The sequence below is a fragment of the Mycobacterium bourgelatii genome (assembly GCF_010723575.1).
Lineage (GTDB): Bacteria > Actinomycetota > Actinomycetes > Mycobacteriales > Mycobacteriaceae > Mycobacterium > Mycobacterium bourgelatii.
The window spans coordinates 4,083,219-4,544,591 of record NZ_BLKZ01000001.1 but is presented as its reverse complement, the minus strand read 5'-3'; the positions used below and the strand labels follow the sequence as shown (position 1 = coordinate 4,544,591).

Sequence of the window (461,373 nt, the reverse complement as noted above, 5' to 3'; positions counted from 1 at the left end):
AGCCCAAGGCGGCCTCACGGCGCAACCGGGCCGCGCGCGCCCGGGCTCGTGCCGCGGCTGCCAGCGCCTCGGCTTCGGCGGCCTCCGCTTCAGCCTGCTCGGCGAGCGTCAACGCGTCGACGTTCAACGCCGCCGATTCCGTCGGCGATTCGTCGGTGTCAGCCATGGTCGCGGCTCGTCAGCATCATTATCGACGGAACTCCCGTATCTCTTACTGTATCGCTCGTTGCTACCATCAGAATCGCAGCGAACTTGTACCCCGCCGGCCCAGAAGGACCGATCAGGCAATGATCAGCCAACTAAGCTTTCCCCCTTGCTTGCTTCGCAGATCATGACCGCTGTCGACTCTCCCGAAAAGATACTCTTTACCTCCACCACCCAAGCATTTCTCCAGAAAGAAGCGTCGCTGGGGCATGTTCGCCAGCTGCATGCGGAGGGGAAATCTTTTGACCGCGACTGGTGGCGTCGGGCCGCCCAGCTGGGGTGGACGGGGCTACTGGTGCCCGAGGAATTGGGTGGTGGCAGCGTCTCGGGTGACGGCGTCTCGGACTTGGCGGCCGTTGCCGAAGACCTGGGCAAGACCGTGGCGCCGGGGCCCCTGTACCCGGTGAGCACCGTGCTGGCGGGCCTGGTCGAGAACCGCGGGCCAGAGGCCCATGCTGAGCTGATCGAGTCGTTGGTATCCGGCGAAACGGTGGCGTCGTGGGCGGTCTTGGAACCCGGTCGCCCTTGGGCGCCGCTCGACCCGGCGGTGACGGCTACGCCGACCGACGCCGGCTACCGCATCAGCGGAACCAAGGACCTGGTCGAAGCCGGCGCGCAGAGCGATGTGTTGCTGGTGGTGGCACGCTGCGGCCCGGACAGTTCCGAGGTTCGTCAATTTCTGGTCCCGACGGACGCGCCCGGGGTGACCGTCACGCCCCTACAGTCAGTCGACCTGGTCAAGCAGTACGCACGCGTGCACTTCGACGACGTCGCAGCGCCAGCCTCATCGGTCGTCGGTGCTGCCGCTGAGACCGCCGGGGTGATCGAACGGCAGAGCCAGATCGCCCAAGTGCTGCAGTGCGCCGAGGTGGTGGGCATCCTGCAGACGGTGTTCGACTTCACGGTCCAGTGGGCGCTGGACCGGCACACGTTCGGTCGCCCGCTGGCCTCCTATCAAGCGCTCAAACACGGGTTCGCCGATATGAAGATGTGGCTGGAAGCGTGCCGCGCGACCACCGCCGCCGCGGTCGCCGAAGTCGCCGCGCGGTCAACGACGGCTGGGCTGTCGGCCAGCATCGCCAAGTCCTACGTCGGTGAGGTGGCGGGCCAGATCGTGCAGCGATGCGTGCAAATGCACGGCGGCATCGGTGTCACCTGGGAGCACGACCTACACCTGTACCTGAGGCGAGTTACGTTGTACCGAGCCATGTTCGGCACACCCGAGGAACACAACTGCAGGGTGTACGCCTGGCATGCCAAAGCGAAATCGGCTGAATGACAACCCAAGAGTCCGTTGCCGAGTTCGCCGCGCGGGCCAGGGCGTGGCTGGCCGACCATATGCCGCCCATCGACCCGTTGGCGCGACCGGCCGCGCCGCGCGACGACGAGGCCTCGTGGCAACGCGCGCGAGAACTCCAACAGCGGCTCTACGAAGGCGGATTCGCCGGCATCTGCTTCCCGCGCGAATATGGCGGGTTAGGGCTGGATTACGAGTACCAACGCGCGTTCGACGAGGAATCCCTGCGTTATGAAATGCCGCTGATCCTCAACACGCCGACCTTCACCATCTGCTGCGCGACCTTGCTCGACACCGGCACCGAGGAGCAGAAGAGGCAACACATCGCGGCCGCCCTGCGGGGCGAGGAAGTCCTGGTGCAGTTGTTGTCCGAACCCAGCGGCGGATCGGATCTGGCGGGTGTCATCACCCGAGCCGACCGCCGGGGTGACCGCTGGGTGATCAACGGTGCCAAGACCTGGAGCACCAGCGCCTTCGCCGCGGACTATGGACTGTGCCTGGCCCGCACCAATTGGGAGGTGCCCAAGCACGAAGGCCTGACGATGTTCTTGGTGCCCATCTCCCACCCCGGTATCACCTTGCGGCGCATCACCCAGCTGAACGGCTCGCGCGAGTTCTGCGAGGAGTTCCTCGACGACGTCGACGTTGGCGACGACGCCGTGGTCGGTGAGGTGAACGGCGGCTGGGCCGTGGCGTCACGGCAGCTGTACCACGAGCGACGTGCGGTTGGTCAGGGTTCGGAGTTCGCCAGCGGTGGCGGCAGCGAAGGAGGACACCAGACGCCGGTCGACTATGCCGCCCTGGCCGAGAAGACCGGCCAGGCCGACAGCGAAAGGGTGCACGAGTTGGCCGGGCGCGCACTGGTGCACCGTGCGGTGGCCGAACAGCTGACCGAGCACGTCTACCGCAGCGTCCGGGACGGCCGGCTGCCGCCCGCCGGCGGAACCCTGATCAGACTCTTTTACGCCGAGACGGTCCACTGCGAGATGGACACCTCGTTGGCCATCGCCGGACCGGCCGGCGTCGTCGGGCAGCTCGGGGACGGCCTGCAAACCGGGCTGCGCTACCTGGCCCGGCAGGGGGTTGCCATCGGCGGCGGCACCACCGAGGTGGCCCGCAACGTCATCGGGGAACGGGTGCTGAACTTCCCTCGGGAATATGCCGCCGACCGCGGCATTCCCTTCAACCAGGTGCGCCACGGCCAAACCCGTTAGCCGCTCGTCGGACCAGGGCCGTTATCGGTCGTCGGCGTAGACGTTGTGGCTGTCGCCGGCACTGACCGGTAACTGGACCAGCGACAAGACGTGGTGCGCCGGGCTGCCCGGCGGGGCCACCAGCACACACTCGCCGCCGTGCTTGGTTGCCCGGTCGCGCGCCGCGGCCAAGGCGCTGATGCCGGCCGAGCCGAGATGGGTGACGGCGCTGAGGTCGATCGTCAGGGGGGCGATTCCGGAGCGGCTTTCGACGGCGATCTGCCGATCCAGGGTCGGCGCGGTATGCGAATCGACGTCCCCCCGGACGACGATGTGGCCAGTCTCGGCGACGGTCGAGACGAACTCACTGTCGATCGGCCGTTGGTAGGTCGACCGGCTGACCACCGCATCGGTGACGAACTGCGCCGGTCGGGAGAGGCGGTGCGTCAATGTCGCGGTCGTTCCGTTGGGGGTGCGGGTGACGTGCGCCTCCGACACCAGCGCCTCGGCCATCGCCAGCCCGCGCCCGCGGCCTTGCTCGCCCACCCGATGGTCCTTCCACCGGCCGCGGTCGATGACCGCGGCTTGCAACTTGCCGTCGCCGGACAGCGATGCCTCGAGGGTGATTCCGTCCGGAACTTCTTTGCCGTACCCATGTTCGACGGCGTTTTCGGCGAACTCTGAGACCGCGTGCACCACATCGGAAATGTCGGCGTCAGCGGCGCCGATCTCCATCAGCCACTGTCGAAGGCGGGACCTGATGGTCCGCGCGGCGTGGATCGACGAGTCGACCGTCAGCTTCAGCGGTGGTGTCGGCGTTCGGCGTTGCACCGCAAGCAAGGTGACGTCGTCGTTGTAGCCGCTGGAACGGAGCAGCAATTCGAGTGTCTCCGAGCAGAGGCGGTCCACCGGGCGGCCGCCCGCGTCGAGGACAAACCCGCCGACACCCGCGGCGATGCTGGCGGCCAATTCGGCGAATTCGGCGGTGCTGGCAGTCAGCGGCCGACCTGGGCGCTCGATCAGGCCGTCGGTGTACAGCAACACCGAGTCGCCGATATCGAGCACCTCGGTGCGGATAGCGAAACCGACGCCGCTGCCCAGTGGGCCGCCGCCGGACGGTTCCAGATACTTCGAGCTGGCCTCGGCCGTCACCAGCAGGGGCGGCGGGTGCCCAGCGGTGCAGTACTGGAATTCACCGGTGGCGAAGTTCAGCGAGCCGACACACATGGTGGCCGACCGCGACCCGGGCACCTGGTGATGAAAGTCGTCGACGGCTTGCAGCGCTTCGGTGATCGTGCGTCCCGCACAGATCTGCATGCGCAAGGCGGTGCGCAACTGCGACATGACTGCGGCAGCCTCAACGCCATGACCGACGACGTCACCGACGATGAGCACGAGTCGGTCACCCAAGGCCAGCACATCGAACCAGTCGCCCCCGGCGGCGGTGTCCTCTGCGGCGACCAGATACTCCGCGGCCACATCCGCGCCCGGCACGACCGGCACCGACGGGGCGAGCAAGGCCTGCTGCATGAGCGCGGCGGAATCGCGGACGTTGCGGTACCGCTTGGACAGCTCCGCCACCCGCGCGTCGGAGGCCAGCCTCGCCTGCACGCGCGTGGTGACGTCGTCGAACATGACTTGCACGCCCTCGATCGACCCGTCGGCGCCGTGACGTGGAGTAACGACGAAGTCGAAGTACCGTTCTTCGATACCCGAACCGTCGTAGTCGGCCTGCAGCCGCCACTCCGATCCGGTTTGTGGCTCGCCGGTTTTGTACACCCGGTCGAACATCTCGTAGATCTGTTGGCTCTCGAGCTCCGGGTACACCTCTTTCGCGGTCTTCCCGACAGTTTCCTTTACCGGATTGAAGGCGCGGAAGGCCGCATTCACCGCGACGAAGCGATGGTCGGGGCCCTCTAACCCGACGATCATTGCGGGGATATTCTCAAATACGCGTCGCACGTCGTCAGACGTGCCGACCGTTTTGTCCCAGTCCATCTGGGCCGACATCTTGCCGTCCCTCCTACGGACCGGTGAGCAAACTAGTCAGCTGCGCTGACGGAATTCGCCAGCACCACTAAGGTTAGCAACGCCCGGAACTGACCAGCCGCACCAATTTTGGGGGTCCGTTGCCCCCGCAGCCCGGCATGAGCTCAAGCTATGACGCGGTAAGAGCGCTCTCCACGGTCGGATGGAGCGGCAGCACGCCAGACAAGCCGCAGGCGTCGACGACCCGTTGGACCCCTGGGTCCAGACTCACCACACGCAGTTCGACGCCGCGCCGACGGCACCGTTGCGCTTCGTCGGCCAGGGCCGCGAATGCGCAGCACCCCATGAAGGCGACGTCATTGATGTCGACGACAAACGGTCCCGGAGCAGTGGCGATAGCGGCTGCCTCCCGCACCAGACGGCGCCACGTGTGCTCGTTGGCGGCGTCGATCTCACCGCCCGCGCAGATGACCACTGCGGAGTTGTTGCGCCGCGTGACGGCGCGAAGTGTGCTGTGCGGTTCGCCCAACTCGGCCGCCAGCCGCGTGCTGAGCATGACCTGAGTGGTGTACGACTCCGCTCGAGCGACTTTCATGGTGTACCCCCCGTTCGGCTACGCCGGCCCCCCGGACTAACCGTGCTCTACATCTGACAATCCGGACCGGGGCCCGTCTATAGAGAATCTAAACGATTGGGCCCCGGTTCGCTCGGCAATACGTTACACAGAACAACTTCTTGTGGCAGGCATTCGAGCCACGTGCAATCCCCGCGCAATCAACGGGTGATCCACTCGCCACCCAGGCACTATCTACGGGCCATCTACGGGCCGAAGTTTGGGTCCTGCATCGCCGTATCGGCGTCGCGCTTATTCGCTAGCGGCCGTGCCTTGGTGTTTGATGATGGCGAAATTCACCGTTGCGGTCGCGGCGAGTTCGTTGTCGTTGTCCCCGAAAATGTCGATCTGCATGACTAGGGATCGGCGACCGGCCCGCAACACCTTGGGCACCGCCCGTGCCGATCCCTGCCGGATCGGGCGCAGGTATCGAATGACCAAATCCGAGGTCGTCATCGCCGTGCCGGGTTCGAGGTATTGGAGCCCGAGTTGCCCGCCCGCCACGTCGGCGAGCGTGGCGATGAGTCCGCCTTGGAGTGCGCCGGAGGTGTTCACCACCTGGGGGCTGACGGGCATCGTCACGGCAAACTCGCCGTCGTTGGCCGTCGTGGCGGGTCGCAAGCCAATCTGGGCGAACAGTTCGGCCAGCGTGGGTTCGCCCGAAGGGTCGTCGGTGTCGCGGATTCCGAGCGCGCGGGTGCAGAAGTCATACAGTTGGCCGGCGTCGACCGGTGTCCCGTTCAATTCGGTTCCCAGCCAACGCAACCGGAGCGCGCCGAGCATTGTCTGCATGACGATTGCGGCGACCGCTCCCACGTCGAGTCCGGGATTGAAGACGCCCTCGGTGATGCCCTGCCCGATGATGTCGCGGATCAGTCGATGCAGGGGAGAAAGGACCCGGGCGTACTCGCGGGGGCGTGTTTCGGCCAGGTGCTGGTTGTACAGGCTCAGCGCCCGGTTCAGGCTGTCCTGGGTGCTCGACTCGGGCTGGGCGCTGACACGGTCGAGGACGAGCTTGAGAGCCGCCGTGCTGTCGAGTCCCTGCGTTTCCGCGCGCCACGTCTCCGCGGCCTGCACCATGGTTCGATCGAAAAGTGCTAGCAGCAGTTCGTCTTTACTGCTGAAGTGTTGATAAAAGGCGCGCAGTGATGTCTTGGAACGCGCGACGACTTCTTGCACGGTGAAATCGGTACGTCCGGTTTCACCGAGGATCTCGACCGCCGTTTTGATGAAGCGCTCGCTGCGTGTCACTTCGGCTTCATCGCTGGCGCCGGCCATGAGTGGTTTCTCCTCGTCTGGGGGCACTGTCCCGGTCCCGGGGCGCGGTCCCCGGCACCTGAGAATGAGGTTACCGCGCGCGTAACAGGATTCCAGACAGGCCGGGGCGAGCGCCGGCGAAACTTCCCCTTGCAATTGACGTCTGCGAGGATATCGTTTGCTGGTGAGGCGGCGATGCAAGCGGTATGCGGTCGGACCTGTTGCTGGCATACGACTCATGTCCCGCAAGCATAGGAGTTCGTTGTGATGTCTCTTTGTACTGTCGCTGCCCGGTTGGTCGCGATCGCCGCCTGCGGCGGTGCCGTAGTCCTCAGTTCGACAGCGAATTCCGCTGCGGCGCCTTCGGGCAAACTCATGGAAATGCTGCCCCCAGGCTTTTCCTCGGCGAATTGCGTCGAAAAACAGGCTTCGGGGCCCGCGGTTGAAAGAGTGACTTGTGACCAGAACAGCGACACGGGCGGACCCTCGTATGCGCTGTTCCTGCTCTATGCGAATTCAAGTGACTTGGCTTCAGAATTCAAGACTGGCCCGGCGTCGGGCGGGTACAAGGTGTCGTCCACCTGCCCAGGCGGCAAAGGTTCGCCAGCGGAATGGAGTGAGGGCAGCAGTCAGACGGCGGGTCAGGTCGAGTGCGCAGTTTCCAGCGAGGGGTATCCCACTGTCATCTGGAGTGACACCTCGAAGCTCAGGGTCGGCGTTCTCGAGGGCAAAGGCGAGACCATCGACAGCCTGTTCAAGTGGTGGAGCGAAAAGGCGTGACGGCCTGACCGATCAGCCATGCTGAAAACCCTTGCCGGAACGGTGTAGCGGGTCGAGACCTAGTCCTAGGTAGTCGGCCCGCGGCCGGTCCCGGCGTCGGCCACACTGTCAGCCGCGGTGTCAGCCGCGGTGTCAGCCGCCCCGCGCCGCGATCATCGCCGAACGGTTGACCTTGGTCGCTGCGGTTCGCGGAATGGTGTCGACGAACTCCACCGTCTTGGGCGCCTTGTATGGGGCCAATCGGCTCTTGGCGTACTCGATCACCTGCTGCTCGGTCAGCGGCGCCTTCGCTAGTGGTGACGGCTGGACCACCGCGTGCACCCGCCGTCCCCATTGTGCGTCGGACAAGCCGATCACCACGACGTCGGCGATGTCGGGATGCCCGGACAGCGCGGATTCGACCTCGGCCGGAAAGACATTGGCGCCGCCGGTGATGATCATGTCGGCTCGGCGGTCGACGATATAGAGATAACCGTCCTCGTCCAGGTGGCCGATGTCGCCGGCGGACCGAAACCCGTCCTCCGTCGAGGGCAGCGGTGGGGCGCCCCCGAGGTAGCGGTAGCCGGCACTCATGGGCGCGCGCAGGTACACGTCACCGTCTTCGCCCGGGCCCAGCGGGTTCTTGTCCGCGTCCAGAATTCGAATCTCGGTGTCCCGGAAGCCCCGGCCGACGCTGCCCGGATGAGTCAGCCATTCGTCGCCACGCAGTGCGGTGAGCCCGAGATTCTCCGTCATGCCGTAGGCGGTCACGATCTGCTCCGGACTGAGCAGATCGAACCAGGTTCGCAGCAACGACGGCGGCATCACCGCGGCGCCCTGCAGGATGAACACAATGCTGGACAGGTCCCGCTGCCGGATGTCTGGGAGCGCGGCGATACGCGCCAACATCGTCGGAGTGGCCGTGAAGTTGGTGATCCGGAATTGTTCGATCACGTCCACAACCAGTGCAGCGTCGAACTTTTCGAGTACCACCAGATGGTCGCCGTCGAGCAGCATGAGGAAGGTGGCGAAGCCGTTGGTGTGGTACATCGGCGCGGGCACCATGATGGTCTGCGGCTTGGCGACGGGCGTCCAGTTCGCCAGGAAGGGCTCGCTTTGCTGGGGGATCCACAATGACGGTGCCAGGGTGAGGATCACCTTGGGCACGCCCGTCGACCCGCTGCTGCAGATGCCGTTGGCGGTTGGCGAAACGGCTTCGGGCAGCGGACTTCCTGACTCGTTAGCCGCACGGGCGTCCAACTCCCACCGGGTCTGCTCGTCGACGACGACGGCGGGGTTGATCACCTCGCGCACGCGGTTGCGCTCCCATTCGGGCAGATCCCAGTGCATGGGAACCGGGACCGCCCCGATCTTCCAGCAGCCCAGCGTGGCCAGAACGAGATGCTGTGAGTTCGGGATGGCGAGCGCAACAAGAGAACCCGTCGTAGCGCCGCTGGCGGCCAGCGCCCGGCCCCACTGGTTTGCGCGGACGTCGAGTTCACCGAAGGTCAGCGCCTGGGTGCTGCCGTCGAGCGCGACGATGGTCACCGCCGGTTTATCGGGTCGTTCTTCGGCGAGGCCCTGCAACTTGGTCCCGAACGGGATGCCGTCGGCGAACGGGTTGACCGGCTCCGTGGCCGTGGCGGGTTGCGTGCTCATACCGAAACCGGCTCGCTGAACAGGGTTTCCAGCGATCCGTCGCGCACACCGGGCAGCAGGCGGAGGCTGAGCGCCTCGGCGCTCAGCGGCAGCCGAATCAGCGGCTGGACATGCCGGTCCAACACGCTGATGTCCGACTCGTCGCAAAATCCCAGCGCGCCGAGTAACTGGTGGGCTGTGCGCAGCACCTGCCGGGCGGTGTCCGCGGCTTTAAGCCGTAGCACCAGGGCGTCCGCCGAGGAGACCGGTGCCGGAACCGATTTCGTCCGGCTGAGCGTGTATTTGGCGAGCTCGTGAAGTCCGCGCACCGCGACGGAGGCATCCGCGACGGCGAACCGGACGGCTTGGAAATCCGCCAGCGGTTTGCCGAACTGGATTCGCGCCTGCACGTGCTCGGTCGCGATGTCCAACGACCGCTGCACAGTTCCCAGAATCCGCCACGATCCCAGCACGAGATGAAGGTTAACGTCGGCGGCCGGCACGGTTCCTTCGGGTCCGACGGGTCCATCCAAGGTGGCCGGTACCAGGAACGGTCCCAGCTTGGCGTTGGACCGCGCCCCCGGCTGCGGGCGGTAGAGGTGGCCGTCGAGGTCGGCGGCGACCCACGCGCCCGCCAAGTCACCGTGGTCGATGCGGGGGGCTTCCGGGTTGACCAACGCCAGTCGGGCGCCGTCGATCGCGAGGAGTTCCTCGACCACCGGGTAGGGCAACGCGGTGGCCCCGGCGGCCTGGCAGAGCACCGCGGCCGCGAGGAGGTCGTCGGATCCGGACCGGACGTCGAGTTCGAACGCGCCGACCTCGTCCAGGGCGGCGCGAGCGGAGTCGCGAATGGCGTCGTCGGTCTCGGCGTGCAGCGCGGCCTGCGGCCCTCCTACCCGGGCGAGTCGCTTGCCGGCGACGGCGGCGAAGTCGGAAATATCTTGTGGTAGTTCGGTATTCACCGGTGTTCTCCCAATACGTCGCGTGCCACCATCATCCGCTGGACTTCGATGGTGCCGGATGCCACGGTGGCGGCCTGGGCGTAGCGCCAATGGTCGTCGATCGCCCCGTGCAGCGCGGCCGAAGGACCACTGTCCAACGCGGTGGGCCCCAGCACGTCGAACAGCAGCTCCGCGACCACTTGATCGCAGGTGGTGGTGGCGATGCGCGCCGCACTTGCGGCCGCACCCGCGGACGGGTCGTCCTGCAGCGAGACGGCGCGATACGCCATGAGCCGGGCCACCCGCAGATCGACCAGGGCCCGAACCCAGCGGGCGCGAATCGATTCGGGCAGCTGGTCCCAGTCGTCGCCGAGTTCGGCTTGCATCCGGTGCAGCAGCGATTCGCAGCGTGCATAACGGGCGATGCCCACGCGTTCGAACGCCAGCGCTTCGCGCATCACCCGCCAGCCGTCGCCGGGTTCGCCCAAGATGTCGTCGTCGGTTGCCGGTAGGTCGTCGAGGAACACCTCGTTGAGGTGATGCGGCCCGAGCATCGATGGGATCCCCCGGACGGTGAATCCGGGCCGGTCCATGGGAATGAGAAACAGGCTGAGCCGCTTCGGCTTCGGCGCGTCCGGATGAGTGCAGGCCGCCAACACACACCACGACGCCATCCGGGCATACGAGGTCCACACCTTCTGGCCGGTGATGCGCCATCCCGTGCCCGTGGGGTCCGCGCCGTCCCGAACGGCGCGGGTGCGCAACGAGGCGAGATCGGTTCCGGCCTCCGGCTCGGAAAACCCTTGGCACCAGATCACTTCACCGGACGCGATGGCGGACAGGTGCTTGGCCTTCTGCTCGGCTGTGCCGTGCCGCATGATCGCCGGGCCCACCCAGTTGATACCCATGTACTGCGGACCCCGGGGTTCGTAGTTGGCCCACATCTCTTCGCGCAGTACCGTCTGCTGCCAGATCGAACCACCGCCGCCACCATGCTCTTTCGGCCACGCCAGCGCCAACAGGCCCTCAGCGGCCAGCAACTTGCAGAACGACTCGGTGGCGGCCAAGTCTTTGGGATCGTCGGTGCAGGCCCCGAGGAAGTCGGCCGGCAGGTTGTCGGATATCAACTGCCGCAGGTGCGTCCGCAGTTCGGCCGCGTCATCGCCGAGTTCGTAATCCATCGTCGTCATCCCTTCGGCAGCCCGAGCAGCCGCTCGGCAATGATGTTTCGTTGGACTTCGGACGTCCCGCCGTAGATGGTCGCGGCCAACGCGTCCTGCCGTTCGAACAGCAGGTCGCGGTCACGCGTCGCGCTCGGGCCGGCGACTGCTGCGCTCAATTCCCAAACACGTTGCAAAGTAACGGATCCGAGAAGTTTCATGGTGTCGGCTTCCGGGCTAAGCCGGCCGGCGAGTTCGTTGCTCAGCGCGCGGTAGCCGGTGGCGCGTAGCGCTTCGGCGTCGGCGAGCAGCGAACCCAGTTCCGCATAGATCGTCTCGTCGTCAGCGCCCTTTATGGAGTCGAGGCCGCGCTTGATCTCGACCCAGTTCATGATCCAGATCATCTGGCGCTCATGTTGCAGCGAAGCCAGCGCGACGTTCCAACCACCGTTGAGCGGACCCAGGAGGTTCTCGACGGGCACCTCGACGTCGTCGAGGAACACCTCGCAGAACGTCTCGTCCGAGATCGACGCCATCCGGATGGGTTCGATTCGCACACCTGGCGATTGCAGGTCGAGGATGAGGCAAGAGATGCCACGGTGTTTCGGCGCGTCAGGGTCGGTGCGGGCGTACAGGGTGCACCACCGCGACAGGTGTGCCTGCGTGGTCCAGATCTTGTGTCCGTTCACGCGGAAGACGTCACCGTCCCGCTCGGCGCGGGTGCGCAACCCGGCGAAGTCCGACCCCGCCTCTGGCTCGGACATGCCCAGGGCCCACCACTCGTCGCCGCGCAGCAGAGGTACCAGCAGGCGGTTTATTTGCTCTGGCGTGCCGAACTGACGGATGCCCGGGGCCGCGACATTCGGGCCGGCGATGTTGGGCATCTTGGGTGCAGACCGCAGCGCCGCCTCGACCCGGATCTCCATCGCGTCGCGCAAGCCCAGCGAGCGGCCACCGTGTTCGCGCGGCCAGGTGGGTTGCAGCCAGCCCGCTTCGAACGCCGCGCGCTGGTACCCGCGCCGCAGCGTCATGTCCCAGCGGTACTCGGAATAACGCTCGTAGTAGTCGGCGGGCAGAAACTCGGTCAGCCAGGCGCTGAATTCGTCGATGATCGCGGTCATAGCGTGGCTCCGCCTTCGCTGCAGTAGCGGCGGCCTAACTCGGCGTACAGTGCCCGGCTGTCACCGAGCATTGCCGCCGCCTGCCACGCATGCCGGACGTAGAGGTGGGCGTCGTGCTCCCAGGTCTGCCCGAGCGCCCCGTGTACCTGCACTGCGGTGCGCGCACAGTTGGCCGCCGCGTCCCCGGCAGCCGCCTTGGCCATCGCCGCGGTGGTCCAGTCGCCGTTGGCGGCCGCGGCGTAGGTCAGGCTGCGGGCACGCTCGACGCTGACGTAGTTGTCGGCCAGCGCATGTTTGACGCCCTGGAACGCGCCTATCGGCGTGCCGAACTGGCGCCTGGTCTTGGCGTGTTCGACGGATAGGTGCAGGGCAGCGGCGGCGACCCCGACGAGGTCGGCTGCCGCGGCCACCAGCGGCGCGGTTAGCACGGATTCGATGCTGCTGATAGGCGCGGTCGCCAGGGGTTCGGTGTCAATCTCGACGTCGGCTACGGGTTGCGCGGGGTCGTGGGACTCACCCGACTCGATTGCCACGCCATCGCCTACCCGTACGACCGCGACCACCACGCCGTCGTCGGTGGTGGCCAGTGTGACGAGGAGTTCCGCGCGCGGCAGGTTCGGGACCGCGACCGCACGTCCGCGCAGCCGTCCCTGCCGCAGCGACATGGGCGCTCCGCCCAGCCGCTGGCCGGGGGAGTGCACGGCCAGCGTGGCGACGGCACCGCCGGCAATGTCGCCGAGGACGCCGTCGAACTGGCCGCCGCAGGCCCGCAGCACCCCGGCGGCCAGACCAACGCTGCTCAACAATGGGACGGGCGCCAGTGCCGCACCGCATTCCTCGAGCACCACGACCCGTTCCAACGGTCCGAAGTCCGCGGAGTCCGGCGCGGCCAGCTCCGTCCAGCCCAGGTCCACTACCGTCTTCCACAGCGGTCGCCAGCGTTCCGGATCCGCGATGGCCTGGTGCGCGACATCGGGGGGACACTCGGTGCGCAGGACGTCGCGCACGGTGTCGCGCAACGACAACTGCTCCGAAGTCAGACCACCAACATCCATAAGACCCCTAACATAATAAAAATAGTAAACTAGCGGTTCGCTTGCAATCGGAGGGCGCATGGTCGAGTGGTATCTGTTCCTGCCGCAGGTGCGGTTGGCAGTGGCCGACATCGTCGAACGCGCTCGCTGCGCGGAGGCTAGCGGATTCGACGGCATCGCCTTCATCGACCATCTGGAAGCGCCGGGTCGGCCAAGCGAAAGCATTTGGGAGGCAATGGGCATTGCCACTTGGATCGCGGCGAGTACACAGCGCCTCAAGGTGGGCCACCTGGTGCTTTGTGACGCGTTCCGCCATCCGGCGGTGCTGGCCAAGCAGGCTGTCACGCTGTCGGCCGCGTCCGGCGGCAGGTTCGAGCTCGGTTTGGGTTCCGGGTCCTGGCCCGCGGAGATGGCCAGATTCGATGTAGGCCAGCAAGATCCGGTGGCGCGGGTGGATCAATTGGGTCGACACCTGGCCCTCATCAAGGAGTACTGGAGCGAGGGAGAGCGGGGTCAGGTGCCCCGGCCGGAACATCCGATCCCGCTGGTCCTAGGTGGTCGTGGGCCACGGATGATGGAACTTGTTCGTACATACGCTGATTGGTGGAATCTGCAGTGCACCCATATTGACAGGCTGCCGCAGCTGGCCGCCGCCGCGGGGTCGGCACGGATCTCGGTTCAGCAGATGGTGGGCTTCGTGCGTACCGGGGACGATCCCGCCGCTGTGCGCGAGGTGAGCAACCGGCGGTTCGGCCATCTAGGCCCGGGGCTGGTCTGCGGTGATGCCGGCGAACTCGTCGAGTATTTCGCAGGCTTGGCCGCGCAACGAGTGGAGCGGTTCTACGTGTGGTTCGCTGACTTCGCCGCGCCCGAATCACTCACCGAATTCGGCGAATCCGTAATCAAGGGCTTGACTCTTGGGCGTTGACTCTGCGCCTAGGGCGGAGAAGTGCGAGTAGACGCCGCCAAGACTGCAGAGTCATTGGGAGGGTGGCGCGTTGCAGTGTTGACTCTGCGCGTAGGGCGGAGAAGTGCGAGTAGACGCCGCCAAGACTGCAGAGTCATTGGGAGGGTGGCGTGTTGCAGTGTTGACTCTGCGCCTAGGGCGGAGAAGTGCGAGTAGACGCCGCCAAGACTGCAGAGTCAATGTGCGGGTGGCGTGTCAATGGGAATTACCCTTGGCGCGGCGGCGGGCCTCGGTCGGCACCACGGGTGGACGAGCGAAGGGGCCACGTTGCACGGCGCTCAGCCTGATCTCCGGTAGGTCGACGGACGAATCGACGGTGTCCAGCCACGCGACCGTTTCGGCGACGTCGGAGACCTGGATCGCATACATCTCGAAGGGAACGTCTTGCAGCATCTCAGTTTCCACCGGCCCCGGTGTCACGATGTGAACGCTGATCCCGTCGCGGTCGACTTCGAGTGCCAACGCGCGGGCGAACGCGTTCATGCCGGCCTTCGACGCCGAGTAGGCGGTGCGGGCGGGCATCGGCTCGTGCGCGGCCGACGAGGAGATGAACACCAGTCGCGAGCCCGCGCGCATTCGCGGCAGAACAGCCGAGGTCACCACGAAGCAGGAATCGAGGTTGGCCGAAATGATGCTCTGCCACTGGTCGAAAGTCTGCTTGCGCGCGTAGGTTCCGCCCAGCGTGCCGGCCGCATGGACGACCAGGTCAATCCGTTCGAGTTCGCTTATCGCCTCGGCGAACCCGGTCGGATCGGAGGCATCGGCCACGATATGACGGGCGCCGATCTCGGCGGCCGCGGCGCGCAGCGGGGCCTCCCGGCGCGCCACCAGCACCACGTCGTAGCCGCGTTCACATAGTTTGGCGGCGCATCCTTTTCCGATCCCGCCGCTGCCGCCGGTGACCAACGCGGTTCGCAATGTTTCCCTTACGTTCGCCGGATATCCCGCGTGCGCGACAACGCCTGCGGGGACAGCGCATAGATCCGTTGGTCGGGCCGCCCGGACAACACGTAGGTCTGCGTGTCGGCCAGGTGGCGACCCGCGATGCGTCGCGCCCGGTCCACGTCACCTTCGGCGATCGTCTCGGTCAGCTTGATGTGAGTGTTGAGCGCCGCGCGGCGCTTGGCCAGGGACGGGTAGGTGCCCCGGGCGGAGGTCTCATCGGCCCACTGTTGCTCGTGGCTGGTCCACAGGGTTTCCAGGCTGCCGACGACCGCGATGATGGTGTGGTTTCCGCAGCCCTTGACGATGAGATTGTGGAACTGGCGCCCGATTTCGGTGAAAGCCCGCCCGTCGTCGAGGTTTTCGGCCATGGCGTCGTTGACCTGCTTGAGTTCCGGCACCAGCGTGTCGGCGCGGTCGGGTCGCTGGGCCGCCAGTGCGGCGCACGCGGGTTCGAGTTCCTGCAACGCCATGCCGAGGTCGGCCACCGCGACGGACTCGCTCTGCAACAGCAGACCGAGCATGTAGGCGGCGTTGGTCTTGGCCGGCGCGTGCACGACCGCGCCGCCGCGGTTGCCCCGCCGCACTGACACCAAACCCTCGGTCTCCAAGATTCGCAGCGCTTCTCGCAGCGAGACCAGGCTGACATTGAACTGCTCGACCAGTACCTCTTGGCGCGGCAGCAGATCGCCGTCGGCGAGTTCGCCGTCGATGATCTGGCGGCGCAACTCGTCGGCTACGATTTCGGCGATTCTCGGCGCCGATAATCGGCGACGGGCGTCGGGTCCAATTCCCAAGGCAGTCATCCGATCCTCGCAGTTCGCACAGTCGCTGGCTTAGCTATTTTAGCAGTAATGGTATAAATAGCCGCGTGAGTCGCGAGGCCGATAATCGGCCCACACCGCTCGACGAGTTGCGTGTCGTTGAGGTCAGTGACCGCATAGCGGGCAGCTACTGCGGCAAGCTGCTGGTCGACGCGGGGGCGCAGGTTTACAAAATCGAACCGCCGCAAGGGGATCCGTTGCGACGGTATTCCGCAACCTGCTCGCCGATCCCGGACGACGCCGACTCGCCGTTCTTCAGCTACCTGAACGCCGGCAAGCGGAGTTTGTGCATCGCTCCGAATTCCGATCACTACCGCGCCGAACTCGGGGCCGCGGACGTCGTCATCGCCACCGTCGGCCGCGCGCAGGCCCCCGCTCTGGGTATCGAGCCGCAACGGCTGCTGGCCGATCAGCCCCGGGCCGTCATCATCACGATCTCCGACTTCGGCTGGAAAGGGCCGTGGGCCGACCGCGCGGCCAACGAGTTCACGCTGCAAGCCTGGTCCGGCTCCCCCGGCTTTCGGGGTGACCCCGCCGGACCGCCGATATCGATCGGCGGTGACCTGGGGGAGTTCATGGGCGGGGTGTACGCCGCTTTCGGCGCCCTGGCGGTCCACCGGCGTGTTCGGCGCGGCGGTCCGGGTGAGCATCTCGACCTGTCCATGCTCGAAGCGTTGACGGCGATGCAGAGCAGCGAATGGCTACATTCGCAGCTGCTGCAGGTTGGCCCGGTCCGTCGCACCCTGGAAGTGCCTTCCATCGTGCCGGCCAAGGACGGCTATGTCGGCATCACGATGGTTACCGGGCAGCAGTGGCTGGACTTCGCCGCAATGGTGGAATGCCCGCAGTTCGAGGAGATTCCGCAGCTTCGATTCCAAATCGGCCGTTGGGAATTCCGCGACTACATCTTCGAATCGATAGGGCCGTGGATGGCCGAGCGGACCGTCGAGGAAATCGTCGAGCTGGGGCAGCTGTTCCGGTTGCCCATCGCGGCGTTGGGCAACGGGGCCACCATCCGCGAGACGGACTACGTGACCCAGCGCGGGGCCTTCGTCCGCAATCCCGCCGGTTTTCACCAGCCGCGCCCCCCGTGGCTGATGTCGCGGTGTGCGCCGGCGCCGGTGGGCACGACCCCCGCCCTCGGCGCGGACAACGATGGAATCCCGTCACGCACAAACAAATTAGACGGCGAACCAGTGCCACAAGGTTTGCCGCTGCAGGGTGTTCGCGTGATCGACTTGACCGCCTTCTGGGCAGGCCCGGCCGCGACCCATCTGTTGGCCGCCTTCGGTGCCGACGTCATCAAGGTGGAGTCGATTCAGCGCCCCGACGGCATCAGGAACTCGGGCGGCATGCGCACCGACGTGGACGACTGGTGGGAATACGGTTGGGTGTTCCACGCGATGAACACCAACAAGCGTTCCGTCACATTGGATTTGGGCTCGCAGGAAGGTCGCGAACTGTTCCTCAAGCTCGTCGCCGGGGCCGACGTGGTGATCGAGAATTTCTCGCCGCGGGTGATGGACAACTTCGAGCTGACCGCGGACGTCCTGCTGCAGGTGAACCCAAAAGTCGTCGTCGCGCGGATGCCGGCATTCGGACTGGAGGGTCCGTGGCGGGACCGGGTCGGGTTTGCACCGACCATGGAGCAGATCGGCGGCCTGACCTGGGTGACCGGCTTGCCGGAGACGTCCCCGGTGACCCCGCGCGGCGCCTGCGACCCGCTGGCCGGCGTCCATGCGGCGTTCGCGGTGCTGGCCGCGCTGCAATTCGCTGAACGCACCGGATTGGGTCAGCAGGTCGAGCTGCCGATGGTCGAGGCGGTTCTCAATGTCACCGCGATCCAACCCATCGAGAACGAGGTCTTTGGTCAAACCCTCAGCCGTCGCGGAAATCGCGGCCGGTGCGGAGCAGTGCAGAACATCTACCGGTGCGCCGGCGACGACGATTGGATCGCCGTCAGCGTGCGTGACGATCGGGATTGGCGGGCGCTGGTCGACCTCATGGGGCGGCCCGCGTGGTGCGACGACTCATTGGCCACTCTGCCCGGACGACGAGAGCGAGGCGACGAGATCGACAGTCACCTCGCGGCGTGGTTCGCTGACCGAGAACGCGACCCGACGGTAGAGCTGCTGGCCAGCGTTGGGGTTCCGGCCGCCCCGGTGGTGTCGCCCTCGTTGGTGACCGACAACCCGCAACTGCGTGACCGGGGCTTTTTCGAGTCGTTGACGCATTCGCGGATTGGGCAGGCGCTGTATCCGACGCCGCCGTTCGCCCTGCTCACCGACCAGCGGGAATGGCTGCTACGCCCACCGCCCACCCTGGGCGAGCACAATGAAGAGGTACTGCGCGATCAGTGCGGGCTGACCGACCAAGATCTCGAGCCCCTCGCCGCCAGCGCGGTCATCGGGACTCGGCCGGTCGGACTGTAGAGAAAGACATCTCACGAAGTTAGAAGTCAAGCCGCGAGTGTGAGAGGGGGTGGAAACGCCTGATGTTCGTTGTACCGTTGGCCAGTTTGCAGGCAGTGGTGGAGTTGGCCGAGGAACTTGTTGAACAGGTGTCGTTGGGCTTGGCGGTTCCAGTCTCCTGCGGCGCGGCGGGCATCGAAGTGGCGACGGGCACCCGGGGAACCGCGCAACGATGCCAACGCCCAGATCGAGCCGACCGCGGCCAGGCGCCGGTTTTTGATATGCCGATGTGTCACAACGGTTTTCTTTCCGCTGGCGCGGGTGATAGGGGCCGATCCAGCGAAGGCTTTCAACCCGCGGGCATCAGCGAAGCGGGCGCGGTCGTCGCCGATCTCGGCGAGCACCCGGGCGCCAGTCAGATTCCCCAGGCCAGGGAAGCTGGTGATGATCGCGGCGTCCGGGTGCTGTTCAAAATGGGCGATCGCCGCCTCGGCCAGGTCATCGCCGGCCGCGCTCGCGGCCTCGAACTGGCGCAGCAGCGCGGCCAGCTGGATGCCCATCGCGTTTTCCACCATGGGTGGTTGGTGCAGGTAGGTGTCGGTGAACACGCTGCGCAGCCGCTCGACGTCACGGTCGAGGTCACGGCGGCGGCCGGCTTTGACCAGCAACCGGCGCAGCCGCGCCGGGGTCAGTTTTGCAGCCTGCGTGGGGCTGGCGCGGCCGCCAGGATGGTGCGCGCGTCGGCGCGGGCCAGCCCTCCGCTGGGCAGGTCTGCGAAGGCCGCCAGCGCGGCCGGGTAGAAGTCTTTGAGCAGATCGCGGATCTGGTTGCCGATCTGCTGACGTGCCCACACGGCGTCCTGCTGGGCGCGCGCCAGTACCCGGATAGCCTGGGTCAGCTCGGTGTCGAGGGCAGCCGGCGGTGGGCGTCGGGGTCGGTGCGGATGATGTTGGCCAACAGCACTGCGTCGGTGGCATCGGATTTGGCGCCCGAGAGTGCATACCGCGCCCGATACCGCGAGGCCGCCAACGGATTGATCGGATATATCGCCCGGCCGGTTTCGCGCAACGCGCCTACCCACAGCCCGCGGTCGGTTTCGATCCCCACCGGGATCGGATGCTCGGCGCTGTCGCCGACCTCGGCCAACAGGGTCAACAACTGTGCAAAGCCGGCCGCGTCGTTATCGACCCTCCCGCGGGCCACCACGCGACCGTCGGCGTCTACCACGGCGACATCGTGATGCGATGTGGCCCAGTCGATTCCGCAAAAAAGTTCCAAATTACCGCTCCTTCGATCACTCAACCGGTCACGAGCCTTGATGGGGTCACGCGGCGCCCTAATCGCAGGACTCGAAGGTCCGTCATCTCACTAGCCGTCCGTGACTCCAGCACACCACAGGGCCTCGTTCTTTCGAAGAGCTCGAAGCTCGGGATCGTTAGCCGGGAGGTCGACCCTGTGGCGGGCTCGAGCAACGGCATCCCACCACCGAAAGCCATGATCTGCCGTCAGGCGCGCCGCTCTCTCATAAGGCGTCATACGCCGGGAGCTCCCAGGCATCACCCAACGGCAGACCACACAGGAATCGCCCTGGCCTACACGACCAGTAACCAACCCCTACTAAACGATTAGGAGCGTTCGATGCGGGTAATTGTCGACGCGGACATGTGCGAGGCCAACGGTTTCTGCGAATCGATCGCCCCGGACATTTTCGTATTGGGTGACGAGGACGTAGTGCAGATCGCCGACGGTCCGGTGCCGCCGGATAGGGAGATCGACGTCCGCGCCGCGGTGGACCAGTGCCCCAGAGCGGCCCTGCGGATCGTCGAGTAGCGACCTGCCGTCGCGGTCAACGCCGAAAAGCATTGCGCTGCAACGGGCGATGCTTGGCATGCCCGCCGCGTTGACGTTGAATGCTTAAAATAGTAAAAATAGAGCCAAGACGTCGAACCGGAGAGCTCGTGACGGACACCGTTTCTGATTCCATAGACCCGTCGGAACGTGAGTTCGGGCCGGCGGGCATCGCGCTGTCGAAGTACCGCTTTCCGACGGGGTGGTTCATCGTCGCCTTCGCCTCCGATCTGGGCGCCGGAGAAGTCAAGCGCGTGCACTACTTCGGCGAGGAATTGGTGCTGTTTCGCACCGCATCCGGCCAGGTGCACGCGCTGGACGCCTACTGCCAACATCTCGGTGCCAACATGGGCGTGGGCGGGACGGTGGAGGGCGAGCACATCGTTTGCCCGTGGCACGGATGGCAGTGGCGTGGCGACGGCACCAACGCCCTGATCCCGTACAGCAAGATCGGCTGCAAGAACAACGTCCGCATCCGGACCTATCCCGTGACGGAGTGGTACGGCTTCATCCTGGTTTGGCACGAGCGCCACGGCCGCCCGCCGTACTGGCAGCCGCCTGTGCTGCCCGAACTCGAGACCGACGAGTACTACCCGCTGCACCCGCACACCCGGATGGTCAACCGGGTCAAGGTGCATGCGCAGATGATCATCGAGAACGCCGCCGACCCGTACCACGTCCAGTACGTGCACAAGGCCGCCAACCCCGCCAACACCGCCTCGTTCGAAGTCTCCGGCTATCACCTGCACGCGACCGTCAACGCCAATTTCGGAGGCGGCCGGGCGAAGACTTGGTTGACGCCCAACGGACCGGTCGACGCCAAGATCATCTACGACAACTACTCACTGGGACTGGGCATCGTGCGCTTTCCCAGCGAGCTGGTGGCCACCGTCCAGGTCACCGGGCAGACACCGGTCGACGAGGACTACACCGACTACTTCTACACCCAGGCCTCCATCCGCGAGCCCGGCGACACCGGCGATGTGCCCACCGGACGTGCCGCCAGGTTCCTTGCACTGCAACAAGAGGTCATCAAACAGGACTTCTTCACCTGGGAGAACATGAAATACCTGGAGAAGCCCAATCTGGCGCCCGAGGAGGCGCACGACTATGCGGCTCTGCGCCGTTGGGCGCATCGCTTCTATCCTGGTAAAGAGCCATCGCCCGACGACTTTGGTTATACCCCCGAAGGCCAGCCCGACCCCGCTGCCGCGCACGCCTAATGAGCGGACCCTTGGGTCCCGCCGACTTCGGCGTCGAGCGATTCACCGTACCGGCGGTGCTTGATCGCAGAGCCGAGCAGCATCCCGACCGGGTGATGATGTCGATCGCCGGCACCGATATCACCTTCGAGCAGATGCGGCAGCGGTCTCTCGTGGCGGTAAAACTGTTGGGCGAGTGGGGTATCGGTCGCGGCGACTGCGTGGCGCTGTTCTCCGGCACCTGTCCGGAATGGGTCTACCTTTGGCTGGGTGCGGCGCGGATCGGCGCGTTGAGCGCGGCGGTCAACGCCGCCAACAAGGGTGACTTCCTGCTGCACAACCTTCGGCTGTCGCAAGCCAAGGTGATCTTCACCGACGCACAGCGGCGCCCACGCCTCGACGAAGTTCTTGACAGGCTCGACACCGTGGCAACCGTTGTGACGCCGGAGGATTGGCCAGACATCCCTGGCGCTGAGGTAGTCCAGGCCGCCGAGCCTGAAGCCGTCGGCGCGCTGTTCTTCACCTCCGGCACCACCGGACCGTCGAAAGCGGTTGCCACGTCATGGCATTACCTGTTCACAGTGGCCGCAACCGCTGCCTCGGCCTGGGAATTCGCCCCTGGTGAGACACTGTGGACGGCGATGCCCCTGTTCCATTTGAGCGCCGCACCCAGCGTGCTGGCGCCGATGCTGATCGGCGGAACAACGGTGCTAGCGGATGCTTTCCATCCGACCGAGGTGTGGGATGACGTGCGTGTTCGCGGTGCCGTCGGCTTCTTCGGCGCCGGTGCCATGGTGTCGATGCTGCAAAGCCTGCCACCGGATCAGCGGGACGCGGACCTGCCGCTGCGGTTCATCTCCGCGGCACCGATCGACGCCAAGGCCTACCGCGAGATCGAAAAGCGTTATGGCTGCCGCATTGTGACGATGTACGGGATGACCGAAGCCTTTCCCATCGCCGTCAAGGGTGTTGCCGAAGACGGCGTGCCCGGAACATCTGGACGTCTCAACCCGAACTTCGACGTGCGGATCGTCGACGAGGACGGGTCCCCGGTCCCGGCCGGGGCTGTCGGCGAAATCGCCTGTCGGCCGAGGTATCCACACGTAATGAGTGAAGGCTACGTCGGTGACCGGTTACAGGTGCACCGCCACGATGAGTGGTTTCGCACCGGGGACCTGGGCCGAGTCGATGCGGATGCGAACCTGACCTACGTGGACCGCGTCAAGGATTCGCTGCGCCGGCGCGGTGAGAACGTCTCCTCGGTAGAAGTCGAGAAGGTCGTCATGGACCACCCTGCCGTGGCCGAAGCCGCCGCCGTCGCCGTCGCCAGCGATGTGGGTGAGGACGACATCTTGATAGTCCTGACATTGCGCCCCGGCGCCACACTGGATTCCGCGGACTTGCTGGACTTCTGTGCCGCCCGCATGCCGTACTTCTGCGTCCCGCGCTACGTCGACATCGTCGACGAACTTCCCAGAAACGGCATCGGACGGATACGCAAAGACCTGCTGCGTGCCCGAGGTCTCAGCCCCGCCGCGTGGGATCGTGAAGATCACGGATACGTCGTCAGTCGGTGAGTAGGGTTTCGTCAGGTCCCAGGGAAATTGGAGAACAGAAATGACCATGACCTACCAGGAACACCAGATGCTGCATGCCGCCACGGGGCGCGCCGCCATCTTGGACCTGACCGCCCGACACAACAGGGCCTACTCCGCTGGCGACCGCGACGCGTGGATCGCCACCTTCCGTCACTCCGGCGCCACTTTCATCCGAGATGGCGAGACATTCACCGATTTGCGTGCGGCTTTCGACGGCGGCAATGGGCAGCGCCTGGTCAGTGTCGACCACGAGATCCACGTCGACGGGGTCAATGCGACGCAACGGTGCGTTGTCGTGCTGTACGCCAAGGTGTATGACGAAACGACGCTGCGAGCCACCGGGACGTCCTCCGATCGGCTGATCTATGAGCGCGGCGGTTGGTACTTCACATCCCGTGAACTCCAATGGGATTCGGTGCCGAGCGCCCATCCGGTGATGTGAACGGAACATGCACGTGGACCGCGGCCTGAGTTACCAACTGGCGTTCGGTAGCTACGAGGATGCGTTGCGGATGGTCGGCACCGCGGGCGAACCGCGCACCGCGGCGACGGCGGTCAGCGGCGCGCGCATCCAGCTGTTCGCCTCGTTGGTACGTGACGGGAATCGTTCGTACTGGGACGCCGAGTATGCGCGGCAACAGTGGGGCGGTTTGCTGGCACCGCCGGCCTTGTTGATGGGATGGCTGGTTCCTCCGCCTTGGCAGCCGGGTGGGCGTCCGCCGGCGGCATCGCTCGCGCTACGGGTGCCGTTGCCGGGTACGACGTTCATCAACGCGGCCAACGATGTCGAGTTGCTGCAGCCCATCATCGAGGGGGATCTGCTCACGGCGGTCGAGGAGTTGGTCTCGGTGTCGCCGGAGAAGCGGACCCGTCTCGGTGTCGGACACTTCGTCGAGACGTTGGAGACATATCGCCGCCAGGATGGCGCGGTGGTGGCCAGGTCTCGAAACACGTTGTTCCGCTTCACTCCTGAGGCGTCGTCATGACGTCGGTGGATCTCGATTGGAATGCTCTGAGCGTACCTGTTGACCTGCCCGAGGTCACCGACGAAATCACTTATCAACGCGTGGTGGAAAACGCCGGAGCGACTTGGGACTACTTTCCCGGCCATTTCGATCCCGCCTATGCCCAAAGTCAAGGCAACCCAACTATTTACGTCAACACCATGCACCTGGCGGGGTTCGCCGACCGCATCGCGACCGACTGGGCGGGCCCGGGCAGTCGCGTGGTGCGTCGGTCCATGCGGTTGACAGGCTCCATCTATGCGGGCGACACCATGGTTGGCCGGGGTAGGGCGGTGGCCAAGCGATGCGACACCACCGTCGATCCGCCGCGCTACCTGGTCGATCTCCAGATCGAAGTGACCAACCAGCACGGCGCTTTGTGCTGCCCGGTCGAGATCACTCTGCAGCTGCCCGAACCCCGTTGAGCGGCGGCATTTTTCCGTTGCAGATCACGGCCTGCAGTTCAACGTACTCGTCGAGGCCCTCCGGTCCGAATTCGCGTCCGATGCCCGAATGCTTGAATCCGCCGAATGGCGTGCTGATGTCGAGCATGTACATGTTGATGCCGTAGGTGCCGGTCCGCACCCGGCTTGCGATATCCAAGCCGTGGGCGGTATCGGCGGTCCAGACCGAACCGGCCAAGCCGTAGTCGCTGTCGTTGGCGATCCGGACGGCGTCGTCTTCGTCCTGGTAGGTAAGCACCGTCAGGACCGGGCCGAAAATCTCCTCCCGCGCGATCCGCATGTCGTTGGTGGCGTCGGTGAAAAGGGTTGGGCGCACATACCAGCCGCGTTCCACCGGGCGGTCGTCACCGCCGACGACGAGGCGTGCGCCCTCCTGCTGGCCGGAGCGGATGTAGTCCTGCACCCGACGTTGTTGCCGTTGTGCGACAAGGGGTCCGATGTCGGTCTTCTCCTCGGATGGATCACCGACGTGCAGTGCCGACATCATGTCGGCCAGCGCGTCGACGACCTCGTCGTGGCGGCGTTCGCTGACCAGGATGCGGGTCTGCGCAACACAGGCCTGGCCGTTGTTCATCAGCCCCGCGGTCTTGAGACCGGCGACGGTCTTGTCGAGGTCCGCGTCGTCGAGGATGATCGCTGCCGATTTGCCGCCCAATTCCAGGCTCACCCGCTTCAGCTGCTCTCCGCAGATTGCGGCGATGCGCCGCCCGGTCGCACTGGAGCCGGTGAACGCGATCTTGTCCACCGCCGGGTGGCGCACCAGTGCTTCGCCAACGTCCGGACCGCCGGTGACCACCGAAACCACACCTTCGGGCAGGTCGGCCTGTTCGATCATCTCGGCCAACCACAAAGCGTCCAAAGGCGTTTCGGGCGCTGGTTTGAGCACCACCGAGCAGCCGGCGATGAGCGCGGGAATGAGTTTGGGCATGATCAGGCATTGCGGCACGTTCCACGGCACGATCGCACCCACCACGCCCACGGGCGCCCGGCGGAGGTGCGCCTCACCAAGCACGCCCTGACGTCGTTCTGCCCAGGGAAAGTCGCGGGCCACTGCCAAGGCCAGATGGATCATCGAAGCCGCCCCGGCCGCTTGGCCCAACCTGCTGAAACTGCGTGGTGAGCCCATTTCGGCGGTGATCAGGTCGGCCATGGCGTCGAGCTGGCGTCCGTAAATCGCGGCTAGCCCCTCGATCTTGCGCATGCGCTGTTGCGGTTCCATCCGCGGCCAGGGCCCGTGATCGAACGCGGTGCGGGCAGCGGTGATGGCGGCCTCGATATCCGCTGGCCCCGCAGCCGGGACATGGCCGATCGGCTCTTCGGAATGTGGGGAGATGACGGCAAGTCGTTCTGTCGTGCTGGGTTTGCGCCAACGTCCACCGATGAACAGTTCGTCGTACGAACGGTGGGGATTCTCCGCCATGGGAGCGCTACCTTTGGGCAGGAAACGGCATTTCGCTATTGATGCTAACATAGCAAAAAAGCCATATTTCGCTGTGCGAGGCGGGGCATTGACTGACGATTGGCGCAGTTACCCTTTTCATCTGGTTCCTGGCGATGAGTCGCTGCAGTTTCCCGCTGCCGAGGGCGAACACCCGGACCAGGAGTCCGATACCTGGTTCATCGCGGGCCAGCTTGACGCCCCCGATACCGGTCGGTCCTTCGCCTTCCTGACGATCTTCAACAAGAACCGGCCCGGGGGTTCGGTGGTGGCCGACTTCTACACCATGGCGTTATTCGATTTGGACACCGGCGAATACGGGACCTACACCGATTACGACATGCCGCCGGCCAGCATCCAGCCGGGTGCAGAGCCGAAGTTGGCCGCCGCGACGGGTTACCTCGATCTCGTCTACCGAAGTGACGCCGGAGCCGTGTCGTGGACCACCTGCCGCGACGAGGCTGGGGAACTGCTGCCCTACACCTACCGCGTCAGCCTGGTCGGGACGGACCAGGCCGGGCAATCAATGGAGTTGGACCTTTCGGTTACCCCGACGCGGGCGCCGACGCCATTGGGCGCGTCCACCTACAACGGCAAGATCGCCTGTTTCGGCCAAGACGACACCTATTCCTACTTCCAGACCGGCATGGTGATGACTGGAAGGCTGCGCTGGGGCGCCCGATCGGAACGGGTCCGCGGTACCGCCGGACACGTTGACCGGCAATGGTTTCCGAAGTATGCCGGTGGCGGGACGGGCGAACCTCCCCGGACCAGGTCGCACGAATGGCGCACGATCAATTTCGACAACGGCGTCGACATGAGTATCTGGCGCCAATTTCATCGCGCAGACGGCAATGCGCTGCAACGGTTTACCGGAATAACGACGAGTCACCCCAACTCGGCCAAACCGCCGGAGTGTGCCGAGGACTTCGAGGTCACGGTCGACAGCTATGTCCGCTGGCCGGATTCGATCCGCCCGCTGATCCGCCCGCCGACGTCGGCGAGGTATCTGCCGGATGGGCACCGGATCACCTGTGCTGCACTGGGGTTGGACATCGTCGGTGAACCTTTGGTACCGGCGCCCGCACACGGGCTGCCCATCGAATACATGGAAGGCCCGTATCGATACCGGGGTTCCTTGGCTGGGCAGCCGGTGTCGGCGTTCGCCTTCAACGAGCGTTCGCTGGCGCTGTACCGGGATTGGGAACTGGTCGATGTGCTCGCGACGGAGTTGCCCGACGTTGCCGACGAACTCAGGCCACTGGTGTCGTCCGGCCGGCGAGCCGAGGCTGCGGAGTTGTTGACGAAACTACGCCCCGGCCAACAAGCCCTGGCGGCGACCATCATCGACGACCTGGTGACCGCGCTGTCAGAGTCTTGACAGCGCTTCCTCCCAAGCCATGTGTCGATGCTGCAACCCCGGTTCGTTGCGGCCGAAAACCAGCTTTTCGCGCGCACCGGATTCGAGGTTTGCCTGCAGGGCTTCGACGAGCCGATAGTCCTCATCGCGAACGGTGGCGTGGGCGTATTCGAATACGGCTTGGGCGCCGGCGGCCACCGACTCGTCCGACAGGTCCAACGGCGTCGAGTTCTGGTGCACGGTAATGGATCTGCCGGGTTCGGTTCCGGGATAAACCCGGAACAGTTCGCCGTTGGCGATCGTCACCGATATGACGATGTTGGGGAACAGGGCGTAGATCACCACCATGTTCTGGAACGGGTCCCACTTGTCCTCGGGCACGTCCTCGAGGCCGAGGATGGCGTTGAGCGGGAAGATCAAGCGGTGGTGCGGGCCGTACGAGTCGAAGACCGTGCAGTTGCTCCGCGCGATGGTGGCGAAGGTCTGCCGGTGCACGGTGGCGAAGTGATAGTTCTCGGCGAACGTGTCGACGGCCAGCTTCCAGTTGATGGGGGAGTCGAGGACCTTCTCGCCGAGCGGAGACCAGCGGCCGATGCCCCACGAGTCGAGCTCGTCGGCGAGGTCGCCCAAGTGTGCCGCGACGTCGAGATGGGTGCCCGGATTCAGTGCTATCCAAAGGAATCCGGCGAACTCCGTGGCCGGGAGTTCGGTCAATCCGTCGGACTTCAGCGTGACGTCGGGAAATCCCTCCCGCCCCGGAACTCCCACCAATCGCCCGGTGTTGTCGTAGGTCCACGAGTGGTAGGGGCAGGTGAATCGCTTCGCGGTGCCGCACCCCGTCACGACTTGCGATTGCCGGTGCAGGCAGACGTTGTCGAAAGCCTTCACCGTTCCGTCGGTCGTGCGGGTGAGCAGGATGGAACGGCCCATGACCGTCTTGGTGCAGTAGCTCCCGGGTCCCGGTAGTTCCGACGCGTAGCCGACCAGTTGCGGGCTGGACATCAACATCGCCCGATCGCGTTCGTGTCTTTCCCGCGACGTGTACTCGCGCGCGTCGACCGTGTGTTGTTTTTCGGCGAGGTCGGTGGTGTTGTCGCGAGCCAGCTTCAGGGCCCGCCGGGTGAGGTCGATGAGTTGGTCGCGATCCATCCTGAACTCCCGTTACAGTCGCGCTCCGCTCTAACTTTACTAACTTTATAACTTTTCGTCGGAGCAGAGGACGGGGTGCCGGGGACGGCACCGCATCCCGACTTGATACAGATGCGACACCCGAGATGGACGGGTCTGGTGTGAATTCTGTCGTACCCTGTGGCATGTGCCGGTGTCCCGACGTGACGTGTTGAAGTTCGCCGCGGCGACGCCGGGCCTGCTGGGCCTGGGTGTCGCCGCGGCCTCGGTGTACCCCGCACCGGCGTCGGCGGCCCTCGGCACCTTGTTGGACTACGCGGCCGGGGTCATCCCCGCAAGTGAAATCAGGGCAGCCGGCGCGTCAGGCGCGATCCGATACGTGTCGGACCGGAGGCCGGGGGGCGACTGGATGCTCGGCAAGCCGATCCAATTCGCCGAAGCGCAGGACCTGGCCGGCAACGGACTCAAGATCGTCTCCAACTACCAGTTCGGAAAAGGGAGCACGTCGGACTGGCTGGGCGGCGCCGCCGCCGGGATTCAGCACGCCAAACGGGGTGCGGAACTCCACGCCGCCGCCGGTGGACCCGCCGGCGCCCCGATTTACGTGTCAATCGACGACAACCCGTCGGTCGAGCAATACAAGAACCAGGTCCTGCCGTATTTGCGGGCCTGGGAATCAGTGATCGGGCACCAGCGGACTGGCGTCTACGCCAACTCCAAGACCATCGACTGGGCCTTGAACGACGGCGTGGGCTCCTACTTCTGGCAGCACAACTGGGGCTCGCCCAAGGGCTACACCCACCCGGCCGCCCACCTGCACCAGGTCGAGATCGACAAGCGCAAGGTCGGTGGCATCGGCGTGGACGTCAACGAAATCTTGAAGCCGCAATTTGGGCAGTGGATCTAGGGCTCCATTCGATCGCCTCAGTGGCGCCGCCTCCCAGCAAACACTCGTTCGCTCACTTTTCTGTATCGGCTACATAGCTGTATCCACGACCGTGCGGCCTGTGGTATGGGACACCCTCGCCGAAGCGCCAAATTTTTCGTATAACGATTTGGTAACAATACTGCCTTGATCAGCGCAGTTATAGCTACTCGACCGTAACCACCTGCATGCAGGACGTTTGTCCGCCACTTCCGTGCCGCCGATGAAACATGGTGTTACCCGCGACACGGTTACCCGCGCGTAGAACTCGCCAGTAACCAATCGACGTAAACAATCTAGACGATTCCTTATGAGACTCTTATTAGGACCGATGTGGGTCGATGCCAACTTTTGGGCGCCGCTTGAATCTACGAGCCGGATCCGAAACACACCGGTCAGACGATTTTCGGCTGGCGATTCAACGCGGAATCGGCACGGGAGAACCAGGAGCGGGTGCGTCCCGCGGTCGGACGTCCGGAACGGCCGAAAACTACGAGAGACGCTTAAGACGCTGCGAGACGTAACAGGGAGATGGAGACGTGACGATCCACGAGCACGATCGGGTATCGGCTGACCGCGGAGAACCCAGCCCCCATAGCTCCCATGCTCTCGTCGACCGACTGACCGCCGGCGAGCCGTACGCGGTCGCCTTCGGTGGGCAGGGCAGCGCCTGGTTGGAGACCCTCGAAGAGCTGGTGTCAGGGGCCGGGATCGAGGCCGAGCTGGCGACCCTGGTCGGTGAGGTCGAGCTGGTCCTGGAGCCGGTCGCCAAAGAGTTAGTTGTCGTCCGTCCGATCGGCTTCGAGCCGTTGCAGTGGGTACGCGCGCTGGCCGCCGAAGACACCGTCCCCTCGGCCAAGCACCTGACGTCGGCCGCGGTGTCGGTGCCGGGTGTGCTGCTCACCCAGATCGCGGCCATTCGCGCCCTGGCCCGCCAGGGTATGGACCTCAATGCCCACCGGCCCGTGGCGGTGGCGGGGCATTCCCAAGGCGTGCTGGCGGTCGAGGCGCTCAAGTCCGGCGGGGTGCGCGACGTCGAGCTCTTTGCAATGGCCCAGCTCATCGGTGCCGCCGGCACACTGGTGGCGCGCCGCCGGGGGATTTCGATCCTTGGTGACCGCCCCCCGATGGTCTCGGTCACCAACGCCGACCCGCAGCGCATCCAGCACTTGCTGGAGGAATTTTCCCAGGATGTCCGGACCGTGCTGCCGCCCGTCCTGTCCATCCGCAACGGCCGGCGTTCGGTCGTCATCACCGGCACGCCGGACGAACTCTCCCGCTTCGAGCTCTACTGCCGGCAGATCTCGGAGAAAGAAGAGGCCGAGCGCAAGAACAAGATCCGCGGCGGCGACGTCTTCTCGCCGGTGTTCGAGCCGGTGCAGGTGGAAGTCGGTTTCCACACCCCGAGGCTGGCGGACGGCATCGACATCGTCGGACGCTGGGCCGAGACGGTCGGCCTGAACGTCGCGCTGGCCCGGCAGCTCGCCGAGTCCATCCTGGTGGACAAGGTTGACTGGGTCGAGGAAATCACTCGTGTGCACTCGGCCGGAGCGCGCTGGATTCTCGACCTGGGCCCGGGCGACATCCTGACCCGGTTGACCGCGCCGGTGATCCGCGGCCTCGGCATCGGAATCGTGCCCGCGGCGACCCGCGGCGGCCAGCGCAACCTGTTCACCGTCGGGGCCACGCCAGAGGTGGCGCGGGCTTGGTCGACCTACGCACCCAGCGTGGTGCGCCTGCCCGACGGCAGGGTGAAGCTCTCGACGAAGTTCACCCGACTTACCGGCCGCTCACCCATCCTGCTGGCTGGCATGACCCCCACGACGGTCGACGCCAAGATCGTGGCCGCGGCCGCCAACGCCGGACACTGGGCCGAACTCGCCGGTGGCGGGCAGGTCACCGAGGAGATCTTCGCCCGCCGCATCCAAGAGCTGTCCGAGTTGCTCGAGCCGGGCCGCACCTACCAGTTCAACGCGCTCTTCCTCGACCCGTACCTGTGGAAGCTGCAGGTCGGCGGCAAGCGGTTGGTGCAGAAGGCCCGGCAGTCCGGTGCCGCGATCGACGGCGTGGTGGTCAGTGCGGGCATCCCCGAGCTCGAGGAAGCCGTCGAGCTGATCGACGAGCTGAACGAGATCGGCATCAGTCACGTCGTCTTCAAGCCCGGAACCATCGAGCAGATCCGTTCGGTGATCCGCATTGCGACCGAGGTGTCCACCAAACCGGTGATCATGCACGTTGAGGGCGGCCGCGCCGGTGGTCACCACTCCTGGGAGGACCTCGACGACCTGCTGCTGGCGACCTACTCGGAGCTGCGCTCGCGCGCCAACATCACCGTCTGCGTCGGCGGCGGCATCGGCACGCCGGAACGGGCGGCCGAGTACCTGTCCGGCCGCTGGGCGCAGGCCTACGGCTTCCCGTTGATGCCGATCGACGGCATTCTGGTCGGCACCGCGGCGATGGCCACTCTGGAGTCCACCACGTCCCCGTCCGTCAAGCGGATGCTGGTCGAGACGCAAGGCACCGACCAGTGGATCAGCGCCGGAAAAGCCCAGGGTGGCATGGCATCCAGCCGCAGCCAGCTCGGTGCCGACATCCACGAAATCGACAACAGCGCTTCCCGCTGCGGCCGTCTGCTTGACGAGGTCGCCGGCGACGCCGAGGCGGTTGCCGAGCGCCGCGACGAAATCATCGCCGCGATGGCCAAGACCGCCAAGCCGTACTTCGGCGACGTCGGCGAGATGACCTACCTGCAGTGGCTGCAGCGTTACGTCGAACTCACCATCGGGGAGGGCAATTCGACCGCCGACACCGCCTCGCCGGGCAGCCCTTGGCTGGCCGACACCTGGCGTGACCGTTTCGAGCAGATGCTCAAGCGCGCCGAAGCCCGTTTGCACCCAACGGATTCCGGCCTGATCGAAACCGTCTTCAACGAGCCCGAACTGCTCGAGAACCCCGAACAGTGCATCGCCAGGCTGCTTTCGCACTACCCCGACGCCGAAACCGTCCAGCTGCATCCCGCCGACGTGCCCTTCTTTGTCACGCTGTGCAAGACGCTGGGCAAGCCGGTCAACTTCGTGCCTGTCATCGACAAGGACGTCCGGCGTTGGTGGCGTAGCGACTCCCTGTGGCAGGCGCACGACGCCCGCTACGACGCCGACCAGGTGTGCATCATCCCCGGCACCGCAGCGGTCGCCGGGATCACCCGGATGGACGAGCCCGTCGGCGAATTGCTGGACCGCTTCGAGCAGGCCGCGATCGACGAGGTGCTCGGCTCCGGTGCCGAACCGAAGGACGTCACCTCCCGCCGCATTGGTCGCGCCGACGTGACCGGACCGTTGGCGGTCGTGCTCGACGCACCCGACGTGCTGTGGGCCGGACGCACCGCCACCAACCCGGTGCACCGGATCGCCGAGCCCAGCGAGTGGCTGGTACACGACGGGTCCGAAGGCGCCCGGGCCACCCACTCGTCGACCGGTGCGCGGCTCCAAACCGACGGTTCTGACGTCGTCTTGAGCGTCCCGATCTCGGGCACGTGGATCGACATCCGATTCACCTTGCCCCCCAACACCGTTGACGGCGGTACCCCGGTGATCTCGTTGGAGGACGCCGCCAACGCCATGCGTGCCGTGCTGGCCATCGCCGCGGGTGTCGACAACCCGGAGTCGCTGCCGCAGGTGATCGACGGGACGGCGACCGTCACGGTGGACTGGGACCCCGAGCGGGTCGCCGACCACACCGGCGTCACCGCCACCTTCGGTGAGCCGTTGGCGCCAAGCCTCACCACCGTGCCCGACGCCCTCGTCGGCCTCTGCTGGCCGGCAGTTTTCGCAGCGATCGGCGCAGCGGTGACCGACACCGGCGAGCCGGTGATCGAGGGACTGCTGAGCCTGGTCCACCTGGATCACGCCGCGCGGGTGGTCGGCCAGCTGCCGAAGGTGCCCGCCCAATTGACCATTACGGCAACGGCTTCGAAGGCGACCGACACCGACATGGGTCGCGTGGTGCCGGTATCGGTGACCGTGCGCGGCGCGGCCGGTGACGACGGTGCTGTAATCGCCACTCTCCATGAGCGATTCGCGATCCTGGGCCGCACCGGATCGGCCGAACTCACCGACCCGGTCCGTGCCGGCGGGGCGGTATCGGAAAACGCCACCGACACCCCGCGCCGCCGCCGCCGCGACGTCAAGCTGGGCGCTCCGGTCGACATGCGTCCGTTCGCGGTGGTCTCCGGCGACCACAACCCCATCCACACCGACCGGGCCGCCGCCCTGCTCGCGGGGTTGGAATCACCGATCGTGCACGGCATGTGGTTGTCGGCCGCGGCGCAGCATGCGGTGACCGCCACCGATGGCCAGGCCCGCCCACCGGCGCGGCTGGTCGGTTGGACCGCACGCTTCCTGGGCATGGTGCGCCCCGGTGACGAGGTCGACTTCCGCGTCGAACGTGTCGGAATCGACCAGGGCGCAGAGGTTTTGGAAGTTGCCGCCCGCGTCGGTTCGGATCTGGTGATGTCGGCCACCGCCCGCCTGGCCGCCCCGAAGACGGTATATGCGTTCCCCGGCCAGGGAATTCAGCACAAGGGCATGGGCATGGATGTCCGCGCCCGTTCCAAGGCGGCCCGCAAGGTGTGGGACTCCGCGGACAAGTTCACCCGCGAGACCCTGGGCTTCTCGGTCCTGCACGTGGTCCGCGACAACCCCACCAGCATCATCGCCAGCGGCGTGCACTACCACCACCCCGACGGCGTGCTGTACCTGACGCAGTTCACCCAGGTGGCGATGGCGACGGTGGCGGCCGCGCAGGTGGCCGAAATGCGCGAGCAGGGTGCCTTCGTCGAGGACGCCATCGCGTGTGGCCACTCGGTCGGCGAGTACACCGCACTGGCCTGTGTGACGGGCATCTACGAGCTAGAAGCCTTGCTGGAGACGGTGTTCCACCGCGGCTCGAAGATGCACGACATCGTGCCGCGTGATGAGTTGGGGCGCTCCAACTACCGCTTGGCGGCGATCCGGCCCTCGCAGATCGACCTGCCCGACGACGAGGTCCAAGACTTCGTCGCCGGGATCGCCGAGCAGACCGGTGAATTCCTGGAGATCGTCAACTACAACCTGCGTGGCTCGCAGTACGCCATTGCCGGCACCGTCCGCGGGCTGGAGGCGCTGGAAGCCGAGGTGGAACGGCGTCGCCAGATCACCGGCGGCCGACGCTCGTTCATCCTGGTGCCCGGCATCGACGTGCCGTTCCACTCGCGGGTGTTGCGGGTCGGTGTGGCCGAGTTCCGGCGCTCGCTGGACCGGGTGATGCCGCGCGACAAGGACCCCGACGTCATCATCGGGCGCTACATCCCCAACCTGGTGCCGCGGCCGTTCACCCTGGATCGCGACTTCATTCAGGAGATTCGCGACCTGGTGCCCGCCGAACCGCTCGACCCGATTCTCGCCGACTACGACACGTGGATCCGGGAGCGCCGTACCGAGTTGGCGCGCATCGTGTTGATTGAGTTGCTGGCCTGGCAGTTCGCCAGCCCGGTCCGCTGGATCGAGACCCAGGACCTGCTTTTCATCGAGGAAGCCGCGGGTGGCCTGGGTGTCGAGCGGTTGGTCGAGATCGGCGTGAAGTCGTCGCCGACGGTGGCGGGGCTGGCCACCAACACCCTGAAGCTGCCCGAATATGCCCACAGCACAGTGGAAGTGCTCAACGCCGAGCGCGATGCCGCGGTGCTGTTCGCCACCGACACCGACCCCGAGCCGGACGTTGAGGACGAGCCGGCCCCGGCCGAGGAGGCGGCGGCGCCCGAAGTCGCCGCGGTTCCCGCCGCGGCCCCGGCGCCTGCGGCGGCGCCTTCGGGTGCGCCACGTCCCGACGACCTCGCGTTCGGCGCTGCCGATGCCACCTTGGCCCTGATCGCGATTTCGGCCAAGATGCGCATCGACCAGATCGAGGCGCTGGACTCAATCGAGTCCATCACCGACGGCGCGTCTTCGCGGCGCAACCAACTGCTGGTGGACTTGGGCTCCGAGTTGAACCTGGGTGCCATCGATGGTGCGGCGGAGGCCGACCTGGCCGGACTGCGCGCTCAGGTGACCAAGCTGGCCCGCACCTACAAGCCATATGGCCCAGTGCTTTCCGACGCCATCAACGACCAGCTGCGGACGGTCTTCGGGCCGTCGGGCAAGCGGCCCGGGGCGATCGCCGAACGGGTGACGAAGACCTGGGAGCTCGGCGAGGGTTGGGTCAAACACGTCACCGTCGAGGTCGCGCTGGGTACCCGGGAGGGCACCAGCGTTCGCGGTGGTGCGCTCGGCCACCTGCACGAAGGTGCCCTTGCCGATGCGGCCACCGTCGACAAGGTCATCGACGCCGCCGTCACGTCGGTCGCCGCGCGCCACGGCATCAGCGTGGCGTTGCCCGCTGCGAGCGGTGGCGGCGGCGGTACCGTTGATCTGGCCGCGCTGAGCGAGTTCACCGACCAGATCACCGGCCGCGACGGCGTGCTCGCATCGGCGGCACGTCTGGTCCTGGGCCAGTTGGGCCTGGACGACGCGGTCAGCGCGGCCCCGACCGCGACCGATGCCGAGCTCATCGACCTGGTCACCGCCGAATTAGGTTCGGACTGGCCACGTTTGGTGGCGCCGGTGTTCGACGCCAAGAAGGCCGTCGTCTTCGACGACCGCTGGGCCAGTGCCCGCGAGGACCTGGTCAAGCTGTGGCTGATGGACGAAGGTGACATCGACGCCCAGTGGTCGCACTGGTCGGAGAGGTTCGAGGGGGCCGGTCACGTCGTGGCTACCCAGGCCACTTGGTGGCAGGGCAAGTCGTTGGCCTCGGGCCGTCAGATCCACGCGTCGCTGTACGGGCGGATCGCCGCCGGGGCGGAGAACCCGGACCCGGGCCACTACAGCAGCGAAGTCGCCGTCGTGACAGGGGCTTCCAAAGGCTCGATCGCCGCATCCGTGGTGGCGCGGCTGCTCGACGGCGGCGCCACCGTCATCGCGACCACCTCGAAGCTCGACGAGGAACGACTGGCCTTCTACCGCAACCTGTACCGCGATCACGCCCGGTACGGCGCCGTGCTGTGGGTGGTCGCGGCCAACATGGCGTCCTACTCCGACATCGACGCTCTGGTCGAATGGGTCGGCACGGAGCAGGTGGAAAGCCTTGGGCCGAAATCGATTCACATCAAGGATGCGCAGACGCCCACGCTGCTGTTCCCGTTCGCCGCTCCGCGGGTCGTCGGCGACTTGTCGGAGGCTGGCTCGCGTGCCGAACTGGAGATGAAGGTCTTGCTGTGGGCGGCGCAGCGACTGATCGCCGGACTGTCGAAGATCGGCGCCGAGCGTGACATCGCGGCACGTTTGCACGTGGTGCTGCCCGGTTCGCCCAACCGCGGAATGTTCGGCGGTGACGGTGCGTACGGCGAGGCGAAGTCCGCTCTGGACGCCGTGGTGAGCCGTTGGCACGCCGAGTCGTCGTGGGCGGAACGCGTCAGCCTGGCGCACGCCCTGATCGGGTGGACCCGCGGCACCGGCCTGATGGGTCACAACGACGCCATCGTCAGCGCCGTCGAAGCGGCCGGCGTCACCACCTACTCGACCGACGAGATGGCGGGCCTGCTGCTGGGCCTGTGCGACGTGGAATCCAAAGTGGCCGCGGCTCATTCGCCGATCAAGGCGGACTTCACCGGCGGACTGGCCGGGGCCGATCTGGACATGGCCGAACTGGCTGCCAAGGCGCGCGAGGAAATGTCCGCCGAAGCCGCCGCCGAGCAGCAGGCCGACACGGAGGGCCTCATTCCGGCCCTGCCGTCCCCGCCGCGCGGGTTCAACCCGGCACCGCCGCCGGATTGGGCCGACCTGGACCTTGACCCGGCCGACCTGGTGGTGATCGTCGGCGGCGCCGAACTGGGACCCTTCGGTTCGTCGCGCACCCGGTACGAGATGGAGGTCGACAACGAGCTGTCGGCGGCCGGTGTCCTCGAACTCGCCTGGACCACCGGCATGATCCGTTGGGAAGACGACCCTCAACCGGGTTGGTACGACAGCCAATCCGGTGAGCTGGTCGACGAATCCGAACTGGTCGAGCGCTACCACGACGCCGTCATCGAGAGAGTGGGAGTTCGCGAATTCGTTGATGACGGTTCGATCGATCCGCAAGAGGGCAGCCCGTTGCTGGTGTCGGTCTTCCTGGACAAGGACTTCAGCTTCGTCGTCTCGTCGGAGGCCGACGCCCGCGCGTTCGCCGAATTCGACCCCGAGCACACGGTCATCCGACCGGTGCCCGACTCGAGCGACTGGCAGGTGATCCGTAAGGCCGGCACCGAGATTCGAGTGCCCCGGCGCAACAAGCTGTCGCGGCTGGTGGGGGCCCAGATCCCGACCGGGTTCGACCCCACGGTGTGGGGCATCAGCGCCGACATGGCCGGTTCCATTGACCGGCTTGCGGTTTGGAACATCGTCGCGACCGTCGACGCATTCCTGACCGCCGGCTTCACCCCGGCCGAGGTGATGCGCTACGTCCACCCGAGCCTGGTAGCCAACACCATGGGCACCGGCATGGGCGGCGGCACGTCGATGCAGACGATGTACCACGGGAACCTGCTGGGCCGCAGCAAGCCGAACGACATCTTCCAGGAAGTGCTGCCGAATATCGTTGCCGCACACGTGGTTCAGTCGTACATCGGCAGCTACGGCGCGATGATCCACCCGGTTGCCGCATGCGCGACGGCCGCGGTGTCGGTTGAGGAGGGCGTCGACAAGATCCGGTTGGGCAAGGCCGAAATGGTGGTTGCCGGCGGGATCGACGACCTGACGCTGGAAGGCATCATCGGCTTCGGCGACATGGCGGCCACCGCTGACACCGCCATGATGCGCGGACGGGGCATTCACGACTCGAAGTTCTCCCGGCCCAACGACCGTCGGCGCCTCGGCTTCGTCGAAGCCCAGGGCGGCGGCACCATCCTGCTGGCGCGCGGTGACCTCGCGCTCAAGATGGGGCTGCCCGTGCTCGCGGTGGTGGGGTACGCGCAGTCCTTCGGCGACGGCGTGCACACCTCGATCCCGGCGCCCGGCTTGGGCGCGTTGGGCGCGGGCCTGGGTGGCAAGAACTCGCCGCTGGCGCGCGCGCTGGCCAAGCTGGGTGTGGGCGCTGACGACGTGGCGGTGGTCTCCAAGCACGACACGTCAACGCTGGCCAACGACCCCAACGAGACGGAACTGCATGAGCGGCTGGCCGACTCGATGGGCCGTTCGGAGGGCGCACCGTTGTTCGTGGTGTCGCAGAAGAGCCTGACCGGTCACGCCAAGGGCGGCGCGGCGGTGTTCCAGATGATGGGCCTGTGCCAGATGTTGCGGGACGGCGTCATCCCGCCCAACCGCAGCCTGGATTGCGTGGACGACGAACTCGCCGGCTCCGCGCACTTCGTGTGGGTGCGCGATACCCTGCGGCTCGGCGGGAAGTTCCCGCTCAAGGCCGGGCTGTTGACCAGCCTCGGGTTCGGTCACGTCTCCGGTCTGGTCGCGTTGGTTCACCCGCAGGCGTTCATCGCGTCGCTGAGCCCCGAACAGCGCGAGGACTACCAGCGACGGGCCAACGCCCGCCTGCTGGCCGGGCAGCGCCGACTGGCCTCGGCGATCGCCGGCGGTGAGCCGATGTACCAGCGGCCGCCGGACCGTCGCTTCGACCACAACGGTCCGGAGAAGCCGCAAGAGGCCGCGATGCTGCTGAATCCGGCTGCTCGCATCGGTGACGGCGACGTCTACCAGGCCACTGCGGGCTGACCGGACGTATCCGTTAACCTCACCACCCATGGGCATCGTCGGTGTCGGGATAGACCTCGTCTCCATTCCTGATTTCGCCGAGCAGGTCGACCAGCCGGGAACGGTGTTCTCGGAGACCTTCACTCCCGGCGAGCGGCGCGACGCTTCGGACAAGAGTTCGTCGGCCGCGCGGCACTTGGCCGCTCGGTGGGCGGCCAAGGAGGCTGTGATCAAGGCCTGGTCGGGGTCGCGGTTCGCCCAGCGGCCCGTGTTGCCCGAAGACATCCACCGCGATATCGAGGTGGTCACCGACATGTGGGGCCGCCCGCGGGTCCGCCTGAGCGGTGAGATCGCCAAGCATCTGGCCGACGTGACCATCCACGTGTCGCTGACCCACGAGGCCGACACCGCCGCCGCGGTCGCCATCCTCGAGGCGCCCTAGTCCCTTCGCGAGCAGACGCAAACTTGCATCGAACCGGTCTGGTTTGTAGAAGTTTGCGTCTGCTCGCAGGCGCTACTACCTTGGGGAGTACTACTTAACGTAGTAATACGTGCGATGGCCGGCTCGCAACGGCGCGGGTTCGGTTGTGAGGGGATGATCGCCGTGAGCCTCAACTTGGTGGATACCGCCGCTCGACAGGCCCGCGAAATCGACACGCGCTATCACCCGTCGGCCGCGCTTCGGCGTCAGCTGAACAAGGTGTTTCCGACGCACTGGTCGTTTCTGCTCGGCGAGATCGCGCTGTACAGCTTCATCGTCCTGCTGATCACCGGTGTCTACCTGACGCTGTTCTTCGATCCGTCGATGGCCGAGGTCACCTACAACGGCGTCTACCAACCGCTGCGCGGGGTTGAGATGTCGCGCGCATACGAGTCGGCACTCGACATTTCGTTCGAGGTGCGAGGTGGCTTGTTGGTACGCCAAATTCACCACTGGGCGGCGCTGATGTTCGCCGCGGCGATCATGGTGCACCTGGCGCGCGTCTTTTTCACCGGTGCGTTTCGTCGTCCGCGTGAAGCCAACTGGGTCATCGGTTCACTGCTGTTGATTCTGGCCATGTTCGAGGGTTACTTCGGTTACTCGTTGCCCGATGACCTGCTGTCGGGTATCGGTCTGCGGGCGGCGTTGTCGTCAATCACTTTGGGATTTCCGGTAATTGGAACTTGGTTGCACTGGGCGCTGTTCGGTGGCGACTTCCCGGGCACGGCGTTGATCCCGCGGCTTTACGCGCTGCATGTCCTGCTGCTGCCCGGGATCATGCTGGTGCTCATCGGGTTGCACCTGGCTTTGGTGTGGTTCCAGAAGCACACCCACTTTCCCGGACCCGGCCGAACCGAGCACAACGTCGTCGGTGTGCGGGTCATGCCGGTGTTCGCGATCAAGTCCGGCGCCTTCTTCGCCGGCATCGTCGGCATCTTGGGCCTGATGGGCGGGCTGCTGCAGATCAATCCGATTTGGAATCTGGGACCCTACCGGCCGTCACACGTGGCCGCGGGCACCCAGCCGGACTTTTACATGATGTGGCCGGAAGGGTTGATGCGGCTATGGCCGGCTTGGGAGCTCTACATCGGACATCACACGGTCCCGGCGGTGGTTGCGGTCGCCTTGATCATGGGACTGGTCTTCGTCCTGCTGACGATCTATCCGTTCTTGGAGAGACGGTTCACCGGTGACCGGGCCCACCACAATCTGCTGCAGCGACCGCGGGACGTGCCGGTGCGCACTTCCATTGGGGCCATGGCGATTTCGTTCTACCTGGTGCTAACACTGGCGGCGATGAACGACGTCATCGCGCTGCAGTTCCAAGTCTCGCTGAACGCGACGACGTGGATCGGCCGCATCGGCATGGTGGTGTTGCCGCCGCTGGTCTACTGGATCACATATCGGTGGTGCATCGCCCTGCAGCGCAGCGACCGAGCGGTGCTCGAGCATGGGGTGGAGACCGGCATCATCAAGCGCCTCCCGCAGGGGGCCTACCTCGAGATGCACCAGCCCCTAGGTGGGGTGGACGAACGGGGACGCCCGATCCCGCTCGAGTACCAAGGGGCGCCGGTGCCCAAGCGCATGAACAAGCTCGGCATTGGCGGGAAGCCCGGTTCGGGCCTGCTCCACGCTGATCCGGCCCACGAGGACGCCACGCTGACCGAGGCCAGGCATGCCGCCGAGCGCCGCAGCCTCACCGCGCTGCGCTAGCCGCGCAGGCCCGCGAGCAGACGCAAACTCGTATCCAAATGCCTTATTTGGTAAGAGTTTACGTCTGCTCGCGAGGTGAAGAGCTCGCGAGGCTGCGGGCGTAGCCGGCGCCCATGCTCAGCAACACCAGACCCACGACGATGAACGCCGCCACCCGGAAGATGCCGTCCAACGTGGCCAGATCGAACAGGAACAGCTTGGCGGTAGCTGCCCCGGTGAGCACCAACCCGGCGGTGATCGGCGCCGTGCGGCGCTCCCCGGCGGCCAGTCGCAGCGCGTAGACGAACAACCCGGCTGCCATCCCGATCCAGCAGATGGTGGCGGCCATGTGGCCGGCCAGGAAGCCACCGTTGGCTCCGCCGGTCAGAACACCGGCGGTGACGGTGAACGCGGTGACGGCGTAGATGACGAGACTTCCCCCGGCCACGCCCAAAATCCACGCGAGATCGGAATTGCGTTGTGTGCGGTCGACACCCAGCCACGCGCGTGCCAGCACGACCACAAACGCCACGACGAGCACGCTGGCGGCCAGCGTGGACACCGCGATCGAAGTCGGCCGCGCGGTGGCCCGAATCAGCACGAAAAGGGGTGCATAGCTGTAGAACATGGCGGCGCCGATGATGCCGAATCCCGCTGCTATCCAGCGTGCTACGGCATCGTGGCGGCCCGCGATCGCCACGATGATGGCCATCGCCAGCAACACCGGACCCTCGAGGTAGCCGGCGAACGCGGCCGTGACGGCCACCAGGGCGGCGATGGCCGCCCACGCCGACCAGATCTGGGTGACGATCCGAGGCCGGTGACCCACCAGGACGATCGCCAACATGACGGCGGACAGGACGGCGGCCAACAGCGCGGCCTGCATTCGATCAACCGCGATTCCCGCCGCCAGCACCGGCATGGTCCCGATCGCCGTCAGCACCGCCAGCGCGCCCGCGTTCTTGCTGGCGGGCAACAGGATCAAGCCGCTCGCGATGGCGAGGATGGCGGCCACCCCGCAGGCTGCGCCGATCAGCCACGGATGGTCATGCCGACTCATGGCAACCAGTGCAGCGAGCAGCGGAACGGTGGTCGCCGCGACGCGTGCCGCGTGCATCCAGCTCCAGTCCTTGCCCAGTTGCACCGGCAGAGCGGCGGCGGACAGCGCCAGCATGAAACCGACGAGGAGCAGGTCCACCCCGCGGGTGATGACGGGCGCCAAGACGATCAGCGGTAGAAGCACCAGCAGCCCCAGATGCTCGGAGTCCCAACGACGGGCCAGGGCCAGGCCAGCGCCGCCCACCACGGCCGCGAGTAGGAGTCCGACCGGCGCCGGCGCCCACTTGTAGATGGTGGTGATCGCGATGACGTCGAGATAGGCCGCGGCGATGCCGGTAGAGGCCAATGCGATCGCCCCGATCCGGCCACCCGGCCGGCGGCGAAGGCGCGTGGCAACACCCACCAGGGCGCCAGCCAGTGCGATGCCGCCGGCCACGCGGAGCTCAGGACGAAGCAGCCCGGCCTCGGCGGCCAGGACGAGCAGCAACACCACGCCGACCAACGTCACAGCGACCCCGGCGACCGCCAACAACTTGCCGATCCAGCTGGATTCACTGTCGGCCGGTTTACGAGCCGGGGGAGTGGGTGGCGACGGCGGCGGGACGAACCGAGGTGGGGACATTGCGGGCGGGGGCGCGCCTGGTCCCGGTGGTGCCGCCGGAGCGGGTGTCCAATAGTGCTGATACCGCTGCCAGTACGGGGCCATCGGTGGGGCCACCGGAGCAGGTGGGGCCACCGGAGGCGGCGCCGGCGGGGGCTGGGGCGCCTGCTGAGGGGCCCCAGCGGCACCGGACATCACCCGGTCGAGTTCTTTGAGTTCACCCGAGACTCGCGACATCTGTCGGGACAAGGCCTCGAATTCCGCGGACAGCCGACTGATGACAGCATGGTGCGATTCGGTCATGGTGTTCAACCCTGCCGCCGGGCGTGCCGGAAGGGATGAGTAGGACTACCCGGATTCCGGATCTTCGTCGAGTCCGTGCTCGATCGCGTAACGGGTCAACTCCACCCGGTTGGCGACGTGCAGCTTGCGGAACGTGGCTTGGATGTGGTTTTCGACGGTTCGGTGACTCAGCGATAGTTTCGCGCCGATCTGCTTGGCGGACAATCCTTTTGCGACGTAGCGCAGCACCTCGGTTTCGCGTTCGGTCAGCGTGGGCCGGCTGGGCCCCGAATCGGGGTTTTGCGCGATGCGCCGATACTCGCCCAACACCAGCCCGGCCAGGGAGGGGGTGAACACGGCCCGCCCCGCGGCTGTCGCACGCACCGCGTCGGCCAGTTCGGCCTTCGACGCGCTCTTGACCAGGTACCCCGTCGCGCCGGCCTTGACTGCTTCCAGGACGTCCTCGCGTTCGTCCGACGCCGACAGCACCAGCACCCGAGACGACGGTGAGACCTCGAGCAGCTCGGTCGTCGCCCGGACGCCGTCACCGTCGGGAAGCCGCATGTCCATCAACACCACGTCGGGTTTCACCACCGCCGCGCGACGCCGGGCGGCGGCCACACCGTCGGCGGTCGCGACCACATTGAATCCCTCGTCGGCGAGGTCGCGGGCCACCGCGTCGCGCCAGATCGGATGGTCATCGACCACCATCACGGTGAAGTCGGTCTCGGTCACTGCGATGCCCCCTTTCGGACGTCGGCGCGGGGCACGCGCAGCTCCCACTCGGTGCCTTCACCTACTTCGGTCTGCAGTTCGGCGGTGCCGCCCAACGATTGCAGCCGTCCGACGATCGACTTCGAGATGCCCAGACGTCCCTGACTGGCCGCCTCCTCTAGCCGGCCGGCGGGGATTCCGACTCCGTCGTCGCGAACGCTCACCGCCACCGAGTCGCCCAGATCCTCCAGGAACACGAACGCATGGGCGTCGGGGCCCGCGTGGGCTCGCACATTGTCCAGGGCGTTGCCCACCGCAGCGTCGAGTTCGACCGCCACCGCGTGGGGCAGCGGCACCGTGGTTCCGGGCAGGCTCATGGTCACCCGCTCTGATTCGCGGCGGCGCAGCAGTTCGCGAATGTCGACCGTCGTCCGGTCCCCGTCCTGGTCAATTTCGGTGGAGGTCAACCAGCTTCGCAGGGTTCGTTCCTGTTCGCGGGCGAGCTTCGCCAGTTCGGCTGTATCGCCCCCGATTTCGCTGCCGCGTCGGGCGACCAGCGCCAGCACCTGCATGACGCCGTCGTGGACCTGCCGGGACAGCCGCTCCCGCTCTTCCAGCGCGGCCGACAGCTGAGCCGCACGCTGCAACTCCTCGTGAGCGTGCACCGCGGTTCGGGCGGCCATGCCGACCGCCAGACCCACCGCGAGTTCCACGATGACCGTGGCGTTGCGGCCCAGGTTGACGCTGACATAGCCCTTGACGGCCTCGTGGGTTGCCGTCACCGCCAGACCGGTCAGCATGCCGCCGGCCGGGCCGAACTGAAGGGCCGCCGAAATCGTGGCGTTGGTGGCCCACAATGTGGTCGGCCAGGTCTGGTTGTTCACCGACCACTGGTCGGCGGCGACCACCTCGGTGGAGAGCATGAGCAGGACGACGACCACGAGCTCGGCGATCACCCATGCCGGTCTGCGGCCAAACCCCCGCAGGTAGGCGACCGCGCACGCGCCGCTCCAGCCGATCAGCACCGCGAACAGCAGCCAGCCCAGCGCCGGACGGTTCAGGTCCGAGTTGATCGCAATCTGGAAGCCCGCCGCGTATAGGCAGCTCAGCAGCCGAAACAGCTGCGCCGCCCGCCAGAGCGGCGCGGTCGGGTCGGGACCGCGGGTCGCCATCGGCTCAGCTTAGCTAGCCTCGGCACTATGACTGATCTGGTTGAGCGGGTACGCGAGGTGCTGCCGTCGGTGCGGCGCGATCTTGAGGACTTGGTGCGGATCGAGTCGGTGTGGGCAGATCCCGGCCGGCGGGATCAGGTGCACCGCAGCGCACAGGCGGTGGCTGAGCTGTTGTCGCAGGCCGGGTTTGACCAGGTGCGGCTGGTCAGCGAGGGAGGGGCGCCGGCGGTTATCGCGCACTATCCGGCGCCGCCCGGTGCGCCGACGGTGCTGTTATACGCCCACCATGACGTGCAACCCGAGGGTGACCGTGGGCAGTGGTCGTCGCCGCCATTCGAGCCGACGGAACGGGATGGGCGCCTTTACGGGCGGGGCACCGCCGATGACAAGGCGGGCATCGCAACGCATTTGGCGGCCTTCCGGGCACACGGAAGCCGACCGCCGGTCGGTGTGACGGTATTTGTCGAGGGTGAAGAGGAATCGGGCTCACCAACATTGGGACGGCTGCTCGACACGCATCGAGACGCGCTGGCCGCCGACGTGATCGTGATTGCCGACTCGGACAATTGGAGCACCGAGGTCCCGGCACTGACGGTGTCGTTGCGCGGATTGGCCGATTGCGTGGTGGAGGTCGCCACGCTCGACCACGGGCTGCACTCCGGTTTGTGGGGTGGGGTGGTTCCGGACGCGCTGAGCGTGCTGGTGCGGCTGCTGGCCAGCCTGCACGACGACGACGGCAATGTCGCCGTGGCAGGCTTGCACGAAAGCACCGCGGCCCCGGTCGATTACCCGCCGGACCGGGTGCGCGCGGAGTCGGGTCTGCTGGATGGCGTGGCGGAGATCGGTTCCGGTTCGGTGCCGCAACGGATGTGGGCGAAGCCCGCCGTTACGGTGATCGGAATCGACACCACACCCGTTGCGGCAGCGTCGAATACGCTGGTTCCGCGGGCACGTGCGAAGGTCAGCCTGCGGGTGGCACCCGGCGGTGACGCGGTCGCGCATCTGGACGCGTTGGAAGCTCATCTGCGCCAGCATGCGCCGTGGGGAGCGCAGGTCACCGTTACCCGCGGGGACATCGGGCAGCCGTACGTGATCGACGCGACCGGTCCGGTCTATGACGCCGCCCGCGAGGCGTTTCGGCAGGCTTGGGGTGTCCAACCGATCGACATGGGGATGGGCGGGTCGATTCCGTTCATCGCCGAGTTCGCCGCCGCGTTCCCGCAAGCGAAGATCCTCGTCACCGGCGTGGAGGACCCGGGAACTCAGGCGCACAGCATCAACGAGAGCCTGCACCTCGGTGTGTTGGAACGTGCTGCCACCACGGAGGCGTTGCTGTTGGCCAAGCTCGCGAAAATTTCGACTCAGGCGGCCGCGGCCAGTGAGCGCGCGTAGTTCACGGCTTGGTGGACATGCATCAATGACTGCGGACTGGTCGCCGGGATCAGGGTCGAGTGGTAAAAACCGTTGCCTTGAACGGTGACCTGTGTGTAGCCCACCAACTTGCGGTCCTTCATCAGCAGAAACAGCAAGCCCAGCAGGCAAAACCAAACGAAGATGATGGCCAGGACGATGCCGGCGGTGGAGATGCTTTCCTCGTAGCGCGACATGTCCGTCACGGTCCATACCGAGCCGCGGATTGGGTGGGGACCGGATGGCGTCATAACCCAATGCTGCGACACGGAGATGTCGCCGATGGTCGTCAGCCACGGCTCCGGCTGGTCCGTCTGATAATTGAACACTTCGCCCACGGGCCGATTAAAGCACGCTTGTCTAGTGGCCCCGCGGTCGCTGCGAAACGGTGTTGTTGGGTCCGGTCTTCATGATCGTGGGCGATCCCGAGTAGTACCCCACCACATTGCTATCTCCGAAAACGCTTATGGCTTCGGCGCTTTCGACGACGACACGATTCTCGCTGCCGAAGACCTCCAGCCTGCGGCAGTGGCCGGTGACGGCGTAGGTGTTCTTGTCTCCGTCCAGTTTCAGGTATCCGTCGTTGCAGTCGATGGTGTTCCGTGCACCGCTGTTGATCATGATGAGGTGTCCGTCGACCTTGGTTGTGTCGGCGTGCTGCCACAAGGACATCGCGATCGCCAACCCGACTGTCGTCAACGCCAAGAACAGCCGGCCGGAAGACGTGTACGCAAGCTGTCTAAGGCCGTGGTGCCGCTGTGGCTCAGTCCGTCGCGGCCGGTGGCCGCCGTGTTCTAGGTGGCGAATGCGCTGCTCAGGGTATTTGGGTTTCATCGCTCAGGTCCCTTTCGCGACTCCCATGTTGAGAGTGCGTCGTCAGTGTGACGCGGCGGGCTTGCGAGATTCTTGCGCTACTTCCACGGGACCAAAAGCGACCGTGCGCCGTATCGCCAGCGCCAGTTACTGCGGGGCTGCGGTGATGACGGTGTACAGATGGGTGATGAGATCGTCGTTGATAAGGGCGACGTCGAAGCCGGCCACGATCACCGTGTCGGTACCGGGGGCGAAGACCTGCCAGGCGAGGTGGCCGAATCCGGTTGTTTGATAAACGGGTCCGGCTTTGACGACGGACAGCCCGGCCATCTGCCCGTCTTGCAGTGCCTGCGCCTTCGCATTGAGGGCCTCGTGGCCGATGGAGACACCTTCGTCATCGGTCCACCGGACGTCAGGCGCGTAGGTGTCGCGAATCGCAACCGCGCGCTTGTCGAAGTCGGGCTCGTTGAAGACACGCAGGAGGTTGCCTTCCATGAGCCGCTCGATCGTGTCCGACATCAGCACTCCTTCGACGGTCTGTGGACGCCGGAAGGTTGGACGACTCGACCGTTGGTTAATGTCTTACACCAGTACGGACCGGGACACCTGCCGAGATTGAACACCATTCCGGGTTGCCTTGCCGGCGTGCCGATCCCGACGGAATGTCGGTTAAGCGGTCGCCGCTTGACCGGCGACGACCAACTCAAGGCCGCTGAGTAGGCCGGGACGGGCCGCACACACGGCCGGTATCGCATTGACCACCCTGGCCGCGGTCGCAGCGGAACCGGGCAGCTTGTCGCCGTAAAGGGCGAAGTCGACTTCGACCCGAGGGTCGCCCTCGATCGAGATTCGAGTAAGGCGTCGGACGCTGCTGCCCTCCGGGATTGTGGGTGGCCAATCTTCGACGGGATCGTCGGGCATCGACCAGATAGAGGAGAATTGCAACCTCGGACGCCCGTTGACGATTCCGGTGAAAGTCATTCGCACACTGGCGATGGTGCCCGCGCGGATTACTCCCGCATCGAATTGGTAGTCGCGGGCAGCCGTCGCGATGTCTCGGTGTTCCTCGACTTCGTCAATGCGCTGACCCATGCCTTCGGCGAGGAGTCTTAGCGGCGTAGCGAATACGGTGGCCATCGACCCGCGAGGGTATGTTGCGGCATCTTCCTCGGGCGTTCGGCCGAAACCCAGCATCGCGAAGAACCCCGGTACGCTATAAGCCCCACATGGAATACGCTCTGCGACAGTAACTTTCGAGGGAAATCCGCTCGTGCTAGCGGCATGCACTCCGAGCAAGTCGGTGGCGAATCCGAGCGCGATTCCGGTCGCGAAGATTGAGGATTGTCCGCGTTCGCATGCGGCAGAAAGCTTTTCCCGCGAGCCAGCGTCAAGCGACGGCGGGTGGAACAGTGGATGGTAGGACGGAGTGACCACATTCTTGCCACTAGCCGCGATCGCGCAGAGTTGGTCGACGATCTCGCCTGGTTCACGTCCCGAAACTGCGGCGAAGTAGGTGACGCAGTCCGCATCCAGGGCCAAGAATTCGTCGAAATTCTCGGTAGCCACGATGCCGGTGGTTGGACAGTCCACGAGAGCTCCGGAGTCGCGGCCGGCTTTGCCTGGCGTGTTGACCAAATGCCCCACCAAATTTAGGGTCGGCGACCGCAACACATGGCGGAGTGCGATCGTTCCGGTGTAACCCGTGCCTACATGCGCCACTCGGTACGTGTCAGCCATGGCATCAACCTCCAGCTGCGGTCGTACGATTCAACCCCGCAGCCAGCCCATATGTCGACACATGGCTGTTTCCGATGCGGGCGGATGGTCACAGGTCTAGGCCGATAGCCCGCAGCCCGCAAGCTGCCAACTAGACCGACAAATCGCGGCGCAATTTCGCGACGTGCCCCGTAGCCTTGACGTTGTACTGCGCCACGGCGATCTTGCCCTTCTCGTCGACGACGAAGGTGGACCGAATCACGCCGGTGACCTTTTTGCCGTACATCAGCTTCTCGCCGTAGGCGCCGTAGGCCGTCAGCACCTTGCGTTCGGGGTCGGACAGCAGCGGGAAGTTCAAGCCCTGGGCGTCGCGGAACTTGGCCAGCTTCTCCGGCTTGTCCGGGGAGATGCCGATGACGTCGAGGCCCGCCTCGTTGAGTTCGGCAAGGTTGTCCCGGAAATCGCAGGCTTGCTTGGTGCATCCGGGTGTCGACGCGGCGGGGTAGAAGTACACGACGACGCGGCGTCCCTTGTAGTCGGAGAGCGACACCTTGTTGCCGTCGGCGTCGGGCAGGGTGAACGCAGGCGCTTTGTCGCCGGGTGCGAGGCGAGTGGTCTCGGTCAAGTTGGCCCCCTTCTGTTCACCGGAGCGTCAGGACCTGCACCGGCTGAACTAGGGTAGTGCGGGCACGATCATCAGCTGATAGTGGGGCACTGGGAGGACAGACACGTGGCGGACCGCGATCCCGAGACCATCAAGCGGGAGATCGACCAAGCCCGCGACCAGCTGGCCGCGACCGTCGACGCCCTTGCCGAGCGCGCCAACCCGCAGCGCCTCGCCGACGACGTCAAGGCCAAGGTGATTGCCTTTCTCAACAAGCCGATCGTGACGGTGTCCCTGGTCGGCGTCGGAAGCGTGGCGGTGATCGTCGTCATCCACAAAATCAGGAACCGCTGACGCACCACCTCGCCCGCTGTTCCGGCGCCGCCGCGTCGTTCAGTGGCGTGTCACGAAGTAGCCCGAGATGGCGGCCTTCAGTCTCCTAGACGGCGACAACGCCGAGAGCGAGCGCATGGCTTTGGTGCCTAGCCCGGGCATTGCCATGACCCGACCCGCCCGCATCGCCTCGTAACCGGCCTGCGCCACCGGCGCGGCGTCCAACATGAACCGGTCCAATCGTGACCAGTCCCCGACACCGGCGGTTTGGGCGAACTCGGTGCGCGTCGGCCCCGCGGCGAGATGCGTGCAGGTGACGCCCGTGCCGCGCAGGTCGTCGGCCACTGCCTCGGAGAAGCTGCGGACGTAGGCCTTGCTCGCGGCGTAGCCCGCTTCCAGCCCATGGGGGATGACGTAGGCGGCGACCGAGCTGACGTTGAGGATGGCTCCGCGACCCGCCTTCACCATCCGGGCGGCATACAGCGTCGTCAGGTCGGTCAGTGTGACGACGTTGAGCTGGACCATCTTTGATACGGCAACGGGGTCGCACTCGTGAATCTTCAGGCCGAGGATCCCCACGCCGGCGTTGTTGACCAGGTATTCGACGTCGACACCGAGTTCGTCGACGCGGCGGACCAGCTCGGGGCCGGCGCCCGGCTGGGACAGGTCCATGCTGACGGTGTCGACGCGAATGCCGTGGCGCGAGCGCAGTTCGTCAGCCACTGCGGTCAGCTGTGCGGTGCTGCGTTCGCTGGAAACCACAACCAGGTCGATCCCGTCGGCGGCGAAAAGACTCGCCAGTTCGCGTCCGAGCCCGGTCGACGCGCCGGTGATGAGAGCGGTGGCCATGGGTCAGACCCGATCGACGGGGGTGGTGCTGGTGACGTGGATCGGAATGTCGTCGGCCCACGGCTGGGCGGTCGCCATGGCCGCGACGTCGACATAGCCGCGTTCGAACTCACCGGTCGCGGCGTCCACGAGGCGGTACTGCTGGGTCTGTTTATGGATGGGCTGCGCGTCGAGAATGATCACCCGCACGTCGCCGGGCTGGAAATGGCATCGTTCCTGAAGCGCCTCGATGAGGCATTCGTTGTGCATGTGCCCGTCGCCGAAGTTCCAGCCGAGCACCATCGAACACAGCACCTCGCCCTCGCACAGGTTGTAGTCGCCCTCGTCGTACCCCGCCAACGCGCGATGCACCAGCGTGAACAGCGCGCGCCCATGGGTGTTCATCGCGCGGAACGCCATCGCCAAGTGCAGCGGAACCAGGGTTTCCTCTTTGGAGCCGTAAAGGCGCTCGAGCTGCAGGTGTTGCATCGGGCCCAGTGCGCGCGAACCGGTTCGGAACGTGTCGTCACACGACGGTTTGACGCACCAGATTGTGGTGTCCCAGTTCCCGGCGTAGTAGCGCATGCCGGGCAGGAAGGAAACCTTATGCGGGTAAAGGTTTCCGATCACCACGATGCCCGCGAGAACCAGGAACAGGACGGCCACCGGTGCCGGGTTGGTGACGTCCGAGAGGCCGATTGCCGCGTGCCCCGCGAAGAGCCAGAGGACCCCGAAGATCATGAAGACGTTCCACTCGAGCGGCACACCCATCGGGAAGGCCAGCAGGATGTTCAAGTGGAAGACGACCATGACGAACGCGGCGATCGCCGTCGGCCAACCGCCATGCGAGAAGAACAGCACCAACGGGACCAGGCCCTCCACCGCCGTCGAGAAGTGGGCGATGAAACCCGCGAGTGCGCTGGGCCGTAGGTCATCGGGATAGCGCACGAACATCGACCGCTTGAGGATGCCCGACGGGATGAACGGGTTGTTCGCCAGCATCGTCGAGATCACGAACGGGAAGTGCTTGTTGAGCTTCGATACGGCGGCGCCCAGCCAGATGACCAGGAAGACCACTTTGGCGCCGAGGATGATGTCCGCCCCGGAGAACAGGAACACCAGCGCCAACGGCGCGTACACCTCGCCGCGGGCGGCCAGGAAGATCACCTTGTCGCGCAAACTCAGCGCCGCCAGGACCGCCAGGATCGCGACGGTATGCCAGCGCGGCAGGACACCAATTGTCGTGCCCAAGACGGGAATTGGCCCACTTCCGTCGGAAACCAGTGCGACGACGAGCAGCGCCAGCAAGGCCCCGTACAGCAGCGCGTCAAACGGGGTCCGGTTGTGTCCCCTGGTCAACGGCACCCGGTTGGGCCAGGGCGGCAGCCTGATGGTGCCGGGCCGCAGCCAGTACAGGATCGATCCCATCGGCGGGAAATAGCGGCCGGCCAACGGCCCGAAGCAGCAACCCAGGCCGACGACTTCGAACAGCATGGTGAAGAGCACGGCCTTCTGGAAGACGATCGGCTCGCTCCACCATTCGCCGACCCTGGTAAACCCGTCGATGCCTTTGGTGGCCAGGGCGAAGGCCATGCCGCCGAGGACATAGAGCACGATCTTGACGCCGTACATCACGTGCATGACCAGGGGCGTACCGAAACCGCTTTCGGCAATGTGGCGGGCCATCGGCACGATCCGCTCGGCGCGCGGGAGCTTGGTCCATTCGACGTCGACGATGGGCAGGTTTGGCTTGAGGAACCCCACTGCTGCTCCTTCGGACAGGGATGTGTGTCAAGAAAAACTACTCGTAACGAGTGGTTCAAGACGAGCACAATGGTCGATTCCGATCAACGGGATCGAATTTCTCTAGGCGACCCACCGGCCGGGCCGGACCTGGCAGCGGCAGGCGCACCCACGCTTGCTTCCGCGTCGGTGGTGGAGCCGGTGCAGCCAGGAATTGACTTGCGACGTCTGGAATCTCACCGAACATGCGGCACTCGGCCGCCCGGCCGGGGATACGTCCGAGTCGCCCGGCCGTCATTAGCGGACGCTGCCGCGAGCAAAAGGACGTGCGGGCGACGGGGACGGGTGCTCGTGGACAGATGCGGCGTCGCGATGGCAGCGTCGCAGCCGTGTCATGCCGGTGGGGGACCGCGGCGCATACCCGGGAGAGGAACTTTCGAAGTTGGGAACCGGCACTGTCCGAATAGTCGCTGGCCACAAGCGCTTTGACGCCGACAGCCAGGCATTGAGCGATATCGACCTAACCATCGAGGACGGCGAATTTCTGGCGATCCTAGGGCGCAGCGGCAGTGGCAAGTCCACGCTGCTGCGGGTGATCGCGGGCCTGGAGAAACTCACGTCGGGAACCATTGAGTGGGCCGAATGGGCCGGCGACAACGGCGCGGCGCGGCCACACACCGGAGTCGTGTTCCAGCAGGCGCTGCTGTACCCGTGGTTGACCGCCGGTGACAACGTCTTGCTCGCAGGACGGTTTGCCGCGCAACGCGAATCATTCCGCCGCGAGTACGCCGAAGAGCTGCTGCAACGTTTCGACCTGCAACGGGTCGCCGACCGCTACCCCGACCAACTGTCGGGCGGCCAGGCGCAACGGGTCGCAATTATTCGTGCGGTGGCAACCCGGCCTCGGCTGTTGCTGCTCGACGAACCGTTCAGCGCCCTGGATCCGGCGATCCGTGCCGACTTGCAGGCGTGGCTGGCCAACCTAGCCGCCGAGTTGGGCATCACGGTGGTTTTGGTCACCCACGACGTCGATGAAGCCTTGCTGCTGGCCAGTCGCGTGGTCTTGCTCGGCCCCGACGGCAGAATCCGACGCGAATGGCGCCCCGGCAACCAGGAGCTCAGGCAGGAGATTCTGGACCACTATCGCCTGGTCGAGCAGTGACAGGTTTGCCACGACGGTCCCTGTTGGTCGGCGGGGCCGCATTGGCTGCGGCCGGCGGGCTGGCGGGTATCGCCGATCTGGCCCGCGCGGCGAGCATCGACCGAACCAACACCAGTGGGCAGCTGCGCATCGGGTACTTGCCGATCACCGATGCGGCCCCATTGCTGATCGCTCACGCGAGCGGCCTCTACGAAAAGGGCGTGGTGAGTGCGGCCAAGCCGGTGCTGTTCCGCAGCTGGGCATCACTGGCCGAAGCCTTCGTGACCCGCCAGGTCGACGCGGTCCACATGCTGATGCCCACGGCCATCCAGCTGCGCTTTTTGCTGCGCAGCCCGGTTCGGCTGCTGAGCTGGAATCACACCAACGGGTCGGCGTTGACCGTCGCGCCGCACATCACCGATCTGGGACAGCTCGCCGGAACGCAAGTGGCCATACCGTTTTGGTGGTCGATCCACAACATCATCCTCCAGCAACTGCTGCGCGCGCATGACCTGGTGCCGGTGGTGCGCACGAGTGCCTCGCGCAGCGCGCGCACTGTGGAACTCATCGTGATGAGCCCGTCGGACATGGTGCCCGCGCTGGCCAACCGATCGATCAGCGGCTACGTCGTGGCCGACCCGTTCAACGCGATGGCTCAGGTGCGCAAAATCGGGCGCATCCATACCTTTCTCGGTGATGTGTGGCGTGATCACGCCTGCTGCGTGGTGCTCGCCCACGATGACCTCATCGAAAATCGGCCCGAGGCGGCCGGTTCGCTCGTCGGCTCGATTGTGGCTGCGCAGCAACGGATCAACGCCGACCGGGCGGCGGCCGCGGCCGCCCTGTCAACCGGCGCCTACCTGCCCCAGCCGCTGCCGGCGATCAAGACCGCACTGACCTACCGTCAGCAGGATTACCGCTTCCTGCACCCGCAATGGCAACCGCAGCGGCTGGGCTATCAGCCCTTCCCGTTCCCCAGCTTCACGCGCCGTCTGGTCGAGGCGATGCATGACACCGTCGTCGACGGCGACCGGCGGTTCCTGGATCGTCTCGATCCGGCGGCCGTGCACGCCGAGTTGGTCGACGACAGCTTTGTGCGGGCGGCGCTGACGGCACACGGTGGGCCGGAAACCTTCGGTCTGCCTTCGAATCTCACCCGAATCGAACAGGTGCAACCGCGATGACTCTTGACCAGAGCACTCCGACCTCGGCCACGGTGTCGGCACCCAAGACGGCCGCGCCGTGGTCGCTCGTGCAGCGTTGGTGGCCGCCGCTACTCGCGGTCGGGGTTGCGGTCGCGCTGTGGTGGCTGGCCACCGGTGTCTTGGCGCCCACCCATTCGTTGTTGCGGGAAACCACGCCGCCCAAGGTGATCAGGGCGTTCGGCGACCTTTTCAACCGTGGTGTGCTGCTGCCCGACACCGGGGTCAGCCTGTGGCGGTTGCTGGTGGGATTGCTGGTTGCCGCCGTGATCGGGATTCCCGCTGGGTTGCTTATCGGGCTCAACGACACCGCCGATCGCGCCACCCGGCCGGTTGTGCAGTTTCTGCGTATGATCTCGCCGCTGTCTTGGGCGCCAATATCGGTGGCGCTCTTTGGCATCGGCAACGAGCCGGTCATCTTCCTGATCGCCGCGGCCGCGGTGTGGCCGATGTTGATCAACACGGCGGCCGGTGTGCACGCGATCGATCCCGGTTACCTGCAGGTGGCTCGGTCGTTCGGTGCCAGCCGGGTGGAACTGCTGACCGTCGTGGTGCTGCCCGCGATTCGGGGGCAGCTGCAGACCGGGCTGCGTGTCGCGCTGGGCATCGCCTGGGTGGTGCTGGTGCCTGCCGAAATGCTCGGTGTGCGATCGGGTTTGGGTTACCAGATACTCAACGCCCGTGATCAGCTGGCGTACGGCCAGGTGGTGGCGGTGATCGTCGTCATCGGTGTCATCGGGTACCTGCTGGACCTCTTCGCCCGCCGGGCGCTGTCCGGCTCCCGGCGGGCCGGCGAGGGCTAGCGCTAAGCGACCGCGCTGTTTCGCGCCAACGGGTTCAGCTCGCGGAACGGGTCGTCGGCGCGGATTGCCAGCAGGTCAGCAAGGATCGTCTCCAACGCCTGCTGGGTGTCGTTGCGGACGGTCTCGACCCACTTCTCGGCTTTGGTTCCCTTGGGTTTGGTGGTGACGATCGGCTCGCCGAATTGCAGGTACATCCGTTGCGGACGGGGGATCAGCGTGGGTCCGACGCCGCGCATCAACGGCATCGCCATGTCGGTTTCCCCGGTCAGCTTGGTGCTGATCTCCTGCAGCAGGCGGCCCACCGTGCTGTCCCGGGTGACCAGGCTCTTGTAGATGTCGTCGCCGCCGACCAGGCCGACCGGGACGATCGGGTAGTCGTTCTCCACGGCGATGCGGGCGAATCCGGAACGGCCACGCCAGTTCAGCTGGTATTCCTCGCCCTTGAACTTCGGGATCTCGCGGCCGCCGCCGGGGAACACCAAGATCGTCTCGTTGTGCCGCATCAATTCTCGGGCCGTCTCCGGGGAGCCGATGACGGCGCCGTAGGCGGCCATCAGGTCCAGTGCAAAGCCCGGCTGCTGGCCGAACCTGCGGTCGGCCAAAGGGCGAACCCTGGTGCCGATCGCGCGACGCACGTAGTGCGGGATGAGCAGAACTTCACTGCTGACGAATTGAGTGTGGTTGCCCACCAACAGGAATCGGCCGTCGGAGGGCAGGTTTTCCAGTCCGCGCACGTAGGGCCGCGAGGCATCGATCAGTGGTGCGATGCCGTCGTGAACCTTTTCCAAGACTCCGCGCAGGACCTGCACGCGGCGTGGATGGTTCATCACCGCGTCGATATCGATGGGTTCGTTCGTGAGGTTTTTGCTCCTGGGTGAGGGGATCGGGAATGCCATGACACGTACGATACCGAACAAACTAGTTCGTATGGGTATGATCTTGCTGTGCGATCCACCACAGAACTTCGCGACACCATCCTGAACGCGGCCCGCTCCGAGTTCGCGCAATATGGGTTGGCCGGCGCGCGTATCGACCGCATCGCCCGCACTGCCGAGGCCAGCAAGGAGCGGTTGTACGCGCACTTCAAGGACAAGGAGACGCTGTTCCGCAGTGTGGTCGCCGCCGACCGCGCCGAGTTCTTTGCCGCCGTCACCCTGCGCCCGGACGCGGTGCCCGAGTTCGCCGGGGATATCTACGACCTGGCGGCCCGACGTCCCGAACATGTACGGATGATGACCTGGGCGAATCTGGAGGGCTTGGAGCTCGAGCCGTCTCCGAACGAGGATCTCGAGTCTTTGCAGGCACGTGATATCGCGATCATCGAGGAAGCCCAGGCCGCGGGGTATGTCGATGCGGCGTGGCGGCCGTTTGACCTGCTCGTTCTCCTGTTCGGCGTCGCGCTGGCCTGGGCGCAGTCGCCGCATCCCGACAGCGTCACCGACGATCCGGAGGTCATCGCGGCTCGCCGTGCGGCTGCGGTGGAAGCTGCACGCCGCATCGCGGCGCCAAAGACGTAGCAATACGTGCGTGCACGGGGTGAAAACCCGCCCAAACGTGGATGTTTGGGCCAGAAGTGCGCCGTCAGGGTTTCGAACCCCGGACCCGCTGATTAAGAGTCAGCTGCTCTACCAACTGAGCTAACGGCGCCTTGGTGTCGGCCGGAACCGCGTTGCGACAATAACAGGCGTCTTGCCGTGGTGCGAAATCCTGGACCTCGTCAAGCATAGCTGCTGGGCTGAAGGCGTTCGCGCCTATTACGCCCGACGGTGGTCATTCCCGTCGCCAAGGCACTGGCAGAGCCCGAGCCTGGGTGCTCGCCGAGGCGTCGCCGCCGAAGCGGAAAAGTCTGTCCTGCATGGCAACTCGACGCGGGAAGGACGTCAGAAGAGCGTCCCGCAGTAGGGTGCGCTTTCCGTGCGGAAGGCGTCGTCCAGCTCCTTGAGCGCGCCCGGGCGCACTTCGATGATGCGGTCCGCGCGGTGCAGTTCGAAAGGCCGATGGGCGCCCATGTAGATCGTTGCCAGTTCGGAAAGCCCGATTTCGACGTCCGGCTGCCCTTCGGCCGGCGTGCACTTCCCGACACCGTCGCGGATCTGCAGGCGGTACCGTCCACCGGCAAGATTCAGCGGGTCTGCGACCTCCAGCACCAGGTCTGCGTCGGCGCTGTACGTGCGCATGCCCAGCGCATCGGGCACATCGTTGATGCGTATCCAGAGGAAGTCGCTCGTGCCCTTGGTTTGGGCGGCACGCGGGTCACGCAGTTTGAGCGGGAGCGGATCGTCGACCGCGACCTGGATCTCCACCTTGTCGAACATCTCCAAAACCAACAGTGTCTGCAGCAACTCGCTGTGAGCTTCGTCGGTGATGGCGCAAAAATCCTGGACGACCACGGTGCCAAAAGGCGGCAGAAATGCACGCGCTTTCTGGTCGAAGATCCGATACGTCAGGAAGCCGTCGGGATGAATTCGGTAGTAAAGCTCGGATCCATTTCCCCGTTGGGTCGGCCTGTCCTCGAGGTAATCGGCCCACCACGCGGTGTCCCGGGTTATCGCGCCATTCGTTGTGGTACGCCATCGTTCGTAGATTTCCGGCAACCGCTTTTTCGCTTCGTCCGCGTTGACCTCGCGCGCCCGATTTCTGCGCGGCACGTCTCGCAGCTTTGCCCAGCGACGGTAAATGCAATAGCTGTGGAAGTAGCTCGCCACGCCCCCGCCCAACCGGTCGTACATCCCGGTTTGGGTGGGAACACCGCAGATGATCGGATAGCCGCGCTCCAACAATTTCCCGAGTCCCTGAGCGCTGAGCTGTCCCCAAACACCGCGTCCCTGGTGTGTTGACGCGACGGTGATCATCGTCAGCCAAGCGGCTCGCATGCTGGCACCACCCGGCACGGTGAGCTGGGCGCGGTAAATGATGGACGTCCCCACCACAAATGGCTGCTGCGGATCGGAGACATCCTCGGCGATCAGAATGTCCTCGAGTTTGACGCGGCGTTTCCACGCTTCGATCGTCTGAGGGTCGGCTGGGTCCCCGAAAGTGCGAGCCTGGTTCTCGTAGAGCGCCTGCCAGTCGTTTTCGGTGGGATGTCGGATAGTGATGGCGTCATCCATCGTGTTCATCGTTGATCCCGTCTGCACTCGTCCGACCGAACCGGCGCCTACTCCACTGGGCGCACCTTTGGAAGATATCGCTGTTTTCGATACCCGAGTGGCTGATGGTCAAACTAACTTCGCCGAGCGAAGCGGCGTCGGGAGGCATTTACGTGGCAATTTGGGGGTATAGCGAACGCCGGGCGGTAATGCACCGAAAGGACCGAGATGCTGCAAGCAATCACTCGTCTTGCCATCGCCGCGCCGCGCCGCATACTTGCAATCGCGGCGCTGGTCTTTGTCGCAGCCGCCATTTTCGGCATCCCGGTGATCAACAGCCTGTCCGGCGGCGGGTTTCAAGATCCGACTTCGGAATCCGCGCGGGCGACCGATCTTCTCAGGGAGAAATTCGGCAAGACCGATCAGAAAATGCTGATCGTGGTGACCGCGCCCGACGGCGCTCGCAGCGAGCAGGCGCGGCGGGTCGGCGCCGACATCGTCGAGCGTCTGAATCGATCACCGTGGGTCTTGGATGTGGCTTCGCCGTGGACCCTCTCGCCCGATCAGACGCCTCCTGGTCAGCCACCGCAGGCCGCCGACCAGCTGATCAGCAAGGACGGCAAGTCCGGGATGATCGTGGCGGGCCTGAAAGGCGGCGAGAACGACGCGCAGCAATACGCCAGCACCCTTTCGGAGGAACTGGTCCACGACCGCGACGGTGTCACAGTGCGCGACGGCGGCATGGCCGTCGCCTATGCACAGATCAACCATCAGAACGAGCGTGACCTGCTGTTGATGGAGTCCATCGCGATTCCGCTGAGCTTCGCCGTGCTGGTGTGGGCGCTGCGCGGCGTGGTGGCGGCCCTGCTGCCGATTGCCCTGGGCGCTCTCGCCATCGTGGGCACCATGTCGGTGCTGCGGCTGATCAGCTTCGCAACCGACGTGTCCATCTACGCCCTGGACCTCAGCATCGCGATGGGTTTCGCGCTGGCGATCGACTACAACCTGTTGATCGTCAGTCGCTACCGCGAAGAGCTGACCCGAGAAGGCGACCGGGACCAGGCGCTGTTACGGACCATGACCACCGCCGGCCGAACCGTGGTGTTCTCCGCCGCCACCGTCGGGCTGTCGATGGCCGTGATGGCGCTGTTCCCCATGTACTTCTTGAAGTCGTCGGCGTACACGATCGTGGCGACCGCGATCATCGTTGCGATCGGGGCCGTCGTGGTAACGCCCGCCGCGATCGCTCTGTTGGGCCCACGTCTCGACGCGCTGGATGTTCGCGGACTGGCACGCCGAATGTGGCCGAAGGCGACCTGGTTACGGGACCACAGCCGGACCAGCGCGGCGTTTTGGTATCGATCGACCAAATTTGTGTTGCGCCACGCCCTGCCGGTCGGGCTGAGCGTCGTCGTGCTTCTGTTGCTGCTGGGACTTCCGTTCCTGGGTGTGAAGTGGGGCTTCCCGGATGAGCGGGTGTTGCCCGAATCCGCCTCGGCGCGCCAAGTCGCCGACATGCTGGACACGGATTTTCCCGGCGGGTTCGGCACGGAGGTGACCGTTGTCGTGCCCGACGCCCGCGGCGTCACGCCTGCCGACCTGGAGCGTTACGCCGCGGAATTGTCACGCGTGCCCGACGTGGCCGCGGTGACCGCGCCGACGGGGACGTTTGTGGCGGGATCTCTGGCGGGCCCGCCGGTCGCGGCCACCGGCATGACCGGCGAGAGCGCATTTCTCACCGTGGCCACCACCGCGCCGTTGTACTCAACAGCTTCCGACGTTCAGCTCGATCGATTACACGAGGTCGCCGGGCCGGCGGGGCGATCGGTCGAGATGGGCGGGCTGGCGCAGATCAACCGCGACAGCGTGAACGCGATCACCGAGCGATTACCGGCCGTATTAGGCCTGATCGCCGTCATTTCCTTCGTGCTCATCTTCTCGCTCACCGGCAGCGTGCTACTCCCGCTACAGGCGCTGGTGTGCAATGTCTTGTCACTGACCGCCGCCTTCGGCGCGCTGGTGTGGATCTTTCAGGACGGCCATCTCGGCGCCCTGGGGACCACTCCTAACGGGACGCTGAACGCCAACATCCCGGTGTTGTTGTTCTGCATCGCCGTCGGGTTGGCCATGGATTACGAGGTGTTTCTGGTCTCGCGGATCCACGAGTACTGGCTGGCCGCTCAAGCGTCGCGAAGGCACCCACCGAGTGCGGCCGAAGCCCGCGCCGACAACGACGAGAGCACGGCACTGGGCCTCGCCGGCATCGGCCGGGTGGTTACCAGCGCCGCGCTGGTGATGTCGATCTCGTTCGCTGCGTTGATCCCCGCGCAGGTGTCGTTCATGCGGATGCTCGGTGTCGGGCTGACGCTTGCCGTGCTGGTCGACGCCACACTGGTGCGAATGGTCCTGGTTCCGGCGTTCATTCACCTGCTTGGCCGCTGGACTTGGTGGGCGCCGAGGCCGTTGGTCCGGCTGCATGAGCGGCTCGCGTTGGGTGAGGCCGACGCCGCGGCGGTTGGCCGGCGGCGCTGGGCCACCGACACCGATGAAACAGAAGACGCTTCGCCGGGGTCCGATGAGCCCTCTGACGGGGGTTCGGGGCAGGAGTTGGCTGCCGCATCTCCGAAGGACGTCGGGTAGCGCGCTAATGGCCAGAACCGATCTCGCCGTCGTGCTGGCATTGAGTTCGGCGCTGTGCATCGCGACCGGCGACGTGCTCCAGCAGCAAGTGGCGCACCGGATCACGGACAAGTCGGTCGGCCAGGTCAAGCTGCTGGCCAAGCTGGTCCGCAACCGACGCTGGCGGTGGGGGACCGTGCTGCTTGCGGCGAGCATCGGTTTGCAGGCGGCCGCGCTGGGCCAGGGTTCGGTGCTCTTGGTGCAGGCGCTGCTCATGCTTTCGCTGCTGTTCGCACTTCCCATGAGTGCCGTCCTGTCGAAGCGGAAAGTGACTGCATCCCAATGGATCTGGGCCGGCTTGCTGACAGCTGCGGTGACGGTGGTCGTCGTTGTCGGTCATCCGGAGGCGGGTCATTCGGGTGCACCGCTGCGGACCTGGGCCGTGGTCGCGGTGGTGCTGGGACCGGTGTTGGCGCTGTGCGTCGTCACTGCCCAAATCCGAGGAGGGCCTCGGGGGGCGATGTTGTTCGCCTTGGTGTCCGGTTCGCTGTGGGGTGTCTTTGCCGTACTGACCAAGGAGGTCGTCGCCCGGCTCGGCGATGGCGGCGGGGCGCTGGTCCGGACTCCTGAGCTGTATGCCTGCATCTTGGTCGCGATGGGGGGCATCCTTTGGAGCCAGTCGGCGTTTCGGGCCGGGCCGTTGACCGCGTCGATGCCCACTTTGCAGGTGGCCCAGCCCGTGGTGGCGGCCGCGCTGGGTCTGTTGGTCCTCGACGAGAAGCTGAACACGGGTCGTGTGGGGTTGATCGCGCTGGGGGTAGCGAGCCTGGTGATGGTGGCGGCCATCGTCAAGCTGGCGGGGTTCGAGGCCGTCGCGACCCGCGATGGATTAGCGGCCGAACGCAGAGATGCCATCAGTCAACCGACTTAAGGTCGGTTCAAGGCCGACTTAAAACGCCGTCGCCTGCTACGGCCAGCAAGTAGCGTGAGCTTGCGCACTCGAGGCGTAAAGCGGGCACAATCGGGTAGTGCGTCGCCGCGACGCACTACAATACCGGTAACAATCCAGGGTCAGCGGTGGCCAGATTGGGCAGGAAAACTTGGAAGGTCACTTGATGACGCCTTTGCGGAGACGTCGATCGTGGCTGGCTATGGCCATGGTCCCGGTTGCTGTGTTTGTGGGTGCGTGCGGCGGCCACAGCACCGCCGCACCGTCACCGGCGAACGTCATCGAGAACAAGGGGACGCCGTTCGCCGACCTCATGGTTCCCAAGCTCACCGCTTCGGTCACCGATGGAGCCGTCGGTGTCACGGTCGATGCGCCGGTCACGGTGGGCGTTTCTGACGGCGTGCTGCAGTCGGTGACCATGGTCAACGAGAATGGCAAGACCATCGACGGCCAGCTCAGTCCCGACGGCCTGCACTGGGCCACCACCGAGCAACTCGGCTACAACCGGCGCTACACGCTGAATGTGAAGGCGCTCGGACTGGGTGGTGTGGCGAGCCGCCAGATGACCTTCCAGACCAGTTCGCCCGCGCACCTGACGATGCCCTACGTCTTGCCGAACGACGGCGAGGTCGTGGGTGTCGGGTCGCCGGTAGCGATCCAATTCGACGAGAACATCACCAACCGGCTCGCCGCCCAGAAGGCCATCGTCATCACCACCAACCCGCCCGTCGAAGGCGCCTTCTACTGGCTGAACAGCCGCGAAGTCCGTTGGCGGCCCGAGCATTTCTGGAAGCCAGGGACCACCGTCGACGTCTCGGTCAACACCTACGGGGTCGACCTGGGTGACGGCATGTTCGGCGAAGACAACGTGAAGACGCATTTCACCATCGGCGACGAGGTGATCGCGGTCGCTGACGACGAAACCAAGATGGTGACGGTGCGGGTCAACGGCGAAGTGGTCAAGACCATGCCGACGTCGATGGGCAAGAACAGCACGCCGACGGCGAACGGGATCTACATCGTGGGCCAGCGGTACAAGCACATCATCATGGACTCCTCGACCTACGGCGTGCCGGTCAACTCGCCCAACGGATATCGCACCGATGTCGACTGGGCGACGCAGATCTCCTACAGCGGCGTGTTCGTGCACTCTGCGCCCTGGTCGGTGGGTGCTCAGGGCCACACCAACACCAGCCACGGTTGTCTCAATGTCAGCCCAAGCAACGCGCAGTGGTTCTACGAACACATCAAGCGCGGTGACATCGTCCAGGTGATGAACACCGTGGGAGGCACCCTCCCCGGCACCGAGGGCCTGGGTGACTGGAACATCCCGTGGGAACAGTGGCGCGCCGGTAACGCCAACACCAACTGATCTGCCGCTATTCCTAGACTCGCAGCACTGAAGCCAAGGCCGACAGCGGTATATGCGCTTCGACGGTGCCGCCGTCCATGAACCATTGCAGCGCACCGGGGTCGAAGTTGATCGGCTCGTCGTGTCCGACGGGGTAGTCGGGCATGTAGAGGATCAACTCGTCGGGCGTCAAAGCCCATGCGCGGTATCCCCCGGAGTAGACCTTGTCCGGAGTCCAGCGGTCGGCGATGAAGGGGTAAGTCCCCGGATCGTGTGGGGGAGCGGCCTGATTCAGCACGGTCTCGATGAATGGCTGCCCTAGCTGCGGGATGGCGCTGACGGTGACCAGGTCGGCCAACTGCACTCGCCGGCCGCTTGCCGTGTCGAAAGTGAAGGTGCGGTAGGCGTTGTTGGGCTTGGGTCCGTCGGCGTGATAGTCCTCGTGGAATACCGCGCTGAGGTAGTTGCCGTGCCGGAAGACCTGGTAGTTCTCCTCGCCGAAGCTGTCCGCCACCATGTGCGCGCCGACGCTCTTCCAGTTGTTGACCAAGGTGCGCAGATAATCGCGGACCACCGAACTCGTGACGGGGTTGTCGATGAGGTCGGACGGGAGCGCGACCTTGATGTCGCGCACCGCATTTCGTTCGGACACGACCGAGGTGCGGCAGTACTGGCCGTCCCAATCGCCGCCGAGCTCGCCGCAGAAGGACGGGGCCGACGCCCGTGCGATGGCCATGCCGGGAAGTCCCGGTAGTCCCGCGGCCACTACCAGTATCGATGTCGCGACAATTCGTCTGATCACGATGGCTCCAATTGGCTTAAAGCAGCTGGACTTTCGCTGCCTTCCAGCGGCCGTCGACCTTCTCCATGGTCATCTTGATTCGGCTGCGGTCGATCCGCGGATCGGGTGCCGCCGTGTTGGTGACGGTCTGGTCGATGAACACCAGCACGATGACCTTGTCGGTGGACTTCGACTGGATCGCCGAGTCGATCACCACCCCGTGGGCGGTGGCCTTGTTGTCGATCAGCAGTTGCCGAAGTTGCACGCTCGACTGGGTGTACATGTCCTTGAACTCACCGGTCGCTCCGTCGAGGACCTGCCGGAAGTTCTCGTCGACGTTGTTGGAGTCGATGCTGGTCAGTACCTGCGCGTAGTTGACGGCGGCTTGTTGAGCCTCTTGTCCCGCCTGGTCCAACTGTCGCTGTTGCCACTGCTGCCACCCGAAGAAACCGTTGATGCCGAGGGAGATGAGGAGTAGCAGCGGCAGCGCGCCGCGGCGCAGGTACTGTCGCCAGGATCGGTTGGCCAGCCCGGACTTGTCGCCTTTGGTCTTGCGCTTGCGCCCGAACGGGATGTCGTCGTCGTCGTCGGTCTCGGCGATGACTTCGGTGTCTTTGTCGTCCGAGTCTTCGGCGTCCTCGGCCTCGGATTCTTCGTCCGCCTCGGCATCGTTTTCGGTCTCGGTCTCGGTCTCGGCCTCGGTGTCGTCCGCGGCCTCGGTCTCTTCGATGTCGACGTCCTCGCCTGCGACTTCCGCCTTCTCGTCCTCGGTATCGCTGGTAATCCCAGTTGTCACAGTCACATCAATCTCCTCAGGTGGGCGGACTGTCGGTCTCAGTGCGGTGGCTCGATGGGCAGGGACGGACCGCCGTACGGCGTCGGAATCGTGTAGCGGCCCTTCGGCGTCGGGTCGCTTCTCCTGCCCAGGTCAGCACCGGGTGGGGGACCGGCGGTGTCATCGCCGGCCGGCCGCGGGGCGTTCTTGGCTCCTCGGATACCGTACCCGGGGTCGTCGTCGCGGCAATACGTGTAAATGAACGGCTCGTAGTAGTCCGCCCCAGACGGTGGGTGCGCGGGCGTTCCGTAGTCGCACGCGTACCGCGGATACAGTTCGGCCGTCGCCCAAACAGCATGGTCGTGGAAGGCGCTGGCCAACGCGTCGAGCGCCGACCCGCGGTAGTCCGGGAACAGTGCGTTGAGTGCCGGCACGCGCACATACAGCAGCTGTGAGGCGGTCGCGAGGCTGCCGAGCAACTGCACCATCGTCTCCGAGTTGTCGTCGAACAACCTGTCGACGGCCGAAAGCTGCTGCGGCGCAGTTCCCGTCAAGCGCCGATAACCATCCTGCATTCTGGCTACGCCGGCCAGGGTCCGATTGAAGTCGACGGTGGCGGCGGCGAGTCCGGCGTTCTTGTCGGCCGCCAAGTTCAGCACCACCCGGCTGGTCCTGATGATGCTGGTGGTTTCGGGCAGCACCGAGTCGAGCGTGGACAGCAACATCATGCCGCCGTCGACGATCGCGGCCAGCTTGCTCGGACCCTCTCGGCTAAGGCTGAGTTCCTTCTTGATCAACTCGACCTTGTGCGGATCGACCTGCGCCAACAGTCCATCGGCATCGCCGAGCAGCTGCGCCAAACTCACCGGGACACTGGTCCGATTCAGGGCGATCAGGCTGCCGTCGTGCAGATATGGTCCGGTGTCGGAGTCGGCTTCGAAGTTGATGTACTGCTCGCCGGCGGGCGACAGCGCGGACACGTGGGCAACCGCGTTCGCTGGGATCTTCACCTTGGACGTGATCCTTGCGACGGCGTCGACCCCTTGGTCGGTGATCCGCAGCGATTCGACGCGCCCAATGCGCACCCCACGCAGCGCGACATCCTGATTGGGCAGCAGCCCGCCGGATTCCGTGAGCTGCACCGTGACCTGATACGTCGACGCAAAGGGTGTCACCCGCAGTGCGCCGATCAGCAGGTAGGCAGTGGCAACAATCAACGTGAGTGCCAGTCCGGCCACCGACAGCCAGACCTGGCGTCGGTGCGCGGCCCGTACCGCCCGGACGAGGACGTTGGCGGCCGACGTGATCATCCGGGCGGTCCTGGCGTGAGGGGACCGGGCAACTGCGGCTGCGGGGTTTCCGAGGGGGCGACCATGACACCGCCCGGGACATTCGGATCAGGTATCACCGGTACCTGAGGCGAGTTCGGGCCGCGACCGACCACCCGTTCCTGAAGCCGCCACAGCATGTACTTCAGGGAGCCGACGAACTGGTTCCAGGTAAACCTGTTCGGCCCATGCAGTCCCCGATCGCCGGGGAAGCCGATGTCGGGTATCGACCCCAAGACCAGTTGATCGAGACTGGCGTGGACTGAGATCCCCGATCCCGCAGTAAGTTTGATCATAGGGGCGAACATTCGGTTCAGGGTCAGCAAGCTGGTGTCGGGGCTCACCGCGATATCGTTGGCCGCTTCGGCGAGCGTGTTGAGGTCTTGGACCACGCTTCGGCCGCTGGTGTCGGTTCCGCCGAGCGACGGGAACCGGGCCAGCAACCGGCTGGTGTCACCGACTTGCACCAATAGGTTGGTCAGGTCGGTGGTGTTGGCGGACAGGGCGTTCATGGCCGGATCGGCGGCCGCCATCAGCTCGCTGAGGGTTTGGTTCTTGGCGTCGAGTTGTGCACTGAGGCGCGACAATTCGGTCATTGCGTCCGAGATCTGGCCGGACCGCGAGTCCATCGTGCTCAGCAGCTGATTGGACTTGCGAATCAGTTCCCCGAATGCCTGTCCCTGGTCGCCGGTGGCTTTGCCGAAGCCGTTGATGATGTTGGTGAAGTTACGCACCGCGCCACCGTTCACCAGGATCGCGGCCGAACTCAGCACCGACTCGACGGTGGAGGCGGCGGTGGTGAACTCCAGATCGATGGTGTCGCCGGATTTCAACAACGGCGCGTTCGGATCGCCGCCCACGGGTGGCTTCAGCGCGACGAAAACGTCGCCGAGCGGTGTGGCCGTGCGCAGTTCGGCTTTGCTGCCCCGCGGCAGCAGGACACCATCGCGGATGCGCAGCGTGGTGACGGCGGTGTAGTTGCGTGCGACCATCGATTCGACCTGCCCGACGTCCGCACCGCCAAGCTTGACCTTGGCATTCATCGGCAGGTTGAGCGCGTTGGAGAACACCGCGGTCAGCATGTAGCCGCCGGAACCCAGGCCCGGGGCCGGAAGGGGAAGGCTGGCAAGGCCGTCAGTGGCGCATCCCGCGCTGAAGACCGCCGCGGCCATGATCGCGACTGCGGCCTTGATGCGCGCTCGCGTTCCCATGGCGTTCATTTCTGACCCATCGCTGCCAAACCGTCCAGGACGTAGGTCAACCCGAAGTCGGGCCCGAAATCCTGGAGTGTCCCGGTGCTGCAGCCGAGTTGGCGCAAGCCCATCAAGTTGCAGACCTCTTTGGTGAGCTGACTGTCGAAGATCATCCGGTCGGTGAGGAAGTGTGCTCGCACCGCGCCGTTCTCACGGTCCACCATGTTGTAGGCGTTGTCGGCCAACATCGGACCTAAATCAAGGATTTCGGCGAGCTCGCGCCGGTTGTCGGCGAGCGTCTTCGCCACGGCGTTGCCGTTCAGCAAAGCCTGCCTGATGAGTTCACGATTGGCGTCAAAGAGATCGCCTGCCCGCTGCACCAACTGATCGAGTTTCTTGCCGGTGGTGCCGCGGCCGATGTCCTCGTCGGCCAAGATCTGGCTGCCTTGGTGGATGGTTGACGCGAATTCCCGCAGCTTGCCGTCGTTGTTGGCGGCGGCCTCGAACAGCGAACTGATGTTCTTGATGATCGAGGTGATCTGGGCGCGCGTCTGGGCGCCGCCATCGCTGCTCAACCGCAGCGCCTTGGAGAGTTCGTCGAGCGCCTTCTTGATATTTGCGCCGTTGCCCCTGACCACCTCGGTGCCGCCGTTGAGCACGTCGGCAACTGGGCCGCCACCGTGACCGTCACCTTCCAAGGATCTGGTCACCCGGTCGAGAACGGCGAGCACACGGCTGAATTCGACCGGTGTCTTGGTGCGCGTCAATCCGATGGTGTCGTGGTTCGCCAGCTTGGGGCCCCCGCGGTACGGCGGCGTGAGCTCGATCTGCCGAGCGGTGAGGATCGACGTGGACACGGTGACGGCTTGCACATCCGCCGGGACGTCGACGTGCCGGTCGACGGTGAACTGCACTTCGACGTAACTACCTTTGGCCACGACCTTGGTGACCGTGCCCACTTTCATGCCCAGCACCGCGACCACATTGCCTTCGTAAAGCCCCGAGGCGCTGTCGAATTGGGCCGTCACCGTGATCGGTTCCTGCTTGCCGGCCAGGGACCACCAACCGATGCCGACCGCGGTGACGACCGACGCGACGATCGCCACGACCGCGATGAGCCGCCACCTCATGCGCAGTCCTTGAAGTACGGGATCATTCCGAATTGCTGGGCGCGCAAGCTGATTGCGCACATCCACGAGTCGATGAGCAGCCCACTGGGAAGATTGAAGCTGACGGCGTTGGCGTCACCGGTCAGGTTGGCAGCCTCGCGTGCAAAGACCGGGGCGATCTGCAGCGTGTTGCGCAGCAGATCGTCGTGCTGAGCAATCATGTCGGTGAATTCGCGCAGATCTTTGAGCAGCGTCTCGATGCCGGAGCGGTCGTTGACGACGAGTTGGTTCATCGTGTCCACGAAGCTGGTCAGGGATTGCATCATCGCGTGGAAGACGGCACGCCGCGCGACGAACTGGCCGAGCAGGTCTTGCGACTGATTGACCAGGTTGCCCAGATTGGCCTGCTGGCGACGCAGCGTGTTGGTGACCTGCTCGGTGCTGCGCAGCAGCTCACCGAGTTGATCGCGACGTTGCGCGATGATCGATGACAACGAGTCGATGTTTGCCATGGCCTGTGGCACGACCTCGGGCAGCTTCTCGAGTTGCTTGCCGAGTATGGACAGCGACTGGGCGAACCTGTCCGAGTCCACCTGTTCGAAAGTGGTCGTGGCGTCCTTCAGCGCGGCCTGCAGGTCGTAGGGAACCTGGGTGTGTGCCAAGTCGAATGTGTTGTTGGCCAGCGATCCTGGGCCGTCGGGCTCCAAGGCCAGATAGCGTGCACCCAGAATTGTCGTGACCTTGATCGACGCCGTGGAATCCTTGCCCAGCTTGATGTCATCGCGGATTTTCAAACCGGCTTCGACGTGGTCGCCGTCCAGCTTGATGCTGGTGACCTCGCCAACGGGGATGCCGGCGACCGTGATTGGGTTTCCCGGCTGCAGCGCAGCGGCCTGCACGAACTCCGCGGTGTAGTGCCGGTACCCCGCGCCGATCATGTGCACGACGAGCATGGCTCCGATGAGCACTGCCACTACCGCGCACGCGATAAACCCGAGCCACGTCTTGTTGTAGCTCTCCAGCGGCCGCTTCTTCAGCCGTGCAAGCGTTCCACTCGCCATCAGCCACCCCCCACGTTTCGGCATTTCGGGGTGTGCTTCGCCTTATTTCCGGGTGTGGCGGCGTTGATGATGATCGGGGTTACGTCGTTGAGGCCAGGGAAGAACCCAAAGATGTTGACGTCGCATGCGTAGGCGTTGCCGAAGGCGCCCTGGTTGGCGATGCGGACCAAACCTTTCAGCAGCAGCGGAAGGTTGTCGCCGAGGAAGGCCACCTGAGGTTCGATGTCGAGCAGGTGCCGGGTGGCCCCCGGACGGCGATCGATGAATGCGCGCAGCGCCGGGTAGTCGTCCCGGGCGGCCTTCGATAGGTGGGTCAGCAGCCGCGACATGGCACCCATCGAGGACACCAGCTCGGGACGCCGCTGGTCCAGGGCGGCGACCACGTCTCGGGTCTGGGTGAGGACGCCGTCCAGATTGGCGTTCTGCGCCGCGAGGTTGACGACCACTCTGTTGAGGTTGGTGATCACATCGCCGAGGGCTTGATCCCTGCCGGCGAAAGTCTCGGTGAGCGTCGAGGTTTGGCTGATCAGGGTGGCAAGTGACGAGGTGTCGCCCTGCAGCGAGGCGAGCACACCCTTGGTCAGGTTGTCGGCGTCGCGCGGATTCAACAGGCTGAACAGCGGTTCGTAGCCGTTGAGCAGCGCGGTGACATCGAACGACGGTTCGGTGCGTTCCAGTGGGATGACGCTGCCCGGCGCCAACTGTTTGTGGTCACCTTCTTTGCCCAAAGACAGTCCGAGGTACCGCTGTCCGACGATGTTCTGGTACGTCACTGAAGCGACGGTGTTGCCGTACAGGTGTTGGTCGGTTTGCACGACGAACGAAACTCTTGCGAGTTTGCCTTCCAGCGCGACCTTTTCGACCCGGCCCACCCGAACCCCGGCCATTCGGACGTCATCGCCGTCACGCAGACCGTAGACGTCGGTGAACATCGCCGAGTACGACGCCGTCGTCCCGGCAACGTCACGCCGCAGGCTCACATAGACCAGCCACGTCAGCGTCATCGCGACGACCATGAACAGGGTCAGCCCGATCAGCGGTGCCCGAAACCTTAGTTGCATGTCACCCGTGCTCCTCGGTTGACGATGCGGGTACGAGCGAAACCGTGGTACCGCGGGCGACCGGGCCCAGCAGAATCTCGGTGGCCGCAGTGGCGGGCCGACCGGTGATCACGCCCAACATGGTGCGTTCGTAGTCGCTGCCCACCGGTCCGACATTGCCGCCGAAGGACGACGGCCCCCAATATGCCGACGGCACCGAGCCTGCTGCCGGCGGTCCCAGCAACGGCGCGGGTGGTGTCGGGCCGTGTGCTGGTGGGGACGGGTCCGGATCGTCGGGGTTGGCGCCGGTCCGAATCGGTGGCGACGGCGAAATAAACGGCGGCAGCGGGGGATTGGGATCGACCAGGCTGGGGTTGGGATTGATCAACGGGGGGCCGACGGCGACCAGGTTGCCGTCGGGGCCGATCACCGTTCCCGGTGGCGGTGCCAGATCCTTGGGCGGTTGATAGTTCTGCGGCAGCAGCACGTCCGGCAGATCGGGTTTGTTCGGAACAAGCGGCGCCGTGTAGCAGCTCGGCCCCTTCAGCTCGCCGTAACGCGGGCAGTCGGCTCGGGTGTAGGCGAACGTCTGGGTGAACGAGACCCTGGCACGCATGTTGCCGGCGGCCAGCTCGGGCATCCAGACCTCATTCAGGAACTTGTTCGCCAGGTTGTCAAGTTTCGTGACCGCGGGGAGGAGGTGGTGCGACTTGAGGGCCAGCACGCCGACGACCGGGGTGAGTTCGGTGGAGATCCTGATCAGCTGGTCGATGTGGTTGTTCAGCGAGTCGTACGCGGTGCCTGTCGTATTCGCGGCCGCTGACAACAGCGAGGTCAACTGTCCCCGCGTCTCGGCGAAGGTCCGCATCGGCTCGACGGCCTGATGAAGCGCGTCGAACAGGTCCGGCGCGGTTTCTTCCAGTCCGCGTGCGGCATCGATGAGGGCCGACACGGTGGAGGGGCCGTCGTCGGTGCTGACAATCGAATTGAGTTGGTCCAGAAGACGATTCAGTTGTGCGCCGCTGCGCAGCAAGTCGTTGCGCCGGTGGTCGGTCGCGGCGCCCAGCGCGGCCAGAATCCCGACCGATCGGTCCTCGCGCCCACGCCCGGCCGCAGCGAGCAGGTCGCGCAGTTTACTGACGGTGGTCTGGAACAGCACCGTCGGCAACTGGGTGTCTTCGGGAATGTGGGCTCCCGCACTGATGGGCGAACCGGCACCGCTACCCACCAACTGAACCGACGACACCGCGAAGACGTTACTGGGCACCACGCGCGCGGTCACCGCCGCCGGAATCGACTTCGCATACTCCGGTTTGAGGTTGATCTGGACGTAGTTGGGCTTTCCATTCGTCGATGGGATGACGTCGTCGACCATTCCGACCAGCACGCCGTGATACTTGACGTCGGACTTCTGCGGTAGGCCGTCGCCCACGTTGACCAGGTCGGCGACCACGCGGATGTAGTTGTCCAGCCGCCCGGTCGATTTGAGCAACAATCCCATGCTCAGCACCAATGCGACGACCACGACTGCCGCCCCGTAGGCGAGCAGTTGGCGGTCCGACGGTCCACGCCCGTCGGTGTCAAAGGAGTTCGCGTTGCGGCCCAAACTACCCACCGAACCTTGCGCCGGCGTCGACTCCCCACAGCGCCATGGTGAGCAGCATATTGACCATGATCACCACGGTGATGCTGGCCCTCATGCCATGTCCCGCGGCGACACCCACGCCCTCCGGTCCGCCGCTCGCGTAGTAGCCGTAGTAGCACTGGATCGTCGAGGCGATCCACACGAACACAACGGCTTTGATCATCGAATAGACGATGTCCTTACCGGCCAGCATCAGCGAGAAGTAGTGCAGGTAGGAGCCGGTGGAGCCGCCGCTGCTGAATTGCACCACCAGTTGGGTTGTCAGATAACCAATCGCCAGGCATGCGGTGTACAGCGGGACGATCGCGGCCACCGAGGCGATCAGCCGAGTCGTCACGAGGTACGGAATGGGGCGAATGGCAATGGATTCCATGGCATCGATCTCTTCGGCGATCCGCATCGAGCCCAGTTGCGCGGTGAACCGGCAGCCGGCCTGCATGGAAAACGCCAACGAGGCCATGAGCGGCGCCAACTCGCGGGTGTTGACGAGCGAGGAGACGAACCCGGTGGCCGGTCCGAGGCCGAGCAGATCAAGGAAGTTGTAGCCTTCGATGCCGACGAGCGCGCCGACCGTCATCCCGAGCACGACGGCCACGCCGGCCGTGCCGCCGCCCACCACGATCGAACCGTTGCCCCAGGTGATGTTCGACAGGAGTCGCAGGAATTCGCCGCGGTATTGGCGCAGTGCCAGCGGCACGCCGGCCAGCGCGCGAAGGAAGAAGACGAGCATGTGCCCGAGCCGGCGCAGTGGTACCGCGCTCCGGTGCGCGAGCCGGACCAGCGGGTCGGTGACCTGCGCCAGCGGTCGGTAAGCAGATACCGCCACGCTAGAGCCCCGTTCTGGGCGAGAGCATGACGTAGAGCTGGCTGATGGCCACGTTGACGATCATCAGCACCAGGATCGATTCAACGACGGCGGCGTTCACCGAATTCGCGACACCCGTGGGCCCGCCCTTGGTGGACAGGCCCTTCTGGGCCGACACCACGGCCACGATCGCGCCGAATATGACCGCCTTCAACAGCGCCAGAATCATGTCGCCGGTCGTCGCGAACGACGCGAACGTCGAGACGAAGCTGCCGGGCGCGCCGTCTTGGAAGTACACGTTGAACATGTAGCTGGCGAAAAAGCCGACGAAGCACACCACGCCGGTGAGCGCGACGCCGATCATGATCGCTGCGGCGAAACGCGGTACCACCAGGCGGCGGATCACCGATACGCCCATCACTTCCATCGCGTCGGTTTCCTCGCGCATGGTTCGCGAACCCAGGTCGGCGGTGATGGCAGAACCGACGGCCGACGCCATCAGGATGGCGGCTACCAGCGAAGCGCCCTGGCGAATGACGGCGAGTCCACTGGCCGCGCCGGCCAGTGAGGTGGCGCCGACCTGACCGGCGAGCAACGCGAACTGGATCGACAGGGTGACACCGATGGGCAACGAGACCAGGATTGTCGGCAACACCGCCGTCCCGGCCATGAAGGCGCCTTGGCGAATGAACTCGTACCACTGGAATCGGCCGGTGAAGAGATCGAAAAAGAAGTATTGGATGGTGCGCACGCCGAGGACGAACTGTTCGCCCACCGTAGTCAGTGAGGCCAGTGGATGCCGTCGGACATATCCGGCTGACCAATCCTGAATAGCCGCGAGACCGTCACCCGCGCCGTCATCTCGGCTTGGGGTGGGCGGGTTTGCTTCCTGCTGAGCGGTCACTGCAGCGTCACCGGAGGACGAGCGAGCAAATTTTGATTGACGTCATCGCGTTGCCGCAGCCGACTTCATTCGCGCGCTCTCCCACCAAGTGACTTATGTGTGACGAGCAGAGGAAATCGGGGCGCGGTCGAGGGGTTTTCGCCTGTTAGAGGCGCCCGCTATCCCGTAATTCTGCAGCTCAATCTGGTTCGCCGTATCACGCTAGCCTACTTGATAGCCACTTTCAATAGTGGAGTGCCCCTCACTTTACGGCCGTCAACGGCCACGCTATGGTGTTGGGATGCCGGACTCGCGAAAGTGATTGGCATGTCCCCAGCAAACATCGAATCGCTACGGGACCGGCGGCGTGCGGAGTTGCTTTCGCAGATTCAGCACACCGCGTACAAGTTATTCGCCGAGCGCGGATTCGACGCCGTGACTACCGAAGATATCGCTACGGCCGCGGGCATCTCGATTAGCACCTATTTCCGGCACGCGCCGACGAAAGAAGGTCTCCTGGTCGACCCCGTCCGGCAGGCCGTCACCAACATGCTCGACTCCTTCAGCGCCACACCGGCGGACGAATCGGCGGTCGAGGTGTTGATCCAACTCTTCGTCACCCACGCCAAAGATGCCGGTGTCCTCTACGAGCTCGACGACTGGCAGCGTGCCATCGTGACGGCGCCACACCTGTTGAGCAATTCGTCGTTGGTTCGCGATGAAGATCAGCGCAGGTTCGTCGAACTCGTCGCCGCGCGGATGGGCGTCGACGCGGCCGTCGACATACGTCCCTCGCTGCTGGTTTACATCAGCTTGGCCACGGTCAAGTTCGTCGTCGGCCGCTGGTTGACCGACGAGGCCATGCAGGACGAGCCGATGGACGTCCAGTTGGAAAGGGCGCTGCGGATTACTCTGGCTGGATTCGGCTGACAGTCACCCGCAGCGGTCGTCTCTGGCGTCAGCCTTTTGTCTGATCAACCAGCGTCGCGGCGGGCGCGTTGTTCCGAACGGACTCGATGCCGTTCTGAGCCGCGGCCTTCGACTTGTATCCCTCGCTGCTGGCAATGACTTCGCCGTTGGCTGCCTTCAGTCGAAACCGGAATTCGCCGCGTGCGTCGTTGAAGATCTCAAACTTGGCAGCCATCGCCAGCCCCTTCGATTGACAGTGCCGACCCTGGATTCCACGCTAGCCCCGTCCGGGCGAACGCGACACAGGCGCGGATTCCCAGTAGGCCTGCTCTAGTGGCGTGGGGGCAGTACCGTTGGCCATATGCCGGCCGGAGACGTCCTTGAAGAAGGCGCAAGCTATTGCATCAGCTGTCGCGCCGACGCTCGCTATCAAGTCATCGACATGACCGGCGACGGCGAACGGATGGACCGGCAATGGCTGTGTCCGGGGAACCACCGCGACACCCACGTGCAGCACGAATACCCGCAGTACACCTGGGAAGGCCGACGCAAACTGGCTCGAGAGGCGCAGGCGAAGGCTGACAAACAGAGGTCAGAGGGCTAAAACGCCCTCTGAGCAGTTGGGGTGGCTGACGGGACTCGAACCCGCGACACCCAGGATCACAACCTGGTGCTCTACCAGCTGAACTACAGCCACCATTGCCGCATGCGCGGCGACGTCGATACTAGCTGTTCGGATGCTCGGCGGCCGAATCAATACCGTCCGAGTCAGCCGTGCCGCCCTGAAGTTCCTCGGCAACCGCTGCAATCTCGCTGGTAGACGGCCCAGGGGGCGGCACGAAAACGGTGCGCCGGTAGTACTTCAACTCGCGGATGGATTCGTGGATGTCGGCCAGCGCCCGGTGCGCCAGCCCCTTAGCCGGCTGTCCGAAGTAGATCCGCGGGTACCAGCGGCGACAAAGCTCCTTGATCGAGCTGACGTCGATCATCCGGTAGTGCAGAAACGCATCCAGGTTGGGCATGTCGCGGGCGATGAAAGAGCGGTCGGTGGCGATCGAGTTCCCCGCCAGCGGGGCCGTCTTTGGCTGTTTGACGTGCTCGTTGATGTAGTCGAGCACCATCGCCTCGGCGGTGGCCATGTCGACGGTCGAGGCCTTCACCTCGTCGATCAACCCAGACCGGGTGTGCATCTGGGCGACGACGTCGATCATCGAATCCAGGTCGGCGTCCTCGGCGTGAATCACCACGTCCACCCCGTCGCCAAGAATGTTGAGGTCGGCGTCGGTGACCAGGGCGGCGATCTCGATCAGTTTGTCCGAACCCAGGTCGAGCCCCGTCATCTCGCAGTCGATCCACACCAGTTCGTCACGCACAGACCCCACAGTAAGGCGTGACGAATGACACCGCTGATGGTGACCACCACCGCCTCCGCATTCGGCAAGTAGTGTGAGCCTTGCCGTACCGCACGGGTGGCCACTGGGAAAAGGAATGCGGGACGATGACCGATGAATCTGAGTTGACCCCCGCAAAGCGGATTTCGGCCGGCTACGCCGTCGAAGGTCAAGCCCTCGAACTGGGCACCGTCGTGGTCGACGGCCAGGTCGACCCGACCGCCCAGATCCGCATTCCGCTGGCCACCGTCAACCGGCACGGGCTGGTGGCCGGAGCCACCGGGACCGGTAAGACTAAGACGCTGCAGTTGATCGCCGAGCAACTGAGCGCGGCGGGGGTCCCGGTCTTCATGGCCGACGTGAAAGGTGACCTGTCCGGCCTGTCCCGTCCCGGGGAGGGCAACGACAAGACGGCCGCGCGCGTCAATGACACCGGGGACAACTGGCAGCCGACCGGATTCCCCGTCGAGTTCCTGTCGCTGGGCACCAAGGGAATCGGCGTACCGGTGCGTGCGACCGTCGCCGGCTTTGGCCCGGTGTTGCTGTCAAAGGTGTTAGGGCTCAACGCCACTCAAGAATCGACATTGGGCCTGATCTTCCATTGGGCGGAAGCCAGGAATCGTCGGCTGGTGACCCTGAACGACCTGCGGACCGTCATCGGCCACCTGACCAGCGACGAGGGCAAGGCCGACCTGAAATCCCTTGGTGGAGTGTCGTCCACGACGGCGGGCGTCATCCTGCGGGCGCTGGTGAACCTCGAGGGCGAGGGCGGCGACACGTTTTTCGGCGAGCCGAAACTGGACTCGAACGACCTGCTGCGCCAAGACGGTCAGGGGCGCGGCATCATCTCACTCCTCGAGTTCAGCGGTCAGTCGCTGCGCCCGGTCATCTTCTCGACCTTCCTCATGTGGTTGCTCGCCGAGCTTTTCAAGGAGTTGCCCGAGGTCGGCGATGTGGACAAGCCCAAGCTGGTGTTCTTCTTCGACGAGGCGCACCTGTTGTTCGCCGACGCGTCGAAGGCGTTTCTGGAACAGGTCGAGCAGACCGTCAAGCTGATCCGATCCAAAGGCGTCGGCGTGTTCTTCTGCACGCAGTTGCCGACGGACCTACCGAACGACGTGCTGTCCCAGCTGGGCGCGCGCATCCAGCACGCGCTGCGGGCGTTCACCCCCGACGACCAGGCGGCGCTGAGTAAGACCGTTCGCACCTACCCGAAAACCGATGTCTACGACCTGGAATCCGCGCTGACGTCGCTGGGTATCGGTGAGGCGGTGGTCACCGTGCTCTCCGAAAGGGGTGCGCCCACGCCGGTCGCCTGGACGCGCATGCGGGTGCCCCGGTCGCTGATGGCGGCCATCGGAACCGACGCGGTTGCTGAGGCGGCCAAGCAAAGTTCGTTGCAGGCCAAGTACGGACGGACGGTGGAGCAGCAGCCTGAGCCGACCGAAGTGGTCGATCGCGCTCCCGCGCCCCCTGGTGGCGGGTATCCGCCGCTGCCGGCGAACACCGACATACCGCCCATGCCTGCGCCTTTCGAGCCGTCGTCGTCGCGGCAGAAGGAGCCCGCCGTGTGGGAGGAAGTACTGGACCACCCAGCGGTGAAGGGCGGCATCAACACCGTGCTGCGCGAGGTCGTCCGCAACCTGATGGGCCGCGGGGGCTCACGCTCACGCCGTCGTCGGAAGTGACGAAGGCTCAGCTGCCGCCCAGCTTCTTGTAGAACGCTCCCACGATCGGCGCCACGATGGCGCGGGGAGCGTAGCCGCTCGCCACCGACATCGCCTTCGACGTCAATCCCGGGACCACCCGCATCTTGTTGCGCTCCAAGGCATCCAGCGACACCTGGGCGGTGTGCTCGGTCGAAATCCACAGGAAATCGGGCACCAGTTTCTCGACCAGCGACCTTTCGTCGCCCTCGGGTAGATCGGTGCGCACCGGCCCCGGCGCCAGCAGCGTGACGTGCACTCCGTGCTTGCGCAGCTCGCCGCGCAGCGATTCGCTGAAGGTGTTGGCGAAAGCCTTGCTGGCGGCGTAGGTGGCGTTGTAGGGGATGGGCGAATTGCCCGCTGCGGAACCGGAAATCAGGATCCCGCCGGCTTTCCTTCTCACCATTCCCGGCAGCACCGCCAACGTAAGGTCATGCACGCCAAGGACATTCAATTGGACTTGGGCCTTTTCGCCGGCCGGGTCGAGGTCGGCGACCGCGCCGAACGTCGCCGTACCCGCGTTGGCGCACAGAATCGAAATCGGCCGGCTGGCGAGTTCATCGGCGAGTTTGCCGCGCTCGGTGGGGTCGGCCAGGTCAGCCGGGCGCACGTCGACGGCGACCCGATACTTGTCGACCAGACGGGCCGCGAGCTTGGTGAGCAGGTCTTCGCGTCGAGCGGTGATGATCAGGCTGTGCCCCCGCGCGGCGAGTTCGGTCGCCAGCGCTTCGCCGATGTTCTGCGAGGCTCCGGTGACAACGGCACGTGCGTCGGGGCTGGGCGCGGGTATCGGCATGACGACGATCGTAACCAGGGCGCAGCGGGTCGCCGTCAGAGCCAATAGGCTCTGGGCATGAGTCATCGGGGGTCGGGGCCGGGTTCGGGGTCCGAAGAACACCACCACGATGGCGTGAATAGGGATGGCGGGGACCCGCAATACGCCGAGACTGCAAATCCGCAGCAAAAGTCCGAGTACGGACCTGCCAAATTACAGGGTCAGCGAAGCGAGGCAACCCACGGCGCGAAGGCGGCCGCCAGCCAACCAGCCAAACCACCGCGCTCCCGGGTAGCGGCGTGGGCCATGTGGGATGCCGGTCAGACCGGTCTGAGCGCGATCACGGCAACCTTCGTCTTCTCCGTGTACCTGACCACCAGTGTCGGAGAGGGCACCCCTCTTGGCGCGACACCGGTGAGCTGGCTGGCGCGCAGCGCAGCGGCCGCGGGCATCACGATCGCGCTCCTGGCACCGCTACTCGGCGTGTTGGTCGAGTCACCGCACCGGCGCCGGGTGGCTTTGGCACTACTGACCACCACGTCGGTGGTGCTGACCTGCTCGATGGCACTGATCCGTGACGCACCCGGTTACTTTTTCGTCGGGCTGGTGCTGTTGGCTGCGACTTCGGCGAGCGGCGACCTGGCCAGCGTGCCCTACAACGCGATGCTGCGTCAGTTGTCGACGCCGGAGACCACCGGCAGAGTATCCGGCTTGGGCTGGGCCGCGGGCTATTCGGGCAGCGCCCTGATGCTCATCTGGGTCTACTTCGGGTTCATGAAGGGATCCGGTGACACCCGCGGGCTGTTGCATCTGCCCGCCAACGACGGATGGAACGTACGTGGCGCGGTGCTGATGGCGGCCTGCTGGCTGGCAGTGATGGCGCTGCCGTTGCTGTTGGTTGCGCACCGACTGCCCGGCGCCGAGGTGAAGGTTCCGCCGCCGACCAACGTGTTCAGCGCGTATCGCAAGCTGTGGGCCGACATCACCGCCGAGTGGCACCGCGACCGCAACCTGGTGTATTTCCTGCTGGCGAGCGCGCTGTTCCGGGACGGGCTGGCCGCAATCTTCGGCCTCGGGATGGTGCTGGGCGTAAAGGTGTACGGCGTCGCCCAAGCCGACGTGCTGATCTTCGGGGTAGCCGCTCTGGTGGTGGCCGCACTGGGCGCGGTGGTCGGTGGCCTTGCCGATCACCGCGTGGGATCCAAACCGGTCATCGTCTTTTCCTTGACCGCCATTCTCGCTGCCGGACTGGCCATGCTGGCCCTGTCGGGCCCACTGACCTTCTGGGTGTGCGGACTATCGCTGTGCCTGTTCATCGGACCGTCGCAGTCCGCGTCGCGTGCCCTGTTGCTGCGCATGGCCCAGCACGGCAAGGAGGGGGTGGCGTTCGGCCTGTACACGATGACGGGCAAGGCGGTGTCGTTCCTGGCACCGTGGCTGTTCTCGGTTTTCGTCGACCTGTTCAAAGCCGATCGTGCCGGTTTGGGCGGCATCATCCTGGTACTGCTTGCGGGACTGCTGATAATGCTGACCGTGCGGGTGCCTCCCGTGCAGCGCCTGATCGTTCAGTAAGCCCCGGCTTCGGTCAGGTCGGCGCGTCGCAGATGGTCAGGCCCACGCCGGTGCGCTGGCGCACCTGAACGCCGGCCACGCTGACCGAGCAGGTGACGTTGTGGCCGATGTTGATGATGGTGACGCTCGGGATGCGCTCCGACGACTGCGGCAGGCTGACCTCTTTGTGCCACGGCAACGCCACATTGAACTCGGTCTGGATGAGTTCGCCGGTGTCGAGGTAGGAAACGCTGATGGCGCGGCCCTCGCCCGTCACGCTATAGACAACCGTCTGCATGGCGCCCGGGACCGGCACTGCGGTGGTCGTATCCGGGCTGCGCGTCGTCGTCCGCGGCGTCCGCGACGGCGTCCGAGTAATCGTCGGCGGCGGCGCATATGTCGAACTGGGCGCGGTCACTGGGGGTAGGGGCTCGACCGCGGTCTGTTCCTTGGCGGAGTCGTTGGCGACGACGAGCGCGATGACCAGCGCGACCACGAGCAGTACGGCTGCGCTGGCTACCACCCACAACCAGCGTGGCGTCGTCGGCGGCTCGGGCGGCGGGTTCGATCCGCCGCCGGCGAACTCGTCCTGCCCGGCGTAATCCTGCTGCCAGTACGGCGGCAACTGCCTGGTCTGATTCTGTTCGCTGCCCGCCGGCGTCCAGGTCGGAACGTAACTGCCGTAGGTGGGTCCGTACGCCGCGGCTTGATCGGCGTACGCGGGATCGATGGGCGGCGAATAACGCGGACCCTGCGAACCGGTCGGACCGGACCCCGATGGAGGAGGAACGTACCGGGGCGGCCGACGTGGATCGTTCATGTCCACCTCATGGGTTGCAGGTTACCTGCCGTGACCGCTCGACCGGTCGAATGCGTGCATCCCACAGGTCTTGAGCAGCGAACCTACGGTGGGCTGACCGCAAGCGCGGCGACGGTCATCGCCTTCATGACGGCTCGGGAACGGACGGCGCGAGCCGGCTTGGATTCCGCCGATTTCATGCTGTGCGGGGTGGAGTTCAGGAGGCCAAACACCGCGTGTGCCATCAACCGGGCATCGGCCTCGGCCAGATCGGGATGCACCTCGCGGAGCACGCTGACCCACACCTCCACGTACTGGCGCTGCGCCTTGCGGACCTGTCGCTCCGCTTGTGCGGGCAAGTGAGCAAGATCTCGATCCTGGATCCGAATGAGGTCCGGCTCGCCCAACGCAAAGTCGAGATGAAACTCAATCAACCCGTCCAGCGCCGCGGCGGCGTCGGAACTGCGGCTCTTGACGTTGCGGGCTCCGGCGAGCAGGCGGGCGCTGATCCCGACCAGCAATTCGACCAGCAGCGACTCCTTGTTGGGGAAGTGCCGGTAGATGGCCGGGCCGCTGACTCCGGCGGCCGCACCGATGTCCTCCAGGCGTACCGCCAAGAAGCCGCGCTCGGCGAACAACCGCTCGGCAGCCGACAGCAGTTGCAAGCGCCGATCGGACTTTAACTGGCTGCGACGATTTGGCGCCTCGGGCTGCCCCGGCGGTTCGTCCGGTAGGGAGGACGCTGCCATGCCGGCCTCCGTACGCAACTAGTTCTGGACACTTCGGTTAATCGTCACTAACGTATCATGAGTTATTCGGTATTAACTCGAATTTTTCGTCTGGCGGAGGAGCCGTGGCAGCCACCGAGGCCGCAGGCCGCGATCCGCTGTCCTATGACCGCGGCGAGAGCACGCCCCCCTTGCTCGAGACGACCATTGGCGTCAATCTCGCAGCGACAGTTGACAAGTGGCCGCAGCATGACGCGCTGGTCGATGTCCGTGCGGGGCGCCGGTGGACCTACGCGGAATTCCTGACCGACGTGCGCCGGTTGGCGACGGGGTTGACGCGCGCCGGCATCGGGGAGGGCGACCGGGTTGGCATCTGGGCGCCGAACAGGTGGGAGTGGGTGCTCGTTCAGTTTGCGACGGCAGAGATCGGCGCCATCCTGGTGACCATCAATCCCGCCTACCGTGCCCGCGAATTGTCCTATGCACTAACGCAATCTGGGGTGGCGATGGTGATAGCCGCCCCGGGTTTCCGGGATGCGGACTACTCGGCGATGCTGGCCGAGGTGGCGCCCACGTGCCCCGATCTGCGCGACGTTGTGCTGCTGGAGAGCGACCGCTGGGACGAGCTGGCCGGCGCGGATCCCGACCCGGAGATGCTGAGGAAAATTTCGGCGACGCTGGACAACGCCGGCCCGGTGAACATCCAATACACTTCCGGCACAACGGGATTCCCGAAGGGCGTCACGCTGAGCCACCGCAACATCCTGAACAATGGCTATCTGGTGGGAGAACTGCTCGGCTATACCGCCGATGATCGGATCTGCATTCCGGTGCCGTTTTATCACTGCTTCGGGATGGTCATGGGCAATCTTGCGGCCACCAGTCACGGCGCCTGCATGGTGATTCCCGGGCCCGGTTTCGAACCCGCCGCCACCTTGCAGGCGGTGCAGGCCGAGCGCTGCACCAGCCTGTACGGCGTGCCGACGATGTTCATCGCCGAACTCGGTCTGCCCGATTTCGACGAATACGACCTCAGCAGTCTGCGCACCGGGATCATGGCGGGCGCGCCCTGTCCGGTCGAGGTGATGCGCAAGGTCATCGACCGCATGCACATGCCGGGCATCTCAATTTGCTACGGCATGACCGAGACATCCCCCGTCAGCACCCAGACGCGCAGCGACGATTCGCTGGAGCGGCGCGTCAGCACCGTTGGCCGGGTGGGACCGCATCTCGAGATCAAGGTGGCGGACCCGATGACGGGCCAGACCGTGCCCCCCGGCGTCGCCGGCGAATTCTGCACCCGGGGCTATTCGGTGATGCGTGGCTACTGGAACGACCCGGAGAAGACCGCCGAGGTGGTCGACGCCGACGGCTGGATGCACACCGGTGACCTGGCGGAGATGGACGCGGCCGGGTACGTCAAGATCACCGGGCGCATCAAAGACATCGTCATGCGCGGCGGCGAGAACATCTCCCCGCGCGAGATCGAGGAGTTCCTGTACACCCACCCCGACATCGTCGACGGTCAGGTCATCGGGGTTCCCGACGAGAAGTACGGCGAGGAACTGATGGCGGTGGTCAAGTTGCGGGAGGGTGCGCAGGAACTGACCGCGGAGCGCCTGCGCGAGTTCTGCATGGGCCGCATCGCCAGGTTCAAGATCCCGCGTTACGTGTGGATCGTGGACGAGTTTCCAATGACGGTCACCGGAAAGGTGCGCAAGGTGGAACTGCGGCAGGGTGCGATCGAGTACCTGCGCGGTCGAGAGTGACCAGAGCGTCCCTGGACGGTTCGCAAGGGTAATGGTATTCTCGGCGCCAGCCAGTTAATGGTTATTAACTGAGATTCGCCCCCGGGACGACGAGGAGACGCTGCGGTCATGGACAAGGTAGTGGCTACTGCGGCGGAGGCGGTTGCCGACATCACCGACGGGTCGTCCCTGGCGGTGGGGGGATTCGGGCTGTGCGGCATTCCTGAAGCGTTGATCGCTGCGGTGGCCGACCTTGGGGTCACCGACCTGGAGACGGTGTCGAACAACTGCGGTGTCGACGACATCGGTCTGGGAGTGTTGTTGCTGCACAAGCGCATTCGCCGGACGGTGTCCTCCTACGTGGGGGAGAACAAGGAGTTCGCGCGGCAGTTCCTGTCGGGCGAGCTCGAGGTGGAGCTGACGCCGCAGGGCACGCTGGCAGAGCGCCTTCGCGCCGGTGGCATGGGCATACCCGCGTTCTACACCCCGGCCGGAGTGGGGACTCAGATCGCCGATGGCGGACTGCCGTGGCGCTATGACGCCTCGGGAGAAGTTGCGGTGGTATCGCCGCCTAAGGAGACGCGCGAGTTCGACGGCGTCACCTATGTTCTGGAGCGAGCGATCCGTACCGACTTCGCGCTCGTGCACGCCTGGAAGGGCGACCGGCATGGCAACCTGGTGTACCGCTACGCCGCCGGCAACTTCAACGCGGAGTGTGCCGCCGCGGGGCGAATCACCATCGCCGAGGTCGAACATCTCGTCGAGCCCGGGGAGATCGACCCCGCGACGGTGCACACGCCCGGCATCTTCGTGCAACGGGTCGTCCATGTGCCAAATCCCACCAAGCACATCGAGAAGGAAACCGTGCGCTCATGATTGATCTATCCGCCGAGCGTCACGCCAGAGTGACGCCGGCCGCCGCGCGTCACCCTGGCGTGACGCTCGACAGCGCAGCAACCGGGAGGGGCGCCTAATGGCTTGGACCAGAGACCAGATGGCCGCACGGGTGGCTGCGGACTTCGAGGACGGGCAATACGTCAACCTGGGCATCGGTATCCCGACCCTGATTCCCAATCACATCCCCGAAGGCGTGCACGTGGTGCTGCATTCGGAGAACGGCATCCTGGGTGTCGGGCCCTATCCGCGGCGCGAAGACGTCGACGCGGACCTGATCAACGCGGGCAAGGAAACCGTCACCGTGCAGCCGGGCGCCGCGTTCTTCAGCTCGTCGGCTTCCTTCGGGATCATCCGCGGTGGGCACCTGGATGTGGCAGTGCTTGGCGCCATGCAGGTTTCGGTTACCGGCGACCTGGCCAACTGGGTGATCCCCGGCAAGATGGTCAAGGGCATGGGCGGAGCGATGGACCTGGTACACGGGGCCCGCAAGGTCATCGTGGTGATGGATCATGCCGCCAAGGACGGCAGCCCCAAAATCCTCGAACGCTGCACACTGCCGTTGACCGGCGTGGGGTGCGTCAACCGGATCGTCACGGAGCTGGCGGTCATCGACGTCTGCGACGATGGCTTGCACCTGGTGGAAACCGCACCGGACGTGTCGGTAGATGAGGTAGTCGCGAAAACGCAACCTCCGCTTGTGATTTCGGATTTGGCGTCCCGGTGACCGCTGTCGCCGCGCCGTCGTTCGCCGATCAGCACCGCGCGCTGGTGGCGGAACTGAACGAAAAGCTCGCCGCCGCAGCGCTCGGCGGCAACGAACGTGCCCGCGAACGGCACGTCAGCCGCGGCAAGCTGCTACCCCGCGAACGCGTGGACCGGCTGCTGGATCCCGGAAGCCCGTTCCTCGAACTGGCTCCGCTGGCCGCCAATGGCATGTACGGCGACGAGTCACCCGGTGCGGGGATCATCACCGGCTTAGGCCGGGTCTCCGGACGGGAGTGCGTGATCGTCGCCAACGACGCGACGGTCAAGGGCGGCACCTACTACCCGATGACCGTCAAGAAGCACCTGCGCGCCCAGGAGGTGGCGCTGCAGAACCGGCTGCCGTGCATCTACCTGGTCGACTCCGGCGGCGCCTTCCTGCCGCGCCAGGACGAGGTGTTTCCCGACCGCGAACACTTCGGGCGGATCTTTTACAACCAGGCGACGATGAGCGCCAAGGGCATCCCGCAGGTGGCGGCGGTGCTGGGCTCCTGCACCGCGGGCGGTGCCTACGTGCCGGCGATGAGCGACGAAGCCGTCATCGTCCGCGAGCAGGGCACGATCTTCCTCGGCGGTCCGCCCTTGGTGAAAGCCGCGACCGGCGAGATCGTCACCGCCGAAGAGCTCGGTGGTGGCGACCTGCATTCGCGGGTATCCGGCGTCACCGACCACCTCGCCGACGACGACGAGGATGCGCTGCGCATCGTCCGCGCGATCGCGGCGACCTTCGCTCCGCGGGAGCCCGCCCAGTGGGACGTGATCCCGACGGTCGAACCCAAGCATCCGCAGACCGACCTGTACGACATCGTGCCGCCCGACCCGCGCGTGCCCTACGACGTACACGAGGTCATCGCCCGGTTGGTCGACGGCAGCCAATTCAGCGAATTCAAGGCGCTTTACGGCAAGACGCTGGTGACCGCGTTCGCGCGCATCCATGGCCACCCGGTCGGGATCATTGCCAACAACGGCGTCCTGTTCGGCGAATCCGCGCTCAAGGGAGCGCATTTCATCGAGCTGTGTGACAAGCGCCAAATCCCGCTGCTGTTCCTGCAGAACATCGCCGGCTTCATGGTCGGGCGCGACTACGAGGCCGCGGGCATTGCCAAGCACGGCGCCAAGATGGTCACGGCGGTGGCGTGCGCCCGGGTTCCCAAGCTGACCGTGGTGATCGGGGGATCGTATGGCGCGGGCAACTATTCGATGTGTGGGCGGGCGTATTCGCCCCGGTTCCTGTGGATGTGGCCGAACGCGCGGATTTCGGTGATGGGCGGCGAGCAGGCCGCATCGGTGTTGGCCACCGTGCGCGGTGAACAGCTCAGCGCATCCGGCAAACCGTGGTCGCCCGAAGAAGAAGAGGCGTTCAAGGCGCCCATTCGCGAGCAGTACGAGGATCAGGGCAACCCGTATTACTCGACCGCCCGGCTGTGGGATGACGGCATCATCGACCCCGCTGACACGAGAACCGTAGTTGGGCTGGCGCTTTCGGCTTGCGCACATGCCCCGCTGGAAGCGGTCTCCTACGGCGTCTTCCGGATGTGAGTCGAGATGTTTGACACGGTATTGGTGGCCAACCGCGGCGAGATCGCGGTGCGCGTGATCCGCACCCTGCGCCGGTTGGGAATTCGTTCGGTCGCTGTCTACAGCGACGCCGACGCCGGGGCGCGGCACGTACTCGAGGCCGACGAGGCGGTGCGGCTCGGACCGGCCGCGGCCCGCGAGAGTTACCTTGCCATCGACAAGGTGGTCGACGCGGCCGTGCGCACCGGGTCGCAGGCGATCCATCCCGGATACGGGTTCCTCTCCGAGAACTCGGATTTCGCCGCGGCCTGCGAACGTGCCGGGGTGGTATTCCTGGGCCCACCCTCCCGTGCGATCGAGGTGATGGGCGACAAGATCGCCGCCAAGAACGCCGTTGCGGCCTTTGATGTTCCGGTGGTCCCGGGCATCGCCAAGCCGGGCCTGACGGACGACGAACTCGTCGCGGCCGCCGATGACGTCGGCTATCCGGTGCTGATCAAGCCGTCGGCAGGCGGTGGCGGCAAGGGCATGCGGTTGGTCGAGGACCCGAAGGGATTACGTGAAGCGCTGGTCAGTGCCCGACGCGAGGCCGCATCCGCGTTCGGCGACGACACGCTGTTCCTAGAGCGGTTCGTGCTGCGGCCCAGGCACATCGAGGTCCAAGTGCTCGCGGACACGCACGGCAATGTGGTCCACCTCGGCGAGCGCGAGTGCAGCCTGCAGCGGCGCCACCAGAAGGTCATCGAAGAGGCGCCGTCGCCGCTGCTCGACCCGCAAACCCGGGCGCGGATCGGCGCCGCGGCGTGCAACACCGCGCGCAGCGTCGACTACGTCGGCGCGGGCACGGTGGAGTTCATCGTCTCCGCGGACCAGCCCGACGAGTTCTTCTTCATGGAGATGAACACCCGTCTGCAGGTGGAACATCCGGTGACCGAGGCGGTCACCGGTTTGGACCTCGTCGAGTGGCAGCTACGCGTGGCAGCGGGCGAAAAGCTTGGATTCGCCCAGGACGACATCGAATTGAGCGGCCACGCGATAGAGGCTCGGATCTACGCCGAAGATCCCGCCCGGGGATTCCTGCCCACGGGCGGCCGGGTTCTGGAGGTGATCGAACCGTCCGGCGACGGGGTGCGAGTGGACTCGTCGCTGTTGGCCGGCACGGTGGTCGGCAGCGATTACGACCCGATGCTGAGCAAGGTGATCGCGCACGGGACCGACCGCGCGCAGGCCCTGGAACGTCTCGACCGCGCGCTGGCGCACACCGCTGTTCTGGGCGTGCAGACCAATGTCGAGTTCCTGCGCTTCCTCCTTGCCGACGACCGCGTCCGAGCCGGTGACTTGGACACCTCGCTGCTGGACCAACGATCGGGTGACTTCAGCCCGCTGCCCGCGCCAGATGACGTGCTGGCCGCGGGTGGGCTCTTCCGGCAGTGGGCTTTGTCTCTCCGGGGCCGTTCCGCGCAGGGCAATCCCTGGGACGCGCCGACGGGCTGGCGGGTCGGCGGCGTGACGGCTCCGGTCCGCACGGACATGCGCACCCCGCTGCGCAGCGAGATGGTGTCGGTGTGGGGGCTGGCCACCGACGCCAGGGTTCAGGTCGGCGACGGCGAAATCCATCCCGCCAGTGCTGATGTCAGGCGCGGCTCGATGAGCGTGGCCCTCGACGGATTGCGTCGCGACTACCGCTGGGCCGAAGCCGATCGGCACTTGTGGATCGCCGACGAGCGGGGAACGTGGCACCTGTTTGAGGCCGAGGAACACAAGATTCACCGTGCAGTCGGCGAACAGCAGGCCGAGGTCGTCAGCCCGATGCCGGGCAGCGTGATCGCCGTCCAGGTCGACTCCGGAGCCGAAGTCTCCGAAGGCGACGTGGTGGTGGTCGTCGAGGCGATGAAGATGGAACATTCACTGGCTGCGCCGGTTTCGGGTCGAGTCGAGGTGCTCGTATCTGTCGGCGACCAGGTGACGGTGGACCAGGTGCTCGCGAGGCTGGTCCCCGAAGAAGCTACCGAAAGCAAGGAATAAGGATCATGACCACAACCATTCCCGCGGGAACACTGCCCAAGGAATACGAGGATCTACGCGATACGGTGGCCGACTTCGCCCGCTCCGTCGTCGCTCCCGTCTCGGCCAAACACGATGAGGAACACAGCTTCCCGTACGAAGTCATCGCCAAGATGGGCGAGATGGGACTGTTCGGCCTGCCCTTCCCGGAGGAGTACGGCGGCATGGGTGGCGACTACTTCGCGCTCGCCCTTGTGCTCGAAGAGTTGGGCAAGGTCGACCAGTCCGTGGCGATCACCCTGGAGGCCGGGGTAGGGCTTGGCGCGATGCCCATCTACCGATTCGGCACCGAGGAGCAGAAGCAGAAGTGGCTGCCGGATCTGGTCGCTGGGCGTGCGCTGGCCGGCTTCGGTCTGACGGAGCCGGGTGCGGGTTCGGATGCCGGTGGTACCCGGACCACCGCGCGCCTCGAGGGTGACGAGTGGATCATCAACGGCAACAAGCAGTTCATCACCAACTCGGGCACCGACATCACCTCGCTGGTCACCGTGACCGCGGTCACCGGCAATCTCGCCGATGGCAAGAAGGAGATTTCGACCATCATCGTGCCCAGTGGCACACCGGGATTCATCGTCGAGCCGCCGTACAACAAGGTGGGCTGGAACGCGTCGGACACCCATGGGCTGACGTTCGATGACGCCCGCGTGCCGCAGGAAAATCTGCTCGGCGCCCGCGGCAGCGGGTACAAGAACTTCCTGTCCATCCTGGACGAAGGCCGCATCGCCATCGCCGCGCTGGCGACCGGCGTGGCGCAGGGTTGTGTGGATGAAAGCGTCAAGTACGCCAAGGAGCGTCAGGCGTTCGGCCAGCCGATCGGTTCCTATCAGGCGATCAGCTTTAAGATCGCCCGGATGGAAGCACGAGCCCACGTCGCCCGGACGGCGTATTACGAGGCCGCGGCAAAGATGTTGGCGGGCAAACCGTTCAAGAAGGAAGCGGCGATCGCGAAGATGGTCTCCTCGGAGGCCGCGATGGATAACGCCCGCGACGCCACTCAGATCCACGGCGGCTACGGGTTCATGAACGAGTACCCGGTGGCACGCCACTACCGCGACAGTAAGATTCTCGAGATCGGAGAGGGTACCACTGAGGTGCAGTTGATGCTCATCGCGCGATCGCTGGGACTGTCATGACGGGTAAGTCAATTGTCCAGCGCGGACTGTGGTTTGAGGAATTCGAGATCGGCACGACGTACCTGCACCGGCCCGGTCGCACGGTCACCGAAGCCGACAACGTCTTGTTCACCACGCTGACCATGAACACCCAGTCGCTGCACCTCGACGCGGCGTGGGCCGCCGAACAACCGGGATTTGGCGGTGAGCGCCTGGTGAATTCGATGTTCACGCTGTCGACCCTCGTCGGGCTGTCCGTGGCCCAGCTGACACTGGGCACCATCGTCGCCAACCTCGGCTTCTCCGAAGTGTCTTTTCCGAAACCGGTTTTCCACGGCGACACGCTGTATGCGGAAACGGTCTGCACCGCCAAGCGGGAGTCCAAGAGCCGTCCACGCGAGGGCATCGTCACCTTGGAGCACACCGGACGCAATCAGCATGGCGACGTCGTGGCCCGTGCGGTCCGCACGACGCTGGTGCAGAAGCGGCCCACCGAAGGGGAGTCCTGATGAGTCTGCGCGACGCCGGTCCGGCGTGGCTGTTCTGCCCGGCCGATCGCCCGGAGCGCTTCGCCAAGGCCGCTGCGGCGGCCGACGTGGTGATCCTCGACCTCGAAGACGGTGTGGCAGCAGCGGATAGGCCAGCGGCACGGCAGGCTTTGCGTGACACCCCATTGGACCCCGAGCGCACCGTCGTCCGGATCAATGCCGCGGGCACCGAAGACCAGCCCCGCGACTTGGAGGCCCTCGCCGATACCCCGTACACGACGGTGATGCTGGCCAAGACGGAGTCGGCCGAGCAGGTGTTGGCGCTGGCGCCGCGGGATGTCATCGCGTTGGCGGAGACTCCCCGAGGCGTAGTGTTCGCCGCCGAGATAGCCGCGGCGGAACGCACCGTCGGATTGATGTGGGGTGCCGAGGATTTGGTTGCCACCCTGGGCGGCAGCTCCAGCCGGCGGGCGGACGGCACCTACCGGGATGTGGCCCGCCACGCCAGGTCGACGGCCCTGCTGGCGGCGTCCACGTTCGGTCGGTTGGCGCTTGATGCCGTGCACCTGGACATCCGGGACCTCGAGGGCTTGCGGGAAGAGGCGATCGATGCTGTCGCGGTGGGCTTCGACGCGACCGTCTGCATCCATCCCAGCCAGATTCCCGTGGTACGCGAGGCCTATCGGCCCAGCGACGAGAAGCTGGCATGGGCGCGCCGCGTCCTGGAAGCGGCCAAGAACGAGCGCGGCGTGTTCGCGTTCGAAGGGCAGATGGTGGACTCGCCGGTTCTCCGGCATGCGGAGGCGGCGCTGCGACGGGCCGGTGAGTGAGCGCTGCGGTCTGGTGGGCAATCATCGCCGTCGTGGAGTTCGGCGGCCTCATCGCCGTGGGGACGGTGCTCATCGTGTCGCGCCGCCAGCTGTCGTCGACACGACTCGCCCTGGAGCGTGCTAAGCAGGAGAAAAAGCCTCGCCCCCGTCGTCCCCGCCCCCGACCCCGACGGCCCGTAGTCGCTCCACTGGCGATAAAGACCGTCTGGGAGACTGCGGATTCGCTGATCAACAAGGGAATTGGCGCCACTGTCCGCAACTCGTTCGAGGATCTCGCGGGCTGGGTGCGGGTCGAACGCCCCGACCTCGCTCGGATGGTGGCCGACGGCGATGTGGTGATCGCCTTTTCCGACATCGAACGTTCCACCGAGCTCAACGAGAAGTTGGGCGACCTAGGGTGGGTGAAGCTGCTTGAGCGGCACAACAAGCTGATCAACAAGCAGGTCGAGGCGCACGGCGGTCACGTGATCAAGACCCAGGGCGACGGCTTCATGATGGCCTTTCCGGATCCCGCCCAGGCCGTGCTCTGCAGTATTGCCATACAGCGCGCATTGCAGGCCGACCCTGAACGTTGGGAAAGCATCCGAGTGCGCATGGGCCTGCACGTGGGAAGCTCGGTGCGCCGCGGGGACGATCTCTTTGGGCGCAACGTGGCGATGGCCGCGCGGGTTGCCGGGCAGGCCAAAGGCGGCGAAATCCTTGTCAGCGAGGCGATTCGCGCAGCGATCGCGGACGCGGGTGAGATTGCACTCGGTACACCACGCGAGGTCGAACTCAAAGGGCTCAGCGGCATGCACGAGGTTTACCCCGTCGCGGTGACGACGCCACCGCTTGCGTTAGACGCCGCCGACGCCGCTGACGCGCCCTAGTCCGCGAGCAGACGCAAAGTTGTACTGTCCGTGTGGTTTTCATACAAGTTTGCGTCTGCTCGCGGGGCTGTCGGGAGCTAGCTGACTTGGCGAACCCGGTCGCCGATGTCGATCCTGACTTCACGCTGGGTCGGCTCTGGTCTGATGGACTTCGCGTTGGCGATCTTCTCGCGGGCGGGAAACGACTCTGCAAGTTCGGTTTCCAGCATCCTGGCGATTGACTCGTCGATCGATTCGAACGTGCCGAAGCCTCGGCCACCCGGTACGTCGTGCCCAGCGGCCAACTGGGACAACTCCAGCAGCGCCGGATGGTCGGCATTCGCGGGTGCGATCGTCCGAAACGTCACGGCACGTGAGTATTTGGGGTGCACATCGAGCACCTTGACGCGCAGCTTCTCGGTGGGCAGTTCGCCGATCACCGCCCCCGTCTCCGGGTCGATGATCTCGTCGCCATCGTGGGCCATCACCGCAAAGATCATGTCGGATTGCACGCCGTGCTCGGAACCGCGGTTGACGATCAGTGTGTATTCATCTTCGATGCGGGCGACGCTGCCGTGAATGAGTCCACGGGTTTCGGTGTCGGCAGCCTGGGCGGACTTCCGTTGACTCGGGGGCTGTTCGGTAGTGCCCAAGGCCAGCTCCGTCGCGGTTTTGGCTCGCACAACCTCAGTGAGTCCACTGTCGTGTCGGCCATTCTCGAAGTGACGCTGGGCTGCCGAGAGCCGCTCGTCGACATAGCGAACGGACCTCTTCAAGTGCAGGGTTGCGAAAATCGCGCCATGCGTGGCTCTTGCCAACTGTTGGTCGGGTGCATGCCTGCTGTACCAACGGTTTCCGAGGATGCCGATGGCGATGCAGAGTCCCGGAGTGAAGGCGATGACGCACGCTTGACCGATCGCGGTGCCCGCAAACGTAAATGCTCCGACCAGGCTCAGTGCGCCAAGTCCGGCGAGCACGGCGATCGTCTCTAGGGGAGTGGGCCGGAGTTCGCGCAACCGCACCAGCCGCCCGCCGAGCCAGCTAGCAAGGCGGCCTAGTCCCTTACCGAGCTGGACCAGCCACCCACCCAGGTGGGTGAACCCACTGTGCAAGCGTCTTCGCCAGTCAACCGCGTGTGCGTGCCAATCGATCGTCGGGGCCTTGAATTTCGACGCGGGCGGTGGTGGTGCGGCCGGTGCCGTGGGAAGCCATTGCCACACTTGTTGCGGTGCTGCAGGCTGCGGGCCTGAGCTTTGGTCGGCGACGGGCCCGGGCTCCGGAACTGCCGGATCGACTGGCTGCTGTCCCGCTTCGGGCGTCACGTCGACCGGTGGAGTTACAGCCGCTTTCGGTCCCGGCGTACCGTCGGCGTTTGCGTACGATTCCTCGGTCGTTGTGGATTGTTCGCCTGCCGCCACCGAACAATCATCTCACCGAGACGGACCCAAACCAGTGAGACGCGCCTTCCTCCTTCAAGTCGAGTCCGTATCAGGCCGTCCTGCGCCCTAATTGGTGAGCCACTGCCGGACACCACCGTGACCCGAGCAGGTACCCGAGTGGTGCGTGCTGAATGAGTAGTCACCGTCTCGACAGATTGCCGTAGCACCTGAGGGAGCGCCGCCGCCCACAATGCCCGACCCTGCGTCAGGTGTGCCGGCACCGCCCTGCGACGGACGGGGGATGCACTGTCCACTCGAATTCTCGTAGTAGCCCCCGCTGCAGCTCGCGGAAACAATCGCCGAGTCGGTTAAGAAGAGCGCGGCCGGGGCTACTCCTAAGGCCCCTCCCGCTATCGCTGCCATGGCAAACAATCGCCGTATTCGCATGTCGCACCCCATTAGATGATGTGTTCTTGAGGGGTGCCCGGCCCCAACGGGCAGCGTATGGGAACGATTGCGTAACCGCATGAGATTCCGAGAACTCGCGTTCTAGATCATCGCGATCGGCGATATCTCCATACCTACCTCCAGTGCGCCGGCCAACTCGCGAGCAGTGTCGGGGTCGAAAATGACGTGTCCGGAGCCCATCTCGACATCGCGCCGGGCCCGCTGCAGCGGATTGGACAAGAAGTTCGCCGATGCGCCCGCTGCTTGCATCAGGTTATTGATGACCGATTGCGACTCGTGCACGATGTGGGCCGCGGTGGCCCGGGCTATGGCACGCGTCTTGCGATCGACGCAGTCACCGCTGGCAACGGTCGAGTCGATGGTGCCCACCGTGTCGGCGAGCAGGCTTTGCAGCGCGTTGAGCCGCACCCGTGCGTCGGCCAGGCGGATCTGGGTTGCCGGCTGCTCCTTCTGCCGCGTTCCGCTATAGGCAAGAACGCGGGTCTGCAGCCGTTCGGCGAATGCGTTGGCAACCAATGACGCGCTGCCGAGAATAGGCATCGCGGCGGTGAAGGCGAGCGCGGTAATCACGGGCCACCGGTACAGCGCCGCATCGTGGACCTTGGCGCCGGGCGCCGTCCCGGCGGAGATGTCGGTCAGCTTGACGATCCGGTGCTCAGGTACGAAAACGTTGTTAAGGATCACGTCGTTGGAACCTGTCCCACGCATTCCCGCGGTATGCCAGGTGTCCTCGACGGTGGCCACGCCGGCGGGTAGCACCATCAGGCCCGGGAACATGTCGGCGCCCGAGCCGCAGAGCGCGCACACCATGATCCAGTCGGCGTGCATCACTCCGGTTGCCCAAGCCCACCGACCAGTCACGTTGTACCCACCAGGTACCCGCTCGCCGGCGCCTGTCGGGGCGAGAGGTGCGGGCGCGAGAACGGGGCCGGATGCGAAAACCTCTGTCTGTGCCTCCTCCTCGAACAGAGACAGGAACCAGTTGTGCAGCACGAAGAATCCGATGGTCCATGAGCTTGAAGCGCAACCGTAGGCCATCCGTTGAATCGGCATTAAAACGTCGGGAAAGCTCGCTTCTAGACCGCCAAAGCGCTTGGGCAGCAACAACTTGAGCAGGTCGCCAGCGCGGACCTCCGCCACGGTGTCATCGGGCAGCCTGCGTAACCGTTCGGCCTCCGGGGCCCGTTCGGCCAGCCGCGTGATGAAGTCATCGGGAACCAGCGTCGAGGGTGAAATGTTCGACTGCATGACGCACCACTCTATACTTTTTAGTATGGCGCCGACAACGCGCCGGAGTCTGCGCGGCTCCTGCCCAGGTCAGGGGCGCAACATGAAATCGACGAGATCTTCGCGCTCGGTCGCTGGCACATGGGCGCGCTTGGACTTCGACAGGTGCAACGCGCCGATTCCCAGCGCGAATGTCCAGGTGGCCCGCTGTTCGGCGGTCTTCGGGTCGAATCCGTGGTCGAGGAAGGCCTGTCGCACCGCGAGCCGGGTGCGACGATCCGCCTGTCCGACGCTGGCAGCAGCTTGGGGATCTGACCGGGCCCACTCCCGCATCGCGCGCTCGAGCATCCAATAGCGCGGACTCACCAGCGTCGCCATCATCTCGATCAGCCGTTCCCTGGGCTCCAATTCGGCCAGCTCATTGAATTGCTTGTGGTCCTCATCTCGCCATTGAGCCCAATTGGCCACGAGGGCCTCCTTGTAGGCGGCCATGTCGGTGAAATGCCAGTAGAAGCTGCCTTTGGTTACCCCGAGTCGCGACGTCAGATTGTCGATCTTGAGGGCTTTGAACCCTTCGTCAGCCAGGATCGCGTAACCGGTCTGTAGCCAGGCTTCCTTGGTGCTGGTGCTTCCACTGCGCTTCGGCTCCTTCGGCATCTCTACATGCTAAAGGCGCCGAACAGCCGCTCCGCATTGTCGCTGGTTGCCGACGCCAGCGGCTCGTGCACGTTCGTTCGATTGCGGTCGATGAAACCCGTAGGAGCAAAAGGGAAATCGCTTCCGTAGAGAAGTCGGTCGGTGCCAACAAGCTCAGCGGCGAGCCGCAGTGCCGCCGGGTCGGCGGACAACGCCACGTCGTAGTAGCAGCGTCGCAGTTGGTCTCGAACGGGCTCCCGGGGCCCACCCTTCGCCGACGGAAAGTCGTCCAGCATTGACAGCCGCCACGCAACCCAGGGCAGCGTGCCGCCCAAATGGGACAGCACCAGTGTCAGACCCGGGTAGCGCTGCAAGGTCTCGGCGAGGATCATCTCGGCGACCATCCGGGTGGTGTCGAACGTGAATTCCAAAACCGGTGCCGGCAGCGCCAACTGCGCTCCCGCCAGTGGCGGCGGAAGATTCGGGTGGACATGCACAACCGCGCCGTGGCGGTCGAGTTCTTCCAGCAACGGAGCGAACAAGGGGTCGCCCAGGTAGCGGCCACCATAGTTCGTCAACACGGCAACGCCATCGAGCTTCAGTTCGCCCAGGGCACGCCGCACCTCGGCCACCGAAGCCGCGACATCGGGCATGGGAAGGACAGCAAAGCCGCCGATGGTACCGGGATTCCGCTTTGCCAGATCGGCGATGGCGTCGTTGCAGGCGCGGGCCAGGGCGGGGCGTTCGCCGTCGTCGACGGGCTCGAGCGCCGGCGCGGAAATCGACACGACGGCCCGTTCGACTCCCAGGCTTTCGATGCGGTCCAGCATCGCCTGTTCGGACCAAGCCGGTTGCGGGATGCCTCCAATCGTGCCGTCGGTAGCAGCCTTGATGGCCGCCCGGTAAACGTCTGGAACCACATGGTGATGCACGTCGACCAAGCCGCTGACCATGGCCACACCCTACCTCTTGGTATGCTCCGGACATGGCGGAAGTCGCGCCTGCCTACCTGGGTGGGACTGCGGTACAGACGGATTCGCGTCCGGTCTACAACCCGGCCCATGCCCACGAAATCGTCGGTATGGCAGCGCATTGCGGTCCCGGGGTCGTCGACCAAGCCGTGCGCGCCGCGCGCGCCGCAGCCGCAGAATGGGCCGCCGTCCTGCCCCGAGATCGCAAGCGGCTGATGAGGGAGGCCGCCGTCGCCGCGATGGCGGACTTCGATGCGCTCACCGCCCTGCTCACCCGTGAGCAGGGCAAGGTGTTGTGGGAATCTGCCCTCGATCTCGCTGGCGCGCCCTATCTTCTGCACGAATGCTCGAAACTGATCGAGCGTGTGGTCGCCGAGGACGTCACCGAGAACGAACGCGGCCGCTTCATTGTTCGACGACGGCCGGTGGGCGTTGTCGGCGTGATCGTTCCGTGGAATTATCCTGTGCTGCTTGCTTTTAACGGGATCGCCGCCGCGTTGGCCGCGGGAAACACGGTGGTGGTGAAGCCGCCTGAGTTGGCGCCGATGGCGCTCACCAAGACGGTTACTGCCGTCGCCGCCGCGCTGCCACCGGGAGTGCTGAACGTCGTGCCCGGCGACGGCGCCGAGACGGGCGACGCGTTGGCCGGCCATCCGCTGGTCCGTCGCGTCCTGTTCACCGGCGGTGTGGTCAGTGGGCGCGAAGTGATGCGGTCGGCGGCACAGAACATCACCGGCGTCGGCCTCGAGCTGGGCGGTAACGATCCCGCGCTTGTCCTCTCGTCGGCGGTGGTCGACGACGAACTGGTAAAGGCGCTGCGCCACTCCGCCTTCACCTGTTCTGGACAGATTTGCTTTGCCATCAAACGGATTTACGTCCACCGCAGCCACTACCGAGAGCTTGTGGGCGCACTGGAAGAAGCGGTGAACGAGATCGCCGTCGGTGACGGGTTGAACCCGGAGAGCACGATCGGGCCGCTGATCACGCAGTCCGCCCGGCAACGGGTGCAGCGGCTCATCGATGACGCGGCCGACTCGGGCGCCGCCGTCCGACAGCTCGGCCGCAAGGTCGACCCGGCGACCTGGGACGAAGGTCATTTCCTGTTGCCGCACATAGTGAGTGACATCGCACAGGAGGCTGAGTTGGTGGCCGCCGAACAGTTCGGCCCAGCGCTGCCGATCCTGCCCTTCGATTCCGAAGATGAGGCGATTCGGATGGCCAATGACTCCGAGTTCGGCCTGGCAGCATCGGTTTGGACTCAAGACGATGACCACGCCTTCGAGGTGGCCCGCCAGATCGAGGCGGGCACCGTGTGCGTCAACGTGCATCGCGCCGGGGCGTCCGATCACACCACGCCCTTCGGTGGGGTCAAGCAGAGCGGGATCGGCCGTATCAACGGATGGGCCTCGATCGAGGAGGTCACCGACGTGCAGACGCTCATCCGTCGCGATGATGCGGCGTCGCTGCCGGGGCCGCACTGACCAGTGCTTGAGCCGTCTGGCCGGGTACATCGCTTGGCCACGGCCAGGAGTGGGCTGTCTTCGTGCCCGGCTTCCAGCGACAACTGAGCCGATTTTCGGCATGCCCCGCCGAAATTAAGTAGTCAACTACTCTAACCGGCCCCTCTCATTTGGGGTGAGTCTGTGTTCGCGACGCCACACCAGACACGGGGTCTCGTCCAGTCCGCCTCGACGAGCAAGGGGTACACGACATGTCATATGTAATCGCCGCGACCGACATGATCACCACTGCCGCAGCAGATTTGACCAGCGTGGGATCGGCCCTGAACGCGGCCAACGCAACCGCGAGCGCCGGAACGACGGCGATGCTGGCCGCGGGCGGCGATGAGGTGTCGGCAGCGATCGCCCGCCTGTTTTCCGCCTACGGGCAGCAATACCAGGCACTCAGCGCGCAGGCGGCGACGTTTCACGAGCAGTTCGTGCAGGCGTTGACCGCAGGCGCGCGAGCCTACGGGAGTGCCGAGACCGCGGCGGCCTCGCCGCTGCAGGGGGTGCTTGACGTAATCAATGGGCCGACCCTGCAGTTGACCGGCCGTCCGTTGATTGGCAACGGGGCCAACGGGGCCCCTGGTACGGGACAAGATGGTGCGCCCGGCGGTTGGTTGCTCGGTAACGGCGGTGCCGGCGGCTCGGGCCCGATCGGGCAAAAGGGTGGCAACGGCGGGGCTGCGGGGCTCTTCGGCACCGGTGGGGCCGGTGGGGCGGGCGGCAACTTCCTGCTCGCCGGCCCTCCTGGAGGGGCGGGCGGGAACGGTGGCGCCGGTGGACTCCTGTTCGGTAACGGTGGAGTCGGCGGGGCCGGTGGCGCTGGAAACGCCGTCGGTGGAGCGGGCGGCGCCGGCGGGGCTGGCGGTCTGTTCGGCGCTGGCGGGGCCGGCGGCGCGGGCGGGGTCGGAATGGTCAGCGGTACCGGCGGGGCCGGCGGCGCGGGCGGAAACGCCGGCCTGCTCAGCGGCTTGGTAGGCGCAGGTGGGGGGCACGGCGGAGCTGGCGGTACTGGCCTCGGTGGCGGCGGCGTCGGTGGAGCCGGAGGTGCCGGCGGCGCTGGAGGACTACTCGCTGGCGCCGGCGGTACCGGAGGAGTTGGGGGGGCGGCGCCGAACGCCGGATCGGGTAGTGGTGGGGCCGGTGGGCACGGTGGCAATGCGGGCCTGCTGTTCGGCAGCGGCGGCGCCGGTGGCGACGGTGGATACAGCAGCGCCAACACCGGTGGTGCCGGTGGGCACGGTGGCAACGCCGGCCTGCTGTTCTCCAGCGCCGGGACTGGCGGTGCGGGCGGGTATGGCGGCCTAAGTGGCGGAGTGGGCGGCAGCGGTGGCGACGCCGGTCTCCTCGGTTACGGCGGGCCCGGCGGGATCGGCGGCGCCAGCTCAGCCCAGGTGGGCGGCAATGGCGGGACCGGCGGCAAGGCCGGCCTGCTACTCGGCGTCGGCGGGGCCGGCGGCGAGGGTGGGTCTAGCGCCGCTGGGGCTGGCGGTGCCGGTGGCGCCGGAGGCAACGCCACGGTGATCGGCAACGGCGGGAACGGCGGCATAGGCGGTACCGGAACCACGACGGGCGGTACCGGTGCCGGCGGTTTCAGCGGGCTGCTGTTGGGTGCGGACGGGTTCAACGCTGCGGCCAGCGCGCATCCCCTAGGGCCACTGCATGCCGTCCAGCAGCAGGTAATGGGCGCGATCAACGCACCCACCCAGGCGCTGCTGGGACGCCCGCTGATCGGAAACGGTGTACCCGGCGCTGCGGGTACCGGCCAGAACGGGAGCCCCGGCGGGATCCTGCTGGGCGATGGCGGGGCGGGCGGCTCCGGGGCGCCCAACAACATCGGTGGCGATGGCGGGCCGGGTGGTGCCGGCGGCGCCCCCGGGCTCTTCGGGACGGGCGGTGCCGGCGGCGCCGGAGGCAGCAGCGCCCTGGCCAACGGTGGCGCGGGTGGTGCCGGCGGCGCCGGCGGGCTGTTGTCGGGCAACGGCGGCGTTGGCGGCCGCGGTGGGATCGCAACAGTCGGGACCGGGGGTGTCGGCGGGGCAGGCGGGGCCGGTGGACTGTTCGGCGGTGGGGGCAATGGCGGCACCGGCGGGGCTGGAATCACTCTGAACGCGGTGAGCGGGGCCGGCGGGGCCGGTGGGGCCGGCGGTGCGTTGAGTGGGCTGGTCGGTGCCGTCGGCGGCAACGGTGGCGACGGCGGCACCGGCCGCGGCCTCGGCGGTGCCGGCGGGGTAGGCGGCAACGGCGGCATGTTCGGTGGCGGCGCTGGCGACGGTGGCGCGGGCGGCTTGGCCTTGGTCGGCAACGGCGGGGCCGGTGGGCACGGCGGCAATGCCGGCACCTTGTTCGGTGCTGGCGGCCAAGGCGGAGACGGTGGTTTCGCCGGCGTCGGATTTACCGGCGGCGCCGGCGGCGGTGGTGGCAACTCCGGCCTGTTTTCCTCCAACGGCGGGGGCGGCGGCATGGGCGGGTTCAGCAGAACCACCGGAGGAGCCGGTGGGTCCGGTGGCAATGCCCTGCTGATGGGTTACGGCGGCATCGGCGGTGCCGGTGGACTCGGTGTAGCCGGCGTTGGGGGCACCGGTGGGACGGGCGGCCAGGGAGGCCCGCTGTCGGGTAATGGCGGCGCTGGCGGGGCCGGGGGATACAGCGATCTCGCAAAAGCCGGGGCAGGCGGGACCGGCGGCAATTCGCCGCTCGGTGTCGGCGGCAACGGCGGCAACGGCGGCATCGGAAACACCCCGAACAGCGGCGGGGTCGGCGGCGCCGGAGGGCTGTTGTCCGGTTTGGACGGGCTCAACGGGTAGAGGCGGCAGGTCTGCCCGCGCATCCACCGTCGCGTCAACGCGGTACGCGCGTCAGAGATGGCGTGCTACGAAAGCCGCCGCCTGAGCGGGCATTTCGGAATGTTGGTAGGACAGGTGTTCCGCCGAGAACAGCTCCTCATGTGAGGGCAGCGCCAGGGGCCCTGGAGTGCAAACCGGATCGCCGGGCGCACATAGGTCGATTGCTTTTGCGCCGTACCACGGGCTGATCTCGCTGATCGGTCCCTCGAGGTATCGCGTCGTCGGGTTTCCGAAGACGGCGACCGCAGCGACGTGTTCAGCCTGGTCCGCCGTGAGCGTCGCGGCGTTGAAGCCTGCGATCGACGCTCGGGCGATGGTGATCAGGTCGATCACCCCGGCGCCTTGGAAATATCCGCCGAGCACCAGCCTGGTCTCGGGACAGTTCGAGACCATGGAAACGACGTGAGCGTTGGCGTCCGCGGCACCGGCGGATACAGACCCGGGAAGATCGTCTTCGGTCGCGGGGTAGTTGACCGCGTACACCCCGAGGGATCGCCCGCCGATCTGCGAGCGCAGTGAATCGATGAAGGCCTGTCCGACCCCGCCGACACCGGGTGGTTCGTTGGTGCCGCGGGCGAATGTCACGTCGATGTCGGGGCAGGGAGCGGCCGATGCGACGGAACTAAGGACCGGTGCGTACAGCAGCGTTGCGAAGATTGTCAGCACCGCGGCACCTAGCGAACGCCCAAACTGGCGCGTGTTCACGTCTTCAATCGTCACACATATTCGGGGTCGGTGGGGAGCGCCGTCTTGACGGGCTGTGCAACCCCGGCAAGCCGCACCGGACACGGGGTGTAGCGATCTCGCCAAAGCCGGAGCGGGTGAGATTCGGGGCTAACTACGCGAGCAGGACGCCCGCTTGAAGCAGCTATGGCGGAGGTTGAGTTCGAGCAGGTTGGCAGGCTACCGGGGCGAGCCTACGATCTGCACGCGTGAAAAAGTCATTACCGTTCACAGTTGGCTTTGCCATTGCGTTTGCTGTCATCACCCCTATGGCAAACGCCGATCCGAGCAGGCTGTCATCGAATCAAACCGTGGGGCCGGTCGTCTGGCCCCTACCGCTGGAACCCGCGCAATGCGACCCAAATTATTCGGGTGCCTGTGTTCCGATCGCGAGTGATGTCGACTGCGCTGGCGGTAACGGCAATGGCCCCGCGTACGTCCAGGGCCCGGTAAGGGTCATCGGCAGGGACATCTACGGCCTGGATCGCGACGGCAACGGGATTGGGTGCGAATAGACACCCGGCGCCTACGGCGCGGGCTCTAACGCAGAGGCTGTGGCGGGTGGCAAGAGGTTTGAGGGCAATAGCCAGTTCCCCTATTCCTCGGCCACTTCGGCCTTGCAACCTCCCAGGCGTCCCCAGGGGAGGGAAACACTCCGAGGTTGCCAGAGGCCGGGCAACGCGCGAAGCGCGTCTAAGGCATGGGCGGGCATAAACCTGCGGCCATCAGCAAACCGCTCTCACCAGTGCCCCCGGCACGACTCGAACGTGCGACCTAGGGATTAGAAGGCCCTTGCTCTATCCACCTGAGCTACGGAGGCAATGCGCAGGTCAGTCTATCGAACGGCGGCGCAAGATCTTTTTGAGCGAGACATCAGGCACCAAAAGTGTTCCGCTGGGCCACTTATCAGTTATGGTGTGAGCCTCGACACACCGACATCGGCTGGCAATCAGCCGTTAACCGCAACGACGCGTGTGCCTGACGTCGAGGAGTGGACTTAGTTATGTGCATGGCCAGACTGACTGCGCCTTTTTCGCGGGCAGGAGCCGAGGCATTGCGGCAGGGCGCGCAGCCCGCGTCCGACGCCAAAGGCAGCTACGGATCGGTCCTGATGCGTGGGTTCCCATTCGCCGTGGGCTGGGTCGCCAACTGGGTGGCCACTGAATTTCCCCCGCACGTCCTGACCGGGCACGCGTTGTCCCGCGTAGCCCCGCCGGCGGTCAAGCGGGTCGGTACTACATGGGCGGCCCAGCGGGCAGATCAATTCCTGACCGCCGCGCTGGAGGAGTCATTCGGTCCAGACTTCCGTGAGCAGGTGGTTCATCCGGCCACCCATCAGACCGCGAGGACGCGTCGGGGTACCCGCTTGCCGTCCGGACCTCACCGCCGGTACGCGGCGCACACGTCCAACATTTCTTACGGTCCGAACGGCCGTGATCATCTGCTCGACGTCTGGCGGCGGTCCGACCTGGCGCCAGGGCACCGCGCACCGGTGCTGTTACAGGTCCCCGGTGGGGCATGGTCGGTCAACGGCAAGCGTCCCCAGGCGTACACGCTGATGAGCCGCATGGTCGAACTCGGCTGGATCTGCGTCTCGATCAACTACAGCAAGAGTCCGCGCTGCGTGTTTCCGCAGCACATCATCGACGTCAAGCGGGCTATCGCATGGGTTCGGGAGAACATCGGCGACTTCGGCGGCGACTCCGATTTCATCGCGATCACCGGTGGGTCGGCCGGCGGTCACCTCGCCTCGCTGGCCGCGCTCACCCCCAACGACCCGAAGTTCCAGCCCGGCTTCGAAAATGCCGACACCACGGTCCAGGCGGCGGTGCCGTACTACGGGGTCTACGACTTCACCGACTTCGACAACATGCACGAGATGATGCTGCCGTTCCTCGAGCAATTCGTGATGAAGAGCCGGTACGCCGACGACCCCGAACGGTTTATCGCAGCATCACCGATTTCCTACGTCCACCCCGACGCCCCTCCGTTCTTCGTGCTGCACGGCGATCGAGACCAGCTCGTACCAAGCGGCCAGGCGCGGTCGTTCTGCGCCGCGCTACGGGGAGCCGGAGCTTCCACCGTCGCCCACGCCGAGCTGGCCTACGCGCACCACGGGTTCGACATCATGCCGACGGTGCGATCACGGCTAGCAGCCAGGGCCGTCTCCGACTTCCTGGGCATCACCTACGGCCAGCGCGACTTCTCGCTCGGGTCTTTGGCGATGGAAGCGTAACCGGCCAGCTGAACCTCGACTGCGCTGCAAGTCACTTTCACGCGCGCGCCAACCGGACTAGCGTTGTGTTGGCATTTGGGGGTTGCACGTCTGACGCAGGAGGGCTTGATCGGCGGTGGCTGAGTCCGTTGAGGCCGTGAAATATTCCGACGAGCTTGGTCCGGTCGATTATTTGATGCACCGGGGCGAGGCGAATCCGCGAACTCGCTCGGGAATCATGGCGGTCGAACTCCTCGACACCACTCCGGACTGGGACCGGTTCCGCACTCGCTTCGAACACGCCTCCCGGCGGGTGCTGCGGTTGCGGCAGAAAGTTGTGGTGCCGACGCTGCCGACGGCAGCACCCCGGTGGGTGGTCGACCCGGATTTCAATCTGGACTTCCATGTGCGACGGGTCCGTGTCGCCGAGCCCGGCACGCTGCGAGAGGTGTTCGACCTGGCCGAGGTGATCCTGCAGTCGCCTCTGGACATAACGCGACCGCTGTGGACGGCGACCCTGGTCGAGGGATTGCCCGATGGCAGGGCCGCCACCCTGCTGCATCTGAGCCATGCGGTCACTGACGGTGTCGGCAGTGTCGAGATGTTCGCCGAGATCTACGACCTGGAGCGGGATCCGCCACCACGGCCGGTGCCCCCGCAACCGATTCCGCAGGATCTGTCTCCCAACGAGCTGATGCGGCAGGGCATCAACCACCTGCCCATCGCCATCGTCGGCGGCGTCGTGGATGCGGTTTCCGGTGCGGTGACGGCGGCCGGGCGGGCGGTGCTGGAACCCACGTCGACGATTTCGGGCATCGTGGGCTACGCGCTGTCGGGACTGCGGGTGATGAACCGGGCCGCCGAACCGTCGCCGCTGCTGCGCCGGCGCAGCCTGGCCAGCCGCACCGAAGCGATCGACATCCCGCTCGCCGATCTGCACCGGGCCGCCAAGGCTGGCGGCGGCTCGATCAACGACGCCTACCTGGCCGGCTTGTGCGGCGCGTTGCGGCGCTACCACGAGGCGCTCGGAGTGCCGATCAGCACGCTGCCGATGGCCGTTCCGGTGAACCTGCGGGCGCAAGATGACGCCGTCGGCGGCAATCAATTCACCGGGGTCAATCTGGCCGCACCGGTGGGCACCGTCGATCCGGTGGCGCGGATGAAGAAGATCCGTGCGCAGATGACACAGCGGCGCGAGGAGCCGGCGATGAACATCGTCGGATCCATCGCACCGGTGCTCAGTGTGTTGCCGACGGCCGTGCTGGAAGGGATCACCGGTTCGGTGATCGGTTCGGATGTGCAGGCCAGCAACGTTCCCGTCTATCCGGGCGACACCTACATCGCCGGCGCGAAAGTCTTGCGGCAGTACGGAATCGGCCCGCTGCCGGGAGTCGCGATGATGGTGGTGCTGATTTCCCGCGGCGGGTGGTGCACCATCACCGTGCGTTACGACCGCGCATCGGTACGCAAAGACGAGCTGTTCGCACAGTGCCTGCTCGAAGGGTTCGACGAAATCCTTGCGCTAGCGGGAGATCCGGCGCCGCGGGCAGTGCCGGCGTCGTTCACGGTCGAGGCGAGCGGTTCGACGACCGAAAAGGTGTCGGGTTCATGAGCACCCCAGACGAGCAGGAGATCAAAAACAGCCGCGACCTGCGGCTGCCCGGCTCGGTGGCCGAAATCATGGCCAGTCCCGAAGGCCCCCACATCGGCGCCTTCTTCGATCTGGATGGGACGTTGGTCGCGGGCTTCACCGCCGTGATCCTCACCCAGGAGCGGCTGCGGCGCCGCGACATGGGTGTGGGAGAGCTGCTCAGCATGGTCCAGGGCGCGCTGAACCACCGCCTTGGTCGCATCGAGTTCGAGGATCTGATCAGCAAGGCGGCCATGGCGCTGGCCGGACGCCTGCTGACCGATCTGGAGGAGATCGGCGAGCGCCTGTTCGCCCAGCGGATCGAATCCCGGATTTACCCGGAAATGCGCGAATTGGTGCGGGCCCACGTCGCCCGCGGCCACACCGTGGTGCTCAGCTCCTCGGCACTGACCATCCAGGTCAATCCGGTGGCCCGCTTCCTCGGCATCAACAACACGCTCACCAACAAGTTCGAGACGAACGAGGACGGCATTCTCACCGGTCGGGTGCTGAAGCCGATCCTGTGGGGGCCGGGGAAAGCCGCTGCGGTGCAAGCCTTTGCGGCCGAACACAACATCGACCTCAAAGACAGCTACTTCTACGCTGACGGTGACGAGGACGTCGCCCTGATGTACCTGGTCGGCAACCCGCGCCCGACCAATCCCGAGGGCAAGATGGCCGCCGTCGCCAGGCGTCGTGGCTGGCCGATCTTGAAGTTCGAAAGTCGCGGCGGCGTCGGCTTGCAACGACAACTGCGCACCCTGGCCGGATTCAGCACGATGTTCCCCATCGCCGCGGGCGCGGTGGGGTGGGGTGCCCTGACCCGCAATCGACGCCGCGGGGTGAACTTCTTCACCTCCAACTTCTCCCAGATACTGCTGGCCACCTGTGGTGTGCACCTGAATGTCATCGGGAAAGAGAACCTGACCGCGCAGCGTCCCGCGGTGTTCATCTTCAACCACCGCAACCAAGTTGACCCGGTCATCACCGGCGCCTTGGTGAAGGACAACTGGATCGCCGTCGGCAAGAAGGAACTCGAGCGGGATCCGATCATGGGCACCATGGGCAAGTTGCTCGACGGGGTGTTCATCGACCGCGACGATTCCGCTTCCGCGGTGGAGACGCTGCACGAAGTTGAGGAGCGCGCGAAGAACGGGCTGTCCATCGTGATAGCCCCAGAGGGCACCCGGTTGGACACGACCGAAGTCGGGCCGTTCAAGAAGGGGCCGTTCCGCATCGCGATGGCAGCGGGAATTCCCATCGTGCCCATCGTGATTCGCAACGCGGAGATCATCGCCTCGCGCAACTCCACGACGCTGAATCCGGGCACGGTCGACGTTGCGGTGTTCCCGCCGATCCCGGTGGACGACTGGACGTTGGAGGACTTGCCGGACCGCATCGACGAGATTCGTCAGCTCTACTTGGACGTGCTGGCGAACTGGCCGATGGATGACAAGTTGCCCGAGCTCGATCTCTACGCCAGGAAGAAGCCGGCCGGCGAGGCAAAGGCCGGCGAGGCAAAGGCCGGCCCGGCAAAGGTGAAGGCAGCCAAGGCAACCGCGAAGAAGAGCCCGGCCAAGAAGGCCGCCAGCAAGACCCCCGTGAAAAAGGCGGCGCAGAGCGCGGCAAAGAAGACCCCGGCGAAGAAGGCGACCAAGAAGGCCCCCGCCAAGAAACCCTCGCCGGCCACCCCGCACGCGTCCGTAGTCGAACTGAAAGATGGTCAGGCGCAGGAACCCGCTGCGCCCGAAGGACAACCGTGACCAATCCGTTGGCAGACGTCAGCGCAGTCCTCAACGCCGAAGACACGCTGGTGTTGGCCTCGATGGATTCGCCGGTCGAGATCGAGTTGGTAATGGACTGGCTCGCGCAGCAGCGTGCCCGCAGTCCGCAGACCAAGTTCGACGTCTTGAAACTGCCGCCGCGCAACGCGCCGCCGGCGGCGCTGACCGCAATTGTCGAGCAACTCGATCCGGACCGGAACGACGAGCGTTCCGTCGTGCCGGTCCGCGTGTTCTGGCAGCCACCGCCGAATCGCAGCAGAGCGGCCAAGATAGCGGGACTTCTTCCCGGCCGGGATCCCTATAATCCCAGCCGCGGTCAGCAGCGCCGCATCCTACGCAGCGATCCCCGGCGGGCGCGCGTGCTGGCGGGTGAGGCTGCCAAAATTTCCGAGCTGCGCCAGCAGTGGCGCGAGACCACCGTCGGCGGGACACCGACCGATTTCGCCGAATTCGTCACCCGGCGGGCCATTTTGGCTCTGGCGCGAGCCGAATATCGCATCCTTGGACCGCAATACAAGTCTCCCCGCCTGGTGAAGCCGGAGATGTTGGCTTCCACGCGATTCCGCGCCGGCCTCGAGCAGATTCCCGGAGCCACGGTCGAGGAGGCCGGGAAGATGCTCGACGAACTGGCCACCGGGTGGAGCCAGGTATCGGTAGACCTGGTTGGGGTCCTCGGGAAAATGCTCAGCCGCGGCTTCGACCCGGAGTTTGACTACGACGAGTATCAAGTCGCGGCCGTCCGCGCGGCGCTGGAGACGCACCCCGCGGTCCTGCTGTTCTCGCACCGGTCTTACATCGACGGCGCGGTGGTACCGGTGGCCATGCAGGACAACCGATTACCACCGGTACACGTGTTCGGTGGCATCAACTTGGCGTTCGGCATCATGGGACCGCTGATGCGGCGGGCGGGAACCATCTTCATCCGGCGCAACATCGGCGACGATCCGCTGTACAAGTACGTGCTCAAGGAGTACGTGGGCTACATCGTCGAGAAGCGGTTCAACCTGAGCTGGTCCATCGAAGGCACCCGTTCTCGCACCGGAAAGATGTTGCCGCCCAAGCTCGGCCTGATGAGTTACGTAGCCGACGCCTACCTGGACGGCCGTAGCGACGACATCCTGCTGCAGGGTGTGTCGATCTGCTTCGACCAACTGCACGAGATCGCCGAGTACGCCGCCTATGCGCGCGGCGCGGAGAAGACGCCCGAGGGCTTCAGCTGGCTGTACAACTTCATCAAGGCCCAGGGCGAGCGCAACTACGGCAAGATCTACGTCCGCTTCCCCGAAGCCGTGTCGATGCGGCAGTATCTGGGCGAACCCAACGGCCCGATCGCCACCGACACGGCCGCCAAAAGGCTTGCGCTGCAGAAGATGTCATTCGAGGTCGCGTGGCGGATTCTGCAGGCGACGCCGGTGACCGCGACGGGTTTGGTCTCCGCACTGCTGCTCACCACCCGCGGGGCGGCGTTGACCCTGGACCAGCTGCATCACACCCTGCAGGACTCACTGGACTACCTGGAGCGCAAGCAGACACCGGTGTCGACGAGTGCACTGCGGCTACGTACCCGCGAGGGCGTGCGCGCGGCGGTCGACGCGCTGTCCAACGGGCACCCGGTCACGTGTGTCGACAGCGGCCGGGAACCGGTGTGGTACATCGCTCCTCAGCATGAGCATGCCGCCGCGTTCTACCGCAACTCGGTGATCCATGCCTTCCTGGAAACCTCGATCGTCGAGCTTGCGCTGGCACACGCCAGACATGTTGACGGCGACCGGGTCTCGGCCTTCTGGGACCAGGCGATGCGGCTACGGGATCTGCTGAAGTTTGATTTCTACTTCGCCGATTCCACGGCGTTCCGCGACAACCTCGCCGAAGAGTTGGCGTGGCACCAAGATTGGGAAGCTCACCTTGCAGCAGGTGGCGAGCAGATCGACGCGATGCTGTATGCCAAGCGTCCGTTGATGTCCGACGCATTGTTACGGGTCTTCTTCGAGGCGTACGAGATTGTGGCTGACGTGCTGCGCGATGCGCCGGCGAACATCGGGCAGAAAGAGCTCACCGAGTTGGCGCTCGGAGTTGGCCGGCAGTATGTGGCGCAAACCCGGGTCCGCAGCAGTGAATCGGTGTCGACCCTGCTCTTCGCGACGGCAAACCAGGTCGTCGCCGATCAGGATCTCATCGCCCCGGCACCCGACCTCGCCGAACGGCGCAACGCGTTTCGCCGAGAGCTACGCAGCATCCTGCGAGATTTCGCCTACGTCGAACGGATCGCGCGGAATCAGTTCATCGCTCGCGAGCAAGCCCGCGCGGCTTCGAGGCGCAGCGGAACCAAGTCCGACAGCGTCGCTTCATAGCCGCTATCTCGCTGCCGTTATCCCCAGTCGCGATTTTCTCCACAGCAGTAGGTCGACGCGGCGCTCACCGAGGCGTTTTACCGACGCGTTGTCGGTGCCGCGGGGCTGAATCAACACCGGCACGAGCCACCTGATTCAGCTACGAGAGGAACGAGGCAATGTTTGAAACGCACCTGACCGTCGTCGGGCACATCGTCAACAACCCCCAGCGCCACCGAGTCGGCGATCAGGAAGTGATCAGGTTTCGGGTGGCCAGCAATTCGCGTCGTCGGACCGGGGACGGCACCTGGGAGCCGGGCAATTCGCTGTTCATCACCGTCAACTGCTGGGGCCGGTTGGTCACCGGAGTCGGCGCTGCACTGGCCAAAGGCGCACCGGTGATCGTGGTAGGCCACGTCTTCACCAGCGAATATGAAGACCGGGACGGCAACAAGCGTTCGTCAACCGAGATGCGGGCGACGGCCGTCGGGCCGGATCTCTCCCGCGCGCTCGTGCGCATCGAAAAGTTCGGCTACACGGGGCCGAACCCGCAGGACAGTCCGGCAACGGCGGTAGCCGAAAGCGAAAGCGACTCCGTGGCCCAGGTGGAACAGACCAGGGACGGAACCGCCGAACCCGCCGCGACGGGCGATGCTGCGCTGCCTCTGTCGGCTTAGGTGCTCGGTGCCGTGCCTAGGATGGTCGGCGAGATTGTTTCGGAAGATCAGAAAGGCGACCCCGCGGCATGGCTGAGTTCATCTACACGATGAAGAAGGTCCGCAAGGCGCACGGCGACAAAGTGATTCTCGACGACGTGACGTTGAGTTTTTACCCCGGCGCCAAGATCGGCGTTGTCGGCCCCAACGGAGCCGGTAAGTCGAGCGTCTTGCGGATCATGGCCGGGCTGGACAAGCCGAACAACGGCGACGCCTTCCTGGCAACCGGTGCGACTGTCGGCATTTTGCAGCAGGAGCCACCGCTCAACGAGGAAAAGACGGTCCGCGGCAACGTGGAAGAGGGCCTGGGCGACATCAAGGTCAAGCTCGACCGCTTCAACGAGGTCGCGGAGTTGATGGCCACCGACTACTCCGACGAGTTGATGGAGGAGATGGGCCGGCTGCAGGAGGAGCTCGACCACGCCGACGCGTGGGACCTCGACTCGCAGCTCGAGCAGGCCATGGATGCGCTGCGCTGCGCGCCGCCCGACGAGCCGGTGACCAACCTGTCCGGTGGCGAACGTAGGCGCGTCGCGTTGTGCAAACTGCTGCTGTCCAAACCCGACCTGTTGTTGCTCGACGAGCCGACCAACCACCTGGACGCCGAAAGTGTCCAGTGGCTCGAGCAACACCTGGCCAACTACCCTGGCGCGATCCTGGCCGTCACCCACGACCGCTACTTCCTGGACAACGTCGCCCAGTGGATCCTCGAGCTCGACCGGGGCCGGGCATACCCCTACGAGGGCAACTACTCGACCTACCTCGAGAAGAAGGCCGAGCGGATCGCGGTTCAGGGCCGCAAGGACGCCAAACTGCAGAAGCGGTTGCAGGAGGAACTGGCCTGGGTCCGGTCCGGCGCCAAAGCGCGTCAGGCCAAGAGCAAGGCCCGTCTGCAGCGCTATGAAGAGATGGCCGCGGAGGCGGAGAAGACCCGCAAGCTTGACTTCGAGGAGATCCAGATCCCGGTGGGGCCACGCCTGGGGTCGCTGGTGGTCGAAGTCAGCCACCTCGACAAGGGCTACGAGGGGCGCACCCTGATCAAGGATCTCTCCTTCACGCTGCCGCGCAACGGCATCGTCGGCGTCATCGGGCCCAACGGGGTCGGCAAGACCACGCTGTTCAAGACCATCGTCGGCCTCGAGCAACCGGACAGCGGCACGGTCAAGATCGGCGAGACCGTGAAGCTGAGCTACGTCGACCAGACCCGCTCGGGCATCGATCCCAAGAAGACGGTGTGGGAGGTCGTCTCCGACGGACTCGACTACATCGAGGTCGGTCAATCCGAGGTGCCGTCGCGGGCGTACGTGTCGGCGTTCGGATTCAAGGGTCCCGACCAGCAGAAGCCGGCCGGCGTCCTGTCGGGTGGCGAACGCAACAGGTTGAACCTCGCGCTGACGCTCAAGCAGGGCGGCAACCTGATCCTGCTCGACGAACCGACCAACGACCTGGACGTCGAAACGCTGAGTTCGCTGGAGAACGCCCTGGTGAACTTCCCCGGCTGCGCGGTGGTGATTTCCCACGACCGCTGGTTCCTCGACCGGACGTGCACGCACATCCTGGCGTGGGAGGGCGACGAGGACAACGAGGCCAAATGGTTCTGGTTTGAAGGCAACTTCGGCGCCTACGAAGAGAACAAAGTCGAACGGCTTGGCGCCGAAGCCGCGCGTCCGCACAGGGTGACCCATCGGAGGTTGACACGGGACTAATGTGATCCCTGCCACAGCACGCTGGTATCCGTCGGGAGTTGGGAGCACGTTGCATGACGATCGACCCCGGGACCACGCGGGATCATCCGCGCACCACCATTGACCAGGGCACCCCGGTCGATGACTGGATCCTGAAGGCTTACCTAGACAGCTATCGAGGATCCGCCGAAGACGGTTCGCCGCAAACCCCGGACTCGCTCGTCACCCCCTCACTGGTGGCCGCCCACTACCGGCTGGCGCAGGCCCGTGCTGCGGGCGAAAGCCGGGTCGCCGTCTACCCCGCTGACGACCCGGCTGGATTCGGGCCCGCACTTCAGGTCGTCACCGAGCACGGCGGCATGCTGATGGACTCCGTCACGGTGCTGCTGCACCGGTTGGGGGTTGGCTACACCGCGGTCATGGTTCCCGTGTTCGACGTGCGGCGTGGCCCGACGGGGGAACTGCTGGACATCCAACCCAAGTCCGACAGCGCCGCGCGGGATCACGGTGAGGCCTGGATCCACGTTCAGTTGTCGCCATTGGTGGACAGCAAGACCCTGGTCGAAGTCGAACGGCTGCTGCCCCGAGTTCTGGCCGACGTCGAGCGGGTCGCCGCCGACGCGTCCGCGATGATCCGCACCATGGCCGACCTCGCCGAAGAGGTCGACAGCGACCCGCAGGGTCACTACTCCGCGCCGGATCGCCACGAAGTGGCGGAGCTGCTGCACTGGCTGGGCGACGGCAACTTCTTGCTGCTGGGCTACCAACGGTGCCGGGTCGACAACGGATACGTCTACGGGGACGCATCCACCGGTTTCGGGGTGCTGCGCGCGCGGTCGGGAACCCGGCCGCGGCTGACCGACGAGTCGAAACTGCTGGTATTGGCGCAAGCCGCGGTCGGCAGCTACCTGCGGTACGGGGCCTACCCGTACGCCATCGCCGTTCGCGAGAACGTCGGTGACGACGTCTTCGAACACCGCTTCGTCGGACTCTTCACCGTGGCCGCCATGAACGCCGACGTCCTGGACATCCCGTTCATCTCGCGGCGGGTCCGCGAAGCACTCACATTGGCCGGCAGCGACCCCAGTCACCCTGGTCAGCTGCTGCTCGATGTGATCCAAACCGTGCCGCGCCCAGAGCTTTTCAGCCTCAGCGCTGACCGGCTGCTGTCCATGGCCAAAGCCGTGGTGGATCTGGGATCACAACGACGCGCTTTGCTGTTCCTGCGCGCCGATCGGCTGCAGTTCTTCGTGTCCTGCCTGGTCTATATGCCGCGTGACCGCTACACCACCGCCGTGCGGTTGAAGATCGAAGACATCCTGGTCCGCGAATTCGCCGGTACCAGCCTGGAATTCACCGCTCGGGTCAGTGAATCGCCTTGGGCGTTGATGCATTTCATGGTCCGGTTGCCCGAGGATTCGGCACCCGGGTCCGTCGACGTCTCGGAAAGCAACCGGATCCGAATCCAGGGCCTGCTCAGTGAGGCCGCGCGCACCTGGTCGGATCGGCTTATCGGCCTCGCGGCGTCGGGCTCGATCAGTTACGCCGACGCCGAGCACTACGCGAAGGCGTTTTCCGAGGCATACAAGCAGGCGGTCACACCGGCCGAAGCCATCGAAAACATCGCCTTCATCAACGAACTCACCGATGACTCGGTCAAGCTGGTCTTCTCCGAACGCGACGAGCATGGAATCGCCCGGCTGACCTGGTTTTTCGGTGGACGCACCGCTTCGCTGAGTCAGCTGTTGCCGATGCTGCAAAGCATGGGCGTCGTCGTGCTGGAAGAACGGCCGTTCACCGTCGACCGGCCCGACGGGCTGCCGGTCTGGATCTATCAGTTCCGGATTTCCCCGCATCCCACCATCCCGCTGGCCGACACGGCCGAAGAGCGCGAGGCGGGTGCCCAGCGATTCGCCGACGCCGTCACCGCGATCTGGCAAGGCCGGGCGGAGGTCGACCGGTTCAACGAATTGGTGATGCGTGCCGGGCTGACCTGGCAGCAGGCCGTGATCCTGCGCGCCTACGCGAAATATCTACGGCAGGCTGGTTTTCCGTACAGCCAGTCCTACATCGAGACGGTGGTCAACGACCATCCATCGACCGCGCGATCGCTGGTGGAATTGTTTGAGGCGCTGTTCGATCCCGAGCCTTCGGATCGCCGCGACGCACAAGCGGCCGCCGCGGCCGTCGCCGCCGACATCGACGCGCTGGTGAGTCTGGACACCGACCGCATCCTGCGCGGGTTCGCCTCGCTGGTCCAAGCCACCCTGCGGACCAACTACTTTGTGACGCGCGACGGTTCCGCGCGCAGCCGAAACGTCTTGGCGCTCAAGCTTGATGCCCAGTTGATCGACGAACTGCCGCTACCACGGCCGAAGTTCGAGATCTTTGTCTACTCGCCTCGCGTCGAAGGTGTGCACCTGCGCTTCGGGCCGGTCGCCCGTGGCGGGCTGCGCTGGTCGGACCGTCGCGACGACTTCCGCACCGAGATCCTCGGCTTGGTCAAGGCGCAGGCCGTCAAGAACGCCGTCATCGTGCCGGTCGGCGCCAAGGGCGGATTCGTCGTCAAGCGGGCGCCCCTGGCCACCGGCGACGCGGCGGCCGACCGCGAAGCCACCCGCGCCGAAGGCGTCGCCTGCTACCAACTGTTCATCTCCGGCTTGCTCGACGTGACCGACAACGTCGACAAGGCCACCGGAAAGGTCAACCCACCGCCCGGGGTGGTGCGTCGCGACGGTGACGACGCCTACCTGGTGGTGGCCGCGGACAAGGGAACCGCCACCTTCTCCGACATCGCCAACGAGGTCGCCGAGTCGTACGGATTCTGGCTGGGCGACGCCTTCGCGTCCGGTGGGTCGGTGGGCTACGACCACAAGGCCATGGGCATCACCGCCAAAGGCGCGTGGGAGGCGGTCAAGCGACACTTCCGGGAAATGGGAGTCGACACCCAGACCCAGGACTTCACGGTTGTCGGCATCGGCGACATGAGCGGCGACGTGTTCGGCAACGGCATGCTGCTGAGCAAGCACATCAGGCTCGTCGCCGCCTTCGACCACCGGCACGTCTTCCTCGATCCCGACCCCGACGCCGCGTCCTCCTGGGAGGAACGCCGGCGCATGTTCGAACTGCCCCGGTCCAGCTGGGACGACTACAACAAGTCGCTGATCAGCGAGGGCGGCGGCGTGTACAGCCGCGACCAGAAGACCATCCCGGTCAGTCCGCAGGTCCGTGCCGCTCTCGGCATCGAAGCCGACGTCAAGGAAATGGCCCCGCCCAACCTGATCCGCGCGATCCTGCAGGCGCCGGTGGATCTGCTGTTCAACGGCGGCATCGGCACCTACATCAAGGCGGAAAGTGAGTCCGACGCCGACGTCGGCGACCGCGCCAACGATCCGGTGCGGGTCAACGCAAATCAGGTGCGGGCGAAGGTCATTGGTGAGGGCGGCAACCTTGGGGTTACGGCGTTGGGCCGCGTCGAGTTCGATCTGTCCGGTGGGCGGATCAACACCGACGCGATGGACAACTCCGCCGGCGTGGATTGCTCCGACCACGAGGTCAACATCAAGATTCTGATCGACTCGCTGGTCACCGCCGGCAAGGTGAAGGCCGAAGAACGCAGCCAACTGCTGGAGTCGATGACCGACGAGGTTGGCCAGCTGGTCCTCACCGACAACGAGGACCAGAACGACCTGATGGGCACCAGCCGCACCAACGCGCCCAGCCTGTTGCCGGTGCATGCCGATCAGATCCGCCACCTGGTCGAGCGCGGCCTCAATCGCGAGCTGGAGGCGTTGCCGTCCGAGAAAGAAATCGCCAGGCGCGCCGAGCTCGGCCTGGGACTCACCTCTCCCGAGATCGCAACGCTGATGGCGCACGTCAAGCTCGAGCTCAAAGACGAGGTGTTGAAGACCGAGCTGCCGGATCTGGACGTGTTCGCGTCCCGGCTGCCCCGTTACTTCCCCAAGCCGCTGCGTGATCGGTTCACCCCGGAGATCCGCCAGCACCAGCTGCGTCGGGAGATCATCACCACGATGCTGATCAACGACCTGGTGGATACGGCCGGGATCACCTACGCGTTCCGGATCACCGAGGACGTCGGCGTCACGCTCATCGACGCGGTCCGCACCTACGCGGCAACCGATGCGATATTCGGTATCGAACACATCTGGCGGCGCATCCGCGCGGCGAATCTGCCGGTCGCATTGTCGGACCGGATGACACTGGACACCCGGCGATTGGTCGACCGTGCCGGACGCTGGCTGCTCAACTACCGTCCGCAGCCGCTTGCCGTCGGTGCCGAGATCAACCGGTTCGCCGCCAAGGTCAAGGCGCTGACGCCGCGCATGTCGGAGTGGTTGCGCGGGGACGACAAGGCCATTGTCGAGAAGGAAGCCGCGGAATTCACGGCCCAGGGTGCTCCGCCCGACTTGGCGTACCGCGTCGCCGTCGGGCTGTATCGCTACAGCCTGCTCGACATCATCGACATCGCCGACATCACCGAGATCGACACCGCCGACGTTGCCGACACCTATTTCGCCTTGATGGATCGGCTAGGCACCGACGGGTTGTTGACCGCGGTTTCCGAGCTGCCCCGAACCGACCGGTGGCATGCGTTGGCGCGGTTGGCGATTCGCGACGACATCTACGCATCGCTGCGTGCATTGTGTTTCGACGTGCTGGCCGTGGGGGAGCCCGACGAAAGCGGTGAGGAGAAGATCGCCGAGTGGGAGCACATCAGCGCCTCGCGGGTGGAGCGGGCCCGCCGGACGCTCAACGAGATTCGCGAAAGCGGCGCAATGGATCTCGCCACGCTATCGGTGGCGGCGCGTCAGATCCGCCGCATGACCCGCACCAGCGGACGGGGATCTTCAGGTTGAGCAACGATAAAAAGAACGGGTTTGTCGCACCGGTGCCGGTGCGCTGGTCTGACATCGACATGTACCAGCATGTCAACCACGCCACCATGGTCACGATCCTCGAAGAGGCGCGCGTGCCCTTTCTCAAGGAACCGTTCCAGGCCGAGATCACCGAGATCGGGTTGTTGATCGCCGACGTGCGGGTCACCTACAAGGACCAGTTGCGCCTGGTCGACTCGCCCCTGCAGGTCACCATCTGGACGAAGCGCCTGCGCGCGGTTGACTTCACGCTCGGCTACGAAGTCCGTTCGGTGAACGCCGATCCGGAGTCCAAACCCGCCGTCATCGCCGAATCACAGTTGGCCGCGGTGCACATCAAAGAGCAACGGTTGGTGCGGTTGGCGCCGCACCACCGGGAATACCTGCAGCGGTGGCTGAGGGAATAGCCGGCGGCACAACCGAACGCGGGCTGTGGTTGCCAGATGCGGCCCACCGCGCGGACCTGGCGGCGTTCGTGCGCCGCGCGATGCGCCTCGACGACGCCGCGGTCATCCGACTTCGGACCCGCTCGCTGGGATTGCTGACGGCATGGGTGGCAACGGGTTTCGACGTACTGGCCGGCAGGGTGGTGGCGGGTACGGTGCGCCCGGACGACTTGTCGGTCGGTGCCGACCAACTGGCTCGCGGTCTGGCCGACGTCGGTCCGTCGGGCTACGTCGACCCCGGCTTTGCGATGGACTCGGCGTGGCGGGGGGCGTTGCCTCCTGACTCCGGCTTCACCCACCTCGACGACGTGCCGGCCCGCGTGATGCTGGATCTGGCGCAGAGCGGTGCGGAGCTGGCCAAGCAGCACAGCAGCGCGCACGGGCCACCCGCCTCGTTGCTCGATCAGGAAGTCATCCAGGTCAGCTCCGGGGACACCGTCGTCGGCCTGCCGATGCGCTGCGTATTCGCCTTGACCGCAATGGGTTTCCTGCCGCAATCGGCGGAGTCGATCAACGCCGACGAGATGATCCGGGTCCGGTTCTCGCCGACCTGGTTGCGCATCGACGCCCGCTTCGGCTCGGTGTACCGGCGCCGCGGCGGTCCGGCTTTGGTCCTGCGCTGAGGAAAAATCACACCGATTTTTTGGCGCTGGTTTTCGTCAGGTCCCGTAGACCAACCACAGCGGGAGAATCGAGTCAAGGTAGTCCATGAACTTCTTGAGACCCACGCGGTATTGCCCGTACCCGTACGGGTCTACGGAGTATTCCGGGAATGCAATGCCGAGCCCGAACAGGCCAGGCGCAAGAATTCCGTTCTGCGGGTTGTAGTCCAGTTGCCCCCATTGGGGTGTGGCCGGCAGCTTCCTGCGCTCGAATCCGACGGTATAGACGACGAGATCGCATTCGCCGAGTTTCTCTTCGAAATTCGGACTGGTGACCGAGTACCTTTCCAGCCGATCCGGGAGCACCCCATCGATGTTTTCCCGGGCCCACTCCGCCGCCCGCCCTTTGAGGCCGGTGTCGTCGAAGAGGATCCAATCATCCAGATAAACAGCATATTTGAGCGGATGACGGAAAAAATTGATCACTTTGCGCACTGGATGACGCAACAGATTGGGCAACGCGATCATGGACGAGTGGGATGAGCCGAAGACCGCTACCGTTGCGCCTTCCAAGGGAAGTTGGGCGAGTTGATCCGGGTCGAGCGCAACCTCCACTGGGATTTCTTTTAGTTGCGGATAATCCAGCTTCTTGGGAATCGCACCGACGGCAAGAACCACATTCTTCGACGCGATCTCCTGTGCTGTGGTCTTAATTTGCCAGTGGCGGTTCTCGAGGTACAGCGCGGTTGCCTTCGTCTGAAACACCTCGACGCGCTGGCGCAGCTGATCGGTCACCCACAGCAGCGGATCCGCGACGAGTTCCAGCGCGCACGTGTCGTCCGGGTCGACCTCCAGCAGTGGCAACTGGGGAGCCTCGGAGAACCGAAAGGCCTTGGAAGCGTTCAGGTATTCCAGGAAGGTCTTGGCGATGGTGTTGCTCGACACCGACCGCCACTTCTTGCCGAGGTCTCCGGCCGCAAAGGAAGGGTCGATCCACGCGATCCGCTCGGGGGCTATCCCGTGATCGAGCAACCTCCCCACCGCCGCAATTCCGGCTGGCCCGGCTCCGATCACTGCCCACTCGTAGGACGACATGCATCACGTATAGAGGACCGAGCCCAGAAGTGCTAGCCGACTCGCGTCAGCCAGACGGCGCTGTCGGGCGGCAGTTGGCCGTCGATCAGCGGTGCGCTGGCCAACAGCACCTCGCCGCGCGGGAGCGCGATCGGCCGCCGACCCGCGTTCAGTGCGCACACCAGCTCGCTCTCGCCGGGCAGGTTGGGCCGCCGGAATATCAACGCACCCTTCGGTGCGGACAGCCAATCGACGTCCCCGCCTTGGAATTCCGCGCGCCCCTTACGAATTTCGATGGCACGCCGGAAGAACGACAACATCGACTCGGGGTCGTTGCGCTGCCTCTCGACGGTCAACGCGGCAAAGTCGTCCGGCATGGGCAGCCAGGTATCGGCGGACGTCGAGAACCCGAACGGGGGAGCATCACCTGACCACGGCATCGGGACCCGGCACCGATCGCGTCCGCGTTCGGTCCGCCCCGAGCGCTCCCAAGTCGGGTCCTGCAACACCTCGTCCGGCAGATCCACGTCTGGAAGCCCCAGCTCCTGGCCGTTGTAGATGAACACGGTGCCCGGGAGGGCCAGCATCAACAACGCCATGGCCCGTGCCCGGCGTAGCCCGATCTCGCCGTCGCCGTAGCGGGAGACCTCCCGCCCCACGTCGTGATTGGCCAGCGTCCAGGTCGGGGTGGCGTTTTCCAGCGCCGCGGCATCCAACGAGTTCTGTACCGCGTTGTGAATTTCGGTGGCGTCGAACTCGGTTCGGGTGAGCCGGAAGTTGAAGCCGAGGTGCAGTTCGTCCGGCCGCACGTACTCGGCCCACTGGGCGTTGTCCTGGACCCAGACTTCGCCGATGGTGACCGCGTCGGGGTAGTCGTCCATGACCGCGCGGATATCGCGGTGAATGGCGTGGACGTGCGGGCGATTGAAGCGCGGGTCGTCGTCGGTGTGCCGCAGAATCTCGGCCTCGTCCGCGGCGTCGGGCAGACCCTCCGGCTTGGCCATCCCGTGGGCCACATCAATGCGGAAGCCGTCCACGCCGCGTTCCAACCAGAACCGCAGGGTCTTCTCGAAGTCGTCGAAGACTTCGGGGTTGTCCCAATTCAGATCGGGCTGCTCGGTGTCGAACAGGTGCAGATACCACTGACCCGGGTGGCCGTCCGGCTCGACAACGCGTGTCCAGGCCGGCCCGCCGAACACCGATTCCCAGTTGTTCGGTGGTAGCAGTCCGTCTGGGCCGCGGCCGTCTCGAAAGAAGTAACGGTCTCTGGCTTCGGTGCCCGGACCCGCAGCCAACGCGGCCTGAAACCAGGGATGTGCCGAACTGGTGTGGTTGGGCACGACGTCCATGGTGACCCTGATGCCGCGCTCATGCGCCGCCGCGATCAGCCGTTCGAACGCGGCCATTCCGCCGAACAGCGGGTCGATGTCGCGGGGATCTGCGACGTCGTAGCCGTGGTCGGCCATCGGGGAGACGGTGACCGGGTTGATCCAGATCGCGTCGACACCGAGGTCGACCAGGTGATCGAGGTGGTCGGTCAGCCCGTCCAGGTCACCGACGCCGTCGCCGTCGCTGTCGGCGAACGAGCGGGGGTAGACCTGGTAGAAGACGGCAGACTGCCACCACATGGGTGCCGGGTCGGTCATCAGAATGCGGAGTTGACGAGGGAGTGGGCGGCCATCTCCAGGTATTGAAGCAGCTCGCGACGCCGTTCGTCGTCGAGTGTTTGCGAGTCGATGGAGGCCACCGCGGTATGCATGCACCGCAACCAGGCGTCCCGCTCGATCGGAGTGATGCGGAACGGCATGTGTCGCATCCGCAGGCGGGGATGACCGCGTCGCTCCGAGTAGGTCCGCGGGCCGCCCCAGTACTGCTCGAGAAACATGCGTAAGCGCTCTTCGGCGCCCGAAAGGTCCTCTTCCGGGTACAGGGGACGCAGTATCTCGTCCTCGGCGACCTGCTCGTAAAACCTCGCCACGATGGCATGAAAGGTCTCGGCGCCGCCGACGGCGTCGTAGAAAGACTCGGGGTTCGGATTCATCCCCTCCATTGTGGGCCATCTGCCGGATCGGCCCGCTCACCCCGGCTGTTCACCGAACCGACACGGCGTGCTCAGCGCAAATGGCGTGCAGTTGGCAGCGAATCATGGTGGACTGTTCCGCGGAGGATCTATGGCGCAAGGCAAGACACGCCGCGGCCACCGCACTGGCACCGCGGCAGTGGGAACTGGGCCTGCGAACGCGCCATGCCTGCACAGCGTCGAAACCCATCCGCCCAACCGGCACGAGACCGCGTCGATCTGGAACCGCCGACGGGTGCTGCTGCTCAACTCCACCTACGAGCCGCTTACCGCGCTGCCGCTGCGCCGCGCGATCGTGATGCTGATCTGCGGTAAGGCGGACGTGGTGCATGACGACCCGGCGGGACCGGTCATCCACTCCGCGACCAGGTCGATCGTGGTGCCGTCGGTGATCCAGTTGCGGACCTACGTCCGGGTTCCCTATCGGGCGCGGGTGCCGATGACGCGCGCGGCGCTGATGCACCGGGACCGCTTCTGCTGCGCCTACTGCGGGGCGAAGGCCGACACGGTGGATCACGTGGTGCCGCGCAGTCGCGGGGGAGACCACTCCTGGGAGAACTGCGTCGCGTGCTGCTCGACGTGCAACCACCGCAAGGGCGACAAGCTGCTCAGCGAGCTCGGCTGGGTGCTGCGGCGGGCACCGGTGCCGCCGACCGGACAGCACTGGCGGCTGTTGTCGACCCTTAAGGATCTGGACCCGGCGTGGGCGCGATATCTCGGCGAGGGCGCGGCATAGGCGTGGCGTAGGTGCCATAGGCGGCGGGCCCCCCGTTGGGATACGGTGTCCGTCGTGAGCGCTATGGAGATTCACCTTTTATTCACCGGAATACCGCTGGCTCTGTTTGTGGCGCTGAGCTTGATCTACTTGACTCGCAAGGGGCCCCACCCCGAGACGTACAAGTTGTCGGAGAAGTGGACGCATCCGCCGATCCTGTGGGCAGCTACTGACGAGGCTATTCGCAACGCGCACGGTGGCCACGGCGGCCACGGTGCATCGGAATTCACAGTCGGAGGTGGCGCCAGTGGCACATGGTGAAGTCGCGACGGTCGAACCGACCGAGCTGCCCAGAGGCTGGGCGCTGACAAGCAGCGGACGGTTGTCCGGGGTCACCGAACCCGGCGAGCTGTCGGTCACCTATCCGTTCCCGATCAAGGACCTGGTAGCCGTGGACGACGCGTTGAAGTACGCCTCTCGGGCGTCCAACGCCCGGTTCGCGATCTACCTCGGGGACCTGGGTAGTGACACCGCCGCGCGGGCACGCGAGATTCTGGCCAAAGTGCCGACGCCCAACCACGCGGTGCTGCTTGCGGTCTCGCCCAATCAGTCCGCCATCGAGGTGGTTTACGGCTCTGCATTGCGTGGCCGCGGTGCCGAGTCGGCCGCCCCGCTCGGAGTTGCCGCCGCTTCCTCGGCGTTCGAGCAGGGCAACCTGATCGACGGTCTGGTCAGCGCCATCAATGTGCTGTCCTCGGGGATCTCACCGGAGTAATCGCCGGCCGCGAGGGCGCCGAGTTGGTCGGCCGCCGCGAGGGCGCTCAAATGCACGGCCAACACGGCGTGTCGCCGTACAAGCGGGCGCGCTCGCGGGGGCTGCGGCGTCAAGAGCGCCGGCTACTTGCCTTGCAACACCTTCAGCAGGTTGAAGAAGCCCGGGATCCCGGTAAATGAGTTCCCGACGCCCGAGAGGAGGCCGCTGAGGGCGTTAATCGGCAGGCTGAGTCCGAGCGCCGAAAGTGGGGCAGTGACGCCGGTGTTGAAGAAGCCTGTGGTCAGGCCGTTAAGTGAAAGCCGAGCAACGCCACCACCAACGTCGGCGCCCAGAGCGCCGCTGGCGGTGTTGCCGAAGCCCGACATGCCCCCGGCGACCGCTATGTGGATGAGGCCGCCGGTCACGTGAGCGCCGTTCGCCGTATTGTTGAAGCCCGACATCGAGCCGTTGTAAGCGACGTTTGACAACCCGCCGCTGGCGGCGGCTCCGCTGGCCCTGTTGTTGAAGCCGGAGACGTCTTTGCCAACGTTGTTAAAGCCCGAGTGGTCAAGCCCGGAGTCGGTGGCAATCCCGAAGCCCGTGTTGTAGCCGCCCGAATTGAAGCCGCCGGTGTTCACGTTGCCGCTATTCCAGAAGCCGGTGTTCAGGTTGCCCGCATTCCCATTGCCCGTGTTGCCGAAGCCGGAATTCCCGAAGCCCGTGTTTCCTGGCTGCGGTTGAGGGCTCCCTCCGAGGAGGCTGGCTATCGTGTTCGTGACGCTGCCGCCCGAATTGCCAGCGCCCGTGTTCAAGTCGCCCGAGTTCCCCCACCCGGTGTTCAAGATGCCCGAGTTCCCGAAGCCGAAGTTTCCTTGGCCGGTGTTTCCGAAGCCGAAACTGCCGTAGCCGGAGTTCCCGAAGCCGGCGCCCTGGAGGTGGCCCAGTTGAGTTGGGTCGGTATTGGCGCCCGAGTTGAAGAAGCCGACGTTTCCGTCGCCCGAGTTGAAGAAGCCGATGTTGTTGACACCCGAGTTGCCGAAGCCGATGTTGCCGCTGCCTGAGTTCAGGCCGTTGAAAACGAATTGACCGGTATTGCCGTCGAAGTAGGCATTTCCAATGCCGATCAAATTGTTGCCGGTGAGCCCGAACCCGATGTTGCCCGAGCCGGTGTTGCCAGCCCCGATGTTTCCGGCGGCGCCGGCGGCCCCGTTGATGATATTTGTGTTGCCGAAGCCGATGTTTCCGTTGCCGACATTCCCCATGCCGGTGTTGTAGGCGCCGGAATTACCCATGCCTAGGTTGCGGCTTCCGATATTGCCTGCGCCCACGTTGCCGCCGGGGTTCTCTGCACCGGAGCCCAAATTTCCAAGGCCAGTGTTGTTGATCCCGGTGTTTCCGAAGCCGACATTACCGCTGCCGGTGTTGCCGTTACCGATGTTGCCCGCGGCGGTGGTCGGGTTGTTGTTGCCGTTGCCGATGTTGCCGCCGCCCTTGTTGCCGAGGCCGAGGTCGGGCAAGGTGCTCGCTGCGGTTGCCGCGCCCCCCAAGATCTGACCGATACCGGGCAGACCCTGCAGCGTGGCCTGCCAGGAGCTGAGCTGGGCGGCGGCGGCCGAGGCCCCGCCATGATAGCCGACCAAGGCCGCCACGTCGGCGGCCCAGAATTCTTCGTAGATGCTTTCGGCGGCCGCGATGGCCGGGGCGTTAAGGCCGAACCAGTTGGATTGCACCAGCTGCAGGAAGGCGTTGCGGTTGGCCGCGACCACCAGCGGATGCACCGTGGCGGCCTTGGCGGCCTTGGCGGCCTCGAAGGCGCTCGCCACCGCTTCGGCCGAGCCGGCCGCGCCCCCGGCTTGGGCCGAGGCCGCGTTTAGAAAGCTCACGTAGGGGGCGGCGGCGGCTTGCATCGCCGCCGAGGCGGGGCCCTGCCAGGCCTGGCTGGCTAGCCCAGCGGTCACCGAGCTGAACGAACTGGCCGCGGTGGCCAATTCCCCGGCCAGCCCGTTCCAGGCCGCCGCGGCCTGCAACATGGGCGTCGACCCCGCCCCGATGAACATCCGCAATGAGTTGATCTCGGGTGGTAGTACCGCGAAACTCATGATGGCCTCCCATAGCCTCCCCAGCCGCTCCGGGCGCGACTAGCGCCCAACCGGAGCTGTGTAGTCACGGATGCTACGACCGTGGCGGTAGCGAGCACCGGCTTTTCAGCAAAAAACAACGACGCGCAATGCGGCCGGCGGCCGTCCAACCGGTCGCGATGAGCCGCTGCGGTAACGCTCTGGCCAGTGCGATCCTGGCCGCTCGCCCGCGTCGAACTCGTACGCAAAATGCAATTGGTCAGCGCCCGCAAATTCCGGACCCTCAACCCCCGGCCGCCCCTGCGACGACTAGATGTCGTTGGACCAACGGCAAAGTAGAGCGGCCTAGGCCAGCGCCTGGTCATCCAACAGCCTGCACACGAGGCATTGATCAAATTCCCACGCCGCTACAACACTCGACGAGGCCACTCCGCTCTCGGCGGAAAACCACCCATCAGCCGGCTCGCCGTCTGACAACAACCTGTCAGGTCACGACAACTAGACCCCGGCGTCGAACCGTCGCGCTCGTAGCGACCGCTTGACGGCGGCCTGGCCCTCCAGCACCAGTCGGCGCAGCGCCGGCGGCACCTCGGACTCCGGCGCGCTCAGGAACTTGTCCGCGGCGGCGACGCCCTCGTCGCTGATGTCCCAGTGCGGGTAGAGGCCGATCACCACCGACTGCGCGACCTCGCTGGATCGCCGCGCCCACACACCCGGTATCGCCTCGAAGTAGCGCGCGGCGAACGGCTTGAGCAGTTCCCCTTGCCCAGGTGCGCCAATGCCCGCGATGATCGCCCGGCTCGTGGCGTTGGCCAGGGTGTCGTCCTCGACCACCTTGGTGAATGCCTCTTCCTTGACCTGTAGTTGCGGGCGCGCCGCGGCTGCCTGGGCGCCGTGCCGCCTGCCTGCAGCGGTCGGGTCGCGTTGCACTTCGGCGTCGATGGTCGGCGTGTCCGGCCCGTCTGCATCGATGGCCCCCGCGGTGGCCAGCGCGATCACGATGCGCCAGCGCAGGTCGGTGTCGACATCCAGGCCGGCCAGGCCTTGCTCGGCTGGGCTTCCGTCCAGCAGGCCCTGCAGCACCTCCACGTGCCGCGGTGACAACACCGACGTGCACAGCGCGTTGACAAAGGCGAGTTGGTGATCCGAACCGGGTTCGGCGTCGCGGGCCAACTCGAGCAGCCGGTCGGCCAGTTGCGGCCAGCCGTGCTCACGGGCCCAGCCGGGCTCGGCGTAGGAACCCACGGCCGTCTGCGCCTGCAGCAACAGCCGCTGTAACACCGTGACCTCGGTTTCGGCATGCACCCCGCCCAACACCAACGCCACGAATTCGCGGGCGCGCAACTCCGCCTCCCGCGTCATCTCCCAGGCCGCCGACCACACCAACGAGCGGGGCAGCGGTTCGGCAATGTCGGCGATGCGCTCGAGTGCCGTCTGCAGCGACTCCGGGTCCAACCGCAGCGCGCAATAGGTCAGGTCGTCGTCATTGATCAGCACCAGCTTGCCGCGCGAAACCCCAACCAGCGCAGGGACATCCGTCGACGGACCATCGATGTCGATCTCCTCGCGATGGACCCGCACCAACTTTCCGGACCCGCCGGAATCCTCGTCGTCGTAGATCCCGATGGCCAGTCGGTGCACACGCGTCTCACCCGCGCCGGGCGCCGCGCCGCTCTGCGTCACCGCGAACCGGGTGAACTTTCCGTCGGCGTCGACGTCGAAATCGGCCCGCAGCGTGTTCAGGCCCGTGGTCCGCAACCACTGCTTTCCCCAGTCGGACAGGTCGCGCCCCGACGACTTCTCCAACGCGGTGACAAGGTCGCTGAAGGTGGCGTTGCCGAAGGCGTGCGTCTTGAAGTAGTCGCGCAGGCCGGCCAGGAACTGCTCCAGGCCGACGTAGGCGACCAGCTGCTTGAGCACGGAAGCGCCCTTGGCATAGGTGATCCCGTCGAAGTTCACCTCGACCGCATGCAGGTCCGGGATGTCCGCGGCGATCGGGTGCGTGGACGGCAACTGGTCCTGCCGGTACGCCCACGATTTCTCGACGGTCGCGAAAGTGGTCCAGGCCTCGGTGTATTCGGTGGCCTCGGCCTGGCACAACACCGAGGCGAAGGTGGCGAAGGACTCGTTGAGCCACAGGTCGTCCCACCACGTCATGGTCACCAGGTCGCCGAACCACATGTGGGCCATCTCGTGCAGCACGGTCTCGGCGCGTCGTTCGTAGGAGGCCCGAGTGACCTTGCTGCGGAAGACATAGTCCTCGAGGAACGTCACCGCGCCGGCGTTTTCCATTGCGCCGGCGTTGAATTCGGGCACGAACAGCTGGTCGTACTTGCCGAATGCGTAGGGCATGCCGAAGTTGTTGTGGTAGAAGGCAAATCCCTGTTTGGTCTCGGTGAACAGCCGCTCGGCGTCCATGTAGTCGGCCAGCGAGGCGCGGCAATAGATGCCCAACGGGATGTCGCCGTGCTCGTCGCTGTAGGTGTCGGTCCAGCGGGCGTACGGCCCGGCGATCAGCGCCACCAGATAGGTGCTCATCCGCGGCGTGGTGGCGAAGACGTGGACGCCGTCGGTGACGCTCACGGTGGCGCCGTTGGAGACCACCTGCCAATGCTCGGGCGCTTTCACCCGCACGTCAAAGGTCGCCTTGAGGTCGGGTTGGTCGAAGCAGGCGAACATGCGCTTGGCGTCGGCGGTTTCGAACTGCGAGTACAGGTAGGTCTCGCCGTCGACGGGATCGACAAAGCGGTGCAAGCCCTCGCCGGTGTTGGAGTAGCGGCAGTCCGCATCGACGACGACGGTGTTGCGCTTGTCCAGGCCACGCAGCGGGATCCCGGTCGATTCGTCGTAGTCGGAGACGTCGAGTTCCTTGCCGTTGAGGGTGGCGCTGTGGATCTTGTCGGCGGCGATGTCGAGGACGGTGTCGGAGCCGGCGAGCGCATCGAACACCACCGTCGTGGTGGACCGGAAGGTGCGTTCGCCGGGCGCGCCGTTGCCGTCGGTCAGATCGAGATCGATTTGATAGCTGTCGACGGTAACCAGCGAGGCGCGTTCGACAGCCTGGTCGCGGGTGAGATTTGGAAGTGCCACGCGTCCAACTTACGTGGCTGTGCCGACGGGGTGGGAACAAGGAGCGCGACCAGTACGGTTGTGCTCAATGGCTAATCGACCGCCAGGAGAGGACCCATAAATGCCCGAGAAGTCTGAAGCCGGTTTCTGGTTCGACCCGTTGTGTCCGTGGTGCTGGATCACCTCACGCTGGATTCTCGAGGTGGAAAAGGTCCGCGACATCGAGGTCAGTTGGCACGTCATGAGCCTGGCGGTACTGAACGAGAACCGGGAAGACCTACCCGAGCAATATCGCGAAAACATGAAGAGGGCGTGGGGGCCGGTGCGGGTGGCTATCGCCGCCGAGCAGGCTCACGGCTCCAAGGTGCTCGAACCGCTGTACACCGCGATGGGCACCCGAATTCACAATGAGGGCAACAAGGACCTCGACGAGGTGATCAAGCTGGCGCTGGCCGACGCGGGTCTGCCCGCCGAACTGGCCGAGGCCGCAACGAGCACCGACTACGACGAGGCCCTGCGCAAGAGCCACCACGAAGGCATGGACGCCGTCGGGCCCGACGTCGGCACCCCGACCATCCACGTCAACGGCGTTGCGTTCTTCGGCCCGGTGCTGTCCAAGATCCCGCGCGGCGAAGAGGCCGGAAAGCTCTGGGACGCGTCGGTGACCTTCGCGTCGTACCCGCACTTCTTCGAGCTGAAGCGGACCCGCACCGAGGCGCCCACGTTCGACTGAACGGTCGGGCGCGGTTGGCGCTGCGCCCAGTGCACTCGGCGAGACGGCCGCGGAGGCCACGCTCGGCGAGACGGCTGGACTGCGTCGTGCAGAATGTCCGGCATGCGCGTCTACCTGGGTGCTGACCACGCCGGATATGAGCTCAAGCAGCAGATCATCGAGCATCTGAAGCAAAACGGCCACGAACCGATCGACTGCGGCGCGTACACCTACGACGCCGAAGACGACTACCCGGCGTTCTGCATCGAGGCGGCGGCGCGCACGGTGGCCGATCCGGGCAGCCTCGGCATCGTGCTGGGCGGCTCGGGCAACGGCGAACAGATCGCTGCCAACAAGGTGCCCGGAGCCCGCTGCGCGCTGGCATGGAGTGTGGAGACCGCGTCGCTGGCGCGTCAGCACAACAACGCTCAGCTGATCGGGATCGGCGGCCGCATGCACACGGTGCCCGAGGCCCTCGCGATCGTCGACGCGTTCCTGACCACCCCGTGGTCGGAAGCCGAACGCCACCAACGTCGCATCGACATCCTCGCCGAGTACGAACGCACCCACGAAGCGCCGCCAGTGCCCGGCGCTTCGAAGTAGGAGACGTCTAGACGTGCCCGAAGGGCACACACTGCACCGACTGGCCCGGCTGCATCAGCGCCGCTTCGCCCGTGCGCCCGTTGCCGTGTCCAGCCCGCAGGGCAGGTTCGCCGACGCGGCCGCGGTGGTCAACGGCCGGGTGCTACGGCGCACCAGCGTCTGGGGCAAGCACCTGTTTCACCACTACGCGGGCGGACCGGTGGTGCACGTGCATCTCGGGCTCTACGGCGCCTTCACCGAATGGGAGCTGACCCCCGGCGAACCACTGCCGGAGCCGGTGGGCCAGGTGCGGATGCGCATGGTCGGCGCCGAATACGGCACCGACCTCCGCGGCCCGACGGTGTGCGAGCTGATCGACGAGGGGCAGGTGGCCGACGTGCTGGCCCGGCTCGGGCCCGACCCGTTGCGCAGCGACGCCGACCCGTCCTGGGCTTGGACCCGAATTGCCAAGTCCCGCCGGCCCATTGGCGCGCTGCTGATGGACCAGACGGTGATGGCCGGGGTGGGCAACGTGTACCGCAGCGAATTGCTCTACCGGCACAACATCGATCCCTACCGGCCGGGTCTGAAGATCAGCGAGGCGGAGTTCGACGAGGCGTGGACCGACCTGGTCGCATTGATGAAAGTCGGTTTGCGTCGCGGCAAGATCTTCGTCGTCCGACCCGAACACGACCACGGTCCGCCGTCCTACGCGCCGGGGCGGCCCCGCACGTACGTGTACCGCCGCGCCGGCGAGCCGTGTCGGGTGTGCGGAGAAACGATCCACACCGCCGTGCTGGAGGGCCGCAACGTCTTCTGGTGCCCGGTCTGTCAAACCTGATCAGCCGGAAGCTGCTGGCACCACCAAGACGTCAGGATTCGGGTAACACTCCGAGAGCCCGGTAGACCTCGTTGCTGAGGGCGACGCTGCGCGGGTCCGCGTTGGCCTTGCTCGCGTCGAATCGGTTCATCACGTACCCGTAGCCGATTCGGTGTTCCAGGTCGACGAAGCCGAAAGAACCGCCCAGGCCGCCGTGGCCGAAGATCCGCCGATTCGGCCCGTTGATCCCGCGCTGGTTGAGCATGTAGCCCAGGCCCCACCCGTGATCGGCGACTCGGGGTCCGAGCACCAAGTCGGTTTCGAAGCCGCCCTGGCTCACGCGAACCAGGTCCATGTGCTCGCGGCTGAGCAGCCTCTCCTGGGCCAGCGCGTTGTAGAACGTCGCCAATCCCAGCGCAGACACCTGGCCGTTGGTGCCGGGGAACTCGAGCTCGCGCCACAACTCCAAGTCGTGCGAGCCGAGCTCGTCGTCAGGGGCGAAACCCATCGCGATGGACAGGCCCGCCTTGGGGTGTTCGTCCAGGCTGGTCGGATAGCCGGGCGCATGGACATCGGCCAGCAGGTCTCGGGCATGCGGCTTGTTCACCCGCTCCGCGCAACGCTGTTGCTCCTGCCGGGACAGGCCGATGTGCACGTCGGCACCCAGCGGTTCGGCAATCTCGGTGCGCAGATACTGGCCCACCGTGCGCCCGGTGATCCGACGGAACACCTCGCCGAGAATGAACCCGAACGTCGTCATGTGGTAGCCCTGCGCCGTGCCCGGCTCCCACCACGGCTCGGCCATGGCCAGCTGCTCGCAGACGAAGTCCCAGTCCGCCACTTCGTCCCAGTGCAACCGCTTGTTCGGGCCGATGACACCGGAACGGTGACTGAGCACCATCGCGATCGTGATGGCTTCCTTGCCCGCCTGGCCGAATTCGGGCCAGTAGCGAGCCACCGGCGCCTGCAGGTCCAGCTCGCCGCGGTCGGCCAGTTGGTGGACACAGGTGGACGTCAGCCCCTTGGTGCCCGACAGCACGGTGGTGAGGGTGTCTTGTTGCCAGGGCCGCGTTCCGGCACCGTCGGCCGAGCCGCCCCACAGGTTGACGACGAGTTCGTCGTCGACGTACACCGCGACCGCGGCACCGACCTCGTTCAGCAGCGCAAAGTTGCGCTCGAACGCATCACGGACCTTGATGAACTCCGGCGCGCACGAGCCCTGAACCTCAGGATGGCTAAGGTCGCTCATGGGGTCGCTCATGGCGCCTTTCTGTGTACCAATAATCGGTGCCTAAGCACCACCTGGAGCGGGCGACGGGAATCGAACCCGCGTCGCTAGTTTGGAAGACTAGGGCTCTACCATTGAGCTACGCCCGCGTGTTTAAGTCGAGCCAGACGATACGTGGTGGCGGAGATCAAATCTAATCGACGCGGTTGTGTGACCGCGTCGTGAGGTCTGTGAGGGTCGTGAGGTCTGAGGGAGATCTCCGTGAGGGCGGTGCGGACTTAGCGCGGCTGGGCCGTAGGATCGCGTGGTCAGCGCCGGGGTGTAGCGCAGCTTGGTAGCGCATCCGCTTTGGGAGCGGAAGGCCGCAGGTTCAAATCCTGTCACCCCGACCAGCAGGAATCGGCCGGAACTAATTACAAGGAGCACACCCGTGAAGAGCACCGTCGAGCAGTTGAGCCCCACCCGGGTTCGCATCAATGTGGAGGTGCCTTTCGCCGAGCTGGAACCAGACTTCCAGCGGGCCTACAAGGAGCTGGCGAAGCAGGTGCGACTGCCTGGCTTCCGGCCAGGAAAGGCGCCGATCAAATTGCTGGAGGCGCGGTTCGGTCGTGAGCAGATGCTGGACCAGATCGTCAACGACGCGGTGCCCAGCCGGTACGGCCAGGCCCTGGCCGAGTCGTCGATCCAGCCACTCGGTCGCCCGGAGATCGAGGTGACCAAGAAGGAATACGGCAAGGACATCGCGTTCACCGCCGAGGTCGACATTCGCCCGAAGATCACCCTTCCGGACCTGAGCACGCTGAAGGTCACCGTGGATCCGGTCGAGGTCACCGACGAGGACGTCGACGCCGAACTGGAGGCACTGCGCGTTCGTTTCGGCACGCTGACTCCGGTGGAACGGCCGGTGCAAGACGGTGACCTGATCACCATTGACCTGTCCGCCACCGTCGACGGCGAGGACGTGCCGAACGCGGCCGCCGAGGGGCTCTCCCACGAGGTCGGATCCGGCCGACTGATCGCCGGTCTGGACGACGCGGTCACCGGGCTGTCGATCGACGAGTCGCGGGTATTCACCGCCACGTTGGCCGCCGGCGACTTCGCCGGCCGGGACGCGGACGTCACGGTCACCGTCCGGACCATCAAGGAGCGCGAGCTGCCTGAGCCCGACGACGAGTTCGCTCAGCTGGCCAGTGAGTTCGACACCATCGACGAGCTGAAGGCCGACCTGCGCGAAAAGGTGCTGCAGGCCAAGCGCGCGCGTCAGGTGGAGGAGATTCGCAACGCCACCCTGGAAGCACTGCTCGAGCAGGTCGATGTTCCGCTGCCGGAGTCGTACGTCCAGGCGCAGTACGACGGCGTGCTGCACAGCGCGCTGAGCGGCCTCGAACACGACGAGGCCAAGTTCAACGAACTGCTCGCCGAGCAGGGTTCGTCGCGGGAGAAGTTCGACGCCGAGGCCCGCAGCGCCTCGGAGAAGGACGTCAAGCGCCAGCTGTTGCTGGACGCGCTCGCCGACGACTTGAAGGTTCAGGTCAGCCAGGACGACCTGACGCAGCGCTTGCTGACGACGTCGCAGCAGTACGGCATCGAGCCGCAGCAGCTGTTCTCGTACTTGCAGGAGAACAACCAGCTGCCCTCGATGTTCGCCGATGTGCGGCGCGAGCTGGCCGTCAAGGCCGTCGCCGCGGCGGCGACCGTCACCGACACCGAGGGCAACCAGATCGACGCCACCGAGTTCTTCGGGACGCCGCCCGGGAACGACGTGACAGATCTGCTGGGCGCCGACTCGGACGCGGACGACGACGACGATGATGACGTTGACGACGTCGGTGACGTTGACGACGTTGACGAAGCCGACGACGACGACGAAGACGAAGCCGACGACGACGAAGACGACGACTCCAAAGACACAGCCAAAGACGCTGACTGACCCGCGCGATTTGACGCTGTGAGCGAACGCGGCCATTTCATGGGCCGCGTGACCGTCCAACAGCGCGCGCGGTTGGTTAGGGTCGGTGCAACAGGCAACACGAGAAAGCAGGTAACCCAGTCGTGACTCACATGCGTTCGAACTCGTTGGGTCTCAACCTCACGGACTCCGTCTATGAGCGCTTGCTGTCCGAGCGCATCATCTTCCTGGGTTCGGAGGTGAACGACGAAGTAGCCAACCGGTTGTGCGCGCAGATTCTGCTGCTGGCGGCAGAGGATGCGGACAAGGACATCTCGCTGTACATCAACTCGCCCGGCGGCTCGATCAGCGCCGGCATGGCGATCTACGACACCATGGTGCTCGCGCCGTGCGACGTCGCCACCTACGCGATGGGCATGGCCGCCTCGATGGGCGAGTTCCTGTTGGCGGCGGGCACCAAGGGCAAGCGGTTCGCGCTGCCGCACGCCCGGATCCTGATGCACCAGCCGCTGGGTGGCGTGACCGGTAGCGCCGCGGACATCGCCATCCAGGCCGAGCAGTTCGCCGTCATCAAGAAAGAGATGTTCCGGCTCAACGCCGAGTTCACCGGCCAGCCGATCGAGCGCATCGAGGCCGACTCGGACCGCGACCGCTGGTTCACCGCACAGGAAGCCTTGGAGTACGGCTTCGTCGACCACATCATCACCCGTGCCGCCCACATCAGCAGCAATGGAGAAGCCCAGTGAACCCTCAGGACCCCAGGATCCAGCCTCAGGCGCGCTACATCCTTCCGTCGTTCATCGAGCACTCCAGCTTCGGCGTCAAGGAGTCCAACCCGTACAACAAGCTGTTCGAGGAGCGGATCATCTTCCTCGGCGTCCAGGTTGACGACGCGTCGGCCAACGACATCATGGCGCAGCTGTTGGTGCTCGAGTCGCTGGATCCCGACCGCGACATCACCATGTACATCAACTCGCCGGGTGGTGGCTTCACCTCGCTGATGGCCATCTACGACACCATGCAGTACGTGCGCGCCGACATTCAGACGGTGTGCCTGGGCCAGGCGGCGTCGGCCGCCGCGGTGCTGCTGGCCGCCGGTACCCCTGGTAAGCGGATGGCGCTGCCCAACGCCCGCGTGTTGATCCACCAGCCGTCGCTGTCCGGCGTGATTCAGGGCCAGTTCTCCGACCTGGAGATCCAGGCCGCCGAGATCGAGCGGATGCGCACGCTGATGGAAACGACGCTGGCCCGCCACACCGGAAAGGACGCCGCGGTGATTCGCAAGGACACCGACCGCGACAAGATCCTGACCGCTGAGGACGCCAAGGACTACGGCATCATCGACACCGTCCTCGAGTACCGGAAGCTGTCCGCGCAGAAGGCCTAAGAACGCCTCGCCGAACGTGACACGGCGGCGATGTCGTCGGGCCGGACCCGGCAGCACCCGCCGATGATGCGCGCACCCGCCGCCGCCCACTGCGCGGCGAGTTCGGTGGAGTACGTGCGGGGGCCGTCCCAGTTGCGGCCGTTCCATAGTTCGCCGCTGTTCGGATAGACGATCACCGGCTTGCCGGTCGATGACGCCAGCTCGATGGCCGGCAGCACGTCGGCAGGAGCGCAGCAGTTGACGCCGACCGCGACGATCTCGGGCACTCCGGCGGCCACCGCGAACGCGTCGGCAACCGACTGCCCCGCGCGCGTGCGCGTCCCGTCGATCGTGTAGCTCAACCAGGCCGGCACGCCGAGTTGCCTCACCAGGTCGACGAGCGCTTCGGCCTCGTCGGCGTCCGGGATGGTCTCCAAAGCCAACACGTCCGCACCGGCGCCGGCCAGCACCTCCAGCCGTGGCCGGTGCCAGCGCCGTAACGCATCGACGCTCAGCCCGTAGCGGCCGCGGTATTCGGATCCGTCCGCCAGCGCCGCACCGTACGGCCCGATCGACGCCGCCACCCACCGGCCGGCTGGGGCTTCTTCGTTGGCTTGGTTGGCTGCGTTGGCTTCGTCTCGGGCCGCCACCGCGAGTTCGACGCTGCGCCGCAACAGACGGGCCACGTCATCACGATCGAGTCCGCGCGACGCGAAGCCGTCGAATGATGCCTGGTAGCTGGCGGTCGTGGCGATCTGCGCGCAAGCGCGAAAGAACGCGGCGTGCACCGCCCTGATTTCTTGCGGAGCGTCCAGCAACAACCGCGCGGACCACAGCGGGTCGGACAGGTCATGGCCGCGTGCCTCGAGTTCGGTCGCGAGGCCGCCGTCGCTGGTCAGCACCGATCCGACGGCTAATTCCACGGCGCTACTCTAAAGCTGGCTGTAGGGTGGTCGGCTAGGGACTTGGCCCGCACGGCAAGCCCGCTAGCTTCGGGGGCGTAACGACCGCGACACGCCAGAGACACGGAAAGCGCGTCTCGTCGAGTAGTGAACGTCAACGAGCTATATGTTCATTCAGACGAAGAGGCTTTGAATATCACTGACGCTATTCGGTGCTAACGGTCGCGTACGGCCAATGCAAACGGGTAGCGTCGGGGATTACACGCGGCATACCAGTACGAACGGCGAACAGGAAGTAGGGCCTGAGGCATCATGGCGCGCATTGGAGACGGCGGTGACCTGCTGAAGTGCTCGTTCTGCGGGAAGAGCCAAAAACAGGTCAAGAAGCTGATCGCAGGTCCCGGTGTGTACATCTGCGATGAGTGCATAGACCTGTGCAACGAAATCATCGAAGAGGAACTCGCCGACGCCGACGACGTGAAACTCGACGAGCTGCCCAAGCCCGCCGAGATTCGCGAATTCCTTGAGGGCTACGTGATCGGACAGGACACCGCCAAGCGGACACTGGCGGTCGCCGTCTACAACCACTACAAGCGGATCCAGGCCGGCGAGAAGGGCCGCGACTCCCGCCACGAGCCGGTCGAGCTGACCAAGTCCAACATCTTGATGCTGGGCCCCACGGGCTGTGGCAAGACCTACCTCGCGCAGACGCTCGCCAAGATGCTCAACGTCCCGTTCGCCATCGCCGACGCCACCGCGTTGACCGAGGCCGGATACGTCGGCGAAGACGTCGAGAACATTCTGCTCAAGCTCATCCAGGCCGCCGACTACGACGTGAAGCGCGCCGAGACCGGCATCATCTACATCGACGAGGTCGACAAGATCGCCCGTAAGAGCGAGAACCCGTCGATCACTCGCGACGTCTCCGGCGAGGGTGTCCAGCAGGCCCTGCTGAAGATCCTCGAAGGTACTCAGGCGTCGGTTCCCCCGCAGGGTGGTCGCAAGCACCCGCACCAGGAATTCATCCAGATCGACACGACCAACGTGCTCTTCATCGTTGCGGGCGCCTTCGCCGGGCTGGAGAAGATCATTTACGAGCGGGTCGGCAAGCGGGGCCTGGGCTTCGGCGCCGAGGTGCGGTCGAAGGCCGAGATCGACACCACCGACCACTTCGCCGACGTCATGCCCGAAGACCTGATCAAGTTCGGCTTGATCCCTGAGTTCATCGGCCGCCTCCCGGTCGTGGCCTCGGTGACGAACCTGGACAAGGAATCGCTGGTCAAGATCCTGTCCGAGCCCAAGAACGCTTTGGTGAAGCAGTACGTGCGGCTCTTCGAAATGGACAACGTCGAGCTGGAGTTCACCGACGACGCGCTGGAAGCGATCGCCGACCAAGCGATCCACCGCGGCACCGGAGCCCGCGGTCTGCGCGCGATCATGGAAGAAGTCCTGCTGCCGGTCATGTACGACATCCCGAGTCGCGACGACGTCGCCAAGGTGGTCGTCACCAAGGAGACCGTCCAGGACAACGTGCTGCCGACGATTGTGCCGCGTAAGCCCTCCCGCGCGGAGCGCCGCGACAAAACGGCCTAGAGCCGTCTAGACCCGAGCCGTTCCCATCCGGCCGCCGAGGGCGTTTCGCGGCCAGAACTAGAACGTGTTCTAGTTCGATTGGTCGGGCCCGGTTGAGAGCGGACTAACCCTCACGCGCGGAAGTGACCAAAACCACAGTTTGGTCTGCAAATAACCACTCGCACGCGTTTGACGTCGACTTTTAGTGTCCGCGCGGGCTTGTTGACGCGGCCGGTCGGTGCAAGCCGTTCCTTAAAGTAATGCCATAATTGATACCACTGGTGACAGAAATGGTGAGTACGAAGGTTAGCCACCCCGAACGCGCGTAACCTAAGGCTGCGACGGTGTGCCTATCCGGAAACTGATGGAAGGCGAAGACGTGGAGTCGAACGGCAACGGGGCCGGGCGAGAGTCTCAAGCGGAGTCTACAAACGGTATTTCCCGCGCTCGTGTGCCCCGGCAGCGCCTGGAAAACGTCGTCATCCGATTCGCCGGAGACTCCGGCGACGGCATGCAGCTGACAGGCGACCGGTTCACGTCGGAAGCTGCCCTGTTCGGCAACGACCTCGCGACCCAGCCGAACTATCCCGCCGAGATTCGGGCCCCAGCAGGGACCTTGCCCGGAGTTTCGTCCTTCCAGATTCAAATCGCGGACTACGACATCCTGACCGCGGGTGACCGGCCGGACGTGTTGGTCGCGATGAACCCCGCGGCGCTCAAGGCCAATATCGGCGACCTGCCGCGCGGCGGCATGGTGATCGCCAATGCCGACGAGTTCACCAAACGCAATCTCACCAAAGTCGGCTACGTGACCAATCCGTTGGAGACCGACGAACTCGAGGAGTACGTCGTCCACTCGGTCGCCATGACGTCCCTGACGTTGGGGGCGGTCGAGTCGATCGGCGCGTCCAAGAAGGACGGCCAGCGGGCCAAGAACATGTTCGCGCTGGGTTTGCTCTCGTGGATGTACGGGCGCCCGATCGAGGCGAGCGAGAAGTTCATCAGGGAGAAGTTCGCGCGCAAGCCAGATGTCGCTGAGGCCAATGTGCTTGCGCTCAAGGCGGGCTGGAACTACGGCGAGACCACCGAGGCGTTCGGTACCACCTACGAAGTCTCGCGGGCGAAGTTGCCGAGCGGCGAGTACCGGCAGATATCGGGCAACACCGCGCTGGCCTACGGCATCGTCGCGGCCGGGCAGCTCGCCAACCTGCCGGTCGTGCTGGGCAGCTACCCGATCACCCCGGCGTCGGACATCCTGCACGAGCTGTCGAAACACAAGAACTTCAACGTCACCACCTTCCAGGCCGAAGACGAAATCGGCGGCATCTGCGCGGCGATCGGCGCCTCCTACGGCGGCGCCTTGGGCGTGACCAGCACCTCCGGCCCCGGCATCTCGCTGAAGTCCGAAGCGATGGGGCTCGCCGTGATGACCGAGCTGCCACTGATCGTCATCGACGTCCAGCGCGGCGGGCCCTCCACCGGGCTGCCCACCAAGACCGAGCAGGCCGACCTGCTGCAGGCCTTGTACGGGCGAAACGGAGAGTCACCGGTCGCCGTGCTGGCGCCGCGGTCGCCGTCTGACTGCTTCAACATCGCCATCGAGGCGGTGCGCATTGCGGTCGGCTATCACACCCCGGTGATCGTGCTGTCCGACGGCGCCATCGCGAACGGCTCGGAGCCCTGGCGGATCCCGGACGTCACCGCTTTGGAGCCCATCCAGCACACCTTCGCCAAGCCGGACGAGCCGTTCCAGCCCTACAACCGCGACCCGGAAACCCTGGCCCGCCAGTTCGCCATTCCGGGCACGCCGGGCCTGGAACACCGGATCGGCGGACTCGAGGCTGCCAACGGCTCGGGTGCGATCTCGTACGAGCCGGTCAACCACGACCTCATGGTGCGGATTCGCCAAGCCAAGATCGACGGCATCACCGTGCCGGATGTCGAAGTCGACGACCCGACCGGAGACGCCGAACTGCTGCTCATCGGCTGGGGGAGCTCCTACGGTCCGATCGGTGAGGCATGCCGGCGGGCCCGCCAGAAGGGCATCAAGGTCGCGCACGCTCACCTGCGGCACCTGAGCCCCTTCCCGAAGAACCTGGGCAACGTGCTGCGGCGCTACCCGCAGGTGGTGTGCCCGGAGATGAACCTGGGTCAACTGGCGTTGCTGCTGCGGGGCAGATACCTGGTTGATGTGCAGTCGGTCACCAAGGTCCAGGGGCTGTCGTTCCTGGCCGACGAGATCGGTCGCGTCATCCGGGCCGCGCTGGGCGGGACGCTGGCCGAGATCGAGCAGGACAGGACGCTGGTCGCCAAACTTGGAGCGGCCACGGTTGGGGCAGGAGCTCACGAATGACGTGCTGCGCGAGGACCATGCAGAGCGTAGCGATGAGGAGGAGTCGCGCACATGACTAACGCGACGACGATGCAGAGCGCAGCGATGAGGAGGAGTCGCGCACATGACTAACGCGACCAGCGAACTGGTTGGGGCCGACCTCGGACTCACGCCGAGGTTGACCAAAAACGATGGGGTCCCGGCCCTTTCCCCTGAAGATCCGCCCCAGAAGGGCAAGGACTTCACCAGCGACCAGGAGGTGCGTTGGTGCCCGGGCTGCGGTGACTACGTCATCCTCAACACAATCCGCAACTTCCTGCCCGAACTCGGGTTGCGCCGCGAGAACATCGTGTTCATCAGCGGCATCGGCTGCTCCAGCCGGTTCCCGTACTACTTGGAGACCTACGGTTTTCACTCCATTCACGGTCGCGCTCCCGCGATCGCGACCGGTCTGGCCCTAGCCCGCGAGGACCTTTCGGTATGGGTCGTCACCGGTGACGGCGACGCGTTGTCCATCGGTGGCAATCACCTGATCCACGCCCTGCGGCGCAACGTGAACATCACCATCCTGTTGTTCAACAACAGGATCTACGGGCTGACCAAAGGGCAGTACTCGCCCACGTCGGAGGTCGGCAAGATCACCAAGTCCACGCCGATGGGCTCGCTGGACCACCCCTTCAATCCCGTGTCGCTGGCGTTGGGCGCCGAGGCGACGTTCGTCGGCCGCGCGTTGGACTCGGACCGGGCCGGACTGTCCGAGGTGTTGCGCGGCGCCGCGCAACACCGCGGCGCCGCCCTGGTCGAGATCATGCAGGACTGCCCGATCTTCAATGACGGGTCGTTCGATGCGCTGCGCAAAGAGGGCGCCGAAGAGCGGGTCATCAAGGTGAACCACGGCCAACCGATCGTGTTCGGCGCCAACGGTGAGTATTGCGTGGTGAAGTCGGGCTTCGGCCTGGACATCGCCAAGACGGCCGACGTGGCCGCCGAGGAAATCGTGGTTCACGACGCGCATGCCGACGAGTCGGCGTACGCCTTTGCGCTCTCGCGGCTTTCGGACCAGAACCTCGACCACATGGTGATGGGCATCTTCCGCGACGTCAGTCGGCCAACCTACGACGACGCCGCTCGAGCCCAGATCCAGGCCGCGCAGAAAGCGAAACCGTTCGACACCGCCGCGCTGCAATCACTGCTGCGTGGACGCGACACTTGGACCGTTGACTGAGATGACCGAAACCGCAACCGACTCAGTGTCTTTGGCCGGGGTCGTCCTGGCAGGAGGCGAATCGCGGCGGATGGGCCGCGACAAAGCGACCCTGCGGCACCCCGACGGCAACACCACGCTCGTCGAGCACGTGGTCAGCGTGCTCGCGGAACGCTGCAAGCACGTCTTCGTCATGGCCGCCCCAGGCCAACCGTTGCCCGCGTTGCAGGTTCCCATCGTTCGCGACGAGGTGCGCGGTTTGGGGCCGCTGCCGGCGACCGGGCGGGGATTGCGCGCGGCGGCCGAAGCCGGTGCCCGGTACGCATTCGTCTGTGCGGTCGACATGCCTTATCTCACAGGCGAATTGATCGACGAGCTGGTTCGCCTGGCGGTTGCGACCAACGCCGAAGTGGTGCTGCCCTGGGACGGGCGTACACACTATCTGGCCGGGGTCTATCGGACCGATCTGGCCGAGCGGGTGGAAAAGCTGGTAGCCGCCGGGGCGCGCAGGATGAGCGCGCTGATCGACGCGTCGGACGCGCAGCAGATCGTGGTGTCGGATTCCCGGCCGCTGACCAATGTGAATTCCGAGGCGGACCTGCGCGCCGTGGTGCCCGTCGGACGCTAGCGCGTAGCGCGCGAGTGTCCTTTTGCGGGACGCGTCGGTGGTGTATGCGTCGGGTTTTCCGCTCGGCATTTGGTGTCGCGCATTTTGCGGACAACAAAGTTAAAATTTGTGAACGCAATGCTTCGCGCGTGGAAATTCCGGACCCGTTGGCGTTTATGGGGGATGGTCCCATCGGAATCGCCGGCCCCGTATTTATGACTTTGGCCACATCGAGACCGCGTATCGAACCAGTCATTTGCCGCGTGATCCTGGCGGAAATCGGGTGGGCCAGTTCACAATTAGGACGTGATTCGGATCACGTTTATGATGCCTCAACCTGAACTTGACACCCTGTATTAAAGCGCCAATGACCTGGTTTGATACGCATTGATCGCGTCGTGATTGTCTCGTAATAGGTCTGCGCCGTGTCGTGTCTCGGGATGACGAATCCAAATCGTTATCGTAGGTTCCTGGTAGCCCAAAAAGGGCCACAGTGATAAACGAATAAGTGAATCCACGGACCCGCGTGTGAGCGGAGTCGGGATGGCCTGATGTTCGACGGTGGCCTCTCGACGGGCGCTGGCTGAAAGTCGCGCCGGGCTAGTTACGCCCTCCGCTGTCGTGTTGAAACCTGACGACACGTCCCAAGCAATTCCAATGCAGTACCTCCGACCCGCTATTGCGGGCTGGTCTTGGCGCGCGCGCACCGCGAAAGGAACAAATTTTGAAGGACGTCCGCAAGACGCTCATCGTGGCCGCGATCACGGGGTCGCTCATGACTGTGCCCTCTGGTATCGCGAACGCAGACCCGGCCGACCCCAACGCGGGTCCTGGCTCCGACACGGTGGGCTTCGACCCGAACGTGCAAGCTCCGGACGCGCCTCCCGCGCCGGACGCACCCGCTCCGGACGCGCCTCCCGCTCCGGAATTCGTGGGTTTTGACCCGAACGTGCCTCCGCCCGCGCCCGATGCAGTGGACCCGGCTCCCGAACCGGTCGAGTTTGACCCCAACCAGGGGCCCGCTCCGGACGCGCCGCCTCCGGCGCCCAAGGTCTACAGCGTGAACTGGGACGCGATTGCTCAGTGCGAATCGGGCGGCAACTGGGGGATCAACACCGGTAACGGTTACTACGGCGGCCTACAGTTCACCCCTGGCACCTGGCGCGCCAACGGTGGCTCGGGATCCGCGCACACCGCTAGCCGTGAGGAGCAGATCCGGGTTGCCGAGAACGTTCTGCACTCGCAGGGCATCGGTGCCTGGCCGGTCTGCGGCCGGCGTGGCTAGGACGCCCATCTAACGGCGTATCGAACGAAAAGTGCCGGACCTTCGGGTCCGGCACTTTTTGTTGTACGCCCAGCATGGGCATTCGCTAGGAGGTGTGAGTCCTCTGGAGGAGAAGGTGGTTTAACTCCGAGTCGATGGCAACTGCGTCACCGTGAGGTGGGGTGGGAAGGAAGCCGGAGACGAAGCCCTGCACCGAGGGACACGAACCGTATAGAAGGCATGCCGGTTGGGGTGAGCCAGCAACAGATGGTGAAGCCCGTTCCACCGAAGCGGCCGGTGTGTAAATGCGGCGGCGGCAGGGTGAAAGTGGATGTTCTTATCTGGGGAGATCTGTCCTGGTGCGTCGGTGCTGTGCGCCGGAGCGGCGTCGTTCGTGAGGGCGGCGCTGACGGGGCAGAAGTCAGCAGAGGCCGTAGTACCGGCGGGAATCAGATGTGCCGGGAAGGGCTGAACGTTGGGAATTGATGTTTCGAAGTGGTGCTTCTCGTGGATGTCGCGGTGATCGCAGCCAACCCACCGGCGGTGGGGCAGATGATGTGGAGGGACTGGTGAATCCGGAAGTGCCCTTGTCTGTGCGTAGCGGTGTCTCGGCGGGTGCTGCCGAGGGTGTCAGGGGTGGCCAGGATTTGTGGGAGCAGGTGTTCGCGCCCGCGAATCTGGCTGTCGCGTTGGGACGTGTCGAACGCAATCGCGGTGCGGCCGGTGTCGATGGTGTCAGCGCGCAGGAGTTGCGTAACTGGTGCCGGGACAACTGGGCCGGAGTGCGGGAGGCGTTGGATGCGGGCACGTACCGTCCGATGCCGGTGCGTCAGGTGATGATTCCCAAACCTGATGGCGGGCAACGGAAGTTGGGGGTGCCGACGGTGCTGGATCGGTTGATCCAGCAGGCGATCGCGCAAGTGCTGACCCCGGTCTTTGATCCGGGGTTTGTGCCGGTCTCGTATGGGTTCCGGCCGGGCAAAAGCGCCCACGACGCTGTGAAGGTCGCCAGGTTGGTGATCGAGCAGGGGTATCGGTGGGTGGTCGAGGTGGACCTGGATGCGTTCTTCGATCGGGTCAACCACGACGTGCTGATGGCCCGGGTTGCGCGGAAAGTGAACGACAAACGGCTGCTGAAGCTGATCCGCCGCTATTTGGAGGCGGGGATCATGGCCGATGGGGTGCGGCAGGCGGTGAGCCAGGGGACCCCACAGGGGTCGCCGTTATCGCCGCTGTTGTCGAACATCATGCTCGACGATTTCGATCAGGAGTTCTGGGCGCGTGGGCACCGGTTTGTCCGCTACGCCGACGATATCCGGGTCTTTGTGAAATCGAAGCGGGCGGCCGAGCGGGTGCTCGAACAGGGCACTCGGCTGCTGGAGCAGCGGTTGAAGTTGAGGGTGAACCAGGCCAAGTCCTCGATCGCCCCGGCGACGACAGCTGTGTTGCTGGGGTTCGGGTTCTTCTTCACTACCTCCGGGGTCAAGATCCGGGTCGCGCCCAAGGCGTGGCAGCGGGCAAAGCCCGCATCCGGTCGTTGACGTCGCGGCGGTGGAGTGTGGCCATGGAGTACCGCATCATGCGGCTGAACCAATACGTCCGGGGCTGGATGGGGTACTTCCGCCTAGCGGACACACCCCGCAAGTTCCGGGATCTGGATGAGTGGTTCCGCCGTCGACTGCGCCAAATCCGCTGGAAGGAATGGAAACGCGTCCGCACCAAGGTCGCGAACCTGCGTGCACTCGGGATCCGGGCCGACCTGGCCTGGCAATGGGGCATGAGCAGCCGCGGCTACTGGCGAATCGCGGGCTCGCCCGTCCTGACGCGGGCACTGCCCAACCGATACTGGGACCGGCAGGGCCTCATCACGTTTCACCACGCCTGGGCCAGATTCCACACGACCTAGCGAACCGCCGGATGCGAGGCCCGCACGTCCGGTGGTGTGAGAGGGGGCCGGTCAACCCGGCCCCCTACTCGATGTACGCCCAGCATGGGCATTCGCTAGGAGGTGTGAGTCCTCTGGAGGAGAAGGTGGTTTAACTCCGAGTCGATGGCAACTGCGTCACCGTGAGGTGGGGTGGGAAGGAAGCCGGAGACGAAGCCCTGCACCGAGGGACACGAACCGTATAGAAGGCATGCCGGTTGGGGTGAGCCAGCAACAGATGGTGAAGCCCGTTCCACCGAAGCGGCCGGTGTGTAAATGCGGCGGCGGCAGGGTGAAAGTGGATGTTCTTATCTGGGGAGATCTGTCCTGGTGCGTCGGTGCTGTGCGCCGGAGCGGCGTCGTTCGTGAGGGCGGCGCTGACGGGGCAGAAGTCAGCAGAGGCCGTAGTACCGGCGGGAATCAGATGTGCCGGGAAGGGCTGAACGTTGGGAATTGATGTTTCGAAGTGGTGCTTCTCGTGGATGTCGCGGTGATCGCAGCCAACCCACCGGCGGTGGGGCAGATGATGTGGAGGGACTGGTGAATCCGGAAGTGCCCTTGTCTGTGCGTAGCGGTGTCTCGGCGGGTGCTGCCGCGGGTGTCAGGGGGTGGCCAGGATTTGTGGGGGCAGGTGTTCGCGCCCGCGAATCTGGCTGTCGCGTTGGGACGTGTCGAACGCAATCGCGGTGCGGCCGGTGTCGATGGTGTCAGCGCGCAGGAGTTGCGTAACTGGTGCCGGGACAACTGGGCCGGAGTGCGGGAGGCGTTGGATGCGGGCACGTACCGTCCGATGCCGGTGCGTCAGGTGATGATTCCCAAACCTGATGGCGGGCAACGGAAGTTGGGGGGGTGCCGACGGTGCTGGATCGGTTGATCCAGCAGGCGATCGCGCAAGTGCTGACCCCGGTCTTTGATCCGGGGTTTGTGCCGGTCTCGTATGGGTTCCGGCCGGGCAAAAGCGCCCACGACGCTGTGAAGGTCGCCAGGTTGGTGATCGAGCAGGGGTATCGGTGGGTGGTCGAGGTGGACCTGGATGCGTTCTTCGATCGGGTCAACCACGACGTGCTGATGGCCCGGGTTGCGCGGAAAGTGAACGACAAACGGCTGCTGAAGCTGATCCGCCGCTATTTGGAGGCGGGGATCATGGCCGATGGGGTGCGGCAGGCGGTGAGCCAGGGGACCCCACAGGGGGTCGCCGTTATCGCCGCTGTTGTCGAACATCATGCTCGACGATTTCGATCAGGAGTTCTGGGCGCGTGGGCACCGGTTTGTCCGCTACGCCGACGATATCCGGGTCTTTGTGAAATCGAAGCGGGCGGCCGAGCGGGTGCTCGAACAGGGCACTCGGCTGCTGGAGCAGCGGTTGAAGTTGAGGGTGAACCAGGCCAAGTCCTCGATCGCCCCGGCGACGACAGCTGTGTTGCTGGGGTTCGGGTTCTTCTTCACTACCTCCGGGGTCAAGATCCGGGTCGCGCCCAAGGCGTGGCAGCGGGCCAAAGCCCGCATCCGGTCGTTGACGTCGCGGCGGTGGAGTGTGGCCATGGAGTACCGCATCATGCGGCTGAACCAATACGTCCGGGGCTGGATGGGGTACTTCCGCCTAGCGGACACACCCGCAAGTTCCGGGATCTGGATGAGTGGTTCCGCCGTCGACTGCGCCAAATCCGCTGGAAGGAATGGAAACGCGTCCGCACCAAGGTCGCGAACCTGCGTGCACTCGGGATCCGGGCCGACCTGGCCTGGCAATGGGGCATGAGCAGCCGCGGCTACTGGCGAATCGCGGGCTCGCCCGTCCTGACGCGGGCACTGCCCAACCGATACTGGGACCGGCAGGGCCTCATCACGTTTCACCACGCCTGGGCCAGATTCCACACGACCTAGCGAACCGCCGGATGCGAGGCCCGCACGTCCGGTGGTGTGAGAGGGGGCCGGTCAACCCGGCCCCCTACTCGATTGCCCTGGCCGCCCATCAACGGCCGAAACAGAACATGGTCGGCGAGTCCACCCCCGCCGCGCACCCCTTTCTAATTAAGGTTAGGGTAACCAAAGTTAGGTTAGCCAAACAGAAGGGAGTCGGGGGGCTGTAGCGGCCTCCCAAACGGGCCATGACGCGTAAAAGTTCAGTGGTGGGCATCGTTGGCGCTGCTCACGGTGGGCGGGATCTCCCGCGATGATCAGCCCGGTGTGGATGGCGGAACCTCCGGAGGTGCACTCAGCCCTGTTGAACAGTGGGCCGGGACCGGGGTCGCTGTTGGCCGCTGCGGCGCAATGGGCCGCACTGAGCGACGATTACTCCGCGACGGCTGCCGAGTTGTCCGGGCTGCTGAACGAGGTGCTGGGCGGGACGTGGGAGGGGCCCAGCGTGGCGCAATACGCGGCGGCGCACACCCCGTTCCTGGCCTGGCTGACCGAGGCGAGCGGTCGAAGCGCCGAGGCTGCCACGCAACACGAGACGGCGGCCGCCGCTTACTCGGCGGCGCTGGCCGCCATGCCGACGCCCGCGGTACTGGCGGCCAACCGTGCCCTGCTCGGCACGCTGGTCGCGACCAACTTCTTCGGCATCAACACGATCCCGATCGCCGTCACCGAGGCTGACTACGCCCGGATGTGGGTTCAGGCCGCCACGGTCATGGGTGTCTATCAGACGGTGTCCACCGCCGCGCTGTCCGCTGTACAGCCGGTACGTCCGGCGCCGGAGATCGCCCAGCCCAGCCCCGCGGCGGCGGCCAAACCCAGGCCTAACACCATCACCGTCTTGGGTGTGTCGTTCTACGATCCCATCGCCGACTTGTTCGCCGGATCGGAGCACTTCAGCAGCATGTGGGCGGCGCTCAAGGGGCTGCTGCTCAACCCGGCCGGCACCGTGGTGCAGCTGCTCACCGATTTCGCCACCAGCCCCGCCACCGCGGCGGTCACCTGGATGCCGCTTTTCTATGTGTTCGCCTACGCGTTCACCTTCGCGGTGATGGGGACGCCCATGTACGCCGCGGTGATGGCTCCCCAGGGGGCGATCCCGCTGGTGCTGTCTCTCGCTTTGTGCGCGATGCCCGTGGCTCCCGCCGAGTTGGTCGCCGAGGTGCCCGCCCTTCCCGCCGAGCAGCAGGTCGTGACGGCGGCGAGTATCGCGCCCTCGTTGACGACGGCGGGTGGCGCCCTGGCGACACCCGCACCGACGCCGCAGGCACCAGCGACGACGTCCACTATCGCCTCCACTCCTGCCGCGGGCGCACCGGGATTCGCCTACCTGGTGGCTGGACCCGACCTCGGGCCGGGCCCGGTGCTCGGCCCCCAGCTACGCGACAAGGCAACGGCCGGCGCAGCGGCGGCGGACATCTCGACACCGGCGGCGGCCGCCGCCAGCGGCAAGTCCAAAGTCCGTCGGCGTCGCCGCGACGGTCTGCAGGAACGCGGCCATCGCGATGAGTACATGACGCTCGATGACACACCCGACGTGCCGCCGGAAGAGCTCGTGGACGTCATCGCATCGACCGCGGGCGCTGGACCGCTTGGATTCACCGGCACCGCAACGAAATCCGAGGTGAGTGGTGCTATCGGTGTGACCACGCTGGCGGGCGACATCTTCGGTAACGGGCTCAGCGTTCCCATGACCCCGGCTACCTGGGGCCCGGATTTCGACGAGCGCACCACTGGTGACGTGGGCCGACGGTGAGCGCCGTTGTTGCGCAACACATACTGATGCGAGCAGGCGGGGCCCGATTAGCCGGGCAGTGCGAACGCCGACCGTCCCGCCACCGACGTCAGATGCCGAAGGAACGCATACTCGGGCACCAGCGCCGTCGCGCGCGTGGCGATCGCGCTGAGGAAGTCCGGCCGCAGGTTGACCACCCGCCCGATCATTGCCGACTCCCGAACCAGTGCCGCGATCCGGGGCCGGCGGAAGGTGACAAACCGGGCGAAAGCCGTTGGCAGGTCAGCAGACTCAGCGACGAAGGCGCCCAAAATCGCGGCGTCTTCGATGCCTTGGCATCCGCCCTGGCCCAAATGTGGGCGCATCGGATGGGCCGCGTCGCCGACCAGGAGTACGGGTCCGCTCGCCCACACACGGGCGGGTTTGCGGTCGTAGAGGTCGTTGCGTAGCACCGCGTCGGGCGGGGTTGCTGCCAGCAGCTCCGGAATCGGCTCGGGCCATCCGCCCAACCTGGCCTGCAAACATGTCAATTCGCCGTCGGTTGCCGTCTGGCCTTGCGGAGCGCGTTGGGTGGTGAACCAGTATGTCCGGCCGGAACCCATTGGCACGTGCCCGGTTTCGGCGCCAGGCCCCAGCGTCTCGCCGGAAAGTTCGGGATCCATTTCGCATTCGGCGATCCCGCGCCATGCGGTGTAACCGGCGTATCGGTGCGGCAATGGCCCGTTCAGCTGGCGGGCCACCATTGAACCCGTCCCGTCGGCGCCGATCACCGCATCCACAGCGCGGATGGTGCCGTCCGACAACGTGATCCGCACGCCGTTCCCCTGGGCCAGCACCTGCTCGGCAGCAAGTCCGTATTCGATCGAGCCGCTGCGCACCGCGCCGGTGAGGATGTCGCGCAGCGCCGACCGCTGGATCACCACCAGTGGCTCGCCCAGTGCGGTGATTACCGCCGACGCGGTTGGGCGGCGCAACCAGGACCCGTCCCGCCAGCGCAGCGCACCCGCGGCGATCCGGCCTCCGGCCGCGCGCACCGCGTCGCCCACGCCCAGGGTGTCCAGTGCCGCCAACGCGTTCGGCCAGATGCTGATAGCGGCACCCGTCGAGGTATCGGTGCGCTCCTCGATGACGCGGACGTCGTAACCCCGCTGCTGCAACGCCGCGGCGCTGGCCAGGCCGGCGATACCCGCACCGATGACGGCGATTCGTTGCGCCATACGCGGTAACCTAGCGCTGCGTCGACGCGGCCGGAAGCCGTCCGAGGGGACCGGAGTAGTAGCGTCGAACGGGTGACAGACGCAGCGCGTGGCAACGACCGTGAATTCGACATCGTCTTGTATGGCGCGACCGGCTTCGTGGGGAAGCTGACCGCCGAATACCTGGCCCGCGCCGGGGGAGACGCACGGATTGCGCTGGCCGGCAGGTCGACCGAGCGGTTGCAAGCAGTCCGCCGGTCGCTGGGCCAATCCGCCCAGGCCTGGCCCATTGTGTGTGCCGATGCGGCAAAGCAGTCCACGCTCGACGAGATGGCGGCCCGCGCCCGCGTGGTCATCACCACGGTCGGGCCTTACACGCGCTACGGCCCGCCGCTGGTGGCCGCGTGCGCCGCGGCGGGCACCGACTATGCGGACCTCACCGGCGAGGCGATGTTCGTCCGCGAAAGCATCGACCTGTACCACAAGCAGGCCGCCGACACCGGCGCCCGCATCGTGCACGCCTGCGGATTCGACTCGGTCCCTTCGGATTTGACCGTTTACGCCCTCTACAAGGCGGCACGCGAGGACGGCGCGGGCGAACTGACCGACACCAACTTGGTCGTGCGGTCCTTCCGCGGTGGCTTCTCCGGCGGCACCCTCGCGTCGATGATGGAAGTGTTGAACACCGCCTCCAGCGATCCCGAAGCGCGCCGCCAGCTCGCCGACCCCTACACACTGACCCCCGATCGCGGCGCAGAACCCGACCTCGGCCCACAGCCCGACCTGCCGCTGCGCCGGGGCCGTCAGATTGCGCCGGAATTGGACAAGGTGTGGACGGCCGGATTCGTGATGGCCCCGTACAACACCCGAATCGTGCGACGCAGCAACGCATTACTGGACTGGGCCTACGGTCGGGGCTTCCGGTACAGCGAGAGCGTCGGTCTCGGGTCGTCGCCGGTAGCCCCGGTGGCCGCGGGCGTCGTGACCGGCGTCAGCAATGCAACGTTTGCACTGGGCAGCCGTTTCTTCCGGCGGTTGCCGCGCGGCCTGGTGGAGCGCTTGGCCCCGAAGCCGGGCACCGGACCGAGCGAAAAGGCTCGGGAGCGCGGGTTCTACAAGATCGAGACCTACACCACCACGACCACCAACGCCCGTTACGTGGCGCGCATGGAACAGCGGGGCGACCCCGGTTACAAAGCGACGTCGGTGTTGTTGGGGGAATGCGGTCTTGCCCTCGCGTTCGACCGTGACAAGCTTTCCGATCTGCGTGGTGTGCTGACCCCCGCGGCGGCGCTGGGTGATGCTCTGCTGGAGCGTCTGCCGGCGGCAGGTGTGACGCTGCAGACCCAGCGGCTGAACTGAATCGCGCTTGGCGCAGGGTTTCCACCCCGATGGCATGCGGCTAGTGTCGTAACTAGCTCGACATTGCATCCCAGCAACGAAGGTGCGTACGCCCATGGCTGGTCTCGACGATCTCTACGCCCAGATTCCGACGACGGAAATCGCAGCGAAACTCGGTGCCGACGAAAGCGAAGTTCACAGCGCGGTTCATACCTTGGTCCCGGTGCTGCTCAGCGGATTGGAACAAAGCTCGCAAGACCCCGAACACGCGGGCAAGATCGAATCCGCCGCCAGCAGTCACGCGGCGCGTGGTCTGCTCGACGCCGGTGGGGGTCTCGATCAGGTCGACGAGAGCGAGGGCCATCAGGCGGTGGCCACGCTGTTCGGCGGCAAGGACACCGACCAGGTCGCATCGGCGTTGTCCGGCGGCGGCGCCGGCAACAGTGATCTGCTCAAGCAATTGCTGCCTATCGTGCTTCCGATCGTGTTGGCCTACATCGGGAAGCGGCTCGGTGGCGAGCCGGAGGCCAAGCCGGAACCGAAGGGGCCGGGCGGCCTGGGCGACGTTCTGGGCAGCATTCTCGGCAGTAAAGACAAGTCCCTGGGCGGCATCCTTGGCAGCGTCTTGGGCAACAAGGGGGGACCGCTGGGGGACATCCTCGGCGGGCTGCTCGGCGGCAGGAAATAGCCAGCGCGACAACACAATTGCGTCGAGCACAAGTGGTGCCGTGCGGTCATCCGTAAGCCCGATTCGGTATCGGGATGAGAAGAGAGAGGAATGTCATGGCAGACAGGCTGTTGGAGGGCCAAAAACTGGTGCGGGGGGAGTCGCTGGTCTCTAGCAACGGGGCCTACACGCTAACCCTGCAAGACGACGGCAACCTGGTATTGGCCTCGCGCGGCAAGCCGATCTGGGCCACCGGGACCAATGGGCAGGATGTGGTGCGCGCCGAAGTGCAGCGCGATGGCAACTTCGTCCTCTACACAGCGGACAAGCCGGTTTGGCACAGCGACACCAAAGGCAAGAAGAACGTCGCGCTGATCCTGCAGGACGACCGCAACCTCGTGCTGTACTCCTCCAGCGGACCTGCGTGGTCTACGAAGACGGAAACCGATGCCCCGCCGCCGCCCGAGCCCGCCGCCGAAGAGTCGCTTGCCGACAAGTCGGCCTCGGAACCGGCGGATGCGGGAGTCGGCAGCTGGGCGGCCTCGAAGCAGCAGGCCTCCGAAGCCGCCGCGGAGACGCCGGCTGCGGAGCAGGTATCGGAGGCCCCCGCCGAGCCCGTACAACCCGCCGCGCGGACGTACACCGTGGTTTCCGGCGACACCTTGTGGGCGATCTCGGAGCGCTTCTACGGCGACGGCAGCAAGTATCAGGTGATCGCCGACGCCAGCGGCATCCCGAACCCTGACCTGATCTACCCGGGTCAGGTGCTCACGATTCCCTGAGCTGCCTGAGCTTCCCTGAGCTAAGCCTTTGACCAGCCGTTTTCGGGCGATTACGTGGGCGGGGACCGCGGTTCCTAGAATTGACCGGTGACCGCCAGCCCCCACTCTGCCTCCGACAAGCTGCCCAAGTCGTGGGATCCGGAAGCGCAGGAGGCCGCGATCTATCAGAAGTGGCTGGATGCCGGCTACTTCCGCGCGGACCCGACCAGTAGTAAACCCGCATATTCGATCGTGCTTCCGCCGCCCAATGTGACGGGCAGCCTGCACATGGGCCACGCGCTGGAACACACCATGATGGACGCCCTGACCCGCCGCAAGCGGATGCAGGGTTACGAGGTGCTGTGGCAGCCCGGTACCGACCATGCCGGCATCGCTACCCAGACCGTGGTGGAAAAACAGATCGCGGTGGACGGGAAGACCAAGGAGGACTTCGGCCGCGAACTGTTCGTGGAGAAGGTCTGGGATTGGAAGCGTGAGTCCGGGGGTGCGATCGGCGGCCAGATGCGTCGGCTCGGCGACGGCGTCGATTGGAGCCGCGACAGGTTCACCATGGACGAGGGCCTGTCGCGCGCAGTGCGCACGATCTTCAAGCGACTGTTCGATGCCGGGCTGATTTATCAAGCCGAGCGGCTGGTCAACTGGTCGCCGGTGCTGGAGACGGCAATCTCCGACCTCGAGGTCAACTATCAGGACGTCGAGGGCGAGCTGGTGTCGTTCCGCTACGGCTCGATGGACGACTCCGAGCCCCACATCGTCGTCGCCACCACCCGGGTGGAGACCATGCTGGGCGACACCGCGATCGCGGTCCACCCCTCCGACGAGCGCTACCGCCACCTCGTCGGCACCAGCCTGCCGCACCCGTTCGTGGACAGGTCGCTGATCATCGTCGCCGACGAACACGTGGATCCCGAATTCGGCACGGGCGCAGTCAAAGTGACACCCGCTCACGACCCCAACGACTTCGAGATCGGGATGCGCCACCGGCTGCCGATGCCGTCGATCATGGACACCAAGGGCCGGATCGCCGACACCGGAACGCAATTCGACGGCATGGACCGCTTCGAGGCCAGGGGCAAGGTGCGTGAGGCGCTGGCGGCAGAAGGCAGAATCGTCGCGGAAAAGCGGCCGTACCTGCACAGTGTCGGGCACTCCGAACGCAGCGGGGAGCCGATCGAGCCGCGCCTGTCGCTGCAGTGGTGGGTGCGAGTGGAGTCGCTGGCGAAGGCCGCGGGCGACGCGGTCCGCAACGGCGACACCGTGATTCATCCCGCCAGCCTGGAGCCACGTTGGTTCGCCTGGGTGGACGACATGCACGACTGGTGCATTTCACGGCAGTTGTGGTGGGGCCACCGGATTCCGATCTGGTACGGACCCAACGGTGAAAAGGTGTGTTTCGGGCCCGACGAAACCCCGCCCGAGGGTTGGGAGCAGGACCCCGACGTCCTCGACACCTGGTTCTCCTCGGCCCTGTGGCCGTTCTCCACGCTCGGCTGGCCGGAAAAGACCCTGGAGCTGGAAAAGTTCTATCCGACAAGCGTTTTGGTCACCGGCTACGACATCCTGTTCTTCTGGGTCGCGCGGATGATGATGTTCGGCACCTTCGTCGGCGGCGACGACGCCATCACGCTCGATGGCCGCAGGGGCCCGCAGGTGCCGTTCACCGACGTGTTCCTGCACGGGCTGATCCGCGACGAGTTCGGCCGCAAGATGAGCAAGTCCAAGGGCAACGTCATTGATCCGCTGGACTGGATCGACAAGTTCGGCGCTGACGCCCTGCGGTTCACGCTGGCCCGCGGCGCCAGCCCCGGCAGTGACCTGGCCGTCGGCGAGGACGCCGTCCGGGCGTCGCGAAACTTCGGCACCAAGCTGTTCAACGCCACTCGTTATGCGCTGCTCAACGGTGCGGCACTGGCCCCACTGCCCCCGACGGACCGGCTGACCGACGCCGACCGGTGGATTCTCGGCCGACTGGAAGAGGTTCGCGTCGAAGTTGATTCAGCCTTCGACGCCTACGAGTTCGGCCACGCCTGCGAAGCGCTCTATCACTTCGCGTGGGACGAATTCTGCGACTGGTACGTCGAATTGGCCAAGACCCAGCTCGCCGAGGGACTGACGCACACCACCGCCGTGCTGGCCGCGGGACTGGACACCCTGCTGCGACTACTGCATCCGGTGATCCCGTTTATCACCGAGGCGCTGTGGCAGGCTTTGACGCACGGGGAAACCGGGCACGAGTCGCTGGTGATCGCCGACTGGCCGACGTCGTCCGGAATAACACTGGACCCCGTTGCCGCACAACGGATTGAAGACATGCAGAAGCTGGTCACCGAGGTGCGCCGATTCCGCAGCGACCAGGGTCTGGCGGACCGGCAGAAGGTGCCCGCACGCTTGGGTGGCATCGAGGCCGCCGACTTGAGTGGTCAGGTGTCCGCCGTGACGGCGCTGGCGTGGCTCACCGCGCCGGAACCGGGGTTCCAACCTTCGGTGTCGCTGGAGGTCAGGCTGAGCCGCGGCACCGTCGTCGTCGAGCTGGACACCTCCGGAACCATCGATGTCGAGGCCGAGCGCCGCCGTCTGGAAAAGGACTTGGCCGCAGCGCAGAAGGAGTTCGCATCGACGACCGCCAAGCTGGGTAACGCGGATTTCCTTGCCAAGGCTCCCGAGGCCGTCGTCGCAAAGATCCGCGACCGCCAGCGGGTGGCGCAGGAGGAAACCGAACGCATCAGCGCCAGGCTGGCTGCGCTGCAATGAGTTCCGATTCGCAGGACTGGCCGGCCACCACGGTGGCTCCGACGCCGGACGAGATCGCTTCCCTGTTGCAGGTTGAACACCTGCTGGACCAGCGCTGGCCCGAGACCAAGATCGAACCGAGCCTGACCCGCATCAGCGCGCTGCTGGACCTGTTGGGGTCACCGCAACTCAGCTACCCCTCGATCCACATCGCGGGTACCAACGGCAAGACGTCGGTGGCGCGGATGGTGGACGCGTTGGTCACCGCGCTGCATCAACGCACCGGCCGGACCACCAGCCCGCACCTGCAGTCGGCCGTGGAACGGATCTCGATCGACGGCAAACCCGTCAGCCCAGCGCAATACGTCGCGGCGTATCGGGATATCGAACCCTTTGTGCAGCTGGTCGACCAGCAATCGCAGGCGGCCGGAGGGCCGGCGATGAGCAAGTTCGAAGTGCTCACCGCGATGGCGTTCGCGGCATTCGCCGATGCTCCCGTCGACGTCGCCGTGGTCGAGGTGGGCCTCGGCGGTCGGTGGGACGCCACCAACGTGATCAATGCCCCGGTGACGGTCATCACCCCGATCAGCGTCGATCACGTCGAGTACCTCGGTAGCGAAATCGAGGGCATCGCCCGCGAGAAGGCGGGCATCATCCAGCAGGCGCCGGACGGTTCGCCGGACACCGTTGCTGTCATCGCTCGGCAAACGCCGGCCGCAATGGAGGCCCTGCTGGCTGCCTCGGTGCGCGCGGACGCGGCGGTTGCGCGGGAGGATTCCGAGTTCGCTGTGTTGAGCCGGCAAGTCGCCATCGGCGGGCAGATGCTGGAACTACAGGGCCTCGGCGGCGTGTACTCCGACATCTACCTCCCCCTGCACGGCGAGCACCAGGCACACAACGCGGCGCTCGCCTTGGCCGCGGTCGAGGCGTTCTTCGGCGCCGGCGCCCAGCGTCAACTCGACGTCGACGCGGTGCGCGCTGGTTTCGCCGCCGTCACCAGCCCCGGGCGATTGGAGCGCATGCGCAGCGCCCCGACGGTGTTCATCGACGCCGCGCACAATCCGGCCGGGGCGGCCGCGCTGGCGCAGACTTTGGCCGACGAGTTCGATTTCCGGATGCTGGTTGGGGTGGTCAGCGTGCTGGCCGACAAGGACGTGAACGGCATCCTGGCCGCGCTGGAGCCGGTGTTCGATTCCGTCGTCGTCACGCACAACGGGTCACCGCGGGCATTGGACGTCGAAACCCTGGCGCTGGTCGCGCAGGAGCGATTCGGGCCCGACCGGGTGATCACCGCCGCCAACCTGCGTGACGCCATCGATGCCGCCACCGCCCTGGTGGACGACGCCACCGCCGAAGACGCCGGCGTGGCGTCGGGCACCGGGATCGTCATCACCGGTTCGGTGGTCACCGCCGGCGCCGCGCGGACTCTGTTTGGTCGTGATCCGGAATGACCGAGCAGGAAGCGCACGGTCCGTCTGACCCCTCTGGTTCTCCCGATCCCTGGAAGAGCTTCCGCGGGGTGCTGGCCGCCACGCTGCTCCTGGAGGCAATCGTCGTGCTACTGGCGATTCCCGTGGTGGGCGCGGTCGGGGGAGGGCTCACCGCGACGTCGCTGGGCTACTTGATCGGTCTGGCGGTATTGCTGGTCGCGCTTGCCGGGCTGCAAGGCAGGCCCTGGGCCATCTGGGTCGACCTGGCCGTTCAGCTGGTCGTTATCGCCGGCTTTCTCGTGTATCCGGGGGTGGGCTTCATCGGCGTGCTCTTCGCCGGGGTATGGGCGCTGATCGCCTATTTCCGCTCCGAAGTCCTCCGACGTCAGCAGCCCTGAGCTCGTTTCGGTCCGCCCTGAGCTTGGGCTGCCGTCGACGGTGCGCCGTGGGGACCTCTACTCTTGTCCACCGTGACCGAACGGACCCTCGTATTGATCAAGCCGGATGGCGTGGAACGCAAGTTGATCGGCGAAGTGCTCAGCCGCATCGAACGCAAAGGCCTCACCATCGCGGCGCTGGAGCTCAGGACCGTCAGTGATGAGCTGGCCAGGAAGCATTACGCCGAACACGACGGCAAGCCGTTCTTCGGGTCGTTGCTGGAGTTCATCACGTCGGGACCGGTGGTGGCGGCCGTGATTGTCGGCCCCCGGGCGATTTCGGCGTTTCGGCAGCTCGCCGGCGGCACCGACCCCGTGGAGAAGGCCACGCCGGGAACCATCCGGGGTGATTTCGGCCTGGAAACCCAGTTCAACCTGGTGCACGGGTCCGATTCGCCCGAATCCGCCCAGCGCGAGATCGAGCTCTGGTTCCCCGGCATCTAACGCCGCAGCAGACGGAAAAAGCGTCCGCAGACCAAGGTCTGTGGGCGCTTTTTTGTCGGTAGTAGCGCCGCTGAGCAGACGCAAACTTGTACAAAACAGGCGGTTTTAATGCGAGTTTGTGTCTGCTCGCGATGGGGCCTCGCGGTAGAGAGGTGACCCGTCCGGCGGGGCCCCGGTTCCAGGTGCGAGTGAGCCCGATCAGTGATATGGGATACTGGCTGCGGGTGAACGTCGTCGGACCGGCGTCAGACACCCGAATGAAGACTTCGACAAGCGCGACCATCGGGCATCCCACGGTGCGACGCGGCATGTCAGGCCGTCATTCAGCACGGCGCCGAGTGGGTTCGCCTTGAGTCGCTCGGAGCGAGACCATTACAAGTCCGGGAGAAGTGACCCGGACCCATAGCGAAGCCCTCGCGTGGCCGCGTCGAACGAGACGCGCCCGGGGGCTTGAGGAGAATACGTGGTAGACGGTGGCTCACCTTCAGACGCAGGAACCAACCCGACACAGCACGAGGAATTGCCGGACCGCCTGAGGGTCCATTCGCTGGCGCGAACGCTGGGAACCAGCAGCAGGCGGGTCCTGGATGCGCTGGCAGCGCTCGATGGGCGGGTCCGCAGCGCACACTCCAGCGTGGACCGGGACGACGCGGTGCGGGTCCGCGATCTGATCGCCGAGCAGGGGCCCTCAGCGGCCGACACCGTCGACGACGCTCTTGAACCCGGCGAGCAGGAATCCCCGGGCGAGCCCGAATCCCGGCTGCTACTCGAGAACCCCTCCGCAGCGGAGCCGGCCCAAGACCGACCGCACTACATGCCGCTGTTCGTGGCGCCGCAACCCATCGATACCCGACCGGCGGACGTCGATGACGATGTCGACGACGACATCGACGACGACTCCGATTTCGCCGACGGCCCCGGCGCCGACGACGGCGATGAGCAGGTCGATCGCCCGGCGAACCGGCGCCGCCGCCGCGGTCGTCGCGGTCGCGGCCGCGGGCGCGGCGAACAGGGCGGCAACGAGGGCTCGCCGGACGGGCGTGGGCAAGGCAGCGATGAGACCGACACCCCCTCCGACCAGCGCCCCGAGGACGCCGACGACCAAGAGAACGACGATTCTGACGATAACGAGAACGGCGACGAAGAGAACGGTTCGACCGAAGCCGGCAGCCGTCGTCGCCGCAGGCGGCGGCGCCGCAAGGCGGGTTCGGGCGACGACAGCGACGAGGGTCCGGCCCCCGACGATCCGCCGAACACCGTGGTGCACGAACGCGCGCCTCGCAGCGGAAGCAAGGCGAGCGACGACGCCTCCGGTGGCAACGAAATCAAGGGCATCGACGGTTCGACCCGCCTGGAGGCCAAGCGCCAGCGCCGCCGCGACGGCCGCGACGCGGGGCGGCGTCGCCCGCCCGTCCTGACCGAGGCCGAATTCCTGGCGCGGCGCGAGGCCGTAGAGCGGGTCATGGTCGTCCGCGACCGCGTCCGCACCGAGCCCCCGCACCCGGGCGCGCGCTACACCCAGATCGCCGTGCTCGAGGACGGCATGCTCGTCGAGCACTTCGTGACGTCCGCGGCCTCTGCCTCCCTGGTGGGCAACATCTACCTGGGCATCGTGCAGAACGTGCTGCCGTCGATGGAGGCCGCCTTCGTCGACATCGGCCGGGGCCGCAACGGAGTGCTCTACGCCGGAGAGGTCAACTGGGAGGCCGCCGGACTCGGTGGCACCGACCGCAAGATCGAACAGGCCCTCAAGCCGGGCGACTACGTCGTGGTCCAGGTCAGCAAGGACCCGGTTGGCCACAAAGGCGCGCGGCTGACCACGCAGGTGTCGCTGGCCGGCCGTTTCCTGGTTTATGTTCCGGGTGCGTCGTCGACCGGCATCAGTCGCAAGTTGCCCGACACCGAGCGTCAGCGGCTCAAGGAAATCCTGCGCGAGGTGGTCCCGTCGGACGCGGGCGTCATCATCCGCACCGCCTCCGAAGGCGTGAAAGAGGAAGACATCCGCGCCGACGTCACCCGACTGCAGGAGCGCTGGAACCAGATCGAAGCCAAGGCCGCCGAAACCAAGGAGAAGGCCGCCGGTGCGGCGGTAGCGCTCTACGAAGAACCGGACGTGCTGGTCAAGGTCATCCGCGACTTGTTCAACGAGGACTTCGCCGGGCTCATCGTCTCCGGCGACGAGGCGTGGAACACCATCAACGATTACGTGAGTTCGGTTGCGCCCGACCTGGTTGCAAAAATGACCAAGTACGAGGCCGGCAACGGCCCGGACGTGTTCGCGGTGCACCGCATTGATGAGCAGCTGGCCAAGGCGATGGACCGAAAGGTCTGGCTGCCGTCCGGCGGCACCCTGGTGATCGATCGCACCGAAGCGATGACCGTCATCGACGTCAACACCGGCAAGTTCACCGGGTCCGGCGGAAACCTCGAGCAGACGGTCACCAAGAACAACCTGGAGGCGGCCGAGGAGATCGTGCGCCAGCTTCGGCTGCGCGACGTCGGCGGCATCGTCGTCATCGACTTCATCGACATGGTGCTCGAGTCCAACCGCGACCTGGTGCTGCGTCGGCTCACCGAAGCGTTGGCCCGCGACCGCACCCGCCATCAGGTGTCCGAGGTGACATCGCTCGGCCTGGTGCAGCTGACCCGCAAGCGGTTGGGCACCGGGCTCATCGAAGCGTTCTCGAGCTCGTGTGCCGCCTGTTCCGGGCGTGGGATCGTGCTGCACGCCGACCCCGTCGATTCGGCGCCGTCGACCGGGCGCAAGTCGGAGTCGGGTGGACGGCGAAACAGGCGGTCGAAGAAGGGCCGTTCCGAAGAGACCACCGAAAAGAGCGTCGTGGCCAAGGTGCCCGCCCACGCGCCGGGCGACCACCCGTTGTTCAAGGCCATGGCCGCCGGATCGGCCGCGTCTTCCGGGCGCGGGGACGGTGAATCCGCCGACGCCGATGGCGGCGAGGAGCTGGCGGTGGCGGTCGACGAGACCGAAGACAAGATTTCCACCGCGCTCGCCGACACCGACACCGAAGACACCGACTTCGATGAGGACGTCGACGAGGATGGCGACGAAGACTCCGAAGACTCCGAAGACTCCGAAGACGATGTCGACGAACTCGACGAGGCCGACGATGAGGACGCCGACGACGATGAGGACGTCGACGACGACGAGGACGACGAGGACGAGGATCTCGACGACGAGGACCTCGTCGATGACGATGAGCTCGACGTCGCCGACGACGACGACGAAGACGACGACGACGACGAGGACGAGGACGAGGACGAGGACGAGGATCTCGACGACCTCGATGACGTCGATGACTCGGCCGAGGATTCCGACGCCGACGGCGAGGATGACTCGGACGTCCAGGACGGCCAGGACGATGACGAGGACGAGGACGCCGCCGTGGCCGCATCCCCGCCCGTCGAGGTGGTTTCCGCCGTCGCGCGGCCACGTCGGCGTCGGGCCGCGGGCCGACCAGCTGGTCCTCCCATCCATGTGGACTGATCGGGGCCGGTTTGACCCTGTAGCCGCTGGTCACGTACCCTTGGACAGTTGTCGTCAGGCGACCAGCCGACGACAGCGGGCTGGCAGAGGCCCGCGCACCAAGACCCACTACGCGCATTGTCGGTGACTCGCGCGCCGCGCGGCGAGTATCGACTGAGCACTACGAAGGCAGGAGCAACGATGGCGACCTACGCAATCGTCAAGACCGGCGGTAAGCAGTACAAAGTCGCCGTCGGAGACGTGGTCAAGGTCGAGAAGCTCGAATCCGAGCCCGGCGCCAATGTGTCGCTGCCGGTCGCTCTGGTGGTCGACGGCGCCAAGGTCACCACCGACGCCGACGCGTTGGCCAAGGTCGCCGTCACCGGCGAGGTGCTCGAGCACACCAAGGGCCCGAAGATTCGGATCCACAAGTTCAAGAACAAGACCGGCTACCACAAGCGGCAGGGCCACCGTCAGCAGCTGACGGTGCTCAAGGTCACCGGCATCAAGTAGTAGAGGCGACAGACATGGCACACAAGAAAGGCGCGTCCAGTTCGCGCAACGGTCGTGATTCCGCCGCTCAGCGCCTGGGCGTGAAGCGATTCGGCGGTCAGGTCGTCAAGGCCGGCGAGATCCTGGTCCGCCAGCGTGGCACCAAGTTCCACCCGGGCGTCAACGTCGGTCGCGGCGGTGATGACACGCTGTTCGCCAAGGCCGCGGGCGCGGTCCAGTTCGGCGTCAAGGGCGGACGCAAGACCGTGAGCATCGTCGGGCCCACCACCGACTGACCGCGGCCCCGGCGCGCACGTGCTGCGCGCGGGGATTGAGAGGAACCTCGATGCCTCGGTTCGTTGATCGGGTCGTCATCCACACTCGAGCGGGCTCTGGCGGTAACGGCTGCGCTTCGGTGCACCGGGAGAAGTTCAAGCCGCTCGGCGGCCCCGACGGTGGCAACGGTGGACGTGGCGGCAGCATCATCTTCGTCGTCGACCCGCAGGTGCACACCCTGCTCGACTTCCATTTCCGGCCCCACATCACCGCGCCGTCGGGCAAACAGGGGATGGGCAACAACCGCGACGGCGCCGCCGGTGCCGACCTGGAAGTGAAGGTCCCCGACGGCACTGTCGTGCTGGACGAGAACGGTCGGCTGCTGGCCGACCTGGTCGGCGCGGGAACCCGTTTCGAAGCCGCCGCCGGCGGCCGCGGCGGGTTGGGAAACGCCGCGCTGGCCTCCCGTGCCCGCAAGGCACCCGGCTTCGCGCTGCTCGGCGAACCCGGCCAGGAGCATGACCTCACCCTGGAGCTCAAGACCGTCGCCGACGTGGGCCTGGTCGGATTCCCCTCGGCTGGAAAATCCTCACTGGTGTCGGTGATCTCGGCGGCTAAACCGAAGATCGCCGACTACCCGTTCACCACCCTGGTGCCCAACCTGGGTGTGGTGTCCGCGGGAGAGCACGCCTTCACCGTGGCCGACGTGCCCGGACTGATTCCCGGCGCGTCGCAGGGCCGCGGGCTGGGACTGGACTTCTTACGCCACATCGAACGCTGCGCCGTGCTGGTGCACGTGGTGGACTGCGCGACCGCCGAGCCCGGTCGCGATCCCATCTCTGACATCGACGCGCTGGAGGAAGAACTCGCGGCATACACGCCCACGCTGCAGGGCGACGCGGTGCTGGGCGACCTGACCGAGCGGCCGCGGGCGGTGGTGCTCAACAAGATTGACGTTCCCGAAGCCCGCGAGCTCGCCGAGTTCGTCCGTGACGAGATCGCCGAGCGTGGTTGGCCGGTGTACTTGGTGTCGACGGTGACGCACGAAGGCTTGCAGCCGTTGATCTTTGGGCTCTGGCAGATGGTCTCGGAGTACAACGCGGCGCGGCCGCCCTCGGTCCCGCGGCGCCCGGTGATCCGACCGGTGCCCGTCGACGACAGTGGGTTCTCGGTGCGACCCGATGGCTCCGGAGGGTTCGTCGTCACCGGCGCGCGACCCGAACGCTGGGTTGGCCAGACCAACTTCGACAACGACGAGGCCGTCGGCTATCTCGCGGACCGGCTGGCGCGGCTGGGCGTCGAGGACGAACTGCTGCGCCTCGGGGCGCAGCCCGGCTGCGCGGTGACCATCGGCGATATGACCTTCGATTGGGAGCCGCAAACTCCTGCGGGAGTTCAGGTTCCGCTGACCGGCCGGGGCACCGATGTGCGGCTGGAGCGCAGCGATCGGCCCAGCGCGGACGAGCGTAAGGCCGCCCGGCGGCGGCGCCGTGAACCCGCTCCCGAAGACGGCCCGACCACATGACGAGTCCGCACCGCGAGGCCGTCCGGACCGCGCGCAGTCTCGTCGTCAAGGTCGGGACGACCGCGCTCACCACGCCTACCGGGATGTTCGATACCAGTCGCCTGGCCGAACTCGCCGATGCGATCGAGGCCCGGATGAAGGCGGGTTCCGACGTCGTCATCGTGTCCTCGGGCGCCATTGCTGCGGGCCTCGAGCCGCTCGGATTGCCCCGTCGCCCAAAGGATTTAGCTACCAAACAGGCCGCCGCCAGCGTCGGGCAAGTGGCACTGGTGAATTCCTGGAGCGCCGCGTTCGCGCGGTACAACCGCACCGTCGGGCAGGTCCTGCTCAGCGCCCACGACATCTCGATGCGGGTGCAGCACACCAACGCCCAGCGCACCCTGGACCGGTTGCGGTCGCTGCATGCGGTGGCGATCGTGAACGAGAACGACACGGTGGCTACCAACGAAATTCGCTTCGGTGACAACGATCGACTCTCGGCGCTTGTGGCGCATCTGGTCGGCGCTGACGCCCTGATTCTGCTGTCGGACATCGACGGGCTGTACGAGGCCGATCCGCGCAAAAACCCAGGAGCCCGGTTCATCTCGGAGGTTTCGGGACCCGGCGACCTGCAGGGCGTGGTTGCCGGCCAGAGCAGTCATCTTGGTACCGGGGGCATGCAGTCGAAGGTGTCGTCAGCGCTGCTGGCCGCCGATGCGGGGGTACCCGTGCTGCTGGCCCCAGCCACGGACGCCGCGACCGCGTTGAGCGATGCCTCGGTGGGCACCGTGTTCGCCGCTCGGCCGGAACGGATGTCGGCGCGTCGGTTCTGGCTACGGCATGCCGCCGACGCCGCCGGTTCACTCACTCTCGACGACGGTGCGGTGCGCGCAGTACTCGGGCACCGGCGATCATTGCTGGCCGCTGGGATCACCGCTGTGTCGGGGCGGTTCTACGCCGGCGACGTCGTCGAGCTACGCGGAGCCGACGACACCGTCGTGGCGCGTGGCGTAGTTGCTTATGACGCAACCGAACTCGTGACCATGATCGGCCGGTCCACGTCGGAGTTGCCCGGTGACTTACGCCGCCCCGCGGTGCACGCCGACGATCTCGTCGCGGTCACGGCGAGTATCAGTCATTGAGTTTTGGAACGCAGTGCGCGTTCATTCAGCTTTTGCGAAGCGCTTCAATGCGGTTGGCGAGCATGGCCGTCCACTCGGCGATGTATTGCTCATCGGGCATGTCTGTTACCGGCGTGTGCAGCAGGGTGGTGGTCGCGCGGTTGCCGAATAAGGAATTGACCGCGACAACTGCGAGGGTCATGCTCTGCTGGTCGGTTATCTCCGGCACCCAGCTCTTCGCCCACTGCGCCAGTTCGGTGTAGAGGCTTTCGAACAATGCCGCGTAGGCGTCATCAAGTCGAGGTGGCCGGCCTGTTGGGAGAGCGGATGCGATCTGGAGCAGTTGCGACTCTTCGTCGAGCACGGCGAGCAGGTAGCGCGCTAGGAGGGTGAGTTCAGCGTGAAGGTCGCCGAGACCCACGAACAGCGCGCGAATGTCCTGCATGGCGCGGCGGCGGTCCAACTGTCGGTTGATCCCGGCGTCAAGCAGCGCTTCTTTGGATTTGAAGTGGTGATACAGGGCGCCTGACCCTGATGCCAGGCCGGCAGCGGCCTCGATTTGGGCGACGCTGGTTGCGCGGTACCCCTGCTCGCCGAAGAGGCGCATCGCTTCGGTGACGAGTCGCTCGCGCGTCGGGACTGCTTGCAACGCCAACTCCTAAGCGCTCACTTAGTATCTATAAGTTTCTACTTTAGCGGCTTTGTCGGGGTGCGGAAAGCTGACGATAGGATGTCGTCGTGTCGGGCGGGCGCGTTGTGGTCCCTTGCGGGCGTATCCGGCGCGGCCTGCCCTGGGTGGGGTTCACCGCGCGGACGGCTGGGGGCCGGCTGGTGGCCGGGGTGCAGGAGAAGGCCGGCGATACCGGCGCCGTCGAGCGCTTCCATGAGCGGGTTGCCGAGCGGTACCTGGAGCTGTTGGGGCATTCCAAAGGTGTCTTCATGAAGGCCGGCCAGATGCTGTCTATGGTGGATGCCGCGTCGATAGGTACTGGCGGGTTTGCGCCATACCAGAAAGCGTTGGCGCGGCTGCAAACCGATGCGCCGCCAATGGATGCAGAGCTGGCCAAAGCGGTGGTGCATGCCGACCTTGGCCGGCCAGTCGGGGAGGTGTTCGCACAGTTCGTCGACGATCCGGTGGCGGCCGCGTCCATCGGGCAGGTTCATCGCGGGGTTTTGCACGACGGGCGCTAGGTCGCGGTCAAAATCCAGTATCCCGGCGTGGCCCGGGCGATCCGCGATGACCTGGCAAACGCCGAACTTTTGGTGACGTTCTTTCGGTTCTTGACCGCCGCGGCGGGTACCGCAATGCACCCTGACCTACGCCGCGCGACGCGGGAGATTTCGGCGCGGATTGCCGAGGAGACCGATTACCGTCACGAGGCCGCCAACATCACCGCGTTTAGCGAGCTTTATCGCGGCCATCCGTTCATTCGGGTGCCAGAGGTGATCGGTGAGGCATCCGGTGATCGGGTACTGACCATGACATACCTGGAGGGGTTGGATTGGGCCACGGCTCAAGAGGCCGACCCGAATCTGAAGAACACCTGGGCAGAGGTGATCTTCCGGTTCGTTTTGGGTTCCTTTCGGCACGCGAATTTGTTCCATGCCGATCCTCATCCGGCGAACTACTGCTTCGGTGTGGACGGCACGGTCGGATTCGTCGACTTCGGTTGTGTCACAGTCCTATCCGAATCGCAGCGCTATGGACGTGTCGCGAATGTTCGCGCGGCGATTGACGGACGTAAGCACGACGTGCGTGCCCTCCTGGTGGAGATGGGCTTTATCGCCAGCGATTCCACGGTCACCGCCGAGCAGGCATATGAGTGGATGGCAGGGCTCGTTTATGAGTTCATTGCACCGCAACCAGTCACCTACACTCACACGGCCGCACGACGCGCCATTGGCGCCTTGATCGATGTCCGCTCGCCCAACCACCCATTTCGTCGCATGTCGATTCCCGACGATTTTGTCTTCTCTTCCCGGATCCATCTGAGCGTGACCGCGATACTCGCGGCACTGGGAGCCACTGGCTACGCCCGTTCGGTCATCGACGACATGGACGGGGTCGCTGAGCCGATCACCCCACTAGGCCAGCAGCATCGTGCTTGGCTGAGCAAACGCGGCTTGCCCTACGGGTTGGATACCCATTACCAGTCCTAATCCGCGGCAGCGCACCTGCCGGGGGATGATCCACGCCCTTTTCGCGATGTCGGGCTATCCGACAAGTTGCCGTTACCGACTCACCAGACCGCGCTAGCCGATGCTTGCGTCGAGCAGCGTCCCTGCTGCGATTTGAAGTGGTGACAGCGGGCGCCGCCCTGACGCTAGTTCGGCAGCTACCTCGAGTTGGGCCACGCCGATACGCGACACACCTACTCGCCGAAGAGTCGCGTTGCCTTGGTGACCAGTCGTATCCCGCGTCGTTGCGGCTTGCGTTGACCAATGCCAAAGTGACAACTTAATATTACAAAGTAATTACTTTGTAGCTGTGTCGGCTGTCGGGGGCATCTGCGCCGCGGCACTTTGGAGGTGCTTAATGTCGTTTCTGATCGTGAGTCCGGAAGCTCTGGCGGCGGCGGCTTCAGAGTTGACGGATCTTGGCTCATCACTGGGCGCGGCAAACGCGGCTGCGGTGTCACAGACGACGGGGCTGCTGGCAGCGGGTGCCGATGACGTGTCGGGTGCCATCGCGGCGCTGTTCAGGGCGTACGCGCGGGAGTATCAGGTGTTGGCCGGGCGAGTGGCGGTGTTTCACGAAGGGTTCACCCGCGCCGTGGCAGACGGCGCGAATGCGTATGCGGCCGCCGAGGCGGTCAACGGTGCGCAGTTGCTGTCGGGGGCACTAGGGGCGGTGGCCGACTCGGTCAACGGGCCGGTTGCCTCGTTGACGGGGCGTCCGCTGTTCGGTGACGGTGCGACGGGGGCCAGCGGGCCGGTGGGCCAGCCGGGCGGGGGCGGAGGGTGGTTGTTCGGCGCCGGTGGCGCCGGGGGTGCCAGCACCAGCCCTGGGGTTGCTGGGGGTGCGGGCGGGTCGGCGTTCTTGTTTGGGGCCGGCGGGTCCGGTGGTGCGGGCGGGCTTGGTGGGGCCGGCGGGTCCGGTGGCCGGGGCGGGTGGCTGTTCGGTTCCGGGGATGGCGGCGTGGGGTGTCGGGGGCGTGGGTGGTTGGTCGCCGTTGATCGGGGGCGGGGCGGGTGGGCGGGGGTGGGTCGGTGGTGGCGGGGGGGCGGCCAGGGTGGGGCGGGTGGTGTCAGCAGTGTGGCGGGCGCTGGGGGCGGCGCTGGCGGCGTGGGTGGCGCTGGCGGCGGCGGGGCGGGGGGCGGGTGGAATCGGCGGGCGCGGCGGGGGTGGGGGGCGGCGCCGGGGCCGGTCCCTCTGGGGCGGTTGGGGGCGGTGGTGGTCAGGGTGGGCTCGGTGGCTTCGGCGTTGTCGACACCGTCACCGTCGGCTTAGTCCCGGACGGCTTAGCGGTCAGCCCCACCGGCGCCGGGGCCGGCAATGTCTACGTCGCCAACGGCTACATCAATACGGTGTCGGTGATCGATCCCGTAACCAACACGGTGATCGGCACGGTTGGTGTCGGCGACCGCCCGGTCGGGGTGGCGGTCAGTCCCACCGGCGCCGCGGCAGGCAACGTCTACGTCACCAACTTCGACGGCGATACGGTGTCGGTGATCGATCCCGTCACCAACACGGTTATCGGCACTGTCGGTGTCGGCGACCGCCCGGTAGGCGTGGCGGTCAGTCCCACCGGTGCCGTGGCGGGCAGCGTCTACGTCGCCAACCGCTTCGACGGTACGGTGTCGGTGATCGACCCCGTGACCAACACGGTTATCGGCACCGTTGGTGTCGGCGACCTCCCGGTCGGGGTGGCGGTCAGTCCCACCGGCGCCGCGGCCGGCAATGTCTATGTCACCAACTTCGGCGGCGATACGGTGTCGGTGATCGACCCCGCCACCAACACGGTTATCGGCACCGTTGGTGTCGGCGACCTCCCGGTCGGGGTGGCGGTCAGCCCCATAGGCGCCGCGGCCGGCAACGTCTACGTCACCAATAGCGGCAGCGACACGGTGTCGGTGATCGATCCCGTCACCAACACGGTTATCGGCACCGTTGGTGTCGGCGACGGCCCACGAGGGCTGGCCGTCAGCCCCACCGGCGGCACGGCCGGCTATGTCTTCGTCGCCAACACCGGCAGCGATACGGTGTCGGTGATCGACGCCGTCACCAACACGGTTATCGGCACCGTTGGTGTCGGCGTCCTCCCAAGCGGGGTGGCGGTCAGCCCCATAGGCGCCGCGGCCGGCAACGTCTACGTCACCAACGGCGGCGGCGCTGCGTTGTCGGTGCTTGCTGGATACCTGGGCTGAGGTGATGGTGGTAAATCCGGTCATCTTTGATGTGGCCACCAGGGCTGGGCTGGGGTGGTGTCTGGGACGCCCATAGCGCGGCGATGCTGGGCACGGCACGCTACTTCCACCTGTTCCACGGGGATTCGAATGGCTTCGCGGTGATCTCACACGCCAGGTAGCGAGCGGCATTCCGCGACCGGACGTGAGCCGAGTTGCGGACTTGCTTTGTCGCCCCCATGCGGTCGCCGCTGACGGCTCCGTCAGTGCCGCCACCGACTCCTGCGGCGCCGCCGTTACGCCGTTGCCCCCGCCTGATCGGAAACTGTGTCCGGTGAACAGTAACGCTACGACCGCCGACGCCTTGTCAGCGCCCGGGCGGGTAGCGGGGTGGTCGGGACCGCCGCCGATTTGGCCGCGCTACCGTCGATTCGACGCCTGCCAAATCTGCTGCCGTCGCCAACATGTCCGGAACCAGATATGGCATCAAACCTCCTCCAAACCTGTCATCACGACCATCGGGAACCCGGTCAGTTTCGCACCTTGCCTGCGACTCAGCCGTGCCCGCCCGCACCGCCCACACCGCCCGCACCGCCGGTCCCCCCGATGGTGCCGGCACCGGGGCTGCCCTGGTCGCCGGCGCCACCGAGTATGGCGAACGTGGGATTGCCGAATGCGTCGGTGCCCTCCCCGCCATTGCCGCCTTGACCGCCATTACCGCCGGCGCCGGCACCGAAGCCGAAGGGAGGAGTTGTATCGCCGCCGTCGCCGCCATTGCCGCCGTTACCGCCCTTGCCACCGGCTCCGGCGGTGCCTTTGCCGCCCTGGCCGCCGGAGCCACCATCGGTGCCCGGGGACTTGGCATCGCCGTCAGCGCCGATACCGCCGTTGCCGCCGTTGCCACCGGTGCTGCCGTCACCGCCGTTGCCGCCGTTGCCGCCGAGGCCGCCGCCCTCGTTATCGCCCGTACCGCCGTTGCCGCCGTTGCCGCCGGTGCCGCCGGCGCCGGTGGTGGCGTCGCCGCCGATGCCGCCGGAGCCACCCGCACCGCCGCGGCCGCTGAAAGAGGAGGCGCCGTTGCCGCCGTTGCCGCCGGCACCGCCGTTGCTGCCGGTGCCGCCGTCGCCGCCCTTACCACCGGCCCCGCCGGCACCGCCGCCGAGTGCGGTGGGGGAGCCGCCGGTGCCGCCATCGCCGCCGTTGCCACCGTTGCCGTCGGTTCCGCTGGCGCCATTGTTGCCGGTGGTGGAGCCGTCGCCGCCGATGCCGCCGCTGCCGCCGGTCCCGCCGTCGCCGCCGGCGCCACCGAAGCCGCCGTTGCCGGCGTGGACGCCAAAGGCCGTATCAAGGCCGATGGCACCGCGGCCGCCGTGGCCGCCGTCGCCGCCGTTGCCGCCGTTGCCGGCGTTGCCGCCGGCGCCCCGGGTACCGGCTTGGCCTGCGGCCGCGGTGCCACCGGCCCCGCCCGTGCCGCCGTTGCCGCCGGTGCCGCCCTTGCTGCCATCGATGCCGGCGAAGCCATCCTCCCCAGGCAGGGTGCCGTCGGCGCCGTCGCCGCCGAAGCTGCCAACGCCACCGTTGCCGCCGGTGCCGCCAGCCCCACCGTCGCCGGCGTCACCGCCGTTGCTGCCGCCGTTGCCGCCGGTGCCGCCGGCCCCGCCGTGGCCGCCGCGTACGCCGTCGCCGCTGGGGTTAGCGGGTCCGTTGCTGCCGTTGCCGCCGGTGCCGCCCCTGCCGCCGTCACCGAAGGCGGTGGCGTGGCCCCCGTTGCCGCCGGCCCCGCCGTCGAGGACGGCCACCGTCCCATCGGCGCCGTCGCCGCCGTCGCCGCCGTGAGCGGCGCCGGACCCGATGGAAGTGCTGCCGTCATGGCCGTTGGTGGAACCGGTGCCGCCGGTGCCGCCGTTGCCGCCGACGCCGTTCGTTCCGGCGTCGCCGCCGTTACCGCCGGCACCGTTGTTGATGAATAGGTTTCCATGCAAGCCGTCGCCGCCGCTACCAGCGGTGCCGCCGGCCCCGCCGTGGCCGGCGTCGCCGCCTTTGCCTTGGGTGCCGGCAGTGCCCGCGGTCGCGGTGCCGCCGGCCCCGCCATTGCCGCCGTTACCACCGACGCCACCAGCGCCGCCTTTGCCCCCGTTGCCGCCGTCCATGAGGTGCTCGCCGAACCCGCCGATTTTGCCGTCGCTGCCGGTGCCGCCGTTGCCGCCGTTACCGCCGTTACCGCCGTTGCCGCCGTTGCCGCCGTTGCCGGCGTCGGTGCCGCCGTTGCCGCCGACCCCACCGGCCCCACCGAAACCGCCGGGGGTGCCATCGGTGCCGGTCGCGCCCGGGGTGCCCACGGTGCTCCCGGCAACACCATTGATGCCGTCCCCGCCTTGGCCTCCGGCCCCGCCGCTACCGACGCGTCCGCCGTTTCCACCGGCCCCGCCGGCCCCGCCGTCGGGGTGGGCCGCGGTTCCGTGGGCGCCGGTGCCGCCGGTACCGCCGGTACCTCCGGTGGCGGGGGTAGCCCCGGAAGCACCGTCGACCCCGTTGGTCAAGCCGGTGCCGCCTAGCCCGCCTTGACCGGCTTGGCCGGGGTCACCGGCGGCGCCGCCGGCGCCGCCGATCCCGTTGGTGAAGTCCCAGTCACCGGTGGCGCCGTCGCCGCCGTCGCCACCGACCCCGGCGGCCCCGCCGTCCCCGCCGTCCCCGCCGGCGCCTTGGGCGCCGTGGCGGCCGGATGCGGCCTGCGCGATGCCGCCGGCCCCACCCTTACCACCAGCCCCGCCGGCGCCGCCGGTAGCGCCGGTGCCGCCGTCGTGACCGCGACCCAGGTCAATGTTCGCGGTGCCATCGGCTCCGGCAACCCCGGCCCCGCCGGCCCCGCCTGCCCCGCCGGCCCCGCCTGCCCCGCCTGCCCCGCCATCCCCGCCGTCGATACCGCCCTTGCCGCCAACCCCGCCATCGCCGCCGGCCCCGCCGTGGGTGCCGTTGGCGCCCACAGCACCCGCGGCGCCGTCATGACCGTCCCCGCCGGCGCCGCCCGCACCGCCGTCGCCCAGGCGCCCGCCGTCGCCGCCGGCCCCACCGGCCCCACCGTCGGGGTGGATATGGGAAGAACTCGCGCCCGCACCGCCGGCCCCGCCATGCCCACCGGTCGGGGTGGCACCGTCCGCGCCGACTCGACCCGCGATCGCACCGGCCCCACCTGCACCACCATGACCACCTAACCCGGTGTCGCCACCGGCCCCCCCCGGCCCCGCCGACCCCATTACGGCCTCCGAAGTAGGTCCCCGCGGCACCATCACCACCATGACCGCCGACCCCGGCGGCCCCACCAGCCCCACCGGTCCCGCCTACACCCCGGCCACCGCTGGCTCCGGCGTGTCCGAACAGCCCACCGGCCCCACCGGCGCCTCCGGCTCCGCCGTCCCCGCCGTTACCGCCGTCTCCGCCGGTCCCGCCGGGCCCGCCGGCTCCGCCGTCCCCGCTGCCCACCTTGCCGATGAACACGCCCGCACCGCCGTCCCCGCCGACCCCGCCGGCCGCCCCGGCTCCGCCGACCCCGCCGATACCGCCGGCCCCGCCGGCCCCGCCGTTCCCGAACAGTCGACCCCCACGACCACCAGTCCCGCCCGTGCCGCCGGTCCCGCCTGGCCCGCCCGCCGATCCGTCGCCCCCATCACTACCGGCCAGCCCTGGATTCCCGGGAGTGCCATCAGTGCCGGGCAGGGCGCCCTCGGTCCCCGCCGCACCGGCACCGCCAACACCGCCGGCGCCGCCGGCCCCGAACCACCCGGCGCTGCCGCCCGTACCGCCGGTGCCCCCACCGACTCCGCCGGCCCCACCCGCACCACCAGCCCCCCACAACCACCCCGCATTACCGCCGGTCCCGCCCGTCGCACCCGCTCCGCCGGCCCCACCGGTACCACCGGTACCGAACAACCACCCCGCACGACCACCGGCGCCGCCGCTCGCCCCGGTCCCACCAGCACCCCCGGCCCCGCCGGCTCCCCACAACGCCGCCGCCCCACCGGCCCCACCGTTTTGCCCCGCCGCCCCGACCCGCCAGCCCCGCCGTTACCGAATAACCACCCACCCGCGCCTCCGTTTTGCCCGGTCCCAGCCGCCCCGTCCGCGCCATTGCCAAATAGCGGTCGCCCCGTCAAAGCCTGCACCGGCCCATTGATCGCAGCCTGCACACCCTGCGCCGCCGCCTGCAACGGGGAAACGTTGGCCGCCTCCGCCGCGGCATACGACTCCGCCCCGGCCACTAATGCCTGCACAAACCGGGCATGAAACGCCGCCGCCTGCCCGCTAACCACCTGATAAGCCCGCCCATGCCCAGAAAACAACGCCGCGATCGCCGCCGACACTTCATCGCCACCGGCAGCCAAGAGCCCCGTCGTCGCCGTTTCCACGTCCGCAGTCGCCCCATCCACCGCCGCACCCACACCGGCCGCCTGCGCGGCTAGGGCTTCCACCAACTCCGGCGCCACACTGACCAACGTCATGACAACTCCTCAAGAAATCGATAAATCAACCGGCAAAGAGCAAACAGCACAAGGTATTTCGTCAACGCGACAAACCGACGTCGGTCACTGCCAGAAAGAACCAGACAGTCCGGCCCGCCAGGCACGTCCTGATCGGTCATGGCGTGGTGCCCTGTAACACCAGTCCCGCGAGCCGGTGACCGATGTTTCCAAGACCGGAGACCAGGCTGCCGTCGGTCAATGGGAGCAGGCCCACGTTGCTGAGACCCGAAACACCGCTGCCGAGGTTGAAGAGCCCCGAAATGGCCGAACCAAAGTTGTTGTAGCCCGAGGCGAAGGAGAGTCCCGCCGGGTTCATGTTGAACAGGCCCGAGATCCCGGACCCGTTGTTGCCGAATCCCGAGTTGCCGCCGGCGCCGGTATTGAAGAAGCCCGACGATGGGGCATCGCTCGTGCTGAAGAAGCCCGGCGGCGGTGGGACGACGAACTTCGCGCCGGTGCTGGCGATGGTGAGGCTGGGAATGGTGAGCCCAGGGGTGCTGAAGCCGCCGATACTGATGGACGGGATGGTAAACGGCTGGGTGTCCGTCGCAGGAATGTTGATTTGCGGCAACGTGAAGCCGTCGACACTGATGGACGGGATGGTGAATGGTCTGATGTCAATGCTGGGGATGAGCATACCGGGCGTACTGAAGGTGCCAATTTCGATGTTCTCGATGTTCAACTCTGGGGTAGTAATGGGCGGCGTGTTGATTTGCGGCAACGTGAAGCCACTGATTTCGATGCCGGGGATGGTAAACGGCTCGGTTGTCTGGATTTGCGGCAGCCCGAATTGTGACAATGTGATGCTGGGGAAGGTAAAGCCGAAGAAGCGGCCATTAAGTTGGCCCGCGAAGTGGCCTGTATTTCCGATGAGGAATTGCCCCATAGAAAAAGGCAGGATATTGACGTTCGCGCCAGCCATAGTAGCAATCGTGACTGGTCCTCCGCCAAGAGCGTCGCCTTGGAAGAAAATTGTCGACGTGGTCATCGCGGGAAAATCGAACTGGGGTATGGTAATCGAGGGCGTTGAAAATTGGCTGATGACTATGCCGGGCGTACTGAGCACGGGTACCGTTATTTCGGGCAGGCTGAACCCACCCACCGTGATAGCGGGCAACGTCATTGGCGGAACAGTTATCGACGGGATCGTTATGTCCGGGAGCTCAAAATCGACTACCGTTATAGGCCGTACCAAAATTGATGGGGTGCTCGAGAAAGGTACATTTATCTCCGGCAGGCTGAACGCGCCCACCGTGATGTCGGGCGACACCATCTCCGGAATAGATATCGACGGTATCGTGATTTCGGGCGTGTCAAAGGCGGGGATATTGAGCGCGGGTATGCCTATGGCGGGTGTGGTAATACCCGGTGAAGTGATACCCATCGTGAGGCCGCCCTGGCCATCGCCCGTCCACAGGAAGCCATTGTTCATGTTGCCCAGGTTGAAGGCGCCGGTGTTAATGCTGCCCGAGTTGAAAAAGCCGGTGTTCGTGTCGCCAACGTTGTAGCTACCCGTGTTGGACGACCCGGGGTTGCCGCCCCCCGTGTTCGCGCTTCCGGTGTTCGCGCTTCCGGTGTTGGCGTCGCCCACGTTGATGCTGCCGGAATTGAATGAACCGGTGTTGAAGAATCCCGTGTTGGCCAGCCCCGCGTTTCCCAGACCCGTGTTGTAGTCGCCCGAGTTTCCGATGCCAAAGTTTCCATTGCCGGAATTGAAGAAGCCGATATTTCCGTTGCCCGAGTTGAACAATCCAATATTGTTGGCGCCGGCGTTCAGGCCGCCGATGCCGATCTGATTATTTCCGGTGAGCCCGATCCCGATGTTATTATTCCCGATGTTGGCAAAGCCGATGTTTCCGGTGCCGATATTCGCAAAGCCCTTATTTCCGTTGCCCGCGTTGCCGAAGCCGATGTTGGCGTCACCGACGTTACCTGGGCCGATGTTGTAGCTACCCGAGTTTCCGAACCCAAGAAAATTGAAACTGCCAAGGTTTCCGGGCTCTTCGCAGATGAGGGTGTAGGGGTTGTCGGCGCGTCGTTGCCGGGATAGGGGTCGAGGTCTCTCGAAGATGGAGGTTCTCACGCCACCCATCCGAAAGACCTCGACGTGCCCAACGCTACCGGTGGGGCGGGCTTCGCCTGCGCTGACCTCACGACTTTCTGCCGCCTCGATGAGCTCGGGTTGGAGGTGACCGGCCAGCACCTCGCTGATGATCGCGCGGTGCTGGCGTGCAGGCTCGTCGAAGAGGATCGGTGGTGCCGGCGCTGCGGCGAGGAAGGCAGTCCGCGTGACAGCATCACCCGTCGGCTTGCCCACGAGCCGTTCGGGTGGCGGCCGACCACGCTGCTGGTGACGGTCCGCCGCTACCGGTGCGCCGGATGCGCTCATGTGTGGCGCCAAGACACCAGCAAGGCCGCCGAACCACGCGCCAAGCTGTCCCGGCGAGCGCTGCGGTGGGCACTGGAAGCCCTTGTCTGCCAGCACCTGACGGTGGCCCGGCTCGCCGAAGCCCTGGCGGTGTCGTGGAACACCGCCAACAACGCCGTGCTCGCCGAAGGCCAGCGGGTGCTGATCGCCGACCCGACCCGCTTCGACGGCGTGGCGGTGATCGGCGTCGATGAGCATGTCTGGCGCCACACCCGCCGCGGCGACAAGTACGTCACCGTCATCATCGACCTCACCCCAGTACGGGATGGGACTGGTCCGGCCCGGCTGCTCGATATGATCGAGGGGCGCTCCAAGAAGTCGTTCGCCGACTGGCTGGCCCAGCGGCCACAGGACTGGCGTGATGGCGTGGACGTCGTTGCCATGGATGGCTTCTCCGGGTTCAAGACCGCCACCGCTGAAGAGCTACCTGAGGCAGCCACGGTGATGGATCCCTTCCATGTGGTGCGCCTGGCCGGTAACGCCCTCGACGAATGCCGGCGTCGCGTGCAGTTGGACACCTGTGGGCACCGCGGCCGCAAGACCGACCCGCTGTATGCCTGCCGACGCACCCTGCACACCGGTGCCGATCTGCTCACCGACCGCCAGAAAGCCCGACTGGCGGCGTTGTTCGCCGTCGACACCCACGCCGAGGTCGAAGCCACCTGGCAGATGTATCAGCGCACCGTAGCCGCCTACCGAGAGCCCGATCGTAAGAAAGGCCGCACCATGATGGCAGCGCTGATCACCACGCTGAGCACCGGCGTTCCCAGGCCTCTGCAGGAACTGATCACCCTCGGGCGCACCCTGACCAAGCGCGCCGCCGACGTGCTGGCCTACTTCGACCGGCCCGGCACCAGCAACGGCCCAACCGAAGCCATCAACGGTCGCCTCGAACACCTGCGCGGCTCCGCCCTGGGCTTTCGCAACCTGTCCCACTACATCGCCCGATCCCTGCTCGAGACCGGCGGATTCAGACCCCAGCTCCTTGGACCTCGGCAGTGAAGAGTCCTCAACGCGTATTCAACACGGCCAGAGCGTCATTGGTCTCGGCCACCGAGAAACGATCGGGGTGCCAGTCTCGGGGCAGCCAGTCCCGCATCTCCTGCGCACCCAGCCCCATCGGCGTTGCCCGCGGGTCGTACCCGCCACGAACCCACGCAGCCAATTCCTCATAGCCGCCCAGCCCACCACAATCCTCCGGCGGGCAGGCCATCCTGCCCGTCAGGCACACAGGAGCCGAAGGTGGATCATCGAGAACGTCTTCGACCACCAGCACGTGCTCCCATCCATCGCCGAAGTCGTAGTCATAGAACAACCGCTCACCCTTATCGGAGACCACCTGATCGAGCCGCACGCTGTCCTCGACGACACCGTCGTCGCCTTCGCTGAGATCAAACCCAGTGACGAAGTAGGCACGCCTACGCCGGTCCCCCCCGACACCGAACTTATGCAGATGACCGTCCTGCCAACCCATCGCCGCCTGCAGCACGACATGCAGCTCATCGAGCATGAGATCGCCCGGCAGGACCAGACGACGCCAAATCGGCGGCTTGGCGTACATCAGGTCCACCCGGACCCGGAAACCCCGCACACGCTCCGGCACAGCCCGCACCTCGGGCGTTGGCTCATCGAACACTCCCGCGAACACATCCCGGCCAGCACCGGCAATCAGCTTCTGCAGCATCGACAGGTCCACAATGCCCCCCGGCACCCCGCTCTTCCTCTTAAGCTTCCGCTTCTTCTCCGGCACGCCCCCAGTCAACCAGACACCCCAATCACCGGCCGAAAACAGTTGACCGTCCTACACCCTCAACTGCGAAGAGCCGGTTTCCGCTGCCGAAGTTGAGCAAGCCGACGTTTCCGTTCCCGACGTTGCCCACGCCGACGTTGGCGACGCCAAGTTGAATGGCGAGCATCCGGGCGGGGGCCGCTGCCGATGCTGCCGCTGCCGCGGGCGCGGCTGCGATCTGAGTCCGCAAGCCGGCCAGGCCTTGCAGTGGCTGAACGAACGGCTCCAACGCCGAGACCACGGCCGAAGCCCCGGCGTGGTAGCCAACCATCGCCGCCACATCCTGAGCCCACATCTGTTCATAGGCAGCTTCGGTCGCCGCGATCAGCGGGGCGTTCTGGCCGAAGAAGTTCGACAACACCAGCGAGACAAATTGGTTTCGGTTTGCCGCGACCATCTTCGGATGTATCGCTGCCGCCCGCACGGCCTCAAACGCGTTCACCGCGGTCCGCGCCTGCGCTGCCGCCCGCTCCGAATTGCTCGCCGCCGCCTTTAGCCTCGATTTTGCATCGAATTGATGATTGAGCCGTTCTGGCGCTGAATGGTGTTGTTGGGTAGGCATTTTCGGTGTGGTGGCGTGGAGAGTTGTCCCGTGTCGCCGGGCGGGGCGGGCTTTCCTGGGGCCGGTGGTCTTTCGTGGTCGGTTGGGTGGTGGTCGCCGGGGTGTTATCCGAAGGCGGTGCGGATGTGTTGCCAGGCGGTCGCGATGGCTGCGGCCCATCGCCAGGTGGCATCGAGGCGTAGCCGTTGTTGGCGTGCGCCGTGGGTGATGCGGGCGGCGATGTGCAGGATCCGGTAGCGGAATGTGGTGATCTCGATGCGGGCCAGGCCGGGGTGGTCGTGAAAGCCGATCAGCCGGGCCCAGGTGACCAGATCGGTGGCGGCCAGGATGATTTCCAGCCAGGCGGCGTTGGACCAAAACGAGTGGCACGGAAAGTTGCGCAGCCCGGTGGCCTTTAGTTCGCGGATGCGGTCCTCGATGCGGGCGTGCTGGCGGTGCCGCAACTCCAATCCGGCGACTTGACCAGGGATGACCCCGGGTGCGGTGTCGGTGATGAACGCGGTCACGCGCATGCCGTCGGCGTCGGTGAACCGCAGCTGGGCCCCGGGGTGGGGGCGTTCTTTGCGCAGGATCAGCCGGGTTCCGGCCGGCCATGAGGACAGGTTGACCAGACCGGTGGCCTCGGCGACCCAGGCGCCCTCGCGGATACCGCCGTCGGTGTCGATGGCCGGGTCCCAGACATCGGCGAGGGTCAGGGTGTCCACGGCGTCTTGGACCCGCCAATCGACGGGGTAGCCGAAGGAGAACCCCACCCCCAGCCTGCGGCACGCCTGGGCGAAGCGGTGGGTGGACCCGGCGGTGTCGCAGCGCACCAGCAGCTTCGGGTTGTCGGGATCCTCGGGATGGGCGGGTCGGGCTGGTATCGCCGCGGCAGGGCGGCCAGCGCCTGCTCGAGGACGATGACGTGATCGGAGGCGGTGTTGGAGCCGGCGTTACCGTTGCGCAGCAGCCCGGCCAGGGCCTCCCCGCCGGCGATGTCCGGGCGGTCCAGAAACGCCAGCAGCGGGTGATGACCATAGGTTTTCTTCCAGGTCGCCGCAGCGCCGGTCTTGTTGTCGGAGTGATCGATCACCAGGGTGGCGTCGATGTCGATGTGCAGCCACCCCTGGGTGGGGGCGGCTCCGGCCGCCCAGGCCGCCGCCCGCGCCCGAGCCCGCGCTGTGCGCACCCCCGGCAGGTGTGCGGCATCGATGCGCTGATCGATCAACCGCCACATAGTGGTCGTCGACGCCTTCGCGCCGAACACATGCTCACGATCGCCGCACAGTTGACCAACTGCGTCGATGCAGTCCGCGCCGTCGGCGACCGCGGCCGCCAGATCGGCGAACACGTCCCCGGGCGCATACACCCACGGGCCCCGGTACGTGTCGGCCAACGCGGCGGTGACCTGCGCCGACAACCCCGTGCGGTCCGCGAGCTCGCGCAGCATGCCCATCCCGGCGTGCGACACGACACCATGCCCGTCAGCAGACACTTTCACCCGCGATGCTAGCGCGATATTCTTCACTCGCGAAGTGCCTTCCCTTGGGACCGATTGAACCGTAGACAAGTCCAATTATCCCTTGCAGGACAGGCACTTTCGCTTATCTACACCCCGTTTCTCGAGGCATTTCACGAAAAATCTGGGTTAGCCACGCCGCGTGCGGCGCCGCCGCGGCTGCCATCGCTGCAGCCGCCGGCCCTCGCCACGACTGTTCGGCCAGTCCCAAGGTAACTGCCCCGAAAGAGCTTGCGGCTGCAGCCAGTTCCGCCGCCAAGCCGTCCCAGGCCGCCGCCGCTGCCAACATTGGGCCCGGCCCGGCGCCGGAGAAGATCCTGAGCGAGTTGATCTCCGGCGGTAAGGCCGAAAAGTTCATTGTCACAACCCTTCTGAACTGCTCCGCCACGCAGCCAAGACTCGCCTCGGGTGCCTTCAGTGCGCCGTAGCGCACCGGTCCTGCCGGCGAGCATCAGTTTTTCGAGACCGCGGCCCAGGACCGACGTGCGGTGAACAACCAGCGGCAAGGTCCGGCGAGTACGCCACGAGGTAACAAGCCGCGCTGCCAGCCACCTCAACCTCCCGCCGACCTCGACCCGCGTTTACTAAGTGAACACTTGGGAAGACTAAGTGAACACTTTGGAACTGTCAATGCCGCAGCAGTCCGGCTGGGTCTACGTGGACGACGCGACGCATTAGAGGCTGGTGTGCAGACGCGGGCATCGTGGCGGCGGCGATGTCCGGTCGGTCACCGGATCGAACGCCAAACCGGTTGCAGCATTGAAAGTTTCGTGCGTAACGCACGCCGCGACCGTGACGGCTTCATCAACGTAAGTGCGGAGAACGGGTTCTCCAAGCTTTCCATCAGAATTTCGCAAGCCGCGCCCGCAAACCTGTTGTTACCTCGCAGAACAGGAGAACACCATGTGGGCACTGACAACATCCAATGGCTTACGAGTCGACAACATCAATGAGCAAGACGGCCAGTCGGCGGTCCAGATGCTCGGCTATTCGCGGCGCATCGGCCCCTACTCGTGGCAGGTCGTCGACAACCAGGGCCGTAGCTTCGTCGCCGAGCTGAGAAGGTCGCGCCTCGCCGCTTGATCCCTTTGGCATGTTCCTTCCGACATCTTGACTAGACATACTGTCTACACATATGGTCAAGCTGAGACTGGCATCACAGCCTGGCCAGTCAGAGGGAGGGATGAGGACCGATGACTGCGATGCAGGCGGACGGCCGTGCCTATGACGTAATCGATCTGTCGTCGCGCAAGTTTTGGGCCACCACAGCGGCGGAGCGGGAACGCTCGTTCGCAGTGTTGCGGTCCGAACGCCCGGTGAGCTGGCACCCTCCGGTCGAGGATGCGCTGATGCACGATCCCAACGACCCTGGCTACTGGGCCGTCACCCGGCGCGCCGACATCGTCACCGTCAGCCGCAACAACGAGGTGTTCCTGTCCGGCAAGGGGGTGCTGTTCGAGACCGTCCCCGAGGAGTTGCTCGAGGCGTCGCAGTCCTTCCTGGCCATGGACCCGCCCCGGCACACCAAGCTGCGCAAGCTGGTCAGCGCCGCGTTCACCCCGCGCCAGGTCCGTCGCATCGAGGAGTCGATAAAGGCCAACGCCAAGGCCATCGTCGAGGAGTTCAAGGCGGCCGGTTCCGGCGCCGATTTCGTCGAATACTGCGCCAAGGAACTGCCCATCCGCACCTTGTCCGACATGGTGGGCATCCCGGAGGCCGAACGCCACAAGGTCGCCCACGCCGCCGATGCGTTGGTGTCCTGGGCGGACCCGGTGTATCTCGACGGACGCGAACCGCTGCAGGTGCTGTTCGAGAACCAGATCTATCTGCATCAGGTCGCCCTGCAACTGGCCGCCGAGCGCCGCGAGAATCCCGGCGAAGACCTGTTCAGTGGCCTGGTCAACGCCGAAGTGGACGGCGAGCGACTGTCGGATGCCGATGTGGCGGCATTCTTCGTGCTGCTCGCCGTGGCCGGCAACGACACCACCCGCCAGACCGCCAGTCACGCGATAAAAGCCCTCACCGACTTCCCCGACCAGCGGGCCTGGCTGGCAGCGGCTTTCGAGGATCGGATCGGGACGGCGGTAGAGGAGTTCATCCGGTGGGCCACCCCGGTCATGACCTTCCGGCGCACGGCCGCAACGGATTTCGAGCTAGGCGGCCAGACCATCCGAGCGGGGGAGAAGGTGGTGATGTTCTATGCGTCCGCTAACTGGGACACCGAGGCATTCGACCATCCCGAGCGTTTCGACCTGAGCCGCAACCCCAACCCGCATGTGGGCTTCGGTGGCGGTGGAGTGCACTTCTGCCTAGGTGCTCATGTCGCGCGAGCGCAACTTCGCGCACTGTTCGGCGAGTTACTCCAACAGGTACCCGATGTTCAGGCGGGCGAGCCGGAATACCTGGCGGGCAACTTCATTCACGGCGTCCGCCGCCTGCCCTGCACGTTCTAACGCGTTAGCGTCTGAGAGCCGACCGCGCTAACTCGCCGGCGAGCAGCGTGAGCAGTTCCGAACAGCCACCGTCGACTTTCACGTTGGCCAACGCATCGCCCCGGGTGGGGCCGCGGTTGACGATCGCGACGGGGATGCCGAGTGAGACGGCGTGACGGACGAACCGGTAACCGGAGAACACGGTCAGCGACGAGCCCGCGACCAACAGCGCTTCAGCCTGATCGACGAGCTCATACGCCTGCGCCACAACGCGTTTCGGGACATTCTCGCCAAAGTAGACAATGTCGGGCTTGAGCATGCCGCCGCACGAGGGGCAGTCGACGTAGCGGAACGACGCGGTGTCGGCAACCGCCGCGTCGGCGTCCGGCGCCACCGCTATCCCGCCCACGTCCTCGGCCCGCTCGATGAACCCCGGGTTCAGCGCTTCGAGCTGCTCGGCCAGGGCGGCGCGGCTCGTCGTGTAACCACAACCCAGGCAGGCCACCCGCGCGTAGGTGCCGTGCAGGTTGACCACATTTCGGCTGCCCGCCTTCGTGTGCAGCAGGTCGACGTTCTGGGTGATCACACCGGTCACCACGCCGCACCGTTCCAGTTCCGCCAGCGCCCGGTGCCCGGCGTTGGGCTGCGTCTCGTCCATGTGCCGCCAGCCCACGTGGTTGCGAGCCCAGTAGCGCTGCCGAAATGCCGGGTCCGAGGTGAACTGGCGGATAGTCATAGGGTTGCTCGGCGGTGAATCGGGGCCGCGGTAGTCGGGTATGCCCGAGTCGGTGGACAGCCCGGCACCCGTCAGCACCGCGACCTTGCGGCCGGCCAGGAGCGCGACGAGCTCGGGAGATTCCACAACGCCGAGCGTAGTTGCCCGCGGCGGGCTGATTGCGGTTCCGAAGGTGTGGGTAATTCGGCGACAGGACCCCGCCACGCAAGAATGAGAGGCGATGAACTTCTACTCCGCATACCAGCACGGGTTCGTGCGCGTCGCCGCGTGCACGCAACACACCACCATCGGCGACCCGGCCGCCAATGCCGAGTCAGTACTGGGATTGGCGCGCGAGTGTCACAAGGAGGGCGTCGCGCTGGCGGTTTTCCCCGAGCTGACCCTGACCGGTTATTCCATAGAGGACATCCTGCTGCAGGACACCCTGCTCGAAGCCGTCGAGCGGGCGCTGCTCGACATCGTCGAGGCCTCCGCGGACCTGTTGCCCGTCCTGGTGGTGGGCGCGCCGTTGCGCCGCCTGCACCGCATCTACAACACCGCGGTAGTCATCCATCGCGGTGCGGTGCTCGGGGTGGTGCCCAAGTCGTACCTGCCCACGTATCGGGAGTTCTACGAAAGCCGCCAGATCGCACCCGGTGACGATGAGCGGGGCACGATCCGACTCGGCGGCACGGAAGTCCCGTTCGGTCCCGACCTGTTGTTCGCCGCGTCCGACCTGCCTGGCTTTGTGCTGCACGTCGAGATCTGCGAGGACATGTTCGTCCCGGTCCCGCCCAGCGCGGAGGCGGCGCTGGCGGGTGCGACGGTGCTGGCCAATCTGTCCGGGAGTCCGATCACCATTGGGCGGTCCGAGGATCGCTCCCTACTGGCGCGCTCGGCGTCGGCGAGATGTCTGGCCGCCTACGTCTATGCCGCCGCCGGCGAAGGCGAATCCACCACCGATCTGGCGTGGGACGGCCAGACCATGATCTGGGAAAACGGCACCCAGCTCGCGGGTTCCGAGCGCTTTCCCAAGGGCGAGCGCCGGTCCGTCGCCGACGTCGACCTCCAGTTGCTTCGCTCGGAGCGCCTGCGGATGGGGACCTTCGACGACAACAGGCGCCACCACCGCGGCACGACGGATTCGTTCCGCCGCCTTGAGTTTCGGCTCGACCCCCCGACCGGCGATATCGGCCTACTGCGCCACATCGAACGGTTCCCGTTCGTCCCGGCCAATCGCGAACGGCTGGAACAGGATTGCTACGAGGCCTACAACATCCAGGTGGCGGGGCTGGAGCAACGGTTGCGCGCATTGAACTATCCGAAGGTGGTCATCGGCGTGTCCGGTGGGCTGGACTCGACACACGCACTGATCGTCGCGGCCAAGGCCATGGACCGCGAAGGTCGGCCGCGCAGCGACATCCTCGGATTCACACTGCCCGGATTCGCCACCGGCGAGCACACCAAAGGCAACGCCACGAGGCTGGCGCGCGCCCTGGGCATCACGTTCGGAGAGATCGACATCCGCGAGACCGCAAAGCGGATGTTCGAGGAGATGGGGCATCCGTTCGCGCGCGGCGAGAAGGTGTATGACATCACCTTCGAAAACGTGCAGGCCGGTCTGCGCACCGACTACCTCTTCCGGTTGGCCAACCAGCGCGGCGGGATCGTGCTGGGGACGGGTGATCTGTCCGAGCTGGCGCTGGGTTGGTCGACATACGGTGTCGGCGACCAGATGTCGCACTACAACGTCAACGGCGGTGTGCCGAAGACACTTATCCAGCATCTGATCCGCTGGGTCATCTCGTCGAATCAGTTCGAAGACGAGGTGTCCGAAGTGCTGCAGTCGGTCGTCGACACCAAGATCACTCCCGAATTGGTTCCGTCGGGGGAGGAGGAAGACCTGCAGGACAGTGAGGCGAAGGTCGGGCCCTATGCGCTGCAGGACTTTTCCTTGTTCCAGGTGCTGCGCTACGGATTCCAGCCGTCGAAGATCGCCTTCCTCGCCTGGCACGCGTGGAGCGATCCCGAGCGAGGCGATTGGCCGCCCGGTTTTCCCGAGGGCAACCGTCCGGCCTACGACCTGGCGGCCATCAAGCATTGGCTGGGTGTGTTCGCGCAGCGGTTTTACTCGTTCAGTCAATTCAAACGATCGGCGCTGCCCAACGGTCCCAAGGTTTCTCACGGTGGGTCGCTGTCGCCGCGCGGGGACTGGCGCGCCCCGTCGGACATGTCGGCGCGTATCTGGCTCGACGAGATCGAACGCGAAATCCCTTGAGCGGGTGGGCTAGTACCCGTCACAGAGGGTGTCGATAGCATCGGCGTCCGGAGCGCAGTCACCTGCGCCGGGTACCAGAGTGGCCAGAGCGCCTGCGGCACAGGCACGTCGCAACGCGTGCCGCCGTTGGACGGCCGAGCCGGGGTCGCGTGGCCAATTCGCCGCCAGCACACCGGCGAACACGTCACCCGCCCCAGCGGTGTCGACCGCCTCAACTGGCGGGGCGGGGACCTCGAACTCGCCGTCACGACCGATGTACCGCGCTCCGCTCTTACCCAACGTGACGACGAAATGGTCTGGCCGCCACGGCCAGTCGTCGGCCTCGGCCTCGTTGACGATGACGACGTGGGCGCTGGCCGCCAACTCGGCCAGGGCGTTGCGGTCGGCGCTTGCCGGCGACGCATTGACCATGACAACGGCCCCGGCATCATGGGCCGCCCGTGCCGCCGCGACGGCGGTCGCGAGAGGACTCTCAATGAAGATGTCAAGCCGCCGACTGTGTGATTGGGGGTGAGTCGGGTTGCCAGGTGCGGTTGTCACGGATGAGCGCGTAGAGGACGTTGGTGCGGCGTCGCGCCAGGCAGATGGTGGCCGCGATCGGTCGTTTTCCTTCGTTCCGTTTGCGCTGGTAATAGGCCTTGGAAAGCGGGTCGCAGCGGATGGCGGTGAGCGCGGACATGTACATGACCCGGCGCAGTCGTCGGCTGTAGCGCTTCGGGTGTGCAGGCGTCCAGTGCGTTTCCCGAGTCGCGAGACCGGGGCCAGCCCGGCCCACGCCGCGAGTTGGTCAGCCGACTCGATCAGGGCGGGGTCACCAACAGCGGCCAGGAATTCGGCGCCGAGCCGAAATCCCATGCCGGGCATGCTGGTGATTACTTCAGCAAGTGGATGGCGGCGAAATCGGCCCTCGATGTCGGCGTCGGTGGTCTTGATGCGTTCATCGAGGGAGATCACCTCCTGGGCCAGTTGTGCGACCAGCCCAGCGGCGACTTCTTCGCCCGGCAGGCGCACCGTCTGGGTCTTCGCCGCAGCCACGGCCGCCGCTGCGATTGCAGCGGCGTTACACCCCGGCATCGGCCAGCACCCGCGTCAGCCGCGAAAGGCCGCTCTGCCGAATGGCTTTCGGACGCTGGTAGCGCGCCAGCAGCACCACCCAACCACGATCCTGGGTCAGCTGAGCTGCTCGCTCCAGGGCCGGGCAGACCGCTACCAGCTGTTGACGCAGCCGGTTGATGGTGCGGGTGCGATCAGCCACCAGATCAGTCCGATGGGCGGTCAGCATCCGCAGTTCGGTGATCACGTCATCGCCGGGGTGCAGCACCGGCAGATCGGCACCGCGCATCCGGGATTGATCGGCGATCACCCGCGCGTCCTTGGCGTCGGTCTTGGCCTCCCCGCCGCGGTAGGTCGCCGAGGCCTGCCACACCTGGCGGCCCGCCAGATAGCGCACCGACTTGCCGGCATCGGCGAGCACCGTCAACAACAGGGTGGCGTAGACGGTGGTCAGATCCACTGTCCAAGACACCTGCCCACCGAGCTTGTCCACATCGGAAACAAGTCCACGGATCTGTTGCTCGTCGTTGACGAACTTTCGGGAAAGCACCACCGCACCGTGGTCATCGACCACGCACACCCAGTGATGCTCCTTGCCGACGTCCACACCAGCCCACAACTGGACCGCAGTCATCTCGCCTCTATTCGCTTGTCTGCCAACATGTTCCCCACGGACCACCCCGCCAGCATTTCCTTAAACAAGCGATCACATCGCAGATCTCAATCAGCGGCCAGAGAAGTCCAAGCGGGTCGGGCGGCCAGTCCTCTCAAGCCGCACCATCAAGCCGGCAACACACCAACAACCTCACCCGACCCGCCCGGGTCACAGCACAACGTAACAACACGAAGTAACTGCACCTACGAACTTAAGGAATCTCCAACTGGGTCAGCAGCACGTCGCATTCGGCGGCGGCCGCCGGCGCGACCTCCAGTTGTGCGTTGGCCCCCGCCGCCACCACGATCGTGTTCTCACCGTGGGCATCCACCACGATCATCGCCCTCCCACTCGGCCCGGACACCGTGCTGATGCCGTCCAGGCCAACGCCGTTGGCGAGCAGGTGAGCCCGCAACTCATCAGCGGCCGCGTCGTCACCGAACGCGCCGACGAACTGCACGTGGGCGCCCGCGCGCGCGGCGGCTACCGCCTGGTTGGCTCCCTTGCCGCCGGGTGCGTGGCTCATCGATGAAGCCAGCACCGTCTCACCCGGCCTCGGCAACACAGCGACCTCGAACCGCAAATCCAAGTTCACGCTGCCTACCACGCAGACTCGCGTCGTCATGCCCACAACGTAGTCGCAAGGTAGTCACAGAAGGCTGTCGCAGGCCGCCGAGAATCCCGAATATTAGCTGTTCGGCACGCTAGTCTGCTGCGGGGGAACAGAGAGGGAAGGCTATTGACGTCGGGCGAGAGTGAAAAGGCAGACCCGGGACCGGCGGATGAAGCCGCCGAAGTCCAGCCACCTCGGGCCCGCGGTTTCAGCCGAGGCAGGGTCCGGCGCCGCCGGATCCGGGTGAGCATCCAGTCCAAACTCATGCTGCTGCTGTTGTTGTCGAGCATCCTTTCGGTCGCAGCGGTGGTCGTCGTCGGTTTCCAATCCGGTCGGGGCTCGCTCCAACACGCGGCCTACGAGCGACTGACCGAACTGCGCGAGGCGCAGAAGCGCGCGGTGGAAACCCTGTTCGCGGACCTGACCAATTCGTTGACCATCTACGCGCGTGGCCTGACGGCGATCGATGCGGTCGCCCAATTCACTGCCGGCTTCGACAAGTTGGCCGAGGCCAAAATCAACCCCGCGCAACAACAGGCGATCGTCAACTACTACGAAAACCAATTGATCAAACCGGTTCAGCGCCTGACTGGTGAACAACTCGACATCAAGGCGTTGCTGCCCACGTCGCCCGCGCAGCAATACCTTCAGGCGTACTACACCGCGCCGTTCACTTCGGACGCCGATTCGATGCGACAAGATGATGCCGGCGACGGCAGCGCGTGGTCGGCGGCCAATGCCCAATTCAACGGCTACTTCCGCGAAATCGTCACCCGGTTCCAATACGACGACGCCGTATTGCTGGATACCAGGGGCAACATCGTCTACAGCCTCAGCAAGGACCCCGATCTAGGCACCAACATCTTGACGGGGCCGTACCGCGAGTCGAATCTGCGCGACGCGTACCTCAAGGCGTTGAGCGCCAACGCGGTCGACTTCACCTGGATCACCGACTTCAAGCCGTACCAGCCGCAACTCAACGTCCCCACAGCATGGCTGGTGGCGCCGGTAACGGCGAACGGCAAGACCGAAGGCGTCTTGGCGCTACCGTTGCCCATCGCCAAGATCAACCGGATCATGACGGCGAACAAGCAGTGGAAGGCCGCCGGGATGGGCGAGGGGACCGAGACGTTCCTCGCCGGCCCGGACAGTCTGATGCGCTCCGATTCGCGACTCTTCCTCGATGACCCTCAGGAGTACAAGCGCGAGGCAGTGGCCGCGGGAACCCCGGCTGACGTGGTGGACCAGGCCATCAAGATCGGCGGCACGACGCTGTGGCAGGCTGTTGGCAGCGAGGGAGTGCGCAACGCCCAGCGCGGACAGACCGGAATCGTGTCCGCCACCGATTACACCGGCCACCGTGAGCTAGAAGCCTACGCCCCCTTGGAAATTCCCAATTCGGATCTGCATTGGGTAATCCTGGCGACGCGAGACCACTCCGAGGCGTTCGCGGCCGCGTCGGCTTTCAGCAAGGCCCTGGTGTTGGTCACTGTCGTGATGATCTTCGTGATCTGCGTGGCCTCGATGCTGGTTGCCCAGGCGATGGTGCGGCCGATTCGTCGGCTCGAGGCCGGCACGCAGAAGATCAGCTCCGGCGATTACGAAGTCAAGATCCCGGTCACCTCGCGCGACGAAATCGGCGATCTCACTGCGGCATTCAACGAGATGAGCCGAAATCTCGAGATCAAGGAAGAACTGCTCAACGAGCAGCGTAGGGAAAACGATCGGCTGTTGCTGTCGATGATGCCCGAGCCGGTGGTGCAGCGCTACCGCGAGGGTGAAGAGACCATCGCACAAGAACACCAGGACGTCAGCGTGATTTTCGCCGAAATCCTGGGCGTCGACGAGATATCCAGCGACATGTCGGGCAACGAGTTGGTCGGTATACTCGACGATTTGGTAAGGCAATTCGACTCGGCGGCGGAATCGCTTGGTGTCGAACGCATCCGGACGCTGCACAACGGCTATCTGGCCAGTTGCGGGGTCACCACCCCGCGCCTGGACAACATCGCCCGGACCGTCGACTTCGCCATCGAGATGCGGCGCATCATCGAAAGGTTCAACCGTCCGAGCGGCCATGCCCTGCGCCTACGTGCCGGGATCAACACCGGCGACGTCGTCAGCGGACTGGTCGGGCGGTCCAGCGTTGTTTATGACATGTGGGGCGCGGCGGTCAGCATGGCCTACCAAATGCACGCCGGCGCACCGCAACCCGGCATCTATGTCACCGCGCAGGTGTACGAGGCGATGCGGGATGTGCGCAAGTTCACCCAGGCAGGGACGGTCACGGTCGATGGAGAAGAACAGCCAATCTACCGGTTGTTGGAGCGGTCATGAATATCTTTGATGCGTCGTGGTTCTACTGGGCCGTCGGCATCGCGATCGGGTTGCCCGTCGGTCTGATCATCCTCACCGAGTTGCACCAAGTCCTGGTCCGCAGGAACAGTCACCTGGCCCGACAGGTGAGCCTGATGCGCAACTACCTGCTGCCGTTGGGCGCGCTGCTGCTCATCCTCGTCAAGGCTTCACAGGTACCGCCCGGCGACGGGTTCGTGCGTGTCCTCACCACGATCTTCGGCTTCCTGGTGCTGGTGCTGCTGTTGTCCGGGCTCAATGCCACGGTGTTTCAGTCTGCGCCGCAAGAAAGTTGGCGTAAGCGCCTACCCGCCATCTTCCTGGATGTCGCCCGGTTCGCGCTGATCGGCGCCGGGTTGGCGGTAATCCTGTCCTACATCTGGGGTGTTCGGGTGGGCGGCGTGTTCACCGCGCTGGGCGTCACGTCGGTGGTCATCGGCCTGATGCTGCAGAATTCCGTCGGCCAGATCGTGTCGGGATTGTTCATGCTGTTCGAGCAGCCCTTCCGCATCGACGACTGGCTGGACACACCGACCGCACGGGGGCGCGTTGTCGAGGTGAACTGGCGCGCGGTGCACATCGAGACCGCGACGGGGCTGCGGATCACGCCCAACTCGATGTTGGCCACCACATCGTTCACCAACCTCAGCCGCCCCGCCGGCGCGCACAAGTGCACCATTGCAACGAAATTCGCCACCACCGACCCACCAAACCAGGTGTGCGCGATGCTGACGCGAGTCGCCAGCGGGCTACCCCAGCTGAGACGCGGAGCCTTGCCACCGACCACCGTGGCGTTGGGCGACGGCGCGTATGAGACCACGGTGCGACTCAAGTCGCCGGCCGACGACGGCGCGGTCCGGGCGACCTTCCTGCCGTGGGTCTGGTACGCGTCGCGCCGCGCCGGGTTGCACCTGGACGGGGCCAACGACGAATTCTCGACCCCCGACCGGGTTTGGGATGCCCTGGACTCGGTGGTGGGCCCGGAGTTGCGCCTGTCTCTCGTCGAGAAGCGGGCACTGGCGTCCTACGCGCGGGTCGTCCGGTACGGCGCCGACGAAGTGGTGCAACATCCGGGCATTGTCCCTAAAGGGATGTCATTCATCGTGGCCGGCAGCCTTCGGCTTACCGCGACAACGGCAGACGGTTCGGTGGTGCCGTTGTCCACCCTCTACCAGGGCGCTTTCTTGGGCGTAACCGCGCTGACCCGGCAACCCAACCCCACCGGCGCGGTGGCGTTGGAGGAGGTGACCGTGCTGGAGATCGACCGGGAACACCTCGAGCACGTCGTGATGAACAAGCCGACGTTGCTGCAGGAGTTGAGTCGGCTCATCGACGAGCGCCACAGCAAGGCCCATCGAGCCATTCGCGGCGAACGGGTCGCCTAGCAGGCCGAGCGTCAGGGTCTCGCTCCCGCCTCGACACGTGCTGGCAGTCGAACGCCAGCTGACCCAACCCGACTGAGCAGCGCTAAGCCCGATATCCTGGGCTAATGAGTCTGGAAGCTCCGGCGCTGCCCGATCTGCGTCAAGAGGTGCACGACGCTGCGCGCCGCGCCCGGGTTGCCGCCCGCGTATTGGCCACGCTGCCGACTGCCGTCAAAGACCGCGCGCTGCACGCCGCCGCCGACGAGATTTTGGCCCACACCACCGAGATCCTGGCAGCGAACACCGAAGACCTCGACGCCGCCAGGGCTGCCGACACTCCGGCCGCGATGCTCGACCGGCTGGCCCTCAACCCTCAGCGCATCGACGGGATCGCGTCCGGCCTGCGCCAGGTCGCCGGGCTGCCCGACCCGGTCGGTGAGGTGCTGCGTGGTTCGACCCTGCCCAATGGCCTGCAGCTGCGTCAGCAGCGAGTTCCGCTCGGCGTGGTTGGAATGATCTACGAGGGCCGTCCCAACGTCACCGTCGACGCGTTCGGCCTGACCCTCAAGTCCGGCAACGCCGCGCTGCTGCGCGGCAGCTCCTCGGCGGCCAAATCCAACGCGGCCCTGGTCAAAGTGCTGCGCTCGGCGCTGGTCGGCCAGGACCTGCCCGCAGACGCCGTCCAGTTGCTGTCGTCGGCCGACCGGTCCACGGTCACCCATCTGATCCAGGCCCGCGGCCTGGTCGACGTGGCGATTCCGCGTGGGGGAGCGGGTTTGATCGACGCCGTCGTCCGCGATGCCCAGATACCGACCATCGAGACCGGCGTCGGCAACTGTCACGTGTATGTGCACGAAGCCGCCGACCTCGACGTGGCCGAGCGCATCCTGCTCAACTCGAAGACCCGCCGGCCCAGCGTCTGCAATGCCGCCGAGACTCTGTTGGTGGATGCGGCCATCGCCGAACACGCGCTGCCGCGGCTGCTGAACGCGCTGCAGGACGCCGGTGTCACCGTGCATCTGGATCCGGCTGAGGACGACCTGCGGCGCGAGTACCTGGCGATGGACATCGCGGTGGCGGTGGTGGACGGCGTGGACGCGGCCGTCGCCCACATCAACGAGTACGGCACCGGCCACACCGAGGCCATCGTGACCACGAATCTTGCTGCCGCTCAACGGTTTACCGAACAGATCGATGCCGCCGCGGTGATGGTCAACGCCTCCACGGCATTCACCGACGGCGAGCAGTTCGGGTTCGGCGCCGAGATCGGCATCTCCACGCAGAAGCTGCACGCTCGCGGCCCGATGGGGCTACCGGAACTGACCTCGACCAAGTGGATCGTGTGGGGGTCGCCCACCACAGGCCACATCCGTCCGGCCTGACGCGCCCCTGCATTAGGAGAGTCCACCATGAGCGTGCCCGCACGTTCCGTGCCGCTGTTCGCCGACATCGCGGACGTCTCGCGCCGCCTGGCCGAGACCGGATACCTGCCCGACACAGCGACGGCGACGGCGGTCTTTCTCGCCGACCGGCTCGGTAAGCCGCTGCTGGTGGAAGGCCCCGCCGGCGTCGGAAAGACGGAACTGGCCCGCGCCATCGCGCAAGCCACCGGCTCCGGTCTGGTCCGGCTGCAGTGCTACGAGGGCGTCGACGAGGCCCGCGCGCTGTACGAGTGGAACCACGCCAAGCAGATCCTGCGCATTCAGGCCGAATCGGGTGACTGGGAGTCGACCAAGGACGACGTGTTCAGCGAGGAGTTCCTGCTGCAGCGCCCGCTGCTGACCGCGATTCGGCGCACCGAACCGACCGTGCTGCTCATCGACGAAACCGACAAGGCCGACATCGAGATCGAGGGCCTGCTGCTGGAGGTGCTCTCCGACTTCGCGGTGACCGTTCCGGAACTCGGCACCATCACCGCGACCCGTACGCCGCTGGTCGTGCTCACCTCGAACGCCACCCGCGAGCTGTCCGAGGCGCTCAAGCGCCGCTGCCTGTTCCTGCACATCGCTTTCCCGACGCCCGAACTGGAACGTCGCATCCTGTTGTCCCGCGTTCCGGAACTGCCGCAGCATCTGGCCGAGGAGCTGGTCCGCATCATCGGCGTGCTGCGCGGGATGCAGCTCAAGAAGGTGCCGTCGATCGCCGAGACCATCGACTGGGGACGCACCCTGCTCGCCCTCGGCCTGGACACCATCGACGACGCGGTCGTCGCGGCCACCCTGGGTGTGGTCCTCAAACACCAATCCGACCAGCAGCGCGCGGCCGGGGAGCTCAGGCTCAACTGACGGAAGGGCTGAACCATGGCATCGCGACGGATCCGCCCGCGCCGCCCCCTGGCCCCGCACGGACTGCCGGGACACCTGGTGGGTTTTGTGGAAGCCCTTCGGGCAAGCGGGATTTCGGTGGGTCCGTCGGAGACGGTGGACGCCGGGCGGGTGATGGCCGTGCTCGGCCTGGGCGAACGCGAGGTGCTGCGCGAGGGTCTGGCGTGCGCGGTGCTACGCCGGCCTGACCACCGTGAGACGTACGACGCGCTGTTCGATCTGTGGTTCCCCGCGGCACTGGGTGCCCGCGCGGTGGTTCTAGAAGGGGGCGCTGACGACTCCGACTCCGACGGTCTGCCGCCCGACGACGTCGAGGCGATGCGGCAGATGCTGCTGGATCTGCTCACCGACAACCCCGAGCTGGCCGACATGGACGAGCGACTGGTCGCCATGATCGCCCGCATCGTCGAGGCCTACGGAAAATACAACTCCAGCCGCGGTCCGTCCTTCTCGTCGTATCAGGCGCTCAAGGCGATGGCGTTGGACGAGTTGGAGGGCAAGCTGCTGGCCGGTCTGCTCGCCCCGTACGGCGACGAACCGTCACCCAGTCAGGAGCAGATCGCCAAAGCGCTTGCCGCGCAACGGATTGCTCAACTGCGCAAGATGGTTGACGCCGAAACCAAGCGCCGCACCGCCGAGCAGCTGGGTCGTGAGCACGTCCAGATGTACGGCATTCCCCAGCTGTCGGAGAACGTCGAGTTTTTGCGCGCGTCCGGTGAACAGCTGCGCCAGATGCGACGGGTGGTGGCGCCGTTGGCGCGCACGTTGGCGACCAGGTTGGCCGCGCGACGTCGTCGGGCCCGGGCGGGTTCGATCGATCTGCGTAAAACCCTGCGCAAGTCGATGTCCACCGGTGGTGTGCCGATCGACGTCGTGCTGAAAAAGCCACGTCCGGCGCGTCCGGAGCTGGTGGTGCTGTGCGATGTGTCGGGCTCGGTCGCTGGTTTCAGCCACTTCACCCTGTTACTGGTACACGCGCTGCGCCAACAGTTTTCGCGGGTTCGAGTGTTCGCCTTCATCGACACGACCGACGAGGTGACGCACATGTTCGGCCCGGAAGCCGACCTGGCCGTGGCGATTCAGCGGATCACCCGGGAGGCCGGCGTCTACAGCCGCGACGGGCACTCCGACTACGGCAACGCGTTCGTCTCGTTCGTGCAGAACTTCCCGAATGTGCTCTCACCCCGCAGCTCGCTCCTGGTACTGGGCGACGGACGCACCAATTACCGCAACCCGGCCGTCGACGTGCTGGACGACATGGTGACCGCCGCCCGGCACGCGCACTGGCTCAACCCTGAGCCTCGACACCTCTGGGGCAGCGGCGACTCGGCGGTGCCGCGCTACGAGGAAGTCATCACCATGCACGAATGCCGGTCGGCCAAGCAGCTTGCGACGGTGATCGACCAGCTGCTGCCGGTCTGACCTTCGTCCGCCGAGCGTCACGCCAGGGTGACCCTCGCCTGCCACCGCCACGCTGGCGTGACGCTCGACGAACGTCAGCGTGTCTTCTGAAACACCAACCAGCGCAATTCGATCGGACTCGACTCCCGAGCGACCGGGAACACGTCCAGACCACTGATCCAGTTCTCATACCAACCGGTGGGCGGCCAGGCGCCGGGCGGCAGGTTCTCTTTCTCGTAGTCGTAGACCGAGTCGTCGGCGACCAGTTCGAGCGGAAGTCCGCCCGCCGCCCTCGCCATCTCGTGCCGGGTGAAGATGGCCGAGTACACCTGCTGCCCGAACTCACGCGCGGCTTGGTCAGGGACGTAGCCGCCGGCCGCCAGGAAGGTGCTGAAGACGATGCGTCCACCGGGGGCCAGGCACTCGGCGGCGAGCTCGAACAGGCCACGCAATTGTTGCGTGTTCCGGAAATCGGGGACCACCTCAGACAGTGCGATCAGCTGATAGTCCTGGCGCAGGTCCTGCGTGGTCTGGAAGACGTCACGCACGATGACCCGGATGTTGAGCGATTCCTTCTCGGCCGCGTCGCGAAGCAGCTCGGCGAACTTGGGGGTCAACTCCACCACGTCGACGGGATGCCCACGCCGGGCCAGCGGAAGGGCATTGCGCCCGGTACCCGGTCCGATCTCGAGCACCCGGCACGAGGCCGGATCCGGCGCCTCGTTGGCGAGGTCCCAGATGCGCGCGTCGGGTTCCTTTCCGAACAGCGGTGGTTCCCGGGTCTTGGTCCAGTTGTCATACGCCTCGGCCAGGCTCCACCAGCGGGCATTGACCTCGTAGTGCAGGGTGGGACCGACCGGAGCGTTGTACGTGATGACGATGCTCGACCGCGGGGAGGCCGAAAACGCCGCCGCCAGCTGGCCCTCGAGCACCTTACGCAGGTGGGCGAGTTCCTCTTCGTTGAACTTCCGACCCACGGACGCGAAGATCGTCTCGCACATATTCACGTACTCATCGATCAGGCTCGGAACAGCGGGCAGCGTGATGCTGCCTTGGACCTCCGACCGCGTGAAGAAGCGGCGGGTCATGGAGTCTCTGATCGTCTGCTGCGTCGGCTCTTCTGATTCGAGCGGCAAATTGGTCACAGACACCTTTTACACGATGTAGGGCCGATTGCGTACGTCTCCGACCAAACTGATTTGCCGCGGCCCACGATCCATCGGCGTCCTGGCGGTTTGCCTTGAGCCGCGCGGCGCGATTCACCTGCTCAAGTAAGCTGGCGAACCATGCAAAAGCGGCTGCGTCGGTTGGGGGTGATGGGCGGGACATTCGATCCCATCCATCACGGCCACCTGGTCGCCGCGAGCGAAGTGGCCGACCGGTTCGAGCTCGACGAGGTCGTGTTCGTGCCCAGTGGGCAGCCATGGCAGAAGGAGCGACGGGTCTCACCGGCCGAGGACCGCTACCTGATGACGGTGATTGCCACCGCCTCCAACCCACAGTTCTCGGTGAGCAGGGTCGACATCGACCGCGGCGGCCCCACCTACACCATCGACACCCTGCGCGACCTGCGCGCCCTCAACCCGGACGCACAGCTGTACTTCATCACCGGCGCCGACGCGCTGGCGTCGATATTGTCCTGGCAGGGTTGGGAGGGGTTGTTCGAGCTGGCGCGGTTCGTCGGGGTCAACCGACCTGGTTACGAGTTGAGCCACGACCACATCACCGCCGTCCTGACGAATCTGGCCGAGGATGCCGTGACCTTGTTGGAAATTCCGGCGCTCGCGATCTCTTCAACCGACTGCCGTCAGCGCGCCGAGGAAGGCCGGCCGCTGTGGTACCTGATGCCTGACGGTGTCGTGCAGTACATATCGAAGCGTCAGCTTTATCGGGAGCCCAAGATCGCCCCTACTGTGACCGCGGGGAACACCTCATGAGCGCCAACCAGGAAGCCATCGACATGGCGAGGGTGGCCGCCAGGGCGGCGGCCGCCAAGCTCGCCAACGACGTCATCGTCATCGACGTCTCCAATCAGTTGGTGATCACCGACTGTTTCGTCATCGCCTCGGCATCCAACGAACGGCAGGTCAACGCGATCGTCGACGAGGTCGAGGAACAGATGCGCCGGGCGGGTTACAAACCGGCGCGCCGCGAGGGCGCCCGGGAAGGCCGGTGGACGCTGCTGGACTACCGGGACATCGTCGTCCACATCCAGCACCAGGACGACCGCGACTTCTATGCGCTGGACCGGCTGTGGGCCGACTGCCCGGTGGTTCCGGTGGATCTGGACGCCGCCGAGCCCCCCGAGTCGCCTGAGACGCCTGAGACGCCGTCCGAAGGGCACACGCGATGAGGGTGCGCAGGCTCGTGATGCTCAGGCACGGCCAAACCGACTACAACCTCGGCAGCCGGATGCAGGGCCAGTTGGACACCGACCTGAGCGAATTGGGCCGCGCGCAGGCGGTCGCCGCCGCCGAGGTGCTGGGCAAACTGCAGCCGCTGCTGATCATGTCGTCGGATCTGCGCCGGGCCTATGAGACCGCGATCAAGCTGGGGGAGCGGACCGGCCTCGAGGTCCGGGTGGACAGCAGGCTGAGGGAAACCCACCTCGGTGATTGGCAGGGATTGACCCACGCCGAGATCGACGACGAGTCGCCGGGTGCCCGCCTGGCCTGGCGCGAGGACGCCACCTGGGCACCCCACGGCGGGGAGAGTCGGGTAGACGTTGCCGCCCGCAGTCGGCCGTTGGTCGCCGAGTTGGTGGCCAATGAGCAGGAGTGGGGGAGGGCCAGTGCGCCAGATCCACCCGTCGTGTTGGTCGCTCACGGCGGGTTGATCGCCGCGCTGTCCGCGGCGTTGTTGAAGCTGCCGGTAGCCAACTGGCCAGCCCTGGGCGGCATGGGCAACGCCAGCTGGGTGCAGCTGAGCGGACACTCGGAGCCAGAGGCTCCGTTCGAAGACATCCGGTGGCGACTGGATGTGTGGAACGCTTCGGCGCAGGTTGCCAACGATGTCCTCTGAGCCTCAAGCCAAGCCGGTTCTGCTGGTGTTCGCCGACTCGCTGGCCTATTACGGCCCAACCGGCGGCCTGCCCGCGGACGATCCTCGCATCTGGCCCAACATCGTTGCGTCGCAACTAGGTTGGGATTTGGAGTTGATCGGCCGCATCGGTTGGACCTGCCGGGATGTCTGGTGGGCGGCAACCCAGGATCCGCGTGCCTGGGCGGCGCTGCCGCGGGCCGGCGCGGTGGTGTTCGCCACCGGCGGGATGGATTCGTTGCCGTCGGTGTTGCCGACGGCCTTGCGCGAGCTCATCCGCTATGTGCGTCCACCCTGGCTGCGACGCTGGGTCCGCGACGGCTATGGCTGGCTGCAACCGCGGCTTTCACCGATCGCCAGGTCAGCGCTGCCGCCGCATCTGACCGCGGAGTATCTCGAAACCACCCGTGGTGCAATCGCATTCAACCGGCCGGGTATCCCGATCGTGGCGTCGCTGCCGTCGGTGCATATCGCCGATACCTACGGCAGGGCGCACCATGGCCGCGCGGGGACAGTGGCGGCGATTACGGAATGGGCCGAACAGCACGACATTCCGCTGGTGGATCTCAAAGCCGCTGTCGCAGAACAGGTCATGAGTGGCCGCGCCAACCCCGACGGCATTCACTGGAACTTCGAAGCGCACCAAGGGGTCGCCGAACTGATGCTCAAAGCGCTGGCCGAAGCCGGGGTGCCAACCGAAAAATGGCGTCCATGACGGTCGTCGTGGTGACCGACTCCGCTGCTCGCCTGCCGGTCGAACTGCGGGAGAAGTGGGCAATCCGCGAGGTGCCGCTGCATATCCTGCTTGAGGACGCCGACCTGCGTGACGGTGTGGACGAAGTGCCCGAGGACATCCATGAGCGGCAGGCCACGACGGCCGGGGCCACGCCGGCCGAACTTGCCCACATCTATCAACAGGCATTGGCGGACAGCGGCGGCGATGGCGTGGTGGCCGTACACATTTCGTCGGCGTTGTCGGGCACCTACGGCACCGCCGAACGCACCGCAGCCGACCTCGACCCGGCCGTGCGCGTCGTCGACTCGAAGTCCGCGGCCATGGGCACCGGGTTTTCGGCGCTGGCCGCCGCGCAGGCCGCTGCCGCCGGGGAGGACCTGGATTCCGTTGTGCGGGCAGCGAACACGGCGGTGGAACGCACGCATGCGTTCGTGTTGGTCCACCGGCTGGACAACCTGCGCCGCAGCGGACGCATAGGTGGCGCTTCGGCGTGGCTGGGTACGGCGCTTTCGCTCAAGCCGCTGCTGAAGATCGATGACGGCAAACTCGTTCTGGCGCAACGCGTTCGCACCGTCCGGCACGCGACCGAGGCGATGATCGACCGGGTCTGTGCGGTGATCGGCGACGGCCGCGCCGCACTGGCCGTGCATCACGTCGCCAATCTCGACGGCGCCGAGGACCTCGCGGACAAGTTGGCCCAGCGGCTACCGTCCTGCGAGCCCGCGGTCATCACGCCCCTGGGCGCGGTGCTTGCCCTGCATGTCGGCGCGGGCGCGCTGGCGGTGTGCCTGCAACTGGCCGACTAACCGACCCGGCAGAATTACGCGGTCGCCGCCGGCGCAGCGTGTTTGGCCGGGATCCGCGCATTGTCGCCGCGTGGGTGCACGACCTGTGGCCACCAGAACCAGCGGCCGAGCAGCGTCGCGATCGACGGCATCAACAGCGTGCGCACGATCAGCGTGTCCAGCAGCAGACCGATACACACCGTGGACCCGAACTGGCCGAGCACGCGCAATTCACTGCCCAGCATGGCGGCCATGGTGAAGGCGAACACCAGGCCCGCGGCCGTCACCACCCCACCGGTACCCGCCATGGATCGGATGATCCCGGTCTTGAGGCCGGCATGGATCTCCTCTTTGAACCGGGAGACCAGCAGCAGGTTGTAGTCGGAGCCGACGGCCAACAGGATGATGACCGACAGGGCCATGACGATCCAGTGGATCTTGATGCCGAACAGGTCCTGCCAGATGAGTACCGACAACCCGAACGACGCGGCGATGGAACTGGCCGCGGTGCCCACGATCACCAGCGCCGCAACGACACTGCGGGTGAGCAACAACATGATCATGAAGATCAGCGTCAGTGCCGACACCACCGCGATCATCAGGTCGTATTTCGCGCCGTCGTGCATGTCTTTGAAGGTCGCAGCGGTGCCGCCGAGATAGACCTTGGCGTCCGACAGCGACGACTGCTTGAGCGCCTCCTGCGCGGCCAACCGTTCGGAGTCGACGCGCGAGATCCCTTCCGGTGTCATCGGATCGCCCTGGTGGGTGATGAAGAAGCGCGCTGAGTGGCCGTCGGGGGACAGGAACATCCGCAGCCCGGTCTGGAAGTCCGGGTTGTCGAACGCTTCCGGCGGCAGGTAGAAGAAGTCGTCGTTCTTCGACTGGTCGAAGCTCTGACCCATCACCACGGCGGTGTTGCTCAGCGATTCCATCTGGTCGAGCATCGCCGAGAACGTCGCCTGCATCGTCAGCGTCAATGCTTTGGTGGTCTTCATCGTGGTGATCATTGGCGGGATCAGGACCAGCATCTCGTGCGTGGCCGCGGCCGTGCGCTGGATGTCCTTGGTCAGCAAGTCGAATTGCCCGGCCAGTTGGTCGAACCCGTCCAACGACTCGAAAAGCGACCGCAACGACCAGCAGATAGGAATGTCGAAGCAGTGCCGCTCCCAATAGAAGTAGCTGCGGATCGGCCGCCAGAAATCGTCGAAATCGGCGATGTGGTCGCGCAACCGGTTGGTGATCTGGGCGGTCTCCGCCGTGGTGCGGGCGCTGTCGTCGGCGGCGTTGGACAGGTCCTGGGTGACCTGATACATCCGCTCCATGGTCTCGATCATGAACTGCATCTCGTCGGCCATCTTGGTGATGTCCTTCATGCGGTCCTTGAGGAAGCCCATGTTCTGCATGGTCGTCTGACTCTGCATGCTGTTCTGAAAAGGTATGGAACTGTGCTGAATTGGGATTCCCAACGGCCTGGTGATGTCCTGCACCATCGCGATGCCGACGGTGCGCATCACGTTCTTGGCCACCCGGTCCAGCACCAGCATGTCGGCGGTATTCCGCATGTCGTGGTCGGCCTCGACCATCAACATGTCGGGGTCCATGCGCGCCGGTGAGAAGTGCCGGTCCGCGGCCTGCTGGCCGAGGTTCGACGGCGCCCAAGAGGGCAGGTAGAAGCGGTCGTTGTAGCTCGTCTTGTAGCTCGGCAGCGCGACCATGCCGACCAGAACGATGGCGGCGCTGACCGCCAGAACCGGTGCGGGCCAACGCACTACCGCCGTGCCGACCCGCCGCCACAGCCGACCCCGCTTGGCCGCGCGCTTGGACTCGAACAGGTGCAGCTTGCTGCCCACGAAGATCACCGCGGGACCCAGCGTCAGGCCGGCCAGCACGACGACGAGCATGCCGATGGCCACCGGTGCGCCCATGGTGTTGAACCACGGCAGCCGGGCGAAACTCAGACAGTACGTCGCCCCGGCGATGGTCAAACCCGAGCCCAGGACTACCGGCGCCACCCCGCGAAATGTCGTGTAGTAGGCCGTTTCTCGATCCTCACCGGCGCGCAGCGCCTCTTGGTAGCGGCCGACGAGGAAGATCCCGTAGTCGGTTCCGGCGGCGATCGCCAGCATGGTGAGGATGTTGCCGGCGAACGTGGTAAGGCCGAACACGTTGTTGTAGCCCAAAACGGCGACGATTCCCCGCGCTGATGCCAGCGCGACGAACGTCATGAACAACTGGACCAGCGTTGTCACGATCGACCGATAGACCAGCAGCAGCATGATCGCGATCGCACCAAGGGTGAACAGAGTGATCTTGGCCAGACTCGCGTTGCCGATGATGTGCATGTCGTCGCTGAGTGCGGCGGGTCCGGTCACAAAGGACTGCACGCCGGGCGGTGGTGTCGAGCGGTCGAGCACCTCGCGGACGGCCTCGACCGATTCGTTGGCCAGCGTCGTCCCCTGGTTGCCGGCGAGGTTCAGCATCACGTAGGCGCTCTTGGCGTCCGCACTCTGGGCACCCGCTGCGGTCAGCCGGTCACCCCAGAAGTCTTGGATGTGCTGAATGTGCTCGTGATCCTTGCGCAGTTCGCGGATCAGGCCGTCGTAGTAGCGGTGCGCGTCGTCGCCGAGAGGCGCCTTGGGGCTCTCCAGCACGATCATCACCGTGCTGTTGGAGTCGAATTCCTTGAAGTTGTGGCCGAGTCGCATCATCGCCTGCATCGACGGCGCGTCCAGCGGCGTCATTGGGGCCGAGTGCTGCTCACTGACCACTTCCAGTGTCGGGACAACGACGTTCACCACCACCGTCAACACCACCCAGGCGATGATGATCGGCACCGCGAAAATGCGGATGGTGTGTGGGATCACCGGGTGATGGGTGCGCTTCGGGCCACCGGCCGGCTGTGCGGCGATCGGCGCGGTGTCGTCGGTTGCGGTATGCGTGCCCTGCTGTAGATCGCTCATGCCGACTTCACCAGGCAGAAGGTCTGGGGGTTGACGCCGGCGGATGTCTTCTCCTCGCGCACGACATTGTCGACGGTGATGCGGCAGCCGATCTGGCTACCGTCGCTCTGCGCCATGATGTTGGCGCTCACCGACGGCAGCGTGGTGGACACCGTGACGGTCCAGGGCAGGACGGCGGCGTCCACCTGGTGGGTGTTGGCCTCGGCGTCCCAGTAGTTGATGTTGGCGGTGTCGCCGGGCGATCCGAAGACCTCGTACTTCACCACCTTGGGGTTGAACTGCACGATCTCGATGCCGGCGCCGGCATTGGCATTGAGGTCCTGGGAGCCGAAGATCTTGTGCAGGCGCGAGACCACCAGTGCCGACACCGCGAGGACAACCACCAACGTCAGCGGAATCCACGCCCGCCTGGCCAACCGGGTGATACGAACCATGGTCACCGCCTTCCCTGCGTCGAACGGGTGTAACGCCGATTCGGAGACGTTGCTTCCTCGGTTCGGGCATTGAATGCCGTAATACTATTTGCTCGGCTAAGTATCTTAAGCATTAGTGGACGGAAGCGTTCCTCTGGGGGGAGCGGATGTGCCGAACGACACAGCCTCAGAGCGCCACCTGTCCGGTCACCGGCGGCAGGTCGGCCAGCGTCACGATGCCGGGCCGCGCCGCCACGACGGCCGGCACCGCATTGGTCACCGGCATCGCCGTGTAGATCATGCCGAGGCCCATGAAGCCGGGCTCGGTCCAATCCTTGGGTGGCAGACAGTGCAGCACCGTACGCATGTTGGGCAGCCCGAACACCTGGACTACGTGGCCGTGCTCCAACGGCTTCGGTGGCACCACATGGTTGCCCATCGTCCAGTTGAAGCCGACGCTGACCACGTTGCGGTCGCCGACCCAGCCTCGGTGGTAGCCGTAGACGCTGCCGACGGTCCCGGCGGGAATCTTCATGAACCCCAGATCGCTGTCACCGGTGGCCGCGGTGAAGGTGACGTCGAAGGTCATCCGGTCCAACTGGGCGCCGATCGCGTCGGCCATCATCGCCGCCGACTCGGCGAAGACCTCACTTTCCCGCCGCACGCTCTCCGCCAAGCCTGGTGTGTCGGGGTCCTTGCCGAATCCCATCGCAGACTGGGTCTCCGCCGATTCGTAGGTCGAACAGTCCACCGACTCGGTGATCCGGATTTCGTCGACACGTTCGCAGCAGGCGCTGAGCACTATGCCCACCATGTTCGACATGCCCGGGTGCGCGCCGCTGCCGAAGATCGTCGAATTACCCCGCTCGCAGGCCGCCTGAATGCGTTCGCGGTCCTGGGGCGTCTGCTTTCCGCCGGTGATCCAGGCTGCGCTGGTGCACACGTTGACCCCCGACTCGAGCAGCCGTACCAACTCGTCGATGTTGGGCCACAACGGGTTGTAGCAGCACGCGTCGGCGCCCAGCGCGAGCAGCGCGTCGACGTCGTTGGTCGCCAGCACGCCGGTGGGCGTCGGCCAACCGGCCAAGTCCGCCGCGTCGACGCCGACCTTCTCCGGTCCGTGCGCGTACACACCGACGAGTTCCATGTCGGGCCTGCCGATGATGGCGTGCAGCGAGCGACGGCCGATGTTCCCCGTCGTCCACTGGATGACCCGCAACGGACGGCCTGCGGTCGGTGTGCTCATCGGGTGCTCCTTTGCCGTCGGCGCCAACGTCCGACCAGGGAGCCATTATTGCGGCAATCTTCAGGGGCACACGGGTGCGGGGTAGGCCGCATTCGGCCCTCGGGCGTCAGGGATTCGGCTGACCTCCGTGCCCCGCTTGGTTCAAGGCGAACAGTACGCCGGAGAGGATCTGCGAGAAGGGATCCGCGCCCCCGCCGAAGGTCGCCTGGGTGGCCGGTGCGGTGACGGCCGCCGGGTCGTAGCCGTTCACCGGGTCCACCTGCAACGGAGCGGTCAGCGGATCGTCGTTTCGCGAATATCCCGCGTTGACCATCGGCGTCAGTTCCGCGTCGAGCTGAAGCAGCGTGTCCTCCGGAACCCCGAGGTACTGGAAGATCATCACCAGCGGAAGATGCCGCTCGGGAATCAAATAGGTCGTCGTCTTGGCGCCCCGGGAGTTGACCGTCGTCCTGATGTTCTGCGGCGGCACCATGCTCGGATTGGTGAACGCCACCGCGGTGTGACCGGTGACCAACCCCGCGAGAGTGTTCGCCAGCGACATCCAGTTGTCCGGCCGGTCCGGGAAGTCGGCGATCGAGTCGTATGCGGAGATGAACATATGGGTGTCGTACTGGCTCTCGACGGGCGGCGGGACGCGGTAGTCGAGTGCGGGGACGATGCTGCCGACCGGGAACACGGCGGTCAGGAAGCTCTCACCGAAGGCATGCCGGGCGACGGGATCGCCGAAGGTGGCGAACGTCAGCTGGTCCGGTGGTGGGGCGGTGGGGTCGGTAGCGAGCCGAGCCTGCAGCGCGTCGAGCACGAGGGCGCCCTCGGACAGGCCGATCGCGGTGCCAGGACCGCCGCTGCGGATAGCCGCTTCCAGGTTGTCCTGTCCGATGTCGACCGACTCGCCCACACTCGGTCCGTCCATACCCAGGCCCGGGAAGACTTCGTCGAGCTGGCGTACCTCTGGGAAGATACGGCCCATCACGTGGCCCTGAACCTGTCCCGCCGGGTAGTCGACGATCTGGCGTCTCAGGTTCGGGAACCATTCGGCGCCTTCGCGGCGGATGTACTCCTCGTAGGGAATGCCCAGAACGTGTGCGCCTCCCAGCGCGTACGCGTTGCCGGTGGTCGGCCGACCATCGACTGCCGGATCGTCCGGGGTTTCGTCGGCCGTCGCGATCCCGATGGCGGAAAATATTGTGGCACCGACGGTTACCAGCGCGCCAAATCCCGCGAGTAGTTGTTCGTGAAGTTGTTTCATACGGACTCCTGCCCCGCTTGTGGCTCCGCCTTCGGTCCTGCTCGGCGTGCTGTCGGTCGTGACGGCCACCAGTTAGCCCTGCCGACCAGCGTAGCCATGGCGGGCACCGTGATGGTGCGAACCAGGAAGGTATCCAGCAGGAGTCCCACCGAGATTACGAAGCCGCCCTGGACAACGGTGTTGATGCTGGCGAACAGCAGGCCACCCACCGAGGCGGCGAAAATCAATCCCGCGGCGGTAATCACGCCCCCTGTCGAACCAAGGGTTCGAATGACGCCATAGCGAATGCTGCGGTGCGATTCGTCGCGCATTCGCGAGATGAGCAGCATGTTGTAATCCGCTCCCACCGCCACCAACACCACGAACGCCAATGGCGGCACGGTCCAATGCAATGGCTGACCGAGCCCGAATTGGAACACGAGGACGCCGATCCCGACCGCCGACAGATACGACAACACGACCGAAGCAACCAGGTACAGGGGTGCCACCACCGCTCGTAGCAGCGCCATCAGCGTCAGCAGGACCACGATGACGGTTATCGCGATGATGAAGCGGATGTCGTGCTGGTAATAGTCCCGGGTGTCACGCAGGGTAACGGGATATCCGGTCATGGATATCGTCGCGTCAGACAATCTGGTGTTCGGTTGCGCGCTGCGCGCGGCGTCCAAAATCGCATTGACTTGATCCATCGCTTGCGAGCTGAACGGGTTGAGTTTGGTTTGGACCACATATCGGACCGTGTGGCCGTCCGGCGAGATGAACATCTTGGCGGCTTTTTTGAACTCGTCCAGATGCAAAATCTGTGGCGGAATATTGAAACCGGCCATGGCGGGGTCAGCTGCTTCGTTCCTCATCGTCAGCAAAAACGCCGCCGCTTCGCTGAGCCCGGCACCCAGTTCCTTGACCTGGGCGACGAGTTGCTCCACCCCGTCGGCCAGTTGCCGGCTGCCCCCGGCAAAGCGGTCCGCACCTTGCTGGAGGTTGCTGAGGTTCCGCTCCAGGCCCCCGGGCTGATCGAGCCCCAGGGCGTGCAGTGCCTTGGAAAAGGCGTTGAGTGCCGTGCGCAGTTGGTCGACCGTCGCGTTGAGGGTTTGCTTGTCCTGGAACGACTGCATTTGTTGGGCCAGCTCATTGATCTGGTCGAGGCTCCCGTCGCCGCGTGCGGCAGCGAGCTGCTCGAACCGCGCCCGGGTAGCGCTGCAGGAGGAATCGGCATCACAGACCGCGTTGTTCTGCAAGGCGGCCAGCACCGGGTTGATCCAGGCGAACATGTCTTTTACGAGCGCGAAATTCAACCCCATGCTGCGGCCCAGCGTGTTGATGCTGTTGACCAGCTTGGCCGCGGTGACGACTTCCCGGACCAGCTTGTCGCCGCCATATTGGCCCTTCATGGCGGCGAAGGCGTCGATGAGACTCTGCATGCTGGACACCATTTGGTTGACCTGGCCGCGCACGTCGCCGAGGTTGTCGGCCAGCGTGTTGGCGCCGCCGACGAGCCGGTTGAGGTCGGCGTTGTGGTCGCTGATCAGGTCAGACGCCCCGCCCAACCGGTCGCCCACGACTCCGGCCTGATACGTGGCCCGGAACTCTTGCGGCACCACTCCCGTCGGGCGAGTGATGCCGCTGACGCGTTCGATGTTTGGCAGTTCGCTGACGCGGTCCGCCATCTGTTCCAGGGCGGCCAGCGCCTGAGGCGTCCGCAGGTCGTGCGGTGACTGGACAAGGATGTACTCGGGAATGGATTGGTTGACCGAAAAATGGCGGTCCAGTGCGGCATATCCCACCGAACTGGGGGCCGACGAGCGCACTGCCTTGCGGTCGTCGTAGTTGTAGCGCACCAAGCTCGCACAGCTGGCCAGGATGATCAGCACCAGCAGGCTGGCTACCAAGTGGCTTTTCGGCCGGCGCACGATGCGGATCCCCGATCGCCGCCAGAATCGGGCGGTCAGTTCGCGGCGTGGCGCGATCCAGCCGCGCGGGCCGGCCACCACCAGAATGGCCGGCAGCAATGTCAGCGCGGCCAGGAACGCCACCCCGACTCCGATCGCAGCCGATACGCCGACCGAGGAGAAAACGCCCATTCGGGCGAAACTGATGCCCAGGAAGGTAATTCCCACGGTGGCGGCGGAGGCGGCGATGACTTTGCCGATCGACAGCATTGCCCGCTGCACCGCGCGATCCAAATCCCCATCGATGCGCAAATAGTCGTGATAGCGGCTGATGAGAAATACCGCATAGTCGGTTCCGGCGCCCGCGATCATTGCGCTCAGGAAAATGATGGATTGGTTGGAAACACCCAGACCGGTCAGTTGTGAGAATCCGGCTACCACCGCTTGGGCAATCAGTAAGGACACGCCAATCGCGATCAACGGCAACAGCATGGCGAACGGATTGCGGTAAACCACCAGCAACACGACGAGCACCAGAACGCCTATCGCAATCTCGATGGGAAGGCGATCTCGTTGTCCCGCGGCGGTGAGGTCGGCGACCGTGGCCGCGGGTCCGGTGAGATAGGCGGTTACCGGTGCTCCCGCGACCGTGCGCTGCACAAGGTCGGTAACCCGGTTGTAGGCGGCGTCCGATCGGGGCGTGCCCAACTCGCCCGCCAGGCCAACCGGCACCACCCAGGACTTATGGTCCTCGCTGGTCAGCACCGTCCGCAGTTCCGGGGTGCTGACGAAATCCTGCAGCATCACGACGTCTCGCGTGTCCTGACGCAATGCGGTCACGAGCTTTTTGTATGCGGCTTCGTCGTCCCGTCCCAGCCCGTTCTCGTTGATCAGAACCACCAGCAGCAGGTTTTCCGAGCCGGATTCGTGGAACGCCTCGGCCATCTTCTTGGCGGCGACGCTGGACGGTGCGTCACTGGGCAGGATGGCGAGCGGATGCTTTTGCGCCATCGCGTTGAGGGACGGCAATGACAGCGGTAGCGCGACCGCGAGCGCGATCCACAGCCCGATGACGACCCAGGGCCGCCGTGCCACAAAGGCGGCTAGTCCTCGCATAGTGTCTGCCCCGCCCGTGTCTCACAGTTCCCCAGCCGTGCGCGCTGGGCATTCGCATCCCCCGCCTGCACGGAAATTGTACGTTCCAAAAAGCTGGCGCTTGCCGAAACCAGCCTGCTATGCAACTCGTCCCCAATGCCCGGTGTCGGCGACGCGACTGCATACGGATTTCATCGCCGCCATATACCGTGCAATGGATTTTTGTGCTACCGGATTGTCGGGAAACATCACCGCCATTGCTGTGCCCTCCCCGTACCGAAATATGTAAATGGTCAGCTGGTAGGAGAATCGCCCATCGGAATAAATGCCGAAGCTGTCGGCATCGCCCAACTCCGCGGCGGCCAGTACGGCGTTCAACGGCGCGGCACCGGCGTGCAGGAAGTTCGACACCGGGAAATTGGGTCGGGGTCTGCTCAACCACGGCGCCAATTCCAATACTCTATAGTATGGAACCTTTGCCATGTGCAAATTCGAATCGAATGAGTCTTGTGCTGACCAGGCGGCCTCGTGGAAGGACGCTGCGGCTATTGGGACGGTAATCGGGACCAGGCCGGTGAACCATCCTTGTGTCATGAAGTTTTCCGAAGTTCTGCGGGTATCTCTGGGAGTTAGCCCGTAATAGGTGACAGCTCCGGTGAATTCGTGCTCTACCAATGCCATGCAGGCGAATAAGCCGCCGATGAAGCGGGCTCCTGCCGTACTGCACGCCGCCTCGAATCTCGCCGTCTGCTCAGAATCCATCAACAATTCCCGGACCATGTCACTGGGCGTCAGTTCCATCGGGTTGCCGAGTGGAAGGGGGAAATCGGGAAGGCTCCCGTTGTTGCTCTCGGCAAAGTCGATCCAGGCCCGCACCTCGGGCGAGTCCAGGGTCAAGGAGTTGGTGAATTCACGCTGCTGGACGCAGTAGTCGTCGTAGCTGCCAGTCTCGGGCAGCGTCAGGGGACCGCTGTCGCCGGTTAACGACGTGTACATGGCGTGCGCCTCCAACATCGTGATGCCGATGAGCGTCGCGTCCCCGTGCACGTGGTCAATGCTCGCGTAAAACGTGAAGTGGTCGTCGCTTTGAATAATGCCGAAGCTGAAACATTCCCATTGCAGCGGATCCGGAGTGGCAACGGCATGCTTGTGTATTTCTTCCGCACTCATAATGCCGTGGTCGACTGGCACGAATTCAATGTCGGCCGGGTCGTCCATGGTGTGTCGGATGATTTCACCGTCATCGGTGAACTCGAACCAGCTTCGGTATGTGTCGTGGCGGCGCAAGTATTTGTTGAGAGCGTCATTCATGACGCTGATCTCGCAGTGTCCAGGTGCTTCACAAGTGGCGATGAGGAGGCGCGAGTAGTCGAGCCCCGCGGTGGTCCGGCCGTGATATCCGCGAAGATGCTGGTCCTGCATGTAGCTGACCGGTACCGAGCTCACCGGTGCCCGACGGGCGGCTTCTCGCGCCGCATTTGTGGGGTGCCACGAGATCACTCGTCCTGGCCGCACCGTCCAATCATCAATGGAGCCAATGGTGATTTTTCCGATACGCAATATTTCCTCCAGCAGCCGGGCGGTCCTGAGTTCGGCACCGCGCGGTAGTGTAAACAACATAACCGTTCGGCAATCATGGCCGTCGGCATGCACAGAGACGGAGCCAGCGTGCGACGTCTTGCCTGCGGCTGGCGCCGGGCACCCTGTTTGCCCGGTGTCGTCACGAACCGCTGCACGTACTTGTAATAATCGCCCCAAGGAGTGGACGCCGCTGCGCAGCCGGGCCGAGCGGCATCATCAAAGGTCCTCGTTTTGCGGGATCACACCCGAAGGCCGACAGCTTGGTCCACAGTAGCTATACCGGTGGGGGCAGAGAGGACGACCGTATGGCATCCGTCGTAGATCCGATGGAGCGAGCATCGGGTTATGCGATCGTCGGCTACGCAGTCCGCATGCCGGGTGCTGCCGATGCTGAGCAGTTCTGGAACATGTTGCGGGCAGGGCGAGATGGCATCTCGGAGGTGCCCTCGGATCGGTGGGATGTTGAGGAGTTCTTCGACCCGGATCCGGATGCGCCGGGAAAGATGGCCACGCGCCGAGCGGGCTTCCTCGACGATGTAGTGGGTTTCGACGCGCCGTTCTTCGGGTTGTCGGCGCGCGAGGTCAATTTTGTGGATCCGCAGCACCGGTTGTTGCTGGAGACGGCGTGGCAGGCGCTGGAGCATGCGGGTACGGCGCCGATGAGTTTGGCCAACTCCAACACGGGTGTGTTTGTGGGGTTGTCCACGCATGACTACCTGGGCATGGCTTCGGATGAGCTGACCTATCCCGAGATCGAGGCCTACATGGCGATCGGGACCGCGGCGGCCGCGGCGGCGGGGCGGATCAGTTATCGGTTGGGATTGCAGGGTCCGGCGGTCACGGTGGACACGGCGTGCAGCTCGTCGTTGGTGGCCATCCATCAGGCGTGCCAGGCGTTGCGGCTGGGGGAGTGCGATTTGGCGCTCGCCGGGGGCGCGAACGCGTTGATCAGCCCGGCGACGATGATCACGTTCTCGCATGCGCACATGTTGGCCCCGGATGGTCGGTGCAAGACCTTCGATGCCGCCGCGGACGGTTATGTGCGCGGTGAGGGCTGTGGCGTCGTGGTGGTGAAGCGGCTCGAGGACGCGATCCGCGACGGGGATCGGATTCGCGCGGTCATCCGGGGCAGCGCGGTCAATCAGGACGGCGCGTCGGGTGGTTTGACGGTGCCCAACGGGGTGGCCCAACAGCGGGTCATTGCCGAGGCGCTGGCGCGTGCCGGAGTCGAGCCCGGCGAGGTCGGATACCTGGAAGCGCATGGCACGGGGACATCGTTGGGTGACCCGATCGAGGTGCAGGCCGCCGGTGCGGTGTTGGGCACTGGGCGCGAGGCGGACAAGCCGTTGTTGATCGGGTCGGTGAAGACCAACATCGGCCATTTGGAGGCCGCAGCCGGGGTCGCGGGCCTGGTCAAGGTCATCCTGGCCTTGGAGCACGAGGAGTTGCCGAAGCATCTGAACTTCCGGACTCCCTCGCCGCACATCCCCTGGGACCGCCTGCCGGTGCGGGTGGTCAAGGAGGCCACCGCCTGGGCCCGGGATGGCCGGCCGCGCATCGCGGGGATCAGCTCGTTCGGGTTCTCCGGGACCAATGCGCACATCATCGTCGAGGAAGCGCCCGCGCAGGTCGAACAGGCCGTTGCCCCGGCTCCGGTCGTCCTTGAGCGCGGCGGTCGGTTCAACGTTCTGCCCTTGTCGGCGCGCAGCCCGGCAGCACTGGTGCAGCTCGCCGACAGGTACCGCACGTGGTTGAGTGCGCATCCGGACGCCACCTTGTCGGATGTGTGCTTCACCGCCGGGGCGGGACGATCCCACTTCGAGCACCGGGCCGCATTGGTCGTGAACTCGCTCGAGTCGGCCGGTGAGCTGCTTGCTGCCTTGGCCGACGACCGCCCGGCGCCGGGTTTGGTGCGGGGGGAGTGCGCCGACACCCCGAAGACAGCGTGGTTGTTCCCGGGTCAGGGCAGCCAATTCGCCGGGATGGCGCGCGAGTTGTTCGACACCGAGCCGGTTTTCGCTGAGACGATGCGCCGCTGCGCGGATGTGGTCGCCGAGGTGCTGGACAAGCCGTTGCTGGACGTCATCTTCGACGTCGACGGCGAGGACACCCTGCGCCAGACCAGCTATGCCCAGCCCGCGTTGTTCGCGGTGGAGATGGGTTTGGCGCGGTTGTGGCAGTCGTGGGGTTTTGAGCCGGACGTGGTGTTGGGCCACAGCGTGGGCCAGTATTCGGCCGCCTGCGTGGCGGGAGTGTTCAGCCTTGAGGACGGGGCGTTGTTGCTCGCGCAACGCGGCCGGTTGTTCGGCGCCCTGCCGGCGGGTGGGCGGATGGTGGCGGTGTTCGCCGCCGCTGAGCGCGTCGAGGCTTTCATCGACGAGTATCCGAGTTTGTCGGTGGCCGCCTACAACGGCGCCAACACCGTGTTGTCGGGTCCGGGCGAGGATCTGGACCGGGTGGTGGCAACGCTGGTTGCTGATGGCGTGCGATGTGATTGGCTCGATACCAGCCACGCCTTCCATTCGGCGTTGCTGGATCCGGCTCTTGATGAGTTCGAGGCCTACGCAAGCCAATTCGAATACAAGCCGCCGCAGCGGATCTTGGTGTGCAACAGGACCGGCGCTGCGCTGCGCCGCAGCGTGCAGTTGGATGCGGCCTATTGGCGCCGGCATGCCCGCCAGCCGATCGAATTCGCCAAGAGCGTGACCACGCTGGCCGAGCTGGGCTGCGCGGCTCTGCTGGAGGTGGGCCCGCAACCGATACTGTCCGCCGCGGCCCTGCGGGCATGGCCCGACCCGGCGACCGCCCCGCGTGCCATCGCAACGATGCGGCGTCAAGTCGGCGAGCACCGGCAGCTCAGCGAAGCCATGGCCAGCGCTTACGTCGCGGGACACGTGCCGAACTTCGCGGCCCTGCAGGCCGGTTCGGCACGCAAGCTCGACATGCCGACGTATCCGTTCCAGCATCGCCACTACTGGTTCCGCGACAAGCGGAAGCAGCCGCAGAACACTACTGCGGGACGCACCGAAACCGTCCGGCTGCTTGAGGACGGGCGCATCGCCGAACTCGCTGCGCTACTCGACGGTGGCAGCGGCGATCAGCAGACGACCGAGGTGTTGACCAAGCTTGCGGCGCAACACAACCAGCAACGCAATGCCCGGTCTGTCACCGACGCCCGTTACGAGATCAGGTGGGAAAAGGCGGCCAGCGCGGGTACGCAGGCCACCGACGAAGCTGCCTGGCTGTTGATCGGTGATGACACCGACGCCGTCGCGCCGTTGAAGGAGGCGTTGACCGCGCACGGCCACCGGTACGAGATCATCCCGCCTGCGGTCTCCGACGCGGACGAAGAGCGGCTGGAAGCGGCGGTGCGGGCCGCGTCGGCAGCCGAACCGACGCCGCGAATCGTGTACCTGGCAGCACTGGATGACCCTGCGCCGTCGATGCGGTCGCTGTTGCGCATGCAACACCGCGTCATCGGGGGCGTCAGGCACCTCTTCCGCGCCGCGGTCGCCGCGCAGGCCCACTTGCCCGTGTGGTTGATAACCCGTGGCGGGCAACGGGTTACCGCTGTCGACACCGTATCTCCGGTGCAGTCCTGCCTGTGGGGGTTCGGTCGCGCCGCCGCGCTGGAGCATCCACAACTGTGGGGTGGGCTCGTCGATCTGTCCGAAGGCGACGCCGACGAGTGGTCCCGCCTGATCGAACACCTGGTGGCGACATCGCCAGGTTCGTTGGCCAAGGAAGACCAGATCGCGCTGCGGGACCATGAGGTTTACGTTCCCCGGTTGATCCGCCGCGCGGCGCAGTCCAACCCGACACCGCTGAAATTGCGGGACGACGCAACGTATCTGGTGACCGGTGGCCTGGGGGCGGTAGGGCTGGAGGTCGCCGGGTATCTGGCCGCGCACGGTGCTCGGCATCTGGTGCTGACCTCGCGGCGCTCACCGAGTGACGCCGTCCAACGGCACCTGGATGCGTTAAGCGGTGACAGCGGTTGTGAATTCCGCGTCGTCACCGCCGATGTGGCCAATCCGCACGACGTTGCGCGCCTGTTGGCGACCGTGGATTCGGAGCTTCCGCCGCTGGCGGGGGTTGTGCACGCCGCGGGCGAGATGGGCACCACCCCGCTGCACGATTTGGAAGACGCCGAACTGGAGCGGGTCTTCAATGGAAAGGTCTGGGGCGCCTGGCATTTGAGCGAGGCCACCGCCGATCTGAAGTTGGACTTCTTCCTGTCGACCTCGTCGATCGCCTCGGTGTGGGGCAGCTTCGGCCAGACCGCGTATGCCGCGGCGAACGCCTTCCTCGACGGTTTGGCGTGGCGGCTGCGTGAACAGGGTATTGCCGGGGTCAGCGTGAACTTTGGTCCCTGGCTGGCGGGCATGGCCGATGAAAACGCCCGTGCTGCACTGGATAAGCGCGGGGTTCGCACGTTGCCACCCGCGGATGCGCTGGCGGGAATGGCCGATGTCATCGCAGCCTCCGGGGCGAATGTTTCCGCCACCGGTTCCGCTTCCGCCAATGGTCCCGCTTCCGCCACTGGTTCCGCCAATGGTGTTGTGGCGCGGATCGACTGGGCGCGCTTCCTACCCATCTACCAGCAGACGGGTAGGCGGGCATTCTTGGCGGAGTTGGAGCGCGAGGTCCCCGACTCGGTGCCGACGGGGACGTCGTCAGGGCCGACTCGGTTGGTCGAGCAGCTCACCGCGGCCCCGGTGCAGCGGCGCAAGAAGATGATCGTCGAGCACCTGCGCGAGCTCGTGGCGGAGGTGACCAAGATCGATGCGGCCGAGATCCGGGAAGAGGCCGGATTCTTCGATCTTGGTATGGACTCGCTGATGGCGGTGGAAATGCGCCGACGGGTCGAGCATGCGGTGGGCAAGCAGCTTCCGGCCACCCTGGCGATGGACCATCCTCGCCTGGTCGACGTGGCCGATTACCTGCTTGATGAGGTACTGGGCCTGAGTGCGCCCGCACCGGCTGCGGCGGCGCGGGCGGCGTCAGCGGCAAGTTCGGGGTCGCCGGCGGATGAGCCGATCGCCATCATCTCGGTGGCGTGTCGCTTCCCGGGCTCGCCCGATCCTGACGCGTACTGGGACTTGTTGTCCGGGGCAGTCGATGCGATCCGGGAGATCCCGGATGACCGGTTCGACATCGATGAGTTTTACGACCCGGATCCAGAGACGCCGGGCAAGATTTACAGCCGCAACGGCGGCTACCTGGAGGGCATCGACGGGTTCGATCCGGAGTTTTTCGGCATCTCGCCGCGCGAGGCGGTGTGGATGGACCCGCAGCAGCGGCTGATGCTCGAAATCGTGTGGGAGGGCCTGGAACGGGCCGGGTATTCGCCGGCGGCATTGCGGGGTAGTCAGAGCGGCATCTTCGTCGGTGTGGCGGCAAATGAGTATTCGCACCTGCTGTCGGCCGACTCGGTGGACAGCATCGAGGCCCACTTCATCACCGGCAACGCGCTCAACGCCATCGCGGGTCGGGTGGCGTTCGCGCTGGGGCTGGAGGGACCGGCGGTGGCGGTGGACACCGCGTGCAGTTCCTCGCTGGTGGCGGTGCATCAGGCGTGTCAGGCATTGCATTCCGGTGACTGCGATTTGGCGCTGGCCGGTGGGGTCAATGTGTTGTTGAGCCCGGCGTCGATCGTGGCGGCGTCGCGGGCTCGGATGCTGTCTCCGGACGGGCGGTGCAAGACCTTCGACGCCGCCGCCGACGGTTACGTGCGCAGCGAGGGCTGCGGGATTCTGGTGCTCAAGCGGCTGAGTGACGCGGTGCGCGATGGGGATCAGATCCGCGCGGTCATTCGGGGTACGGCGGTCAATCAGGACGGCGCCTCAAGTGGTTTGACGGTGCCCAATGGCGGTGCCCAGCAACGGCTTATCTCCGCGGCGTTGAACCGAGCCGGTCTCAGCGGCGCAGAGGTGGACTATCTCGAGGCGCACGGGACCGGCACCGCGCTGGGCGACCCGATCGAGGTCCAGGCCGCCGCGGCGGTTTACGGCGCGGGCCGGGACGAGGATCGGCCGTTGCTGCTCGGCTCGGTCAAGACGAATATCGGCCACCTCGAGTCCGCCGCGGGCGTGGCGGGTCTGATCAAGGTCGTGTTGTCCCTGCAGCATGAGGTGTTGCCGCAGAACCTGCACTTCCAGACCCCGTCGCCGCATATTCCGTGGGACTCGCTGCCGGTGCGGGTGGTGGATCAGCCGATTCCGTGGCATGCCGACGGCCGGCCGCGCCGTGCCGGGGTGAGTTCGTTCGGATTCACCGGGACCAACGCACACGTGCTGATCGAAGAGGCGCCCGCCCTGGCGGGCAGCGCTGATGCTGCCGACGACGCCGGCCCGGCGCCGCAGTCCGATGCTGCGGACGAGTCGTTCAATGTGCTGCCGCTGTCGGCGCGTTCACCTCAGGCACTGATGGGTTTGGCGCAGCGGTATGCGGATTGGCTGGACGCGCACCCGGAGGTGGATATCACCGACGTGTGCTTCACCGCCGCGGTGGGGCGTTCGCACTTCGAACACCGGGCCGCGGTGGTGGTGGATTCGGTGCGAAGCGCCCGCGACGAGCTGGTTGAGTTGGCCGAGAACCGGGTCCGCCCGGGTGTGGTGCGCGGTGAGTGCGGTGACCCGCCGACGACGGCATGGTTGTTCACCGGCCAGGGCAGCCAATATCTGGGGATGGCGCGCGAATTGTTCGACGCCGAGCCGGTTTTCGCCGAGACCGTGCGGCGGTGCGCGGAGGCGATCGACGGCATGCTGCCCCGTCCGCTGCTCGATGTGCTCTTGGCCACCGATCGGGAGAGCGCAGATACGTTGCGGCACACCTCGTTTGCTCAGCCGGCGCTGTTCGCCGTGGAGATGGGGCTGGCCCGGTTGTGGCAGTCGTGGGGCATTGAGCCCGATGTGGTGTTGGGTCACAGCGTGGGCCAGTACGCGGCGGCGTGTGTGGCCGAGGTCTTCAGCCTGGAAGACGGTGCACGCCTGATCGCCGAACGAGGTCGGTTGTTCGGCAGCCTGCCCGCTGGTGGCCGGATGGTGGCGGTGTTCGCCGACACCGGGCAGGTGGAGAGCGTTGCAGGGGAGTTTCCGCGGGTATCGGTGGGCGCCTACAACGGCCCGAACACGGTGCTTTCGGGTCCGGGTGAGGACCTGGAGCAGATCGTGGCCCGCTTCACCGAGGAAGGGATCCGTTGCACCTGGCTGGAAACCAGCCACGCGTTCCATTCGGAGTTGCTCGAGCCGGTACTCGGTGAGTTCGAGTCTTACGCAGCGCAATTGCACTTCGCCGCCCCGACGCTGCCGCTGGTGTGCAACCGCACCGGCGCGGTGCTGACGGGGGAGACCCCGCTGGATGCGCAGTATTGGCGACGGCATTCGCGTCAGCCGGTGCAGTTCGCCGAGAGTGTGCGCACGGTAGCGGAGCTGGGCGCCACGGTGTTGATGGAGATCGGCCCGCAGCCGGTGTTGACGGCGGCGGCAGTGCAGGTGTGGCCGGAATCATCGACCCCGCCCAAGGCGATCGTTTCCCTGCGTAAGGGCACCGATGCCCGCCGGCAGATCGCCGAAGCGCTCTCCGCGGCATACGTGTCCGGGCATCGGCCGAAGTTCGCGGCATTGCACCGCTCTGCGCGGCGCAGACTGGAATTGCCGACCTATCCCTTCCAGCGCCGCCACTTCTGGCCCAAGACCTCCGGCGTCGTCGGGGTCGAAGCCGGAAGTGTCGCGGTATCAGGGATCTTGGGCAGCGCCAAAGACCTTGCCTCGGGTGATGCGGTCTACACGAGTCGGATCTCGGTCAAGACCCAGCCGTGGCTGGCCCATCACGTCATCTACGGCACCGTCGTGGTTCCCGGCGCGACATATGCGGCAATGGCGCTGGCCGCCGTCGGCGCGCCCGCGCGGGTGCAGGATGTCTTTTTCTACGAGCCGATCATCTTGGGAGACAAGACGTCCCGCGAGGTGCAGCTCACGGTGCATCCACTCGACGACGGTGGCGGGGCGAGTTTCAAGGTGCACAGCCGCCCCTACGGCGTGCGTGATGCCGAATGGTCGCTGAATGCCGATGGCACCGTACTCACCGGCGCCGACGAAACACCATCGCAGGCAGTGGATTCGGTGGAGTCCGTCACCGAACGGTTGAACCGCACCCGCCCGCAGCAGTTGTTCGACACGTTCTCCGACATGGAACTGTCCTGGGGTCCCACCTGGTCGGGCTGCCTGAAATCGCTGTGGGTCGGTGAGGGCGAGGCCCTCGGCGACGTCGTCGTCGGTGACGAACTGGCCGAGCATCTGGGCAGCGAGCCGATCCATCCGGTACTGCTGGACCTGTGCACCGGGGTGGCGTTCCCGGCGTTCCCCGCGCTGCTGGCCGCCGAGCACGGCGTGTCCGATCTGTTCTTGCCGCTGCGGTATGGACGGGTGACGCTGGGGGGCAACATACCGCGGCGCTTCTACTGCCACGCGAAATGGCACCCCAGCACTCTGGATGCCGAAACCCAGGTCTTCGATCTCGATTTCGTCGACCGCAACGGCAAGTACCTGGGCGGTATCAGCGAGTTCACCGTCAAGCGCGCCCCGCGCGAGGCGTTGCTGCGCGGCCTGGGTGGGGATGCGACCCGGCTGCTCTACACCCTCGGCTGGAACGAAATCCCGCCACCGCAACCCGAGGATGACGCGCAGAACGTCCGCGGCACGTGGTTGATCGCCGGATTTGACGAACTGGCCGCCGCATTGCCCAACTCGATAGGAGTTGAGGTCACCGCGACAACCCAAGAGTGGCGCGAGCTGTTCGACCAAGCCGAGCAGGACGCCAGGCCGATCTCCGGGGTCATCTGGCGCGCCCGGCCGGGTGTGGGCGAGCCCAGTGTCGAATTCGCCGCGCGGCTAGAAGATGAGCTCGACAACCTGCTGCGTGCTGCGCAGACGCTGCTGGGCGATGAGACGCTGAAACTGCCTGGGGGACTGTGGATTATCACCGAACGGGCGGTGGCGACGGAGTCCGGTGAGGTGGTCGATCCGGTCCACGCCGCGCTGTGGGGACTGGGCCGCACCATCATCGCTGAACAACCGACCCTGCGGTGCCGGATGGTCGACCACGACGGCGCCGACGACGTCGTGGGCTCGCTGACCCGACTGCTCGCTGCACCCACCGAGGAACCCGAACTCGCGCTGCGGCAAGGGAAATTCCTGGTGTCGCGGCTGTTGCCGTGGTCGCGCAGCGGGCTTTTGGCCCTCCCACGCGCCGACGACTACATCCTGGCCCCGACCGAACGCGGTGCCATCGACAACCTGAGGCTGACCGAAATGGTCATGCCCGCACCAGCCCCAGGCGAGGTGCAGGTGCGGGTCGAGGCCGCCGGCCTGAATTTCCGGGATGTCCTCAACGTGCTCGGCCTCTACCCTGGCGACCCGGGCCCGATCGGCGGCGACCTGTGCGGCATCGTGGCCGAATTGGGCGAGGGCGTCACCGACTACGAAGTCGGCCAACGAGTTTTCGGGTTCATGCCCGGAGCCTTCGCCAGCAAGGTCAATGTGCCCGCGCAGTTGCTGGCCCCGGTCCCCAAAGGTTTGGGCCCGGTGGCCGCGGCCAGCATTCCCGCTGCGGCGCTGACGGCCCGGTTGGCGTTCGACTGGGCCAAGGTGGCGCCCGGTGACCGGGTGTTGGTGCACGCCGCCAGCGGTGGTGTGGGTCTGGCCGCGGTCGAAATGGCCCGCCAACGCGGGGCGGAAGTATTCGCCACCGCCAGCCACTACAAACGCGACACCCTGCGCCGGATGGGCGTCAAGTACGTCTACGACTCGCGCAGTACCGATTTCGCCGATCAGATCCTGGCCGACACCGACGGCGCCGGCGTGGACGTGGTGCTCAACAGCCTGACCAACGAGGGCTTCGTCGCGGCGACGGTGCGCGCCACTGCCCAGGGTGGGCGCTTCGCCGAGATCGCGAAGCGCGACATTTGGACACCGGAGCAGATGGCCGAGGTCCGTCCCGATATCGACTACGAGATCGTGGCGCTGGACGGAACCATCGTGGCCGACCCGGAACGTATCCGGCGTCTGCTGGCCGAGGTGTCCGAGGGATTGGCCAACGGTGAAATCTCGCCGGTGCCCTCGGAGATCTATCCGCTTACGGAGGCCAAGACGGCGTTTCGGCGCATGCAGCAGGCTCGCCATATCGGCAAGATCGTGGTGCAGATGCCCACTCCGTTGGCCCCGCGCGGCGACCGCACCTACCTGATCACCGGCGGGCTGGGAGCCCTCGGGCTGCACACTGCCGCCTATCTGGCCCAACACGGCGCCGGCGACATCGTGCTGACCAGTCGGCGGGCGCCCGATGCCGAGACGCAACGGGCGGTCGCGGCGATCACCGAGCGATTCCACTGCCGCGTCCACACCTTCACCGCCGACGTGGGGGATGAATCCGAGGTTGCCGAGCTGCTGGAGCGGATCCGCGCGGAGTTGCCGCCATTGGCGGGCGTGGCGCATCTGGCCGGTGTGCTCGACGACGGGTTGTTGCCGCAGCTGACCCCGGAGCGGTTCCGGACCACGTTGGCGCCCAAAGCGTTCGGGGCCTGCCATCTGCACCGGCTGACCGAGAATGACGATCTGGAGTTCTTCATCGTCTACTCCTCGGTCTCGGCGGTGCTGGGTTCGCCCGGGCAGGCCAACTACGCCACTGCCAACGCGCTGCTGGACGGGCTGGTTGCCTGGCGCCGGGCCCAAGGTCTGCCCGCGACCGGGGTCAACTTTGGTCCGTGGGCCAAGGGTGGCATGGCCGCCTCTCACGCCGCGCGCGCCAATCTTGGTGCCCAAGGGTTGATTTCGCTGGACCCCGGCGCCGCGCTCAATGCGCTCGGCGAGGTCATCGGTCACGGAACCGGACAAGCGACCGTCCTGAAGGCCAATTGGCAGCGTGCCGCCAAGATGCTCGGCGGTTCGCGCCCAGCAATTCTGGACCACGTGCTGCCCAGCGCCACCACTGCCACACCCGGCGACAGCGAACTGCTCCGCCAACTGCACGAGATACCGGAAGCCCAACGCGCCGACTTCATCACCGAATTCCTGCAACGCGAGGTGCAACAGTTCCTACGACTCGCCCAACCGCCCGCCGCAACCAGTAGGTTCCTGGACCTGGGCACCGACTCGCTGATGGCCGTCGAACTTCGCAACCGGCTCTACAACCAATTCGGCGGCGCATTCACCATCAGCGCCACCGCCGTATTCGACTACCCGACGATCAGGTCGTTGGCCGAATACCTCGCCGAACAGCTGCCTGAACTGGACGCGGCGTCAGGTGCAGCGCCGGTAGCGGCCCCAGCGTCGGCGGATGCGGAAGCGGAAGTGGCCCCGGCGGACGCGGAGGCGGAACCAGCCGGCCCGGCCGATACGGCCTAGGGCCGCAGCGGGTTAGATCCGCGCGAGATCGTAGTTGCCGACGTTGTCGGCGAGCACCCGCAGGTGGTCCTGCGTGGAACCCAAGGTGTGCTCGATCGCGGTGAGTCGCGCCGCGTAGTGGCTGATCGGATACTCCGCGGTCACCCCGATCCCACCGTGCAGCTGGATCGCTTCCTGGGCGATGTGCCGACCCGAACGGCCTATCTGTAGCTTGGCCCGTGCTGCGATCACCGGGTCGAGGTTGCCGTCGGCGATCGACATGGCCGCGTAGAGGCTCATGCTGCGCGCCAGCTCCAGCGAGACGTACATGTCGGCGGCCCGCTGGGTGAGGGCTTGAAACTTGTTGAGCGTGACCCCAAACTGCTTGCGTGTTTTGAGGTAGTCCGTGGTCAGGCGCAACGCCTCCTCCATCGCGCCCAGCGCCTCGGAGCACAGGGCGGATTGAATGCGCACGATGGCATTGCGGATCGCCGGCGACGCATCGACCACGTCTCCCAGCGGTTCGGCCGGCGTCTCATTGAGTTCGATCTGGGCGCCGCGTTGACCGTCGAAGGTTCGGTAGGCGGTTCGGGTGGTGTTCGTGGCGTCGACCAGAAACAGGCCGGTGCCGCCGTCCGGCAACGCGGCGCTGACCACCAGCGTGTCGGCGCTGTCACCGGCGAGCACCGGGTTCTTGCGGCCGCTCAACGCCCACGAATCACCTTGCTGCACAGCCTCCGTAGCGGTTACCGCGGTCGGCTGACGATGTCCCGGTTCGAGGTGCGCGAAGGCCAGTAGTCGTTCGCCGGCCGCGACCTCGTCGAGCAACGCCCGTTGTGCGTCCGAGCCGTGTTCGGCGATCAGAGCGCCCGGCCCAAGCGCGGCGTGCACGATGGGTTCGGGCGCCAACCGACGACCGACTTCGGTGGACACCACCATGATTTCGATCTGGCCCGCCTCGTCGGGGTCGAAGCCGAGACCAAGAATCCCGATGTCCGCCAACTGACTCCACACATCGCGGCTCCAGCCGAGTTCGGTGTCGATCACCTTGTTGCGGGTCTCGGCGTCGTAGGTGCGGGACAGTACTTCACGGGTGGTGTCGCGCAGCAGGGTCTGCTCTTCGCTCAATTGAAAGTCCATGCCAGCCTCACAATCCAAGAATCGTCGACGCGATGATGTTGCGCTGCACTTCGTTGCTGCCGCCGTAGATCGAAGTCTTGCGGTAGTTCAGGTAGTGCGGGGCGCTGCTTTGTGCCCAGTCCGGCGAGGCGATGTCGCCGGCATTGAACGGCAGTGCGTCCGCCCCGGCCACCTCCACGAGCAATTCCGTGGCGATCTGCTGCAATTGACTGCCGCGAAGTTTTAGCACGGATGACGCCGGGTTGGGTTTGCCGCCCGACGAGCTGGAAACCACCCGCGCCTGGGTGAGTTCCAAAGCCAGCACCTCGTTTTCGGCCTCGGCCAGCCGCGCCGCGAACAGCGGATCGGAGAGCAGTCCGGTCTCGGCCGCGTGCCGCTTCGCTTCGGCCAACCGAACTTTGGTCCGCCCTACCTGCGCGATGCCGGTGCGCTCGTTGCCGAGCAGGAACTTTGCGTACGTCCAGCCCTGATTCTCTTGACCGACAAGCTGATCGGCGGGCACCCGAACGTCGGAGAAGAACACTTCGTTGACTTCGCGGCCGCCGTCGATCGTCTTGATAGGCCGCAGGGTGATGCCCGGGGTGTCCATGTCGATCAACAGGAACGAGATGCCGGCCTGCTTCTTGGGCGCTTGTGGGTCGGTGCGTACCAGGCAGAAGATCCAGTCGGCGTACTGGCCCAACGTCGTCCATGTCTTCTGCCCGTTGACGACATAGCTGTCGCCGTCGCGGACGGCGGTGGTGCGCAGCGAGGCGAGGTCGGAGCCGGCCTCGGGTTCGGAAAAGCCCTGGCACCACCAGATGTCGAGGCTGGCCGTGGGCGGCAGGAAGCGCTGCTTGATCTCCTGGGAGCCGAATTCGGCAATGACCGGTCCCACCATCTTGGTGTTGAAGTTCAGCGGCTCGGGAACACTCGCCAGTTGCATTTCGTCGGCCCAGATCTGGAACTGGGTAGGCGTCCAGTCCTTGCCGCCCCATTCCGTCGGCCAATTGGGGACCGCAAGCCCATGTTCGTGCAGGAGCTTGTGGTTCTCGACGATCTGGTCGCGGGTCAGGGAATCGCCCTCACGAACCAGGTCGCGGATTTCGGTGGGGATCTTGGTGGTGTAGAAAGTGCGAAGTTCGTCGCGGAACGCGGCTTCTTCGGGCGTGAGCGCTAGCTTCATCGGCAGCCTCCTCCTTCGGGGTGACTACCGGTGGGCCGCCCCTCGTGCGGCGCCTATCCGCATGCCATGGACCCGGCAGTCTTTCAATTGCACTATGTGCACGTTATGCGTCCATGACCAGCGGTCGTTAACCGGGTCGTGCACGACGGCGCCACCACACGATGGCGATGAGGGTGACACCCAGCGCCGAAGACGCTATCGCCAGTGTTGGTGCCACTTCCCGGGCCTTATCCCGGGTTCTTGCGACCACGTTGACCTTGTCGGAGAGCGCTTCCAGGGTGGCGCCGAGCTGCTCGCGGGTCTGCTCGATGTCTGTCCGAATGTCGTCGACGCCGGCGTCCGGCCCGGGCTCGGGCGTTAGACCGGGTGTGGGCTCAGCTGCGCTCACGGCGGGCCCCTTTCACTTCCTCGATGTCCTTCTTGACGCTGGCCACGGTTTCCGGCGCGGCGGGCGTGACCTCCTTGGCTTGCCGGCGGCTCATCAAGGCCGCGACGCCCGCTGCGAGGAACAGCGCCCCGCCCACGATCAAGGCGGCCGCCCAGATGGGCAAGGCGAGCGCCAAGGCGGCAATGGCGGCGGTGATGACGCTGGCGAAGCCAAAGAACGCCAGTAGTCCCGCCGCGCCGAATAGCCCCGCACCGATACCGGCGTGTCTGACCGACTGCTGAAGCTCCTTCTGCGCCAAGCGCATTTCGTCGCGGACGAGCCGCGACGTCTGCGACGACAGCTGCGCCACCAGATCGCCAATCGAGGCGTCTGAGTTCGGCGTGGCATCCAGACTCATTGCTTTGCCTCCGTCCTCTCGCCGGCCGGAACCGAGATCAGCCGCTTGCCCGGTGATCAAGGCCAACCCCATGGCGTCCGGCTACCCGGCGAATCGGTCGTCAAACCTGTGCTGCGTGGATGCACAGTCCGGGGTTGATCCACAGGACGCGATCTCGACGCAGTTCGGCGGGCCAGGTGTGACGGCCGGCCAATCTACGGTCGGCTCATGCGAACAGAACTGCCCGCCGAACGATTGCACCGACGCCTTGGTGCGGACCCGCGCCCCGATTCTGAGGTCGACTCGCAAACGGATGAGCCCGAACCCGATGCATCCGCTGACGACTCGCAGGACGACCCGAACTCGCTGCTGCCTCGCTGGCTACCCGACGCTGCTGGTGGTCAAAGCTGGCTGGAGCGGCTGCGGGCCGATCCCGGCCGCGCCGGTGCCATTGCGCTGGCGGTGATCGCTGCCCTCGCCGTGCTGATAACCGTATTCACCCTGGTGCGCGACCGGCCCGCACCGGTGATGGCGGCCAAATTGCCTCCGGTGGAGCATGTTTCGTCCGCCAGCCCCAGTACTTTGGCCGCTCCGGGGGCCGCTCCGGGGGCCGCTCCCGGGGCCAGTCCAGGCGCCAATCCGGATCGGCCGGTGGTGGTCAGTGTGGTCGGTCTGGTACGCAAGCCCGGTCTGGTCACCCTCGCGCCGGGCGCCCGCATCGCGGACGCGCTGCAGGCTGCGGGTGGCGTGGTCGACGGTGCTGACACGATCGGACTGAACTTGGCGCGCCAGCTCGGCGACGGCGAGCAGATCGTGGTCGGGCTCGCGCCTGTCTCGGGTCAGCCGACCACGCTCGGCAGCTCCGTGATCGCGGGCACCGCGGCACCGGGGACGACCCCCGCCAGTCCGAAACCAGGCACCAAGGCAAACCCCAAACCGGGCGAGCCCTTGGACCTCAACACCGCGACCGCGGAGCAGTTGGAAGCCCTACCGGGGGTCGGGCCGGTGACCGCCGCGGCGATCGTGGCGTGGCGGCAGGCCCACGGCAGGTTCACCAGTGTCGACCAACTCGCCGACGTCGATGGCATCGGCAACGCTCGGCTGGGCAAGCTGCGGCCCCTGGTCCGTGTCTGAGACCGGTGGGCAATCGCCCAGGAGTCGCCGCCGAACGGCTGGACGTGCGGCTGGTCCCCGCCGCGGTAACCAGCTGGATGGTGACGGCCGCCGGCACCGTGTGGTCCGTCGGCAACGCCCTGGCCGCGTGCGGCGCAGCGCTGATAGCTGTGTCAATCACGCTGCGGTGCATCGCATTCCGGTGGGTACGGGTGACAAGTCTGCGCGCGATCTGGGTGGGACTGCTGGCGGTTGGTGTGGTGGGCGCGGGCTACGGGCTTGCCATTGCACTGCGGGCCGACGCGCTCGACCGCCACCCGATAACCGCCGCATTCGGGACGACTGCGGTGGTGACGGTTACACCAAGTGAAAGCGCACTTTCGTTAGGGCGCAACCGGTTGATGTTCCGGGCGACGCTGCAGCGCTTGCGCGACGACGAGGTCAATGGCCGCGTGGTGGTCTTCGCCCGCGTTGCGGAGTTTGCCGACGTGATGGTGGGGCAGCCGGCTCGGTTCACCGCGCGCATCACCCGCCCGACTCGACGCGACCTGACGGTGGCCGTGCTCAACGCCGTCGGCCACCCGACGCTGGGCAGCGCCAGTGCGATGCAGCGCTCCGCCCACGCCGTGCGGGACCGGTTCGCCGGCATCGCGCGCCAGGTCTTGCCCGCCGACCAGGCGGCGATGCTGCCCGCGCTGGTGCTCGGTGACACGGCGATGGTCACCACACAGACCAACCGAGATTTCCGTGCAGCGGGGATGTCGCATCTGACCGCCGTCTCGGGGGCCAACGTCACCATTGTGTGCGCGGCGGTGCTCTTCTCGGCGCGGTTGCTCGGGCCGCGTGCGGCCGTGCTGCTCGCGGCGGCGGCGTTGGTGGCGTTCGTCATCGTGGTGCAGCCGACGGCGAGCGTGTTACGGGCCGCCGTGATGGGCGCCATCGCCCTGGCGGGCATCCTCTCCGCCCGTCGGCGTCAGGCGATCCCAGCGCTGTCGGCGACCGTCTTGGTGTTGATGGCGACCGCCCCGCATCTGGCCGTCGACATGGGGTTCGCGCTGTCCGTGGTGGCGACGGCCGCATTGGTGGTGATCGCGCCGGTGTGGTCGGGTCGCCTCACCGCGCGGGGCTGGCACAAGCCGCTGGCCGATGCGGTCGCGGTGGCGGGGGCCGCGCAGGTGGTCACCGCGCCGCTGATCGCCGCCATGTCGGGTCGGGTCAGCCTGGTCAGTGCGGTCGCCAACCTTGCGGTGACGGCGGTCATTGCGCCGATCACCATTCTGGGCAGCGCGGCCGCAGTGCTGGCTATCCCGTGGCCGGCCGCAGCGCAGCTGCTGGTCCGTTTCACCGGGCCCGAGGTGTGGTGGGTGCTCCGCATAGCCCGTTGGGCTGCCAGCGTGCCGGCGGCGACCGTGCCAGTTCCCAAAGGTCTGCCGGGCGTCGTCCTGGTGGGCGGACTCACCGTCGTCGTGGCCGCATGCTGGCGTTGGCGGTGGGTCCGCACGGGACTGGTGGTGGTCTCGGTCCTCGCTGTCGCGTGCATGCTGGCGTGGTCGCTGGCCGGGTTAGTCAGCCCGGCATGACACCATCATGGCGTGACCGAAGATTCGCCGTTACACCTCATCCTTGGCGACGAAGAACTGTTGGTCGAGCGTGCGGTCGCGGACGTGTTGCGGTCGGCGCGGCAGCGGGCCGGTACCGTCGACGTGCCCGTCAACCGGATGCGCGCCGGCGACGTCAGCACCTATGAACTGGCCGAACTGCTGAGCCCGTCGCTCTTCGCCGAGGAACGGATCGTCGTGCTGGAGGCCGCCGGCGAGGCGGGCAAGGACGCGGCCGAATTGATCGCCACCACGGCCGCCGACATCCCGGCGGGCACCGTGCTGGTGGTGGTGCATTCTGGCGGCGGGCGAGCCAAAGCCCTCGCCGGCAAGCTGCAGTCGCTCGGCGCCCAAGTGCACCCCTGCGCCCGGATCACCAAGGCCAGCGAGCGCGTCGCATTCGTTCGCAACGAATTTCGCGCGATGCGGATCAGGGTCGATGAGGAGACCGTCACCGCCCTGCTGGATGCCGTCGGCTCCGACATCCGTGAACTCGCGTCGGCCTGTTCGCAGCTGGCCGCCGACACCGGCGGTTCGGTCGATGCGGCCGCCGTGCGCCGCTACCACAGCGGCAAAGCGGAGGTGAAGGGCTTCGACATCGCCGACAAGGCGGTGGCCGGCGACGTGGAAGGGGCGGCGGAGGCGCTGCGCTGGGCGATGCTGCGCGGCGAGCCGCTGGTGGTGCTGGCCGACGCGCTGGCCGAAGCGGTGCACACCATCGGAGTGGTGGGCCCGCTGTCCGGTGACCCGTACCGCTTGGCCGGGAAACTAGGGATGCAGCCGTGGCGGATTCAGAAGGCGCAAAAGCAGGCTCGGCGCTGGTCGCGCGATTCGGTGGCGGCCGCCATGCGGGTGGTGGCCGAGTTGAACGCCAACGTCAAGGGGGCAGTCGCGGACGCCGACTACGCCCTGGAGTCCGCCGTCAGGAAGGTGGCCGAACTGGCGGCCGATCGTAGCTGAGTGGTCAGCCGAGCTTGTTGAAGGACTTTGCCAGCGCCGACTTCTTGTTGGCGGCCTGGTTCTTGTGAATCACGCCCTTGCTGGCGGCCTTGTCGAGTTTGCGGTTGGTCGACACCAGCAGCTCGGCGGCCTTGTCCTTCTCGCCGGCGTGGGCGGCTTCCCGAAATGCGCGGATAGCGGTACGAAGCGAGGATTTCACCGACTTGTTGCGCAGGCGCGCGCGCTCGTTCGTGCGGTTGCGCTTCTGCTGCGACTTGATGTTGGCCACGCGATAATTCCCTCTTGGATCGATTCGTACGGCTGTTAGCGACTGCCCAGGTTATCAGTCGGTTACGTTTTCGCCCAAAAGAGGAACTCTCGCCCTGCCAGAAACCTTGAATTGAGGCAGCATGACACAGGTGAGTCTCCCGAAGAGGACCGCAGACACAATGCAGCGGCCGCGCCGTCGTACTGAGCGCATTTTCGACGGTTACAACACGGCGGACGAGGTCTATTCGCTGGCGTTTGACGAGATGTTCGATGCCAACGGCAACGTCCGCGGACCTTACAAGGGCATCTACGCCGAACTGGCCCCCTCCGATGCCTCGGACCTCAAAGCTCGCGCCGAAGCGCTGGGCCGCGCGTTCATCGACCAGGGCATCACCTTCTCGCTGTCGGGCCAGGAGCGGCCCTTCCCGTTGGACCTGGTGCCGAGGGTTATTTCGGCGGCCGAATGGTCGCGGCTGGAGCGTGGCATCACCCAGCGCGTCAAGGCGCTAGAGATGTACCTCGACGACATCTACGGGGATCAGGAGATCCTGCGCGACGGGGTCATCCCGCGCCGGCTGATTACCTCCTGTGAGCATTTTCACCGTCAGGCGGTCGGCATCGTCCCGCCCAACGGGGTGCGGATTCACGTGGCCGGCATCGACTTGATTCGCGACGAAAAGGGAGACTTCCGGGTTCTCGAGGACAACCTGCGCTCGCCTTCGGGTGTGTCCTACGTCATGGAGAACCGCCGCACCATGGCGAGGGTCTTTCCCAACTTGTTCGCCACCCACCGGGTCCGCACGGTCGACGACTACGCGTCGCACCTGCTGCGGGCGCTGCGCAACTCGGCGGCCACCAACGAGGCCGACCCGACGGTGGTGGTGCTGACGCCGGGTGTCTACAACTCGGCGTACTTCGAGCACTCCCTGCTGGCCAGGCAGATGGGTGTGGAGTTGGTCGAAGGCCGCGACCTGTTCTGCCGTGACAATCAGGTCTACATGCGCACCACCGAGGGGGAGCGGCAGGTCGACGTCATCTATCGGCGCATCGACGACGACTTCCTCGACCCGCTGCAGTTCCGGGCCGACTCGGTGCTCGGTGTGGCCGGGCTGGTCAACGCTGCGCGCGCCGGCAACGTCGTCATTTCCAGCGCGATCGGCAACGGGGTCGGCGACGACAAACTCGTCTACACCTACGTGCCGACCATCATCGAGTACTACCTGCGGGAGAAGCCGCTGCTGGCCAACGTCGACACCTACCGCTGCTGGCTGGACGATGAGCGCGAAGAGGTGCTGGACCGGATCCGGGAGCTGGTGATCAAGCCCGTCGAGGGATCGGGCGGCTACGGCATCGTCTTCGGCCCGGAAGCCTCGGAGAAGGAACTCGCCACCATAAGCAAGAAGATTCGCGAGGACCCCCGCAGCTGGATTGCCCAGCCGATGATGGAGCTGTCGACCGTGCCGACGCGGGTCGGGGATTCCCTGTCACCGCGCTATGTCGACCTACGCCCGTTCGCGGTCAACGACGGCAATGACGTGTGGGTGCTGCCGGGAGGGCTGACCCGGACGGCGCTGGTGGAGGGGTCCAGGGTGGTCAATTCCAGCCAGGGTGGGGGCTCCAAGGACACGTGGGTGCTGGCGCCGCGCACTTCGGTGGCCGAACGCGAACTCGGCAGGGCCAAGGTGGTGCGTTCGCTACCGCAGCCTGTAGCCGAGCAGAGGTCGGACGGTCTGCTGCCCGTGGCGCAGCAGGACGAGCAACCCCAACAGCAGCAACAGCAACAGCAGGAGAGTCGCTAATGCTGGCCCGCAACGCCGAAGCGCTGTACTGGATCGGCCGCTATGTCGAACGGGCCGACGACACCGCACGCATTCTGGACGTCGCCGTGCACCACCTGCTGGAGGACTCCAGCGTCGATCCCGACCAGGCGTCCCGGTTGCTGCTCAAGGTGCTGGGCATCGAACCCCCGGACCACGAGCTGGATGTTTGGTCGCTGACCGACCTGGTGGCTTTCAGCACCAACAGCGAGGGTGGCTGTTCGATCGTGGAAGCGATCACGGCGGCGCGCGAAAACGCAAGGTCGGCAAGGGAAGTCACGTCCAGTGAAACCTGGGAGTGCATCAACACCACCTACCACGCCCTCCCGGAACGGGAGCGTGCCGCCAAACGCCTTGGGCCGCATGAGTTCCTGTCCTTCATCGAAGGCCGCGCAGCGATGTTCGCCGGCTTGGCCGACAGCACGCTCTCCCGCGACGACGGCTACCGATTCATGATGCTCGGCCGCGCCATCGAGCGGGTCGACATGACGGTGCGGCTGCTGCTCTCCCGGGTGGGGGACAGCGCATCGTCGCCCGCGTGGGTGACGCTGCTGCGCTCGGCGGGCGCGCACGACACGTACCTGCGCACTTATCGCGGGGCATTGGACGCAGAACGTGTGGTCGAGTTCATGATGCTCGACCGGCTCTTCCCGCGTTCGGTGTACTACTCGTTGAAGCTGGCCGAACGCAATCTGGACGAGCTCATGCACAAACCCCAGAGCCGCGTCGGGGCCACCACCGAGGCGCAGCGGTTACTGGGCCAGGCGCGCAGCCAGCTGGAGTTCGTGCAGCCCGGCGTCCTTCTCGAGTCGCTGGAAGACCGACTGGGTGGCTTGCAGCAAACGTGCCGCGATGTTGGAGATGCTTTGGCGCTGCAGTACTTTCACGTCGCACCCTGGGTGGCCTGGCTGGATGCCGGCGCCCGACAGTTGGTCACCGAACAGGGAGAAGCCTGATGTGGCGAACGCGGGTGGTGCACACCACCGGATACGAATACCAGGCACCGGCGACTGCCTCGTACAACGAGGCGCGCCTGACTCCGCGGTCCAATACCCGGCAAAACGTCATCCTCAACCGCATCGAAACCATTCCCGCCACCCGTTCCTACCGGTACATCGATTACTGGGGCACCGCGGTGACGGCCTTCGACCTGCACGCACCGCACACCGAACTGACCGTGACGTCGTCGTCAGTCGTCGAGACCGAGCGTCCCGAACCGCCGGTGGCCAAGGTCACCTGGCAAGAACTGGAGTCGGAGGCCGTGATCGACCGGTTCGACGAGGTGCTGCGCCCCACCGCCTACACCCCGACGAGCAAACGCGTTGCCGCCGTTGGCAAGCGGATCATGAAAAACCACGACCCGGCGGATGCGGTGGTGGCAGCGGCCCGTTGGGCGCGCAGCGAACTGGATTACCTGCCGGGCACTACGGGTGTGCATTCATCGGGTCTGGACGCCTTGGAAAAGGGCAAGGGCGTGTGCCAGGACTTCGCCCATCTGACGTTGATTCTGTTGCGCAGCATGGGAATTCCTGGACGCTACGTATCCGGGTACCTGCATCCCAAGAGTGATGCCGAGGTCGGAAAGGCAGTCGATGGACGCAGCCACGCCTGGATTCAGGCGTGGACCGGCGGCTGGTGGAACTACGACCCGACCAACGACACCGAGGTCAGCGAGCAGTACGTCAGTGTCGGCGTCGGGCGTGACTACGCAGACGTGGCACCGCTGAAGGGCATTTATTCCGGGCGTGGGGCGACCGACCTCGAAGTAATTGTGGAGATCACCCGGTTGGCCTAGTTGACCGAGCAGACGCAACACTCCTGAAATTCAACGACTTCCGGTACTTCTGCGTCTGCTCGGCGGGAAGTAAGGCCCACCCTATGGGGTGATGCCGGGGCTGCCGGGCTGGCCGATGAGGCCACCGGCCCCGCCCGAACCGCCGCTGCCGTTCGTCCCGCCGCCGACACCGAGCCCGCCGGCGCCGCCGCTCCCGCCGTTGCCGATGAATCGAGCGTCTCCGCCGTTACCGCCCGGACCGCCGTCGAGGTGACCGGTGTTGCCGCCGCCGCCGCTCCCGCCGGCGCCGCCGCTGCCGATCACGAACCCCCCGGCCCCGCCCTGGCCGCCGACGCCGCCGCCGAGCCCGCCGTGCCCACCGGCGCCGCCGGAGCCGAACAACACGGCCCCGCCCCCGACTCCGCCGCCGCCGCCCGAGCTGCCGGCCATGCCGCCGCCGGCTCCACCGACGCCACCATTGCCGCCGGCGCCGAGGATCACCGCGCCGCGGCCGCCCGCCCCGCCCGTGCCGCCGATGCCGACGCTGGCCGCGTCGCCGCCGTCGCCACCGATTCCACCGTCGCCACCGATACCGAACACGAAACCTGCCGCACCACCGGCCCCACCTCCGCCGCCGGTTGCGCCACCCCGGCCGCCGGCGCCCCCGAAGCCGCCACTACCGAACAACGCGCCGCCGTTGCCGGCGTCACCCCCGAGGCCGCCCTGGGTGCCGTCGGCGTTGTTGCCGCCGTTGCCGCCCGCCCCGCCGGTGCCGATCAGCTGGGCGTCGCCGCCGATGCCGCCCATGCCGCCTTGGACGGCTCCGGCCGCACCGACACCCCCGGCGCCACCGGGACCGCCGTTGCCGTAGAACAGGCCGCCCAGGCCGCCGTTGCCGCCGGTGCCTGCGAAGCCGGCGGCGACGCCGAGGCCCCCGGTTCCGCCGGCCCCACCGGCACCGAGCAGCCAGGCGTTGCCGCCCAGCCCGCCGCTGCCGCCAGGCCCTCCCGTGCCGCCCGGTCCGCCATTGCCGATCAGCCCCGCAGCTCCTCCGCCGCCGCCGGAGACGCCCGGGAGTGTGCTGTCGCCGCCGCGGCCACCGTTGCCGTACAACAGGCCGCCGGCTCCGCCGGGCTGGCCGATACCTCCGACGGTTCCGCCGTCGGCGCCGTTGCCGATCAGCGGGCGCCCGAGCAGGGCCTGGAAGGGCGCATTGATCGCGTCGAGTAGAGCCTGTTGCACGTTGCCGGCTTCGGCGCTGGCATAGGAGGCGGCGTTGCCCGCGAGGCACCGCACCAGCTGCTCGTGGAATCTCGCCATCTCGGCGCCGAGGGTCTGGTAGCTCTGGGCGTGCGCGCCGAAAAATGCCGCGATGGCGACGGATACTTCGTCGGCGGCGGCCGCCTGCACGCCGGTTGTCTGGATCGCCGCGGCGCGGTTGGCCTCCGCGATCGTCGACCCGATCCCGGCGAACTGGGTGGCGGCCGCAGCCATGCTTCCCGGCACCGCAGTGACGAACGACATCTCGCGGATCGTATCGCGGCCGGCGTCGGTCCAGCCGGATTTAGCGGGCTGTTTTAGCGCGCGGGTATTTCAACCCGGTGCAGGTCGTCGCCCAACTCGATCTGTCCGCTGAACTCGGCGGCGGCCAATGCGCGCCACTGGTCTTCTTGGCCTGCCCCGAGCGGAGGTACGTAGTGCGTCATGATCAGGGTGCCGACGCCGGCGCGTTGCGCGGTCGCGGCCGCCTCCTGCACCGAGGAGTGGTAGTCGCAGACGTCCTTGATGCGCTGCTGCGGGGCATGGACGAGAATGTCCTTGCGAATCACGGTGTGCACTAATCCGCCTGCGCCACTTGCCAATTCGTCCAGGCTGGCGCATGGGACGGTGTCGCCGGCCACGACCACCGAAGCGCCGTCGGCCTCGATGCGGAAGCCGATGGTCGGCGCCACGGGCCGATGGTCGGTGGGGGCCACCCGGATCGTGACGCCGTCGCGGTCCCACACCGGACCCTCGGTGTGCTCGTGCACCTCCACCGGCGGCGGTGCGTTCAGGTCGGCGTGGTGGGCGATCCGGTAACTGATGTCGTGACCGAAGGCCTTCAGCATCGCCTCGACCACCTCGGCGGTGCCCGGCGGTCCGATGACGTGCAGCGGCCGGGGTTCGGGGTTGAAATTGGTGACCCAGTTCGTGATGAGCACGTCGCCGAGTTCGGCGATGTGGTCGCTGTGCAGATGCGTCAGCAACAACGCCGACAGATCGCCAGCGTTGACACCGACGGCCGCTGCGCGCTGCAGCACTCCGCGTCCACAGTCGATCAGGAACACCTGCCCTCCGGCACGCACCAGCGTGGACGGACCCGCGCGGTTCGGGTCTGGGATAGGGCTTCCGGTTCCGAGCAGCGTGACCTCAATCATGGCCCCATCCTTGCAAGTCGACTTGGCGCAGCGTCAAGCAACTGGCGGAATCGACTGGGAAACAACTCAATTCCATCGATGCCCGGACGAGCGGGAATGCGGCCGTGGTGACGGTTTGGTTGCTATTACCGCCAGGTTCGGGTGGCGCCTTTCCCGCCACGCAAGATAGTCGTAGCCTGGTGTGAACCAGATCACCATGGCAGGAGGTTGGATGCGGATCGCGGACGTGTTGCGGAACAAGGGGGCGGCCGTGACGACGATCAACCCCGAGGCGACGGTTCGGGAATTGCTCGCCGGTCTGGCCGAACAGAACATCGGCGCCATGGTGGTGGTCGGCGACGAAGGTGTGGTCGGCATCGTGTCCGAACGCGACGTGGTGCGTCAGCTGCACATCCACGGTGCCAGCGTGCTGTCGCGCCCCGTTTCCAAGATCATGACGAGCGCCGTCGCCACCTGCGCAAAGTCGGACAGCGTGGACGAGATCAGCGTGTTGATGACGGAAAACCGGGTCCGCCATGTGCCGGTGCTCGACGGGAAGAAGCTCATCGGCATCGTCAGCATCGGTGACGTGGTGAAGTCGCGGATGGGCGAACTCGAGGCCGAACAGCAGCAGCTGCAGTCCTACATCACGCAAGGCTGACCACTCGGATCGTTCGCCGGACTCGTTCGCCGGGCCGGTAGGCGCTGCTTCAGCGCCAGGAATACTCCGCGCGCAACCGGCTTGCGACCACCTCGAAAATTTCGCGGTCCAGGATCGCTCCCTCGCGACGAATGCCCTCCTCGGGCACGTCGAGCACACGATCCAACCGAACCCAACTCTTCTTGCCCTCGTAGTCCCAGTCGCCGGCGCCAATCCCTTGCCAGTTCCGGTCGTCAGCGTGGTGCTCCTGGCTGGACAACATCAGCCCCAACAACACTTCGCGGTCGCGGCCTACGACGAGCACCGGGCGATCTTTTCCGCGGGTGGGGTCGTCTTCGTAGACCACCCACGTCCAGACGATTTCGCCCGGGTCTGCCCGGCCGTCCAGGTCCGGCGCGTAGACCACTTTGCGGGCCCGCTGAGCGGTCGGGAAGCTGGTGCGGGTCACCGGGCGGCCAGCGGCGATCTCCCCGGCCGGCGGTGGCGGTGAAGTCATGATGTTCGCGGTGATCTTGACGGCTTGCTGGATGGTCCGCAGCGTGCTTTGCGTGTTCTGGATCTGACGCACGAGCTTGGGGCCCTCGTTGAAGACGAGGTTCTCCGCGAAGCGCTGAAACGTCTTCCACTGTGATTTCCGGGAGGACGCCATGTTCGCAGCATACGACGCGATCGGTAAGCACGGTTGGGCCTCAAATATGTCCCAGCTGCCTTGCACGGATAGTCTGGATACCCGCTAACCCGCGCTACAGGAGATTCCCATCAGCAGTTTTGCCGACAAGACCTTCACCCCGCCGGCGCAGATTCGGAATTTCTGCATCATCGCTCACATCGACCATGGCAAGTCGACGCTGGCAGACCGAATGCTGCAGCTGACCGGGGTGGTCGACGAGCGCTCAATGCGGGCGCAATACCTGGACCGGATGGACATCGAGCGGGAACGCGGCATCACCATCAAGGCCCAGAACGTGCGGTTGCCCTGGCGAGTCGGTGACCAGGAGTACGTCCTGCATCTCATCGACACGCCGGGCCACGTCGACTTCACCTACGAGGTGTCGCGCGCGCTGGAGGCCTGTGAAGGCGCGGTGTTGCTGGTCGACGCCGCGCAGGGCATCGAGGCGCAGACGCTGGCCAACCTCTACCTGGCGCTGGACCGTGACCTGCACATCATCCCGGTGCTCAACAAGATCGATCTGCCGGCCGCGGACCCGGACCGGTACGCCGGTGAGATTGCCCACATCATCGGCTGCGAGCCGTCAGACGTGTTGCGAGTGTCGGGCAAGACCGGTGAAGGGGTCGCCGACCTGCTGGATCACGTGGTGCAGGAGGTGCCGCCCCCGCAAGGCGACGCCGATGCGCCCACCCGCGCGATGATCTTCGACTCCGTGTACGACATCTACCGCGGTGTGGTGACCTACGTCAGGGTTGTGGACGGCAAGATCACGCCGCGCGAGCGCATCGCAATGATGTCTACCGGCGCCACCCACGAACTGCTCGAGGTCGGCATCGTCTCCCCGGAACCCAAGGCCAGTGAGGGCCTGGGCGTCGGGGAAGTGGGGTACCTGATCACCGGCGTGAAGGACGTCCGCCAGTCCAAGGTCGGCGACACCGTGACCACCGCGCGCAACGGGGCCAAGGAGGCGCTCACCGGTTACCGGGAACCGAAGCCGATGGTCTACTCCGGCCTGTATCCCGTCGACGGCTCGGACTACCCGAATCTGCGCGACGCCCTGGACAAGCTGCAACTCAACGACGCCGCTCTGACGTACGAACCCGAAACATCGGTGGCGTTGGGCTTTGGGTTCCGGTGCGGCTTTCTGGGCCTGCTGCACATGGAGATCACCCGCGAGCGCCTCGAGCGCGAATTCGACCTCGATCTGATCTCCACGTCGCCAAACGTCGTTTACCGGGTCATCAAAGAGGACGGCACCGAGATTCAGGTCACGAACCCGTCGGACTGGCCGGAGGGCAAGATCCGCACGGTCTACGAGCCCGTCGTCAAGACCACCATCATCGCGCCGAGCGAATTCATCGGCACCATCATGGAACTGTGCCAGTCGCGGCGCGGTGAGTTGGGTGGCATGGACTATCTGTCGCCCGAACGGGTGGAGTTGCGCTACACAATGCCGTTGGGGGAGATCATCTTTGACTTCTTCGATTCCCTGAAGTCCCGTACCCGGGGTTACGCCAGCCTGGACTATGAGGAGTCCGGCGAACAGGAAGCCGATCTGGTCAAGGTCGACATCCTGCTGCAGGGGGAGGCGGTCGACGCGTTCAGCGCGATCGTGCACAAGGATTCGGCGTTTGCTTACGGCAACAAGATGACCACCAAGCTCAAGGAGTTGATCCCGCGCCAGCAGTTCGAGGTGCCGGTGCAAGCCGCGATCGGGTCGAAAATCATTGCGCGCGAGAATATTCGAGCGATCCGCAAGGACGTGCTGTCCAAGTGCTACGGCGGCGACATCACCCGTAAGCGCAAACTTCTGGAAAAGCAGAAGGAAGGCAAGAAGCGGATGAAGACCATCGGGCGGGTCGAGGTGCCGCAGGAAGCCTTCGTCGCAGCGTTGTCCACCGACGCCGCCGGGGATAAAGGCAAGAAGTAGCAGCGCAACCGCACGACGCCACCGAACTAGGAAGGGCCACAACCGGATGAGATTCCGATGCAGCGTCGTCGTTGTTGCGCTCGTCGCCCTGCTGACCGCTGGCTGCACCGACGTCGTCAACGGCCTAGCGCGCCCCGGGCCGGATACCAAACCACACCCGCTTCTCGGCGACGCGCTCAAGCCGGTCCTCCTCGACGATTCCGCGCTATCGGACATGCTGGGCCAGGCGTTCGAAAGTGATCCGGATTTGCCGCCGCGGTTCGGCGGCGGCGAGAAGTTGTTGTCGCCCTACGGGGAGGTAACGCCCGACGAGTGCGTCGGCGTCGTGACCCTGACGAATCGCAGGACCTACGACTCCGCCCCCGTTGTCAACGTCGCCCACGAGACGTGGTGGCACACCAGCTACACGGTGAAGGTCATCAGCGTCGCCGAGAGTGTGATCGCACTGCCGTCGGTGAAGGACGCTTCGGCGCTCTTCGGCAAGTTCACCGATCAGTGGAAGGCCTGCAACGGTAAATCGGTGACGCTGGAGGGCGACGACCTTAGTTTCACCGACGAAATCAGTGACGTGCGCGTCGCCAATTCCGTTCTCGCGGCGACACTTTCCGAATCGAGCTCATCCACCTCGACATCCAGGGCGGTCGCACGCGCCATCGGGGTGCGGGTGAACTGTCTGGTTGAGGTGCAGGTCAGCTTCTTCTCCCCGCAGGAGTCGGACACCGGGACCGGCGATCCGAACACCAGCGCGATCGAGATCGCGCGCGCGATGATGGACAAGATCACCGCCCGGACCTGACTCAGCGCGGGGAGTCGTTAAAGGGTGTCGAACAACTGGCTGCGGCCGAGTTGTCTTCGGAGTGGGGCGATGTGGCTGGGGTAGACGCGGGTGCGGATGGTTGCAGCCCGCCTGCTCCGCCTCGCGAGACACCCGCACCCGCCACCGGGCTCAGTCGGTGTTAGAGCGCGCTCTGTCCGTTGCTGCCATCACCGCCCGGGAAGAGGGATTTGCCGCCATAACCACCCTCGGTGGCGGCACCGCCATCGCCGCCGTCCACAGCGCCCAGAGTGCCCACAGCGCCTTTTCCGCCGTCCCCACCGAGGTCGCCATCAACGCCGGGGTGGCCGTCCGTACCTGAGAAGGATTCGTAGCCACCACCGCCGCCGCCACCACCGGTGCCGGTCGTGGTGCCGCCTGCACCGCCGGGGCCGCCAAAGCCGTACCAGTCAAGCTCAGCGTTGCCACCGGCGCCGCCAGCGCCGCCGGTACCGCTGGCGGAGCCGGCGCCGCCGCCGCCGCCGCCGCCGCCGCCAGCGGCCTTAGAGGTGCTGTAGAAGTAACCGCCGGCGCCGCCGCCGGCGCCTCCGCCGCCGCTGCCGCCGATACCGGCAGTCTGGCCGCCGCCGTCCCCGCCGCCGCCGCCGTTGCCGGCGAGTGCCCGGAACCCCGAAAACCAGTTGGCGAGGCCGCCTTGGCCGCCGTCGCCGCCGTCGCCGCCCTTGCCGCCGGCGCCGCCGTCATCCTGGCCGGTGCCGGCGTTGCCGCCGTGACCGCCGGCCCCGCCGCCGCCACCGCCACCACCACCCACGAGTTGGATTCCTAAGTTTTTGCCGCCGTCGCCGGCGTCGCCGCCCGCGCCGCCGTCGCCGCCGTCACCGTTGGTCCCGCCCAGCGGGGTGCCGCCGCCGTCGCCGCCGTTGCCGCCTCGGCCGCCTTCACCGCCGTGACCGCCGATGCTATTTTCGGTGCCGTCGCCGATTTGGCCGTCGCCGCCGTTGCCGCCGACACCACCCGCACCGCCGTTACCGGCGGTGGTGCCGGCACCGCCGGCGTCGCCGCCGTTGCCGCCGTTGCCGGCCGCACCGCCGTTACCGCCGTCCGTACCCGCTGGCGCCCCGCCCGCGAGCGCGTCATAGCCGTTGCCCCCGTTGCCGCCGGCGCCGCCGTTGCCGCTCGCGGCGGCCAAACCGCCGCCGGTGCCGCCCGCCCCGCCCGCGCCGCCGTTACCGCCGGCCCCGCCGTTGGGGGAGCCGCTGTCGCCGTCCTTGCCGCTGCCACCATTGCCGCCGGCACCGGCGTTACCGCCCGAACCGTTGGCCCCGCCGCTGTTGCCGCCGTTGCCGCCGGCCCCGCCGTTGCCGCCCGAACCGCCGTTGCCGCCGTTACCGCCGGCCGCCCCGCCTACTGCGCTGATATCGGTGGCGGCGTCATAACCGGTGCCGCCGTTGGCGCCGGTGCCGCCTTGGCCGCCGTTGCCGGCGGCGACCGTGGCGCCGCCGGCGTTGCCGCCGGTGCCGCCGTGGCCACCCGAACCGCCAGCCCCGCCATCGGGCGAACCGGCAGTGCCGGCCAGACCCGCGGCACCATCACCGCCATCACCGGCATCACCGCCGGCCCCGGCGGTGCCCGCCGCCCCGTTGCCGGCGGCACCGGCCGACCGCCGTGACCGCCGTTACCGCCGTCGCCGCCGGAACCGCCCAGCAGCGGGTTGCTGCTTGCACCGCTTTCACCACCCTCACCACCGGTGCCTCCGGCGCCGCCGTTGCCGGCGGCCACACCGGTGCCGTCCCCGCCGGCGTTACCGCCGTTGCCGCCCGTGCCGCCGTGGCCGCCGGCTCCGCCGTTGAGGGTGCCGCTGTCACCGTCGTTGCCGTTGCCACCATTGCCGCCGGCACCGGCGTTACCGCCCGAACCGTTGGCCCCACCGCTGTTGCCGCCGGTGCCGCCCGTCCCGCCGTTGCCGCCCGAACCGCCGGCACCGCCGTTACCGCCGGCCGCCCCGGCCACCGCTCCCGGGTCGGTGGCGGCGTCATACCCGGCGCCGCCGTTGGCGCCGCTGCCGCCTTGGCCACCGTTGCCGGCGGCCACCGTGGCGCCGCCGGCGTTGCCGCCGGTGCCGCCGTGACCACCCGAACCACCGGCCCCGCCATCGGGTGAACCGGCAGTGCCGGCGATGCCCGCGGCACCATCACCGCCATCACCGGCATCACCGCCGGCCCCGGCGGTGCCCGCCGCCCCGTTACCGGCGGCACCGGCCGACCCGCCGTGACCGCCGTTACCGCCCGCGCCGCCGGAACCGCCCAGCAGCGGGTTGCTGCTTTGGGCGCCGTTACCGCCAGCGGCGCCGCCGTTGCCGGCGGCCACACCGGTGCCGTCCCCACCGGCGTTACCGCCGTTGCCGCCCGAGCCGCCGTGGCCGCCGGCTCCGCCGTTGAGGGTGCCGCTGTCACCGTCGTTGCCGTTGCCACCATTGCCGCCGGCACCGGCGTTACCGCCCGAACCGTTGGCCCCACCGCTGTTGCCGCCGGTGCCACCCGTCCCGCCGTTGCCGCCCGAACCGCCGGCACCGCCGTTACCGCCGGCCGCCGCGGCCACCGCTCCCGGGTCGGTGGCGGCGTCATACCCGGCGCCGCCGTTGGCGCCGGTACCGCCTTGGCCACCGTTGCCGGCGGCCACCGTCGCGCCGCCGGCGTTGCCGCCGGTGCCGCCGTGACCACCCGAACCACCGGCCCCACCATCGGGTGAACCGGCAGTGCCGACGATGCCCGCGGCACCATCACCGCCGTTGCCGGCGTCACCGCCGGCGGCATCGGTGCCCGCGGCCCCGTTACCGGCGGCACCGGCCGACCCGCCGTGACCGCCGTTACCGCCTGCCCCGCCGGAACCGCCCAGCAGCGGGTTGCTGCTTTGGGCGCCGTTACCGCCAGCGCCGCCGGTGCCTGCGGCGCCGCCGTTGCCGGCGGCCACACCGGTGCCGTCCCCGCCGGCGTTACCGCCGTTGCCGCCCGAGCCGCCGTGGCCGCCGGCTCCGCCGTTGAGGGTGCCGCTGTCACCGTCGTTGCCGTTGCCACCATTGCCGCCGGCACCGGCGTTACCGCCCGAACCGTTGGCCCCACCGCTGTTGCCGCCGGTGCCACCCGTCCCGCCGTTGCCGCCCGAACCGCCGGCACCGCCGTTACCGCCGGCCGCCGCGGCCACCGCTCCCGGGTCGGTGGCGGCGTCATACCCGGCGCCGCCGTTGGCGCCGGTACCGCCTTGGCCACCGTTGCCGGCGGCCACCGTCGCGCCGCCGGCGTTGCCGCCGGTGCCGCCGTGACCACCCGAACCACCGGCCCCACCATCGGGTGAACCGGCAGTGCCGGCGATGCCCGCGGCACCATCACCGCCGCTGCCGGCATCACCGCCGGCGGCATCGGTGCCCGCGGCCCCGTTACCGGCGACACCGGCCGACCCGCCGTGACCGCCGTTACCGCCCGCGCCGCCGGAACCGCCCAGCAGCGGGTTGCTGCTTTGGGCGCCGTTACCGCCAGCGCCGCCGGTGCCTGCGGCGCCGCCGTTGCCGGCGGCCACACCGGTGCCGTCCCCGCCGGCGTTACCGCCGTTGCCGCCCGAGCCGCCGTGGCCGCCGGCCCCGCCCACCACGTTGAGACTGTCACCGTCCTTGCCATTGCCACCGTTGCCACCGGCACCGGCGTGCCCGCCGGTCCCGTTGGCGCCGCCGCCGGCCCCGGCCGAACCGCCGGCCCCGCCGTTCCCCCCGTTGCCGCCGTTCCCGCCGGCACTACCCGGCGCCGCGCTCCCATCACCGGCCGCGTCATAGCCCGCCCCGCCGGCCCCGCCGGCACCGCCTCGCCCACCATCGGCGACCGCACCCGCGGCCGCGGGGACACCGGCGCTGCCGGCCGCGCCGGCGATGCCCGCCATACCACCGGCCCCGCCATGACCACCCGAGCCGCCATCGGGCTGCGCGCTGGTGCCCGCCGCGCCGTCTTTGCCGTCCCCGCCCACACCACCGGCCCCGGCATTGCCACCACCACCGGCGCTGCCCCCGCCAGGGGAACTACCACCTTGCCCGCCGTTGCCGCCGTTACCACCCGCACCCCCGTCAGCACCGGGCGTGCTGCCGACAAAGCCCGCCCCACCGGCCCCACCAGCGCCCCCGGCGCCGCCGTTGCCGGCCACCGCGTCCGCCCCGTTAAACCCGAACAATCCCCCACTGCCGCCCGCACCGCCCAGCCCGGCGTTACCGCCGTTGCCGCCGTGCCCGCCGTTGCCGCCCGGGGTGAGCGCATCGGGCCCCGCACCACCATCAGCACCCAGGCCGCCAGCCCTGCCGCTGCCCCCGGCTCCGCCGGCGCCGCCACCACTGAACAACCCGGTACCGCTGCCGCCGGCGCCGCCGGCCCCGCCGTCACCGCCGGTGCCCCCCGAACCACCGTTACCGCCCAAAGCCGCCGCGGCCCTGGCATCCTAAACCGCCGCCCTGCCGCCCCGCCGTCACCGCCGCTATAAAACAGCAGCGCCCGGCTGACACCACCAGCGCCACCAGCCCCGCCGGTCCCGCCCGCCAAGGTGGCCGTACTCACCCCGCCGACCCCACCGGCCCCGCCGTGCCCGCCGAACCCACCCAGCAGCCCACCGGCGCCCCCACGCCCACCAGGCCCCCCGGGGAAGCCCGGGTACCCGGTCCCACCGGCCCCACCCGCGCCGCCATTACCGAACAACCCGGCATCCCCACCGGCCCCGCCGCGCTGCCCGAGCGCACCCGAACCACCATTACCGCCATTGCCGATCAAAATCCCACCCGCCCCACCCGCAGCCCCCGTACCCGGCGCGCCATCGGTGCCATTACCAATCAGCGCACGCCCCCACACCACCTGGGTGGGGGTGTTGATCACCCCCAAGATCGCCTCACCAACGGCCTGCAGGGGATCGGCGCTGGCGGCCTCGGCGGCCGCATAGGCCACCCCGGCGGCGGCCACGCTCGCCACGAACCGCTCGTGAAGGGCCGCCACCTGCGCGCCGAGCGCCTGATACTCACGCCCAAGCCCACCAAAAAGCGCCGCGACCGCCGCCGACACCTCATCAGATGCCGCCGCCGACAGCGACGTCGTCGAAACCGCTGCCGCGGCATTGGCCGCCCGCAACGACGACCCGACACCCGCCAGATCCTGTGCCGACGCCACCAACACCTCAGGTGAAGCAAACACAAACAACGACATCTGCAACTCCCATCGCTAATAGGCAAATGTCGGGCGATGCGGGGCGGGAACGGGCATTAGAGAAAACGGCCCGCAGGGCCCAGCGGTGGGCGACGACAGCGAAGACGATCCCAGGCGCAACCTCCCAACGTGGGTGGGCCCAAGACCCATCGCGGGAGTTACGAGGCTGACCTCTCGCAATGCGGCGTACGTTACTCGCGTATTTCGTCTTTTGGCAGCGTTTCGGCGTCGCTACATTTGTTTTGCGGCACTGTGGCCCGCCATTGTTCTAACCACCGGGCCGGAGTCTTCGCGTTGGTTGTCGGCCGGTCGTGGTCAGCGTGTCGGCGTTCGAATCATCGGTCGTCGTCACCGTGGGCTGTGCGTGCCTTCAATAATCGCGTCCCGCTTGTCCGTTGCGGCTGGCGCGGTCCCGGCGCGATTGCTCGGCGTTCGCGGCTGCATCGATCTCAGTTGCAGGCGCACCGATAGCCGGCGAGACGCATTCAGGAAAAGCGTTCGCCGCGCGGCGTTCTCGTATTCTTTCGACGTATTGAAGGTATTGCTCAAATCCGGTCCGCGACGGACGCCCGAGAAGGGCGGTGCGAATACTCAACCGAGTTTGTTCGACACGCTTTAGGACAAGGCCCTAAACCGGAGCGTTGGCGGGTTGGAACATCCCGGAGCCGTCGGCTTCCTCCTCCGCCCTGATCACGTGTACCACCGCGTTGATCAGAGCCAGGTGGGTGAACGCCTGCGGGAAGTTGCCCAGGTGCCGGCCGGTGCGTGGCTCGATCTCTTCGGCGTAGAGATGGAGCGGGCTGGCGAATGACAGCAGCCGTTCGCACAACCGCTTCGCCCTGGCCACTTCGCCGATCTCGACCAGGCACGACACCAGCCAGAACGAGCAGATGGTGAACGTGCCTTCCTCGCCGGACAGTCCGTCGTCGGTTTCCTCGACCCGGTAGCGCAGCACCAGGCCTTCCTCGGTGAGTTCGTCCGCGATGGCCAGCACGGTGTTGCGCACCCGGTAGTCGTCTGGGGGCAGGAACCGGGTCAGCACCGCCAGCAGCAGCGAGGCATCCAGCGCGTCGTCGCCGTAACGCTGTGTGAGCACGCCGCGCTTGTCGACCCCGTGCTCGAGGATGTCGGCCTTGATCTCCTCGGCGATCTTGCGCCACTGCTGGGCGTAGCTGAACTCGCCCTGCCGCTCGGCCAATTTGGCGCCGCGGTCCAGTGCCACCCAGCACATGATCTTCGACGAGGTGAAGTGTTGCGGTTCGCCGCGCACCTCCCAGATTCCCCGGTCCGGCTCGCGCCAGTGCTTGATCGCCTCTTCCACCTGCTTCTTCAGCACCGGCCACAGCGTCTCGGGCACCTGCTCGCGCGACCTGGCGTGCAGGTAGAACGAGTCCAAAACCGAGCCCCAGATGTCGTGCTGTCTCTGGTCGTACGCGCCGTTGCCGATCCGCACGGGGCGGGCGTGGTCGTAGCCGGACAGATGTAGCAGCTCCTCTTCCACGAGGCTGCGCTCGCCGCCGACTCCGTACATCACCTGCAACGGATGACGCTCGTCGCTGTTGGCGCCCGACACGTCGGCGATGAACGCGAAGAAGTCGTCCGCCTCGCGGTCCAATCCCAGGGTGTAAAGGCCCCACAACGCGAACGTGGAGTCACGGATCCACGAGTAGCGGTAGTCCCAGTTGCGTTCGCCGTGCGGGGTCTCCGGAAGGGACGTGGTGCTCGCCGCCAACAGCGCGCCGGTGGGTGAGTACGTCAACCCTTTCAGGGTGAGCGCGCTGCGCTGCAGGTACGCCCGCCACGGGTGGTCCGGGAAGTTACCGATGTTGATCCACTGTCGCCAGCACTCGGTGGTCTGCCACATCTTGTCGGCGGCTTCTTCGTAGGTCTGCGGCGCCGGGTGCTTGGTCCAGCTCAGCGCGACGAAAATGTCGTCGCCCTCTTTCATCCGGGTGCGGGCGCGCGCTTCCCGGCCCTCCAACCCGATGTTGAGGTTGGTGGTCAGCCGCAGGGTCGGGTGGGCGTCGGGGTTCTTGGTGGCGCGTGCGATGGCCTCGCCGTATGCCTGGGCCGAGTACTCCCAGGTCGCGCCGGTGCGGTGGTAGTCGAAGGCGGGTTCGCAGCTCATCATCAGCTCGACCGTGCCGCTCACACATCGCACGGTGCGTAGCAGGATGTGCTCGGCGTCCCAGTCCATCGGGGTGCGACGGTGGGTGCGCGATCTCCGCTCGATGTCGTGCCACCTGCCCATGACGAGAGCGTCGCGCACGATCAGCCACCCGGTGTGTGTTTGCCAGGTGGTTTCCATGATCAGGCTGCCCGGTAGGTAACGCCGCGCCGAAGGCACCGACACGCCGTAGGGGCCCAACCGGAAGTGGCCGGCGCTGCGGTCCAGGATCGCGCCGAACACGCTCGGCGAGTCCGGCCGGGGCACGCACATCCACTCCACTGAACCCGCCGGCGAGATCAGGCAGGTCGTCTCCCAGTCGGACAGGAACGCGTAATCGGCAATCGGCGGGAACGGATTACGCCGCGGCTGGCTGGGCGTGTACGTCGTTGGCGTCGTGAGCTCGGCGGATGCCTCTTTCAGGTCCAAGCCGGGCATCGCACCGTCACCATTGGGGAGAGCTTCCGACGCTTCGTTTGTGTGTTCGGCGTGCGCGACCATGCGCACATCATCGACTGTCGACCTGCTCGGCGTCCACTCTCGAGTTTTACCCGTTACCCAGGGGCAACCTGCTTGCTAGGCGCACTGCGCGGAGGCGGGCCGATGCTCCAGCTGGTACGCCTCTGCCGCGGCCTAATAGTGTGAGTTGGGTGACCGGGTTCCTGAACTGGTGGGACGGCGTGGAGCTGTGGCTGTCCGGCCTGCCGTTCGTGCTGCAGGCGTTGGCGGTGATGCCCGTCGTGCTGGCCCTGGCCTTCGCTTTAGCGGTCATACAGGACACGTTGCTTGGAAGAGGAATCGAATTGATACGTCGCGCCCGCCATTCGGACGAGACGCCCGGGTAGGTCGAATGCCGCGGTCACACGTCACCCTGATCCTCGTCACCTTGGTCGTCCTGGTGATCGTGACGTGGCTTCTTACCCACCGCTGAGCCCGCCGAGGGCGGGCCGGGGCGCTCGACATGACAGCCGGGTGGATTCTGTTAGGCTTCGCGCCATGCACGCAGCATCCGTCGAAGTGCGGCGCAACTCCTTTGCGCCCTGCTGCGGATCTGTCGCCGCGGTGCGTTGCGCCGTGGCCGACGTGCACTGTTGTCGCTGACTCCCAACCCGTTTGCGGTCTGGTGTGAGTCGGTGAAATCGCTCATTTCTCTTTGAACGCCATTCGCAGCAACGGGACCGTATCCGTAAGTTTCCGCAGTTCTGCACTGGAAGGCCAAAATGCTCAACAACGTTCGGGGCGCGCCGCGCTGGCGGCTCCGTGCCGTGCTGGCGATCGCGCTGGCGCAGATCGTCGGTGTTCTCACCGCCTGCCAGGGCGGGCCTAGCGATGTCGTCGGCGGCGGGGGGCTGGCCGACGCCCATACGACGGTGACGCTGGTGGCGTACTCGGTCGCGGAACCGGGCTGGAGCAGAGTGATTCCGGCGTTCAACGCCACCCCGGAGGGCAAGGGGGTGCAGGTGATCACCTCCTTCGGGGCCTCCGGCGACCAGTCCCGCGGTGTTGCCGACGGCAAGCCCGCCGATCTGGTGAATTTCTCCGTCGAACCCGACATCACCCGATTGATCAAGTCCGGCAAGGTCTCCAAGGATTGGGCCACCGGTGCGACAAGAGGGATTCCATTCGGGTCGGTGGTGACGTTCGTGGTGCGCAAGGGCAACCCGAAGAACATCCGAGACTGGGACGACCTGCTGCGGCCCGGCATTGAGATCATCACGCCCAACCCGCTGAGCTCCGGCGCCGCCAAATGGAATCTGCTTGCCCCGTACGCCGTCAAGAGCGAAGGCGGCAGAAACAGCAAGGCTGGGATCGAGTTTGTCAACAAACTCGTCAGGGAACACGTCAAAATGCGGCCGGCGTCGGGCCGAGAGGCGACCGATGTGTTTGTGCAGGGGAGTGGGGACGTCCTGATCAGCTACGAAAACGAGGCCATCGCCGCGGAGCGAGCGGGCAAGCCCGTCGAACACGTGATTCCGCCGCAGACCTTCAAGATCGAGAATCCGGTGGCCGTGGTCGAGACCAGTCGGAACCTGGCCGCGGCGACGGCGTTCAAGAATTTTCAATACACCGCTGCGGCCCAAACGCTTTGGGCGCAGGCGGGTTTCCGGCCGGTCGACCCGGCGGTAGCCGCCCAGTTCCGTGACCAGTTCCCGGTGCCCGCGAAGTTGTGGACGATCACCGATCTCGGGGGCTGGAGCGTCGCGGATCCCCAGTTGTTCGACAAAGCCAACGGCAGCATCACCAAGATCTACACGCAGGCCACCGGATGACCACGATAATTCCCGACCCCGAAGCGATCCGTCCCGAACTGGACCAGCCCGAGCGCGAGGCGCCGCCCAAGCGCCGCTTCCGACGCTCGTCGCAAACCACCTCCCTTCGGGTGGGTGTGGGGACGCTGTGGCTGTCGGTGATCGTGCTCTTGCCGCTTGGAGCCATCGTCTGGCAGGCCGCCGGAGGCGGTTGGCACGCCTTTCAGCTGGCCGTCACCTCGCACGCGGCGCTGGAATCGCTGCGGGTGACGTTGACCATCTCCGCCGGAGTCACGATCGTCAACAGCGTCTTCGGGCTGCTCATCGCCTGGGTGTTGGTGCGGGACGACTTCTTCGGCAAGCGGCTCGTCGATGCCGTCATCGATCTGCCTTTCGCGCTGCCCACCATCGTCGCCAGCCTGGTGATGTTGGCCCTCTACGGCAATCACAGCCCGGTCGGGCTACATCTGCAGCACACCGAGTGGGGTGTGGGGGTCGCGCTCGCGTTCGTCACGTTGCCGTTCGTGGTGCGAGCCGTCCAACCCGTCCTGCTGGAACTCGACCGCGAAACCGAGGAAGCCGCGGCATCTCTGGGGGCGAACGACCTCAAGATCTTCACCTCCGTGGTGCTGCCCGCCCTGACGCCGGCCCTGTTGTCCGGTGCGGGGCTGGCTTTTTCGCGTGCCATCGGTGAGTTCGGTTCGGTGGTGCTGATCGGTGGCGCGGTGCCGGGCAAGACCGAGGTCGCGTCGCAGTGGATCCGGACCTTGATCGAGAACGACGACCGTGTCGGTGCCGCCGCGATTTCCATTGTCTTGCTGTCGATCTCGTTCGTGGTATTGCTCATACTCCGCCTCATCGGTGCGCGGGCGGCTAAGCGCGAGGAGGTGTCCGAGTGACGCTGTCGCCCGTGGTGCGCTACCTGTTGCGATTCGTCGCGCTGGCCTATGTCACTGTGCTGCTGATCGTTCCGGTCGCCCTGATTCTGTGGCGCACCTTTGCCCCCGGATTCGGGCAGTTCTACGAGTGGGTGAGCACGCCGGCGGCGATATCGGCGTTGAATCTGTCACTGGGTGTGGTGCTCATCGTGGTGCCGCTCAATGTCATATTCGGGATTCCGACGGCATTAGTGTTGGCGCGCAATCGATTCCGCGGCAAGGGCATTCTGCAGGCAATCATCGACCTGCCATTCGCGGTGTCGCCCGTCGTCGTTGGCGTGGCACTGATCGTGCTGTGGGGCTCGGCTGGAGCGCTGGGATTTGTGGAACGGGATCTCGGGTTCAAGATCATCTTCGGCTTACCGGGGATCGTGCTGGCCAGCATCTTTGTCACCCTGCCCTTTGTGGTGCGTGAGGTCGAACCGGTGTTGCACGAATTGGGCACCGATCAGGAGCAAGCGGCCGCGACGCTGGGTTCTGGTTGGTGGCAAACATTTTGGCGGATCACGCTGCCGTCCATCCGGTGGGGACTGACCTACGGCATCGTCTTGACCATCGCTCGTACGCTCGGTGAATACGGGGCGGTGATCATGGTGTCGTCCAATTTGCCGGGCAGCTCGCAGACGCTGACACTGTTGGTGTCCGACCGTTATAACCGGGGCGCCGAATACGGCGCTTATGCATTGTCGACGCTGCTGATGGGCGTCGCGGTGTTGGTTCTGATCTTCCAGGTGGTTCTGGACATCCTGCGGTCCCGCGCGGTCAAGCAGGCCTGAGAAGGAGACTTACCGATGACGGACACGAACAATCCCGCGATTGTGGTGCGTGATGCCTATAAGAATTACGGCGATTTCGTCGCGCTGGATCATGTGGACTTTGAGGTGCCCAGTGGGTCGTTGACGGCGTTGTTGGGGCCGAGTGGTTCGGGCAAGTCGACGTTGTTGCGCACGATCGCGGGTCTGGATCAGCCTGATTCGGGGACGGTGACGATCAGTGGTCGTGACGTGACTCGGGTGCCGCCGCAGCGGCGGGGTATCGGGTTTGTGTTTCAGCATTATGCGGCGTTTAAGCATCTGACGGTGCGCGACAACGTGGCCTATGGGTTGAAGATCCGCAAGCGGCCCAAGGCGGAGATCAAAAAGAAGGTCGACGATCTGTTGGAGGTGGTGGGGCTTAGCGGTTTTCAGCGTCGTTATCCCAATCAGCTCTCCGGTGGTCAGCGTCAGCGGATGGCGTTGGCGCGGGCGTTGGCGGTGGATCCGGAGGTGTTGTTGCTCGATGAGCCGTTCGGGGCGCTGGATGCCAAGGTGCGGGAGGATCTGCGCAGTTGGTTGCGCCGGTTGCATGACGAGGTGCATGTGACCACGGTGTTGGTGACGCATGATCAGGCTGAGGCGTTGGATGTGGCCGATCGGATTGCGGTGCTGAACAAGGGGCGTATCGAGCAGGTCGGATCGCCCACCGAGGTGTATGACACCCCGGCCAATCCGTTTGTCATGTCGTTCCTGGGTGCGGTGTCCACCCTCAATGGAGCGTTGGTCCGCCCGCACGACATCCGGGTCGGACGCAATCCCGCCATGGCGATCGCGGGGGGTGACGGCACCGCGGACTCGATTGGCGTGGTGCGCGCCATCGTGGACCGGGTGGTGGTGCTGGGCTTCGAGGTACGGGTGGAGTTGACCAGCGCGGTCAACGGTAGTCCCTTTACCGCGCAGATCACCCGCGGTGACGCCGAGGCCCTGGCCCTGAAGGACGGCGACACCGTGTACGTGCGGGCAACCCGCGTACCGCCGATCGCCAGCGCTGCTCCTGGTGTGCCCGACGGCGAGGCGGGTGCCGCGGAAGAGGATGCCAGCACGTTGTCGCGGGCGTGACGCGCGGTGACCTGCTAGGGCGCGCCTGGGCCGCGTTACGGCGACGCCCCGTTCAGCCCACTCAGTCCGAGAAGTTGCCCGCCGGCACCACCTTCCCCGCCCTTGCCTGGGGTCACCACGGCACTCCCACCGTTGCCGCCGTTACCGCCGTTTCCGATCAGCACGACGTTGCCGCCCTGACCGCCGTTACCGCCAGCGGCTCCAACCAATGCGCTCAAGCTGTAACCACCGTTGCCGCCATTGCCGGCGTTGCCGATCAGCCCGGCATTGCCGCCAGCGCCGCCGGCACCGCCTTTGAAGTTCGCGTCGCCGCCTGAGCCACCGGTGCCGCCCGAGCCGAAAAGCACGCCGCCATCGCCACCGGCCCCGCCTTTCCCGCTCACTCCAGCGGCGCTGGTGGTGCTGCCGCCGTTGCCGCCGTCGCCGCCATTGCCCATCAGGTTGGCCTTACCGCCGGCGCCGCCGATACCGCCTATTGCCTGGGCGTTTCCACCGGCGCCACCGGCGCCCGCTGTAGCGCCGAACAGTCCGCTGGCCCCGCCCGCGCCACCGTTGCCGCCGATACTCGCGCCGCCGTTTGCCGCCGCTGCCGCCGCCGAGCGCCGCCGATTGCCGCCTTTCGCCGCCCCGCCGTGACCGCCGGCAGCGCCAAGTTGCCCGCCTGCTCCGCCCGTCCCGCCGTCGCCGCCAATGGTGCCAGCCCCGCCGGCCCCGCCGTCACCGCCGGTGGCCGCGAACAGCCCGCCGGCGCCGGCGAGCATGCCGGCGTTGCCGCCGGCCCCACCATCGCCGGCGATGACGGCCGCTCCGCCCGCGCCGCCGGCGCCGCCGGAGCTGAACAGTCCGCCGGGCCCGCCTGGCCCGCCGTTCCCGCCGTTCGCTACGGCAAGGCCGCCGGCTCCGCCAACGCCGCCCGGGCCGAAGACACCCCCGGCCCCGCCGGCTCCGCCGTCACCGCCGACACCGGTACCGGCCAACACGCTGGTGCCGCCGGCCCCACCGGCCCCACCGGCGCCGAACAGACCGCCGGCCCCGCCGACCCCACCGGCGCCCCCGTTGTGCAGGATGCTGATTCCGCCGAGCCCACCGGCGCCGCCGTTGCCCAGCAGCAGCCCGCCGGCTCCGCCTGCCCCGCCGGTACCTCCATTGGTAGCGGTGCCGAACCCGCCGGCCCCACCCGCTCCGCCAGTGCCGAACAACCCTGCGTTCCCGCCGGCGCCGCCATTCAAGCCCGGCGCTCCGGATCCGCCGACCCCGCCGTTGCCGAACAGGATGCCGCCGTCCCCGCCGCGAGCCCCGGTACCCGGGGCGCCGTTCGCGCCGTTGCCGATCAACGGGCGCGCCAGCAGCGCGAGCGTAGGTGCATTGATGGCGTTGAGTACCTCCTGCTGGAATGCCTGCAATGGCGAGGTTGCCGCTGCCTCGGCGGCGGTGTAAGCCCCCGCACCCGCGGTCAAGCTCTGCACGAATCGCTGGTGGAACGCCGCCGCCTGGGCACTGAGGCTCTGATAGGCCTGGCCGTGTGCTCCGAAAAGTGCCGCAACAGCTGCTGACACTTCATCGGCGCCGGCGGCCAACAATCCGGTGGTTGGGGCCGCCGCGGCCGCGGTAGCCGCGCTGACTGTCGTACCTATGGCCGCCAAATCCGTGGCGGCTGCTAGTAACGCTTCCGGCGTGGCAATTATGAATGACATGTGAACCCCCACGGTGACGCGACCAATAAGTCACGACGGCCCGAGGATCGCCAGGTCACCATGGACCGATCGGCAGTAATTGATTTTACTGCTGTCCGTGCGCGACATCTGGGTTTTCATAAACCATTCCGAGCATGGAAAGCTAAGCTGCACTACATAATTCGGGTCGATTGGCGAAGCTGTGACGGCGACGCCGAAAAGCTTTTCAGAACAAGATAATTCCGACAGCGACCGCCACAAACAGCAAAACAAAAATAACGAGGCCGATAATACTGACGATGGCTATAGGCGTCATTCGTCGTTTCGGATTCGTCTGAGGCTCAGAGACACCGGAGGTTTGCGCCGAGTCTGGGGGAGTGGAACCCGGCGCGACACCTCCGCCGGCCTCAAGGCCCGGAGTTCTTGACGGGTCGGGGTCTGGTGGAAGTGCGGTCATGGATAGCAGGTACCCCGTAGCGCTCATGTCACACGCCGGATCGCTCAATAGTTCCGATGCGCAATGAGAAGCGTTGCAGCGCAGCCGATATCGCTAGCCACCGGTCGGATTCCCCGCCCTCACGCCACAACTGGTGGCACGCAGACTAGCTCGCCCCGCGGGCGGGCTTTGCCTCAGGCGGCCATGCCCTCCGCCGCGGTTTGGTCAAAGCGATCCAGCAGGGTCGCCGCCACCAGCGGGTGCGCGCCCAGCGGCGCCGACATGGCGATGCCGGACTCGCGCGCGAAGCGTTCTACCCGGTCGGGGAGCCGCCCGGGCGCCAGGAACCATGGCGCGATCACCACCCGCCGGGCACCGCGTCGCCGCAACCGTCGGACGGCGTCGGCGAAGGTTGGCTCCGGCCGGGTGGCGAACGCGGTCGTGGCTGCCGCCCACCGGGTTCCCGCCAGCACCTTCCGCGCCACCGCGGCGGTGTGCGCGTTGGCGACGGGATTAGACGATCCGATCGCCGCGACCAGCACGCCAAGGGACTCGTCGTGCCGGGAAAATCCGAGCTCGCGGACCCGCTGACGCAGCACTGACACCAGCCGGTCGTCCTCACCGAGCACCTCGGCTTGGCGCACCTGTAGCCCTCGCTGGGCGAGGCCGCAGCTGGCGATCTGCTGCGGGATGTCCACGCTCGCGTGGTAGGCGTTGGCCAGCAGGAATGGCGTGACGATCGCGGGGCCGGACAGTTCCGTCAGCACGTCGACCAGGCTCGGCGCATTCAATTCGCAGAAGGCAAGGCGGACGTCCAGTCCGGGCCGCACGCGCGCCAACCGCCCCGCGACCGCCCTGGCATTGGCCGCCGACCGGGGATCCGCGCTTCCGTGCGCGGCCAGCAGAAGGGTCGGCCTGATGGCGCCGCTCCTTCTCATCGCGTCGCTCTGTATCGTCGCCCGCGCGTCACGACGCGTGCAGCCCGCATTCGGTCTTGGCCAATCCCTGCCAGCGTCCGCTGCGCGGGTCGGCACCGTCGACGGGCTTGGCGGTGCACGGTGCGCAACCGATCGACGGATAGCCCTCATGGACAAGCGGATTCACCAGCACATCGTTCTTGTTGATGTAGTCCTGCATGTCGTCGTCCGTCCACGCCGCCAGCGGGTTGATCTTCACCAGCTTGAAGGCCTCGTCGAAGCTGATCAGCGGTGCGTTGGCGCGGGTCGGTGCGTCCACGCGGCGCAGCCCGGTCACCCAGGCGGAGTAGTTGCGCAGCGTCTTGCCCAGCGGCACGACTTTGCGCAGCCGGCAGCATTCACCGGGATCGCGGGCAAACAGATCCTTGCCCAGCAGTTCGTCTTGTTCGGCCACAGTGTGGTCGGCAGTGACGTTGAGAACCCTGACGTCGTAAACGGATTCGATCGCGTCGCGGGTGCCGATCGTCTCCACGAAGTGGTAGCCGGTGTCGAGAAACAGCACCGGCACGCCGGGCCGCACCTTGGCGGCCAGATCCACCAGCACCGCGTCCTGCATATTGGATGCCACGACGTAGTTGCACGTCGCCCAGCCGCGAGGGCCGTTGACACCGCCGAAGTTCTCCTCGGTCCACCGCAACAGGTCGGTGGCGTCCGCTCCCTCTAGCTCGGCCGCGCCTCGGGCCGCCAGTTCGCGCAACTCCGTTTCAGTGGGCTTCGCCGCCTGGCTCATCGCAGGTCGTCCTCCTCGGCCCGAAGTGCCCACTGCGCGAAGCGTTCACCCTCATTGCGATGCTTGAGGAAGTTGCGGGTCACCCGGTCGATGTAGTCGCCCAGTTCGTCGCTGGTGACCTTGTGTTGGCGCAGTTTGCGGCCGAAGCCGCTGTCCAGGCCGAGGCTGCCGCCGAGATGGACCTGGAAGCCCTCAACCGAGTTGCCGTCGCCGTCGTCGACCATCTGCCCCTTGAACCCGATGTCGGCCACCTGGATTCGGGCACACGAGTTGGGGCACCCGTTGATGTTGATGGTGATCGGTACGTCGAGCTGAGAGTTGATGTCTTCCAGCCGCGCTTCCAATTCGGGCGCCAAAGACTGTGCCCGAACTCGGGTTTCGGCGAAGGACAGCTTGCAGTATTCAATGCCGGTGCACGCCATCAGGTTTCGGCGCCATTGGGACGGGCGCGTCTGCAGGTCCAGCTTTTCCAGGCCGGCGATCGTCTCGTCGAGCTTGTCATCCGGAACGTCGAGGATGACCAGCTTCTGGTAGGGGGTGAAGCGGATCCGGTCCGAACCGGCCCGCTCGGCCAGGTCGGCCACCGCCGTCAGAATCGTGCCCGAAACCCGTCCCGCGATCGGCGAAGCGCCGACGGCGTTGAGCCCGTTCTTGGTCCGCTGCACGCCCACGTGGTCGATCGGGTGCTTGGGCGGCTCGGGCGCCGGACCGTCGATCAGCGGACGCTTGAGGTACTCGGTTTCGAGGACTTTCCTAAATTTCTCTACACCCCAGTCCTTGATCAGGAACTTCAACCGCGCCTTGGCGCGCAGTCGCCGGTAGCCGTAATCGCGGAAGACCGAGGTCACCGCGGCCCACACCTCGGGGACCTCTTCCAGCGGCACCCACGCGCCGACCCGCTGGCCGAGCATCGGGTTGGTCGACAGCCCGCCACCGACCCACAGGTCCAGTCCCGGTCCGTGCTCGGGATGGTTGACGCCGATGAACGCGATGTCGTTGACCTCGTGCACGACGTCCTGCAGACCGGAGATCGCGGTCTTGTACTTGCGGGGCAGGTCGGCGAACTCCGGCGCGCCGATGTAGCGGCGCACGATCTCGTCGATCGCCCAGGTCGGGTCCAGCACCTCGTCCAGCGACTCGCCTGCCAACGGCGAGCCCAGCACCACACGCGGGCAGTCGCCGCAGGCTTCGGTGGTCCGCAGCCCGACCTCGTCGAGCCGCCGCCAGATCTCCGGGACGTTCTCCACCTCGATCCAGTGGTACTGGATGTTCTGCCGGTCGGAGATGTCTGCGGTGTCGCGCGCGAACTCCGTCGAGATCTGGCCTAGCGTGCGCAGCGCTGCCGCCGAAAGCGCGCCTCCGTCGCAGCGCACGCGCATCATGAAGTACTTGGCTTCGATCTTGTCGGTGTTCTCGTCACCGGTCCACGAGCCGTCGTAGCCCTGTTCGCGCTGGGTGTAGAGGCCCCACCAACGGAAACGGCCGCGCAGGTCGCTCTTGTCGATGCTGTCGAACCCGTTCTTGGCGTAGATGCTCTCGATGCGCTCTCGTACCTCGAGCGGGGCGCCGGCCTGCTTCATCTCCTCGTTGGCATTGAGCGGCTCGCGATTGCCCAGCGCCCACTGGCCCTCATTACGGGGAGCCTTGGCGGGACGTGCGGTGGTCATTCGACGGTTCTCCTTCGCGAACGTCGTCGGCCTTCGACCGCGCAGAACACCGGTGCTCCCGGCAGCGCAGATCCGAGGGCCTGGAAGTACAGGGTGGGCTGGGTCTACGACGTCAAGGCAGACAGCAACAGCTGCAAACGCGCTTGAGGTCGATATGCCGCCGCACCACTAGCGCAACGCGCTGATTCGAATAGGCGGCGATCACGCGTGCCATTCTGCCATGAATCTCAGGTAGCCATGCGACCAGGTCAAATTTCTTCTCATCATGATTAAAACTACTTGGCAATTCCGGCTGATTTGGTCAACAAAGCCAGGGAATGTGCTGGGAGAACGAGCATGATGCGCCGCGGAACCGTGTAAAGATTTGGCATGACTGTTGGTCAGCAACCCGGCGAGCTGCCTGCGCTCACGAGGAGTCCCGGGCGGCCGTTCGGGCTCTACGTACACGTCCCGTTCTGCATCACGCGATGCGGCTACTGCGACTTCAACACCTACACACCGGCCGAACTGGGCGGGGTCAACCCCGACGCCTGGCTGGACGCCTTGGCCAGGGAGCTCGAGCTCGCGGCCGCACGGCTGCAGGGCCCGACGGTCGACACCGTCTTCGTCGGCGGTGGGACCCCGTCCCTGTTGGGTGGTGCGCGCCTGACCGCCCTGCTGGACAAGGTGCGCCAGAACTTCACCCTGGCGCCGGATGCCGAGATCACCACCGAGGCCAATCCAGAGTCGACGTGGCCCGAGTTCTTCGAGGCGATTCGCGACGCCGGATACACCCGGGTGTCGTTGGGCATGCAGTCGGTGGTCCCGCACGTGCTGGGCGTGCTCGACCGGGTGCACACACCGAATCGATCGGCGGCGGCCGCCCGCGAGGCACTCGAAATCGGCTTCGAGCACGTCAGCTTGGACCTCATCTACGGCACCCCAGGTGAGTCCGACGACGACCTGCTCCGTTCGGTGGACACGGCGATCGGGACGGGCGTCGACCACGTTTCGGCGTACGCGCTGGTGGTCGAGGAGGGCACGGCCCTGGCCCGCCGGGTGCGTCAAGGCGAGCTGACGCCGTCTGACGACGACGTCCTGGCGCGGCGGTACGAGTTGGTCGACGCACAACTCTCCGCGGCCGGGATGACGTGGTATGAGGTGTCCAATTGGTCGCGGCCCGGCGGGGAATGTCGGCACAACCTCGGTTACTGGGACGGCGGTCAATGGTGGGGCGCCGGGCCGGGCGCGCATGGATACGTCGGCACGACTCGTTGGTGGAACGTCAAGCATCCCAACACTTATGCGCAACTGCTGGCCGACGCGAAACTCCCGGTGGCGGGCTTCGAGGAACTCGGCACCGATGCGCTGCACACCGAAGACGTGTTGCTGAGAATCCGGTTGCGGCAAGGCCTTTCGTGGGACCTGCTCAGCGACGCCGAACGGGAACGGGCCACCGACGTGATAGCCGACGGCCTGCTCGTCTCCGAAGGCGACCGGCTGGTTCTCACCGACCGCGGCCGACTGCTGGCCGATGGGGTCGTGCGCACCCTGCTCGACTAGCCCGTCAGGCGGCCCCTGTCTCAGACGGCGAGCGTGCGTGTCTGCGCGGCGACACGCCGCATCCCGCGGCATTCCGCGCACGCTCGTGGGAGCGTCGCGGCCATCACGCGGTGTGGAACCACTGCGCGACCAGGCGGCTGATCTCGATGTAGAGCGGGATCCCAACGGTCACGTTGTAGGAGAAGGTCAAGCCCAGTGACGCGGCGAGCGGCAGCGTCGGACTGGCCTCGGGAATCGCAAGCCGTTGTACGGCCGGGACCGCGATGTAGGACGCCGCGCCGCACAGCACCGCGAACAACACGTACGTGCCCGGCTTGAAGTCCGTCCCGGTCAGCGCGGCATAACAGTGCGCCACGATGATCCCAAGTGTTGCAAAGAGATTCGGTGCGAGCAGACCGAAGAAGATGAAACCGCGGCCGGCCGTCCTCAGGTCCTTCAACTTGCGCGATGCCGTCATGCCCATTTCGAGCAGGAACAGGGCGAGCACGCCCTGGAAAGCGGTGACGAAGAAGGTGTCGTCGTCGTGGACGACCTTCTCGCCCTGCAGTCCGCTGACAAGGCCGATCAGGATGCCGCCGAGCAAGAGGACCAGACCGGGGTTGAGGAACACCTCCTGCAGCAGTTCCCGTGACAGCAGGCGCTGCTTGGTGCCACTCCTCGATGCCGAAACGTGCTCCAGATCGGACTCCAGATCGGACCCCAGATCGGTATGGTCGCGCTCTTGCACCGCAAGCTCCGACTCCCGCTCCTGCTGGCCCTCCAGGCTCTGCCCCGGCGCGGGGCGTGTGGCGGTGCCGGGCCCGAGGCCCACCGCGGCGGGCAGGGTGTAGCCAGGCTCTCCCGGCATCAACCCTGCCTCGTTCAAGCCGCGGTGCCGTAGCCGTGCCACCAGGTACAGGGCCACCAAGCAGCCGGGAATCTCCATGATCGCCAACATCACCGGCATGTAGGCGTTGAATGCGATTCCGACGCTGCTGAGAAATGCCACACAGGTGGCAAAGGTCCCTGCCGAGTCTGACGCGTAATAGCCGGCGACGGTGGCCTTGTCCACTCGCCGCATTGCGCTCATGCGATTCAGCAGTAGATAGGCGAGGCCGCCGATCAAGAAGTTCAACACAAAGCCCAACACCATGAATCCGACGATGCTGCCGATGCTGGACGGATTGATCTTGGCCAACTCTTCGCCGCCGTGCCAGCCGATTGCCAGCAGCAGGTACATGGTCAGGCCCTGATAGATAACGTACGGAAATTCAAACCGCACTTTGAGGATCGGAATGAGGAATCCGAAGTAGAAGAACAGCAGCAATGGCTTGAACAAATTGTGGGTGAAGTTCTCCCAGAACTCGTGCAGCACGGCACCTCCCGAGCGTCATTCGGCGATATGGCGATATAAGGAAGCGCCCAACCCCCCGGCGGGGCGACTACGAACCTCCAGACAACGCTGAGAACTTTACGAGAACGCGGTCAAACCGCCAGTCGGGAAATTGCGCCGAAGTGCCTGGCTCAGGCCATATTTGGGGCAGCAGTGACTATCGAAACCTGAGCGTAACGTCGGTCCGTCGCATCGGTGCAGGCTATGACGTTGAATGGGACTTTGAATCGGATTAGGTGTGACTTTCCTGCGAGTTTGCTGGAAATTCAGTTTTGTGCGCGTGGCGCCGTTTCAGCGAGCCGATGAAACCAGGGATGGCCGCGCACCGGCGGTGCGCTTACGCTGCGTCACCGACCGCCACGAAGACGGCGAGTAATGGGTGATGGTCTCGTCGAAGCCGTCGAGTCGGCGAACGGTAAGCACGCCGGTTTGTTCGTTGATGGAGAGCTCCTCGTGATCGCCTTTGATTTCGTCCCCGTCTGCGAGCTTGATGACGAACATGCCTGCCTCCTTAAGCCGTCTTTCGCCGTGACGTTAGAAGCATCGGTCGTCTGGGGACCGGCGACCGCCTGGCCGGTGGGTGAACGGCACGGAAACGTCTCGGGTGACCTCGACGGACCCGGCGAGGCGAGGGCAGTGTCGCCGCGGCTAGGTAGGTTAGGCTACATTTACTCTTTGTGACCAAGGCGAGTGCGGGGGCGGACTCTTTGAGCACCGCGTGGTCGTCGGTCGAGCTGCCTCCGGGCATTGAACCCGCCGACTTTGCCGCCGAACTGGCCGCTGTGTTGTTCGAGCCGGTCGGCGAGGAGTACCAGCTCTACGAGTGTGACGGGCAATGGGTGCTCGCCGGTGGTGTCCAAGCGATGGTGGAGTTGGACAGCGACGAACTTCGCGTCATTCGCGACGGGGTGACCCGCCGTCAAGTGTGGTCCGGGCTACCGGGGCCGGTGCTGGGCGAAGCCGTCGACCGGTTGCTGCTGGAGACCGATCAAGCCTTCGGCTGGATAGCGTTCGAATTCGGCGTCTACCGCTACGGATTACAGCAACGGCTCGGCCCCGCCGTCCCGCTGGCCCGAGTTTTTTGGCCGCAAACCCGGATCGTGGTGTCTAAGACTGAAATCCGCATGTACGGTGCCACGGACCAACACCGCGACGCGGTGGATCGCTTGCTCGAGCGGGGATTGCGCGCCCTGCCGCCTCCTCGGCCGGTCGACCTGTCGGCCGACCCGTCCGACTACCGCGACCGAGTTGCCGTTGCGGTAAAAGAGATCGTCGCCGGCAGTTATCACAAGGTGATCCTGTCGCGCAGCGTCGAATTACCGTTCCGACTCGATTTCCCCGCGACCTATAGATTGGGTCGCCGGCACAACACGCCGGTGCGGTCGTTTCTGTTGCGGCTCGGTGGCATGCGGGCGCTGGGCTACAGCCCAGAACTGGTGACGGCCGTCCGTCCGGACGGGGTGGTGGTCACCGAACCGCTGGCCGGCACCCGGGCCCTGGGTCGCGGTCGCGCGCACGATCGGCAGGCGCGAGAAGATCTGGAGTCGAACCCCAAAGAGATTGTCGAACACGCCCTTTCGGTGCGTACTTCCATCCAGGAGATCACCGAGATCGCCCAGCCCGGAACGGCCGCGGTCACGGACTTCATGACCGTGCGCGAGCGCGGCAGTGTGCAGCATCTCGGATCGACGGTCTTTGCCCGACTGGACCCGTCCCGCGACCGCATGGATGCCTTGGAAGCCCTCTTTCCCGCCGTCACGGCGTCTGGCATTCCGAAGGCCGACGGTGTCGAAGCGATCATGCGGCTCGACGAAGCTCCGCGCGGTCTGTATTCGGGTGCGGTGGTGATGTTTTCGGCTGACGGCGGCCTGGACGCCGCGCTTACGTTGCGGGCGGCATACGAATGCGGCGGACGGACCTGGCTGCGGGCGGGGGCCGGGATCATCGAGGCCTCGGAGCCCGAGCGCGAGTTCGAGGAAACCTGCGAGAAGCTTTCCACCCTGGCGCCGTATCTGGTGGAGCGTCAGTAAGGCTCGTTCACTCTGCGTTCAGGGCGGTGCCTTCTCGAACTTCGTCGCCATAGCCGCAGAGTCAATCGCTCCGCGGTCGACTCCGCTACCGGATGCCGGCCCGCGATACCAGGCCAACCGCGCGCGTATATGTCTGCGGGGTCAGGCGTTTGATGTTCCAAGCGATCTTGGCGTCAATCTGCGGCATGCAGTACAGCCCGCCGCGGTCATGAGTATCGAGGCAGATTCGAGCGACCTTCGTCGCCGAAAACCCGATCAAGCGCATCAGTCTTGCCGCCTGTTCGCTGGATTCCTCCGTGATACGGCCGGATTCGACGATATTGGTCTTGACGAAGGTTGGGCAGAGCACGGTGACATTGACTCCGCTGCCGGACAACTCGGCGGCCAGGGTTTCCGACAGCGAGAGCACGCCGGCCTTGCTGACGTTGTAGGCGGCCATCCCGGGTGCCGCGCCGAAGGCCGCCGCCGAGGCCACGTTGATAATGCCGCGTGGGGCAGGTGAGGGGCCCGCGTCGCGCAGGATCGGAGTGAACACCTGGCAGCCGTGGATGGGACCCCACAGGTTGATTCCCAGGGTCCATGTCCAGTCGTCCAGCGGCATGTCTCCGATGGCCTGGCCACCGGCGCCGACGCCGGCGTTGTTGATCACCAGTGTCGGCGGGCCACCGAACCACTCCTGGGACCGCGCGGCGAGTGCGGTGACGTCGTCGAACTGGGAGACGTCGCAACGGATTGCGACAGCCTTGCCGCCCTGTTTGATGATCGTGTTGACCGTCTGCTGAGCGGCGATCTCGTTGATGTCGCTGCACACCACCGCACCACCGCGTCGAGCGAGTTCTACGGCGAAGGCGGCGCCGATGCCGCTGCCGGCCCCGGTCACCACCGCCGACGCTCCGCGAGAGGTGGCAGCGGACTTACCCAGCAGCCTGTCGAGTGGCCCCAACATGTTCAACCCACCTTTCCGGTGCTCGTAATGACTCCGCGACGAACCGCGCCGCATGCGTCATGGCCTTCGGTGCTTCCGGCGACAGCCGGGGAAGCGATTGAAACACGTGCATCTGGTCGGGCCACACCTGCAGCTCGCAGCTGCCGCCGGCCGCCCGGATCTCCGCCGCGAGTTGGCGAGCATCCGCCTCCAAGACCTCGGCCCCACCCGCCTGGATCAACGTCGGGGGAAGCGGCGGTCCGCCGGCCACATCGAGCTTCAGGCGATGGTGGGTTGGGTCCACCCCAACGAGGTAGAGGGCAACCAAACGGGCCATGGTGGCCGCTCGGACGGCAGGGTCGCGTCGCTGCAGCTCCCGTGCGGCACACAGCTCGAAGCTGAGGTCGAGCAGCGGCGAGAACAACACCGCCGCCGCGGGCGGATTGGCCGCAACATCCGGTTGCAGCAACAGGTCTACCGAAAGGTGTCCGCCCGCCGAATCCGCGGCAATCACAATGCGTTCCGCGGGTAGGCCGCAAGCGCGGGGCACCCAGTCCCAACCGGCGCGAACATCGTCGGCCGCGGTGGGGAAGCGGTAGCGGGGAGCCAGTCGGTAGTCGACACTGAACACCGGAAGCCCGGTCAGTGACGACAACCAGGACGTCAACCTCCGGTGTGTGCGCGGCGAACACATCGTGTAACCGCTGCCGTGCACGTAGTAGATCGCCCCATTGACCGCGGTCGCGACCCGTGGCCCGTACACCCATTCCCCGACGACGCGGCGGCCGTCCGGCAGCACCGAGTTGACCGGCTCGACGCGGGTTCCAGTCAACGAAGGACCGAACGTACCCATCACTCCCGCGATGGCCCGGCGGGTGAGCCACATCCCCCAGGCTCGCTCCGGCGGCACCAACCCGCTGAGCGGCCGCAGCATCACCGAGGCCAGCGCGGCCGCGCCGCGTGACCGCAGTGAGCCGCGCTGGGAAACGCCGTCATGCATGGATGCGCAGTTCATCTCAAACGACGGCATTAGTCAATGGCTGTCAATGGCAGCTTGCGACGCGTCTCCGGGGCGTGCGGCCTAAGCTCGCGCGTCTTCGCAGAGCTGGCGGACGATCGCCTTCTTGTCGATCTTGCCGATCGGGGTGGTCGGCAGGCTCGGCATGGCGACCAACACGTCCGGACGAGCATGGGTGGCAACGCCGCGTTGGTCGAGATATCCGTTCAACTCCGCAAGGGTCATCGGCGGACCAGCGAAAACGACGGCGGCGCAGATCTTCTCACCCAGATAGGGGTCGGGCAAGGGCACCGCCGCGGCGGACCAGATAGCCGGGTGGCTCAGCAGCTGCTCTTCGAGATCGCCCGCAGAAATGGTCTCACCGCACCGGCAGATGACGTCTTTGACCCGACCGGTAACTACCAGGTAGCCGTCGTCGCGCTGGCGCACCAGGTCGCCGCTGCGGTAGAAGCCGTCGGGGTCAAAGCACCGCTCGTTGTCGCGCTCGGCGCAGAAGTAGCCGTTGAACGTATACGGCCCGCGTACCAACAGTTCGCCCTCTTCACCGGGCGCCACCCGTTCGCCCGCGGCGTCGACGATGCGCAGCTCGTCGGCGGGGGACAGCGGCCGCCCCTGGGTGTGTTCGAGCAACTCCACCGCGTCGTCGAGGCGGGTGAAGTTCAGCAGCCCCTCGGCCATGCCGAACACCTGTTGTAGGCCAGGGGTGAGCGCGCTGCGCACCTGACGAGCTTCCTCGGGCTCCAGCTTAGATCCGCCAACTTGCAAGAGCCGCAATGTCTTTGGCGTGACCGGCTCCCACTCGCAGGCCTGGGCCCACAGTTTGGCCAGGGCCGGTACCAACGCCGTGACGGTGACCCGATGCCGGTCGATGGTGGCGAAGGCGGCCTCCGGGCTGGGATCCGCGTTGAAGACGATCTGTGCGCCGGCGCTGATCGCGCCCAGGATGCCGGGGCACGCCAACGGGAAATTGTGCGCGGCGGGCAGCGAGACCAGGTAAACATCGTCCTCGGTCAGCCGGCACAGTTCCGCGCTCGCGGTGGCGTTATACACGTAGTCGTCGTGGGTGCGGGGGATCAGCTTCGGTGTTCCGGTTGTGCCACCCGACACCAGCAGCAACGCGGGGGACCGGCTGTCGACGACGACCGGAGGCGGGTCACCCTCGGGGAGGTTCGACCAGGAGGTAAACGGACCGGCGTCACCGTCGACAACGACGTGGCGCAGCCGTGGATGTGCCGCGACCAACTGTTTGGCCATGGACCGGTAGTCGAAGCCGCCCGCCTTGTCGACGGTGACCAACGCCACAGCGTCGCTGACCTTCGCGAAGTGAGTCAGCTCGGCCAGCCGATGCCCAGGCAGGCACATCACCGGGATCGCACCGGCACGGAGCAGGCCGAACAGTGCGATGGCGAACCGGCAGGAGTTCGGCAGTTGCAGCAGTACCCGCTCGCCGGGTGCGATGCCCATGCGGGCGAAGCCGGCGCCGGCTCGGTCGGCGAGTTCGTCGAGCTCGGAGTAGGTGTGGCTGGTCAGGGGATCCACCACGGCAATCCGGTCTGGCCAGGTCCCCGCGGCTTGGCGCAGCAGCGAGTCGACCGTGCGGCCGGACCAGTAACCGGCAGCGCTGTACTGGGCCGCGCGCTGCGGCGGAAAGGGTACGAATCCGTGTACCCCCGACGTGACCGGCACTGTGGGCTCCTTGGGGCGTGTCCTGGCCGCGAGGCCAATAAGGTAGCGTACAGAAGTTAGGACAGCCTGAGCTAAGACGGAGGGGTGGGTCGTGGGCGCCGCATCGTTCGTCAGTGCGCTGGCGGGAGCACCGTGACCAGGACACTTGCGATCGTCGGCGCCGGCGCCAAGGCAGTGGCGGTGGCCGCGAAGGCGACGGTACTGCGGGAAATGGGCGTCGATGTGGTTGACGTCGTCGCTATCGAACGCACCGGCGTGGCTGCCAACTGGCAGGCCGGCGGGGGCTGGACGGACGGTCGCCAGCGGCTGGGCACCAGCCCGGAGAAGGACGTCGGTTTCCCGTACCGCTCGACGCTTGCGCCTGGGCGCAACGACGAGGTCGACGAGCGGATGATGCGGTTCAGTTGGCAGTCGTATCTGGTTGCCACCGACCAATTCGTGGGCTGGGTCGACCGAGGCCGACCGGCCCCCACGCACGACACCTGGGCCGCGTATCTGCGCTGGGTAGCTGACGTGGTGGGTCTCAAAGTCGTCCGCGGCGAAGTGTTGGGGCTGTCGGTCGACGGTCCACAGTGGGCATTGCACCTGCCCGGGTCCACGCTGTTGGCGGACGCGGTGATGATCACCGGCCCGGGCCAGCCCGAGCGGGCGATGCTTTCCGGCGACCCACGGGTGTGGTCGATCGCGCAATTCTGGGAACGCGCCATGCGGCACGACCGAATCGTCGCCGAGAACGTGGCGGTCATCGGCGGCGGCGAAACGGCCGCGTCCATGCTCAATGAGCTCTTCCACCACCGTGTTTCGTCGATCACGGCGATTTCGCCACAAGCGACCCTGTTCACCCGCGGTGAAGGATTCTTCGAGAATTCGTTGTTCTCCGACCCCACCGGCTGGCGCGACCTCAACCTCACCGAACGCCGCGATTGCATCGCCCGCACCGACCGCGGGGTGTTTTCCGCGCGAGTTCAGGAGTCACTCCTGGCCGACGAAAGGATCAGGCATCTGCGTGGTCGGGTGGCGCGCGTGACAGACCGCGACAACCGGATCTGGATCACGCTTTCCACCGAGAACCGTGGTGAGGCGCTCGAGACCCTGCACCGCTTCGACCTCGTCATCGACGGATCCGGCGCCGACCCGATGTGGTTTGTGCCGCTGTTGCGTCCGGACGCAGTGGACGTGCTGGAGCTGGGTCTGGGCGGACCGTTGACGTGCGAGCGGTTCGAGGAGTCCATCGACGAGGATCTGTCCGTTGCCGGCGTCACGCCGAAGCTGATCCTGCCCAATCTGTCCGGAGTGAACGTCGGCCCGGGATTCCCCAACCTGAGCTGTCTGGGGTTGCTCTCCGACCGGGTGCTGGGCGGCACCGCCCTGGCGTCAGCAGACGCAAAAGCCCCGAAAAGTATGTCATTTCAGCGACTTTGACGTCTGCTCGCGAAGGTGCTCGCGAAATCGACCACGGTGGTGGGCGCCCGGAACGAGGCGAGAGCGGGAATCCGGTAAGTCAAGGCGATGACCTTCGGCAGGATCCTGCCGCGCCCCGGTGGTGCCGGAAGTTCGCGTACCGCACGGACACCCGGGACGGCGCGCAGTTCGTCGTAGTGGTTTGCGGTGAACCAGAACGGCATTGGCGGCGCGGTGTAGAACTCGCTGAGCCGGAACCCGCGTCGCCGCGAATACACGCTCAACAGCCAGGGGATGCTGTCGAAGACGAACTGTCCGCCGTGGAATCGGTTGGCGCACGCCCTGATCAGATCGAACGCGGTCTCCCGATCGAAATACTGCAGCAGACCTTCCGCGGTGATCAGCACGCCGTTGGCGTCGTCGACCTGGTCCATCCACGAGTAGTCGAGCGCGGACTGGGCGCAGTACCGCAGCCTTTCTGACGTCGGCAGTAGCTGCTGGCGCAACTGCACAATCGGCTCGAGATCCACTGAAAGCCAATTGAGTTCGCCGTTGTCCAGGCGCCAGAAGCTGGTTTGCAGTCCTTCGGCCAGTGCTACGACGGTGGCGCGCGGATGCGCGGTGAGGAATTCACGGGCGGCGTTGTCGAATGCCAGCGCCCGCAGGGCGGTCGCTTGATGGGTACGACCGAAGTGGTGGTAGTCGTAGTCGATGCTGTCGCGTAGCGCGATGGCCATCGGGTCGTCGATGACGCCGTCGGGCCGGGCCGCTTCCGTCGCCCGCTGGTGCAGCGTGAGCAGTGCGGTCTCGGATACCCCGCTGAGATGACGGCCGTCGACGACTGGCATAGCTCCGACAGTATCGGCCCGCTCCGGCCCCTCCAAGGATCGCGCAAGAAACACGCAAGCCGCCGCTGACACCCTCTGAATATCCAAAGCCGGGCAGGGAGGCATCCGGCTACAAGATCCGAAATTCAACTTAGGGGGTTCGACCATTACGGCTATGCATGCCGACTTCATATTTGCAAAAGCATTCATCAATTGACCAAGCAGGAAAGATAGTCAATGACACTCAATGTAAAAGGCGAGGGGCTCGGTGCGCAGATCACCGGGTTGGACCCCGCGAATCTGGACCATTTGTCCACCGACGAGCTCCGAAAGATCGTTTACACCCACAAATTGGTTGTGCTCAAGGATGTCCATCCGACTCCGGAGCAATTCATACAGCTCGGTCGGATAGTGGGCGAAATTGTGCCCTACTACGAGCCCGTGTACCACCACAAGGACCACCCGGAGATCTTTGTTTCCTCCACCGAACAGGGTCAGGGAGTCCCGAAAACGGGCGCGTTCTGGCACATCGACTACATGTTCATGCCGGAACCGTTCGCATTCTCCATGGTGTTGCCGTTGACGGTGCCCGGGACCGACCGCGGAACGTACTTCATCGACCTCACCAAGGTCTGGGAGTCGTTGCCGGCCACCAAGCGGGACCCGGTCCGCGGCACGTTCAGCACCCACGATCCGCGGCGCCACATCAAGATTCGCCCGAGTGACGTGTACCGACCCATCGGCGAGATCTGGGACGAGATCAACAAGACCACGCCCCCGATCAAGTGGCCCACGGTGATCAGGCACCCGTACACCGCGCAAGAGATTCTCTACATTTGCGCGACCGGCACCACCAAGATCGAGGACCAGGACGGCAACGTACTCGACCCGGCGATCTTGCAGGAACTCTTGGCGGCGACGGGTCAACTCGACACCGAGTACAAATCGCCATTTATTCACACCCAACACTACGAAGTTGGCGACATCATTCTGTGGGACAACCGCGCTTTAATGCACCGCGCAAAGCACGGCACCGCCGCAGGCCATTTAACCACCCACCGTCTGACAATGTTGGACGGCCTCACTACACCAGGATATGCAGCATGAGTACCATCACTTTGTCCCCGTCCACCCAGGCGCGGGCAGAATTCACCGACATCAGCGAAACCGCCCCGATCGAGGAGCACTTGCTCGTCAAGGTTCTCGAGCCTTACGCCTACAAGGGATGCCGTTATCTCATTGACGCCAATTACAAAGCGACGCCCGATTCGGTCCTCGCCTACGGCAATTTCAGCATCAATGAGCCCGCCTACATACGAGCCACCGGGCATTTCAACGCGGTGGAACTCATCATGTGCTTCAACCAACTCGCCTACAGCGCGTTCGCGCCGGCGGTCCTCAACGAGGAGATCCCGGAGTTGCGTGGCTGGTCGATTTCGGACTACTTCGACTTCCAGCTGCCGAGCATGTTGATCAAGAACACCGCCTCGCGCTTCAAGCGGATGATTCATACCCAGAAGTTCTCCGCACGCATGCTGTGCAACAACTTCGAGGTGATCGAGCGCAGGCTGCGCTACCTGCAGATCCAGTGCGGCATCGAGTTCTGGGACGAGTACGGCGGGTCGGCCTCCGGCGAGGTCGAGCTGGCGGTCCTCAATATCCCGTAACTAGTCCCAAGTCAAACCCGCAATGTATCGTTAGGAAAGCACCCGACTGCTATGTCTCACTTGCCATCTACCGTCTTGGAACGGATCTTCGATCAGGCGCGGCAGCGGCCGCAGGAAATTGCCTTGCGCCGGTGCGACGGAAGAAGCGCGCTACGGTACTGCGAACTGGTCACCGAAGTAAACAGTCTTGCCGCAGCCCTTCGGGCGCAATCGGTTTCGCCGGGATCTCGGATAATCGTCCTCTCGGACAATGGACCCGAGACATACCTGTCGGTGCTTGCCTGCGCGAAGATCGGGGCGATCGCGGTGATGGTCGACGGCAATCTGCCGCCGGCCACCATCGCCCGCTTCAGCCAACTCACCACGCCGAGCGCGGTTCTCATCACGCCCGGCAGCAGAACCGGCGCGTCCGCGCTGCCGGAATCCCTGCACTCGATTCCGGCGCTCACCGTCGACCTGAACGTCGAGGCGAGAGACCGCGCGGCCGCTACGGATGTCGCCGATCTCCCCGTGGGCACGAATTTCGGTGCCGACGATCCGCTGGCGATGATCTTCACCAGCGGGACGACGGGCGAGCCGAAGGCCGTGCTGTTGGCCAACCGCACCTTCCTGGCCGTCCCGGACATCCTGCGCGATGCGGGCCTGGACTGGATCACCTGGGTCGACGGCGAAACCACCTACTCACCGCTGCCGGCGACCCATATCGGCGGGATGTGGTGGATACTCACCTGTTTGATGCGCGGAGGGGTGTGCATCACCGGCGGTGAGACCACCACATCCCTGCTGGAGATCCTCACCAGCAACGAGGTGGCGACGACCTGCGTTGTGCCGACGCTGCTTTCGAAGCTGGTCAGCGAGCTGAAGTCCGGTGGCGGCAGGGTTCCGTCGCTGCGACTGGTTGGCTACGGCGGTTCCCGCGCCATCGCGTCCGACGTCGGCTTTATCGAAGCGGTGGGCGTTCGGACCGCACAGGTCTACGGGCTGAGCGAAACCGGCTGCACCGCCCTGTGCTTGCCGACCGATCGAGGATCCATCGCCAAGATCGAGGCCGGTGCGGTGGGCCGGCCCTACCCGGGCGTCGAGGTGTATCTGGCCAGGCCGGGCGGGCCGCACGAGTCGGGGCCCACCGCCCCGAACGCCGCGCCCTCCGCAGCCTGCGGCACGCTCTGGATCAAGTCGCCGGCAAACATGCTGGGGTATTGGAACAACCCGGAGCGGACCCACGAGGTCCTGGTCGACGGCTGGGTCAACACCGGTGACCTGCTGGAGCGGCGCGAAGACGGGTTCTTCTACATCAGGGGACGGTCAGCGGAGATGTTCATCTCCGGCGGGGTGAACATCGCCCCCGACGAGGTGGACCGGATCGCCGAAGGCGCCACGGGTGTGCGCGAGGCCGCCTGCTACGAGATTCCGGACCCGGAGTTCGGGGCCCTGGTCGGCCTTGCCGTCGTCCCTACCGTCCCGGCGAAGGAGCTGGACGAACCGGCGGCCCGTAAGCTCAAGCAAGTGATCGCGGCGCGTTTTCGGCAACAATCGGAGGCGATCGCGCGGCCGTCAACCATCGCGATCGTCGCCGAGATTCCGCGGACACCGTCCGGCAAGATCATGCGCGCCTCGTTGGCCGCATCCGTCGGCCACGCCAACGCCGGGGTGGCCGCCCATGGCTGAGACGATCAGGGCGAGAGTCCTGGCTGCCGTCTGCGATGTGCTGTACATCGACGAGGCCGATCTCACCGATGGTGACGCGACCGACCTGCGCGACCTCGGTTTGGACTCCGTTCGGTTCGTTCTGCTGATGAAGAAGCTCGACGTCAACCGGGAGTCCGAAGTGCCGTCCCGACTGGCCAAGAACCTGTCGATCGCGGGATGGGTTCGGGAGCTGGAGGCTCTGCATGAGCACGGCTGACACCTGGGTGGACCGGATTCCGCTGAGCAGGTCGCAACAGAACCTCTACAACGGGGTGCTGCAGGACGGCGACCCGGCGCTGTACCTGATCGGCAAGAAGTACCGCTTCCACCCGCTGCCGTTGCCCGGATTCCTGGCCGCCCTGGAAGCGATGGTTTGCGAAAACCCGGTGCAGCTATGCGTTCTCGAGGCGCCGACGACCGCAGAAGACTATCCGCATCTGGTTCCCCGCCTGCAGTTCGGCGACATCGTCCGGGTGCGGGCCGGCGATCAGGTCCACACGGCGGACGGCGATTTCGAACTGCAGCGCACCTGGGCGTCCGGCATCCTCGATACGGCGTTGGTGCGGTACTCCGTCTGGACCGACGAGCGCGGCGACGTATCGAGCCTCGATGTACACGCCCACCACATCGTCGTCGACGGGGGCGCCACCGGGATCATCGAAGCCGATCTCGCCCGTCACCTCGCGCGCCATCTCGCTGGCGAAACCTACGAACCACACTCTCCGGCCGCAGGTTTGGTCAAACTGGCCGAAGCTCACCGCAGGGAGCGGGCGAAGGTCGAAGAGTCGCTGGGACGGGTCGCCGATGCCGTGCAGCGTGAGCTCACCGAAGACACGCGCCTCGGTATGCAAGGACAAGGCACGTCCGGCGCTCCGGGTGCCGCGGCCAAGGGGGTCCTACGGGAAACCGTGACCGTCTCCGGCGGCGCCTTCGACGCGATCCTGCGCCTGTCGGAATCCGAGCAGGTCCCGCTCAACGTGCTGGTCGCCACCGCGGCGGTGGCGGTGGACGCGAGCATGCGGCAGAGCACCGAAACCCTGCTCGTGCACGCGGTGGACAACAGATTTGCCGACCCCGCTCTGAATGTGGCTACCTGCCTGGTCAATTCGGTTGCGCACCCGGTCAGGTTCGCTCCCTTCGTCTCGGTTCGCGACGTCGTCCGCACGGTTGATCGCGGCTACGTCAAGGCCGTCCGGCGCCGGTGGCTGCGGGAAGAGCACTACCGTCGCATGTATCTGGCGATCAACCGGACCGCGCATGTCGAGGCGTTGACGCTCAACTTCATCCGCGAGACATGCGCGCCCGCCCTGCGCCCATTCCTGACCGAAGCGCCGCTGGCGACGGATATCGGTCCGGTCGAGGGGATGACCGTGGCGACCGTGCTGGACGAAGAGCAGCGTGCCCTCAACCTGGCCATCTGGGACCGAGCGGATCTGCCCGAGCCGACGACCGAGCCGCGGGTCGCGGACCGGATCGCCGCGGCTCTCGAGGCGATGGTCAGGCTGTGGGATCAGCCGATCGCCATGGCGGTCAACGACTGGTTCCGGGTCGGAGCCGACGGTTCCCTCGACCAGAGCTCTACGGCGATCGAGGCCACGCCGCCCGCGCCTTCCTGGTTCGTCGCCGCCGGTCCGCGCGTCAATCAGACCCTGGCGCGGCGCCCCGCCATCCACCGGTGGGTGGCCTGGTTGGTACAGAACGGGAGCATGCCCGGTGACATCATCGTGCTCACCGACGACAACACCGACACGACCGTTGACTGCCTGATCGCGTGCCACCTCGCCGGCTGCGGATACAGCATCTGCGACACCAGCGACCAGCTTCCGTTGCGCGCCAACGCTATTGCCGAGCACGTCGAGGGTGCGACGACGCATGTGGTTGACGTTACTGCTGTCCGGCTGCCGGAGGCTCTGGATGACGACTTGAGCGTGCTGGCCGACGAGCGCATTCGGCAAGTGGCACAAGACCCCTCGCTCGGCGCGAAGACGGCCTACGTCATGCCGACTTCGGGCTCCACGGGGCAGCCCAAGCTGGTACGAGTCTCGCATGGGTCGCTCGCCCTGTTCTGCGCCGCGGTCACCGAGTCCTACGGATGGGGGCAGCAGGACACTGTCATGCAGTGCGCGCCGTTGACGTCCGACATCAGTGTCGAGGAAATTTTCGGTGCCGCGTTCTGCGGAGCGGAACTGGTTCGAACCACCGCGATGAAATCGGGTGACTTCGACGGGCTGGCAAGGGATTTGACCGCCAAGGACATTACCGTCGTCGACCTGCCGACCGCCGTGTGGCACCTGTTGTGCGAGGACGGCAACGCGATGGACGCGATCGGCCAGTCGCGGCTGCGCCAAATCGTGATCGGCGGTGAAGCCGTCCGCTCCGCCGCCGTCGACAAGTGGCTGAATTCCGCCGCGGCGTCCGGGGTTTCGCTGGTGTCGAGCTACGGTCCCACCGAGACCACCGTCGTCGTCACCTATCTGCCGATCACCAGCGACGGCGCGATCACCACCCCCACGGCCCGGCTACGGTTGGGGCGACCGATCGTGCCCGACACGGTGTTCCTGGCATTCGGTGAAGTCGTGATCGTCGGTGACTTGGTTTCCGACGGCTATCTGGGCGTCGACGACCGCAACTTCGGCACCGTGACCACTAGCGACGGTTCGCGGCTTCGTGCGTTCGCCACCGCCGACCGCGTGATCCTCGACGACGACGGGTTCCCGGTCTTCGCCGGCCGCAAGGACGACGTGGTCAAAGTCTCCGGCAAGCGGGTCGACATCGCGGAGATCGCCAAGCGCATTTCCGCGAACCCTGCGGTGTCCGATGTCGCCGTCGAGCTGCACAACGCCAGGCTTGGGGTGTGGTTCGAGACCGCGCGAACCCGCGAAGCCGCCGAGGATGCCGAGACGGCCGCACGAATCCGACACGTTCTGCTGAGCTCGGCGGTGTCCTCGTTCTTCGTGGTCGGTGTGCCGAACATCCCGCGCAAGCCCAACGGAAAAGTCGACAGCGACCAACTGCGGACGATGCCGCAGCTTGCCGACGCGGTGCGTGCCGATACCGACGCCGATGAGAAGGCGGTCGGTCTCGCACAGGTCTGGAGTCGGCATCTCGGGACCGTCATCCAACCGAGCTCCTCGCTGCTTGCCGAGGGCATCGGTTCGCTGGACCTGATCAGAATTCTCCCCGACACCAGAAGGTTTCTCGGGCACCAGGTTTCGATCCTCGATCTGATCAGTGCCGACACCGCGGCCAATCTGGTGGCCGACATGGCTGCTGCCAGAGGGGCGGACGCGTGGATGGACAGTGAAACCGCCGCCCAGATCGCCCGCGACCTCGAAGGGGTGCGGGCACCCGCCGCGAGTGTCGAACCCGGCCGCGGATCGGCGGAGGCAATTCTCGTGCTGGGCGCCTCCGGAATCCTCGGCACCGGGTTCGCCGGGGCCATCCTGGACCTGAAACGGTCCGGGGCTCGTTGCCCCGACGTGGTTTTGGCCGCGAGGTCAGAACTTTGCGAGCACGACCCGTGGGTGGCTCTCCGCGATGTCGACGGGGTGCGGGTGGAACGGCTCCCCGCCGACTTAGGCGCCGCGGAAGTCGCCGCTCTGTTGCGCGACTGCAACGCTGGGACGGTCATCAACTGCATCGGCAACACCAACGTGCTGGTTCCGTATCGCGACCTTCGCCCGGCGAACGTGGAACTGGTTTCCGCCCTCGTCGACGTGTGCGCCAAACGCGGTGTCCGGCTGGTGCATCTGTCCACCTTCGTCGTCGGTGCCGATGTCACCGCGCCGGAAGTCACGGATCCGCGCAACGCTCCTTATCCCTACGCGGCCTCCAAGTCGCTGGCAGAACTGGTCGTTGCCGGTGCGGCGGAGGCGCTGGACTTCACCATCGTGCGTTTGCCCCGGGTGCTCGGCGAGGACTATCAGCTGCGGGACTCCACGGACATCCTGGTCTCGGTCGCGGACGCCTGTGCGGCGCTGGGCGCATACCCGGCGTTGACGCTGACCGAAGAGGTCACCACCGGCCGTGCCGTAGCGGCCGCGATCCTGGGTCTGGTGCCGGAGGTGTCAGGCGCGACCGAGTTGGGGCGCGGGATTGCCGTGGCCCGGGGTGAGGCCGTAAATTACGCCGGCCTGCTCAGCGGGTTCGCGCCTGACGAACTCGATGTGGCGGAGTGGAAGCGGCGGCTTGACGACAGCGACTGGGCCAAGTCCAACCCCCGCAGATGGTCGGTGGTGGACGGCTGGGTGAGCTTGGGCATGAGGATGGGCGCCCGCTCTTACGCCGAATATCTCGCGGACTACCCCACCCTCCCGCTCGGGCTGGAAACCGTCACGGAACTGGTCGCGCAGCCACAACCGATTGCGACCCTGCTGGCGCAGCGGTTTCAGACCGCCTGACCGCCCAGTTTGGCCAGGACGTCGGCAAGGGAGGCGCCGCCGAGGAGGTCAGCAACCTCCAGGTCGTGATTGAACTCGATCCTGACCCGACGGCGTAACTCCAACGCCTGCAACGAGTCCAGACCGAGTGCCACCATCGGTGCGGTGGTGTCGATCGCCTCGGCCCGATCCGTGCCGATGGCTTGTGCCAGCAGGTCCAGCAACCGTTCCGGCACATCCTGGTCGTCCGGGCCGGTTACCGGCTCGTCGATGTCGTCGAAGTCAAGCCGAGAGATCAACGGGCCGTAGCCGAATGCTTCGAGGATCGGCCGGGCCCGCGCGAAGTTGAACGCCAACACGATGGCATTGCTGCGCAGTGGCCGCATGCCTACCGCCAGGGCCGCAGCGGGGGTCATGGGGATGACGCCGATGGCCTCGAGCGCCGCGGTATTGGCGGCATCGAGATCGAAATGCACTGTCCACTGGCCCCATTGCACTGCGGCGCAGTCCAGGCCCGCGGCGCGCAACTGGTGTGCCATGGCGTCGAGCATGCGATTGGCCGCCGCGTAGACGACCTGCCCGCGCCCGCCGATCGTTGCCCGGGCCGACGAGCAGAGCACGACACGGCAGTTGTTGGTGCGGGGGAACTCGTTCAGCACCCGCCAGGCGCCGACGACCTTGGCCCGCAACGCCTGGTCGGCCGCCTCGACGGTGACGTCGTGGAAGTCGACGGCCGAATAGTTCACGGCCGCATGGATTATCAGGTCCGCCGGGCGGTCTTGGTGTTCCGCCGCCAGTCGTGCGACGGCGGCATGGTCACCCACATCACAGCTGGCCACCTGGATGAGGGCTGAAGTCGCCGAACGAATCTGCCGCAACCGATCCGCCACGGCAGCAGTCTCGCCCGATCTGCTCACCAGCGTGATCTGCCGCGCCCCCCGGCGGGCATAGTGATCGCAGAATTCCAGCCCGAGGTTCCCGGTCCCGCCGATGATGAGGACGTGTTCAGGACTTCGGTCGGGGGCCGAATCGTCCAGCGCGCCCTGACCGTCGACAATGCGCTTCGCGTAGAGGCCGCCGTCGCGGAATGCCAATTCCGGCTCCTCGCCGGTGTGCACCGCCGACAGGATCGCCTGCGCCGAGGCTGAGTCCGTCGCTGCGGCAGGAAGATCGAGATGACGAAATCCCACCCCCGGATACTCGGCGCCGACGCTGCGGAATCCCGCGGCGGCCGCGGCTTGCACCAGATCCGGTGGCGCGTCCTCGGCGACCACCGCTTCGCCACCAACGGTCACCAACCAGCAATCGGTAACCGAGTCGGGAAGCGCCGGCCACCACGCCCGGTTCCCAAAGAAAGCGGCGACCTCATCCGCGGCGGCATCGACGTCTAGTTTGGGCGAGGACGGGACGAGGATGACCAGCGTGTTGAGATCGGCTCCCGCGCCGCCGCTTTCGCCGTCGAGAACGCGTGCCGAGGCTCCGACCTCCGCGGCCGCAGCGCAGAGGCCGTCGACCAGCGCGGAGCATCTGCCCGTGTAATCAACGATGCCGATGGCGCGCGGCGGGACGAGCGAGCGCTGCGACAGCCGGATCCACTCCTCGACAAACAGGCGCGGACTGACCTCACGCTCCAGCTCATCGGCGGGTTCGTCTTCCTGGTCCTCCTGCGCCGCTGCGGTCGTCGCCGCAGAACGCCAGTTGAGGTCGTACGGCATCCACAGGTAGGACTCATTCATCTGGGCGTTAGGGAAATCGATCAACGGCAACGGAATTGGGCCGTTGCCGCCGCCGTATTCGGTGCCCAGGCACTCCCACCGGTAATTCAGGTCATGGACGGCGAGTTGCGCAAGACTGCGGGTGAACTCGTCGAGATTCGTTGCGGTTCGCTGAGACGTGCCGACCACCAGGCCCGCACGAACATCGTCCCCGTCGGCCGAGGCGGCAAGATTCTCCTGGATCGCCAGTTGCAGCGTGGGATGCTCGGCCAGTTCAACGAACGTGTCGATGCCCCGTTGCGCCGCAGCGGAAATCGCCTTGTCGAATCGAACGGTGTTGCGCAGGTTCCAGAACCAATACTGGTCGGCCGGGACGTCCGCAGGGATCGGGCCGCCGAGGGTGGCGCCCAGGCAGTCGATCTCGGTGTCGAGGAATCGCGTGTTCTGCAGCTTGCGCTGGGCCGACGCGCGCACCTTGTCGCCGAGCTGGTTGATCAAGCTGGTGTGCGCGGGATACTGCACCCGGATGACCCGGGCGAAGGTGCCTCGCTCGGCGAGCGCATCCACAATGCCTAGCACGGATTCCCGGTCGCCCGAAATCCCGGTCATGTTCGGTGAATTGACCACCGACAGCTGCGCCCACCCCGAACTGCGGGCCAGCAGGTCCTCGCAGGTGTCACGGTCGGCGGCGATCACCGCCATGGCGTAATCGTCGGCGGCGAACTCGTCGGCGGCGCGAGCGCGAATGCCGACAACGCTGACCGCATCGGCCAACGAAACCAAGCCGGCCACATAGGCCGCCGCGATCTCACCTTGGCTGTGCCCGATGACGGCGTGCGGTTGGATTCCGAACGACCGCCACATTGCCGCCAGGGCGGCCATTTGGATGAACAACGCGGGCTGGACCGTGGCCGCGTCGTCTTGCGCCGGGAAGTCTTCGTCGAGAAGGTAATTCAGCGGGGAGTCGTCGAACTCGGCGGCGAATGCGGCAGCGCACCTGTCTGCCTCTTCGCGGAACGCCGGGATCGCTTCATAGAAAAGCTTGCCCATCCCGGGGCGTTGGCCACCCTGCCCGGGAAAGACATACGCAGGCCGGCGCGCGGCGGCTTCGGCACGGATCACCGAATGATGTTCGCGGTCATCGGCAATGGCCCCTAGGGCAGCGAGAAACTCGGCTCGGTCGGTCACGATGGCCAGCGCGCGGTGCCGTCGGGCAAGCCGGGTGCGAAACAGCATGTCGGCGACCGCCTGCGGCGTCACCTCCGAGTGGTCCGCCGCATAGGCCAGCAGCGCCTCGGCCTCTCGGCTCAGCAGCTGCGGGGTATCCGCCGACAACAGCACGGGAATGGCCCGATTGGGCAGCCGGTAGGTGAGCGGGATTCCATTTCTCATCGTCCGGATCTCACTCCCGCCCACCGTCGGGCATGGCGATGATGGCGTGTGCATTGGCGCCGCCAGCCCCGAAGGAGGACACCGCGCCGTAACGGACGCCGTCTTTGGGCTCCCACGGGTGCACCTTGGTGGCCAGGCGCAGGCCTACCGAGTCCCAGTCCACCGTCTTGGTTGGGTTGTCCGAGAACAGGGTTGGCGGAATGTGGCCGCGCTGACCGGCGAGCAGCAGCTTGACCAATCCAAGCATTCCCGAGGCCGCCTGCGCGTGTCCGGCATTCGACTTGATCGAACCGATCAGCGCTTCGCATCCCGCGGCGCCGTAAGTCTTGAACAACGCGATCAGTTCCACCGGATCTCCCGCTAGGGTCCCGGTGCCATGGCCCTCGATCATTCCGATATCGACCGGATCGATGCCCGCCGCGTCGATTGTCTTGTTCATCAGCTGCGCCTGCGCGCCCACCCGCGGGACGAGGATCGGCTTGCCCTTGCCGTTGTGGTTGTTGCGGATTGCCAGGATCCGTCCGTAGATCCGGTGTCCGAGTCGGCGGGCGCGTGATTCGTGCTCGACCAGCACCATCCCGGCGCCCTCGCCCCACACCGTGCCGCTGGCGTCGTCGGCGTAGACCCGGCAATGCCCATCATTGGATAGGGCGTGGAGTCGAGCGAACTCGTAAAACGCCGTCGGTGCCCCCAGCACGCATACGCCGCCCGCAAGCGCCCACTCGCATTCGCCCTCCCGCACCGAGGTGGTGGCCAATTGCAGCGCGGTGAGTGAGGACGCGCACGCCGTGTCGAGAGATATTGAGGGACCGGTCAAGCCGAAGCAGTGCGAGATTCGCCCGGCGGCCCCGAGTTGTCCGATCCCGACTGTCCGAAACCCGGTGTAGTCGTCGGCTACGGAGCCGGGGGTCGAGTACTCCGTCATTGAAAGGCCGATAAAGACACCGGCCTCGTCGCCGTCCAGGGCGCCGGGATTGATTCCCGCATTTTCCAGCGCCTTCCAGGCCGTCCGCATCGCCACTCGTTGCTGGGGATGCATGACCAGGGCTTCCAGCGGGGTGAGACCGAACATGACCGGATCGAAATCCCCTGCGCCGTCCAGGAACCCGCCCGAATCGCAAACTCGGACCCAGCCGTCCCGCGGCGATAGCAGGTCGTCGACGGGCCAGCCGCGGTCGCGGGGAAAGGGGCGCAGCAGTTCCCGTGACTCGGTCAGCGCCGACCAGAGCGCGGCAGGAGTGTCGATGCCTCCGGGAGCCTCAACCGCGATTCCGGAAATGACGACCGGGTCGGCAGTGTCGTTGTGGCTCACGCCGATTGTCCGCAGTAAGCGTCGGCCGCCAGCAATTCTGCGACGGCGTCGGCATGGGTCTTGAGGTAGAAGTGCCCGCCGTCGAACATGGTGACCTTGACGGTGTCGGTGTGTTTGCCCCACCCGTAGAGGTCACCCAACGTGATGTAGGGATCCTGATCGCCGCCGATGGCGTGAACGGGGGTCGCGATCTTGATGTCCTCGGCGCAGCTGTAGGCGTCGAAGGCGTTGTAGTCCGCCTTGATGACCGGCAGCGCAAGTCGCATGAGGTCGCGGTTCGCCATCACGTCGCCGTCGGTCCCCTCGAGCGCGGCGAGGTGGTTGAGGATCTCCTCGTCGTCCTTCGGATGCGACGGCTTGTTCGCCACGTTGCTGGGGGCGACGGCGGCAGACACGTGGAGGTGACGGACCGCGACTCCGTTGGCTTCGGCAATCCGGACGAACTCGAACGCGACCAGCGCTCCCATGCTGTGACCGAAGGTGACGATCGGGATGCCGCGATTGTGATCCGATGCCGCGAATTCGCCGAACGCTCCGGCCGCGATCTCGGCCAGCGACCCCAGCGCGGCTTCGGCGGCCCGGTCCTGGCGGCCCGGGTATTGAAAGACGATGACCTTGAACTTCGAACTCAGGATCTTGGAGAAGTCGCGGTAGGCGCTGGCGCCGGATCCGGCATGTGGGAAAACCAGTAACGGGATGTTGTCGGGCGAGGCCGGTTGGTGGAACTGCCTGATCCACCCCAATGTGCGCGGCATGCGGTATTACCTTTCGCTCACCTATTTGCTCGCTTCCAACGCCCGCTCCGCTCTTCGGTCCGCCGGTTCCTCCCCTAACTTAGCGAAGGCTAACATAATCCAGTTCGGCGGTGGGATGGCCGGCCGACCGTTTGACCTCATTGTTTGTGCTCAGCACCCCGCCCGATCGCGGACCATGAGGACCGCCCGCTTGTCCGGCAGGTCGAGTTCGGTCGTCCGACGGAACCCAGCGCGCTCGAACGCTCGGATCGACCGCGCGTTGCTCACGTCGGGCTCGGCGACCACCCGTTCGGCAAGTGGATCGGCTTCCAACTGCCAGTCGGACACGATGCGCAGCAGGCTCGAGGCCAACCCCCGCCCGCGGCATTCGGCCGGGCCGAGCAGCACGTGGATGCCGGCGTCGTGGTCGCGTGCTTCGTAGAACTCGGCCAGCGGGTCGAGGTCGGCACGGTAGAGCTCCCAGTAACTCATCGCGCCGCCGTCCAGCTCGCCCAGGTAGGGAACGGAGTGCGGCAGCTCGTCCTGTAGTCGCAGGTAGGACGCCAGTTGCGCGCGCGGCCAGGCCTTCTTCCAGAACCGCGCCACCTCGGGGTCGTTCATCCAGGAATGCAATTGGTCGAGGTCGCGGCTCAGGTCCATCCGCCGCAGCGAGAACGTCCCGGCGAACGTGTCGTGGTGCAACGTCGCCTGGCGGTGCCCTAGGTCCAGCACGTCCAAGCCCGGCCTCCCGCACTGGATTGGTGGCCGCCGTGCGGTCGCCCACCAGCGGCATCCGAAATGTCGATGCAGTCTCGCAACGGCCGCAAGAGCCACGCAACTTAGCGAAGGCTAACATAAGCCGGTAGTCATAGAGATGCACGCCAGGGGAGGACAGCGTCGCCGCTGGCGGCAAGGGTTGAGAGGCTCGAGTGATGCGCGTCGTACCGTGCGCTCCGGCGGCCCCCGCGAACTCAACTTCAGGAGTGAGCTGAGCAATGGCAGACGACGCCAAGACCGTGCAGGAACGCCGACGGGAGTTGCTGCGTCGGCGTATCGCCGAAAGCGGCTTGGCGGCGGCGCAATCGGTCGAGCGGCGGCCGATCCACGCGGGGGAGCGGTACGGTCTGTCCGCGGGCCAGCGTCGGATGTGGTTCCTGCAGACCATGGATGGCACCGACGTCACGCTCAATATCTGTGTCGCATACCAACTGACCGGGGCCGTCGACCCGGAGCGGCTACGAGCCGCGTTCAATAAGGTCGTTGCGCGCCATGCCATTTTGCGTACCACCTACGGGGTCGACACCGAAGGTGAGCCGTATCAGATATTTTCCGACGACGGCGAGGTCAGCTGGCGTACCGAAGACGTCACCGACCGCCCCGAGCAGGAGCGACGGCGACAGGTCGAGGCAATGGCCCGAGCGGAATTCGGTAAGCCGTTCGACCTGACCCAAGAGTTGCCGCTGCGCGTGACGCTGATACGCACTGGCACAGACGAATTCGTACTCCTGCTGGTCGTACATCACATCAGTTGGGATGACGACTCCTGGGCGGTCTTCTTCAACGACCTGAGCGCGGCCTATAGCGGGCGACCACTGGCCGAGGCCCCGCAGTTCATCGCGATCGAGGTCTCCGAGAACGCGACCGAACCCTCGATCGCCGACGTCGGCTACTGGGCCGACATCCTGCGGCCGGCGCCCGAACCGCTCCAGCTTCCCGGTTTGGCGAACGCGCAGCCGTCCCGCTGGGCGACGCGCCGGACGCGGCCGCTGCCCGCCGAGTTGTATGTCCGCGTCGAGGAGTTCGCCCGCGAGCGCTCCGCCTCACCGTTCATGGTGTTACTGGCCGCATTCGCCGTGCTGGTGCGCCGCTACACGGGAGCTCCGGACTTTCTGATCTCGGTGCCCGTCACCGACCGGCGCGCCGCGGCCGAGGGGGCTATCGGGTACTTCGGCAACACCCTTTTGCTGCGGATGGTTGCGCGACCTCAAGACACCTTTGCATCGTTCGTCGACGCGGTGCGCGAAACCTGCCTGGCCGGTTTCGCCCATCAGTCGGTCGGCATCGATCGTGTTGTGCGTGAGGCGAATCCGGACCGAACCATGGGTCACGACGGCATGGAAGAACTCGTCCGGCTCGGTTTCAGCATGCGCAAGAGCACGACCGGTCTGACGCTGACCGGCGTGGAGGTGCGCCAGCTCGAACTGGGCGCGGTCGTCGCTCACCTGCCCCTTGCGCTCGCGATCGTGCTCGACCCGGGCGGCGCCGTCGTCGAATTCGAGTATCAGACCGACGTCTTGAGCAGCGCACTCGTCGAGCAGATGCTGGCCCACTATCTACAGCTGGTGGACCACGCGCTCACCGAGCCCCAACACCGCCTCACCAGTCTGGACATGTTGGGCCCCGGCGAACGGGAAGCCGTGTTGGCGGACTCGCACGGTGAGCTCGTGCCCACTCCCGCAACGACGATGGTCGCGCTGTTCGAGAAGGCCGCGGCGGCAAACCCCGACGCGCTCGCCTTGGTATCCGACGACGCGGAGCTGACCTACGCCGAATTGCATGGGCGGGCGAACCGGTTGGCGCGCTGGCTGATCGGGCAGGGCGTGGGCGCCGACGACCTCATCGGTCTGCGCTTGACGACGTCGATCGAGTTCATCGTCGCCGTGCTGGGCGTGCTGAAAGCCGGTGCGGCGTACCTGCCGATCGACCCGGCTTATCCTGACGACCGCATCGAATACCTTGTGACGGACGCCCGCCCGAAGACGGTCATCGGCCGGGCGGAACTCGATGCCGCCGAACAGGCCGCAGCGCGGTTGTCGGACGCCGTGCTCACCGACGCGGACCGGTTGCATCCGCTGCGTCCCGATCACCTGGCCTACGTCATCTACACATCCGGCTCCACGGGTCAGCCCAAGGGCGTCGCGGTCCCGCACCACGCGATCGCCGAGCACGTGGATGGCTTCATCGCCGAGTGGAGCATGACCGCCGAAGACCGGTTGCTGCAGTCGTCTTCGGTGAGCTTCGACGCGTCGTTGTTGGACATCTTCGTCACGCTGACGCTCGGGGCGCGGCTCATTGTGCCGAAGCCGCCGGAAGGCACCGGTATCGGTGACATCGGCTACATTGCCGATCTGATCAACCGGCATCAAGTGACCGTGTTGCACATGGTTCCCTCCATGCTGAGCACCGTGCTGATGCTGCCGCAGGTCAGCGAATGGCGCGCGTTGCGTTACGTGCCGGTGGGTGGTGAGGCGCTGCCGGGTGACGTGGCGGACAGGTTTGCCAGCTACTTCGACGCGGAGTTGCGCAACCACTACGGCCCGACTGAGGCCGTCGTCTGTTCGACGCACATGCCGGTCGAGGGATCACACGGCGCTCGGGTGGTGCCCATCGGTGTGCCGAACCGCAACGTCTACGCGTATGTCCTCGACGAAGAATTGCAGCCGGTGCCCGCGGAAGTGATCGGCGAGTTGTACCTCGGCGGCAATCAGTTGGCGCGCGGCTACCTTGGTCGTCCGAGCTTGACCGCGCAGCGGTTCATCGCCGACCCGTTCCGTCCGGGCAAGCGGATGTACCGGACGGGAGATCTGGTTCGCCGCAACATCTCTGGCGAGCTGGAGTTCATCGGCCGCGCCGACGAGCAGGTCAAGGTCCGCGGCTTCCGCATCGAACTCGGCGAGGTGGAGGCGGTGATCGCCAGACACCCGGCGGTGCGGCACTGTCTGGTGGTCGCGGAGGACACCGAGGTGGGGCCGATGCTCGCCGCCTACCTGGTGCCGGTCACCGGCGATGGCGGCGCCGACCTGGACCTCGACGAGGTTCGTGCGCATGCGGCCGCGGTGCTGCCCGAGTACATGGTGCCCAACGCTTTCGCGGTGATCCCCGAGATCCCGTTGACGGTGAGCGGCAAACTCGACAAACGGGCCCTGCCCGCACCCACCCCCATCGCGGTCCGTCGCTACCGGGAGCCGGCCACCCCCACCGAGCGCCGGATGTGCGCGATCTTTGCCCGCCTGTTCGACCTCGAGCAAGTGGGTGCCGATAGCTCGTTCTTCGGCCTGGGTGGCCATTCACTGCTGGCGGCGCGCCTGGTGGCACAGATCCGGGCTGAGTTCGGGGTAGAGCTGACCGTTCGCGCCGTGTTCGACACTCCGACACCCGCCGGTTTGGCGGCTCGACTGGTTGAGCAGTTCCGCGCCGAGTTCGACATCGAACTGGACGAGCTGGACGCACCGGATGACCTGGACGCCTTTGACAGCGTTGATGATTCGGCACTGGTGACATTCTCGAACCGGCCCGGAATAGCCGGCACCGTTCGGCCCGAGCGGATTCCGCTGTCGTATTCCCAACTCGCCGCCTGGTTCCAGTACCGTTTGGAGGGCCCGCGTGCGGAATTCAACATCGCCTTTGCGCGTCGGATCGAGGGTCGGCTGGACATCGATGCGCTGGGTGCGGCACTCAACGACGTCGTCGAACGGCACGAGTCGCTGCGCACGAATTACGCCGAGCACGAAGGTGTTCCGTACCAGATTGTGCACCCGAGACTGAAGTTGGAGCTGCCGATCATCGACGTGGCCGCCGACCAGATCGATCAGCAGATAGCGGAGCTGCGGAACTACGTGCTCACTCCCGAAACGGGACCGCTGATCCGGGCGACCCTGTTGAGAATCGATCCGCACACCCACGTGCTGTTCGTCATCGTGCACCACATCATGTCCGACCATGCCTCGTTGGGCATTCTGCTGGACGACCTCATCGTCGCCTACCGCGCACGCCTCGACGGCAGCGCGCCGCGGTGGGCCCCGCTTCCGTTCCAGTTCGCGGATTACGCGGTGTGGCAACACAGTGCGTTCGACAGCGACTGGGGACAAGCCGAGTTGGCCTACTGGCGCGACGCCCTGGCCGGTCTGCCCGACGAGATCGCGGTGGCCCACGACCACGCGCGGCCCCCGGTGCTGGCAAAGAAGAACGGCAGGGTAGTGACGTTCACGGTTCCCGCGGCTCGTCGGGCTAGCCTCACCCAGTTCGCCGAGCAGAACGGTGTCACCGAATTCATGCTCTACCAAGCGGTTCTCGCCGTGTGGCTGCACAAGCTCGGCGGCGGCACCGACATCCCTCTGGGTTGTCCGGTGGCGTGCCGCGTCGAACCGGGCGCCGCGCAGGTGATCGGTTTCTTCGCGAATATGGTGTTGCTGCGCAACGACTTATCCGGTGATCCCACGCTGCGCGCCGTCGTGGAACGCAGCCGTAGCCTGGTGCTCGACGGCTTCGCCCGCCAGGAAGTCCCCTACGAACGCGTCGTCGAAGCGCTCAACCCGCCGCGCTCGCTGTCGCGGAACACGTTGTTCCAGAACATGCTCCACTTCCACGGCGAGGATTGGGCGCTGGCTCCCCGTGACCTCACGACCACGGGGGAAACAGTGGTAAGTCCGCTTGTGCTGGACTTCGACATCTCCTTGCTCGACTTGGACCTGAGCATGAAGGTGACACCCGAGGGTGTGCTCGAGGTACGAGTCGTCGCCAACGCCGATCTCTACGAGCCCGAGACGGTGTCGCTCGTCGCCGAAGCCCTGAACAACGCGCTCGATGCCTTCGCGCGCACACCGGACCTCCCGGTCTCCCGGCTGGAGTTGCTGCCTGCGGCCGAAATGGAACGGCTGCTGGCCCCACCGACCCCGCGGGCCGCCGCATCCGACCGGCCGCAACCGGCCACCGGCGTCACCGAGGGCTCGGCGGAAACCCAGCGGAGCCTCATCACGCTGCTGCAGGAGCTCCTCGAAATCACCGACGTCGACCCCGAGGACAACTTCTTCGCGCTCGGCGGCGACAGCATCATCTCCATCAAGTGGTCGGCCCAGGCCAACGCGCAGGGACTGGCGCTGACCCCGCCAATGGTGTTCGAGCACATGACCATCGCCGAACTGGCCGCCGCCGTCGACGCGGCAGCCGATGCGTCCCCTGACGCGACGGTTGCCCAACCGGAACCGACGGCCGAACCGGAGTACCGGCCGATGAGCACCTCGGGTCTGGACTCGGACGCCTTGGCCAAACTCACCGCGTCATGGCTGAAGGAGTCGTGACCGACGTCGTGACTTCCGCCGCAGCACAGATCGAGGACGTCCTTGCTTTAAGCCCCCTGCAGGAGGGGCTGTTTGCGCTATACCGAATGGCCGAGGACGGCGTCGACCTGTACAGCATGCAGTTCATCATCGACATCGACGGACCGGTCGACGTCGAACTGCTGCGCCGCAGCGCTCAGGCGATGCTCGCCCGACACCCCAACCTGCGCGCCGCCTTCTGGGATCGCGACGTGCCCAAGCCGGTGCAGATCGTGCCCAGCCATGCCGAGCTGCCTTGGTCGGAACGACATGCGCAGCCAACGGAATTCGAGTCGATCGCCCGATCCGAACGACGTCGCCCGTTTGACTTGAGCCGCGGTCCCGCACTGCGCGTTGTGCTACTTACGGTGCCCGGTCAGAGCCGGCGGCGGATGATCTTCACCGCGCACCACATCCTGGTGGACGGCTGGGCGCTCGCGGTGTTCTTCACCGAGCTGCTCGCCATCTACCGGGCCGGGGGATCCACCGACGGCCTTCCGCCCCCGCGCCTCTACCGCGAGTACATCGTCTGGCTCGCCCAGCAGGACCGGGCGGCCGCGCTTGCCAAGTGGGATCGGTATCTCGGTGGCGTACCCGGGCCGCTCATGGTCGCCGATGCCACCGTCGCCGCCGGAGACGCCACCCCCGACAAGACCGAACTGCTGTTGCCCGAGGCCGACACCACCCGGTTGCGGCATTGGGCGAGTCGCAACGGCCTCACGCTCAACACCGCGGTGCTGTTCGCGTGGGCGGTCGTGCTCAGCCGCCTCACCGACCGCCGCGATGTCGTGTTCGGCACGATTGTCTCCGGGCGTCCAGAACACTTGCCCGGGGTGGAAACCATGGTCGGGTTGTTCATCAACGCCGTGCCGGTAGTGCACCGGCTCGACGGCCACGTTTCGGTGGTCGAGCAATGCGCACGGTTGCAACGTGAGTCATCGGCCATGCGCGACATCGGTTATCTCAGTCTGTCCGAGATTCAACGTGAACACGGCCGGGGCGCGCTGTTCGACTCCATGTTCGTCTTCGAGAATGCCCCGATCTCCGACGTCATCCGTCCGGTGACCGAACCCGGTGGCGTGCAGTTCACCCCGATCGAGATGGAAAGCCTGACCCATTACCCGCTAACGGTGGTCTCCCACCTGTCGGGCGACGCGCTGCTGGTGCTCGTCGAGGCGATTCGTGCGGCGCTGCCGCATCTGAGTCCGGCGGACATCGGCGAGCGCCTGCTCGCCGTGCTGCGGCAGCTACCCGATATCGGCGACGGGACACCGGACGCACTCGATGTCTTGACGCCGGCGGAGCGCGCCGAACTCGACGGGATTGCAGCGGCATCGTTGCCCGCACCTCAAGGATCCACGGTGTGGGAGCTTTTCGAACGACAAGCCCGGGCCACCCCGGATGCCCTTGCGCTCAGCGCCGGCGGCGTCGGCGAAAACGGTGAAAGCTTCACCTACGCCGACCTGCACGCCCAAGCGTGCCGGTTGGCCGGCGAGCTCGCCGATCACGGTATCGGCCCGGAAACCGTTGTGGCGTTGGTGCTGCCGCGCTCAACGCGCTCGATCGTCGCGATTCTGGCCGTACTCGCGGCCGGTGCCGCGTACCTGCCCGTCGACGTCACGCTACCGTTGGTGCGCATCGAATCTATTGTGCGCCAGGCTAATCCGGTGCTGGCGCTCACCGACGCCGACCACAACGAACTGGTCGGCGTGATGGCCACGTTGGTGCTCGACGATCCGGCCGTAACCGAACGTATCTCGACTCGCCCGGCTGTCGCACCGTCGGTACGCCGTCATCCCGACCACGCCGCGTACGTCATCTTCACCTCGGGATCTACCGGCGAACCCAAGGGGGTGGTGAACACAAACGCCGCGCTGCTGAGCTACTTTGCGGACCACTACCGCCGCGTCTACCAGCCGGCCACAACACGCCTCGGTCGCCGACTGCGCATCGCGCACGCCTGGTCGCTGAGTTTCGACGCCTCCTGGCAGCCCATGGTCGGTCTGCTCGACGGCCATCGGCTGCACTTGTTCGATGCCGAGGAGATGCGCGACGCGGATCGGCTGGTCAATGGCATGGTTGCCCACCGGATCGACATGATCGACACCACCCCGTCGATGCTCGTACAACTCAAAGCCGCCGGCCTGCTCGATCATTCGCTGTCGGTGCTGGCCTTGGGTGGCGAATCGATCAACACGGCGCTGTGGGAGCAGTTGCGCGCGCTGGCACCGACCGCCGTCTACAACTGCTACGGGCCCACCGAGGCGACCGTTGAGGCGGTGGTGGCTCCCGTCCGGGAGTATCCGACACCGACGATCGGCACGCCGAACGCGGGAACCTTCGGCTACGTCCTGGACTCGCAACTACGAATGGTGCCGCACGGTGCGGTGGGCGAGTTGTACCTGTCGGGCGGGCAGTTGGCCCGAGGCTACGTCGGCAGGCCGGGACTGACCACGAGCCGCTTCGTGGCCGATCCGCTCCGCCCAGGCCAGCGCATGTACCGGACCGGAGACTTGGTGCGCCGCTTGCCGCACGGAGGGTTCGCCTATCTGGGACGCGACGACGACCAGGTCAAGATTCGCGGCTACCGCGTCGAGATCGGTGAGATCGAAGCCGCTCTCCGCGGCCAACCGGGGGTACATGACGCCGCGGTCTCGGTGCTGCGTCGTGATGGTGGCGCCACGTTGGTGGGTTTCGTTGTGTGGCAGGACAGTGCGGGCGACGAGCTCAGCCTGCGGACCGGACTGGCCGAGCGCCTGCCCCTCTACATGATCCCGGCCCGCATCGTGACACTGCCTCGCCTGCCAGTGAATTCCAACGGCAAGCTCGACGGCCACGCCTTGGATCGGCTGGCCGAGCAGGCGTTCTCCGGCGGTGCCAGAACGGAATCGGCATCGACCGAGACCGAACGAGCGCTGTGCGAGGTCTTCGCCGAGCAGTTCAACGGCGTAGTACCGCACATCGACGACGACTTCTTCTCACTCGGCATCGACAGCATCGTCGCAATCTCGTTGGTACACAAGGCTCGACGCCTGGGCATCGCGGTAAGCCCGCGGATGGTACTGACCGCCCCCACGATTCGACAGCTCGCTGCGGCGATAGACGGGGGCGCCGCGGGGAACGGGATGGACGCCGGCGGCAGCGAATACGGCGAAGTCCTGCCGCTGCCCATCGTGTCGTGGCTGCACGAGTACGGCAATTATCGCCGATTCACCCATATGATCCTGCTGCGGCTACCCGCCGAGATCGACCGCCCGACAATCGAAGTGATGCTGCAATTGCTGCTCGACGGGCACGAAATGCTGCGCTCGATCCTGGTCGATACTGCCGACGGTCCGCGCCTGGTGACCCGCGAACCGGGCGCAGTCCGCACGGCTGACCTGATCACCCGGATGGACGTGCCGGCCGACTCGGATGTGCACGCCGCCATCACCGCCGCCGCGCGTACCGGCAACGACCACATCGACCCGCGCGCCGGTGCGATGGTGCAGGCGGTGTGGATCTCGGGGCCCGCGACCGGGGAGATGCTGCTGATCGCCGCCCACCACTTGACCGTGGACGTGGTCTCCTGGCACATCATGCTCGGCGATATCACCGAGGCGTGGCGCGCGATGCAATCCGGAACGACACCAAAGACACTGCCGGAGTTCACTTCCTACCGGCAGTGGTCAGAGCTGATGTGGCGCCGGGCCGGCGAGCAGGAAGTGCAGTCTCAGCGGCCGTATTGGGCCGACCAGGTACGCGGACCCGACCCCGCGTTGGGTAGCCGACTCGTTGACCCGACCCGAGACACCTGGTCCACTCTGCAGATCACCCAGGTGCTGGCACCCGTCGACGTCACCGAGTGCGTGCTGGCCACCTTCACCAGAAACGAGGGCATGGACGAATTTCTGCTCTCCGTGCTCACCATGACGATCGCCAGTTGGCGCCGTTCTCGTGACCAGGATCCGTCATCGGGCACCCTCGTCGCCCTGGAAGGTCACGGGCGGGCCGACGCCCTGTTGGATACCGACACCACGAACACCGTCGGTTGGTTCACCACCGCATTTCCGGTTCGGCTGGCCCCCGGTTGCCCGTCGGTCGACGTCGAGCGTGGCGAGAGCGATCCCGGTGCGGTCCGCAGCCTGTTCGATTCCGTGGCAGGCCATTTGAGCGCCATCCCGAACGACGGCCTGGATTACGGACTGCTCCGCTACGTGGACGGTGTTGCCGAGTTGCAGGATGCCGTCGAGCCGCAGATCACGTTCAGCTATCTGGGTCGCCTGGACCTCACCGGCACAACGGACCAACCGTGGTCATTGGTGGCCGGCGATCAGCTGGATGCGCTGCCCGTCGACCCCGAACCGGACCTGCCGCTGCGATTCGCCCTGTACATCGCCGCGGCGGTACGCGGTACGCCGGAGGGGCCACGACTGACGACCAACTGGCTGTGGAGCGACGCGCTGTTCGAACGATCCGACATTGAGCGGCTGACGCAATTGTGGCAGCGGGGCACGGCTGTGCTCGCGTCTGCCCTGGCCAGTGAGGCATAGAGGGGAACGCAATGGAGCCGCTGCAGGGTGTGGGCGACGGCCAGATCAGCAAGGACCAGATCAGGGCTACCGTTGCCGCCGAAATAGGGTGTGCGGCAGTGGATGTTGCCGACCACGACGACCTGATCCAGCTGGGGCTGAACTCCATCCGCATGATGGCGCTGGCCGGCGGTTGGCGTAAACGCGGGGCGGCCATCACGTTTGCCGAACTTGCGGCCAGCCCCACGGTGGAATCCTGGTACGGCTTACTCAGCGCCGGCCCAGAAGTGGCGGCAACCGAGCCAACCGAAGCGACCGGTGAGACCGACTTGGTAGCGGAAGAAGACCCGTTCCCGCTGGCCACCATGCAACACGCCTACTGGATCGGGCGGTCGGACGAACAGCAGCTCGGCGGCGTCGCGGCGCACATCTACGTCGAATTCGACTGTGGTGCCGTCGATCCGGTCCGGCTTGAGCGTGCAGTGGCCGACCTGGTGACGATGCATCCGATGCTTCGCACCCGATTCCTGCCCGATGGCACCCAGCAGACGATGCCCGCCACGGGGCGGCCGGTATTCAGCGTCGTCGACCTCCGCGGACAGAGCCCCGCCCGCGCCGAAACCGCACTGACCGAGTTGCGGGAACGAAAGACCCACCAACGCTTGGACATCGAGCAGGGGCAGGTCATCGACGTCACGCTGACACTTCTGGACGACGAGTGCAGCCGGCTGCACCTGGACGTCGACATGCTGGCAGGCGACGCGATGAGCTACCGGGTGCTGGTATCGGATCTGGCCGAGCTCTACCAGGGCAAGACGTTGCCCACGCCGGGCTACACCTATCGGCGCTATCGCACCGAGCGGCACGACGACCGCGGCGAGCACGACCGAGCCCAGAACTGGTGGCGGCAGCGGTTGCCCGAACTACCCGGGGCACCCGAATTGCCCACCGTTTCGGTGGGGGAAGGCGGCGCGGCGCATCGGACCGTCCGCTACGACCATTGGCTGACTCCCGAGGCCAAGGAGAAATTCGTGGCGGCTGCCCACGCGCGCGGGGTGACGCCGGCGATGGCGTTGGCGTCGATATTCGCCGACGTGGTCGGCGCGTGGTCGGCGCAGGACCGGTTTCTGCTGAACGTACCGCTGTTTCACCGGCAGCCGGTACATCCCGACATCGATCGGGTGGTCGGAGATTTCACGTCGTCGATCATGCTCGAGGTGGACGTCAGCGAGAACGTCTCGGTCACCGACCGGGCTCGAGCCGTCCAGCGCAGCATGTACGAAAGCGGCGCGCACGCGGCGTACTCCGGCCTCGAGGTGCTGCGGGATCTGGGCCGGTATCGCGGTGAGCCCGTGCTCGCGCCGGTGGTGTTCACCAGCGCGCTGGACCTCGGGGAATTGTTCGCCGACAACGTCATCCGGACGTTCGGTGACCCGGTGTGGATCATCTCGCAGGGGCCGCAGGTGTTGCTGGATGCTCAGGTGACCGAACTTCGCGGCGGCCTGCTGCTCAACTGGGATGTGCGGGAAAGCGTTTTCCCGCCGGGCCTGATCGCCGTCATGTTCGAAACCTTCACCGAGACGGTCGCACGCCTCTCCGAAGGCGACGCGGGCTGGGATGCCGAGGCGGCGGTGCGCCTACCGAGTGCTCAGGCGGAGGTGCGGGCGGCGATCAATGCCACCGACGGCCCAGTCAGCGGACGCTGCCTGCATCAAGGGTTCTTCGAGCACGCGGCGTCGAATCCGGATGCGGTGGCGGTCGTTTGGGGACTGGGCGACGAGACAAGCGCATGGACATACCGCGAACTGGCGGACCGCTCGCTCGCCATCGCGGGGGCGCTGCGCGACCACGGCGTCGGTCCGGGCGACGCCGTGGCCATCCAATTGCCCAAGGGCCACGACCAGATCGCGGCGGCGCTGGGCGTACTGGCCGCCGGGGCGACCTGTGTGCCGATCGGCTTTGACCAACCAGCTGCCCGGCGGGCCAAGATCCTTGAATCCGCTGACATCGTCGCCGCTATCACGGTGGACGGCTCGGACATTGGTGCCGCGGGTGCCTCCCTCTCGATCGACGCCGCCCAAAGATATCCGAAGCCGTTGCAGACAGCGGTCTTTCCGGATACCAGCGAGATCGCGTATGTGATTTTCACATCCGGTTCGACCGGCATGCCCAAGGGGGTCGACGTACCGCACAGCGCCGCCATGAACACCATCGACGCGGTGAACGACTGGTTCGACGTCAACAGATCCGATCGCGTCCTCGCGTTGTCGGAGCTGGAGTTCGATGCCTCGGTTTACGACATCTTCGGCATGTTCTCGGTGGGCGGATCACTGGTCGCGGTGGACGTCGCGGAGAAGGCGGCGAGCACCACGTGGGTGGAACTGCTGCGCGCTCACCGGGTTTCGATCCTCAACTGCGTGCCGAGCATGCTTGACATGATTTTGGAGCTCGGCGGCGATCAACTCGGTGATTCGCTGCGGGCCGTCACGCTAGGCGGTGACTGGGTGGGCGCCGACTTGGCGCGCAGGCTGGCCAGGCAGGTTCCGGGCTGCCGGTTCTCCGGTCTTGGCGGTGCGACCGAGACAGCCATCCACAACACCATCTGTGAGGTCGTCGGCGAGCCACCGGCACATTGGGCCACGGTGCCATTCGGTGTTCCGTTGCGCAATGTTCGGTGCCGGGTCGTCTCGCCCTCGGGTCGCGACTGCCCCGATTGGGTTCCCGGCGAGTTCTGGGTCGGCGGCGCGAACGTCGCTGCGGGATACCGCAATGACCCGCAACGCACCGCCTTGCGGTTCGTCGAGTACCAGGGAATTCGCTGGTACAAGACCGGCGACATGGCCAGGTACTGGCCTGACGGCACCATCGAATTCCTCGGCCGCGCCGACCATCAGGTACAGATCCGTGGCTACCGCGTCGAACTCGGCGAGGTGGAGACCGCCCTGCGCACCGTACCGGGCGTGCGCCATGCCGTGGCGGCCGTCGTCGGCGACAACGCGCCAAAACTGGTGGCGGCCGTCGCGGGTGACGCCGATGACATCGCGGGCATCACCGAGGCGGTGGCGAAACTCCTGCCCGGCTACATGGTTCCCACCCGCATCGAGCGCTTCGAACGGTTTCCGTTGACCTCGAACGGCAAGCTGGACCGCCGGGCCGTCGCCGCCCTGCTCGAGCAGCAGAGCACCGAAGCTTCCGACGTGCAGGACGAGGCGCCGCGCAACGACCTGGAAGAAGCGCTCGCTCACATCGCCGCCGAGGTGCTGGGTGTGGATTCGGTGGGCGTGCGTCGGGATTTCTTTGCACTCGGCGGAGACTCGGTGTTGGCCACCACATTCATTGCCCGGGTGAGGGATTGGCTCGACGTCGATCACGCGGTGGTCGCCGATCTGTTCGCCGGTCGCACGGTCGCCGGCTTCGCCGAGCGACTCAACGGCCGCGAGGCCCTCCGCGGCACCCCGGACAGGCTGGCGGTGATTGCGCGGCACTACCTCGAGGTGGCGGCGCTCACCGACGAGGAAGTTCTCGCGGAGAGTTAGAGGCTATTGCGCCTCGACAGATCCGACGATGATGCTGCCGACGCTGCACTCCTGACGTTCGTCGACACCGGTGGCAGCGACGAATGCCGCGGTGTCGCTGAAACCCTGCGCGCACGCGCCCAATCCCATCGCGGTCGCGGCCAGGTAGATGGTCTGCATGAGGACACCGACGTTCTTCAGGATGGCGGAGTAGGCGATCTGCTCGTAGGTCCACATCATGCGACCAAACCGCGCGGACATGACCAGGAGCACCTGCGGCTCGGCACCTCCGGTGAGAGTCGCTGACGTTGGCTTCAACAGTTGGGCAACGGGTTTCGAGTCCGCGGCGGCGACCGGTCGCAGCGCGTGGTCGAACGAGTCGTAGTGGTACATGCCCGCGGCCAGTCCGGTGACGTTCCGCACCACCGGGTAGATCTCGAGTTCATACAGTCCGCCGCCGGAAGGGTAGGGCCGGGACAGCAGTTCTTCACCCTCGCCAACCCGTTGCGTGCCCCGCGTTCGCGCAGTGCGATAAAGCAATTCGGCAAGCTGTGCGACGGTGATCGGGCGGGCGTCGTCAAATGCTCTGGTGGAGACGCGGTCTTCGAGCACGGCGGTAAACGTCGGGTCCTCGGCCCGTTTGGCATCCAGGTCCGGAACGGGCAACGCGATCGGAGCGCCCGGGTAGTCCGGCCGTCGGGCGGGAGGTTGCGGGAATCGATCTTTTGCCCACTTCGTCGGACCGAAATGCTCCCAGGTGACATTGCGCTCACCCAGTGTGCTGCGCCGGTGAAACCACAGATCCGGCGCGCTCCAACTCAGCGCGTCAAATCGGGCGTCCTCGTCACCGGCGGGGGTCAGCATGCCGCACCAGGCCAGGTCCTCCACGAACTGCGCCGCGATCTGCGCCGGCAGGTCCGATGGCACCGGGCCGGATCCGTCGAGCAGGACCAGCAGACGTGGGTCGTGCACCCGCACGTCACACCAGGACAGCGGATGTTCCAGCACAAACCCGGTGGAATCCCGATGCAGTACAGCGAATTTGGACAGCACCGCGGAGGTCGGCGATGCCGGGCGGGACGGGGCCAGTTTGATCGGCAGGATGGAGTAGAAGTCCGTTCCGCCGTCGCGCACCGTGACACTCAACCAGCCGCCGCCGGCGAGGCGCTCGACCAGAGCGGCCACTGGACCCGCTTCGCCTGGTTCCGCGAGATCCGCAAGTGTTCCCGGCCCCACATTGAGAGCCTTCAGCGCCCGCAGCTGGCCGGCGGACAGTCCGGTCAGTTTGTCGCTGTGCGGCGGGTTCAGCAAAACGGCGCCCGCACGCGTGGTCAGGCAGGTGACGCCGGGACGGAACGCATACCGGGTCTGGTTGGGGGTCTGGTCGGGGGTCTGGTCGGGGTGAGTGAGGCGGGGCACTCGCACGTCCTTCGTCGGTGTACGCGATTCATCGTTCGGCGTGGTTAGCTTAGGCTTGGCGAACTTGAGGCGAGTTGCCAACGGGGTGCGTTCATGGCGGGCACACAGTTTTCGAACAGGTCCGGCTTAGGTGGCACACATCCCGTCCGCGTAACGTAGCCCCACCGAATAACGACACATCTGTCACAAGATGCACATCTGCAACACGGGGGATGCGACCGCCGCCGCTGCTGTGTCGCGTTACGTGCCAATCGAAGGGGAACCAAGTGATGAAATCGCTAGTCGTAGCCGCGGCTGCAATGGCCGCAATCGGCGTAGCCGGCGCAGGCGCAACTGCCGTCGCATCCGCGTCGCCGGCCACTTACCAGGCGCCGCCGCTGTCCGTTGGTGCGCCGCTGCCGCTCGACCCGGCACCCATTCCCACTCCCGCTCCGGCGGTCGGCCTGCCGTCCGCCGCGCAGCTGACCGGCATCCTCAACAGCCTCGCCGACCCGGGAGTTCCGTTCGCCAACAAGAGCAACCTGGTGGAGGGAGGCATCGGCGGCACCGAGGCGCGCCTGGCCGACCACGCGCTGAAGAAGGCCGAGAAGAACGGGTCCCTGCCGTTGGCGTTCGGAATCACCAACATCCAGCCCGCCGCGGATGGGACGGCCACGGCCGATGTTGCGGTATCGGGCCCCAAGCTGTCGCCACCCGTCATCAAGAACGTCACCTTCGTCAACCAAGGTGGCTGGGTGCTGTCGCGTGACTCGGCGATGGATCTGCTGCAGGCCGCACGGCAGTAGGACGACAGCGAAGCGTCAATCTCCAGGGCCCACCGCGCCCAGGTCGAGTTTGGCGATGCGCGCCGGGTCGGCCAGGACGTCGATCGAGGTGATCCTGCCGTCCCGCACCAAGAATCCCATGACCGCGGACGGCCGGCCGGAGACGAAGATGACCGCCCCGGCGGCGCCGTTGACGGTGGCGACGCGCACCTCGCGCTCCGGTCCCGCGTAACTCTGGGCCAGCTCCGCCACCGAGGACGCGCCCTTGGTGCGGTATCCGGCGCCAGGTCCGAAGTCGCCGCGGAGCACGGCGTCCGGATGCAACACGGACACCAGTCGGTCGAAGTCGCCGCTGCGGCCCGCCGCGAAGAAGGCGTCGACGACCGCGCGCTGGGCGGCCAGGTCGCCGTCCGGGACGGGATTAGCTTCCTCGATGCGCCGCCGGGCGCGGCTGGCCAGCTTGCGGGTTGCGTCGGGCGACCTGTCCACGATTGGTGCGATCTGGTCGAACGGGACGGCAAAGGCGTCGTGCAACACGAATGCCAACCGCTCTGCGGGCGGCAATGTGTCCAGCACCACGAACAAGGCCATGCCGACCGCATCCGCCAGCATCGCCCGATGTTCCGGGTCGGAGTCTTCGGCCGCGTCGATGATCGGATCGGGGAGCTGCTCCACCAGCTCCTCCCCACCGCGGGCACGGCGGGTGCGCAGCGTGTTCAAGCAGATTCGCGCCACCACGGTGGTCAGCCACGCGTCGAGATTGGCGATGTCGTCGGTCGCGCTGCCGCGCAGCCGCAACCAGGCTTCCTGAACGGCATCCTCGGCGTCGTCGATCGAACCCAGCATCCGGTAGGCCACGGCTCCTAGTTGCGGCCTGGCCGCTTCGAAACGTGCGGTGAGGTCCCGGTCCGCCGTCATGGCGCCTGGGCCGGCCTCGGCGAGGGCAGCGCGCAGACTCTACCGTCGGAGAAGCCCGCCGCTCCGATGCCCAGCGCAATGTTGAACCGGGCTCGAAGGTTGCCCAGCGTGATGATGTGTGTCAGTGCCACCAGCTGAGCCGTATCGAAATGCGCACGCAACGCGTCGAACAAGTCATCGCTGACCTCGACCGGGGTGCGGCTGATCGCGGTCGCATAACGCAGGATCAGCTTGTCGACTTCGGAGAAGCGCGAGGCGTTCTCGAAGTCGGCCATCGCCAGCAGCTCCTCGTCGGTCAGCCCCATTCCGCGTGCGATCTGGGAACCGAGATCGATGCAGTATTCGCAGTTGACCGTCGTCGCCGATTTCAGCTCCGCCAGAACGCGATGGCGCGGACTGAGCATGTCGAGGCTCGCCTCCGCCTGTTCCAGGCGTCCGTACGCATTGAGCACCTTGGGGATATGGGCGTACATGCGCAGCGGCTCGAGCATCTCGGCGTGGCCCACGGTCTGCAATCCGGCCATTTTCGCCAGCTTGCGCCGGGTGAAGAAAAAGGCGATCTTGGCGGCCAAACCGGCGTCGCGGTCCGATACTCCCGGTAATCGGGACATGGTGTCCTCCTGAGTGTCTACGAGTTGACGGTCCTATCAACTCGACACCTGGCGGCACCCAAATGTGACCGGCGAGTTGAACTATTTCGCCCCGCCAGGCGGCACATCCATGTCGAACACCCGCGCGTGCAGCACGGTTCGATTACGCAGCGCGGCGCGCACCGCTCGATGCAGACCGTCTTCGAGGTAGGTGACCCCGTGCCATTTCACCGCGTGTGGGAAGAGGTCGCCGTAGAAGGTCGAATCCTCCGACAGCAGCCGGTCCAGCGCCAGGACCGTCGTCGTTGTGACCAATTCGTCCAGTCGTATTTGTTGGGGCGGAATTTGCGCCCAATCCCGATACGTCAACCCGTGCTCGGGGTAAGGCTTGCCCTCGCGCACGCCCTTGAAAATCATCCGCCGTCGCTTTCGCCCGCTTCGTCCCGGCTCGACAGGACCATGGAGAAAAAGGCTAGACCGAATGCGCCGGGAATGGCCCAGTGACCCGCGGGTTAATTCTGTATAGCGCGTCAAGCGCGGCGTTCGTGGACGTTGATGGCCTGTTTAGACCGTAAAATGAATCAGTCCAGAGTGGAGGAGGGGATAGCCGATGGGAAGCGCCGAAGAGCGACGTTTCCAGGTGCTGCGTGCCATCGTCGCCGACTTCGTCTCCACCAAAGAGCCGATCGGCTCGAAATCACTGGTAGAACGGCATAACTTGGGCGTCTCGTCAGCAACCGTCCGTAACGACATGGCGGTGCTGGAGGCCGAGGGGTACATCACCCAGCCGCACACCAGTTCCGGGCGAGTGCCCACGGAAAAGGGCTACCGAGAGTTTGTCGATCGCCTTGACGACGTCAAGCCTCTGTCCACGGCCGAGCGGCGGGCGATCCAACAATTCTTGGAATCCGGCGTCGACCTCGACGACGTGTTGCGCCGTGCCGTGCGGCTGCTGGCGCAACTGACCCGTCAGGTTGCCGTGGTGCAGTACCCGACGCTGTCCACGTCGACCGTCCGCCATCTGGAAGTGATCGCGCTGACGCCGGCCCGGCTGTTGATGGTGGTCATCACCGACACCGGCCGGGTTGATCAGCGCATCGTCGAACTCGGCGACGTCATCGACGACCACCAGCTCTCCCAACTGCGCGAAATGCTGGGCCAGGCGCTGGTAGGCAAGAAGCTCTCGGCGGCCTCGGTCGCCGTGGCAGATCTCGCGGCCCACCTGCGGGCCGGCGATGGTCTGGGCGACGCGGTCGGCCGCTCGGCCACCGTGTTGCTGGAGTCATTGGTGGAGCACACCGAGGAACGCTTGCTGCTGGGCGGCACCGCCAATCTGACCCGCAATGCCGCGGACTTCGGCGGATCGCTGCGCTCAGTCCTCGAAGCCCTCGAGGAACAGGTCGTGGTGCTGCGTTTGTTGGCGGCCCAGCAGGAAGCCGGCAAGGTCACGGTGCGCATCGGGCACGAAACCGAGGCCGAGCAGATGGCCGGCACCTCAGTGGTCACGACCGCATACGGCTCGAACGACACCGTCTACGGAGGCATGGGTGTGCTGGGGCCCACCCGCATGGACTACCCGGGAACTATGGCTAGTGTGGCCGCGGTTGCCATGTATATCGGCGAAGTGCTGGGTGCTCGATGAGCGGGCACCCGCTACGGATCTTGGGGACAGCCGCCTAACGGCGGCACGGTCCCCGTACAGGAAAGGTAAATCGTGGCACGCGATTACTACGGGCTGCTCGGTGTTGGCAGGGGTGCCAGCGACGCGGAAATCAAACGCGCCTATCGAAAACTGGCGCGGGAATTGCACCCCGATGTCAACCCCGACGAGGCCGCGCAGGCGAGGTTCAAGGAGATCAGCGCCGCCTACGAAGTACTGAGCGACCCGGAGAAGCGGCGCATTGTCGATATGGGCGGGGATCCGCTCGCATCAGGCGCCGCGTCCGCGGGTGGCTTCGGCGGGTTCGGCGGTTTGGGTGACGTCTTCGAAGCGTTCTTCGGCGGAGGCTTCAGCGCGGGCGCGACATCGCGCGGTCCGATCGGGCGGGTCCGTCCCGGCTCGGACTCACTGCTGCGCATGCGACTGGATCTCGAGGAGTGCGCAACCGGCGTCACCAAGCAGGTCACCGTCGACACCGCGGTGCTGTGCAACCAATGCCAGGGCAAGGGCACCCACGGCGATTCCGCGCCCGTACCGTGCGACACCTGCGCGGGTCGCGGCGAGGTGCAGACCGTTCAGCGTTCGCTGCTGGGCCAGATGGTGACCACCCGGCCGTGTCCCACCTGCCGCGGCGTCGGCGTCGTCATTCCCGACCCGTGCCACCAGTGCATGGGCGACGGGCGTGTCCGAGCCCGCCGGGACATCAGCGTCAAGATCCCCGCCGGCGTCGGCGAGGGGATGCGGGTACGGCTCGCCGCGCAGGGTGAGGTCGGCCCCGGGGGCGGACCGGCCGGTGACTTGTACGTCGAGGTTCACGAGCAAGCCCACGACATCTTCGTTCGCCAAGGCGATGACCTGCACTGCACCGTCTCGGTTCCGATGGTCGACGCGGCACTCGGCACGACGATCACCGTGGACGCCATCATCGACGGCCCCACCGAGATCGTCATCCCGCCCGGCACGCAACCGGGTGCCACGATCACTCTGCGCGGGCACGGCATGCCGCAGCTGCGCTCGGCCGTCCGCGGCGACCTGCACATCCACGTCGAGGTGGTCGTCCCGACCCGGCTGGACCACCGCGACGCCGAGCTGCTGCGCGAGTTCAAGAACAAGCGCAGTCGTGATGTGGCCGAGGTGCGCTCGACGCACGGCGGCGGTGGTGGGCTCTTCAGCCGACTGCGCGAGACCTTCACCGGACGCTGACGCAGCCGTTCCAGGGAGCTTCCCATGGTGGCGACGCTGTTCTACGTCGACGCACTGCCCGAAACCGGCGCCCTAGCCTCCGTCGAGGGCGATGAAGGGTTTCATGCCGCCACGGTCCGGCGGATCCGGGTAGGCGAAGAGTTGGTCCTTGGCGACGGCGTCGGCGGTCTGGCTCGATGCGTGGTCGAACAGACGGGGCGTGACGGTCTGCGGGCCCGGGTGTGCGAGCGCTGGAGTGTTTCGCCGGCGCAGCCGAAGGTGACGGTGGTGCAGGCGTTGCCGAAATCCGAACGCTCTGAGCTCGCAATCGAATTGGCCACCGAGGCCGGCGCGGACGCCTTCGTGGCGTGGCAATCGTCCCGCTGCGTGGCCAACTGGGAGGGCGCCCGGGTGGACAAGGGCCTGCGTAGGTGGCGAGCCGTCGCTCGGGCGGCGGCCCGGCAATCCCGCCGCGCGCACATTCCCCCGGTCGACGGCGTGCTGTCCACCGCGGCTCTGACCGAGCGGGTCCGGGAGACGGTGGCCGCGGGTGGGATGGTGCTGGCCTTGCATGAGTCGGCGACCGCACGCATCGCGGATGTCGCGGCGAGTCAACCGAACTCGCTGACGTTATTGGTTGGCCCCGAGGGCGGAATCGCACCGGATGAACTCACCGGTTTGACTGCGGCCGGTGCCGTGGCGGTCCGCTTGGGGCCCACCGTGTTACGCACGTCGACCGCGGCTGCGGTGGCGTTGGGAGCGTTAGGAGTCCTCACGCCGCGGTGGGACACCGGTTCCGGCCTGGAGTCGTAGGCGCGCCCGCAACTCGGCGACGCCGTCGCCGGTCAGCTGATCCAGCGCAAACGGACGCCCCGCCAGCACCGAGGCGGTGTCGCGAGGCCACGAGCAGCACGTGCATGGCGCCGAGGCTGGTGCCCCACAACCCGACGCGACCGGCGTCGATGTCGGGCAGTCCGCGCACGAAGTCAAGCGCCGAAACGATGTCCTGGCGATGTCTGGCGAGACTGAGCCGTTGTCGTGGCGTGCCGTCGGAAGCACCGAGATTGCGGTAGTCGAAGGCGAAAGTGACGATGCCGGCGGCGGCGAAGTGCTGCTCGTAGCGGCCCAACGGCATTCCGGGCGGTGCTGCGCCTCGTCATGGGCAGCGCCCAGGTGGAATTGGCCGGTCCGCTCGCCGGATCCGATCGGGACCGCGAGCAGATCGCGGTCGCGGCCCGAATCGGCCGACTGGCCGACGCCGAACACCCGCACATCGCCGCTTTGGCCCAGGCCAGCCAGCGTTCCACGGCGCGCGCCGACTTCGAGCGGGGACTTCACATCCTGCTCACGGGCATTGAAATATTGGGAAGCCGCCGGTGAGCGGCGGTAGACTGAGGCTTCCAACCCGGCCCAATCCGAAAGAGCCAGAAAGCAGGCATTAGAAGCCACGTGACGCCACGCGAAACCCGCGCTGCTGAGGGATCGTCCTCCGCTCAGGTTCGCAGCAGCATCGATGTTCCGCCCGACCTCGTCGTGGGTTTCCTGGGTTCGGCCGATGAGAATCTGCGAGCCCTCGAAAGTCTTTTGAACGCCAAGCTGCACGTGCGCGGCAACACCGTCACCATGTCGGGTGAGCCGGCCGATGCGGCACTCGCCGAACGCGCGGTGTCCGAGCTGGTGGCGATCGTCAGCAGTGGCCAACAGCTGACGCCCGAGGCGGTACGCCACAGCGTCGCCATGCTGGTCGGTGCCGGCAACGCGTCTCCGGCCGAGGTGCTTACCCTCGACATCCTGTCGCGCCGAGGGAAGACGATCCGGCCCAAGACGCTCAACCAGAAGCACTATGTCGACGCGATCGACGCCAATACCATCGTGTTCGGGATCGGACCGGCGGGCACCGGAAAGACCTATCTCGCCATGGCCAAGGCGGTGCATGCACTGCAGACGAAGAAGGTCACGCGCATCATCTTGACGCGGCCCGCCGTGGAAGCCGGTGAGCGCCTTGGCTTTCTGCCGGGCACCCTGAGTGAGAAGATCGACCCGTATCTGCGGCCGTTGTATGACGCGCTATACGACATGATGGATCCCGAGCTGATCCCAAAGCTGATGGCCGCCGGGGTCATCGAGGTTGCGCCCCTGGCCTACATGCGGGGTAGGGCGCAGCCGTTGCATGCAAAAGTGTTGACCCCCAACGGCTTCCGGCCCATCGGTGAGCTGCGGGTCGGCGATTCGGTGATCGGTTCCGACGGGCGCCCCACGGCGGTGTTGGGCGTCTACCCGCAGGGCTTCAAGGAGATCTACCGGGTCTGCACCCAGGACGGTTCCTCGGCGCTTGCGTCCGGTGATCATCTCTGGTCGGTCTACCCGCATTCCGGCCGCCCCGACGACCGGCGTGGGACGCCCCGGCTGCGGGTGTTGCAAACCAAAGAGATGATCGGGAACCTGCACGCCCCGCACGGTCACCGCTACGAGCTGCCGCTGTTGAGTGCACCGGTGGACTTCAACCCGCGGCCGGTGTCTGTCGACCCCTACGAGCTCGGGTCGGCGGCGGGCCGGTCCGCCATGGAGTTCGTCCCGGAGGACTATCTCTTCAATTCGCCCGATGTGCGACTGGCGGTGTTGCAGGGCCTGCTCGACTCGCAGCACGGTTCGCTCACCCGCCCGGACCGGACGTGCGTCGAGTTCACGACGTCCGACCGGTTGCGCGCCGACGTGACGTTCTTGGTGCAATCGCTCGGCGGTACCGCCTCCGAGCACCGTCGTTCCGACGCCAGCATCCTCGACATCCGCCTGCCCGAAGGGATCGTCCCGTTCCGGCACGCCCGCAACGCCGCGGCGTACGAGGCGAGCGCAGGCGGGCGGCCGAGGCGTTTCATCGATCGGATCGAATCCGCGGGCACCGAAGAGGCCGTGTGCATTCGGGTGGCGGCCGCCGATTCGCTGTACGTCACCGAAGATTTCCTGCTCACTCACAACACACTCAACGACGCGTTCATCGTCTTGGACGAGGCGCAGAACACCACCGCCGAGCAGATGAAGATGTTCCTGACCCGCCTGGGCTTCGGGTCCAAGGTTGTCGTCACCGGCGATGTCACCCAGATCGATCTGCCCGGTGGCGCCAAATCGGGCCTACGGGCGGCGGTCGACATCCTCGACGACATCGACGACATCCATATCGCCCAGCTGACCAGCGCCGATGTGGTGCGCCACCGACTCGTCGGCGAGATCGTCGACGCCTACGCGCGGTACGAGGAAAACGGATCGGGCATGAACCGGGCGGAGCGGCGCGCATCGACTGCCCGCAGTCGTCGATGATGGTGCAGTGATCGTTCAATGAGCATCGAAGTATCCAACGAGTCGGGCATCGACGTCTCCGAAGCCGAACTGGTGAGCGTCGCCCGGTTCGTCATCAACAAGATGGACGTCAACCCGGCCGCCGAGCTGTCGATGGTGCTGCTGGACACGGCCGCGATGGCCGACCTGCACATGCGCTGGATGGATCTGCCCGGTCCCACCGACGTCATGAGCTTCCCCATGGATGAGCTGGAACCGGGCGGCCGTCCCGATGCGCCCGAGCCGGGTCCGGCCATGCTCGGCGACATCGTGCTGTGCCCGGAATTCGCCGCCAAGCAAGCCGCGGCCGCCGGACACAGTCTTGGCCACGAGTTGGCGCTGCTGACCATTCATGGCGTGCTGCACCTGCTTGGGTATGACCACGGTGATCCGCAGGAAGAGAAGGAGATGTTCGCCCTGCAGGATCGGTTGCTCGAAGAGTGGGTCGCCGACCAGGTCGAGGCCTACCATCAGGACCTGCAGAACGAACGGGACCGTCGGCTCCTGGACAAGTCAAGGTATTTCGACCAACCGTGACCGGCCTTTCGCAGCTGCTCGGCGCGATCCTGTTGATCGGTTTGGGCGGAATTTTTGCCGCGCTGGACGCCGCCGTCAGTACCGTTTCGCTGGCCCGCGTGCACGAGATGGTGCGCGACGAACGGCCCGGCGCCAGGGCTCTGCTCAAGGTGATGGAAGACCGACCGCGCCACATCAACCTCGTGGTGCTGCTGCGCATCGCTTGCGAGATCACCGCGACCGCGCTGTTGGTGGTTTTTTGTCGTCACCATTTGAGTGCGAACCTCGGCTTGGTGGTGGCCGCGGCCGTCATGGTGGTAATCAGCTTCGTGGTCATCGGTGTCGGCCCACGTACCCTCGGCCGGCAACACGCCTATTCCATTGCGCTCGCGACAGCCGTTCCGCTGCAGGTGATTTCATGGCTGTTGACGCCGATCAGCCGGCTGTTGGTGGTGTTGGGAAACGCGCTCACGCCCGGGCGTGGCTTCCGGAACGGGCCGTTCGCCTCCGAGATCGAGTTGCGCGAAGTGGTCGACCTGGCTCAGCAGCGCGGCGTCGTCGCCGCCGACGAGCGGCGAATGATCGAGTCTGTCTTCGAACTCGGCGACACTCCGGCGCGCGAGGTGATGGTGCCGCGCACCGAAATGGTGTGGATCGAGGGTGACAAAACGGCCGATCAGGCGATGACATTGGCGGTACGCAGCGGGCATTCCCGCATCCCGGTGATCGGCGAAAACGTCGACGACATCATCGGAGTCGTGTATCTGAAAGACCTTGTGCAGCAGACCATGGGCACGTCGAACGGAGGTCGGGACACGCCCGTGACGAAGGTCATGCGTCCCGCCGTATTCGTGCCGGACTCCAAGCCGCTCGATGCGCTGCTGCGCGAAATGCAGCGCGATCGCAACCACATGGCGCTGCTGGTCGACGAATACGGTGCCATTGCCGGGCTGGTCAGCATTGAAGATGTGCTCGAAGAAATCGTCGGCGAGATCGCCGACGAATACGACGAGGCGGAGACGGCCCCCATTGAAGAGTTGGGGGACAACTGCTTCCGGGTATCCGCACGATTGCCGATCGAAGACCTGGGGGAGTTGTACGGCGTGGAATTCGACGAGAACCTCGACGTCGACACGGTGGGCGGTCTGCTCGCACTGGAACTGGGCCGTGTTCCGCTGCCCGGTTCGGAAGTGATCTCCCATGGCTTGCGGCTGTATGCCGAGGGCGGCCGCGACCATCGGGGCCGGGTACGTGTCGGCACCGTGCTGCTCAGCCGGGTGGAGACCGACGGTGAGGACGAGGGTGATGACTGAGGCCAGCGGTGCCACCGCCGCCCGGCGGTGCGAGGGCGCGCAAATTGACACTCCGCACGGCGTGTCGCTGTGCAGACACGCCCGCTCGCGGGGGCAGGTGCCGGGAGGCGGGCTATGACTGAATTCCGTTCTGGCTTCGTCTGTTTGGTGGGCCGGCCGAACACCGGCAAGTCCACCCTGACCAACGCACTGGTGGGTGCGAAGGTGGCGATCACCTCGATGCGGCCGCAGACCACCCGGCACACCATTCGAGGCATCGTGCACCGCACGGACTTTCAGATCATCCTCGTCGACACACCGGGGCTGCATCGGCCTCGCACGCTACTCGGCAAGCGCCTCAACGACTTGGTGCGTGACACCTACACCGAGGTCGACATCATCGGGCTGTGCATCCCTGCCGATGAGGCGATCGGGCCGGGGGACCGCTGGATTGTCGAGCAGATCAGCGCCATTGCGCCCAAGACCAAAGTCGTCGTCATCGTCACCAAGATCGACAAGGTGCCCAAAGACCGCGTCGCCAGCCAACTCGTCGCGGTCAGCGAACTGGTGCCCAACGTGGCCGAAATCGTGCCGGTGTCAGCGATGTCCGGTGAGCAGATCGACGTGCTGATCGACGTCCTGGCCTCGCATTTACCCGTCGGGCCGGCCTATTACCCCGATGGTGAGTTGACCGACGAACCCGAAGAGGTTCTGATGGCCGAGCTCATCCGTGAGGCCGCTTTGGAGGGGGTTCGGGATGAGCTGCCGCATTCCTTGGCCGTGGTGATCGAAGAGGTCAACCCCAGGGAGGGGCGCGACGACCTGGTCGACGTGCATGCCGTGCTTTACGTCGAACGGGACAGCCAGAAGGGCATTGTCATCGGCAAGGGCGGGGCCCGATTGCGCGAAGTGGGCAGCGCGGCGCGCCGCCAGATCGAAAAGCTGCTCGGCACCAAGATTTACCTCGATCTTCGCGTCAAGGTAGCCAAGAACTGGCAGCGCGATCCCAAACAGCTTGGCCGACTCGGGTTCTAGCCCGAACTGTTCGCAGCCTGCTGTTCTGTTTTAACGCCTCTCGCTTGGGTACCACTCACCGAGAGTGGTCCCTATGGCCCGAAAACTTTCGAAGTTGGTACATAGGCCCTCACGTTCGGCGCGCTAACACGCCTTAGTCGATCGATACGGCCCAATCGAAAGAAGAACTATGGACGCAATAACGTTTCTCCGACAAGACCACAAGAGTGTGCTCGGCTTGTTCGAGTCGCTCGACGGGGCACCAATGGGTTCGGGCGCTGAGAGCAGCGGCCTGGAAACCACGGTGAACACCCTGATCATTTCCGAATCGCAGCACGAGGCGATCGAGGAACAACACTTCTGGCCGGCCGTACGGGACGCACTCGGCGATGCGCTCGTCGACAAGGCGATCGAGCAAGAGCAGGCCGGCAAGAAGGTATTGCAACGGCTGGAGGACAGCAAGCCCGGCGAGCCGGACTATCACGAAGCTCTTCAGGAGTTCATCAAGCTGGGCCGCGAGCACATCGCATACGAGCAAGAAGTCGTTTGGCCCGCCGTGGAGTCCGCGATCAGCCGCGAGGAACTGGAAAAGATCGGCGCAAAGCTGGAAACCGCGAAGAAGATCGCGCCGACGCGGCCGCACCCGGATACCCCGCCCAACCCCGCCGTACTCAAGACCGTGGGAATGGGCGCGGCGATCGTCGACCACGTGCGGGACGCGTTCACCGGTCGCAGTGACGACAATCCGCCCGATCCCCAAATCAAATAAGGCAAATCAGAAGGTCGGGCGTTGATCACGCATCAACGCCCGACCTTTGACTGTCGAATTACCTCGAATTACGTTGTCGGGACGCGCTGTTCGTGGGTGAACGGCTTCTCGCCATCGACGGCCGGTGAGCCCTCTGGGTTTTGCTCGGCGCCCATATTGCGGCGCACCGTGCTGCCAAGCCATTGCTGCTCAGGCTTTTCCACGTAGTCCCACTCGATGCCCTCCGGCCACGGGCCCTGCCCCTCGTTCCAGGGTCCACGGATCGATTCGCCACCGCCGTTGGACATGTTGAACGCCTTGTTGTGGAAACGCGGGTCAGATGGCAACTGTCCCGGCGGGAAGTTGACCGGCAGTTCGTTCAGCGCGGCGGTGAACTGCTGGTAGTGCGCAACTTCGCGGGTCATCAGGAACGTGAGGGTGTCCTGCACACCGGGATCGTCGGTGAACTGCTTGAGGTACTCGTAGACGACTTTCGCCCGGGATTCGGCGGCCAAGTTGTTCCGCAGGTCCACGGTGGGATCGCCGTTCGCGTCGATGAATGCGCCGGTCCAGTTGTTGCCGGCCGAGTCCTTCACGTCCGGCCCGCCCCCGCTGAGCACGAGAAACATCGGATTGACCGCGACCTGGTGAATCGCCTGCTGGCGACCGTCGCGGCTGGCTACCGCGGGCATCCAGTCACACACCTCGGTGGCCTGCTTGAGGTTGTCGTTGAGTCCGTCGAGCAGCATCGTGATCATGGACCCGACCATCTCGAGGTGACTCAGCTCCTCGGTTGCGATGTCCATGAACAGGTCATACATCTTGGGGTTTTTCTCCCGCAACACGAAAGCCTGGGTGAAGTACTGCAGCGCCGCGGTGAGCTCACCGTTTGCGCCGCCGAACTGCTCCATCAGTAGTGAGGCAAAGCGGGGGTCAGGTTCGCTGACGCGCACCTCGAATTGAAGTTCCTTGTTATGCACAAACATTGCTATCTCCCTAAAAGGATTGATTTGGGATGTAGGCTGCCCGAGCGGCGGGTACCCGCGGGCTTTCGACCCAAACTGAGAGACGGCGTTTTCAGTCACTCGATCGTCGCCTGGTCCCGTGGTGTCGCGACGACGGCTAACGGGTTTTGCGACTTATCGCTTTGGTGGTGTCGGCACGCTGTGGATCGGCGGGGTGCTGTTCCCGGTGTTCCACCACACCTTTGGCTGCTTGCTGGCCCAGCCGCTCACGGCTTCCAACTCGGCGGCCAGTGAGATCAACAGGCCTTCGCTGTTGGCCGGACCCATCAGTTGCACACCGATGGGCAGGCCGTCGGAAGTGAAGCCCGCCGGCACGTTGATCGACGGCCAACCCAACACGTTCCACGGCCAGGTCAGCGGGCACGCGGCGATCATCATGCGGTCGGTGCCAAGGCCGCTCAACCGATCGAAGGCGCGGGCCAACGGCGGTGGTTGCGCAGTCGTCGGCGCCAGCACCACATCGACGATGTCGAAAATCGAACCCACCCGCTGCTGGGCGGCGGCTTCGTGACGGCGTGCGCTTCGCAGGATCGCCTGGCCGAGCACATGGCCCGTCCTCAGGTTGGCCAACGTCCGGGGATCCCAGATGACGCCGTCGCCCAACCGCTCCTCCCACTCGCGTAGCCCCGCCGTGGACCGGGCCAGGAAGTCCCACGACATGCGCAGCCCGTAGTCCGGGTTGCCCTTCACGACGGTGTGGCCGAGCATCTCGAGTTGTTCGCCCACCCGCTGGGTGGCGGCCAGTATCTCGGGATGCAACTTGGCCCGGAAGAAGGTGTAGGGGAATCGCGTCGACAGCGCGATCTTCAGCGAACCGGGCGCCACGCTGACGTAGTCGGATGCGGTGAGCGGCGGCGGTTTGTGCCGGTCGCCCTCGACGTTGCCGGAGGCCGCATCGAGCACGAGCGCCGCATCGGCAACGGTGCGGGCCAGCACACCGTTGACCGTTATGCCATTGAACGCTTCGGGCATCGGCCAGGTGGAGATCCGGCCGCGTTGCGGTTTGATGCCGACCAGGTGGGTCCACGCGGCCGGGATCCGAATACTTCCGGCGCCGTCGGAGCCGATTGCGGCGGTAACCAACCCCGCGGCAACCGCCGCCGCGCTCCCGCCCGACGATCCACCCGGTGTGTGCCGACGTGACCAGGGGTTTCGGGTGTGCCCGAACGCCGGACCACTGGTAAACGGCCATTGGCCGAGTTCGCAGGTGTTGGTTTTGCCCACGATCACCGCGCCGGCCGCCTTGAGTCGTCGAACCACCTCGGAATCGGCGGTCGCGGGACGGACATACCCCTCGGTGCCGAACGCGGTCGGCACTCCAGCAACGTCGACGTCGTCCTTGACCGCGATCGGGATGCCCAGCAGTGGGGCCGTGTCCCCGGCGGCCCGGCGCCGGTCGGCCGCCGCCGCGTCAGCCAGCGCCGACTCGGTGAGAACCACCCGGAAGGCGTTCAACGTCGACTGGCTGACATCGATCGCGTGCAGGGAGCGGCGGACCAGCTCGACCGAGGTGACCTTGCGGGTTGCCAGCTGATACAGCAGGTCGGTTAGCGTGGGCAGGCGTCGGTTGCCGGAGCCAGAAATGACCCCGGAATCCGTCCCGGAAGCGCTAACCACGGGGTACGAGACTATCGGCGCGGATGCTCGCATTGTCGCGGCGGGGTGCAAAACTATTGTGATGCGGCTATATCGAGACCGGGCTGTTGTGCTGCGCCAGCACAAGCTCGGTGAGGCCGACCGGATCGTCACCTTATTGACCCGTGACCACGGGCTGGTCCGTGCGGTGGCCAAAGGGGTACGGCGCACCCGCAGCAAATTCGGCGCGCGGCTGGAGCCGTTCGCCCACATCGAGGTGCAACTCCATCCCGGCCGCAATCTCGACATCGTCACCCAGGTCGTTTCCATCGATGCGTTCGCCACCGACATCGTCAGCGACTACGGCCGATACACCTGTGGCTGCGCGATGCTGGAAACCGCCGAACGCCTCGCGGGTGAGGAACGCGCGCCCGTCCCGGCGCTGCACCGGCTCACGGTGGGCGCGCTGCGCGCGGTGGCGGACGGGCGCCGGCCCCGGGATCTGTTGCTGGATGCCTACCTGCTGCGCGCGATGGGCATTACCGGCTGGGCTCCCGCGTTGACCGAGTGCGCTCGCTGTGCCACGCCCGGTCCGCATCGGGCGTTTCACATCGCCGCCGGCGGCAGTGTCTGCGCGCATTGCCGGCCGGCCGGTTCTACCACACCGCCGCTGGGGGTGCTGGACCTGATGACGGCGCTGCACGACGGCGACTGGGAGGCCGCCGAGCAGGCACCGCAGTCCCACCGTAGTTATGTCAGCGGATTGGTAGCCGCACATTTGCAATGGCACCTGGAACGGCAACTCAAGACCCTGCCGCTGGTGGAGCGGGTTCAGCACGCTGATCGCACGGTTGCCGAGGCGCGCGCCGTGTTGATGGGCAAGAGAGGTGAGTGTGGCTAGAAACGCCCGGAATCTGAAGTCGGCCGATTTCCCCCAGCTGCCACCAGCGCCCGACGATTACCCGACCTTCCCCGATAAATCCACCTGGCCGGTTGTCTTTCCCGAGCTTCCGCCGGCGCCCGACGGTGGCCCGCGCCGGCCACCGCAGCACGTATCCAAAGCGGTCGCGCCGCGAATACCCGCCGACCGGTTGCCCAACCACGTCGCCATCGTGATGGACGGCAACGGGCGCTGGGCCACCCAACGCGGGCTACCGCGCACCGAGGGACACAAGATGGGTGAGGCGGTGGTCATCGACATCGCTTGCGGTGCAGTGGAAATCGGCATCAAATGGCTCAGCCTCTATGCCTTCTCCACGGAGAATTGGAAGCGGTCGGCTGAAGAGGTCCGCTTCCTGATGGGCTTCAACCGCGACGTGGTGCGACGGCGTCGCGACATCCTCAACAAGATGGGTGTCCGCATCCGGTGGGTGGGTTCGCGACCGCGCCTGTGGCGCAGCGTCATCAACGAGTTGGCCGTCGCCGAGGAGGTGACGAAGAACAACGACGTCATCACCATCAACTATTGCGTGAACTACGGCGGACGTACCGAAATTGCGGAAGCGACAAGGCAAATCGCCAATGAAGTCGCCGCGGGCCGGTTGAATCCGGACCGGATCAACGAGGACACCATCTCCCGTTACATGCAGCGGCCGGACATCCCCGATGTGGACCTGTTCTTACGCACCTCGGGTGAACACCGGTCCAGCAACTTCATGCTGTGGCAATCGGCTTACGCCGAGTACGTATTCCAGGACAAGCTGTGGCCGGACTACGATCGTCGCGATCTGTGGGCGGCTTGCGAGGAATATGCTTCCCGTAACCGACGATTCGGGAGTGCCTAGTGCCATCCCTACAGGAACGGTTGGCGTCTGTATTGCGAGACGTGCTTTCCGTTGACGAAGAACCCGACGGTGGGCTGACGGTCCGACACGACGGCACGTTTGCTTCGCTGCGGGTGGTGACGATCGTCGAAGACCTTGACCTGGTGTCGCTGACCCAGATCCTGGCGTGGGACCTGCCATTGACCAAGAAGGTGAGCGAGCAGGTGACAAGGTATGCGCGGGATACCAATTTCGGTTCCGTCACGATGGTGGAAAAGGTCGCAGACAAGGCAGCGCAGCGTAACTCCGCAAAGGGTGCTGCCAAGACCGCTTCCCACACGGTAGATGTGATGCTGCGCTACAACTTCCCCGGCGCGGGTTTGACCGACGACGCGCTGCGCACGCTGATTCTGTTGGTGCTGGGCACCGGTGGTGAGATCAGGCGCGCGTTGACCGCCTAAGACGGTCTAGGACGCCGTGGCGGTCTCGAGTGGGATGTCTCTGGTCCGCAGCAGTGAGCACAACAGGCTGTGCTCGCAGGTTGCGGGCTGCGTCGAGTCGATGAATCGTTCGACGACCTCGACGAAGCGATCCGGGTGGTCACGGAACGGCACGTGCCCCGACTTTTCAAAGATCTCCAGGTGTGAGTCCGGCATCGCGGTGTGTGCGATGCGTGCGTGATCCACTGGGATCACTGGGTCCTCATCGCCCCAAATCAATTGCATCGGAATGGATTGCACGAGGTAGCTGCGATCCAGCATGCTGACGAACTGTCCGCGTCCGTCGACCGCCGACCGCAAGGTTCGGGTAAACGCCGCGATGGCGTTGGATTCCCGCAAGTCTTCGAGCAGGTCCACGGCGTCGAGGATTTCGCGCCCGAACCGGGTGGAGCCCAGCAGGTTTCGCGCGGCCCGGCTCAGCAGGCGCACGGCTTGTCGTGCGCCCGGCAGACGCAACATGGCCAGCGCTTCGCCTGCCATCGGCATTGCCGCCAACCGCAGTGCAACGGTCACGTCCTCCGCGACGCCACCGGAACTCACCAGAATGATGCGTTCGACCAAATGCGGGTACTGATAAGAGAATTGCATCGCGACGCCGCCACCATACGAATGCCCGACGATGGTGACGCGGTCGATACCAAGCGTGCCGAGCAGGTCGCGCATGTCGTTGGCGAATGCTCCCAACGAGTAGTCCGTGCGGGGCTTGTCGGACTCGCCGTGCCCCAGCAGGTCGGGTGCGATGACGGTAAACCGCTGCGCAAGTGCGGTATGCACAGGCGACCATGACATCGAGTTGGATCCGATGCCGTGGATCAGCAGGAGAACTGGTCCGGTCCCCGCGACTCGGAAGGCGCGTCGGTAACCGTGGATGGTGCGGAATTGCAGGGACGGGTCTTCGACTGACACCGACCGCAAGTGAGAATGTGAACGAATTCCCATTGTGTTCTCACTTCACTCTTACTTGGCCCTTGAGTCTCCGATTCCTCGAAGACTTTTAGGGGATTCCCGAAAACGGCCGGATTACACCTGCGCGACGGTATTTGTCCGGCTACGGGTTGACAACGGGACCGTTAAGAGCCGCAATCCGAGCAGGTGCCGTAGATCTCGATGGTGTGGCTGACGTCGGAGAAACCATGCTTGGTTGCTACTTCGGCCGCCCAGGCCTCGACCTCGTGATCGGCGACCTCGATCGTGGAACCGCAACTGCGGCAGACCAAATGGTGATGATGGTGCTCCGAGCATCTGCGGTAGACCGATTCGCCGGTGTCGTTACGCAGCGTGTCGACCATGCCCGCCGACGCCATCGCCTGCAGTGTGCGATACACCGTCGTCAGGCCGATGTTCTCGCCTCGCCGGCGCAGCTCGTCATGTAGTTCCTGGGCTGACCGGAATTCGTCGACCGTCTCGAGCAATTCGGAGATCGCCGCGCGTTGCCGGGTGGAACGCACGCTCACTTCAGCCATCGGCGCCGCTCCTCCTCATCGCTTCGCTCTGCATCGTCGCCGGCGCGAGGCCATCGGCGCGGGCCATCAAGCGTCCTCACCCGCATGCGCCACGGCATCGACGACTATATGCGCCAGATGATGGTCGGCAAGGCGGTACAGAACTTCGCGCCCCGACCGTTCGCCGGTGACCACGCCCGCGGCCTTGAGGATCTTCAGGTGTTGGCTCACCAAGGGCTGGGGCACGCCCAACGCATCCACCAATTCGTGCACGCAGCGTTCGGATTCCCGCAGTTGCAACACGATGGCGATACGTACCGGCGCCGCCAGCGCTCGCAACAATTCGCCGGCTGCCTCGAGAATCTCCCGCGGCGGCGGCGCAGAGAACGCGGGGTGTTCGGCGAAACCAGCTCCGCCATGTACGTGATCGCCCACCACGTCCACTTCCTCGTTGGCCGCGGTCGGCGGCGAGGAAGGCGTCACCATTTCGGACTCATCACCTCAAGAATCGCCAGGGTAGGGAACCGCGTTCGACGGAGCATGCGGTTAACTCCACTGTCACATGCATGATGATGCATGTCAAAGACGCAGAGCGGGGTCGCTACCATGACTGTGTTTCGTGGGCGCGCCACCGCTGTCCACTACCTGATACGTATGCCTGTATGTACGGCTGATCCCCTCGGAAGGGAGCGCACCACCCCGTGGCGTCTGTCATCGAGACCGTAGTCAACCTCGCCAAACGGCGTGGCTTCGTCTTTCCCTCGGGCGAGATTTACGGCGGAACAAGGTCGGCGTGGGACTACGGCCCGCTGGGGGTTGAGCTCAAGGAGAACATCAAACGGCAGTGGTGGCGGTCGGTCGTCACGGGCCGCGACGACGTTGTCGGTTTGGACTCGTCGATCATCCTGCCGCGCGAGGTGTGGGTCGCCTCCGGCCATGTCGAGGTCTTTCACGACCCGCTGGTCGAGTCTCTGATCACTCACAAGCGCTACCGCGCCGACCACCTCATCGAGGCCTACGAGGCCAAACACGGTCACCCGCCGCCCAACGGATTGGCCGACATCCGCGACCCGGAAACCGGCGAGCCCGGCCAGTGGACCGAACCGCGCGAGTTCAACATGATGCTCAAGACCTACCTCGGCCCGATCGAGACCGAGGAGGGTCTGCACTACCTGCGCCCCGAGACCGCCCAGGGCATCTTCGTCAACTTCGCCAACGTGGTGACGACGGCGCGCAAGAAGCCGCCGTTCGGCATCGGACAAATCGGCAAGAGCTTCCGCAACGAGATCACACCGGGCAACTTCATCTTCCGCACCCGCGAATTCGAGCAGATGGAGATGGAGTTCTTCGTCGAGCCGTCGACGGCCAAGGAGTGGCACCAGTACTGGATCGACACCCGCCGCCAGTGGTACATCGACCTCGGCATCGACCCGGAGAACCTGCGCCTGTACGAACACCCGAAGGAAAAGCTGTCGCATTACTCCGACCGCACGGTCGACATCGAGTACAAGTTCGGCTTCGTCGGTAACCCGTGGGGTGAGCTGGAAGGCGTGGCGAACCGCACCGACTTCGACCTGTCGACCCACAGCAAGCACTCCGGAACCGACCTGTCGTTCTACGACCAGGTCAACGACACCCGCTACACGCCGTACGTCATCGAGCCGGCAGCTGGCCTGACCAGGTCTTTCATGGCCTTCCTCATCGATGCCTACAGCGAGGACGAGGCTCCCAACGCCAAGGGCGGGATGGACAAGCGCACCGTCTTGCGGCTGGACCCGCGACTGGCGCCGGTGAAGGCCGCGGTGCTGCCGCTGTCCCGCCACGCAGACCTGAGTCCCAAGGCCCGCGATCTGGCCGCCGAACTGCGCAAGTGCTGGAACATCGACTTCGACGACGCCGGCGCCATCGGGCGCCGTTACCGGCGTCAAGACGAGATTGGCACACCGTATTGCGTGACGGTCGATTTCGACTCCCTCGAGGACGGTGCGGTCACCGTGCGTGAGCGCGATGCCATGACTCAGGAACGCATCGCCATAGACAAGGTCGTCGACTATCTGGCGGTCCGGCTCAAGGGCTGCTGACGAGCGGCCGATAAGGCGGGGGACCGCCAGCCGGCAATTGTTTACTGAACGCGCGACATTGGCGCGGCGGCGACGCCCGGGCACAGGCATACCCACACGGTGAGTCGCAGCGGACATGCCGGGTTCCAGTCCACCGTCGGCGGGTAACGGCAACTTCGGCCTCGCCGACGTGGGCAATGGAAACCTCGGCAGCTTCATGTGGGTGCGAAAAGCGTCGGATTCGGCAATTGTGGGGCGGGGAATGCGGGTTTTTTGAACTCGGGCAACTCCATTACCGGGCTTGGAACGAGGGTGTGTCGGATACCTCGGGTACAACTCCGGGTGTGCAAACATCGGTACCCTCGACGCCGGGTTTGTCCAACTCCGGCAGTTACTCGCCGGCTACTCACACACGGGTGAGGACATCCCGGGCATCATCAACTCGAAGCGAGAACTCCGGTGGATTCAACTCTCGCACTGGACTTTCCGGCTTCTTCGCGGAGCTTCGTCGCGTCGATACCCCTAGGGATATCTGATCGGGTGACAGTCGCGTCGGGACAGGGGAACAACGGAAGTCAGGACTCGGGAAGCCGGGAATTTTGGCAGTAACAACATCGGTTTCGGCAATACCGGTAACGGCGACTTCGTAGTTCGACAACACCGGTCATAACAACATGGCTTCGGGCTGACCGGGAATTTTCAGTTTTGGGATTGGTGCGCTGAATTCCGGTAGCGGAGGCATCGGATTGACGGACTTCTTGGGCTAGTTCCGCCGGTGGGTCCACGCCCACCGAAGCGCGCGCCACAGCGGGCGAGCCGTCGCCCCTGGGGCTGGCGCGGGGGGGCCGGGCCGTCCGGGTCGGGGCCGGGTGGGTAGCACGCAAATGTGGAACTCGTCGTTCTCAAATATATCCGGCCCGCCTAAACGGTACGGGTGTCCTCGTTCGGAATCTGGGAATGGTCGTTGTCTCATTTATGTGGGCTGTCTGGACGCTCCGACGCGTTGCCGTTGCGAATGTGGGAATGGTTGTTCTCTAATTTAATTTTTGGCCTCTGACCAGGCAAAACCGATCTTGATCGGAATGTGGAAAGCGACGTTGTCTCATTTTCTTGAAACTTTTTTCTGCAAAAGGCTGCCATTCCGTGTCGATTGTGCTTACGATTCGTCGCGTAGGCAGAGACGTGGGGGCTGCCGACGGGATTTGCAAGCGCCGCTTCGGCGGCAGAGTGGTTTGAGGTTGTGATGATTCCGGAGTTTGCATGGCTGCCGCCGGAGATCAACTCGGCGCGGATCTTCGCCGGTGCAGGGTCAGGACCGCTGTTCACGGCGAGCGCGGCCTGGCAGTCGTTAGCGGCCGATTTGCGGGCATCGGCCACATCGTTTGAGTCAGTGATTGCGGGATTGACCGGGGGCCCCTGGTCCGGTCCGTCCTCGGTGGCGATGGCAGCCGCGGCCATGCCGTACGTGGGTTGGTTGAGTGACGCCGCCGCCCAGGCCGAACTGGCCGGAAGTCAAGCTCAGGCAGCGGCAACTGCCTTCGAGACGGCATTGCTGGCCACCGTGCACCCGGCGGCCGTGGCGGCGAACCGAGTGATGTTGGCAGCACTGGTCGCAACCAACCTGCTTGGTCAGAACACCCCCGCGATCGCGGCCGCCGAGTTCGACTACGTCGAGATGTGGGCCCAGGACGTCGCGGCGATGCTGGGCTACCAGGGTGGTGCGCAGCTGGTCGCGTCGACGCTGGCGCCCTTCAGTGTTCCGCCGGTGGATCTGGCTGGGTTCGCCACCGCCCTCAACGCCGAGGTTGCCGGAGTGGCAACCACGGCCACGGCGGGAATCGGGCCGGTAGTCGAGGGGGCCATGGAGGGGGCGTCGGCCATGGCCGCAGCCGTTCCGATCGACATGGCGATTGGGATGGCGCAGTCCGCGGCCATGCCGGCCAGCATGCTGGTGGGCCCGCTGATGCAGTTGGGCCAGACGGCAAACGCGGGCACCGCAGCCCTGGCTGGTGCCACGACCGCGGCCGAACTGGCGGACGGCCCCAAGTTCGTCGGTGATCTCGGACCTAAGGGCTTGGGCGCCGGCGGTGCTGGTGGCTTGGGCGCCGGGATGGCCGGGGAAATGGGTAAGGCCCGGTTGGTCGGCAACATGTCCGTGCCGCAGACGTGGCCCGGCTCGATGCCGAACCACATGTCCAGCGCGGCTCTGGCGGGGTTGGGTGCCGTGCCGGCCGAGCTCGCGCAAGCCGGCGCCATGGGCGGTGGCATGGGCATGATGCCGATGCCGATGCCGATGGGCGCCGCCGGTGCAGCAGGTATGCCTCCGGGGATGATGGGCCGCGGTGGCGCGGCTGCGCACGTTGTGCAAAACCGGCCGAGTGTGATTCCGCGGACCGGCGTCGGATAGGGCGGGGGTGATCGGTCGGGGTCAAGGTTTGGCTGTGGTGAACCCAGTCTGGTGCGCCACATGATCAATTGATTAGAAGAACGAATTGAAAGGACGAATGAGGTGACTACACGTTTTATGACCGACCCGCACGCGATGCGGGACATGGCGGGTCGCTTTGAGGCGCACGCCCAGACTGTCGAGGACGAGGCCCGTCGTATGTGGGCTTCCGCGCAGAACATTTCCGGCGCTGGCTGGAGTGGTCTGGCCTCGGCTACCTCGCTGGACACCATGGGCCAGATGAACACCGCGTTCCGCAACATTGTGAACATGCTGCACAGCGTGCGTGACGGACTGATCCGCGACGCCAACCACTACGAGCAGCAAGAGCAGGCCTCCCAGCAAGTTCTGAGCAGTTAGGACATACGACAATGACGATTAACTACCAGTTCGGCGATGTCGACGCCCACGGCGCTCTGATCCGCGCCCAGGCTGCCTCGTTGGAGGCGGAGCACCAGGCCATCGTTCGCGATGTGCTGGCCGCTGGCGACTTCTGGGGTGGCGCCGGTTCGGTGGCTTGCCAGGAGTTCATCACCCAGTTGGGTCGCAACTTCCAGGTGATCTACGAGCAGGCCAACCAGCACGGCCAGAAGGTTCAGGCCGCCGGCCAGAACATGGCGCAGACGGACTCTGCAGTTGGGTCCAGCTGGGCCTAAGCACGGCCTATGGATGGGCGCGGGTAACACTTCGAGTCGTCGTGTTACCCGCGCCTTCTCCATGTCTGCATTTTGAATTCAATTAAATCCCGGCCAAATCCGCCAACCGGGCGGCAACAGCGCAGTTTGCCCTGACGGGCACAACGACTAAATATTGGTAAAACCGAAAACTTTCGGTGTGGATTGCCTTAAGATTCCGACGGTGGGTCGACTACGCGCGTAGGTTGATCGTCGGTAGGTGTGTATTGGAGCCGTTGCGGCGGCAGAGTGGGTTGGGGATTCGATGATTCCGGAGTTTGCGTGGTTGCCCCCAGAGATCAACTCGGCGCGGATCTTCGCCGGCGCAGGGTCGGGCCCCCTGTTTGCCGCTGGCGCAGCCTGGGAGTCGTTGGCTGCCGATTTGCGGGCTTCGGCGATGTCGTTTGAGTCTGTTATCGCCGGCTTGACCGGTGGGCCCTGGGCGGGTCCGGCGTCGGTTTCGATGGCGGCCGCCGCAGTGCCGTACGTGGGTTGGCTGAGTGACGCGGCCGGTCAAGCCGAGCTCTCGGCTGGGCAGGCGCAAGCTGCCGCAACGGCTTTTGAGTCTGCGCTACTGGCCACAGTGCACCCCGCCGCGGTGGCCGCGAACCGGATCCTGCTCGGCGCGTTGGTTGCGACGAACATCCTGGGCCAGAACACTCCGGCGATCGCACTCACCGAGTTCGACTACGTCGAGATGTGGGCGCAGGACGTGGCCGCGATGGTGGGGTACCAGAGCGGTGCGCAATCGGTGGCGGCGACCTTGTCCCCGTTCAGCGTGCCGCCGATCGACTTGGTCGGATTCGCCAGCGCGCTCAACCTCGAGGTTGCCAGTGTTGCCGCGGGCGCCACGGCGTCGATCGCTCCGGTGATTGAAGGGGCGATTATCGGTGGGGAGGCTGTGGCCGCAGCGGTGCCGATTGACATGGCAATGGGGCTGGCGCAGTCCGCGGCGATGCCGGCCAGCATGATGTTGGGCCCGCTGATGCAGCTAGGGCAGTCGGCAGGCGCGGGGGCCGGCTTGACCGGTGCCACCGCGGCCGAGTTGGCGGATATGCCCAAGTTCGTCGGTGACATCGGTCCCAAGGGCCTGGGTGCCGGCGGTATCGGGGGCTTGGGCGCCGGGATGGCCGGGGAAATGGGTAAGGCTCGGTTGGTCGGCAACATGTCCGTGCCGCAGACGTGGCCCGGCTCGATGCCTAATCACATGTCCAGCGCGGCGCTGGCGGGCTTGGGGGCCGTGCCCGCTGAACTTGCGCAGGCTGGCGCCGCGGGCGGCGGCATGGGCATGATGCCGATGCCGATGCCGATGGGCGGCGCCGGTGCTGCTGGTATGCCCGGGGGCATGATGGGCGGTCGCGGTGGTGCCGCTGCGCACGTCGTGCAGAACCGGCCGAGCGTGATCCCGCGGACTGGCGTCGGATAGCCCTCAGGTTCGTTCGACTTTCACTGTCACGCCTGACGCGAGGTTCGCGTCAGGCGTGACTTATTCCCCGGGTCATCAGGAACGCCCCTAGCAAGGCGACGACCAACGCGAACACGTGTTGCCGGCGCGCCTTCATCCAGCCGTTCACCGTTTCCATCATCTGCGCGGTCCACGTTGGTGCCGCCAGTCGGCTGGCCAATGGGAGCTCGATGAAGGTCAGCGCGATGAGTGTGTAAAGACCGGTTGCGGCGATCTGAGCACCTGCGGTGGCTCCTGAGGCCAGCATGGCGGCAAGCGCCGCCAGGAGCCTGAAATCTGCGAGCATTGCGAATCCAAGGATGAACGCCACCGGGATCGGCTTCGAGTGCAGTGCGCTTTGAGCGCGAGCTGAGACGCTTGCCGCCGTATTCGAGGTCAACGTCTGCCCCGCGGGCGCGCTGGGCCCCGGCAAGCCCAGTCGTTCCCGTTGACGCGGTGACAGGCCAACCGCAAGTCCGGCGACCAGCAGCGCCAGCACGCCCATCGCGATCTGGATACGCCCTCCGGTCGAACTCGCGGTGGCAACCGCCCCCCAGCGCATGACGGAGAGCGCGGCGTCACGCATCCCGTACAGCACACCCGCGGCAATGGCCACGCACATTGCGATTCCGCCCAACCAAAACGCAGCCAATTGGCCTACGGCGTGGGGCCGGGACGACAACACGACGCTGACTCCGATCCGCACCGGGTCTGCCGTTGCTAATAGGGCTAACACAATTACCGTGGCCCACATGGCAACGGACGCTACAACCGCTGTGCACGGTACGGAAGCCGTTGGGGACACCAATTTTTCAATAGCAGCTCGCTTGCTCGGAACTAGATTATTTTCTGGCGGCAAACTAAGACGTGTGGCGTCGAACAACATCGCTGCCAACACCCCAGACAGCGTGCTGACCTCGTAGTATGCGCCAGATCCGGTCGTCAGAGCCGTTTGGAGAAAAGGATGTATGAGGGTTCGAGCAGGAATATAGAAAGAGCTAAATTTTTCGTGGCGGCCCTTTTGATACCGACTGACTGGCCACATTCCCGTATCTGTTGACCCTGTCCAAGCAGACAGGCCAACAAGTGCCCAGCGAAGCCAGCGGCCCGAATCCAACCGAATTCGACGAGGCAATTTTCGGTGTAGTCAAGGCAATCAATATTCAGGACAAAACGCAGCGGAAGGCTCATTGCCCTTACGCAAGGGTGCCAAGTGCTGAATCAAACCGCCTTCGGTGCAATCGGACGCCACAAGGCGTGCAACCGCCCGTTGCGCAGCGACCGCGGTATGCACCGAATCGCGGTGGAGATTTGAGGCGACCCCTCTGCCCCGTGATCCGCGGCTCGTGGGTTTGCGTAGAGGAGTGGCGGACAACCCGGAAGCGCCGGGTCGCGGGACCGCGACCGTGGGCTCCCGAGGTGCCGCGGTGACCAGTGGGAGAGCGTCCTCGTCCAAGTCATGCTGCCGCATCTACTGCCACCCGGACCTGGGCCGGTCACCGGGCGCGGAAGGTCGCAGGCAACGGCCAAATGCGGTATTCGGATTTGGAAACAACGGATTCCACATTTTGTGCCTTATCTGGACAGTTGGTGAGGATCGGAAATCGGAGTAGCTGCGCGCCGCGGCAGGCGGGGTCAGCTATGCCCAGGACTCTCTTCCAAGGTTGTAGTCGAAGATGAATTACGTTGGTATACAACGTATTTAGGTTGATTGCGATGGCATTCGGAGCATGCGATCGGATCGTATGGCTAATGTGAGAATGCGCGTCCTCAAATAGTCATGGGTAGCCACAGAATAGTTTCAGAGTTGCGGGGGAAGCGAAATCTCGAAATTAGCGATAGAGTCCCCGATATTGCTTTAAGATGCCAAGTGCTCGGTGGTGCTCGTTGCCATTGGGTGTGGTGAATGAAGATCGGTACTGGAAGGGGACAACGTGCTTCTGCCTCTTGGTCCGCCCTTGCCGCCCGACGCGGTGGCTGCAAAACGGGGTGAGTCGGGGATGCTCGGCGGGTTGTCAGTTCCACTCAGCTGGGGCGTGGCCGTTCCACCGGACGACTACGACCACTGGGCGAAGGACGCCAAGGATGGCGCCGAGCCCGAACTCGTGCCGGGTGCGGTAGACACCGAAAGTGCTGTCGCAGCGGCCGAGGAAGAGCTGTGGGACGAATGGGCAGCGTGGCGAGAGTGGCAAGCCGAGAACGCAGAACCTCGGTTTGAGATGCCACGCAACAACAACGTGGTACCGCATTCCCCGGCGGCCGGTTAGCAGAGAGACGGGGAGGACCGCCGTCTCGCGAGTGATCGCGTGACTTCGATTCCCTCACGGGCGGCGGTCACACAAAGTCAATCTGCACGAGAAAACCCAAGTAAGAGATCCACCAAACAAGGAGATAGGCAACATGACCACGCGTTTTATGACCGACCCGCACGCTATGCGGGACATGGCGGGCCGTTTCGAGGCGCACGCTCAGACCGTTGAGGACGAGGCCCGTCGCATGTGGGCTTCCTCGCAGAACATCTCGGGTGCTGGCTGGAGTGGTCTGGCCTCGGCCACCTCGTTGGACACCATGGGCCAGATGAACACCGCGTTCCGCAACATTGTGAACATGCTGCACAGCGTGCGTGACGGCCTGATCCGCGACGCCAACCACTACGAGTCGCAAGAGCAGGCCTCGCAGCAGATCCTCAGCAGCTAACCCGACCCCAAAGACTTAGGAGGACAATCACAATGACTATCAATTACCAGTTCGGCGACGTCGACGCCCACGGTGCCCTGATCCGGGCGCAGGCTGCCTCGTTGGAAGCAGAGCACCAGGCCATCGTTCGCGATGTGCTGGCCGCTGGCGACTTCTGGGGTGGCGCCGGTTCGGTGGCTTGCCAGGAGTTCATCACCCAGTTGGGTCGCAACTTCCAGGTGATCTACGAGCAGGCCAACCAGCACGGCCAGAAGGTTCAGGCCGCCGGCCAGAACATGGCGCAGACCGACAGCGCCGTGGGCTCCAGCTGGGCCTGACGCACACGCGTTAACCAACGTGGCCGCACACTCCGGTGTGCGGCCACGTTGTCGTTGTACGCCCAGCATGGGCATTCGCTAGGAGGTGTGAGTCCTCTGGAGGAGAAGGTGGTTTAACTCCGAGTCGATGGCAACTGCGTCACCGTGAGGTGGGGTGGGAAGGAAGCCGGAGACGAAGCCCTGCACCGAGGGACACGAACCGTATAGAAGGCATGCCGGTTGGGGTGAGCCAGCAACAGATGGTGAAGCCCGTTCCACCGAAGCGGCCGGTGTGTAAATGCGGCGGCGGCAGGGTGAAAGTGGATGTTCTTATCTGGGGAGATCTGTCCTGGTGCGTCGGTGCTGTGCGCCGGAGCGGCGTCGTTCGTGAGGGCGGCGCTGACGGGGCAGAAGTCAGCAGAGGCCGTAGTACCGGCGGGAATCAGATGTGCCGGGAAGGGCTGAACGTTGGGAATTGATGTTTCGAAGTGGTGCTTCTCGTGGATGTCGCGGTGATCGCAGCCAACCCACCGGCGGTGGGGCAGATGATGTGGAGGGACTGGTGAATCCGGAAGTGCCCTTGTAGCGGTGTGGCGGGTGCTGCCGAGGGTGTCAGGGTGGCCAGGATTTGTGGGAGCAGGTGTTCGCGCCCGCGAATCTGGCTGTCGCGTTGGGACGTGTCGAACGCAATCGCGGTGCGGCCGGTGTCGATGGTGTCAGCGCGCAGGAGTTGCGTAACTGGTGCCGGGACAACTGGGCCGGAGTGCGGGAGGCGTTGGATGCGGGCACGTACCGTCCGATGCCGGTGCGTCAGGTGATGATTCCCAAACCTGATGGCGGGCAACGGAAGTTGGGTGCCGACGGTGCTGGATCGGTTGATCCAGCAGGCGATCGCGCAGTGCTGACCCCGGTCTTTGATCCGGGGTTTGTGCCGGTCTCGTATGGGTTCCGGCCGGGCAAAAGCGCCCACGACGCTGTGAAGGTCGCCAGGTTGGTGATCGAGCAGGGGTATCGGTGGGTGGTCGAGGTGGACCTGGATGCGTTCTTCGATCGGGTCAACCACGACGTGCTGATGGCCCGGGTTGCGCGGAAAGTGAACGACAAACGGCTGCTGAAGCTGATCCGCCGCTATTTGGAGGCGGGGATCATGGCCGATGGGGTGCGGCAGGCGGTGAGCCAGGGGACCCCACAGGGGTCGCCGTTATCGCCGCTGTTGTCGAACATCATGCTCGACGATTTCGATCAGGAGTTCTGGGCGCGTGGGCACCGGTTTGTCCGCTACGCCGACGATATCCGGGTCTTTGTGAAATCGAAGCGGGCGGCCGAGCGGGTGCTCGAACAGGGCACTCGGCTGCTGGAGCAGCGGTTGAAGTTGAGGTGAACCAGGCCAAGTCCTCGATCGCCCCGGCGACGACAGCTGTGTTGCTGGGGTTCGGGTTCTTCTTCACTACCTCCGGGGTCAAGATCCGGGTCGCGCCCAAGGCGTGGCAGCGGGCCAAAGCCCGCATCCGGTCGTTGACGTCGCGGCGGTGGAGTGTGGCCATGGAGTACCGCATCATGCGGCTGAACCAATACGTCCGGGGCTGGATGGGGTACTTCCGCCTAGCGGACACACCCGCAAGTTCCGGGATCTGGATGAGTGGTTCCGCCGTCGACTGCGCCAAATCCGCTGGAAGGAATGGAAACGCGTCCGCACCAAGGTCGCGAACCTGCGTGCACTCGGGATCCGGGCCGACCTGGCCTGGCAATGGGGCATGAGCAGCCGCGGCTACTGGCGAATCGCGGGCTCGCCCGTCCTGACGCGGGCACTGCCCAACCGATACTGGGACCGGCAGGGCCTCATCACGTTTCACCACGCCTGGGCCAGATTCCACACGACCTAGCGAACCGCCGGATGCGAGGCCCGCACGTCCGGTGGTGTGAGAGGGGGCCGGTCAACCCGGCCCCCTACTCGATTGCGCCCTGATAGCGCATAACCCCGTTGGCGGGCTGCGTCGAACGGCGCCATCAAGTGAGTACACGACGGCCAACGGCGCGATCAGAACCGCCCGCCACCACCCATGAAGTCGCCGCCGGAAGATCCGCCCGAACTCGAACTGCCGCCATATGAGGTGGGGCTCCAACCTCCGAAACCGCCTCGCATGCCACCGCTGAGTAAGTCGCCGATGATGATGCCGCCCAAGACCGCGCCCGTGTTGTCGCCGCCGCGGTAGCTGTAGGCGCGCTGAGCGGCCATTACGTCGGCGTTGGCCAGCGATTGAGCGTTGGCGGCCAGTGCGGACGCATTGTTGGCGTAGGCGATTGCCTCGGTCAAGTTGGTCGCCTTCTTTTCCCGCGCGGCCTCGAGCTGTCGCTTGGCCTCCGCGAGTCGGGTTCTGGCTTCGGGCCCGACGCTGCCACGGCGGGTGTCGATGTATTCGGACACCGCGCGCACCCGAGATTCCGCGGTGAACAACGCCTGCTCGAAGGAGCGGTTGAGGCGTTCACGATCGGCGCGTTCTTGGGCCAGGGTCGCCAGCAGTTGGTTCAGATCCGCTTCGGCCTTGGTCAGCCGGGCGAACGCGTCCAGCGGATCGGTGGAACCGCGGGCGTAGTCCACGGCTCTGGCGGCGGCATCGCGCACCTCGATGAGTTCACCACTGTGCGCGGACTGGGTGCTGTGCTGTTGCTGGAGTTGTTCGTTGGCGCGCTTGATGCCCGCCTGGACCTCGGCGAGCACCGACGGCAAGTTGGCCACGGCATGGCGGATGTCGCTGTCGGCACTGTCCACCGCGTCCAATAGCGTGCGGGCCTGTCCGAGCGCGGATTCCGCGGCTCGTACCGCGTCCACCAGTCGGCTCTGCTGGCCACTTATTGCGCGGGCGGCCAGCTCGCGAGCCGTGCTGATGTTGCGGTCGGCGAACGCCAATCGCTCTTTGGCGATCGTGACGTTGCCCGATATCGACGCCAGCGCCGCGGCACCGAACTCCTTGTGCAGCTCGGCCAAGCGCTGTTCGGTGGGCTCGAGGCGCGAGGTGAGCTCGACGTACTTCTGGGTGAGTACGTCGAGGCGAGACGGAGCGTTGATCACCAGGTCGCGCAGCTGCTCGAAAGCCTCGGTCTGGGACTCCAAGTCGCGATCGGCCTGCGCCGCCGACACGATGACGCGGGTGAGAAGTTCACGCCGCTGCGCCGGCGTCTCCGGGATGGCGTCGTCGAGTTGTTGACGAACGGTGAAGGCCTGGGCCAAGGCGGCCTTGGCGTTGTTCACTGCCTGGGTGAACGGCGCGGTCCGCTCTTCACCGAACTCCTCGATGGCCAGGGCGAGTTCGTTGCTGCTGGTGCGCAACGCGTTGTCGACCTCGACCACCTTCGAACGGGACAGCTCGTCGAGGATGTCCAACGGCACGGCCGCCAGAGCCCGCGGATCGGTGGGATCCACTCGTCGTGCCGCCGCCAAGGCGCTGGCATGGCGTCGGCGCTTTCGTCGGCGCATCACCAGGAACAGGATTGCCACGGCCACGGCGATGACACCGAGCATTCCCAGCAGCGTCCAGCGCCCGGCGGCGCTGGGGGATTTATCCAGACCCTTCGCCGCGGCGATGGCGGCACCGCTCCAGTCGTTCGCGCGCAATGCCGGCTCGATCCGATTGCGCCGCAGGTCGTCGACGTCGCGGGAACTCACGCCCTGCACCGACGAGGGCACCAGGAAGGCGTACGCGCGACCGACCGTGGCCACCGCCAGCAGCGCATCGGAACCACCCAACTCACTGAGCTGATACGTGCGCCGCGCCCAACTCTCTGCCTGCTGCCCGGAAAAGTCGTCGACGTAGACGACCCATAGTCGGATGTGGCGGTCGGTGTAGAGGTGGTCTAGGGCCGTCGCCACCGCCGAACGACCCGAATCCGTCAACGCGCCGGCGTTGTCGACGACATAGGTCGGCAGCCGAAACGGTGGTTGAGCCCCCGCCGGCGGCGCCAGAAGCCCTCCGGCGAGGCTCACAGTGAAGATCGTCAGGATCACACCGAGCAAGCGAGCGCGCATAGAACGCAATCTAATCTAGCCCGGTGACGATGCGGACCGTCCCGCGTCGTCCCTGGCAGACTGTGGGTCGGTGAGCACGAATCAGCAAGAGCCCTACGACGACTTCGATCGTCAACGGCGGGTCACGGAAGGGCCGAAGACCGCGGGCCTACCGGGTACGGAAGGTCAGCATCGCACCGACTTCGCCCGCGACCGCGCCCGCGTGCTGCACAGTGCCGCGCTGCGCCGCTTGGCTGACAAGACCCAGGTCGTCGGACCGCGTGAGGGCGATACTCCGCGCACCCGCCTGACCCACTCGCTCGAAGTCGCCCAGATCGGCCGCGGAATGGCGGTCGGGCTGGGTTGCGACCTCGACCTGGTCGAGCTGGCAGGCCTGGCCCACGACATCGGTCACCCGCCCTACGGACACAACGGGGAACGGGCCCTCAACGAGGTTGCGGCCGACTTCGGCGGGTTCGAAGGCAACGCCCAGAACTTCCGCATCCTCACCAGTCTTGAGCCCAAGGTGCTCGATGCACACGGGATTAGCGCAGGCTTGAACCTCACCCGGGCGGCCCTGGACGCGGTCACCAAGTATCCGTGGTTGCGCGGTGGCGATGGCCAACCCGGAGAGACCCCCGGAGAGACCCGGCCGAAGAAGTTCGGTTTCTACGACGACGACCGCGAAGCGGCCGAGTGGGTTCGCGACCGGGCGCCCGCGGACCAGCCGTGCCTGGAGGCCCAGGTGATGGACTGGGCCGACGATGTCGCCTATTCCGTGCACGACGTCGAGGACGGCGTCGTCTCGGAACGCATCGATCTGCGGGTGCTCGCCGACGAAGACGATGCGGCCGCGTTGGCCAAGCTGGGGGAGCGCGAATTCCCCAGGGTCGGCGCCGCTGAATTGATGGAAGCGGCGCGCCGGTTGTCGGGCCTGCCCGTTGTTGCCGCGGTCGGCAAGTACGACGCCACCCTGTCGGCGGCGGTGGCACTCAAGCGGTTGACCAGCGAACTGGTGGGCCGCTTTGCCTCGGCGGCGATCGCGACCACCCTCGAGGCGGCCGGCCCTGGGCCCCTGGTCCGCTATCAGGCAAACCTGGTGGTTCCTGACCTGGTGCGAGCGGAAGTGGCGCTGCTGAAGATGTTGGCGTTGCAGTTCATCATGTCCGACCCACGGCACCTGGATGCCCAGGCTCGGCAACGCGAACGCATCCACCGGGTAGCGCAGTGGCTGGCCGCCGGTGCCCCGCAGTCGCTCGACCCGATCTTCGCCGCCGCTTTCAATTCGGCCCCCGACGACGGGGCGCGGCTGCGGGTCATTGTCGATCAAATCGCGTCGTACACCGAGGGCCGGCTCGAGCGCATCGATGCCGCACAACTCGGGCACAACCCACTCGCCCGCAGCGGCCTAGACTGAGGCCGTGTCGAGTCCAGGTCGGTCCAGGATCTCCGATCGCGACATCGCCGCAATCCGCGAAGGGGCCCGCATCGAAGATGTCGTCGGCGACTACGTCCAATTGCGCCGCGCCGGCGCCGACTCGCTGAAGGGCCTGTGTCCGTTCCACAACGAGAAGTCGCCGTCGTTTCATGTGCGGCCCAATCACGGCCACTTCCACTGCTTCGGCTGCGGCGAGGGCGGCGACGTCTACGCCTTCATCCAGAAGATCGAGCACGTCAGCTTCGTCGAGGCGGTGGAACTGCTCGCCGACCGGATCGGCCACACCATCAGCTACACCGGTCCGGCGACCAGCGTCCAGCGCGACCGGGGCAGCCGCAGCCGACTCGTCGCCGCCAATGCCGCCGCGGCCGAGTTCTACGCTCAGGCGCTGGAGTCCGACGAGGCGGCGCCCGCCCGGAAATACCTGACTGATCGCAGCTTCGACGCCGAGGCCGCCCGCCGGTTCGGCTGCGGGTTCGCGCCTTCGGGCTGGGACACCCTGACAAAACACCTGCTACGCAAGGGTTTTGAGTTCAAAGAGCTGGAGGCCGCGGGCCTGTCCCGGCAGGGCCGGCGCGGCCCGATGGACCGTTTTCACCGTCGGCTGCTGTGGCCCATCCGCAGCTCGGCCGGTGAGGTCATCGGTTTCGGCGCGCGCCGACTGTTCGACGACGATCCCATGGAAGCCAAGTACGTCAACACCCCCGAGACCCTGCTGTACAAGAAGTCGTCGGTGATGTTCGGCATCGACCTGGCCAAACGCGACATCGCCAAGGGCCATCAGGCGGTGGTCGTCGAGGGCTACACCGACGTGATGGCCATGCACCTGGCCGGGGTCACCACCGCCGTTGCGTCCTGCGGCACCGCGTTCGGCGACGAGCACCTGGCGATGTTGCGTCGGCTGATGATGGACGACAGTTTCTTTCGCGGCGAGCTGATTTACGTTTTCGACGGCGACGAGGCCGGCAAGGCCGCCGCGCTCAAGGCCTTCGACGGCGAGCAGAATCTGGCGGGTCAGTCCTTCGTCGCGGTGGCCCCGGACGGGATGGATCCTTGTGACCTGCGACTGAAGTCGGGGGACGGCGCCCTGCGCGACTTGGTTGCGCGCCGAACGCCGTTGTTCGAGTTCGCGATCCGCACGGCGCTTGCCGAGATGGACCTGGACAGCGCCGAAGGCAGGGTTGCCGCCCTGCGCCGCTGCGTCCCGATGGTGAGTCAGATCAAGGACCCCACGCTGCGCGACGAGTACGCCCGGCAACTCGCCGGGTGGGTCGGTTGGGATGACGTCGCCCAGGTCATCGACCGGGTGCGGGGCGACGCCAAGAAGGGCAGGGGTTCCGGCAGGGCGGGTCCGGCACCGAGATCCGGCCGGCGAGGCGCGGTCGACTCAGCGGCTGCGGGCCCCGCCGAGCACGCGGTGGCCCGTCCCGACCCGCGCGATCCGACCCTGTGGCCGCAGCGGGAGGCGCTGAAGTCGGCGCTGCAGTACCCCGCGCTGGCCGGTCCGGTGTTCGACTCGTTGACCGTCGAAAGCTTCACCCACCCCGGATATGCGGCGGTGCGTGCGGCTGTCGAGAGCGCGGGCGGCACCTCGACCGGAATCACCGGGGCGCAATGGCTGGACCTGGTGCGTCAGCAGACCACGTCGGCGCTGACGACGGGTCTGATCAGCGAGTTGGGGGTAGAGGCGATCCAGGTCGACGACGACAAGCTGCCCCGCTATATCGCCGGTGTCCTGGCCCGCCTGCAGGAGGTGTGGGTGGGCCGACAGATCGCCGAGGTGAAGTCGAAGTTGCAGCGGATGTCGCCGATCGAACAGGGCGACGAATACCACGCGCTGTTCGGCGATCTGGTCGCCATGGAGGCCTACCGACGCAGCCTGTTGGAACAGGCCAGCGGCGACGATCTCGCCGTCTGAGACGCGCGGCGGTATCGGAACGTGGCCGGCGTCAGTTCACGCTGTTTACCGGCTGCTCAGCCCGCTGTTCGACCGGGGGCTCGACTGGCCTGTCCACTGGTCTTTCGACTACCGACGTCTGCTCGTCGATCTCTTTCAGGGTCACAAATCCGGTATCGGGCGAGATCCGATTCGCGATCCTGCGACGACCGCTCTCGATCATCGACCTGGCAACTGGACTACCGGTCAACGCGCGGTACGTGCCCGCGATCTGCTCGTACCGGCGGCGCCCGGCCTTAGAGCCCAGCACGTAACCCAGTCCCAACACGGCGACATACCCGATCAAAACGATCCCTCCCGACACAAAAAGCGGTTGGTCCCATCCTGCCTCATCGCGCGGGGTGCGTGTGCGCCTGATCGGTCAATGAAGATGTTCTTCGAGGCCCTCTAGTTGGGGAGAGCCGTGCCAGTACGCTAGAGTCGTCCCGCGATCCAGCGTCGCGGCGATCCCCTGTAGCTCAACTGGCAGAGCATTCGGCTGTTAACCGAAGGGTTGAAGGTTCGAGTCCTTCCGGGGGAGCCGATAGCGGCCTGACGGTGGCCTCATAATGGCCTCATAATGGCCTCTGTGGCAGTCCTTTGGCATTCCTCCAGCAGTCCGCGGTGAACGCGGCCAATTCGATCGAGTGGTCCGGCGGCGCGCTGGTTGTCATCGATCAGCGGGTATTGCCGCGCGAATTCGTTCAGCTGCGGCTCACCACGGTCGACGAGGTCATCGACGCGATCAAGACCTTGGCGATCCGGGGAGCACCCGCAATCGGTGTCGCGGGCGGCTTCGCCGTCGCACTGGCCGCCTTCGCGCACGACGGCGATCCGGACAAGATCGGGCTGGAGGCCCAGCGCATCGCCGCGGCCCGCCCCACCGCGGTCAATCTGACCTGGGGTGTGCAGCGGACGCTGGCCAAGGTGCCCGACGGCCCGCAGGCCGTGCTGGCCGAGGCCTTGCAGATGCTGGCCGAGGACGGTGAGATCAACCGGGTCGCCGCCACGCACGCGGCCGACCTGATCGAGCGATTGTGTCCTGGTCGCCCGCTTCGTGTGCTGACCCACTGCAACACCGGACGACTCGCGACGGCCGCGTTTGGCACCGCACTGGGCGCGTTGCGGGTTCTGCATGCCCGTGGCCTTATCGAGAGCGTCCTGGTCGACGAGACCCGACCGTTGCTGCAGGGGGCCCGGCTGACCGCCTGGGAGCTGGCCGAGGCCGGCATCCCGCACCGACTGACCATCGATTCGGCCGCCGCGTGGGCGATGGCCACCGGCCAAGTGGACTGCGTGATCGTCGGCGCGGACCGGGTCGCCGCCGACGGTTCGGTCGCCAACAAGATCGGCACGTACGCCTTGGCCGTGGCGGCGGCGCGGCATGACATACCGTTCGTGGTCGTCGCACCGGAATCGACCCGCGATCCGGCCACGCCGACCGGGCGCGAGATCGTGGTGGAAGAGCGCGCCGCGGCCGAGGTCACTCACGTCGGTGACCGTGCCATGGCCCCGGAGGGTATCGCGGTGTTCAACCCCGCCTTCGACGTCACCCCGCCGGAACTGGTCACCGCGGTTGTCACCGAGAACGGTGTGCTCAATCCGAAAGGCGTTGTCGAGCAAGAGATTGCCGACATCTCGCGCGCGCTGTATGCCCGCGGCTGGATGCCGGGCACGGCCGGCAACATCTCGGTGCGCACCGGCCAAACCGCGGTGATCACCGGAAGTGGGCTTTCCAAAGGCGAACTCACCGAGCACGACATGGTGACGGTGACGATCGCCGACGGCGAACCGGTGTCGGGGAAGCGCCGTCCGTCGGCGGAAACCGCCATCCACACCGCCATCTATCGGGCCACCAATGCCGACGCGGTTGTGCACGTGCACCCGCCGCACGCGACAGCCCAGTCGATCGATGCGCGGGAGACGTTGCGGTTCAGCGGATATGAACTCATAAAGGGGCTCGGCGCGTCGGAAATGATTGACATTCCGGTGTTCGACAATCACGCCGACGTCACCCGCATCGGCGCCGACATCGAGCGCCACCTGACCGAGAACCCCGCTGCCGCACCAGTGCTCGTCATCGCCGGCCACGGAATCACCGCGTGGGGCGCCACCCTCGCGCAGGCCCGCGACCGCGCGGAGTGCCTCGAAGGCATTTGTGAGCTGGCGACGCTGACCGGCCGTCGCGAAGTCGGGAGGAGTCGGGTGACATGACGCTGCTGCAGATCATGGCCGACAGCGATGCCGCCGAGGTGCGGGTGCGTACCGATAACGCGGAAGTTATCGGCACCGAATTGGCAAGGCGCGGAATAGCCTTCGACCACTGGCCGGCGATGCCCGGTCTGGAAGCGACCACGCCGACCGCCGACATCCTGGCCCACTACCGCGGACGCGTCGCTGACCTGAACGCCGATGGCCGCTACAAGTTCATCGACGTGATACGCCTGCAACCCGACGAGGGTGACCCGGATTGGGCAGCCAAGGCCGCGGAGGTCCGCGGCAAGTTCCTGGCCGAGCATCGCCACGCCGAGGATGAAGTGCGCTTCTTCGTTACCGGCCGTGGGTGTTTCTACCTGCACCTCGAGCCGGAAGTGGTCGCGGTGGTGTGCGAGGGTGGTGATCTGTTGTCGGTGCCGGCGGGCACCAGGCATTGGTTCGACATGGGTGTGCGCCCCGACTTCGTGGCGATCCGGTTCTTCGAGGAGCAGGAGGGCTGGATCGGCGACTTCACCGGCGACCCGATCGGCCAACGCTTTCCCAGCCTCGATCAGCTTGTCGCGGCGTGATAGAAGCAGTCGTCCTCGACATCGAGGGCACCACCAGTCCAACGAGTTCGGTGCGTGAAGATATGTACGGCTATACCCGGCAGCATCTGGCGCGGTGGCTGGCCGATAATCGAAGCGGCGCGGCGCAATCCGTTCTCGCCGGTGCCCGCGAGCTCGCGGAACGACCTGACGCCGACACCGCCGAGATCGCCGAAATAATGTGTGGCTGGCTGGATTCCGATGTCAAGGCCGAACCGCTCAAGACGGCCCAAGGCCTGATCTGCGCCGAGGGATTTCGCAGCGGCGATCTGCACGGTGAGTTCTTCGATGACGTACGGCCGGCACTGCTCGCCTGGCACGCCGACGGCATTTCGCTATCGGTCTTTTCGTCGGGTTCGGTTCGTAATCAACAAGACTGGTTCACTTACGCCCGCGACGGGGAGATGGCTTCACTGATCAGTAGTTGGTTCGATCTGACCACCGCCGGGCCCAAACGCGAGGGCGCGTCATACCGCCGAATCGCCGACGAGATCGGCCTGCCTGGCGGGAACATCCTCTTTCTTTCCGATCATCCCGACGAACTCGATGCCGCGATCTCGGCAGGATGGTCGGTGGTCGGCGTGGCCCGAGCCGGCGAGCCCAATTCCCCTCGGCCGCCGCATCGTTGGGTCGACTCGTTCGCCGATGTCGATCCGCGGGCCGGGTAGCCGGGCACGGTCATCACGCCAAGTTCTGCGCGCCCCACTCCCGCTCGGCGGCCAATCGGGCTGGAGTGCCGGCGGGCTGACTTTCGTCGTCACGACTGGCCAAGTTGACCAGTGCCCCGGCGAGGGCAAAGACCGGTATCCCGTGTCGCTCGCTGGCCGAGACCAACTCTCGGAAGGCTGCGTAGGTGCTGCAGCGGCGCCAACCAACAAGTATGCCGACCGCGGTGTCCAGAGCGCGCGTCGATCCGTTACGGCTATCCCTTGCTGTCGTATGACTTTCCAACCCCTGAGTCATGTGCCATCGACCTTCCTATTCCTGTCGCTATTCCTGTCGCGGCCAGTGTCAACCGTGCGACGCCTATGCGTCGGTCAGCGGCGCGTCGCAAAGCTCACTCTCGGCGCCGGATTCAGCTATTTTGTTGCGGGAGAAGGAAATCAATGACAACGACAGCGCAGGGGCGAACGGCGCATGATACTGAAGCGCGCCCGTGATCGCATCGCCTAATTGTAGGACATGGGGATGGCGAAGGTTTGGATTCGGCGTGTTCGGCTCGCCCGCGTTTTAAAGCTCGACAGTTAGGCCGCGGGTGCTCGGCGGAACCGGGCGACGAGCGGATACATCTGGCAGCCAAGGCAAATACCGAAGGCAGCGTTGAGGAACGAAGCGAACAGCGCGAAGGCCGTCGCGACCACGCCGACCACCGGCAGTGACGCCGCAAACCCGACGACCCCGACGACGGCGAAAACCAGTCCGACCAACTGTGCGAATTTCAGCGGCGGCACCGGTTCGCGTTCCTCCACCGGTCCGAGCCGCGGTGCGACGAGCTTGCGGAAAATGAGCCCGTAAGGACCGTTGCGTGGGCCGCGCAGGGCGGTGATCGCGAAGACGACGGCCTGAGCGGCCAGGATCACCGTGGCGGCGGGAATGCTGAACGTTGACACCGCCAACGTCGTCACGAGGACGGTGCTGGTGATCCATGCCGCGAACCGCGGACCCCGCACGTCTACTTGGGCCTGGTTTTGGGCACCGTCGGTCGACATCAATGCGCTCCTGTCGCTAGAGGTTGGGTCGAAAGCATCTAGTCACTGGTCTTTCCGGCTAACAGCGACTGCAATGCCGCTTGTAACTCGGGTCCCTTGGGCACGCCGGCGGTGCGGTAGTGCTGACGGCCGTCGGCGTCGAAGATGAACGTGGTGGGCAGCGATAACACCGAGAGCCGTTTGGCCGCAGCGGGATTCGCGTCCAAGTCCAATTCCACGTGCGCCACCTCGGGCAGGGCCGCGCACACCTGGTCAACCACCCGCCGCACCGCGGCGCACGGGCCACACCACTCGGCGCTGAAGTGGACGATGGTCGGGCCGGTGTCGGACAAGCCCAGATCCGAGGTGTCTTGCCGCGGTGCGGCGTCGTTCAATGCGGTCTGGCGTAACGTGCCCGAACGGCGATTGACCACCACGCCGACAGCGCTCGCGGCACCCAGCGCGGCTGCGGTCGCCGCAACCGCGACTATCAGAGTGCTCACCAGCGCACCATTCTCCTGCAGCTCCAACGATTTCTTGTCTCCACCGACGCAGTACCGAACAACCCCGCGCCCGCCGGCGCGTATTCCTCAGATGGAAAAGTCCTCGCCATACCAGACCCCCGCCTCGGGCGGCCGAATGACGCGCTCAGCCGGTTGCCCGGCCTGCGCGGCACCGTCGGAACCCCCGGCCTTGCCGTTACTCCTGGCTTCCAGCCTGGCCACCCGGGTGAGCAGCGACTGGAGGCTGACGCCGACCAGGTCGGGCAGCCTTGACTCGTCCTCGCTGGCCTTTGAGGGACGGCTGACGATCTGTCCGGGGACCCCGACCACGACGGAACTCGACGGGACCTCTTTGACCACGACGGCGTTGGCGCCGATGCGACTGCCGTCGCCGATCTTGATCGGGCCGAGCACCTTGGCGCCGGCGCCGATGGTGACGCGATCACCGACGGTGGGGTGCCGTTTGCCAGTGTCGGAGCCGGTCCCGCCGAGGGTGACCCCGTGAAAGATCGTGACGTCTTCACCCACCTCGGCGGTTTCGCCGATCACCACGCCGGTCGCGTGGTCGATGAACAGGCCGGGGCCGAGCACGGCACCGGGGTGAATCTCGACACCGGTGAAGATGCGCGTCAGCTCGGCCAGCGTCCGGGCCAGCACCCGTGCGCCGCGCTGCCACAACCAATGATTGATCCGATGAGCCCAAACGGCGTGCACGCCCGGATAGGCGAAGATGACCTCCAGCACGGTCGGCCGAGCGGGGTCCCGCTCCCGGGCCGCCTGGATGTCACGCCGGATGGCTGCCAACACGTCAGTCGCTCAGATCCTTGAACAGCACGGTGCTCAGGTAACGCTCGCCAAAATCGGGGAGTACCACGACGATCAGCTTCCCGGTGTTCTCCGGACGGCGCGCCACCTTCAGGGCCGCCGCTACGGCCGCACCCGAGGAAATGCCGACCAGCAGACCTTCCTCCCGGGCAAGCCGGCGCGCCAGCTCAAGCGATTCCTCGTTCTCGACGGTGACGACCTCGTCGACCAAGCCCAAGTCCAACACCGGCGGCACGAAGCCCGCGCCGATGCCCTGGATCGGGTGTGGCCCCTTCTGACCGCCGGAGAGCACCGGCGACGCGGAGGGTTCCACCGCAATGAACTGCGTGCCGGGCTTGCGTTCCTTGATGACCTGGGCGACGCCGGTGATGGTGCCGCCCGTTCCGATGCCGGATACGAAGATGTCGATCTTGCCGTCGGTGTCGTTCCACACCTCTTCCGCGGTGGTGACGGCGTGCACGGCAGGGTTGGCCGGGTTCTCGAACTGCTGCGGAATGAAGTACCGCTGATCAGTCTTGGCCAGCTCTTCGGCCTTGGCGATGGCACCGGGCATGCCCTCGGAGCCGGGGGTGAGGATGAGTTCAGCGCCGTAGGCGCGTAACAGCATGCGGCGCTCGAGACTCATCGTGTCCGGCATGGTGAGCACCAACTTGTAGCCGCGGGCGGCGGCCACCATCGCCAGGGCGATGCCGGTGTTTCCGCTCGTCGGCTCGAGAATGATGGTGTCCGGCCCGATCAAGCCCGCCTTCTCGGCCGCGTCGATCATTGCCACGCCGATCCGGTCCTTCACACTGTTGGCCGGATTGAACGATTCCAGCTTCGCGACCACGTCGGCGACGGCGCCGTCAGTGACCCGGCGCAGCCGAACCAGTGGGGTGTTTCCGATCAGTTGTGTGATGTTGTCGGCAATGGTCATCCACATTCTCCAACGAGGTCGGCGTGGGCCTGGTCCGCATCCCAGGCGATGTCAACTTCCATTGTCACGTGTGTGGGGGTGGTTAGTGCAACCGGCGTGAGGCGGTGTGACGGCCCAGCTAGCGCCACGCCCGTCAGGACGCGCCCGCTGAGCTGGTGCGACGTCGTGGCGGTGAGTGCCGTCGCCGACGCGCCGGGAGCGCAGCGCAGATAGAAATCGGTGCCCGGTTCGATCGGCTCCGTGATCGGGACACCGTCCGCGTCGACGACTTCGCTGCCGGCCGCGGCGGTCACCCGCAGCGGGACGCGCACTCCGAAGGGCCCCACTAGCCTGGACCCGGCCTCCCACTCGGCGACCGCAGCCTCGTCAACCAGCGGGTTTCGGTTTTCCCGAGCCGCGGTGAACGCCCCGGCCAGCAAGTAGTTGTAAAGGTGCACGATGCGGTCGGAGTTGCGGTAGTGCCCCGAACCGGTCAGCCAGAAATCGACATGGTCGATGTCGAGCGAAGCGGTCGTGCGGCCGGAATCTGCGCCGGCGGGAACCAGTCGGTAGTAGCGGTAGCCCAGGGCGCCACGCGAACGGCTGCTGGTCGACAGGGTGCTGCCAACTCCGAGGGTCTTCTGATAGCGGCCCTTGCCGGCGTCCGTGGTCAGCTGTGAACCGGAGACATCGTGCCAGGCCAGCCCGTCAGCCGACTTTTGCAGCCGCACGCTGGTTTCCGACGCGGTCCACAACGAGTAGCCACCCAGCTGCGGTTGACCGTCGAACTCGAAGGTGAGCACCGGGCCTGGGCCGCGGTGCACGGCGACGGGCGCATTCAGGGGACGGGTGTCGAGTGTCATGCCGTTGGTGAAGTACCAGATGGCGGCCTGCGTCCCCGCGATGGCCTCGTGTTCGCTGATGTTGCCGGGGCCAAGGGGATACCCCGCGTCGCGCAGCCGCCGGCTGAGGTCGGCGATCGAACGCATCGGAAAGGAGTGGCGCAGTATCCACTCGACCTCGGCCTCGCAGCCCCGAGTGCTCAGGTGCGGCAGCGCCGACCAGGTGCCCAGGCGATACGGCGACGGGTGGTGCGGGGCGATGCCCATGAAGTCCAGCGAGTACGCCTGCAGATTGGGATGCAGCCTGATCAGGTCGGTACGCGCGGTGGTGCCGTCGGTGAACACCACCTTGTCGACGGTGTGGGAGTAGGTGCCACCCCGATAGCGGGTCATGCGGCTCGGCTCGTTGGCCGGTCGCACCCGGATGCGGCGACGGGTTGTCACCGGAGCCGCGAGGCGGCTGGGTCGGGAAAGCGGCGCGGAAAGCACGGTCATAGCTGGCTGATCTTCCTCAAAGAATTTGGCTGCGCATCACCGTGCCGCCGGGCGGTGTGCCATACCGCCGCCTGCGGGGGGAGCGCGAGGGTAGCTGAGGGGCTAAAAGATCAACAGCAACAACAACAAGGCATCACGAGGCAGCGCGAAGGAACGAAGCGCGGCTGAAGGGCCTGTTGCATAGGGCCACTATAGGGCATCCGGGATTTAGGCTGTTTCAATCATGGTTGGTTAAAGGTTTGTGTGTGAACGTTGCAGTCCCTTACCCTCGCTGGGCGCTGGCACTCGATGTGGGGCAAGATAGGTCCTGCGCCAGTAGCTTTCGCTTAAAATCGACGTGATTTAAAAGGTGGAGGGAAGGACCAACATGACTTCGGCTGCGCAAGGGGCTCAGAACGAGTCTCAAGCCCTTGGTGATCTCGCTGCCCGGCAGCTCGCCAATGCGACCAAGACCGTCCCCCAGCTTTCCACGATCACCCCGCGGTTTTTGCTGCACCTACTCAGCTGGGTGCCGGTGGAAGCGGGCATTTACCGCGTCAACCGCGTCGTCAACCCGGAGCAGGTCGCCGTCAAGGCGGAGTCTGGGGCCAGCGGCATCGAAGAGCCGTTGCCCGAGACCTACGTCGACTACGAGACCAGCCCGCGCGAGTACACGCTGCGCAGCATCTCCACGCTGCTCGATGTACACACCCGCGTCTCCGACCTATACTCCAGCCCCCACGACCAGATCACCCAGCAGCTGCGGCTGACCATCGAGACGATCAAAGAGCGTCAGGAGTCGGAGCTGGTCAACAACCCCGAGTACGGGTTGCTCTCCCAGGTGACTCCCGAACAAACCATCCAGACGCTGGGCGGCGCGCCTACTCCCGATGACCTGGATGCGCTGATCACCAAGGTCTGGAAGACCCCGAGCTTTTTCCTGACGCACCCGCTGGGCGTCGCCGCGTTCGGCCGCGAGGCCACCTACCGCGGCGTGCCACCCGTCGTCGTGAACCTGTTCGGTGCCCAGTTCATCACCTGGCGCGGCATCCCGATCGTTCCGTCGGACAAGGTGCCCGTGGAGGACGGCAAGACCAAGTTCATCCTGGTGCGCACCGGCGAGGAGCGCCAAGGCGTGGTGGGTCTGTTCCAGCCTGGACTCGTCGGGGAGCAGGCACCGGGCCTGTCGGTGCGGTTCACCGGCATCAACCAGTCGGCGATCGCCACCTACCTGGTCACGCTGTACACGTCCCTCGCTGTGCTCACCGACGACGCGCTGGGCGTGCTCGACGACGTCGCTGTGGACCAGTTCCATGAGTACAAGTGAGTACCGCTCGGTAGACGCCGAAAGCGACCTTCCCGTCAGCGCGGCTGAGCTGGCCGCGCTCGCCAGCCAGCTGTACGCGGCGAGTATCCGGCCAGGGCCGGACAGCCCGCCGCAGACGGCGCCGCTGGCGCCCCGTGGGAACGCACCCGACACGACGTCGGCGGCCTCCCTGGGCCGTACGGCGGGAGGTGCCTCCGACCCACTCACCGCGGGCGTGCCGGCAATAGCCTTCACCGATACGTATGTGCCCGCGCCTTCCTCACCGGGGCCGGAAGCCACGCCTCCCGGAGTGGTGCCGGTGGCGCCGCGCGGCAACCTGCCGGACTCCACGGCGGCCCCGACGGCGGCCTCCGCCGCGGCCGGGGTGGCTGATCCGCTACTTCCGCCCGGTGTCGGCGACCTCACCGCCTTCGCGGTGCCAACCGAGGGCATTGTGCCGACGGTGCCCGGCGTCCTGGCAGGGGCTGCACCCACCGCCCCGGTCGCGCCACGTGGATCGGCTCCTGGCTGGCTGCCCTCAGCTCCTTCCGTCGGTGACCTGGGCTGGTCCGACGCGCCGACACTCGTGCCCGGTAGGGATGAGGGCAACTACCACTTTCTGAGTCGGCCGGAGGTCGCCTCGGAGCCGGTGCCGGATTTGCCGGACCAGCACGAGGTTTTCGACGTCAACGCCGTGCGGGCGGATTTCCCGATCCTGAAGGAGACCGTCAACGGCAAGCCGCTGATCTGGTTCGACAACGCCGCGACCACCCAGAAGCCGCAGGTGGTCATCGACCGGCTGGCGTACTTCTACGCCCACGAAAACTCCAACATTCACCGGGCGGCACACGAACTGGCGGCGCGCGCGACCGACGCGTATGAAGAGGCACGCGAAACGGTGCGCCGCTTCATCGGCGCTCCCAGGGCCGAACAGAACATCTTCGTGCGCGGCACCACCGAAGCCATCAACCTGGTGGCCTACGCGTGGGGCGGCAAGCACCTGAAGCGGGGCGACGAGATCGTCATCACGCATCTGGAGCACCACGCCAATATCGTTCCGTGGCAACTGCTTTCGCAGCAGACCGGAGCAATCTTGAAGGTCGCGCCCGTCGACGAGGCGGGCAATCTGCTGCTCTCGGAGTTCGAGGACCTGCTCGGACCGAGAACCAAACTGGTGGCCGCCACCCAGGTGTCCAATGCATTGGGCACCGTGACGCCGGTGGAAAAGATCGTCGAACTGGGCCACCGCTATGGCGCGCGCGTCCTCATCGACGGCGCCCAGTCGATCCCGCACCTGCCCATCAATGTCGCCGAACTCGGGGTCGACTTCTTCGTGTTCTCCGGTCACAAGATCTATGGCCCCACCGGCATCGGGGTGCTGTATGGGTCCGAGGATGCCCTCGAAGAAACTCCGCCATGGCAGGGCGGCGGCAACATGATCGCCGACGTCACCCTGGAGCGGTCGCTGTACCAGGGCATCCCGAACAAGTTCGAGGCCGGAACCGGCAACATCGCCGACGCGGTCGGGCTGGCCGAGGCGCTGCGCTACGTCGAACGGGTGGGCATCGAGCGCATCTCGGCCTACGAGCATTCACTGCTGGAATACGCCACGCCTCGGTTGGCCGACATCCCCGGTGTTCGACTGGTGGGCATGGCGACCGAGAAGGCCAGTGTGCTGTCCTTCGTGCTGGCCGGGCACGAGCCACTCGAAGTCGGCAAGGCGCTCAACGCCGAGGGCATCGCGGTGCGTGCGGGCCACCACTGTGCCCAGCCGATTCTGCGTCGCTATGGTCTGGAGGCGACGGTGCGCCCGTCGTTCGCCTTCTACAACACCTTCGAAGAGATCGATGTTTTCCTGCGCGCGGTGCGCCGGATCGCCGAAGGCGGCACGAACGTAGGCTGAACCGCCCACGCATTCCACAGTTGTTCTCTGGTTGATTGCAAACCTGGGAATCGATTTGCGTTGCTCGTAAGCTGGCGGCGTGTTTCTATCCGCAATTAGACGGCGTTGTGTCGATCCTGGCTGCGGATATCGTTAAGCCATTGCGGGACAAGGAATTCCACGTAGCGAATCCATTTGTTGAGTAGACGTAAAAGAGGGTCTGGTATGAGACGCACGCAGTTGTGGACCACCCTGGGGAGTACATCGACCCGATGAATACCGCCACCATTGCGAAGCCCATGCAGGCGCTGGGTGAGTTTTTTCAGCTCTGCGCGGAGACGTTCCTGGTGATGGTGCGACGTCCGTGGGCCTGGCGTGAAATTCTCGAACAAATTTGGTTCGTGGCCCGGGTGTCGATCTTTCCGACCATCATGCTGTCGATTCCCTACACCGTGCTCATCGTGTTCGTCCTCAACATCTTGCTCGTCGAGATCGGTGCGGGCGACCTGTCCGGAGCGGGGGCGGGACTCGCGTCCGTGACGCAGGTTGGTCCCGTCGTCACAGCGATGGTCGTCTCCGGTGCCGGCTCGACGGCCATGTGCGCGGACCTGGGGGCGCGCAAGATTCGCGAGGAAATCGACGCGATGCAGGTGATCGGGGTCAACCCGGTCCAGGCGCTGGTGGTCCCGCGCGTCCTGGCCGCCACATTCGTTGCTGTGCTTCTCTATTCAGTCGTCGCGGTCACCGGACTGGTCGGCAGCTACATCTTTGTGGTGTACGTGCAGCACGTCACGCCGGGCGCCTTTGTCGCGGGAATGACGTTGCTCGTGGGCCTGCCGCAAGTGGTGATTTCGCTCATTAAAGCCACTCTGTTCGGAATCTCGGCCGGCCTGATTGCCTGCTACAAGGGACTTTCGGCGGGTGGCGGCCCCGCCGGCGTAGGTAGCGCGGTGAATGAAACCGTGGTCTTCTCGTTCATGGCTTTGTTCTTCATCAACATCTTGACGACTGCGCTTGGGGTAAAGGTGACCGCCAAGTGACTCGCGCCAACGAGGTTGCGGAGCGAAGCGACGAGGTAGGTCCGCTTCCCCCGGCGCAGGGGAGAACGGCGCCCGCGAGCCGGCCGGCAGTGCAGGAGCCGTCGTGGTTCGCCACGGTCGGCCCGAGGTTGGTGGCCGCCACGCGCAGGATCGGCGAACAGACCGCCTTCTACGGACAGTCCTTGGCCAACACCGGCGACGCGGTGCGCCGCTACCCCGGAGAGCTGCTGCGGCTGATCGCCGAGATGGGAATGGGCACCGGGGCACTCGCGGTGATCGGCGGCACCGTCGGCATCATCGGCTTTCTCACGCTGACCACCGGAGCCCTGGTCGCGGTCCAGGGTTACGACACGCTGTCCAACGTAGGTGTGGAGGCACTGACCGGCTTTCTCTCGGCGTTCCTGAACGTTCGGATGATCGCGCCGTGCACCGCGGGCGTGGCACTGGCGGCCACGATCGGTGCGGGCGCGACGGCGCAGCTGGGCGCCATGCGGATCAACGAAGAGATTGACGCCCTAGAGGTGATGGGCATCCGCGCGGTCACCTACCTGGCGTCTACCCGCATCATCGCCGGTGTCTTCGTTGTCATCCCGCTCTACGCGGTGGCCGTGCTGGCGTCGTTCGTCGCCGCCAAATTCCTCACCATTGCCGTTTACGGCCAGTCTCGCGGCGTCTACGAGCACTATTTCGTGACGTTCCTGCATCCCACCGACCTGATGTGGTCGTTTCTGTCGGCGCTGACAATGGCCGCGGGTGTGATGGTTGTGCACACGTACTACGGTTTCACCGCGACGGGCGGCCCGGCCGGGGTGGGGGAGGCCGTCGGTCGTTCCGTGCGGTCGTCGATGATGGTCACCGCCTTTGTCTGCCTGATGATTTCGCTGTCCGTCTACGGTCAGCACGGCAACTTCAACCTGTCGGGATAGCTGCCATGCCCAATCGCAGTGACCGCGGCGCATTCCGGCTGAACCGAACGCGCGTCAGCAAGATCGATCCGATCTGGTATGCGCCAACGCTGTTCATCGTCATCGCCGGTCTCGTTGCGCTGACCGCGGCATCGTTCTCCGGCGAATTCGAGAGTTTCGTCCCACTCACGGTGGTCTCGGACCGAGCGGGACTGGTGATGGAAAACGGCGCCAAGGTGAAGCTGCGCGGTGTGCAGGTGGGACAGGTGGCGTCGATCGGCACGGACACGAAAACAGCTCAGCTGAAACTGAAGATCTATCCGGACGTATTCAAGTATCTGCCGAGCGACGTCGAGGCCGAGATCAAATCGACGACCGCGTTTGGGGCCAAGTTCGTCGATCTCATCGTGCCCGACCACCACAGTTCGGTGGCTTTGAAGCCCGGCGCAATCCTGCGCTCCCGCAATGTGACCGTCGAAGTCAACACCGTTTTCGAGAACCTGCAAGCGGTGGTCCAGGCCCTTGACCCAGCCAAGCTGAACGCGGTGCTGTCCGCTTTCGCGCAATCGGTGCGTGGCAAGGGCGATCGGATCGGACATGCCATCACCGATGCCAACAAGGTGCTGTTGGCGGTCAACCCCCGGCTGGGCACCGTTCACGAGGATTGGCGCCTCTTCCGCAAGACCATGGCCACCTATTCCGCTGCGGCGCCGGACATCCTGTCGATCCTTAGTTCGTTCACGACCACCAGCGACACCATCACCGCGAATCAGCAGTCGTTGGATGCGCTGCTGTTGTCGACCATCGGCTTCAGCCAGACCGGAATCAACCTCATCGGTCGCAACGAATCGAACATCGTGAACGCCATCAACCTGCTCGATCCGACCACCAAACTGCTGGAGTTGTATTCGCCGACCTATACCTGCCTGTTCCAGGGTGCGCAGTGGTATGTGGAGCACGGTGGCCGGGAAACCTTGGGCGGCAACGGTTATTCGTTCATCATGGACGCCGGCATGCTCTTCGGCGACGACCCGTACCGGTACCCGAAGCACCTGCCAAAGGTCAACGCGAAGGGCGGTCCCGGCGGAAAGCCCAGTTGCGGTTCGCTGCCCGACCCCAGCGCAAACTACCCGGTCAAGGCTCTGGTCACCGATACCGGTTGGGGCACCGAGCCAAATGAGATCCGCACCAACATGGCCGTCGGAAATCCCTGGTGGTCCAACTACTTCCCAACGACCAAGAACCCGCCGGAACCGCCGCGCTACTTCTTCCGTGGGGGCACGCCACCGCCATGAGTAAAGGAAGGCAGAGCCTCTGGAAGATCTGGGCGCGCGTCGCGTTGTTCACCGCGGTGTGCCTGGTGTTCACGTTTGCGTTGATCACGGTGTTCGGACAGTTTCGCTTCGAAGACCGGGTCGGCTATCACGCGGTGTTCACCAATATTTCAGGGCTGAAGTCCGGCAACTTCGTGCGCATCGCCGGTGCGGAGGTCGGCAAGGTCGGCGACATCACCCTGCACCGCGACGGCACGGTGACCGTCGATTTCGCGGTGGACAAGAAACTGCGACTCACCGAAGGCACCCGGGCCGTGGTGCGCTACGAAAACCTGATCGGTGACCGGTTTCTCGCTCTCGAACAGGGTGCCGGGTCGCCGCACCGACTGGCGCCGGGCGCAACCATTCCGCTGGCGCGGACGTCGCCGGCGCTGGACATCGACGCATTGATCGGCGGGTTCCGGCCACTGTTCCGCGCGCTGGACCCAGACCAGGTCAACGCGCTCTCGGGGCAACTGTTGCGCGTCTTTCAGGGACAGGGCGGCACCCTGTCGTCGGTGCTGGCACAGACCGCGTCGCTGACCTCGACGCTGGCGGGGCGTAGCGAACTCATCGGCGAGCTGATCACCAACTTGAACACCGTGCTGCACACCTTCGCCACTCGCGACCGCGAATTCGCCGACGGCCTGGACAAACTGGTCGAATTTGTGGACGGTCTGGCAGAGCGCAAGACCGACATCGCCAACGGGCTGGCATACATCAACGCGGCGACCGGGTCGATCGCCGACCTACTCGTGCAGGCGCGCCAGCCGATCAAGGAGTTGGTACACGAGACCGACCGCGCGTCGGGTCAGATTCTTGCCGACGGTGAGTATGTCGACAACCTGCTCAGGTCGCTGCCCGACGTTTATCAAGTCCTGTCCAGACAAGGTCTGACGGGTGACTATTTCGGCTTCTACTTCTGCGAGGTCTTGCTCAAGGTGAACGGCAAAGGAGGGAACCCGATCTACGTGAAGCTGGTTGGCCAGCCCTCCGGACGGTGCACGCCGCAATGAGCCGGTTCAGAGGCAAGCCGGGCAAGAATCGCAACCCGGTCGTCCTGGGAGCGATGGGCGCCGTGATCGTCCTGTGCGCGGTCTTCATCGCCTTCCAATACGACAAGTTGCCGTTCGTCAACAACTACGACAACTACGCGGCGTATTTCTCCGAAGCCGGTGGCATCAAGCCCAGGAACCAGGTCCGGGTGTCCGGCGTTGGCGTGGGCCGGGTGTCCGATGTCCGCTTGGAAGGCAACAAGGTTCGGGTCGGTTTCACCGTCCGGAAGAACGTCGAGTTAGGCGATCGCACCGAAGCGGCCATCAAGACCGAGACCATTCTCGGGTCCAAGATGCTGGAGCTGACCCCGCGCGGCGGCGGTCGCCTGCGCGGCCCGATCCCGCTGGAACGCACCACCTCGCCCTACGACCTGCCCGATGCGTTGGGAGACTTGACCACTCAGATCAGTGGCCTTGACACCATCCAGCTGTCAAAGGCGCTGACGACGTTGGGGGACACCCTCAAGGAGACACCGCCGAACCTGCGGCCGGCGCTCGAGGGTGTCGCCCGGTTCTCGGAAACCCTCAACAGTCGCGACGCGCAGCTGCGCAGTCTGCTGGCGAACGCCAACGGTGTCAGCACGGTATTGGGTCGCCGCAGCCAGCAGATCGCCGTTCTGGTCCAGAACTCCAACGCACTACTGACGGCGTTGCTGCAAGAGCGTGATTCGATCGACGCCCTGATGAACAACATCACCGCGGTTTCGCACCAGATTTCTGGGCTCGTCGATGAAAACCGCACCCAGCTCAAGCCGGCGCTCGACAAGCTCAACGGCGTGCTCGAGGTCCTCGACAACCGTAAAGAGGAAATCCAAAGGACCTTGCCGAAGTTCAAGCGGTATGCCATGTCGTTCGGCGAGGTGCTGGGCTCCGGGCCGTTCTTCAAGGCTTACGTCGCGAACCTGATCCCCGGCCAGCTGAGCGGTCCGATCCTCGACTCGCGCATGTATGACCGGTATCTGGACCCCAACCAACACCTGCCGTCGGAGTCCGTCGACCCGCCGACCGGAAGTCCGCCCGTCCCACCGGAACTCGCCCCGGTGCCGATTTGGTCTCAGCCGCCCTCGCCGGCGCCCAGGCCGGGGCCGCCGCCGGACTATGTGCCACCCGATCGGGGGGCGCCGTGAACATCAGCCGGAGCCTCATTCGCCGAGCCACGGCGGTCACCTTGATCGCAACCCTCGTTTTCGCTTCGTTTCTGGTCGGCAAGAGCCTGTGGAAACACGTTGATACGAACACCTATTCGGCGTATTTCCAGAACGCCAACGGCTTGTTCGTCGGCGACGAGATTCGCATCCTCGGCGTCGCGGTCGGCACGGTGGACAAGATCGAGCCGCAGCCCACGAGCTCGAAAGTGACCTTCTCCGTCGACAAGCAGTACCCGATCCCGGCCGATGCCCGCGCCGCGATCCTGTCGCCGTCGTTGGTGACCGCGCGGGCGATTCAGCTCGTCCCCGCCTACTCCGGTGGCCCCACCTTGGCCTCCGGGGCAGCCATTCCGCTGAGTCGTACCGCGGTGCCCGTCGAATGGGATGACTTCCGAAAGCAGTTGAAGGCGCTGACCGAGTCGCTGCAACCGGGTCCGGACGGCGTCAACTCGCTGGGCGAATTCATCAATGCCACCGCGGACAACGTGCGCGGCGAGGGGGAGACCGCGCGCGACACCATAATCAAGCTCTCCGAAGCGATTTCAGCGCTCGGCGATCACGCCGACGACATCTTCAGCACCGTACGCAATCTGCAACTGCTGGTATCGGCCCTGCACTCCAGCAGCGATCTGCTGGCGTCGTTCAACCGCAACCTGGCAAGTGTGACGACGGTGCTGTCCAACACCCCCAATGAGGTCGCCAACGCCCTGCAGGGCCTCGACGGGGCGTTGGCGGATGTGCGCGGCTTCCTCGCGGAGAACCGGGAATCGATGGGTGTCACGTTCGACCGGCTGAGTTCGATCACCACCGCGCTCAACGACAGCCGCGCCGACATCAAGCAGATTCTGCACGTGGTCCCGACGGTGTTTCAGAACTTCGTCAACATCTACCAGCCCGCGCAGGGCGCGATGAGCGGCATCATCGCGCTGAACAACTTCGCCGACATCCAGCAATGGATCTGCAGCTCAATCGAAGCGGCGGCCAGGCGGGGCTTGGATCGGGTGGCGAAGCTCTGCATGCAGTATGTCGAGCCGATCATCAAGAACCGCATCTACAACTTCTTGCCGTTCGGGCTCAACCCTTTTGTCGGCCCGCAGGCCCGACCCAACGAGATCACTTACAGCGAAGAGAGACTTCGTCCCGACTTCGTGCCCCCAGAGCCGCCCGCACCGCCCGCGGCCCCCGAGGCATTGCCCGCCGAGCAGGCTGCGGTGCCCCCTCCCGCGCCGGGGCCGGTCGTCGTGGACCCGAGCCTAGGTCTGCAGGGGCTGATGGTTCCGCAGGGGCCCCACTCATGAGGCGCGCCATCGTCGTTGTACTGAGCGTTGCGTCCATCGCCGTGCTGCCGGGCTGCGCCGGTTGGCACGGCCTGAACTCGTTGACCCTCCCGGGGACCGCGGGTGGGGGACCGGGCTCCTACACCATCCAGGCGCAGCTGCCCGATGTGGTGAACATCCAGGAAAACACCCGGGTTCGGGTCGACGACGTCAACATCGGCAACGTCACCAAGATCGAGGTGCAGGACTGGCACGCGCTGGTAACCATGCGCATCAACGGCGATGTGCACCTGCCGGCCAACGCCACCGCCAAGATCGGCCAGACCAGCCTGCTGGGTTCGATGCACGTCGAACTTGCGCCACCCAAGGATGAGCCGCCCGTGGGCGAACTCAAAGACGGTTCGCTCATTCCGTTGTCGCACGCGAGCATGTACCCGACCACCGAGCAGACCCTGGCATCCGTCTCGGTGCTGCTGAATGGCGGCGGGTTGGCGCAACTGCAGGAAATCACGCAGGCCGTCGCAAAAGCGTTCGCGGGCCGTGAAAACGACATGCGCAGCTTGTTGCAGCAGATCGACGAGTTCATCGCGGGCACGAATGAGCAGACCGACGACATCATCGGCGCCGCCGAGAATCTCAACGCGCTGGCCGGCCAGTTCGCCGCCAAGGACGAGGCCGTCGACAAGGCGCTGACCAGCGTGCCCAAAGCGTTGGCGGTTCTGGCCAAGGAGCGCGAACAGATTGCCGATGCGATCGATCAGCTCGGCAAGTTCAGCGCGATCGCGGCGGACGTCCTGCACCAGAGCAAGGAATCTCTGGTGAACAATCTGCGCCAATTCGCGCCGGTGCTACGGCGGCTCGCGGACGCCGGTCCGTCGCTGACCAAGGGCCTGGACGGGTTGGCAACGTATCCCTGGCCGACGTCCACGGTGACCAACTGGTTCCGTGGCGACTACGCCAACCTGACCATGATCGTCGACCTGACCCTGAGCCGGATAGATACCGGCATATTCACCGGCACTCGCTGGGAAGGCAACATGACGCGCTTGGAACTGCAGTGGGGCCGCACGATCGGCATGCAGCCGAGCCCGGCCACCGCCGGCAACCCGCTGACCTTCCCTTACCACTTCGAGAGTTACTGATGCTGCGCCTGAACCGCAAGACCTGGATCCAATTGGCAGTTCTGTCATTGGTGACGGTGTTGTCTTGTGGTGCAATGATTTTCAACTACATGCGGTTGCCGGAGACGTTGTTCGGGGTGGGCGAGTACACCGTGACGGTCGACTTGAAGGAGTCGGGCGGGCTGTACGAAAACGCCGTCGTCACCTACCGCGGCACCGACGTGGGTCAGGTCAAGTCGGTCAACGTCACCGCCGACGGCGTGCAAGCGGTGCTCGCCATGCGATCCAGCGTGCAGGTGCCGTCCGACGTAAAGGCATCGGTGCACAGCCGTTCGGCGGTGGGAGAGCAGTACATCGAGCTGACCCCGCTGCCCGGCAAGGATCTCGAGCATTCCCGCCAACTGCGTGCCGGGGACAAGATTCCCGCCGGCAATGTCGACGTGCCCATCGACATCGGACTTCTGCTCGACATGACTAACCGAGCGTTACAGGCCATTCCGCGGGAGAACCTGCGCACGGTGATGAACGAGTCCGATCGGGCGGTCGGCGGCCTCGGGCCCGAGTTGTCCCGGATCGTCGACGGGTCGGCGGCGCTGGCGATCTCCGGCGGGCGCAACGTCGACTCGCTCGCCACTCTGATCGACCAGGCCCCACCGGTGTTGAACTCCCAGGTGCAGACCTCGGAGGCGATCGCCACCTGGGCGGCGCAAACCGCCGCGATCACGGCCCAGTTCAAGGCGCAGGATGCGGCGCTGCGTGACCTGATGACGCAGGGCAGCGAAGGCCTGGAGGAAGGTCGGGCGCTGTTCGATCGGGTCGCTCCGGCATTGCCGGTGTTGATGGCCAACCTGGTCAGCCTCGGGGACATCGCCGTCGTCTACCGCCACGACATCGAGCAGATCCTGGTGCTGCTCCCGCAGGGCATCGCCGTCATGGCCGGTTCCCTGGTGCCGAACACCGGCACCAAGCAGGACTACCGCGGCTTCTATCTCGATTTCAATCTCAACATGAACTTGCCCCCACCGTGCACCACCGGCTTCCTGCCGCCGACGCAGCGACGCGCGCCGTCCAACGTCGACGCTCCCGACCGGCCCGCCGCGGACCTGTACTGCCGGATACCGCAAGACTCGGAACTCAATGTCCGTGGCGCACGCAACATTCCATGCGAGACCAAGCCGTGGAAGCGGGCACCCACCGTCGAGCTGTGTGAAAGCGACGAAGAGTACGTACCGCTCAACGACGGTTACAACTGGAAAGGTGACCCCAACGCCACTTACAGCGGCCAGGGCGTGCCACAGTATCCGCCGGGACAAGATCCGCGCCTACCACCGCCGCGGGGCACCGCGCCGGCGCCCCCGCCGGTAGCCCCCCCGATAGCCCCGCCAGTAGCCGTGGCCACCTACGACCCGGCCTCCGGTGACTACGTCGGACCCGACGGGCACCGGTACACCGAAGCCGATTTGGCGCACCCGCGTGCCAAGAACTGGCAATCACTCTTGGTGCCAACACCGTGAGCCATTGCGGTGAGTGAGGAGCAACATGGCCGACGAACCTGACACCCCGGATGTCGAAGTCGATGACGTCACCGAATCCGTGGACGTTACCGAGGCTGAAGACGTTGAAGACACCGACCTCGACGAGGTCGACGAAGTCCAAGAGGCGGACGAGTCCGACGAGGGCGAGGGCACGTCCACCGACCGGCCCGCGCGCCGGCGCCCCACCCCGGTCGTCTGGGCACTGGTCGCTTCCGGTTTCATCGTGGCACTGCTGATCGGATTGACCGGCTGGTATGGATACCGCGCCTACCACGAGCATGAGGCCAAGGCGCAGCGCGAATTGTTCTTGGCCGCCGCACGTCAGGGAGCGGTGAACCTGACAACCATCGACTACACCGAAGTCGACACCGACGTACAGCGGATCCTGGACTCGTCCACCGGAGCGTTCCGGGACGACTTCGAGCGGCGGGCCGCTCCGTTCGTCGAACTCGTCAAGGCGGCGCAGTCGAAGTCAGAAGGCACGGTCACCGAGGCCGGATTGGAAGAGCAGCACGGTGATTCGGCTCAGGTGCTGGTGGCGGTCGCGGTGAAGTCGCGCACCGCCGCCGGCGAGGAGGCACCAAGGGAATGGCGGATGCGAATAGAGGTCAAGGCCGTCGGCGACGACGCCAAGATGTCGAGCGTGGTGTTCGTGCCATGACGACCGTGAGCGAAAGGACCGACGGCGCTAGCACCACTTCGAGCTACCCGGATCTGGAACCGACAGCCGAAAGCGCGTTGCCGCAGGAAGATTCGGACGAAACCCAGATCGACACCGTGACCGAGGTTGCCGAGGCCGACGCCGACGAGGACCCGAAGGCGGAAGAATCCGACGCCGATGAGGACGACTCCGATGAGGCGTTGGACGCTGAGTCCGAGACCGAGACCGCTGGGGAAAAACCGCCGATCGCATGGTCACGGGTGCTGGCGTACGGGGTGCTACCCGGTCTTGCGTTGGTCCTGGCTCTGACGGCTGGCTACTTCCGATGGGTAGCCGTATCGGAGGCCGATGCCGCTCAGGCGCGCAGCGAGACCGTGCGGATCGCCAGCGAGGACGCGGTCGCGTTGCTGTCATACAAGGCGGACACCGCCGAAAAGGAACTTGGCGCGGCGCGCGAACGACTGACGGGTGACTTCAAGGACGCATACACGTCCCTGACGCGCCAGGTCGTCATTCCGGGCGCGAAGGAAAAGCACATCTCGGCCGTGGCGAAAGTCAATGCCGCCGCGTCGGTGTCGGCCACCGAGAACCACGCGGTCGTGCTGTTGTTCGTCAATCAAACGGTGACGATGGGCGAGGGTGGCACTCCTACGGATACCCAGCCCGTCATTCGGGTGACGTTAGAGAAAGTCGATGGCAAATGGCTGGTTTCGCACTTCGACCCGGTATGACCCCCGGTAAGACCCATAGCCTTGGCGCCCTGACAGCACTGCCGGTGGCCGTAATCCTCACGGTAACAGGGGTATTGGCGGCCCCAGTCGCTCATGCCGACAACAAGCGGCTCAACGACAGTGTCGTCTCGGCCGTCTACACCATTCAGCACCAGGCCGGCTGCACCAACGATGTCATCCCGAACAACTCGCTGACCCTGGCCGCTCAATGGCACGCCGACGACATGATGAACAACCGAAGCATCAACGACGACATCGGATCCGACGGATCGACGCCGCAGGACCGGGCCAATGCCGCCGGGTTTCGCGGCCGGGTAACCGAGACGGTGGCGACCAACCCGGCCTTGTCGATCAGCAGCCTCGAGCTGGTCAAACAGTGGTACTACGACGACTATTCGATGTCCATCATCAGGGACTGCGCCAACACCGCCATCGGAGTGTGGTCGGTGAACAGCCTGGACCGCACCGTCGTGGTCGCCGTCTTTGGACAGCCGGCCCCGCGCTGAGAAAGGCCCGCGCATTATCGGCAGCAGCGGCAGGGGGAGCAGATGATTTTCGAGCAGCATTATCTGACCTGTCTCTCGCAAGCCTCGTACCTCGTCGGTGACGAGAGCACCGGCCGGGCCGTCGTGGTGGATCCACGCCGCGACGTCGGCGTGTACCTCGAGCAGGCGGCACAACTCGGCCTGCGTATCGAGCGGGTCATCGAGACGCACATTCACGCTGACTTCCTCAGTGGGCACCTGGAATTGGCCGCCGCGACCGGCGCGGTGATCTGCTACGGGGAGGCGGCCGAGGTCGAGTACCCCATTGAGCCACTGCGCGACGGGCAACGAATCTCATTGGGTGAGGTGACCTTTGAGATCCTCGCGACACCCGGTCACACCCCGGAGTCGATCTCCGTCGTGGTGTATGAGCACCCGGACGACGAGGTGCCCTACGGCGTGCTCACCGGTGACACGCTGTTCGTCGGTGACGTGGGGCGACCAGATCTGCTGGTGGGTGCAGGAATTTCGGCGGACAACCTCGCCCGCAGGCTCTACCAGTCGTTGCACGGGAAGCTGCTCAAGCTGCCCGATACGACACGAGTGTTTCCCGCGCATGGCGCCGGCTCTGCCTGCGGCAAGAACTTGTCCAGCGAGACCTGCTCCACCATCGGCGAACAGCGCCGCAGCAATTACGCGGCCAACATCACCGACGTGGACGCATTCGTCGCCTCGCTCACGTCGGACCAGGCGGTGCAACCGCGGTACTTCGAATACGACGCGCGGCGCAACCGACAGCAGCGCCAGCTGTTGAACGGCAAGCCACCGGACCTCTTGGCCATCGATGAGGTATGGACGCACGCCCAGGCCGGCGCGAACCTGCTCGACAGCCGCGGACCCGCCGACTTCGCGGCCGGACATTTGCGCGGGGCAGTCAACGTCAGCCTGGACGGGCGCTTCGCCGAGTGGGCCGGCGCCGTGTTGGACTACGACCGCGACATCGTTCTGGTCGGGGATCCCGCACAGGCGCTGGAGGCCCGAGTGCGCCTTGCCCGGGTGGGGTTGGACCGGGTGGTCGGTCAATTAGACGACCTTGCAACGGTTTTCGCGGTCCGCCCGGAGCTTGTTCAGCACACCCGCCGCCACACCGCCGATCAGCTTGGCCAGCTGCACGAATCGACACCCGACCTGCAGCTGGTCGACGTGCGCGGCAAGGGCGAGGTGGGCGACGGCACGATACCCGGAGCGCACCACATCCCGCTGCCGGCGCTGGCCGACTCCCTGGCCCAGCTCGACCGGGCGGCGCCGGTGGTGGCGTACTGCGCCAGCGGCACCCGCTCCATGATCGCCGCCAGCCTGCTTCAGGCGTCAGGCTTCGCCGACGTCGCGGACCTGTCCGGCGGTTTCGGCGCCTGGCAAGGGCATCAGTCGTAGGTGGGCCACCACATCGTGTCCTGGATGGCCTGTTTGACGTTGTCGTGCGTTCTTGTCGCGACTCCGTCGGCCACGGCGGCCTCATAGACGGCTTCGGCGACCGCCGCCGACGTGGACCGCAAGTCGCAAACATCGGGCAACAGCGAGTCGCCCGGATCCTTCGGGTTGGCCAGCAGCGCAATCGCTTTGGCAGCGGCGTGCAACATGCCCTGGGTCAGCAACCGAGCGCCGGAGATGATCACCCCGAGCCCGATGCCCGGGAAGACCAGCACATTGTTGGCCTGGCCGATGGTGTAAGTGACCCCGTTGTATTCCACCGGCGCGGCCGGGCTTCCGGTGGCGATGAGGGCCTTGCCCTTCGACCACTGCACGATGTCGACGGGCATGGCCTCCATCCGGGAGGTCGGGTTGGACAGTGGGAAGATCATCGGCCGCTCGCAGCAGGCCGTCATCGCCTCGACCACTTCTTGGGTGAACGCGCCGGACACCGCCGAGCTGCCGAGCAGGACGGTGGGGGAGGCCAACTTGATGGCCTCGAGCAGTCCCACCCGTTCCCCGGGCGCAACGCCCAGCTCTCTACGGTTCTTCGCGTAGGGCACCTGGAAGTCGCGCAGGTCCGCCATGTCGTCGAAGAGCAGGCCCTGCTTGTCGATGGCCCAGATCTGCGACTCGGCCTGCTCTATGGTGGCGCCGTCGGCGACGATGGCGTCCCTGATCTGATCGGCGACACCGATCCCGGCCGTGCCGGCGCCGAACACGATGATGCGTTGGTCGCGGAACCGAGTGCCGTTGGCCTCCGTCCCGCCGTCGACGGCGGCCACGACCACCGCGCCGGTCCCTTGCACGTCGTCGTTGAACACGCAGTATTTCGAGCCGTATTTCTGCAGGATCTTGCGCGCGTTCGCCGGGCCGAAGTCTTCGAAATGCAGCAGCGCCCGAGGAAACATCTGGTGCGCGGTTTCGATGTAGTGGTCGATGAACTTGTCGTATTCCTCGCCACGCCGTCGGCCATGGCGAACGCCCAGATAGAACGGATCCTGCAGTAGCTGTTCGTTGTCGGTGCCGACATCGAGTGACACCGCCAAGGTGCGGCGCGGGTCGATGCCGCCGCCGGCGGTGTACAAGGCCAATTTGCCCACCGCGATCTGGATGCCTCCGACGCCCCAGTCGCCGATACCCAGGATCGCCTCGGCGTCGGTGCACACGATCAGGTCGATGTCGTCGGGTCCTTGGCCGAGCGTTTCGAAGGCCGGGCCGACGTCCTCGGGTTGGTCGATGCTGAGGAAAAGTCCCCGTTGCCCGCGGTATTCGTCGGAGAACCGCTGGATGGCTTCCCCGACGGTGGGTGTGTACACCACCGGCATCAGCTCGGGCAGATGGTCGGTCAGCATCTTGAAGTACAGCAGTTCGTGGCGGTAGTGCAACTGCTCGAGCAGCAGATTGCGTCCCAAATCCGTTGCCATGGTTTGCAATTGGCGCCACACCCGCTCCGCCTGCTGCTCGAGCGTGAGTACCGCGGACGGAAGCCGCCCGGTCAGCCCCAGCCGTCGCCGCTCCTCATGGGTGAACCCGACCCCGCGATTGAGACTGGGTGTGGACAGCGCGGCGGGAAAACGTGGGACGTTGACATCGCCCATGACGACCTCCGGGGGTGACTTGCTCGCGTCAAGTCACCGTAACGTCAGTCGAGGCCGATGGGCGCTAAGTAAACGCGATGAATACCGCGATCAGACGCTCAGCGCGGCGTCCGCAGCGCTCGGGGTCGAGTTCTGCATCGAGCCGGCTGTTGAGGCGGGGGTAGCGTCGGCGGTCGAATCGTTAGCGGCGGCCATCTCACAGACGCACGGCGTAGCCCGCTTGCGCGACTCACGCCACAACTCAAACCCGCGCTTGCGCTTGATGTGCTGGGCGTAGACCCGGTCACACTGCGCTTGGGAGAATGCGAGATCCAGCTTGACGGGCAATCCCGCCCAGTCAACCCGGTCGAACGGCGAGGCCCCGTCGGACGGGGTGTCATCTGGCGCGGCGGCGCGTAGCTTGCATTGCAACGGGCATTCCCGAGTCACGACTGCATCCCTTCCCGCTAGTGCTAACTCGACTCTCGGGTGAATGCTGCGACTGAGATGTTTCCAGTGCTGGATTCGGGATGTTTCCGCCGTATTAACTCTTGTGCTAATAGACGTCGCGGTGGTACCGCTTGTCGGCGCTCAGTGCGCGGACGTAGGCCCGGGCATCGTCGGCCGCCAGCCTGCCGTGCTCGGCCACGATCTCGCACAGGACACGGTCGACGTCCTTGGCCATGGGGTCGGCGGTGCCGCAGACGTACAGCTGCGCGCCATCCTGCAGCCACTGCCACAGCTGGGCGCCGCGCTTGCGCATCAGGTGCTGCACGTAGACCTTGTCGCGCTGGTCACGCGAAAACGCGAGGTCCAGCTCGGTGAGCAGCCCGTCGGCGTGCATCGCCTCGATCTCGTCCCGGTAGTAGAAGTCGGTGGCGGCGTGCTGCTCCCCGAAGAACAGCCAGTTGGGTCCGGTGTGGCCGAGTGCGCGCCGCTCCTGCAGGAAGCCGCGGAAGGGTGCGATCCCGGTGCCCGGGCCGACCATGATCATCGGGGTCTCGGGATCGCTGGGCGGACGGAAATTCGACGGCCGGACGTACACCGCGATCTGATCGCCGGGGGAGCGGTCCGCGAGGTAGGTCGAGCAGACCCCGCGCCGCGGGACGCCCTTGAAGTTGTAGCGCACGGGCGAGACCGTCAGATGAATCTCGTTCGGGCTCACCTTGGGGCTGGAGGAGATCGAATACAGCCGCGGCTGCAGGGGTTTGAGGATGGCCAGCCACTCGTCGGCGGTCGCTCGCACCGGTAGCTGCGCGAGCAGGTCGACCGATTGGCGGCCCCAGGTCCAGTCGGCGAGGGCGGTCCTGTTCTCCGGACGCAGCAGGGCGGCCAGCTCGCTGTCACCGGAGCGTTGCTGCACGAACCTGAGCAGGTCCGGGCTGATGTGGGCGATCTCGAGCCGGTCGGTGAGTGCGGCACGCAGTGACATCGCCCCCTGGTTGGCCAGCTCGACCGTCGCTTCGCCGTCCAGGCCCGTCACCGTCAGCCATTCCTCGACCAGGTGGTCGCTGTTGCGCGGCCAGACCCCCAGCGTGTCGCCGGCCTCGTAGCTCAGTGCTGATTCCGGAAGATCAAACACCAACTGCCGCACATCTTTAGCCGACTGCGCCCGGGTGAGCGTGCAATTGCGCACCAGGTTGGTGAGCAAGGGCCGCTTCTTGGTGAACCGTGGCGAATCGGGTCGGGGCTGCTCCCGGGTCACGGTGACCGCCGGCCCACCCGGCACAGCCGGTCCATCCGGCTTACCCGTATCCGTCAGTGCGCGCAGGACCGCGTCCAACCAGCGTGCCGCGGCGTCCTCATAGTCGGGTTCGCAGTCCACCCGCTCGGCGATGCGGGTGGCCCCCAGCGCGGCGAGGCGCTCGTCGAGCTTGCGTCCGTAACCGCAGAAGTCGTGATAGTTGGAGTCGCCCAGTGCGAGAACGGCGTACCGGGTGCCGGCGAGGCGGGGCGCCTCGTCCGATGTCAACGTGTGCCAGAATCCGGCGCCGTTGTCGGGCGGGTCGCCGTCCCCGGTGGTACTGGTGATGACCAGCAATTCCGTCGTCGTCGACAGGTCCGCGATGGGGTAGTCGTCCATGCTGTGCAGGGCGACCGGCAGCTGGGCGTCCCGAAGTTTGGCGGCGATCTCTGCGGCGAGGTCTTCGGCGTTGCCGGTCTGCGACGCCCACAGGACCACGATCGTTTTTCGCTCGGCGACCGGTCTGTCGGGGTGGAAACCGATCAGGGGCGGGGTCACCGGCTCCACGGGGGGTTCGGTCTGGGGCTCGGTGCGCGCGAACATCCCCGCCAGCAGACCGTCCAGCCACAACCGGGTGGCGGTGTCGAACGGAGCGCTGGCGGGAACGGTGGGTACGCCGGGCATGCGGCGACCAGATTCCGACCGGAGCCCGGCCATCAACCCGGCGAGGTAGGAACGGGCGAAGGGGCCGAATTTCGGTATCGGTTCACTTGCCACCCCGAGCATTTCGGCCAGCGCGTCGACGTGCGACACACTGAAGTTCTCGGCGTCGTTCAAGTGAATTGGCGCGGGCTCATCCGCCTTGGCGGGCGTAGCCGGGGTACTGCCCGAGTTAGGCTGAGCGGCGGCGACTTTGGTGAGGCTGACGGCACACACCTTGTATTCCGGCTGGCGCGATATCGGATCGATGGCGTCGTTGGTGACGGCGTTGATCGACAGGTACTCGCCGTAGCTGTCGTTCCAGTGGAAGGGGGCGAAACAACTCCCGCGCCGCACCCGGTCGGTGACCGCGGCGGGTAGCACCGCTCGGCCACGGCGCGAAGCGATTTCGACGCGGTCGCCGTCCTGGATCTGGAGCGCCTCAGCATCGTCGGGATGAATCTCGACGAAGGGCCCGGGGTTGAGTTTGTTGAGCTTGGCGACCTTGCCGGTCTTGGTCAGCGTGTGCCACTGATGCGCCAGGCGCCCGGTGTTGAGCAGGAACGGGTAGCCGGTGTCGGGCATTTCCTCGGCGGGCAGGTGTGGGCGGGCGAAGAACACCGCACGACCGCTCGGGGTGGGGAAGGCGAGGCGCGGCACGGTGCCGTCCTCACGCACGAGCTGGGTCTGGCTGACACCGTCATTGCGGTAGCGGATCGGGTTGCGGCCGCTGGCCTCAGGAGGGCACGGCCACTGCACGGGTTCCCGACGTAGCCGCTCGTGGCTGATCCCGCGCAAGTCGTAACCGGTTGCCGGGTTGGAGAACCGCTTGATCTCGTCGAACACGTCCGAGGCGGTCTCATAGTTGAAGTGGTCCGAATACCCCATCGCACACGCGATCCGGGCGATGATCTGCCAGTCCGGCAGCGCTTGCCCGGGCGGCTCGACGGCCTGCTGGGACAAGGTCATGGTGCGTTCGGAATTGACCATGATGCCGTCGGACTCGGTCCACAGCGCACCCGGCAGCAACACGTCGGCGTATGCGTTGGTCTCGGTCTCGAAGAACGCGTCCTGGCTGATCACCAGTTCGGCCCGTTCCAGTCCTGCCAACACCGTTTTCCGATTAGCCACGGTGGCAACGGGATTGGTGCAGATGATCCAGCATGCCTTGACCTGGCCGTCGGCCATGCGGGAGAACAGGTCGATCACACCGGCGCTGACGTCGGTGCGCAGCGACCCTCGTGGAATGCCCCACTGGTCCTCGACGAACTCCCGGTCATCGGCGGACAGCACCGAACGCTGGCCCGGCAAACCTGGTCCCATATAACCCATCTCGCGACCGCCCATCGCGTTGGGCTGCCCGGTGAGCGAGAACGGCCCGCTGCCGAGTTTGCAGATCGCGCCGGTGGCCAGATGCAGGTTACACAGGGCGTTGGTGTTCCAGGTGCCATGGGTGCTCTGGTTGAGACCCATTGTCCAGCAACTCATCCAGTTGCCGGCTTCACCGATCAAGCGGGCCGCCGTGCGGATGTCGTCGGCGGGGATGCCGGTGATTTCGCTGACCTTGTCGGGGGTGAATTGTTCCAGAAAGGCGGGCATGTCCTCCCAGCCTTCGGTGAACTCGGCGATGAATTCGGCGTCGGTGTGGCCGTTTTCGACGATCAGGTGCAGCAGCCCGTTCAGCAGTGCCAGGTCGGTGCCGGGGGCAATCTGCAAGAAGAGGTCTGCCTTTTCTGCGGTGGCGGTGCGGCGCGGGTCGACGACGATCAACTTCGCGCCGGCTTTGACGCGCTCCATCATCCGCAGGAACAGGATCGGGTGGCAGTCCGCCATGTTCGCGCCGATGACGAAAAAGACGTCGGCGTGCTCGAAGTCTTCGTAGGAGCCGGGCGGGCCGTCGGCGCCCAGCGACAGCTTGTAGCCCGAACTGGCGCCGGCCATGCACAGCCGTGAGTTCGACTCGATCTGGTTGGTGCCGATGAACCCTTTGGCCAGCTTGTTCGCCAGATACTGGGCCTCGATGGACATCTGACCAGACACGTAGAGCGCGACGGCATCTGGCCCGTGTTCGTCGATGATGGTGCGGAGTCGTCGCGCGCTTTGTTCGATGGCGTCGTTGATGTCGATGGCCTCGAAGGGTTCGGCGCGAACATCCCGGTAATGCGCCGATTCCATCCGACCCGGTCCGGCGAGCATGTCCGCGGTGGTGGCGCCTTTGGTGCACAGCCGGCCGAAATTCGATGGATGACTAGTCTGCCCAACGGATTTAGCGATGTGACGGCGACCGCTTTTCGGGTCCGTTGTGATCTGCAACACGACGCCACAACCCACGCCGCAGTAGGTGCACGTGGTGTTCACGGCATCCCCAGCCACGTGACTTCCTTCCTGATTCATGGCGCCAACCTGCGCAATGTGTGCTCGCAATCGTGCGACAGCGATGTTTCGAGATGAGATTCCCGACGTTTCGGCGGCTTTACGTAGTTCTCGCACGGGTCTATAGGCCGTAGTGCGTTCTGTGAAACAGCGCCAAAACAGTGGTCGACAGTGACCACGGGAACGATCAGACGTTCGTTGCCCACGCTACTCGCGACAGCACCCTGGTTAGGCCCACCACCTGGGTTTTGACCAAACCGGGGGGACACTCACAGGGTTCGCTAAGCTCGCCACGTGCGTGGTCAACTCAGCGCGGTGGCGGTGGTTCCTGGTCTGGTTGCCTGCCTGCTGGTCGGTGGCTGCGGCGACAAACCGCGACCACCGGCGGCGTCGCGGTCGGACACCTGCCAGGTTTCCGACGGGCCGTCGGCCGACACTGTGCGCCGGGCGATAGCGTCGGTTCCGGTCGAGGTGCCGGGGTCCTCCTGGGTCGAGATCGCCCGGGGCCACACCAAGAATTGCCGTCTGCACTGGGTGCAGATCATCCCGACGATTGCCTCGGAGTCGACACCCCAGCAGGTGTTGTTCTTTGACCGCAACACACCACTGGGTCCGGCCACGCCCAAACCGAAGCCGTATATCTCCGTGCTGCCGCCCGCCGATGACACCGTGCAGGTTCGGTATCAATGGCGGGTCGGCTCCGACGAGGAATGTTGTCCCAGCGGCAGCGGCACCGTGAAGTTCCAAATCGGACCGGACGGCAAGCTAACGGCCCTGGGCCCTATACCTCATCAATAGCGTTGGCGTGCAACGGCTCCACCGTTGTCGCCTAGTCGGGCAGATTCTCCGGGTGCAGCATTTCGGCGTACCGCAACGGTTCTGGGATGCCGAAGCCGTCCACCAGCGTCTGAGCGTGCGGGCGCAATCGCCGGCAGCGGTCGTTGATGCCGCGGGTGACCGCCTTGGCGCGTTCGGTCGACAGATAGGTGTGCTCGATGTACCACGCCTTGTCCTCCTCGATCACCGACAACGCGTAGAGGTCGCACACCAAGTCGAGCAGCTCGCGGGCCTCGGGGTCCTCGCACGACTCGATTCCGGCGACGAAGGCTTCCAACACGACGCGGTCGATGTGGGCCTGCGCCGCGTGCAGCACGTGGTCCTGGACGGCATTGAAGGCGTCGAACGCCGACAACTCCTTGGACTTTGCCTGTAGTCGGCGGGCCACCGACGACACCAGGTACTCTTCGCGCTCCTCGAACATATTGACCTGGGTGCCGCGGTTGAACAGGCTGCCCTCTTCTTCGCTGTCCTGTCGGGCGTCCACGATGCGTTGCATGATCGCTTCGGCCGCAGTGCGTTTCATGACTCGATCGCTAACGGTGTTGGCGGCGAACCGGACCCATTCGACGGGGCTCATGCTCTTGATGTCATCCGCGTAGGCGGTGAGCAGTTCTTTGGCCACCAGCTGGGTCAGCACGTGGTTGTCGCCCTCGAAGGTGGTGAAGACATCGGTGTCGGCCCGCAGGGCGATCAGCCGGTTCTCGGCCATGTAGCCCGCACCGCCACAGGCCTCCCGAGCCTCTTGAATGGCCCGGCTGGCATGCCAGGTGTTGGCCGCCTTGAGCCCGGCGGCACGAGCTTCCAGTTCGCGTTGCTCTTCACTGTCGACGACGTCCGACGTCTGCAGGTCGTGGGTCTTGGACACCAGCTCGTTCTGCGCGAACTGCAACGCATAGGAGCGCGCGATCAATGGGAGCAGCCGGCGCTGATGCACCAGGTAGTCCATGATCACCACTTCTTCGCCGTCGGGCCCGCTGAACTGCTTGCGCTGCAACGCATATCGGGTGGCGATGTCCAACGCCACGCGGGCGGCGGCGCCTGCGCTACCGCCGACCGTGACCCGGCCGCGGATCAAGGTGCCGATCATGGTGAAGAACCGGCGATTCGGGTTGTCGATGGGTGAGCTGTATTTGCCGTCCGGTGCAACCTCGCCGAACTTGTTCAGCAGGTTCTCGCGCGGAACCCGAACGTGGTCGAAGATGATGCGCCCGTTGTCGACACCGGGCAGACCGCCCTTGTAGTGGCAGTCCGATGTCGTCACACCCGGCAGGTCATTGCCGTCGGCGTCGCGGATCGGCACCAACACGCAATGCACACCGTGGTTGACCGGCTTGCCGTCTTCGTGGGTGATCAGCTGCGCGAAAACCGCTGCGATGGTTGCCGTCTCCGCGGCGCCGCCGATGTAGTCCTTGCGGGCGGTTGGGGTGGGGGAGTCGATGATGAACTCTTCGGTCTCGGGATCGTAGGTCGCCGTCGTCTCCAACGCCTGGACGTCGCTGCCGTGGCCGGTCTCGGTCATCGCGAAACAACCGAGCAGTTCGAGAGTGATGGTCTTCCTCACGTAGTCCGCGTGCCGCTCGGTGCCGAGGTTCTCCACCGCACCGCCGAACAGGCCCCATTGCACGCCCGCCTTGACCATCAGCGACAGGTCCGACATGGCCAGCATCTCGATCATGGTGATCGCCGCGCCGACGTCACCGGTGCCGCCGTGCTCTTTGCGGAAACCCTCGTCCGACACGCCGGCCGTGGCCATGATCTGCATCTGCTCGGCGACCTTCGCGCGGGCGATGGCGGTGGTGGGGGTGTAGTGCGGGCGGAACGCTTCGTGGTGCAGCTTTTCCCGGGTCTGGTTCTTGATGTCGCGCCAACGCCCGTCCAAAGCGTTGCGCAGATGGTCGGCAGTGCTTGTCGTTTGGGCCATACTCGACCGTAACGTGCAATTTGCGTCGCGGGAATAAAGTTATGCATTGAATTGCGTGCGTGCCGCCTCTTTTGCAGACCGCTCGGAAAGACCTACCGCGGGTTGCGTTTAGATAGCGCAATGCCCCAGGAAGACTTGGACGACGCGGACGGTCACGCCGACCCGGCCCATGCGTCTGATGTCGGACACACTCACTCCGACGTCAGCGGGGGGTGGCTGCGGGCGGCCGTGTTCGGGGCGATGGACGGCCTGGTCAGCAACACCGCGCTGATCGCGGGCGTGGCCGCCGCGGAAAGCGCCCACGCCACCGTGGTCAGCGGCATCGCCGGCCTGCTAGCCGGGGCGTTTTCGATGGCCTTGGGTGAGTACACGTCGGTGACCACGGCCAATGAACAGATCGAGTCGGAAGTGCACGTCGAACGTCGCGCGTTCCGCACCCGTCAGGAGGCCGAACGCAAGGAACTGATCGCGATGCTGATGCGGATGGGCATGACCGAGGCGACCGCGCGTGCCGCTACCGAGGAAATCCACCGCGACGAAAACAAGGCGGTCGGTTTCCACCTGGTGCAAGAGATCGGCGTGGATCCCGCCCAGAAGCCGTCGGCCCGGTTGGCGGCGACGTCATCCTTCGCGATGTTCGCCATCGGAGCGCTAATCCCGCTGCTCCCATACCTTCTCGGGTATGGGTCATTGGTGCCCGGGTTGTTGTGCGGGGGGGTCGGGTTGATGGTTGCCGGTGGCCTCACCGCGCCATTCACCCGCAGGCCGATCTGGTGGGCTGCCTTACGGCAGCTGGCCTTCGGCACGATCGCCGTGGCCGCGACCTATTTGGTTGGCCTGCTCGTTGCGACCCTCATCTGAAGGACGGTCGTGCTGGGGGGTGCCGCTCGGGTGGGTCCGGCCTTGAGCGCTAGCAGGGGTCACCGGTCGTAGTCGATAGAGGAGGTAGCCGGCCCACAGCGCGCCGAGAACGGCGAGGATGCCCATGTCAAACACCCACCAGCCCGCGTAATGAGTCCACGTCTCGTTGTGGACGGCCAGCGCGTCGACCCTGCGCACGTCAACGGTGGCGGCCGACGCCGCGAACCCCCATCGGGCCGGAATCAACCAGGAAATCTGGTCCAGGCCCCATTTGCCGACCAGCGGCAGGATGCCTCCCGCGAACAGGACGGATGCCAGCACGACCGGCACGAACAGCGGTAAGACCTCGCGCAGGGACCTGCCCAACGAAGACAACGCCAGGCCCACGATTGCCGACACGACGGTCGTCGCGGCCACGGCCGCGTAGAGCTCCACATCCGCACTGCCGAGCAGGGTCGCGCCGTAGGCCGGGCCGCCCTTGACGACGATGATGACGGTGGTCAGGATGGCGGCCTGGATGGCCGCGACCGCGCCGAACACGATGAGCTTGGCGAGCAGATACGCCGACGAGGCCAGTCCCACGGCCTGCTCTCGTCGGAAAATCAGGCGCTCGCCAACGATGTCGCGGATAGTCAGCGTGGTGCCCGCAATCACCGCGGCGATGTTCAGCGCGGCCAGCATTTCGATGGCTTGATGCGGGTTGGGTCCGGACGAATCGGACCGGTTGAAGCCGGAACTGCCGGGCACCAGCAGCGGCAACGCGGCCAGCGCGCACGTCAGCAGCAGCAGGAAGAGCAAGAAGTAGTGGCCGGCGACCAGCAGGCGAGCCTGGCGCCGGATCATCAACCAGAGCTGCTGGCCAAATCCGGGGCTGGCCGGCGTTCGCATCGGCCTGGCGACCGACGGCGGGGTGAGCCACACCGAGGCCTGTTGGCGGTTGAGAAACGTCTGGTGGGTACCCTGCGGGTCGGCACTGATCCGGCCGAAGATCTGATACCAGTCGACCGTGCCGAACGCGGATTCGAGCTGCGTGGGCGGTCCGGCGAAGGCCAGAGTGCCGGCGGGCGTCAGCAGCAGCACTTGGTCGCACATGTTGACATGCGCCAGCGAGGGAGTTGCCACGACGACCACGCAACCGAGGTCGGCCTGTCTGCGCAGTACCGACATGACGTGGTTTTCCTGCACGGGATCCAGGCCCGCGGTCAGCTCGTCGACGACCAGCAGGGACGGCCTGGTGAGAAGTTCGACCGCCAGCGATGCGCAGCGGCGCAGCTCGGGCGGCAGTTTGCCCACCCGGGTCTCGCGGTGGGGGGCCAATCCGAGTTCATCGATGAGCTGATCCACCACCCTGCGCCGATGGTCGGGTGGCGTGTCGGCGGGCAACCGCAGCTCGGCGCCGTATTCCAGCGCACGTTCCACCGTGAGGTTGCGGTGCACCCTTTCGTCGCCGGACACGACCCCCACCCGGAAGCGCATCGCTTCCGGCTCGGCATGCACGTCGTGCCCGTCCACCGTCAACACCCCGGAAGTGAGTGGTCGGGTGGTGCCCAGCAGCCCGAGGAGGGCGGAGTTGCGAGCCCGCGACGGTCCGGCAACCGCTATGAGCGCCCCCGGGCGCGCCGTGAACGTGATGTCCGACAGCAGCGCATGTCCATTGACGGTCAGGCCCAATTGGTATGCCGAGATCCCGATCGTCCGCGCGCCGGGTTGTAGCGGCAGCCGGCTGGTTGTCGGATAGGGCTCGCCGGTGCTGGTGTCCGTGCCGGTGTCGATGATTGCGCCCGCCCCGGTGTGAGTGGGCGGTGGCGGGACTTCTTCGCTGGCGGGCCGGGCGGGCACCTCGATCAACTCGGTGGACGCCGGCTCGGGCGGCCCCGCCGGCGGCGGTTCCGGCGGGACGGGCAGCGGTGTGGTCTCCCATTCGGCCGGAGGGTGCTGGGTGGTCGGTTCGGGCGCAGGCGGTTCCGCGGGCGCGACGGGCTGGGGGGCCGGGGGTTCGGGATCCGCCTCCGCGGGCGCCGCCGGAGGCGCTGCAGTGGCGGGATGCGCTTCAGCGGGCGTCGGTGGGTGCTCCGGAGCAGGCAGCGGCACCGGTCGCGGGGGATCGGTGGGTTGTGCCGACGGACCAGGGGGCGCGCCGAGCTGGAAGCTCAGTCGGGGTCCCCGCTCCGGATCGCTCAACGTAATCGACTGCCCGTCGGCGATATCCAAGGTCGACACCCGCGCGCGACCGACGTAGAGCCCGCGGCCGCTGCGGTCGATGGCCACCCAATGGGCAGCGCTGTACCGCAGTACCAAGTCCGGGATCAGCTCCGGCGGGGTGTTCTGGTCCACCAGGCCGGGCCGGTCCAGCCGGATGTCGGACTCTTCGCCGACGCCGACGATCACGTCGCGGCCTGGATGAAAGACGTAGTGCAACGGCCCGACCCACACGGTCAATAGCGAGGTGTTCGATGTCAAAGTGCCTCGCTTTGCATGGCCGCCACCCTGTTGATGCTGGACTAGATACCTACCCGTTGACGCCTACTACTCACGATTACCAGCCCAGGATTAGAACGAGCTATTCACTACAGAGTATTGCGGCCCGGTGCCGCAGCGGCATTGTCGAGCAAGCGGCGCAGCACGTCGACCGCCTCGGCCAACACCTGGCGCTCGCTCGGTTCCAGCCGAGCCAGCTGCGGCTCGATCGCGGCCGCCCGATCGGCGCGAACCGCGTTCAGGGTGCGAATTCCTTCCGGCGTGATGCGAATGCGGACCGCCCGCGCATCTCCGGGGTCGGTGGTGCGTGACACCAGGCCGGCCTCTTCGAGCCGGCGTACCTGCGTGGTCATCGTTGGTTGCGAGCAGTGGTCGACGGCGGCCAGATCGCCAATGCGCGCTTCGCCCTGAGCTTCAATCGTCGCCAGCAGTCGCGCCTGCGCCGCGGGCAGCGGCATTTGGATTCGCTGGGTGGCCAGCCTGTTGAGCCGCGCCACGACGGCCAGCAGGTCGGCTCCCAGGCCGTGCAGCGCTTCGGTGTCTCGACCGACGGCGGATGAACTCATATGCCCATCGTTGCATAGCTTTGCTATGAGAGACCAACCGTGGACCAGCGTGTTTCGCGGGCATATGCACGGGTGCATGGAAAGCGGTGTAGTGCACCGGCTTAGCGTCTGTCCTGGCAGAATCGATGAAGTGAGCTCGCCGGACTCTGCACATACCCACCATCAGCGTGGTCCGTTGCGTCCGAGCGAACTTGCTCAAGCATCGGTAATGGCCGCGTTGTGCGCGGTGACCGCCATCATTTCCGTCGTCGTCCCGTTCGCCGCGGGCCTTGCGCTGCTGGGTACCGTGCCCACCGGACTGCTGGCGTATCGCTACCGGTTGCGGGTGCTGATCGCCGCGACAGTCGCCGCGGGCATGATCGCCTTCCTGATCGCCGGCCCGGGTGGCTTCATGGGGGTCGTTCACAGCGCCTACATCGGCGGGCTGACCGGCCTCGTCAAGCGCAAAGGTCGCGGCACGCCGACGGTGATCGTGTCGTCCCTGATCGCCGGACTGATCTTCGGCGGCGCGATGGTCGGCCTGTTGGCAGTCATGACCCGGCTGCGCTCGCTGATCTTCAAGGTGATGACCGCCAACGTCGAAGGGCTTTCGTCGTTCCTGGGTCGGATTGGCTTGCCGCGCGTCGGCGCCGACCTCGAGCGGTACGTTGCGCAGGGCTTGCACTACTGGCCTTGGGTGCTGCTCGTCTATTTCACCGTCGGCATCATGATCGTGTCGCTGATCGGGTGGTGGGCACTGTCGCGCCTGTTGGAGCGGATGCGCGGGGTGCCCGACGTGCACAAGCTTGACGCCCCCGTGCATGACGACGGCCCGATCGGGCCGGTTCCGGTGCGTTTGACCAACGTGCGCTTCCGGTATCCCGGAGCCAGCCAGGACGCATTGCCCGAGATCAGTCTTGAGGTCAATCCCGGCGAACACCTGGCGATCACCGGCGCCAACGGCTCCGGAAAGACGACGTTGATGTTGCTGCTCGCCGGCCGCGAGCCGACGTCGGGCACGGTCGAGCGCCCCGGGTCGGTGGGCCTGGGCAAGCTGGGGGGCACGGCGGTTGTCCTGCAGCACCCGGAAAGCCAGGTCCTGGGCACCCGGGTCGCCGACGACGTTGTCTGGGGACTGCCACCCGGCACCAAGATCGACGTCGACAAGTTGCTCGCCGAGGTGGGCCTCGAAGGGCTGGCCCAACGGGACACCGGAGGCCTGTCCGGCGGGGAACTGCAGCGCCTTGCCCTAGCGGCGGCGCTGGCCCGGGAGCCGGCCATGCTGATCGCGGACGAGGTCACGACGATGGTCGACCAGGAAGGTCGCGAGGGGCTGCTGCGCGTGCTGTCCGGACTGACCAAACGACACCGGACCGCCCTGGTGCACATCACGCACTACAACAACGAGGCCGATTCGGCCGACCGCACGATCAAGCTCAGTGATTCGCCGGACAACACCGGACTCGAGACCTCGGATGTGCCGATGCCCGCCGTCGGCGCTGACGGCGACCACAAGCCGGCCCTGGAACTCATCGGGGTCGGGCACGAATACGGCAGCGGCACACCGTGGGCGAAGACCGCGCTGCGCGACATCAATTTCGTGGTGGAGCAGGGCGACGGGGTGCTGATCCATGGCGGCAACGGCTCGGGTAAGTCGACGCTGGCGTGGATCATGGCCGGGCTGACAGTTCCGACGACGGGCGCCTGCCTGCTCGACGGCCGGCCGACACACGAGCAGGTCGGCGCAGTGGCGTTGTCGTTCCAGGCGGCGCGGCTGCAACTGATGCGCAGCCGCGTGGACCTCGAAGTCGCGTCGGCGGCGGGCTTTTCGCATCGCGATGAGGAGCGGGTCGCCCAGGCACTGAGCGTGGTGGGGCTGGATCCGGCACTCGGCAAGCGCAGCATCGACCGACTCAGCGGTGGTCAGATGCGCCGGGTGGTGCTGGCGGGTCTCCTCGCGTGTTCGCCCCGGGCGTTGATCCTCGACGAGCCGTTGGCGGGACTGGATACGGCCAGTCAACGCAGTCTGCTGCGGTTGCTGGAGAACCTGCGCCGCGAGCAGGGCTTGACGGTCGTGGTCATTTCGCACGACTTCGCCGGGATGGAAGGGCTGTGTCCGCGCACGCTGCATCTGCGCAACGGCACGGTGGAATCGGCGTCGACGGCGTCGCTGCCGGGGGCGGGAGCAGCATCATGACTTCGTCCGTCGTGAAATCCTCGGCCGCCAACCGCCGTGGCGTGAAGCGGCCCGGCCGTCCGGTCGTGTTGCTGGTTCCAGTGCCCGGCGAATCGGTCATCCACAACATGTGGGCCGGAACCAAACTGCTCGTGGTGTTTGGTATTTCGCTGCTGCTTACGTTCTATCCGGGTTGGGTGTCGATCGGCCTGATGTCGGCTCTGGTGCTGGTGGCCGCCCGGCTTGCGCACATACCGCGCGGCGCCCTGCCGTCGGTGCCGCGCTGGCTGTGGATCGTCATCGCGATCGGCTTCATCACCGCCGCGCTGGCCGGCGGGACTCCGGAGATCACGATCAACGGCGTCGAGATCGGACTCGGCGGGGCGCTGAACTTCCTGCGGATCACCGCGCTGTCCATCCTGCTGCTCGCCCTAGGGGCGATGGTGTCCTGGACCACGAACATCGCCGAAATCGGGCCTGCGGTAGCCACCTTGGGGCGTCCACTACGACTGCTGCGAATACCGGTGGACGAATGGGCGGCCACGCTGGCGCTGGCGCTGCGTGCCTTCCCGATGCTGATCGACGAGTTCCAGGTGCTCTACGCCGCCCGGCGCCTGCGGCCGAAGCAAGTGGTCAAGGGCCGCAAGGCCCGGCGTCGGCAGCGCTGGCTGGAGATGATCGATCTGCTCGCCGCGGCGATGACCGTGACGCTGCGGCGCGGCGACGAGATGGGTGACGCGATCACTGCCCGCGGCGGCATCGGTCAACTGTCGGCCAAGCCGGTGCGTCCCAAGCTCGCAGACTGGGTGACCATCGGGATCACCGTCGCGGCCAGTGCGGCGGCGGTGGCGATCGACACGATCTTCATCGCGACCTACTAGGGCCGCATCCGGTCGATAAGGTTCGACAACACCACAACGCTTTCGCTGCGTTCGATGTCAGCGCTCGACCGAATGCGCTCGAGGGCGGTTTCCAGGTGCCGCATGTCGCGGGCCAGCACGTGCAGGATCGCATCGGACGTGCCGGTCACGGTGGCCGCGGTGACGACCTCGGGGATGTCGACCCATGCCGCCCGCAGCTGATCGGGCGCGATTCTGCCGCGGCAGAACACTTGGACGTAGGCCTCGGTGTTCCAGCCGAGCGCGTTCCGGTCGATCACGGTGGTGAATCCCTTGATGACGCCGTTGTCGACCAGTCGGTCGACGCGGCGTTTTACCGCCGGTGCGGACAGGTTCACCTTCAGCCCGATCTCGGCGAACGTGGCCCGCGCGTTTTCGGCCAGTTCGACCAGGATGCGCTCGTCGGTGTCGTCTAGCCGATCCACCGCACACCTCCATCTGCCCTGGTGCAACAAATCTTCGTTTATCAGGTATTGGCACAATATCCTAGCTATGTATAAGCAAGAATCGTCGTTTGCTTGTGTAAACCAAGGCAAATACGGTGGATTTATGACGGACTTCTACGTCGTACCGGCGTGGCAAGAGGCCGAATGGCCGGCCCCCACCCGCACGTCGCGGGCCCGCCGCTACGCGATGACCCCGCCGGCGTTCTTCGCCGTCGAGTACGCCATCAACCCCTGGATGGACACCACTACGCCGGTCGACGTCGGCGTCGCGATGGCCCAGTGGGAGGCCCTCCGTCAGACCTATCTGCGACTGGGGCACAGCGTGCAGGTGGTCGAACCCGTCCCCGGGCTGCCCGACATGGTCTACGCCGCCAACGGCGGGTTCATCGCCAATGACATCGCCGTGGTCGCCAGATTCCGGTTTGCACAGCGATCCGCCGAGACAAAGGCCTACTCCCGGTGGATGTCGTCGGTCGGCTACCGGCCAGTGACGACCCGCCACGTCAACGAGGGCCAGGGCGACCTCTTGCTCATCGGTGAAACGGTGTTGGCGGGCTACGGCTTTCGCACCGACCCGCGAGCGCATGGTGAAATCGCCGCGCTGCTTGGGCTGCCGGTGGTGTCGCTGGAACTGGTGGACCCCCGCTTCTATCACCTCGACACCGCGCTGGCCGTGCTCGACGACCGTACGATCGCGTACTACCCACCGGCGTTCAGCGAGGCGGCGCAGGCCACGTTGTCCCAGCTGTTCCCTGATGCCATCGCGGTGAGCAGCGTGGACGCCTACGCTTTCGGCCTCAACGCGGTTTCCGACGGCCTCAACGTGGTGCTGCCCGCTGCGGCAACGGGTTTCGCCGCGCAGCTGCGGGCGGCCGGATTCGAGCCCGTCGGCGTCGATCTCTCCGAACTGCTCAAGGGTGGCGGTTCGGTCAAGTGCTGCACCTTGGAGGTACACCAGTGACGATTCTCGACATGCAGGCATTGTCGTCCATCGAGTTGATGGAAAGACATGCAGCACACAACTATTCACCGCTGCCGGTGGTTGCGGCCAGCGCCGAAGGCGCGTGGATCACCGACGTTGACGGACGGCGCTACCTGGACTGCCTCGCGGCGTATTCCGCGGTCAACTTCGGCCACCGTAATCCCGAGATCACCGCGACGGCGCACGCCCAACTCGACACCGTCACCTTGGTGAGCCGGGCATTCCACTCCGACCGGCTCGGGCCGTTCTGTGCGGCGCTGGCCGATCTGTGCGGCAAAGACATGGTGCTGCCGATGAATTCCGGTGCTGAGGCCGTGGAGAGCGGACTCAAGGTGGCCCGCAAGTGGGGCGCCGAGGTCAAGGGTGTGCCCGAGGGGCAGGCGAATATCATCGTCGCCGACAACAACTTTCACGGCCGCACCATCAGTATTGTCAGCTTCTCCTCCGATCCGGTAGCGCGCAACGGGTTCGGGCCGTTCACACCGGGCTTTCGCTCGGTGCCGTTCGGCGACACCGCCGCACTGGCGCGCGCGATCGACGACAATACGGTCGCGGTGCTGCTCGAACCCATCCAGGGCGAGGCCGGCATCATCGTCCCGCCGGACGACTACCTTCCGAACGTCCGAGCGCTGTGCAGCGAGCACAACGTGCTGATGATCGTCGACGAAATCCAATCCGGGCTGGCCCGCACCGGTTACACCTTCGCCTGCGACCACTGGGGTGTCGTGCCGGACGTCTTCCTGCTGGGCAAGGCACTCGGCGGCGGCATCGTCCCACTGTCGGCGGTCGTGGCCGACCGCGACATCCTCGGCGTACTGCACCCGGGTGAGCACGGCTCGACATTCGGGGGCAACCCACTGGCGGCGGCCATCGGCACCACGGTCGTCGCGATGCTGCAGCGCGGCGAATTCCAATCGCATTCAGCAAGATTGGGCGAGCAGCTGCACGAGCGAATGCGCGGGTTGATCGGTGCGGGCGTGGTGGCGGTGCGAGGCCTGGGACTGTGGGCCGGTGTCGACATCGAGCCGACGCTGGCCAGCGGCAAGCAAATCAGCCTGCGGCTGGCCGAGCGGGGTGTGCTGGTGAAGGACACGCACGACTCGACATTGCGTTTCGCCCCGCCGTTGGTGATCACGGAGCGGGAGATCGATTGGGCGATGGATCAGTTTGCAGAGGTGATCAAGGGGGCATAATGAGCTGGCTTAGCGACGGGAGGCGCGCAATTGCCGGCTACTTCGATCAGCCTGAAAAAGCAGATGCTGCGACGCCGCCCGGTCGGCGTCAGTTCTGCAGACGATGAGGGCGAGGGCGGCGGCCTCAAGCGGAGCTTCGGCACGTTTCAACTGACGATGTTCGGCGTCGGCTCCACCATCGGCACCGGCATCTTCATCGTGCTGTCCCAGGCCGTACCTCAGGCGGGTCCCGCCGTCATCGTCTCCTTCGTCATCGCCGGCGTCGCCGCCGGACTTGCCGCGCTCTGCTATGCCGAATTGGCTTCTGCGGTGCCTATTTCCGGATCGTCGTATTCCTACGCCTACGCCACGCTCGGCGAAGCGGTGGCGATGTGCGTCGCCGCGTGCCTGTTGCTCGAATACGGTGTGGCCACGGCCGCGGTTGCCGTCGGTTGGAGCGGGTATCTGAACAAGCTGCTGCACAACGTGTTCGGGTTCCACCTGCCGCACGCGGTGTCGGAGGCGCCGTGGGACGCGCAGCCGGGGACTGAGCCCGGGTACGTGAACCTGCCGGCCGTCGTCCTGATCGCGATGTGCGCGCTGCTGCTCATCCGCGGTGCAAGCGAGTCGGCCAAGGTCAACACGGTCATGGTGCTGATCAAACTCGGTGTGCTGGCCATGTTCGCCGTCCTCGCGTTCACCGCCTTCGACGCCGACCACTTCAGCGACTTCGCCCCGTTCGGGGCCGCCGGCGTCGGCGCGGCCGCCGGCACGATCTTTTTCACCTTCATCGGCCTCGATGCCGTGTCGACCGCGGGCGAGGAGGTCAAGGACCCGCAGCGGACGTTGCCCCGCGCCGTGATCGCCGCGCTCGTCGTTGTGACGGGCGTATACGTGCTGGTCGCGTTGGCCGGGCTGGGCACCCAGCCATGGCGCGACTTCGCCGGACAGCAAGATGCCGGGCTGGCCACCATCCTGGACAACGTCACACGCGGACACTGGGCGAGCACCATTCTGGCGGCGGGTGCGGTGATCTCGATCTTCACCGTCACATTGATCACCCTCTACGGCATGACCCGCATCCTGTTCGCGATGGGCCGCGATGGGCTGCTGCCCAAACCGTTCGCGAGAGTGCACCCACGCACGCTGACTCCGGTGAACAACACGGTGATCGTCGCGACCGCGGCATCGGTTCTGGCGGCGTTCATCCCACTGGATCACCTGGCAGACATGGTGTCCATCGGCACCCTGACCGCCTTCATGGTGGTGTCCATCGGGGTGGTGATCCTGCGGGTGCGCCAACCCGAGCTGCCCCGCGGCTTCCGGGTGCCCGGCTATCCCGTTACACCCGCCCTTTCCGTGCTCGCCTGCGGCTACCTGTTTTTCAGTCTGCATTGGTACACCTGGATCGCGTTCAGCGGCTGGCTTGTCGTGGCGCTGGTCTACTACTTCGCGTGGGGGCGCCACCACAGTGCGCTCAACACGCCTGCGAACACGGTCGCGGACAAGGATCCTGCGTGACTGTCGTCGTGGGCTACCTGGCCGGCAGGGTCGGTCCCTCGGCGTTGCAGTTGGCGGTGCGAGCGGCGCGGACTTTGGGCACGTCGCTCACGGTGGCCACGATCGTGCCGACGCGGTGGCCGACCCCGTCCCTGGCGCGCGTCGACGCCGAATACGAACAGTGGGCCGAGCAACTGGCCGTCGACTCCGCCAAAGAGGCCCAGCGCTACTTGCGCACCTTGGCCGAGGGGGTCGAGGTCAACTACCGTCGCAGCGCCCACCGGTCGGTTCCAGGTGGATTGCTCGCGGTGATCGAGGAAACCGGCGCCGACATGGTGGTGCTGGGCTCGTATTCGGGCGGGCGGCGCGCGCGGGTGTTGATCGGTTCGACGGCCGATTCGCTGTTGCATTCCTCGCCCGTGCCGGTCGCCCTCAGCCCCCGCCAATACGATTGCCGCTCAGCCAGATTCACCCGGCTCACGTGCGGCTATGCGGCGACCTCGGAATCGACCGAGGCGGTGCGGCGCTGCGCCGGGTTGGCGAAGCGGTACGCAATGCCGTTGCGGGTGATCACTTTTGCGGCCCAGGGGCGGACGATGTATCCGCCCGAGGTGGGGCTGCACGCCGAAGCCGCTGTCCTCGAGGCATGGGCCGCGCAGGCACGCGAGATGCTGCAACGACTCAAGACCGACGGTGTCGTCGACGAAGACGTTGTGCTGCAAGTGGTGACCGGGAACGGTTGGCAACAAGCGCTGGAATCGGCGGACTGGGAGGACGGCGAGATCCTGGCGTTGGGCACCTCACCGCGCGGCGATATCAAGAGGGTCTTTCTCGGCTCCCACAGCGGCAAGATCATCCGGCATAGCCCGGTTCCGGTGCTGGTGCTGCCCGGCTGACGGCCGGCGGCGTCGGAGTCCGCGCGCCGGGCACGTCGGAGGAAAACGGCCTGAACTGGGCTTCTAGCGAATTTTGAACAAATCTTGCGAAAGATATACCGCTTGCACAAATCGGCTGATATGTTCATGACCACTGGTCATATGACCAGTGGTCATGCGCAATTCAACCCGGCCATGACGAGGAGGCCCTCGATGACGCGTCAACAAAGACTCGCGCTCGCGCGACATGACCCCCGACCGTCGGCCTTGCCGCGAAATCGCAGCACGTATCAGAACACCGCGGTGTCGCTGATGCGCAACGCGGTCCTCGACGCGATGCAAGTAATGCTGGTGGAACGGAAATGGTCGGCGATCACCATGGCCGGCATCGCAGCTAGGGCGGGCATAAGCCGGGGAACCCTGTACAACGAGTTCGGCTCGCGCATCGGACTCGCCCGCAAATACGCGCTGCGGCTAACCGACGCCATCATCGTCGGACTCGAAAAGGCAATGGAAGCCCGTCCCGGCGACGGCTATCACACCCTGCATCTGACCTTCACCGAATTCTTCAACCACGTCGACAACGACCCACTCGTGCAAGTCCTCCGCAACGAGGATGCCCCCAACGACCTTCTCCGCATGATCACGGTCGAAAGCCAATTCATCCTCGACTACGCCGGTGAACAGCTAGCGGAGATTTTTCAGCAAAGTTGGGTGCGCGCCAACGCGGATGACGCGACCATGATGGCTCGGGCAATCGCGCGCGCCGCACTTAGTTTCCTGGCCTTGCCGCCGGACAACTCGGAGGATGCGGCAGTGGAGATAGCTCGCGTGTTTGCGCCCTGCATCGACGTGATCGCCGAAGCGAGCTAACCCGGGCTTACCCGGGCCGAAGGGGGGCTAGCCAGGGCTAGCGCCGCGCTGCGGCATTGGCCGCGTCCTGGGCCTGCCGCAGTGTTGTTGCCACATCGGTGCGGCCGAGGAACATGTCGTCGAAATAGGATTCCAGCACCTCGTAGCCGGCGGGAAAACCCGGGCCGCCGGGGGCCGGAATGCGTGGACCGTTGAGGACGTCGAAGAACGGTGCGACGTTCACGCCCTTGGCTTTCCAGTACTCGAAGTACACCGGCTGGGCTGATAGCACCGCAGGGATGGCCACGCCCTCGCGGCCCAAGTAGGCATTCCCTTCCCTGCTGCCCATCCACGCCAACACCTCACGCACCGCCTGAGGGTGCTTGGACGCCGAATTCCCTGCTGCGGCAATGCCGTTGGTGACACTGACCCGGCCCTTCGGGCCCGCGGGCATCATCGCCACACCCCACGGGAAGGAGGCGTCGCGGGCAACGGTTGCGAGGTTGTAGGTGCCGGACTGAAACAGTGCCATCTTGCCGGCTAGGAACTGGTTGCGGGAGAAATCCCCGTTGTCGTTGGTGTCGGAGGCCGGGGGCGCGACGTTGTCCTCGTTGATCAGCCGCACGAGGTAGCGGAACGCTTCGATCGCGCCGGGATTGTTGAACGCGAACTCGTCGTCGCGCTGGAAGACCCCGCCCGCCGAGCCGATGTAGTTGAGATAGATGCCCTGAGGGTCGTTGGCCGCGTTGTATCCCCACTGCCGGACGCGTCGGGGTTCGAATTCCCGGGAGTTCGCCCGATGCCCGTCGGCGTCAACGGTGAGCCGGGCCAACATTGGGCGCAGCGAGTCCTCCCGATCGTCGGGATTCCACCGCAAGGTGTCGAGGTCGACCGGATTGATGCCGGCCGCATCGAGCAGGTCCGCGTTGTAAAACAACGCGATACCACCGTCGGTCAGTTGGGGAACACCCCACAACACCCCGTTTCGGGTGAACTGGTTGACCACCGCGGCTTCCCAGTCCGGCTCGACGTTGATCGGCATCAGCCGGCCGCTGTCGGCGTAGGCCGCGAAATAGGCGTTGGACACCCAGAAGATGTCCTCCGCGCTGCCACCCGCCACGTCGGTGCGCAGGGTGTCGAAGTAGTTGGCGTAGGAAACGATGTTGGTGCGCACCTCGATGTCGGGGTGTGCGCGAGTGAATGCTGCGAACGATTGCTGGTACGCCGACGCGATCGGTTCGCTCCACAACCGCACCGTCACAACGGTCTTGCCTTTCGGCGGATCGTCGACCTGGTTGAGCACCACGGCCAGCACCGCCAACAGCGCCGCGACCAGCACCAGGGCGCCCGCGGCCAGCGTCGAGAAGCGGGGTCGCGTCATGTCTGCCGCCGAGATTGCCGTGGTGGTCGTGGATTCGCGCGAACAGCAGCCATGGCGGCAATCTCGGTGCCCGGCATGCTCACTTCAGTCCCGAGACGACGATCGACGAGACGATGTGGCGCTGTGCGGCGACGAACAGAACGATCAGCGGCACGATCGCGATTGTCGTCGCCGCCATCACCAGGGTCCACTGGGAATTGAATTGCGACTGCAGGTCAGCCGTGGCCACGGTCAGCACCCGCCACTTGCGTCCACTGGTGATCACCAACGGCCACATGAAGTTGTTCCACTGCGAGACCACCGTGATGAGCGTCAGCGTCGCCAGAACCGGACGGCTCGACGGCAGGATCACGTGCACCAGCACGTCCAGGGTGTTGGCGCCATCGAGGCGCGCGGCGTTGACCAAGTCGTTCGGGATGAGGCGAAAGTGCTCGCGCAGCAAGAAGATCGCGTACGGCGAGCCGAACAGGAATGGCAGTACCAACGCCCAGAAGGTATTGCGCAAACCCAACTGGGCCATCATCAGATACAGCGGCACGACCGTCACGGTGGCCGGGACCATCAAGGTCGCGATGTAAACCCAGAACAGCACGTCACGTCCGGGAAACTCCAACCGGGCGAACGCGTAGGCGGCCAGCACCGAAAACGTCATCTGGCCCAACAGAATCACCGCGGTCATCAACGCCGTCACCGCCGCGGCCCGGCCGAAGCCGGCACCGGCCAGGTCGGTGTAGTTGTCCAGCGTCGGGGGGCGCGGCCATTCCAGTGGTGTGCCCGTTGCGAACTGACGCGCCGATGTGAACGACGTGAGCAGCCCGAGCAGGAACGGCGCCAACGTGATCGCCGCGCCGAACACCAGGACGGCGTAGATGGCCGACGTCGACAGGCCCGAGCGAAGGCTATGTGAGGTCATAGGTGATCCGTCTGCGGAAATACAGATGCTGGATGAAGGTGACGCCGACCAGAATGACGAACAACACGACCGCCATCACCGACGCCCGCCCGATGGCCGCGGCACCAAACGCCTCGGCGTAGATGCGGTGGGCCACCAGATCCGTGCTGCCTCCGGGGCCGCCGCCGGTCAGCGCGTACACGATATCGAAAATCTGTGCGGCGCTGACGATTCCGGTGACCACAACGAAGAACGTTGTGGGCCGCAGCATCGGCAGGGTAATGCGCCAGAACCGCTGCCACGCGTTGGCTCCGTCGGTGCGAGCCGCCGCGTAAATGTCGTCGGGAATGGCCAACAACCCGGCCAGGAACGACAGCGCCGTATACCCGATGTTGGTCCAGACGACGACGGATGCGGTCAGCGGCAAGGCGAGGTCGGGATCGGTCAGCCAGTCGATGCGACGTCCCAGTACCGCGCTTACTGCCCCGTCGGTTGGGGCCAGGATCCAACGCCAGATCACCGCGATCGCCAGGGGCGCACAGATCCAGGGCAGTACGTAGAGCGTGCGGAAGAAATTGGTGCCGGGCAGCTCGCGTGTCAGCAGCATCGCTGCGAGCAGTCCGAGCGCAGTCTGGGCCGGTACCACGATCGCCACGAAGATGGAGGTCACGAACAGCGAGTCGGCGAAGGTGCCGTCGGTCAGCACCGCCTTCCAGTTGTCCAGGCCGACATAGCGCAGGGGGCCCAGCAGGTCCCAGCGGTACAGGCTCAGCCAAACCACGACCAGGATCGGCAGCAACAAGAATGCGACCACCCCGAACAGGCTCGGGGCCAGCAAGGCGTACGCCAGGGCCGTGGTTCGAGACCGCTTCTTCGTCGCCGCGCCGGTCATGGAGGTATTAAAGCGCCCAACCCGGGTAGGTCGTTACGGTGTTAGCCGTGACGCCAAATCGGGGAATCGATCCGGACTTCCTGAACCTGCCGCGCGCTGAAATAGCCGAGGCAGCGTTGTCGGCGGCGACCGCGGCGGGGGCCAGCCACGCCGATGTGCGAATCCATCGGATCAGCACCGAGATCATCCAGCTGCGCGATGGTGAGTTGGAGACCGCGGTCGTCAACCGCGAGTGCGGCCTGGCCGTGCGGGTGATCGTCGCCGGGACGTGGGGGTTTGCCTCCCACGCGGAGCTGTCGCCGTTCGTCGCGGCGGCGACCGCGCGTAGGGCGGTACACGTGGCGACCACGCTGGCGCCGCTGAACAAGGAGCGGGTGAAACTGGCCGCCGAGCCGGTGTACACCGATGCCACCTGGGTGTCGAGCTATGAGATCGATCCGTTCGATGTCCCTAGGGCCGACAAGATCGAAGTGTTGGCGGAATACTCGGGGCGGTTACTGGCCTCCGACGGCGTCGATCATGCGTCGGCTCGCTTGACCGCCGTCAAGGAGCAGACGTTCTACGCCGATACGTTCGGGTCGTCGATCACCCAGCAGCGGGTGCGGGTGCTGCCGGTGCTCGAGGCGATGACCATAGACGCCGCAGCGGGCAGTTTCGAATCGTTGCGCACGCTGGCGCCGCCGACGGCCCGCGGCTGGGAAGCGGTGGCCGGCGACGAGGTGTGGAACTGGAGTGAGGAACTCGCCGAACTGCCGTCGTTGCTGGCCGAGAAGGTCAAGGCGCCCAGCGTGATGCCGGGTCCGACGGACCTGGTCATCGACCCGACGAACCTGTGGCTGACCATCCACGAATCCATTGGCCACGCAACCGAATACGACCGCGCTATCGGTTACGAGGCCGCCTATGCCGGAACGTCGTTCGCCACTCCGGACAAGTTGGGCAGCATGCGTTACGGCTCGCCGGTGATGAACGTGACCGCCGACCGGACCGCCGAATTCGGTTTGGCCACGGTCGGTTACGACGACGAAGGGGTGGCCGCCCAAAGCTGGGATCTGGTGCGGGACGGCATTTTCGTGGGATATCAACTCGACCGGGTGTTCGCGCCGCGGCTGGGTCAGGAGCGCTCCAACGGTTGCTCTTATGCCGATTCGCCGCACCACGTGCCCATTCAGCGGATGGCCAATGTTTCGCTGCTGCCCAGCGACGAAGACATCAGCACGGCGGACTTGATCGCCCGCATCGATGACGGGATCTACATCGTCGGCGATAAATCGTGGTCAATCGACATGCAGCGGTACAACTTCCAGTTCACCGGTCAACGGTTCTACCGGATTCGTGACGGGGAGCTGTTCGGACAGTTGCGCGATGTCGCCTACCAGGCCACCACCACAGATTTCTGGAACTCCATGGAAGCGGTGGGGGGCTCGCAGACCTGGCGGCTGGGCGGTGCCTTCAACTGCGGCAAGGCGCAGCCGGGGCAGGTGGCTGCCGTCAGCCACGGCTGCCCGTCGGCGTTGTTCCGTGGTGTCAACGTGCTCAACACCCGCATCGAGGGCGGCCGATGATCACTCCACAGCACCTGGTCGAGATCGTGTTGGCCGAAGCGGCCAAGGCGGGCCGGGCCGACGAAACCATGGTGCTCGTCACCGACAAGATGGAGGCGACGCTGCGCTGGGCGGGCAACTCCATGACCACCAACGGGATCGCGGTGAGTCGCAGCCTGTCCGTGATTTCGGTTGTGCGCCAAGGCGACGGCGCCCGAGTGGGTAGCGTGGTGTCAGCCGAGGCCGATCCGACGTCGATTCCCGGGCTGGTGGCCGCCTCGCAGGAAGCGGCACACTGCGCGCTCGAGGCCGGCGATGCCGCCCCGTTGCTGGGGGATGCCGGCAACCCGATCGATTGGGATGCGCCGATCCCGGGCACCGGGCCCGAAGTGTTCGGCGCGCTCGTCGGCAGACTGAACCGGGCGTTCCGGGGCGATGACCTGTTGTACGGCTTTGCCCACCACAGCGTCGCCACGACGTTCCTGGCCTCATCGACCGGATTGCGCCGGCGCTACACCCAACCGACCGGCGCGGTCGAGATCAACGCCAAACGCGGACACGCCAGCGTCTGGGCGGGTATCGGCACGCCCAATTTCGTCGACGTACCAACCGATGCGCTCCTCGAGGAACTGACGCTCAAACTTGGTTGGGCGGACCGCACGGTTGAACTGCCGGCGGGGCGCTACGAAACGCTGATGCCGCCTTCGACGGTGGCCGACATGATGATCTATCTCGCGTGGTCGATGGCCGGGCGTGGGGCGCAGGAGGGCCGCACCGCGCTGTCGGCACCGGGTGGCGGGACCAGGGTGGGGGAGCGGCTCACCGACCTGCCGCTCACCATGTTTTCCGATCCGCAGGCACCAGGCCTGGCGTGTACGCCGTTCGTCGCGGTGAGCAACTCCAGCGAGACGGTGTCGGTGTTCGACAACGGTATGGAGATCGGCCAGGTGGACTGGATCCGCGACGGGGTGATCAACGCCCTCGCCTATCCGCGGGCCACGGCGGCCAAGTACGGCGCGCCCGTTGCGATCGCAGCCGACAACCTGGTGATGACGGGTGGGTCGCTTGAACTCGCCGACATGATCGCGGCTACCGAGCGCGGCCTGCTGCTGACCACGCTCTGGTACATCCGCGAGGTGGACCCCACGACATTGCTGCTCACCGGCCTGACCAGAGACGGCGTCTTCCTCATCGAAGACGGCGAGGTGACAGCGGCGGTCAACAACTTCCGCTTCAACGAAAGCCCGCTGGATTTGCTGCGGCGGGCCACCGAGGCCGGTCTCAGCGAGACGACATTGCCGCGGGAATGGGGGGACTGGGCCACCCGGGCGGCAATGCCGACGCTGCGGATCCCCGACTTCCACATGTCCTCGGTGAGCCCGGCACAGTAGCCGATTGCTGCTGAAGCAGCGGCGTTCTAGCTTGTAGGGATGGTTGCTCCGGTTTCGGTTCGCGACGACCTCGCGCGGTTGGTGGCGCTGTCTCCCGGCGACGGTCGCATGACGGGGTTGGCTCGGCGCGTATGTGCGCAGACGTTGTCGTTGCCGCCGTTGCCCAGCGAGGTTGCGGTGAACGAACCGGAGACGGAGGCCGAGGTTGCCGTCGCCGAATTCGCCGAACAGTTCAGCGCTGCTGTCTCGGTGATTACCGACGCGCAGCGGTCGCGGTTGCTGAAGGCGTTGGGGCGCGATGTCTTTGGTGTGGTGGTGTCGATATACATCGCCGACTTCGTGCCGCGGGTACGCGCCGGGCTGCAAGCGCTGGGGGTGGGTGGCGAATATTTGGCTTGGGTAAGCGGCCCGATCGCTTGGGATCACCACACCGACGTGTCCGACGCGGTGTTCCAGCGCTTCATGCCGGCGGTGGCCAAGATGCGTGCTCTCGACCCGGTCCTCACCGAGCTGGTCCGGCTGCGGGGGGCCTGGCAGCACAACTGCCGACTGTGCAAATCGTTGCGTGACGGCGACGCGCTGGACGCCGGCGGATCGGAGACGCTGTACGACGACATCCACCATTACGAGAAGTCCAGGCGCCTCGATCCTCGCGCAAAAGCGGCGCTGCAATATGCCGATGGGTTAATTTGGACGCCTGCGCACCTCGTCGCCGACGATGTCGAAGAGGTGCGCTCCCGGTTCACCGCGGTGGAGGCGGTTGAGCTGACCTTGGACATCATGCGTAACGCGAGTAACAAGATTGCGGTTTCGCTAGGCGCCGACGCCCCACGGGTCGATTCCGGTACCCAGCGATACACCACCGGTGCTGACGGTCAGCCGGTGTTTGGCTGACGAGAAGTCATGGCAGGTAGAGCGCTTTTCGCCGTCGCGGTGGGTGGGTTGGTTGTTTGTTCGGTCGTTGCCTGCTCGGGCGGTGGCACTAGATCGGCGGCGCCCAGCCCGACGTATCACCCGACCACTGGCACCCAATTACCGCCGATCTATCCGGGGACGACGGTGCCGCCGCTTCCACCCACGACGACGTCGGAGACATCGCCGACCTCAACCTCCGTGTCCGCCACGCCGGGGGCGGCCCGCACCTTGCCGGGCGACGGCACGTTTCGCATGGGGGAGGAATTGCAGCCCGGGACCTATCGGTCGCCGGGCGGCGATTCCTGCTCGTGGGAGCGGCTGAGGGGGCTCAGCGGGACGTCCAGGGATGTGATTGAGCACGGTGAAGGTACCGAGCCGCAGGTGGTGCGGATCCTGCCATCAGACGCGGCGTTCAAGACCAAAAACTGCGTGGACTGGACCCCGCAATCGTCGGGTGCTCTGACCTCGGCGACCACGCCGGTGACCCTGCCGCCGGACGCCAACACCTGCCCGACCAGCGACGAGTCGGTCACCGGATTGGCTCATTCCGCCGTCGGGTCCACCGCCACGACGTGCGCTTTCGCCGAACGGGTACGCCAGGCCTACGCCGCCGGCGGACCGCCGAGTTCGACCCCACGGCAGGTCTACGCGGAGAGCCCAGTGACCGGCCAGCAGTACTCGATGACCTGCATTGTCAACGGGTCCTTGGTGGTGTGCAACGGCGGCAATGACGCCGTCGTCTACCTGTACTAGGGCCGTTTCGGATGTGAGCGGCTCTGGTGGTGCCGCCGGGGTCAGCTCTGTTCCTCGTCCCAACCCCACTCGTCGTCGTCGAGGACATCGACGGTGACGTCGTTGTCGGCGGCCCCTTTCGTCCCGTAGAGGAAAGTCAGCAGAGTGCGGTCGTCGTCAAGGGGTTCTGTCGCTACGACGGTGGCGTGCCCGATCTTCATGCGGATCCTGTCTCCGGGCTTCAATTCGTCAATTCGTTTAAGTGGCACGCTCGCCCATCAACCCCGCTGTCATGTGTCTGATAATTCGCCCGGCCGCGGCGTCTTTGCAACTACGACACGTCCGGGGGGTCAGTGGCTTAGGTCGCTTCATTCGCTACCGATCCTGATTCGTGGCTATAGAAGCGCGCCTCGGTGGGTACGGTCTAGCTGTGTCTTTTCGGCGGGAGAGTCGGATTCGCGGTCGACGGTTGAGGTTCGACGAGGCTGTGGTCGAGCGCGTCGCGATGTCAAAACTCGGCTATCAGGTTGCGGTCCACCTGGCGCCGCGGGTCGATAAGTTCGTGATCCCACGGACCCACGGCAGGTTGAGTTTCATGGGGGTCGACAAAGTCGGTCTCGTGACGTCGACCGGCGCCAAGTCCGGACAGCCCAGGACGCACCCGCTGACCTTGATCGACGACGGCAACGGGCTGCTGGCGATCGGGTCCAACTACGGCCGGCCGCAACATCCGGCGTGGAGCGCCAACCTGCTCAAGAATCCGGAGTGCACGATCGAATTCCGGGGTCCGCCACGGCGATACCGAGCGGAGCTGCTTACTGGTGACGAGCGGGCTGCGGCTTGGGCTACGGCAGTCGACTTCTATCCCGGCTATGACGCCTACCGGCAGAGCTGTGCGCCGCGGGAGATCAGGGTCTTTCGGCTGCGGCCGATCGAGGACTGACGGCGTTCGGGTCGTGCCACCGGATCGCTGCGGGCCGGTGGTGCCGCGCTAGTCTCATGGTCGTATTACGCGCCGGGGGCGGTAGCTCAGTTGGTTAGAGCCGCGGACTCATAATCCGTTGGTCGCGGGTTCGAGCCCCGCCCGCCCCACTAAGTGTTGATGCAGGTAGATAGGAATTCGACGTTAGCTAGCGCAAGAACCGACCGGCCAAAACGGTTCAAATTTACGCAAGTCTTACGCAATCAAGTGGCACAATGGACAGTACAAAACCGCGTCAGCAAACCCGTGCCACACCGCCCCCGCGATGACTACTACCTCGTCTCGCGAGACGGCGTAGTGCACCGGCAGAGATGCCCTCAGATGCGGCTGAAGGCCACGCTTGCCCCTCTTGCCGCCCTTCTAGCGCGTGGCCCCCGTGATACCGCTTTGGACCGGTCACCAGTCGCCTATCTGGCTACTAGTAGCCGGTTTGTTCTCTATAGAAGTGGAGATCCCGTCCCGTTGCTAGCGTGCTTGTATGACCCTCATCTCAAGCACAGTCCCGAATGATTGGGAAGACTTGGAAGTTGAGTCCCGCATAGTGGTGTAGCGCGGTTGCTGGGTTCGTCATCGTGTCGGTGATGGACGTAAAGCGGCCACCGCGTGATCCTTCGAGTCAACCTTCCACAGAATCCTCGAGGAGCATCACGATGACCGCACCCCATATTGTCGACCCTGCAGGCCTTCTTGGCGAGGCCCTCTCCGAAGCCTCGCCAGATCTGATGCGCTCGCTGCTGCAGACGGTCATCAACGCCCTGCTGTCGGCGGATGCTGATGCCGTGGTGGGCGCTGAATGGGGCCAGCCCACACCGGGGCGCCGTGCCCAGCGCAACGGGTATCGCCACCGCGGCCTCGATACCCGGGTGGGCAGCATCGATGTTGCAGTCCCGAAGTTGCGCAAGGGAACCTACTTTCCCGAGTGGCTGCTCGAACGCCGTAAGCGGGCCGAATCCGCGCTGATCACCGTGGTCGCCGACTGCTACCTGGCCGGGGTGAGCACGCGGCGGATGGACAAGCTGGTCAAAACCCTGGGCATCGACTCGCTGAGCAAATCGCAGGTCAGCCGCATGGCCACCGACCTCGACGAGCACGTCGAGCAGTTCCGCCACCGCCCACTCGATTCTGCTGGCCCGTTCACCTTCGTCGCCGCGGATGCGTTGACGATGAAGGTGCGCGAAGGCGGGCGGGTGGTCAACGGGGTCGTGCTGCTGGCCACCGGCGTCAACGGCGACGGACACCGCGAAGTCCTGGGCATGCGGGTGGTCACCAGCGAGACCGGCCCGGCCTGGAACGAGTTCTTCGCCGACCTGGTCGCCCGCGGGTTGGCCGGTGTTCGCCTGGTCACCAGCGACGCCCACGCCGGCCTACGCGAAGCGATCGCAGCCAACCTGCCCGGAGCGGCCTGGCAGCGCTGCCGCACCCACTACGCGGCCAACCTGATGAGCATCTGCCCCAAGAGCATGTGGCCGGCAGTCAAAGCGATGCTGCACAGCGTTTATGACCAACCTGACGCGCCCGCGGTGGCCGCGCAGTTCGACCGGCTCATCGACTATGTCACCGACAAACTCCCCGCCGTGGCCGAACACCTCAGTGCTGCACGCGAAGACATCCTGGCCTTCACTGCATTTCCCAAGGACGTCTGGACCCAGATCTGGTCCAACAACCCCGCAGAACGGCTCAACAAAGAGATCCGCCGCCGGACCGACGCCGTCGGGATCTTCCCCAACCGCGACGCCATCGTCCGCCTCGTCGGCGCCGTGCTGGCCGAACAGAACGACGAATGGGCCGAAGGCCGCCGCTACCTCGGCCTCGACGTCCTCGCCCGATGCCGCCTGACCACCATCACCAACGACAACCCCGAAATAGGAGCCGACGACATGCCCGCACTGACCGCCTAACCCACCGGATCACGCAGCACTACACCACTTCCCGGGACTTGACCGACTTGGAAGATTTGGTTGCGAGCATCTTGCGGGAGTGTGAAATGACTGTGCAGCAGCGTAAACGGTTGCAATTGCTGCGCGGTCATTACGACGCCGATGTAGTGGCCACGTGAGGGGGACCCGTTTGATGGTCCAGTCGCTATGCGGCTTGCGGTTGGTGGGTCGTGGTCCACTGTAGGGCGAACTCGGCTGGGGTGAGCCCATTGTGGGCGGAGTGAGGCCGGTTGGCGTTGTAGTCGATTCTCCAATCTTCGATGATGATTTGGGCTTCTTGCAGGGAGTCGAAGCGCCAGGAGTTGAGTAGCTCGTCGCGCAGTCGGCCGTTGAATGACTCGATCCAGGCGTTCTGCCAGGGGGATCCGGGATCGATGAATAGCGAGCCGGTGCCGTTGAAGCGGCACCAGTCGTTGACAGCATGGGCGATGAACTCGGGTCCGTTGTCGAACCGCACGTAGGCCGGTGCCCCATGCATCAGGGCCAGACGGTCAAGGACGTCGACCACGCCGTCGGCGTTGATGGCCCGGTCGACTTCGATCGCCAGGGCTTCGCGGGTGAACTCATCGATTACGTTGAGCATCTTCAACGTTCGTCCGTCGGCGGTGGTGTCGAACTGAAAGTCCATCGCCCAGATCGCATTCGGGCGGATCGGGCACATCGCCCCGACCTGCGCACCGATGCCGGTCAAGCGTTTCTTCCTGCGGCGCTGCGGAACCCGCAGGCCTTCCTCGCGCCACAGGCGGCGGATGCGCTTGTTGTTGACCTTCCAGCCAGCTCGCCGTGCCGCGATCGCAGCACGGCGCCATCCCCAGCGGGGCCGCTGGGTGGAGAACGCGCGTAGCCAGGCCCGCAATTGGGCCTCCTCATCGCTGATCGGTGGTGGTTGTAGACGCATGGTGGAACGGTGGATGCCGACCACCGCGCACGCCCGCCGTTCGGAGACCCCGAACCGCTCGCGCAGCATCGCCGCGGCGCTGCGCTTGCGGTTCGGGGTCAGAAGTTTCCGACGAGATCTCCTTGAGCATGTCGATGTCAAGGGCCTGGTTGGCGACCAGCTTCTTGAGCCTGGCGTTCTCGGCCTCAAGTTCCTTGAGGCGTTTGGCGTCGCTGGCCTTCATCCCGCCGTACTGGGCGACCCAGCGATGCCAGGTCGACTCGGTGATCTCGAGGTGGCGACACACTTCGCTGAGTTGCTGCCCGGTTCCAAGGAGCTTGTTGCCCTCGGCGAGCTTGCGGATGATCTGATCCGGCGTGTGCCGCCGGCGCTTGTTCGTTGCCATGTCGTCGTCGATTCTTCCTGCCCGAACACTCGGGCATCAGAGTCCCACAACGACTGGACCACTACGACGGGCTCACCTCACACGGAGATTGTCGAGGGGATCCCGCACAGCATCATCTGTGAGTGCAAATTCTGGAAAACTAATATTCCAGCCGAGAAAGTCCGAGCCTTCCGAGTCGCAGTAGAGGAGACCGGCGCGAATCGGGGTTACATCGTCTCGCAAAAGGGCTTTCAAACCGGCGCGATAGCGGCAGCACGAGCTACGAATGTCGAACTTGTTACATACGAACAGTTTCAAGAACTCTACTTTGAGAAGTGGTTCGCGAGGCGGATTTGGACCCTCGAGAGCACGATTGCGAATTTCAACGTGTATTACGAGCCGGGTCCTTCCGGACGCTGTGGATACGATTTGCTCAAAAGTGATGATGAGCGCGCGGCCTACGACGAAGTTTGGAATAAATACGGGTCTGCTGCACGATCAGGTGACAGGTTCGGTCACGCGGCCTGACTGGCCCGTGGGGTCATAATCGCTTCGAATTCGATCGGGGTCAACCGCCCGAGACGGGCTTGGCGCCGGCGGCGATGGTAGGTCCGTTCGATCCAGATGACGATCGCGATCCGCAACTCTTCTCGAGTGCGCCAGCGGCGGCGATCGAGCACGTTCTTCTGCAGCAGAGCGAAGAAGCTCTCCATGGCCGCATTGTCGCCGGCCGCACCGACGCGGCCCATCGATCCGACCATCTCGTGATGGTTCAGTGCATGTACGAATCGCCTTGACCTGAATTGAGATCCGCGATCCGAATGCAGAATGCAACCGGCCACGTCACCGCGGCGAGCCACCGCACTGCTGAGCGCTGTGGTGGCCAGCCGGGACTTCATCCGAGAGTCGATCGAGTACCCGACGATGCGGTTGGAGAACACGTCCTTGATCGCGCATAGGTAGAGCTTGCCTTCGTCGGTGCGGTGCTCGGTGATGTCACTGAGCCACAACTGATTTGGGGCATCAGCGGTGAAGTCACGCTCAACGAGGTCATCGTGCACCGGTGGCCCGACTTTGCCGTTCTTGCCCCGCTTTTTCCCGAACACGCTCCACAGCCGATTCTGCGAGCAGATCCGCCAGGCGGTGCGCTCGGCCATCGATTCGCCGGCATCGCGGGCCTCCTCGACGAGATAGCGGTACCCGAACTCGGGGTCGTCTTTGTGCGCGTCGAACAGGGCGTTGGTGCGGTGGGCCTCGATGCGTTCGGCATCGGTGATGGGATTGGCCAGCCAGCGGTAATACGGTTGGCGGGCGAGCTTGAGTACCCGACACGTCACCGCGACGGGGATCCCGTCAGCGGCGAGCTCACTTACGAGCGGGTAGAGCCTTTTCCCGGCAGGTTGGCCTGCGACAGATATGCCGTGGCCCGGCGCAGCACCTCATTCTCTTGCTCGAGCAGTTTGATCCGACGCCGCGCTTCCCGCAGCTCTGCGGACTCGGTGGTGCTCTTGCCGGGGGTGGCGCCCTCGTCGATGTCGGCCTGGCGCATCCACTTGTGCAACGTCACCGGGTGGACCCCGAAATCGGTGGCGATCTGCTCGATGGTCACACCGTCATCGCGGTTGTGAGCGACCCGCACAACGTCGTCGCGGAACTCGCGGGGGTAAGGCCTTGCCATGGGGACATCCTTCCAGCCCGCCCACGCTGGGCAAGCCAACTCAGATGTCACCTATTCGTGCAGCAGACCCTACTTGTTTGCTGGCGTGTTGCTCATGGCGTATTCACCGTATCTACGCATGCTGCCTGGAAAGCAACCGTTACCGGCGCTGCCTTATGACCTGCCCAAAGTAAACCCGCCAGCGCTTGCAGCTAGCGGAGATCTGATAGTTCCTGAAGAGGTAAAAGAGGCAACCGGCTATCGTGAACTCCTTGATCTACTGGAACGGTATGCGCAGGAGGGACTTTCCGCCCTGCGAGCGGTCAACCCGCGGTGGAATACCGCAGGCGGGGATGGGCAGATAGAGGAATTAGACCAACCTATGCCCCGGTCTCTTCCTGACAGTTACTGATTTCATTCTAACGGGTGCCGCGCGACTATTTGACGTCTGAACCGGCGCTGTGCGTGCCAGCGTTTCGACTTAGTCGATGTCGGATAACAGCTGCTCACGAGTAGTCGTAGGTAGCATTGTTGACCAAACAACTTCTCCGGTACTGGGCTGGATGCCAAGCTCCACAGAGGGCTCTATGAACCAATCCTCATGTGCAACCCCAGGAACCGAGTCCAGAATTACCGCGATTACCTTCGGGTCGTAGACTCCTCCGGTACCTACAGTCAAATAGACCTCATCGCCATCACTTACCCGCGCTTCGATGTAGTGGTTCACCGCTGTGGCGGCCGCCGGCTTGCCTGTCTCTAAGCTTGTCTTGATCAGTCTCCGAACTGTGGAGCTAACAACATCAACCCACCTATTTGCGAGTTCCGCTGAAAGCCGCTTGTAGTCCCAATCAGTAGGAAGCAGTCCGTCGCTAGTAGCTGGAAGCTGAGCGTAGAAGTCCTCGTTTGGAGAGTCCTTCTTCCGATAGCCGGCCGCTATGATCCACCAACGCCCAATCCGTCCTAACTCAATGAAACCAGTTGGTAGGTCGACAGCGGCGAGCCTAGTGACGGCGGCTCGCACATTACTGGATTTGTACTTGAAGACCACCCGGTCTCTTATTTTGCGAATTGGCTCAGCGCCGCCGCTCTCAAAGTACTGGGGCAGCTTTTGCATCTCGCGTACGTGCGGATCGTCCACATCGTGTAATGGGGTCTCAATCGGCGGCACACCGATGTTGAGGTCAGCTAACGCCTTACGGGTGGGGCGAACGATTTCGCCGTCAGACGTGGGCACGGCCGACGACTCTATCGGGAGAAGCCGCCCAAATCATCCAAATCTGCGGACGAAAACCCAGTTAGAGCGGATACGGCAGCGCTCTTCGAACCGTCGAGGCGGGATAGTGCATCTTTCACGCCGATCTGAATCTCGGCGCGGTGATTGTCGATGTACTCGCGGACAGCTGCATCCACAATGTACTTCTTGGGCCGCCCAAGGAAATGCGCAGCTTGCGTGACGAGCTCGTCAGTCTCAGCATCAACTTTGATTGGGGCTACAGCGGCCACGATTACACCTCCCTGTCATCGGACCTCGGTACCTGGGTACCAAGGTACCACTGTGTCAACAGATGGTCGGCTGAACTATTCCCCTGTGGCACCCTAGGTCGCGGTCACATCTCGCCGCAGCAAACCGGCGTGTTGACCCGCTTGCCCGGCCCGGTAGGCTCGTCCCCTTGGTTCTTAGTGCGAGGCGCTGTGACGAGCCTACCGGGCCGGGCAAGCGGGTCGTGCTTCTTCACCCATTTTAGCAGGTCAGGGGATCTTCTAAGGTGGTTGTGCTTCCAGAGGGAGCAAAACCCGCATCTCTCCGGCGAAGTAATCTGGCACTCGCGTAGAGCCACCATCCAGGGGCATCTCTGCGTACTTCGGCTTCGGCACGGCGGGCGGCCAAAGCGCGGCCGCGCGACCCCCCAGCAATGTGTCGCGGGTGCCCGCCAAGCTGACGCGCTTCTTGCTTTGAAGACAGAATTAAGGCACAGCGGCTGTACGCCTTGTCGTGGCGGCGGTCGAAGCTGACCTCGGTTGCCATTGCGCCCGGGGGGTGTCACGCATCGAGCGCGCGAAAAACCACACAGGCCGGTGCCCGTTTCTGGGCCAGCCCCGACGTGACCGTTCGTTGGCGCGAAACGGCATCTCCGGACCCGCTTTCGAGGCAGTCGCGCCACAGTCAAACTAGTCAATTGGGCGTGAACCCCGGCTACGCTCCAATGTTTGCATTGCCCGTAAATCGCCCACGAATACCGGCATTTTGGCGGTGTTGCGACGCACGCCCTCGTGGTCGTGTCAGTAGACATCCGTACGCTGGAACTCAATTTGAAGTGTCGCGTTCAGGAGGTGACCGTGCCAAAACGGTCTAACGAGTTCCAGCGCTTGATCGCGCTGCTCACGATGCTCAAAGCAGAGGGCGCTGAGGTGAATGAATCCGTCGAGCTTGAGACTCTCGACACGGGGCGGAAGCGCGAGGTCGACGTTGTTGCGGTAGGGACGGTGGCGGGTCATATCGCAGTCGTGGGAATCGAAGCACGGGATTGGAAGCGAAAGCAGGACGTGCAATGGGTCGAGCAGGCGAAGACCAAGTTCGATCGACTCGGCGCCAACGTCAAGATTCTTGTGTCGTCGTCGGGGTTCACGGCGGACGCGTTAGACACGGCGAAGATGTACGGCATCAAGACGATCACGCCTGGTGAGGTCACACCCGAGTTTGTTGGGAAAGTCGTCAACAGGGCGGACCACGCCGAATACTGGCATTGGATCACCCTTGTGAAGAAGGCTGAGGTAGTCATCACGCGTGATGGCGCAACTCAACAGCAAGAGCTGCCGGGGAACGTTCCCGTCCTATATGCGGACGGCTCAGAATCCTCATTGCTCGAGGAACTTGTAAATCACATCGTGAAACAGCACACGCGGAATCACGAGCAGTGGGAGGAGGGCTTCCGAGAAGCGGACGCCCTGTACGGGGGCAAGGCGAAGTACATCGCGACTGGCGACGCGCCGGCCCCGAGATCTAAGGGTCAGAAGGTGTACGTCAAAGGGCTTTCGCATGCGACGGGCGAGGAAGAACTGTTCGAGATCGCCAATGTGATAGTTACTTTCGAGGCCGTGAGGACCGTGGCCGACGTGCCCCTCACTCACGGTGAGTATGACGGCACTTTTTACTCGACGGGTTTAGCCCCTCTGGGGGACGACGCCACCGTGCAGCTGGTGTACACCGAGTCACCCGATGGCGACTTTGACCTAGCTGGCCGCCTAGACGGCTCCATCGACACCTTGTGGCCACGCTCCATGCCATGCGGTTCAGGCCCGTCATCTCCCGATGCCGTATCGAGATGACGACCGCAGCCACCGAGCCCACCAGCTTCCGGCACGGTGACGGTGGTGGTCACCGCGCCGTCGGAGACGGTCAGGCTTCCGCGTGAAACAGCTGCGCTCAATCTGCCGTGAGAGGTAGTCGACCGGCTTGCCCCGACCCAGCACACTTGGGTCTGGGAGAACATCCGCCACTCTTAGCGGCTCGATATTTGCGCGCAACATGCGCTCACCGCCGCAGTAAGCCGCGCCGCCCGCCTAGGCCTCGTCCCAATCGACGGCAATCGCGTTGACAAAGGCTTGATCTTCGGCCTCACGTTCGCCGGCGGCGACCGAGGCCGACTGCCGGTGCGCTTCCCGGTGAAATTCGTGCGCGGTGACGTCTGGGACCCAGATCTGCACCGGCCGCATACCTTGTTGCCGCAGCCGCTCGCGATGCTGGTGGCCGCGATCACGCGCGGGAGTCATGTCCTCACGTTACGTTTCCCGCACCGGCGCACGCACCATAACTTCATATCCACGGCGCTAAGCCCGTTCCAGTTGCCGTTTATTCACCCAGAATGAGTCGGAATCGACCGGATTGGGCACCGCTCGTCCGTACCCGTCGAGCGCCGAACGGCGTTGCCCTGCAGGAGTTGTCGGGTACAGAACGGCGGCGTCAAGATTGGCCATTTGAGAATCCGTTGGTCGCGGGTTCGAGCCCCGCCCGCCCCACCGTATCTCGCCTGGTCAGGGCCTTGTGGAACTGCCCGCGTGCAACCGAGAAGCCCGATTTACCGGCCAGCGAGCGTACTGCCCCTAGCCAACTCGCGCCGTACCGCTTGCTATCTGGTGGACGTGGATATCGTCGGCCTCGGTTTTCGTGTCGGCGTGGTGGGGCTCGACTCGCTCGTGGACGTGAGCAGCCGGTGTGCGGTCGATCAACAGACTGAGCAGTTCGGGCCTGCTGTAGTGGCCTATGGCGTCCATCTTGGACTTACGCTGGTCGATCAAGGAGAAGTCGAGATCGGCGATCACAACGCCCTCGCCGGAACGCAAAGGCGTGGCTAGCAACTCGCCAAGAGGTGACACGATCGCGGTGAAGCTGCCCCCCGATATCGGGCCGATCGGCGCCCCGGTGTCGGCCATGATCTGCGCTTGCTGATCGGCATCCAGCCAGCCGGTGGAGTTGACAACGAAACTGCCTGATTCGAGTGCGTGATTGCGGACGCTCAACTCGGTCTGCTCCGCGAAAAGCGGACCGCCGAACGAGCCCGGCCACATCGCTGCGTGAATCTGCTCACCGTCAGCGATGACGGCATAGCGTGCCAGCGGGTAGTAATGCTCCCAGCACGCCAACTGGCCGATCCGCCCAACGGCACTGTCGACGGCCGCAAGGCCGGAGGCATCCCCCTGCCCCCACACCATCCGTTCGTGGAAGGTGGGCAGTATCTTTCGACGGCGCTGGATGAGGGTGCCATCGGCATCGAAGAGGAGCTGCGTGTTGTAGAGCGTGCCGCCATCGCGTTCATTCACACCGATGGACACCACGATTCCCGCTTGCCTGGCCGCATCGGCGATGGCGTCGACTGTGGGCGACGGTATGGTCACGGCCTGATCGATCAGCCTCAGTTGCTCAGCGGCCAGCTCGAAAGGTCTTTGGACAAAGGAGAAGTAGGGATAGTACGGCACGATCGTCTCGGGGAAGACAGCGAATCGTACGTCCTGGCGCCCGAGTTCGGCGATCTTGTCGACAACCTTCTGAGTGGTGCCATCACGGCTGTATAGCACCGGGCTCATCTGTACTGCAGCCGCTCTTACCGTCGTCATTTCCTTCACCCTTCACGCACAGGTGCTCGACTAGAACAAGGCGACGGGAAGGCAATCCATTCCTGAGTATTGTAGACTGTACTCAGCATCACAAAGGCGTCGTTGGCACCGCTGTGAGGCCGCACAAAAGGAGAACCACTATGCAAATCGACCGGACTACTGTCAGTCCCATGGCCTTCACCGCTGCGGCGGTCGCGGTAGCACGGTCGGCGGCGCCCGCGCCCATTGCGCCATCGACGATCCGCGAGGTCTATCCGCACGGATTTGTGCCGTATCTGCTCGAAAGGCGCTGATGTTGACCTCACGCCGCATCTTTTTCGCCGGCGCCTCCGGGGTCATCGGCCAGCGACTGGTGCCGTTGCTGCGGGACGCCGGTCACACCGTCGGTGCGATGACGCGCTCGCCGGAGAAGGCCGGCCGGTTGGCCGCCACCGGTGCGCAACCGATCGTCTGTGATGTATTCGACCGTCAGGCGCTCACAGCCGCCGTTCAGGCGTTCGCGCCCGACCTCATACTTCACGAGCTGACAGATCTTCCCGACGATCTGAAAGACTTACCCGAGGATTCGAAAGTCAATGCGCGAATACGCGTCGAAGGCACCCGTAATCTGATCGAGGCATCAAAAGGCTTGGGCTACATCAAGATCGTGGCCCAGAGCGTTGCATGGACCATGCAACCCGGCGCGGAAGCCGCCGCTGTCGCAGCACTCGAAGAAGCGGTGCTCGCCGTGGACGGTGTCGTCATCCGGTACGGCTTCCTCTACGGTCCTGGCACCTACTTCGAACAGTCGCGTCCCAACGCACCACGCGTGCACATCGATACGGCCGCCTCTCGGACTCTCGAAGCGATCGACGCACCTCCGGGCATCGTGACCGTCGTTGACAGCGAATGACCGGATGAACATCTGCGTCTTCCTGTCCGCCGCCGACCTCGCCGAGCGCTACACGCGGCCCGCCCGAGAATTCGCCGAGCTCATCGGCAGTGGCGGACACGGTTTGGTGTGGGGTGGATCCGACACTGGTCTGATGAAGGTCGTCGCCGACGGCGTTCGGGAGACCGGCGGGCGGCTCGTCGGCATCTCGGTCGAGTTGCTGCGGGAGTTCGCGAGGAAGGACGCCGACGAGATGGTGTTCGCAAAGGACCTCGCCGAGCGCAAAGCGTTGCTGCTCGAGCGCGCGGACGCGATCGTCGTGATGGCAGGCGGCCTCGGCACGCTCGACGAGGCGACGGACGTCCTGGAGCAGAGGAAGCACAAGCTGCACGACAAGCCGGTCGTACTGCTGAACACGGCCGGGTTTTACGACGGCTTGACGATTCAGCTGCAGCGAATGGACGAGGAACGTTTCCTTCCGGTGCCCATCAACGATCTGGTGTTCATCGCCGACGACGGTGCCGAAGCCCTCGCCTACTTGGAAGGTCTGATCCGCGAAGCTAATTGAACGTTCTCGGGCGTCGCGCTAAGCGCTGTCGGCCGGTTGCAAACGTGCGCTGTTCCTTACCCGACGGGGGCGCGTTACTCATCGTCCGACAAGCCCGGAACAAGTGCATCGATGAGGCGCTCGACGCGCTCGGCCACCGCGTCGCGTGGTGTCCGGATCGACGGCACGTCGTCGAAATGACAAAGTCCCAAGAGCAACAGGAAAACGACTTTTGTGGTGGCTTTGGGGTTTGGGTCAGTGCCGGAGAGCATCCCGACGAACTGGCCGGCATACTCTTGGTGCCACTGCGCAATCAGCGCCGCTAGACGCGCGTCGCGTCTGCTGGCGAGATGCAACTCGGCGATGAGCCGTCGGTTCTGTCTCATCTCGGGCCGCAGATAGGCCATCGCGATGGCTTGGAGTGGACGTTCCCCACGACCGGTCCGCAACGCGACGGTGGTGATCTGGTCCAAGGCGCGTACCGCGGCGGCGTACAGCAACTCCTCTCGGCTGTGAAAGTGGTTGTACACAGCCGAAGGTGACACGCGTGCCCGCTCGGCGATCAGCGGCAGTGTGGTGCCATCGAATCCCCGTTCAACGCACACCGACGTCGCGGCCTCGAGCAACCGCTGAGCAGTTGCCCGGCCGTCGGACTTCGGCGGCCGCCCACGTGGGCGAGGCGCTAGGGCCTTCTGGTCTTTTGGCATCCACCCATTCTGACTGAGATGCGACAAGACGCTTGTAAAATGAATGGTTATTCATAAAACTGTGGTGCAGGCGCGGCACGGAAGCGAAACGAGGCAAGACGCATGGGTATCAGTACCCAACTGATGGACGACGTGAAGGAGTGCGCTCGAGCCGAGGCAGAAAGACGGACCTACCCGCCGCAGTTCCCGGCACTCCCGCCGGTTCCCGGCGGGCGGTATTTCGATCCCGCCTTCGCCAAACTTGAGGCTGACAGGGTCTTCTCCCGCTCGTGGTTGTTCGTCGCCCATGCCGACCAGCTTCGCAACATAGGCGACTACGTCCTGCTCGACCAGCTCGACAAGCCGATAATGCTGATTCGCGGCGCGGATAACGCTGTTCGCGCTTTCTGCAACACTTGTCGACATCGGGGGGCTGCGCTCGTCGAAGAGCCGCAGGGTAATGTTGGCCGCCGCCTGACGTGTCCATTCCACGCATGGACGTACTCGCTGGACGGAAAGCTTGTCGGCTACCCGGAAGCGATGAACTTTTCTGACCTCGACCGTGAGAGCCACGGCCTGGCCGAAATACGTTGCGAGTCATGGGGGCCGCTGATATTCATCAACCTTGACGTGAAAGCGCGGCCATTGGCCGCCTTCCTCGGTTCGGTCGGTGAGGATCTCAGCGACTTCGCAGAACTTGACGGCCGTCTGCACCTGGTGGACCGCACGGTGCGGGAGGTTGGCGTCAACTGGAAGCTTCCCGTGGACGCCAACCTAGAGAGCTACCACGTCAATTACGTGCACCGGACTTCGGCGGCACGGACGCTTCAACAGTCAGGGACGGGCATACAGCTGCTGCCGAACGGTCATTCGCGGATGCTCGTCCTCTATCGCGACACCATTGACGGCAAAGCGCTGTCGCCTTTCCCGTGCGTGTTCCCCAACCTCGGCGATCTGCCATATTGCGGAACATTCTCGTATCACGTGTTCCCCAATTTGAGCATCGTGTTCGCGGGCACCGGACTTGTCTTTCTGATCACCAACTGGCCAACCGGTCCCTCGACGTCGGTGTACAACGTGCACTGGTGCTCATCCCTGGCCGTCGATCAAGAGGAAAACCGGAAGCTCAGCGACAAGGTGATCGCGGCGCTGTCACAGGTGCTGTTTGAGGACCTGGACGTCCTTCCCGGCGAGCAACGTTCGCTCAACGCAGGCACCCTCGAGTCGTTGCGCCTCGGTTACCAGGAACGGCGCATCTACTACCTCCACGAAGCGATCGACCGAGCCATTGGATTCGAGCAGGTTCCCGAAACACTCCGAGTGCCACAGCTACTCGCGTCATTTGTGCAGGAGTGACATGCATCCATTCGTCGCACTGATGCGGAAATACTGCATTGATTACACAAATTCGCATGATCAAGACCTTTACGACGAGATCATGGAGCCGGACTACGTCGTACACATCAACGGTATGTCCCTGGTCCGGTCAACCACCTACGCTCAGGCTGTACGTCGAATCTTCAAGGCAGCACCAGGTTTAGCACTTTCCGTTCACGAGTTCGTGTTGAACGGCGATCGACTGTGCATGCACTTCAGCGAGCACGCAGGCATGCCGGTTGGAGGAGGGCGCGCACTTGCTTGTTGGCGTGGCATCGGCTTGTACAAGTGGAACGGCAGGCGGCTGACGGAGAACTACGTCGAACAAGACTATTTCGCAATGCAAGCCCAAATGACGAGTGGTCATCCTCATCCGCTGGTCCCACCGCACATCGATCCCTGGACATCGACGGAGCCGGTGCCGGCTGATCACGATGCTGAAGTAACCGTGCGAAGTTGGCTGGAGAGGTCCGACCTTGCCGCCGCCCCCGTGCACGAGATCGATGACGCGCGCACCGGTGCTACCTATGAAGCGGTGCTCGAGCCGCACGAGGTCGTTGTCAACGATCTCTTTTCGGCGGGCGCCGATGTTCCATTCCACGTCACGATGCGAGGCCCCTACCGGGGCGGCCTGGGTGCAGGCACAGAAAAGTACATTGGCAAGCCTGCTGCCCTGCACATCGCTGGGATTGCTCGTGTCGACGACGGCGCCGTTGCAGCCGTCAAGGCAGTGACATCGCGGTCGCAAACCCTGGCCGAGCTCACCAACGGGGCGTGAGCGGGATACGAATTGTTGACGAGGATTCTCGGCGTGGCCGAGAGTTCCTTCTTGGAATTGCTCCCTTGGTCTTCACGGCGACTCCTCGACGATATGTATGGCGCGCTCGGGACAGTTCGCGATCGCCTTGTGCGCCCGGTCTTCCCATCCTGGGGGAACATTTTCCACGGTGACGAAGGCGTACCCTTCGTCGTCGATGTCGAACAATTCGGGATGCGTTGCGTAGCAACGGCTGTGGCCCTGGCACATTTCCCTGTCGACATGAAGTTTCACGTTGTCTAGTCCAATCCGCCTGGTCTGGTTCCGATGACTCCTTGGTCGGTGGGCACTGCGATGGGTGCGGCGTCGAGGCCGAGTAGATCGCCGAGGATGCTCGCGTTGTGTTGCCCCCATGTCGGCGCTGCTGATCGATACCACTTGTCGACGCTGCCGTACCTAAAGGGAATCGCCAGCACATGGTGACGTCCGACGACGGGATGGTCGGGCTTGCGAAAAAGCCTCGTACGGCCAACGGCCGAACAGTCGGCACGACCGGCGATCTCTTTCATCGCCGCCGCCGCGTATCCCGCTTCGGCAAAGACCTGGGCAGCCGCTTCAAGGAGGGCTCGTTGTTTGTCGTCCTTGTCGCAAACTCGCCGCCGCGCGCCTGTTGTCATCATGAATACCTTAGCGAGCGCTCCTCGAATGAGGGGAGGCTCGCGCGCGTACTGTCCTGGACCTGGGTAGTTGTCGAGTGCGCCTTGCTTCCGCGTACCCGACGAATTACTTTTGCTGCCAAAGCAAGATTCGGCGTGTGCGAGAAATTCTAGGGCTGACGTAGCGGCAGACGGATGATGGCGCGGCGCAGAAGGGACCACCATGGTGAGCAAGTCGCCGGAGGAGCACGCCGAGAACCTCAACTTGCGTCACGAAGACTTCAACGACCAAGAATTTCTCTACGAGGTCTACGCAGTGATGCGGGAGAGCAAACCGTTCAGCCACCAGGATTGCCCCTTCGTAGGCCCTACGCCTGGGGGCGCGTGGGTCGCCACCCGCTACGACGACTGCTACGAGATCGCGCGTAACTGGCGCAGTTTCTCCAGTAGGCCGTTGACGATGGATGGTTCGTTGATGTGGTTCGGCGACATCGTGATCACCATCGATCCACCGCGGCAGCAGCAGCTTCGTAAAGTTCTCAACCCATATTTTTCTCCGGGTCGGATGAAGCAGTTGGAGCCTCAAGTGCGTGCGGTGACCGATGGATTGATCGACAACTTCATCGAGTCGGGCCGAGGCGACCTCGCCGACGTCGCGTGGCAGCAGCCTGGGATCGTGTTCTTCAGGTACCTCCTCGGCATGCCCGTCCAGGACGTGCCGTTCTACCTCGAGACGACGGACGTCGCGGTCAATGGCGAGAGCGAAGAGGTCCGGAACGCCGCGATGACGAATCTGTACCTACGGGTCCGCGAGGAGATCGACAGACGTCGTGGCGAACCGCCGCGTGACGACCTCATCGATGCGTTGCTCGACGCCGAGATCGAAGGTGAAAAGCTGAGGTTCGACGACGTTGTGGCGAATGTCATGCTCCTGGTTCAGGCTGGGCTCGAAACAACTTCGAGTGCAATGTCTTTCGCGTTCTTCTACCTGGGTTCACATGCTTCGGAGCGCGATCGTCTCGTGCGGGACGCCGAGTTGATGCCCACGGCGATAGAAGAATTCATCCGGTTCGCTGGTTCGATCCATGGACTCAACCGTTCAGTCACCGACGAGACTGAACTCAGCGGGCACAAATTCTCTCCCGGGCAGACGGTCGTCGTGAACTACGCAGCCGCCAACCGCGACCCGCGCGAGTTCGACCAGCCGGACAAGTGCATCCTCGACCGAGAGGCGAACCGTCACCTCGGCTTCGGAGCCGGCGTCCATCGCTGTCTAGGCTCCAATCTCGCCCGACTCGAGTTTCGGGTGGGCGTCGAACAGGTCCTGGCGCGGATGCCCGACTACGCTATTCCCGCTGGGGTGACAGCCGAGTTCCATGGCAATTCCGTCACGCGGGGCTACCGCACGCTGCCGGTCGTCTTCACGCCGGGTGTCCGCGTCAGCCAGTGAGGGATAGCGGGCAAATGGCCCACATCGGCTTGCGGCCAATGCAATAACGACGTACCAAGCGATGCCTGACATCTTGTCAAGTGTTACTTGACAACTCGCCCGAACCGCTTCTACGCGGCGACGGCGACCGAGCGGCGCATCGTGAACTATCGGCGGCAACGCTCAAACGCGAACAGCTGGAGCTGGCCGGCAAGAGCGCGCACGTCGTCCTCGACGATTGTCACCGAAAGTGAGTTTGCGGGAATAGGATTCGTGCAGCTGCTGATGCAGCCGGACAGGCATGCACCGGCAGGCTCCTTGAGCGCGCATCTCAGAGCAAGCTCTTGCGTTGCCAAAGCTCGCGTGGACGCTAAGGCGCGATTTGGATGATTCCTGGCCCTAAGGACCGCGGCGGCGTCGGGGCGGGTTCATTACCGCCACCGGATCCGCCACCGCCACCGGATCCGCCACTGCCGCCGGTGCCGCCACTGCCGGCACCCCCGCTGCCGATGCCGCCCTCACCTATGCCGCCACCACCAGCGGCACCACCAGGCTCAGGAGAGGCGGCGGGCGGTTCCACCTGTTGTGGTGGGGGCAGCTCTTTGGGAGTGGGCGGCGGCTCTTGGGGCGGGGGCGGCACCTCCGAAGGCGGCGGCGGTGGCAGCTGGCTGGGCGGCGGCGGTGGCACCTGACTAGGCGGAGGAGGGGTTTGCCTGGGCGCCTGCGACGGGGCGGGTGCCCGCGGTGGCTGAAGGATGTTCACGGGCGGAGGTGGCGTCGGAAATTCCGGCGGTTTGGGCGCGACCGTCTCACCTGCGGCGAACGTTCCAGGGACCGGCGCCGCAACGCCGCTTCGTGGGGTGCCTTCTGGGCCCTGCACCCACACATTGTTTGCGACGGATGCGCCAACGGTCATCGAGTGCGCTACCGACACCACGCGATTCGGTGTGAAACGTTCCTCGCGGATCGGCGTGCTGAGCACATCCGCACCCGGCGGCCGGTTCCGCCAGTTGCCCTGGGAAGCGATTGCGCCACGCGTGATCGCGGCGGCTGGCTCAGTTGTCGGGGGTGCAAGGTGGACCTGCAGTGAAGCGATCTTGCCCTGGTTGGCTGGGCAGTAGACATGCACGGCCGCTGTCACGAAGCGGGAGAAGGTGCGCGTGAGGCGGTCGCGCGGATATTCGCGCATCGCCGGGTTGTGGTCATAGGCGTAAGAGGTCATCGCATCGACGACCCCCTCTGCCGACACGCCGCCCGAAAGTTCGCCACAAACTTCATGGGCGACCGGAATTAAGCTTTGCGGATTCTCGAGAGCGGGAATGCCGTGTCTATCAAGCGATGCTAGAAACTCGTCGTCCTGGTTCGGGTCGGCATCTGCGCTGCTGCCTCGCAGGATTGCCGCGCCCATCAATATCACTGTGGCGATAGCCACGGATCCCACTCGGCCAGCGTTGCCGGTGATCATGAGCGTGGTTTCCGTTCTCTAGATCTTCGGGTTGGCGTGGTGATAAAACTCGACGTCAGACCGCCTGCGATACTCCGTGTTTTTATTCCTGTTACATTGGCGTAACATTCGAGCGAGGCAGTGTCAATGGCCAATTGGCCGGGATTCACGCCGTCTGATCGTCGGCTGACGGCGGGCTGCATTTCGCGTACGCGGGCGTTGTTTCGCGCACGCGCAGAAGCCATTTAGTCAGCGCGACTGGTTAAGAAAATCGGTCCGATCGGCTAGTTTTGACCCGCCCACACGCGCACGGAGGGTGCCTGCACAACATCGACGTTTCTATTGCGATCTTGGCCCGCGAAGCCTTGAGCCACGCGGCAAAACTCACCTAGTACCGACGACCATTGAGGCTTCCGCGAGGAGCGCCAAACAACTCCAATTCGACGGCGCTGAGCAGCGTGGCCAGACGACTCCTGAGAGAGTCGCGCCACGACGGAGGCGTATGGACGGGGACTCGATGCCGGAGGCGAGTGCTGCATACCGAACGCGTCACCACGTCGCGCCGATACGGCACGCTGGCGCGGTGGGCGAAGTCGTTAGCTTGCAGCGGCAGGCCGGTTAGCTATTGCTGCTGTTGGTCCTGGATTATCTGGAGATCAGTGACGATTGCCTCGCTTAGCTGGTCAAGGCTGGCGGGAGACTTCGGCGCAGGCGCCGGGCAGCTACAGGCTGTGGAGCCCGACGGGATGGGGTCAGCAATAGCTGGTGCCGCTAACCCGACAGCAGCCGCTCCTAGGGCAGCAGCGACGCCGGCCAACGCTTTCGTAATCATTTTCGTAGGTCTCCTTTTTGGGCTCGATTGATATTGTAGGTTCTGCCCCTCGTGGATGCAGCAAACTGCGACGTCAGGCCACGTTTGGCTCCTCCAGCGGCGTTCTTCTGATTATGGGAATCATCTCCGGGGCGTAGGCACTAATCGCCGCCGCCACCTGCCATGCAGCCTGATCCACGGTTAAGTCTGTGCCGTAGTAGATGTCGCGGGCGATGCTTGCGGCAGCTGCCGCGGGATTCGCTGACGTTCGCACCACACTAGCGATCTGCCGCCCGTGCAAGGCCAGGTCGCATTCGTTGTAGCCGGCTCGAGGACCAATGTTTCTCTGCGCCAGCAACCCGATGTAGAGGTGATCTTGGCCGGTCAGGCAATCGGCCGACGCTGGCCGTGGCGACGCGAGGGCAAGTGACGTCATGGCGAGCATTAGTACAAGACTGGCAGCCCATAGTCGGAAAAAACGGTCGCGCGAATTTGGACTATCGGTTGCCATTCTTGGCCCCTTTCGTTAACCCTGCACACTAATTCGGCAACTTCAAGGCCGGGTAGAGCCGAAAGTCCCCTCAAAGGTGTCAATAAGGGAAGCGCCCACGTGGAGGCGGTTACTGGAGCTGCGCAGGGCACTAGCTAACCCGCCCGACTCGACGACAACGGCGCACAAGAGCAATCTGGCGTGCACCGTAGCCCCCACGCCTAAAACTGACGGTGAAAAGGCAAATCTCCGCATCGTTTTGCTTCGCGAGAACACTGCACGTAATCTCGCGACGGCGGCGTGCCGCCGTGCATTGCTCGGAGGGGATTTAGTTATGCGTTTGTTCAGCGTTGCCGTACTCGTCGTGGCTGCGACCATCTTCGGCTCTTCTGTCGCCCCAGCGGCAGTTGCGGCGCCCAAGGACTACTGCGCCGACCTCAAGGGCAGCAACACGGGGCGCACCTGTGAGATTCAGATCTCCGACCCCGGATACAGCGTCGACATCAGCATGCCGTTGAACTACCCGGACCAGAAGCCCGTCGCCGAATTTATCTCCCAGACACGCGACGCGTTCGTCAACGCAGCCAAGTCGGGCGCGCCCCACGACAGACCCTATGAGCTGAAGATCAAGCCGACCGAATACAACTCGGCGATTCCCCCGCGTGGGACGCAGACTGTGGTGTTCCAGGTGTACCGGACCGACGCACAACCACAGACGACGTTCAAGGCGTTCAACTGGGATCAGACCTATCGCAAGGCGATCAAGTTCACGGCCGCCCGCGACGATAAACAAAACACGCCGTTGTGGCAGGTCGAGGATCCGCTGAAAACAGTGGCGCCGATCGTCCAGGCCGAACTGCAGAAGCAGCAGGCACCGCCGCCGGCCGGACCACCCGCGCCGGCCGGACAGTCGGCCACGACTACGCCACCACCGCCGTTGCCGATCTCGCCGACTGCGCTCTACGATCCCGCCAACTACCAGAACTTCGCGGTGGTCAACGACGGGGTGATTTTCTTCTTTGACCAGGGTGCGCTGCTACCCGACTCAGCCGGGGCGGTGCAGGTGCTCGTGCCCCGGTCGGCGATCGACCCGATGCTTGCTTGAGGCTTTTACGCCCTGGAAGTCGCTCCTGACGGGTCAGCCGTGTACCGAGGTCGCTAACGCGGCTTGAAGGAAGGAACCAGGCGACAACGCTCCGCAGAGTTTTCCTCGTCTCTCAGCATGGGTACTCGTCCGAGCGCGATGACAGAAACGTTCTACCGCGGCGCGGACGACATTGACCCCTGTGTGCGTGTTTACGGGACGCGGGTCCACAACCTACGGGGTGTCGACGTCGTAGCGCCACGTGATGCGCTGGTCGCGTTCACCGGAATCTCTGGGTCCGGCAAATCGTCGCTGGCGTTCGGGACCATCTATGCCGAGGCTCAGCGCCGCTATTTCGAATCGGTCGCTCCGTACGCGCGTCGTCTGCTATTGCCAACCGGCGCGCCAAAGGTAGATGACATCACGGGGCTACCGCCCGCAGTCGCATTGCAGCAGCGCCGGGGTTCGGCGACGTCGCGGTCGACGGTCGGCACGGTCACCACCCTGTCGAACCTGTTGAGGATGCTCTTCTCCCGCGCCGGCACCTACCCACGGGGCGCCACGGAACGACTGGATTCCGACGCCTTCTCCCCGAATACTGCGGTCGGTGCCTGCCCAGAATGTCACGGGCTCGGCCGGATTCACCGGGTGACCGAAGAGACGCTGGTGCCAGATCCGTCGCTGACCATCCGCGAAGGCGCCGTCGCAGCATGGCCTGGGGCATGGCAGGGGCAGAATCTGCGCGACATCCTGATCACGCTCGGCTACGACATCGACAAGCCGTGGCGGAAACTACCTAAGCGACAACGCAACTGGATCTTGTTCACCGATGAGCAGCCGACCGTCGAAATCGATCCGGGTCAGCACCCGGTACAGGCGGATTACTACTACAACGGCACATTCTCCAGCGCCGAGCGCCACGTCCGCCACACATTGGCAAACTCCCAGAGCGCGATGATGCGTCGCCGCGTGCTGCAATTCGTAGACAGCGTCGACTGCCCCTTGTGCGACGGCTCCGGGCTGCGACCGGAGGCGCTGAAGGTGACCTTCTCTGGGCGCACCATCGCCGAGTACGCGGCGTTGCCGTTGGCCGACCTCGCTGAAGTCTTGCGTCCGACGGCTTCGCGTGCCGACGCCGCTCCGGCATACGAGTCCACCGAATCCGGTGAGTTGACGGAGGTGGCCACCATGATCGCCGCCGACCTCGTCGCACGCTTGCAGGTACTCATCGACCTCGGCCTCGGCTATCTCACGCTCAGTCGCCGCACTCCGACGGTGTCGCCCGGGGAACTGCAGCGGCTGCGGCTGGCCACTCAACTGCGAGCCGGCTTGTTCGGCGTGCTCTACGTGCTCGACGAGCCGTCGGCTGGACTGCATCCCGCAGACGCAGAACCGCTACTCGACGTGCTCGATCGCCTACGGCGGGCGGGCAATTCGATATTTGTGGTCGAGCACGACATGGACGTGGTGCGTCGGGCGGACTGGATAGTCGACGTCGGGCCTGGGGCCGGCGAGCTTGGCGGGAACGTCCTCTATAGCGGGCCGGTGTCGGGTCTCGCCGACATCGACGGATCGATCACTCGCAGCTACCTGTTCGACCGAGCGGAGCTGCCCGCGCGTCAACCTCGTCGGCAGTCTGGGCGACTTCGGTTACGCGGCATCAACTTTCACAATCTACGTGACCTCGACGTGGACCTGCCGCTGGGCGTGTACACGGCGGTCACCGGAGTATCTGGTTCAGGCAAGTCGACGCTGGTGGTCAAGGTCCTCGGCGATGTCGTGAAGAGTCACCTCGGCACGGGATTCACGCCGGAGCCGGCCGAGTCCGGCGACGACGAAACCGACGCGGGGATCATCGATCTCGATCACGACGCCAGCGCGGGTGTGACCGCTGAAGGGATCGAGACAATCAACCGGCTGGTGTCGGTGGATCAGCGCCCGATCGGGCGCACCCCGCGCTCGACGCTGGCGACCTACACCGGCTTGTTCGACGCCGTGCGCCGCGAGTTCGCCGCCACCCCGAAGGCGCGTCGTCGCAGCTGGACCGCGGGCCGGTTTTCATTCAACGTCGCCGACGGTCGCTGCGCCACGTGCCAGGGGGAGGGGTTCGTGGCAGTTGAATTGTTGTTTCTGCCGGGCACATACGCCACCTGTCCGGCCTGTCAGGGTGCGCGCTACTCCGACGAGACTCTCGAGGTGCGCTACCGGGACAAGACGATCGCCGACGTGCTCGCGATGACTGTCGACGAGGCATCGGAGTTTCTTGCCGACGTCGCCAGCGCCTCGCGGAGTCTGACCACGCTCCAAGAGGTGGGGCTGGGCTATCTGCGTCTCGGGCAACCCGCGACCGAGCTGTCCGGCGGCGAGGCCCAGCGGATCAAGCTCGCCTCCGAACTGCAGCGCCCCCGGCGGGGACACACCCTCTACGTCCTCGACGAGCCGACCACCGGGCTTCATCCCGCCGACGTGGATCTGCTCGATGGCCAACTGCACCGCCTGGTCGACGCGGGCAATACCGTCGTCGTGGCCGAACACGACATGGGCATGGTTGCGGGCGCCGACTGGGTGATCGACCTGGGTCCGGGTGCCGGCAGCGACGGCGGTCAGGTGGTTGCGGCGGGACCGCCGGAAACGGTGGCACGTGCGAAACGCAGCCGTACCGCGCCCTATCTCGCGAAGCGATTGGCATCGGCTCGGACGTAACAGAGGCAACGCAGCTCTAATGTTGTAGGAGCGGAGACCCCGTGTCCCGTTTACAGGGGAAATGACCCGCAGTTAAGTAGTCAACTACTGAATCCAGTGCCGGCGACCCGTGCCGATAATGCTGATGGCCACCGCCGTGGAGCAACAGCAACGCCAAGTTTGACGGGACGGGTGCGATGAGATCGATGAAGCCCAAGGGTAGTTCGATGATCAGACGCATCTGGATACCGATCGTCATGGTGGTCGTCGTGGTGGTCGGAGGATGCGTCGTCTGGCGGCTGCACGGCGTCTTCGGCTCACATCAACGAGTTTCAAGCGCTGGCAACGCTGACGTGATCGTCGCGTTCAATCCCAAGCACGTCCTATTGGAAGTCTGGGGGCCAACCGGCGCCGTCGCCAACGTCAACTACTTGGATGCCGATGCTCAGCCGCAACGGGTGGACCATGCAATCATTCCGTGGTCGATCATGATTGTGACTACGTTGCCCGCGGTGATCGCCGACGTGGTGGCCCAAGGTGAGAGTGAGGCGCTCGGTTGTCGCATCACCGTCAACGGCGTGATCCGCGATGAGCGGATGGTGAAATCCTCTCACGCTCAAGCTAGTTGCTTAGTTAAGTCAGCGTGAGCACCGAACCTCGAGCCCGGCAGCTGTCTACTGTCGCCAAAACAATCCGGCGATTGTCCATACCAGTCATTCTGGCCTGGGTGGCACTGACCGTCGTCCTGAATATCGTTGCGCCACAGTTGCAAGAGGTCTCCCGAACGCACTCGGTCTCGTCGAGTCCCCGCGACGCTCCCTCGCTCATCGCCATGAATCGAATCGGGAAAAACTTCCAGCAATTCACTTCCGATACCACGGCAATGGTTGTCCTGGAAGGCAACGACAAGCTCGGCGACGACGCTCACAGGTACTACGACACTCTGATTACCGAGCTATCCCAAGACAAAGCCCATATCGAACATATCGAGAACTTCTGGGGCGATACCCTGACTGCGGCGGGCTCGCAGAGCGCTGACGGCAAAGCCGCGTATGTACAGCTGAATCTCGCCGGTGATCAAGGCAGCTCCCAGGCCAACGAGTCGGTTGCCGCAGTTCAACGCATCGTGGCAAGCGTTCCGGCGCCACCGGGGATCAAGGTATACGTGACCGGTCCTGGACCGAGCAACGCAGATCGGGTTATTTACGGCCAGCGCAGCCTGGAAAAGCTTACCGGCGTCACCATCGTGGTCATTGCGATCATGCTGCTGCTCGCATATCGCTCAATTCTGACTGTCGTGTTCGCACTGGTCACAGTAGGGATCGAATTGCTCGCGCTACAGGGTGTCATCGCGGCCCTCGCATTTCACGACCTTATCGAGTTGTCAACCTTCGCCGTCAATGTCCTTGTCGCACTGAGCATTGCGGCCTCTACGGACTACATCATTTTCCTCATCGGCCGCTACCAGGAGGCGCGCACGGCGGGTGAGGATCGGGAAGCCGCTTACTACAACATGTTCAGCGGAACCGCGCACGTGGTCCTCGGCTCGGGATTGACCGTTGCCGGAGCAATGTACTGCCTGAGTTTCACCAGGCTTCCTTTCTTCAACACCATGGCTGCATCATGTGCTATCGCGTTAGGCATGGTGGTCGTGGCTTCGCTTACCCTCGCACCGGCAATGTTTGTCGTCGCCAACCGGTTCGGGGCGTTCGATCCCAAACGTAAAGTCACCACGCGCCGTTGGCGGCGGATCGGCACCGTCGTGGTCCGATGGCCCCGTCCGGTGCTGGTCGGCACGGTCCTGATATCGATGATCGGATTGCTTGCGTTGCCCGGGTACCAAACCAGTTACAACGAACGCCTTTACATACCCGACGACACACCGTCCAATATCGGTTACCGCGCGTCGGACCGTCACTTTCCGCAAGCCCGCATGGAACCAGAGGTTCTGATGATCGAGGCGGATCACGACTTGCGGAACCCGGCGGACATGCTGCTCTTGGATCGGGTGGCCAGGGGCGTCTTCCACATACCCGGTGTCGCTCGCGTGCAAAGCATTACCAGGCCGCTGGGTGCTCCGATCGAACACAGCTCGATTCCCTTCCAAATCAGCCTGCAAAACGCCGAGACAATCAAGAACATCCGATATCTCAACGATCTGGTCGCCGACATGACCCAGATGACCGACGAACTGCAACACATGATCGATATCACCCAGCGCATGGAAGATTTGACCGGGCAGTTCACTGACGTCACACACGACATGCAAGGTCACAGCCAGCAGATGCAAGCCAATACCAACGAGTTACGGGACCACATAGCTGATTTCGACGACTTCTGGCGGCCCGTCCGCAGTTACTTCTATTGGGAACGCCACTGCTTCGACATTCCAATCTGCTGGTCGACGCGGTCTTTGTTCGAGGCCACAGATGGCGTCGACAAGCTCAGCGAGGATGTTGGCAACCTTGTTGACGACCTGGATCGACTCGATACGATCACGCCGCAAATTCTCGCGCAGTTCCCTCCGCTGATCGCAACGATGAAGACCGTCAAGGGAATTGCCCAAAAGATGACCAGCACGTTTTCCGGACTGATCACGCAAATGGACGACATGACCCGAAACGCAGCCACCATGGGACGAGTATTCGACGCGACCAAGAACGACGACTCGTTCTACCTGCCGCCCGAAGCTTTCGATAATCCAGACTTCCAACGAGGCCTGAAACTTTTCCTGTCCCCGGACGGCAGATCAGCGCGATTCGTCATAACCCACCAGGGCATTCCCGCGACAGCCGAAGGCATTTCACACATCGACCGGATCATGCAGGCCGCCGACGAGGCGGTGAAAGGCACCCCCCTTGAGGCAGCGAATATCTACCTATCCGGCACAGCTTCCACCTACAAAGACATCCAAGAGGGCTCGTGGTACGACCTCCTGATCGCGGTTGTCGCGTCGCTCTGCCTGATCTTCCTGATCATGCTGGCCATCACGCGAAGTGCGGTCGCCGCCGTCGTCATCATCGGCACGGTCACACTGTCGTTGGGCTCAGCCTTCGGTCTATCAGTTCTCTTCTGGCAGCACATTCTCCACATACCGTTGCACTGGCTCGTGCTCGCCATGGCGGTCATCGTCATGTTGGCCGTCGGGTCGGACTACAACCTGCTGCTGGTTGCCCGACTCCAGGAAGAAATCGGGGCGGGGCTCAAGACCGGCATGATCAGGTCAATGGCGAGCACCGGCAGGGTCGTCACTACCGCTGGCCTTGTTTTCGCCTTCACGATGGGCTCGATGGTGACCAGCGATCTGCTCGTCGTCGGCCAAATCGGCACCACGATAATGATCGGCTTGTTGTTCGACACCCTTGTCGTCCGCGCCTTCATGACTCCGGCCATTGCAACGCTGCTGGGTCGCTGGTTCTGGTGGCCACGGCGGGTGCACACCAACGCCCCTCGGTGGCCGGCCTCCAACCAGTCGGTCGCAAGTTGCCGCCTAGTCCATGACTCCGGCGCGCCCGGCCCAACGGACTCCAACGGGCAGGTCAGCAATGGGCGGCAAGTCGACGTCGTACCCTGACAACCTTCGATGCGCGTCAGTGTGCCTGTGCCACGGTGGCGGCGCCTATTTGCGGCATTCCGGTCCGACCCAGGTGTTCCGCCGGATATGCGATCGTGCCTGCTGCAACTGCTTAGCGGCCCACCTGTACTACGCCAGTGGCGAGATCGTCGTGGCCGCCGGTGGGCTTCGCAAATGAACCGCGGCTCTTTAGCCCGGATTTTTCGTGAAACGTTGTGAGTTTCGGGGTGTAGATATGCGAAAGTGCCTGTCCTGCAAGGAATAATTGGACTTCTCTAGGGTTCAGTCGTTCCAGCGGGAAGGCACCTCGCAGGTGAAGAATATCGCGGTCGGGTCGCGGGTGAAAGTTTCCGCCGACGGTTATGGTGTCGTGTCGCATGCCGGGATGGCCATGGTGCGTGAGCTCGCGGACCGCAGCGGGTTATCGGCGCAGGTCACCGCCGCGTTGGCAGATACCTACCGGGGCCCGTGGGTGTATGCGCCCGGGGAGGTGTTCGCTGATCTGGCTGCCGCGGTCGCCGATGGGGCGGACTGCATCGACGCGGTCGGACAACTGTGCGGCGACCGTGAGCATGTCCTGGGTGCCAAAGCCTCCACGACCACGATGTGGCGGCTAATCGATGAGCGCATCGATGCTTCGCACCTACCGCGGGTGCGTGCCGCCCGGGCTGCGGCCCGCGCAGCGGCCTGGGCCGCGGGCGCCGCCCCCGCACCGGGTGGCTGGTTGCACATCGACATCGACGCCACCCTGGTCCTCGATCATTCCGATAACAAGGAGAAGGCAGGGGCGACCTGGAAAAAGACCTACGGTCACCACCCGCTGCTGGCCTTCGTGGACCGCCCCGAGATCGCCGGCGGGGAAGCGCTGGCCGGCCTACTGCGCCCCGGTGGCGCGGGCTCCAACACCGCAGCTGACCACGTCAGTGTCCTAGCGCAGGCACTGGCCGGCCTGCCGGCGCGATGGCGGCCGGACCCCGATCATCGCGACGACCCCGACAAGCCGGCGGTGCTGGTGCGCTGCGACACCGCCGGGGCCACCCACGACTTCGCCGACGCCTGCCGCGCCGCGGGCGTGGGGTTCTCCTTCGGCTACCCCGTGGATTGGCGGGTGCAGGACGCTGTGGACACTCTCAACATCGGGCAGTGCTGGTATCCGACGATCGACACCGACGGTGGTATCCGCGAGGGCGCCTGGGTCGCCGAGGCCACCAACCTGGTCAACCTGTCATCGTGGCCCGGCGGGGACCCGGCTGATCCTGCGCAAGGAAAGGCCCCATCCGGGTGCGCAGTTGCGGTTCACCGACGCCGACGGGATGCGGGTCACCGCGTTCATCACCGACACACCGCCCGGTGTGGTCGCCGGGCCAGGTGGCAGGTCTGGAACTACGCCACCGCCAACACGCCCGCGTCGAAGACCGCATCCGCGAACTCAAAGCCACCGGCCTGCGCAACCTGCCGTGTCAGGCATTCGACGCCAACGCCGCCTGGCTGGAAATCGTCCTGGCCGCAGCCGATCTGGTCACCTGGTGCCAGCTCATCGGATTCACCGGCCACCCCGGCCTGACCCGTGCCGAGATCGCTACCTTCCGCTACCGAGTCCTGCACGTCGCAGCCCGCATCACCCGCGGCGCCCGCCGAACCCGACTACGCATCGACGCCACCTGGCGATGGGCCGCAGCCATCGCCACCGCATGGCAACACATCCGCACCGCCTTCGGTTGACCGACAACCCAGCTGACCAACCGAGCACGAAAGACCACCGGCCCTGGGAAAGCCCGCCAACCCGGCGACACGGGACAACCCCAACACGCCCTAAACCACACAAACCCCAGACACCACGCACCCCATCGCCAAGTCCGACCGAAATCACCCTCGACGAAAAATCGAGGTTAGAGCCTGCTCAACTTGCCAATCGTCTCAATCTCGGAGTCCCGGTATGGCCGTCCATCGCCTCGAACCAGGTCTTGAAACCACGGTTCCGGAACCGTCGTGTACGGATGGTCCCAGGAGTCCCACGGCAGGTAGGTCTGAGTCTTCCCGGCGAACAAGCCCCAGGCGAACGCTCCTATGTTGTGGCGCTTGGCAATTGGCAAGATCTCCTCAACGGTGTTGCCGCGCGTCCGCGCCAGGTACTCGGTGCAGAGAATTGGCCGGCCCAGCGGCAATAGTTCCTCGATCCGAGCCTCAAATCCCGCCGGCTTGTCATAGCAGTGGAACGTGATGATGTCGGAGCTTTCCAGTTGAATATTGGCGATTGTGCTGCGGCGCTGGGGATCTCCCCATTCGCCGTCCCACACCCCGCTCGTCAGCGGCTGAGACGGTTCCACCGATCGCGCCCACCCGAACACCAAGGAAAGCAGATCGGCGACCCGATCTAGCTTGTCTTTCCGCTCGACCTTGCGGTACTCACGCGCCGGATTGTCGGGCTCATTCCACAGGTCCCAACCCAAGATGCGATTGTCGGTGCGGAATTGGCCCACCACTCCCGTCACGTAGTTACGCAGAGTGCGGCGGTAGTCGAGATCGTCGAGGTGCTGAGCTCCTGGGCTTTGCACCCAACGTGAGTTGTGGATCCCGGGTCGCGGCGCCGGTTGGCGACCCAGTTTGGGAAACGGATCCCAACAGGAGTCGAACAAGACAAAGAGCGGCTTGATGTGATGGCGGGCAGCGATGGCGACAAACTGCGCGAGACGCGCTTGAAATCCAGCGGAATCCTGTGCCCACAGCAGATCGTGCAGGAAGACGCGTACGGCGTTGAGCCCGTGTGCCTCGGCCCACCCGAGTTCGCTATCGATGCGTCGCGGGTCGAACGTGTCGGCCTGAAACATCTCGAGCTGGTTGACGGCGTTCGAGGTGATGTAGTTGGCGCCGACGGGCCAGGCTTGCGCTTCGTACCAGCGGTTGGCTCGCTCAGGTGACCACCGGCTTTGCTCTGCTGCGGCACGGGGCGCCGGCGTCAGCGTCGGAGCTGTCCCCAGCAGCAGGGATAGCTTCAGTACCATTCGACGCCGCACGCAGTGAAAATAGTGCCTCGACGGACGTGGTGGGCAACTAGCTCCAACAATCGCCCATTTGGTCGCTGTACGTGGCGCTGGTCGGGGGTGCGCACCGTCGGACTCCCCCAAGGTGTACCCGAGAGCTGCCGTGCCCACCTGGCAGTCCGGGCAGTAGGTTGCCGCGACGAAACGTCGGCGCAATGATGAGCCGAACAATCGGATGAAGGAGGCGCGAAAGCATGCTGAAGGTCGCGGTCAAGATCTTCATCGTGTTGGCGCTGGCGTCGCTGTCCCTATGTGCCGCAGCGCGCACGCCGATCGCCGTTCACGCCCCTTCCGTCGCCCCTGAACGGCTTGAGCTGGCATCGAATTGGACGCTGTCGTCGGCGGATGAGTTAACCGTGAGCGGCGACGCCCTGTCGTCGGACTACGACGCCGCCGGGTGGTACAAGGTCAGCCGAATGCCGGCCACCGTGTTGGAGATACTCCGCGAAAACGGCGTCTTTCCGGATCCGTATGTAGGTAAGAATCTTCGCGATCGCGTACCGCAGCAACTGTATGAGAAGGATTGGTGGTACCGCGACGAGTTCACCGCCCCGCCGGGCCGAACGACCTACCTGTTGGAATTCCCCGGCATCAATTACCGCGCGGAGATCTGGTTGAACGGGCGGTTGGTGGCCGGTGCCGAGCGGGTCGTCGGCATGTACGTTGCCCACGAGTTCGACGTGACGCCGTTGGTCCGGCCGGGAGAGCGGAACTTCCTGGCGGTGAAGGTGACGCCGGAGCGCGCGCTTCAGGACGTGGACGGCGTTGAGTTGGCCGACAGCTGGAACGACTGGATCAACTGGAATTACCTCGGCTTTCCACCGGCCGACGGTGATCCGGACCGGCGTGGCACCTCGTTCGTTCCCGACCGCAACGCCGGCATCTGGAAGCCTGTGTACTTGACGGCGGTGGGTTCGGTCGGAATTGGTGCTGCGGTGGTGAATTCCGAACTTCCACTGCCCCGCACCGACAGCGCGCGGTTGACGATCCGTACCGATCTGCGCAACTACTCCGAGCAACGCACCCGCGGGGTACTCCGCGCAACGATTACCCGTCCTGACAAGAGCGAGGTCAGTGTCGACCAGGTGGTCACCCTGAAGCCCGGCGAGCATCGGGAGATCACCTTCACGCCAGATGAATTCACACAGTTGACATTTCAACATCCGGATCTCTGGTGGCCCTACACCATGGGGCAGCCGACGCTGCACGACCTTCGATTGGAATTCCGGATCGAGAACCGACTCAGCGACGACAAGGAACTACGGTTTGGAATTCGGACCGTTACCCAGCACCGCGACGACAGCTTCTCCGCAGACGGCGGCGACTTCTATTTGACGGTGAACGGCAAGAACTTTCCGGTGCGTGGCGCGGCCTATACACCCGACTTGCTCTACCGGAACGACCCTGACCGGGAGGACGCGATCCTCCGCTACGCCAAGGACCTTGGCCTGAACATGCTCCGGTTCGAGGGCAAGCTCGCCAGTGAGCAGCTCGTCGAAAAGGCCGACGAGCTTGGTATTCCGATCATGGCCGGCTGGATGTGCTGCAACCAGTGGGAGAAATGGGAGCAGTGGGACACTGAAGATTACGGTGTGGCGATGGCGAGTCTGCGCACACAGATTCAGCTATTCCGAACTCACGCCTCGGCGTTCGTTTGGGCCAACGGCAGCGATGGCTTGCCTCCGCCGCACATCCGCGCTCGCTATCGCGCCATTATTGACGAGATGCATTGGCAGAACGCCACAGTCGATACGGTCTCCCTCTTGACACGGGATGCCAACGGCGTGGCGCTATGGGACGGCATCGACATGGGCGGACCCTACACCTGGCGCCCGCCCAGCTACTGGTTCAGCGGGCGATACGGCGCTACCTGGGGCGCATCCGCCGAACAAGGCAGCAACGAACAGATCCCGCCGTATGCCAGCCTGAAACGGTTCATCCCGCCCGACGAGTTATGGCCGATCAACGACACCTGGTATTTCCATGCCGGGTCACAGCCCAAGAACGCCGCATTGATCAACGCGCAGCGCACGATCGGCCTCCGCTACGGACCGTCCTACAGCGCCGAGATGTTCGCTGCCAAAGCACAATTGGCCCAATATGAGGGCGCCCGGGCGCAGTTCGAGGCTTTCGCCGCCGGGGGATGGGGCACTCACAAGATGACGATCTACTGGATGCTGAACAGCCCCTGGCCGTCCTTCTTCGGGCAACTTTTTGACTATTACCTGCGCCCCGGCGGCGCCTATTTCGGGGCCAAGAAAGGGCTGCGGCCGCTTTCGGTCGTGTTCGATTCGTACGCCACCGACAATGCCGGCCCGGCGCGCATCAGCGTGGTCAATCAGACTCAAGTCGACGAGCAGGATCTCGCTGTCCGGGTCCGTGTGTACGACCTGCAGGGCAATGTGAAGGCAGACGGACGCGTCAACGGCATCGACGTTTCGGCGGGCGACGCCGTCGAAGCCATGAGGCTACCTCGGGGCTTGGCAAATTCGCCGGTGTTCTTCGTTCGGTGTCAATTGACCCGTCCATCGGGCGAAGTCGTTGCCGACAACGTCTATTGGCAGTCTCAGCAACCGGATGATGTGGGCGATCCGACCAACGACCGGGCATTCGAATCGTGGCAGGCGAGTTGGGCAGACATGACGGCGTTGAACTCGATGCCGCCCGTACCGCTGGACGTCACGGCGCGACACGAGTCGATAAACGGGCAGGACACGGTGGTGGTGCGGCTGCGCAATTACACGCCGAACATCGCGTTCTTCGAACGTGCCGAGATTTTGTCGTCGCGGGACGGTGACGAGATCTTGCCCATCGAGTACGACGACAACTATGTGACAGTTTTTCCAGGGGAGATTGTTGAAATACGCGGAACTGTCCCGCGGGAGGGCCCGTCGGCGAACTGGGTACGGCTCACCGGGCATAACACGTCGCCCATCGCGATTCCGGTCACATAGTCCTATGAGCTTGATTTAAAGCTCACCTGCGCCACGCAATCAAATTATCGTTTACGAAAAAGTCAGTTTCTTTTGGACGACGCGTTGAGCTCTTCTCTGCGCCCGACCGATAGGAGCAGCGTTGTCATTTCTGGCTACCGCGCCCGACGTAATAGCACAAGCCGCTACCCAACTAGCCATTATCGGTTCATCTGTTCAGGACGCCAGCGCATCCGCGGCGAGTTTTACGACATCGTTGGGGGCGGCGGCTGCCGACGAGGTGTCGGCCGCGATCGCGTTGCTGTTTTCCGGGCATGCCCAGGAGTACCAGACGATTGACGCGCAGCTGGCTGCCTACCACCGACAGTTCCTTCACGCGCTCTGGGACGCCAGCAGGTCATACGCGGCCGCAGAGGCGTTCAACGCCTCGACGCTGTTGCAGAGCTTGGAGCAGAACGTGCTCGCCGTCATCAACGCGCCCACCCTGGCGCTGTTGGGGCGCCCGCTGATAGGTGACGGCGCCAACGCGACCACGCCGGGCGGCAGAGGCGGCGACGGCGGGTTGTTGTGGGGCAATGGCGGTAACGGCGCCGACGGCGAGTTCGCAACCGGTCAGGCCGGTGGTAACGGCGGCAACGCCGGGCTGATCGGCAACGGCGGTCGGGGCGGTAACGGTGCACAGGGCCAGGGGTACCTAATACTCCCCGGAGACCCAGGTGGTACGGGCGGGGCTGGCGGTGCCGGCGGTTGGTTGTTCGGCAACGGCGGCGCTGGCGGGCACGGTGGCGACGGCGCGCTTGCGCATGGCGAGAACCGGGGCGGCGCCGGCGGTAATGGGGGTGCCGGCGGCAGGGCTTGGGTGTTCGGCAGCGGCGGCATTGGCGGCAACGGCGGCAACGGTGGGACAGGCGGCGAATTCGGCTTCGGCGCTAACAGCGGGGGCGCGGGCGGTATTGGCGGTGTCGGTGGCAGTGCCGGACTCATTGGCAACGGTGGGGCCGGCGGTGCCGGGGGCGTCGGTGGGACAGGCGGCAAAGGCGGCATTGGCTTCGTCACCGGCGAGACAGGCGGGGTCGGTGGTGCCGGTGGTGCGGGCGGCGCCGGCGGCGCCGGTGGGCTGCTGTTTGGTGAGGGTGGCGCCGGTGGGAATGGCGCCGTCGGTGGCCAAGGCGGTCTCGGCCACGACGGCGGCGTCTTGTTGCCGAGCGGTGATGGTGGCAGCGGCGGCGACGGTGGCGCCGGCGGGGCTGGCGGAGCCGGCGGAACCGGTGGCAAAGCTGGGTTGTTTGGTGTTGGCGGGACCGGCGGACTAGGTGGCGCCGGCGGAGTCGGTGGACTCGCCGGCAATGGCGCGAACGCCAGCGGCTCCGCCCCCGGGGCAGCCGGCGGCGGCTTCGGCGGCACCGGCGGCAGTGGCGGGGCCGCGGGCACGGGCGGCGTCGGCGGAACCGGCGGGATGATATTCGGCCCCGGCGGAGCTGGCGGGCAAGGCGGCATGGGCGGCGACGGCGGTACCGGTGGCATAGGTGGCCAAAGCGTCAACGGCGGAACAGCCGGAAAGGGTGGGAACGGCGGCAACGGCGGTGACCGCGCGACCGGCGGCTCCGGCGGCGCCGGGGGACTGTTCGGCAACGGCTGGAACGGCACGACCGGCGCTACTCCCACCAGCGGGGGCAACGGCGGCAACGGCGGCAACGGCGGCGACGCCGGACCGGGCGGAACTGGCTTGACCATAGGACAGACCGGTGGCGCCGGTGGCAACGGCGGCGACGGCGGCTCCGTCGGCAACGGTGGGCGTGGCGGCGACGGCGGGGCGGGTCAGGCAGGCACCACAGCCTCCGGGATCCCCGGCACCGGAATTGCAGGTGTCGATGGTGGGCATGGCGGTAAGGGCGGTGCCGGCGGGTCCGGTGGAGCCCTCGGCGGAAATGGCGGCGATGGGGGAACCGGCGGGGCAGGCGGCGAAGGCGGAGCGGGTGTCGTCGGTGCCAACGGGAAAGACGGTGTCAACCCGGGTGACCACGGCACAAATGGCCAGAACGGCGGTGCCGGCGGCAACGGCGGCAACGGCGGCGAAGGTGGTGCCGCGGGCGCCGCGCCGGCCGGCGAGGCCGGCACCCGAGGCGTTGGCGGGGCGGGCGGTAAAGGCGGACCCGGCGCAGCTGGCGGCGACGGCGGGAATGGTGCAGCGGGCGGCGCCCTCGGGGTCAACTTGCCTGGTGGAGACGGCGGCAACGGCGGCGACGGTGGTAACCCAGGTGCTGGCGGCAAAGGCGGGATGGGTGGCGACGGTTCTACCGTGGGTGCCGCCGGGCAGGACGGCGCAGCCGCTACCAGCGGCGGCAACGGTGGCAAAGGGGGCGCCGGCGGAGTTTCTGAATCCCTCGCGCAGAAGGGCGGAAAGGGTGGAAACGGCGGCAACGGCGGTGCCGTCGGCAACGGCGGCGACGGCGGTGACGGCGGTGCCGGCACGGACGGCTACACCATCTCCTTCGGCGCGCTCGCCGCTGGGGCCGGTGGCGCTGGCGGAGCCGGCGGGTCCGGCGGGTCCGACGGTGGTAACGGCGGCAATGGAGGCGCCGGCGGGGCCGGTGGCCACGGCAGCACCGGCACGGCCGGCTTCAACGGCACGACCCCCACTACCCCCGGCGCCCACGGCGGAAATGGCGGAGGCGGCGGAACCGGCGGTAAAGGCGGCGATGGCGGCGACGGGGGTGCCGGCGGCGCGGCACCAAAAGGCCAAGCCGGTAAGCAAGGCGTTGGCGGCAACGGGGGTGACGGCGGCACCGGTGGTCCTGGTGGCAACGGCGGTGACGGCGCAAAGGGTGCGAATGCATCCACCGACGTCGGTCCGGGTGGAGCTGGTGGAAACGGCGGTAATGGTGGGAACCCCGGCGCGGGCGGCGCGGGTGGGAAAGGCGGTGCCGGCTCTACCCCTGGTGCCGACGGCAAGACCGGCGCGGCTGCTAGCAGCGGTGGCAACGGCGGCAACGGGGGTGCGGGCGGCGACGGTTCAGCAGGGTTCTGGAACAGCCAAACCGGCGACGGTGGGGACGGCGGGCCCGGCGGCAAGGGCGGTGACGGCGGTTTGGTCGGCAATGGGGGCACCGGCGGCGCCGGCGGCGTCGGCGGAAAGGGATCGAATGAGCCCAGCGGTGGGGGCTCCACCAGTGGTAAAGGCGGCAACGGCGGTGCCGGCGGTGCCGGCGGTGCCGGCGGAGCGCTTTCCGGCGATGGGGGCAACGGCGGCGTCGGTGGTACCGGTGGCAGTGGCGCCGGCTCAGCCGGAGGTACCGGCGGGATCGGCGGTGCGGGCGGCAACGCGGGCGCGAGCGGTAACGGAGGCACCGGTGGCAACGGCGGCACCGGTGGCGCTGGCGGCAGCCCCGAGCTGCTCGGCGGACCTGCCGGTACCGGCGGCAACGGCGGCGCCGGCGGAAATGGCGGGACCAACGCAGGTAACGGCGGTAACGGGGGCGCCGGCGGCACCGGCGGCGTCGGCGGCGGCGGAAAAAACGGCGACGCAGGTAAAGCGGGCTGGCTAGAAAACAACAACAGCGGAGGACCTGGCGGCGACGGCGGAAAGGGCCAAACCGGCGGAACCGGTGGTATCGGCGGCAATGGCGGCAAAGCGCTTGCGTCCTCAGGCACTGACGGTGCCGGTGGGGTAGGCGGCGCCGGGGGAGTCGGTGGAACCGGCGGAACAGGCGGCGCCGGCGGTAATGGTTTTGTGGCTGTAGAAGACGGCTGGGCCAAGGGCGGCACCGGCGGTACCGGCGGAGAAGGCGGAGACGGCGGAGTAGGCGGAGCCGGCGGGATGGGCGCGGGCGGCCAGGCGGCGCAGGGTGCGAAAGGCGGACAAGGCGCCGGCGGTGCCGGCGGCCAAGGCGGCCTAGGCGGCAACGTCAGCCTTGGCGGCAAGGCCACGGCCGGTGGCGACGGCGGCACCGGCGGCAAGGGCGGAACCGGCAGTTATGGCGGTGTCGGCGGCAACGGGGGAGACGGTGGTAAGGCCCTGGAATTCCAATTCGGCGGTAACGGCGGCAACGGCGGTCGGGGCGGTGACGGCGTTATCGCCGGTGGCAATGGCGGCACCGGGGGTACCGGCGGTACCGGGGCTTACGGCGGTGACGCCCCGGGCGGTAACGGCGGGGCCGGCGGCGACGGCGGTGACAAGACCGGCGACCCTGCGGCTCCTGGTGGCAAAGGCGAACCGGGCGGCTCTGGCGTGATTGGTACCCCTGGCGCCGGTGGCGCCGGCGGCGCCGGCGGTCTCGGCGGGGGAAACGTCCCGATCGAGCCTTAGGTTTTAGCGAGGCCGTTCGACCCCGTATCGGGTTCGTCGTGGTCAATGCCGGTGGCGAGGTCGGCGCAGTCGACAATCTCAACGTCGTCGCGGGCTCGCAGGAACGGGCCGGCGCCGCGGTCACCTGTGACGCCTTCGATTACCTCGCGCCAGTGCCGTCGTGCGAGCACGACGGGATGCCCGGGCCGGTCGCCGTAATACGCCTGAGCCAAGCCGCTGCGAGATGCCAACGCGCGGTGCAGAACTCGCGAGACCACTGGCGCGCCGACATCCGGGGTGTCGATCACGTGCAACACGGCGTACTCAGCCCCGATCGAGTCGGCCTTGCGGAGGCCGGCGCGCACCGACGCGCTCAGACCGGCCTGCCAGTCCGAGGCAGTGATGGCGATGACGTCGTCCGGCAACTGCACGTGCGCCGCTCCAAGCACCATGATCACGGCGTCGCACCCGCCGCCGCGCAGTGCCGTCAACGCGGCGTTACGCCATTCGTCGACAAGCACTTTCGGTTTGCCGTATCGACGACCCGCCCCAGCGGCCAACAGCACACCGGCAGCCACCGGTAGCTGGCCGACACCTTCTGCCATCGACTAAACCTAGCGACCACCCAACGGCGTGGCCACCGCGCGGTCTGGGAGCCGCCGGTGGGGTCGTAAACAGCTCGAGGCCAATGTGTTTCACCGCCACGATCGGGTGTCGCCGGTGGGTTGGCTAGCGGGGTAACACGACTTCGATGGCGCTGATGACCTCGGGTGCGTCGGGCTCGGTGCGGGGCCGAAACCGATTGACCACTTGACCATCAGACGACACCAGAAACTTCTCGAAGTTCCACTGAATGTCGCCCGCGTTGCCGTCGGCATCCACGGCCTTGGCCAGCTCGGCGTAGAGCGGGTGCCGGTTGTCGCCGTTGACGTCGGTCTTTTCCAGCAGCGGGAACGTCACCCCGTAAGTAGACGAGCAGAACGCCTGGATCTCTTCGGCGGTGCCCGGCTCCTGGCCCATGAACTGATTGCACGGGACGCCGACGACCGTCAGGCCGCGGTCGCGGTAATCCTTGGCCAGCTTCTCCAACGCGGTGTACTGCGGGGTGAGGCCGCATTTGGAGGCGACATTCACAACCAGCGTTGCGCCGTTGGACAATTCGCCGAGCGTGGTCGGTTTTCCATCGAGGGTGGTCACGGCAATGTCTTTGACAGTCACGCAGACGACGCTAACACTGCCGGTCGTCGGCAGGTCTCGGCATTCGCCGCCGCCCGCTGAATCGTGGCCGCCAGCGGGCTAGATTGCCCCTATGCGCACAGTTCGCCTGCTTGCCGTAGTCCTGACGCTCTGCACCGCGGGGTTGCTGGTGGGAGCCCCCGCCGGCGCGCAGCCGCCGGGCAAGCTCACCGAACACATCACTGACAGCAACAATGTGTTGACGGCTTCGGATCGGGCTGCAGTCAACTCGGCAATCGACCGACTGTATCGCGATCGGCGCATCCAGTTGTGGGTGGTCTACGTCGACAACTTCTCACGGTTGAAACCCGAAAACTGGGCCACCCAAACCCGCGAGGCCAACAGGATGGGTGGCCGCGATGCTCTGCTGGCCATCGCCACGAACAGTAGAGCCAAGACCAAGTACGTGTTCAGCGAACCGCCGCAGCTGCGGGGTTTCACCTCAGACGAGTTGAACAGTCTGCGCGACAACAAAATTGAGCCAGCCGTGAACGCCAAGGATTGGGCTGGTGCTGCCGTTGCCGCGGCCGACGGTCTGAACAAACCCGTGAGTTCGTCCAACCGAAACTGGCTGCCGATCGCCATTGCCATCGCCGTCGCCGTGGTGATCGTCTTGATGATTGTCGTGCTCTATCGCCGTCGCCGCCGTCGGCGCGCTGTCGCCGGCACGGGCGGCACCACGACGGCCATCGACGGTCGCTGGCTTTCGTTGGACCAGGCGCTGTCAACCGCGGACACCCGATTACGCCAAGTGTCCGACTACATGGCCAGACACCGCGGTATCGGCCCGCAGGCTCAGGACCGATTCGAAGATGCGCAGCGGCATCTGGCCGCGGCGCACGACAGGCAGGCGAGCAATGCCGACGAAGCAATCGCCTACGCCAACCAAGCATCGACGCTGGCGGCCGAGGCGCAAAGCCTGGCCAACGACGACGTGCGGGCGGCACAACGCAAACCCTCGCGTCGAAAATAGGCGGCGACAATCCGGCACGGCGGCAAGCGCTTTGAACTTGTCGCTCGAAGCCGGGCACGATGCCCACCCCGGCCCTCCCGTGACTCAAGTGACAGACGGGATTTGAAAGCCCAAGGCCGCGCGCGGGACGCCCCACCTACTTGCTCGGCGACGTACGCTCATGACGATGCCCGAAAAGTCTGAGATCCGGTTCCTCCCCCTCGGCGCCCGCCGCGTGGCATACGAGATTCGCGGGGACGGCCCACCGCTGGTCGCTCCGGCCTGGTGGGTGAGCCATCTCGAACTAGACTGGCAGAGCGCAAGTTTCCGGCAGTTCTGGGAAGGTATTGCGGACGGGTACACACTGATCCGCTACGACAGGCTCGGCGTCGGCATGTCGGACCGCGTGGTGCACGAGTCGGATCTGACCCTCGACGGCGAAGTCGCGACGCTGCGAGCGCTGCTCGACGAACTCCATCTCGAGCGGGTGTCGCTTGTCGGCGGCTCCTGCGGCAGTTGCACCGCAATCGCTTTCGCCGCAGCGTTTCCGGAGCGCGTCGAGCGCTTGGTGCTGTACGGCTCGTACTCGGATGGCGCGGCGATCACGGCACCGGAGGTGGGCGACTCGATCTTGACGGCGGTCCGCACGCACTGGGGGCTCGGCTCACGACTGCTCAGCGACATCTTCCTGGGCACTGAGTCGGTGGAGCACGAACGCTTTGCGCGGCTGCAGCGGGACGCCGCGAGTGCCGAGACCGCCGCCGCGTTGTTGGGGCTCGTCTACCGTCTCGACGTCCGAGCACACCTGCCCAACGTCCGCGCGCCTGCGCTGGTCGTGCATCGTCGCAACGACCGCGCCGTGCCGTTCCGGCTCGGCCGCGAGGTGGCGGCCGCGATCCCCAACGCGACGTTCATTCCCTTGCAGGGGAGCGCACACTTCCCGTGGCACGGCGATGTCGACTCCGTCGTTCGGGCGTGCCGTGCAGCGCTGGCGCCGGTCCAGCCGTCGTCCAAACCGACCGATGGGGTGCTGCTGTCCGGTCGTGAGCGTGAGATTCTCGCTTGTGTCGCACGGGGTCTGAGCGATCGCGAGATCGCCGAGCAGCTGGTGTTGAGCTCGCACACCGTGCACCGGCACGTGGCGAACATCCGCCGCAAGCTGGGCCGCACCTCGCGGTCGGCCGCCGTCGCCGAGGCCGTGCGACTCGGCCTGCTCTGAGATGGCCGCAATAGGCCATTTCGCAGAGATGGCCGATTGGGGCGATGCGCGCACGACGCGTCGTTCGTATGGTCGCGGCATGACCGAAACAGTCAGCGCCGGAACTCAACTGACCGCATCGTCAAAGGTGTGGATGCGGATTTTCGCCCTCGTCTACGAACCGTTCCTGTGGCTCGGCGAACTCGCGGGCATGCGCAACCGGCGGCGCGGGCTGCTGCGCAACGCACGCGGGCGGGTCGTCGAGATCGGCGCCGGAACCGGCCTCAACATCGCGCTCTATCCCGACGACATCGAGCTTGTGCTCACCGAGCCCGATACTTCGATGCGCCGAAAGCTCATCCGGCGCCTGCAGCGCAACGGACGCGATGCACGGATCATTGATGCGCCCGCCGAACGCCTACCCTTCCCCGATGCATCGGTGGACACCGTCGTCTCGACTCTCGTCCTTTGCACTGTCGACGACCCGCAGCGCACGCTACGTGAGGTCGCGCGTGTACTTCGGCCCGACGGTCAGTTGCTGTTCGTCGAACACGTCCGCGCCCGCTCGCGGTTCCTGGCGGCGTACCAGGACATGATGTTCCGTCCGTGGCGCGGCTTCGCCGGCGGGTGTTACTGCAACCGACGGACTTTGGAGCTGATGCGCGCCTGCGGGTTCACCGTGGCTGCCGACGAGGGCGTCTGGCGAGGCATGCCAGCGATCGTGCATCCGATCATCATCGGGCGCGCGACGCGGGGGCTAACTTACCGCCCCGGGCACCATCGGTAGGCCGGGTGCGCTGAGCGTGGGGTTGTATTGCGGGCAGTACGCCAGCGTTGAGGCATTGACGACCTCCAACGCTGTCGGCTCGTCTCCGACGCTTGAGCCGGTGGACAGGCCCAGCGCCGCGACGCCGTTGCCGGCCAGCACGATGTTTGCGGCCTGCAGGTCGCTCTCGCCGCGCGCTTTGGCTTCGCAGACCAGTTCGGCCAACGGAATGATCGCCCGAGCTGCGGCTTCCGACGTTGGGGGAGTGAATGCCCTTGTCATGTATTCGACGAAGAAGGTCTCACCGCTCCCCGGCCCTGGCTCCGCGTGTGCTGTCGAGACGCCGAAGACCGTCAAGATGGCCAGACCTGCCATCGCCTTGCGAACTTTGGGGGACACGTTTCCTCCGGGTTGACCATGGCATTAATCGCCAGAAAGGCTATATCTCCATGTCCGGCGAACGGAAGCCCGGTCGGTTGCTGGACGGCTGCGAGCCGGGGCTGATCGTTCAGTCGATCGGCTGGAACGGGCGCTCTTCGATGCCCTTGCCGATAACCAGCGCGGTCCCGGCGGGCACCTCCCGCCACGCACCGGGCAGATCGGTCAGCGGCTCGGAAACCACCACCCGAGCGCGATCACCGAAGTGGAGCAGTCGCTCGTTGTGCGGATAGAGCATCTGGACGGATTCGAGATCTTCGCTGACAAACAGCGTGTTCACGTCGGGGCCGCTGGCGTAGCGCACCGCATACAGGCGTGTTCCGTCGCTGACTCCCACCGTCATCTGCAACGCCGGCTCGCTCACCCCAGCCGCCGCGGCCGTCGCTTCGACAAAACCTGCCATCCGGGCGATGCCGGCAATCGGGTCGTCGGTCAGACCGAAGGTGAGCGCGAGATGAAACATCAGTTCCGAATCGGTAGATCCCGCGATGTTGCCGAACAAGGCGGGGTCTACCGCTAGCAGCAGATCGCGACGCAACCGCTGATAGCCGGCGATGTAGCCGTTGTGCGCGAAAAGCCAGTTGCGGTAACGGAATGGGTGGCAGTTGGTCTGCTGGACGGGCGTCCCGGTACCGGCTCGCACATGGGCAAGAAACACACGGCTGCGAATCTCGGTGGCCAGCTCCAACAGGTTTGCATCGCCCCAGGCAGGAGTGATGCTGCGGAACAGCGCGGGTTCGGCGCGGTGCTCATACCAGCCCAGTCCGGTGCCGTCTCCGTTGGGAATCTCCATGTTCGGCGCATGCCGACGGCTCTGCTCGATCAGCGAGCGTTCGGGATCATGCAGCAACTCCCGCGGCGCGATCGGTTCGCCCAGGTATCCAACCCATCGACACATTCGACTCTCCTTGCCGCACTTCGCTTTTACCCGGCTGCGCGAGACGTCTCGCGGATCACTTTGTGTACGAACGCCAATTTGCGGACGACCGCGGGCGGGATGTCAAATGGGTAGAGCGGATTCTTGCCCATGGCAGTGTTCACCCGATTGAAGCAGAGCGACAACCACTTCCAGTCCTCCAACAACCCCTCGATTGGCGTGTCGTCGTAGGACGGCAGCGGAACGACGTCCCGCTGCATCGAGAAGCGGACCCTGTCCGCTTGCAGAATCAGTCCCGACTCCCGAGCGGTGTCGATGGTGCCGGTGATGTGCAGATAGTGCGCGAAACACTCGGCGAAGTCCTCCCACGGGTGCATCGTCGCGTACTCGGAGATGAAGGACTCACCCCAGTTCGGGGGAGCGCCGAATCTATAGTGTCGGGCCAGCTCGTCTTGATAACTGGCGCGCTCGTCGCCGAAGATCTCACGGCACTCGTCGAGGTAGCGTCCGGCCCCAGGATCGGTTTCAACCAACACGTTCTGGTAGTAGTGGCCGACCTCATGGCGAAAATGACCGAGCATCGTGCGATAGGGCTCTCCGAGGCGAACTCGGAGCGACTCCCGGTAGGCATCCAACGACTCGACCAGATCGATCGTGATCACCCCCCCCCGGCGTGGCCGATCACCACCCGCTCACCGGCGCTGTAACTGGACAGCAGGTCGAAGGCAAGTCCTCCGTCTTTTCGCCAATACGGGTCGACCGGCAAGCCGATGTCGATGAGTTGATAGATCAACCGCCGCAAAGCGATTCCGGTGGACACCAGCTTTTCGACCGCGATGGTGTCGTCAGCCTCCGGCTCACGGCGGATCAACGAGTCCGCCAGGCACCGCCCCCGTCCACTCAGGTCCTGGTCCTCAGGAACCAACCAGTTGCAGCCGAGGTCCGCCCTCTTGGTGCACGCCGACCACGTCCGGCCGTCGATCACCGCTGTGTTCGATGACGTGGTGACCATAGTGCGGGTGGGGACGTGCAAACCCAGTTCCACCAAGCAGTTCGGGCAGTGCCGCGACTCGAACGGAGTGAAACTCCCGCAGACGGGACAGGCGAACGCGCGCACGGACTCCATCGTGGCACCGCAGCCGCCCCGCCGGAAGGTTCAGTCGGCGCGGCGATTATCCAGCCGTCGACGCATCCACGAATTCGATCACCGCAGCCGCAACATCGCGATGCATCGCCTCGTTGAGGATGTCGTGACGCCCACCCGCAAATTCCTTGAGCTGCAAGCACTCTATCTGTTGAGCGTATTCACGCACCGCGCCGACCGGAGCGATAGGGTCGGCCGTGCCGTGCACCGCCAGCGTCGGGACCACTAGACCCGGCAGGTCCGATTCGAACCGTTTCCACGCTCTTTCCAGTTCGTGGGACAGAACCGATCCGTTCGCGTCGACGAAGGCCAGCGGGTCGTTTTCCAGCGAATCGAGATAAAACGGGTCGGCCGAGAGCCACGCCGGGTCGAGATCGAAAGAGTCCCCGTCCGAGAGTCCGGTGAGCGGCGCAAGCGGGGCACCGGAAATGACGCCGGCACGGTAGCGGCCCGGGTTGTCCAGCAGTCGACACAGGGTGACCACGGAACCGAATGAATGGCCCTGCGCGACCAAAGGTAGGCCGGGCCGTTGCCGTTCGGCGAGCTCGGTCACGATGTCAGCCAGCTCCGAACTGGCCTCGATCGAGACGAAGTTTCCGCGGTCCCCGTTGGTGAGTCCATGCCCGAACTGGTCGACGGCCCACAGGTCGATGCCTGCCGCGTTGAGTGCGTACGCATACCGGTGGTAAAGCCCGGTGTGTTCGCCGAAGCCGTGTAGAAAAACGATGGCGGCGTGTGGGTCTGCGGCCGGCCAGTGCCGGTAGTAGGCACGGCCCCGAGAATGTTCGAGCATGGGCATGATCGTGAGGTTAGCCCGTCTACCTCTCGTGACGGTTCCGTTGCCAGGACACGCGGTGGTGAGAACTGGATCGTCTGGCCAATCTCGATTTAACTGCCGACATGCGCACCAACCCGCTCAGTGTCCTGGCCTTGGTCGCTGCGATCGGCAGCGCGGCGGTCGGCGGACTGTTCTTCGCGTTTTCCACGTTTGTGATGCGCGGCCTGAACCGCATCAACCCGGTGGATGCGATCATCGCAATGCGCGGCATCAACGCTGAGGCACAAGTGAATACGGCATTCTTGGTGTTGTTCTTCGGCTCGGCGTTGGCGGCACTGGTTGTCGGCGTCGTTGCGGTCTTCCAACTCCGCAAACCTGGCAGCCGTTACCTCCTGGCGGGGGCGGTCTTCGCGGTGATCGCGGTGCTCGTCACGGCAGCCTTCAACGTGCCTCTCAACGACCAGTTGGAGCAGGTCAAACCCGGCACGAACGCGGCGCAGGCGTGGCACGACTACGCAGACCCGTGGACGTTGTGGAATCACGTCCGCACGGTCTGCCCGCTGATCGGTGCGGCGCTCCTCGTCGTCGGTGCCGTCCGACGGTAGGCGCTCAGATCGCGCCTCACTCGCCGGGGAAGAAATCATGATGGGTTGCCGGTTCATAGGTTGAGACCACCCGTCTGGAACAGGAACGAGGCCCGACCCATGACCGCAGATCTACCCGATTCCGCCCTCGAGCTGCGCTCGTTGGTGACTTCCGATGGCACGCTTGAACTCTCGTTGCACGATGTCCCTGTGCCGGTGCCCGGCGACAATGAGGTGCTGGTGCGAGTGGAAGCCTCGCCGATCAACCCGTCGGACTTGGGCCTGCTTGTGGCGAGCGCGGACCTGAGTAAGGCGACGGTAGCGGGCACGCCGGAACGGCCCGTCGTCACGGCCCCGGTCGCGGAGGCGACACTTGGCGCGCTTTCGGCGCGGTTTGGTCAATCGCTCCCGGTAGGGATCGAGGGTGCGGGCACGGTGGTTGCCGCCGGATCGTCGGCAGCGGCGCAAGCTCTGATCGGCAAGAAAGTGGCGGCAGCGGGCGGCGGGATGTACGCGCAATACCGAGCGATCGATGCGTCCGCATGCCTGGTCCTTCCCGATGGGGCGACGGCGGGCGATGGGGCGTCGTCCTTCGTCAATCCGCTGACTTCACTCGGGATGACCGAAACCATGCGCCGCGAAGGACATTCGGCCCTCGTCCATACTGCCGCGGCATCGAACCTCGGGCAGATGCTGGTGAAGATCTGCCAGAAAGACGGAATACCGCTGGTCAATATCGTCCGCAAGCCCGAACAGGTGGACTTACTGAAGTCGCTTGGAGCAGAACACGTGCTCAACTCGACGTCGCCGTCGTTCTCCGAAGAACTCGTCGAAGCCATCAAGGCGACATCCGCGACGCTCGCTTTCGATGCGATAGGTGGCGGGACGATGGCGAGTCAGATCCTCAGTGCAATGGAAAAGGCGGCCAGTGCGGCGTCGACGGAGTATTCGCGCTACGGGTCGGACGTCCACAAGCAGGTCTATATCTACGGCGTACTCGACACGGGTCCCACGGTCCTCGGTCGCGACTTCGGGCTCGCCTGGGGCGTCGGGGGATGGTTGCTCATGCCGTTTCTGCGGAACGCAGGAGCCGAAACGGTCGGTCGACTGCAGGCCCGGGTCGCCGCGGAACTCACCACGACGTTCGCCAGCAACTACGCGGGTGAGGTTTCGCTCGCCGGCATGCTTCAGCCGGAGGCGTTCCACCAATACGTCAAACGAGCCACGGGGGAGAAGTTCCTGGTGACGCCGAACGTGGCCAGTTAGCGGCCGGCGCCTCTTTGGCGTCGCCGGGGGTGTGGCCTGTGCACCCGTCGGCGGCGTGTAGGGGCCAAAGGCCCCACATTCGGCGTAGATGCAGCTGACTCGAGGCCGCCCGGCGTCGTCGAATGCCTGCTCAGGGCCGGGCGTGCCGAGCGATGAGCTGATCGAGCATTCGCACGGTCCGGTCCATGGGCTCGGTGGATTGCGCGGCCAGGCACAGGATGACCGCACCCTCGACTGCGGCCACGACGGTGGTGGCCAGCGATTCGGCTTCGTCGGCCCCGACGCCCTCGGCCCTGAGTCGTTCGGCGAGCGCGGTCTGCCATTCGGCGAACACTTCGCCAGCAGCGTCTGCCGCCGCGGGCGACTCGGTACGTCCGAGCGCGGCGGCGACGATCGGGCAACCTGCGGTGTAATCGCTGGCGCGCAGCGCCTCTTTCCACCCCTCGACGAATGTTGACAGCGACTCGCGACCGTCGCCGTCGGGCGCAATGCCGCTCAACGTCGGATCGATGAGGCGACCCGCGGTGCGGGTGGCCTCGGCCATGAGCTCCGACTTCCCTCCCGGGAAGTTCACGTAGACCGACCGGCGGGCGGTACCGCTGTGCTCGAGCAACTCCGCCAAGCCGGTGCCCGCCACGCCGTTGCGGCGCAGTAGTTCGATCGCGCTCGAGATCAGTCGCTCGCGTGCGGTCATCGTCTGGCCTCTCTTTGCGCACCCATCAGTTGCAGTATACCGATTGGTCTACTAATCTCATGTAGACCAATCGGTATAAATTGCGGTCGCAGTCACGCGCTCAACGTGAATGAGGAGAAAAAGCCATGACGAGCAGCACCCAGGACAAGACGCTGCGTAAGTTCCGCAGGGAACGCGCACTCGGGCGCTATGTGATCAACCCCGTCGTGAAGGGAATGGGCAAGCTGGGCCTGCGGACGGCCCTGGCCGCCGAGCTGGAGACCATCGGTCGCAAGACCGGCCAGGTGCGCCGCGTTCCGGTGTCCGCGCAGTTTGATGCCACGGGCGCCTGGGTCATCTGCCAGCACGGTACCCGTTCCGGATGGGGCCGAAATATCGTCGACAACCCGAATGTCCGTCTGCGACAGGGCAATCGGTGGCGCACGGGAGTAGCGACCATGCGGCCGGACGACGACGTCGTCGCGCGGGGCCGCCAATTCGGACGGCTGGGGGCCTCGGTTGTCAAGGCCTTGGAAACGACGCCAGTGTCGGTGCGCATCGACTTCACCGACTAGCTGCTCGCCTGCGCCCCGTGCCGCCGCCGTTTGCGCCTGCGCCGAACGTGAGGGGTTTTGCCCCAAGACGCCGCCGACGGGTGCATAGGCCATACGCTCGGCGATCTGCAGGCGGCGTCGAGTCTGTTGCACCTGCGCCGACCGTGAGGCCTTTGGCCCCCACGCGCGCCCCCGGTGGGTGCATAAGCCACACGCTGACGGCCGACGGGCGTGGGAATAAACGGCCAATGGGCGTTGTCCGGGCGAGGGAACACCCGTTAACCAACAGACAACCCGACAGACAGGGGTAGCGCGATGAAGTTCGGGATCGCCACGTTCGTCAATGACGACAGCATCGACACGGTCTCGCTGGCGCGAGGAATCGAAGAGCGCGGCTTCGAATCGTTGGTGGTGGCCGAACACACGCACATCCCGGCCAGTCGCGAAACCCCTTACCCGCGGGGTGGTGAACTGCCGTCGATCTACTACCGGACCCTCGACCCCTTCGTCACATTGGCCGCAGCCGCGGCTGTCACGTCGAACATCGAGCTCTTTACCGGCATTGCCTTGCTCATTCAGCGCGACCCGATCATTACGGCCAAGGAAGCTGCCAGCATCGACCTGATCTCGGGTGGCCGTTTCGTGTTCGGCGTAGGCGCCGGGTGGAACATCGAGGAAATGCGCGACCACGGCACCAACCCGAAGACCCGTGGTGCACTGCTGGACGAACGCATCGAGGCCATCAAGGCCTTATGGACCAACGAACCCGCCGAGTACCACGGCAAGTATGTGGACTTCCCGCCGTCGTACAGTCGCCCGAAGCCGGTGCGCAAACCGCATCCGCCCATCTTCATCGGCGGCGACTCCGACGCCGTGGTCAAGCGCGTGGCTCGTCATGAGGCGGGCTGGATATCCAACCCGCTTCCTATCCCGCATATCACTGACCGGGTGGCACAGCTGCGTGCCGCCGCCAGCCACGACGTGCCGCTGGCCATGTTCGGCGCGCCCCAGGATCCCGACTACTGGCGCGCCGCGGAGGACCTGGGTTTTGACCAGTTAGCGCTGCTCCTACCCACCAAGCCGCGCGACGAGTCACTCCGGCTGCTCGACCAATATGCCGACCGGGTGGCCCAGTACCGCGACTGATCGACCTGCGGCACCTGACCAACTCGATCGTCGGGAAGGGAGTTTGCCCCAGTAGGGTCGGGCGTCATGCGACCAACAACTCGACTGGGCACCGTCATGGGGTGCGCGTGGGCGGCCTGCATCGTCCTACCCCCAACGGCCAACGCCGACATCGTCGGCTTTACCTCTCCGAGCGGAAACATCGGCTGCATGATCGATTCGTCATCGGTTCGCTGCGATGTCCGCGACCGCACGTGGTCACCACCGCCGAGGCCTGCCAGCTGTGACCAGCACATGAACTTCGGACAGGGCATTGTGCTCGACGTGGGGCACTCCGCGCGGTTTGTCTGTGCGGGCGACACCGCGCTCGGCGGCGGGCCGGCCCTCGCGTACGGCAGCACGATCACCAAGGGGTCGCTGGTGTGCGAAAGCACCATGTCGGGCGTGAGCTGCCGGGATACCGCCCATGGGGGTAGCTTCGAGATTTCCCGAGACAGCTATCAGGTTTCCTGATCATTCGTCGCGCAGACGCGGAATCGCACCATCGCGGGCGATTGAATGCGATTCCGCATCTTGTCGCGAGCGAGTGACGGGATTCGAACCCGTGTAGACGGCTTTGCAGGCCGCTGCCTCGCCACTCAGCCACACCCGCGGCAACCCTTACGGTGCCAGCAGTTCACCCCGGATGCCCAGTGTTTTTCTCGCCCTGATCGTTTCACAGTCGCCAGTTGCAAAGGTAGCCAACATTTTTCCCTTAGCCCAGCATGCGTAGTGCCGAAGGCCAGATGGATAACGCGCTGCCCCAAAGTGTTTCGGGCAGCTCACGCCCCGCGCTGTCGAAGGTGCGGCCATTGAATACCTGTCCGGAGCGAGATGTTTATCGTGGCCCAATGGAGGACTTGCTGATCGTGAACGCGATCGCGACCCGGTTGGACGCCTGAGCGGATTAGGCGACAGGCAATGTGGATCCCCATTCTGGTCATGGCCCTGGCCGTGAGCCTCGAACCGTTCCGGGTCGCCATGACGGTGCTCATGGTCAACAGGCCCAGGCCGGCGCTGCAGTTGCTCGCTTTCCTCAGCGGGGGATTCGCGATGGGGATGACGGTGGGCCTTGTTGTCATCTTCGTTCTGCGGCGACGACTGGTCGCATCCACTCACCTCACCTTGCCGCGGGTCCAGATCCTGATCGGGGGCTTGGCGTTGCTGGTCGCGGCGCTGCTGGCAGCACGGGTCGCCCTTGGCCGTTGGCGCCGCCAACCCCTGGAGCGCGGCGCCGACCGCGGGATCGTCTCCGACATGCTGGAAAGGTTGCGGACGCCGCTCCGACGACTCCTCAACGGTCGCTCGCTGTGGGTAGCGGGTGTTGCCGGCCTAGGAATTGCGCTGCCTTCGGTGGATTACCTGGCGGTGTTGGCGGTCATCTTGGCCTCTGGCGCGGCGGCCACGACCCAGATTGGTGCGCTGGTGCTTTTCAACGTCACCGCGTTCGCGTTGGTGGAGATTTCCCTCGTTGCCTACTTCGTGGCACCCAACAGAACGCGCGAGTCTTTGACGGCGCTCAACAACTGGATTGCGTCCCGTCGCCGCCTCGAAGTGGCCGCGCTGCTAGTCGTGGTTGGCGGCGTCCTGCTCGCGCTGGGACTTGCAGGCATCTGATCGGGTGGGCATCGGTTGCGTAACCGGTGTGGCGAAAATGCACACGCGGCGCCGAGACGTGAATACGCTTCATGCGCACACGGACCGTTCATCGACTCGGAGGAAGTGGGTTGTCATTACTGGTAGCGGCTCCCGAGTTGTTGACCTCGGCGGCGGCGGACTTGGCCGGCATCGAAGCGGCGTTGCACTCGGCGCAGCGGGCGGCAGCTGGTCCGACGACGGGGTTGATGGCCGCAGCCGCCGACGAGGTGTCGGCCGCGGCGGCGGCGTTCTTCGCCGAGTACGGTCAGCAGTACCAGGCGCTCAGCGCTCAGGCCAGCGTGTTCCACGAGCGGTTTGTGCAAGCGTTGGCTGCGGGGGCTGGCTCGTATCTGGCCGCGGAGGAGGCGGGCTCGGCAGTGTTGCGGCAGATGCTGGACGGGTTTCGGAGTGGGCTCAACGCTCGTAGCGAGGCATTGCTGGGACGCCCGCTCATCAATACCGCCGGTGCAGCGATCCAGGGTGGTGCCGAGGCGGTGGTCGGCACCGGTGGGACGGGTGGGATCGGTGAGGCGATCAACTATGTGAGCCAGTTCCTGCGCCGCCAACTGAGCATCTACGACTTTCGCGATTGGCGGGGATGGCTGGCCTTTGTGCTCGACTACACCTGGGGAGCGCCGGGTACGTTGATGGGCTACGGCCTGCAAATCGTCAATGACTTCACGCCGAACTCCAATTACGACCCCGTCCTCAGCCAGCTCGCGGGAGCCCACGTTTATCGCGGCGGCATCGGCATACCCGGCTTCGCCACCACGTTGGGGAACGTCACCACCAGCCTGGGATACAGCCCCGGTGCCGAAAATCTCATGATCAATCACGAGGGTGTGCACGTCTGGCAGAACAGGCTATTTGGGCCGTTCTTCTCCAGCTCGTACGCGGGATGGATGAGCGGGGGATTTTTCGTCGGCACCGGCTACTGGTTGCTGCACCCGGAGCACAATTGGTACAGCCTGGTCGAGACGGCTTCCTACTACAACAACCCGTGGGAGGTCATGGCCTACACCCTCCAGGGCAACTGGCCACCGTCGAATGCGAACCCGGCCCTGCTCTGGCCGTCCTCGGCGGACCCGGTGATTTTCTGGCCTGGTTGGGCGAAGCTTTTCGAGCCGTTCCTGTAGCCGCGCAACGGGTTTCAGTATCGCTGAAGGATGACACCGGACTCAGCCGTCGCGTGGACGTCGTCGAAGATCGTCCAATAGGAGGCTTGGTGCCAGCAGAGGCGGGCGAGGTCGAGTGTGCGGACGAGCCCCGAGGTAAGCACCGGGCGCTCAAGGGATTCGCCGTTTTCCTCGGCTACCTGGCCGGGGCGATGGTTTTGACGATCAGCGCCTGGAGCGACCCGAGGTCCGGCTGGGCAGGGGGCTGCTGCGATCAGCAGCAGACGATCTGGTTTCTCGGCTGGACGCCACACGCGCTGGCCAACGGGCTCAATCCGTTCTTCACCACGCAGATTGCCGCGCCCGATGGCGTGAACCTCATGTGGAACACTCCGATGATCTTGCTCGGGCTGCTCGGCTGGCTGCCGGCGAAGATTGGCGGGCCGATCTTCGGGTTCAACGTCCTCATGATCGTCGGCATCGCACTCAGCGCGTTCACCGCCTGGGTTGCGATCCGCCGCTGGACCGGCGACGGCGCTGCTCCGCTGGTCGGCGGTGCCATCTATGCCTTCTCGCCCTATGTCGCCTCCCACGCGGCGATGCACCTGAACCTCGCCACCGCCTGGGTGCCGCCGCTGATTCTGTGCGTCGTCGACGACCTTCTCGTGACGCGACGCCGACCGCCGTGGCAGGCCGGGGTAGCGCTCGGAGTCCTCGCCACCGCGCAACTCCTCATCACCGAAGAGGTGTTGGCCACCTGCGTCGTGGCGTCCGTGGTGTTGGTGTGCGTCATGGCCCTTGCGCGCTGCGACGCACAGTTCCGGGCTCGTTGGCGTGCGGGAGCGGCCCGCCTGGTTCCGGCGCTCTCGGCAGCCACCATGACCTTCCTGGTGCTCGCGGCCGGACCGCTGTACGCGCAGTTCTTCGGACCGCGGCGGATCAGTGGGTCGGTCCAGCATCCCGAGACCTTCTCGACCGATCTCCTCAATGTCGTCCTGCCGACGCCCTACCAGCTGATCGCCCCGGACGCGGCAACCGAGGTGTCCCGCGAGTTCAGCGGCCTGTATCACGAGGCGACGGCCTACCTCGGGCTGCCGTTGCTCGTGCTGCTTGTCGTGGCCGCCGTTCGGCTGTGGGACGACCTGCGGGTGCGTATCGCCAGTGTCACCGGGGCGCTGCTTCTGCTGCTGTCGCTCGGCCCGTGGTTGCACATCGGCACGGAGAAATTGCCCGTCCCGTTGCCGTGGCTGCCGATTGGAAAGCTGCCGCTCTTGCAGCATGTGCTGCCGGGACGCTTCACGCTCTACGTCTGGTTGGCGGTTGCCGTGATCATCGCGATCGTCATCAAGCGAGCGACTCGTCTTGCCCCGGGGCCGGCGGCACGGTGGCTGCTTGTCGTGGCCGCGGCGATCGTCTTCATTCTGCCCGCTCCGCTGGGACGCCAGCCCTTCTATACCCCGGACTTCTTTCGCAATTGGGCAAGCCACCACATTGGGTCCGACGAAACCGTCCTTGTGGCACCGTATTTCACCAACGGAATCCAGGCCGCGCCGATGGTGTGGGCGGCGGAGGCCGACTACGGGCTTCGAATGCCTGAGGCGTACGCGTACGTTCCTCTACCCGATGGGCGGACCAGTTCCGGGCCGCCCCCGACGCGACTCTTCAAGGTCATGCGGATGATCCAAGAGGACAAGATGTCCTTCGTGGCGCGGGACGAGGTCCGCGCGCAGATCATCGCCAATCTCCGGTTCGCGGAGGTCCGTCACGTCATCGTCGGACCCATGGAGGCTGCGAATGAGATGCTCGCCTTCTTCACAGATCTGTTCGGCCGGCGACCCGAATATGTCGGAGAGATCGCGATCTGGCGGGACGTCAACGTCCGGGGCGTGGTTGCCGCACCTGACTAGGTCGTGGCGTTCGTCGCATGCGGGTGCAACTCATCGAAGCGTGCGATCGCGGCCTCGATGTTTTCCTCGTCGTAGAGTTCGCAGCGGTTGAGCTTGTCGCTGTCGATCGTCAGCAGCGCAACTTCCCGCCACTCGGCGTCGAAGCCTTCGCTGGTTGTGCCACAGTAGGAATGGACGACGACCCCGCCCAACTCGCTCAGCCGACAAACACTTTCGACGCCAATGCTGGTCTGTGGCGTGACATTCCAGGTGGCGGTGAAGTAGCTGAGCAGGTCACCAGGTGCAAAGGCGATCCCTCTTCGGTGGTCGACGCTCACCATATCCGTTGTCGTCAGTGGAATATCGTGCCGGTTGAGTGCGGAATACGCTTCCCGGATTACCGACCATGCGTGCGAGTGGGCGCTTGCTTCGCCGGCCAGATAGCGACTGTCGAGCTCTACGAACGCGGCGTCCATGTCGTCGGCGTCGAATCCGACGACCGCAGCTATTCGTCCGTCCGCGTCGATTTCGACGACGTTGAGCACTTCTGTTTCGTAGGATGAAGATTGAAACTTCATGAGGGCCAGGCGATCTCCGCGGGCCGCGCTCACCGTTAACGTTACGTTGTTGACGTCGGTAACGGACTCCGCGAGGAAGCGCATGTTCGCCAGTTCGGCATCGCGACCATGTCTAACCCCTGCGTTGACGACACGGCGGCGATCGTGCGTGGACACGTCGTCGGCCAGCATAGCCGCCATGGCGTCCCAGTCACGCGCCGCGAATGATGCCCAATAACGCTCGTACATTAGGCTCGCCGCGTTCTGCAGAGGCCGCGTCCGCGGCTGCAGTTCGTCAAAGCGGGCAAGCGCGGCTGCAATGTCTGTCTCGGCGAATAATTCGCAACGGTCGAACCGGTCGCCTTTGACAGTTAGCACTTCGAGCATCCGCCACTCCGCGGCAAATCCCTCTCGGGAGGTGCCGCTTGCCACGAGAGTGCATACCGTTCCGATGCTGCTTAACCGATGTACGGCAGTAGTGCGGAAGGTGATGTCCGGCACCTGTTCCCACGTGACGCGGATGTACGCGGCGAAGTCACCACCGGGCGGGAAGGCTGGGACCGGGCGGTGGTCGACGCTCATCACGTCCGGTGTCATCAGCGGTAGCTGCTGGCGGTTCAGGCGATCGTTGCTGTCGGTGACAAGCGACCAGATATGTGCGTGCGCCGCCGCTTCGCCGGCTATGAAGCGCGCGTCAAGTTCGGCAAAAGCGGCGTCGATATCGTCGAGGTCGAATGTGATGACCGCCGAGGTCCTTTCGTCATCACGGATTTCGACGATCTGTAATAGATCGAGTTGGAATGCCTTGGGTCGCTTGCCATCGCCCAAACTGGCATGAGTCAGGACAAGACGATCTCCACGGATCGCAATCACGGCGACCGCGTCGAACGTGAGGTCTACGATGTCAACACCCGTCCGCAAATCCTCGAGCGCGGCTTCGCGACCATGTCTGGTTCCTGCGTTGACGATTCGTCGGCGATCGTCGTTAAACATGTCCTCGGTCAGCATCGCGGTCATGGTGTCCCAGTCGCGGTCAGCCAGCGCTTCCCGGAAACGTTCGGTTACGCGGCTTGCGGTGTTTTCCAGACGCTGGGTCCGTGGCTGCAATTCGTCGAAGCGTGCGATGGCAGCGGCGATATCTGCCTCGTCGAATGCTTCGCTTCGGTTAAATCGATCACCCTGGACGGTCATCAGGAGCAACTCGCGCCACTCGGCGTCGAAGCCGTCCCGCGAGGTTCCCTTGATCGTGTGAGTAACGAGCGCCCCACAGTCGCTTAAGCGGTGCACCGCAGCGACTCGATACTTCAGGTCCGGCATCTGAGCCCAGGACGCACGAACATACTCGACCAGGCCATTCGATTCGAATGTCGCCAGCAGGCGGTGGTCTACGCTCGCAAAATCTGTTGTCAATGGGGGCAATTCACGCCGGTTGACGCCCGCGTAGCACGCGGCGACGAGCGACCACGTGTGCGCGTGCGCCGCAGCTTCCCCGTCGAGATAGCGCGCGTCGAGTTCGTCGAACGCGGCGTCAACATCTTCGACGTCTAATACGACGCGTCCTACGATCAAGTTCTCGGCATTGATCTCGATGATTTCGAGCAGGTCGGTATGAAATGCCTCGGGTCGTCTGTCGCGGCCCCAGCTTTGGCTTCGGCTGAGGAACAGGTGTTCTCCGCGGGTGGCGATCGGTTGCGACGTTACGTGTTCGACTCCGATGTCGACCATTGCCGATATCTCGGCAAGCACTGCATCCCGGCCCTGGCGCAAGCCGGAATTCACCACGCGCCGACGATCTTCCGTCGAGATATCCCGGGCCAGCAGCGAAGCCATCACGCTCCAGTCGCGGGAGGCCATGCACGCGCGGATGCGCTCGTAGACGCGGATCGCCGCATTTTCCAGCCGGCGCGGCTGCGGAAACAGTTCATCGAACCTGGCGAGTGCGGCGGCAAGGTCTTCTTCTTCGAACAGCTCAGTGCGGCTGATCAATTCGCCTTCAACCGTCGAAACGATGATCGACCGCCACTCGGCGGTGAAGCCGTCGTGCGATGTGCCATACGCGGTGGCGGCGGTGACTGCCCCGAATTCGTTCAACCGATGCACCGCCTGGATGTACGGTTGCATTTTTTGGTTAAGGTCGCGCCCAGCCCGGATGTAAGCGATCAGATCGCCAGGGGCGAACCCAGCGGCACGGCGGTGATCGACGTTCATCGCGTTCGGCGTAAAGAGGGGAACCTCACCGTGTCGGAAGGCGGCGTAGCTCGCCGTAATGGTTTGCCATGTGTTCGCGTAGGGCGCGGCTTCGCCGGCGACATAACGATTTTCGAGCTCTTCCAGGGCGACCTCGAAATCATCGAGGTCGAACGTAACAAGCGCGTCGATTCGGCCCTCGGCGTCGACTTGCAGAACGTTGAAGACGTCGGTCCGGAATGCATCGGGTCGCTGGTTGTGGCCCGCGGAGTGCGAGCGGCTGAGCAGAAGTCGCGTGCCGCGAGTCGCGATGATTTCGTCGGAAGTGATGTGCTTGACACCGATCTCGACGAGCGCCGCCATCTCGGCGATGACTGCATCGCGGCCAACCTGAAGTTCGGCGCCTACCACCCTTCGGCGATCGTGGTGGAACGCGTTGTCGGCCAGTAGTTCGGCCATGGAATCCCAGTCGCGGGCGGCGAAGTTCGCCTGCAGGCGCTCGAAGGCCCGACAGGCGGCGGTTACCGTCTTCCGGGCACGCGGTTGCACCAGCCGCCCGTGTGCCGCCTCAAGCTCGGCCATCGCAGCGTCGAGATCGTCGGCGTCAAACCAGTCCTGGACCGCGATCCGGCCGTCTTGGTCGAGCTCATATAACTGCAGCAATTCGTCCCGTGGCGCACCGGGAGTCGGATCGTCAGGGCCTACTTCTAACCGGGTAAGAGCCAGACGCTCGCCGCGCACCGCTACCACGACGTGTCGGTACCGCACCGGAGCCAACGTCTCGCGATAAAGTTTGGCGCCGCGCTCCCATTCGCTGTAAGGAAGTTCGACACGGCTGGCACCGACTACTTTTCGATGGCTCTCGCAGGAGACTACGGCTGCGACTAGGTGTTCGATCTCGTCCCAAGCCTCGCGATCGTATGCCGCGTCTAGTCGGCGAATCACCCGCACGCACGCGTTGTCCGGCTCAACACCAGGCGTTTCCGGTGGTGCCAGGGGAGCGGGTTGCGGGTGCTCGCCCAGAACGCGGCGCGCCATTTCCGCGAGCGCTCCTGCCCCCTTTCGCTCATACAGCGCGACCGCGCGCTCCGCGGCGGCTCGCGCCTTGAGTGCGTCGCCAGCCCCGGGACCCCCCACGACCTGGGCCAACGTGAGACATGCATCGGCGTGATCGACCAACAAGTCGGTTCGCTCAGCCAACTTGACAGCGGCCTCCGCCACCTGTCGCGCCTGGTCGTAGTTGTCGGCGCGCGTGAGCAACTGTGCGCGCAAGGTTCGCCAGCTGATCGACGCCTTCAGCGCATGCCCGGCGAGAAGCTCACTCTCCCTACATAATTCGGCAGCTTCAGCCACTCCGCCAAGCGCAAGGCAGGCGCGGCCCAGTAGCGCTGCGGTCTCTGCGGTGTCGGATTCGAGGCCCATCCGGCGAAAGCCGTTGTATGCCTTGCGCAAATGCGCCTCGGCTGCGCCAGGATCCTCGACCACCAGTTCGACGATGCCGGCAAACTGCTCCACCTCACACAGCGCATGACGTAAACCAAGTTCGGTGACCGTGCGCCGGGCCGAATCGATCATCCGCCGCGCGGCGGCGGCGCGACCGCGAAGAGCCTCCAGGACGGCCTGGCACCGCGTCGACGTCGCCTCCACCGCCGGCGAGTCCGTCGTGATCCTGAGCAGTCGCACCACGTCCAGACATCGCCCGCCCGCGCGCGGAACAGGATTGGGGCCCCACAGCGCAGCCAGCGGCGCGCCCGCTAGCACGGCATTCACTTGGCGGTGTTCACCCGCGCGCCGCGCCGCCGCCAGGGCGGCGTCCAAAGCAATTTCGCAGTCACCGATTCGTCCAAGACGGGCGAGACACGAAGCACGGACGGTGTGCGCCTTGGCTTCTCCGGACGCGTCGCCCAATTCCGTCAGCCTTATCGCGGCCGCGCCGACCGCGGCTTCGACCTCATCCAGACGCTCGGGATGCACCAACATCGAGAGTTGCCCATCAAAGCAGGTCGCCCAGGCCGCAAGACGTGCTGAGCCCGTTGTGGTCTGCTGCAGTTGCGCTACCGCACCTTCAGCCGATGCCACGTCACCCGCGGCCAACAGCGCCTCGCAGCGGGCGATCAACAGCTGCGCGGCCTGGTCGTCCCGGTCGGGCAACTCGTCGTCGATCTCTTCGAGCGCGTGCACGGCGCGGTTGTACAGATCGGCGGCGCCTTCGTAGGCAAGACGTGCCATCGCCTGGTCCGCCGCCCGGCGGCAGTAATCCACCGCCTTGACCGCGTTGCCCGCCCAGGCGCATTCGTAGTAGTGGTGTGCCAGTTCAGCGAGCAGTTCGTCGTCGGCCCCGGGCCACGCCTCCAATGTGGTTGCGATGCGCTGATGCAGCCGCATCCGTCGCACCGACGCCAATTCGGCCAGCAGCGATTGCCGGACGATGGCGTGGTTGAACCGGTATCGACCACCCGGCTCTTCGATGACGATGCCGGCCTTGCAGGCCTCGTCGAATGCATCAACAAGGTCTTGGCCCACCACCTGCTCGACCAGATCCAGCGCGAACCGGCTGCCGACGACAGCGGCGGCGGCCAGGGCCTTGTTCGTCTCCGCCGGTAGCCGAGAAAGCCGGCGGCTCACGGCTTCACGAACTCCCTGCGGCAATGTATTCGGATCCCACCGACCACCGCTTTCCTCGACGTGGCGCAAAGCCTCGATGAGGAAGAACGGGTTGCCGCCGGTTACCGACGCCAATGCCCGGGCTAGTTCCTCGTCGTCGTAACCGGCCTCGGTGACATAGGCGGTGACGTCGTTCTCGTCGAGGCCGCCGAGCTGAAGCCGGTGCGCGATGCCGTCTCGGTGCAAGTCGGCCAACATCGCCGCCAACGGGTGTGAGCGGTCGAGATCGGTGCTGCGGTAGGTGCCCACGACCTGCACGCGGGCCTGCTCGCCGAACCGCAGCAGATGTCGCAGCAGCAACAGCGTGGGCTTGGCCGCCCAGTGCAGGTCGTCGAGGATCAGGACGACGGGCGCCAGCCCGGAGGCGACACCTAACAGCGCGACGACGGCGTCGAAGAGCGCATAGCGCTCGGTGTCGGGGTCGGCCCGGGTCGGTGTTGCGAGATCTGGCAGCACATCAGCCAGCCCGGGCGCCAGGGGAAGTAACGCTTCGACACCGCGCAGCCCGCGCAGCCGATTGGCATCAAGGCATGGGACGAGTGAACGCAGGGCTTCGGCGAACGGCTGATATGGCGCGCCGAGGTCCTCGTCGCAACGGCCGTAAAGCACCACGGCGCCCTGTTCGTAGGCCTGTCGTGACCATTCGCCCGCCAGGCGCGTCTTGCCGACACCCGGCTCGCCGGCGATCAGCACGGCGTGGGTGCCGTTGGTGAGCGCGGTCTCCCATGTCGACATCAGCCGCGCCAGCTCGGGTGCGCGCCCGACGAACGGCCCTGGGCCGCTCAGCACCGCGGGGAGGCCCGGACGCTGCAGCGCCCACTCGGCTTCGCCGCATTGGCGGTTGTCGTCGGCGGTTTCCAGGCGCAGTTCGAAAACGTGCTCGGGGCGGGCCAAGTTGCGCAACTGCCGCATGCCCAAATCGACGAGCAGAACGTCGTCGCGCAGCGAATCGATGACGAGTTCGGCGGTCGCGCCCGAGCACAGGGTTTGACCGCCGGTGGCCAGCGATCGCAGGCGCGCGGCGCGGTTGACGGCACGACCGAAGTAGTCGCCGTCGCGAAGCTCGACCTCGCCGGTGTGCAGCGCGACGCGGATCCGCATGGGCTCAGACAGTGACCACGGCTCGTGCGCAATCGCGTCCTGCAACTCGATGGCCGCGGTCGCGGCCGCCGACGGGCGCTCGAACACCGAGAACGTCGCGTCGCCCTCGCCGCGCGTCTTGATCAGCCGTCCGCCGCGCGATGTGACGACCTGCTCGACAAGCTCGTCGTGCCGAGCAAGCGCCACCGCCATGGCGTCTGCGTCTGCCTCCCACGCGGCGGTCGACCCTTCGATATCGGTGAGTAGAAAGGTCACTGCGCGCATCACCGACGAAAGCTGTTGCACCACAGGGATATCTAACGAAGGATCTTGGGCGACGATGGCAGCCTCGAGTCGGCGCAGTTCCGGACCGGGGTCGACGCCAAGCTCGTCGGCCAGCAGCGATCGCGCCCGCTGATATCCGCCCAGCGCCTCGCCCTGCCGGCCGGCCCGATAAAGAGCGAGCATCAGCTGCCCCCAGCGGCGTTCGCGTAGTGGCGCCTCTGCCACCGCGGCTTCGAGCTCGCCGATGATCTCCGCGGCCCGTCCCGATGCCAGCAGCACATCGGCCCGGTCCTCGACGAGGGCGGCGTGACCTTCGATCCATCGGGTCTTCTCGGCCACACCCTGCTGGGAGTCGGGCAGTTCAGGCACGCCGCGCCAACGAGCCAGGGCCTCGTCGAAGCGGACCAAGGCTTGAGCCGTGTCGCCCGCGGCGGCGGCCTCGCGGCCCATTTTGGCGGCGAGTTTGTATCGCGCGACATCAACCTCGGTGCCGGCCAACGTCCAGCCGAGTCCCTCGGTCAACACGACGCCATCGCCGAGCGTGCGACGCAACGAGGAGATGTGAGTCTGCATGGCCTTCGCGGCGGTGCGGGGCGGATGCTCGCCCCAGAGCAGCTTGGCGACCGTGTCGGCGGGCAGCACCGACCCGTGATGTAGCCCGAGCATCGTGAGGATCGCGCGGGGTTTGGCGCCCGGAATCGCCACAGGAACGCCGGACTGGCGGACCTGGAGAGGCCCTAAAACCCCCAGCTCCACGCTTGGAAGCGTACTCACGTTTTCATCCTGCGGGGCAAGACTCAACGCATGGTCAAGGCCGAGTAAAGGAGCCGCGCCGGAGGTCGTGTCCAATGGTCGTATGCGAATCGGACTGATGGTTGGCTCCGACAAGGAGCGGTCGCGCGCTGATCGCTTGCCCGGTCTGTTGGATGACGCCCGGGCCGCCGACGCCGCCGGCTTCACCTCGTTTTGGATGCCTCAAGTTCCGGGATATCTGGATGCGATGACCGCGGTCGCGCTGATCGGGCAGGTGACAGAGCGCGTCGAGCTCGGAACCGCAGTGGTGCCGATCCAGACGCGGCACCCGCTGATCATGGCGCAGCAGGCGTTGACGACGAACGCCGCGTGCGCTGGTCGGTTCAGCCTGGGACTAGGGCCCTCACACCACTGGATCATCAGCGACCAGCTTGGGCTTCCGTACGACCGGCCGGCCCACCTGGTGCGGGACTACCTCGATGTATTGGCAGCGGCGTTCGCCGGACCCGGACCCGTTCAGGTCACCAACGACACCTACCGCGTCAATGCGTCAATCGATGTTGCCGACGCAGCCGAAACGACCATTCTGCTTGCCGCCCTGGGGCCCGCCATGCTGCGGATCGCCGGCGAACGAACGGCCGGCACCATTCTGTGGATGGCCGACGAGCGTGCCATAGGCGATTACATCGTCCCGCGGATCACCGCGGCGGCCGCCGAACGGGCGGCACCGCGGGTCGTCGCGGGCGTCCCGGTGGCGCTGTGCTCCAACGACGAGGTCGACCGTGCCCGCGCCTATGCCAGCGAGGTATTGGGCCACGCGGATTTCTCGCCGAACTACGTCCGGCTACTCGAGCAAGGGAATGCCCAAGACGTCGGCGACACCATGGCCGCGGGAGACGAAGCGGCCGTGCTCGCCCGGCTGCGCAGCTATCGTGACGCGGGCGTCACCGATCTTGCCGCACGAATCGTTCCGCTGGGTGACGACGCCGCCGCGCGAACCGAGTCGCGGCTACGGACCCAGCAGTTCCTCGCTTCCGTCTGCCCTGAGCTCTAGGTCCCGGCTCCTGGCGATGTTCTCGACGATGATCTGGCATGCGGTCTCGTAGAAAGCGCTGATCAACGTCGAAAACGAAAGTTCGAAGGGATAAATCATGTGCACCGCCAGCGGTTCCAGGGCCCAGTCGGGAAGCACAGGCACGATGCTGCCGTCGCGCAGTTCCTTGGTGCAGATGATTTGGGTAGGCATGGCGCCGACGCCCAGGCCCTGCAGGATGTACTGCTTGCACACCTGAAAGTTGTTGGCGCGTGCGCGCACCGGGGGCGACAACTCGAATCGCCGCTTGTTTCTGGCGACCGTGAGCTTGCGCGGACCGCCGAAGCCGAAGTCGATGAACGGCACGTCATTGAGCTGAGACGGCGCGGTGATGGGTTCCGCCAGTCGGCCTACGAAGTGCGGTGCGGCACAGAGAAACAGGTGCAGATCGAAGACTTTTCGCGCGATGAGCGTCGAATCCTGCAGCGGCCCAGGGCCGAACACGACGTCGAAACCGTCTTTGATCGGATCCACCATGCTGTCGACCAGGCGGATGTCCAAGCGCGACTGGGGATAGCGCTGCAGGAAGGTGGCGCCGACCCGCGAGGCATAGTCGACGCCCACGAATACCGGTATCGCCACTCGCAACTCGCCTTGTGGTTCCTGCTTGCTCCCCTCAACCAGGGCGCGAACGCCATTGGCCTCGGCGAGGATGTTCACGGCGTGGGTGTAGACCTTCTCGCCCAGGTCGGTGACCGTGAGCTGATGGGTGTTCTTGCGCAACAGTTTGATGCCCAGGTCGGATTCCAGCTTGGTCAATTTGCGGCTGACGGTGGATTTGGGCATGCCCAGCAACGTGGCCGCCTTCGACAGGCTGCGGCTTTCGACCACCTTGCCGAATACCAGCAAGGCGTCGAGGTCGAAGGCAAGGTTCTGCTCCATAGCGGTGTTCCAACTATGCAACAGGGTGTTGCACTTTTGCATCTTTTTTCACCATTTCCGCTGCTGTTACCGTCGGCCCGAGGAGGGGCCCGATGAGTCACGACAGCCTGGTGACCAAGCCCGCGACGGGGCATTGGACCGACGCGTATCCCGAACTCGGCCGCGGCCCGGTGTCGCTCGAGGACTGCGTGTCCGAGGAGTTCTACGAAAAGGAACGCGAGCACATCTTCAAGAAGTGCTGGCTCTACGTCGGTAGGGTCGAACGCGTCCCGCACGCGGGCAGCTACTTCACCCGCGAGTTGAAGGTGCTGAACACCTCGATCATCGTGGTGCGCGGAAAAGATCAGGTGATTCGGGCTTTCCACAACATCTGCCCGCACCGCGGCAACAAGATGCTGTGGGAAGACGACCCCTTCAAAGAGGTATCCGGGCGGGCACCGTTGCTGTACTGCCGCTTCCATGGCTGGCGTTACAAGTTGGACGGCACGCTGCACTCGCCCACCCGCAAGGATCTGCTGCTGGACTTCGACGCCGACAGCTGTCGGGTGCCGGCCGTGCAGTGCGAGGTGTGGGAAGGCTTCATCTTCATCAACCTCAACCCGAACAACACCGAGCCATTGCGCTCCTTCCTCGGTGAGCTCGCGCACGGCATCGAGGGCTACCCCTTCGCCGGGCCCCACCAGATCTACAAGTTCTCCGCCGAGCTGCAGTGCAACTGGAAGATTTTCGTCGACGGTTTCGCCGAGAGTTACCACGGCCCCTACCTGCACGCGACCTCGTTCGGCAGTGTCACCGCTGAGGCCAGGGATGCGTTGGACAAGCCAAACCCGTTCACCGATGCATTGGCCTATCAACTCAGCGGACCGCACCGGATGTTCTCGTTCTCGGGCGAGCCGTCGCGAAAAACGCCGTATTCCAAACCCATCGAATGCGTGATGGAAGCGAGTGCGGCCGGTCCTTGGAATAAGAAGCTCGACAGAGGACCCATGCCCCCCGGCATCAATCCGACGCGCTCGGAGAAGTACGGTTTCGACTCGTTCCAGTTCTTTCCCAACTTCGTGCTCATCTTCGGGTCATCCGGCTTCAGCACCCATGCCCACTGGCCGACCGGCCCGCACTCGCATCTCTTCGAAGCCGAGATGTTCTATCAGCCGCCAAAGACGCACAAGGAGCGGCTCGGACAGGAACTCACGGTCACCTACCTCAACGACATCATCCTCGAGGATGCGAGCCCGTCCGAGGGGCTGCAAGCAATGCTCAATAGTGGTGTCCTCACGCACTTCACGATGAATGACGAAGAAATCCTGCTGCGGCACTTGCACAAAGTTGTCGCCGACTACGTCGAGGCGGGCGAGAGAGCCAAAGCGGGTCAACGATGAGCACTTTGCCACCGGAGTTTTCACACCTCGAACATCTGGTTCCCGAATGGGCCATCGAAGACGGCCACGCGCGGTACGTGAAGCGTGTCAACAGCACGATGGAAGAAATTCGCTCGTTCTACGACGAGGTGTTTCCGCACGCCGAGGAAGCGGTGGCCTATATCGACAAGTTCGACTACGCCGAACCGCTGCCCGATGACGTCGCGAATCTGCGCAACCTGCTGTACTCGTTGATCACCGTGTCGTTGGCCGTTGAGCTGTGGAAGCAGCCCCGGGTAAAGCATTCGGCCAGCACCATTCTCACGAGACTGAACTGACTGACATGGCACTGAGCTCAGCCCAACTCGAGGTTGTCGACCTGACGCCGTATATCGGCAGCGAGATCCGAACCGATCTCGACACGCTGCTGAGTGGTCGAGAGGCCGCGGCTGTCCGCGAGATTCTCGAGCAGCGGGGGGTGGTGTTCTTCCGGGGGTTGGACATCAGCGACGAGCAGCAAGTCGCGATCGCCAGGACACTCGGCGACCTGGTCGAAAACGAGGGCGTGGGCGGGATCAACAAGATCTCACTGGACGCCAGGGTGAACCAACGCGCCAAATACCTCAAGGGCTCGATGTTTTGGCACTTCGACGGTTCCCTGCAGCCGCTGCCGAACCTGGCCACCCTGCTGCGGGCGGTGCAACTCTCCGACACCGGAGGGCAGACCGAATTCTGCAACACCTACCAGGCGTACGAGGACCTTCCGGAGTCGGACAAGGAAGCGATCGCGGAACTGCGCGTGGTGCACAGCGCGGAGCGGTCCCAGTACTACGTCACCCCGGAAATGAGTTACGAGGAAGTGGCTTTCTGGCAGAAGTCGCCAACCAAGGCTTGCCCACTGGTGTGGACGCATCGGTCCGGCCGCAAGTCTCTACTGCTGGGCGCGACGTCGGACTACGTCATCGGATTGACGCCGGAGGAAAGCCGTGCTTTACTTGCGCGCCTGCGTGATTGGGCCACCCAACCGCGGTACGTCTACCGGCACGAGTGGCAGTTGGGTGATCTGCTCATCTGGGACAACACCGGAACCATGCATAGGGTGCTGCCGTACCCGGAAGACAGCGGCCGCTTGATGCACCGGACCATCCTGGCGGGCGAAGAGCCGCTGCAGTGAAGCTCGGTATCGCCACGCCGGTCGTCACCAATATCGGTGGAGCGCCGCTGGAGTGGGAAAAAGACGCCGGTATCGAAGAGATCGGCCGAGTTGCCGAGGTCGCGGATCGGCTTGGTTACCACCACATGACATGTAGTGAGCACATCGGTTTGCCCTCCGCCGAAATCGGCCGACGCGGTGCGCGCTACTGGGACCCACTCGCCACCTTCGGCTATGTGTCCGCGCGCACCAAACAGATCCGTTTCGCGACCATGACCTTGGTGCTTGGCTATCACCATCCGTTGGCGATAGTGAAGCGTTACGGCACCCTCGATCACGTCAGTGCCGGACGGGTCATCCTCGGTGTCGGCGTCGGGTCACTCAAGGAGGAGTTCGACCTGCTCGGCGCACCGTTCGAGGACCGCGGTGCGAGAGGCGACGACGCACTGAGAGCGCTGCGCGCGGCGCTGCCGAGTAGCGAGCCCGCCTATGAAGGCGAGTTCTTTTCGTTCGGCGGGCTGACCGTCGATCCGTGTGCATTGCAGCCGCATATGCCGATCTGGGTCGGGGGCCGCACTCGACGCTCGCTGCGGCGCGCGGTCACGCTCGCTGACGGATGGTGTCCGTTCGCCGTATCCATCGATACCGCAGCGAAGTGGCTGCAGTCGTTTGAGTTGCCTCCCGACTTCGAGGTGGTACTGCCCGCCGACCAACCTCTCGATCCCGTCGGAAACCCCGCCGCGACAACCGAGGCGCTGCGGGTACTGGAGGCTGGCGGCACCACGACCTTGTCGGCTCGTTTCGTGCACCACTCGCTGCAGCATTACCTCGAACAACTGCATGCGTTGACGGAGCTGCATCGTGAGTTGTAGGCGTCGTCGAATGTGGCGGATATGTACTCATTCCAACACTTTTGGTCTATTTGCCCCCACACTGGACGGGGCCAGCAATAGAAGGAGCGTGGCATGACCGTCAGTCCTACCGCAGACGTGTACTACGACCCGTGGGACGCCGACCTCAACGCGGATCCCTATCCAATGTTCCGGCGCATCCGCGAGAACGCGCCGCTGTACTACAACGCAGATCACGACTTCTATGCGCTGAGCCGTTTCGACGACGTCAACCGGGCGCTGGTAGACCATCAGACCTTCAGTTCCGCACGCGGTGTGGTACTGGAAATCATCAAAGCCGGCATCGAAATCCCGCCGGGCTTACTGATCTTCGAAGATCCACCCCTGCACGACATCCACCGCAGCCTGTTGTCACGCGCGTTCACACCGCGCAAGATCAATGCCCTCGAACCGATGATCCGCGACTTCACCCAACGGTGCTTGGACCCACTGGTCGGCGGGAATCGCCTCGACTTCGTGAAGGATCTCGGCGCCATCATGCCACTGCGGGTGGTGGGCATGCTTTTCGGGATTCCCGAGGACTACCAGCGCCGGGTGCAAGAGGATGGGGAGAAGTTCGTCCGCACCAAGCGCGGCGGCCGGATGACCGACAACCAGGACGCGAAGCTTGCCGACGGCGAGATTTTCGCGGACTTCATCGACTGGCGCACAGACCACCCCGCGGACGATCTCACGACCGAACTTCTCAACGCCGAATTCGAGGACGAAACGGGTCGCACCAGAAAGCTGGAGCGCGACGAACTGCTGATGTTCATGAAGGTTGTGGCGGTCGCCGGGTCGGAAACCACGACGCGGCTGATCGGGTGGGCGGGGAAGTTATTGTCCGAACATCCGGACCAACGGCGGCTTCTTGTCAGGGAGCGATCACTGCTGCCCGGCGCGATCGAGGAAATCCTGCGCTTCGAGCCGCCCGCGCTGCAGGCGGCGCGGTATGTAACTCGTGACGTCGAGTTCTACGGGAAAACCGTCCCCGAGGGCAGCGCGATCCTGACGCTGATCGGGGCCGCCAATCGCGATGTGACGCGCTTCGGTGAGAACGCCGAGGAGTTCGATGTGACGCGAGTGCCGCGCCAGCATCTGACCTTCGGGGTGGGGGCGCATTATTGCCTGGGCAATGCCCTCGCCCGCATCGAGGGACGAATAGCCTTGGACGAGATCATGAATCGATTTCCCGACTGGGAAGTCGATCTCGACGCCGCGGTCTTTTCGTCATCGTCGGCGGTGCGCGGCTGGGACAGCATGCCGGCGCACGTTTGATGGCTTCTCAAGGATCGCAGTGAGTTCTGCGAACCGGCCGATCGCCGAGTCGGGCTTCAGTCCGTCGGCCCACCGCCCCGACTGAGCTCGTCGAACCGCGCTAGCGCAGCGTCGAGGTCCGCCTCGTCGAACAGCTCGCAACGAATGACCCGGTCGCCATTGACGGTCAGCACCTGGATCATTCGCCATTCGGCGTCGAAGCCTTCGGGCGAGGTTCCAGACGCTATATGGGTGAGGACCGCGCCGAAATCACTGAGCCGATGCACCGCCTCGACACAAATGGTGAAGTCGTGCATTTGCTCCCAAATGGCGCGAATGGACGCGGTCTGGTGGCTGGACGCGAACAGCCTTCCTCGTCGGTGGTCGACAATGATCCATTCCGTCGGGGGCAATTCGTTCCGGTTGAACTCGACGTAGGTCCGTGCGATGACGGACCAAGTGTGCGAATAGGTGTTGGCTTCGCCCGCAAGGTATCGCGCATCGAGCTCTCCGTAAGCAGACTCAAAGTCGTTGCATCCGAACGAGACCTGGGCAACGATACGCTCGTCGCTGTCAATCTCGACGACGATGAGCATTTCACTGCGGAACTCCCCGTGGCGCGGTTCGCGGCTCAAGGAACTCATACGGGTGAGGGCGAGGCGTTCCCCCCGAGTAGCGATGACACCTAGCGTCGTGCTTTCACCAGCCTCGGACAACTCTCGCAGATTTTCGATCACCGCTCCGCGGCCGTTCCAGAAACCGACGTTGACAAGGTCGTGGCGGTCATCGACGACAGTGTCTTCGCTTAGGATCTCCGCGATCGCTGCCCAGTTGCGCGCGGCAAAGTTCGTAAAGAAGCCGACTTGTGCTCGGGTTGCCGCGTTCTCTAGCGGTGGCGCCACCGCCAATTCCTCGAACCTAGCAAGCGCGATGTCGATGTCAGGAGCGTCGAAAACTTCGACACGGCTGAGCAATTCACCTTCGACTGTGAAGACGTGAATCATCCGCCACTCGGCGGCAAAGCCCTGGGGCGAGGTTCCTATCAGCGCCTGGGTAATGACGCATCCGAGTTCGTTCAGCCGATGCACCGCCTCGATGTAGCCGTGGACCTCCGGAGTGAGAGCCCACACGGCACGCAGAGCCGCAGCCAGGTCAACCCCCTCGACCGATACCAGCGGTCGGCGGTCGATGTACACCAGATCCTTTGTTGCCGGTGGAAGTTCATGACGATTGAAGGTGGCGTGCGCCTTTCTTATCGCCGCCCAAGTGCGCGCGTGGGGGGCCGCTTCGCCGGCAAGATAGCGCGCATCGAGTTCTTCCAACGCGCATTCGATGTCGTCGATGTCGAACACGACCTGCGCCACCGCGCGGTTGTCGCGGTCGATTTCGAGGATACAGAGCGCCTCAGTGTGAAACGCTTCGGGCCGCTGGTCTCGGCCAACCATGCGGGAACTGGTGAGGCACAGGAGGTCTCCGCGAGTCGCAATGTATGTCAACGCAATGTTTGCGACGCCGAGGTCGGCCATTGCACGCATGTTGGCGATATGGGCGTCTGGCCCCTTTAGGTTTCCCACGCCCACGACCCGACGACGATCCTGCGTGGAGATATCGTCGGCCAGCAGTTCCCTGATTGCGGTCCAATCCCGAGAAGGGAATTGCGCCAGGCGCTCGGACAGGCGGGTCGCCGCGTTTTCCAGGGGTCGCGACGGTGCTTGGAGTTGCTCGAATCTTGCTAGTGCGGCGTCGAGGTCCGCCTCGTCGAACAACTCAAACCGGCAGACCAGGTCGCCTTCGAATACGAAGAGGCCGATCTCGCGCAACTCGAATTCGAAGCCGTCCTGCGAGGTTCCCGTCACTACCTCTGTGATGACCGCTCCAAAGCTGTTCAACCGGTGCACATTTTCGAGGTAACCCTTGACGTTAGAAGCGACGCTCCACGTGGCGCGAAGGAAGGGGATCAAGTCGCCGGATACGAAGGCTCTACCTTGCCGATGATCAATGTTCGCGAAATCGTCGGTCGTCATCGCGGAGACTTCGTGTCGGTTGTACGCGTTTTGGACCCGCGTGAGCAGCGACCATGCGTGTGCGTGGGCGGCGGCTTCGCCGGCGAGGTACTGGGCGTCCAGTTCCTCGATGGCGGCATCGATGTCGTCGAGATCGAATGAAATGAGCGCCGCGATCCGCTCATCCGCGTCGATCCCAATCAGGTGGAGGACATCGTTGAGAAAAGCATCGGGTTGTTGAACCCGACCCCAGTACCGGGTGCGACTCAGTGCGAGTCGCTGTCCGCGGGTGGCAATGATAGTCGGTGCGAATCGCATGACGCCTATATCGGCGCTCACCCGTATGTTGTTGAACACGGCATCTTTGCCCTGCAGGAGAGCGGAATTCACTATCCGACGACGATCCTCGTCGGAAATATCGTCTGCTAGAACTTTGGCAATTCCGTCCCAATCGCGTGCCTGGAAGGACGCTGCGAGGCGCTCGGTGGCTCGACTTGCGGCGTTTTCCAGCCGAGGTGGCCGATTCAACTCATCGAACCTCGCGAGCGCGGCGTCGATATCCTCCTCGTCGAATAGTTCGGTGCGGGTGATCAGTTCGCCGTCGACCATCACGACCGCGATCTCCCGCCATTCGGCGTCGAAGCCCTCTAGCGACGTCCCATGCGACGCTTGGGTGACGGCGGCTCCCAGGTCGCTCAGCCGGTGCACCGCCTCGATGTAGATCTTGCTGTGTGGCGCGAGATCCCATGTGGCACGGACGTATGCGGGCATATCACCGGGCTCGAACGCTCTCCCTCGCCGGTGGTCGACGCTGGCAAAGCCTGGTGATCCCGGCAGTTCGTGCCGGTTCAACGCGGCGTAGGCCTCGGCGATCGCCGACCATGCCCGCGAGTGAGCAGCCGCTTCGCCGGCGAGGTAGCGGGCGTCGAGCTCGGCAATGGCGGCGTCGAAGTCGTCCGAGTCGAACGCCACTCGTGTCACTAGTCGCTCGTCGGCATCGATCTCGACGATGCAGAGGTCCTCGACGCGGAACGCCTCGGGCCCCGCGTCACGCCCCTCGAAAAGCGCGTGGCGAAGACACAGGCGTTCGCCCCGCAGTGCGAGTGGTGTCGTGGTGATCTTCCACGCGCCAATGGCCGCGATTTCACGGAGGTTTTCGACCTCTCCGGCGCGGTCGAAGCTTTCTCGGCGGAGCCCCCGCCGACGGTCGTCGACCCGAAGGTCGTCGGCAAACATCTCACCGAGCTCGTCCCAGCGTCTACTGGCAAAGAGCTCGCCAAGTCGGTCCTCGGCTCGAGATGCGGCGTTCTCGAGCGGCGCCCGCGGATGTGGTTCCTGGAACCGGGCCTGCGCTGCGTCGAGTTCGGCGAGTGCGGCGTCAATGTCTTCGAGGTCGAACCACACCTGCGACGCGATTTGGTCCTCATCGTTGAGACCGATTACCTGGAGCATCTCGTCGTACGGCGCCCCGGGACTCACGTCTGCAGTGCCGACCTTCAGTCGGGTGAGAGCAAGACGCTCGTTCCGCACGGCGACAACGGCATGAGTGTGTCGCACCATCCCCAACTTCAGATAGTGCCTCATCTCCCGGGGCCACTGGCGCGCCGGAACCTCGACGGGCGCAAAGCCTACGATTTTCCGACGACTCTCGACGATGACGTTGGACGCAAACAGCTGCTCCAACTCCTCCCAGGCCTCGTGATTCACCGCAGCGACGGCCTGGTCGAGCGCACGCACGCACGCATTGTCCAACTCGACTTGCGGCGCCTCGGGCGTTGTTGCGGCAGAGGGCAGTTCGACACCGACAGTGTGGCGTGCCTTTTCGGCAAGTGCCGCAGCACCTTTCCCTTCGTATAGCCCGACCGCACGTTCGGCGGCGGTTCGCGCCCTACCGATATCGCCGGCGGCCTCCAACACCGTTGCCAGTGCCAAGCAGGCGTCGCCGTGATCAACCAACAGGTCCGTGCCCTCGGCCAGGGCGACCGCAGCCATAGCCCATCGCCGAGCCTCGTCGTGCTCGTTGCGGCGCGAAAACAGCTGCGCCCGAAGCGATCGCCACGGGATCGACGCCTTCAGTGCATGCCCGGCGAGACGCTCACTCTCCCGGCACAATTCGTCGGCCTCGGCGTCTCGGTCTAACGCGAGGCAGGCACGACCCAGCAGCGCGGCGGTTTCGGCGGTGTCGGCGTCGAGGCGCATGCGTCGAAATCCGTTGTAGGCCTGGCGGAGATGGGGCTCGGCCGCGGCGGCATCGTCGGCGACCAGCTCGACAATCCCGGCAAACTGCTCAACCTCAAGAAGGGCATGGCGCAGGCCGAGTTCGGTGACGGTGCGCCGAGCCGAGTCGATCATCCGTCGTGCCGCCGCGGCGCGGCCGCGGAAGGCCTCTAACACGGCCTGACATCGTGTCGACGTGGCTTCGACCGCTGGCGAGTCGGTCGTGATGCGGAGCAGCCGCACCACGTCAAGACACCGTCCTCCCGCGCGGGGAACCGGGTTGGGTCCCCAGAGCGCGGCGAGCGGTGCGCCGGCCAGCACCGCGTTCACCCGGCGGTGCTCACGGGCCCGCCGCGCCGCGGTAAGTGCATCGTCCAAAGCGATTTCGCAGTCGCCGATTCGTCCGAGTCGAGCAAGGCAGCCTGCCCGGACCGTGTGGGCCTTGGCTTCTCCTGCGGCGTCGCCCAAATCGGCCAGCTTCTCGGCCGCCGCGCCTACCGCAACTTCGACCTCGTCCAGACTCTCGGGATGGCTCAGCATCGACAACTGACCGTCGAAGCATGCGGCCCACGCCGCGAGCCGGGCCGAACCGACTGTTGCCTCTTGCAGTTGCGAGACCGCGCCCGCCGCCGACGCCACGTCGCCTGCGGCCAGCAACGCCTCGCAGCGTGCCACCAGTAGCTCGACCGTCTGGTCAGCGCGATCGGGGAGTTCGTCGTCGAGCTCGTCCAGTGCGTGCAGGGCGTGGTCGTACAGGTCGGCGGCGCCTTCGTAGGCGAGTCGTGCCATCGCCTGGTCTGCGGCTCGTCGGCAGTACTCGACGGCCTTGGCCGCGTTTCCCGCCCACGCGCATTCGAAGTAGTGGTAGGCGAGCTCAGCCAGCAGCTCATCGTCGGCGCCGGGCTGGATTTCCAGAGTCGTGGCGATGCATTGGTGCAGCCGCATGCGCCGCACGGAGGTGAGTTCGGCAAGCAGCGACTGCCGCACGATGGCGTGGTTGAAACGGAAGCGACCGCCGGGTTCTTCGATGACGATGCCGGCCTGGCACGCCTCGTCGAACGCGTCGACGAGGTCTTGGTCGAGCACTTGCTCGACGAGGTCTATGGCGAACCGGCTGCCGACGACGGCGGCTGCGGCAAGGGCCTTGTTCGTCTGCGACGGAAGTCGCGAGAGTCGGCGGCTTACCGCTTCCCGAACCCCCTGCGGCAGAGTGCTCTGATCCCACACACCGCCGCTTTCATCGACGTGCCGCAGCGCCTCGATGAGGAAGAACGGGTTCCCACCTGTGACGGACGCCAGTGCCCGCGCCAGTTCTTCGTCGTCGTAGCCGGCCTCGGCGACATACGCGGTCACGTCGTGTTCGGCCAGACCGCTGAGCTGAATGCGATGTGCCGTACCGTCCCGGTGCAGGTCGGCGAGCATCGCCGCTAACGGGTGGGAGCGGTCGAGGTCGGTGCTGCGGTACGTGCCGATGATCTGCACGCGGGCCTGCTCGCCAAAACGCAAGATATGCCGCAAGAGCAACAGCGTTGGCTTGGCCGCCCAGTGCAGGTCGTCAAGGATCAGGACGACGGGCGCGCTGGCCGAGGCGACCCGCAACAGCCCAACCACGGCGTCGAAAAGCGCGTAGCGCTCGGTGTCGGGGTCGGCGCGTGGCGGCGGGGCCAAATCCGGCAGAAGATCGGTCAGCTGGGGAACCAGGGGGAGCAATGCTTCCACGCCTCGCACCCCCCGCAGCCGCGTAGCCCCGAGGCAGGGCACCAGGGAACGCAGGGCTTCCGCGAACGGCTGGTAGGGCGCGCCGAGGTCCTCGTCGCAGCGGCCGTAAATCACCAGGGCGCCCTCGTCGTAAGCCTGTCGGGACCATTCGCCGGCCAGACGTGTCTTTCCGACGCCGGGTTCCCCCGCGATCAGCGCTGCGTTGGTCGAGCCGGCGAGTGCGGTCTGCCACGCCAAAAGAAGTCCTTGGAGCTCGCTGCCCCGCCCTACGAACGGCCCGGGACCGACGAGTACCGCCGCGAGGCTGGGCCGAGTGAGGGGCGCATCGCTCGTCTTCGGTTGCGGGGCGTCCTCGACTGTTTCCATACGGAGCTCGAAAACGTGCTCCGGACGCGCAAGGTTGCGCAGCTGTCGCATCCCCAGGTCGTCGAGCACGATGTCGTCAGGCAACGAATCGATGACCAGTTCGGCGGTCGCGCCGGAGCACAGTATCTGGCCGCCGGCAGCCAGTGACCGTAAGCGTGCGGCGCGGTTGACCGCGCGGCCAAAGTAGTCGCCATCACGAAGCTCGACCTCGCCGGTATGAAGCGCCACGCGAATCCGCATCGGTTCGCGCAACTCCCAAGGCTCCCGACTGATCGCGTCCTGTAACTCGATGGCGGCGGCCGCCGCAGCAGAGGGCCGATCAAAGACTGAAAACGTCGCATCGCCCTCACCGCGCGTCTTGATCAGGCGGCCGCCTCGAGAGGTGACGACCTGCTCGGTGAGCTCGTCGTGACGCGCCAGCGCCACCGCCATTGCCGCAGCGTCAGCCTCCCAGGCCGCGGTCGATCCCTCGATATCGGTGAGCAACAACGTCACAGCGCGTGTTACGGCTGAAACCTGTTGCGTCGCAGCAACATCCAGAGCAGCATCTTGTGCAACGATCGCGGCCTCAAGCCGCCTCAGCTCCGGCCCCGGATCCACTCCTAATTCGCCGGCCAGCAATGACCGCGCCCGCTTATACGCGCCAAGGGCTTCCCCTTGCCTGCCGGCGCGGTAGAGGGCGAGCATCAGTTGGCCCCAACGGCGCTCGCGCAGCGGCGCATCAGCAACACCGCCTTCGAGTTCGCCGATGAGCTCCGCAGCGCGACCCGTTGCCAGCAGGGCATCGGCCCGATCCTCCACAAGCGCGGCATGACCCTCGATCCACCGCGTCTTTTCGGATGCTCCGCGGTGGCTGTCGGGTAGTTCGGGGATTCCGCGCCAGAGGGTCAAGGCTTCTTCGAAGCGGGCCACCGCCTGTCGTGTGTCCCCAGCGGTCGCAGCGTCGCGCCCCAGCCGGGCAGCCGACTGGTACCGGGTGGCGTCGACTTCGGTCTCGGCCAGCTTCCAACCAGTTCCCTCGGTTAACACAAAGCCGTCGCCTAGCGTGCGACGGAGCGAGGAGATGTGAGTCTGCAGGGCCTTCGCAGCGGTGCGTGGCGGGTCATCGCCCCAGAGCAGCTCGATCAGCGTGGCAGCGGGCACTACGGAACCACAATGGAGACCAAGCATCGTCAGGATGGCGCGCGCTTTCGTGCCCGGTATTGGGACCGGCGCGCCCCCCTGCCGGACCTGAAGCGGACCCAAAACCTGCAGTTCCACCGCTAAAAGCGTAGTCACATCTGTGATCGTGGGTAAGACGATTCAATGCTTGGTCAAGATCGAGTAAAGCTCTCGTCATAACTGAAGTGCGCTTTGTTTCGGCAGGCTACGCTGAGCTGCGCATACATAGGGGGCTTGCGGACATGTCGGGCGTGAGCGTGTCGCCAGAGGCCCTGGCGGCGGCGGCGGTGGACCTGGAAACCATCGCCGCGACGCTCGAGGATGCCCATCAAGCGGCGGTACCCGTCATCCAGACGCTGGCACCCGCCGCCGCTGATGAGGTGTCGGTGAGCATCGCAAGTGTGTTTGCAGAGCACGCCCAGGAATACCAGGCGGTGGCCGGGCAGGCTTTGGCATTTCAGGGGCAATTTGCTCAGAATCTGAACGCCGGCGCTGCCGCCTATCTAGGCGTTGAGAACGTTCTGGTCTACCTATTGCGGAGTCTGGATGCGGGTGTGACCTGGACGTGGGGCCAGTTGACACAGCAGCTGATCAGTTTCGTCGCCTGGCCTGATTCTTGGGTTCAGCTAGTTCCCGGTCCGCTGCAAGCCCTCGTCGTCGGCATTCCTTTCGCATCCATTTTCGTCGGTGCGATTCCGTTCATCCTGCTCTCGACGGTCATTCAAAACCTTATTTTGGCACTCGGCGGGTAGCCGGTGAACCGACGCTGGCATCCGTTCACTGAAGTGGTTGCCGGTTAAGGCCCATTCCGCGGTGCTCGGATTACGCTCGTGACGTGCGCTTGTCATGGCCGCTGGTCGGTCGATCGAGGGAGATGCGAGCCATCGAGGCCGCGATCGCCGCTTCGGATGCTTCCGGGGTCGTAGTCTATGGCGCGGCTGGCGTCGGCAAGAGCCGGATCGCCCGTGAAGCATTGACGGCCGCCGAGGCGCAGGGATTTGAAAGCCGTTGGGCGGTAGCCACTTCAGCGTCGCGGGCAATCCCGCTGGGCGCCTTCACCGCGTGGGCGCCGCCTGGTGTCACCGAGACGCTGCAGCTGTTGCGCGGAGTCATGGAGTCGCTCACCGCTACTCCGTCGGGCGCCGCCGTGGTGTTGGGCGTTGACGACGTCCACCTGCTCGATGAGCTGTCCATCTTCGTTTTGCACCAGCTGGTGCAGCGCGGCGCAGCCAAAGTTGTGCTGACTGTTCGCGATGACGATGCGGTCCCCGACGCCGTGCGCGAGATATGGACATTTGGTCAATTCGAGCGGCTCGACCTGCAACCGTTGTCGCTCGACGAAACCAATGCGCTGCTGGCGGCCGCTTTGGACGGACCCGTGGACCCGTCCGCCGCCCAGCGGCTGTGGGAGCTAACCCGCGGCAACCTCCTGTATCTGCGCAACATTGTCGAGCAAGAGGTGGCGGACGGGCGGATCATCCTTCAGCACGGGTACTGGCGATGGCTCGGTGTTCCCGTCATGCCGCCCGGACTGGTCGAGCTGATCGAATCCCGCATCGGTGCGTTGCCCCCGGCGGTGAGCGATGTGATCGACGTGTTGGCGGTGGGGGAGCCCATCGAGCTGACGCACCTTCGACGCATTGCCGATCCAGCGGCGATCGAAGAGGCCGATACCCGCGCCCTGATCGTGCTGGAACCCGCGGTCGGCGGCATTCACGTGCGGCTGGCGCATCCGTTGTACGGCGAGGTGCGCCGCAGGCGCGCGGCCGCGACCCGGCTGCGACGACTGCGGGGACTGGTCGCCGCCGAACTCGCGGGTGCCGACGACCGCGACGACATCCAGGTCGT

Annotated in this window: 356 protein-coding genes, 8 tRNA genes and 19 pseudogenes (2 of these 383 running past the window's edge); 224 read left to right on the top strand and 159 right to left on the bottom strand. The window is 65.6% G+C overall.

The window, feature by feature from the left end; all coding sequences use genetic code 11:
- Positions 1–166 carry the 5' end (the start) of an Rv1363c family protein gene (locus tag G6N68_RS19480; RefSeq protein ID WP_163715782.1) on the bottom strand. It extends 689 nt beyond the left edge of the window, so the window shows 166 of its 855 coding nt (coding positions 1–166); its start codon is at positions 164–166; its stop codon lies beyond the left edge, outside the window.
- Positions 167–331: 165 nt separating this feature from the next.
- Here G6N68_RS19480 and G6N68_RS19475 point away from each other — a divergent pair, with 165 nt between their 5' ends.
- Together G6N68_RS19475 and G6N68_RS19470 are read left to right on the top strand one after the other, a co-directional pair.
- Positions 332–1,483 (top strand): acyl-CoA dehydrogenase family protein, encoded by a 1,152-nt coding sequence (locus G6N68_RS19475; protein WP_163715779.1) that lies wholly within the window; start codon positions 332–334, stop codon positions 1,481–1,483.
- The gene (locus G6N68_RS19470) at positions 1,480–2,715 is read left to right on the top strand and encodes an acyl-CoA dehydrogenase family protein (protein WP_163715776.1); all 1,236 of its coding nucleotides are present in this window, start codon (positions 1,480–1,482) and stop codon (positions 2,713–2,715) included. The genes G6N68_RS19475 and G6N68_RS19470 overlap by 4 nt, the downstream gene beginning before the upstream one ends.
- 21 nt (positions 2,716–2,736) lie before the next feature.
- Here the strand turns inward: G6N68_RS19470 and G6N68_RS19465 are convergent, their stop codons facing one another.
- The 3 genes from G6N68_RS19465 to G6N68_RS19455 form a co-directional block, all read right to left on the bottom strand.
- A complete protein-coding gene (locus G6N68_RS19465; RefSeq protein WP_163715773.1) occupies positions 2,737–4,704 on the bottom strand; it encodes a SpoIIE family protein phosphatase in 1,968 nt (655 codons plus the stop codon).
- A gap of 148 nt (positions 4,705–4,852) precedes the next feature.
- A complete protein-coding gene (locus G6N68_RS19460; RefSeq protein WP_163715769.1) occupies positions 4,853–5,278 on the bottom strand; it encodes an anti-sigma factor antagonist in 426 nt (141 codons plus the stop codon).
- Positions 5,279–5,548: 270 nt separating this feature from the next.
- Positions 5,549–6,574: a hotdog fold thioesterase gene (locus G6N68_RS19455; protein WP_163715766.1), complete on the bottom strand. Its 1,026-nt coding sequence runs from the start codon at positions 6,572–6,574 to the stop codon at positions 5,549–5,551.
- A 273-nt stretch (positions 6,575–6,847) separates the two neighbouring features.
- On the opposite strand from G6N68_RS19455, the gene G6N68_RS19450 reads away from it, so the two are divergent.
- Positions 6,848–7,333, top strand: a complete 486-nt coding sequence (locus tag G6N68_RS19450) for a hypothetical protein (protein ID WP_163715759.1) — start codon at positions 6,848–6,850, stop codon at positions 7,331–7,333.
- A 132-nt stretch (positions 7,334–7,465) separates the two neighbouring features.
- Here G6N68_RS19450 and G6N68_RS19445 read toward each other — a convergent pair whose 3' ends face one another.
- From G6N68_RS19445 to G6N68_RS19425, 5 genes are read right to left on the bottom strand one after another with little or no spacing between them, the layout of a single operon-like run.
- On the bottom strand, positions 7,466–8,971 hold the full coding sequence (locus tag G6N68_RS19445; protein ID WP_163715758.1) for a class I adenylate-forming enzyme family protein: 1,506 nt from the start codon (positions 8,969–8,971) through the stop codon (positions 7,466–7,468).
- The gene (locus G6N68_RS19440; RefSeq protein ID WP_163715755.1) at positions 8,968–9,912 is read right to left on the bottom strand and encodes an acyl-CoA dehydrogenase family protein; all 945 of its coding nucleotides are present in this window, start codon (positions 9,910–9,912) and stop codon (positions 8,968–8,970) included. Before G6N68_RS19440 ends, G6N68_RS19445 begins: the two co-directional genes overlap by 4 nt.
- Positions 9,909–11,081 carry an acyl-CoA dehydrogenase family protein gene (locus tag G6N68_RS19435; protein ID WP_205351392.1) on the bottom strand — a complete coding sequence of 391 codons (1,173 nt, stop codon included), beginning with the start codon at positions 11,079–11,081 and terminating at the stop codon, positions 9,909–9,911. The genes G6N68_RS19440 and G6N68_RS19435 overlap by 4 nt, the downstream gene beginning before the upstream one ends.
- Positions 11,078–12,172: an acyl-CoA dehydrogenase family protein gene (locus G6N68_RS19430; RefSeq protein WP_163715749.1), complete on the bottom strand. Its 1,095-nt coding sequence runs from the start codon at positions 12,170–12,172 to the stop codon at positions 11,078–11,080. Before G6N68_RS19430 ends, G6N68_RS19435 begins: the two co-directional genes overlap by 4 nt.
- Positions 12,169–13,227 (bottom strand): acyl-CoA dehydrogenase family protein, encoded by a 1,059-nt coding sequence (locus G6N68_RS19425; RefSeq protein ID WP_163715746.1) that lies wholly within the window; start codon positions 13,225–13,227, stop codon positions 12,169–12,171. The genes G6N68_RS19430 and G6N68_RS19425 overlap by 4 nt, the downstream gene beginning before the upstream one ends.
- 58 nt (positions 13,228–13,285) lie before the next feature.
- Between G6N68_RS19425 and G6N68_RS19420 the strand changes: the two genes are divergently transcribed.
- Complete coding sequence (locus G6N68_RS19420; RefSeq protein WP_163715742.1) at positions 13,286–14,134, top strand: LLM class flavin-dependent oxidoreductase; 849 nt, start codon at positions 13,286–13,288, stop codon at positions 14,132–14,134.
- Between the two features lie 234 nt (positions 14,135–14,368).
- Here the strand turns inward: G6N68_RS19420 and G6N68_RS19415 are convergent, their stop codons facing one another.
- Both G6N68_RS19415 and G6N68_RS19410 read right to left on the bottom strand, forming a co-directional pair.
- A complete protein-coding gene (locus G6N68_RS19415) occupies positions 14,369–15,091 on the bottom strand; it encodes an SDR family oxidoreductase (protein WP_163715739.1) in 723 nt (240 codons plus the stop codon).
- Positions 15,092–15,099: 8 nt separating this feature from the next.
- A complete protein-coding gene (locus G6N68_RS19410) occupies positions 15,100–15,921 on the bottom strand; it encodes a FadR/GntR family transcriptional regulator (RefSeq protein WP_163715736.1) in 822 nt (273 codons plus the stop codon).
- 65 nt (positions 15,922–15,986) lie between these two features.
- Between G6N68_RS19410 and G6N68_RS19405 the strand changes: the two genes are divergently transcribed.
- Positions 15,987–18,371, top strand: coding sequence for a CaiB/BaiF CoA-transferase family protein (locus G6N68_RS19405; protein ID WP_163715733.1), 2,385 nt, complete (start codon positions 15,987–15,989; stop codon positions 18,369–18,371).
- 26 nt (positions 18,372–18,397) lie between these two features.
- On the opposite strand, the pseudogene G6N68_RS19400 reads toward G6N68_RS19405, so the two are convergent.
- Positions 18,398–19,628: pseudogene (locus tag G6N68_RS19400) on the bottom strand (IS110 family RNA-guided transposase).
- Between the two features lie 360 nt (positions 19,629–19,988).
- On the opposite strand from G6N68_RS19400, the gene G6N68_RS19395 reads away from it, so the two are divergent.
- The 6 genes from G6N68_RS19395 (at position 19,989) to G6N68_RS19370 (ending at position 24,427) form a co-directional block, all read left to right on the top strand.
- Positions 19,989–20,180, top strand: a complete 192-nt coding sequence (locus tag G6N68_RS19395) for a ferredoxin (RefSeq protein ID WP_163715730.1) — start codon at positions 19,989–19,991, stop codon at positions 20,178–20,180.
- An 80-nt stretch (positions 20,181–20,260) separates the two neighbouring features.
- Positions 20,261–21,421, top strand: a complete 1,161-nt coding sequence (locus tag G6N68_RS19390; RefSeq protein WP_163715727.1) for an aromatic ring-hydroxylating oxygenase subunit alpha — start codon at positions 20,261–20,263, stop codon at positions 21,419–21,421.
- Positions 21,421–22,977 carry an AMP-binding protein gene (locus tag G6N68_RS19385; RefSeq protein WP_163715724.1) on the top strand — a complete coding sequence of 519 codons (1,557 nt, stop codon included), beginning with the start codon at positions 21,421–21,423 and terminating at the stop codon, positions 22,975–22,977. The genes G6N68_RS19390 and G6N68_RS19385 overlap by 1 nt, the downstream gene beginning before the upstream one ends.
- Positions 22,978–23,017: 40 nt before the next feature.
- On the top strand, positions 23,018–23,440 hold the full coding sequence (locus tag G6N68_RS19380; protein ID WP_163715721.1) for a nuclear transport factor 2 family protein: 423 nt from the start codon (positions 23,018–23,020) through the stop codon (positions 23,438–23,440).
- 7 nt (positions 23,441–23,447) lie between these two features.
- Entirely contained in the window at positions 23,448–23,984 is a 537-nt protein-coding gene (locus G6N68_RS19375; RefSeq protein ID WP_163715718.1) for an FAS1-like dehydratase domain-containing protein, read from the top strand.
- Positions 23,981–24,427, top strand: coding sequence for a MaoC family dehydratase (locus G6N68_RS19370; RefSeq protein ID WP_163715715.1), 447 nt, complete (start codon positions 23,981–23,983; stop codon positions 24,425–24,427). Before G6N68_RS19375 ends, G6N68_RS19370 begins: the two co-directional genes overlap by 4 nt.
- Here the strand turns inward: G6N68_RS19370 and G6N68_RS19365 are convergent.
- A complete protein-coding gene (locus G6N68_RS19365) occupies positions 24,399–25,886 on the bottom strand; it encodes an aldehyde dehydrogenase (protein ID WP_163715712.1) in 1,488 nt (495 codons plus the stop codon). The genes G6N68_RS19370 and G6N68_RS19365 overlap by 29 nt on opposite strands.
- Positions 25,887–25,974: 88 nt before the next feature.
- Between G6N68_RS19365 and G6N68_RS19360 the strand changes: the two genes are divergently transcribed.
- Positions 25,975–27,285 (top strand): lipocalin-like domain-containing protein, encoded by a 1,311-nt coding sequence (locus G6N68_RS19360; protein ID WP_163715708.1) that lies wholly within the window; start codon positions 25,975–25,977, stop codon positions 27,283–27,285.
- Here G6N68_RS19360 and G6N68_RS19355 read toward each other — a convergent pair.
- Positions 27,274–28,413 (bottom strand): aromatic ring-hydroxylating oxygenase subunit alpha, encoded by a 1,140-nt coding sequence (locus G6N68_RS19355; RefSeq protein ID WP_163715705.1) that lies wholly within the window; start codon positions 28,411–28,413, stop codon positions 27,274–27,276. The genes G6N68_RS19360 and G6N68_RS19355 overlap by 12 nt on opposite strands.
- A gap of 166 nt (positions 28,414–28,579) precedes the next feature.
- Between G6N68_RS19355 and G6N68_RS19350 the strand changes: the two genes are divergently transcribed.
- The 4 genes from G6N68_RS19350 (at position 28,580) to qcrB (ending at position 41,266) form a co-directional block, all read left to right on the top strand.
- On the top strand, positions 28,580–29,299 hold the full coding sequence (locus tag G6N68_RS19350) for a DUF1906 domain-containing protein (RefSeq protein WP_163715702.1): 720 nt from the start codon (positions 28,580–28,582) through the stop codon (positions 29,297–29,299).
- 557 nt (positions 29,300–29,856) lie between these two features.
- Positions 29,857–39,093 (top strand): type I polyketide synthase, encoded by a 9,237-nt coding sequence (locus tag G6N68_RS19345; protein ID WP_163715700.1) that lies wholly within the window; start codon positions 29,857–29,859, stop codon positions 39,091–39,093.
- Positions 39,094–39,121: 28 nt separating this feature from the next.
- Positions 39,122–39,514, top strand: a complete 393-nt coding sequence (acpS, locus tag G6N68_RS19340) for a holo-ACP synthase AcpS (RefSeq protein WP_069417306.1) — start codon at positions 39,122–39,124, stop codon at positions 39,512–39,514.
- Positions 39,515–39,667: 153 nt separating this feature from the next.
- Positions 39,668–41,266, top strand: coding sequence for a cytochrome bc1 complex cytochrome b subunit (gene qcrB, locus G6N68_RS19335; RefSeq protein WP_163718815.1), 1,599 nt, complete (start codon positions 39,668–39,670; stop codon positions 41,264–41,266).
- Between the two features lie 58 nt (positions 41,267–41,324).
- On the opposite strand, the gene G6N68_RS19330 is transcribed toward qcrB, so the two are convergent.
- The 3 genes from G6N68_RS19330 to macS are packed head-to-tail and all read right to left on the bottom strand — an operon-like array spanning position 41,325 to position 45,073.
- Positions 41,325–43,208 carry a DUF2339 domain-containing protein gene (locus G6N68_RS19330; protein WP_163715697.1) on the bottom strand — a complete coding sequence of 628 codons (1,884 nt, stop codon included), beginning with the start codon at positions 43,206–43,208 and terminating at the stop codon, positions 41,325–41,327.
- Between the two features lie 45 nt (positions 43,209–43,253).
- Positions 43,254–43,898, bottom strand: coding sequence for a response regulator (locus G6N68_RS19325; RefSeq protein WP_163718814.1), 645 nt, complete (start codon positions 43,896–43,898; stop codon positions 43,254–43,256).
- A 20-nt stretch (positions 43,899–43,918) separates the two neighbouring features.
- Positions 43,919–45,073 carry a MacS family sensor histidine kinase gene (macS, locus tag G6N68_RS19320; protein ID WP_163715694.1) on the bottom strand — a complete coding sequence of 385 codons (1,155 nt, stop codon included), beginning with the start codon at positions 45,071–45,073 and terminating at the stop codon, positions 43,919–43,921.
- A gap of 27 nt (positions 45,074–45,100) precedes the next feature.
- Here macS and G6N68_RS19315 point away from each other — a divergent pair, with 27 nt between their 5' ends.
- A complete protein-coding gene (locus tag G6N68_RS19315) occupies positions 45,101–46,465 on the top strand; it encodes a dipeptidase (protein WP_163715691.1) in 1,365 nt (454 codons plus the stop codon).
- Here the strand turns inward: G6N68_RS19315 and G6N68_RS30985 are convergent.
- The 5 genes from G6N68_RS30985 to bcp form a co-directional block, all read right to left on the bottom strand.
- Complete coding sequence (locus G6N68_RS30985; protein WP_163715688.1) at positions 46,435–46,821, bottom strand: hypothetical protein; 387 nt, start codon at positions 46,819–46,821, stop codon at positions 46,435–46,437. The two genes, G6N68_RS19315 and G6N68_RS30985, sit on opposite strands and share 31 nt — an antisense overlap.
- A 22-nt stretch (positions 46,822–46,843) precedes the next feature.
- Positions 46,844–47,317: a DUF3060 domain-containing protein gene (locus G6N68_RS19305; RefSeq protein WP_205351391.1), complete on the bottom strand. Its 474-nt coding sequence runs from the start codon at positions 47,315–47,317 to the stop codon at positions 46,844–46,846.
- 126 nt (positions 47,318–47,443) lie between these two features.
- Positions 47,444–47,815 (bottom strand): nuclear transport factor 2 family protein, encoded by a 372-nt coding sequence (locus tag G6N68_RS19300; protein ID WP_163715682.1) that lies wholly within the window; start codon positions 47,813–47,815, stop codon positions 47,444–47,446.
- Positions 47,816–47,965: 150 nt separating this feature from the next.
- The gene (locus G6N68_RS19295) at positions 47,966–49,033 is read right to left on the bottom strand and encodes an NAD(P)H-dependent amine dehydrogenase family protein (RefSeq protein WP_163715680.1); all 1,068 of its coding nucleotides are present in this window, start codon (positions 49,031–49,033) and stop codon (positions 47,966–47,968) included.
- A 130-nt stretch (positions 49,034–49,163) separates the two neighbouring features.
- Positions 49,164–49,637, bottom strand: a complete 474-nt coding sequence (bcp, locus tag G6N68_RS19290) for a thioredoxin-dependent thiol peroxidase (RefSeq protein ID WP_163715677.1) — start codon at positions 49,635–49,637, stop codon at positions 49,164–49,166.
- Positions 49,638–49,742: 105 nt separating this feature from the next.
- Between bcp and G6N68_RS19285 the strand changes: the two genes are divergently transcribed.
- A complete protein-coding gene (locus tag G6N68_RS19285) occupies positions 49,743–49,970 on the top strand; it encodes a DUF3618 domain-containing protein (RefSeq protein WP_163715674.1) in 228 nt (75 codons plus the stop codon).
- 39 nt (positions 49,971–50,009) lie between these two features.
- Here G6N68_RS19285 and G6N68_RS19280 read toward each other — a convergent pair whose 3' ends face one another.
- Together G6N68_RS19280 and G6N68_RS19275 are read right to left on the bottom strand one after the other, a co-directional pair.
- On the bottom strand, positions 50,010–50,798 hold the full coding sequence (locus G6N68_RS19280; RefSeq protein ID WP_163715671.1) for an SDR family NAD(P)-dependent oxidoreductase: 789 nt from the start codon (positions 50,796–50,798) through the stop codon (positions 50,010–50,012).
- A 3-nt stretch (positions 50,799–50,801) separates the two neighbouring features.
- On the bottom strand, positions 50,802–52,541 hold the full coding sequence (locus G6N68_RS19275; RefSeq protein ID WP_163715668.1) for a DUF3556 domain-containing protein: 1,740 nt from the start codon (positions 52,539–52,541) through the stop codon (positions 50,802–50,804).
- Positions 52,542–52,962: 421 nt separating this feature from the next.
- Between G6N68_RS19275 and G6N68_RS19270 the strand changes: the two genes are divergently transcribed.
- From G6N68_RS19270 to G6N68_RS19260, 3 genes are read left to right on the top strand one after another with little or no spacing between them, the layout of a single operon-like run.
- Positions 52,963–53,682, top strand: coding sequence for an ABC transporter ATP-binding protein (locus tag G6N68_RS19270; protein WP_240355803.1), 720 nt, complete (start codon positions 52,963–52,965; stop codon positions 53,680–53,682).
- A gap of 20 nt (positions 53,683–53,702) precedes the next feature.
- Positions 53,703–54,845 carry an ABC transporter substrate-binding protein gene (locus G6N68_RS19265; RefSeq protein ID WP_371871708.1) on the top strand — a complete coding sequence of 381 codons (1,143 nt, stop codon included), beginning with the start codon at positions 53,703–53,705 and terminating at the stop codon, positions 54,843–54,845.
- Positions 54,842–55,666 carry an ABC transporter permease gene (locus G6N68_RS19260; protein ID WP_163715657.1) on the top strand — a complete coding sequence of 275 codons (825 nt, stop codon included), beginning with the start codon at positions 54,842–54,844 and terminating at the stop codon, positions 55,664–55,666. Before G6N68_RS19265 ends, G6N68_RS19260 begins: the two co-directional genes overlap by 4 nt.
- Before the next feature lie 2 nt (positions 55,667–55,668).
- On the opposite strand, the gene G6N68_RS19255 is transcribed toward G6N68_RS19260, so the two are convergent.
- Positions 55,669–56,562 carry a lysophospholipid acyltransferase family protein gene (locus G6N68_RS19255; RefSeq protein ID WP_163715652.1) on the bottom strand — a complete coding sequence of 298 codons (894 nt, stop codon included), beginning with the start codon at positions 56,560–56,562 and terminating at the stop codon, positions 55,669–55,671.
- Positions 56,563–56,610: 48 nt separating this feature from the next.
- Here G6N68_RS19255 and G6N68_RS19250 point away from each other — a divergent pair, with 48 nt between their 5' ends.
- The gene (locus G6N68_RS19250) at positions 56,611–57,183 is read left to right on the top strand and encodes a TetR/AcrR family transcriptional regulator (protein ID WP_163715649.1); all 573 of its coding nucleotides are present in this window, start codon (positions 56,611–56,613) and stop codon (positions 57,181–57,183) included.
- Between the two features lie 57 nt (positions 57,184–57,240).
- Here the strand turns inward: G6N68_RS19250 and G6N68_RS19245 are convergent.
- Together G6N68_RS19245 and G6N68_RS19240 are read right to left on the bottom strand one after the other, a co-directional pair.
- Positions 57,241–57,313, bottom strand: a tRNA-Lys gene (locus G6N68_RS19245).
- 233 nt (positions 57,314–57,546) lie between these two features.
- Positions 57,547–58,785 (bottom strand): GNAT family N-acetyltransferase, encoded by a 1,239-nt coding sequence (locus G6N68_RS19240; protein WP_163715646.1) that lies wholly within the window; start codon positions 58,783–58,785, stop codon positions 57,547–57,549.
- A gap of 198 nt (positions 58,786–58,983) precedes the next feature.
- On the opposite strand from G6N68_RS19240, the gene G6N68_RS19235 reads away from it, so the two are divergent.
- The 3 genes from G6N68_RS19235 (at position 58,984) to G6N68_RS19225 (ending at position 63,695) form a co-directional block, all read left to right on the top strand.
- A complete protein-coding gene (locus G6N68_RS19235) occupies positions 58,984–61,395 on the top strand; it encodes an MMPL family transporter (RefSeq protein WP_163715644.1) in 2,412 nt (803 codons plus the stop codon).
- Positions 61,396–61,402: 7 nt separating this feature from the next.
- Positions 61,403–62,305: a DMT family transporter gene (locus tag G6N68_RS19230; RefSeq protein WP_163715641.1), complete on the top strand. Its 903-nt coding sequence runs from the start codon at positions 61,403–61,405 to the stop codon at positions 62,303–62,305.
- Positions 62,306–62,489: 184 nt separating this feature from the next.
- Complete coding sequence (locus tag G6N68_RS19225) at positions 62,490–63,695, top strand: L,D-transpeptidase (RefSeq protein ID WP_163715639.1); 1,206 nt, start codon at positions 62,490–62,492, stop codon at positions 63,693–63,695.
- A 13-nt stretch (positions 63,696–63,708) separates the two neighbouring features.
- On the opposite strand, the gene G6N68_RS19220 is transcribed toward G6N68_RS19225, so the two are convergent.
- From G6N68_RS19220 to G6N68_RS19175, 10 genes are all read right to left on the bottom strand, one after another.
- Positions 63,709–64,476: a mannan-binding family protein gene (locus tag G6N68_RS19220; RefSeq protein WP_205351390.1), complete on the bottom strand. Its 768-nt coding sequence runs from the start codon at positions 64,474–64,476 to the stop codon at positions 63,709–63,711.
- Positions 64,477–64,492: 16 nt separating this feature from the next.
- Positions 64,493–65,257 carry an Rv1363c family protein gene (locus G6N68_RS19215; RefSeq protein ID WP_371871627.1) on the bottom strand — a complete coding sequence of 255 codons (765 nt, stop codon included), beginning with the start codon at positions 65,255–65,257 and terminating at the stop codon, positions 64,493–64,495.
- A 32-nt stretch (positions 65,258–65,289) separates the two neighbouring features.
- The gene (locus tag G6N68_RS19210; protein ID WP_163715636.1) at positions 65,290–66,540 is read right to left on the bottom strand and encodes an MlaD family protein; all 1,251 of its coding nucleotides are present in this window, start codon (positions 66,538–66,540) and stop codon (positions 65,290–65,292) included.
- Positions 66,537–67,778: an MlaD family protein gene (locus tag G6N68_RS19205; RefSeq protein WP_163715633.1), complete on the bottom strand. Its 1,242-nt coding sequence runs from the start codon at positions 67,776–67,778 to the stop codon at positions 66,537–66,539. Before G6N68_RS19205 ends, G6N68_RS19210 begins: the two co-directional genes overlap by 4 nt.
- A complete protein-coding gene (locus tag G6N68_RS19200) occupies positions 67,775–68,881 on the bottom strand; it encodes an MCE family protein (protein ID WP_163715630.1) in 1,107 nt (368 codons plus the stop codon). The genes G6N68_RS19205 and G6N68_RS19200 overlap by 4 nt, the downstream gene beginning before the upstream one ends.
- The gene (locus tag G6N68_RS19195; RefSeq protein WP_163715627.1) at positions 68,878–69,921 is read right to left on the bottom strand and encodes an MlaD family protein; all 1,044 of its coding nucleotides are present in this window, start codon (positions 69,919–69,921) and stop codon (positions 68,878–68,880) included. Before G6N68_RS19195 ends, G6N68_RS19200 begins: the two co-directional genes overlap by 4 nt.
- Positions 69,921–70,982: an MCE family protein gene (locus tag G6N68_RS19190; RefSeq protein ID WP_163715624.1), complete on the bottom strand. Its 1,062-nt coding sequence runs from the start codon at positions 70,980–70,982 to the stop codon at positions 69,921–69,923. The genes G6N68_RS19195 and G6N68_RS19190 overlap by 1 nt, the downstream gene beginning before the upstream one ends.
- Position 70,983: 1 nt before the next feature.
- The gene (locus G6N68_RS19185; RefSeq protein ID WP_163718811.1) at positions 70,984–72,462 is read right to left on the bottom strand and encodes an MlaD family protein; all 1,479 of its coding nucleotides are present in this window, start codon (positions 72,460–72,462) and stop codon (positions 70,984–70,986) included.
- A 106-nt stretch (positions 72,463–72,568) separates the two neighbouring features.
- Positions 72,569–73,432 (bottom strand): MlaE family ABC transporter permease, encoded by an 864-nt coding sequence (locus tag G6N68_RS19180; protein WP_163715620.1) that lies wholly within the window; start codon positions 73,430–73,432, stop codon positions 72,569–72,571.
- Position 73,433: 1 nt separating this feature from the next.
- Complete coding sequence (locus G6N68_RS19175; protein WP_163715617.1) at positions 73,434–74,315, bottom strand: MlaE family ABC transporter permease; 882 nt, start codon at positions 74,313–74,315, stop codon at positions 73,434–73,436.
- 306 nt (positions 74,316–74,621) lie between these two features.
- Between G6N68_RS19175 and G6N68_RS19170 the strand changes: the two genes are divergently transcribed.
- Complete coding sequence (locus G6N68_RS19170) at positions 74,622–75,224, top strand: TetR/AcrR family transcriptional regulator (protein WP_163715614.1); 603 nt, start codon at positions 74,622–74,624, stop codon at positions 75,222–75,224.
- 28 nt (positions 75,225–75,252) lie between these two features.
- Here G6N68_RS19170 and G6N68_RS19165 read toward each other — a convergent pair whose 3' ends face one another.
- Positions 75,253–75,438 (bottom strand): YegP family protein, encoded by a 186-nt coding sequence (locus tag G6N68_RS19165; protein WP_163715611.1) that lies wholly within the window; start codon positions 75,436–75,438, stop codon positions 75,253–75,255.
- A 126-nt stretch (positions 75,439–75,564) separates the two neighbouring features.
- Between G6N68_RS19165 and G6N68_RS19160 the strand changes: the two genes are divergently transcribed.
- Positions 75,565–75,807, top strand: coding sequence for a hypothetical protein (locus G6N68_RS19160; RefSeq protein WP_163715607.1), 243 nt, complete (start codon positions 75,565–75,567; stop codon positions 75,805–75,807).
- Between the two features lie 17 nt (positions 75,808–75,824).
- Here G6N68_RS19160 and G6N68_RS19155 read toward each other — a convergent pair.
- Together G6N68_RS19155 and orn are read right to left on the bottom strand one after the other, a co-directional pair.
- Positions 75,825–75,900, bottom strand: a tRNA-His gene (locus G6N68_RS19155).
- A gap of 28 nt (positions 75,901–75,928) precedes the next feature.
- The gene (orn, locus tag G6N68_RS19150; protein ID WP_163715605.1) at positions 75,929–76,576 is read right to left on the bottom strand and encodes an oligoribonuclease; all 648 of its coding nucleotides are present in this window, start codon (positions 76,574–76,576) and stop codon (positions 75,929–75,931) included.
- 125 nt (positions 76,577–76,701) lie between these two features.
- On the opposite strand from orn, the gene G6N68_RS19145 reads away from it, so the two are divergent.
- Entirely contained in the window at positions 76,702–78,282 is a 1,581-nt protein-coding gene (locus G6N68_RS19145; RefSeq protein ID WP_163715602.1) for a helicase HerA-like domain-containing protein, read from the top strand.
- 7 nt (positions 78,283–78,289) lie between these two features.
- On the opposite strand, the gene cmrA is transcribed toward G6N68_RS19145, so the two are convergent.
- A complete protein-coding gene (gene cmrA, locus G6N68_RS19140) occupies positions 78,290–79,096 on the bottom strand; it encodes a mycolate reductase (RefSeq protein WP_163715600.1) in 807 nt (268 codons plus the stop codon).
- 285 nt (positions 79,097–79,381) lie between these two features.
- Between cmrA and G6N68_RS19135 the strand changes: the two genes are divergently transcribed.
- A complete protein-coding gene (locus G6N68_RS19135; protein ID WP_163718810.1) occupies positions 79,382–80,647 on the top strand; it encodes an MFS transporter in 1,266 nt (421 codons plus the stop codon).
- Between the two features lie 13 nt (positions 80,648–80,660).
- Here G6N68_RS19135 and G6N68_RS19130 read toward each other — a convergent pair whose 3' ends face one another.
- On the bottom strand, positions 80,661–81,446 hold the full coding sequence (locus G6N68_RS19130) for a hypothetical protein (RefSeq protein WP_163715597.1): 786 nt from the start codon (positions 81,444–81,446) through the stop codon (positions 80,661–80,663).
- A gap of 83 nt (positions 81,447–81,529) precedes the next feature.
- On the bottom strand, positions 81,530–82,174 hold the full coding sequence (locus G6N68_RS19125; protein WP_163715594.1) for an SACE_7040 family transcriptional regulator: 645 nt from the start codon (positions 82,172–82,174) through the stop codon (positions 81,530–81,532).
- 104 nt (positions 82,175–82,278) lie between these two features.
- Between G6N68_RS19125 and G6N68_RS19120 the strand changes: the two genes are divergently transcribed.
- The 9 genes from G6N68_RS19120 (at position 82,279) to G6N68_RS19080 (ending at position 92,441) form a co-directional block, all read left to right on the top strand.
- A complete protein-coding gene (locus G6N68_RS19120) occupies positions 82,279–83,922 on the top strand; it encodes an AMP-binding protein (protein ID WP_163715592.1) in 1,644 nt (547 codons plus the stop codon).
- A 108-nt stretch (positions 83,923–84,030) separates the two neighbouring features.
- Positions 84,031–84,777, top strand: coding sequence for a CoA transferase subunit A (locus tag G6N68_RS19115; protein WP_163715589.1), 747 nt, complete (start codon positions 84,031–84,033; stop codon positions 84,775–84,777).
- Between the two features lie 97 nt (positions 84,778–84,874).
- Positions 84,875–85,522: a 3-oxoacid CoA-transferase subunit B gene (locus G6N68_RS19110; protein ID WP_163715586.1), complete on the top strand. Its 648-nt coding sequence runs from the start codon at positions 84,875–84,877 to the stop codon at positions 85,520–85,522.
- Positions 85,519–87,099 carry a carboxyl transferase domain-containing protein gene (locus G6N68_RS19105; protein WP_163715583.1) on the top strand — a complete coding sequence of 527 codons (1,581 nt, stop codon included), beginning with the start codon at positions 85,519–85,521 and terminating at the stop codon, positions 87,097–87,099. The genes G6N68_RS19110 and G6N68_RS19105 overlap by 4 nt, the downstream gene beginning before the upstream one ends.
- Positions 87,100–87,105: 6 nt before the next feature.
- Entirely contained in the window at positions 87,106–89,103 is a 1,998-nt protein-coding gene (locus tag G6N68_RS19100; protein WP_163715580.1) for an acetyl/propionyl/methylcrotonyl-CoA carboxylase subunit alpha, read from the top strand.
- Positions 89,100–90,275: an acyl-CoA dehydrogenase family protein gene (locus G6N68_RS19095; protein ID WP_205351494.1), complete on the top strand. Its 1,176-nt coding sequence runs from the start codon at positions 89,100–89,102 to the stop codon at positions 90,273–90,275. The genes G6N68_RS19100 and G6N68_RS19095 overlap by 4 nt, the downstream gene beginning before the upstream one ends.
- A complete protein-coding gene (locus G6N68_RS19090; protein WP_163715574.1) occupies positions 90,272–90,763 on the top strand; it encodes a MaoC family dehydratase in 492 nt (163 codons plus the stop codon). Before G6N68_RS19095 ends, G6N68_RS19090 begins: the two co-directional genes overlap by 4 nt.
- Positions 90,763–91,572, top strand: coding sequence for an HpcH/HpaI aldolase/citrate lyase family protein (locus tag G6N68_RS19085; protein ID WP_163715570.1), 810 nt, complete (start codon positions 90,763–90,765; stop codon positions 91,570–91,572). The genes G6N68_RS19090 and G6N68_RS19085 overlap by 1 nt, the downstream gene beginning before the upstream one ends.
- A complete protein-coding gene (locus G6N68_RS19080; protein WP_163715567.1) occupies positions 91,569–92,441 on the top strand; it encodes an adenylate/guanylate cyclase domain-containing protein in 873 nt (290 codons plus the stop codon). Before G6N68_RS19085 ends, G6N68_RS19080 begins: the two co-directional genes overlap by 4 nt.
- A 77-nt stretch (positions 92,442–92,518) precedes the next feature.
- On the opposite strand, the gene G6N68_RS19075 is transcribed toward G6N68_RS19080, so the two are convergent.
- The 5 genes from G6N68_RS19075 to G6N68_RS19055 all read right to left on the bottom strand — a co-directional run bounded on the left by G6N68_RS19075 (position 92,519) and on the right by G6N68_RS19055 (position 97,083).
- Positions 92,519–93,532 (bottom strand): MreC domain-containing protein, encoded by a 1,014-nt coding sequence (locus G6N68_RS19075; protein WP_163715564.1) that lies wholly within the window; start codon positions 93,530–93,532, stop codon positions 92,519–92,521.
- A gap of 393 nt (positions 93,533–93,925) precedes the next feature.
- Complete coding sequence (locus G6N68_RS19070; RefSeq protein ID WP_240355534.1) at positions 93,926–94,222, bottom strand: DUF3761 domain-containing protein; 297 nt, start codon at positions 94,220–94,222, stop codon at positions 93,926–93,928.
- Between the two features lie 126 nt (positions 94,223–94,348).
- Positions 94,349–95,515 (bottom strand): acyl-CoA dehydrogenase family protein, encoded by a 1,167-nt coding sequence (locus tag G6N68_RS19065; RefSeq protein WP_163715559.1) that lies wholly within the window; start codon positions 95,513–95,515, stop codon positions 94,349–94,351.
- 69 nt (positions 95,516–95,584) lie between these two features.
- Positions 95,585–96,151 carry a TetR/AcrR family transcriptional regulator gene (locus G6N68_RS19060; protein WP_163715557.1) on the bottom strand — a complete coding sequence of 189 codons (567 nt, stop codon included), beginning with the start codon at positions 96,149–96,151 and terminating at the stop codon, positions 95,585–95,587.
- 2 nt (positions 96,152–96,153) lie between these two features.
- Positions 96,154–97,083, bottom strand: coding sequence for an amidohydrolase family protein (locus tag G6N68_RS19055; protein WP_163715553.1), 930 nt, complete (start codon positions 97,081–97,083; stop codon positions 96,154–96,156).
- A 32-nt stretch (positions 97,084–97,115) separates the two neighbouring features.
- Between G6N68_RS19055 and G6N68_RS19050 the strand changes: the two genes are divergently transcribed.
- On the top strand, positions 97,116–98,582 hold the full coding sequence (locus tag G6N68_RS19050) for an aldehyde dehydrogenase family protein (protein WP_163715550.1): 1,467 nt from the start codon (positions 97,116–97,118) through the stop codon (positions 98,580–98,582).
- 230 nt (positions 98,583–98,812) lie between these two features.
- Entirely contained in the window at positions 98,813–101,413 is a 2,601-nt protein-coding gene (locus tag G6N68_RS19045; RefSeq protein WP_163715548.1) for a PE family protein, read from the top strand.
- 51 nt (positions 101,414–101,464) lie between these two features.
- On the opposite strand, the gene G6N68_RS19040 is transcribed toward G6N68_RS19045, so the two are convergent.
- Positions 101,465–102,157, bottom strand: coding sequence for a cutinase family protein (locus G6N68_RS19040; RefSeq protein ID WP_205351389.1), 693 nt, complete (start codon positions 102,155–102,157; stop codon positions 101,465–101,467).
- 287 nt (positions 102,158–102,444) lie between these two features.
- Here G6N68_RS19040 and G6N68_RS19035 point away from each other — a divergent pair, with 287 nt between their 5' ends.
- Positions 102,445–102,690, top strand: a complete 246-nt coding sequence (locus G6N68_RS19035; protein WP_163715545.1) for a hypothetical protein — start codon at positions 102,445–102,447, stop codon at positions 102,688–102,690.
- 231 nt (positions 102,691–102,921) lie between these two features.
- Here G6N68_RS19035 and G6N68_RS19030 read toward each other — a convergent pair.
- Positions 102,922–102,995: transfer RNA gene (locus G6N68_RS19030), tRNA-Arg, on the bottom strand.
- Between the two features lie 183 nt (positions 102,996–103,178).
- On the opposite strand from G6N68_RS19030, the gene lipQ reads away from it, so the two are divergent.
- The 9 genes from lipQ (at position 103,179) to G6N68_RS18985 (ending at position 118,499) form a co-directional block, all read left to right on the top strand.
- Entirely contained in the window at positions 103,179–104,411 is a 1,233-nt protein-coding gene (lipQ, locus tag G6N68_RS19025; RefSeq protein WP_163715542.1) for an esterase LipQ, read from the top strand.
- A 115-nt stretch (positions 104,412–104,526) separates the two neighbouring features.
- Complete coding sequence (locus G6N68_RS19020) at positions 104,527–106,002, top strand: WS/DGAT/MGAT family O-acyltransferase (protein WP_163715539.1); 1,476 nt, start codon at positions 104,527–104,529, stop codon at positions 106,000–106,002.
- Entirely contained in the window at positions 105,999–107,783 is a 1,785-nt protein-coding gene (locus G6N68_RS19015) for an HAD-IB family hydrolase/lysophospholipid acyltransferase family protein (protein ID WP_163715536.1), read from the top strand. Before G6N68_RS19020 ends, G6N68_RS19015 begins: the two co-directional genes overlap by 4 nt.
- Positions 107,780–110,155 carry a glycerol-3-phosphate 1-O-acyltransferase gene (locus tag G6N68_RS19010; protein WP_163715533.1) on the top strand — a complete coding sequence of 792 codons (2,376 nt, stop codon included), beginning with the start codon at positions 107,780–107,782 and terminating at the stop codon, positions 110,153–110,155. The genes G6N68_RS19015 and G6N68_RS19010 overlap by 4 nt, the downstream gene beginning before the upstream one ends.
- 158 nt (positions 110,156–110,313) lie before the next feature.
- Positions 110,314–110,811: a single-stranded DNA-binding protein gene (locus G6N68_RS19005; RefSeq protein WP_163715530.1), complete on the top strand. Its 498-nt coding sequence runs from the start codon at positions 110,314–110,316 to the stop codon at positions 110,809–110,811.
- A gap of 68 nt (positions 110,812–110,879) precedes the next feature.
- Complete coding sequence (ettA, locus tag G6N68_RS19000; protein WP_163715527.1) at positions 110,880–112,556, top strand: energy-dependent translational throttle protein EttA; 1,677 nt, start codon at positions 110,880–110,882, stop codon at positions 112,554–112,556.
- 53 nt (positions 112,557–112,609) lie between these two features.
- Complete coding sequence (locus G6N68_RS18995; protein ID WP_163715525.1) at positions 112,610–117,412, top strand: NAD-glutamate dehydrogenase; 4,803 nt, start codon at positions 112,610–112,612, stop codon at positions 117,410–117,412.
- Positions 117,409–117,837: an acyl-CoA thioesterase gene (locus G6N68_RS18990; RefSeq protein WP_163715519.1), complete on the top strand. Its 429-nt coding sequence runs from the start codon at positions 117,409–117,411 to the stop codon at positions 117,835–117,837. Before G6N68_RS18995 ends, G6N68_RS18990 begins: the two co-directional genes overlap by 4 nt.
- Positions 117,822–118,499, top strand: a complete 678-nt coding sequence (locus tag G6N68_RS18985; protein ID WP_205351388.1) for a DUF8010 domain-containing protein — start codon at positions 117,822–117,824, stop codon at positions 118,497–118,499. The genes G6N68_RS18990 and G6N68_RS18985 overlap by 16 nt, the downstream gene beginning before the upstream one ends.
- 36 nt (positions 118,500–118,535) lie before the next feature.
- Here the strand turns inward: G6N68_RS18985 and G6N68_RS18980 are convergent, their stop codons facing one another.
- The 3 genes from G6N68_RS18980 to G6N68_RS18970 are packed head-to-tail and all read right to left on the bottom strand — an operon-like array spanning position 118,536 to position 121,593.
- Complete coding sequence (locus G6N68_RS18980; RefSeq protein WP_163718807.1) at positions 118,536–119,552, bottom strand: FAD-dependent oxidoreductase; 1,017 nt, start codon at positions 119,550–119,552, stop codon at positions 118,536–118,538.
- A gap of 53 nt (positions 119,553–119,605) precedes the next feature.
- A complete protein-coding gene (locus G6N68_RS18975; protein WP_163715517.1) occupies positions 119,606–121,198 on the bottom strand; it encodes a glycoside hydrolase family 13 protein in 1,593 nt (530 codons plus the stop codon).
- Entirely contained in the window at positions 121,198–121,593 is a 396-nt protein-coding gene (locus G6N68_RS18970; protein ID WP_163715514.1) for a globin, read from the bottom strand. The genes G6N68_RS18975 and G6N68_RS18970 overlap by 1 nt, the downstream gene beginning before the upstream one ends.
- A 130-nt stretch (positions 121,594–121,723) precedes the next feature.
- On the opposite strand from G6N68_RS18970, the gene G6N68_RS18965 reads away from it, so the two are divergent.
- From G6N68_RS18965 to G6N68_RS18955, 3 genes are all read left to right on the top strand, one after another.
- Entirely contained in the window at positions 121,724–122,368 is a 645-nt protein-coding gene (locus tag G6N68_RS18965) for an HNH endonuclease (protein WP_163715510.1), read from the top strand.
- A 63-nt stretch (positions 122,369–122,431) separates the two neighbouring features.
- Positions 122,432–122,668 carry an aa3-type cytochrome oxidase subunit CtaJ gene (ctaJ, locus tag G6N68_RS18960; protein WP_163718806.1) on the top strand — a complete coding sequence of 79 codons (237 nt, stop codon included), beginning with the start codon at positions 122,432–122,434 and terminating at the stop codon, positions 122,666–122,668.
- Entirely contained in the window at positions 122,655–123,122 is a 468-nt protein-coding gene (locus tag G6N68_RS18955; protein WP_163715507.1) for a DUF5130 domain-containing protein, read from the top strand. Before ctaJ ends, G6N68_RS18955 begins: the two co-directional genes overlap by 14 nt.
- 122 nt (positions 123,123–123,244) lie before the next feature.
- Here the strand turns inward: G6N68_RS18955 and G6N68_RS18950 are convergent, their stop codons facing one another.
- Positions 123,245–125,200 carry a PPE family protein gene (locus G6N68_RS18950; RefSeq protein WP_276068803.1) on the bottom strand — a complete coding sequence of 652 codons (1,956 nt, stop codon included), beginning with the start codon at positions 125,198–125,200 and terminating at the stop codon, positions 123,245–123,247.
- A gap of 293 nt (positions 125,201–125,493) precedes the next feature.
- On the opposite strand from G6N68_RS18950, the pseudogene G6N68_RS30980 reads away from it, so the two are divergent.
- Positions 125,494–125,653 (top strand): annotated as a pseudogene (locus G6N68_RS30980) (IS481 family transposase); the annotation flags it as partial.
- 24 nt (positions 125,654–125,677) lie between these two features.
- On the opposite strand, the gene pepN reads toward G6N68_RS30980, so the two are convergent.
- Entirely contained in the window at positions 125,678–128,269 is a 2,592-nt protein-coding gene (pepN, locus tag G6N68_RS18945) for an aminopeptidase N (RefSeq protein WP_163715504.1), read from the bottom strand.
- Between the two features lie 100 nt (positions 128,270–128,369).
- Between pepN and G6N68_RS18940 the strand changes: the two genes are divergently transcribed.
- From G6N68_RS18940 to G6N68_RS18930, 3 genes are all read left to right on the top strand, one after another.
- Complete coding sequence (locus G6N68_RS18940; RefSeq protein ID WP_163715501.1) at positions 128,370–128,981, top strand: Rv2466c family mycothiol-dependent reductase; 612 nt, start codon at positions 128,370–128,372, stop codon at positions 128,979–128,981.
- Between the two features lie 102 nt (positions 128,982–129,083).
- On the top strand, positions 129,084–129,563 hold the full coding sequence (locus G6N68_RS18935) for a ribose-5-phosphate isomerase (protein ID WP_205351387.1): 480 nt from the start codon (positions 129,084–129,086) through the stop codon (positions 129,561–129,563).
- A gap of 13 nt (positions 129,564–129,576) precedes the next feature.
- Positions 129,577–130,383, top strand: coding sequence for an Fpg/Nei family DNA glycosylase (locus G6N68_RS18930; RefSeq protein ID WP_163715494.1), 807 nt, complete (start codon positions 129,577–129,579; stop codon positions 130,381–130,383).
- A 31-nt stretch (positions 130,384–130,414) separates the two neighbouring features.
- On the opposite strand, the gene G6N68_RS18925 is transcribed toward G6N68_RS18930, so the two are convergent.
- Both G6N68_RS18925 and G6N68_RS18920 read right to left on the bottom strand, forming a co-directional pair.
- On the bottom strand, positions 130,415–131,611 hold the full coding sequence (locus G6N68_RS18925) for a serine hydrolase domain-containing protein (protein ID WP_163715491.1): 1,197 nt from the start codon (positions 131,609–131,611) through the stop codon (positions 130,415–130,417).
- Between the two features lie 54 nt (positions 131,612–131,665).
- A tRNA-Gly gene (locus G6N68_RS18920) sits at positions 131,666–131,739 on the bottom strand.
- Between the two features lie 166 nt (positions 131,740–131,905).
- Between G6N68_RS18920 and G6N68_RS18915 the strand changes: the two genes are divergently transcribed.
- From G6N68_RS18915 to clpP2, 4 genes are all read left to right on the top strand, one after another.
- Positions 131,906–131,982 (top strand) — tRNA-Pro (locus G6N68_RS18915).
- 38 nt (positions 131,983–132,020) lie between these two features.
- Complete coding sequence (tig, locus tag G6N68_RS18910) at positions 132,021–133,520, top strand: trigger factor (RefSeq protein WP_163715488.1); 1,500 nt, start codon at positions 132,021–132,023, stop codon at positions 133,518–133,520.
- A 131-nt stretch (positions 133,521–133,651) separates the two neighbouring features.
- On the top strand, positions 133,652–134,245 hold the full coding sequence (gene clpP1, locus G6N68_RS18905; RefSeq protein ID WP_069417371.1) for an ATP-dependent CLP protease proteolytic subunit ClpP1: 594 nt from the start codon (positions 133,652–133,654) through the stop codon (positions 134,243–134,245).
- Positions 134,242–134,886, top strand: a complete 645-nt coding sequence (gene clpP2 / locus G6N68_RS18900; protein WP_163715485.1) for an ATP-dependent CLP protease proteolytic subunit ClpP2 — start codon at positions 134,242–134,244, stop codon at positions 134,884–134,886. Before clpP1 ends, clpP2 begins: the two co-directional genes overlap by 4 nt.
- Here clpP2 and mmuM read toward each other — a convergent pair.
- Entirely contained in the window at positions 134,883–135,788 is a 906-nt protein-coding gene (mmuM, locus tag G6N68_RS18895) for a homocysteine S-methyltransferase (RefSeq protein WP_163715483.1), read from the bottom strand. The genes clpP2 and mmuM overlap by 4 nt on opposite strands.
- 291 nt (positions 135,789–136,079) lie before the next feature.
- Here mmuM and clpX point away from each other — a divergent pair, with 291 nt between their 5' ends.
- The 11 genes and pseudogenes from clpX (at position 136,080) to G6N68_RS18855 (ending at position 148,340) form a co-directional block, all read left to right on the top strand.
- Entirely contained in the window at positions 136,080–137,360 is a 1,281-nt protein-coding gene (gene clpX / locus G6N68_RS18890; protein ID WP_069417374.1) for an ATP-dependent Clp protease ATP-binding subunit ClpX, read from the top strand.
- Positions 137,361–137,718: 358 nt separating this feature from the next.
- Entirely contained in the window at positions 137,719–139,692 is a 1,974-nt protein-coding gene (locus G6N68_RS18885) for a 2-oxoacid:acceptor oxidoreductase subunit alpha (protein ID WP_371871707.1), read from the top strand.
- Between the two features lie 103 nt (positions 139,693–139,795).
- Positions 139,796–140,896, top strand: a complete 1,101-nt coding sequence (locus tag G6N68_RS18880; RefSeq protein ID WP_163715477.1) for a 2-oxoacid:ferredoxin oxidoreductase subunit beta — start codon at positions 139,796–139,798, stop codon at positions 140,894–140,896.
- Position 140,897: 1 nt separating this feature from the next.
- The gene (gene mobA / locus G6N68_RS18875; protein ID WP_163715474.1) at positions 140,898–141,503 is read left to right on the top strand and encodes a molybdenum cofactor guanylyltransferase; all 606 of its coding nucleotides are present in this window, start codon (positions 140,898–140,900) and stop codon (positions 141,501–141,503) included.
- Positions 141,504–142,206: 703 nt separating this feature from the next.
- Positions 142,207–142,767: a transglycosylase family protein gene (locus G6N68_RS18870; protein ID WP_163715472.1), complete on the top strand. Its 561-nt coding sequence runs from the start codon at positions 142,207–142,209 to the stop codon at positions 142,765–142,767.
- A 548-nt stretch (positions 142,768–143,315) separates the two neighbouring features.
- Positions 143,316–144,287: a group II intron reverse transcriptase/maturase gene (gene ltrA, locus G6N68_RS18865; protein WP_205351386.1), complete on the top strand. Its 972-nt coding sequence runs from the start codon at positions 143,316–143,318 to the stop codon at positions 144,285–144,287.
- Positions 144,288–144,310: 23 nt separating this feature from the next.
- Entirely contained in the window at positions 144,311–144,652 is a 342-nt protein-coding gene (locus G6N68_RS30225; protein ID WP_240355533.1) for a group II intron maturase-specific domain-containing protein, read from the top strand.
- 592 nt (positions 144,653–145,244) lie between these two features.
- Entirely contained in the window at positions 145,245–145,544 is a 300-nt protein-coding gene (locus G6N68_RS30220; protein ID WP_205351384.1) for a reverse transcriptase family protein, read from the top strand.
- A pseudogene (locus G6N68_RS32160) lies at positions 145,520–145,807 on the top strand (reverse transcriptase domain-containing protein); the annotation flags it as partial. The gene G6N68_RS30220 and the pseudogene G6N68_RS32160, both read left to right, overlap by 25 nt.
- Before the next feature lie 85 nt (positions 145,808–145,892).
- A complete protein-coding gene (locus G6N68_RS30210) occupies positions 145,893–146,426 on the top strand; it encodes a group II intron maturase-specific domain-containing protein (RefSeq protein ID WP_205351383.1) in 534 nt (177 codons plus the stop codon).
- 414 nt (positions 146,427–146,840) lie between these two features.
- Complete coding sequence (locus tag G6N68_RS18855; RefSeq protein WP_443093981.1) at positions 146,841–148,340, top strand: PPE family protein; 1,500 nt, start codon at positions 146,841–146,843, stop codon at positions 148,338–148,340.
- A gap of 47 nt (positions 148,341–148,387) precedes the next feature.
- Here the strand turns inward: G6N68_RS18855 and G6N68_RS18850 are convergent, their stop codons facing one another.
- Positions 148,388–149,536 carry an FAD-dependent oxidoreductase gene (locus G6N68_RS18850; protein ID WP_163715466.1) on the bottom strand — a complete coding sequence of 383 codons (1,149 nt, stop codon included), beginning with the start codon at positions 149,534–149,536 and terminating at the stop codon, positions 148,388–148,390.
- Positions 149,537–149,608: 72 nt separating this feature from the next.
- Here G6N68_RS18850 and G6N68_RS18845 point away from each other — a divergent pair, with 72 nt between their 5' ends.
- The 12 genes from G6N68_RS18845 (at position 149,609) to proB (ending at position 164,244) form a co-directional block, all read left to right on the top strand.
- Positions 149,609–150,877, top strand: a complete 1,269-nt coding sequence (locus G6N68_RS18845; protein WP_163715464.1) for a saccharopine dehydrogenase family protein — start codon at positions 149,609–149,611, stop codon at positions 150,875–150,877.
- A gap of 94 nt (positions 150,878–150,971) precedes the next feature.
- Positions 150,972–151,544 (top strand): DUF937 domain-containing protein, encoded by a 573-nt coding sequence (locus G6N68_RS18840; RefSeq protein ID WP_163715461.1) that lies wholly within the window; start codon positions 150,972–150,974, stop codon positions 151,542–151,544.
- 95 nt (positions 151,545–151,639) lie between these two features.
- Positions 151,640–152,305 carry a LysM peptidoglycan-binding domain-containing protein gene (locus G6N68_RS18835; protein ID WP_163715458.1) on the top strand — a complete coding sequence of 222 codons (666 nt, stop codon included), beginning with the start codon at positions 151,640–151,642 and terminating at the stop codon, positions 152,303–152,305.
- A gap of 87 nt (positions 152,306–152,392) precedes the next feature.
- A complete protein-coding gene (locus G6N68_RS18830) occupies positions 152,393–155,056 on the top strand; it encodes a valine--tRNA ligase (protein ID WP_163715456.1) in 2,664 nt (887 codons plus the stop codon).
- A complete protein-coding gene (gene folC, locus G6N68_RS18825; protein ID WP_163715453.1) occupies positions 155,053–156,486 on the top strand; it encodes a bifunctional tetrahydrofolate synthase/dihydrofolate synthase in 1,434 nt (477 codons plus the stop codon). Before G6N68_RS18830 ends, folC begins: the two co-directional genes overlap by 4 nt.
- Positions 156,483–156,863 (top strand): DUF4233 domain-containing protein, encoded by a 381-nt coding sequence (locus G6N68_RS18820; RefSeq protein WP_163715450.1) that lies wholly within the window; start codon positions 156,483–156,485, stop codon positions 156,861–156,863. The genes folC and G6N68_RS18820 overlap by 4 nt, the downstream gene beginning before the upstream one ends.
- A 72-nt stretch (positions 156,864–156,935) precedes the next feature.
- Complete coding sequence (gene ndk / locus G6N68_RS18815) at positions 156,936–157,346, top strand: nucleoside-diphosphate kinase (RefSeq protein ID WP_163715447.1); 411 nt, start codon at positions 156,936–156,938, stop codon at positions 157,344–157,346.
- A gap of 463 nt (positions 157,347–157,809) precedes the next feature.
- Complete coding sequence (gene rne, locus G6N68_RS18810; RefSeq protein ID WP_205351382.1) at positions 157,810–160,851, top strand: ribonuclease E; 3,042 nt, start codon at positions 157,810–157,812, stop codon at positions 160,849–160,851.
- 180 nt (positions 160,852–161,031) lie between these two features.
- Positions 161,032–161,343, top strand: a complete 312-nt coding sequence (gene rplU, locus G6N68_RS18805) for a 50S ribosomal protein L21 (RefSeq protein WP_069417393.1) — start codon at positions 161,032–161,034, stop codon at positions 161,341–161,343.
- Between the two features lie 14 nt (positions 161,344–161,357).
- On the top strand, positions 161,358–161,618 hold the full coding sequence (gene rpmA / locus G6N68_RS18800) for a 50S ribosomal protein L27 (RefSeq protein ID WP_163715445.1): 261 nt from the start codon (positions 161,358–161,360) through the stop codon (positions 161,616–161,618).
- 50 nt (positions 161,619–161,668) lie between these two features.
- Complete coding sequence (gene obgE, locus G6N68_RS18795) at positions 161,669–163,123, top strand: GTPase ObgE (RefSeq protein ID WP_163715442.1); 1,455 nt, start codon at positions 161,669–161,671, stop codon at positions 163,121–163,123.
- Positions 163,120–164,244 carry a glutamate 5-kinase gene (proB, locus tag G6N68_RS18790; protein ID WP_163715440.1) on the top strand — a complete coding sequence of 375 codons (1,125 nt, stop codon included), beginning with the start codon at positions 163,120–163,122 and terminating at the stop codon, positions 164,242–164,244. Before obgE ends, proB begins: the two co-directional genes overlap by 4 nt.
- Before the next feature lie 25 nt (positions 164,245–164,269).
- Here proB and G6N68_RS18785 read toward each other — a convergent pair whose 3' ends face one another.
- Positions 164,270–164,872, bottom strand: a complete 603-nt coding sequence (locus G6N68_RS18785) for a TetR/AcrR family transcriptional regulator (protein ID WP_163715437.1) — start codon at positions 164,870–164,872, stop codon at positions 164,270–164,272.
- Between the two features lie 89 nt (positions 164,873–164,961).
- Here G6N68_RS18785 and G6N68_RS18780 point away from each other — a divergent pair.
- From G6N68_RS18780 to G6N68_RS32145, 4 genes and pseudogenes are all read left to right on the top strand, one after another.
- Positions 164,962–166,383: pseudogene (locus tag G6N68_RS18780) on the top strand (ABC1 kinase family protein).
- A 376-nt stretch (positions 166,384–166,759) separates the two neighbouring features.
- Positions 166,760–167,281, top strand: a pseudogene (locus G6N68_RS32365) (PE family protein); the annotation flags it as partial.
- 198 nt (positions 167,282–167,479) lie between these two features.
- A pseudogene (locus G6N68_RS32150) lies at positions 167,480–168,303 on the top strand (beta-propeller fold lactonase family protein); the annotation flags it as partial.
- Complete coding sequence (locus tag G6N68_RS32145) at positions 168,292–168,591, top strand: YncE family protein (protein ID WP_371871706.1); 300 nt, start codon at positions 168,292–168,294, stop codon at positions 168,589–168,591. The pseudogene G6N68_RS32150 and the gene G6N68_RS32145, both read left to right, overlap by 12 nt.
- Positions 168,592–169,124: 533 nt before the next feature.
- On the opposite strand, the gene G6N68_RS32360 is transcribed toward G6N68_RS32145, so the two are convergent.
- From G6N68_RS32360 to G6N68_RS18760, 3 genes and pseudogenes are all read right to left on the bottom strand, one after another.
- Positions 169,125–171,110: a hypothetical protein gene (locus G6N68_RS32360; RefSeq protein ID WP_443093987.1), complete on the bottom strand. Its 1,986-nt coding sequence runs from the start codon at positions 171,108–171,110 to the stop codon at positions 169,125–169,127.
- A gap of 234 nt (positions 171,111–171,344) precedes the next feature.
- Positions 171,345–173,066, bottom strand: a pseudogene (locus G6N68_RS32355) (PE family protein); the annotation flags it as partial.
- A gap of 136 nt (positions 173,067–173,202) precedes the next feature.
- A pseudogene (locus tag G6N68_RS18760) lies at positions 173,203–175,083 on the bottom strand (PPE family protein); the annotation flags it as partial.
- 111 nt (positions 175,084–175,194) lie between these two features.
- On the opposite strand from G6N68_RS18760, the gene G6N68_RS18755 reads away from it, so the two are divergent.
- Entirely contained in the window at positions 175,195–176,517 is a 1,323-nt protein-coding gene (locus tag G6N68_RS18755) for an ISL3 family transposase (RefSeq protein ID WP_163715423.1), read from the top strand.
- A 7-nt stretch (positions 176,518–176,524) separates the two neighbouring features.
- Here the strand turns inward: G6N68_RS18755 and G6N68_RS18750 are convergent, their stop codons facing one another.
- The 4 genes and pseudogenes from G6N68_RS18750 to G6N68_RS18735 all read right to left on the bottom strand — a co-directional run.
- Positions 176,525–177,226 carry a plasmid pRiA4b ORF-3 family protein gene (locus G6N68_RS18750; protein WP_003891399.1) on the bottom strand — a complete coding sequence of 234 codons (702 nt, stop codon included), beginning with the start codon at positions 177,224–177,226 and terminating at the stop codon, positions 176,525–176,527.
- Between the two features lie 64 nt (positions 177,227–177,290).
- The gene (locus G6N68_RS30945; RefSeq protein ID WP_263992011.1) at positions 177,291–177,866 is read right to left on the bottom strand and encodes a PPE family protein; all 576 of its coding nucleotides are present in this window, start codon (positions 177,864–177,866) and stop codon (positions 177,291–177,293) included.
- A 104-nt stretch (positions 177,867–177,970) separates the two neighbouring features.
- A pseudogene (locus G6N68_RS18740) lies at positions 177,971–179,373 on the bottom strand (IS1380 family transposase).
- Between the two features lie 121 nt (positions 179,374–179,494).
- Positions 179,495–179,722 (bottom strand): annotated as a pseudogene (locus G6N68_RS18735) (PPE domain-containing protein); the annotation flags it as partial.
- Positions 179,723–180,267: 545 nt separating this feature from the next.
- Between G6N68_RS18735 and G6N68_RS18730 the strand changes: the two are divergent.
- Both G6N68_RS18730 and G6N68_RS18725 read left to right on the top strand, forming a co-directional pair.
- Positions 180,268–180,447, top strand: a complete 180-nt coding sequence (locus G6N68_RS18730) for a hypothetical protein (protein ID WP_163715414.1) — start codon at positions 180,268–180,270, stop codon at positions 180,445–180,447.
- Positions 180,448–180,557: 110 nt separating this feature from the next.
- Entirely contained in the window at positions 180,558–181,817 is a 1,260-nt protein-coding gene (locus tag G6N68_RS18725; protein WP_163715411.1) for a cytochrome P450, read from the top strand.
- Positions 181,818–181,821: 4 nt separating this feature from the next.
- Here the strand turns inward: G6N68_RS18725 and G6N68_RS18720 are convergent, their stop codons facing one another.
- Positions 181,822–182,658: a Sir2 family NAD-dependent protein deacetylase gene (locus G6N68_RS18720; RefSeq protein WP_163715409.1), complete on the bottom strand. Its 837-nt coding sequence runs from the start codon at positions 182,656–182,658 to the stop codon at positions 181,822–181,824.
- Positions 182,659–182,752: 94 nt separating this feature from the next.
- On the opposite strand from G6N68_RS18720, the gene G6N68_RS18715 reads away from it, so the two are divergent.
- On the top strand, positions 182,753–184,789 hold the full coding sequence (locus tag G6N68_RS18715) for an NAD(+) synthase (RefSeq protein WP_163715404.1): 2,037 nt from the start codon (positions 182,753–182,755) through the stop codon (positions 184,787–184,789).
- Between the two features lie 9 nt (positions 184,790–184,798).
- Here the strand turns inward: G6N68_RS18715 and G6N68_RS18710 are convergent.
- The 3 pseudogenes from G6N68_RS18710 to G6N68_RS18700 all read right to left on the bottom strand — a co-directional run.
- Positions 184,799–185,251, bottom strand: a pseudogene (locus G6N68_RS18710) (PfkB family carbohydrate kinase); the annotation flags it as partial.
- A 22-nt stretch (positions 185,252–185,273) separates the two neighbouring features.
- Positions 185,274–186,476 (bottom strand): annotated as a pseudogene (locus tag G6N68_RS32140) (IS110 family RNA-guided transposase).
- A 235-nt stretch (positions 186,477–186,711) separates the two neighbouring features.
- Positions 186,712–187,122 (bottom strand): annotated as a pseudogene (locus G6N68_RS18700) (PfkB family carbohydrate kinase); the annotation flags it as partial.
- 114 nt (positions 187,123–187,236) lie between these two features.
- On the opposite strand from G6N68_RS18700, the gene G6N68_RS18695 reads away from it, so the two are divergent.
- The 5 genes from G6N68_RS18695 to G6N68_RS18675 all read left to right on the top strand — a co-directional run bounded on the left by G6N68_RS18695 (position 187,237) and on the right by G6N68_RS18675 (position 194,575).
- The gene (locus G6N68_RS18695) at positions 187,237–189,447 is read left to right on the top strand and encodes an adenylate/guanylate cyclase domain-containing protein (protein ID WP_371871623.1); all 2,211 of its coding nucleotides are present in this window, start codon (positions 187,237–187,239) and stop codon (positions 189,445–189,447) included.
- The gene (locus G6N68_RS18690) at positions 189,444–190,850 is read left to right on the top strand and encodes a mechanosensitive ion channel domain-containing protein (RefSeq protein WP_163715394.1); all 1,407 of its coding nucleotides are present in this window, start codon (positions 189,444–189,446) and stop codon (positions 190,848–190,850) included. The genes G6N68_RS18695 and G6N68_RS18690 overlap by 4 nt, the downstream gene beginning before the upstream one ends.
- A gap of 104 nt (positions 190,851–190,954) precedes the next feature.
- Entirely contained in the window at positions 190,955–192,211 is a 1,257-nt protein-coding gene (locus tag G6N68_RS18685; RefSeq protein ID WP_163715391.1) for a glutamate-5-semialdehyde dehydrogenase, read from the top strand.
- A 27-nt stretch (positions 192,212–192,238) separates the two neighbouring features.
- A complete protein-coding gene (locus tag G6N68_RS18680; protein ID WP_163715388.1) occupies positions 192,239–193,114 on the top strand; it encodes an AAA family ATPase in 876 nt (291 codons plus the stop codon).
- A gap of 15 nt (positions 193,115–193,129) precedes the next feature.
- On the top strand, positions 193,130–194,575 hold the full coding sequence (locus G6N68_RS18675) for a vWA domain-containing protein (RefSeq protein ID WP_163715386.1): 1,446 nt from the start codon (positions 193,130–193,132) through the stop codon (positions 194,573–194,575).
- A 74-nt stretch (positions 194,576–194,649) separates the two neighbouring features.
- On the opposite strand, the gene G6N68_RS18670 is transcribed toward G6N68_RS18675, so the two are convergent.
- Positions 194,650–195,699: a class I SAM-dependent methyltransferase gene (locus tag G6N68_RS18670; RefSeq protein WP_163718802.1), complete on the bottom strand. Its 1,050-nt coding sequence runs from the start codon at positions 195,697–195,699 to the stop codon at positions 194,650–194,652.
- 141 nt (positions 195,700–195,840) lie between these two features.
- On the opposite strand from G6N68_RS18670, the gene nadD reads away from it, so the two are divergent.
- The 5 genes from nadD to G6N68_RS18645 are packed head-to-tail and all read left to right on the top strand — an operon-like array spanning position 195,841 to position 199,135.
- A complete protein-coding gene (nadD, locus tag G6N68_RS18665) occupies positions 195,841–196,491 on the top strand; it encodes a nicotinate-nucleotide adenylyltransferase (protein WP_163715383.1) in 651 nt (216 codons plus the stop codon).
- Positions 196,488–196,907 carry a ribosome silencing factor gene (gene rsfS / locus G6N68_RS18660; protein WP_163715380.1) on the top strand — a complete coding sequence of 140 codons (420 nt, stop codon included), beginning with the start codon at positions 196,488–196,490 and terminating at the stop codon, positions 196,905–196,907. The genes nadD and rsfS overlap by 4 nt, the downstream gene beginning before the upstream one ends.
- On the top strand, positions 196,904–197,575 hold the full coding sequence (gene gpgP, locus G6N68_RS18655) for a glucosyl-3-phosphoglycerate phosphatase (protein WP_163715377.1): 672 nt from the start codon (positions 196,904–196,906) through the stop codon (positions 197,573–197,575). Before rsfS ends, gpgP begins: the two co-directional genes overlap by 4 nt.
- Positions 197,565–198,308 carry a diglucosylglycerate octanoyltransferase gene (octT, locus tag G6N68_RS18650; RefSeq protein ID WP_163715374.1) on the top strand — a complete coding sequence of 248 codons (744 nt, stop codon included), beginning with the start codon at positions 197,565–197,567 and terminating at the stop codon, positions 198,306–198,308. The genes gpgP and octT overlap by 11 nt, the downstream gene beginning before the upstream one ends.
- A complete protein-coding gene (locus G6N68_RS18645) occupies positions 198,305–199,135 on the top strand; it encodes a DegV family protein (RefSeq protein ID WP_163715372.1) in 831 nt (276 codons plus the stop codon). Before octT ends, G6N68_RS18645 begins: the two co-directional genes overlap by 4 nt.
- A 14-nt stretch (positions 199,136–199,149) precedes the next feature.
- Here the strand turns inward: G6N68_RS18645 and G6N68_RS18640 are convergent, their stop codons facing one another.
- The 6 genes from G6N68_RS18640 to G6N68_RS18615 form a co-directional block, all read right to left on the bottom strand.
- Positions 199,150–202,074, bottom strand: coding sequence for an MMPL/RND family transporter (locus G6N68_RS18640; protein ID WP_163715369.1), 2,925 nt, complete (start codon positions 202,072–202,074; stop codon positions 199,150–199,152).
- Positions 202,071–202,508 carry an MmpS family transport accessory protein gene (locus G6N68_RS18635; protein WP_163715366.1) on the bottom strand — a complete coding sequence of 146 codons (438 nt, stop codon included), beginning with the start codon at positions 202,506–202,508 and terminating at the stop codon, positions 202,071–202,073. The genes G6N68_RS18640 and G6N68_RS18635 overlap by 4 nt, the downstream gene beginning before the upstream one ends.
- Positions 202,509–202,674: 166 nt before the next feature.
- On the bottom strand, positions 202,675–203,733 hold the full coding sequence (locus G6N68_RS18630; RefSeq protein ID WP_163715363.1) for an NAD(P)H-dependent amine dehydrogenase family protein: 1,059 nt from the start codon (positions 203,731–203,733) through the stop codon (positions 202,675–202,677).
- A 106-nt stretch (positions 203,734–203,839) separates the two neighbouring features.
- On the bottom strand, positions 203,840–204,982 hold the full coding sequence (gene pe, locus G6N68_RS18625; RefSeq protein ID WP_163715359.1) for an acyltransferase PE: 1,143 nt from the start codon (positions 204,980–204,982) through the stop codon (positions 203,840–203,842).
- Positions 204,979–207,987, bottom strand: coding sequence for an MMPL/RND family transporter (locus G6N68_RS18620; RefSeq protein ID WP_163715356.1), 3,009 nt, complete (start codon positions 207,985–207,987; stop codon positions 204,979–204,981). The genes pe and G6N68_RS18620 overlap by 4 nt, the downstream gene beginning before the upstream one ends.
- A 117-nt stretch (positions 207,988–208,104) precedes the next feature.
- On the bottom strand, positions 208,105–209,526 hold the full coding sequence (locus tag G6N68_RS18615) for a condensation domain-containing protein (protein WP_163718801.1): 1,422 nt from the start codon (positions 209,524–209,526) through the stop codon (positions 208,105–208,107).
- A 326-nt stretch (positions 209,527–209,852) separates the two neighbouring features.
- Here G6N68_RS18615 and G6N68_RS18610 point away from each other — a divergent pair, with 326 nt between their 5' ends.
- Positions 209,853–220,952: a type I polyketide synthase gene (locus G6N68_RS18610; RefSeq protein ID WP_163715353.1), complete on the top strand. Its 11,100-nt coding sequence runs from the start codon at positions 209,853–209,855 to the stop codon at positions 220,950–220,952.
- A 12-nt stretch (positions 220,953–220,964) separates the two neighbouring features.
- Here G6N68_RS18610 and G6N68_RS18605 read toward each other — a convergent pair whose 3' ends face one another.
- From G6N68_RS18605 to G6N68_RS18590, 4 genes are all read right to left on the bottom strand, one after another.
- On the bottom strand, positions 220,965–222,071 hold the full coding sequence (locus G6N68_RS18605; RefSeq protein WP_163715350.1) for an acyl-CoA dehydrogenase family protein: 1,107 nt from the start codon (positions 222,069–222,071) through the stop codon (positions 220,965–220,967).
- A 7-nt stretch (positions 222,072–222,078) separates the two neighbouring features.
- Complete coding sequence (locus G6N68_RS18600; RefSeq protein WP_163715348.1) at positions 222,079–223,236, bottom strand: acyl-CoA dehydrogenase family protein; 1,158 nt, start codon at positions 223,234–223,236, stop codon at positions 222,079–222,081.
- Positions 223,237–223,363: 127 nt separating this feature from the next.
- Positions 223,364–223,624 carry a DUF3618 domain-containing protein gene (locus tag G6N68_RS18595; RefSeq protein ID WP_163715343.1) on the bottom strand — a complete coding sequence of 87 codons (261 nt, stop codon included), beginning with the start codon at positions 223,622–223,624 and terminating at the stop codon, positions 223,364–223,366.
- Entirely contained in the window at positions 223,611–224,021 is a 411-nt protein-coding gene (locus tag G6N68_RS18590; protein ID WP_163715339.1) for a phage holin family protein, read from the bottom strand. Before G6N68_RS18590 ends, G6N68_RS18595 begins: the two co-directional genes overlap by 14 nt.
- A gap of 207 nt (positions 224,022–224,228) precedes the next feature.
- On the opposite strand from G6N68_RS18590, the gene G6N68_RS18585 reads away from it, so the two are divergent.
- The 3 genes from G6N68_RS18585 (at position 224,229) to holA (ending at position 227,671) form a co-directional block, all read left to right on the top strand.
- The gene (locus tag G6N68_RS18585) at positions 224,229–225,134 is read left to right on the top strand and encodes a ComEA family DNA-binding protein (protein ID WP_163715336.1); all 906 of its coding nucleotides are present in this window, start codon (positions 224,229–224,231) and stop codon (positions 225,132–225,134) included.
- 77 nt (positions 225,135–225,211) lie between these two features.
- The gene (locus tag G6N68_RS18580; RefSeq protein WP_163718800.1) at positions 225,212–226,693 is read left to right on the top strand and encodes a ComEC/Rec2 family competence protein; all 1,482 of its coding nucleotides are present in this window, start codon (positions 225,212–225,214) and stop codon (positions 226,691–226,693) included.
- A 12-nt stretch (positions 226,694–226,705) separates the two neighbouring features.
- Complete coding sequence (holA, locus tag G6N68_RS18575; protein ID WP_163715332.1) at positions 226,706–227,671, top strand: DNA polymerase III subunit delta; 966 nt, start codon at positions 226,706–226,708, stop codon at positions 227,669–227,671.
- Between the two features lie 4 nt (positions 227,672–227,675).
- Here the strand turns inward: holA and rpsT are convergent, their stop codons facing one another.
- On the bottom strand, positions 227,676–227,939 hold the full coding sequence (rpsT, locus tag G6N68_RS18570) for a 30S ribosomal protein S20 (protein ID WP_163715329.1): 264 nt from the start codon (positions 227,937–227,939) through the stop codon (positions 227,676–227,678).
- 121 nt (positions 227,940–228,060) lie between these two features.
- Between rpsT and G6N68_RS18565 the strand changes: the two genes are divergently transcribed.
- From G6N68_RS18565 to G6N68_RS18555, 3 genes are read left to right on the top strand one after another with little or no spacing between them, the layout of a single operon-like run.
- Positions 228,061–229,719, top strand: a complete 1,659-nt coding sequence (locus tag G6N68_RS18565; protein WP_163715327.1) for a circularly permuted type 2 ATP-grasp protein — start codon at positions 228,061–228,063, stop codon at positions 229,717–229,719.
- Positions 229,719–230,693: an alpha-E domain-containing protein gene (locus tag G6N68_RS18560; RefSeq protein ID WP_163715324.1), complete on the top strand. Its 975-nt coding sequence runs from the start codon at positions 229,719–229,721 to the stop codon at positions 230,691–230,693. Before G6N68_RS18565 ends, G6N68_RS18560 begins: the two co-directional genes overlap by 1 nt.
- Positions 230,693–231,532, top strand: a complete 840-nt coding sequence (locus G6N68_RS18555; protein WP_163715319.1) for a transglutaminase family protein — start codon at positions 230,693–230,695, stop codon at positions 231,530–231,532. The genes G6N68_RS18560 and G6N68_RS18555 overlap by 1 nt, the downstream gene beginning before the upstream one ends.
- 81 nt (positions 231,533–231,613) lie before the next feature.
- Here the strand turns inward: G6N68_RS18555 and G6N68_RS18550 are convergent, their stop codons facing one another.
- A complete protein-coding gene (locus G6N68_RS18550) occupies positions 231,614–233,035 on the bottom strand; it encodes a PE family protein (RefSeq protein WP_163715317.1) in 1,422 nt (473 codons plus the stop codon).
- A 53-nt stretch (positions 233,036–233,088) separates the two neighbouring features.
- Complete coding sequence (locus G6N68_RS18545; RefSeq protein WP_163715314.1) at positions 233,089–233,928, bottom strand: ribonuclease Z; 840 nt, start codon at positions 233,926–233,928, stop codon at positions 233,089–233,091.
- Positions 233,929–234,139: 211 nt separating this feature from the next.
- On the opposite strand from G6N68_RS18545, the gene G6N68_RS18540 reads away from it, so the two are divergent.
- Positions 234,140–234,568 carry a CBS domain-containing protein gene (locus tag G6N68_RS18540; RefSeq protein ID WP_163715311.1) on the top strand — a complete coding sequence of 143 codons (429 nt, stop codon included), beginning with the start codon at positions 234,140–234,142 and terminating at the stop codon, positions 234,566–234,568.
- 49 nt (positions 234,569–234,617) lie between these two features.
- On the opposite strand, the gene G6N68_RS18535 is transcribed toward G6N68_RS18540, so the two are convergent.
- Positions 234,618–235,217, bottom strand: a complete 600-nt coding sequence (locus G6N68_RS18535) for a type II toxin-antitoxin system PemK/MazF family toxin (RefSeq protein ID WP_163715309.1) — start codon at positions 235,215–235,217, stop codon at positions 234,618–234,620.
- On the opposite strand from G6N68_RS18535, the pseudogene lepA reads away from it, so the two are divergent.
- Both lepA and G6N68_RS18525 read left to right on the top strand, forming a co-directional pair.
- A pseudogene (gene lepA / locus G6N68_RS18530) lies at positions 235,199–237,168 on the top strand (translation elongation factor 4). The gene G6N68_RS18535 and the pseudogene lepA sit on opposite strands and share 19 nt — an antisense overlap.
- A 46-nt stretch (positions 237,169–237,214) precedes the next feature.
- Entirely contained in the window at positions 237,215–237,964 is a 750-nt protein-coding gene (locus G6N68_RS18525) for a sensor domain-containing protein (protein ID WP_163715306.1), read from the top strand.
- A 160-nt stretch (positions 237,965–238,124) separates the two neighbouring features.
- Here G6N68_RS18525 and G6N68_RS31825 read toward each other — a convergent pair whose 3' ends face one another.
- Entirely contained in the window at positions 238,125–239,132 is a 1,008-nt protein-coding gene (locus tag G6N68_RS31825; protein WP_163715304.1) for a hypothetical protein, read from the bottom strand.
- Here G6N68_RS31825 and G6N68_RS31820 point away from each other — a divergent pair.
- Positions 239,113–239,379, top strand: a complete 267-nt coding sequence (locus G6N68_RS31820; protein ID WP_240355531.1) for a hypothetical protein — start codon at positions 239,113–239,115, stop codon at positions 239,377–239,379. The two genes, G6N68_RS31825 and G6N68_RS31820, sit on opposite strands and share 20 nt — an antisense overlap.
- Here the strand turns inward: G6N68_RS31820 and G6N68_RS31815 are convergent.
- The 3 genes and pseudogenes from G6N68_RS31815 to G6N68_RS18510 form a co-directional block, all read right to left on the bottom strand.
- Positions 239,348–242,395 carry a PE family protein gene (locus tag G6N68_RS31815; protein WP_308494634.1) on the bottom strand — a complete coding sequence of 1,016 codons (3,048 nt, stop codon included), beginning with the start codon at positions 242,393–242,395 and terminating at the stop codon, positions 239,348–239,350. The two genes, G6N68_RS31820 and G6N68_RS31815, sit on opposite strands and share 32 nt — an antisense overlap.
- 32 nt (positions 242,396–242,427) lie before the next feature.
- Positions 242,428–243,168, bottom strand: a pseudogene (locus tag G6N68_RS32350) (PE family protein); the annotation flags it as partial.
- Positions 243,169–243,796: 628 nt separating this feature from the next.
- Positions 243,797–245,773: a glycoside hydrolase family 15 protein gene (locus tag G6N68_RS18510; protein ID WP_371871621.1), complete on the bottom strand. Its 1,977-nt coding sequence runs from the start codon at positions 245,771–245,773 to the stop codon at positions 243,797–243,799.
- Positions 245,774–245,985: 212 nt separating this feature from the next.
- Between G6N68_RS18510 and G6N68_RS18505 the strand changes: the two genes are divergently transcribed.
- The 5 genes from G6N68_RS18505 to G6N68_RS18485 all read left to right on the top strand — a co-directional run bounded on the left by G6N68_RS18505 (position 245,986) and on the right by G6N68_RS18485 (position 250,396).
- Entirely contained in the window at positions 245,986–246,180 is a 195-nt protein-coding gene (locus G6N68_RS18505) for a hypothetical protein (RefSeq protein WP_371871620.1), read from the top strand.
- A gap of 375 nt (positions 246,181–246,555) precedes the next feature.
- A complete protein-coding gene (locus G6N68_RS18500; protein WP_163715296.1) occupies positions 246,556–247,605 on the top strand; it encodes a sulfate ABC transporter substrate-binding protein in 1,050 nt (349 codons plus the stop codon).
- Entirely contained in the window at positions 247,602–248,483 is an 882-nt protein-coding gene (gene cysT, locus G6N68_RS18495) for a sulfate ABC transporter permease subunit CysT (RefSeq protein ID WP_163715293.1), read from the top strand. The genes G6N68_RS18500 and cysT overlap by 4 nt, the downstream gene beginning before the upstream one ends.
- Positions 248,480–249,298 (top strand): sulfate ABC transporter permease subunit CysW, encoded by an 819-nt coding sequence (gene cysW, locus G6N68_RS18490; RefSeq protein ID WP_163715290.1) that lies wholly within the window; start codon positions 248,480–248,482, stop codon positions 249,296–249,298. The genes cysT and cysW overlap by 4 nt, the downstream gene beginning before the upstream one ends.
- Positions 249,299–249,313: 15 nt before the next feature.
- Positions 249,314–250,396 (top strand): sulfate/molybdate ABC transporter ATP-binding protein, encoded by a 1,083-nt coding sequence (locus G6N68_RS18485; protein WP_163715287.1) that lies wholly within the window; start codon positions 249,314–249,316, stop codon positions 250,394–250,396.
- A gap of 35 nt (positions 250,397–250,431) precedes the next feature.
- Here G6N68_RS18485 and G6N68_RS18480 read toward each other — a convergent pair whose 3' ends face one another.
- From G6N68_RS18480 to G6N68_RS32135, 6 genes are all read right to left on the bottom strand, one after another.
- Positions 250,432–252,090: a PE family protein gene (locus G6N68_RS18480; protein WP_163715282.1), complete on the bottom strand. Its 1,659-nt coding sequence runs from the start codon at positions 252,088–252,090 to the stop codon at positions 250,432–250,434.
- Positions 252,091–252,295: 205 nt separating this feature from the next.
- Positions 252,296–252,526 (bottom strand): DUF6480 family protein, encoded by a 231-nt coding sequence (locus G6N68_RS30920; RefSeq protein WP_240355530.1) that lies wholly within the window; start codon positions 252,524–252,526, stop codon positions 252,296–252,298.
- A gap of 173 nt (positions 252,527–252,699) precedes the next feature.
- Positions 252,700–253,443: a sirohydrochlorin chelatase gene (locus G6N68_RS18475; RefSeq protein WP_205351380.1), complete on the bottom strand. Its 744-nt coding sequence runs from the start codon at positions 253,441–253,443 to the stop codon at positions 252,700–252,702.
- Positions 253,444–253,471: 28 nt separating this feature from the next.
- The gene (locus tag G6N68_RS18470; RefSeq protein WP_163715275.1) at positions 253,472–254,212 is read right to left on the bottom strand and encodes a phosphoadenylyl-sulfate reductase; all 741 of its coding nucleotides are present in this window, start codon (positions 254,210–254,212) and stop codon (positions 253,472–253,474) included.
- Positions 254,209–255,879, bottom strand: a complete 1,671-nt coding sequence (locus tag G6N68_RS18465) for a nitrite/sulfite reductase (protein WP_163715272.1) — start codon at positions 255,877–255,879, stop codon at positions 254,209–254,211. The genes G6N68_RS18470 and G6N68_RS18465 overlap by 4 nt, the downstream gene beginning before the upstream one ends.
- A gap of 112 nt (positions 255,880–255,991) precedes the next feature.
- Positions 255,992–256,093, bottom strand: coding sequence for an Ms4527A family Cys-rich leader peptide (locus G6N68_RS32135; RefSeq protein WP_371871705.1), 102 nt, complete (start codon positions 256,091–256,093; stop codon positions 255,992–255,994).
- 155 nt (positions 256,094–256,248) lie between these two features.
- Between G6N68_RS32135 and hemW the strand changes: the two genes are divergently transcribed.
- Positions 256,249–257,421, top strand: a complete 1,173-nt coding sequence (gene hemW / locus G6N68_RS18460) for a radical SAM family heme chaperone HemW (protein WP_163715269.1) — start codon at positions 256,249–256,251, stop codon at positions 257,419–257,421.
- A 103-nt stretch (positions 257,422–257,524) separates the two neighbouring features.
- On the opposite strand, the gene G6N68_RS18455 is transcribed toward hemW, so the two are convergent.
- Both G6N68_RS18455 and G6N68_RS18450 read right to left on the bottom strand, forming a co-directional pair.
- Entirely contained in the window at positions 257,525–258,775 is a 1,251-nt protein-coding gene (locus G6N68_RS18455; protein WP_163715266.1) for a sodium-dependent bicarbonate transport family permease, read from the bottom strand.
- Between the two features lie 309 nt (positions 258,776–259,084).
- Positions 259,085–259,294, bottom strand: coding sequence for a hypothetical protein (locus tag G6N68_RS18450; RefSeq protein WP_163715263.1), 210 nt, complete (start codon positions 259,292–259,294; stop codon positions 259,085–259,087).
- Between the two features lie 176 nt (positions 259,295–259,470).
- Here G6N68_RS18450 and G6N68_RS18445 point away from each other — a divergent pair, with 176 nt between their 5' ends.
- The gene (locus tag G6N68_RS18445) at positions 259,471–260,823 is read left to right on the top strand and encodes a salicylate synthase (protein ID WP_163715260.1); all 1,353 of its coding nucleotides are present in this window, start codon (positions 259,471–259,473) and stop codon (positions 260,821–260,823) included.
- An 85-nt stretch (positions 260,824–260,908) separates the two neighbouring features.
- On the opposite strand, the gene G6N68_RS18440 is transcribed toward G6N68_RS18445, so the two are convergent.
- The 3 genes from G6N68_RS18440 to G6N68_RS18430 form a co-directional block, all read right to left on the bottom strand.
- A complete protein-coding gene (locus tag G6N68_RS18440) occupies positions 260,909–261,769 on the bottom strand; it encodes an SDR family NAD(P)-dependent oxidoreductase (protein ID WP_163715257.1) in 861 nt (286 codons plus the stop codon).
- The gene (locus G6N68_RS18435; protein ID WP_205351493.1) at positions 261,738–262,748 is read right to left on the bottom strand and encodes an alpha/beta hydrolase; all 1,011 of its coding nucleotides are present in this window, start codon (positions 262,746–262,748) and stop codon (positions 261,738–261,740) included. The genes G6N68_RS18440 and G6N68_RS18435 overlap by 32 nt, the downstream gene beginning before the upstream one ends.
- Positions 262,749–262,829: 81 nt before the next feature.
- On the bottom strand, positions 262,830–264,452 hold the full coding sequence (locus tag G6N68_RS18430) for a (2,3-dihydroxybenzoyl)adenylate synthase (RefSeq protein WP_163715255.1): 1,623 nt from the start codon (positions 264,450–264,452) through the stop codon (positions 262,830–262,832).
- 132 nt (positions 264,453–264,584) lie between these two features.
- On the opposite strand from G6N68_RS18430, the gene mbtG reads away from it, so the two are divergent.
- Positions 264,585–265,874, top strand: coding sequence for an NADPH-dependent L-lysine N(6)-monooxygenase MbtG (gene mbtG / locus G6N68_RS18425; protein WP_163715251.1), 1,290 nt, complete (start codon positions 264,585–264,587; stop codon positions 265,872–265,874).
- On the opposite strand, the gene G6N68_RS18420 is transcribed toward mbtG, so the two are convergent.
- The gene (locus G6N68_RS18420) at positions 265,862–266,701 is read right to left on the bottom strand and encodes a class I SAM-dependent methyltransferase (protein ID WP_163715248.1); all 840 of its coding nucleotides are present in this window, start codon (positions 266,699–266,701) and stop codon (positions 265,862–265,864) included. The genes mbtG and G6N68_RS18420 overlap by 13 nt on opposite strands.
- 216 nt (positions 266,702–266,917) lie before the next feature.
- Between G6N68_RS18420 and scoE the strand changes: the two genes are divergently transcribed.
- Genes scoE through G6N68_RS18395 form a run of 5 tightly spaced genes read left to right on the top strand, consistent with a single transcriptional unit; the run spans position 266,918 to position 274,436 of the window.
- A complete protein-coding gene (scoE, locus tag G6N68_RS18415; RefSeq protein ID WP_163715245.1) occupies positions 266,918–267,787 on the top strand; it encodes a (3R)-3-[(carboxymethyl)amino]fatty acid oxygenase/decarboxylase in 870 nt (289 codons plus the stop codon).
- On the top strand, positions 267,784–268,347 hold the full coding sequence (locus G6N68_RS18410) for an FcoT family thioesterase (protein WP_163715242.1): 564 nt from the start codon (positions 267,784–267,786) through the stop codon (positions 268,345–268,347). The genes scoE and G6N68_RS18410 overlap by 4 nt, the downstream gene beginning before the upstream one ends.
- 51 nt (positions 268,348–268,398) lie before the next feature.
- Positions 268,399–270,015 carry a fatty acid--CoA ligase FadD10 gene (fadD10, locus tag G6N68_RS18405; protein ID WP_163715239.1) on the top strand — a complete coding sequence of 539 codons (1,617 nt, stop codon included), beginning with the start codon at positions 268,399–268,401 and terminating at the stop codon, positions 270,013–270,015.
- Between the two features lie 4 nt (positions 270,016–270,019).
- A complete protein-coding gene (locus tag G6N68_RS18400; protein WP_163718796.1) occupies positions 270,020–270,253 on the top strand; it encodes an acyl carrier protein in 234 nt (77 codons plus the stop codon).
- Positions 270,240–274,436, top strand: coding sequence for an AMP-binding protein (locus G6N68_RS18395; RefSeq protein WP_163715236.1), 4,197 nt, complete (start codon positions 270,240–270,242; stop codon positions 274,434–274,436). The genes G6N68_RS18400 and G6N68_RS18395 overlap by 14 nt, the downstream gene beginning before the upstream one ends.
- On the opposite strand, the gene nbtC is transcribed toward G6N68_RS18395, so the two are convergent.
- The 4 genes from nbtC to G6N68_RS18375 form a co-directional block, all read right to left on the bottom strand.
- On the bottom strand, positions 274,424–277,522 hold the full coding sequence (gene nbtC, locus G6N68_RS18390) for a nocobactin polyketide synthase NbtC (protein WP_163715231.1): 3,099 nt from the start codon (positions 277,520–277,522) through the stop codon (positions 274,424–274,426). The genes G6N68_RS18395 and nbtC overlap by 13 nt on opposite strands.
- A gap of 10 nt (positions 277,523–277,532) precedes the next feature.
- Complete coding sequence (locus tag G6N68_RS18385) at positions 277,533–278,834, bottom strand: beta-ketoacyl [acyl carrier protein] synthase domain-containing protein (RefSeq protein WP_205351379.1); 1,302 nt, start codon at positions 278,832–278,834, stop codon at positions 277,533–277,535.
- Positions 278,831–279,589: a thioesterase II family protein gene (locus G6N68_RS18380; RefSeq protein WP_163715229.1), complete on the bottom strand. Its 759-nt coding sequence runs from the start codon at positions 279,587–279,589 to the stop codon at positions 278,831–278,833. The genes G6N68_RS18385 and G6N68_RS18380 overlap by 4 nt, the downstream gene beginning before the upstream one ends.
- Positions 279,590–279,739: 150 nt before the next feature.
- A complete protein-coding gene (locus G6N68_RS18375) occupies positions 279,740–280,300 on the bottom strand; it encodes a GNAT family N-acetyltransferase (RefSeq protein ID WP_240355793.1) in 561 nt (186 codons plus the stop codon).
- Between the two features lie 263 nt (positions 280,301–280,563).
- Between G6N68_RS18375 and G6N68_RS18370 the strand changes: the two genes are divergently transcribed.
- From G6N68_RS18370 to G6N68_RS18360, 3 genes are read left to right on the top strand one after another with little or no spacing between them, the layout of a single operon-like run.
- Positions 280,564–285,645 (top strand): non-ribosomal peptide synthetase, encoded by a 5,082-nt coding sequence (locus tag G6N68_RS18370; protein ID WP_163715223.1) that lies wholly within the window; start codon positions 280,564–280,566, stop codon positions 285,643–285,645.
- Positions 285,627–290,195 (top strand): non-ribosomal peptide synthetase, encoded by a 4,569-nt coding sequence (locus G6N68_RS18365; RefSeq protein ID WP_205351378.1) that lies wholly within the window; start codon positions 285,627–285,629, stop codon positions 290,193–290,195. The genes G6N68_RS18370 and G6N68_RS18365 overlap by 19 nt, the downstream gene beginning before the upstream one ends.
- A gap of 11 nt (positions 290,196–290,206) precedes the next feature.
- Positions 290,207–293,710 (top strand): non-ribosomal peptide synthetase, encoded by a 3,504-nt coding sequence (locus G6N68_RS18360; RefSeq protein WP_163715218.1) that lies wholly within the window; start codon positions 290,207–290,209, stop codon positions 293,708–293,710.
- Positions 293,711–293,713: 3 nt separating this feature from the next.
- Here G6N68_RS18360 and G6N68_RS18355 read toward each other — a convergent pair whose 3' ends face one another.
- Positions 293,714–295,108 carry a SagB family peptide dehydrogenase gene (locus tag G6N68_RS18355; protein WP_163715215.1) on the bottom strand — a complete coding sequence of 465 codons (1,395 nt, stop codon included), beginning with the start codon at positions 295,106–295,108 and terminating at the stop codon, positions 293,714–293,716.
- A gap of 269 nt (positions 295,109–295,377) precedes the next feature.
- On the opposite strand from G6N68_RS18355, the gene G6N68_RS18350 reads away from it, so the two are divergent.
- Positions 295,378–295,893 carry an MTB12 family secreted protein gene (locus G6N68_RS18350; protein WP_163715212.1) on the top strand — a complete coding sequence of 172 codons (516 nt, stop codon included), beginning with the start codon at positions 295,378–295,380 and terminating at the stop codon, positions 295,891–295,893.
- 15 nt (positions 295,894–295,908) lie between these two features.
- Here the strand turns inward: G6N68_RS18350 and G6N68_RS18345 are convergent, their stop codons facing one another.
- From G6N68_RS18345 to G6N68_RS18335, 3 genes are all read right to left on the bottom strand, one after another.
- Positions 295,909–296,790 (bottom strand): sigma-70 family RNA polymerase sigma factor, encoded by an 882-nt coding sequence (locus tag G6N68_RS18345; protein WP_163715210.1) that lies wholly within the window; start codon positions 296,788–296,790, stop codon positions 295,909–295,911.
- Positions 296,787–297,401 carry a carboxymuconolactone decarboxylase family protein gene (locus tag G6N68_RS18340; RefSeq protein ID WP_163715207.1) on the bottom strand — a complete coding sequence of 205 codons (615 nt, stop codon included), beginning with the start codon at positions 297,399–297,401 and terminating at the stop codon, positions 296,787–296,789. The genes G6N68_RS18345 and G6N68_RS18340 overlap by 4 nt, the downstream gene beginning before the upstream one ends.
- 81 nt (positions 297,402–297,482) lie before the next feature.
- Complete coding sequence (locus G6N68_RS18335; protein ID WP_163715204.1) at positions 297,483–297,797, bottom strand: type II toxin-antitoxin system VapB family antitoxin; 315 nt, start codon at positions 297,795–297,797, stop codon at positions 297,483–297,485.
- Between the two features lie 193 nt (positions 297,798–297,990).
- On the opposite strand from G6N68_RS18335, the gene hrcA reads away from it, so the two are divergent.
- From hrcA to G6N68_RS18320, 3 genes are all read left to right on the top strand, one after another.
- Positions 297,991–299,022 (top strand): heat-inducible transcriptional repressor HrcA, encoded by a 1,032-nt coding sequence (gene hrcA / locus G6N68_RS18330; RefSeq protein WP_163715201.1) that lies wholly within the window; start codon positions 297,991–297,993, stop codon positions 299,020–299,022.
- A 72-nt stretch (positions 299,023–299,094) separates the two neighbouring features.
- Positions 299,095–300,243, top strand: a complete 1,149-nt coding sequence (gene dnaJ, locus G6N68_RS18325) for a molecular chaperone DnaJ (protein ID WP_163715198.1) — start codon at positions 299,095–299,097, stop codon at positions 300,241–300,243.
- Between the two features lie 24 nt (positions 300,244–300,267).
- Positions 300,268–301,035 carry a 16S rRNA (uracil(1498)-N(3))-methyltransferase gene (locus tag G6N68_RS18320; protein WP_163715195.1) on the top strand — a complete coding sequence of 256 codons (768 nt, stop codon included), beginning with the start codon at positions 300,268–300,270 and terminating at the stop codon, positions 301,033–301,035.
- On the opposite strand, the gene G6N68_RS18315 is transcribed toward G6N68_RS18320, so the two are convergent.
- Positions 300,995–301,357: an alpha/beta hydrolase gene (locus G6N68_RS18315; protein WP_163715191.1), complete on the bottom strand. Its 363-nt coding sequence runs from the start codon at positions 301,355–301,357 to the stop codon at positions 300,995–300,997. The genes G6N68_RS18320 and G6N68_RS18315 overlap by 41 nt on opposite strands.
- An 8-nt stretch (positions 301,358–301,365) precedes the next feature.
- Between G6N68_RS18315 and G6N68_RS18310 the strand changes: the two genes are divergently transcribed.
- The 7 genes and pseudogenes from G6N68_RS18310 to G6N68_RS18285 all read left to right on the top strand — a co-directional run bounded on the left by G6N68_RS18310 (position 301,366) and on the right by G6N68_RS18285 (position 307,146).
- Positions 301,366–301,602: a hypothetical protein gene (locus G6N68_RS18310; protein ID WP_163715188.1), complete on the top strand. Its 237-nt coding sequence runs from the start codon at positions 301,366–301,368 to the stop codon at positions 301,600–301,602.
- A gap of 69 nt (positions 301,603–301,671) precedes the next feature.
- Positions 301,672–302,379: pseudogene (locus G6N68_RS30910) on the top strand (PhoH family protein); the annotation flags it as partial.
- Positions 302,380–303,198: 819 nt separating this feature from the next.
- A pseudogene (locus tag G6N68_RS30905) lies at positions 303,199–303,537 on the top strand (PhoH family protein); the annotation flags it as partial.
- 18 nt (positions 303,538–303,555) lie between these two features.
- On the top strand, positions 303,556–304,092 hold the full coding sequence (gene ybeY, locus G6N68_RS18300) for an rRNA maturation RNase YbeY (protein ID WP_163715182.1): 537 nt from the start codon (positions 303,556–303,558) through the stop codon (positions 304,090–304,092).
- Positions 304,089–305,384 carry a hemolysin family protein gene (locus tag G6N68_RS18295; protein ID WP_163715180.1) on the top strand — a complete coding sequence of 432 codons (1,296 nt, stop codon included), beginning with the start codon at positions 304,089–304,091 and terminating at the stop codon, positions 305,382–305,384. Before ybeY ends, G6N68_RS18295 begins: the two co-directional genes overlap by 4 nt.
- A 114-nt stretch (positions 305,385–305,498) precedes the next feature.
- Positions 305,499–306,398, top strand: a complete 900-nt coding sequence (gene era / locus G6N68_RS18290; protein WP_163715177.1) for a GTPase Era — start codon at positions 305,499–305,501, stop codon at positions 306,396–306,398.
- Positions 306,399–306,567: 169 nt separating this feature from the next.
- Positions 306,568–307,146 carry a hemerythrin domain-containing protein gene (locus tag G6N68_RS18285; protein WP_163715174.1) on the top strand — a complete coding sequence of 193 codons (579 nt, stop codon included), beginning with the start codon at positions 306,568–306,570 and terminating at the stop codon, positions 307,144–307,146.
- Between the two features lie 68 nt (positions 307,147–307,214).
- Here G6N68_RS18285 and G6N68_RS18280 read toward each other — a convergent pair whose 3' ends face one another.
- Both G6N68_RS18280 and G6N68_RS18275 read right to left on the bottom strand, forming a co-directional pair.
- Positions 307,215–308,111 (bottom strand): manganese catalase family protein, encoded by an 897-nt coding sequence (locus tag G6N68_RS18280; RefSeq protein WP_163715171.1) that lies wholly within the window; start codon positions 308,109–308,111, stop codon positions 307,215–307,217.
- A 153-nt stretch (positions 308,112–308,264) separates the two neighbouring features.
- Positions 308,265–309,767, bottom strand: a complete 1,503-nt coding sequence (locus G6N68_RS18275) for an amidase (RefSeq protein ID WP_163715169.1) — start codon at positions 309,765–309,767, stop codon at positions 308,265–308,267.
- Between the two features lie 61 nt (positions 309,768–309,828).
- On the opposite strand from G6N68_RS18275, the gene recO reads away from it, so the two are divergent.
- From recO to G6N68_RS18260, 3 genes are read left to right on the top strand one after another with little or no spacing between them, the layout of a single operon-like run.
- Positions 309,829–310,626 (top strand): DNA repair protein RecO, encoded by a 798-nt coding sequence (gene recO, locus G6N68_RS18270; RefSeq protein WP_163718790.1) that lies wholly within the window; start codon positions 309,829–309,831, stop codon positions 310,624–310,626.
- A complete protein-coding gene (locus G6N68_RS18265; protein ID WP_163715166.1) occupies positions 310,619–311,509 on the top strand; it encodes a decaprenyl diphosphate synthase in 891 nt (296 codons plus the stop codon). The genes recO and G6N68_RS18265 overlap by 8 nt, the downstream gene beginning before the upstream one ends.
- Positions 311,509–311,949, top strand: a complete 441-nt coding sequence (locus G6N68_RS18260) for a hypothetical protein (protein WP_163715164.1) — start codon at positions 311,509–311,511, stop codon at positions 311,947–311,949. Before G6N68_RS18265 ends, G6N68_RS18260 begins: the two co-directional genes overlap by 1 nt.
- A gap of 6 nt (positions 311,950–311,955) precedes the next feature.
- On the opposite strand, the gene G6N68_RS18255 is transcribed toward G6N68_RS18260, so the two are convergent.
- The 3 genes from G6N68_RS18255 to G6N68_RS18245 all read right to left on the bottom strand — a co-directional run bounded on the left by G6N68_RS18255 (position 311,956) and on the right by G6N68_RS18245 (position 313,916).
- Positions 311,956–312,927 carry an alpha/beta fold hydrolase gene (locus tag G6N68_RS18255; RefSeq protein WP_163715161.1) on the bottom strand — a complete coding sequence of 324 codons (972 nt, stop codon included), beginning with the start codon at positions 312,925–312,927 and terminating at the stop codon, positions 311,956–311,958.
- A gap of 131 nt (positions 312,928–313,058) precedes the next feature.
- The gene (locus G6N68_RS18250; protein ID WP_163715158.1) at positions 313,059–313,451 is read right to left on the bottom strand and encodes a Fur family transcriptional regulator; all 393 of its coding nucleotides are present in this window, start codon (positions 313,449–313,451) and stop codon (positions 313,059–313,061) included.
- A gap of 66 nt (positions 313,452–313,517) precedes the next feature.
- Positions 313,518–313,916 (bottom strand): ArsR/SmtB family transcription factor, encoded by a 399-nt coding sequence (locus G6N68_RS18245; RefSeq protein ID WP_163715155.1) that lies wholly within the window; start codon positions 313,914–313,916, stop codon positions 313,518–313,520.
- A gap of 215 nt (positions 313,917–314,131) precedes the next feature.
- Here G6N68_RS18245 and G6N68_RS18240 point away from each other — a divergent pair, with 215 nt between their 5' ends.
- The 6 genes from G6N68_RS18240 (at position 314,132) to G6N68_RS18215 (ending at position 320,036) form a co-directional block, all read left to right on the top strand.
- On the top strand, positions 314,132–315,511 hold the full coding sequence (locus G6N68_RS18240; protein WP_163715151.1) for a glycine--tRNA ligase: 1,380 nt from the start codon (positions 314,132–314,134) through the stop codon (positions 315,509–315,511).
- Positions 315,512–315,626: 115 nt separating this feature from the next.
- Positions 315,627–315,767: a hypothetical protein gene (locus tag G6N68_RS18235; protein WP_163715148.1), complete on the top strand. Its 141-nt coding sequence runs from the start codon at positions 315,627–315,629 to the stop codon at positions 315,765–315,767.
- Between the two features lie 966 nt (positions 315,768–316,733).
- Positions 316,734–317,897, top strand: a complete 1,164-nt coding sequence (locus G6N68_RS18230; RefSeq protein ID WP_163715146.1) for a PPE family protein — start codon at positions 316,734–316,736, stop codon at positions 317,895–317,897.
- A 102-nt stretch (positions 317,898–317,999) separates the two neighbouring features.
- Positions 318,000–318,296 carry a WXG100 family type VII secretion target gene (locus G6N68_RS18225; RefSeq protein WP_163715143.1) on the top strand — a complete coding sequence of 99 codons (297 nt, stop codon included), beginning with the start codon at positions 318,000–318,002 and terminating at the stop codon, positions 318,294–318,296.
- 11 nt (positions 318,297–318,307) lie between these two features.
- Positions 318,308–318,592, top strand: coding sequence for a WXG100 family type VII secretion target (locus G6N68_RS18220; protein ID WP_079220028.1), 285 nt, complete (start codon positions 318,308–318,310; stop codon positions 318,590–318,592).
- A gap of 283 nt (positions 318,593–318,875) precedes the next feature.
- Entirely contained in the window at positions 318,876–320,036 is a 1,161-nt protein-coding gene (locus G6N68_RS18215; protein ID WP_163715140.1) for a PPE family protein, read from the top strand.
- Positions 320,037–320,085: 49 nt separating this feature from the next.
- Here the strand turns inward: G6N68_RS18215 and G6N68_RS18210 are convergent, their stop codons facing one another.
- Positions 320,086–320,808: a GAP family protein gene (locus G6N68_RS18210; RefSeq protein ID WP_205351376.1), complete on the bottom strand. Its 723-nt coding sequence runs from the start codon at positions 320,806–320,808 to the stop codon at positions 320,086–320,088.
- A gap of 1,180 nt (positions 320,809–321,988) precedes the next feature.
- Between G6N68_RS18210 and G6N68_RS18205 the strand changes: the two genes are divergently transcribed.
- From G6N68_RS18205 to G6N68_RS30195, 5 genes are all read left to right on the top strand, one after another.
- The gene (locus G6N68_RS18205) at positions 321,989–322,321 is read left to right on the top strand and encodes a hypothetical protein (RefSeq protein ID WP_240355529.1); all 333 of its coding nucleotides are present in this window, start codon (positions 321,989–321,991) and stop codon (positions 322,319–322,321) included.
- A 133-nt stretch (positions 322,322–322,454) separates the two neighbouring features.
- Positions 322,455–322,751 carry a WXG100 family type VII secretion target gene (locus G6N68_RS18200; RefSeq protein WP_163715137.1) on the top strand — a complete coding sequence of 99 codons (297 nt, stop codon included), beginning with the start codon at positions 322,455–322,457 and terminating at the stop codon, positions 322,749–322,751.
- Between the two features lie 32 nt (positions 322,752–322,783).
- Positions 322,784–323,068, top strand: a complete 285-nt coding sequence (locus G6N68_RS18195; protein ID WP_079220028.1) for a WXG100 family type VII secretion target — start codon at positions 322,784–322,786, stop codon at positions 323,066–323,068.
- Between the two features lie 607 nt (positions 323,069–323,675).
- The gene (locus G6N68_RS30200; protein ID WP_205351375.1) at positions 323,676–324,428 is read left to right on the top strand and encodes a reverse transcriptase domain-containing protein; all 753 of its coding nucleotides are present in this window, start codon (positions 323,676–323,678) and stop codon (positions 324,426–324,428) included.
- Positions 324,425–324,805 carry a group II intron maturase-specific domain-containing protein gene (locus G6N68_RS30195; RefSeq protein WP_205351374.1) on the top strand — a complete coding sequence of 127 codons (381 nt, stop codon included), beginning with the start codon at positions 324,425–324,427 and terminating at the stop codon, positions 324,803–324,805. The genes G6N68_RS30200 and G6N68_RS30195 overlap by 4 nt, the downstream gene beginning before the upstream one ends.
- 280 nt (positions 324,806–325,085) lie before the next feature.
- On the opposite strand, the gene G6N68_RS18185 is transcribed toward G6N68_RS30195, so the two are convergent.
- Positions 325,086–327,071 (bottom strand): TPM domain-containing protein, encoded by a 1,986-nt coding sequence (locus tag G6N68_RS18185; protein ID WP_163715133.1) that lies wholly within the window; start codon positions 327,069–327,071, stop codon positions 325,086–325,088.
- A 70-nt stretch (positions 327,072–327,141) separates the two neighbouring features.
- Here G6N68_RS18185 and G6N68_RS18180 point away from each other — a divergent pair, with 70 nt between their 5' ends.
- Together G6N68_RS18180 and dnaG are read left to right on the top strand one after the other, a co-directional pair.
- Positions 327,142–328,467, top strand: a complete 1,326-nt coding sequence (locus tag G6N68_RS18180) for a deoxyguanosinetriphosphate triphosphohydrolase (RefSeq protein WP_163715131.1) — start codon at positions 327,142–327,144, stop codon at positions 328,465–328,467.
- A 4-nt stretch (positions 328,468–328,471) separates the two neighbouring features.
- The gene (gene dnaG, locus G6N68_RS18175; protein WP_163715128.1) at positions 328,472–330,406 is read left to right on the top strand and encodes a DNA primase; all 1,935 of its coding nucleotides are present in this window, start codon (positions 328,472–328,474) and stop codon (positions 330,404–330,406) included.
- A gap of 31 nt (positions 330,407–330,437) precedes the next feature.
- Here dnaG and G6N68_RS18170 read toward each other — a convergent pair whose 3' ends face one another.
- On the bottom strand, positions 330,438–330,731 hold the full coding sequence (locus G6N68_RS18170) for a hypothetical protein (RefSeq protein WP_163718784.1): 294 nt from the start codon (positions 330,729–330,731) through the stop codon (positions 330,438–330,440).
- A gap of 161 nt (positions 330,732–330,892) precedes the next feature.
- Between G6N68_RS18170 and G6N68_RS18165 the strand changes: the two genes are divergently transcribed.
- The 4 genes from G6N68_RS18165 to mtnC all read left to right on the top strand — a co-directional run bounded on the left by G6N68_RS18165 (position 330,893) and on the right by mtnC (position 333,896).
- Positions 330,893–330,965: transfer RNA gene (locus tag G6N68_RS18165), tRNA-Asn, on the top strand.
- An 83-nt stretch (positions 330,966–331,048) separates the two neighbouring features.
- Positions 331,049–332,638, top strand: a complete 1,590-nt coding sequence (gene mtnA, locus G6N68_RS18160; protein WP_163715126.1) for an S-methyl-5-thioribose-1-phosphate isomerase — start codon at positions 331,049–331,051, stop codon at positions 332,636–332,638.
- Complete coding sequence (locus G6N68_RS18155; protein WP_163715124.1) at positions 332,635–333,210, top strand: 1,2-dihydroxy-3-keto-5-methylthiopentene dioxygenase; 576 nt, start codon at positions 332,635–332,637, stop codon at positions 333,208–333,210. The genes mtnA and G6N68_RS18155 overlap by 4 nt, the downstream gene beginning before the upstream one ends.
- The gene (gene mtnC / locus G6N68_RS18150) at positions 333,207–333,896 is read left to right on the top strand and encodes an acireductone synthase (protein WP_163715121.1); all 690 of its coding nucleotides are present in this window, start codon (positions 333,207–333,209) and stop codon (positions 333,894–333,896) included. Before G6N68_RS18155 ends, mtnC begins: the two co-directional genes overlap by 4 nt.
- Before the next feature lie 13 nt (positions 333,897–333,909).
- Here the strand turns inward: mtnC and G6N68_RS18145 are convergent, their stop codons facing one another.
- The 6 genes from G6N68_RS18145 to G6N68_RS18120 form a co-directional block, all read right to left on the bottom strand.
- Positions 333,910–334,191, bottom strand: coding sequence for an ANTAR domain-containing protein (locus tag G6N68_RS18145; RefSeq protein WP_163715118.1), 282 nt, complete (start codon positions 334,189–334,191; stop codon positions 333,910–333,912).
- A 281-nt stretch (positions 334,192–334,472) separates the two neighbouring features.
- Positions 334,473–334,937: a DUF4395 domain-containing protein gene (locus G6N68_RS18140; RefSeq protein WP_163715115.1), complete on the bottom strand. Its 465-nt coding sequence runs from the start codon at positions 334,935–334,937 to the stop codon at positions 334,473–334,475.
- A 38-nt stretch (positions 334,938–334,975) separates the two neighbouring features.
- Positions 334,976–335,419: a thioredoxin family protein gene (locus G6N68_RS18135; RefSeq protein ID WP_205351373.1), complete on the bottom strand. Its 444-nt coding sequence runs from the start codon at positions 335,417–335,419 to the stop codon at positions 334,976–334,978.
- 87 nt (positions 335,420–335,506) lie between these two features.
- Positions 335,507–336,226, bottom strand: a complete 720-nt coding sequence (gene cysE, locus G6N68_RS18130) for a serine O-acetyltransferase (protein ID WP_163715112.1) — start codon at positions 336,224–336,226, stop codon at positions 335,507–335,509.
- A 1-nt stretch (position 336,227) separates the two neighbouring features.
- Entirely contained in the window at positions 336,228–337,160 is a 933-nt protein-coding gene (gene cysK, locus G6N68_RS18125) for a cysteine synthase A (protein WP_163715109.1), read from the bottom strand.
- Positions 337,157–338,476 (bottom strand): thioester domain-containing protein, encoded by a 1,320-nt coding sequence (locus tag G6N68_RS18120; RefSeq protein ID WP_163715106.1) that lies wholly within the window; start codon positions 338,474–338,476, stop codon positions 337,157–337,159. The genes cysK and G6N68_RS18120 overlap by 4 nt, the downstream gene beginning before the upstream one ends.
- A gap of 367 nt (positions 338,477–338,843) precedes the next feature.
- On the opposite strand from G6N68_RS18120, the gene G6N68_RS18115 reads away from it, so the two are divergent.
- The 14 genes from G6N68_RS18115 to G6N68_RS18050 all read left to right on the top strand — a co-directional run bounded on the left by G6N68_RS18115 (position 338,844) and on the right by G6N68_RS18050 (position 354,348).
- Entirely contained in the window at positions 338,844–339,782 is a 939-nt protein-coding gene (locus G6N68_RS18115) for a family 2A encapsulin nanocompartment shell protein (RefSeq protein ID WP_163715103.1), read from the top strand.
- The gene (locus G6N68_RS18110; RefSeq protein WP_163715100.1) at positions 339,769–341,664 is read left to right on the top strand and encodes a family 2A encapsulin nanocompartment cargo protein cysteine desulfurase; all 1,896 of its coding nucleotides are present in this window, start codon (positions 339,769–339,771) and stop codon (positions 341,662–341,664) included. The genes G6N68_RS18115 and G6N68_RS18110 overlap by 14 nt, the downstream gene beginning before the upstream one ends.
- A 251-nt stretch (positions 341,665–341,915) precedes the next feature.
- Positions 341,916–342,683: an MlaE family ABC transporter permease gene (locus G6N68_RS18105; RefSeq protein WP_163718780.1), complete on the top strand. Its 768-nt coding sequence runs from the start codon at positions 341,916–341,918 to the stop codon at positions 342,681–342,683.
- Between the two features lie 89 nt (positions 342,684–342,772).
- Complete coding sequence (locus G6N68_RS18100; RefSeq protein ID WP_163718778.1) at positions 342,773–343,609, top strand: ABC transporter permease; 837 nt, start codon at positions 342,773–342,775, stop codon at positions 343,607–343,609.
- A 5-nt stretch (positions 343,610–343,614) separates the two neighbouring features.
- On the top strand, positions 343,615–344,883 hold the full coding sequence (locus G6N68_RS18095; protein ID WP_163715097.1) for an MCE family protein: 1,269 nt from the start codon (positions 343,615–343,617) through the stop codon (positions 344,881–344,883).
- Positions 344,880–345,917: an MCE family protein gene (locus G6N68_RS18090; RefSeq protein ID WP_163715094.1), complete on the top strand. Its 1,038-nt coding sequence runs from the start codon at positions 344,880–344,882 to the stop codon at positions 345,915–345,917. The genes G6N68_RS18095 and G6N68_RS18090 overlap by 4 nt, the downstream gene beginning before the upstream one ends.
- Positions 345,914–347,083: an MCE family protein gene (locus G6N68_RS18085; RefSeq protein WP_163715091.1), complete on the top strand. Its 1,170-nt coding sequence runs from the start codon at positions 345,914–345,916 to the stop codon at positions 347,081–347,083. The genes G6N68_RS18090 and G6N68_RS18085 overlap by 4 nt, the downstream gene beginning before the upstream one ends.
- Complete coding sequence (locus tag G6N68_RS18080; protein WP_163715090.1) at positions 347,080–348,402, top strand: virulence factor Mce family protein; 1,323 nt, start codon at positions 347,080–347,082, stop codon at positions 348,400–348,402. The genes G6N68_RS18085 and G6N68_RS18080 overlap by 4 nt, the downstream gene beginning before the upstream one ends.
- Complete coding sequence (locus tag G6N68_RS18075) at positions 348,399–349,523, top strand: virulence factor Mce family protein (RefSeq protein ID WP_163715086.1); 1,125 nt, start codon at positions 348,399–348,401, stop codon at positions 349,521–349,523. Before G6N68_RS18080 ends, G6N68_RS18075 begins: the two co-directional genes overlap by 4 nt.
- Positions 349,523–351,016 carry an MCE family protein gene (locus G6N68_RS18070; protein WP_163715084.1) on the top strand — a complete coding sequence of 498 codons (1,494 nt, stop codon included), beginning with the start codon at positions 349,523–349,525 and terminating at the stop codon, positions 351,014–351,016. Before G6N68_RS18075 ends, G6N68_RS18070 begins: the two co-directional genes overlap by 1 nt.
- Before the next feature lie 25 nt (positions 351,017–351,041).
- On the top strand, positions 351,042–351,698 hold the full coding sequence (locus G6N68_RS18065; protein WP_163715082.1) for an Rv1363c family protein: 657 nt from the start codon (positions 351,042–351,044) through the stop codon (positions 351,696–351,698).
- Positions 351,695–352,429, top strand: coding sequence for an Rv1363c family protein (locus tag G6N68_RS18060; RefSeq protein ID WP_240355528.1), 735 nt, complete (start codon positions 351,695–351,697; stop codon positions 352,427–352,429). Before G6N68_RS18065 ends, G6N68_RS18060 begins: the two co-directional genes overlap by 4 nt.
- A gap of 74 nt (positions 352,430–352,503) precedes the next feature.
- Positions 352,504–352,935 (top strand): CAP domain-containing protein, encoded by a 432-nt coding sequence (locus tag G6N68_RS18055; RefSeq protein WP_308205898.1) that lies wholly within the window; start codon positions 352,504–352,506, stop codon positions 352,933–352,935.
- Positions 352,936–352,977: 42 nt separating this feature from the next.
- On the top strand, positions 352,978–354,348 hold the full coding sequence (locus tag G6N68_RS18050) for an MBL fold metallo-hydrolase (protein WP_163715078.1): 1,371 nt from the start codon (positions 352,978–352,980) through the stop codon (positions 354,346–354,348).
- Here the strand turns inward: G6N68_RS18050 and G6N68_RS18045 are convergent.
- The 3 genes from G6N68_RS18045 to G6N68_RS18035 all read right to left on the bottom strand — a co-directional run bounded on the left by G6N68_RS18045 (position 354,339) and on the right by G6N68_RS18035 (position 360,720).
- Positions 354,339–355,985: an NAD-dependent malic enzyme gene (locus G6N68_RS18045; RefSeq protein ID WP_163715075.1), complete on the bottom strand. Its 1,647-nt coding sequence runs from the start codon at positions 355,983–355,985 to the stop codon at positions 354,339–354,341. The genes G6N68_RS18050 and G6N68_RS18045 overlap by 10 nt on opposite strands.
- 90 nt (positions 355,986–356,075) lie before the next feature.
- Complete coding sequence (locus G6N68_RS30190; RefSeq protein WP_205351372.1) at positions 356,076–356,414, bottom strand: hypothetical protein; 339 nt, start codon at positions 356,412–356,414, stop codon at positions 356,076–356,078.
- Between the two features lie 106 nt (positions 356,415–356,520).
- On the bottom strand, positions 356,521–360,720 hold the full coding sequence (locus tag G6N68_RS18035; protein ID WP_371871618.1) for a bifunctional nitrate reductase/sulfite reductase flavoprotein subunit alpha: 4,200 nt from the start codon (positions 360,718–360,720) through the stop codon (positions 356,521–356,523).
- 294 nt (positions 360,721–361,014) lie between these two features.
- Here G6N68_RS18035 and G6N68_RS18030 point away from each other — a divergent pair, with 294 nt between their 5' ends.
- Entirely contained in the window at positions 361,015–361,518 is a 504-nt protein-coding gene (locus tag G6N68_RS18030) for an LppP/LprE family lipoprotein (protein WP_371871617.1), read from the top strand.
- Between the two features lie 31 nt (positions 361,519–361,549).
- Here G6N68_RS18030 and G6N68_RS18025 read toward each other — a convergent pair whose 3' ends face one another.
- Positions 361,550–363,481: an acyl-CoA dehydrogenase family protein gene (locus tag G6N68_RS18025; protein WP_163715068.1), complete on the bottom strand. Its 1,932-nt coding sequence runs from the start codon at positions 363,479–363,481 to the stop codon at positions 361,550–361,552.
- A 120-nt stretch (positions 363,482–363,601) separates the two neighbouring features.
- Between G6N68_RS18025 and G6N68_RS18020 the strand changes: the two genes are divergently transcribed.
- Positions 363,602–364,342, top strand: coding sequence for a VIT1/CCC1 transporter family protein (locus G6N68_RS18020; RefSeq protein ID WP_163715065.1), 741 nt, complete (start codon positions 363,602–363,604; stop codon positions 364,340–364,342).
- Here the strand turns inward: G6N68_RS18020 and G6N68_RS18015 are convergent.
- Both G6N68_RS18015 and G6N68_RS18010 read right to left on the bottom strand, forming a co-directional pair.
- Positions 364,265–366,802 (bottom strand): ATP-binding cassette domain-containing protein, encoded by a 2,538-nt coding sequence (locus tag G6N68_RS18015; protein WP_240355526.1) that lies wholly within the window; start codon positions 366,800–366,802, stop codon positions 364,265–364,267. The two genes, G6N68_RS18020 and G6N68_RS18015, sit on opposite strands and share 78 nt — an antisense overlap.
- A gap of 107 nt (positions 366,803–366,909) precedes the next feature.
- Positions 366,910–367,386, bottom strand: coding sequence for a MarR family winged helix-turn-helix transcriptional regulator (locus tag G6N68_RS18010; protein ID WP_163715062.1), 477 nt, complete (start codon positions 367,384–367,386; stop codon positions 366,910–366,912).
- 208 nt (positions 367,387–367,594) lie between these two features.
- Between G6N68_RS18010 and G6N68_RS18005 the strand changes: the two genes are divergently transcribed.
- Together G6N68_RS18005 and G6N68_RS18000 are read left to right on the top strand one after the other, a co-directional pair.
- Complete coding sequence (locus G6N68_RS18005) at positions 367,595–369,562, top strand: ATP-binding cassette domain-containing protein (protein WP_240355525.1); 1,968 nt, start codon at positions 367,595–367,597, stop codon at positions 369,560–369,562.
- Positions 369,559–370,422 carry a CbiQ family ECF transporter T component gene (locus G6N68_RS18000; protein WP_163715054.1) on the top strand — a complete coding sequence of 288 codons (864 nt, stop codon included), beginning with the start codon at positions 369,559–369,561 and terminating at the stop codon, positions 370,420–370,422. Before G6N68_RS18005 ends, G6N68_RS18000 begins: the two co-directional genes overlap by 4 nt.
- Here G6N68_RS18000 and G6N68_RS17995 read toward each other — a convergent pair.
- Entirely contained in the window at positions 370,419–370,865 is a 447-nt protein-coding gene (locus G6N68_RS17995; protein ID WP_163715051.1) for an Rv2324 family transcriptional regulator, read from the bottom strand. The genes G6N68_RS18000 and G6N68_RS17995 overlap by 4 nt on opposite strands.
- 124 nt (positions 370,866–370,989) lie before the next feature.
- Here G6N68_RS17995 and ddaH point away from each other — a divergent pair, with 124 nt between their 5' ends.
- The 5 genes from ddaH to G6N68_RS17970 all read left to right on the top strand — a co-directional run bounded on the left by ddaH (position 370,990) and on the right by G6N68_RS17970 (position 376,288).
- Positions 370,990–371,847, top strand: coding sequence for a dimethylargininase (ddaH, locus tag G6N68_RS17990; protein WP_205351371.1), 858 nt, complete (start codon positions 370,990–370,992; stop codon positions 371,845–371,847).
- Positions 371,844–373,061, top strand: a complete 1,218-nt coding sequence (gene rocD, locus G6N68_RS17985; protein ID WP_371871615.1) for an ornithine--oxo-acid transaminase — start codon at positions 371,844–371,846, stop codon at positions 373,059–373,061. The genes ddaH and rocD overlap by 4 nt, the downstream gene beginning before the upstream one ends.
- A 30-nt stretch (positions 373,062–373,091) precedes the next feature.
- The gene (locus G6N68_RS17980; RefSeq protein ID WP_163715045.1) at positions 373,092–374,561 is read left to right on the top strand and encodes an amino acid permease; all 1,470 of its coding nucleotides are present in this window, start codon (positions 373,092–373,094) and stop codon (positions 374,559–374,561) included.
- Positions 374,558–375,436, top strand: a complete 879-nt coding sequence (locus tag G6N68_RS17975; protein ID WP_163715041.1) for a universal stress protein — start codon at positions 374,558–374,560, stop codon at positions 375,434–375,436. Before G6N68_RS17980 ends, G6N68_RS17975 begins: the two co-directional genes overlap by 4 nt.
- Positions 375,437–375,628: 192 nt before the next feature.
- Positions 375,629–376,288 (top strand): TetR/AcrR family transcriptional regulator, encoded by a 660-nt coding sequence (locus G6N68_RS17970; protein ID WP_163715038.1) that lies wholly within the window; start codon positions 375,629–375,631, stop codon positions 376,286–376,288.
- A gap of 37 nt (positions 376,289–376,325) precedes the next feature.
- Here G6N68_RS17970 and G6N68_RS17965 read toward each other — a convergent pair whose 3' ends face one another.
- The 3 genes from G6N68_RS17965 to G6N68_RS17955 all read right to left on the bottom strand — a co-directional run bounded on the left by G6N68_RS17965 (position 376,326) and on the right by G6N68_RS17955 (position 379,432).
- Positions 376,326–377,648, bottom strand: coding sequence for an ABC transporter substrate-binding protein (locus G6N68_RS17965; RefSeq protein WP_163715037.1), 1,323 nt, complete (start codon positions 377,646–377,648; stop codon positions 376,326–376,328).
- A gap of 79 nt (positions 377,649–377,727) precedes the next feature.
- On the bottom strand, positions 377,728–378,561 hold the full coding sequence (locus tag G6N68_RS17960) for a carbohydrate ABC transporter permease (protein ID WP_163715034.1): 834 nt from the start codon (positions 378,559–378,561) through the stop codon (positions 377,728–377,730).
- Positions 378,548–379,432, bottom strand: coding sequence for a carbohydrate ABC transporter permease (locus tag G6N68_RS17955; protein WP_163715031.1), 885 nt, complete (start codon positions 379,430–379,432; stop codon positions 378,548–378,550). Before G6N68_RS17955 ends, G6N68_RS17960 begins: the two co-directional genes overlap by 14 nt.
- Positions 379,433–379,479: 47 nt before the next feature.
- Here G6N68_RS17955 and G6N68_RS17950 point away from each other — a divergent pair, with 47 nt between their 5' ends.
- The 4 genes from G6N68_RS17950 to G6N68_RS17935 are packed head-to-tail and all read left to right on the top strand — an operon-like array spanning position 379,480 to position 384,035.
- Positions 379,480–380,997, top strand: coding sequence for a TldD/PmbA family protein (locus G6N68_RS17950; RefSeq protein WP_163715028.1), 1,518 nt, complete (start codon positions 379,480–379,482; stop codon positions 380,995–380,997).
- On the top strand, positions 380,994–382,367 hold the full coding sequence (locus G6N68_RS17945; protein WP_163715025.1) for a metallopeptidase TldD-related protein: 1,374 nt from the start codon (positions 380,994–380,996) through the stop codon (positions 382,365–382,367). Before G6N68_RS17950 ends, G6N68_RS17945 begins: the two co-directional genes overlap by 4 nt.
- Positions 382,368–382,406: 39 nt before the next feature.
- Entirely contained in the window at positions 382,407–383,261 is an 855-nt protein-coding gene (locus G6N68_RS17940; protein WP_163715022.1) for a carboxymuconolactone decarboxylase family protein, read from the top strand.
- 9 nt (positions 383,262–383,270) lie between these two features.
- Positions 383,271–384,035: an Rv1352/Rv1906c domain-containing protein gene (locus G6N68_RS17935; protein WP_240355524.1), complete on the top strand. Its 765-nt coding sequence runs from the start codon at positions 383,271–383,273 to the stop codon at positions 384,033–384,035.
- Positions 384,036–384,076: 41 nt separating this feature from the next.
- Here G6N68_RS17935 and G6N68_RS30185 read toward each other — a convergent pair whose 3' ends face one another.
- Positions 384,077–384,235 (bottom strand): hypothetical protein, encoded by a 159-nt coding sequence (locus G6N68_RS30185; protein WP_205351370.1) that lies wholly within the window; start codon positions 384,233–384,235, stop codon positions 384,077–384,079.
- 209 nt (positions 384,236–384,444) lie between these two features.
- Between G6N68_RS30185 and G6N68_RS17930 the strand changes: the two genes are divergently transcribed.
- From G6N68_RS17930 to G6N68_RS17920, 3 genes are all read left to right on the top strand, one after another.
- The gene (locus G6N68_RS17930) at positions 384,445–384,957 is read left to right on the top strand and encodes a nitroreductase family deazaflavin-dependent oxidoreductase (protein WP_240355523.1); all 513 of its coding nucleotides are present in this window, start codon (positions 384,445–384,447) and stop codon (positions 384,955–384,957) included.
- Positions 384,958–385,032: 75 nt separating this feature from the next.
- Positions 385,033–385,106: transfer RNA gene (locus G6N68_RS17925), tRNA-Ile, on the top strand.
- A gap of 540 nt (positions 385,107–385,646) precedes the next feature.
- Complete coding sequence (locus tag G6N68_RS17920; RefSeq protein ID WP_163715019.1) at positions 385,647–386,894, top strand: IS256 family transposase; 1,248 nt, start codon at positions 385,647–385,649, stop codon at positions 386,892–386,894.
- Between the two features lie 184 nt (positions 386,895–387,078).
- Here G6N68_RS17920 and G6N68_RS17915 read toward each other — a convergent pair.
- A protein-coding gene (locus tag G6N68_RS17915) for an IS3 family transposase (protein WP_163715016.1) occupies positions 387,079–388,216 on the bottom strand; the annotation gives its coding sequence in 2 pieces (ribosomal slippage) (positions 387,079–387,940 and positions 387,939–388,216; 1,140 coding nt in all).
- Between G6N68_RS17915 and G6N68_RS32130 the strand changes: the two genes are divergently transcribed.
- Positions 388,106–388,723, top strand: a complete 618-nt coding sequence (locus G6N68_RS32130) for a restriction endonuclease (RefSeq protein ID WP_371871614.1) — start codon at positions 388,106–388,108, stop codon at positions 388,721–388,723. The two genes, G6N68_RS17915 and G6N68_RS32130, sit on opposite strands and share 111 nt — an antisense overlap.
- On the opposite strand, the gene G6N68_RS17905 is transcribed toward G6N68_RS32130, so the two are convergent.
- The 3 genes from G6N68_RS17905 to G6N68_RS17895 all read right to left on the bottom strand — a co-directional run bounded on the left by G6N68_RS17905 (position 388,711) and on the right by G6N68_RS17895 (position 391,355).
- Positions 388,711–389,873, bottom strand: a protein-coding gene (locus G6N68_RS17905) for an IS3 family transposase (protein ID WP_163715010.1) whose coding sequence is annotated in 2 segments (ribosomal slippage) — positions 388,711–389,586 and positions 389,589–389,873 — 1,161 coding nt in all. Because the reading frame shifts where the segments join, the coding sequence is not laid out codon by codon here. The genes G6N68_RS32130 and G6N68_RS17905 overlap by 13 nt on opposite strands.
- Before the next feature lie 460 nt (positions 389,874–390,333).
- Positions 390,334–391,086 carry a hypothetical protein gene (locus G6N68_RS17900; RefSeq protein WP_163715007.1) on the bottom strand — a complete coding sequence of 251 codons (753 nt, stop codon included), beginning with the start codon at positions 391,084–391,086 and terminating at the stop codon, positions 390,334–390,336.
- Between the two features lie 11 nt (positions 391,087–391,097).
- Positions 391,098–391,355, bottom strand: a complete 258-nt coding sequence (locus tag G6N68_RS17895; RefSeq protein ID WP_163715004.1) for a YlcI/YnfO family protein — start codon at positions 391,353–391,355, stop codon at positions 391,098–391,100.
- Positions 391,356–392,129: 774 nt separating this feature from the next.
- On the opposite strand from G6N68_RS17895, the gene G6N68_RS17890 reads away from it, so the two are divergent.
- The gene (locus G6N68_RS17890; RefSeq protein ID WP_163715001.1) at positions 392,130–393,179 is read left to right on the top strand and encodes a restriction endonuclease; all 1,050 of its coding nucleotides are present in this window, start codon (positions 392,130–392,132) and stop codon (positions 393,177–393,179) included.
- Positions 393,180–393,413: 234 nt separating this feature from the next.
- Here G6N68_RS17890 and G6N68_RS17885 read toward each other — a convergent pair whose 3' ends face one another.
- Complete coding sequence (locus tag G6N68_RS17885) at positions 393,414–393,623, bottom strand: antitoxin MazE family protein (protein WP_163714998.1); 210 nt, start codon at positions 393,621–393,623, stop codon at positions 393,414–393,416.
- 330 nt (positions 393,624–393,953) lie between these two features.
- Complete coding sequence (locus G6N68_RS17880) at positions 393,954–394,964, bottom strand: nitrilase-related carbon-nitrogen hydrolase (protein ID WP_163714997.1); 1,011 nt, start codon at positions 394,962–394,964, stop codon at positions 393,954–393,956.
- A gap of 170 nt (positions 394,965–395,134) precedes the next feature.
- On the opposite strand from G6N68_RS17880, the gene G6N68_RS31535 reads away from it, so the two are divergent.
- Genes G6N68_RS31535 through G6N68_RS17870 form a run of 3 tightly spaced genes read left to right on the top strand, consistent with a single transcriptional unit; the run spans position 395,135 to position 396,403 of the window.
- The gene (locus G6N68_RS31535) at positions 395,135–395,257 is read left to right on the top strand and encodes a hypothetical protein (RefSeq protein ID WP_263992043.1); all 123 of its coding nucleotides are present in this window, start codon (positions 395,135–395,137) and stop codon (positions 395,255–395,257) included.
- Between the two features lie 2 nt (positions 395,258–395,259).
- Positions 395,260–395,856 carry an NAD-dependent epimerase/dehydratase family protein gene (locus G6N68_RS17875; RefSeq protein WP_240355522.1) on the top strand — a complete coding sequence of 199 codons (597 nt, stop codon included), beginning with the start codon at positions 395,260–395,262 and terminating at the stop codon, positions 395,854–395,856.
- Between the two features lie 4 nt (positions 395,857–395,860).
- Complete coding sequence (locus G6N68_RS17870) at positions 395,861–396,403, top strand: LOG family protein (protein ID WP_163718764.1); 543 nt, start codon at positions 395,861–395,863, stop codon at positions 396,401–396,403.
- A 74-nt stretch (positions 396,404–396,477) separates the two neighbouring features.
- Here the strand turns inward: G6N68_RS17870 and G6N68_RS17865 are convergent, their stop codons facing one another.
- Positions 396,478–397,089 (bottom strand): TetR/AcrR family transcriptional regulator, encoded by a 612-nt coding sequence (locus G6N68_RS17865; protein WP_163714992.1) that lies wholly within the window; start codon positions 397,087–397,089, stop codon positions 396,478–396,480.
- Between the two features lie 102 nt (positions 397,090–397,191).
- Here G6N68_RS17865 and G6N68_RS17860 point away from each other — a divergent pair, with 102 nt between their 5' ends.
- Positions 397,192–398,424: an aromatic ring-hydroxylating oxygenase subunit alpha gene (locus tag G6N68_RS17860; protein ID WP_163714990.1), complete on the top strand. Its 1,233-nt coding sequence runs from the start codon at positions 397,192–397,194 to the stop codon at positions 398,422–398,424.
- Position 398,425: 1 nt separating this feature from the next.
- The gene (locus tag G6N68_RS17855; RefSeq protein WP_163714987.1) at positions 398,426–399,223 is read left to right on the top strand and encodes a nuclear transport factor 2 family protein; all 798 of its coding nucleotides are present in this window, start codon (positions 398,426–398,428) and stop codon (positions 399,221–399,223) included.
- Between the two features lie 72 nt (positions 399,224–399,295).
- Here G6N68_RS17855 and G6N68_RS17850 read toward each other — a convergent pair whose 3' ends face one another.
- Both G6N68_RS17850 and G6N68_RS30900 read right to left on the bottom strand, forming a co-directional pair.
- Positions 399,296–399,496: a ferredoxin gene (locus tag G6N68_RS17850; RefSeq protein ID WP_163714983.1), complete on the bottom strand. Its 201-nt coding sequence runs from the start codon at positions 399,494–399,496 to the stop codon at positions 399,296–399,298.
- Positions 399,497–399,501: 5 nt separating this feature from the next.
- Complete coding sequence (locus tag G6N68_RS30900; protein WP_240355521.1) at positions 399,502–399,879, bottom strand: TetR family transcriptional regulator; 378 nt, start codon at positions 399,877–399,879, stop codon at positions 399,502–399,504.
- Between the two features lie 202 nt (positions 399,880–400,081).
- Between G6N68_RS30900 and G6N68_RS17835 the strand changes: the two genes are divergently transcribed.
- Positions 400,082–401,308: a cytochrome P450 gene (locus tag G6N68_RS17835; protein ID WP_205351369.1), complete on the top strand. Its 1,227-nt coding sequence runs from the start codon at positions 400,082–400,084 to the stop codon at positions 401,306–401,308.
- Positions 401,309–401,657: 349 nt separating this feature from the next.
- On the opposite strand, the gene G6N68_RS17830 is transcribed toward G6N68_RS17835, so the two are convergent.
- Complete coding sequence (locus G6N68_RS17830) at positions 401,658–402,695, bottom strand: DUF732 domain-containing protein (RefSeq protein ID WP_240355520.1); 1,038 nt, start codon at positions 402,693–402,695, stop codon at positions 401,658–401,660.
- A gap of 941 nt (positions 402,696–403,636) precedes the next feature.
- Positions 403,637–404,053, bottom strand: coding sequence for a DUF732 domain-containing protein (locus G6N68_RS17825; RefSeq protein WP_163714975.1), 417 nt, complete (start codon positions 404,051–404,053; stop codon positions 403,637–403,639).
- Positions 404,054–404,366: 313 nt separating this feature from the next.
- Between G6N68_RS17825 and G6N68_RS17820 the strand changes: the two genes are divergently transcribed.
- The 5 genes and pseudogenes from G6N68_RS17820 (at position 404,367) to G6N68_RS17800 (ending at position 413,094) form a co-directional block, all read left to right on the top strand.
- Positions 404,367–405,137 carry an esterase gene (locus G6N68_RS17820; protein ID WP_163714973.1) on the top strand — a complete coding sequence of 257 codons (771 nt, stop codon included), beginning with the start codon at positions 404,367–404,369 and terminating at the stop codon, positions 405,135–405,137.
- Between the two features lie 138 nt (positions 405,138–405,275).
- Positions 405,276–407,819: an excinuclease ABC subunit UvrA gene (locus G6N68_RS17815; protein ID WP_163718762.1), complete on the top strand. Its 2,544-nt coding sequence runs from the start codon at positions 405,276–405,278 to the stop codon at positions 407,817–407,819.
- Positions 407,820–408,025: 206 nt separating this feature from the next.
- On the top strand, positions 408,026–408,445 hold the full coding sequence (locus G6N68_RS17810; protein ID WP_240355519.1) for an MmpS family transport accessory protein: 420 nt from the start codon (positions 408,026–408,028) through the stop codon (positions 408,443–408,445).
- Positions 408,442–411,372: an MMPL/RND family transporter gene (locus tag G6N68_RS17805; protein ID WP_205351368.1), complete on the top strand. Its 2,931-nt coding sequence runs from the start codon at positions 408,442–408,444 to the stop codon at positions 411,370–411,372. Before G6N68_RS17810 ends, G6N68_RS17805 begins: the two co-directional genes overlap by 4 nt.
- A gap of 313 nt (positions 411,373–411,685) precedes the next feature.
- A pseudogene (locus G6N68_RS17800) lies at positions 411,686–413,094 on the top strand (IS1380 family transposase).
- Positions 413,095–413,261: 167 nt separating this feature from the next.
- Here G6N68_RS17800 and G6N68_RS17795 read toward each other — a convergent pair.
- Positions 413,262–414,386, bottom strand: a complete 1,125-nt coding sequence (locus tag G6N68_RS17795) for a glycoside hydrolase 5 family protein (protein WP_205351367.1) — start codon at positions 414,384–414,386, stop codon at positions 413,262–413,264.
- 221 nt (positions 414,387–414,607) lie between these two features.
- Between G6N68_RS17795 and G6N68_RS17790 the strand changes: the two genes are divergently transcribed.
- Complete coding sequence (locus tag G6N68_RS17790) at positions 414,608–417,367, top strand: glycoside hydrolase family 2 protein (RefSeq protein ID WP_163714963.1); 2,760 nt, start codon at positions 414,608–414,610, stop codon at positions 417,365–417,367.
- Positions 417,368–417,488: 121 nt separating this feature from the next.
- Positions 417,489–421,652 (top strand): PE family protein, encoded by a 4,164-nt coding sequence (locus G6N68_RS31530; protein WP_163714959.1) that lies wholly within the window; start codon positions 417,489–417,491, stop codon positions 421,650–421,652.
- Here G6N68_RS31530 and G6N68_RS17780 read toward each other — a convergent pair.
- On the bottom strand, positions 421,649–422,236 hold the full coding sequence (locus tag G6N68_RS17780; protein ID WP_163714957.1) for a nucleotidyltransferase family protein: 588 nt from the start codon (positions 422,234–422,236) through the stop codon (positions 421,649–421,651). The genes G6N68_RS31530 and G6N68_RS17780 overlap by 4 nt on opposite strands.
- A 124-nt stretch (positions 422,237–422,360) precedes the next feature.
- On the bottom strand, positions 422,361–422,849 hold the full coding sequence (locus G6N68_RS17775) for a glutathione peroxidase (RefSeq protein WP_163714955.1): 489 nt from the start codon (positions 422,847–422,849) through the stop codon (positions 422,361–422,363).
- Between the two features lie 91 nt (positions 422,850–422,940).
- On the opposite strand from G6N68_RS17775, the gene G6N68_RS17770 reads away from it, so the two are divergent.
- The 3 genes from G6N68_RS17770 to G6N68_RS17760 all read left to right on the top strand — a co-directional run bounded on the left by G6N68_RS17770 (position 422,941) and on the right by G6N68_RS17760 (position 425,804).
- Complete coding sequence (locus G6N68_RS17770) at positions 422,941–423,840, top strand: TPM domain-containing protein (protein WP_163714952.1); 900 nt, start codon at positions 422,941–422,943, stop codon at positions 423,838–423,840.
- Positions 423,841–424,006: 166 nt separating this feature from the next.
- Positions 424,007–425,038 (top strand): alpha/beta fold hydrolase, encoded by a 1,032-nt coding sequence (locus tag G6N68_RS17765; protein ID WP_163714950.1) that lies wholly within the window; start codon positions 424,007–424,009, stop codon positions 425,036–425,038.
- 79 nt (positions 425,039–425,117) lie between these two features.
- On the top strand, positions 425,118–425,804 hold the full coding sequence (locus G6N68_RS17760) for a class I SAM-dependent methyltransferase (RefSeq protein WP_163714947.1): 687 nt from the start codon (positions 425,118–425,120) through the stop codon (positions 425,802–425,804).
- On the opposite strand, the gene G6N68_RS17755 is transcribed toward G6N68_RS17760, so the two are convergent.
- The 4 genes and pseudogenes from G6N68_RS17755 to G6N68_RS17740 form a co-directional block, all read right to left on the bottom strand.
- On the bottom strand, positions 425,775–426,182 hold the full coding sequence (locus G6N68_RS17755) for a DUF732 domain-containing protein (RefSeq protein ID WP_163714943.1): 408 nt from the start codon (positions 426,180–426,182) through the stop codon (positions 425,775–425,777). The two genes, G6N68_RS17760 and G6N68_RS17755, sit on opposite strands and share 30 nt — an antisense overlap.
- A 109-nt stretch (positions 426,183–426,291) precedes the next feature.
- Complete coding sequence (locus tag G6N68_RS17750) at positions 426,292–427,119, bottom strand: class II glutamine amidotransferase (RefSeq protein WP_163714940.1); 828 nt, start codon at positions 427,117–427,119, stop codon at positions 426,292–426,294.
- Positions 427,120–427,145: 26 nt separating this feature from the next.
- Positions 427,146–428,215, bottom strand: a pseudogene (locus G6N68_RS17745) (zinc-binding metallopeptidase family protein).
- 55 nt (positions 428,216–428,270) lie between these two features.
- The gene (locus G6N68_RS17740) at positions 428,271–429,041 is read right to left on the bottom strand and encodes an alpha/beta hydrolase (protein WP_163714937.1); all 771 of its coding nucleotides are present in this window, start codon (positions 429,039–429,041) and stop codon (positions 428,271–428,273) included.
- Between the two features lie 101 nt (positions 429,042–429,142).
- Here G6N68_RS17740 and G6N68_RS17735 point away from each other — a divergent pair, with 101 nt between their 5' ends.
- Both G6N68_RS17735 and G6N68_RS17730 read left to right on the top strand, forming a co-directional pair.
- Positions 429,143–429,625 carry an anthrone oxygenase family protein gene (locus tag G6N68_RS17735; protein ID WP_163714932.1) on the top strand — a complete coding sequence of 161 codons (483 nt, stop codon included), beginning with the start codon at positions 429,143–429,145 and terminating at the stop codon, positions 429,623–429,625.
- A gap of 99 nt (positions 429,626–429,724) precedes the next feature.
- Complete coding sequence (locus G6N68_RS17730; protein ID WP_163714929.1) at positions 429,725–430,870, top strand: zinc-binding dehydrogenase; 1,146 nt, start codon at positions 429,725–429,727, stop codon at positions 430,868–430,870.
- Between the two features lie 130 nt (positions 430,871–431,000).
- Here the strand turns inward: G6N68_RS17730 and G6N68_RS17725 are convergent, their stop codons facing one another.
- Positions 431,001–431,564 carry a TetR/AcrR family transcriptional regulator gene (locus G6N68_RS17725; protein ID WP_163714926.1) on the bottom strand — a complete coding sequence of 188 codons (564 nt, stop codon included), beginning with the start codon at positions 431,562–431,564 and terminating at the stop codon, positions 431,001–431,003.
- A 125-nt stretch (positions 431,565–431,689) separates the two neighbouring features.
- Between G6N68_RS17725 and G6N68_RS17720 the strand changes: the two genes are divergently transcribed.
- The 3 genes from G6N68_RS17720 (at position 431,690) to G6N68_RS17710 (ending at position 433,735) form a co-directional block, all read left to right on the top strand.
- Entirely contained in the window at positions 431,690–432,118 is a 429-nt protein-coding gene (locus G6N68_RS17720; protein ID WP_163714923.1) for a nitroreductase/quinone reductase family protein, read from the top strand.
- Between the two features lie 294 nt (positions 432,119–432,412).
- Positions 432,413–433,243, top strand: coding sequence for an LLM class F420-dependent oxidoreductase (locus G6N68_RS17715; protein ID WP_163714920.1), 831 nt, complete (start codon positions 432,413–432,415; stop codon positions 433,241–433,243).
- 66 nt (positions 433,244–433,309) lie between these two features.
- Positions 433,310–433,735, top strand: coding sequence for a DUF6636 domain-containing protein (locus G6N68_RS17710; RefSeq protein ID WP_163714917.1), 426 nt, complete (start codon positions 433,310–433,312; stop codon positions 433,733–433,735).
- Between the two features lie 68 nt (positions 433,736–433,803).
- Here G6N68_RS17710 and G6N68_RS17705 read toward each other — a convergent pair.
- Positions 433,804–433,874: transfer RNA gene (locus tag G6N68_RS17705), tRNA-Cys, on the bottom strand.
- 308 nt (positions 433,875–434,182) lie between these two features.
- Here G6N68_RS17705 and G6N68_RS17700 point away from each other — a divergent pair.
- The 3 genes from G6N68_RS17700 to G6N68_RS17690 all read left to right on the top strand — a co-directional run bounded on the left by G6N68_RS17700 (position 434,183) and on the right by G6N68_RS17690 (position 437,921).
- The gene (locus tag G6N68_RS17700; RefSeq protein WP_163714914.1) at positions 434,183–434,878 is read left to right on the top strand and encodes a GAP family protein; all 696 of its coding nucleotides are present in this window, start codon (positions 434,183–434,185) and stop codon (positions 434,876–434,878) included.
- A gap of 110 nt (positions 434,879–434,988) precedes the next feature.
- Positions 434,989–436,035, top strand: a complete 1,047-nt coding sequence (locus G6N68_RS31525; RefSeq protein WP_275899976.1) for a PE family protein — start codon at positions 434,989–434,991, stop codon at positions 436,033–436,035.
- Between the two features lie 89 nt (positions 436,036–436,124).
- A complete protein-coding gene (locus tag G6N68_RS17690; RefSeq protein WP_163714908.1) occupies positions 436,125–437,921 on the top strand; it encodes a DUF6311 domain-containing protein in 1,797 nt (598 codons plus the stop codon).
- On the opposite strand, the gene G6N68_RS17685 is transcribed toward G6N68_RS17690, so the two are convergent.
- On the bottom strand, positions 437,918–445,429 hold the full coding sequence (locus G6N68_RS17685; protein WP_163718757.1) for a BTAD domain-containing putative transcriptional regulator: 7,512 nt from the start codon (positions 445,427–445,429) through the stop codon (positions 437,918–437,920). The genes G6N68_RS17690 and G6N68_RS17685 overlap by 4 nt on opposite strands.
- A gap of 100 nt (positions 445,430–445,529) precedes the next feature.
- Here G6N68_RS17685 and G6N68_RS17680 point away from each other — a divergent pair, with 100 nt between their 5' ends.
- Positions 445,530–446,480, top strand: coding sequence for a TIGR03564 family F420-dependent LLM class oxidoreductase (locus G6N68_RS17680; RefSeq protein WP_163714905.1), 951 nt, complete (start codon positions 445,530–445,532; stop codon positions 446,478–446,480).
- Here G6N68_RS17680 and G6N68_RS17675 read toward each other — a convergent pair.
- Entirely contained in the window at positions 446,436–447,401 is a 966-nt protein-coding gene (locus G6N68_RS17675) for a LysR family transcriptional regulator (protein ID WP_163714902.1), read from the bottom strand. The genes G6N68_RS17680 and G6N68_RS17675 overlap by 45 nt on opposite strands.
- Before the next feature lie 92 nt (positions 447,402–447,493).
- On the opposite strand from G6N68_RS17675, the gene G6N68_RS17670 reads away from it, so the two are divergent.
- The 5 genes from G6N68_RS17670 to G6N68_RS17650 all read left to right on the top strand — a co-directional run bounded on the left by G6N68_RS17670 (position 447,494) and on the right by G6N68_RS17650 (position 452,080).
- Positions 447,494–448,780: an aromatic ring-hydroxylating oxygenase subunit alpha gene (locus G6N68_RS17670; RefSeq protein ID WP_163714900.1), complete on the top strand. Its 1,287-nt coding sequence runs from the start codon at positions 447,494–447,496 to the stop codon at positions 448,778–448,780.
- The gene (locus G6N68_RS17665; protein ID WP_163714897.1) at positions 448,777–449,097 is read left to right on the top strand and encodes a hypothetical protein; all 321 of its coding nucleotides are present in this window, start codon (positions 448,777–448,779) and stop codon (positions 449,095–449,097) included. Before G6N68_RS17670 ends, G6N68_RS17665 begins: the two co-directional genes overlap by 4 nt.
- Positions 449,098–449,102: 5 nt before the next feature.
- On the top strand, positions 449,103–449,933 hold the full coding sequence (locus tag G6N68_RS17660) for a TauD/TfdA dioxygenase family protein (RefSeq protein ID WP_163714893.1): 831 nt from the start codon (positions 449,103–449,105) through the stop codon (positions 449,931–449,933).
- On the top strand, positions 449,930–450,784 hold the full coding sequence (locus tag G6N68_RS17655; protein ID WP_163714890.1) for a TIGR03619 family F420-dependent LLM class oxidoreductase: 855 nt from the start codon (positions 449,930–449,932) through the stop codon (positions 450,782–450,784). The genes G6N68_RS17660 and G6N68_RS17655 overlap by 4 nt, the downstream gene beginning before the upstream one ends.
- Before the next feature lie 93 nt (positions 450,785–450,877).
- Positions 450,878–452,080 carry a cytochrome P450 gene (locus tag G6N68_RS17650; protein WP_163714886.1) on the top strand — a complete coding sequence of 401 codons (1,203 nt, stop codon included), beginning with the start codon at positions 450,878–450,880 and terminating at the stop codon, positions 452,078–452,080.
- A 56-nt stretch (positions 452,081–452,136) separates the two neighbouring features.
- Here the strand turns inward: G6N68_RS17650 and G6N68_RS17645 are convergent, their stop codons facing one another.
- Positions 452,137–459,624: an ATP-binding protein gene (locus G6N68_RS17645; RefSeq protein WP_163714885.1), complete on the bottom strand. Its 7,488-nt coding sequence runs from the start codon at positions 459,622–459,624 to the stop codon at positions 452,137–452,139.
- A gap of 143 nt (positions 459,625–459,767) precedes the next feature.
- Here G6N68_RS17645 and G6N68_RS17640 point away from each other — a divergent pair, with 143 nt between their 5' ends.
- Together G6N68_RS17640 and G6N68_RS17635 are read left to right on the top strand one after the other, a co-directional pair.
- On the top strand, positions 459,768–460,277 hold the full coding sequence (locus tag G6N68_RS17640; protein ID WP_163714883.1) for a PE family protein: 510 nt from the start codon (positions 459,768–459,770) through the stop codon (positions 460,275–460,277).
- Between the two features lie 83 nt (positions 460,278–460,360).
- Positions 460,361–461,373: the start of a helix-turn-helix transcriptional regulator gene (locus G6N68_RS17635; protein WP_163714880.1), read on the top strand. Its footprint extends 1,612 nt past the window's final position; only the first 1,013 of its 2,625 coding nucleotides appear in the window; the start codon lies at positions 460,361–460,363; its stop codon lies off the right edge, out of view.

Bases quoted from the DNA above. Each gene is read 5' to 3' on its own strand.
- G6N68_RS18645 (WP_163715372.1), top strand. From the start codon at position 198,305: ATGACGGTCGTCGTGGTGACCGACTCCGCTGCTCGCCTGCCGGTCGAA.
- G6N68_RS18065 (WP_163715082.1), top strand. From the start codon at position 351,042: ATGGCCGACGAACCTGACACCCCGGATGTCGAAGTCGATGACGTCACC.
- pe (WP_163715359.1), bottom strand. From the start codon at position 204,982: ATGAAACAACTTCACGAACAACTACTCGCGGGATTTGGCGCGCTGGTA.
- G6N68_RS19355 (WP_163715705.1), bottom strand. From the start codon at position 28,413: ATGGATCGCGACCAACTCATCGACCTCACCCGGCGGGCCCTGAAGCTG.
- G6N68_RS19470 (WP_163715776.1), top strand. From the start codon at position 1,480: ATGACAACCCAAGAGTCCGTTGCCGAGTTCGCCGCGCGGGCCAGGGCG.
- G6N68_RS19225 (WP_163715639.1), top strand. From the start codon at position 62,490: ATGACGCCTTTGCGGAGACGTCGATCGTGGCTGGCTATGGCCATGGTC.
- G6N68_RS18320 (WP_163715195.1), top strand. From the start codon at position 300,268: ATGGTGGCGACGCTGTTCTACGTCGACGCACTGCCCGAAACCGGCGCC.
- G6N68_RS18855 (WP_443093981.1), top strand. From the start codon at position 146,841: ATGATCAGCCCGGTGTGGATGGCGGAACCTCCGGAGGTGCACTCAGCC.
- G6N68_RS18345 (WP_163715210.1), bottom strand. From the start codon at position 296,790: ATGACGGCGGACCGGGACCTCACCGCACGTTTCGAAGCGGCCAGGCCG.
- G6N68_RS17865 (WP_163714992.1), bottom strand. From the start codon at position 397,089: ATGCCAAAAGACCAGAAGGCCCTAGCGCCTCGCCCACGTGGGCGGCCG.
- G6N68_RS18215 (WP_163715140.1), top strand. From the start codon at position 318,876: ATGATTCCGGAGTTTGCGTGGTTGCCCCCAGAGATCAACTCGGCGCGG.
- G6N68_RS19100 (WP_163715580.1), top strand. From the start codon at position 87,106: ATGTTTGACACGGTATTGGTGGCCAACCGCGGCGAGATCGCGGTGCGC.
- G6N68_RS18440 (WP_163715257.1), bottom strand. From the start codon at position 261,769: ATGTTGGGGCCACTCGACAGGCTGCTGGGTAAGTCCGCTGCCACCTCT.
- G6N68_RS17880 (WP_163714997.1), bottom strand. From the start codon at position 394,964: ATGACGACGGTAAGAGCGGCTGCAGTACAGATGAGCCCGGTGCTATAC.
- G6N68_RS18245 (WP_163715155.1), bottom strand. From the start codon at position 313,916: ATGGTGACGCCTTCCTCGCCGCCGACCGCGGCCAACGAGGAAGTGGAC.
- G6N68_RS17825 (WP_163714975.1), bottom strand. From the start codon at position 404,053: ATGGCAACCGATAGTCCAAATTCGCGCGACCGTTTTTTCCGACTATGG.
- hrcA (WP_163715201.1), top strand. From the start codon at position 297,991: ATGGGAAGCGCCGAAGAGCGACGTTTCCAGGTGCTGCGTGCCATCGTC.
- G6N68_RS19085 (WP_163715570.1), top strand. From the start codon at position 90,763: ATGAGTCTGCGCGACGCCGGTCCGGCGTGGCTGTTCTGCCCGGCCGAT.
- G6N68_RS17970 (WP_163715038.1), top strand. From the start codon at position 375,629: ATGACGCGTCAACAAAGACTCGCGCTCGCGCGACATGACCCCCGACCG.
- obgE (WP_163715442.1), top strand. From the start codon at position 161,669: ATGCCTCGGTTCGTTGATCGGGTCGTCATCCACACTCGAGCGGGCTCT.
- nadD (WP_163715383.1), top strand. From the start codon at position 195,841: ATGCAAAAGCGGCTGCGTCGGTTGGGGGTGATGGGCGGGACATTCGAT.
- G6N68_RS18220 (WP_079220028.1), top strand. From the start codon at position 318,308: ATGACGATTAACTACCAGTTCGGCGATGTCGACGCCCACGGCGCTCTG.
- G6N68_RS17715 (WP_163714920.1), top strand. From the start codon at position 432,413: ATGAAGTTCGGGATCGCCACGTTCGTCAATGACGACAGCATCGACACG.
- G6N68_RS19070 (WP_240355534.1), bottom strand. From the start codon at position 94,222: ATGGCAGCGATAGCGGGAGGGGCCTTAGGAGTAGCCCCGGCCGCGCTC.
- G6N68_RS19200 (WP_163715630.1), bottom strand. From the start codon at position 68,881: ATGAGGTGGCGGCTCATCGCGGTCGTGGCGATCGTCGCGTCGGTCGTC.
- G6N68_RS17680 (WP_163714905.1), top strand. From the start codon at position 445,530: ATGCGAATCGGACTGATGGTTGGCTCCGACAAGGAGCGGTCGCGCGCT.
- G6N68_RS18935 (WP_205351387.1), top strand. From the start codon at position 129,084: ATGCGCGTCTACCTGGGTGCTGACCACGCCGGATATGAGCTCAAGCAG.
- G6N68_RS18050 (WP_163715078.1), top strand. From the start codon at position 352,978: ATGATTTTCGAGCAGCATTATCTGACCTGTCTCTCGCAAGCCTCGTAC.
- G6N68_RS17670 (WP_163714900.1), top strand. From the start codon at position 447,494: ATGAGTCACGACAGCCTGGTGACCAAGCCCGCGACGGGGCATTGGACC.
- G6N68_RS19060 (WP_163715557.1), bottom strand. From the start codon at position 96,151: ATGCCGAAGGAGCCGAAGCGCAGTGGAAGCACCAGCACCAAGGAAGCC.
- G6N68_RS19395 (WP_163715730.1), top strand. From the start codon at position 19,989: ATGCGGGTAATTGTCGACGCGGACATGTGCGAGGCCAACGGTTTCTGC.
- G6N68_RS17820 (WP_163714973.1), top strand. From the start codon at position 404,367: ATGCGTTTGTTCAGCGTTGCCGTACTCGTCGTGGCTGCGACCATCTTC.
- G6N68_RS18500 (WP_163715296.1), top strand. From the start codon at position 246,556: ATGCTCAACAACGTTCGGGGCGCGCCGCGCTGGCGGCTCCGTGCCGTG.
- G6N68_RS18610 (WP_163715353.1), top strand. From the start codon at position 209,853: ATGGCATCCGTCGTAGATCCGATGGAGCGAGCATCGGGTTATGCGATC.
- G6N68_RS18510 (WP_371871621.1), bottom strand. From the start codon at position 245,773: ATGCCCGGCTTGGACCTGAAAGAGGCATCCGCCGAGCTCACGACGCCA.
- G6N68_RS18335 (WP_163715204.1), bottom strand. From the start codon at position 297,797: ATGATTTTCAAGGGCGTGCGCGAGGGCAAGCCTTACCCCGAGCACGGG.
- G6N68_RS18315 (WP_163715191.1), bottom strand. From the start codon at position 301,357: ATGCCGTTGGGCCGCTACGAGCAGCACTTCGCCGCCGCCGGCATCGTC.
- G6N68_RS18420 (WP_163715248.1), bottom strand. From the start codon at position 266,701: ATGCCAGTCGTCGACGGCCGTCATCTCAGCGGGGTATCCGAGACCGCA.
- G6N68_RS18120 (WP_163715106.1), bottom strand. From the start codon at position 338,476: ATGACCGTGCTTTCCGCGCCGCTTTCCCGACCCAGCCGCCTCGCGGCT.
- G6N68_RS19280 (WP_163715671.1), bottom strand. From the start codon at position 50,798: ATGGCCACCGCTCTCATCACCGGCGCGTCGACCGGGCTCGGACGCGAA.
- G6N68_RS18565 (WP_163715327.1), top strand. From the start codon at position 228,061: ATGACACAGGTGAGTCTCCCGAAGAGGACCGCAGACACAATGCAGCGG.
- G6N68_RS17735 (WP_163714932.1), top strand. From the start codon at position 429,143: ATGCGCACCAACCCGCTCAGTGTCCTGGCCTTGGTCGCTGCGATCGGC.
- G6N68_RS18525 (WP_163715306.1), top strand. From the start codon at position 237,215: ATGAGATTCCGATGCAGCGTCGTCGTTGTTGCGCTCGTCGCCCTGCTG.
- G6N68_RS17650 (WP_163714886.1), top strand. From the start codon at position 450,878: ATGACCGTCAGTCCTACCGCAGACGTGTACTACGACCCGTGGGACGCC.
- G6N68_RS18950 (WP_276068803.1), bottom strand. From the start codon at position 125,200: ATGAGTTTCGCGGTACTACCACCCGAGATCAACTCATTGCGGATGTTC.
- G6N68_RS18255 (WP_163715161.1), bottom strand. From the start codon at position 312,927: ATGGGAATTCGTTCACATTCTCACTTGCGGTCGGTGTCAGTCGAAGAC.
- G6N68_RS19465 (WP_163715773.1), bottom strand. From the start codon at position 4,704: ATGTCGGCCCAGATGGACTGGGACAAAACGGTCGGCACGTCTGACGAC.
- rpmA (WP_163715445.1), top strand. From the start codon at position 161,358: ATGGCACACAAGAAAGGCGCGTCCAGTTCGCGCAACGGTCGTGATTCC.
- G6N68_RS18450 (WP_163715263.1), bottom strand. From the start codon at position 259,294: ATGTTCGTCATCAAGCTCGCAGACGGGGACGAAATCAAAGGCGATCAC.
- G6N68_RS18675 (WP_163715386.1), top strand. From the start codon at position 193,130: ATGGCATCGCGACGGATCCGCCCGCGCCGCCCCCTGGCCCCGCACGGA.
- G6N68_RS18555 (WP_163715319.1), top strand. From the start codon at position 230,693: ATGTGGCGAACGCGGGTGGTGCACACCACCGGATACGAATACCAGGCA.
- G6N68_RS30920 (WP_240355530.1), bottom strand. From the start codon at position 252,526: ATGACCGCACTTCCACCAGACCCCGACCCGTCAAGAACTCCGGGCCTT.
- G6N68_RS18965 (WP_163715510.1), top strand. From the start codon at position 121,724: ATGGCGCAAGGCAAGACACGCCGCGGCCACCGCACTGGCACCGCGGCA.
- G6N68_RS19045 (WP_163715548.1), top strand. From the start codon at position 98,813: ATGTCATATGTAATCGCCGCGACCGACATGATCACCACTGCCGCAGCA.
- hemW (WP_163715269.1), top strand. From the start codon at position 256,249: ATGACTGTTGGTCAGCAACCCGGCGAGCTGCCTGCGCTCACGAGGAGT.
- G6N68_RS18605 (WP_163715350.1), bottom strand. From the start codon at position 222,071: ATGGACTTTCAATTGAGCGAAGAGCAGACCCTGCTGCGCGACACCACC.
- G6N68_RS18640 (WP_163715369.1), bottom strand. From the start codon at position 202,074: ATGAGCGATCTACAGCAGGGCACGCATACCGCAACCGACGACACCGCG.
- G6N68_RS18725 (WP_163715411.1), top strand. From the start codon at position 180,558: ATGACTGCGATGCAGGCGGACGGCCGTGCCTATGACGTAATCGATCTG.
- rplU (WP_069417393.1), top strand. From the start codon at position 161,032: ATGGCGACCTACGCAATCGTCAAGACCGGCGGTAAGCAGTACAAAGTC.
- ddaH (WP_205351371.1), top strand. From the start codon at position 370,990: ATGACGGACTTCTACGTCGTACCGGCGTGGCAAGAGGCCGAATGGCCG.
- G6N68_RS18060 (WP_240355528.1), top strand. From the start codon at position 351,695: ATGACGACCGTGAGCGAAAGGACCGACGGCGCTAGCACCACTTCGAGC.
- G6N68_RS17700 (WP_163714914.1), top strand. From the start codon at position 434,183: ATGTGGATCCCCATTCTGGTCATGGCCCTGGCCGTGAGCCTCGAACCG.
- G6N68_RS19410 (WP_163715736.1), bottom strand. From the start codon at position 15,921: ATGACTGCCTTGGGAATTGGACCCGACGCCCGTCGCCGATTATCGGCG.
- G6N68_RS17885 (WP_163714998.1), bottom strand. From the start codon at position 393,623: ATGACTCCCGCGCGTGATCGCGGCCACCAGCATCGCGAGCGGCTGCGG.
- G6N68_RS19210 (WP_163715636.1), bottom strand. From the start codon at position 66,540: ATGATCACGTCGGCCGCCAACGTCCTCGTCCGGGCGGTACGGGCCGCG.
- octT (WP_163715374.1), top strand. From the start codon at position 197,565: ATGTCCTCTGAGCCTCAAGCCAAGCCGGTTCTGCTGGTGTTCGCCGAC.
- G6N68_RS18280 (WP_163715171.1), bottom strand. From the start codon at position 308,111: ATGTTTGTGCATAACAAGGAACTTCAATTCGAGGTGCGCGTCAGCGAA.
- ettA (WP_163715527.1), top strand. From the start codon at position 110,880: ATGGCTGAGTTCATCTACACGATGAAGAAGGTCCGCAAGGCGCACGGC.
- macS (WP_163715694.1), bottom strand. From the start codon at position 45,073: ATGGCGACCCGCGGTCCCGACCCGACCGCGCCGCTCTGGCGGGCGGCG.
- G6N68_RS19130 (WP_163715597.1), bottom strand. From the start codon at position 81,446: ATGAACGATCCACGTCGGCCGCCCCGGTACGTTCCTCCTCCATCGGGG.
- G6N68_RS18975 (WP_163715517.1), bottom strand. From the start codon at position 121,198: ATGACCGACCCGGCACCCATGTGGTGGCAGTCTGCCGTCTTCTACCAG.
- proB (WP_163715440.1), top strand. From the start codon at position 163,120: ATGACGAGTCCGCACCGCGAGGCCGTCCGGACCGCGCGCAGTCTCGTC.
- G6N68_RS19330 (WP_163715697.1), bottom strand. From the start codon at position 43,208: ATGACCGAATCGCACCATGCTGTCATCAGTCGGCTGTCCGCGGAATTC.
- G6N68_RS18685 (WP_163715391.1), top strand. From the start codon at position 190,955: ATGAGTCTGGAAGCTCCGGCGCTGCCCGATCTGCGTCAAGAGGTGCAC.
- G6N68_RS19160 (WP_163715607.1), top strand. From the start codon at position 75,565: ATGCCGGCCGGAGACGTCCTTGAAGAAGGCGCAAGCTATTGCATCAGC.
- rsfS (WP_163715380.1), top strand. From the start codon at position 196,488: ATGAGCGCCAACCAGGAAGCCATCGACATGGCGAGGGTGGCCGCCAGG.
- G6N68_RS17935 (WP_240355524.1), top strand. From the start codon at position 383,271: ATGGCAGGTAGAGCGCTTTTCGCCGTCGCGGTGGGTGGGTTGGTTGTT.
- G6N68_RS17750 (WP_163714940.1), bottom strand. From the start codon at position 427,119: ATGTGTCGATGGGTTGGATACCTGGGCGAACCGATCGCGCCGCGGGAG.
- G6N68_RS17835 (WP_205351369.1), top strand. From the start codon at position 400,082: ATGGTGAGCAAGTCGCCGGAGGAGCACGCCGAGAACCTCAACTTGCGT.
- G6N68_RS19375 (WP_163715718.1), top strand. From the start codon at position 23,448: ATGCACGTGGACCGCGGCCTGAGTTACCAACTGGCGTTCGGTAGCTAC.
- G6N68_RS19295 (WP_163715680.1), bottom strand. From the start codon at position 49,033: ATGGCTGACACGTACCGAGTGGCGCATGTAGGCACGGGTTACACCGGA.
- gpgP (WP_163715377.1), top strand. From the start codon at position 196,904: ATGAGGGTGCGCAGGCTCGTGATGCTCAGGCACGGCCAAACCGACTAC.
- G6N68_RS19205 (WP_163715633.1), bottom strand. From the start codon at position 67,778: ATGAACGCCATGGGAACGCGAGCGCGCATCAAGGCCGCAGTCGCGATC.
- G6N68_RS30900 (WP_240355521.1), bottom strand. From the start codon at position 399,879: ATGACAACAGGCGCGCGGCGGCGAGTTTGCGACAAGGACGACAAACAA.
- G6N68_RS30210 (WP_205351383.1), top strand. From the start codon at position 145,893: ATGCTCGACGATTTCGATCAGGAGTTCTGGGCGCGTGGGCACCGGTTT.
- G6N68_RS17955 (WP_163715031.1), bottom strand. From the start codon at position 379,432: ATGACCGGCGCGGCGACGAAGAAGCGGTCTCGAACCACGGCCCTGGCG.
- G6N68_RS18485 (WP_163715287.1), top strand. From the start codon at position 249,314: ATGACGGACACGAACAATCCCGCGATTGTGGTGCGTGATGCCTATAAG.
- G6N68_RS19165 (WP_163715611.1), bottom strand. From the start codon at position 75,438: ATGGCTGCCAAGTTTGAGATCTTCAACGACGCACGCGGCGAATTCCGG.
- G6N68_RS19435 (WP_205351392.1), bottom strand. From the start codon at position 11,081: ATGACGACGATGGATTACGAACTCGGCGATGACGCGGCCGAACTGCGG.
- G6N68_RS17660 (WP_163714893.1), top strand. From the start codon at position 449,103: ATGGCACTGAGCTCAGCCCAACTCGAGGTTGTCGACCTGACGCCGTAT.
- G6N68_RS18010 (WP_163715062.1), bottom strand. From the start codon at position 367,386: ATGAGTTCATCCGCCGTCGGTCGAGACACCGAAGCGCTGCACGGCCTG.
- G6N68_RS19005 (WP_163715530.1), top strand. From the start codon at position 110,314: ATGTTTGAAACGCACCTGACCGTCGTCGGGCACATCGTCAACAACCCC.
- G6N68_RS19380 (WP_163715721.1), top strand. From the start codon at position 23,018: ATGACCATGACCTACCAGGAACACCAGATGCTGCATGCCGCCACGGGG.
- G6N68_RS18020 (WP_163715065.1), top strand. From the start codon at position 363,602: ATGCCCCAGGAAGACTTGGACGACGCGGACGGTCACGCCGACCCGGCC.
- G6N68_RS18690 (WP_163715394.1), top strand. From the start codon at position 189,444: ATGAATATCTTTGATGCGTCGTGGTTCTACTGGGCCGTCGGCATCGCG.
- G6N68_RS18680 (WP_163715388.1), top strand. From the start codon at position 192,239: ATGAGCGTGCCCGCACGTTCCGTGCCGCTGTTCGCCGACATCGCGGAC.
- G6N68_RS19065 (WP_163715559.1), bottom strand. From the start codon at position 95,515: ATGCAGTCGAACATTTCACCCTCGACGCTGGTTCCCGATGACTTCATC.
- G6N68_RS19055 (WP_163715553.1), bottom strand. From the start codon at position 97,083: ATGGTCAGCGGCTTGGTCGACGTGCATCACCATGTGGTTCCAGACGTT.
- cmrA (WP_163715600.1), bottom strand. From the start codon at position 79,096: ATGCCGATACCCGCGCCCAGCCCCGACGCACGTGCCGTTGTCACCGGA.
- G6N68_RS18480 (WP_163715282.1), bottom strand. From the start codon at position 252,090: ATGTCATTCATAATTGCCACGCCGGAAGCGTTACTAGCAGCCGCCACG.
- G6N68_RS18850 (WP_163715466.1), bottom strand. From the start codon at position 149,536: ATGGCGCAACGAATCGCCGTCATCGGTGCGGGTATCGCCGGCCTGGCC.
- G6N68_RS17760 (WP_163714947.1), top strand. From the start codon at position 425,118: ATGACCGAAACAGTCAGCGCCGGAACTCAACTGACCGCATCGTCAAAG.
- G6N68_RS18535 (WP_163715309.1), bottom strand. From the start codon at position 235,217: ATGGCGTCCTCCCGGAAATCACAGTGGAAGACGTTTCAGCGCTTCGCG.
- G6N68_RS17815 (WP_163718762.1), top strand. From the start codon at position 405,276: ATGACAGAAACGTTCTACCGCGGCGCGGACGACATTGACCCCTGTGTG.
- G6N68_RS18360 (WP_163715218.1), top strand. From the start codon at position 290,207: ATGGAGCCGCTGCAGGGTGTGGGCGACGGCCAGATCAGCAAGGACCAG.
- G6N68_RS17920 (WP_163715019.1), top strand. From the start codon at position 385,647: ATGACCGCACCCCATATTGTCGACCCTGCAGGCCTTCTTGGCGAGGCC.
- nbtC (WP_163715231.1), bottom strand. From the start codon at position 277,522: ATGAGAAATGGAATCCCGCTCACCTACCGGCTGCCCAATCGGGCCATT.
- G6N68_RS18350 (WP_163715212.1), top strand. From the start codon at position 295,378: ATGAAATCGCTAGTCGTAGCCGCGGCTGCAATGGCCGCAATCGGCGTA.
- G6N68_RS18580 (WP_163718800.1), top strand. From the start codon at position 225,212: ATGGTGACGGCCGCCGGCACCGTGTGGTCCGTCGGCAACGCCCTGGCC.
- G6N68_RS19475 (WP_163715779.1), top strand. From the start codon at position 332: ATGACCGCTGTCGACTCTCCCGAAAAGATACTCTTTACCTCCACCACC.
- G6N68_RS19445 (WP_163715758.1), bottom strand. From the start codon at position 8,971: ATGAGCACGCAACCCGCCACGGCCACGGAGCCGGTCAACCCGTTCGCC.
- qcrB (WP_163718815.1), top strand. From the start codon at position 39,668: ATGATCGCCGTGAGCCTCAACTTGGTGGATACCGCCGCTCGACAGGCC.
- G6N68_RS18200 (WP_163715137.1), top strand. From the start codon at position 322,455: ATGACCACGCGTTTTATGACCGACCCGCACGCTATGCGGGACATGGCG.
- G6N68_RS18140 (WP_163715115.1), bottom strand. From the start codon at position 334,937: ATGTCGACCGACGGTGCCCAAAACCAGGCCCAAGTAGACGTGCGGGGT.
- folC (WP_163715453.1), top strand. From the start codon at position 155,053: ATGAGTTCCGATTCGCAGGACTGGCCGGCCACCACGGTGGCTCCGACG.
- G6N68_RS19170 (WP_163715614.1), top strand. From the start codon at position 74,622: ATGTCCCCAGCAAACATCGAATCGCTACGGGACCGGCGGCGTGCGGAG.
- G6N68_RS17965 (WP_163715037.1), bottom strand. From the start codon at position 377,648: ATGACGCGACCCCGCTTCTCGACGCTGGCCGCGGGCGCCCTGGTGCTG.
- G6N68_RS18230 (WP_163715146.1), top strand. From the start codon at position 316,734: ATGATTCCGGAGTTTGCATGGCTGCCGCCGGAGATCAACTCGGCGCGG.
- cysT (WP_163715293.1), top strand. From the start codon at position 247,602: ATGACCACGATAATTCCCGACCCCGAAGCGATCCGTCCCGAACTGGAC.
- G6N68_RS19260 (WP_163715657.1), top strand. From the start codon at position 54,842: ATGACTCTTGACCAGAGCACTCCGACCTCGGCCACGGTGTCGGCACCC.
- G6N68_RS18590 (WP_163715339.1), bottom strand. From the start codon at position 224,021: ATGAGTCTGGATGCCACGCCGAACTCAGACGCCTCGATTGGCGATCTG.
- G6N68_RS18115 (WP_163715103.1), top strand. From the start codon at position 338,844: ATGACTTCGGCTGCGCAAGGGGCTCAGAACGAGTCTCAAGCCCTTGGT.
- G6N68_RS18840 (WP_163715461.1), top strand. From the start codon at position 150,972: ATGGCTGGTCTCGACGATCTCTACGCCCAGATTCCGACGACGGAAATC.
- G6N68_RS18475 (WP_205351380.1), bottom strand. From the start codon at position 253,443: ATGAGAAGGAGCGGCGCCATCAGGCCGACCCTTCTGCTGGCCGCGCAC.
- G6N68_RS18835 (WP_163715458.1), top strand. From the start codon at position 151,640: ATGGCAGACAGGCTGTTGGAGGGCCAAAAACTGGTGCGGGGGGAGTCG.
- G6N68_RS30185 (WP_205351370.1), bottom strand. From the start codon at position 384,235: ATGAAGATCGGGCACGCCACCGTCGTAGCGACAGAACCCCTTGACGAC.
- G6N68_RS17665 (WP_163714897.1), top strand. From the start codon at position 448,777: ATGAGCACTTTGCCACCGGAGTTTTCACACCTCGAACATCTGGTTCCC.
- G6N68_RS19110 (WP_163715586.1), top strand. From the start codon at position 84,875: ATGGCTTGGACCAGAGACCAGATGGCCGCACGGGTGGCTGCGGACTTC.
- fadD10 (WP_163715239.1), top strand. From the start codon at position 268,399: ATGTCTCACTTGCCATCTACCGTCTTGGAACGGATCTTCGATCAGGCG.
- G6N68_RS17725 (WP_163714926.1), bottom strand. From the start codon at position 431,564: ATGACCGCACGCGAGCGACTGATCTCGAGCGCGATCGAACTACTGCGC.
- G6N68_RS18045 (WP_163715075.1), bottom strand. From the start codon at position 355,985: ATGGGCGATGTCAACGTCCCACGTTTTCCCGCCGCGCTGTCCACACCC.
- G6N68_RS18370 (WP_163715223.1), top strand. From the start codon at position 280,564: ATGGCAGACGACGCCAAGACCGTGCAGGAACGCCGACGGGAGTTGCTG.
- G6N68_RS18095 (WP_163715097.1), top strand. From the start codon at position 343,615: ATGCCCAATCGCAGTGACCGCGGCGCATTCCGGCTGAACCGAACGCGC.
- G6N68_RS19090 (WP_163715574.1), top strand. From the start codon at position 90,272: ATGACGGGTAAGTCAATTGTCCAGCGCGGACTGTGGTTTGAGGAATTC.
- G6N68_RS18075 (WP_163715086.1), top strand. From the start codon at position 348,399: ATGAGGCGCGCCATCGTCGTTGTACTGAGCGTTGCGTCCATCGCCGTG.
- G6N68_RS18585 (WP_163715336.1), top strand. From the start codon at position 224,229: ATGCGAACAGAACTGCCCGCCGAACGATTGCACCGACGCCTTGGTGCG.
- G6N68_RS18600 (WP_163715348.1), bottom strand. From the start codon at position 223,236: ATGAAGCTAGCGCTCACGCCCGAAGAAGCCGCGTTCCGCGACGAACTT.
- G6N68_RS18630 (WP_163715363.1), bottom strand. From the start codon at position 203,733: ATGAGCACACCGACCGCAGGCCGTCCGTTGCGGGTCATCCAGTGGACG.
- G6N68_RS17810 (WP_240355519.1), top strand. From the start codon at position 408,026: ATGATCAGACGCATCTGGATACCGATCGTCATGGTGGTCGTCGTGGTG.
- G6N68_RS18635 (WP_163715366.1), bottom strand. From the start codon at position 202,508: ATGGTTCGTATCACCCGGTTGGCCAGGCGGGCGTGGATTCCGCTGACG.
- G6N68_RS17720 (WP_163714923.1), top strand. From the start codon at position 431,690: ATGACGAGCAGCACCCAGGACAAGACGCTGCGTAAGTTCCGCAGGGAA.
- G6N68_RS18410 (WP_163715242.1), top strand. From the start codon at position 267,784: ATGAGTACCATCACTTTGTCCCCGTCCACCCAGGCGCGGGCAGAATTC.
- ctaJ (WP_163718806.1), top strand. From the start codon at position 122,432: ATGGAGATTCACCTTTTATTCACCGGAATACCGCTGGCTCTGTTTGTG.
- G6N68_RS19230 (WP_163715641.1), top strand. From the start codon at position 61,403: ATGGCCAGAACCGATCTCGCCGTCGTGCTGGCATTGAGTTCGGCGCTG.
- G6N68_RS17830 (WP_240355520.1), bottom strand. From the start codon at position 402,695: ATGGGCGCGGCAATCCTGCGAGGCAGCAGCGCAGATGCCGACCCGAAC.
- G6N68_RS18090 (WP_163715094.1), top strand. From the start codon at position 344,880: ATGAGTAAAGGAAGGCAGAGCCTCTGGAAGATCTGGGCGCGCGTCGCG.
- G6N68_RS19420 (WP_163715742.1), top strand. From the start codon at position 13,286: ATGGTCGAGTGGTATCTGTTCCTGCCGCAGGTGCGGTTGGCAGTGGCC.
- G6N68_RS18340 (WP_163715207.1), bottom strand. From the start codon at position 297,401: ATGTCCCGATTACCGGGAGTATCGGACCGCGACGCCGGTTTGGCCGCC.
- G6N68_RS18110 (WP_163715100.1), top strand. From the start codon at position 339,769: ATGAGTACAAGTGAGTACCGCTCGGTAGACGCCGAAAGCGACCTTCCC.
- G6N68_RS19115 (WP_163715589.1), top strand. From the start codon at position 84,031: ATGGACAAGGTAGTGGCTACTGCGGCGGAGGCGGTTGCCGACATCACC.
- G6N68_RS30225 (WP_240355533.1), top strand. From the start codon at position 144,311: ATGGAGTACCGCATCATGCGGCTGAACCAATACGTCCGGGGCTGGATG.
- ybeY (WP_163715182.1), top strand. From the start codon at position 303,556: ATGAGCATCGAAGTATCCAACGAGTCGGGCATCGACGTCTCCGAAGCC.
- G6N68_RS19300 (WP_163715682.1), bottom strand. From the start codon at position 47,815: ATGTCGGACACGATCGAGCGGCTCATGGAAGGCAACCTCCTGCGTGTC.
- cysK (WP_163715109.1), bottom strand. From the start codon at position 337,160: ATGACCATTGCCGACAACATCACACAACTGATCGGAAACACCCCACTG.
- G6N68_RS17730 (WP_163714929.1), top strand. From the start codon at position 429,725: ATGACCGCAGATCTACCCGATTCCGCCCTCGAGCTGCGCTCGTTGGTG.
- G6N68_RS17675 (WP_163714902.1), bottom strand. From the start codon at position 447,401: ATGGAGCAGAACCTTGCCTTCGACCTCGACGCCTTGCTGGTATTCGGC.
- G6N68_RS19385 (WP_163715724.1), top strand. From the start codon at position 21,421: ATGAGCGGACCCTTGGGTCCCGCCGACTTCGGCGTCGAGCGATTCACC.
- G6N68_RS18540 (WP_163715311.1), top strand. From the start codon at position 234,140: ATGCGGATCGCGGACGTGTTGCGGAACAAGGGGGCGGCCGTGACGACG.
- G6N68_RS18465 (WP_163715272.1), bottom strand. From the start codon at position 255,879: ATGACCACCGCACGTCCCGCCAAGGCTCCCCGTAATGAGGGCCAGTGG.
- G6N68_RS18925 (WP_163715491.1), bottom strand. From the start codon at position 131,611: ATGAGCGACCTTAGCCATCCTGAGGTTCAGGGCTCGTGCGCGCCGGAG.
- G6N68_RS17710 (WP_163714917.1), top strand. From the start codon at position 433,310: ATGCGACCAACAACTCGACTGGGCACCGTCATGGGGTGCGCGTGGGCG.
- G6N68_RS19240 (WP_163715646.1), bottom strand. From the start codon at position 58,785: ATGAACACGATGGATGACGCCATCACTATCCGACATCCCACCGAAAAC.
- G6N68_RS17940 (WP_163715022.1), top strand. From the start codon at position 382,407: ATGGTTGCTCCGGTTTCGGTTCGCGACGACCTCGCGCGGTTGGTGGCG.
- G6N68_RS19255 (WP_163715652.1), bottom strand. From the start codon at position 56,562: ATGGCATTCCCGATCCCCTCACCCAGGAGCAAAAACCTCACGAACGAA.
- G6N68_RS19325 (WP_163718814.1), bottom strand. From the start codon at position 43,898: ATGGTGGTCGATGACCATCCGATCTGGCGCGACGCGGTGGCCCGCGAC.
- G6N68_RS18940 (WP_163715501.1), top strand. From the start codon at position 128,370: ATGCCCGAGAAGTCTGAAGCCGGTTTCTGGTTCGACCCGTTGTGTCCG.
- G6N68_RS18880 (WP_163715477.1), top strand. From the start codon at position 139,796: ATGACTAACGCGACCAGCGAACTGGTTGGGGCCGACCTCGGACTCACG.
- G6N68_RS19425 (WP_163715746.1), bottom strand. From the start codon at position 13,227: ATGGATGTTGGTGGTCTGACTTCGGAGCAGTTGTCGTTGCGCGACACC.
- G6N68_RS18715 (WP_163715404.1), top strand. From the start codon at position 182,753: ATGAACTTCTACTCCGCATACCAGCACGGGTTCGTGCGCGTCGCCGCG.
- G6N68_RS17780 (WP_163714957.1), bottom strand. From the start codon at position 422,236: ATGGCAGAAGGTGTCGGCCAGCTACCGGTGGCTGCCGGTGTGCTGTTG.
- G6N68_RS19015 (WP_163715536.1), top strand. From the start codon at position 105,999: ATGAGCACCCCAGACGAGCAGGAGATCAAAAACAGCCGCGACCTGCGG.
- G6N68_RS19430 (WP_163715749.1), bottom strand. From the start codon at position 12,172: ATGACCGCGATCATCGACGAATTCAGCGCCTGGCTGACCGAGTTTCTG.
- clpP1 (WP_069417371.1), top strand. From the start codon at position 133,652: ATGCGTTCGAACTCGTTGGGTCTCAACCTCACGGACTCCGTCTATGAG.
- G6N68_RS19050 (WP_163715550.1), top strand. From the start codon at position 97,116: ATGGCGGAAGTCGCGCCTGCCTACCTGGGTGGGACTGCGGTACAGACG.
- G6N68_RS18435 (WP_205351493.1), bottom strand. From the start codon at position 262,748: ATGCATGACGGCGTTTCCCAGCGCGGCTCACTGCGGTCACGCGGCGCG.
- G6N68_RS18395 (WP_163715236.1), top strand. From the start codon at position 270,240: ATGAGCACGGCTGACACCTGGGTGGACCGGATTCCGCTGAGCAGGTCG.
- G6N68_RS18995 (WP_163715525.1), top strand. From the start codon at position 112,610: ATGACGATCGACCCCGGGACCACGCGGGATCATCCGCGCACCACCATT.
- G6N68_RS19125 (WP_163715594.1), bottom strand. From the start codon at position 82,174: ATGGCAGCGTCCTCCCTACCGGACGAACCGCCGGGGCAGCCCGAGGCG.
- G6N68_RS18185 (WP_163715133.1), bottom strand. From the start codon at position 327,071: ATGCGCGCTCGCTTGCTCGGTGTGATCCTGACGATCTTCACTGTGAGC.
- G6N68_RS18380 (WP_163715229.1), bottom strand. From the start codon at position 279,589: ATGCCGCGCACATTGGGGTGGATCAGGCAGTTCCACCAACCGGCCTCG.
- G6N68_RS18620 (WP_163715356.1), bottom strand. From the start codon at position 207,987: ATGCGAGGACTAGCCGCCTTTGTGGCACGGCGGCCCTGGGTCGTCATC.
- G6N68_RS18970 (WP_163715514.1), bottom strand. From the start codon at position 121,593: ATGAATCCGAACCCCGAGTCTTTCTACGACGCCGTCGGCGGCGCCGAG.
- G6N68_RS18560 (WP_163715324.1), top strand. From the start codon at position 229,719: ATGCTGGCCCGCAACGCCGAAGCGCTGTACTGGATCGGCCGCTATGTC.
- G6N68_RS17945 (WP_163715025.1), top strand. From the start codon at position 380,994: ATGATCACTCCACAGCACCTGGTCGAGATCGTGTTGGCCGAAGCGGCC.
- G6N68_RS18545 (WP_163715314.1), bottom strand. From the start codon at position 233,928: ATGATTGAGGTCACGCTGCTCGGAACCGGAAGCCCTATCCCAGACCCG.
- G6N68_RS19305 (WP_205351391.1), bottom strand. From the start codon at position 47,317: ATGAAACCCAAATACCCTGAGCAGCGCATTCGCCACCTAGAACACGGC.
- G6N68_RS18000 (WP_163715054.1), top strand. From the start codon at position 369,559: ATGACTTCGTCCGTCGTGAAATCCTCGGCCGCCAACCGCCGTGGCGTG.
- G6N68_RS17770 (WP_163714952.1), top strand. From the start codon at position 422,941: ATGCGCACAGTTCGCCTGCTTGCCGTAGTCCTGACGCTCTGCACCGCG.
- G6N68_RS18105 (WP_163718780.1), top strand. From the start codon at position 341,916: ATGAATACCGCCACCATTGCGAAGCCCATGCAGGCGCTGGGTGAGTTT.
- G6N68_RS19460 (WP_163715769.1), bottom strand. From the start codon at position 5,278: ATGAAAGTCGCTCGAGCGGAGTCGTACACCACTCAGGTCATGCTCAGC.
- G6N68_RS31535 (WP_263992043.1), top strand. From the start codon at position 395,135: ATGGCCTTCACCGCTGCGGCGGTCGCGGTAGCACGGTCGGCGGCGCCC.
- G6N68_RS18070 (WP_163715084.1), top strand. From the start codon at position 349,523: ATGCTGCGCCTGAACCGCAAGACCTGGATCCAATTGGCAGTTCTGTCA.
- G6N68_RS18285 (WP_163715174.1), top strand. From the start codon at position 306,568: ATGGACGCAATAACGTTTCTCCGACAAGACCACAAGAGTGTGCTCGGC.
- G6N68_RS18730 (WP_163715414.1), top strand. From the start codon at position 180,268: ATGTGGGCACTGACAACATCCAATGGCTTACGAGTCGACAACATCAAT.
- G6N68_RS32135 (WP_371871705.1), bottom strand. From the start codon at position 256,093: ATGGCACGCGTGATCGCCGCCTATTCGAATCAGCGCGTTGCGCTAGTG.
- G6N68_RS19035 (WP_163715545.1), top strand. From the start codon at position 102,445: ATGGCAAACGCCGATCCGAGCAGGCTGTCATCGAATCAAACCGTGGGG.
- G6N68_RS30945 (WP_263992011.1), bottom strand. From the start codon at position 177,866: ATGCCTACCCAACAACACCATTCAGCGCCAGAACGGCTCAATCATCAA.
- G6N68_RS18210 (WP_205351376.1), bottom strand. From the start codon at position 320,808: ATGTGGGCCACGGTAATTGTGTTAGCCCTATTAGCAACGGCAGACCCG.
- G6N68_RS18145 (WP_163715118.1), bottom strand. From the start codon at position 334,191: ATGACTCAGGGGTTGGAAAGTCATACGACAGCAAGGGATAGCCGTAAC.
- G6N68_RS18085 (WP_163715091.1), top strand. From the start codon at position 345,914: ATGAGCCGGTTCAGAGGCAAGCCGGGCAAGAATCGCAACCCGGTCGTC.
- G6N68_RS18550 (WP_163715317.1), bottom strand. From the start codon at position 233,035: ATGTCGTTCGTCACTGCGGTGCCGGGAAGCATGGCTGCGGCCGCCACC.
- mobA (WP_163715474.1), top strand. From the start codon at position 140,898: ATGACCGAAACCGCAACCGACTCAGTGTCTTTGGCCGGGGTCGTCCTG.
- G6N68_RS18025 (WP_163715068.1), bottom strand. From the start codon at position 363,481: ATGGCCCAAACGACAAGCACTGCCGACCATCTGCGCAACGCTTTGGAC.
- G6N68_RS18235 (WP_163715148.1), top strand. From the start codon at position 315,627: ATGCCGGGTTCCAGTCCACCGTCGGCGGGTAACGGCAACTTCGGCCTC.
- G6N68_RS17640 (WP_163714883.1), top strand. From the start codon at position 459,768: ATGTCGGGCGTGAGCGTGTCGCCAGAGGCCCTGGCGGCGGCGGCGGTG.
- clpX (WP_069417374.1), top strand. From the start codon at position 136,080: ATGGCGCGCATTGGAGACGGCGGTGACCTGCTGAAGTGCTCGTTCTGC.
- G6N68_RS18005 (WP_240355525.1), top strand. From the start codon at position 367,595: ATGGCCGCGTTGTGCGCGGTGACCGCCATCATTTCCGTCGTCGTCCCG.
- G6N68_RS19315 (WP_163715691.1), top strand. From the start codon at position 45,101: ATGACTGATCTGGTTGAGCGGGTACGCGAGGTGCTGCCGTCGGTGCGG.
- G6N68_RS17790 (WP_163714963.1), top strand. From the start codon at position 414,608: ATGCTGAAGGTCGCGGTCAAGATCTTCATCGTGTTGGCGCTGGCGTCG.
- lipQ (WP_163715542.1), top strand. From the start codon at position 103,179: ATGTGCATGGCCAGACTGACTGCGCCTTTTTCGCGGGCAGGAGCCGAG.
- G6N68_RS17740 (WP_163714937.1), bottom strand. From the start codon at position 429,041: ATGCCCATGCTCGAACATTCTCGGGGCCGTGCCTACTACCGGCACTGG.
- G6N68_RS19185 (WP_163718811.1), bottom strand. From the start codon at position 72,462: ATGGGATTGTTGCTCAAATCGACCGGGCGGCTGGACAACTACATCCGC.
- scoE (WP_163715245.1), top strand. From the start codon at position 266,918: ATGACACTCAATGTAAAAGGCGAGGGGCTCGGTGCGCAGATCACCGGG.
- G6N68_RS17870 (WP_163718764.1), top strand. From the start codon at position 395,861: ATGAACATCTGCGTCTTCCTGTCCGCCGCCGACCTCGCCGAGCGCTAC.
- G6N68_RS18155 (WP_163715124.1), top strand. From the start codon at position 332,635: ATGACGCTGCTGCAGATCATGGCCGACAGCGATGCCGCCGAGGTGCGG.
- recO (WP_163718790.1), top strand. From the start codon at position 309,829: ATGCGGCTATATCGAGACCGGGCTGTTGTGCTGCGCCAGCACAAGCTC.
- G6N68_RS18195 (WP_079220028.1), top strand. From the start codon at position 322,784: ATGACTATCAATTACCAGTTCGGCGACGTCGACGCCCACGGTGCCCTG.
- G6N68_RS17765 (WP_163714950.1), top strand. From the start codon at position 424,007: ATGCCCGAAAAGTCTGAGATCCGGTTCCTCCCCCTCGGCGCCCGCCGC.
- G6N68_RS18250 (WP_163715158.1), bottom strand. From the start codon at position 313,451: ATGGCTGAAGTGAGCGTGCGTTCCACCCGGCAACGCGCGGCGATCTCC.
- G6N68_RS18820 (WP_163715450.1), top strand. From the start codon at position 156,483: ATGACCGAGCAGGAAGCGCACGGTCCGTCTGACCCCTCTGGTTCTCCC.
- G6N68_RS19145 (WP_163715602.1), top strand. From the start codon at position 76,702: ATGACCGATGAATCTGAGTTGACCCCCGCAAAGCGGATTTCGGCCGGC.
- G6N68_RS17960 (WP_163715034.1), bottom strand. From the start codon at position 378,561: ATGACCTCACATAGCCTTCGCTCGGGCCTGTCGACGTCGGCCATCTAC.
- G6N68_RS19370 (WP_163715715.1), top strand. From the start codon at position 23,981: ATGACGTCGGTGGATCTCGATTGGAATGCTCTGAGCGTACCTGTTGAC.
- G6N68_RS18365 (WP_205351378.1), top strand. From the start codon at position 285,627: ATGGCTGAAGGAGTCGTGACCGACGTCGTGACTTCCGCCGCAGCACAG.
- G6N68_RS18470 (WP_163715275.1), bottom strand. From the start codon at position 254,212: ATGAGCCAGGCGGCGAAGCCCACTGAAACGGAGTTGCGCGAACTGGCG.
- G6N68_RS19190 (WP_163715624.1), bottom strand. From the start codon at position 70,982: ATGCAACTAAGGTTTCGGGCACCGCTGATCGGGCTGACCCTGTTCATG.
- G6N68_RS19235 (WP_163715644.1), top strand. From the start codon at position 58,984: ATGCTGCAAGCAATCACTCGTCTTGCCATCGCCGCGCCGCGCCGCATA.
- G6N68_RS19390 (WP_163715727.1), top strand. From the start codon at position 20,261: ATGCTTAAAATAGTAAAAATAGAGCCAAGACGTCGAACCGGAGAGCTC.
- acpS (WP_069417306.1), top strand. From the start codon at position 39,122: ATGGGCATCGTCGGTGTCGGGATAGACCTCGTCTCCATTCCTGATTTC.
- G6N68_RS19455 (WP_163715766.1), bottom strand. From the start codon at position 6,574: ATGGCCGGCGCCAGCGATGAAGCCGAAGTGACACGCAGCGAGCGCTTC.
- G6N68_RS19195 (WP_163715627.1), bottom strand. From the start codon at position 69,921: ATGGCGAGTGGAACGCTTGCACGGCTGAAGAAGCGGCCGCTGGAGAGC.
- G6N68_RS17855 (WP_163714987.1), top strand. From the start codon at position 398,426: ATGCATCCATTCGTCGCACTGATGCGGAAATACTGCATTGATTACACA.
- G6N68_RS19365 (WP_163715712.1), bottom strand. From the start codon at position 25,886: ATGGCGGAGAATCCCCACCGTTCGTACGACGAACTGTTCATCGGTGGA.
- era (WP_163715177.1), top strand. From the start codon at position 305,499: ATGACTGAATTCCGTTCTGGCTTCGTCTGTTTGGTGGGCCGGCCGAAC.
- G6N68_RS19135 (WP_163718810.1), top strand. From the start codon at position 79,382: ATGTGGGATGCCGGTCAGACCGGTCTGAGCGCGATCACGGCAACCTTC.
- G6N68_RS17860 (WP_163714990.1), top strand. From the start codon at position 397,192: ATGGGTATCAGTACCCAACTGATGGACGACGTGAAGGAGTGCGCTCGA.